The 439,478-nt window shown below is 68.5% G+C and carries 410 protein-coding genes, 2 tRNA genes and 2 pseudogenes; 204 read left to right on the top strand and 210 right to left on the bottom strand.

The window, feature by feature from the left end:
- Positions 1–360: 360 nt before the first annotated feature.
- Both H0I76_RS07335 and H0I76_RS07330 read left to right on the top strand, forming a co-directional pair.
- On the top strand, positions 361–1,053 hold the full coding sequence (locus tag H0I76_RS07335; protein ID WP_200608783.1) for an HAD-IA family hydrolase: 693 nt from the start codon (positions 361–363) through the stop codon (positions 1,051–1,053).
- Positions 1,050–1,748, top strand: a complete 699-nt coding sequence (locus H0I76_RS07330; protein ID WP_200608781.1) for an ATP12 family chaperone protein — start codon at positions 1,050–1,052, stop codon at positions 1,746–1,748. Before H0I76_RS07335 ends, H0I76_RS07330 begins: the two co-directional genes overlap by 4 nt.
- A 49-nt stretch (positions 1,749–1,797) precedes the next feature.
- Here H0I76_RS07330 and H0I76_RS07325 read toward each other — a convergent pair whose 3' ends face one another.
- Together H0I76_RS07325 and H0I76_RS07320 are read right to left on the bottom strand one after the other, a co-directional pair.
- Entirely contained in the window at positions 1,798–2,349 is a 552-nt protein-coding gene (locus tag H0I76_RS07325; RefSeq protein ID WP_200608779.1) for a DUF2061 domain-containing protein, read from the bottom strand.
- Positions 2,350–2,436: 87 nt separating this feature from the next.
- Entirely contained in the window at positions 2,437–4,482 is a 2,046-nt protein-coding gene (locus H0I76_RS07320; RefSeq protein WP_200608777.1) for an ASKHA domain-containing protein, read from the bottom strand.
- 223 nt (positions 4,483–4,705) lie between these two features.
- Between H0I76_RS07320 and H0I76_RS07315 the strand changes: the two genes are divergently transcribed.
- Positions 4,706–5,590, top strand: a complete 885-nt coding sequence (locus tag H0I76_RS07315; protein ID WP_200608775.1) for a sulfurtransferase — start codon at positions 4,706–4,708, stop codon at positions 5,588–5,590.
- Between the two features lie 172 nt (positions 5,591–5,762).
- On the top strand, positions 5,763–8,147 hold the full coding sequence (locus tag H0I76_RS07310) for a GAF domain-containing protein (RefSeq protein ID WP_200608773.1): 2,385 nt from the start codon (positions 5,763–5,765) through the stop codon (positions 8,145–8,147).
- Positions 8,148–8,152: 5 nt separating this feature from the next.
- Here H0I76_RS07310 and H0I76_RS07305 read toward each other — a convergent pair whose 3' ends face one another.
- Positions 8,153–8,611, bottom strand: a complete 459-nt coding sequence (locus H0I76_RS07305) for an Lrp/AsnC family transcriptional regulator (protein ID WP_200608771.1) — start codon at positions 8,609–8,611, stop codon at positions 8,153–8,155.
- A gap of 123 nt (positions 8,612–8,734) precedes the next feature.
- Here H0I76_RS07305 and H0I76_RS07300 point away from each other — a divergent pair, with 123 nt between their 5' ends.
- The 4 genes from H0I76_RS07300 (at position 8,735) to H0I76_RS07285 (ending at position 10,811) form a co-directional block, all read left to right on the top strand.
- Positions 8,735–8,959, top strand: a complete 225-nt coding sequence (locus tag H0I76_RS07300) for a DUF6356 family protein (RefSeq protein ID WP_200608769.1) — start codon at positions 8,735–8,737, stop codon at positions 8,957–8,959.
- 60 nt (positions 8,960–9,019) lie between these two features.
- Positions 9,020–9,817: a class II glutamine amidotransferase gene (locus H0I76_RS07295; RefSeq protein WP_200608767.1), complete on the top strand. Its 798-nt coding sequence runs from the start codon at positions 9,020–9,022 to the stop codon at positions 9,815–9,817.
- Between the two features lie 84 nt (positions 9,818–9,901).
- Positions 9,902–10,360, top strand: coding sequence for an ArsR/SmtB family transcription factor (locus H0I76_RS07290; protein WP_325166413.1), 459 nt, complete (start codon positions 9,902–9,904; stop codon positions 10,358–10,360).
- On the top strand, positions 10,338–10,811 hold the full coding sequence (locus H0I76_RS07285) for an SRPBCC family protein (RefSeq protein WP_200608765.1): 474 nt from the start codon (positions 10,338–10,340) through the stop codon (positions 10,809–10,811). The genes H0I76_RS07290 and H0I76_RS07285 overlap by 23 nt, the downstream gene beginning before the upstream one ends.
- Positions 10,812–10,834: 23 nt before the next feature.
- Here H0I76_RS07285 and H0I76_RS07280 read toward each other — a convergent pair whose 3' ends face one another.
- Together H0I76_RS07280 and H0I76_RS07275 are read right to left on the bottom strand one after the other, a co-directional pair.
- The gene (locus H0I76_RS07280) at positions 10,835–11,683 is read right to left on the bottom strand and encodes a 2-keto-4-pentenoate hydratase (protein ID WP_200608763.1); all 849 of its coding nucleotides are present in this window, start codon (positions 11,681–11,683) and stop codon (positions 10,835–10,837) included.
- Between the two features lie 230 nt (positions 11,684–11,913).
- The gene (locus H0I76_RS07275; protein WP_200608761.1) at positions 11,914–13,128 is read right to left on the bottom strand and encodes an NADP-dependent isocitrate dehydrogenase; all 1,215 of its coding nucleotides are present in this window, start codon (positions 13,126–13,128) and stop codon (positions 11,914–11,916) included.
- Between the two features lie 115 nt (positions 13,129–13,243).
- On the opposite strand from H0I76_RS07275, the gene H0I76_RS07270 reads away from it, so the two are divergent.
- From H0I76_RS07270 to H0I76_RS07260, 3 genes are read left to right on the top strand one after another with little or no spacing between them, the layout of a single operon-like run.
- The gene (locus H0I76_RS07270) at positions 13,244–14,137 is read left to right on the top strand and encodes a class I SAM-dependent methyltransferase (protein WP_200608759.1); all 894 of its coding nucleotides are present in this window, start codon (positions 13,244–13,246) and stop codon (positions 14,135–14,137) included.
- A gap of 18 nt (positions 14,138–14,155) precedes the next feature.
- Complete coding sequence (locus H0I76_RS07265) at positions 14,156–15,010, top strand: RNA methyltransferase (protein ID WP_200608756.1); 855 nt, start codon at positions 14,156–14,158, stop codon at positions 15,008–15,010.
- Positions 15,011–15,048: 38 nt separating this feature from the next.
- On the top strand, positions 15,049–16,179 hold the full coding sequence (locus H0I76_RS07260; protein WP_200608754.1) for a COX15/CtaA family protein: 1,131 nt from the start codon (positions 15,049–15,051) through the stop codon (positions 16,177–16,179).
- 15 nt (positions 16,180–16,194) lie between these two features.
- Here H0I76_RS07260 and H0I76_RS07255 read toward each other — a convergent pair whose 3' ends face one another.
- A complete protein-coding gene (locus tag H0I76_RS07255) occupies positions 16,195–17,010 on the bottom strand; it encodes a pyrroline-5-carboxylate reductase family protein (RefSeq protein WP_200608752.1) in 816 nt (271 codons plus the stop codon).
- A 2-nt stretch (positions 17,011–17,012) separates the two neighbouring features.
- Complete coding sequence (locus H0I76_RS07250; protein ID WP_200608750.1) at positions 17,013–17,801, bottom strand: enoyl-CoA hydratase; 789 nt, start codon at positions 17,799–17,801, stop codon at positions 17,013–17,015.
- 91 nt (positions 17,802–17,892) lie between these two features.
- Here H0I76_RS07250 and H0I76_RS07245 point away from each other — a divergent pair, with 91 nt between their 5' ends.
- The 3 genes from H0I76_RS07245 (at position 17,893) to rpsI (ending at position 19,489) form a co-directional block, all read left to right on the top strand.
- Positions 17,893–18,324 (top strand): PaaI family thioesterase, encoded by a 432-nt coding sequence (locus H0I76_RS07245; RefSeq protein ID WP_234455162.1) that lies wholly within the window; start codon positions 17,893–17,895, stop codon positions 18,322–18,324.
- A 209-nt stretch (positions 18,325–18,533) separates the two neighbouring features.
- Positions 18,534–18,998: a 50S ribosomal protein L13 gene (rplM, locus tag H0I76_RS07240; RefSeq protein WP_200608748.1), complete on the top strand. Its 465-nt coding sequence runs from the start codon at positions 18,534–18,536 to the stop codon at positions 18,996–18,998.
- A gap of 2 nt (positions 18,999–19,000) precedes the next feature.
- The gene (rpsI, locus tag H0I76_RS07235) at positions 19,001–19,489 is read left to right on the top strand and encodes a 30S ribosomal protein S9 (RefSeq protein ID WP_200608746.1); all 489 of its coding nucleotides are present in this window, start codon (positions 19,001–19,003) and stop codon (positions 19,487–19,489) included.
- A gap of 72 nt (positions 19,490–19,561) precedes the next feature.
- On the opposite strand, the gene H0I76_RS07230 is transcribed toward rpsI, so the two are convergent.
- A complete protein-coding gene (locus tag H0I76_RS07230; RefSeq protein WP_200608744.1) occupies positions 19,562–20,062 on the bottom strand; it encodes a TspO/MBR family protein in 501 nt (166 codons plus the stop codon).
- A 163-nt stretch (positions 20,063–20,225) separates the two neighbouring features.
- Between H0I76_RS07230 and H0I76_RS07225 the strand changes: the two genes are divergently transcribed.
- The gene (locus H0I76_RS07225) at positions 20,226–21,083 is read left to right on the top strand and encodes a lysophospholipid acyltransferase family protein (protein WP_200608742.1); all 858 of its coding nucleotides are present in this window, start codon (positions 20,226–20,228) and stop codon (positions 21,081–21,083) included.
- 4 nt (positions 21,084–21,087) lie between these two features.
- A complete protein-coding gene (locus tag H0I76_RS07220; RefSeq protein ID WP_200608740.1) occupies positions 21,088–21,909 on the top strand; it encodes an aspartate/glutamate racemase family protein in 822 nt (273 codons plus the stop codon).
- On the opposite strand, the gene H0I76_RS07215 is transcribed toward H0I76_RS07220, so the two are convergent.
- Both H0I76_RS07215 and H0I76_RS19395 read right to left on the bottom strand, forming a co-directional pair.
- Complete coding sequence (locus tag H0I76_RS07215; protein WP_234455161.1) at positions 21,821–22,717, bottom strand: Bug family tripartite tricarboxylate transporter substrate binding protein; 897 nt, start codon at positions 22,715–22,717, stop codon at positions 21,821–21,823. The two genes, H0I76_RS07220 and H0I76_RS07215, sit on opposite strands and share 89 nt — an antisense overlap.
- The gene (locus H0I76_RS19395) at positions 22,718–22,966 is read right to left on the bottom strand and encodes a hypothetical protein (RefSeq protein WP_234455160.1); all 249 of its coding nucleotides are present in this window, start codon (positions 22,964–22,966) and stop codon (positions 22,718–22,720) included. It lies immediately after the preceding gene.
- Between the two features lie 385 nt (positions 22,967–23,351).
- Between H0I76_RS19395 and H0I76_RS07210 the strand changes: the two genes are divergently transcribed.
- From H0I76_RS07210 to H0I76_RS07200, 3 genes are all read left to right on the top strand, one after another.
- Positions 23,352–24,200: a YihY/virulence factor BrkB family protein gene (locus tag H0I76_RS07210; protein WP_234455184.1), complete on the top strand. Its 849-nt coding sequence runs from the start codon at positions 23,352–23,354 to the stop codon at positions 24,198–24,200.
- A 2-nt stretch (positions 24,201–24,202) separates the two neighbouring features.
- On the top strand, positions 24,203–24,667 hold the full coding sequence (gene ccmE / locus H0I76_RS07205) for a cytochrome c maturation protein CcmE (RefSeq protein ID WP_234455159.1): 465 nt from the start codon (positions 24,203–24,205) through the stop codon (positions 24,665–24,667).
- Between the two features lie 109 nt (positions 24,668–24,776).
- On the top strand, positions 24,777–25,652 hold the full coding sequence (locus H0I76_RS07200; protein ID WP_200608736.1) for a PhzF family phenazine biosynthesis protein: 876 nt from the start codon (positions 24,777–24,779) through the stop codon (positions 25,650–25,652).
- A 10-nt stretch (positions 25,653–25,662) separates the two neighbouring features.
- Here the strand turns inward: H0I76_RS07200 and H0I76_RS07195 are convergent, their stop codons facing one another.
- Both H0I76_RS07195 and H0I76_RS07190 read right to left on the bottom strand, forming a co-directional pair.
- Positions 25,663–25,944: a MoaD/ThiS family protein gene (locus H0I76_RS07195; RefSeq protein ID WP_200608734.1), complete on the bottom strand. Its 282-nt coding sequence runs from the start codon at positions 25,942–25,944 to the stop codon at positions 25,663–25,665.
- Positions 25,944–27,023 (bottom strand): WD40/YVTN/BNR-like repeat-containing protein, encoded by a 1,080-nt coding sequence (locus H0I76_RS07190; protein WP_200608731.1) that lies wholly within the window; start codon positions 27,021–27,023, stop codon positions 25,944–25,946. Before H0I76_RS07190 ends, H0I76_RS07195 begins: the two co-directional genes overlap by 1 nt.
- A 127-nt stretch (positions 27,024–27,150) precedes the next feature.
- On the opposite strand from H0I76_RS07190, the gene H0I76_RS07185 reads away from it, so the two are divergent.
- The 3 genes from H0I76_RS07185 to H0I76_RS07175 all read left to right on the top strand — a co-directional run bounded on the left by H0I76_RS07185 (position 27,151) and on the right by H0I76_RS07175 (position 30,309).
- The gene (locus H0I76_RS07185) at positions 27,151–27,591 is read left to right on the top strand and encodes a MarR family winged helix-turn-helix transcriptional regulator (protein ID WP_200608729.1); all 441 of its coding nucleotides are present in this window, start codon (positions 27,151–27,153) and stop codon (positions 27,589–27,591) included.
- 202 nt (positions 27,592–27,793) lie between these two features.
- Positions 27,794–29,842 (top strand): heme lyase CcmF/NrfE family subunit, encoded by a 2,049-nt coding sequence (locus tag H0I76_RS07180; RefSeq protein WP_200608727.1) that lies wholly within the window; start codon positions 27,794–27,796, stop codon positions 29,840–29,842.
- 5 nt (positions 29,843–29,847) lie between these two features.
- Positions 29,848–30,309 carry a cytochrome c-type biogenesis protein gene (locus H0I76_RS07175; protein ID WP_200608725.1) on the top strand — a complete coding sequence of 154 codons (462 nt, stop codon included), beginning with the start codon at positions 29,848–29,850 and terminating at the stop codon, positions 30,307–30,309.
- A 3-nt stretch (positions 30,310–30,312) separates the two neighbouring features.
- Here the strand turns inward: H0I76_RS07175 and H0I76_RS07170 are convergent, their stop codons facing one another.
- From H0I76_RS07170 to arsB, 7 genes are all read right to left on the bottom strand, one after another.
- Positions 30,313–31,302: an isopenicillin N synthase family oxygenase gene (locus tag H0I76_RS07170; RefSeq protein WP_200608723.1), complete on the bottom strand. Its 990-nt coding sequence runs from the start codon at positions 31,300–31,302 to the stop codon at positions 30,313–30,315.
- A gap of 87 nt (positions 31,303–31,389) precedes the next feature.
- Positions 31,390–32,694 carry a guanine deaminase gene (gene guaD / locus H0I76_RS07165; RefSeq protein WP_200608721.1) on the bottom strand — a complete coding sequence of 435 codons (1,305 nt, stop codon included), beginning with the start codon at positions 32,692–32,694 and terminating at the stop codon, positions 31,390–31,392.
- The gene (xdhC, locus tag H0I76_RS07160) at positions 32,691–33,560 is read right to left on the bottom strand and encodes a xanthine dehydrogenase accessory protein XdhC (RefSeq protein ID WP_234455158.1); all 870 of its coding nucleotides are present in this window, start codon (positions 33,558–33,560) and stop codon (positions 32,691–32,693) included. Before xdhC ends, guaD begins: the two co-directional genes overlap by 4 nt.
- Positions 33,553–35,916 (bottom strand): xanthine dehydrogenase molybdopterin binding subunit, encoded by a 2,364-nt coding sequence (xdhB, locus tag H0I76_RS07155; RefSeq protein WP_200608719.1) that lies wholly within the window; start codon positions 35,914–35,916, stop codon positions 33,553–33,555. The genes xdhC and xdhB overlap by 8 nt, the downstream gene beginning before the upstream one ends.
- Complete coding sequence (xdhA, locus tag H0I76_RS07150; RefSeq protein WP_234455157.1) at positions 35,916–37,376, bottom strand: xanthine dehydrogenase small subunit; 1,461 nt, start codon at positions 37,374–37,376, stop codon at positions 35,916–35,918. The genes xdhB and xdhA overlap by 1 nt, the downstream gene beginning before the upstream one ends.
- 4 nt (positions 37,377–37,380) lie before the next feature.
- Complete coding sequence (gene uraH / locus H0I76_RS07145) at positions 37,381–37,713, bottom strand: hydroxyisourate hydrolase (protein WP_200608717.1); 333 nt, start codon at positions 37,711–37,713, stop codon at positions 37,381–37,383.
- A 123-nt stretch (positions 37,714–37,836) separates the two neighbouring features.
- Complete coding sequence (gene arsB, locus H0I76_RS07140; RefSeq protein ID WP_200608715.1) at positions 37,837–38,895, bottom strand: ACR3 family arsenite efflux transporter; 1,059 nt, start codon at positions 38,893–38,895, stop codon at positions 37,837–37,839.
- A 63-nt stretch (positions 38,896–38,958) separates the two neighbouring features.
- Here arsB and H0I76_RS07135 point away from each other — a divergent pair, with 63 nt between their 5' ends.
- Genes H0I76_RS07135 through H0I76_RS07125 form a run of 3 tightly spaced genes read left to right on the top strand, consistent with a single transcriptional unit; the run spans position 38,959 to position 40,941 of the window.
- Positions 38,959–39,120: a hypothetical protein gene (locus H0I76_RS07135; protein ID WP_200608833.1), complete on the top strand. Its 162-nt coding sequence runs from the start codon at positions 38,959–38,961 to the stop codon at positions 39,118–39,120.
- A complete protein-coding gene (gene dusA, locus H0I76_RS07130) occupies positions 39,107–40,129 on the top strand; it encodes a tRNA dihydrouridine(20/20a) synthase DusA (RefSeq protein WP_200608821.1) in 1,023 nt (340 codons plus the stop codon). The genes H0I76_RS07135 and dusA overlap by 14 nt, the downstream gene beginning before the upstream one ends.
- Positions 40,126–40,941, top strand: coding sequence for a hypothetical protein (locus tag H0I76_RS07125; protein ID WP_200608713.1), 816 nt, complete (start codon positions 40,126–40,128; stop codon positions 40,939–40,941). The genes dusA and H0I76_RS07125 overlap by 4 nt, the downstream gene beginning before the upstream one ends.
- Positions 40,942–40,981: 40 nt before the next feature.
- On the opposite strand, the gene H0I76_RS07120 is transcribed toward H0I76_RS07125, so the two are convergent.
- The 4 genes from H0I76_RS07120 to ccmI form a co-directional block, all read right to left on the bottom strand.
- Positions 40,982–41,716 carry a retropepsin-like aspartic protease family protein gene (locus H0I76_RS07120; protein ID WP_200608711.1) on the bottom strand — a complete coding sequence of 245 codons (735 nt, stop codon included), beginning with the start codon at positions 41,714–41,716 and terminating at the stop codon, positions 40,982–40,984.
- Between the two features lie 176 nt (positions 41,717–41,892).
- Positions 41,893–42,123: a DUF1289 domain-containing protein gene (locus tag H0I76_RS07115; RefSeq protein WP_200608709.1), complete on the bottom strand. Its 231-nt coding sequence runs from the start codon at positions 42,121–42,123 to the stop codon at positions 41,893–41,895.
- Positions 42,120–42,560: a Holliday junction resolvase RuvX gene (gene ruvX / locus H0I76_RS07110; protein WP_200608819.1), complete on the bottom strand. Its 441-nt coding sequence runs from the start codon at positions 42,558–42,560 to the stop codon at positions 42,120–42,122. Before ruvX ends, H0I76_RS07115 begins: the two co-directional genes overlap by 4 nt.
- A 59-nt stretch (positions 42,561–42,619) precedes the next feature.
- Complete coding sequence (gene ccmI, locus H0I76_RS07105) at positions 42,620–43,867, bottom strand: c-type cytochrome biogenesis protein CcmI (RefSeq protein WP_200608707.1); 1,248 nt, start codon at positions 43,865–43,867, stop codon at positions 42,620–42,622.
- Between the two features lie 207 nt (positions 43,868–44,074).
- Between ccmI and H0I76_RS07100 the strand changes: the two genes are divergently transcribed.
- Positions 44,075–45,328: a sarcosine oxidase subunit beta family protein gene (locus H0I76_RS07100; RefSeq protein ID WP_200608705.1), complete on the top strand. Its 1,254-nt coding sequence runs from the start codon at positions 44,075–44,077 to the stop codon at positions 45,326–45,328.
- Between the two features lie 290 nt (positions 45,329–45,618).
- Here the strand turns inward: H0I76_RS07100 and H0I76_RS07095 are convergent, their stop codons facing one another.
- On the bottom strand, positions 45,619–45,846 hold the full coding sequence (locus H0I76_RS07095; RefSeq protein ID WP_200608703.1) for a hypothetical protein: 228 nt from the start codon (positions 45,844–45,846) through the stop codon (positions 45,619–45,621).
- Positions 45,847–46,099: 253 nt separating this feature from the next.
- Between H0I76_RS07095 and H0I76_RS07090 the strand changes: the two genes are divergently transcribed.
- The 7 genes from H0I76_RS07090 (at position 46,100) to H0I76_RS07060 (ending at position 53,207) form a co-directional block, all read left to right on the top strand.
- Positions 46,100–46,516 (top strand): hypothetical protein, encoded by a 417-nt coding sequence (locus H0I76_RS07090; protein ID WP_200608701.1) that lies wholly within the window; start codon positions 46,100–46,102, stop codon positions 46,514–46,516.
- A 155-nt stretch (positions 46,517–46,671) separates the two neighbouring features.
- Positions 46,672–46,989 carry a sarcosine oxidase subunit delta gene (locus H0I76_RS07085; RefSeq protein WP_200608699.1) on the top strand — a complete coding sequence of 106 codons (318 nt, stop codon included), beginning with the start codon at positions 46,672–46,674 and terminating at the stop codon, positions 46,987–46,989.
- Positions 46,990–46,992: 3 nt separating this feature from the next.
- Positions 46,993–50,049: a sarcosine oxidase subunit alpha family protein gene (locus H0I76_RS07080; RefSeq protein WP_200608697.1), complete on the top strand. Its 3,057-nt coding sequence runs from the start codon at positions 46,993–46,995 to the stop codon at positions 50,047–50,049.
- The gene (locus tag H0I76_RS07075; RefSeq protein WP_200608695.1) at positions 50,042–50,632 is read left to right on the top strand and encodes a sarcosine oxidase subunit gamma; all 591 of its coding nucleotides are present in this window, start codon (positions 50,042–50,044) and stop codon (positions 50,630–50,632) included. The genes H0I76_RS07080 and H0I76_RS07075 overlap by 8 nt, the downstream gene beginning before the upstream one ends.
- A gap of 197 nt (positions 50,633–50,829) precedes the next feature.
- Positions 50,830–51,015, top strand: coding sequence for an RSP_7527 family protein (locus H0I76_RS07070; RefSeq protein WP_200608693.1), 186 nt, complete (start codon positions 50,830–50,832; stop codon positions 51,013–51,015).
- A gap of 448 nt (positions 51,016–51,463) precedes the next feature.
- Positions 51,464–52,657: an RSP_2647 family RNA methyltransferase gene (locus H0I76_RS07065; RefSeq protein WP_200608691.1), complete on the top strand. Its 1,194-nt coding sequence runs from the start codon at positions 51,464–51,466 to the stop codon at positions 52,655–52,657.
- Position 52,658: 1 nt separating this feature from the next.
- On the top strand, positions 52,659–53,207 hold the full coding sequence (locus H0I76_RS07060) for an RSP_2648 family PIN domain-containing protein (RefSeq protein ID WP_325166415.1): 549 nt from the start codon (positions 52,659–52,661) through the stop codon (positions 53,205–53,207).
- A 17-nt stretch (positions 53,208–53,224) separates the two neighbouring features.
- On the opposite strand, the gene purL is transcribed toward H0I76_RS07060, so the two are convergent.
- The 8 genes from purL to purC all read right to left on the bottom strand — a co-directional run bounded on the left by purL (position 53,225) and on the right by purC (position 59,564).
- Entirely contained in the window at positions 53,225–55,408 is a 2,184-nt protein-coding gene (purL, locus tag H0I76_RS07055) for a phosphoribosylformylglycinamidine synthase subunit PurL (RefSeq protein ID WP_200608687.1), read from the bottom strand.
- 29 nt (positions 55,409–55,437) lie between these two features.
- Entirely contained in the window at positions 55,438–55,842 is a 405-nt protein-coding gene (locus tag H0I76_RS07050) for a hypothetical protein (protein WP_200608686.1), read from the bottom strand.
- Positions 55,842–56,543: a phosphoribosylformylglycinamidine synthase subunit PurQ gene (gene purQ, locus H0I76_RS07045; RefSeq protein WP_200608683.1), complete on the bottom strand. Its 702-nt coding sequence runs from the start codon at positions 56,541–56,543 to the stop codon at positions 55,842–55,844. Before purQ ends, H0I76_RS07050 begins: the two co-directional genes overlap by 1 nt.
- A gap of 131 nt (positions 56,544–56,674) precedes the next feature.
- Positions 56,675–56,917: a phosphoribosylformylglycinamidine synthase subunit PurS gene (gene purS / locus H0I76_RS07040; RefSeq protein ID WP_200608681.1), complete on the bottom strand. Its 243-nt coding sequence runs from the start codon at positions 56,915–56,917 to the stop codon at positions 56,675–56,677.
- A gap of 88 nt (positions 56,918–57,005) precedes the next feature.
- On the bottom strand, positions 57,006–57,689 hold the full coding sequence (locus H0I76_RS07035; RefSeq protein ID WP_200608679.1) for a ceramidase domain-containing protein: 684 nt from the start codon (positions 57,687–57,689) through the stop codon (positions 57,006–57,008).
- A 188-nt stretch (positions 57,690–57,877) separates the two neighbouring features.
- Complete coding sequence (locus H0I76_RS07030) at positions 57,878–58,285, bottom strand: DUF3592 domain-containing protein (protein ID WP_200608677.1); 408 nt, start codon at positions 58,283–58,285, stop codon at positions 57,878–57,880.
- Positions 58,285–58,803: a DUF3592 domain-containing protein gene (locus tag H0I76_RS07025; RefSeq protein ID WP_200608675.1), complete on the bottom strand. Its 519-nt coding sequence runs from the start codon at positions 58,801–58,803 to the stop codon at positions 58,285–58,287. The genes H0I76_RS07030 and H0I76_RS07025 overlap by 1 nt, the downstream gene beginning before the upstream one ends.
- On the bottom strand, positions 58,803–59,564 hold the full coding sequence (purC, locus tag H0I76_RS07020) for a phosphoribosylaminoimidazolesuccinocarboxamide synthase (protein WP_200608673.1): 762 nt from the start codon (positions 59,562–59,564) through the stop codon (positions 58,803–58,805). Before purC ends, H0I76_RS07025 begins: the two co-directional genes overlap by 1 nt.
- Positions 59,565–59,759: 195 nt before the next feature.
- Between purC and H0I76_RS07015 the strand changes: the two genes are divergently transcribed.
- The 4 genes from H0I76_RS07015 to H0I76_RS07000 all read left to right on the top strand — a co-directional run bounded on the left by H0I76_RS07015 (position 59,760) and on the right by H0I76_RS07000 (position 63,407).
- Complete coding sequence (locus H0I76_RS07015) at positions 59,760–60,089, top strand: DUF1476 domain-containing protein (protein ID WP_200608671.1); 330 nt, start codon at positions 59,760–59,762, stop codon at positions 60,087–60,089.
- An 81-nt stretch (positions 60,090–60,170) separates the two neighbouring features.
- Complete coding sequence (locus H0I76_RS07010; RefSeq protein ID WP_200608669.1) at positions 60,171–61,691, top strand: FAD-binding domain-containing protein; 1,521 nt, start codon at positions 60,171–60,173, stop codon at positions 61,689–61,691.
- 55 nt (positions 61,692–61,746) lie between these two features.
- Positions 61,747–61,896, top strand: coding sequence for a DUF2256 domain-containing protein (locus tag H0I76_RS07005; RefSeq protein ID WP_200608667.1), 150 nt, complete (start codon positions 61,747–61,749; stop codon positions 61,894–61,896).
- Positions 61,893–63,407: a cryptochrome/photolyase family protein gene (locus tag H0I76_RS07000; RefSeq protein ID WP_200608665.1), complete on the top strand. Its 1,515-nt coding sequence runs from the start codon at positions 61,893–61,895 to the stop codon at positions 63,405–63,407. Before H0I76_RS07005 ends, H0I76_RS07000 begins: the two co-directional genes overlap by 4 nt.
- Positions 63,408–63,480: 73 nt before the next feature.
- On the opposite strand, the gene H0I76_RS06995 is transcribed toward H0I76_RS07000, so the two are convergent.
- The 3 genes from H0I76_RS06995 to purB form a co-directional block, all read right to left on the bottom strand.
- The gene (locus tag H0I76_RS06995) at positions 63,481–64,029 is read right to left on the bottom strand and encodes a glutathione peroxidase (RefSeq protein ID WP_200608663.1); all 549 of its coding nucleotides are present in this window, start codon (positions 64,027–64,029) and stop codon (positions 63,481–63,483) included.
- A 108-nt stretch (positions 64,030–64,137) separates the two neighbouring features.
- Positions 64,138–64,551, bottom strand: coding sequence for a hypothetical protein (locus tag H0I76_RS06990; RefSeq protein ID WP_200608661.1), 414 nt, complete (start codon positions 64,549–64,551; stop codon positions 64,138–64,140).
- 60 nt (positions 64,552–64,611) lie between these two features.
- Positions 64,612–65,916, bottom strand: coding sequence for an adenylosuccinate lyase (gene purB, locus H0I76_RS06985; protein ID WP_200608817.1), 1,305 nt, complete (start codon positions 65,914–65,916; stop codon positions 64,612–64,614).
- 58 nt (positions 65,917–65,974) lie between these two features.
- Between purB and H0I76_RS06980 the strand changes: the two genes are divergently transcribed.
- Positions 65,975–66,547 (top strand): DUF6314 family protein, encoded by a 573-nt coding sequence (locus H0I76_RS06980; protein WP_200608659.1) that lies wholly within the window; start codon positions 65,975–65,977, stop codon positions 66,545–66,547.
- A gap of 51 nt (positions 66,548–66,598) precedes the next feature.
- On the opposite strand, the gene H0I76_RS06975 is transcribed toward H0I76_RS06980, so the two are convergent.
- Positions 66,599–68,113 carry a GGDEF domain-containing protein gene (locus tag H0I76_RS06975; RefSeq protein WP_200608657.1) on the bottom strand — a complete coding sequence of 505 codons (1,515 nt, stop codon included), beginning with the start codon at positions 68,111–68,113 and terminating at the stop codon, positions 66,599–66,601.
- On the opposite strand from H0I76_RS06975, the gene H0I76_RS06970 reads away from it, so the two are divergent.
- Positions 68,112–68,708 (top strand): PDC sensor domain-containing protein, encoded by a 597-nt coding sequence (locus tag H0I76_RS06970; protein ID WP_200608655.1) that lies wholly within the window; start codon positions 68,112–68,114, stop codon positions 68,706–68,708. The genes H0I76_RS06975 and H0I76_RS06970 overlap by 2 nt on opposite strands.
- Positions 68,709–68,747: 39 nt before the next feature.
- On the opposite strand, the gene H0I76_RS06965 is transcribed toward H0I76_RS06970, so the two are convergent.
- The 4 genes from H0I76_RS06965 to H0I76_RS06950 all read right to left on the bottom strand — a co-directional run bounded on the left by H0I76_RS06965 (position 68,748) and on the right by H0I76_RS06950 (position 72,104).
- On the bottom strand, positions 68,748–69,548 hold the full coding sequence (locus tag H0I76_RS06965) for an arginyltransferase (RefSeq protein ID WP_200608653.1): 801 nt from the start codon (positions 69,546–69,548) through the stop codon (positions 68,748–68,750).
- A gap of 117 nt (positions 69,549–69,665) precedes the next feature.
- Positions 69,666–70,115 (bottom strand): RDD family protein, encoded by a 450-nt coding sequence (locus H0I76_RS06960; RefSeq protein ID WP_200608651.1) that lies wholly within the window; start codon positions 70,113–70,115, stop codon positions 69,666–69,668.
- A gap of 74 nt (positions 70,116–70,189) precedes the next feature.
- A complete protein-coding gene (gene ppk2, locus H0I76_RS06955; RefSeq protein WP_200608649.1) occupies positions 70,190–71,083 on the bottom strand; it encodes a polyphosphate kinase 2 in 894 nt (297 codons plus the stop codon).
- A 40-nt stretch (positions 71,084–71,123) separates the two neighbouring features.
- Positions 71,124–72,104, bottom strand: a complete 981-nt coding sequence (locus H0I76_RS06950; RefSeq protein ID WP_200608647.1) for an alpha/beta fold hydrolase — start codon at positions 72,102–72,104, stop codon at positions 71,124–71,126.
- Between the two features lie 145 nt (positions 72,105–72,249).
- Here H0I76_RS06950 and H0I76_RS06945 point away from each other — a divergent pair, with 145 nt between their 5' ends.
- Together H0I76_RS06945 and H0I76_RS06940 are read left to right on the top strand one after the other, a co-directional pair.
- Positions 72,250–72,615 (top strand): truncated hemoglobin, encoded by a 366-nt coding sequence (locus tag H0I76_RS06945; RefSeq protein WP_200608646.1) that lies wholly within the window; start codon positions 72,250–72,252, stop codon positions 72,613–72,615.
- Positions 72,615–73,673, top strand: a complete 1,059-nt coding sequence (locus H0I76_RS06940; RefSeq protein WP_200608643.1) for an adenylate/guanylate cyclase domain-containing protein — start codon at positions 72,615–72,617, stop codon at positions 73,671–73,673. The genes H0I76_RS06945 and H0I76_RS06940 overlap by 1 nt, the downstream gene beginning before the upstream one ends.
- Before the next feature lie 6 nt (positions 73,674–73,679).
- On the opposite strand, the gene metA is transcribed toward H0I76_RS06940, so the two are convergent.
- The 6 genes from metA to H0I76_RS06910 all read right to left on the bottom strand — a co-directional run bounded on the left by metA (position 73,680) and on the right by H0I76_RS06910 (position 79,587).
- Positions 73,680–74,609 (bottom strand): homoserine O-acetyltransferase MetA, encoded by a 930-nt coding sequence (metA, locus tag H0I76_RS06935; RefSeq protein WP_200608815.1) that lies wholly within the window; start codon positions 74,607–74,609, stop codon positions 73,680–73,682.
- Between the two features lie 104 nt (positions 74,610–74,713).
- Positions 74,714–75,577, bottom strand: coding sequence for a polysaccharide deacetylase family protein (locus H0I76_RS06930; protein WP_200608641.1), 864 nt, complete (start codon positions 75,575–75,577; stop codon positions 74,714–74,716).
- Positions 75,578–75,640: 63 nt separating this feature from the next.
- Entirely contained in the window at positions 75,641–75,982 is a 342-nt protein-coding gene (locus H0I76_RS06925; protein WP_200608638.1) for a TraR/DksA family transcriptional regulator, read from the bottom strand.
- A 165-nt stretch (positions 75,983–76,147) separates the two neighbouring features.
- Complete coding sequence (gene ppa, locus H0I76_RS06920) at positions 76,148–76,681, bottom strand: inorganic diphosphatase (RefSeq protein ID WP_200608636.1); 534 nt, start codon at positions 76,679–76,681, stop codon at positions 76,148–76,150.
- A 173-nt stretch (positions 76,682–76,854) separates the two neighbouring features.
- Positions 76,855–78,837: a sodium-translocating pyrophosphatase gene (locus H0I76_RS06915; protein WP_200608634.1), complete on the bottom strand. Its 1,983-nt coding sequence runs from the start codon at positions 78,835–78,837 to the stop codon at positions 76,855–76,857.
- A gap of 303 nt (positions 78,838–79,140) precedes the next feature.
- The gene (locus tag H0I76_RS06910) at positions 79,141–79,587 is read right to left on the bottom strand and encodes an iron-sulfur cluster assembly scaffold protein (protein WP_200608632.1); all 447 of its coding nucleotides are present in this window, start codon (positions 79,585–79,587) and stop codon (positions 79,141–79,143) included.
- 107 nt (positions 79,588–79,694) lie between these two features.
- Between H0I76_RS06910 and hisI the strand changes: the two genes are divergently transcribed.
- Complete coding sequence (gene hisI, locus H0I76_RS06905) at positions 79,695–80,084, top strand: phosphoribosyl-AMP cyclohydrolase (protein WP_234455156.1); 390 nt, start codon at positions 79,695–79,697, stop codon at positions 80,082–80,084.
- 132 nt (positions 80,085–80,216) lie between these two features.
- Here the strand turns inward: hisI and argE are convergent, their stop codons facing one another.
- Genes argE through rfbF form a run of 4 tightly spaced genes read right to left on the bottom strand, consistent with a single transcriptional unit; the run spans position 80,217 to position 83,735 of the window.
- Positions 80,217–81,374 (bottom strand): acetylornithine deacetylase, encoded by a 1,158-nt coding sequence (argE, locus tag H0I76_RS06900; protein ID WP_325166412.1) that lies wholly within the window; start codon positions 81,372–81,374, stop codon positions 80,217–80,219.
- Positions 81,371–81,913, bottom strand: a complete 543-nt coding sequence (gene rfbC / locus H0I76_RS06895; protein WP_200608628.1) for a dTDP-4-dehydrorhamnose 3,5-epimerase — start codon at positions 81,911–81,913, stop codon at positions 81,371–81,373. The genes argE and rfbC overlap by 4 nt, the downstream gene beginning before the upstream one ends.
- Positions 81,904–82,968, bottom strand: a complete 1,065-nt coding sequence (gene rfbG, locus H0I76_RS06890; RefSeq protein WP_200608626.1) for a CDP-glucose 4,6-dehydratase — start codon at positions 82,966–82,968, stop codon at positions 81,904–81,906. The genes rfbC and rfbG overlap by 10 nt, the downstream gene beginning before the upstream one ends.
- A complete protein-coding gene (gene rfbF, locus H0I76_RS06885; RefSeq protein WP_200608624.1) occupies positions 82,965–83,735 on the bottom strand; it encodes a glucose-1-phosphate cytidylyltransferase in 771 nt (256 codons plus the stop codon). The genes rfbG and rfbF overlap by 4 nt, the downstream gene beginning before the upstream one ends.
- Before the next feature lie 132 nt (positions 83,736–83,867).
- On the opposite strand from rfbF, the gene H0I76_RS06880 reads away from it, so the two are divergent.
- The 5 genes from H0I76_RS06880 (at position 83,868) to H0I76_RS06860 (ending at position 96,371) form a co-directional block, all read left to right on the top strand.
- The gene (locus tag H0I76_RS06880) at positions 83,868–85,127 is read left to right on the top strand and encodes a class I SAM-dependent methyltransferase (RefSeq protein WP_200608622.1); all 1,260 of its coding nucleotides are present in this window, start codon (positions 83,868–83,870) and stop codon (positions 85,125–85,127) included.
- 213 nt (positions 85,128–85,340) lie between these two features.
- Positions 85,341–87,230, top strand: coding sequence for an autotransporter assembly complex protein TamA (locus H0I76_RS06875; RefSeq protein ID WP_200608620.1), 1,890 nt, complete (start codon positions 85,341–85,343; stop codon positions 87,228–87,230).
- Positions 87,230–91,798: a translocation/assembly module TamB domain-containing protein gene (locus tag H0I76_RS06870; protein WP_200608618.1), complete on the top strand. Its 4,569-nt coding sequence runs from the start codon at positions 87,230–87,232 to the stop codon at positions 91,796–91,798. The genes H0I76_RS06875 and H0I76_RS06870 overlap by 1 nt, the downstream gene beginning before the upstream one ends.
- A 201-nt stretch (positions 91,799–91,999) precedes the next feature.
- On the top strand, positions 92,000–93,181 hold the full coding sequence (locus tag H0I76_RS06865; protein ID WP_200608616.1) for an efflux RND transporter periplasmic adaptor subunit: 1,182 nt from the start codon (positions 92,000–92,002) through the stop codon (positions 93,179–93,181).
- Between the two features lies 1 nt (position 93,182).
- Positions 93,183–96,371 carry an efflux RND transporter permease subunit gene (locus tag H0I76_RS06860; RefSeq protein ID WP_200608614.1) on the top strand — a complete coding sequence of 1,063 codons (3,189 nt, stop codon included), beginning with the start codon at positions 93,183–93,185 and terminating at the stop codon, positions 96,369–96,371.
- Positions 96,372–96,477: 106 nt separating this feature from the next.
- Here H0I76_RS06860 and H0I76_RS06855 read toward each other — a convergent pair whose 3' ends face one another.
- The 7 genes from H0I76_RS06855 to speB (H0I76_RS06825) form a co-directional block, all read right to left on the bottom strand.
- On the bottom strand, positions 96,478–97,716 hold the full coding sequence (locus tag H0I76_RS06855) for a LysM peptidoglycan-binding domain-containing protein (RefSeq protein WP_200608613.1): 1,239 nt from the start codon (positions 97,714–97,716) through the stop codon (positions 96,478–96,480).
- Between the two features lie 151 nt (positions 97,717–97,867).
- Entirely contained in the window at positions 97,868–98,599 is a 732-nt protein-coding gene (locus H0I76_RS06850) for an MBL fold metallo-hydrolase (protein ID WP_200608612.1), read from the bottom strand.
- 1 nt (position 98,600) lies between these two features.
- Positions 98,601–99,668 carry an ABC transporter ATP-binding protein gene (locus H0I76_RS19765; protein WP_200608610.1) on the bottom strand — a complete coding sequence of 356 codons (1,068 nt, stop codon included), beginning with the start codon at positions 99,666–99,668 and terminating at the stop codon, positions 98,601–98,603.
- Positions 99,665–100,444 (bottom strand): ABC transporter permease, encoded by a 780-nt coding sequence (locus H0I76_RS06840; protein ID WP_200608609.1) that lies wholly within the window; start codon positions 100,442–100,444, stop codon positions 99,665–99,667. The genes H0I76_RS19765 and H0I76_RS06840 overlap by 4 nt, the downstream gene beginning before the upstream one ends.
- A complete protein-coding gene (locus H0I76_RS06835; protein WP_200608607.1) occupies positions 100,441–101,298 on the bottom strand; it encodes an ABC transporter permease in 858 nt (285 codons plus the stop codon). Before H0I76_RS06835 ends, H0I76_RS06840 begins: the two co-directional genes overlap by 4 nt.
- A 63-nt stretch (positions 101,299–101,361) precedes the next feature.
- Complete coding sequence (locus tag H0I76_RS06830) at positions 101,362–102,405, bottom strand: polyamine ABC transporter substrate-binding protein (RefSeq protein ID WP_200608605.1); 1,044 nt, start codon at positions 102,403–102,405, stop codon at positions 101,362–101,364.
- A gap of 18 nt (positions 102,406–102,423) precedes the next feature.
- Positions 102,424–103,383 carry an agmatinase gene (gene speB, locus H0I76_RS06825; RefSeq protein ID WP_200608603.1) on the bottom strand — a complete coding sequence of 320 codons (960 nt, stop codon included), beginning with the start codon at positions 103,381–103,383 and terminating at the stop codon, positions 102,424–102,426.
- Between the two features lie 282 nt (positions 103,384–103,665).
- Here speB (H0I76_RS06825) and H0I76_RS06820 point away from each other — a divergent pair, with 282 nt between their 5' ends.
- Positions 103,666–104,106: a hypothetical protein gene (locus tag H0I76_RS06820; RefSeq protein ID WP_200608601.1), complete on the top strand. Its 441-nt coding sequence runs from the start codon at positions 103,666–103,668 to the stop codon at positions 104,104–104,106.
- A gap of 62 nt (positions 104,107–104,168) precedes the next feature.
- Here H0I76_RS06820 and H0I76_RS06815 read toward each other — a convergent pair whose 3' ends face one another.
- The 7 genes from H0I76_RS06815 to gpt all read right to left on the bottom strand — a co-directional run bounded on the left by H0I76_RS06815 (position 104,169) and on the right by gpt (position 110,287).
- Positions 104,169–105,242: a BMP family ABC transporter substrate-binding protein gene (locus H0I76_RS06815; RefSeq protein WP_200608599.1), complete on the bottom strand. Its 1,074-nt coding sequence runs from the start codon at positions 105,240–105,242 to the stop codon at positions 104,169–104,171.
- Positions 105,243–105,396: 154 nt separating this feature from the next.
- Entirely contained in the window at positions 105,397–106,308 is a 912-nt protein-coding gene (locus H0I76_RS06810) for an ABC transporter permease (RefSeq protein ID WP_200608597.1), read from the bottom strand.
- Positions 106,309–106,314: 6 nt separating this feature from the next.
- Positions 106,315–106,680 (bottom strand): cupin domain-containing protein, encoded by a 366-nt coding sequence (locus H0I76_RS06805; RefSeq protein ID WP_200608595.1) that lies wholly within the window; start codon positions 106,678–106,680, stop codon positions 106,315–106,317.
- The gene (locus tag H0I76_RS06800; protein ID WP_200608593.1) at positions 106,677–107,747 is read right to left on the bottom strand and encodes an ABC transporter permease; all 1,071 of its coding nucleotides are present in this window, start codon (positions 107,745–107,747) and stop codon (positions 106,677–106,679) included. The genes H0I76_RS06805 and H0I76_RS06800 overlap by 4 nt, the downstream gene beginning before the upstream one ends.
- Positions 107,744–109,303, bottom strand: coding sequence for an ABC transporter ATP-binding protein (locus H0I76_RS06795; protein WP_200608591.1), 1,560 nt, complete (start codon positions 109,301–109,303; stop codon positions 107,744–107,746). Before H0I76_RS06795 ends, H0I76_RS06800 begins: the two co-directional genes overlap by 4 nt.
- A gap of 64 nt (positions 109,304–109,367) precedes the next feature.
- Complete coding sequence (locus H0I76_RS06790) at positions 109,368–109,763, bottom strand: DUF1428 domain-containing protein (protein ID WP_200608589.1); 396 nt, start codon at positions 109,761–109,763, stop codon at positions 109,368–109,370.
- Positions 109,764–109,780: 17 nt separating this feature from the next.
- The gene (gpt, locus tag H0I76_RS06785) at positions 109,781–110,287 is read right to left on the bottom strand and encodes a xanthine phosphoribosyltransferase (RefSeq protein WP_200608587.1); all 507 of its coding nucleotides are present in this window, start codon (positions 110,285–110,287) and stop codon (positions 109,781–109,783) included.
- Positions 110,288–110,469: 182 nt separating this feature from the next.
- On the opposite strand from gpt, the gene H0I76_RS06780 reads away from it, so the two are divergent.
- Positions 110,470–111,093 carry a histidine phosphatase family protein gene (locus H0I76_RS06780; RefSeq protein WP_234455155.1) on the top strand — a complete coding sequence of 208 codons (624 nt, stop codon included), beginning with the start codon at positions 110,470–110,472 and terminating at the stop codon, positions 111,091–111,093.
- Positions 111,094–111,109: 16 nt separating this feature from the next.
- Here H0I76_RS06780 and H0I76_RS06775 read toward each other — a convergent pair whose 3' ends face one another.
- Together H0I76_RS06775 and parA are read right to left on the bottom strand one after the other, a co-directional pair.
- Positions 111,110–111,532: an SRPBCC family protein gene (locus H0I76_RS06775; RefSeq protein ID WP_200608585.1), complete on the bottom strand. Its 423-nt coding sequence runs from the start codon at positions 111,530–111,532 to the stop codon at positions 111,110–111,112.
- Positions 111,533–111,642: 110 nt separating this feature from the next.
- Entirely contained in the window at positions 111,643–112,281 is a 639-nt protein-coding gene (gene parA, locus H0I76_RS06770; protein ID WP_200608583.1) for a ParA family partition ATPase, read from the bottom strand.
- A gap of 211 nt (positions 112,282–112,492) precedes the next feature.
- Between parA and H0I76_RS06765 the strand changes: the two genes are divergently transcribed.
- From H0I76_RS06765 to H0I76_RS06740, 6 genes are all read left to right on the top strand, one after another.
- Complete coding sequence (locus H0I76_RS06765) at positions 112,493–113,743, top strand: NAD(P)/FAD-dependent oxidoreductase (protein ID WP_200608582.1); 1,251 nt, start codon at positions 112,493–112,495, stop codon at positions 113,741–113,743.
- Positions 113,744–113,834: 91 nt separating this feature from the next.
- Complete coding sequence (locus tag H0I76_RS06760) at positions 113,835–114,824, top strand: TRAP transporter substrate-binding protein (RefSeq protein WP_200608581.1); 990 nt, start codon at positions 113,835–113,837, stop codon at positions 114,822–114,824.
- Positions 114,825–114,978: 154 nt separating this feature from the next.
- Positions 114,979–115,476 carry a TRAP transporter small permease gene (locus H0I76_RS06755; protein ID WP_200608580.1) on the top strand — a complete coding sequence of 166 codons (498 nt, stop codon included), beginning with the start codon at positions 114,979–114,981 and terminating at the stop codon, positions 115,474–115,476.
- On the top strand, positions 115,473–116,744 hold the full coding sequence (locus H0I76_RS06750) for a TRAP transporter large permease (RefSeq protein ID WP_200608579.1): 1,272 nt from the start codon (positions 115,473–115,475) through the stop codon (positions 116,742–116,744). Before H0I76_RS06755 ends, H0I76_RS06750 begins: the two co-directional genes overlap by 4 nt.
- 28 nt (positions 116,745–116,772) lie before the next feature.
- Positions 116,773–117,642, top strand: coding sequence for an isocitrate lyase/PEP mutase family protein (locus H0I76_RS06745; RefSeq protein ID WP_200608578.1), 870 nt, complete (start codon positions 116,773–116,775; stop codon positions 117,640–117,642).
- Between the two features lie 163 nt (positions 117,643–117,805).
- Entirely contained in the window at positions 117,806–118,606 is an 801-nt protein-coding gene (locus tag H0I76_RS06740; protein WP_200608576.1) for a pentapeptide repeat-containing protein, read from the top strand.
- A 10-nt stretch (positions 118,607–118,616) separates the two neighbouring features.
- Here H0I76_RS06740 and H0I76_RS06735 read toward each other — a convergent pair whose 3' ends face one another.
- The 8 genes from H0I76_RS06735 to H0I76_RS06700 all read right to left on the bottom strand — a co-directional run bounded on the left by H0I76_RS06735 (position 118,617) and on the right by H0I76_RS06700 (position 127,295).
- On the bottom strand, positions 118,617–120,008 hold the full coding sequence (locus H0I76_RS06735) for a multicopper oxidase family protein (RefSeq protein ID WP_200608574.1): 1,392 nt from the start codon (positions 120,006–120,008) through the stop codon (positions 118,617–118,619).
- A 14-nt stretch (positions 120,009–120,022) separates the two neighbouring features.
- Positions 120,023–120,982, bottom strand: coding sequence for a 2-hydroxyacid dehydrogenase (locus H0I76_RS06730; protein ID WP_200608572.1), 960 nt, complete (start codon positions 120,980–120,982; stop codon positions 120,023–120,025).
- 51 nt (positions 120,983–121,033) lie between these two features.
- Positions 121,034–121,207, bottom strand: a complete 174-nt coding sequence (locus H0I76_RS06725; RefSeq protein ID WP_200608569.1) for a hypothetical protein — start codon at positions 121,205–121,207, stop codon at positions 121,034–121,036.
- Entirely contained in the window at positions 121,204–122,559 is a 1,356-nt protein-coding gene (locus H0I76_RS06720) for an amidase (protein WP_200608567.1), read from the bottom strand. The genes H0I76_RS06725 and H0I76_RS06720 overlap by 4 nt, the downstream gene beginning before the upstream one ends.
- Positions 122,552–123,973, bottom strand: a complete 1,422-nt coding sequence (locus H0I76_RS06715) for a TRAP transporter large permease (protein ID WP_200608565.1) — start codon at positions 123,971–123,973, stop codon at positions 122,552–122,554. Before H0I76_RS06715 ends, H0I76_RS06720 begins: the two co-directional genes overlap by 8 nt.
- A complete protein-coding gene (locus tag H0I76_RS06710; RefSeq protein ID WP_200608564.1) occupies positions 123,970–124,563 on the bottom strand; it encodes a TRAP transporter small permease subunit in 594 nt (197 codons plus the stop codon). The genes H0I76_RS06715 and H0I76_RS06710 overlap by 4 nt, the downstream gene beginning before the upstream one ends.
- Before the next feature lie 99 nt (positions 124,564–124,662).
- Positions 124,663–125,796, bottom strand: a complete 1,134-nt coding sequence (locus H0I76_RS06705; protein WP_200608563.1) for a TRAP transporter substrate-binding protein — start codon at positions 125,794–125,796, stop codon at positions 124,663–124,665.
- A gap of 356 nt (positions 125,797–126,152) precedes the next feature.
- Positions 126,153–127,295 (bottom strand): NAD(P)/FAD-dependent oxidoreductase, encoded by a 1,143-nt coding sequence (locus tag H0I76_RS06700; RefSeq protein WP_200608562.1) that lies wholly within the window; start codon positions 127,293–127,295, stop codon positions 126,153–126,155.
- Between the two features lie 58 nt (positions 127,296–127,353).
- Here H0I76_RS06700 and mnmD point away from each other — a divergent pair, with 58 nt between their 5' ends.
- The 7 genes from mnmD (at position 127,354) to rlmJ (ending at position 133,414) form a co-directional block, all read left to right on the top strand.
- Entirely contained in the window at positions 127,354–128,085 is a 732-nt protein-coding gene (gene mnmD / locus H0I76_RS06695; RefSeq protein ID WP_200608561.1) for a tRNA (5-methylaminomethyl-2-thiouridine)(34)-methyltransferase MnmD, read from the top strand.
- 109 nt (positions 128,086–128,194) lie between these two features.
- Positions 128,195–128,440 (top strand): hypothetical protein, encoded by a 246-nt coding sequence (locus tag H0I76_RS06690; protein WP_200608560.1) that lies wholly within the window; start codon positions 128,195–128,197, stop codon positions 128,438–128,440.
- Positions 128,441–128,575: 135 nt separating this feature from the next.
- Positions 128,576–130,672: a hydantoinase/oxoprolinase family protein gene (locus H0I76_RS06685; RefSeq protein ID WP_200608559.1), complete on the top strand. Its 2,097-nt coding sequence runs from the start codon at positions 128,576–128,578 to the stop codon at positions 130,670–130,672.
- 87 nt (positions 130,673–130,759) lie between these two features.
- Positions 130,760–131,161, top strand: a complete 402-nt coding sequence (locus tag H0I76_RS06680) for a ketosteroid isomerase-related protein (protein ID WP_200608558.1) — start codon at positions 130,760–130,762, stop codon at positions 131,159–131,161.
- Positions 131,158–131,745, top strand: a complete 588-nt coding sequence (locus tag H0I76_RS06675; protein ID WP_200608557.1) for a GNAT family N-acetyltransferase — start codon at positions 131,158–131,160, stop codon at positions 131,743–131,745. The genes H0I76_RS06680 and H0I76_RS06675 overlap by 4 nt, the downstream gene beginning before the upstream one ends.
- Positions 131,745–132,632 carry a carbon-nitrogen hydrolase family protein gene (locus tag H0I76_RS06670; protein ID WP_200608556.1) on the top strand — a complete coding sequence of 296 codons (888 nt, stop codon included), beginning with the start codon at positions 131,745–131,747 and terminating at the stop codon, positions 132,630–132,632. The genes H0I76_RS06675 and H0I76_RS06670 overlap by 1 nt, the downstream gene beginning before the upstream one ends.
- Positions 132,633–132,637: 5 nt before the next feature.
- Positions 132,638–133,414: a 23S rRNA (adenine(2030)-N(6))-methyltransferase RlmJ gene (gene rlmJ, locus H0I76_RS06665; RefSeq protein ID WP_200608555.1), complete on the top strand. Its 777-nt coding sequence runs from the start codon at positions 132,638–132,640 to the stop codon at positions 133,412–133,414.
- A gap of 35 nt (positions 133,415–133,449) precedes the next feature.
- Here the strand turns inward: rlmJ and H0I76_RS06660 are convergent, their stop codons facing one another.
- Positions 133,450–133,872 carry a hypothetical protein gene (locus H0I76_RS06660; RefSeq protein ID WP_200608554.1) on the bottom strand — a complete coding sequence of 141 codons (423 nt, stop codon included), beginning with the start codon at positions 133,870–133,872 and terminating at the stop codon, positions 133,450–133,452.
- On the opposite strand from H0I76_RS06660, the gene H0I76_RS06655 reads away from it, so the two are divergent.
- The 3 genes from H0I76_RS06655 (at position 133,871) to H0I76_RS06645 (ending at position 137,188) form a co-directional block, all read left to right on the top strand.
- Positions 133,871–135,328 carry a cryptochrome/photolyase family protein gene (locus H0I76_RS06655; protein ID WP_200608553.1) on the top strand — a complete coding sequence of 486 codons (1,458 nt, stop codon included), beginning with the start codon at positions 133,871–133,873 and terminating at the stop codon, positions 135,326–135,328. The genes H0I76_RS06660 and H0I76_RS06655 overlap by 2 nt on opposite strands.
- A gap of 82 nt (positions 135,329–135,410) precedes the next feature.
- Positions 135,411–136,619, top strand: coding sequence for an SAM-dependent methyltransferase (locus H0I76_RS06650; RefSeq protein WP_200608552.1), 1,209 nt, complete (start codon positions 135,411–135,413; stop codon positions 136,617–136,619).
- A gap of 197 nt (positions 136,620–136,816) precedes the next feature.
- Entirely contained in the window at positions 136,817–137,188 is a 372-nt protein-coding gene (locus tag H0I76_RS06645; protein WP_200608550.1) for a hypothetical protein, read from the top strand.
- 66 nt (positions 137,189–137,254) lie between these two features.
- Here the strand turns inward: H0I76_RS06645 and H0I76_RS06640 are convergent, their stop codons facing one another.
- Positions 137,255–137,890 carry a ChrR family anti-sigma-E factor gene (locus H0I76_RS06640; protein WP_200608548.1) on the bottom strand — a complete coding sequence of 212 codons (636 nt, stop codon included), beginning with the start codon at positions 137,888–137,890 and terminating at the stop codon, positions 137,255–137,257.
- A 237-nt stretch (positions 137,891–138,127) separates the two neighbouring features.
- On the opposite strand from H0I76_RS06640, the gene H0I76_RS06635 reads away from it, so the two are divergent.
- The 6 genes from H0I76_RS06635 to H0I76_RS06610 all read left to right on the top strand — a co-directional run bounded on the left by H0I76_RS06635 (position 138,128) and on the right by H0I76_RS06610 (position 145,273).
- Positions 138,128–139,264 carry an NUDIX domain-containing protein gene (locus H0I76_RS06635; protein WP_200608546.1) on the top strand — a complete coding sequence of 379 codons (1,137 nt, stop codon included), beginning with the start codon at positions 138,128–138,130 and terminating at the stop codon, positions 139,262–139,264.
- 96 nt (positions 139,265–139,360) lie between these two features.
- Positions 139,361–140,404, top strand: a complete 1,044-nt coding sequence (locus tag H0I76_RS06630; protein WP_200608544.1) for a cysteine synthase A — start codon at positions 139,361–139,363, stop codon at positions 140,402–140,404.
- Between the two features lie 64 nt (positions 140,405–140,468).
- The gene (locus H0I76_RS06625; RefSeq protein ID WP_200608542.1) at positions 140,469–143,018 is read left to right on the top strand and encodes a DUF3772 domain-containing protein; all 2,550 of its coding nucleotides are present in this window, start codon (positions 140,469–140,471) and stop codon (positions 143,016–143,018) included.
- Between the two features lie 40 nt (positions 143,019–143,058).
- Positions 143,059–143,781 (top strand): alanyl-tRNA editing protein, encoded by a 723-nt coding sequence (locus H0I76_RS06620; protein WP_200608540.1) that lies wholly within the window; start codon positions 143,059–143,061, stop codon positions 143,779–143,781.
- Between the two features lie 82 nt (positions 143,782–143,863).
- The gene (gene sseA / locus H0I76_RS06615) at positions 143,864–144,715 is read left to right on the top strand and encodes a 3-mercaptopyruvate sulfurtransferase (protein ID WP_200608538.1); all 852 of its coding nucleotides are present in this window, start codon (positions 143,864–143,866) and stop codon (positions 144,713–144,715) included.
- Positions 144,716–144,721: 6 nt separating this feature from the next.
- A complete protein-coding gene (locus H0I76_RS06610) occupies positions 144,722–145,273 on the top strand; it encodes a GNAT family N-acetyltransferase (protein ID WP_200608536.1) in 552 nt (183 codons plus the stop codon).
- Positions 145,274–145,279: 6 nt separating this feature from the next.
- Here H0I76_RS06610 and rsmA read toward each other — a convergent pair whose 3' ends face one another.
- From rsmA to lptF, 6 genes and pseudogenes are all read right to left on the bottom strand, one after another.
- Positions 145,280–146,122: a 16S rRNA (adenine(1518)-N(6)/adenine(1519)-N(6))-dimethyltransferase RsmA gene (rsmA, locus tag H0I76_RS06605; RefSeq protein ID WP_200608533.1), complete on the bottom strand. Its 843-nt coding sequence runs from the start codon at positions 146,120–146,122 to the stop codon at positions 145,280–145,282.
- Positions 146,119–147,007, bottom strand: a pseudogene (gene pdxA, locus H0I76_RS06600) (4-hydroxythreonine-4-phosphate dehydrogenase PdxA). The gene rsmA and the pseudogene pdxA overlap by 4 nt, the downstream one beginning before the upstream one ends.
- Positions 147,008–147,117: 110 nt before the next feature.
- Positions 147,118–148,071 (bottom strand): peptidylprolyl isomerase, encoded by a 954-nt coding sequence (locus H0I76_RS06595; RefSeq protein ID WP_200608531.1) that lies wholly within the window; start codon positions 148,069–148,071, stop codon positions 147,118–147,120.
- A gap of 16 nt (positions 148,072–148,087) precedes the next feature.
- Positions 148,088–150,328, bottom strand: a complete 2,241-nt coding sequence (locus tag H0I76_RS06590; protein WP_200608529.1) for an LPS-assembly protein LptD — start codon at positions 150,326–150,328, stop codon at positions 148,088–148,090.
- 54 nt (positions 150,329–150,382) lie between these two features.
- Positions 150,383–151,513, bottom strand: coding sequence for an LPS export ABC transporter permease LptG (gene lptG / locus H0I76_RS06585; protein ID WP_200608526.1), 1,131 nt, complete (start codon positions 151,511–151,513; stop codon positions 150,383–150,385).
- The gene (gene lptF, locus H0I76_RS06580; RefSeq protein WP_200608524.1) at positions 151,510–152,655 is read right to left on the bottom strand and encodes an LPS export ABC transporter permease LptF; all 1,146 of its coding nucleotides are present in this window, start codon (positions 152,653–152,655) and stop codon (positions 151,510–151,512) included. Before lptF ends, lptG begins: the two co-directional genes overlap by 4 nt.
- A 176-nt stretch (positions 152,656–152,831) precedes the next feature.
- Between lptF and H0I76_RS06575 the strand changes: the two genes are divergently transcribed.
- Together H0I76_RS06575 and H0I76_RS06570 are read left to right on the top strand one after the other, a co-directional pair.
- Entirely contained in the window at positions 152,832–154,325 is a 1,494-nt protein-coding gene (locus tag H0I76_RS06575; protein WP_200608522.1) for a leucyl aminopeptidase, read from the top strand.
- A 10-nt stretch (positions 154,326–154,335) separates the two neighbouring features.
- Positions 154,336–154,803 carry a DNA polymerase III subunit chi gene (locus H0I76_RS06570; RefSeq protein ID WP_200608520.1) on the top strand — a complete coding sequence of 156 codons (468 nt, stop codon included), beginning with the start codon at positions 154,336–154,338 and terminating at the stop codon, positions 154,801–154,803.
- A gap of 33 nt (positions 154,804–154,836) precedes the next feature.
- Here H0I76_RS06570 and H0I76_RS06565 read toward each other — a convergent pair whose 3' ends face one another.
- Together H0I76_RS06565 and H0I76_RS06560 are read right to left on the bottom strand one after the other, a co-directional pair.
- Positions 154,837–155,166: a c-type cytochrome gene (locus tag H0I76_RS06565; RefSeq protein WP_200608518.1), complete on the bottom strand. Its 330-nt coding sequence runs from the start codon at positions 155,164–155,166 to the stop codon at positions 154,837–154,839.
- Positions 155,163–155,621, bottom strand: coding sequence for a c-type cytochrome (locus H0I76_RS06560; RefSeq protein ID WP_200608516.1), 459 nt, complete (start codon positions 155,619–155,621; stop codon positions 155,163–155,165). The genes H0I76_RS06565 and H0I76_RS06560 overlap by 4 nt, the downstream gene beginning before the upstream one ends.
- A gap of 149 nt (positions 155,622–155,770) precedes the next feature.
- On the opposite strand from H0I76_RS06560, the gene H0I76_RS06555 reads away from it, so the two are divergent.
- Positions 155,771–156,541, top strand: coding sequence for an SDR family oxidoreductase (locus H0I76_RS06555; RefSeq protein ID WP_200608514.1), 771 nt, complete (start codon positions 155,771–155,773; stop codon positions 156,539–156,541).
- Positions 156,538–156,987 carry a MaoC family dehydratase gene (locus H0I76_RS06550; protein ID WP_200608512.1) on the top strand — a complete coding sequence of 150 codons (450 nt, stop codon included), beginning with the start codon at positions 156,538–156,540 and terminating at the stop codon, positions 156,985–156,987. The genes H0I76_RS06555 and H0I76_RS06550 overlap by 4 nt, the downstream gene beginning before the upstream one ends.
- Here H0I76_RS06550 and modC read toward each other — a convergent pair.
- The 5 genes from modC to H0I76_RS06525 form a co-directional block, all read right to left on the bottom strand.
- Positions 156,971–158,101 carry a molybdenum ABC transporter ATP-binding protein gene (gene modC, locus H0I76_RS06545; protein WP_200608510.1) on the bottom strand — a complete coding sequence of 377 codons (1,131 nt, stop codon included), beginning with the start codon at positions 158,099–158,101 and terminating at the stop codon, positions 156,971–156,973. The genes H0I76_RS06550 and modC overlap by 17 nt on opposite strands.
- Positions 158,101–158,778 (bottom strand): molybdate ABC transporter permease subunit, encoded by a 678-nt coding sequence (gene modB / locus H0I76_RS06540; protein WP_200608508.1) that lies wholly within the window; start codon positions 158,776–158,778, stop codon positions 158,101–158,103. Before modB ends, modC begins: the two co-directional genes overlap by 1 nt.
- An 18-nt stretch (positions 158,779–158,796) precedes the next feature.
- Positions 158,797–159,582, bottom strand: coding sequence for a molybdate ABC transporter substrate-binding protein (modA, locus tag H0I76_RS06535; RefSeq protein WP_200608506.1), 786 nt, complete (start codon positions 159,580–159,582; stop codon positions 158,797–158,799).
- A gap of 66 nt (positions 159,583–159,648) precedes the next feature.
- Positions 159,649–160,020, bottom strand: coding sequence for a winged helix-turn-helix domain-containing protein (locus H0I76_RS06530; RefSeq protein ID WP_200608504.1), 372 nt, complete (start codon positions 160,018–160,020; stop codon positions 159,649–159,651).
- Positions 160,017–161,033, bottom strand: coding sequence for an Ldh family oxidoreductase (locus tag H0I76_RS06525; protein ID WP_200608502.1), 1,017 nt, complete (start codon positions 161,031–161,033; stop codon positions 160,017–160,019). The genes H0I76_RS06530 and H0I76_RS06525 overlap by 4 nt, the downstream gene beginning before the upstream one ends.
- 126 nt (positions 161,034–161,159) lie before the next feature.
- On the opposite strand from H0I76_RS06525, the gene H0I76_RS06520 reads away from it, so the two are divergent.
- From H0I76_RS06520 to lpxB, 14 genes are all read left to right on the top strand, one after another.
- Complete coding sequence (locus H0I76_RS06520) at positions 161,160–161,564, top strand: hypothetical protein (RefSeq protein WP_200608500.1); 405 nt, start codon at positions 161,160–161,162, stop codon at positions 161,562–161,564.
- Positions 161,565–161,647: 83 nt separating this feature from the next.
- Positions 161,648–162,550, top strand: a complete 903-nt coding sequence (locus H0I76_RS06515; protein ID WP_200608498.1) for an aminotransferase class IV — start codon at positions 161,648–161,650, stop codon at positions 162,548–162,550.
- 95 nt (positions 162,551–162,645) lie between these two features.
- Positions 162,646–163,386 (top strand): UMP kinase, encoded by a 741-nt coding sequence (gene pyrH / locus H0I76_RS06510; RefSeq protein WP_200608496.1) that lies wholly within the window; start codon positions 162,646–162,648, stop codon positions 163,384–163,386.
- A gap of 36 nt (positions 163,387–163,422) precedes the next feature.
- On the top strand, positions 163,423–163,992 hold the full coding sequence (frr, locus tag H0I76_RS06505) for a ribosome recycling factor (RefSeq protein ID WP_200608494.1): 570 nt from the start codon (positions 163,423–163,425) through the stop codon (positions 163,990–163,992).
- Between the two features lie 74 nt (positions 163,993–164,066).
- Entirely contained in the window at positions 164,067–164,810 is a 744-nt protein-coding gene (uppS, locus tag H0I76_RS06500) for a polyprenyl diphosphate synthase (protein WP_200608492.1), read from the top strand.
- 15 nt (positions 164,811–164,825) lie between these two features.
- Positions 164,826–165,671: a phosphatidate cytidylyltransferase gene (locus tag H0I76_RS06495; protein ID WP_200608490.1), complete on the top strand. Its 846-nt coding sequence runs from the start codon at positions 164,826–164,828 to the stop codon at positions 165,669–165,671.
- A gap of 56 nt (positions 165,672–165,727) precedes the next feature.
- On the top strand, positions 165,728–166,900 hold the full coding sequence (gene dxr / locus H0I76_RS06490; protein ID WP_325166411.1) for a 1-deoxy-D-xylulose-5-phosphate reductoisomerase: 1,173 nt from the start codon (positions 165,728–165,730) through the stop codon (positions 166,898–166,900).
- 21 nt (positions 166,901–166,921) lie between these two features.
- Complete coding sequence (gene rseP, locus H0I76_RS06485; protein ID WP_200608486.1) at positions 166,922–168,265, top strand: RIP metalloprotease RseP; 1,344 nt, start codon at positions 166,922–166,924, stop codon at positions 168,263–168,265.
- An 81-nt stretch (positions 168,266–168,346) separates the two neighbouring features.
- A complete protein-coding gene (bamA, locus tag H0I76_RS06480) occupies positions 168,347–170,704 on the top strand; it encodes an outer membrane protein assembly factor BamA (RefSeq protein ID WP_200608484.1) in 2,358 nt (785 codons plus the stop codon).
- 70 nt (positions 170,705–170,774) lie between these two features.
- A complete protein-coding gene (locus H0I76_RS06475) occupies positions 170,775–171,437 on the top strand; it encodes an OmpH family outer membrane protein (protein WP_200608481.1) in 663 nt (220 codons plus the stop codon).
- An 89-nt stretch (positions 171,438–171,526) separates the two neighbouring features.
- Positions 171,527–172,024: a 3-hydroxyacyl-ACP dehydratase FabZ gene (gene fabZ, locus H0I76_RS06470; protein ID WP_200608479.1), complete on the top strand. Its 498-nt coding sequence runs from the start codon at positions 171,527–171,529 to the stop codon at positions 172,022–172,024.
- On the top strand, positions 172,021–172,809 hold the full coding sequence (lpxA, locus tag H0I76_RS06465; RefSeq protein ID WP_200608477.1) for an acyl-ACP--UDP-N-acetylglucosamine O-acyltransferase: 789 nt from the start codon (positions 172,021–172,023) through the stop codon (positions 172,807–172,809). The genes fabZ and lpxA overlap by 4 nt, the downstream gene beginning before the upstream one ends.
- A 4-nt stretch (positions 172,810–172,813) precedes the next feature.
- Complete coding sequence (locus H0I76_RS19685) at positions 172,814–173,707, top strand: LpxI family protein (RefSeq protein ID WP_200608475.1); 894 nt, start codon at positions 172,814–172,816, stop codon at positions 173,705–173,707.
- On the top strand, positions 173,704–174,882 hold the full coding sequence (lpxB, locus tag H0I76_RS06455; RefSeq protein ID WP_200608473.1) for a lipid-A-disaccharide synthase: 1,179 nt from the start codon (positions 173,704–173,706) through the stop codon (positions 174,880–174,882). The genes H0I76_RS19685 and lpxB overlap by 4 nt, the downstream gene beginning before the upstream one ends.
- Positions 174,883–174,987: 105 nt before the next feature.
- Here the strand turns inward: lpxB and gltA are convergent, their stop codons facing one another.
- Entirely contained in the window at positions 174,988–176,286 is a 1,299-nt protein-coding gene (gene gltA, locus H0I76_RS06450) for a citrate synthase (protein WP_200608471.1), read from the bottom strand.
- 85 nt (positions 176,287–176,371) lie between these two features.
- Positions 176,372–177,802: a glutamate--tRNA ligase gene (gene gltX, locus H0I76_RS06445; protein WP_200608469.1), complete on the bottom strand. Its 1,431-nt coding sequence runs from the start codon at positions 177,800–177,802 to the stop codon at positions 176,372–176,374.
- Between the two features lie 55 nt (positions 177,803–177,857).
- Here gltX and H0I76_RS06440 point away from each other — a divergent pair, with 55 nt between their 5' ends.
- Entirely contained in the window at positions 177,858–180,185 is a 2,328-nt protein-coding gene (locus H0I76_RS06440; protein WP_200608468.1) for a ComEC/Rec2 family competence protein, read from the top strand.
- Between the two features lie 70 nt (positions 180,186–180,255).
- Here the strand turns inward: H0I76_RS06440 and lexA are convergent, their stop codons facing one another.
- The 6 genes from lexA to H0I76_RS06410 form a co-directional block, all read right to left on the bottom strand.
- Positions 180,256–180,990, bottom strand: coding sequence for a transcriptional repressor LexA (gene lexA, locus H0I76_RS06435; protein ID WP_200608466.1), 735 nt, complete (start codon positions 180,988–180,990; stop codon positions 180,256–180,258).
- A gap of 140 nt (positions 180,991–181,130) precedes the next feature.
- Positions 181,131–182,321: a molybdopterin molybdotransferase MoeA gene (locus H0I76_RS06430; protein ID WP_200608464.1), complete on the bottom strand. Its 1,191-nt coding sequence runs from the start codon at positions 182,319–182,321 to the stop codon at positions 181,131–181,133.
- 10 nt (positions 182,322–182,331) lie between these two features.
- A complete protein-coding gene (gene moaC, locus H0I76_RS06425; RefSeq protein WP_200608462.1) occupies positions 182,332–182,805 on the bottom strand; it encodes a cyclic pyranopterin monophosphate synthase MoaC in 474 nt (157 codons plus the stop codon).
- A complete protein-coding gene (gene trpC, locus H0I76_RS06420; protein ID WP_200608460.1) occupies positions 182,802–183,617 on the bottom strand; it encodes an indole-3-glycerol phosphate synthase TrpC in 816 nt (271 codons plus the stop codon). Before trpC ends, moaC begins: the two co-directional genes overlap by 4 nt.
- Positions 183,610–184,635 (bottom strand): anthranilate phosphoribosyltransferase, encoded by a 1,026-nt coding sequence (gene trpD / locus H0I76_RS06415; protein WP_200608458.1) that lies wholly within the window; start codon positions 184,633–184,635, stop codon positions 183,610–183,612. Before trpD ends, trpC begins: the two co-directional genes overlap by 8 nt.
- The gene (locus tag H0I76_RS06410) at positions 184,632–185,228 is read right to left on the bottom strand and encodes an anthranilate synthase component II (RefSeq protein WP_200608456.1); all 597 of its coding nucleotides are present in this window, start codon (positions 185,226–185,228) and stop codon (positions 184,632–184,634) included. The genes trpD and H0I76_RS06410 overlap by 4 nt, the downstream gene beginning before the upstream one ends.
- A 159-nt stretch (positions 185,229–185,387) precedes the next feature.
- Here H0I76_RS06410 and H0I76_RS06405 point away from each other — a divergent pair, with 159 nt between their 5' ends.
- Complete coding sequence (locus H0I76_RS06405) at positions 185,388–186,839, top strand: divergent polysaccharide deacetylase family protein (protein ID WP_200608454.1); 1,452 nt, start codon at positions 185,388–185,390, stop codon at positions 186,837–186,839.
- Between the two features lie 92 nt (positions 186,840–186,931).
- Here the strand turns inward: H0I76_RS06405 and trpE are convergent, their stop codons facing one another.
- From trpE to H0I76_RS06390, 3 genes are all read right to left on the bottom strand, one after another.
- The gene (gene trpE / locus H0I76_RS06400; RefSeq protein ID WP_200608452.1) at positions 186,932–188,434 is read right to left on the bottom strand and encodes an anthranilate synthase component I; all 1,503 of its coding nucleotides are present in this window, start codon (positions 188,432–188,434) and stop codon (positions 186,932–186,934) included.
- A gap of 17 nt (positions 188,435–188,451) precedes the next feature.
- Entirely contained in the window at positions 188,452–190,389 is a 1,938-nt protein-coding gene (locus tag H0I76_RS06395) for a peptidylprolyl isomerase (RefSeq protein WP_200608450.1), read from the bottom strand.
- A 107-nt stretch (positions 190,390–190,496) separates the two neighbouring features.
- Positions 190,497–191,684, bottom strand: a complete 1,188-nt coding sequence (locus H0I76_RS06390; protein WP_200608448.1) for an aminotransferase — start codon at positions 191,682–191,684, stop codon at positions 190,497–190,499.
- 121 nt (positions 191,685–191,805) lie between these two features.
- Here H0I76_RS06390 and H0I76_RS06385 point away from each other — a divergent pair, with 121 nt between their 5' ends.
- Positions 191,806–193,629: an ABC-F family ATP-binding cassette domain-containing protein gene (locus H0I76_RS06385; protein ID WP_200608446.1), complete on the top strand. Its 1,824-nt coding sequence runs from the start codon at positions 191,806–191,808 to the stop codon at positions 193,627–193,629.
- Between the two features lie 37 nt (positions 193,630–193,666).
- Here the strand turns inward: H0I76_RS06385 and H0I76_RS06380 are convergent, their stop codons facing one another.
- Positions 193,667–194,191 carry a hypothetical protein gene (locus tag H0I76_RS06380; protein WP_200608444.1) on the bottom strand — a complete coding sequence of 175 codons (525 nt, stop codon included), beginning with the start codon at positions 194,189–194,191 and terminating at the stop codon, positions 193,667–193,669.
- Positions 194,188–195,087, bottom strand: a complete 900-nt coding sequence (locus tag H0I76_RS06375) for a DMT family transporter (RefSeq protein ID WP_200608442.1) — start codon at positions 195,085–195,087, stop codon at positions 194,188–194,190. The genes H0I76_RS06380 and H0I76_RS06375 overlap by 4 nt, the downstream gene beginning before the upstream one ends.
- Positions 195,088–195,261: 174 nt before the next feature.
- Here H0I76_RS06375 and H0I76_RS06370 point away from each other — a divergent pair, with 174 nt between their 5' ends.
- Positions 195,262–195,945: a DUF2490 domain-containing protein gene (locus tag H0I76_RS06370; protein ID WP_200608440.1), complete on the top strand. Its 684-nt coding sequence runs from the start codon at positions 195,262–195,264 to the stop codon at positions 195,943–195,945.
- A 7-nt stretch (positions 195,946–195,952) separates the two neighbouring features.
- Here the strand turns inward: H0I76_RS06370 and parE are convergent, their stop codons facing one another.
- The 5 genes from parE to dddP form a co-directional block, all read right to left on the bottom strand.
- Positions 195,953–197,929 carry a DNA topoisomerase IV subunit B gene (gene parE, locus H0I76_RS06365; RefSeq protein WP_200608437.1) on the bottom strand — a complete coding sequence of 659 codons (1,977 nt, stop codon included), beginning with the start codon at positions 197,927–197,929 and terminating at the stop codon, positions 195,953–195,955.
- 110 nt (positions 197,930–198,039) lie between these two features.
- The gene (locus tag H0I76_RS06360) at positions 198,040–199,350 is read right to left on the bottom strand and encodes an NAD(P)/FAD-dependent oxidoreductase (RefSeq protein WP_200608435.1); all 1,311 of its coding nucleotides are present in this window, start codon (positions 199,348–199,350) and stop codon (positions 198,040–198,042) included.
- On the bottom strand, positions 199,347–200,588 hold the full coding sequence (locus H0I76_RS06355; RefSeq protein WP_200608433.1) for a bifunctional alpha/beta hydrolase/OsmC family protein: 1,242 nt from the start codon (positions 200,586–200,588) through the stop codon (positions 199,347–199,349). Before H0I76_RS06355 ends, H0I76_RS06360 begins: the two co-directional genes overlap by 4 nt.
- Before the next feature lie 179 nt (positions 200,589–200,767).
- A complete protein-coding gene (locus H0I76_RS06350; RefSeq protein ID WP_200608431.1) occupies positions 200,768–201,649 on the bottom strand; it encodes a hypothetical protein in 882 nt (293 codons plus the stop codon).
- 172 nt (positions 201,650–201,821) lie between these two features.
- Entirely contained in the window at positions 201,822–203,159 is a 1,338-nt protein-coding gene (gene dddP, locus H0I76_RS06345; RefSeq protein WP_200608429.1) for a dimethylsulfonioproprionate lyase DddP, read from the bottom strand.
- A 105-nt stretch (positions 203,160–203,264) separates the two neighbouring features.
- Between dddP and H0I76_RS06340 the strand changes: the two genes are divergently transcribed.
- The 10 genes from H0I76_RS06340 to aguB all read left to right on the top strand — a co-directional run bounded on the left by H0I76_RS06340 (position 203,265) and on the right by aguB (position 212,271).
- On the top strand, positions 203,265–204,485 hold the full coding sequence (locus tag H0I76_RS06340; protein ID WP_200608427.1) for a class I SAM-dependent methyltransferase: 1,221 nt from the start codon (positions 203,265–203,267) through the stop codon (positions 204,483–204,485).
- Complete coding sequence (locus H0I76_RS06335) at positions 204,482–205,435, top strand: heme-dependent oxidative N-demethylase family protein (RefSeq protein ID WP_200608425.1); 954 nt, start codon at positions 204,482–204,484, stop codon at positions 205,433–205,435. The genes H0I76_RS06340 and H0I76_RS06335 overlap by 4 nt, the downstream gene beginning before the upstream one ends.
- 34 nt (positions 205,436–205,469) lie before the next feature.
- Complete coding sequence (locus tag H0I76_RS06330) at positions 205,470–206,651, top strand: acetyl-CoA C-acyltransferase (RefSeq protein WP_200608423.1); 1,182 nt, start codon at positions 205,470–205,472, stop codon at positions 206,649–206,651.
- Positions 206,652–206,663: 12 nt separating this feature from the next.
- Positions 206,664–207,326, top strand: a complete 663-nt coding sequence (locus H0I76_RS06325; RefSeq protein ID WP_200608421.1) for a dimethylsulfonioproprionate lyase family protein — start codon at positions 206,664–206,666, stop codon at positions 207,324–207,326.
- A gap of 94 nt (positions 207,327–207,420) precedes the next feature.
- Complete coding sequence (locus H0I76_RS06320; RefSeq protein ID WP_200608418.1) at positions 207,421–207,819, top strand: rhodanese-like domain-containing protein; 399 nt, start codon at positions 207,421–207,423, stop codon at positions 207,817–207,819.
- A gap of 45 nt (positions 207,820–207,864) precedes the next feature.
- Positions 207,865–208,263, top strand: coding sequence for a DoxX family protein (locus H0I76_RS06315; protein ID WP_200608416.1), 399 nt, complete (start codon positions 207,865–207,867; stop codon positions 208,261–208,263).
- Between the two features lie 33 nt (positions 208,264–208,296).
- Positions 208,297–209,424 (top strand): acyl-CoA dehydrogenase family protein, encoded by a 1,128-nt coding sequence (locus tag H0I76_RS06310; protein ID WP_200608414.1) that lies wholly within the window; start codon positions 208,297–208,299, stop codon positions 209,422–209,424.
- A complete protein-coding gene (locus tag H0I76_RS06305; RefSeq protein WP_200608412.1) occupies positions 209,421–209,984 on the top strand; it encodes a cell wall hydrolase in 564 nt (187 codons plus the stop codon). The genes H0I76_RS06310 and H0I76_RS06305 overlap by 4 nt, the downstream gene beginning before the upstream one ends.
- 238 nt (positions 209,985–210,222) lie before the next feature.
- Positions 210,223–211,314 (top strand): AbrB family transcriptional regulator, encoded by a 1,092-nt coding sequence (locus tag H0I76_RS06300; RefSeq protein WP_200608410.1) that lies wholly within the window; start codon positions 210,223–210,225, stop codon positions 211,312–211,314.
- Positions 211,315–211,392: 78 nt separating this feature from the next.
- The gene (aguB, locus tag H0I76_RS06295; protein WP_200608408.1) at positions 211,393–212,271 is read left to right on the top strand and encodes an N-carbamoylputrescine amidase; all 879 of its coding nucleotides are present in this window, start codon (positions 211,393–211,395) and stop codon (positions 212,269–212,271) included.
- A 78-nt stretch (positions 212,272–212,349) separates the two neighbouring features.
- Here the strand turns inward: aguB and H0I76_RS06290 are convergent, their stop codons facing one another.
- The 5 genes from H0I76_RS06290 to H0I76_RS06270 form a co-directional block, all read right to left on the bottom strand.
- Positions 212,350–213,384 carry an extracellular solute-binding protein gene (locus H0I76_RS06290; protein ID WP_407704254.1) on the bottom strand — a complete coding sequence of 345 codons (1,035 nt, stop codon included), beginning with the start codon at positions 213,382–213,384 and terminating at the stop codon, positions 212,350–212,352.
- Between the two features lie 43 nt (positions 213,385–213,427).
- Positions 213,428–214,267 carry an ABC transporter permease gene (locus tag H0I76_RS06285; RefSeq protein ID WP_200608406.1) on the bottom strand — a complete coding sequence of 280 codons (840 nt, stop codon included), beginning with the start codon at positions 214,265–214,267 and terminating at the stop codon, positions 213,428–213,430.
- Positions 214,227–215,201: an ABC transporter permease gene (locus tag H0I76_RS06280; RefSeq protein ID WP_200608404.1), complete on the bottom strand. Its 975-nt coding sequence runs from the start codon at positions 215,199–215,201 to the stop codon at positions 214,227–214,229. The genes H0I76_RS06285 and H0I76_RS06280 overlap by 41 nt, the downstream gene beginning before the upstream one ends.
- A gap of 2 nt (positions 215,202–215,203) precedes the next feature.
- Positions 215,204–216,295, bottom strand: coding sequence for an ABC transporter ATP-binding protein (locus H0I76_RS06275; protein WP_200608402.1), 1,092 nt, complete (start codon positions 216,293–216,295; stop codon positions 215,204–215,206).
- A gap of 100 nt (positions 216,296–216,395) precedes the next feature.
- Complete coding sequence (locus tag H0I76_RS06270) at positions 216,396–217,163, bottom strand: CDP-alcohol phosphatidyltransferase family protein (protein ID WP_200608400.1); 768 nt, start codon at positions 217,161–217,163, stop codon at positions 216,396–216,398.
- 223 nt (positions 217,164–217,386) lie between these two features.
- Here H0I76_RS06270 and H0I76_RS06265 point away from each other — a divergent pair, with 223 nt between their 5' ends.
- Entirely contained in the window at positions 217,387–217,839 is a 453-nt protein-coding gene (locus tag H0I76_RS06265) for an NUDIX hydrolase (RefSeq protein ID WP_200608398.1), read from the top strand.
- Between the two features lie 10 nt (positions 217,840–217,849).
- Here H0I76_RS06265 and H0I76_RS06260 read toward each other — a convergent pair whose 3' ends face one another.
- The 3 genes from H0I76_RS06260 to H0I76_RS06250 all read right to left on the bottom strand — a co-directional run bounded on the left by H0I76_RS06260 (position 217,850) and on the right by H0I76_RS06250 (position 219,861).
- A complete protein-coding gene (locus H0I76_RS06260; RefSeq protein WP_200608396.1) occupies positions 217,850–218,812 on the bottom strand; it encodes a nickel/cobalt transporter in 963 nt (320 codons plus the stop codon).
- A complete protein-coding gene (locus H0I76_RS06255; protein ID WP_200608394.1) occupies positions 218,803–219,456 on the bottom strand; it encodes a DUF1007 family protein in 654 nt (217 codons plus the stop codon). Before H0I76_RS06255 ends, H0I76_RS06260 begins: the two co-directional genes overlap by 10 nt.
- Before the next feature lie 192 nt (positions 219,457–219,648).
- Positions 219,649–219,861, bottom strand: coding sequence for a hypothetical protein (locus H0I76_RS06250; RefSeq protein WP_200608392.1), 213 nt, complete (start codon positions 219,859–219,861; stop codon positions 219,649–219,651).
- A 301-nt stretch (positions 219,862–220,162) separates the two neighbouring features.
- On the opposite strand from H0I76_RS06250, the gene H0I76_RS06245 reads away from it, so the two are divergent.
- Complete coding sequence (locus tag H0I76_RS06245) at positions 220,163–220,357, top strand: PLD nuclease N-terminal domain-containing protein (protein WP_200608390.1); 195 nt, start codon at positions 220,163–220,165, stop codon at positions 220,355–220,357.
- Positions 220,358–220,387: 30 nt separating this feature from the next.
- Here H0I76_RS06245 and H0I76_RS06240 read toward each other — a convergent pair whose 3' ends face one another.
- The 3 genes from H0I76_RS06240 to H0I76_RS19680 are packed head-to-tail and all read right to left on the bottom strand — an operon-like array spanning position 220,388 to position 222,945.
- Positions 220,388–222,157, bottom strand: a complete 1,770-nt coding sequence (locus H0I76_RS06240; RefSeq protein ID WP_200608387.1) for a sensor histidine kinase — start codon at positions 222,155–222,157, stop codon at positions 220,388–220,390.
- A gap of 12 nt (positions 222,158–222,169) precedes the next feature.
- A complete protein-coding gene (locus tag H0I76_RS06235) occupies positions 222,170–222,763 on the bottom strand; it encodes a sigma-70 family RNA polymerase sigma factor (RefSeq protein ID WP_200608385.1) in 594 nt (197 codons plus the stop codon).
- Positions 222,760–222,945, bottom strand: coding sequence for a NepR family anti-sigma factor (locus tag H0I76_RS19680; protein WP_200608383.1), 186 nt, complete (start codon positions 222,943–222,945; stop codon positions 222,760–222,762). Before H0I76_RS19680 ends, H0I76_RS06235 begins: the two co-directional genes overlap by 4 nt.
- A gap of 124 nt (positions 222,946–223,069) precedes the next feature.
- On the opposite strand from H0I76_RS19680, the gene H0I76_RS06225 reads away from it, so the two are divergent.
- Positions 223,070–223,882, top strand: coding sequence for a response regulator (locus H0I76_RS06225; RefSeq protein WP_200608381.1), 813 nt, complete (start codon positions 223,070–223,072; stop codon positions 223,880–223,882).
- Between the two features lie 35 nt (positions 223,883–223,917).
- On the opposite strand, the gene H0I76_RS06220 is transcribed toward H0I76_RS06225, so the two are convergent.
- The 4 genes from H0I76_RS06220 to choX form a co-directional block, all read right to left on the bottom strand.
- Positions 223,918–224,295: a carboxymuconolactone decarboxylase family protein gene (locus H0I76_RS06220; protein ID WP_200608379.1), complete on the bottom strand. Its 378-nt coding sequence runs from the start codon at positions 224,293–224,295 to the stop codon at positions 223,918–223,920.
- A gap of 32 nt (positions 224,296–224,327) precedes the next feature.
- Positions 224,328–225,509 carry a choline ABC transporter ATP-binding protein gene (gene choV, locus H0I76_RS06215; protein ID WP_200608377.1) on the bottom strand — a complete coding sequence of 394 codons (1,182 nt, stop codon included), beginning with the start codon at positions 225,507–225,509 and terminating at the stop codon, positions 224,328–224,330.
- Positions 225,506–226,360: a choline ABC transporter permease subunit gene (gene choW / locus H0I76_RS06210; protein WP_200608374.1), complete on the bottom strand. Its 855-nt coding sequence runs from the start codon at positions 226,358–226,360 to the stop codon at positions 225,506–225,508. The genes choV and choW overlap by 4 nt, the downstream gene beginning before the upstream one ends.
- A gap of 68 nt (positions 226,361–226,428) precedes the next feature.
- Positions 226,429–227,343, bottom strand: a complete 915-nt coding sequence (gene choX / locus H0I76_RS06205) for a choline ABC transporter substrate-binding protein (protein ID WP_234455154.1) — start codon at positions 227,341–227,343, stop codon at positions 226,429–226,431.
- A 286-nt stretch (positions 227,344–227,629) separates the two neighbouring features.
- Between choX and H0I76_RS06200 the strand changes: the two genes are divergently transcribed.
- The 3 genes from H0I76_RS06200 (at position 227,630) to H0I76_RS06190 (ending at position 230,813) form a co-directional block, all read left to right on the top strand.
- The gene (locus tag H0I76_RS06200) at positions 227,630–228,568 is read left to right on the top strand and encodes a DMT family transporter (RefSeq protein WP_200608372.1); all 939 of its coding nucleotides are present in this window, start codon (positions 227,630–227,632) and stop codon (positions 228,566–228,568) included.
- Positions 228,569–228,638: 70 nt separating this feature from the next.
- Positions 228,639–229,814 carry a M24 family metallopeptidase gene (locus tag H0I76_RS06195; protein ID WP_200608369.1) on the top strand — a complete coding sequence of 392 codons (1,176 nt, stop codon included), beginning with the start codon at positions 228,639–228,641 and terminating at the stop codon, positions 229,812–229,814.
- A 66-nt stretch (positions 229,815–229,880) separates the two neighbouring features.
- A complete protein-coding gene (locus tag H0I76_RS06190) occupies positions 229,881–230,813 on the top strand; it encodes a glycine/sarcosine/betaine reductase selenoprotein B family protein (protein WP_200608367.1) in 933 nt (310 codons plus the stop codon).
- A 7-nt stretch (positions 230,814–230,820) separates the two neighbouring features.
- On the opposite strand, the gene H0I76_RS06185 is transcribed toward H0I76_RS06190, so the two are convergent.
- The 3 genes from H0I76_RS06185 to uraD form a co-directional block, all read right to left on the bottom strand.
- Positions 230,821–232,365: a class I adenylate-forming enzyme family protein gene (locus tag H0I76_RS06185; protein ID WP_200608365.1), complete on the bottom strand. Its 1,545-nt coding sequence runs from the start codon at positions 232,363–232,365 to the stop codon at positions 230,821–230,823.
- Between the two features lie 109 nt (positions 232,366–232,474).
- Positions 232,475–232,960 (bottom strand): ureidoglycolate lyase, encoded by a 486-nt coding sequence (locus H0I76_RS06180; RefSeq protein WP_200608363.1) that lies wholly within the window; start codon positions 232,958–232,960, stop codon positions 232,475–232,477.
- A gap of 140 nt (positions 232,961–233,100) precedes the next feature.
- Positions 233,101–233,631 (bottom strand): 2-oxo-4-hydroxy-4-carboxy-5-ureidoimidazoline decarboxylase, encoded by a 531-nt coding sequence (gene uraD, locus H0I76_RS06175; RefSeq protein ID WP_200608361.1) that lies wholly within the window; start codon positions 233,629–233,631, stop codon positions 233,101–233,103.
- Positions 233,632–233,853: 222 nt separating this feature from the next.
- On the opposite strand from uraD, the gene H0I76_RS06170 reads away from it, so the two are divergent.
- The 6 genes from H0I76_RS06170 to H0I76_RS06145 all read left to right on the top strand — a co-directional run bounded on the left by H0I76_RS06170 (position 233,854) and on the right by H0I76_RS06145 (position 239,050).
- Entirely contained in the window at positions 233,854–235,044 is a 1,191-nt protein-coding gene (locus tag H0I76_RS06170; protein WP_200608359.1) for a urate hydroxylase PuuD, read from the top strand.
- 122 nt (positions 235,045–235,166) lie between these two features.
- The gene (locus H0I76_RS06165) at positions 235,167–235,601 is read left to right on the top strand and encodes a hypothetical protein (protein WP_200608357.1); all 435 of its coding nucleotides are present in this window, start codon (positions 235,167–235,169) and stop codon (positions 235,599–235,601) included.
- 164 nt (positions 235,602–235,765) lie between these two features.
- Positions 235,766–236,911: an aromatic ring-hydroxylating oxygenase subunit alpha gene (locus tag H0I76_RS06160; protein WP_200608355.1), complete on the top strand. Its 1,146-nt coding sequence runs from the start codon at positions 235,766–235,768 to the stop codon at positions 236,909–236,911.
- Positions 236,911–237,324 carry a RidA family protein gene (locus tag H0I76_RS06155; protein WP_200608352.1) on the top strand — a complete coding sequence of 138 codons (414 nt, stop codon included), beginning with the start codon at positions 236,911–236,913 and terminating at the stop codon, positions 237,322–237,324. Before H0I76_RS06160 ends, H0I76_RS06155 begins: the two co-directional genes overlap by 1 nt.
- A gap of 10 nt (positions 237,325–237,334) precedes the next feature.
- Entirely contained in the window at positions 237,335–238,009 is a 675-nt protein-coding gene (locus H0I76_RS06150) for a DUF1028 domain-containing protein (RefSeq protein WP_200608350.1), read from the top strand.
- Positions 238,010–238,018: 9 nt separating this feature from the next.
- The gene (locus tag H0I76_RS06145; RefSeq protein WP_200608347.1) at positions 238,019–239,050 is read left to right on the top strand and encodes a histone deacetylase family protein; all 1,032 of its coding nucleotides are present in this window, start codon (positions 238,019–238,021) and stop codon (positions 239,048–239,050) included.
- A gap of 219 nt (positions 239,051–239,269) precedes the next feature.
- Here the strand turns inward: H0I76_RS06145 and H0I76_RS06140 are convergent, their stop codons facing one another.
- From H0I76_RS06140 to H0I76_RS06125, 4 genes are read right to left on the bottom strand one after another with little or no spacing between them, the layout of a single operon-like run.
- Entirely contained in the window at positions 239,270–239,515 is a 246-nt protein-coding gene (locus H0I76_RS06140) for a MoaD/ThiS family protein (RefSeq protein WP_200608345.1), read from the bottom strand.
- Positions 239,516–239,525: 10 nt separating this feature from the next.
- Positions 239,526–241,793 carry a xanthine dehydrogenase family protein molybdopterin-binding subunit gene (locus tag H0I76_RS06135; protein ID WP_200608343.1) on the bottom strand — a complete coding sequence of 756 codons (2,268 nt, stop codon included), beginning with the start codon at positions 241,791–241,793 and terminating at the stop codon, positions 239,526–239,528.
- A gap of 4 nt (positions 241,794–241,797) precedes the next feature.
- Entirely contained in the window at positions 241,798–242,274 is a 477-nt protein-coding gene (locus tag H0I76_RS06130) for a (2Fe-2S)-binding protein (RefSeq protein WP_200608341.1), read from the bottom strand.
- 2 nt (positions 242,275–242,276) lie between these two features.
- Positions 242,277–243,134, bottom strand: a complete 858-nt coding sequence (locus H0I76_RS06125) for an FAD binding domain-containing protein (RefSeq protein ID WP_200608339.1) — start codon at positions 243,132–243,134, stop codon at positions 242,277–242,279.
- 233 nt (positions 243,135–243,367) lie between these two features.
- Between H0I76_RS06125 and H0I76_RS06120 the strand changes: the two genes are divergently transcribed.
- From H0I76_RS06120 to H0I76_RS06110, 3 genes are all read left to right on the top strand, one after another.
- Positions 243,368–243,679, top strand: a complete 312-nt coding sequence (locus tag H0I76_RS06120; protein ID WP_200608336.1) for an ArsR/SmtB family transcription factor — start codon at positions 243,368–243,370, stop codon at positions 243,677–243,679.
- A gap of 139 nt (positions 243,680–243,818) precedes the next feature.
- Positions 243,819–244,781, top strand: coding sequence for a permease (locus H0I76_RS06115; RefSeq protein ID WP_234455174.1), 963 nt, complete (start codon positions 243,819–243,821; stop codon positions 244,779–244,781).
- Positions 244,782–244,874: 93 nt separating this feature from the next.
- Positions 244,875–245,525 (top strand): NUDIX hydrolase, encoded by a 651-nt coding sequence (locus H0I76_RS06110; protein ID WP_200608331.1) that lies wholly within the window; start codon positions 244,875–244,877, stop codon positions 245,523–245,525.
- An 87-nt stretch (positions 245,526–245,612) separates the two neighbouring features.
- Here the strand turns inward: H0I76_RS06110 and H0I76_RS06105 are convergent, their stop codons facing one another.
- The 4 genes from H0I76_RS06105 to H0I76_RS06090 all read right to left on the bottom strand — a co-directional run bounded on the left by H0I76_RS06105 (position 245,613) and on the right by H0I76_RS06090 (position 249,539).
- Positions 245,613–246,068 (bottom strand): YaiI/YqxD family protein, encoded by a 456-nt coding sequence (locus tag H0I76_RS06105; protein WP_200608329.1) that lies wholly within the window; start codon positions 246,066–246,068, stop codon positions 245,613–245,615.
- Positions 246,069–246,113: 45 nt separating this feature from the next.
- Complete coding sequence (locus H0I76_RS06100) at positions 246,114–246,743, bottom strand: MarC family protein (RefSeq protein WP_200608804.1); 630 nt, start codon at positions 246,741–246,743, stop codon at positions 246,114–246,116.
- A 15-nt stretch (positions 246,744–246,758) separates the two neighbouring features.
- Positions 246,759–248,666 (bottom strand): ABC-F family ATP-binding cassette domain-containing protein, encoded by a 1,908-nt coding sequence (locus tag H0I76_RS06095; protein WP_200608327.1) that lies wholly within the window; start codon positions 248,664–248,666, stop codon positions 246,759–246,761.
- Between the two features lie 63 nt (positions 248,667–248,729).
- On the bottom strand, positions 248,730–249,539 hold the full coding sequence (locus tag H0I76_RS06090) for a hypothetical protein (protein WP_200608325.1): 810 nt from the start codon (positions 249,537–249,539) through the stop codon (positions 248,730–248,732).
- A gap of 166 nt (positions 249,540–249,705) precedes the next feature.
- Between H0I76_RS06090 and H0I76_RS06085 the strand changes: the two genes are divergently transcribed.
- The 3 genes from H0I76_RS06085 to H0I76_RS06075 all read left to right on the top strand — a co-directional run bounded on the left by H0I76_RS06085 (position 249,706) and on the right by H0I76_RS06075 (position 252,597).
- A complete protein-coding gene (locus H0I76_RS06085) occupies positions 249,706–250,755 on the top strand; it encodes a dipeptidase (RefSeq protein ID WP_200608323.1) in 1,050 nt (349 codons plus the stop codon).
- A gap of 83 nt (positions 250,756–250,838) precedes the next feature.
- Positions 250,839–250,915 (top strand) — tRNA-Met (locus H0I76_RS06080).
- Between the two features lie 647 nt (positions 250,916–251,562).
- On the top strand, positions 251,563–252,597 hold the full coding sequence (locus H0I76_RS06075; RefSeq protein WP_200608321.1) for a sodium:calcium antiporter: 1,035 nt from the start codon (positions 251,563–251,565) through the stop codon (positions 252,595–252,597).
- 30 nt (positions 252,598–252,627) lie between these two features.
- Here H0I76_RS06075 and H0I76_RS06070 read toward each other — a convergent pair whose 3' ends face one another.
- The 5 genes from H0I76_RS06070 to H0I76_RS06050 form a co-directional block, all read right to left on the bottom strand.
- Entirely contained in the window at positions 252,628–253,431 is an 804-nt protein-coding gene (locus H0I76_RS06070; protein WP_200608319.1) for a fructosamine kinase family protein, read from the bottom strand.
- Positions 253,428–253,901, bottom strand: coding sequence for a low molecular weight protein-tyrosine-phosphatase (locus tag H0I76_RS06065; protein ID WP_200608317.1), 474 nt, complete (start codon positions 253,899–253,901; stop codon positions 253,428–253,430). Before H0I76_RS06065 ends, H0I76_RS06070 begins: the two co-directional genes overlap by 4 nt.
- A gap of 160 nt (positions 253,902–254,061) precedes the next feature.
- The gene (locus tag H0I76_RS06060; protein WP_200608315.1) at positions 254,062–256,380 is read right to left on the bottom strand and encodes a xanthine dehydrogenase family protein molybdopterin-binding subunit; all 2,319 of its coding nucleotides are present in this window, start codon (positions 256,378–256,380) and stop codon (positions 254,062–254,064) included.
- A 3-nt stretch (positions 256,381–256,383) separates the two neighbouring features.
- The gene (locus H0I76_RS06055; RefSeq protein WP_200608313.1) at positions 256,384–256,839 is read right to left on the bottom strand and encodes a (2Fe-2S)-binding protein; all 456 of its coding nucleotides are present in this window, start codon (positions 256,837–256,839) and stop codon (positions 256,384–256,386) included.
- A 311-nt stretch (positions 256,840–257,150) separates the two neighbouring features.
- The gene (locus tag H0I76_RS06050; protein ID WP_200608311.1) at positions 257,151–258,263 is read right to left on the bottom strand and encodes a hypothetical protein; all 1,113 of its coding nucleotides are present in this window, start codon (positions 258,261–258,263) and stop codon (positions 257,151–257,153) included.
- A gap of 483 nt (positions 258,264–258,746) precedes the next feature.
- Between H0I76_RS06050 and H0I76_RS06045 the strand changes: the two genes are divergently transcribed.
- The 8 genes from H0I76_RS06045 (at position 258,747) to H0I76_RS06010 (ending at position 268,218) form a co-directional block, all read left to right on the top strand.
- On the top strand, positions 258,747–259,808 hold the full coding sequence (locus H0I76_RS06045) for an SPOR domain-containing protein (protein ID WP_200608309.1): 1,062 nt from the start codon (positions 258,747–258,749) through the stop codon (positions 259,806–259,808).
- Between the two features lie 167 nt (positions 259,809–259,975).
- Complete coding sequence (locus H0I76_RS06040; protein WP_200608306.1) at positions 259,976–260,206, top strand: hypothetical protein; 231 nt, start codon at positions 259,976–259,978, stop codon at positions 260,204–260,206.
- A 145-nt stretch (positions 260,207–260,351) separates the two neighbouring features.
- Positions 260,352–261,269, top strand: a complete 918-nt coding sequence (locus H0I76_RS06035; protein WP_200608303.1) for a sulfotransferase — start codon at positions 260,352–260,354, stop codon at positions 261,267–261,269.
- Positions 261,270–261,645: 376 nt separating this feature from the next.
- Positions 261,646–262,368, top strand: a complete 723-nt coding sequence (locus H0I76_RS06030; RefSeq protein WP_200608301.1) for a lytic transglycosylase domain-containing protein — start codon at positions 261,646–261,648, stop codon at positions 262,366–262,368.
- Between the two features lie 93 nt (positions 262,369–262,461).
- Positions 262,462–263,382, top strand: coding sequence for a UTP--glucose-1-phosphate uridylyltransferase (locus tag H0I76_RS06025; RefSeq protein WP_200608299.1), 921 nt, complete (start codon positions 262,462–262,464; stop codon positions 263,380–263,382).
- Positions 263,383–263,533: 151 nt separating this feature from the next.
- Entirely contained in the window at positions 263,534–264,964 is a 1,431-nt protein-coding gene (locus tag H0I76_RS06020; RefSeq protein ID WP_200608296.1) for an exopolysaccharide biosynthesis polyprenyl glycosylphosphotransferase, read from the top strand.
- Positions 264,965–265,206: 242 nt separating this feature from the next.
- Complete coding sequence (locus H0I76_RS06015) at positions 265,207–267,024, top strand: ABC transporter ATP-binding protein (RefSeq protein ID WP_200608294.1); 1,818 nt, start codon at positions 265,207–265,209, stop codon at positions 267,022–267,024.
- A gap of 57 nt (positions 267,025–267,081) precedes the next feature.
- A complete protein-coding gene (locus tag H0I76_RS06010) occupies positions 267,082–268,218 on the top strand; it encodes a glycosyltransferase family 4 protein (protein ID WP_200608292.1) in 1,137 nt (378 codons plus the stop codon).
- Here the strand turns inward: H0I76_RS06010 and H0I76_RS06005 are convergent.
- Positions 268,215–269,300 (bottom strand): polysaccharide deacetylase family protein, encoded by a 1,086-nt coding sequence (locus H0I76_RS06005; protein ID WP_200608290.1) that lies wholly within the window; start codon positions 269,298–269,300, stop codon positions 268,215–268,217. The genes H0I76_RS06010 and H0I76_RS06005 overlap by 4 nt on opposite strands.
- A gap of 296 nt (positions 269,301–269,596) precedes the next feature.
- Here H0I76_RS06005 and H0I76_RS06000 point away from each other — a divergent pair, with 296 nt between their 5' ends.
- The 8 genes from H0I76_RS06000 (at position 269,597) to H0I76_RS05965 (ending at position 284,485) form a co-directional block, all read left to right on the top strand.
- Complete coding sequence (locus tag H0I76_RS06000) at positions 269,597–270,490, top strand: glycosyltransferase (protein ID WP_200608288.1); 894 nt, start codon at positions 269,597–269,599, stop codon at positions 270,488–270,490.
- A gap of 874 nt (positions 270,491–271,364) precedes the next feature.
- Positions 271,365–276,980 carry a malectin domain-containing carbohydrate-binding protein gene (locus H0I76_RS05995; RefSeq protein ID WP_200608286.1) on the top strand — a complete coding sequence of 1,872 codons (5,616 nt, stop codon included), beginning with the start codon at positions 271,365–271,367 and terminating at the stop codon, positions 276,978–276,980.
- A 264-nt stretch (positions 276,981–277,244) separates the two neighbouring features.
- The gene (locus tag H0I76_RS05990; protein WP_200608283.1) at positions 277,245–278,663 is read left to right on the top strand and encodes an O-antigen ligase family protein; all 1,419 of its coding nucleotides are present in this window, start codon (positions 277,245–277,247) and stop codon (positions 278,661–278,663) included.
- Positions 278,647–279,816 (top strand): glycosyltransferase family 4 protein, encoded by a 1,170-nt coding sequence (locus tag H0I76_RS05985; RefSeq protein ID WP_200608281.1) that lies wholly within the window; start codon positions 278,647–278,649, stop codon positions 279,814–279,816. Before H0I76_RS05990 ends, H0I76_RS05985 begins: the two co-directional genes overlap by 17 nt.
- Positions 279,813–280,985: a glycosyltransferase gene (locus tag H0I76_RS05980; RefSeq protein WP_200608279.1), complete on the top strand. Its 1,173-nt coding sequence runs from the start codon at positions 279,813–279,815 to the stop codon at positions 280,983–280,985. Before H0I76_RS05985 ends, H0I76_RS05980 begins: the two co-directional genes overlap by 4 nt.
- Before the next feature lie 297 nt (positions 280,986–281,282).
- The gene (locus H0I76_RS05975; RefSeq protein ID WP_200608277.1) at positions 281,283–281,753 is read left to right on the top strand and encodes a hypothetical protein; all 471 of its coding nucleotides are present in this window, start codon (positions 281,283–281,285) and stop codon (positions 281,751–281,753) included.
- Positions 281,754–281,935: 182 nt separating this feature from the next.
- On the top strand, positions 281,936–282,217 hold the full coding sequence (locus H0I76_RS05970; protein ID WP_200608275.1) for a hypothetical protein: 282 nt from the start codon (positions 281,936–281,938) through the stop codon (positions 282,215–282,217).
- A 15-nt stretch (positions 282,218–282,232) separates the two neighbouring features.
- The gene (locus H0I76_RS05965; protein WP_200608273.1) at positions 282,233–284,485 is read left to right on the top strand and encodes a GumC family protein; all 2,253 of its coding nucleotides are present in this window, start codon (positions 282,233–282,235) and stop codon (positions 284,483–284,485) included.
- On the opposite strand, the gene H0I76_RS05960 is transcribed toward H0I76_RS05965, so the two are convergent.
- Together H0I76_RS05960 and H0I76_RS05955 are read right to left on the bottom strand one after the other, a co-directional pair.
- A complete protein-coding gene (locus H0I76_RS05960) occupies positions 284,473–285,927 on the bottom strand; it encodes an O-antigen ligase family protein (RefSeq protein WP_200608271.1) in 1,455 nt (484 codons plus the stop codon). The genes H0I76_RS05965 and H0I76_RS05960 overlap by 13 nt on opposite strands.
- 4 nt (positions 285,928–285,931) lie before the next feature.
- Positions 285,932–286,804, bottom strand: a complete 873-nt coding sequence (locus H0I76_RS05955) for an SH3 domain-containing protein (protein ID WP_200608269.1) — start codon at positions 286,802–286,804, stop codon at positions 285,932–285,934.
- A 233-nt stretch (positions 286,805–287,037) separates the two neighbouring features.
- Here H0I76_RS05955 and H0I76_RS05950 point away from each other — a divergent pair, with 233 nt between their 5' ends.
- From H0I76_RS05950 to H0I76_RS05940, 3 genes are read left to right on the top strand one after another with little or no spacing between them, the layout of a single operon-like run.
- Positions 287,038–287,700 carry a hypothetical protein gene (locus H0I76_RS05950; protein ID WP_200608267.1) on the top strand — a complete coding sequence of 221 codons (663 nt, stop codon included), beginning with the start codon at positions 287,038–287,040 and terminating at the stop codon, positions 287,698–287,700.
- Between the two features lie 33 nt (positions 287,701–287,733).
- Positions 287,734–288,942: an outer membrane beta-barrel protein gene (locus H0I76_RS05945; RefSeq protein ID WP_200608265.1), complete on the top strand. Its 1,209-nt coding sequence runs from the start codon at positions 287,734–287,736 to the stop codon at positions 288,940–288,942.
- Between the two features lie 18 nt (positions 288,943–288,960).
- A complete protein-coding gene (locus tag H0I76_RS05940; protein WP_200608263.1) occupies positions 288,961–289,506 on the top strand; it encodes a polysaccharide biosynthesis/export family protein in 546 nt (181 codons plus the stop codon).
- A 57-nt stretch (positions 289,507–289,563) separates the two neighbouring features.
- Here the strand turns inward: H0I76_RS05940 and H0I76_RS05935 are convergent, their stop codons facing one another.
- From H0I76_RS05935 to H0I76_RS05905, 7 genes are all read right to left on the bottom strand, one after another.
- Positions 289,564–290,223, bottom strand: a complete 660-nt coding sequence (locus tag H0I76_RS05935; protein WP_200608261.1) for a CVNH domain-containing protein — start codon at positions 290,221–290,223, stop codon at positions 289,564–289,566.
- Between the two features lie 173 nt (positions 290,224–290,396).
- Positions 290,397–290,717 carry a hypothetical protein gene (locus H0I76_RS05930; protein WP_200608258.1) on the bottom strand — a complete coding sequence of 107 codons (321 nt, stop codon included), beginning with the start codon at positions 290,715–290,717 and terminating at the stop codon, positions 290,397–290,399.
- Positions 290,718–290,957: 240 nt separating this feature from the next.
- A complete protein-coding gene (locus H0I76_RS05925; protein WP_200608256.1) occupies positions 290,958–291,644 on the bottom strand; it encodes a Crp/Fnr family transcriptional regulator in 687 nt (228 codons plus the stop codon).
- 310 nt (positions 291,645–291,954) lie between these two features.
- Positions 291,955–293,175 carry an NAD(P)/FAD-dependent oxidoreductase gene (locus H0I76_RS05920; RefSeq protein WP_407704253.1) on the bottom strand — a complete coding sequence of 407 codons (1,221 nt, stop codon included), beginning with the start codon at positions 293,173–293,175 and terminating at the stop codon, positions 291,955–291,957.
- Positions 293,176–293,396: 221 nt separating this feature from the next.
- Positions 293,397–295,733 carry an ATP-dependent Clp protease ATP-binding subunit ClpA gene (clpA, locus tag H0I76_RS05915; RefSeq protein WP_200608251.1) on the bottom strand — a complete coding sequence of 779 codons (2,337 nt, stop codon included), beginning with the start codon at positions 295,731–295,733 and terminating at the stop codon, positions 293,397–293,399.
- 148 nt (positions 295,734–295,881) lie between these two features.
- A complete protein-coding gene (clpS, locus tag H0I76_RS05910; RefSeq protein WP_200608248.1) occupies positions 295,882–296,298 on the bottom strand; it encodes an ATP-dependent Clp protease adapter ClpS in 417 nt (138 codons plus the stop codon).
- A 139-nt stretch (positions 296,299–296,437) separates the two neighbouring features.
- The gene (locus tag H0I76_RS05905; protein ID WP_200608246.1) at positions 296,438–296,869 is read right to left on the bottom strand and encodes a phasin family protein; all 432 of its coding nucleotides are present in this window, start codon (positions 296,867–296,869) and stop codon (positions 296,438–296,440) included.
- A 308-nt stretch (positions 296,870–297,177) separates the two neighbouring features.
- Between H0I76_RS05905 and H0I76_RS05900 the strand changes: the two genes are divergently transcribed.
- The gene (locus tag H0I76_RS05900) at positions 297,178–298,518 is read left to right on the top strand and encodes a D-alanyl-D-alanine carboxypeptidase family protein (RefSeq protein ID WP_234455153.1); all 1,341 of its coding nucleotides are present in this window, start codon (positions 297,178–297,180) and stop codon (positions 298,516–298,518) included.
- A 201-nt stretch (positions 298,519–298,719) separates the two neighbouring features.
- Here the strand turns inward: H0I76_RS05900 and H0I76_RS05895 are convergent, their stop codons facing one another.
- A complete protein-coding gene (locus H0I76_RS05895; RefSeq protein ID WP_200608243.1) occupies positions 298,720–299,538 on the bottom strand; it encodes a division plane positioning ATPase MipZ in 819 nt (272 codons plus the stop codon).
- Between the two features lie 120 nt (positions 299,539–299,658).
- Positions 299,659–299,880: a 50S ribosomal protein L31 gene (gene rpmE, locus H0I76_RS05890; protein ID WP_200608241.1), complete on the bottom strand. Its 222-nt coding sequence runs from the start codon at positions 299,878–299,880 to the stop codon at positions 299,659–299,661.
- 435 nt (positions 299,881–300,315) lie between these two features.
- On the opposite strand from rpmE, the gene H0I76_RS05885 reads away from it, so the two are divergent.
- A complete protein-coding gene (locus H0I76_RS05885; protein ID WP_200608238.1) occupies positions 300,316–301,101 on the top strand; it encodes an EAL domain-containing protein in 786 nt (261 codons plus the stop codon).
- Between the two features lie 12 nt (positions 301,102–301,113).
- On the opposite strand, the gene H0I76_RS05880 is transcribed toward H0I76_RS05885, so the two are convergent.
- Positions 301,114–302,133, bottom strand: coding sequence for a ribose-phosphate pyrophosphokinase (locus H0I76_RS05880; RefSeq protein WP_234455152.1), 1,020 nt, complete (start codon positions 302,131–302,133; stop codon positions 301,114–301,116).
- Positions 302,134–302,397: 264 nt separating this feature from the next.
- Between H0I76_RS05880 and H0I76_RS05875 the strand changes: the two genes are divergently transcribed.
- Positions 302,398–302,985: a 2-hydroxychromene-2-carboxylate isomerase gene (locus H0I76_RS05875; protein WP_200608235.1), complete on the top strand. Its 588-nt coding sequence runs from the start codon at positions 302,398–302,400 to the stop codon at positions 302,983–302,985.
- Positions 302,986–303,009: 24 nt separating this feature from the next.
- Here the strand turns inward: H0I76_RS05875 and H0I76_RS05870 are convergent, their stop codons facing one another.
- From H0I76_RS05870 to H0I76_RS05860, 3 genes are read right to left on the bottom strand one after another with little or no spacing between them, the layout of a single operon-like run.
- Complete coding sequence (locus H0I76_RS05870; RefSeq protein ID WP_200608233.1) at positions 303,010–303,645, bottom strand: DUF1326 domain-containing protein; 636 nt, start codon at positions 303,643–303,645, stop codon at positions 303,010–303,012.
- Positions 303,646–303,676: 31 nt separating this feature from the next.
- The gene (locus H0I76_RS05865; protein ID WP_200608230.1) at positions 303,677–304,444 is read right to left on the bottom strand and encodes a DUF2182 domain-containing protein; all 768 of its coding nucleotides are present in this window, start codon (positions 304,442–304,444) and stop codon (positions 303,677–303,679) included.
- On the bottom strand, positions 304,441–305,178 hold the full coding sequence (locus H0I76_RS05860) for a FadR/GntR family transcriptional regulator (RefSeq protein ID WP_200608228.1): 738 nt from the start codon (positions 305,176–305,178) through the stop codon (positions 304,441–304,443). The genes H0I76_RS05865 and H0I76_RS05860 overlap by 4 nt, the downstream gene beginning before the upstream one ends.
- 129 nt (positions 305,179–305,307) lie before the next feature.
- Here H0I76_RS05860 and H0I76_RS05855 point away from each other — a divergent pair, with 129 nt between their 5' ends.
- From H0I76_RS05855 to H0I76_RS05835, 5 genes are all read left to right on the top strand, one after another.
- Positions 305,308–306,300, top strand: coding sequence for an MDR family oxidoreductase (locus tag H0I76_RS05855; RefSeq protein ID WP_200608226.1), 993 nt, complete (start codon positions 305,308–305,310; stop codon positions 306,298–306,300).
- Between the two features lie 177 nt (positions 306,301–306,477).
- Positions 306,478–307,713, top strand: a complete 1,236-nt coding sequence (locus H0I76_RS05850; RefSeq protein WP_200608224.1) for an aminotransferase class V-fold PLP-dependent enzyme — start codon at positions 306,478–306,480, stop codon at positions 307,711–307,713.
- A 4-nt stretch (positions 307,714–307,717) separates the two neighbouring features.
- Positions 307,718–308,293, top strand: a complete 576-nt coding sequence (gene rsmD / locus H0I76_RS05845; RefSeq protein ID WP_200608222.1) for a 16S rRNA (guanine(966)-N(2))-methyltransferase RsmD — start codon at positions 307,718–307,720, stop codon at positions 308,291–308,293.
- Positions 308,294–308,365: 72 nt separating this feature from the next.
- Entirely contained in the window at positions 308,366–309,133 is a 768-nt protein-coding gene (locus tag H0I76_RS05840) for an SDR family oxidoreductase (protein WP_200608219.1), read from the top strand.
- A gap of 38 nt (positions 309,134–309,171) precedes the next feature.
- Positions 309,172–309,660 (top strand): peroxiredoxin, encoded by a 489-nt coding sequence (locus tag H0I76_RS05835; RefSeq protein ID WP_200608217.1) that lies wholly within the window; start codon positions 309,172–309,174, stop codon positions 309,658–309,660.
- 58 nt (positions 309,661–309,718) lie between these two features.
- On the opposite strand, the gene H0I76_RS05830 is transcribed toward H0I76_RS05835, so the two are convergent.
- Genes H0I76_RS05830 through H0I76_RS05820 form a run of 3 tightly spaced genes read right to left on the bottom strand, consistent with a single transcriptional unit; the run spans position 309,719 to position 314,573 of the window.
- The gene (locus H0I76_RS05830) at positions 309,719–310,921 is read right to left on the bottom strand and encodes a GNAT family N-acetyltransferase (RefSeq protein WP_200608214.1); all 1,203 of its coding nucleotides are present in this window, start codon (positions 310,919–310,921) and stop codon (positions 309,719–309,721) included.
- A 47-nt stretch (positions 310,922–310,968) separates the two neighbouring features.
- Positions 310,969–312,300 (bottom strand): HlyD family type I secretion periplasmic adaptor subunit, encoded by a 1,332-nt coding sequence (locus tag H0I76_RS05825; RefSeq protein ID WP_200608212.1) that lies wholly within the window; start codon positions 312,298–312,300, stop codon positions 310,969–310,971.
- On the bottom strand, positions 312,297–314,573 hold the full coding sequence (locus H0I76_RS05820; protein WP_325166410.1) for a type I secretion system permease/ATPase: 2,277 nt from the start codon (positions 314,571–314,573) through the stop codon (positions 312,297–312,299). The genes H0I76_RS05825 and H0I76_RS05820 overlap by 4 nt, the downstream gene beginning before the upstream one ends.
- A 240-nt stretch (positions 314,574–314,813) precedes the next feature.
- Here H0I76_RS05820 and H0I76_RS05815 point away from each other — a divergent pair, with 240 nt between their 5' ends.
- On the top strand, positions 314,814–315,431 hold the full coding sequence (locus H0I76_RS05815) for an MlaC/ttg2D family ABC transporter substrate-binding protein (protein ID WP_200608799.1): 618 nt from the start codon (positions 314,814–314,816) through the stop codon (positions 315,429–315,431).
- 78 nt (positions 315,432–315,509) lie between these two features.
- Here the strand turns inward: H0I76_RS05815 and H0I76_RS05810 are convergent, their stop codons facing one another.
- The gene (locus H0I76_RS05810; protein WP_200608208.1) at positions 315,510–315,944 is read right to left on the bottom strand and encodes a PaaI family thioesterase; all 435 of its coding nucleotides are present in this window, start codon (positions 315,942–315,944) and stop codon (positions 315,510–315,512) included.
- A gap of 213 nt (positions 315,945–316,157) precedes the next feature.
- Here H0I76_RS05810 and H0I76_RS05805 point away from each other — a divergent pair, with 213 nt between their 5' ends.
- On the top strand, positions 316,158–318,872 hold the full coding sequence (locus H0I76_RS05805) for an ABC transporter ATP-binding protein (protein ID WP_200608206.1): 2,715 nt from the start codon (positions 316,158–316,160) through the stop codon (positions 318,870–318,872).
- The gene (locus tag H0I76_RS05800; protein WP_200608204.1) at positions 318,869–319,333 is read left to right on the top strand and encodes a cyclic nucleotide-binding domain-containing protein; all 465 of its coding nucleotides are present in this window, start codon (positions 318,869–318,871) and stop codon (positions 319,331–319,333) included. The genes H0I76_RS05805 and H0I76_RS05800 overlap by 4 nt, the downstream gene beginning before the upstream one ends.
- An 18-nt stretch (positions 319,334–319,351) precedes the next feature.
- Here the strand turns inward: H0I76_RS05800 and H0I76_RS05795 are convergent, their stop codons facing one another.
- Positions 319,352–320,314 (bottom strand): sugar phosphate isomerase/epimerase family protein, encoded by a 963-nt coding sequence (locus H0I76_RS05795; RefSeq protein ID WP_200608201.1) that lies wholly within the window; start codon positions 320,312–320,314, stop codon positions 319,352–319,354.
- 253 nt (positions 320,315–320,567) lie between these two features.
- On the opposite strand from H0I76_RS05795, the gene H0I76_RS05790 reads away from it, so the two are divergent.
- Both H0I76_RS05790 and H0I76_RS05785 read left to right on the top strand, forming a co-directional pair.
- On the top strand, positions 320,568–323,033 hold the full coding sequence (locus H0I76_RS05790) for a heavy metal translocating P-type ATPase (RefSeq protein ID WP_234455150.1): 2,466 nt from the start codon (positions 320,568–320,570) through the stop codon (positions 323,031–323,033).
- Between the two features lie 14 nt (positions 323,034–323,047).
- Complete coding sequence (locus tag H0I76_RS05785) at positions 323,048–323,509, top strand: DUF411 domain-containing protein (RefSeq protein WP_200608199.1); 462 nt, start codon at positions 323,048–323,050, stop codon at positions 323,507–323,509.
- 29 nt (positions 323,510–323,538) lie between these two features.
- Here the strand turns inward: H0I76_RS05785 and galE are convergent, their stop codons facing one another.
- Entirely contained in the window at positions 323,539–324,519 is a 981-nt protein-coding gene (gene galE / locus H0I76_RS05780) for a UDP-glucose 4-epimerase GalE (RefSeq protein ID WP_200608197.1), read from the bottom strand.
- Between the two features lie 217 nt (positions 324,520–324,736).
- Between galE and H0I76_RS05775 the strand changes: the two genes are divergently transcribed.
- The 5 genes from H0I76_RS05775 to H0I76_RS05755 all read left to right on the top strand — a co-directional run bounded on the left by H0I76_RS05775 (position 324,737) and on the right by H0I76_RS05755 (position 327,431).
- Positions 324,737–325,624, top strand: coding sequence for an urease accessory protein UreD (locus H0I76_RS05775; protein WP_325166409.1), 888 nt, complete (start codon positions 324,737–324,739; stop codon positions 325,622–325,624).
- 13 nt (positions 325,625–325,637) lie between these two features.
- The gene (locus H0I76_RS05770; RefSeq protein ID WP_200608193.1) at positions 325,638–325,940 is read left to right on the top strand and encodes an urease subunit gamma; all 303 of its coding nucleotides are present in this window, start codon (positions 325,638–325,640) and stop codon (positions 325,938–325,940) included.
- Between the two features lie 94 nt (positions 325,941–326,034).
- Positions 326,035–326,340 (top strand): urease subunit beta, encoded by a 306-nt coding sequence (locus tag H0I76_RS05765; RefSeq protein WP_200608191.1) that lies wholly within the window; start codon positions 326,035–326,037, stop codon positions 326,338–326,340.
- A gap of 40 nt (positions 326,341–326,380) precedes the next feature.
- Positions 326,381–326,872 carry a GFA family protein gene (locus H0I76_RS05760; RefSeq protein WP_200608188.1) on the top strand — a complete coding sequence of 164 codons (492 nt, stop codon included), beginning with the start codon at positions 326,381–326,383 and terminating at the stop codon, positions 326,870–326,872.
- 7 nt (positions 326,873–326,879) lie between these two features.
- Positions 326,880–327,431: a GNAT family N-acetyltransferase gene (locus tag H0I76_RS05755; RefSeq protein ID WP_200608186.1), complete on the top strand. Its 552-nt coding sequence runs from the start codon at positions 326,880–326,882 to the stop codon at positions 327,429–327,431.
- 77 nt (positions 327,432–327,508) lie between these two features.
- On the opposite strand, the gene H0I76_RS05750 is transcribed toward H0I76_RS05755, so the two are convergent.
- Positions 327,509–328,366 carry a cytochrome c family protein gene (locus H0I76_RS05750; RefSeq protein ID WP_234455149.1) on the bottom strand — a complete coding sequence of 286 codons (858 nt, stop codon included), beginning with the start codon at positions 328,364–328,366 and terminating at the stop codon, positions 327,509–327,511.
- A gap of 307 nt (positions 328,367–328,673) precedes the next feature.
- Here H0I76_RS05750 and ureC point away from each other — a divergent pair, with 307 nt between their 5' ends.
- Genes ureC through ureG form a run of 5 tightly spaced genes read left to right on the top strand, consistent with a single transcriptional unit; the run spans position 328,674 to position 332,421 of the window.
- Complete coding sequence (ureC, locus tag H0I76_RS05745) at positions 328,674–330,386, top strand: urease subunit alpha (protein ID WP_200608184.1); 1,713 nt, start codon at positions 328,674–328,676, stop codon at positions 330,384–330,386.
- Positions 330,386–330,886 (top strand): urease accessory protein UreE, encoded by a 501-nt coding sequence (gene ureE, locus H0I76_RS05740; RefSeq protein ID WP_200608181.1) that lies wholly within the window; start codon positions 330,386–330,388, stop codon positions 330,884–330,886. Before ureC ends, ureE begins: the two co-directional genes overlap by 1 nt.
- A 5-nt stretch (positions 330,887–330,891) precedes the next feature.
- Positions 330,892–331,170: a YrhK family protein gene (locus tag H0I76_RS05735; RefSeq protein ID WP_200608179.1), complete on the top strand. Its 279-nt coding sequence runs from the start codon at positions 330,892–330,894 to the stop codon at positions 331,168–331,170.
- Entirely contained in the window at positions 331,163–331,795 is a 633-nt protein-coding gene (locus H0I76_RS05730) for an urease accessory protein UreF (protein WP_200608177.1), read from the top strand. Before H0I76_RS05735 ends, H0I76_RS05730 begins: the two co-directional genes overlap by 8 nt.
- The gene (gene ureG / locus H0I76_RS05725; RefSeq protein WP_200608175.1) at positions 331,792–332,421 is read left to right on the top strand and encodes an urease accessory protein UreG; all 630 of its coding nucleotides are present in this window, start codon (positions 331,792–331,794) and stop codon (positions 332,419–332,421) included. Before H0I76_RS05730 ends, ureG begins: the two co-directional genes overlap by 4 nt.
- A 13-nt stretch (positions 332,422–332,434) precedes the next feature.
- Here the strand turns inward: ureG and pcaD are convergent, their stop codons facing one another.
- Together pcaD and H0I76_RS05715 are read right to left on the bottom strand one after the other, a co-directional pair.
- Positions 332,435–333,220: a 3-oxoadipate enol-lactonase gene (pcaD, locus tag H0I76_RS05720; RefSeq protein ID WP_200608172.1), complete on the bottom strand. Its 786-nt coding sequence runs from the start codon at positions 333,218–333,220 to the stop codon at positions 332,435–332,437.
- A 62-nt stretch (positions 333,221–333,282) separates the two neighbouring features.
- Positions 333,283–333,795 (bottom strand): Lrp/AsnC family transcriptional regulator, encoded by a 513-nt coding sequence (locus H0I76_RS05715; RefSeq protein WP_200608169.1) that lies wholly within the window; start codon positions 333,793–333,795, stop codon positions 333,283–333,285.
- Positions 333,796–333,904: 109 nt separating this feature from the next.
- Here H0I76_RS05715 and putA point away from each other — a divergent pair, with 109 nt between their 5' ends.
- A complete protein-coding gene (gene putA / locus H0I76_RS05710) occupies positions 333,905–337,468 on the top strand; it encodes a bifunctional proline dehydrogenase/L-glutamate gamma-semialdehyde dehydrogenase PutA (RefSeq protein ID WP_200608167.1) in 3,564 nt (1,187 codons plus the stop codon).
- Between the two features lie 73 nt (positions 337,469–337,541).
- Here putA and fabI read toward each other — a convergent pair whose 3' ends face one another.
- Positions 337,542–338,354, bottom strand: a complete 813-nt coding sequence (gene fabI, locus H0I76_RS05705) for an enoyl-ACP reductase FabI (protein WP_325166414.1) — start codon at positions 338,352–338,354, stop codon at positions 337,542–337,544.
- A gap of 146 nt (positions 338,355–338,500) precedes the next feature.
- On the opposite strand from fabI, the gene pdxH reads away from it, so the two are divergent.
- The 4 genes from pdxH (at position 338,501) to H0I76_RS05685 (ending at position 341,141) form a co-directional block, all read left to right on the top strand.
- Positions 338,501–339,139 carry a pyridoxamine 5'-phosphate oxidase gene (gene pdxH, locus H0I76_RS05700; RefSeq protein WP_200608163.1) on the top strand — a complete coding sequence of 213 codons (639 nt, stop codon included), beginning with the start codon at positions 338,501–338,503 and terminating at the stop codon, positions 339,137–339,139.
- A gap of 140 nt (positions 339,140–339,279) precedes the next feature.
- Positions 339,280–340,023 (top strand): SDR family NAD(P)-dependent oxidoreductase, encoded by a 744-nt coding sequence (locus H0I76_RS05695; protein ID WP_200608160.1) that lies wholly within the window; start codon positions 339,280–339,282, stop codon positions 340,021–340,023.
- 22 nt (positions 340,024–340,045) lie between these two features.
- Complete coding sequence (locus tag H0I76_RS05690; protein ID WP_200608158.1) at positions 340,046–340,672, top strand: glutathione S-transferase family protein; 627 nt, start codon at positions 340,046–340,048, stop codon at positions 340,670–340,672.
- Between the two features lie 250 nt (positions 340,673–340,922).
- The gene (locus tag H0I76_RS05685; RefSeq protein WP_200608156.1) at positions 340,923–341,141 is read left to right on the top strand and encodes a hypothetical protein; all 219 of its coding nucleotides are present in this window, start codon (positions 340,923–340,925) and stop codon (positions 341,139–341,141) included.
- Between the two features lie 42 nt (positions 341,142–341,183).
- Here H0I76_RS05685 and H0I76_RS05680 read toward each other — a convergent pair whose 3' ends face one another.
- Complete coding sequence (locus tag H0I76_RS05680; RefSeq protein WP_200608154.1) at positions 341,184–342,164, bottom strand: NADPH:quinone reductase; 981 nt, start codon at positions 342,162–342,164, stop codon at positions 341,184–341,186.
- A gap of 153 nt (positions 342,165–342,317) precedes the next feature.
- Entirely contained in the window at positions 342,318–343,652 is a 1,335-nt protein-coding gene (locus H0I76_RS05675) for an HlyC/CorC family transporter (protein ID WP_200608152.1), read from the bottom strand.
- A 75-nt stretch (positions 343,653–343,727) separates the two neighbouring features.
- On the opposite strand from H0I76_RS05675, the gene H0I76_RS05670 reads away from it, so the two are divergent.
- Entirely contained in the window at positions 343,728–344,555 is an 828-nt protein-coding gene (locus H0I76_RS05670; protein WP_200608150.1) for a metallophosphoesterase family protein, read from the top strand.
- Here H0I76_RS05670 and H0I76_RS05665 read toward each other — a convergent pair.
- Positions 344,545–346,998: a hypothetical protein gene (locus H0I76_RS05665; RefSeq protein WP_200608148.1), complete on the bottom strand. Its 2,454-nt coding sequence runs from the start codon at positions 346,996–346,998 to the stop codon at positions 344,545–344,547. The two genes, H0I76_RS05670 and H0I76_RS05665, sit on opposite strands and share 11 nt — an antisense overlap.
- Before the next feature lie 110 nt (positions 346,999–347,108).
- On the opposite strand from H0I76_RS05665, the gene H0I76_RS05660 reads away from it, so the two are divergent.
- A complete protein-coding gene (locus H0I76_RS05660; protein ID WP_200608146.1) occupies positions 347,109–347,708 on the top strand; it encodes a biotin transporter BioY in 600 nt (199 codons plus the stop codon).
- A gap of 53 nt (positions 347,709–347,761) precedes the next feature.
- Positions 347,762–348,664 (top strand): histone deacetylase family protein, encoded by a 903-nt coding sequence (locus H0I76_RS05655; protein ID WP_234455148.1) that lies wholly within the window; start codon positions 347,762–347,764, stop codon positions 348,662–348,664.
- Between the two features lie 6 nt (positions 348,665–348,670).
- Here the strand turns inward: H0I76_RS05655 and H0I76_RS05650 are convergent, their stop codons facing one another.
- Complete coding sequence (locus H0I76_RS05650) at positions 348,671–349,474, bottom strand: ABC transporter permease (protein WP_200608141.1); 804 nt, start codon at positions 349,472–349,474, stop codon at positions 348,671–348,673.
- Positions 349,474–350,379, bottom strand: a complete 906-nt coding sequence (locus H0I76_RS05645; RefSeq protein ID WP_200608138.1) for an ABC transporter permease subunit — start codon at positions 350,377–350,379, stop codon at positions 349,474–349,476. Before H0I76_RS05645 ends, H0I76_RS05650 begins: the two co-directional genes overlap by 1 nt.
- Positions 350,380–350,559: 180 nt before the next feature.
- Between H0I76_RS05645 and H0I76_RS05640 the strand changes: the two genes are divergently transcribed.
- Positions 350,560–351,645, top strand: a complete 1,086-nt coding sequence (locus tag H0I76_RS05640; RefSeq protein WP_200608135.1) for a polyamine ABC transporter substrate-binding protein — start codon at positions 350,560–350,562, stop codon at positions 351,643–351,645.
- Between the two features lie 138 nt (positions 351,646–351,783).
- Positions 351,784–352,845 carry an ABC transporter ATP-binding protein gene (locus H0I76_RS05635; RefSeq protein ID WP_200608793.1) on the top strand — a complete coding sequence of 354 codons (1,062 nt, stop codon included), beginning with the start codon at positions 351,784–351,786 and terminating at the stop codon, positions 352,843–352,845.
- 134 nt (positions 352,846–352,979) lie between these two features.
- Here H0I76_RS05635 and H0I76_RS05630 read toward each other — a convergent pair whose 3' ends face one another.
- Positions 352,980–353,465, bottom strand: a complete 486-nt coding sequence (locus H0I76_RS05630; protein WP_200608133.1) for a hypothetical protein — start codon at positions 353,463–353,465, stop codon at positions 352,980–352,982.
- Between the two features lie 477 nt (positions 353,466–353,942).
- Here H0I76_RS05630 and H0I76_RS05625 point away from each other — a divergent pair, with 477 nt between their 5' ends.
- Complete coding sequence (locus H0I76_RS05625; protein ID WP_200608131.1) at positions 353,943–354,317, top strand: Crp/Fnr family transcriptional regulator; 375 nt, start codon at positions 353,943–353,945, stop codon at positions 354,315–354,317.
- A gap of 112 nt (positions 354,318–354,429) precedes the next feature.
- On the opposite strand, the gene H0I76_RS05620 is transcribed toward H0I76_RS05625, so the two are convergent.
- Entirely contained in the window at positions 354,430–354,639 is a 210-nt protein-coding gene (locus H0I76_RS05620) for a cold-shock protein (protein ID WP_200608129.1), read from the bottom strand.
- 261 nt (positions 354,640–354,900) lie between these two features.
- On the opposite strand from H0I76_RS05620, the gene H0I76_RS05615 reads away from it, so the two are divergent.
- Positions 354,901–355,308: a hypothetical protein gene (locus H0I76_RS05615; protein ID WP_200608127.1), complete on the top strand. Its 408-nt coding sequence runs from the start codon at positions 354,901–354,903 to the stop codon at positions 355,306–355,308.
- 207 nt (positions 355,309–355,515) lie between these two features.
- The gene (locus H0I76_RS05610; protein ID WP_200608125.1) at positions 355,516–356,007 is read left to right on the top strand and encodes a fasciclin domain-containing protein; all 492 of its coding nucleotides are present in this window, start codon (positions 355,516–355,518) and stop codon (positions 356,005–356,007) included.
- Between the two features lie 187 nt (positions 356,008–356,194).
- Here H0I76_RS05610 and H0I76_RS05605 read toward each other — a convergent pair whose 3' ends face one another.
- The 3 genes from H0I76_RS05605 to H0I76_RS05595 all read right to left on the bottom strand — a co-directional run bounded on the left by H0I76_RS05605 (position 356,195) and on the right by H0I76_RS05595 (position 359,867).
- Positions 356,195–357,214 carry a DUF4238 domain-containing protein gene (locus H0I76_RS05605; RefSeq protein ID WP_200608123.1) on the bottom strand — a complete coding sequence of 340 codons (1,020 nt, stop codon included), beginning with the start codon at positions 357,212–357,214 and terminating at the stop codon, positions 356,195–356,197.
- Between the two features lie 6 nt (positions 357,215–357,220).
- Positions 357,221–358,888: an energy-dependent translational throttle protein EttA gene (gene ettA / locus H0I76_RS05600; RefSeq protein WP_200608120.1), complete on the bottom strand. Its 1,668-nt coding sequence runs from the start codon at positions 358,886–358,888 to the stop codon at positions 357,221–357,223.
- Positions 358,889–359,027: 139 nt separating this feature from the next.
- On the bottom strand, positions 359,028–359,867 hold the full coding sequence (locus H0I76_RS05595) for a polyphosphate kinase 2 family protein (protein ID WP_200608118.1): 840 nt from the start codon (positions 359,865–359,867) through the stop codon (positions 359,028–359,030).
- A 249-nt stretch (positions 359,868–360,116) separates the two neighbouring features.
- On the opposite strand from H0I76_RS05595, the gene H0I76_RS05590 reads away from it, so the two are divergent.
- The 3 genes from H0I76_RS05590 (at position 360,117) to dacB (ending at position 364,103) form a co-directional block, all read left to right on the top strand.
- Positions 360,117–361,649 (top strand): ABC transporter substrate-binding protein, encoded by a 1,533-nt coding sequence (locus H0I76_RS05590; protein ID WP_200608116.1) that lies wholly within the window; start codon positions 360,117–360,119, stop codon positions 361,647–361,649.
- A 239-nt stretch (positions 361,650–361,888) separates the two neighbouring features.
- Positions 361,889–362,488 carry a nicotinate-nucleotide adenylyltransferase gene (locus H0I76_RS05585; RefSeq protein WP_325166407.1) on the top strand — a complete coding sequence of 200 codons (600 nt, stop codon included), beginning with the start codon at positions 361,889–361,891 and terminating at the stop codon, positions 362,486–362,488.
- Between the two features lie 97 nt (positions 362,489–362,585).
- On the top strand, positions 362,586–364,103 hold the full coding sequence (dacB, locus tag H0I76_RS05580) for a D-alanyl-D-alanine carboxypeptidase/D-alanyl-D-alanine endopeptidase (protein ID WP_200608112.1): 1,518 nt from the start codon (positions 362,586–362,588) through the stop codon (positions 364,101–364,103).
- Here dacB and H0I76_RS05575 read toward each other — a convergent pair.
- Positions 364,100–364,804 (bottom strand): glutathione S-transferase family protein, encoded by a 705-nt coding sequence (locus H0I76_RS05575; RefSeq protein WP_200608110.1) that lies wholly within the window; start codon positions 364,802–364,804, stop codon positions 364,100–364,102. The two genes, dacB and H0I76_RS05575, sit on opposite strands and share 4 nt — an antisense overlap.
- The gene (locus tag H0I76_RS05570; protein ID WP_200608108.1) at positions 364,801–365,235 is read right to left on the bottom strand and encodes a tellurite resistance TerB family protein; all 435 of its coding nucleotides are present in this window, start codon (positions 365,233–365,235) and stop codon (positions 364,801–364,803) included. Before H0I76_RS05570 ends, H0I76_RS05575 begins: the two co-directional genes overlap by 4 nt.
- A gap of 200 nt (positions 365,236–365,435) precedes the next feature.
- Between H0I76_RS05570 and H0I76_RS05565 the strand changes: the two genes are divergently transcribed.
- From H0I76_RS05565 to H0I76_RS05550, 4 genes are all read left to right on the top strand, one after another.
- Positions 365,436–367,025 carry a lysine--tRNA ligase gene (locus tag H0I76_RS05565; protein WP_200608105.1) on the top strand — a complete coding sequence of 530 codons (1,590 nt, stop codon included), beginning with the start codon at positions 365,436–365,438 and terminating at the stop codon, positions 367,023–367,025.
- Positions 367,022–367,366 carry a hypothetical protein gene (locus H0I76_RS05560; protein WP_200608103.1) on the top strand — a complete coding sequence of 115 codons (345 nt, stop codon included), beginning with the start codon at positions 367,022–367,024 and terminating at the stop codon, positions 367,364–367,366. Before H0I76_RS05565 ends, H0I76_RS05560 begins: the two co-directional genes overlap by 4 nt.
- 85 nt (positions 367,367–367,451) lie before the next feature.
- The gene (locus tag H0I76_RS05555) at positions 367,452–368,264 is read left to right on the top strand and encodes a DUF1194 domain-containing protein (protein WP_200608101.1); all 813 of its coding nucleotides are present in this window, start codon (positions 367,452–367,454) and stop codon (positions 368,262–368,264) included.
- 123 nt (positions 368,265–368,387) lie between these two features.
- Positions 368,388–371,474 (top strand): AsmA family protein, encoded by a 3,087-nt coding sequence (locus tag H0I76_RS05550; RefSeq protein WP_200608098.1) that lies wholly within the window; start codon positions 368,388–368,390, stop codon positions 371,472–371,474.
- A 111-nt stretch (positions 371,475–371,585) separates the two neighbouring features.
- Here H0I76_RS05550 and H0I76_RS05545 read toward each other — a convergent pair.
- A tRNA-Val gene (locus H0I76_RS05545) sits at positions 371,586–371,660 on the bottom strand.
- A gap of 110 nt (positions 371,661–371,770) precedes the next feature.
- On the opposite strand from H0I76_RS05545, the gene H0I76_RS05540 reads away from it, so the two are divergent.
- Positions 371,771–372,634, top strand: a complete 864-nt coding sequence (locus tag H0I76_RS05540) for an N-formylglutamate amidohydrolase (protein WP_200608096.1) — start codon at positions 371,771–371,773, stop codon at positions 372,632–372,634.
- 330 nt (positions 372,635–372,964) lie between these two features.
- Here the strand turns inward: H0I76_RS05540 and H0I76_RS05535 are convergent, their stop codons facing one another.
- Both H0I76_RS05535 and pyrF read right to left on the bottom strand, forming a co-directional pair.
- Positions 372,965–374,224, bottom strand: a complete 1,260-nt coding sequence (locus H0I76_RS05535; protein ID WP_200608094.1) for a DNA polymerase IV — start codon at positions 374,222–374,224, stop codon at positions 372,965–372,967.
- A 214-nt stretch (positions 374,225–374,438) separates the two neighbouring features.
- Positions 374,439–375,158: an orotidine-5'-phosphate decarboxylase gene (pyrF, locus tag H0I76_RS05530; protein ID WP_200608092.1), complete on the bottom strand. Its 720-nt coding sequence runs from the start codon at positions 375,156–375,158 to the stop codon at positions 374,439–374,441.
- Positions 375,159–375,429: 271 nt separating this feature from the next.
- Between pyrF and clpB the strand changes: the two genes are divergently transcribed.
- The gene (gene clpB, locus H0I76_RS05525) at positions 375,430–378,039 is read left to right on the top strand and encodes an ATP-dependent chaperone ClpB (RefSeq protein ID WP_200608090.1); all 2,610 of its coding nucleotides are present in this window, start codon (positions 375,430–375,432) and stop codon (positions 378,037–378,039) included.
- A gap of 103 nt (positions 378,040–378,142) precedes the next feature.
- Here clpB and H0I76_RS05520 read toward each other — a convergent pair whose 3' ends face one another.
- The 3 genes from H0I76_RS05520 to H0I76_RS05510 all read right to left on the bottom strand — a co-directional run bounded on the left by H0I76_RS05520 (position 378,143) and on the right by H0I76_RS05510 (position 381,281).
- Complete coding sequence (locus H0I76_RS05520; RefSeq protein ID WP_200608088.1) at positions 378,143–379,438, bottom strand: NAD(P)/FAD-dependent oxidoreductase; 1,296 nt, start codon at positions 379,436–379,438, stop codon at positions 378,143–378,145.
- Positions 379,439–379,544: 106 nt separating this feature from the next.
- Entirely contained in the window at positions 379,545–380,939 is a 1,395-nt protein-coding gene (locus H0I76_RS05515) for an aspartate aminotransferase family protein (RefSeq protein ID WP_200608086.1), read from the bottom strand.
- A 123-nt stretch (positions 380,940–381,062) separates the two neighbouring features.
- Positions 381,063–381,281, bottom strand: coding sequence for a DUF1127 domain-containing protein (locus H0I76_RS05510; RefSeq protein WP_200608083.1), 219 nt, complete (start codon positions 381,279–381,281; stop codon positions 381,063–381,065).
- Positions 381,282–381,467: 186 nt separating this feature from the next.
- Between H0I76_RS05510 and H0I76_RS05505 the strand changes: the two genes are divergently transcribed.
- Positions 381,468–382,193: a helix-turn-helix transcriptional regulator gene (locus H0I76_RS05505; RefSeq protein ID WP_200608081.1), complete on the top strand. Its 726-nt coding sequence runs from the start codon at positions 381,468–381,470 to the stop codon at positions 382,191–382,193.
- A gap of 13 nt (positions 382,194–382,206) precedes the next feature.
- On the opposite strand, the gene H0I76_RS05500 is transcribed toward H0I76_RS05505, so the two are convergent.
- Positions 382,207–382,869, bottom strand: coding sequence for a GntR family transcriptional regulator (locus H0I76_RS05500; RefSeq protein ID WP_200608078.1), 663 nt, complete (start codon positions 382,867–382,869; stop codon positions 382,207–382,209).
- A 76-nt stretch (positions 382,870–382,945) separates the two neighbouring features.
- Between H0I76_RS05500 and speB (H0I76_RS05495) the strand changes: the two genes are divergently transcribed.
- Both speB (H0I76_RS05495) and H0I76_RS05490 read left to right on the top strand, forming a co-directional pair.
- On the top strand, positions 382,946–383,902 hold the full coding sequence (speB, locus tag H0I76_RS05495; RefSeq protein ID WP_200608076.1) for an agmatinase: 957 nt from the start codon (positions 382,946–382,948) through the stop codon (positions 383,900–383,902).
- A gap of 2 nt (positions 383,903–383,904) precedes the next feature.
- Positions 383,905–385,254: a glutamine synthetase family protein gene (locus tag H0I76_RS05490; RefSeq protein WP_200608074.1), complete on the top strand. Its 1,350-nt coding sequence runs from the start codon at positions 383,905–383,907 to the stop codon at positions 385,252–385,254.
- A gap of 21 nt (positions 385,255–385,275) precedes the next feature.
- On the opposite strand, the gene H0I76_RS05485 is transcribed toward H0I76_RS05490, so the two are convergent.
- From H0I76_RS05485 to H0I76_RS05450, 8 genes are all read right to left on the bottom strand, one after another.
- On the bottom strand, positions 385,276–386,352 hold the full coding sequence (locus H0I76_RS05485) for a carbohydrate kinase family protein (protein ID WP_200608072.1): 1,077 nt from the start codon (positions 386,350–386,352) through the stop codon (positions 385,276–385,278).
- Positions 386,353–386,404: 52 nt separating this feature from the next.
- Complete coding sequence (locus tag H0I76_RS05480; protein ID WP_200608070.1) at positions 386,405–387,319, bottom strand: HNH endonuclease; 915 nt, start codon at positions 387,317–387,319, stop codon at positions 386,405–386,407.
- Between the two features lie 322 nt (positions 387,320–387,641).
- Complete coding sequence (gene fdhF, locus H0I76_RS05475) at positions 387,642–390,437, bottom strand: formate dehydrogenase subunit alpha (RefSeq protein ID WP_200608067.1); 2,796 nt, start codon at positions 390,435–390,437, stop codon at positions 387,642–387,644.
- Between the two features lies 1 nt (position 390,438).
- Positions 390,439–392,130, bottom strand: a complete 1,692-nt coding sequence (locus tag H0I76_RS05470) for an NAD(P)H-dependent oxidoreductase subunit E (RefSeq protein ID WP_200608065.1) — start codon at positions 392,128–392,130, stop codon at positions 390,439–390,441.
- A 102-nt stretch (positions 392,131–392,232) separates the two neighbouring features.
- A complete protein-coding gene (locus H0I76_RS05465) occupies positions 392,233–393,132 on the bottom strand; it encodes a LysR family transcriptional regulator (RefSeq protein ID WP_200608063.1) in 900 nt (299 codons plus the stop codon).
- 78 nt (positions 393,133–393,210) lie between these two features.
- The gene (locus H0I76_RS05460; RefSeq protein ID WP_200608061.1) at positions 393,211–393,840 is read right to left on the bottom strand and encodes a LysE family translocator; all 630 of its coding nucleotides are present in this window, start codon (positions 393,838–393,840) and stop codon (positions 393,211–393,213) included.
- 22 nt (positions 393,841–393,862) lie between these two features.
- The gene (locus H0I76_RS05455; RefSeq protein WP_200608059.1) at positions 393,863–394,468 is read right to left on the bottom strand and encodes a glutathione S-transferase; all 606 of its coding nucleotides are present in this window, start codon (positions 394,466–394,468) and stop codon (positions 393,863–393,865) included.
- 2 nt (positions 394,469–394,470) lie between these two features.
- Positions 394,471–395,730, bottom strand: a complete 1,260-nt coding sequence (locus H0I76_RS05450) for an MFS transporter (RefSeq protein WP_200608057.1) — start codon at positions 395,728–395,730, stop codon at positions 394,471–394,473.
- 268 nt (positions 395,731–395,998) lie between these two features.
- On the opposite strand from H0I76_RS05450, the gene H0I76_RS05445 reads away from it, so the two are divergent.
- Complete coding sequence (locus tag H0I76_RS05445) at positions 395,999–397,813, top strand: ABC transporter transmembrane domain-containing protein (RefSeq protein ID WP_325166406.1); 1,815 nt, start codon at positions 395,999–396,001, stop codon at positions 397,811–397,813.
- Between the two features lie 34 nt (positions 397,814–397,847).
- On the opposite strand, the gene H0I76_RS05440 is transcribed toward H0I76_RS05445, so the two are convergent.
- Positions 397,848–398,168, bottom strand: coding sequence for a hypothetical protein (locus H0I76_RS05440; RefSeq protein WP_200608055.1), 321 nt, complete (start codon positions 398,166–398,168; stop codon positions 397,848–397,850).
- A 172-nt stretch (positions 398,169–398,340) separates the two neighbouring features.
- On the opposite strand from H0I76_RS05440, the gene H0I76_RS05435 reads away from it, so the two are divergent.
- Complete coding sequence (locus tag H0I76_RS05435) at positions 398,341–400,245, top strand: acyl-CoA synthetase (RefSeq protein ID WP_200608053.1); 1,905 nt, start codon at positions 398,341–398,343, stop codon at positions 400,243–400,245.
- A gap of 15 nt (positions 400,246–400,260) precedes the next feature.
- Here H0I76_RS05435 and H0I76_RS05430 read toward each other — a convergent pair whose 3' ends face one another.
- Complete coding sequence (locus H0I76_RS05430; RefSeq protein ID WP_200608051.1) at positions 400,261–401,004, bottom strand: SDR family oxidoreductase; 744 nt, start codon at positions 401,002–401,004, stop codon at positions 400,261–400,263.
- 255 nt (positions 401,005–401,259) lie between these two features.
- On the opposite strand from H0I76_RS05430, the gene rpsD reads away from it, so the two are divergent.
- Entirely contained in the window at positions 401,260–401,880 is a 621-nt protein-coding gene (gene rpsD / locus H0I76_RS05425; protein WP_200608049.1) for a 30S ribosomal protein S4, read from the top strand.
- Positions 401,881–401,952: 72 nt separating this feature from the next.
- Here rpsD and H0I76_RS05420 read toward each other — a convergent pair whose 3' ends face one another.
- Entirely contained in the window at positions 401,953–402,402 is a 450-nt protein-coding gene (locus H0I76_RS05420) for a globin domain-containing protein (protein ID WP_200608047.1), read from the bottom strand.
- Positions 402,403–402,614: 212 nt separating this feature from the next.
- On the opposite strand from H0I76_RS05420, the gene H0I76_RS05415 reads away from it, so the two are divergent.
- The gene (locus tag H0I76_RS05415) at positions 402,615–404,627 is read left to right on the top strand and encodes a PhoX family protein (protein ID WP_200608045.1); all 2,013 of its coding nucleotides are present in this window, start codon (positions 402,615–402,617) and stop codon (positions 404,625–404,627) included.
- A 48-nt stretch (positions 404,628–404,675) separates the two neighbouring features.
- Here H0I76_RS05415 and H0I76_RS05410 read toward each other — a convergent pair whose 3' ends face one another.
- Positions 404,676–406,310, bottom strand: a complete 1,635-nt coding sequence (locus H0I76_RS05410; RefSeq protein ID WP_200608043.1) for a SulP family inorganic anion transporter — start codon at positions 406,308–406,310, stop codon at positions 404,676–404,678.
- A gap of 197 nt (positions 406,311–406,507) precedes the next feature.
- Between H0I76_RS05410 and H0I76_RS05405 the strand changes: the two genes are divergently transcribed.
- The 3 genes from H0I76_RS05405 (at position 406,508) to H0I76_RS05395 (ending at position 409,040) form a co-directional block, all read left to right on the top strand.
- On the top strand, positions 406,508–407,752 hold the full coding sequence (locus tag H0I76_RS05405; RefSeq protein WP_200608041.1) for an MFS transporter: 1,245 nt from the start codon (positions 406,508–406,510) through the stop codon (positions 407,750–407,752).
- Positions 407,753–407,824: 72 nt separating this feature from the next.
- Complete coding sequence (locus H0I76_RS05400) at positions 407,825–408,145, top strand: 2Fe-2S iron-sulfur cluster-binding protein (RefSeq protein WP_200608039.1); 321 nt, start codon at positions 407,825–407,827, stop codon at positions 408,143–408,145.
- A 118-nt stretch (positions 408,146–408,263) separates the two neighbouring features.
- Complete coding sequence (locus H0I76_RS05395) at positions 408,264–409,040, top strand: gamma-glutamyl-gamma-aminobutyrate hydrolase family protein (RefSeq protein ID WP_200608037.1); 777 nt, start codon at positions 408,264–408,266, stop codon at positions 409,038–409,040.
- Positions 409,041–409,058: 18 nt separating this feature from the next.
- On the opposite strand, the gene H0I76_RS05390 is transcribed toward H0I76_RS05395, so the two are convergent.
- The 4 genes from H0I76_RS05390 to H0I76_RS05375 all read right to left on the bottom strand — a co-directional run bounded on the left by H0I76_RS05390 (position 409,059) and on the right by H0I76_RS05375 (position 413,205).
- Positions 409,059–410,318: a response regulator gene (locus H0I76_RS05390; protein WP_200608035.1), complete on the bottom strand. Its 1,260-nt coding sequence runs from the start codon at positions 410,316–410,318 to the stop codon at positions 409,059–409,061.
- 127 nt (positions 410,319–410,445) lie between these two features.
- The gene (locus H0I76_RS05385) at positions 410,446–410,874 is read right to left on the bottom strand and encodes a (deoxy)nucleoside triphosphate pyrophosphohydrolase (protein WP_200608032.1); all 429 of its coding nucleotides are present in this window, start codon (positions 410,872–410,874) and stop codon (positions 410,446–410,448) included.
- Positions 410,855–412,207, bottom strand: a complete 1,353-nt coding sequence (gene argJ / locus H0I76_RS05380; protein WP_200608030.1) for a bifunctional glutamate N-acetyltransferase/amino-acid acetyltransferase ArgJ — start codon at positions 412,205–412,207, stop codon at positions 410,855–410,857. The genes H0I76_RS05385 and argJ overlap by 20 nt, the downstream gene beginning before the upstream one ends.
- A gap of 32 nt (positions 412,208–412,239) precedes the next feature.
- Complete coding sequence (locus tag H0I76_RS05375; protein WP_200608028.1) at positions 412,240–413,205, bottom strand: peptidylprolyl isomerase; 966 nt, start codon at positions 413,203–413,205, stop codon at positions 412,240–412,242.
- Between the two features lie 224 nt (positions 413,206–413,429).
- On the opposite strand from H0I76_RS05375, the gene secA reads away from it, so the two are divergent.
- On the top strand, positions 413,430–416,207 hold the full coding sequence (gene secA / locus H0I76_RS05370) for a preprotein translocase subunit SecA (protein ID WP_200608026.1): 2,778 nt from the start codon (positions 413,430–413,432) through the stop codon (positions 416,205–416,207).
- 80 nt (positions 416,208–416,287) lie between these two features.
- Here the strand turns inward: secA and H0I76_RS05365 are convergent.
- Positions 416,288–418,469, bottom strand: a pseudogene (locus tag H0I76_RS05365) (molybdopterin cofactor-binding domain-containing protein); the annotation flags it as partial.
- A gap of 336 nt (positions 418,470–418,805) precedes the next feature.
- On the opposite strand from H0I76_RS05365, the gene H0I76_RS05355 reads away from it, so the two are divergent.
- The 3 genes from H0I76_RS05355 to H0I76_RS05345 all read left to right on the top strand — a co-directional run bounded on the left by H0I76_RS05355 (position 418,806) and on the right by H0I76_RS05345 (position 423,893).
- Positions 418,806–420,962 (top strand): hypothetical protein, encoded by a 2,157-nt coding sequence (locus tag H0I76_RS05355; protein ID WP_200608021.1) that lies wholly within the window; start codon positions 418,806–418,808, stop codon positions 420,960–420,962.
- A 55-nt stretch (positions 420,963–421,017) separates the two neighbouring features.
- On the top strand, positions 421,018–422,610 hold the full coding sequence (locus tag H0I76_RS05350; RefSeq protein WP_200608019.1) for a substrate-binding domain-containing protein: 1,593 nt from the start codon (positions 421,018–421,020) through the stop codon (positions 422,608–422,610).
- Between the two features lie 101 nt (positions 422,611–422,711).
- A complete protein-coding gene (locus H0I76_RS05345; protein ID WP_200608017.1) occupies positions 422,712–423,893 on the top strand; it encodes an acetyl-CoA C-acyltransferase family protein in 1,182 nt (393 codons plus the stop codon).
- A 24-nt stretch (positions 423,894–423,917) separates the two neighbouring features.
- Here the strand turns inward: H0I76_RS05345 and H0I76_RS05340 are convergent, their stop codons facing one another.
- Both H0I76_RS05340 and metG read right to left on the bottom strand, forming a co-directional pair.
- Complete coding sequence (locus H0I76_RS05340) at positions 423,918–425,147, bottom strand: adenylate/guanylate cyclase domain-containing protein (RefSeq protein WP_200608015.1); 1,230 nt, start codon at positions 425,145–425,147, stop codon at positions 423,918–423,920.
- Positions 425,148–425,202: 55 nt separating this feature from the next.
- The gene (metG, locus tag H0I76_RS05335; protein ID WP_200608013.1) at positions 425,203–426,933 is read right to left on the bottom strand and encodes a methionine--tRNA ligase; all 1,731 of its coding nucleotides are present in this window, start codon (positions 426,931–426,933) and stop codon (positions 425,203–425,205) included.
- 277 nt (positions 426,934–427,210) lie between these two features.
- On the opposite strand from metG, the gene H0I76_RS05330 reads away from it, so the two are divergent.
- Together H0I76_RS05330 and H0I76_RS05325 are read left to right on the top strand one after the other, a co-directional pair.
- The gene (locus tag H0I76_RS05330; RefSeq protein WP_200608011.1) at positions 427,211–427,603 is read left to right on the top strand and encodes a hypothetical protein; all 393 of its coding nucleotides are present in this window, start codon (positions 427,211–427,213) and stop codon (positions 427,601–427,603) included.
- A gap of 73 nt (positions 427,604–427,676) precedes the next feature.
- On the top strand, positions 427,677–429,434 hold the full coding sequence (locus H0I76_RS05325; RefSeq protein ID WP_200608009.1) for a monovalent cation:proton antiporter-2 (CPA2) family protein: 1,758 nt from the start codon (positions 427,677–427,679) through the stop codon (positions 429,432–429,434).
- 18 nt (positions 429,435–429,452) lie between these two features.
- On the opposite strand, the gene H0I76_RS05320 is transcribed toward H0I76_RS05325, so the two are convergent.
- From H0I76_RS05320 to H0I76_RS05305, 4 genes are all read right to left on the bottom strand, one after another.
- Positions 429,453–429,947, bottom strand: coding sequence for a GNAT family N-acetyltransferase (locus H0I76_RS05320; RefSeq protein WP_200608007.1), 495 nt, complete (start codon positions 429,945–429,947; stop codon positions 429,453–429,455).
- Positions 429,934–430,560, bottom strand: coding sequence for an FMN-binding negative transcriptional regulator (locus H0I76_RS05315; protein ID WP_200608005.1), 627 nt, complete (start codon positions 430,558–430,560; stop codon positions 429,934–429,936). The genes H0I76_RS05320 and H0I76_RS05315 overlap by 14 nt, the downstream gene beginning before the upstream one ends.
- Positions 430,561–430,564: 4 nt before the next feature.
- Positions 430,565–431,332, bottom strand: a complete 768-nt coding sequence (locus tag H0I76_RS05310; RefSeq protein ID WP_200608003.1) for a methyltransferase domain-containing protein — start codon at positions 431,330–431,332, stop codon at positions 430,565–430,567.
- 67 nt (positions 431,333–431,399) lie between these two features.
- Complete coding sequence (locus tag H0I76_RS05305; protein WP_200608001.1) at positions 431,400–432,017, bottom strand: RcnB family protein; 618 nt, start codon at positions 432,015–432,017, stop codon at positions 431,400–431,402.
- A 173-nt stretch (positions 432,018–432,190) separates the two neighbouring features.
- Here H0I76_RS05305 and H0I76_RS05300 point away from each other — a divergent pair, with 173 nt between their 5' ends.
- Positions 432,191–434,407: a thioredoxin domain-containing protein gene (locus tag H0I76_RS05300; protein ID WP_200607999.1), complete on the top strand. Its 2,217-nt coding sequence runs from the start codon at positions 432,191–432,193 to the stop codon at positions 434,405–434,407.
- A gap of 29 nt (positions 434,408–434,436) precedes the next feature.
- Positions 434,437–434,856: a hypothetical protein gene (locus H0I76_RS05295; protein ID WP_200607997.1), complete on the top strand. Its 420-nt coding sequence runs from the start codon at positions 434,437–434,439 to the stop codon at positions 434,854–434,856.
- 7 nt (positions 434,857–434,863) lie between these two features.
- Here the strand turns inward: H0I76_RS05295 and H0I76_RS05290 are convergent, their stop codons facing one another.
- The 4 genes from H0I76_RS05290 to xseA form a co-directional block, all read right to left on the bottom strand.
- Complete coding sequence (locus tag H0I76_RS05290; protein WP_234455167.1) at positions 434,864–435,607, bottom strand: L,D-transpeptidase family protein; 744 nt, start codon at positions 435,605–435,607, stop codon at positions 434,864–434,866.
- A 132-nt stretch (positions 435,608–435,739) separates the two neighbouring features.
- Positions 435,740–436,084 carry an arsenate reductase (glutaredoxin) gene (gene arsC / locus H0I76_RS05285; protein ID WP_200607993.1) on the bottom strand — a complete coding sequence of 115 codons (345 nt, stop codon included), beginning with the start codon at positions 436,082–436,084 and terminating at the stop codon, positions 435,740–435,742.
- On the bottom strand, positions 436,081–436,374 hold the full coding sequence (locus tag H0I76_RS05280) for a DUF1330 domain-containing protein (RefSeq protein ID WP_200607992.1): 294 nt from the start codon (positions 436,372–436,374) through the stop codon (positions 436,081–436,083). Before H0I76_RS05280 ends, arsC begins: the two co-directional genes overlap by 4 nt.
- Positions 436,375–436,410: 36 nt before the next feature.
- Positions 436,411–437,904 (bottom strand): exodeoxyribonuclease VII large subunit, encoded by a 1,494-nt coding sequence (xseA, locus tag H0I76_RS05275; protein WP_200607990.1) that lies wholly within the window; start codon positions 437,902–437,904, stop codon positions 436,411–436,413.
- Positions 437,905–438,052: 148 nt separating this feature from the next.
- Between xseA and purD the strand changes: the two genes are divergently transcribed.
- Positions 438,053–439,330, top strand: coding sequence for a phosphoribosylamine--glycine ligase (gene purD, locus H0I76_RS05270; RefSeq protein WP_200607988.1), 1,278 nt, complete (start codon positions 438,053–438,055; stop codon positions 439,328–439,330).
- Positions 439,331–439,478 lie beyond the last annotated feature (148 nt).

Genomic DNA, 439,478 nt, shown 5'->3' with positions numbered 1-439,478 from the left:
AGCCTTCCAAGCTGAACGCGTGGGTTCGATTCCCACCACCCGCTCCAAGAAAAAAGAGCCGACAAACCACCTGCAAAGGTAAGGAATGGGTAGGGGTAACGCGCTGAAAGATTGGATGAAATGGGCATGTGCCCACGAGACTTCCAAGCTGAACGCGTGGGTTCGATTCCCACCACCCGCTCCACTGTGACGTGACAACGCAACGGCGGCCGCACATTCCCGATGTGGGGCAGGGCGTGGCGCAGACGGCGCAGACGGCGCAGGGGCGGCCCGGCTGCGCACGACGTGCCCGGTCGCGCAAGCATGAAACCGCCCGGCGCCAGTTCGGGCCGCCGGTAGCACCAGAAGGCCTTTCCCGCGATGCGACGCCCGGATGATGCGCTCAGACTCGTGATCTTCGACGTCGACGGCACGCTGATCGATAGCCAGAACTTCATCGTCGCCGCGATGGACCGCGCCTTCGCGCAGGTCGGCCGGCCCGCGCCCGCGCGCGAGCAGACGCTCGGCATCGTCGGGCTCTCGCTGCCCGAGGCGATGATGGTGCTGATCCCCGACGCCTCGCCCGACACGGTCGACGGCCTCGTGCATCACTACAAGGAGAGCTTCGTCGAGCTTCGCCGCCAGACCGGCGGCGAGGCGCATGCACCCTTCTACCCGGGCGCGCGGGACGCGATCGAGCGCCTCGACGCCGATGGCTGGCTTCTGTCGATCGCCACGGGCAAAGCGCGCCGCGGGCTCGACCACATGCTCGACAGCCACGATCTGCGGCGCTTCTTCGTCGGCACGCAAACGGCGGACGACGCGCCGTCGAAGCCGCATCCGGGGATGGTGCTGAACTGCCTCGCGGCCACCGGCGTCGATCCGCGCCGCGCGGTCATGGTCGGCGACACCGAGTACGACATCGCCATGGCCCGCGCGGCGGGCGCGCGCGCGGTCGGGGTGGCCTGGGGCTACCATGCGCGCGAGAGGCTGGCGATGGCGGGGGCCGAAGTGATCGTCGACGATTTTGCGGCGCTCGACGGCACGCTCCACGCGATGCTCGAGACGGCGTGAAGCGCTTCTGGAAAGAGGCCCGGCCGCATGAGGTCGAGGGCGGGTTCGAGGTGCGCCTCGATGCCCGCCCCGTGCGCACGCCCGCCAAGGCGCCGATGATCCTGCCGACCCGGGCGCTTGCCGAGGCGGTGGCTGCCGAGTGGAGTGCGCAGGGCGACGAGGTGCGTCCGGCCGAGATGCCGCTCACCCGCGCGGCGAACTCGACCATCGACCGCGTGATCGCAGCACGGCGCGAGGTGGCGAAGGCGATCGCCGCCTTCGGCGAGACCGACCTGCTTTGCTACCGCGCGCCCTTCCCGCCCGAGCTGGCCGACCAGCAGGCGGCGGGCTGGGACCCGATGCTCGACTGGGCAGACGAGGCGCTGGGCGCGCGGCTGCTGCCGGGCGAGGGGGTCATGCATGTCGCGCAGGACCCCGCCGCCGTCGCGGCCCTCGCCCGCGCCGTCGACGCGCATGACCCCTGGGAACTGACCGCGCTCCACGAGCTCGTCACCCTCTCGGGGAGCCTCGTGCTCGGCCTCGCCGTCAGCCACGGCTGGCTCGACGCGCCCGAGGCTTGGCGGCTCAGCCGCATCGAAGAGGCCTGGAACATCCGGGAATGGGGCGAGGACGAGGAAGCCGCGGCCCAGGCATGCCGGCGCGAGGCCGATTTCGGCCATGCCGCGCGCTTGCTGGGGCTGTTGCGCGCCGCCTGAGCCCGGCTTGCGCCGGCGCGCCCAGAGGCTGTCGCTTTCCCCGCGCCCTTCAGCCTTGGGCCGGTTTGGCCACGATGCCCCAGCGGATGTGGGCCCAGGCGCGCTCGTGGAAGTAGTAGAGCACCAGCTTGGTGATCACCTCGAAGCCGCCGATCGAGACCGCCGTTCCCAGGTTCCCGGTGAAGATCAGCGCCAGGATCATGGTGTCGAGGCTCGCCAGCACCCGCCAGGTTGCGGTCTTTACCCCTGACCGGCTCGGGCCGTCCTTGCGGTGGCCTTCCTCGTCCACGCTCACGTCCCAGCGAAGCCGCTCCCAGCCCCGCTCGTGCAGGAAATAGAGCAGCATCTTGGTGGCGACCTCGGTCAGCGCGATCAAGGTCGCCGTCTGGGCCGTTTCGGCGTGAGTGCCGGCGTCATGGCCGAACAGCGGTGCGAGGAAGGTCAAGATGAGGAAGCTCAGCACCAAAGTGTCGATGGTGCCGACCACGCGCCACGAGATTGCCTTGGCCAGCGAGCGCGCATGGCTCACCTCGGGCGGGTTCGGCGGGTCGAGGCGCGGGTCCTCGGGCCCGAAGATCGGGCGCTCGGGCTGTTCGCGCATGCTCACCCCCTGGCTCGGTCGACCTGCCGAGCCTAGGGCAAGCGGAGCGCCGCGCAAAGCGCGGCCGCGGAGCGGTTGCGGCTTGGCTCAGCCGCGCGCGCGCCGCCGCCGCCGGGCGCCCTCGTCGCCGCCGCCCTGTTCGAACCTGACGGCCGGGAGGTTCACCAGCGTTTCCAGGTTCGGGAAGCCTGCGGTCTTGTGCGGCACGGCCATGGCGTTGATGAAATGCTCCTGGAAGCGCGGCTCGACGGCGGTTTCGACCTTCTCGATCTCGCGCACCACCGCCTCGATCTCGCGCCGCGCGCCGGAATTGAGCAGCGCGATGCGTGATCCCGTCCCGGCCGCGTTGCCGGCCGAGGACACCTTGTCCAGCGGGCAGTCGGGGATCATTCCGAGCACCATGGCGTGGAGCGGCGAGATATGCGCGCCGAAGGCGCCGGCCAGGACCACGCGGTCGACGCTCTCGACCCCCATCTGGTCCATCAGCAGCCGCGCGCCGGCATAGAGCGCGGCCTTGGCAAGCTGGATCGCGCGCACGTCGTTCTGCGTGACCGAGATCAGCGGCCCGCCCTCGGGCCGGCCGTCCCAGAGCACGTAGGACCAGGTCCGACCCTCCTGGATCAGCCGCTCCGAGCCAACCGCCTCGGCCGAGCCGATCGCGCCGTCTTCATCGATGATCCCGGCGAGGCGCATCTCGGCGATCACCTCGATGATGCCCGAGCCGCAGATCCCGGTTACGCCGGTGCCCACTGCCTCGGCGAAGCCCAGCTCGTTGGACCAGAGCTCGCAGCCGATGACGCGGAAGCGCGGCTCCCGGGTCGCGGGGTCGATGCGCACCCGCTCGATCGCGCCTGGCGCCGCGCGCTGGCCCGAGGAGATCTGCGCCCCCTCGAAGGCCGGTCCCGTCGGCGACGAGCAGGCCAGCACGTGCTTGCGGTTGCCGAGCAGGATCTCGGCATTGGTGCCCACGTCCACGACCAGCATCAGCTCGTCCTGCTGGTGCGGGCTCTCGCTCAGCGCCACGGCGGCGGCGTCGGCGCCGACATGACCGGCGATGCAGGGCAGGATGTAGAGCCGCGCGCCCGGATGCATGCGCAGGTCGAGCTCGGCCGACCACAGCGTGATCGCGTCCGAGGTCGCCAGCGCGAAGGGTGCGCCCCCGAGCTCGACCGGGTCGATGCCCAGCAGCAGGTGGTGCATCACCGGGTTGCCGACCAGCACGCCCTCGACGATCAGCTCGCGCGCGACGCCTGCCTCCTCGGCCACCTGGCCGATCAGCGTGTTGAGCGCCTCGCGCACCGCCGCCGTCATCTCGCGGTGACCGCCGGGATGCATCATCGAGTAGGAGACCCGGCTCATCAGGTCCTCGCCGAACCGGATCTGCGGGTTCATGAGGCCCGACGAGGCCAGGACGTCACCCGATTGCAGGTCGCACAGGTGGCAGGCGATGGTGGTCGAGCCGACATCGACCGCGATGCCGTAGATCGAGCCCTCGTGGAAGCCGGGCCAGGCATGGATGATCCGGCCCGTCGAGCGGCGATGGCCGAAGTGGATGGCGACGGTGATCTGCCACTTGCCTTCGCGCAGCACCGGCTGCAGCACCTGCAGGGCGCGCAGGTCGCAGGTCAGGCCCTCGAGCCCCCACTGGTGCTTCAGCGCGTCCATCAAGCGCTCGAGGTCGCCGCGCGGGTTGTGCATGTCGGGCTCGACGACCTCGACGTAGTAGAGGCGGGTGGCCGGGTCCATGACGATCTCGCGCGCCTCGGCGCGCTTGCGCACCACCTGCTTGTGGACCTGGCTCTCGGGCGGCACGTCCACCACGACATCGCCCTGCACGGCGGCCTGGCAGCCCAGGCGGCGTCCGTCGATCAGGCCGCGCTTCGACTTGTAGCGCTCCTCGACCGCGTTCCACGGGCTCAGCGCCGATTCGGTCACGGTGACGCCGTGCTTGGGGAAATCGCCGTACATCGGCGTGATCTGGCACTTCGAGCAGATGCCCCGCCCGCCGCAGACCGAATCGAGATCGACCCCCAGCTGCCGCGCCGCGGTCAGGATCGGCGTGCCCATCGGGAATCGCCCTCGCTTGCCCGAGGGCGTGAAGACGACCAGGGGGTCGCGGGGGGCGTCGTTCATCCGAGTTTCTCCTGCTCCAGCACGGGCGTGGCACCGGGCATCACGCCACACCGTCATGCAGATGTAGCGCCTTTTGCGCAACGGTGCCGCGCGGCTGCGTCATTCCCCGCCACGGATGCGTCGTTTCGGGGAAAGAATAAATAACACATAAAATATGGAAACTTGACAAAATACATATCAGGAGCCATCTGGCTTGGAAACCCCGATATCGAGGAGTCATCCGATGACCCGTCTCGCGATGTTTCTGGCCGTGAGCCTCGCGCTCGGCACGCCCGCGGCGGCCGGCGACTGGCGCCCGCTCGTGACCCCCGCCGAGGCTGCCGAGCTGATGGCTGCCGACGCGGTCGTGATCGACATCCGATCGGTCAAGGACTACGCGCAGGGGCATCTCGAAACCGCGGTCAACGTGCCCTACCACGCCTGGCGTGGCCCCGAGGACAACCCGGGCGAGCTGATCGACGACGCCAAGGTCACGGCGCTGCTGCAGGAGGCCGGCGTCGAGCCCTCGATCCCGGTCATCGTCACCAATGACGGGCGCGACTCGCTCGATTTCGGCTCGGTGGCGCGCGTCTACTGGACGCTCAAGTCCGCGGGCGTCGAGCAGGTCGCCATCCTCAATGGCGGCCTGGCCGCCTGGACCCGCGACGGGCGCGCGCTGTCGAAGGCCGAGTGGTCGAACTTCCCCTCGGATTTCGAGTTTGCGCTCGCGCCCGACTGGACGATCGACCGCGCGGGGGTCGAGCGGGTGCTCGACGGGGCCGAGGATGCAATCCTCATCGACGCGCGGCCCGAGGACTTTTTCACCGGCAAGATCAAGCACGAGCTGGCGGCCTGGGCCGGCACGCTGGCCGGCGCCCTGAACCTCGATCACGACACGCTGTTCACCGCGCCGGGGGTGCTCAACGCCGATCCCGCCGCGATCCGCGCGCGCGCCGAGGCCGCAGGCTGGACGCCGGGGCGCACCGTCGTCAGCTTCTGCAACACCGGCCATTGGGCGGCGACCAACTGGTTTGCGCTCAGCGAGATCGCGGGGATCGAGAACGTCAAGCTCTACCCCGAGTCGATGGTCGGCTACACCCGCGCGCAGCGCGTCTCGGCCGGGGGCTGAGCCCAGGGCATATTCCGGACGGACCAAGGCGCGTCGCCTCCCGGGCCGGCCCCGCGACGGCGCGCCCGGCCCCGTCACCAGCTTCCCCTCCCCGGCGGCATGAAACTGGTCATGCGCTCAATCCGCGTCTACCCTCGGTTTCCGAATTGAGAACGGGCCGGGGGGCCGCGTCTTGGAGGACACCAGCGCGGGCAATGCTGCCGAGGGTCTCGCGGGCGCCGTCGGCCGGGCGCGCGAGCGCGAGGCCGCGTCGCGTCGCATCCTCGAGACCATCAGCGCCTCGCCGGGCGACGAGCGTCCGGTCTTCGACGCGATCCTCGAAAGCGCGTGCCGCCTGTGCGACGCGCCCTTTGCCGGGCTCTATCTCGTGGGCGCGGGCCGAGGCCACGCCCGCCTCGTGGCAAGCCGTGGCGCGCGCTCGGAGTGGCTTGCCAGCACCGAGAAGAAATGGGCGCTCGACAGCGGCGCCTCGATTCCACGCGCCATATCCGGCGGGGCAATCGTTCATATCAAGGACCTTGCCGATACCGACAGCTACCGAGCCGGTGACCCGCAGCGCGTCGATGCCGTCGACATGGAGGGGATGCGCACCTTCCTCGCCGTGCCGCTGATGCGCGAGGGCGAGGCGGTGGGTGCGATCGGTCTCTACCGCCGCGAGGTCGCGCCGTTCGCGCCGGACCAGATCACGCTGGTCGAGACCTTCGCCGCCCAGGCGGTGATCGCGCTCGACAGCGTCCGCCGGTTCCGCGCGCTCGAGGAGCGCAGCCGCGAGGTCGAGGAGGCGCTCGCCCACCAGACGGCGACGGCTGACGTGCTCGGCGTCATCAGCCGCTCGACCGACGATCTCGAGCCGGTGTTCGAGACCATCGTCGGCACCGCCGCGCGGCTCTGCCGGGCGACCCATGCGGTGATGTTCATGCGCCGCAACCGCGCCTACCACATGGCCGCCTCGAACAATGCCGACGCCGCCTTCGTGCGCTTCGCGGACGAGCACCCGCACCTGCCGGGGCGCGCCTCGGTCGTCGCGCGCGTGGCGCAGGAGCGCCGGACGATCCATCTCGAGGACTGCCTCGCCGACCCCGAATACACGGTCCTCGACTACCAGCGCATCGGGAACTATCGCACCGTGCTGGGCGTCCCGCTGCTGCGCGACGGCGACGTGATCGGGGTGATCACCCTGCTCAGGCCCGACGTCGAGGCGTTCTCGGTGCGCGAGATCGAGCTGGTCGAGACCTTTGCCTCGCAGGCCGTGATCGCCGTCGAGAACGTCCGCCAGTTCCGCGAGCTCGAAAGCCGCCTTGCTCGCGAGCAGGCGACGCGCGAGATCCTCGAGGTGATCTCGCGCAGCCGCGCGGACGAGCGGCCCGTCTTCGAGGCGATCCTCGAGAACGCCAAGCGGCTTTGCGACGCGCCGCTCGCCTTCATGTCGATCGCGAACGAGGAACGCACGCGCGTCACGATCCCGGCCTATACCGGCGCGCGGCCCGAGTTCGCCAAGATCCTCGACGCCTTCGACCTGCCGATCGAGCACAGCGAACTCGTCGCCATCAACCCGCTGGTCACCGGCGAGGCGGTGCATCTGCCCGACTGCTCGGATGACATCCTCTACCGCGAGCGCAACGAGCACCGCGTCTTCCTCGTCGAGGTCGAGGGCATCCGGACGATCCTCGCGGTGCCGATGATCTCGGGCGGCGTCAGCCTCGGCGCGATCGTCCTCTACCGCCGCGAGGTCAATCCCTTCTCGCCCGACCAGGTCGACCTCGCGCGCGCCTTCGCCAGCCAGGCCGCGATCGCGGTCGAGAACGCGCGCCAGCTGCGCGCGCTGGCCGCGCGGACCGAGGAGGTCCAGGCGCTCAACGCCTCGCTCGAGACCCGCGTCGCCGAGCAGGTCGACGAGATCGAGCGGATGGGCCGGCTCAAGCGATTCCTCTCGCCCCAGGTTGCCGATGCCATCGTCTCGGGCGGCAAGGGCGACGCGCTGTCCAGCCACCGCGCGCTTCTCGCCATCCTGTTCTGCGACATCCGTGGCTTCACCGCCTTCTGCGAGACCGCCGAGCCCGAGGAGACGATCGAGGTCCTGCAGACCTATCACGAGGAGATGGGCCGGCTGATCGCCGGGCACGGGGCAGGGGTCGATCACCGCTCGGGCGACGGGATCATGGTGCTGTTCAACGACCCGCTGCCCTGCGACGACCCGGCCGGCGACGCGCTCCGCCTCGCCATCGCGATGCGCGCGCGGATGGAGGAGCTCTGCGCAAGCTGGAAGCGCCTCGGCCACCGCCTCGGCTTCGGCGTCGGCGTCTCGCTCGGCTACGCAACCGTGGGCATGGTCGGCTCCGAGGGGCGCTTCGACTACACCGCCAGCGGCACGGCGGTGAACCTCGCAAGCCGGCTCTGCGATGCCGCGGCCGATGGCGAGATCCTGCTGAGCCGGCGCGCCTGGACCGCGGTCGAGGACGCCTTCGAGGCCGAGGCCGCGGGCGAGCTCGTGCTCAAGGGCATCCACGCCCCCGTCGAGATCTTCCGCCTTCTCGGGCCGCGCGGCGCGCCGGGCTGACGCGCTCACGCGACCGGCAGCTCGGTCGTCTCCTTGATCTCCTCCATCACGAAGCTCGCCGAGATGTCCGACAGCGCCACCCGCCGGATCAGCCGCTGATAGAGCCGGTCATAGGCGCGCACGTCCTCGACGCGGGCCTTGAGCAGGTAGTCGAGGTCGCCCGAGGTCCGGTAGACGCCCTGGATCTCGGGCAGGTCCCGCACCGCGCGGGTGAAGGCGTCGAGCCAGCCCGGATCGTGCTGGTCGGTGCGCACCGCGATGAACACCGTCAGCCCCAGCCCCAGCGCCTCGGGGTCGACCAGTGCCACGCGGGCGCGGATCACCCGCTCCTCCTCCAGCCGGCGGATGCGGCGCCAGCAGGCGTTGCGCGACAGGCCGATGCGCTCGCCGATCGTCTCGACCGGCAGCGAGGCGTCGCGCTGGAGTTCCCGCAAGATGCGGCGGTCGAAGTCGTCGATGTCCATCAAGCGGCCTCATGTTGGGAAAATATCCCGAAAGTCTACGGCAGCGTCGCAAAAATTGGGAACAATTTCCGCCCCGGTTGCGGCAATATGCCCTGCATATCCGCAGTCAGGGAGATCCAAGCCATGCTCGCAAACGCACGCGACCTGTTCCTCAGCCACCCCCGCTCGGTCGACGAGAGCTATTTCGAGCATCTGGCCTTCGCTGCGCGCTTCGCGGGGCTTCTGGTCGCCGCGGCGGGCGCGGCGCTGGTGCATGCGATCCTGCCCTTCATGTTCGAGCGCACCGCCAGCCGGATCGTTGCCAAGCTTTACGCGCGGACGCATAATCGTGTTGTAAGCGCCGATTGACGGCGCAGCGGACGCGCCCGCCAGACGGCGCGCCGCACGGGGCGAAGGGAGCAGGCGATCATGTGCCGCTGGGCCGCCTATATCGGCGAGCCGATCTTTCTCGAGGAAATCGTGAGCGCGCCGGGGCGCTCGCTCACGGTCCAGTCGCTCGCCGCGCGCGAGTGCAAGTCGGGCACCAATGGCGACGGCTTTGGCGTCGCCTGGTATGGCGAGCGGCCCGAGCCGGGCCTCTTCCGCGACGTCCTGCCCGCCTGGTCCGACCCGAACCTGCGCAGTCTCGCGCAGCAGGTGAAGTCCGGGCTGTTCCTGGCGCATGTCCGCGCCTCGACCGGCAGCGCCACCAGCCGCAACAACTGCCACCCCTTCGCCTGCGGGCGCTGGAGCTTCATGCATAACGGCCAGTTGGGCGGCTACGAGCGGCTGCGGCGCCGGATCGACATGCTGATCCCCGACGAGCTCTACGAGTGCCGCAAGGGCGCGACGGATTCCGAGGCGCTGTTCCTGCTGGCCCTGGCCGAGGGGCTCGACGCCGATCCCTACGGCGCCATGCTGCGCGCCACCGCGCGGCTCGAGGCGCTCGCGCGCGAGGCGGGCACGGCGCCCTACATGCGGCTGACGGCCGCCTTCTCGGACGGCCAGCGGCTCTTTGCCGTGCGCTACGCCTCGGATGACGAGGCGCCCACGCTCTACCACCGCTACTCGCGCTCGCGCCAGGGCCGGGCGGTGGTGTCCGAGCCGCTCGAGGCAGATGAAGGCGACTGGGAGGCGATCCCGCCGGGCCATTTCGCCGAGATCACGGCCGACGGCGCGCGGCTGCGCCCCTTCGAGCCGATGGGGAAGGCGGCCTCGGCCGCCTGAGCGCGGTCGATGCACCGGTCTCCGGGCCGAGGATGACGGCCCGCATCCAATTTCCTTCGGCTTTGCCGCGCGGATGCGGCCGCGATGGTGCGCCTTCACCCGTGGCAAAAGTCACTCGGCGCAGTCCCCGCATTTGTCCGCATTTCCGTTGACGGGACGCGCCACCGGGCAATACTTAGTCATATGACTAAGTATGAGCCGAATCTCAATCTCGTGTTCTCCGCGCTGAGCGATCCGACGCGCCGGGCAGTCATCGCAAGGCTGGCGCGCGGGCCGGCGACGGTCAGCGAACTGGCCGCATCGCACGCCATGGCGCTTCCATCCTTCCTCGGACATCTGGGCAAGCTCGAACGGGCGGGACTGATCCGCTCGACGAAGAGCGGCCGCGTGCGGTCTTGCGCGTTGACGGGTGCGGGGCTCGCGCCGGCGCAGGATTGGCTGTCCCGGCAACGCGCGCTCTGGGAGACGCGGCTCGACCAGTTCGACGACTATGTCACCGGCCTCATGAAGGAGCGCGACGATGGATCTCGATCCGACGACTGACCTCAGCTTCACGCGAACCCTCAGGGCGCCGCGGCCGCTGATCTGGGAATGCTGGACCACGCCGCGGCACGTCGTCGAGTTCTTCGTTCCCAGGCCGCACAAGGTTACGTCCTGCGACATCGACCTGCGCGTCGGCGGTCGCTTCGACACGACCTTCGAGGTCGATGGCCACGAGATCGGCAACAAGGGCGTCTTTCTCGAGATCGTCGAGCACCAGAAACTCGTCTTCACCGATGCCTACAGCGAGGGCTGGAAGCCGGCGCCCGAGCCCTTCATGACCGCGATCATCCTGCTCGAGGACGCCGCCGGCGGCGGGACGCGCTACACGGCAATCGCCCGTCACCGCACCAGCGAGGCCCGCAAGTCACACGAGGACATGGGGTTCTACGGCGGCTGGGGAACGGTCGCCGACCAGCTCGACGCCTACGCGATGGGCCTCGTCACAACCTAGCGGTCGCCACGCCGCCGCCGGCGTCACTCGAAGGCGACCGAGACCTCGGGGTCGCCGGGCAGGCCCAGGTAGCGCACCGTGACCTCCATGCCGGGCTTGGGCGGCAGCAGCGGGCCGATCGAGCCCACGCTGACCATGTCGCCCGCCTTGAGCTTCACGCCGTTCCTGACCAGCCACAGCACGCTCTCGACCGGGTTGCCCAGGACCGCCGAGCCGGGCGTCGAGGCAAGCTCGGTGCCCTCGCCGTCGACCACCTTGACGGTCATCCCCGCCAGCATCTCCAGCACGCCCGGATAGACGTCCACCGGCTCGCCGACGATGCCGAGCCGCGCGGCCACGTTGATCGCGGTGATCAGTTTGCCGTCGAGCGCCACCTCCTTGGCGACCGCCAGGTCCGGCAGTTCGATGAAGGGGCGGATCTCCGAGATATGAGAAAGCGCCTCGGCCGGCGTGGTCGCGTCGTTCACCGCGTCGCTGGCGACAACAAGGATCAGGTCCGCCTCGAACAGCGGGCGCGCGCCGAAGCCCGCGGGCACGGTGGCGCCATCGTCCAGGAGCGTGTCGCGCAGCAGGACGCCGCGCACCGGCTCGCCGACGCCGAAGCGTTCCTGCGTCGCCTTGCTGGTCAGGCCCGCCTTGTGGCCGACGACCGGGCCGAGGCTCGCAGCGAGGCGCTCGACGATCTTGCCCTGCGCGCAGAGCGCGTCCTCCATCGAGTCGACGGCGCCAAGCGCGGTACTCGGTGTCTTGGCCTGCCAGTCGGCGACAAAGGCATCGATCGTCGCGTCGTCTGGGCATGCGGCCCATGCCGGAGCGGCGAGGCCCGCGGTAGCGGCAAGCGCGAGCGCAAGAGCGGTCGGAAACGGCTTCATGGAAGATCTCCCACGATGGTCTCGGAAATCGGCTCCCACGCGAACGATAGGCGCGCGAGCGCTCGCGAACAACCGCGAAGGCCCGCGGCGTGCGAATTGCCGTCGGGCGACCCGCGCGATGATTCTAAAATACCATTTTAATCAAAAACTTGATCATGGTTTCACGCGTGAAAAGGGCCCCGTGCGGCTGCGCGGGGCCCATCAGGTCGCTAGTCCTGTCGCGCCGGGCCTCAGCCCTTGAGCGCCTTGTTCAGGTTCTCGTCAATCTTGTCGAGGAAGCCGGTCGTGGTCAGCCACTTCTGGTCGGGCCCGACCAGCAGCGCGAGATCCTTGGTCATGTCGCCGCTCTCGACCGTGTCGACGCAGACGCGTTCGAGCGTCTCGGCGAAGTTGGCCAGCGCCGCATTGTCGTCGAGCTTGGCGCGATGCTTGAGGCCGCGCGTCCAGGCGAAGATCGAGGCGATCGAGTTGGTCGAGGTCTGCTCGCCCTTCTGGTGCTGGCGGTAGTGGCGGGTGACCGTGCCGTGCGCGGCCTCGGCCTCGACCGTCTTGCCATCAGGGGTCATCAGCACGCTCGTCATCAGGCCGAGCGAGCCGAAGCCCTGCGCCACGGTGTCCGACTGGACGTCGCCGTCGTAGTTCTTGCAGGCCCAGACGTAGCCGCCCGACCACTTGAGCGCCGAGGCCACCATGTCGTCGATCAGGCGGTGCTCGTAGATGATGCCCTTCTTCTTGAACTCGGCCTCGAACTCCTCCTCGTAGACCTTCTGGAAGAGGTCCTTGAAGCGGCCGTCATAGGCCTTGAGGATGGTGTTCTTGGTCGACAGGTAGACCGGGTAGCCGCGCATCAGACCGTAGTTCATCGAGGCGCGGGCGAAGTCGATGATCGACTGGTCGAGGTTGTACATCGCCATCGCGACGCCGCCGCCGGGCGCGTCGAACACCTCGCGCTCGATCACCTCGCCGTCCTCGCCCACGAACTTGATCGTCAGCTTGCCCTTGCCGGGGAAGACGAAGTCGGTCGCACGGTACTGGTCGCCGAAGGCGTGACGGCCGACGACGATCGGCTGGGTCCAGCCCGGCACGAGGCGCGGCACGTTCTTGCAGATGATCGGCTCGCGGAAGATCACGCCGCCCAGGATGTTGCGGATCGTCCCGTTGGGCGAGCGCCACATCTTCTTGAGCCCGAACTCCTCGACGCGGGCCTCGTCGGGCGTGATGGTGGCGCACTTGACGCCGACGCCATGCTTCTTGATCGCGTTCGCCGCGTCCACGGTGACCTGATCGTCGGTCTTGTCGCGATACTCGATGCCGAGGTCGTAGTACTCGAGGTCGATGTCCAGATACGGGAGGATCAGTTTCTGCTTGATGAAGTCCCAGATGATCCGGGTCATTTCGTCGCCGTCGAGCTCGACGACCGGGTTTGCGACCTTAATCTTCGACATGCTTGTCCTCCCAGGGCTCAGCGATCGGTCCGCTTGCGCGGAATCGCGGCGGACAGTAGCGAGAGGGGCGAGGACAGGCAACGCGACTTAATGGCCATTAAAGAAAACTTTCGTCATGGCAAGACTCGATGACAACGACGCCGGCCCGCGGGCCGGGATTCGCGCGGGCGCGCTGCCGCTCCGCCTGCGCTGGCGTCGCTTCGTCATGGGGCTGAGCACGCTTCTGGGACGGCCGCGGGGGTTCTTCAGCCCGTATCGCTACGCCGGATCGGTCTCGGGCGGCGATGGTTACCCCGAGATCGAGGCGATTCTCGGCACTGCCTGGGACGAGATGGAGAGCGTGCTTGGCGTCATCGCCGAGGAGGCGGATGCGCTCGCTGCGTTCCGCGGCCCGGCGCCGCGGCCGCGTTGGGACCAGCTCTGGTTTCCCCGGCTTGATGGCGCCGCTGCCTATGTCATCGCGGCGGGATCCGGCGCGGGGCGTGTGGTCGAGGTCGGCTCGGGCCACTCGACGCGGTTCCTTGCGCAGGCCCTCGACGACGCGGGGCAGGGGGGGCGGATCACCTGCATCGACCCCGAGCCCCGGGCGGTGCTCGACGGCCTCGATGTCGAGTGGCGCCGCGAGGTGCTGGGTCCTCAGCACCTGCCGCTGTTCGATGCGCTCGAGCCCGGCGACATCGCCTTCTTCGACAGCTCACACCTGCTTTGGCCGGGGACCGATGTCGACATGATCTTCAGCCGCATCCTGCCGCGCCTCGCGCCCGGTGTGCTGGTGCATCTGCACGACATCTTCCTGCCCGACCCCTACCCGGTGGCGTGGGAATGGCGTGGCTACACCGAGCAGACCGGCCTGGCGGGATGGCTTGCCAGTGGTGCCTACAAGCCGATCTGGGCGTCGCATTTCGCGCGCACCCGGATGGGGGCGGCCGAAGCGCCGGGCGTCGCCGACCTGCCGATGCCCGAGGGTGCATTCGAGTCGTCCCTGTGGCTCGTGCGTGCGGCACAGTGAGGGAGTGAGGCGTTTGAGATGAGCGATCGGAGCCAGACCCGGCTGGGGCCATTTACCATCCTGGTCGAGCCGCAGATGGGCGAGAACATCGGCGCCGCCGCTCGGGCGCTGTGGAATTTCGGCTGGCGCCGGATGCGGCTGGTCGCGCCGCGCGACGGCTGGCCCAACCCGCGGGCTGCGGCGCTGGCCTCGGGGGCAGGAAGCCTGCTGGACGAGGCGCAGGTCTATGCCGACACCGACGCCGCGCTGGCCGATCTGCACACCGTCTACGCGACCACCGCGCGTCCACGCGAGCTGACCAAGCGGGTGCTGACGCCCGAAGCGGCGGCGCGCGAGATGATGGGGCTGATGGATGCCGGCCACCGGGTGGGCGTCATGTACGGCCCCGAGCGCTCGGGCCTGCTGAACGAGGACATCGCGCGCGCGTCGGCCATCATCTCGGTGCCGGTGAACCCCGAGTTCCCGTCGCTCAACCTTGGCCAGTGCGTGCTGCTGCTGTCCTACGAACTGCGGCGACTGGCGGATGCGACGCCGCCCGAGCAGTTCGTCGGCGAGCGCCCCGAGCTTGCGGAGGCCGGGGAGGTCGCGCGGCTCGTGGATCACATGATCGACGAACTCGAAGCCGCGCATTTCTTCTTCCCCGAGCACAAGCGTCCGAACATGGAGGCGAACCTGCGCAACATGTTCAATCGGGCGGGGCTTACCGGGCAGGACGTCCGCACGCTGTGGGGAGTGGTGCGCGCCCTGGCCGAGGGGCCCAAGCGCCAGCGCCAGCGCAGGAGCGCGCCCGGCAAGGGCGCGTCCGGCGAGGGCGGAGCCACCGGATCCGGGCGCGGCCCCGTGCCGCTTGCCGGGGACGACGGCGCGGAATAAGTCTCCCCGGCGAGAGGTCGGCCGCAGCAGGGGCGAAGATGTCGAAGCGCGCGATTTTCGAGGAAGTTTCCAGCCCGAAGGCCGAGGCCGCGGCGCCCGCGCCGGTGCGTGGCCGCGAGGCGCGGGGGGCGATCGCGCTCTGGCTGTGGCTGCTTGCGGCGCTGGTGGCGGCGATGGTGCTGGTGGGCGGGCTCACGCGGCTGACGGATTCCGGGCTCTCGATCACCGTTTGGGATCCCGTGATGGGCGCCGTGCCGCCGCTGAGCGCGAGCGACTGGGAAGCGGCCTTCGAGGCCTACAAGACCACCACCGAGTACCAGGTCCAGAACAACTGGATGACGCTCGAGGACTTCAAGCCGATCTTCTGGTGGGAATGGGGCCATCGCTTCCTGGGCCGTGTGATCGGCGTTGTCTGGCTGGTGGGCCTGGTGGGGTTCCTGGTGGCGCGTGCCGTGCCGCGCGGCTGGCTTGGGCGGCTCGTCGTGCCCGGGCTCTTGGGCGGCGTGCAGGGCGCGGTCGGCTGGTGGATGGTGGCCTCGGGGCTGACCGGGCGGCTCGACGTCGCCTCCTACCGGCTCGCGATGCATCTGGGCCTCGCCTTCGTGATCTTCATGCTGCTGGTCTGGCTGGCGATGCGCATCCGGCTCGACGAGGTCGAGGCGCTGAAGGCGCGGCGGCGGCGGTTCGGCGGTATGGGTTGGGCGGGCAGCCTTGGGGCGCTAATCTTCCTGCAGATCATCGTCGGCGCGCTGGTGGCAGGGATCGACGCCGGGCGCGGCTATGTTGACTGGCCGCTGATGCAGGGCCAGTTCCTTCCGTCCGAGAGCTTCGACCTTGTGCCGCCCTGGCGCAATTTCTTCGAGAACCCCGCGCTGGTACAGTTCTGTCACCGCATGCTGGGCTACCTGGTCCTGATCTGGGCGCTGGCGACGGCGGTGGCGCTGGCGCGGCGCGGGCATCCGCGGATCCGCGCGGCCGGTTTCTGGCTGGCTGGTGGTGTGCTGGCGCAGGTCGTGATCGGCATCGTCACGGTGATGCACGGCTCGCCTGCCGCGCTCGCGATCTTCCATCAGGCGGGTGCGCTGGTGGTGGTCTTCCTGCTGATGCGCACGAAGTTCGCACTCGCCTACCCGTCCGAGACGCGGATCGCGCGCGGTCGCTCGCGCTGAAGCCGCACTGAGCGGTCAGCTCTCCCCGCCGGGGTCCGCGAGCGCGCGGGCCTTGCGGGTAGCAGCCGCGATGCCGCGCGCCACGGCCTCGCGCAGGCCCGCATCCTGCATTGCGACGAGACCTGCCGCCGTGGTGCCGGCGTAATCGATGAAGCTCCGGACGGTTTCGGCCGGGCTCGCGGGCTCGCGGGCGATGGCTTCGCCTGCGCCCAGCATCACCTGGCGCACTGCGGCCTCGGCCAGCGGGCGGTCGAGCCCATGCGCGAGCGCCGCCTCGACCAACGCGTCGGCCAAGAGCGCCGGGAAGGCGGGCCCCGATCCGGTGAGCGCCGTGAAGAGATCGAGCTGGGCTTCCTCGGCGATCTCGGCCTCCTGCCCGCAGGCGCCGAAAAGCGCGCGCACCAAGGCTCGGTCGGCACCCGTGACGGCAGCCGAGGCATGCCACGGTGTAAAGGACAGGCCGAACTCGGCGGCTGCGTTGGGCAGCGTGCGCACCACGCGCTCGGCCCCGGTCGCGCGCATGATCTGAGCCGATGTCACGCCCGCCATGACCGAAACCGAAAGCTTGCCGCGAAGGTCGAGCCCCATCTGCGCAAAGTCGCCGGGCCGCACCGAAAGCACGACGGTGTCGACGGCGTCCACCAGGGCCTGATTGTCGTCGGTCACGGTGACCTCGGGCCAGTCGGCTACGCCGTCGCGCCGCGGCCTGCGGCCCGAGAGCCAGAGCCGTTCGGGGGCGAGCGTGCCGCTGCGCAGCGCGGCGCGCGCGATCGCGCCGCCAAGCCAGCCGACGCCGCCGACGATCCCGATGCGGCCGGGGAGGGCGGGCACCCTCAGCCCTCCCAGTTCGGCGGGCGCTTCTCGAGGAAGGCCTGAACGCCCTCGGCGGTGTCGGGCTCCAGCATGTTCTCGGCGATCACGCGGGCGGTATGGGCGTAGGCCTGGTCCAGTGGCATCTCGGCTTGCTCGTAAAACGCACGCTTGCCGTAGCGGATCGCGGTCGAGAGCTTCGCGGCGATGGTTTCGGCCATCTTGCGCGCCTGCGCCGGTTCCTCGCCGGACGGGACCGAGCGGTTGATCAGGCCGTGCGCCTGAGCCTCGGCCGCGGTCAGGAACTCGCCGGTCGTCAGCAGTTCGAAGGCTTTCTTGCGGGCGATGTTGCGCGAGAGCGCGACCATCGGCGTCGAACAGAACAGCCCGATATTGACGCCGTTCACGCCAAAACGGGTGTCCTCGGCCGCAACCGCGAGATCGCAGGATGCGACGAGTTGGCAGCCGGCCGCCGTGGCGATGCCGTGGACCTGGGCGATCACGGGTTGCGGCAGGCGGGGGATCGAGGTCATGAGCCGCGAGCATTGCGCGAAGAGCGCCTGGTAATAGGCGCGTCCGCCGTCAGGCGCCTGGCGCGCGGCCTGCATCTGGCGCAGGTCGTGACCGGCGCAGAAAGCGCGGCCCGCGCCGCGCAGGATCACGGCCTTCACCTTGCGGTCGACCGCGATCGCGTCGAGCGCGGCCTGCAGCGCGGCCATCAGTTCTTCGGACAGGGCGTTGAGTGCCTCGGGCCGGTTGAGGGTGAGCGTGGCGATCCCGCCCGCATCCTCGCGAAGAAGAATCTGGTCCATCGCGCGTCCTCCCCTTGCCATGACGCCCCGTTCTCCATGACATGGGCCCGCAAGCAGTGGCAAGCATCTGGCGGGCGCGGGAGGCAGGGCGATGGCGGATCGGGCGGGTGTGAGGATGGGTCCCGAGGAACTGACGGAATTCCTCGACGATGTGTTCCCCCAGATCAAAGGACAGATGCTGATCGAGGCGGTCGGGCCCATGAGCGCACGGCTGCGCATGCCCGTGGGCGAACAGCACCTGCGGCCCGGGGGCACGGTCTCGGGCCCGTCGATGTTCACTTTGGCGGACTGTGCCTTCTACGTCGCGATCCTCGCGCAGATCGGGCGCGAGGCTCTGACCGTGACCACGAGCGCCACGATCAACTTCCTGCGCAAGCCCGCGGCGGCCGACCTGGTGTGCGAGGCGCGGATCCTCAAGCTGGGTCGCGCTCTGGTGGTGGGGGACGCGACGATTCTGCAAGAGGGGCAAAGCGGACCGGTGGCGCATGCCACCATGACCTACTCGATCCCGCCACGGCGATAATGCTGGGGTACCTTGATACCCCAAAGCGAACCACTCTGTTTTTGCACGATAATTCTGAACGGCTTCGTTCCAAGTGGTCTTGACAATCCGATGCGCTCGGGTCATACCCCCGCGCACCCGGCCGGGAGCGTTGCGCCCGGCCTCGTCAGTTTCAGCGGGCCAGGCGCGCAGATGTCGCGCAAGGGCCCGAGGACGGGATCGGAACGGCTATGAAGACGTATTCTGCAAGACCGGCCGATATCGAGAAGAAGTGGGTCGTGATCGACGCCGAGGGCGTCGTTCTGGGCCGGCTTGCCTCGATCATCGCCATGCGCCTGCGCGGCAAGCACAAGGCGACGTTCACTCCGCACATGGACATGGGCGACAACGTGATCGTCGTGAACGCCGACAAGGTCCAGCTCACCGGCAACAAGCGCCGTGACAAGACCTACTACTGGCACACCGGCTATCCGGGCGGCATCAAGAGCCGCACCGCCACCCAGATCCTCGAGGGTCGCTTCCCCGAGCGCGTTCTGATGAAGGCGGTCGAGCGGATGATGCCGGGCGGGCCGCTGACCCGCAAGCAGATGACCAACCTGCGCATCTATGCGGGCGCGACCCATCCGCACGAGGCCCAGACCCCCGAGGTCGTGGACGTGCGCGCCATGAACCCCAAGAACACGCGGAGCGCCTGAGCATGACTGAAGAGATCAAGTCGCTGGATGCGCTGAAGGATGCCGTCGCTGGTGGCGCGGTCGAGGCCGAGGCCGCCGTGAAGCGCGAGCCGGTGCGCGATGCGCTGAACCGCTCCTACGCAACCGGCAAGCGCAAGGACGCGGTCGCCCGCGTCTGGGTGAAGCCGGGCTCGGGCAAGGTCCTCGTCAACGGCAAGGACGTGAGCGAGTATTTCGCGCGCCCGGTGCTGCAGATGGTCATCGGCCAGCCCTTCCGGGTCGCCAATGTCTCGGGCCAGTTCGACGTTATGGCCACCGTCAAGGGTGGCGGGCTGTCGGGCCAGGCCGGTGCGGTGAAGCACGGCATCTCGAAGGCGCTCACGCTCTGGGATCCCGAGCTGCGCCCGGCGCTGAAGGCCGCCGGCTTCCTGACCCGCGACGCGCGCGTGGTCGAGCGCAAGAAGTACGGCCGCGCCAAGGCCCGCCGCAGCTTCCAGTTCTCGAAGCGCTGAGGCCAATCGGCACGTCTGCAATGCGAAGGGGCCCCGCGGGGCCCCTTTTTCGTGGCGCTTGCTGCCCCTTGTTTATCGCTGAGCGCCGTCCGGGCCGGGAAGCACCTGCGGGTTGAGGCGCCAGAGCGCCCAGTTGAGGAACCCCGCGAAGCTGACCCAAGCGAGGTAGGGCACGAGCAGCCAGGCCGCGACAGTGCTCAGCGGCGCGAATACCGCGATGGTGGCAACAATCGACATCCACAGCGCGATCACCTCCCAGAACGCCCAGTCGGGACGGCGCGCGCCGAAGAACAGCGCGCTCCAGGCGAAGTTCAGCACGAGATGCGCGAAATAGACCGCGAGCGGAAGGGCCGCGCCCGACCATCCCGCTTCGCGCCAGACGAGGAAGCCCGCCGCCGCAATCATGCAGTAGAGCACCGTCCAGACCGGGCCGAAAAGCCAGTTCGGCGGACGGAAGGATGGGTGATTCAGCCCCTCGTACCAGTTCCCCGGCTTGAACAGCGCGCCGGATGCCGCCGTCGCGACATTGGCGACGACGAAGACGAGAAGGGCGAGCAGCGTGTCCAAGTCCATCTTCCTCCCCCGCGTGAAAACCCCCGAAACAAGCTGTGGCAAAGAGGCGTGCGTTCAATGCCGTGGCCGGTGCGCATCAGCCCCGGGCGGCCCGCTGCTCGATTGCGATTCCGGTGGCTTCATCATATTTTCGCGGCAGCCACTGCCAGCCGGAGATTGAACCATGCAGAGCACCGGCGCAGCGCCACGCGAGATCAGCTACTCGTTCGCGGCGCGCTCGCAGGTCGGGCGGGCCGTGATCCGCTCGATCGAGAACATCACCGGTCGGCCGCGACTCCTGCGCATGGCGCTGGGCTACGAGACCGAGGTCGAGGCAGGGCGCGACTTCTGGGAGGTGATGCGCGAGCGCTACGGCATCCGCATCGAGGCGACGGGGATGGAGAACATCCCGCGCGAGGGGCCGCTGGTCGCGGTGGCGAACCATCCCTACGGCATCCTCGACGGGCTGGCGCTGGGCAACATCCTTTCGGCGGCGCGCGGTGACTTCCGGATCATCGCCCATGTGGTCTTCCGCCGCGCGAAGGATCTCCAGCGGGTCATCCTCCCGATCGATTTCGGCGAGACGAAGGAAGCCCAGCGGGTGAACATCGAGACGCGGAAGACCGCGCTCGACTACCTTGCCTCTGGCGGCGCGATCGGGATCTTTCCCGGCGGCACGGTCTCGACCTCGGCCAAGCCGTTCTCGCGGCCGCTCGACCCGCACTGGAAGACATTCACGGCCAAGATGATCGCCAAATCTGAGGCGGCGGTCGTGCCGATCTATTTCGAGGGGCAGAACAGCCGCCTGTTCCAGATCGCGAGCCACCTCAATCCGACGCTGCGGGTCGCGCTCCTGATCAACGAGTTCGACAGCCGCGTCGGCGAGCCGCTTCGCGTCCATATCGGCACACCCCTGCCACAGGCCGAGATCGCCGCCCGGCGCAGGGACTCGCGCGCGCTGATGGAGTATCTGCGGCGCGAGACCTACGCGCTCGACCCGTCACCGAAGAAGGACTTCTCCCACGGGCTCTATCTCGGCTGACGTCGTGCCCATCGGAGTCTTCGATTCTGGGCTTGGCGGTCTGACCGTGCTCAAGGCGTTGCGCGATCGCCTGCCCGGCGAGCATTTCGTCTACCTCGGCGACAATGCCAACGCCCCCTATGGCATGCGGCCGGATCACGAGATCCTCGCGTTGACGCGGGCCGGGGTCGAGCGGTTGTTCGCCGAGGGCTGCGAACTCGTGATCCTCGCCTGCAACACCGCCTCGGCCGTTGCGCTGCGGCCCCTGCAGGAGCGCTGGTTGCCGGTGGCCGCGCCGGAGCGGCGCGTGCTCGGTGTCTTCGTGCCCATGATCGAGGCGGTGACCGGTCGCCCATGGGGCTATCGCGGCGCGCCGCTGCCCGCGCGGGTCTCGAGCGTCGGGTTCTTCGGCACGCCAGCGACGGTGCGAAGCGGCGCCTTTACCCGCGAGCTCCGGCTGCGCGCCACGGGGCTCGACGTGCGCGAGATCGCCTGTCCAGGGCTGGTCGAGGCGATCGAGACGGGCGACCTCGGGTCCGCGTCAATGATCGTCTCGGACCGAGCGGGTGCACTGCTGGAGAGCGGCGCACCGGCGGCGGCGGTATTGGGCTGCACGCATTACCCGCTGGTCGGCGATCTCTTCCGCGCGGCCTTGCCCGGGACGACGGATATCCTTTCGCAGCCCCGGCTCGTGGCCGAGAGCCTTGCGGATTACCTTCGCCGGCACCCGCATTTCGCGGCAGGGTGCGAAGGCGGCGTCAGCGCGATGACGAGCGGCGACCCGGCGCGCGTCTCGCTGGCGGCCCGTCGCTTCGATCAAGCGGCGCCCGAGTTTCGCAGTGCCTGATACCGTCCGAGGGAAAACGACGAAGCCGGGCGCGGGCGCCCGGCGTCCACTTCATGCTGAGACTGCAATCGTCGCGGCGTCCGTTGATCGCGCCCGATGCCTTCAGGATCTTCTCGTGGCGGTCACGCTGTTCCACCCAATACTCGCGCATCGGTTCGCTCATGATGAAGTTCGCGAGGAGCGACTGCTTGGCCATGTAGTCCTGCCAGCGGGGCGACTCGAACACCTTGGTGAACACGTCCTGGTAGAAGGCCACGGCCTCGTCCGACATGCCCGGGGCACCGACCACGGCGCGCTGGGTGAAGTACGAGAAGTCGACGCCCTTCTCCTTGAGCGTGGGCACGTCCGGGAACATCGCCAGGCGCTCGTCGGTGAAGGCCACCAGCGAGATCAGGTCGCCCGACTGGTAGAAGCCGATCGCCTCGGAGGGGTTGTTCACCGTCGAGGTAACCTGCCGACCGGCGAGGTCCTTGGCGACGGCGCCACCGCCCTTGTCGGGGATGTATTTCATGGTGAGGCCGAAGTTGGCGTTCAGGACGTTCGTGATGAACTCGTCCTCGCCTTGGCGGCCGGTTCCGCCCATCACCCAGCCGTCGTCTCGGTTCTTGGCCTCCTCGAGGAACTGTTCGAAGGGGGTGATGCCCTCGCCCTTGTGGACCCAGAGGAGGAACGTATCCTCGGCCATCAGGGCGATCGGCGCGAAGTCCATGATGTCGATACCGAGGCCCCGCTGCAGCAGCGGCGTGGTGAAGTAGGTGGTATTGAGCGTCACCATGATCGCGTAGTCGAGGTCGCCCGTCTTGTTCATCTAGATGAGCGCCTCGGCGCCCGAGCCGCCACCCTTGTTCACCGGGATGAACGGATGTGGCGAGAACTGGCTCTCGTCGATGATCGCCTGCGTCAGGCGGGCCATCTGGTCGGCGCCACCGCCTTCGCCCGCCATGATCACGAAGACGACTGGCTTCTTCGGCTCCCATGCGAGGGCGGCCGGGACGAACGAGGCAAGCGATACGAACTCGGCGGCGGCCGCGGCTGTGAGAGCACGTGTGAGTGCCATGAATTCCTCCCTCTGGGCACAGCGCTTCCGGTCCACTGCCAGCGGCTCGAGCCCGACGCATCACGGGTGTCCGCTTGGTGGTCGTCTCGTTGTCAGGAGGGGTGGTGGCTTGGCGGTCAAATCGGACCGTTTCGGCTCGGCTGCGTTGGAATACCAACGCGCAGACGCTACGACAGATGCGCGGGAACGCAACTGAGATCGTCGCAGCCGGTTGCTTTCCGCGGATTGCCTCGATTGCGTGCGGGAAGCGATTCCCGTAGACAGATCATAGGGATGGCGCGACATCCGCGTATCGATGGGGGGTCACAATGAGCGCTCCTGAGACGGCAGTCGTGGCCCGGGGCCACGTTTGCGGTGCGCCCAAGAGGGTCCTGGCGTGAGGCGCATGCTTGCGCCAGTGGTCGAGGCCGCGCGGTTCGTCGCGGCCGTCGTCCAGCGCTATGTCAATCACGAGGGTGGTGTCCTGGCCGGTCACATCGCCTATTCAGGCATGCTGTCCCTGATGCCCTTCCTGATCTTCGCCACCGCACTTGCCGGCTTCGTGGTCGGCCCCGAGGAAACGACGGCAGCACTCGATGCGATGTTCCGGGCGCTGCCCGAGCACGTGGCGCTGACGCTGAAGCCTGTTGTCTTGGAGGTGATCGGCCAGCGACGCAGCGGCATCCTGACGGTTGCGGCACTGGGCACGATCTGGGCTGCTTCGAACGGTGTCGAGGCGGTGCGGATTGCCCTCGACCGTGCCTATGAAGGCGATATCAGGCGGCATTTCACGCTCAACCGGATCTTCGCGATCGGCATCGTTCTGGCCGGCTTCGTCACCTTCATCCTGCTCGGCGTCCTGATCGTCTTCGCACCTCTCGCCTTCCGGCTGCTCGACCGCGAGATGGGGGTCCAGATCCCCTTTGCTGCCGACGTGGTGCGCTATGCAATCTCGGCGGGGGTGCTCGCGGCCTTCCTGTGGAAGGTCCACCGGGTTCTGCCGTCGCGGCGGATGCGGGGCATGCGGCTCTGGCCGGGCATTGCGGCGACGGTGATCGTGATGATCCTGTCCGGCGAGGCCTTCTCGCAATACCTTGCCATCGCGCCCAACTTCGCGGTGACCTACGGCACGATGGGGGGCGTCGTTGTGACGCTGCTCTTCTTCTACATTACCGGTGTAGCCCTTATTCTCGGAGCGGAGGTGAACGCGGTGGTCAACGCGGCGCGCCTCAAGCAACCCGATCCGGAGGAGTGATCATGGCCACGCGGAAGACACGGCGCATGCAGATGCTGATCTTCGGAGCGGTGCTGCTGGCGGCCGCAGCCGGGCTCGTGTCCTTCGCGTTCCGCGACACCATCGTCTTCTTCTTCTCGCCGACCGAGCTGATGGCCGAGGCGCGACGCCCGGATCAGTTGCTCCGCGTTGGCGGGCTGGTGGTTGCGGACAGCATCCAGCGCGGCCAGGGCGAGACGGTGAGCTTTGACGTGACGGATGGCAACGGCACACTGACGGTCGCATTTACGGGCGTGCTGCCCGATCTGTTCCGCGAGGGGCAGGGCGTGGTCGCCGAGGGGTACCTGCGCAACGGACGCTTCGAGGCCGTCGAGGTGCTGGCCAAGCACGACGAGAATTACATGCCGAAGGAGGTGGCCGACGCGCTGAAGGAGCAGGGCCACTGGCAGGACGGCGAGCCGGCGGCCACCGGGACGGGCGGAAGCTGAACGCAGGCATTCGGAAACGTGATGATTGGCCCCATAAATCATCGCTTGCCGTGACATGGTGGCGGCGCAATCTTGCGCATCCGATGTTCCAGATCGCGGAGTTCAGGCGATGACAGCCCGCCAGACCTATTGGGTCGATGCCTTCACCGACCGCCCGATGGGCGGCAACCCCTGCGCCGTCATGTTCGGCGCCGACGACCTCGACGAGGCCACACGCCTAGCCTTCACACGCGAGACGCGGCTGTCGGAATGCAGCTTCGTGGTGGCGTCGGACAAGGCCGATTTCGGCGCGCGCTACTACCTTGCCAGCCGAGAGATCAAGATGGCAGGTCATCCCACCATCGCGACCTGCGTCGCGCTCGATCGCGCCGGACTGATCGGCGCGCGCGAGGCGTTCACGCTGGAAGTCGGGGCAGGGGTCGTGCAGATCGAGGTCGATCGCCGCGGCGTGCTGCCGGCTTTCACGATGACGCAGTACGCCCCTGTCTTCGGCAACAGCCATGCGCCCGAGGCGATCGCGCCGCTCTTCGGGCTCGCGCCGGACGACGTGGTGGGAATGCCGCAGACCGTCTCGACCGGCGGACCGAATTTCTGCGTGACGGTGCTAAGGGACCTCGATGCGCTCGAGCGGGCGCGGCTCGACATTCCTGCGCTGGAATCGGTGCGGCCCGAGGTCGATTTCTGGGAGCCGTTCCTCTGCGTGACGCGGGGCTTCACATCGGCCGGCGATACGGCAGCACGCCTGATGCTGACCCCGCCCGAGCCGGCCGAGGATCCGTTCACCGGCTCGGCCACGGGATGCATGGCCGCCTATCTGTGGCGGCACGGGATGATCCGCGCGCCGCGATTCACGGCCGAGCAGGGCCACCTGATGGAGCGTCCGGGCAGCGCCCGGGTCGAAGTCCTGGGGCCGCCGGACGCGATTGACGGCGTCAAGGTCGGCGGCACCGGCGTCGTGCTGTTCGAGGGGACCGCGCATCTCTGAGCGCGCTGGCTCAGCCACCGCTGATCGCCGTGAGGATGTGGACCTCGTCCCCAGCCTCCAGCCGCGTGGCCAGCGTCGCGCGCTCGCCATCGATAAAGATGTTGATGTGCTTGCGGATCGCCGGGCGCGTATCGGCGAGCCGTTCGCGCATGCCGGGCCAGCGCCGGTCGAGCGCGTCGAGCGCCTCGTCCACGCTCGCCGCGCCAAGATTGAGCGCCGACGGCGCATCGGGGAAGAGCAGCATCAGCGCCTGCGGCAGGTAGACCCTGACGACCGGGGCGGGGGGCTGCATCACGCAGCCCCGGCCCGGGCCACATCGAGCGAGGAAATCAGCGGCAGGTGCTCGGCGATGCGCTGCCAGCTGTCGCCCTCGTCGCGACTCGCGTAGATCTCGCCCGAGGTCGTGCCGAAGTAGATGCCCACAGGATCGTGCGTATCGGCCGCCATGCCCTGCCGCAGCACGGTCAGGAAAGCGTCCTTCTGCGGCAGCCCGTCGCGCAGGTCCGTCCAGCTTGCGCCCGCATCGCGCGTGCGCCAGACCGCGACCCGCCCCTCGGGCGCGAAGCGGCCCGCCGAGTCGCCGTTCAGCGGAAACAGGTAGAGAGTGTCGGGGCATCGTGGATGCGCGGCCGCGGGAAAGCCGAAGGTCGAGGGCAGGCCTTTCTCGATGCTGGCCCAGCTGCGGCCGCGGTCGTCGCTGCGATACATGCCGCAGTGGTTCTGCTGATAGAGCCGTCCGTTACCGCCCGCCGCCATGACGAGCGAGTGGACGCACTGGCCGACTTCCGGGTAGCGCTGGTCCTCGGGCATGAAGTCGCTGCGGGTGCCGCGGTTGCGGGGCTCCCAGCTCTCGCCGCCATCCTCGCTGGCAAACACCCCGGCGGCTGAGATCCCGACCCAGAGGCGGCGCGCGTCACTCGGATCCACCAGAATGTGGTGCAGGATCAGACCGGCACCTCCGGGCATCCAGCGCTCGCGCGAGGGATGCATGCGCAGCGCGTCGAGCGGTGTCCAGCTCTCGCCGCCATCGGTGCTTCGGAACAGTCCGGCGGGCTGTACGCCGGCATAGAGCACCCCGTCGCCCGCGGCGAGGCTCCAGGCGGATTTCACCGGCTCCTCACCCTCGGGATGAGCGAGGCCCGCACTCGAATGGCTCCAGGTCTTGCCGCCGTCTCGGGACGTCCAGACCGCCGGCCCGAACCATTCATTGCCGCCCGCCGCGTGGATCGCGCCGCTCGCGGGATCGAAGATGGCGTGATTGATCGGCCATGCCTCGCAAAAGGGACCCGATATCGTCCAGTCGCCATCGTTGCCGTCGAGAATAAAGAGACCCTTGCGTGTACCCGCGAGCAATCGGACGGGGTGGGGCATGGTGAATGACTCCTGAAATTGACGCCGCCGCTGAAAGGGCGACTCACCGTCGCAGGGTGGGATCGTCCTTGACCAATGAGTTGATGTCAACATATCTCGGATGAGGGTGGCTGCGGGGTTGCGTGGAATGGATGAGGAACTGCCGTTCAGCGTCACGATCGAAGTGCGCGACAGGTGTCTCTGCCTGCACCTGCAGCGCGCTGCCCGGGCGATCGCGCGGCGGTTTGACGACGTGCTGCGGCCCTTCGGTCTGACGAATGGCCAGTTCTCGCTGCTGATGTCGCTCAACCGGCCCGCCCCGCCCCGGATGAAGGAGGTGGCGGCGGTGCTGGCGATGGATCGTACGACCCTGACTGCCGCGCTCAAACCGCTGGAACGGCGCGGCATGTTGCAGATCGAGCCGGACGAGAACGACCGGCGCAGCCGGCGTCTTCGGCTGACTCCGCAGGGACGTGCGGCGCTGGCAGCGGCGATGCCGGTCTGGCGCGCGACACATGAAGAGATCGACGGCGAGCTGGCGCCCGCCGACCCCGAGGCGCTGCGCGCGGTGCTGCGAAGCCTTTCTTGACGGCACGTCGGGATGAAACCGGTGAGCCCAGCAGGGCCGGTTTGCGGGCCAGGGCCGCACCTCATGCTGGTGGATCGGGGTCTGCGGAAGTCAATGCCCGGGCAGATCTGCCGATGCGCGGGAATGTGACTCTCTGCCCCTCTGTCGTCGGCCGGATGGGGCTCCTATAATGTGACCAAGCCTTTGCCGACAGGACTGCCAGATGATCGTCGAGATCGGACACTTCGCGTTGACGCTCGCCTTCGCGGTGGCGCTTTTCCAGATGACCATTCCGCTGTTTGGCGCGGCGCGGGGGTGGAGCGACTGGATGCGCACCGCCGCTCCCGCGGCCATGATGCAGTTCTTGCTGACGGGGATCGCGTTCGCGGCACTGACGCATGCCTTCGTGGTGTCGGACTTCTCGGTCCGGCTGGTGGCGACGAACTCCCACTCGCTCAAGCCGATGCTCTACAAGATCTCGGGCACCTGGGGGAACCACGAGGGCTCGATGCTGCTCTGGGTGCTGATCCTCACGCTGTTCGGCGCGATGGTGGCGGCGTTCGGACGCGATCTTCCGCTCGGCCTGAAGGCGCGGGCATTGAGCGTGCAGGCGATGATCGGCGCGGCGTTCCTGGCCTTCATCCTGTTCACCTCGAACCCGTTCGAGCGGCTGGTGCCGCCGCCGCTCGACGGCAATGATCTTAATCCCCTGCTGCAGGATCCGGGCCTCGCCTTCCATCCGCCCTTCCTCTATCTTGGCTATGTCGGGCTCTCGATGTCCTTCTCGTTCGCGATCGCGGCGCTGATCGAGGGGCGGGTCGACGCGGCATGGGCGCGCTGGGTCCGGCCGTGGACGCTGGCGGCCTGGATCGCGCTGACGCTGGGCATCGCCCTTGGTTCCTACTGGGCGTATTACGAGCTTGGCTGGGGCGGCTGGTGGTTCTGGGACCCGGTCGAGAATGCGTCCTTCATGCCATGGCTGATCGCAGCCGCACTGCTGCATTCGGCCATCGTGGTCGAGAAGCGGTCGGCGCTGAAGACCTGGACCATCCTGCTGGCGATCATCGCCTTCTCTCTGTCGCTGGTCGGCACCTTCATCGTTCGCTCGGGCGTGTTGACCTCGGTCCATGCCTTCGCGACCGACCCCGACCGTGGCGTGTTCATTCTTGCCATCCTGGCCGTCGCGACCGTGGGCTCGCTCACGCTCTTCGCATGGCGTGCGCCTTCCATGAAGGCTGACGGCATGTTTCGCCCGTTCAGCCGCGAGGGCGCGCTGATCTACAACAACCTGATGCTGGCGGTCGCGGCGGCCGTGGTCTTCGCCGGCACGCTGGCGCCGCTGGTGCGCGAGTTCGTCGACGGGGCCAAGATCTCGGTGGGCGCGCCGTTCTTCGATCTCGCCTTCACGCCATTCATGGTCATGCTTTTCGTCGCGCTCCCGCTGGGCTCGATCATGGCATGGAAGCGGGCCGATTTCGGGCGGGTGGTCTCGCGCCTGTGGTGGGCGGCGGCGCTGTCCCTGGCGCTGGGCGGCATCATCTGGGGGCTGCAGTCGGGCGACGCGCTGCTGGCGCCGGTGGGGCTGGCGCTCGGCGCCTGGATGGTGCTGGGCTCGATTGTCGAGCTGATCGACCGCGCCGGATGGCCGCGCACGGGCCTTGGCGGCTTCCGCCGGCTTTCGCGCCTGCCGCGCGCCGAATGGGGCAAGTGGATCGCCCATTCGGGGCTCGCGGTCACGGTCTGCGGCATCGCGGCGATCACGGCCTGGGAGCAGGAGGACATCCGCCTTGCCCGGCCCGGCGACGTGATCGACATTGGCGGCTACGAGATCGTGTTCGAGGGCGTGACGGCGCTGCCGCTGGGTGCGCCCTTCGAGGTGGCGAATTGCGGCGCGGGTCAGGAGAGCGTGCTGAAGGGCGGCGAGGGGCGCAACTTCACCACCGATCTCGGGCGCTTCAGCCTGCGCCGCGGTGGGCGCGAGGTCGCGCAGCTTTGTGCCGAGAAGCGCTTCTATCCGGTCCAGAGGATGCCCACGACCGAGGCGGCGATCGACTCGAACCTGCTTCGCGATGTCTATGTGGTGCTGGGTGACAAGCAGACCGAAGGTGACGCCTGGGCGGTGCGCGCCTACGTCAAGCCGCTGGCAGTGTGGATCTGGCTGGGCGCACTGATCATGGGCGTGGGCGGCATGGTGAGCCTGAGCGACAGGCGCTATCGCGTGGGTGCAGCCGCCAAGGCGCGCCCGGCTGCGCCGGCGCTGCCTGCGGAGTGACGACGATGCGTTTCGTGCTTGCACTGATCGCGGCGATGGCCGCGTTTCCCGCGCAGGCGGTCCAGCCGGACGAGATGCTGGCGGACCCGAAGCTCGAAGCCCGGGCGCGCGAGATCTCGAAGGAGATCCGCTGCCTCGTCTGCCAGAACGAATCGATCGACGACTCGAATGCCGGACTTGCGCGCGACTTGCGCATCCTCGTGCGCGAGCGGGTCGTCGCGGGCGACAGCGACGCCGAAGTGAGGCAGTACCTCGTCGACCGCTATGGCGAGTTCGTCCTCCTGAGACCGACCTTCGGCGGCTTCAACCTCGTGATCTGGCTTGCCGGCCCGGTGCTGCTGATCCTGGGTGGTGCAGCAGCGTTGATCTACCTGCGCCGCCGCACGCCCGAGCAGGCGCGCAGCGCCGAGGCGCCACTGACCGACGAGGAGCGCGCGGCGCTGGATCGGATGCTCAAGGACGGCTGAGCCTCAAGCCGCGTGGTGGCGGGTGACGCCCCGGAACTCGACGAACTTGGTCGTCCACTCCCAAAGCTTGTCGCCATAGACGAAGGACTCGGCCGCCTCGTCGAGCGGGACGATCCGGGCGTCGACCGCGGGCTCGAAGAAGAAGGGGATCGAGCATCGCTCGCGCAGGCCCCCCAGCACGCGATGCTCGGTCGCCCGGATCCGCCCGCCGGACCAGTTCGACAGCATCCGGCCGAAATTGACCGCGAGCCCGCCTGCAACCGGCGGGACATCGACCCAAGCACCGCTTGATGCGCGGGCCTGAAGGCCACCGGTTGGGTCCTGCCAGAGCAGCGTGACGAAGCCGCTGTCGCAATGAGGGGCGCCGACGACCAGGCGCTGCTCGCCCGCGACGGTCACTGTTGCAAGGTCTGCGGGCAGGGTGTCAGGCGTTCGTTCGGGATATCGGATCAGCCTGAGGGTCGAGATGCCCCGCAGGAACAGCGGCTCGAGCGCATCGGGCGGGGCGCCAAGCCCCGCGCTCAGGGCTCGCGAGAGGGCGCGGCCCAGGCGCTCCATCGCCCGGTAATAGGCGACGGCGTCGTCGCGCCAGCCGGGGAGGAGTTCTTCCGGTGGCAGCGGCGTGGGCTCGGTCAGCGGGTCAGCACCGTCCCCGGCCCGGGCGGGATCAACGAGGTCGGGGCCGATATCGATCCCCTCCTTGAAGGTGGTCTCGCCCTTCTGCACGGGGAACACGCCCCGGTAGACATTGGGATTTCCGGGCACGAACTTCTGACGCGCAAGTGGAAGCCTCGCGGCTTCGGACAGGGTGAAGAACCGAAGCAGCCGGCCGTGGATGTCGGCGCCAAGGTCGAGAGCCTCGGGAACATCGGTGAGCGTCATGAAACCCGAGCCGGTCGCGGCCGCGGTCACGGCCGACACCGTGGCCTGCCAGTCGGCGTTCGATGTGGCGGCGACCAGCGAGCGGGTGGGGATCCGGGGAATATCGGTCATCTTGGCCTCGGCGCAATGGGCTGAACCGCGAACATGCTGGCGCGGGCTCGTGGTCCGGTCGGCGCGGTTTCCGACAGTGCGCGTCGATTATCTGACAGCGCCCCGGGCATGGACCATGCGCCCGCCGGACCAGACCTCGGAGACGGCGCGCTCGTCGGCCAGAACGATCAGGGCGAACATGATCTCGGCCGCTGTCTGCGCGCGCGCAGTCCTGGCGGCGAGGATCGGCGTGGCGGCGAGATCGATCAGCACGAGATCCGCCTCGCGACCCGCCTCGAGGTTTCCGACCTCCTGTTCTATGCGCAGGACGCGCGCGGACCCCTCGGTCGCAAGCCACCAAAGGTGAACCGGGGAAAGCGCCACACCCCTGCGCTGACCGGTCTCGTAAGCCGCCTTCATCGTGTCGAACATCGAGAACGACGACCCTCCGCCGACATCGGTCGCAAGCCCGATGGGAACGCCGGACGCCTTGAGCCCCGCGACGTCGCATTCGCCCGAGCCGAGGAACTGGTTCGAGGTTGGGCAATGCGCGACCGCGGCGCCCGTCTCGGCAAGGGCGGCGCGTTCGCGGGGGGTGAGGTGGATCGCGTGACCGAAGATCGAACCCGGCCCCGTGAGCCCGAAGCGCTGGTAGACGCCGAAATAGTCCGGCTCGTCGGGGAAGAGCTGCTTTACCAGACCGATCTCGGAAGGGTTTTCGCTCAGATGCGTCTGCATCGGGCAGTCGGGATGCTCGGCCCATAGCGCGCCCGCCGCTTCCAGTTGCGCGGGGGTCGAGGTCGGCACGAAGCGCGGGGTGATCGCGTAGGTGGCGCGCGCTCGACCGTGCCACCGGGCGATCAGCGCCTTCGATTCGTCATACGCACGCTGCGCGGTGTCGCAGAGGTCGGGCGGTGCGTTGCGGTCCATCATGGTGCGCCCCCCGGCCACGCGCAGGCGGCGCGCCTGGGCCTCGGTGAAATAGGCGTCCGACGAGGTCGGGTGGGTGGTGCAGTAGCTGCACGTCGTGGTGATGCCGTTGGCCAGCGTGAGATCGAAGAACTCGCGCGCCACTTCCGCAGCATATTCGGCGTCGGCGAAACGCGCTTCCTCGGGGAAGGTGTAGGTGTTGAGCCAGTCGAGCAGCTGCGCGCCCCATGACGCGACGATGCGCGTCTGCGGGTAGTGCAGGTGGCAATCGACGAAGCCCGGTGCGATCAGGCGGCCGCCGGTCGAGGCCACCTCGGCCCCCGGGTGGGCCGAGATGACGTCCGGAGCGTCGCCGACCGTGATGATCCGCTCGCCGGCGACGGCGACGGCGCCGTCCTCGTGCCAGCCGAGGGCGGCCTCGGCCCCGGACGTGAACGGGTCGGCACGAAAGCGCAGGAGTGGGCCGCGCAGGATCCGGGTCATGCACCCCTCGCGAGGCCAAGACTGGCGGCTCGTTCGCGCAGCAGCAGATCGGCCGCGACCGAGGCTGCGATGACTTCCGGTCGCTTGTCCGAGAGGCCCGGAAGGCCGATCGGGCAGACCAGTCTGCCGATCGTCGCTGGATGCAGACCGCGCTCGGTGAGACGTCGAGTGAAGGTCGCGCGCTTCGTGGCCGATCCGATCAGGCCCAGATGGCCGAAATCGCCGCGCCGCAGGACGGCCTCGACGATCTCGAGGTCGATGGCATGGGAATGCGTGAGCACAATATGGAAGGCGCCGGGCTCGGCGCCCGTCGCCTCGGCTTCGGGCAAAGGCGTGAGGCGTTTTTCGACGCCCGAAGGCGGGATGTCGGGAAGCACGCCCGGCCGGCTCTCGACCCAGACGAGGCGGAATGGCAGGGGCGCAAGAGCCGCGACGAGCGCGCGACCGACATGACCCGCTCCATAGATCAGCGCCTGTCGCGGGGGGACGGGTTCGGGAAGCTCGGGCCCTCCCGGCCAGAAACCAAAGCGGGCAGCGGAGTCTAGCCGGCCGGCATCCGCCTCGTCGACCCGCAGGAGTGCGAGCGAGAGGCTGCCGCCACAGCATTGGTCAAGGGCGGGGCCGAGCGAGAGCACCATCTCGGCCCGCGCGCCCGGTGGTTGGTGCAAGAGCTCGCGTGCCGCGGCGGTCGCGCGGTGCTCGGCTGCGCCGCCGCCGATCGTCCCGACAATCCGGTCGGCGGCGACGAGCAGGCATGTGCCTGCGTCGCGCGGCGTCGAGCCCCGCGCGTCGACCACCAGGACCAGCACGCCATCGTGCTCGGCCCGCAATGCCGCGGCGGCCGCCATACGGAAAGCGTCAGCCATCGCGCACCCTCTCGACCGCGGCGAGGATGCGTTCGGGCGTGGCGGGTGCCTCCAGTCCCGGGTAGCGGCGGTAGTCACCGGCGGCTGCGACCGCGTCGGAAAGGGCGTGCAGGGCCGAGATCGCCAGCATCAACGGCGGCTCGCCCACGGCCTTCGAGCGACGGATGGTCAGTTCGCGGTTCATCCCCTTCTCCCACAGCGCCATGTTGAGCACGCGCGGGCGATCGGAGCAGGCAGGGATCTTGTAGGTCGAGGGCGCATGCGTGCGCAGGCGTCCAGTGTCGTCCCACCACAGCTCCTCGGAGGTGAGCCAGCCCGTCCCCTGGACGAAGCCACCCTCGATCTGGCCGAGATCGACCGCTGGGTTCAGCGAACGGCCGACATCGTGAAGGATATCGACCCGAAGAATGCGGCTCTCGCCGGTCAGGGTGTCGATCGCGGCCTCGGTCACGGCGGCGCCATAGGCGAAGTAGTAGAAGGGGCGTCCGCGCGCGGCGTCGCGGTCCCAGTGGATCTTGGGGGTGGCATAGAAGCCGGTCGCCGAGAGCGAGACGCGCGCGAGATAGGCGGCCTCGATGAGCGCCTCCCAGGCAATGGTCTTGCGCCCGACCCGGACGCGGTTCGCGAGAAACTCGACCTCGGCTTCGGCCACCTTCCAGTGACGCGCGGCGAAACCGCGAAGCCGCGCCTTGAGCTTGGCGCAGGCGTCGCGCACGGCCATCCCGTTCATGTCCGAGCCCGAGGAGGCGGCGGTGGCCGATGTGTTCGGCACCTTGTCGGTCCGCGTCGCGGTGATCTTCACCCGGTCGAGATCGAGGCCCAGTTCGGATGCCGCGACCTGGGCGACCTTGATGAAGAGGCCTTGGCCCATCTCGGTCCCGCCGTGGTTCAGCATGACCGATCCGTCGCGGTAGATATGCACAAGCGCGCCGGCCTGGTTGAGGAAGCTGGTGGTGAAGGAAATGCCGAACTTGACGGGAGTGAGGGCGATCCCGCGCTTGATCACGGGGCTCGATGCATTGGCGGCGCGGATCTCGCCCCGGCGGGCCTCGTAGCCGGTGCGGGCGGCAAGATCATCGACGATCTCGGCGATCACGCAGTCCTCGACCTCCATGTGATAGGGCGTCGTGCTGCGCCCTCCGCCGGCGTCAGGAGGGTCGTAGAAGTTGGCGCGGCGCACCGCCAGCGGGTCGAGGCCCAGAGCGAAGGCGATCTCGTCCATGGCGCGCTCGATGCCCACCATTCCCTGCGGCCCGCCAAAGCCGCGGAAGGCGGTGTTGGACACGGTGTTGGTGCGCAGCCGGTGCGAGACGATCTCGACCGCTGGCAGGTAATAGCAGTTGTCGGCATGGAACATCGCCCGGTCGCAGATCGCGTTCGAAAGGTCGAGCGACCAGCCACAGCGCGCCATCTGGGTGACGCAGATGCCGTGGATCCGGCCCGTCGCGTCGAAGCCAGCCTCCCAGTCGATCACGAAGTCGTGGCGCTTGCCGGTGGTGACGATGTCGTCGTCGCGGTCGAGCCGGAGCTTGGCAGGCCTGCCAGTACAGTGCGCGATCAGGGCGGCCGCTGCCGCGGTCTGGTTGCCTTGCGTCTCCTTGCCGCCGAAGCCGCCGCCCATCCGGCGCACCTCGACGGTCACGGCATGGGCCGACAGGCCCAGAAGATGCGCAACGATTAGCTGGCATTCCGAAGGGTGCTGGTTCGAGCTGAGAATGTGCAGGTCCCCGTCCTCGCCCGGCAGCGCCATGGCGACCTGGCCCTCGAGGTAGAAATGCTCCTGCCCGCCAATCTCGACGCGCCCCGAGAGGCGCATTGGCGCGCCCTCGATCGCCTGCGGCGCGTCGCGGCCTTCTGCATCGGGGCGGGCCATGCGGTATGGCGTGCCGAAGCGTGAGCCGGCCTCCATGGCCTGCGCGATTGACAGAACCGCCGGCTCCTCGGCGTAGGAGACCTGGGCAAGACGCGCAGCGCGGCGCGCGGCTTCGCGCGACTCGGCAGCCACGAGGAACAGGGGCTGGCCATGAAAATGCACGTCGCCCGATTGCGCGGCCTCGGAGGCCGCAAGGAACACCTCGTCCCGCGCGACGGGGCCGGTGTCGTTCTCGCCTGGCACATCGTCAGCACTCAGAACCGCGACGACGCCGGGTGCTGCGCGCACTGGATCAAGATCGAGCGCGGTGATGCGGCCGTGCGCGATCGTGGCCAGCCCGAAAGCCCCGTGCAGAAGGCCCGGCGGCTCCGGCGCATCGTCGGCATAGATCGCGCGGCCCGCGACATGCTTTTCCGCCGAGTCGTGCCGCCGCGGCACGTGAACGCCGTCGCGCACCGGAGGGGCGTGATCAGGGGCGTCCATCACACGCCCTCCGTCGCGGGCGCGAGCCGAGTCTCGACGCCGGGCGTCGTGCGCTCGAGATAGTCGCGGAGCAGGAGATTTTGCGCGACCTGCATCCGGTAGCGGGCGCTTGCGCGCATGTCGGTGAGAGGGGCGAAGTCGTCCGAGAGCGCCGCAGCCGCGGCGTCGACCTGTTCGCGCGTGTATGGTTGGCCGATCAGCGCCTGCTCGGCTGCCCGGGCCCGCTTGGGCACGCCGGCCATGCCGCCATAGGCGAGCCGCGCCTGCCGGACATGGCCATCCTCGAGCGTGAGTGCGAAGCAGCCAAGCACCGAGGTGATATCCTGATCGAAGCGCTTCGAGACCTTGTGACAGCCAAGGTGCAGCCCTTTACCCGGCAGGGGCGCGGTCACCGCGGTGACGATCTCGCCCGGGGCGCGGTCCTGGCGGCCATAATCGAGGAAGAAGTCGTCGAGCGTGATCTCGCGCCGTTTGTCGCCGTGGCGCAGCTGCAGCCGGGCACCAAGCGCGATCAGCGCGGGCGGCATGTCGCCGATTGGCGAGCCGTTCGCGATATTGCCGCCAACAGTGCCTAGCGCGCGAATCTGCGCCCCGGCAATGCGTGCGACGAGCTTTCCGAAATCCGGCCAGTGGGCGGCGAGCCGCGCGGCGGCCTCGCGATAGGTGACGGCTGCGCCGATCGTCAGCGTTCCGTCGTCCTCCTTCAGTTCGCGCAGTCCGGCAACGCGGCCCGTCCAGATGATCGTCGCGGGGGCGAAGTGGCGCTTGGTGATCCAGAGCCCGACATCCGTCGCGCCCGAGAGGATCGTGGCGTCGGGATTGCGAGCGGCGGCATCCGCAAGTTCGTCCAGGGTGACGGGCGCGATGAAGCGCCGGCCATCGGCCTCGTAGTCGAGCGCGGTCGTAGGCAGGGTGGCGAGACGGGTCGGGGCCGCAGCAGCGTCGTCATCGTCCCATTCCGGGCGCGGCAGGTCATGGGCGGCGCTGGCCGCTGCCACGATCGGGCCATAGCCCGTGCAGCGGCAAAGATTGCCGGCGAGCAAGGCATCGGCGCGCTCAGGCGATGGCCGCGGCTCGCTGCGGTAGGCGCACCACATGCTCATGACGAAACCCGGGGTGCAGAAGCCGCATTGCGAGCCGTGACCTTCCGCCATCGCCTGCTGCACCGGGTGCAGCCGGCCGTCCGGCGCGGCGAGGCGCTCGACCGTGACGATCTCGCGGCCATGCAGCATGGGCAGCGGCAGGATGCAGGCGCAGGCGGGCATGGTCACGAGTTTCCCATCGGGCCCGAGCTCGCGAAGTCCGACCGTGCATGCGCCGCAGTCTCCCTCCGAACAGCCTTCCTTGGTGCCCGTGAGGCCACGCCTCTCGCGCAGCCAAGCGAGCAGCGTCGTGGTCGGCGGAACGTCCGCGACGTCGACCCTCTGGCCGTTAAGGATCATGCACACCGGCCCCTGCATCGCCTCAGCTCCCGCGATAGGTCGAGTAGCCGAAGGGCGAGATCAGCAGCGGCACATGGTAATGCGCGCCGGCATCGGTGATCCGAAATCGCACCGGAACGACGTCGTAGAAACCCCCGTCATCGAAATAGGCGCCAACCGAGAAGCTGAGCTCGTAGAGGCCGCCTTCGAATGCCGGCCCCGCGAGCAGCGGCTCGTCGGTCCGCCCGTCGGCATTGGTCACCGCGGTGGCAAGCGCCACCCGCCCCCCGGGGGCAATGCGGCAAAGGGCGAGGGCGACCCCCGCCGCCGGGCGGCCTGCCGCGGTGTCGAGCACATGTGTCGTCAATCGGCCCATTGGGTCCTCTCCCCGCATCCGCTCCAGTCTAGCAGCGGGGTGGGGGGAGGGATTCAAGAAAATTCAGCCAGTGCCGCGGTCACGTTTTTGGGGCCGGTGACGAAAACGCGTCGGCGTGGCCTATCAGGACGGGAACCAGTGACGGGTGCGGTTGGCGAAGGCGACCAGGGAGAGCATCACCGGAACCTCGACGAGAACGCCAACGACCGTCGCCAGGGCCGCGCCCGAACCGAGGCCGAACAGGCTGATCGCGACCGCCACCGCCAGCTCGAAGAAGTTCGAGGTGCCGATCAGCGCACATGGCGCGGCGACGTTGAAGGGGATCCGCGCGACGCGCGCCACCCCGTATGCAAGGGCGAAGATGCCATAGCTCTGGATCAGCAGCGGAATGGCGATCAGGGCAATTACCAGCGGGCGCTCGAGGATCACCTGTCCCTGAAATCCGAAGAGAAGCACCACGGTCGCGATGAGCCCCAGCACCGAGACCGGCTTGATGCGTGCCTTGAACGCATCCACCGCAGCCTCGCCGCCGCCATGCATCAGCCAGCGCCGAGTGAACACTCCGGCGGCGAGCGGCACGGCGACATAGAGCGCGACAGAAAGGAGAAGCGTCTCCCATGGGACGGGGATATCGGCGACGCCGAGCAGCAGCGCGACGATCGGCGCGAAGGCAAAGACCATCACTACGTCGTTCACGCTGACCTGCATCAGCGTATAGGCGGGGTCGCCGCGGGTGAGCTCGGACCAGACGAAGACCATCGCGGTGCAGGGTGCCGCACCCAGGAGGATCACGCCGGCGAGGTACGCCTGCGCGTCGTCGGGCGGAATCAGCCCGGCGAAGACATGCTCGAAGAACAGCACGCCGAGTCCCGCCATGGTGAAGGGCTTGATCAGCCAGTTGACGACCAGTGTGACGAGGAGCCCCTTGGGCCGTTCGCCGATGTGGGCGAGCGCACCGAAATCGACGCCGACCATCATCGGATAGACCATTGCCCAGATGAGCACCGCGATGACGAGGTTGACGTGTCCAATCTCGACCGCTGCGATGACGGCGAAAGGTCCGGGCAGCATGGCGCCCAAGCCAAGCCCCGCGAGGATGGCGAGCCCGACCCACGCCGAGAGCCATTTCTCGAAGGTGCCGAGGCCGCCGTCCGCGCTGCGCGCGGTAATTTTCGTGTCCATACCGGCCTGTCCTGTCCTCTCGGTCGATGGTGCCGCCCCCGTGGTGGCGGTGGAGGCTCAGCCGTGAATTTATTCACTATTTCGCGAATAATAGAAAAATTGATCGGTCGTCAAGTCGCGGACAACGATGTCGCTGCGGAGCACCTGCCGGTTGCGTCGAGCGCCGCGCTGTGCGATCCGGTCGCCGATGAAACAGTCGCCGTCCGAATTGATGCAACGCGATGATGCGCGCGTGAGCCTCACGCAATCGCGCAGGCTGTCGGTTGCGCCGATGATGGACTGGACGGATCGCCACTGCCGGATGTTCCACCGCCAGTTCACGCGGCATGCGCTGCTCTATACCGAGATGATCACCGCCTCGGGGCTCGTGATCGGCGAAGCGGACTGGTTGCTCGATCACGACGTGGCGGAGCATCCGCTCGCACTGCAACTGGGTGGCTCGGACCCGGCGATGCTGGCGCGCGCCGTCGTCATGGCGCGGGACCGCGGATTTGCCGAGATCAATCTCAACGTCGGCTGCCCTTCGGACAGGGTGCAGTCGGGCCGCTTCGGCGCCTGCCTGATGCGCGAGCCTGCGCTGGTCGCGGACTGCGTCACGGCGATGATCGAGGCCGCCGGACAAAATGGTCCCGAGATCACGGTGAAATGCCGCATCGGGGTGGATAACCAGGATCCGGACGTCGTCCTCCCGGATTTCATCGACAGGATTGCCGCGACGGGCGTACGGCACTTCATTGTGCACGCGCGCAAGGCCTGGCTCGATGGTTTGAGCCCCAAGGAGAACCGGGACATCCCGCCGCTCGACTACGATCTTGTGGCGCGCGTCAGCGCTGACCGGCCCGAGCTTGAATTCAGCCTCAACGGCGGGATCGGCTCGACTGAGGAGGTCCGCCAGCACCTGTCGCGGTTCGACGGTGCGATGGTCGGCCGCGCCGCCTATCACGCACCGGCGGCAATCCTGACCGAGGCCGACGAGATCGTTACCGGCTGCCCGAGGCCGCGCGTTGCTCCGGAAGACGCCGTGCGGGGGATGTACGACTATTTCGACGACGCGCTTTCGCGCGGTGTGCGCTTCAACCAGATCGCGCGGCACATGCTTGGTGCCTTTGCCGGGCGTCCGGGCGCGCGCGCGTGGCGGCGCATTCTGTCGACCGGCGCGGTGCAGCCCGGCGCGGGCATCGATCTGATCGAGGAGGCGCTGGGCGCCGTCGTGCCGGCGAAGGCCGCGGAATGACGGACGCTGCGCTGGCCGCGGCATTCTTCTCGCGCGGATGGGCCGGTTTCCCGCATGATCCCGAGATCGCCGCATGGGCGTCCGCCGCGCGGCCAGTGGCCGGGGACCTTCTCGCAGACCCTGACCTTCGGGCCCGCTGGCTGCGGTGCGGCGGCACATGGTTTGCTGGCGTGAACGTGTTGCCGAACGATGACCGCGGCGCAGTCCCGGACGCAGGCGTGCCTCCGGTTTCAGGCGCGGTGGTGGATTTCGTGCGCGACAGGCTTGGGCTCGCAGCCTTTGCCTGGGACCGGGCGCAGATCTCGATCTGCCTGCCCGGCTATCCCGCGGCGCCGTCGGAGGACGAGAGCGCGGCGGCGTTCCGGTTCCGGAGGGATCGCGACGCTGCCCATGTCGACGGCCTCGCTCGCGATGCGGCGCGGCGCCGCACGATTGGCGAAGTTCACGGTTTCATCCTCGGGATCCCGCTGACACAGGCGCCCCGGGACGCGGCGCCGCTGGTGGTGTGGGAGGGGTCGCACGAGATCATCCGCTCGGCGTTGAAGGCAAGGCTTGCCGGAGTGCCGGTCGAGCGCTGGGCGCTCGAGGACATTACGGATGCCTACACCGCTGCCCGAGGTCAGGTCTTCGAGACCTGCCGGCGCGTCGCCGTCCACGCGTTGCCGGGCGAGTGTTATCTCGTCCACCGGCTCGCGCTTCATGGTGTTGCGCCCTGGGGGGACGCCGAGCCAAGCGGTCTGCGGGCAATCGCCTATTTCCGGCCGGACCCGTATCCCGGGCGTGATCCTGCGTGGTGGCTGGACGACAAGTAACGGATGACGCGCAAGGCAGGTGCGGGTCACGGCGTGACCGTCAGTTCGCCGGCGCTTTCTTGAACAGGGGCGAATCCGAAGCAAAGCCCTGGCGCAGGAAAAGCCGGTCGCCTTGGAAGCTCGTCTCACCCAGCTGGTCGAGGAAGCTCATGCCCAGAAGCCCGGTCTGAAGTCGGCCCGGCTGAGCCACCGCCGCCGGAACGTCACGCACCATGATCTGTCCGACCCCGATCGACGCGATGCGGATTGGCGCAACCGTCGAGCGCCCGTTCGCCGTCATCACGGGGATCGAGAAGTCGAGCCCGCCCGTGTCGATGCCGATCGCCGATGCCTGCTCGTAGGGGATCAGAACCATCGTCGCGCCGGTATCGACCATCAGGCGCATGCCGACCCCGTTCACGATGGCATCGGCACGGTAATGGCCGTCCCAGCCGCGCCGGAGCTCGGCTTCGACGCGCGCCTGGCTCAGTGCCACCGACTGCATCGGCACGCCCCTGATCTCGGCGAGCCCCGCCTGGACATCCGCGCGGAACGAGTATGCCACCAGCATGGTCGCGAACACGCAGGACCACACGAGGCCATAATGCACGATCCGCCATCCCTGGTGCATGATCGCGCGGCCCGTGGCGGCGACAACGATGCCGGATCCGAGGATCAGCGAGTAGACGAGACGCATCACCGCGTCCTCGTCTTGCAGGTCGACCGGGAATCCGGCGCCCGAGAGCAGGACCAGTGCTGTCACAAAGAAGATCGCAAGGATCAGCCAGAAGATCATCCGCCTGCCACCCGTACTCTGCTCGAAAGCGCGCTGTTTACTGACGTTTCTCCGCGCCCACCCGGACCATTAAGCAACCGAGACGAAATGTACGCTAGTCTTGTCCTGCGTCTTGATCAAGATCGTGTCAGGCAAGAATGGCAAGGATATGACGCTGTCAGGGCGGCCCCGAAGCTTCAGCCCGAGCGCCGGGCCGCGCGGCCGCCGCGCCGTGTCGTTGGCCCGGCCGATCGCGAGGGAAGTTCCGCCATCACGGCGCGGCGCGTTTCGGGCGTCATTCGCGACCATGCGGAAATCTCGTCGATGCTGCGATTGCAGCCGACGCAAAGCCGGGTTTGCGGGTGGATCACGCAGATCTTCACGCAGGGGCTTTCGATCTCGTCGCGTTTCCAGATCTCGTCGGTCATGGCTCGCCGGAGTTGCGATGCGCCGACAACCGGTCGAGCGCGCCCTGCAAGATATAGGCGGCCGCGAGCTTGTCGATCACCTCGGCGCGACGTTTTCGCGAGGAATCTGCCGCAATCAGCGTCCGCTCGACCGCCGCCGTCGACAGCCGCTCGTCCCAGAACGCGATCGGTACCGAGATCAGCGCCGAGAGGTTGCGCGCGAAGGCGCGGGTCGACTGTGCCCGGGGTCCTTCCGACCCGTCCATGTTGAGCGGGAGGCCAAGGACGACCCCCACGACGCCGCGCCGGTCGATCAACTCGATCAGGGCGGCGGCGTCCACCGTGAATTTCTTTCGCGCCACGGTAAGGACTGGCGTCGCGGTCAACCTCAGGCCGTCGGAGATGGCAACGCCGATGGTCTTCGTGCCCAGGTCAAGCCCCATCAGCGGCCCGTGCATGGCACCCAGCTCGGTCACGTCCTCGTGGACCGGAGCGCGCGTGGGGGGGGAACCTGTCGTCATTCGGTGATCAGCCCCATGACCAAGGCCTGCTCGCGCACGAAGGACGCCTCGGAGCCTTGCAGCTTGCGCTGGCTGAGGTCAAAGGCGCGGCGGGCATCGTCCGCGCGGCCAAGCACGCGATAGGCATTGATCAGGCGAAGAAACTCCTCCGGCTCACCGCCCTCGCCCTCGAGGCGCTGTTCCAGTTGGCCGACCATGCCCTCGATCATCGCGGCGCGATCCTCGTCCGACATCTCCGCTGCCGCCGCGATGTCGGCGGAGGCCGGCCCGGGCGAGGTCCCCGAGGGGTTTGGACCAGCGAATGGTGGTTGCTCCGCGGACGCGCCGTCGCGCACGCGGATCGCCTCGGCAAGCATCTCGCCCACGAAGCCGCGCCATTCTGCATCCTCCGGCGCCTCGTTCAGCATCGTCTGCCAGGTACCGATGGCCGCATCGATCTGCCCTGCCTGCGCAAGTGCCAAGCCCGAGTAGTACCGTGCCATCGGTTGCGCCGGATCGCGCTCCAGTGTCTGGGCGATGACCGTCTCGGCCTCGGGCGAGACATAGCCGCGCGCCGCCAGCACCATTGCCTCGGCCTGAGCGCCGTAAAGCTCGGCCGGTGCCGCCGCGCCTCGCAGCTCGACGAGATGCGCCATCACCCGCCATGCCTCGGCATAACGCTGCATCTGCATGTAGGCGTTCGCGAGAAGACGATTCCCCTCGGGGTCGTCGGGGCGCTCCTCGATGATCTTCTCGAGCCGCACGATCAGCGCGCGGTACTCGTCAGGCACCTGCGGCGCGTCGGGGCGCGGCACGTCGGCAAATTGCGCCTCGGCCTCGGACTGGCTGGGGCGCGCGACGCGATCGGCGGCGGCGTCGCGCGTGGAAAGCGGAATATCCCGCATGCCGGGAGCGCCGACCGACATGTAGACGACGCCACCGACAACCGGCGCGGCCAGGAGTGTGAGCCCCGCGACCAGCCCGGTGACGGTGCGCGGTGCCTGTCGGTCCGATGCCCCTCGGCTGGCCCGATCCGCCGCGCGCAACAGGCGACGCGACACCTCGGCGCGGGCGCCGTCGGCTTCCGCGCTCGAAATCACGCCGCGCGCGAGATCCCGCTCGAGTTCGTCAAGCTGGTCCCGGAATACCCGCGCATCGGCGGCATCCCGGCTTTCAGCCGACGCGCCGCCGCGCAGCAGCGGATAGGCGATCACCGCGGCGGCGAGCACCGCAAGCGCTCCGGCAACGATCAGGAACATGCTCATGCGTGAGGTCTCTTTCAGCCCGCTCTCACCTAAGCCCGTGGCGCGTCCATCGCAACCGCGTTCCGCCTCGGCGCGCCGGCCTGCGACACAGGTGCCAGTCACCGCCGATGTCGCGCGGTGGCATCGAGATGACGTATTCCCCCGCACGTCGGGGGCGCCTTCGCGCTAGTCAGGGCGAACCTGACCCGTAATGGGAGCGCTGCCCCGATGAGACGCTATTCCGCCTTTGCCGTTGCCCGCGAGGCCGCGCGATTCCACTCCGGCTGGGAGCGCGCCTGGGGCAACCCCGAGCCCAAGCGGCACTATGAGGTGATCGTGATCGGCGGCGGTGGCCATGGCCTTGCGACCGCCTACTACCTTGCGAAGAACCACGGCATCACCAATGTCGCGGTGCTCGAGAAGGGATGGCTCGGTGGCGGCAACACGGGGCGCAACACGACGATCATCCGCTCGAACTACCTCCAGGATGCCTCGGCCTCGATCTACGAGCTGTCGCGCGGTCTCTACGAGGATCTCAGCCAGCAACTGAACTTCAACATCATGTTCAGCCCGCGCGGCGTGATGATGCTGTGCCAGACCGAGCACGAGTTCCGCGCGATGCAGCGGACCGCGCATGCGAACCGGCTTGCCGGCATCAAGACCGAGATGGTCACGCCCCACAAGGTCAAGGAGATCTGCCCGATCCTCAATATTGACGGGCCGCGCTACCCGGTTCTGGGCGGGCTCTGGCAGCCGCGCGGCGGCACCGCGCGCCACGACGCGGTGGCCTGGGGCTATGCGCGTGCGGCCTCGGCGCTGGGTGTCGACATCATCCAGAAATGCGAGGTGACCGCGATCGACCGCTACGGCCCCGGCGGCCGGGTTTCGGGTGTCCAGACCTCGAAGGGGGCAATCACCTGCGACAAGCTCTGCATCGTCGTTGCAGGGCATTCGGGCGTGCTTGCCGAAATGGCGGGATTCCGCCTGCCGATCGAGTCGATGCCGTTGCAGGCCCTTGTCTCGGAGCCGATCAAGCCATGCATGGACATCGTGGTGATGGCCAACACCGTGCATGGCTACATGAGCCAGTCCGACAAGGGCGAGATGGTGATCGGTGGCGGCACGGACGGATACAACGCCTATACCCAGCGCGGCAGCTTCCAGCATATCGAGGAGACGGTGCGCGCATTATGCGAGACCTTCCCGATCATCTCGCGGCTCAAGATGCTGCGCCAGTGGGGCGGGATCGTCGACATGACCGGCGACCGGTCGCCGATCATCGGCAAGACGCCGGTCGAAGGGATCTTCATCAACTGCGGCTGGGGCACCGGCGGCTTCAAGGCGATCCCCGGCTCGGGCTGGTGCACCGCCGCGACGGTCGCGAAGGGCACGCCCGACGAGGTGGCGGGACCGTTCGGCATCGATCGCTTCCGTGCCGGTCGCATGATTGACGAGAGCGTCGCCGCGGCCGTGGCCCACTGATCGTTCGGGCGGCCGAAAAGGGCGCCCGATCAATCCAATGTTCACATCTGTTCTGTATCCGGAGCCTGTGCTTCGCGTATCGCAGAAGGGTGTGTGCTTATGGCCGTCTTCATTCCGGCGCCTCGCGCCGACTACGTGGTGATCTTCGGGCTGTCCGAGGCCGCGTCCGTGGTCGCGGACATGCCTTGGCGGGCATTGATCGAACCATCAGCTCCCGTGCTGGCCCTCGGGGCACTCGTGCTCGTTGCGAGATTTGCCGCTGATCGGACGCTTCGCAGCTAGTCGGGCATTCACTGCCCGGCAATCTTCCGCCGCCGCTTGCGCCGCCATGCGAGCACCAGCCCGGCGACCAGCATGAGGAGGGAGATCGCCATGCCCGCCATTGCGATGATGAACCACTGCTCAAGCGTGAAGAGGCCCTGCGGGGCGCTCTCGATGGTGGTCTGGTTCGCCTGCACCTGAATCAGATCGCTCATCCGCGCCCCGGTCCCATCGGGCGCTTTCTTGAAATCGACCATGAACTGTCCCCGTGCTCCCGGGTGGCCCAAGGGCTCGCCCTCCGGCTTCATGCTGCCACAGACCGAGAAGATGCGGAAGCCTGCGGGTCCCGGCGCTCCGCGAGCGCAGTGTCCGCCACCGGCTGATCGAGCCGGGTAAGGCGTGTCATGTCCGGTCGCGCGCATGCGACCGCGCGGCCCGTTGCCAGCATTCGCTGACTTCCGCAATCTCCAAGGCATGTCGTTCAGTCTTCCCGGGCCGGGCCGAATCCTCATGTTTGCGACCATCGTCGGGTGGGCGGGGGCGACGCTGGCGGCTTTGCTGTCGGGATGGACCGAGATCTTCAGCGCGATGGGCGCGCTGCTGCTTTGCCTCGGATTCGCGGTCTTTCTGACCGAGCGCTATCGCGCGACGGAGCTGAGACGGCTTTGGGACAACCAGGTCGAGGTTCAGCTGCGCTTCATCTGGCGTTATGTGCGCCGCCTGCGGCCTGGGCATGAACATTTCGGCCCACCCCAGCACAGTCTCGACGAGATGGAGCGTATCCTCGACGAGAGCTTCGACGACCTGATGGCGGCGAAGAGCGCCGAGCGTGGACTTGACACCTATCGCCTCGAGATGGCGCTCTCGATCCTCGGGACCTTGCAGTGGGGATTCGGCGGGCTGATCATGGAGCTGCTGCATGGCTGAACTGCGCGCTCTCGCGGCAGTCCGTCCATGCGCCCTCGATCGGGGCTGTCGCTCCCGGACATTGTTGTGACGGGTCCGGCGATGTCGGAACGCGCCCTTCATGCGAGGAAGACGCGCAATGGCCGACAAACGCGTGTCGGCGAGGGAGCGCCCCAATGCTGATCCTGACCTGTCCCTGCTGTGGCGCCGAATGCGCCGAGACCGAACTCGCTCCCGGCGGCGAAGCGCATCTCAAGCGCTTCGGTCCCGGCTCCGGCGACGACGAGTTCACCGGATACCTCTTCGAGCGGAAGAACCCCAAGGGCGTCCACTTCGAGCGCTGGCGCCACGCCTTTGGCTGCGGCAAGTGGTTCCACGCGGCTCGATGCACCGTCACGCTCGAGGTTTTTGGCACCTACACGGCACAGGTTTCCGAGCCGCCGCAAGATATCCTCGACGCGATCCGCGCGCGCCGTCCGGGCTGGGAGGGCTGACCGATGGCATACCGTCTTGCTGCCGGTGGGCGGCTGATCGACCGCACCCGGCGCGTGAGCTTCACGTTCGACGGGAAGACCGGCGAGGGCTTCGAGGGCGACACGCTTGCCTCGGCCCTGCTCGCGAACGACCACGTGATGGTCGGCCGCTCGTTCAAGTATCACCGGCCCCGTGGCATCGTCGCCAGCGGTGCCGAAGAGCCGAATGCGCTGGTGGGGCTTGGTGCCGGCCCGCGCTACGAGCCCAACCAGCGCGCGACCACGACCGAGCTCTTCGACGGTCTCGCCGCCGAGAGCCAGAACCGCTGGCCTTCGCTCAAATGGGACGTCGGAGCCGTCAACGCGGCAATCGCCTCGATCAAGCCGGTCTTCCCGGCAGGCTTCTATTACAAGACCTTCCTTTTCCCGCGCGCCGCGTGGAAGCATCTCTACGAGCCGATCATCCGCCGCGCCGCGGGACTTGGACGCGCGCCGAGCGAGGCTGACCCCGACACCTACGAGCATTTCCACGCGTTCTGCGACGTGCTTGTCGTGGGTGGCGGCACGGCCGGGCTCGCAGCCGCGCGCGCGGCCGCCGAGGCCGGCGCCGAGGTGCTGCTGGTCGAGCAGACCGCGTTTTGGGGCGGTCGCGCACTGGCCGAGTCGGACACCATGATCGGCGGGATGCCGGCGGCCGACTGGGCCGTGGCCGAGGCCGAGGCGATGGAGGCCATGCCGAACGTCCGGATGCGGACGCGGACGATGGCGTCGGGCCTTTACGATCACGGCTTCGGGCTGCTCTACGAGCGCGTCTCGGATCATCAGCCAGGCCGCTCCGGCGCGCCGCGCCACCGCCTCTGGAAGGTGCGGGCCCGGCAGATCGTCGTTGCCACGGGCGCGATCGAGCGTCCGCTGACCTTCGCGAACAACGACCTTCCCGGCGTGATGTTGGCGGGGGCGGTGCGCGACTACATCCGGCTCTGGGGCGTGTGCCCCGGGCGCACCGCGGTGGTCTTCGCCAACAACGACGATGCCTACCGCAGCGCAATCGCGCTGCACGAGGCCGGCGCGACGGTCAAGGCGGTGGTCGATGTCCGGCCCCGTGCCGATGGCGCGTTACCGGCGCATGTGCGCGGCCTCGGCATCGACGTGCGCGAGGGAATGGGCATCGTCAAGGTCGATGGCGGGCAGCGTGTCGAGGCGGTCAAGATCGGCCGCATCACCGCGTCGGGGCAGGTGGGCGGCGCGCTCGAGTCGCTCGACGTCGAAACCGTCGCCATGTCGGGCGGCTGGTCGCCGGTGGTTCACCTCTACAGCCATTGCGGCGGCAAGCTGAAATGGGACGACGAGCATGGGATGTTCCGCCCGGCTCCCGAGCGCGGAGCGCCACTCGGCTCGGATGGCGAGGTGAACACGCACTGCGCTGGTGCCGCGAATGGCGAGATGAGCATGGCGGCGAGCCTTGCCGACGCAATGCGCGTCGGCGCTGAGGCGGCCAAGTCAGCTGGCGCGAAACCCGCCAAGCGCACGCGCGCGCCGAAACCGCCAAAGGTCGAGGAGCCCGAGCTGGCACCCCCGATGGCCCACTGGTTCACACCCTCGGTTGGCAAATACGCGCATGGCTCCAAGCACTTCGTCGATTTCCAGAACGACGTGACTGCGGCGGACGTGATGCTTGCCGCGCGCGAGGGCTATGAGAGCGTCGAGCACACCAAGCGCTACACCACGCTCGGCATGGCCACCGATCAGGGCAAGACGTCGAACATCGCCGGCCTCGCCATCCTCGCCGATCAGCTCGGGCAGCCGATCGAGCAGGTGGGAACGACGACGTTCCGCCCGCCCTACACGCCCATCTCGATGGGGGCGATCACGGGGCCGGCGAAGGGCGTGCTGTTCAAGCCGGTCCGCCAGAGCCCGATGCATGAATGGCATGTCCAGAACGGCGCCGATTTCGAGCCGGTCGGCGACTGGCGGCGGCCGTTCTGCTTCCGCCGCGCCGGCGAGGACCGTCACGCCGCCGTCGAGCGCGAGGTCCGGAACACGCGCGGAGCGGTTAGCATGCTCGATGCCTCGACGCTGGGCAAGATCATCGTCAAGGGGCCGGACGCGGGCAAGTTCCTCGATCTCGTCTACACGAACGTCATGTCCTCGTTGGCGGTGGGCCGCTGCCGCTATGGGCTGATGTGCAACGAGAACGGCTTCCTGTTCGACGACGGTGTCGTCGTGCGGCTGTCGGAGGACAGCTTCCTGTGCCACACCACCACCGGCGGTGCGGATCGGGTGCACGGGCATCTCGAGGAATGGCTGCAGACCGAATGGTGGGATCTCGAGGTCTACACCGCCAACGTGACCGAGCAGCTCGCCCAGATCGTCGTCGCTGGTCCGAATGCGCGCAAGCTGCTCGAGGCGGCGGGAACGGATGTCGACGTCTCGGCGGACGCGCTTGCCTTCATGGCCTTCGCCGAGGGCACGCTGGCAGGCATGCCCGCGCGGATCCACCGGATCAGCTTCTCGGGCGAACTCAGCTACGAGATCGCGACGCCCGCACGGCACGGCCTGGAGCTGTGGAATGCGCTGCTGGAGGCGGGAAAGCCGCTCGGGGTGATGCCTTACGGGACCGAGGCGCTGCACGTCATGCGCGCCGAGAAGGGCTTCATCATGATCGGCGACGAGACCGACGGGACGGTGACGCCACAGGACCTCGGGCTGGGCTGGGCCGTGTCGAAGAAGAAAGCGGACTTCATCGGCAAGCGTGCCCAGGAACGGTCCGACCTCGTCCGGCCGGGACGCAAGCAGCTGGTCGGCCTGCTGACCGAGAACCCGGCCGAACGGTTGCCTGACGGTGCCCATGCCGTTGAGGAGGTCAAGACGCCGGGCGAGAAGATGAAAACGATCGGCCATGTGACCTCGACCTACATGTCACCGACGCTTGGGCACTCGATCGCGATGGCGCTGATCGAGGGCGGGCGCGCCCGGATGGGCGAGACGCTGAGCTTCCCGTTGAGTGGGGGCAAGGTGATGAAGGCGACGGTCGTCGACCCGGTCTTCTACGACAAGGAAGGGGCGCGCCAGAATGTCTGAGCAACACGCAGGGGTGAGCGCCGCAACCGGCGTCGCGGGCCGGGTGATCGATCGCGGGCATCTCGTCCGCGTCGAGGAAGCGGGATTGACCGGGATGATCGGCCTGAGGGGCGACCTGTCATCCTCGCAGATGGCCAAAGCCGTGCGCGCGGTGACCGGGACAGATGTTCCCGGCGTTCTGCGCGTGGAGGCTGGAAAGAAGGGGCGCGCCGTCTGGATGTCGCCGGACGAGCTCTTGCTTCTGGTCGCGCCGGCGGAGGCCACCGCCGGCCTTGCGGCAGCCGAAGCGGCGCTCGAGGGCGTTCACGCGATGGCTCTGGATCTATCGGACGCCCGCGTCGTCTTCCGCCTGAAGGGCGGCGCCGTCGCCGAGGTGCTCGCCAAGGGCGCGCCGGTGGATCTGCGCGAGCAGGCGTTCCCGGTCGGGACCGCGCGGCGGACGCATCTTGGCGGCATCGCGGTCGGCCTTTGGCGCCTTGGTGACGAGGACTGGGAGGTCGTCTGCTTCCGTTCGCTTGCGCACCATCTCGCGGACTGGCTTGAGCAGGCGTCGGTCTCGGGATCCGAGGTCGGGCACTTCTGAGGTCGTGAACCGGTCGCTTCTTTCGGCGGCGCCGTGTCGGCGCCGCCATTTTTGTTCCTTTCGCAGGTGCGAAAGCGGCTATGCAAAAACAGGCAGTCCAAATCCGTGAGGCGGGCACCTACGTTGTGCACATGCGAAACAACGGAGGCTGCGCAAGCCGACGGACCGAGCAGTGTCCTCGACGCGCAGAGCAGAAGATGATCGACTACACTACTGATCTCAAAGCCCGCGTTCCGAGCGCGGACGAAATCGCGCGCATCGTCGCGCGTTCGCGCAAGCTGCGGGAACAGGCGATCCGCGAGATGGCGCGTGCCCTTTGGGCTCGCATCTCCAAGCGTCATGGTGCTCGGCAGATGCCCACTGGTGGCGCGCGGCACGCCTGATAGCGACACAAGCTGTGTTGAGGCAGCAGGGCGGGACCGTCTCGGTCCCGCCCTTTGCATTTTTACGCGATTGTCTTTGGATTGTGGGCTCGGTGTCATTCTCCACAACCTATGGGGTATGGCCACAATAATATGTTGCGAGGCGTATCACTCTGCGTCATGCTCACATCACTGGCGCAACATTTGAAAGGAGGTGATCCGATGTCGAGTGGGCCTTTGGAGCTTTCGGATCGGAATGCACGATTCGGCCTGGGTTCGGAGCAGCCTCCTTTCCCCGTCTGAACCGTGAGGGCAGGCCCGTTCCGGCCGAACTCGCTCGAAGCTCACGGAGGGGTCGCCCAGCGGCGACCCCTTTGCTCTTGGCGACTCGCGCGCCCCGAGCGCGGCGCGGCTCTTCCCATCCGCAGCGTGCTGGCCTAGAGAGGCTTCGCCCAAGCGGAGCGCCCCGATGACCGAAATCGCAGACCGACCGACGGTGAAGCTGAGGCCCGGAAAGGGGCGCCGCCTTGCAGAGGGTGCGCCCTGGGCATTCGCTGACGAGATTGCGATGGACCGGCGCACCAGGGGTCTGGCGCCCGGGACGCTCGTACGCATTGTCGACGGCGACGCGGTGCTCGGGCTCGCCGCGTTCAATCCCGAGAGCAAGATCGCCGCGCGCCTGATCGACATGGATGCCGAGGCCGTCATTGGCGAAGACTGGTTCGCGGCGCGCCTCTCGCATGCGCTGGCATTGCGCGAGCGCCTCTTTGACGCCCCGTTCTATCGACTCGTCCATGCCGAAGGCGACGCGCTTCCCGGCCTCGTGATCGACCGCTTCGGCGATGCGGTCGTGATTCAGCCAAATGCGGCCTGGGTCGACCGGCTTCTGCCCGAGGTCGAAGCGGCATTGGTCGCCGTGACCGGCTGCACCCGCGTCGTCGTGAATGCGACCGCACGCGTGCGCAAGCTCGAGGGCCTCGACGAGACGCTTGAGGTTGTTCGCGGCACCATCGACGCGCCGATCCCGGTTGGCATGAACGGGGCCACGTATCTCGCCGACCTCGCGGGCGGCCAGAAGACCGGATTGTTCTACGACCAGCGGCCGAACCACGCGTTCGTCGCCGGGCTCGCGGGTGGCATGCGCGTGCTGGACGTCTTCACCCATGTCGGCGGTTTCGCGCTCGCGGCGCTTGCGGCCGGGGCAAGCGAGGCTCTCGCGGTCGACAGCTCCGCTCCTGCGCTGGAACTGGCCGAGGGCGGTGCCCGGCTTTCCGGGGTCTCCGACCGGTTCGCCACGCGGCGCGCGGATGCATTTGCGGCGATGGAGGCCCTGGTGGCCGAGGGCGCGCGCTTCGATGTCGTCGTCTGCGATCCGCCCGCCTTCGCTCCGTCGAAGACCGCGTTGCCGCAGGGGCTGCGTGCCTATGAACGGCTTGCGCGTCTGGGCGCGGGGCTTGTCGCCCCTGGCGGCTGGCTCGTGCTCTGCTCGTGCAGCCACGCAGCCGATCCCGAGAGCTTCCATCGCGCCAATGCGCGGGGGATCGGGCGTGCGGACCGTAATGCGCAGCTCGTCCATTCGGGCCGCGCCGGGCCCGACCATCCGAGCCACATGGCGCTGCCCGAGACGTCCTATCTCAAGGCGATGGTCTACCGGCTTGGCTGATGTGCCGACGGTCTGCCTCGACGCCTGCGTGCTTTATCCGCGCCTGCTGAGATCGATCGCGCTGGGTGCGGCGCGCGAGGGCCTCTTTCACCCCGTGTGGAGTGCGCGCATCCTGGACGAGTGGCGTCTGGCGGCATTGCGCGATGGCGGCATGGCGGCCGAACAGGCGGTGAGCGCCGAGATCGAAGAAATGCGCCATGCCTTTCCCCACGCCGAGGTCACGCCGGCCGCCGAAGTCGAGGCGCAGATCCACCTCCCGGACCAAGCCGACGCCCATGTTGTCGCGGCGGCGGTGGCCGCGGGTGCCACGGCTCTCGTCACCCTCAACCTGCGGGACTTTCCGACCCGGCGGCTCGCCCCGTTCGGGATCGAGGTCCGGCATCCCGACGGGTTCTTCTGGGAGCTCCTTTCCGGCGCGCCAAGGCCGATGTCGCGCGTGATACGCAATGCCTTCGGCCCGCTGGAGGCGAGCGGCCCGCGCGCCGAGCGTAATGCGCTCAAGCGCGCGTCGCTCTCGCGGCTGGGCAAGGCCTGGGAAGCGATAGCCTGACGTCTTGGGCTTGCGGCTTACGCCTCACCCATGAGCCGGGCAAAGCCCGTCTCGTGGACCTCGCGGAGCCCGGAGAGCGTAACCTCCGAGGTCCCGAGCCGGACAGTGTCGCCGCCCGTCATCCCGACGCGGCGCACCGGGACCTGCGCCGCGATGGCAAGCCGGGTGATCTCGTCAACCGCCGCCTCGGGCGCCGCGATCAGGTAGCGGCCCTGATCCTCGCCAAAGAACCATGCAAGCGGCGTCATGCCTTCGGCTGCGTCCAGCGCGACGCCGGTCCCGGCGGCCAGCGCCATCTCGGCCGCGGCGACGCCGAGGCCGCCATCGGACAGGTCATGCGCGGCCGAGATCAGCCCTTCGGCCTTGAGCGCGCGGACCAGCTCGCCGGCCTTGCGCTCGGCCCGAAGGTCGACATGGGGGGCGTCGCCATCCGAGCGGCCCCACAGTTCCCAGATCAATGCGGACTGGCCCAGATGCCCCTCGGAATGTCCGATCATCAACAGCGCGTCTCCCGCGCAGGGCGCCATCGGGATCGCCTCGTCGAGCGAGGTCAGCAGCCCGACTGCGCCGATCGAGGGGGTGGGCAGGATCGCCTCGCCGTTCGTCTCGTTGTAGAGGCTGACATTGCCCGAGACGACCGGCATGTCCAGCGCCTCGCACGCGGCCCCGATGCCTTTGATGCAGCCGACGAACTGCCCCATGATCTCGGGCTTCTCGGGGTTGCCGAAATTGAGATTGTCGGTGACGGCGAGAGGGCGCGCTCCGGTGGCCGAGAGGTTGCGGAACGCCTCGGCCACGGCCTGCTTGCCGCCTTCGACCGGGTTTGCCTTGCAGTATCGCGGCGTCACGTCGGCCGTGAAGGCCAGTGCCTTCTGGGTTCCATGGACGCGAACCACCGCCGCGTCAGACCCGGGGCGCACCACGGTATCGGCCATGACCATGTGATCATATTGCTGCCAGACCCAGGCGCGCGAGCAGAGGTTCGGCGATCCCATCAGCGCGGCAAGCGCCTCGGCGGGATCCATCTCGGGCACCGGCGCTAGCGGACGGGCGGCGGACGTCTCGACCCACGGGCGGTCGTATTCTGGCGCCTCGCCCGACAGGGCCTTCAGTGGCAGGTCGGCCTTGATCTCGCCGTCATGCTTCACCAGGAAGCGGTCCTCGGGAATCGTGTGTCCGACGATCGCAAAGTCGAGGTCCCACTTGTCGAAGATCGCGCGGGCGACGGCCTCCTTCTCGGGCTTGAGGACCATCAGCATGCGCTCCTGGCTCTCAGAGAGCATCATCTCGTAGGCGCTCATCGCCTGCTCGCGGCATGGCACCGCGTCGAGGTCGAGTTCGATGCCGAGATTACCCTTGTCGCCCATCTCGACCGCCGAGCAGGTGAGCCCGGCAGCACCCATGTCCTGGATCGAGATGACCGCGCCCGAGGCCATCAGCTCGAGGCAGGCCTCGAGCAGGCGCTTCTCGGTGAAGGGATCGCCGACCTGGACGGTGGGGCGCTTTTCCTCGGCGTCCTCGCCGAACTCGGCCGATGCCATGGTCGCGCCGCCCACACCGTCGCGACCGGTCTTGGCGCCGAGATAGACCACCGGCATGCCGACGCCCGAGGCAGCCGAGTAGAAGATCTTGTCGGCGTCCGCGAGCCCGGCTGCGAAAGCATTCACGAGGCAGTTGCCGTTATAGGCGGGGTGGAAGCGCACCTCGCCCCCGACCGTGGGCACGCCGAAGCAGTTGCCGTAGGAGCCGATCCCCTCGACGACCCCGGCGACAAGGCTGCGGGTCTTGGGATGCTCGATCTCGCCGAAGCTCAGCGCGTTCATCGCCGCGATGGGCCGTGCACCCATGGTGAAGACGTCGCGCAGGATGCCGCCGACGCCCGTGGCCGCGCCCTGATGCGGCTCGATGTAGCTGGGATGATTGTGGCTCTCCATCTTGAAGACCACGGCCTGACCGTCCCCGATATCGATGACGCCTGCATTCTCGCCCGGCCCGCAGATGACCTGTGGCCCCTTGGTCGGCAAGGTGCGCAACCACTTCTTCGAGGACTTGTACGAGCAGTGCTCGTTCCACATGGCCGAGAAGATACCCAATTCGGTGAACGTCGGCGTGCGTTCCAGCAGGTTCAGGATGCGCTGGTACTCGTCCGGCTTCAGCCCATGATCGGCGGCAAGCGACTGGTTGACGGCGGGCTCTGTCATGGCGGGCCTTGTGGCGGAGGATCGGGGGGTCAGCAGGCGGCGGCGCCCGAGGCGACGGTGCGGGTCAGGCTCGATTTCATGCGCTCGTAGCGGCCCGGCTCGGCGATTGCCTCGCCGATCAGGCGCACTTCGATGACATTGACGCGAATCGGGACGATGTCGGCTGTCAGGATTTTTGCGTCGTCGGTGAAGAAGCTGACATCCCCGGTCCGCCGGTCGACCAGCATGTTCGCGGCCTGCAGCTCAGCGTCGAGCCAGCAACTCGCGCCGACAAGCTCGAGGCCGTCGCGGACCTGGGCGTAGTCGGCCTGGAGGACCACCGCGCGGTAGGTCTCGTTCGGTGCCGCGGGCTGGCGGTAGCCGGAATCCGAAGGCGGCACGCTCTGCGCGCAGGCGCAAAGCGCGAGCATCAGGATCGGCGACGCGCGGCGCATCAGGCGACCTCCGCCACCGCCTCGACGAGGCTGCGGAACATTGGCGCGCCGTCCGTTCCGCCGAGTTGCGGATCCGCCAGTCGCTCGGGATGCGGCATCATCCCCAGGATGCGGCGATTGTCGCTCAGCACGCCGGCGATGTTCCCGACCGAGCCATTGGGATTGGCGGCCTCGGTCGCATCGCCGTCGGCGTCGACATAGCGGAACGCGATGCGGTCCTCCGCCTCGAGACGGGCTGCGAGCGCGTAGTCCGCGATATAGGCGCCGTCGTGATGGGCCACCGGCACGCGGATCACTCGCTGGTTGCCGAAGGCCGACGTGAAGGGGCTCTGCAGTGTCTCGACCGACAGGTGAACATCGCGGCAGACGAATTTGAGCGTCTGGTTTCGCATCAGCGCGCCCGGCAGCAGCCCGGCCTCGATCAGGATCTGGAAGCCGTTGCAGATGCCCAGCACGATCCCGCCCCGGTGGGCGAAGTCGACGACGGCCCGCATGATTGGCGAGCGCGCGGCGATCGCGCCGCAGCGAAGATAGTCGCCGAAGGAGAAACCACCGGGGATCGCGACCACGTCGAGGCCCGGAGGCAGCGCCGCGTCCTTGTGCCAGACCATGCTCGCCGGGCGACCGGCGGCGGCGCCAAGCGCGACGGCCAGATCGCGGTCGCAGTTCGAGCCGGGAAAGACGATCACGGCGGATTTCATGGGCATCCCCTCACATAGCGAAGATGACGTAGGCAGCAGCGGCTAGCGGCGGGATGAGGAAAGCGACAGCGATCTTGGCGACCAACCAGTTGCGCGCTCTAAGGTGGCGCCTGTCGCCGTCGCCGCTCACGTCATCCCACCATTTCGACGCGATAGTTCTCGATCACGGTGTTCGCGAGCAGCTTCTCGGCCATCCGCGCCACCTCGGCCTCGGCCCGCGCGGGATCGGTTTCAGCCAGTTCGATCTCGATCACCTTGCCTTGGCGGACACTCTCGACACCGCCGAAGCCCAGCGAGCCGAGCGCGTGGCGGATCGCCTCGCCCTGCGGGTCGAGGACGCCGGTCTTGAGGGTGACGAAGACGCGGGCTTTCATCGGGCGCACCTCTCGCGGGTAAGGCTGTTCGGCCTCTCCATACCCGCGAGGGCAAAGCGGGGCAAGGGTGGCAACGCGGCCGCGGCGTTCACGCCGGGGCAGGCGCCCTCAGTGGCGCCCTGCCGTGGCGGATCAGCGTCAGGATCAGCAGCCACAAGAGCAAGCCGTTGAGCAAGTGCCACAGGAAATGTGTGCCAACCGGCCAGAGCGAGCAGACCGGCTTGTCGAGCGCGCGGAAGGTCAGAGAGACCGCGAAAACGCCGGCAGCGGTCATAAGCCCCCGCCCGGCGGGATGGCCGCGCGCGGCCAGCCAGGCGCCGACGCCGCCGAGCGCGATCAGCGCGGGGAAGTAGCTCTGCGTGCCCCCGACGATGTCGTGCAGCAGCACGCGCAGGACCCCCGAGAGCGCAAACATGCCGACGAGAAAGCCCGCCGTCACCAAGGCCGACTGGCGCCATGACAGTCCGACGAAGCGGTTCATGGCGATCGCGAAATAGGCGAGGATGAACACGAGGATCGGCCCGGTATCGGCCATCGCCGCCCAGACGGTGGCGTAGGTGTGGAACAGGAAAGACCCGATCCCCACCACGATGGCGTTTGCGGTGAGGAACATCACCGCGCCGTCGAGCCTGTCGAGCCTGCGCGCGAGCATGATCGCCGCCACCCCGGCGAGAATGAACGAGATATTCGTGACTGCGTTCAGGGGCTCGGCCCAGAACGCCTCGCCCACCCTCTCGCAGTAGCCGTCGATCCTGCGCAGCAGGGGGTGCATCCGCTCGTCCCGGTCCGTTCATGCCTCATCGCCCATATGGGTCCTCGGGCGTGGATGCCAAGGTGGCCCTCCCGCCTTCTCGCCGACGTGGCACGACGCGCTCGCCGCAATGCGCGTTCTTCCGGATGCGGAAACTACGGAAGCCCAGCCCCGGCGACCCGTTGATACGCCGCCGTTTGCGCTCCGGCCTATTCGGCCGAGCCCCGAAGCAACGCGACTGCGCCGATCAGGCAGAGCGCGGCGACCCCGAACCCCGCGCTCGCACCCTCGAACTTCGTGAGGGCGGTGCGCGTGGGGGTGTGCGGGTGATGCATGATCTCGATGAAGTCACCGCGCTTCAGCGGATGGCGCGCGATGTTGACGGGCACGTGGGTCTCGATGTTCGAGCCGTCGGGCGCCGTGAATGCGATGGCAACCGACCACTTTCCCGAAGCAAGCGAGCGCCGCGTCGGGACGTCCACGACCCGCGCCTGAACCCGCGGCCACCGTCCGCGGGCAACCCAGGCCAGGATCGGCTGCAAGAAGCTAACAATTGCGAGGGCCAGCAGCACCAGCGCCACGGGGCCCTCGCCGAACCGCTCGACAAGCCCGCTCATCAGGGATCCACTCCGTGCTCGACGCGGAATCGCGTGCGGTTCACCCGTTCGAGAACGCGAAACAGCCACAACAGGCCCAGCGTCGCGCCGCCACCGACCAGGCTGAACGCGATGGGCCCCAGCCAGTGATCCCAGAAGCCGCGGTCGAGCCGCACGATGTCCGGCCTCGCGTCGTCATAGCGCACCCAGACGCGCTCGCCCTCGGCCTGCGCGCCGAAGCCCAGCGCGATCGCCACCTCGTTCTCGCGCCAGGCGCCGTCGGGCCCGGCATAGCGCACGGTTGGCCATTCGGTCGTGACGGTCTCGCTGAACCCGTCATTTCCGCGCCGGGTGTCCTGCTCGAGCCGGACCGAGGTGATCAGTCCGATCGTCCGGGTGCTGTCACCAAGGAAGGCCATCGTCTCGGCCGCGAGTGCGAGGCCGAGCGCGAGGAAGGCGACAGGGACGAACAGCGCGACCGCCCGCACCCAAAGGGGAAGATCGGGCCGGTACGGAGGCGGTTTCGGCCGGCCCGCCATCAGTGGACGAGCTTGGGGCCCCGCTTGCCATTGCCGCCTTCGGGCAGGATGCCGAGGCGCCGCGCGACCTCCGTGTAGGCATCGGCCAGCGAACCGAGGTCGCGGCGGAACACGTCCTTGTCGAGCTTCTGGCCGGTCTTGATATCCCACAGCCGGCACGAATCGGGGCTGATCTCGTCGGCCACGATGATGCGCTGGTAATCGCCGTCCCAGATGCGGCCGCACTCGATCTTGAAGTCGACGAGCCGGATCCCGACCCCGGTGAACAGGCCCGACAGGAAGTCGTTGACCCGCAGCGCAAGCGAGATGATGTCGTCGATGTCCTGCTGGCTTGCCCAGTTGAACGCGACGATATGCTCCTCGGTCACCATCGGATCGCCGAGCGCGTCGTCCTTGTAATAGAACTCGATGATCGGACGGGGCAGGGGGGTTCCCTCCTCGATCCCGAGACGCTTGGACAGCGAGCCTGCCGCGACGTTGCGCACGACGACCTCGAGCGGGATGATCTCGCAAGCGCGGATCAGCTGCTCGCGCATGTTGATGCGGCGGATGAAGTGGTTCGGCACGCCGATCGAGGTCAGCGCCGTCATGATGTGCTCGGAGATGCGGTTGTTCAGCACGCCCTTGCCATCGATCACGTCATGCTTCTGCGCGTTGAACGCCGTGGCGTCGTCCTTGAAGTACTGAATCAGCGTGCCCGGCTCCGGTCCCTCATAGAGGATCTTGGCCTTGCCTTCGTAGACCATCCTGCGCCGCGCCATGGCTATCTCCGGGTTTCGCGAAAAGCGGACTGCGCCCCGAAGGCTCCCCTCGGCGCGCGCCGCGTCTCTATATGCGCGCATGCGTCTTTCCACAAGGGTGCCAGTGCCGCATTGCCTCGACACGATCGAATTCCCTATATCCACTGTGAGTTGAAGGCGCCCGAATCCGTGGCGTGGGAACAGAAGAGGCCAGCGATGACGACATTCGACGACCGCGAGAAGGCGTTCGAGAACAAGTACGCCCACGACGCCGAGATGCAGTTCAAGGCCGAGGCCAGGCGCAACAAGCTGCTTGGCATCTGGGCCGCCGAGAAGCTTGGGCTGACCGGTGCCGACGCCGAGGCCTACGCGAAGTCGGTCGTGATCGCGGATCTCAAGGAAGCGGGCGACGAGGATGTGTACGTGAAGGTCAAGGCCGACCTCGATGCCAAGGGCGTCGCGGTGACCGAAGCCGAACTGCGCAAGCGCATGTCGGACCTGCGGGTCGAGGCCAAGGCCCAGGTCATGTCCGAGGCCGGCAACTGATATCCGCGGGCGCGCGCTGGTCGCGCCCGGCTTGACTTCTACCCTCTGCGGCCCATCTGGCGGGTCCGCGGAGGGAGTGTCATGGCGCTCGGGATCGTCTGGTTCAAGCGCGACCTTCGGGTCGACGATCACGAGCCGCTGGCGCGTGCGGCGCAGGCGGGTCCCGTCATTCCCCTATACATCGTCGAACCCCGGCTCTGGCAGCAACGAGTTGCCTCGGCGCGGCAGTGGCGTTTTGTCGCCGGCGCCGTGTCGGCCCTTGCGGAGGAACTCGGGCATCTCGGCGCGCCTCTCGTGGTCCGAACTGGCGATGCCGTCGACGTGCTCGAGAGCCTGCGTCGCGCGCTCGGCCCGTTCAGCCTTTGGTCGCACCAGGAGACGGGCGACCGCTGGACCTACGATCGCGATCTCCGGGTTGCCGCCTGGGCGCGCGGCGCAGATGTAGTCTGGCACGAGTTTCAGGCCGGTGGCGTCATCCGCAAGCTGCGAACGCGCGACGGGTGGGCCGCGCGCTGGGACGCGGCGATGGCGCGCCCGCTGATCGACCGGCCGACCGCCCTGGCGCCGCACGGGCTTGCGTCGGAACCTCTGCCGGATGCGGCGGACCTGTGCCTCGAACCCGATCCATGCGACGACGCGCTCGCCTCGCCAGAGGCCGGTCGCGCGCTTCTCGCAAGCTTTCTCGGCACCCGGGGGCGTCACTACAGGCGAGAGATGTCATCCCCGGTCACGGCCTTCGACGCCTGTTCCAGGCTCAGCCCCCATCTGGCCTGGGGCACGCTCTCGACGCGCGAGATCTGGCAAAGGGCGCGCACGGCGCGTGCTGATTGTATTGATCGCGCCCAGCGCGCGTCGATCGACAGTTTCACGGCCCGTCTCCATTGGCGCTGCCATTTCATGCAGAAGCTTGAAGACGAGCCGGCCATCGAGACGCGCTGCATGCATCCGCTCTACGAGGGTTTGCGCGAGGGCGAGCACGACGAGCAGAGGCTGCGCGCCTGGCTTTCTGGCGAAACGGGCTTGCCGATGGTCGATGCCTGCATGCGCGCCCTCAGGGCGACGGGCTGGCTCAATTTCAGGATGCGCGCGATGCTGGTGTCCGTCGCGGCCTATCATCTCTGGCTCGACTGGCGCCGGTTCGGGCCGGGGCTCGCACAGCTCTTCACCGACTTCGAGCCCGGCATCCACTGGAGCCAGTGCCAGATGCAGTCCGGCACGACAGGGATCAACACGCTCAGGGTCTACAATCCGGTGAAGCAGTCCCATGATCAGGACCCGAAGGACGTGTTTCTCCGGCGTTGGCTCCCGCAACTCTCACGCGTCCCGGCCCCCTTGATCCACGAGCCTTGGAAGATGACGCCCGCCCAGCAGGCCGAATGGGGCTGCCGCATCGGGCGCGACTACCCCGCGCCCCTCGTCGATCACGTGGCTGCCGCGCGCATGGCGCGGGATCGGGTCCATGCGCGACGCCGCGAGCAAGGCTTCGCCGAGGCGAAGCAAGCCGTGCTGGCGCGCCACGCCTCCCGCCGCCCGACGAGAGGCACGACGCGACCCAGGCGACCCGCGCGCAAGGCGGACAGCCAGCAGAGCTTCGACTTCTGACCGGCAACAGCATGCGCGGCCAACGTGGGACGCGTGTGCGGCACAAGGAGACGCGATGCCACGGATGCGAAAGAAATCCGACCTGCCCGCGAAAACCTGCGCGATCTGTGGCCGTCCCTTTGTCTGGCGGCGGAAATGGGCGCGTGACTGGGACGCCGTCCGGCACTGCTCGGATCGCTGCCGTTCGGCGCGGAGACGGGCATGACGCGCGCAAGGCGCCTCCTGCTCGTCCTCGGTGACCAGCTGGACATCCGGGCTAATGCTCTGGATCGCCTCGATCCCGAGCGCGACGCGGTCGTGATGACCGAGGCGCGCGAGGAAGCCACCTACCTGCGTCAGCACAAGAAACGCCTTGTTCTTTTCTTCGCCGCGATGCGCCATTTCGCGGATGAGCTTCGGGCCCGCGGCTTTACCGTGCGTTATCACGCGATCGACGGAGAGGATCCTGCGGCCACGCTGGCCGAGGGTGCAGCGCGCCATCCGGCAGACGAGCATCATGTCACGCTCCCCGGCGACATGCGTGTTCGCGATGCCCTCCGCGACCGGTTTCCCGGGCTGGTGGTGCACCCCGATCATCACTTCCTCAGCACGCCGGCCGAGTTCTCCGATCTGCGCGAAGGGCGCCGGCGCTTCATCCTCGAGGATTTCTACCGCGCCATGCGCAAGAAGACCGGCTGGCTGATGGATGGCGACGCGCCTGCCGGCGGGCGCTGGAACTTCGATGCCGACAATCGCAAGCCATTTGGACGCGACGGCCCGGGCTTCACGCCCGGACGGCCGCACTCCGAACCCGACGAGATCACGCGCAAGGTGATGCGGATGGTCGAGCGGCTATTCCCGGATGCGCCCGGCTCGACCGAAGGGTTCGCCGAGCCGGTCACACGCCGCGCGGCCCTCGCGCATCTGCGCGATTTCATCGACCACCGCCTGCCGCGTTTCGGCGATCACCAGGACGCGATCGCGACCGGCCACTCGACGCTGTGGCATTCGCGCCTTTCGACCGCGCTCAATCTCAAGCTGGTGGATCCCAGGGAAGTCTGCGCCGCTGCGATCTCGGCCTGGGCGAACGGGCATGCGCCCCTCAACGCCGTCGAGGGGTTCGTGCGCCAGATCCTCGGCTGGCGCGAGTTCGTTCGCGGCGTCTATTGGGCCGAGATGCCCGGTTATGCGGGGCTGAACGCGCTGGGTGCCGACGCCGACTTGCCGGGTTTCTTCTGGACGGGCGACACCGTTATGGCCTGCCTGGCCGATGGCCTGACCCAGCTTCTCGAGGAGGGATATGCCCATCACATCCAGCGGCTGATGGTGATGGGACTGTTCGCAATGCTGTGGGGTGCGCATCCCTATCGCGTTCATGAATGGCACATGGAACTCTATCTCGACGCCATCGACTGGGTCAGCCTGCCCAACGTCCTCGGCATGAGCCAGCATGGCGACGGTGGCATCGTCGGGACCAAACCCTACGCCGCGTCCGGCGCCTATATTTCGCGCATGTCGGACTGCTGCGGCGGATGTCGCTACGATCCGCGCATCGCGACCGGCCCAAAGGCATGCCCGTTCACGACGCTCTACTGGGATTTCCTCGCCCGGCACGAAGCGCGCTTTCGCGGCAATCGGCGCATGGCGATGCAGATGGCCAACCTGTCGCGCAAGGATGATGGTGAGCTGCGCGACATCCGCGGCGCCGCCGAGTCCCTGCGCAAGCGGATTGCCTGACGCGCGCCTGCCTCGGGGAACGATCCGGCGAAGGCGTCACGCACCGGGCACGCCCGCCGTCGGCCGAGCGCCGTCAGCCCTGCGGCAGCAGCTTCTCGATGGCGGCAAGCAGTTGCGGGTCGTCGGGTTCGGTGCGGGTGGAGAAGGCGCCGACCAGCGCCCCGTCGGGACCGACAAGATACTTGTGGAAATTCCAGCTCGGCGCCTGCTCGGCGCCGAGTTCGCCGCGCGCCCAGACATAGAAGGGATGCGCGCCCGGCCCCCGTACCGCGGTGATCGCCGTCATCGGGAAGTCGATCGAGAAGTTGACGCTGCAGAACTCCTTGACCGCGGCCTCGGTATCGAGTTCCTGCCCGCCGAAATCGTCCGACGGCACGCCGAGAACGACGAGCCCGCGGTCGCGGTATCTGTCGTAGAGGGCCTGCAAGCCGTCATACTGGTAGGTGAAGCCGCAGCGCGAGGCCGTGTTCACGACCAGCACCGGCCGTCCCGCGAATTCCGACAGGGAGACCATGCCGCCGTCGATCCCGGGAAAGCTGAAATCCCGTGCGCTCAATTCTCCGGCATGCAGCGACACCGGGCTGAGCGCCATTGCGGCGATGAGAGCGCGTCGGGTGAGCATCTCGGTCCTCTGTCTCTCGCGGGGTTTCTCTCCATTGAGATAGGCGTCCGCCGCCTCGGGGCAAGCGGGCCGTTTTTATCGACGCCTGAGCCGCCGTCCCGCAGGCGCTCAGTGCGCCAGCGGCAGAGGGCCGTACCTCACCGGCGGAGGAAAGATTTCGACGAGGATGGTGCCGGGATAGCGGAAGTCGGTCAGCGTCGCCGAGTCGATCGTGCGGCCCACCGGGCCGCCGACGAGCCATGTGCCCAGGGTGCCGATCCCGTTGGAGGATGTAACCTCGACGGATGCAGGCGGATACCCGCGCATTGCGCAGGTCACCGTCATGGGCCGCGGGCTCGCCGCAATCTGGACGCTCATCGGTGTTCGGGCGATCGAGGCGATCAATGCATCGTCGCGAAAGACATCGCAACCGGCACCCGGCGGCGTGCTGATCAGGAGGACCGTCTGATCGTCGCCCTCGAGCAGGCCGGCGCAACCGCTCAGCAGTAGCGCCAGCCCGACAAGGTATCGTCTCGCTCGCATTCTCCGCCTCCCCAGGCCAGCGCGGGCATCGGCCCGCAGCCTGACCCTGGGGCGGAAAGGTCAAGAATCCCCGAACACCCGCGCGAAGATCGTGTCGACATGCTTGGTGTGGTAGCCGAGGTCGAACTTCTCCTCGATCTCGGCATCGCTCAGCGCCGCGCGGACCTCCGGGTCGGCCTTGAGCTCGGCCATGAAGTCGGCGCCCTGTTCCCAGACCTTCATGGCGTTGCGCTGGACCAGCCGGTAGGAATCCTCGCGGCTCACGCCCTTCTGCGTCAGCGCCAGCAGCACCCGCTGCGAGTGGACGAGGCCACGGAACTTGTCGAGGTTGCGCGCCATGTTGTCGGGATAGACGACCAGCTTGTCGATCACGCCCGTCAGGCGCACGAGCGCGAAGTCCAGCGTCACCGTTGCATCGGGGCCGATCATGCGCTCGACCGAGGAATGCGAGATGTCCCGCTCGTGCCACAGCGCCACGTTCTCCATCGCCGGGAGGGCATAAGCGCGCACCATCCGGGCCAGTCCCGTGAGGTTCTCCGTGAGCACCGGGTTGCGCTTGTGCGGCATCGCCGAGGAGCCCTTCTGGCCGGGGCTGAAATATTCCTCCGCCTCGAGAACCTCCGTGCGCTGCAGGTGTCGGATCTCGGTGGCGAGCCGCTCGATCGATGAGGCGATGACGCCAAGCGTGGCGAAGAACATCGCGTGGCGGTCGCGAGGGATAACCTGGGTCGAGACGGGCTCGGGCCGCAGGCCCATGGCCTTGGCGACGTGCTCCTCGACGCGCGGGTCGATGTTGGCGAAGGTTCCGACCGCACCCGAGATCGCGCAGGTCGCGACCTCGGTCCGCGCGGCGACGAGGCGGTCGCGGTTGCGCTCCATCTCGGCATAGGCCTGTGCCATCTTCAGGCCGAAGGTCACCGGCTCGGCATGGATGCCGTGGCTGCGGCCGATGCAGACCGTGTCCTTGTGCTCGAAGGCACGGCGCTTGAGCGCGGCGAGGAGCGCGTCCATGTCCTTGATCAGGATATCGGCGGCGCGCGTGAGCTGGACGTTGAGGCAGGTATCGAGCACGTCCGACGAGGTCATGCCCTGGTGCACGAAGCGCGCCTCCGGCCCCACGAACTCGGCCAGGTGCGTGAGGAAGGCGATCACATCGTGCTTGACCTCGCGCTCGATCTCGTCGATCCGCGCGACGTCGAAGTCCACGTCCTTCGCCTTCCAGACGGCCTCGGCCGCGGATTTCGGGATCACGCCGAGCTGTGCCTGCGCGTCGCAGGCGTGGGCCTCGATCTCGAACCAGATGCGGAAGCGGGTCGCCGGCTCCCAGATCGCGGTCATTTCAGGGCGGGAATAGCGCGGAATCATCTTTGGCCGGTCCTCGACGACATTGCGGGGGATGCGCGGCGTGGGGTAGCAGACGGCCATGAGCGAGGCAACCGGACTGGCGACCGCCGCCTATTTCCTTGGACGCTGGCAGATGGTTCGTCTGATCGACGACCATGTTGCGGGGGCGTTCGGCGAATTCTGGGGTGAGGCGGAATTCACGGCCGCGCCGGCGGCCGAGGGTCTGCGTGACGCCTCTCGCGACCCGTCATCGTCTGGTGCCGGTCCCGGGCCGATCGACTGGCCGCCGTCGCCGCGCGGGCCCGCGAGCGGGCCGGGCAACGCATCTGGGCCGCCGGATGCGGGGCCGGACGAGGTTCTGGTCTGCAGCGAGAGTGGCGTCCTTCGTTTCGCGGGGCGCGACTTTGCTGCGGGCCGGACGACCTTCTGGGGCTTTGCCTCCGATGGTGCGATCCATGTCGCCTATGACGACGGGCGTCCTTTCCATTCGTTTCGGCTTGCCGCGCCGCAGGGGCTGCACCTGTGCGGAGCGGATCGCTACGAGGTGAATTATTCTTTTGCAGCCGAGAGCTGGACCAGCCACTGGATCGTTGCAGGGCCGCGAAAAGACTACACCATGACAACGCGCTATTGCCGGATCGACCCTCGGTAACGCCTCGTGATCTGGCCGCACGCCACGGTGGGCGAGGCTTTGCCGGGGCTGTCAGACCGCGCGCATTCCTCTCACGATGGCTGGCGCCATCTTTGGATAGTGCACATCGAGGAAAACCTGTGCGTCCGGGTGAAACCGGAAGAGGCCCCGCCCCTCGGCCTTGGCGGCATAGAGGGCTGCGTCGGCCTGGCTAAGCAAACGCTCCGGTTCCGCATCGAGCGGCGGAGACAGCGCGATGCCGACAGATGCGCCGAGCGTGCAGGAGACTGCATCGACCTCGATCGGCTGGCTCAGGATCTGCGTCAATCGCCGCGCAAGGTTCGCGAGCCCGCGCGGATTGCGTGCCTCGGTCGCGACCACGACAAATTCGTCCCCGCCGATGCGGCCAAGAAAATCGGCGCGGCGGATGACCGACGACATGCGTCGGGCGACGGCCACCAGGACCGAATCGCCCACCGCATGTCCGAAGCGGTCATTGATCTGCTTGAACCCATCGAGATCGATCTGGAGGACGGCTACCATCTCACCGCTGCGGCTTGCCGCCGCCAGGGTCCGGCGCAGATGCTCCTCGACGTAGCGGCGGTTCGGAAGTCCCGTCAGATGGTCGTGCAGCGCCGAATGGGCAAGCTGCTCGCGCGCTTCCTCGAGCGCACGGGTGACGCGCATCACTTCGCTCAGGAGGGGCCGCAGGATCGCGACGGCGACCACCCCCACCGCGGCGAGGACAGAAAGGAGCCCGACCGCCTCCATCCGCTCGGCCCGGGCGCCGGCATGCCCTGCCGCCTCGGCCGCGCGTGTTGCCGCGGCGTCGAGGTTCGCGAGCGCGTCGATCGCCTGCGCGCGCAGAACGGTGCCGGTCGAAGTCGGCGAAGCGCCGGGCTGCGCCGCGCTCAGCGCAAGCGATGATGCGGCAAGCTCAGCCAGTTGCGCCGCCGCCGGACCGGGCAGTCTGCTCGACAAATCCTCCAGTTCCGCGGTGGTGTTCCGCAATCTCTCGCGCAGGTCCGCTGCGCCGGCCCCGGTCATCTCGCTAGCAAGCAATGCCACGCGGGCGACGAGGCTTCCCGCGCGGTCGAGCGTTGCGTGCTCGGACAGCCTTGCGCGCTCGTCGGCGTCGAGCATCGAGCCGGCGGCGAAACTGATGACATGCACGCCTGCGATCAGCGCGAGGGCCGCGGCAAAGCCGCGGACCATTCGGCGCGATAGTTGCGATGCGTGCATCATGCGAGAATCCCGACCGGATCGGCGTCGCAGGCTACGATCAATCTCTTTACGAAAGATGACCCGGGCCTCCGGCAGCCCCGGCGCCTTCATCACGCCCGCGCGCCGCCTGAAACAGACCAAAATGTCGACAGATGTTTTGAAGATGCGTAGGATCCGTTGCGAGGGAGACGCTGGGAAGATGACAAAGTCGGAAGATGCGGGAGTCCATCCCGTCGCGTTCGAGTCTCTGACGGCAAGCACGGCAGGCGATCGGCGCCCGGCAACCCGGTCGGCTCCTCCGGGGCGCGGTGCGGACAAGTCCGCTGCAAGCCGTGCGGGAAGCTTGTTGCTGGAGCCGATCATGAAAGCATCGACCGCCGCCGCGCTCGCGGTTCTTCTCCTCGGAACATCGGGCGCAATGGCGCAGAGTGTTCCGGACTTCGCAGACGACGTGAAGCGCGTTGCCGAGGGCGACCTTCAGACGTGGATCACCGATCCGGTCATCGTCTACGCGCTCAACGAGCAAAATGAGAAGAACGACGGCATCCGCGCCGGCAAGATCAAGTTCCTCGACGAGACATGGATTGCCGAGAACGGCCGGGGCCCGATGATTTTCGACCTCCTCGACCGGCAGGCTTCGGTCATCGTTCGCGATCGGCGCGAACTGTCCAACGGGGTGATCACCGAGATCATCGTGATGGACAAATACGGGCTTAACGTCGCGATCAGCGATCCGACCTCTGATTATTACCAGGGCGACGAGGCGAAGTACCAGGAGACCTTCCTGAAGGGGCCTGGCGCGGTGCATGTCAGCGAGATCGAGTTCGACGACAGCACCCAGAAATACCAGACGCAGGTGAGCATGACGGTGGTCGATCCCGCTTCGGGCGAGCCGATCGGCGCGGTCACCTTTGGTATCGACCTCGACGTGCTCAAGGCGCAGCGCCCCAGTCAGTGACGCGCACGGCAAATTCTGGTGAGCCCGAAGCTCGGCGGGTCAGTCGACCAACGGGTCGCGCGATGCCGTGAAGCGCGCGGCGCGCCATGTGCGGAACTCGTCGACGCTCGGGAAACGGCGCCAGTTGGTGCCGTCGCACAGTTCGAACGGGCGATACCCGACCTTGTAGTGCATCTTCGGGCTCTCGGAGACCCAGTAGCCCAGGTAGACGAAGGGCAGCCCCATCTCTCGCGCCAGGTTGATATGGTCGAGGATCATGTAGCTGCCGAGGCTTCGCGCCGTCTCGCCGGGCTCGAAGAACGAGTAGACCATCGACAGGCCGTCGGCGAGGATGTCGGACAAGCACGCCGCCAACAGTGACGTGGCGCCGCTCGCGGGATCCGGCCGGCAATACTCGACCACGGTCGAGTTGACGGGTGTCTCATCCACCATCGACGCGTAGTCGAAGGCGTCCATATCCGCCATGCCTCCATCGGCGTGGCGACTGTCGAGATAGCGCCGGAACAGGCGAAACTGCGTCTCGGTCGCCCACGCCTCGCAGGTGCGGCGCTCGAGGTCGGCATTGCGTGAAATCGTGCGGCGCTGGGCGCGTGACGGCCGGAAGGCGTCGACCGGGATGCGGATCGACATGCAGGCCGAGCATCCGACGCAGGCAGGGCGGTAGATCACCGACTGCGAGCGGCGAAAGCCACGCAGCGACAGCGCGTTGTTCACCGCCACCGCGTTCGTGCCCTGCAGGGTCGTGAAGACCTTCCGCTCCTCTCGCCCGCTCAGGTAGGCGCAGGGCTGGGGCGCGGTGAGATAGAATTGTGCCTTCAGTGCGCTTTCGTGGTGCGACATCGGTACCCGATCCGAGCCATTCCTCCGCCTCCCACGATAACATCGAATGACGCGCTGTCATCGGCGGAAATCCACGGCGGCAAGCCAGAAATCCGGAGTGTGGCTTTGCGCCGGGGCTTACTCGGGCCTGTTGATCATGGCCGTGCCCAGCGGCAGGTCGTGCAGCATCTGGCGGCGTGGATTGAACACCATCAGCGCGGCCCCGATGAGCAGCAGAATTGGAATGAATAGGGTCGCGAGGAAGGCGAGCGTGTGCACCGCGGCGAGCGGCCCGTCCAGACGTGCGCCGGTCGGCCCGCGCAGCTCGATGCCCGCAAGCAACATGCCCAGCGTGGCCGAGCGCTCGCGCAACATGGTGAACCGGTAGAGGAACGCGACGAGCGCGAATGCCGGCGGCATCGCGAGAAAGCCGACCCCGAGGGTAAGGACCCCCAGCAGCGCGATGACCATGCCCACGGCGGACATGATCACCAGCGTCACGATCGTGTCGACCACGAAGGCAAAGAATCGCCGAAGCGGCACGCCGGCGTAGAATTGCGGGTCGCGGTCGGGATCGGGAAGTCCCATGCGGGGTCCTTGCGCCTGGGGTTCTGGGGAGGCTGATGTGGCCACGTCTTGCGGCGCGATCAAGGCCTGACCCGTCAGCTTTCCCCTGCAGGCATGATCTCGGGACCCGCCACGATCGCGGAGTCGGGACGTTGGGCGACGTCCTTGTCGCGGTGCTCGTACTCGATGGCGCTCAGCACGACCTGCTGGGTCGCGATCCGCGCCCGGCGCTTGTCATCGGCGCGCACGACGTGCCAGGGCGCATGAACACTGTGGGTGTGGCGGAACATGTCCGTGATCGCCACCGAGTAGTCATTCCACCTGCGCAAGCCCTCGACATCGATCGTCGAGAGCTTCCACTGCTTCAGCGGGTCGGCCTCGCGCGCCAGCATCCGGCGCATCTGCTCGGCGCGGCTCACCGTCAGCCATATCTTGAAGAACCGGATGCCGTCCTTCACCAGCATGTGCTCGAACTCGTTGACCTGCTCGTAGAAGAGCGCGCGCTCCTCGTCGCTGGAAAAGCCGAAGACGCGCTCGACGACCGCGCGGTTGTACCAGCTGCGATCGAACAGCACGATCTCGCCGGGGCCGGGCAGGTGCTGGATGTAGCGCTGGAAGTACCACTGACCGCGTTCGATATCCGAGGGTTTGGAAAGCGCGACCACGCGGGCGCCGCGGGGGTTGAGGTTCTCGGTAAAGCGCTTGATCGAACCGCCCTTGCCGGCGGCATCGCGCCCCTCGAATACCACGGCGATGCGCGCGCCTGACGCGCGGGCCCAGTACTGGAGTTTCACCAGCTCGATCTGGAGCTCGGCCATCCTCTTCTCGTAGGCCTTGCTGTCCATTCGACTCTCGTGCGGGTAGCTGTCCGCGAGGATCTCGCCCTTCTTCGCATCCCTGATGCGCCGGCGCAGCGGCGCCGGAAAACCATCGCCGTAATAGGCCGAAATGGCACCATCGAATGGCTTGGCGAAAACCTCGTCACCCATCCTTTTCCCTCGCGCTCAGCTTCCGTGTCGGACCACGAGCCTAGGCGCGGCGGGCGTCCGCGTCGAGGGTGCCGTCGGTTCGCGACGCGGCTTCAATGCGTGCAATCGCCTCGATCAGGGTGCCGGGCGCGGCATGATGGGCCATGTGGCCGACGTCATCGAGCAGTGTCAGGCGAGCCCGTGGCAACGCCTTGGACAGGGCAATCGACTGGCGTTCGGGATCGATGAAATCCTCCTGCCCGTGGATCACCTCGACCGGCATGGCCAGGTCACCGTATCCGGGCGCCATTCGGCGCAGCGCCGCGTTGAGGGCGGCGATGTCGTCGGCGTTGGCCGCGAGCGTCGCCTTGCGCAGGGCCAGCGGCGCGCCGACATAATCGAGGTAACCCTCTGGCGGCTGCTGCGGCCGGAAGACGCGGTCGATGAAACGCTCGATCCCGCCGTCTTCCGCGACGGATTTCATGTACTCGGTATAGAGCCAGGCCACTGCGCCAGACATCCCGAGCGCTTCGAACACCCGCGCAACGCCGGTGTAGGGCATCGTGACGCCCGAGACCGAGGCGATGCCCGTCGTCTCGGCCGGGGCGTCCATCGCCCAGGCCATCGCAAGCGCGCCGCCCCAGCTATGGCCGACCACCACGGGCCGTTCGGCGCCCAGCTTCTGCGAGGCCGCGCGCAGGATCGCGGCCTGGACGGACGGGTCGGCAGCATCATCGGTTTGCGGCCGGTCGGAATACCCGAACCCGGGACGGTCGAAGGCGATGACGCGGTGCGTCTGCGCGATCTCGGGCGCGATCGAGAAGGTCCAGTCGCGCAGGTTGCCGCTGGCACCGTGAACCAGGACCACGGGCGTGCCCGAGCGCGGCCCCGACTGCCAGGCATGGATCCGCAGCCCCTCGACCTCGACGAAATCGCCGATCGGGGGAAAGGCGCGCTCGGCCGCGTCCGTGGCATACGGCGGCGCACAGCCCGACACGAGGGCCGTTGCGCAGGCACCTGCCATGAATTCGCGTCGGCGCATCTGGCTCTCCGTCAACTCACCGATCCCAACTAGGGTCTCCGGGCTGCCGTGCAAGGGCTCCGGGGGATCGCGCTTGGCTTTCGCAAGCATCAAGGATTATTGTTTTCCGGGCTCCCAATGTCTCGGCGAGCTTGCGGGAGACTGCATGTCCAAGACGCTCTACGAAAAATGCGGTGGCTTCCGAACTGTCAGTCGTGTCGTCATGACATTCTACGACAAGGCTTTGGAGTCGGACCAGATCGGCGACTATTTCGAGTCGGTCGACATGAAGCGCCTGATCGATCACCAGACGAAGTTCATCTCTGCAATCCTGGGCGGGCCCGCGTCCTATTCGGACGAGCGGCTGCGGCAGGTCCATGCCCCCCTGGATCTTAGCCATGCCGATTACGACGAGATGGCGCGGCTCCTGGCCGAAGCCCTGGGCGAGCATGGCTTTGCACCCGGCGACATCCAACTGGTGATGTCCGAGATCGAGGCGCGGCGGGCGCCCATCGTGACCAAGGGCGATTGATGAGCATCACGGCGATCAACGAGCGCCTGCTGCGTGCCATCGGGGTGGGCGTTGCGATCGCGCGCGAGCGGGACCTCAAGCTCATCTTCCACAATGGCGCCTTTGCCGAGTGGTTCGGCGAGCCCGCGGCCGGAACGGACGCCGTCGAGGCGCTTCCCGGCCTCGACCCCGCCGCATTGCGTGCCTCGATCGCCGAGGCAGGCCGCTTCGATGGCGAGATCACGATCAAGCCCAAGCGCCGGACCCTGTCGATCGCGCTGGCCGTGTCGCCCGCGGAAGCGGAGGGCGAGCGCCTGTTGGTCATCGAGTGCCAAAACGTCACCCGTATCCGTGAGCTCGAGTCGATGATCGACAGCTATTCGAGCATGGTCGAGCGCAACACGCGTGAGCTCGAGCGCGAGAAGGAGCGGGTCGAGCGCCTGCTGCTCAACATCATGCCGCGCTCGGTCTACGAGGAGTTCAAGAGCTTTGGCGTGGTCACGCCCCAGCTCTACCCGTCGGTCTCGGTCCTGATGCTCGATTTCGTAGGGTTTACCGCCTTTGCGGCGCAAACCGATCCCACGGTGACGCTGCACGAGCTCAACGACGTGTTCACCGCCTTCGATCGCATTTCGGAACAATACGGGTGCGAGCGCATCAAGACCATCGGCGACGCCTACATGGCGGTGGCGGGGATGCCCGAGCCTTCTCCCGATCACGCCCGCGCCGTCACGCAATGCGCGATCCGCTTCATCCGCTATCTCGAGCGCCGCAACCAGAGCCACCCGCACAAGTGGGAGGCGCGGATCGGTCTGGGCACTGGCGCGGCGGTCGGCTCGGTCGTGGGCATCCAGAAATATGTCTACGACGTTTTTGGCCCCGCGGTGAACATGGCGGCGCGGCTTCAGGCCTTTGCCAGCCCGATGTCGATCGTGGCGCCGGACGAGATGAAAACCGCCCTCATCGACGACTTCTCGCTGACCGATCTCGGCATGCACGAGATCCGCGGTCTCGGCGAGATGCGGCTGATGCGCGTCGGTCCCGGCGCCGAGACCGCGCGGCGTCATACGACGGTTTGACCGCGCTCAGCGGTCCGCGATGCCGCCGATGTTCGCCAGGTCGTAGGGCGTGCTCTGGTAGACCTCGTTGATCCAGTTGCCGAACAGCAGATGCGCATGGCTGCGCCAGCGGTTCTCGGGCGCGCGGGTCGGGTCGTTGTTCGGGAAGTAGTTCACCGGAACGTCGATCGGCTCGCCCCGCGCGGCATCGCGGTCGTATTCTTCCTTGAGCGAGGTCGTGTCGTACTCGATGTGGTTGAACATGTAGAGCGCGCGGTGCTCGGGATCCTCGATTAGGCAGGGACCGGTCTCGGGAGCGCTCATGAGCACTTGCAGCCCGGCATCGGTCGGCAGCTCGGCCTCGCGGATCTCGGTCCAGCGGCTCACGGGAATGATGAAGTCGTCCGAGAAGCCGCGCAGATAGGGCGAGCCGGGCGATCGGTTGAAGTGGCGGAAACACCCGAACGCCTTCTTTGCCAGCGCATGCTTCGCGACGCCATGGAAGTGGTGCAGCATCGCCTGCGCGCCCCAGCAGATCGCGAAGGTCGAATGCACGTTGACCTGCGTCCATTCGAAGATGCGGCTCAGCTCGGCCCAGTAGGTGACCTTCTCGAAGTCCAGCAGCTCGATCGGCGCGCCGGTGATGATCAGCCCGTCGAACTTGCGATCCTCGACGTCCGAGAAGGGGTGGTAGAACGCGTCCATGTGCTCGGGTGCGGTGTTCTTCGAGCGGTGCTCGGACATCCGGATCAGCGTGAGCTCGATCTGCAGCGGCGTCGACCCGATCAGTCGCGCGAACTGTGTTTCGGTGCGCGCCTTGTTCGGCATCAGGTTGAGCAGCGCAATCTGCAGCGGCCGGATGTCCTGCCTGAGCGCGGTCTCCTCCGACATGACCATCACGCCCTCGGCGCGCAGCACGTCGTGGGCGGGCAGCTCGGCGGGCATCTTGATCGGCATCTGCAGGGGTCCGTTCACTCAGGCGTATCGGGGAGGGCGATACATAGGGGCAGTCGGCCCCCCCGCGCAACCTCGCAGGGCCGCCGCCTGCTCTTCGCTGCCGCTCAGTCTTGCCGCTCCAGCGCCGTGGCGATAAGGCGGTCGAAGTCGTCGGGCGTCTGCACCGCGGCGATCTCGGCCGCCTCGACGCTGACGCCCCAGTTGCGCGCGATGGCCGCATAGCGCGGCACGCGATGCGCCAGCAGGCGCCTGAAACCCCAGGCGATGAAGTGATCGGGATCGACCGCGCATTCCTCGACACCCATCTCGTCGAGATAGCGCGCCCACGACGCCCTGAGAAAGTCCTCGGGGTAGTACATCGGCTTCGGCGCCTTCTCGAAGCGGCGCACGAGCTCGCTCTCTAGCGCGTCGGTGCCGCGGATCTGCACCAGCAGCACGCAGTCCGAAAGCGCGGTCAGGACCGGGTCGGCGGGGTCCTCGGGATCCACCACCTCGCAGATCGAGCCGCCCGTGTCGCACATGAAATGCGCATAGCCGTAGATGTCCCGCGCCTTTTCAATGAAGCGCTGCGTGTCCTGCAGTGCGGCGATCTCGGCCTCGCGGTGCTGGCGCTGGCGCTTGACGTATTCCTCGAAGGGGATGCCGCCCTTTTCGGGGTTTCCGGGCTTGCCGAGATAGGTCGAGAGCGGCGCGAGGTTCTGGAACGAGATGTTCGAGGCGATGTAGATCGAGTCCGAGCGCAGCAGCTGGCGCAGGAACGGGTTGCGCATCGCCTCGCGCTTGAAATTGTCGACGATGTGCTCGCCCATGTAGCGCGTGCCGATGCGGAAATCGATCGAGTAGTGGAACCAGTCGGCTTCCGCGCGCAGCATCGCGGCGATCCGGGTCTTGCCAAGGCCGGACATGCCGAAAAGCGCCACGGCCTTCTGCGGCGCGCCCAGATACTCTTCAGCCGTCCGGTAGATCATGGCTCACCCCCGCTGCGATGGGCATGTCTCTAGCGACAGGCGCGGGCCTTGCCAAGCGCCGCCTCAGCGGCCGCCGGCGCAGTCGACGCAGAATGGGGCGGCGGGGTCGAGGCGCAGGCGCTTCTCGCCGATCTCTTCGTCGCAATCGAGGCACCAGCCGTAGTCGCCAGTATCGATCCGTGCCAGCGCGGCATCGATCCGCCGGATCTCGGCCGAGCGCCGGCGCGACTGCTCGAGCGCCATGGCCTGCACCTGCAGCGCGTCCATTCGGCTGAGCCGGCCGACCGATTGCTGATCGAGCTCGACCGGGGCGCGGTCGGCCTCGGTCGAGGCCTCGGCGGCGACGAACTCGTCGCGGCGCGCGGTAAGGATCGACCGAAATTCCTCGATCTTGGCGTCATTCATCATCGGCATCCCACTGGCACGAGCGTCAGTGGATCAGCCCCGGGCACAGGACGCAAGCCACAGGACCCAGGCTTCTCGTGACGCAAGACGGGCGCGAAAACGCGAACACCCCAGCGCGGGCCGGGGTGTCCACGAAGTTCGGAGCGTCAGGGCGCTCGGGGAGGCTTACGCCTCCGCCTTGTAGCGCTCGATCGCCTCGACGATCATTTCCTTCGCGCGCGCCGCGTCACCCCAGGACTCGACCTTCACCCACTTTCCGGGCTCGAGATCCTTGTAGTGCTCGAAGAAGTGGTTGATCTGATCGCGCGTAATCTCGGGCAGGTCGCTGAAGTCCTGCACCTTCTCCCAGCGGCGGGTGATCTTGGTCGTGGGCACGGCGACGACTTTCTCGTCCTTGCCCTTCTCGTCTTCCATCACCAGCACGCCGATCGGGCGGCAGCTGATCACGCAGCCAGGCACCAGCGGGCGCGTGTTCGCGATCAGCACGTCGATCGGATCGCCGTCTTCCGACAGGGTGTGGGGCACGAAGCCGTAGTTCCCGGGATAACGCATCGGCGTGTACAGGAAGCGGTCGACGAACAGCGTGCCCGATTCCTTGTCCAGCTCGTACTTGATCGGCTCGCCGCCGACCGGCACCTCGATGATGACGTTGACTTCTTCCGGGGGGTTCTTGCCGGTGGGGATGGCGTCGATTCTCATGTGTTCTGTCCTGATCCGCGGTTTCGGGCCGGTCGCCGGCGCTTATAGGCGCGGCGGAATCACGCTGCAATGCACAATTGGGTCGCATGCCGAGCATGCCAGCGCGCGCGGCGTCACCTTGAAAATGCACGAGGCCCGGGCGCGAGCCCGGGCCCCCTTTCGCTTGCGCCGTGTCAGAGCAGCGGCGCGATCACCAGGCTCACGATGGCCATCACGTTGATCAGGATGTTCATCGAGGGCCCCGAGGTGTCCTTGAACGGGTCGCCCACGGTATCGCCGACGACGACGGCGGCGTGCGTGGGGCTGCCCTTGCCGCCAAGGTTGCCCTTCTCGACATGCTTCTTGGCGTTGTCCCAGGCCCCGCCCGCGTTGGCCATCATCAGCGCCATCAGCACGCAGCCCAGAAGGCCGCCGGCCAGCATGCCGCCAAGCGCCTCGGGGCTGATCAGGAAGCCCACCAGCGGCGGCGCAAGGACGGCGATCGTGCCCGGCAGCATCATGCGCTTGAGGGCGGCCTGGGTGGCGATGTCGACGCATTTCGCGGTGTCGGGCTCGGCCTTGCCCTCGAGCAGTCCCGGGATCTCGCGGAACTGGCGGCGGATCTCGTTGATCATGTCGAAGGCCGCATCGCCCACCGCCGTCATGGTAAGCGAGGCAATCAGCAGCGGGATGGTGCCGCCGATGAAGAGGCCGACGATCACCTGCGGGTCCGAGAGTTCGAGATCGAAGCCGTCCTTGTGGTGCGACACCGTCTCGACGAAGGCGGCGATGATCGCCAGCGCGGCCAGCGCCGCCGCGCCGATGGCGAAGCCCTTGCCGATCGCCGCGGTGGTGTTGCCCAGCTCGTCCAGCGAGTCGGTGATCTCGCGCACCTCCTTGCCCATGCCCCCCATCTCGGCGATGCCGCCGGCGTTGTCGGCGACCGGTCCATACGCGTCGATGGCCATCGTGATACCGACCGTCGAGAGCATGCCGACCGCCGCGATGCCGACGCCGTAGAGCCCGGCGAGCCAGGTCGAGACGAACACGATCCCGGCGATGGCAAGGAGCGGCAGCACCACCGACTGCATGCCGACCGCGAGCCCGGTGATCATCACCGTGGCCGGACCGGTCTCGCCCGAGCGGGCGATTTTCACCACCGGCGCGCCACCGGTGTAGTACTCGGTGACGAGCCCGACGATCACGCCGCCGACGGCGCCCGCGACCACCGCGAGCCAGATCTCGGTTCCCAGGCCCATGGCCTTGATGACCACGAAGGCGAGCGCGACGAAGATCAGCGGCGCGCCAAGCGTGCCGGTCCTCAGCGCCGCGGCCGGCGCCTGGTCGGACCGCTTGCGCACCACGAAGATCATGGCGATCGACGAGATCAGGCCCACGCTCGCCAGCACAAGCGGCAGGATCAGCAACTCGGCCTGCCCGGTGACGCCGGTCATGGTAGCGGCGATGGCGATGGTCGCGATCATCGCGCCGCAATAGGATTCGAAGATGTCCGAGCCCATGCCCGCCACGTCGCCGACATTGTCGCCCACGTTGTCGGCGATCACGCCCGGGTTGCGGGGATCGTCCTCGGGGATGCCGGCCTCGACCTTGCCGACGAGGTCGGCGCCGACATCGGCGCTCTTGGTGTAGATGCCGCCGCCGACGCGCGAGAAGAGCGCCACGCTCGACGCGCCCACGCCGAAGCCCTCGAGCGAATGCACCTCGCCGCCGAGGAACCAGAACAGGCCGCCAAGGCCGATCAGGCCCAGCGAGGCGACGCACAGGCCCATGATCGAGCCGCCGAAGAAGGCGACGGTCAGCGCGCTTGCCGCGCCTTCGCCCTTGGCCGCCGTCGCGGTGCGCACGTTCGCCTTCGTCGCCGCGTACATGCCGAGCCAGCCGGCGATCGAGGACGACAGCGCCCCCGTCACGACCGCGATCGCAGTGCTCGCGCCGAGGAACATCCAGGCCAGCGCGACGATCACCGCCACGAAGACCACGAGGATCGAGTACTCGCGTTTCATGAAGACCATTGCGCCCAGATGGATCTGGTCGGCGATCTTCTTGATGCTCGCCTCGCCCTCGGGATACTTCATCACCATGGTGTAGAGGAGGTAGGCAAAGCCCAGCCCGACGGCGCCAAGAAGCGGCGGCAGGGCCATGAGTGAGGAGGCCATGATCGTCCCTTGCTGTTGTTTCGTCCCGGTCTTGCGGTGATTTTGGTCGCGAAGCGGCCCAGGGTCGGCTGCTCGCCCGGGAATCCTGCCTCACGCGCCCGATCGTTTCATGTCGGGCCTAGAATTGGATAAGCCGCGCGATTGGGGCTGACAAGCGTCAAGCGGTGATCCGCCCCCGGATGCGTGGCGGATGCGCCTTTTGGACCTACCCCGCGCGGATGCGGCGGGTGGGCGTGAGACGAGCCGGTCGGGAGTGTGGCGCGGAGCGGCGGCGGGGCGAGCGGGAAGAGGACGGTGCGGCGTTCAGGCGGCCGCGGCGGCGTCGATCGCCGCCAGCGTCGCGTCCCACGACAGCAGGATCGAGGCGTGGCGGTTCTTGTAATCGCGCGCCGGGAGCAGCGCCTCGAGCCCATCGAAGGGCGCGTCGGGCACGGGGCCGCCTTGCTTGAGCATGGCGCAAAGCTGGTCGCGGCCGCGCTGGATCTGGTCGCGGCCCAGCCCGATTACCGCCGAGCCCAGCACCGAGGCCGAGGACTGGCCGAGTGCGCAGGCCTTCACGTCCTGGGCGAATCCGGAGACCTTGCCGTCCGCGAGCTTCACGTCGACCGTGACCGTCGAGCCGCAAAGCGGCGAGCGCTTCATGGCCGAGCCCGCCGGTCCCTCGAGCCGCCCGATATGCGGGATATCGGCCGCCAGCGCGAGTATGCGGTCGGAGTAGAGCTTCATCAGGTCCGAGGTGACGGCGGTCATGGGCATGCTCCAAGGCTCGTTGGGGCTAGATAGCGCCTCGGCGCGCCGTGTAAAAGCCCCCGGAAGATCAAAGCGCCCTTGCGGGGGCGCCCAGCAAGGGAAGACCGATGACCCCCGACAGCGACCGCCCGGCCCCGATCGCCTTCGATCCCGCCACCCTTCGCTACGACGCGCGGGGCCTGATCCCCGCGATCGCGCAGGAGGAGGAGACGGGCGCGGTGCTGATGCTTGCCTGGATGAACGCCGACGCCGTCGCCGAGACCCTGGCGACGGGGCGGGTCACCTACTGGTCGCGCTCGCGCCAGTCCTTCTGGCGCAAGGGCGAGAGCTCGGGCCATGTCCAGCGGCTGGTCGAGATGCGCGTCGATTGCGACCGCGACTGCCTGCTATTGATCGTCGACCAGACCGGTCCGGCCTGCCACACCAATCGCCACGCGTGCTTCTACACCGCGATCCGCGAGGGCGCCGAGGTCGAGATCATGTCGCCCGAGGAATGAAGCGCCGCCCCGCTTTCACGCGTGAAAGCGTGACTAAGCGTTTGATATAAAACAGTAACAAGCATGGGCATGTGTCGCGCCATGCACAGGCGTGCTCCACGTGGCGACTTTCACGCTGATGGTGGTGCGGGATCAGAGCCCGGCTTCCAGCCGCTCGACCAGCCGCGCCAGCATCGCGTCGCACCGCCCCAGCTGGTCGCGGCTGACGAACTCGTTGGGCTTGTGGCCCTGGGTCATCGAGCCCGGCCCGCAGATCACGGTGGGAACCCCGAGGCGGGCCGAGAAGAGCCCGCCCTCGGTCCCGAAGGCGACCTTGATCGTCGCGTTGCCGCCGGTCAGGCCCTGCACGAAGCGCACCACCTCGGCCTCGCGCCCGGTGCCGAGGCCGGGGTAGGCGAACAGCTCCTCGAACTCGATCGCCGCCTCGGGCGCATGGCGCCGGGCCCCGGCGACGAGCGCGTCGGCGGCGGCGCGGATCCGGTCCACGATCTCGGCCGCGTCGTCCTCGGCGAGGTTGCGCACCTCCCAGTCCAGCACCGCGCGGTTGGGCACGATGTTGAGTGCAACGCCCCCCTCGATGCGGCCGGCATGCAGGGTGGTGTAGGCGATGTCGTAGTCGCCGTCGCGCGTGCCGGTCGCCTCGATGCGGGCCTGCTCGGCCCGGATCGCGGCCACGAGGTCGCACGCCAGGTGGATCGCGTTGAGGCCGGTCGGAGCCAGCGCCGAATGCGCCTCGCGCCCGCGGCAGGTGGCGCGGATCGCGACCTTGCCCTTGTGGCCCGTGGCGACGGTCATCGACGTCGGCTCGCCGACAATGCAGAAGGTGGGCCTGACCTCGGCCGCGTCGAGCATGTCGATCAGGCTGTGGACGCCGAGGCAGCCCAGTTCCTCGTCATAGGAGAAGGCGAGATGCAGCGGTGCTGCCAGCCGGCGCCCGGCGGCGGCGCGCGCGGCGGCCATGGCGCAGGCGACGAAGCCCTTCATGTCGGCGGTACCGCGGCCATAGAGCAGGCCGTCGCCCTCGGTCAGTTCGAAGGGCGGGCGGGTCCAGTCCTGGCCATCCACCGGCACCACGTCCGTGTGCCCCGACAGCATGACGCCGGGGCGGTCGCCCGGCCCGATCGTGGCGAGGAGATTGGCCTTGTGCCCGCAGGGCGAGGGGATGATGCGTGACTCGATCCCCGCCGCCGCGAGGGTCTCGGCCACCCAGTCGATGAGTTGCCGGTTCGGGTCGCGCGAGACCGTGGGAAAGGCGATGAGCCGCGCGAGAAGGGTTTCGGTCTCGGTCACTTGGCGTCTCCTGCGCCGATCAGAGGGTGGCCGCGGTCGCGGTCCGACAGGACGCGCGGCTCGGCCGGCCAGTCGATCGCCAGCGCCGGGTCGTCCCATCTCAGCCCGCCCTCGGCGCCCGGCGTCCATGGGTGGTCGGTGATGTAGAGCAACTCGGTCCCGGGCTCGAGCGTGATGAAGCCATGGGCGAAGCCCCTGGGGATCAGCACCGCGCGGCGCCCGCCCGGGCTCAGCTCGACCCCGACCCATCGGTGACGGGTGGGGCTGTCCTCGCGCAGGTCGACCGCCACGTCCCAGGCCCGGCCGCGCAGGCAGCGCACCAGCTTGGCCTCGGCATGGGGCGCGTGCTGGAAATGCAGGCCGCGCAGGGTCCCGGCCTCGGCGTTCATCGACTGGCTGATCTGGCTGGGGCGGAAGTCCACGCCCGCCGCGGCGAAGGTCTCGGCGCACCAGAGCCGCGCGAACCAGCCGCGGGCGTCGCCGGCAGGCTCGCCCTCGACCAGCAGGACGTCGGGGATCGCCTGCGGGATCAGTCGCATGTCTCGGCCGTGTCGGACATATAGGCCTCGATCTGGGCCCGGCTGACGGCAGCCATCGCCTTGTCCTTGAGCCAGGCGCGGTACCATTCGGCGGTCCATTCCAGCCCGGCACGTCCGGGCAGCCAGTCGCTCCAGCCGAGGCTGCGGCGCGCGAGCGTGCTGTCGAGCGCGAGCATGCGCGCCTCGACCGAGCCCGGCACCGGCTCGTGCCGCCAGCCGGCGCCGCCGAGCAGTCCCGAGATCGTCTCGGCGGCTTCGGCGACCGTGGTGACGCCCTCGGGGGAGGGGCCGATGTTCAGCGCCGGCAGGTCCTGGCCCGCGGCGAGGGCCTCGAGGTGCAGGAAATAGCCGCACAGGCAGTCGAGCACATGCTGCCAGGGGCGCGTGGCCTCGGGATGGCGCAGGATCACCTCCTCGCCGTCGCGCACGGCGCGCACGATGTCGGGCACGATCCGGTTCTCGGAGAAGTCGCCGCCGCCGATGACGTTGCCCGCGCGCACGGTGGCGAGCGGTGCGCCCGGGAAACTGGCGCGCCAGGATCCGACCAGGATCTCGCATGCGGCCTTGGACGCGGAATAGGGATCCTTGCCGCCCAGCGGGTCGTTTTCGGTGAAGGGGCGGCCGGTGTCGTCGTTGCGGTAGACCTTGTCCGAGGTCACGACCAGCACCGTGGCCTCGGGCGCGTGCGCGCGCAGAGCGAACAGCAGGTTCGCGGTGCCCGAGACGTTGGTCTTCCATGTCTCGACCGGCTCGCGCAGCGAGCGGCGCACCAGCGCCTGGGCCGCCATGTGCAGCACGATGTCGGGCTTTGCGGCGATCACCGCGTCCTCGACTTCCTCGGGCACGCAGAGATCGGCGATGCGGTTGTCCATCTCGCTGCCGATGCCGGCGAGGTCGAAATGGTTGGGCTCGGTCTCGGGCAGTTGGGCGAGGCCATGCACCTCGGCGCCAAGTTGGGCGAGCCAGAGCGCCGCCCAGGACCCCTTGAACCCGGTCTGCCCGGTCAGCAGCACACGCTTGCCGGCCCAGAAGGCGGGATCGGGCAGGCGGCTCATTCCCACACTTTCCACGGCGCGCCCTGCTCCCAGAGCTCCTCGAGCTGGCGCTTGTCGCGCAGCGTGTCCATCGGGCGCCAGAAGCCGGTGTGGCGGAAGGCCATCAGTTCGCCGTCGGCGGCAAGGCCCGTGAGCGGCGCACCCTCGAACGAGGTCGTGTCATCCGCGATCCGGTCGACCACCGAGGGGTGCAGAACGAAGAAGCCGCCATTGATCAGGGCGTTGTCTCCCGGCGGCTTCTCGATGAAGCGCGCGACCCGCTGGCCGTCGAAATCGAGCGCGCCATAGCGCCCGGGCGGCACCACCGCGGTCAGGGTTGCCGCCCGGCCATGGCCGCGGTGGAAGGCCACGAGGGCCGAGATGTCGATATCGCCCACGCCGTCGCCATAGGTCATGCAGAAGGGCTCGTCCGGGTCGAGATACGCGGCGATCCGCCGGAGCCGCCCTCCGGTCATGGTCTCGAGCCCGGTGTCGACCAGCGTGACCCGCCAGGGTTCCGCCGCGGTGGCGTGCCAGCTGAGGGAGCCGTCGCTGAGATCGACCGTCAGGTCCGAGTTGTGCATGCGGTAATTGGCGAAATATTCCTTGATCATGTAGCCCTTGTAGCCACAGCACACGATGAAGTCGGTGATGCCGTGATGGGCGTAGATCTTCATGATGTGCCACAGGATCGGGCGCCCACCGAGCTCGATCATCGGCTTGGGGCGATGATCCGATTCCTCTGCGATCCGCGTGCCGAGCCCGCCTGCCAGAAGCACCGCCTTCATGCGCACATCCCCTCCTGCTGCCGTTCCCTGATAGGGCCCACCGCCCGGCGGTGCAACCGGGCGCGATTGCACCATGCGCGGGGCTTGGCTATCAGGAGCGCCGGAGAGCGCAGCCGAGGCGGAGGGCCGGACATGACGGAGCAGGGGATTCGCACGACCTGCCGCTTCTGCGGGGCGGGGCTCGAGCTGTCGCTTATCGACCTGGGCCGGCAGCCGCTGGCGAACTCCTACCTGCCGGACGACCCGGCCGCGGTGGCGGCCGAGCAGCGCTTTCCGCTGCATGCGCGGGTGTGCCAGTCGTGCTGGCTGGTGCAGCTCGACCACGACGCGCCGGCCGAGAACATCTTCGCGCATGACTATGCCTACCTGTCGAGCTACTCGGATTCCTGGGTCGCCCATGCGGGCCGCTATGCCGAGGCGATGATCGCGCGGTTCGGCCTTGGCCCCGCCAGCCGTGTGATCGAGGTCGCCTCGAACGACGGCTACCTGCTGCGGCATTTCGTCGAAGCGGGGATCCCCGTGCTCGGCGTCGAGCCCGCGGGCCACGCGGCCGAGGTCGCGCGCGGGCGGGGCGTCGATACCCGCGTCGCCTTCTTCAATGCCGAGACCGCGGCCGGGCTGGCGGCCGAGGGCATCCGCGCCGACCTGATCGCCGCCAACAACGTGCTGGCGCATGTGCCCGACATCCGCGGCTTCGTCGCCGGCTTTCCGCTGGTGCTGGCGCCCGAGGGCGTGGTGACGTTCGAGTTCCCGCACCTGCTGAACATGATCGAGCGCGTGCAGTTCGACACGATCTATCACGAGCACTACAGCTACCTCTCGCTCCTGGCGGTCGAGGCGGTGCTGGCCTCGGCCGGGCTGCGGGTCTTCGACGTCGGGGAGTTGCCGACCCATGGGGGATCGCTGCGGGTCTTTGCCTGCCACCAGGCGGCCGCGCATCCCGAGGCCCCGGGCCTAGCAGTGGTGCGGGCGCGCGAGGCGGCGGCGGGGCTGGGCAGCCCGGCACCCTATGCGGGCTTCGCTGCGCGGGCCGAGGCGCTGCGCGCGGGCTTCATGCGATACCTCGCCGAGGCGCGGGCCGCGGGCGCCACCGTCGCGGCCTATGGCGCGGCGGCCAAGGGCAACACCTTCCTGAACTATTGCGGCGTGGGCCGGGCCGAGATCCGCGCCGTGGCCGACCGCAACCCGCAGAAGCAGGGGCGGCTGCTTCCGGGTTCGCATATCCCGATCGTGTCGCCCGAGGCGCTCATCGGCATGAAGCCCGAGCGCGTGGTCATCCTGCCGTGGAACCTCAAGGACGAGATTGCGGCGCAGCTTGCATCGCTGCGGGCGGGGGGCAGCCGCTTCGCGGTGATCGACGCGAGTGCGGGCGGCGGGGTCGCCGAATTCTGACGGCCAACCGGCTGGTGGTGCCGCGGCGCGGCTTGGAGCCGGTTGCGGTTTCCTTCCGGCGCGGGGCGCGCTAACTCTATGGCAGGCGGGACGGCTGCCCGGGGCGCCGCGCAGATATTCGGAACGGGGCGAGTGTTTTCTTCGAGACGCATTTTTCGCGCCATCTTGGCGCTCGCGCTTCTGAGCGCTGCAGCGGGATGCGCGTCCGACCCGTTGTCCGAGCCTATCGAGTTCGCGGAAGCCGAGACCGGGATCGACTACACGCCGGTGCTGAAGGGCGCGCCAAGCGAGCAGATCGCGACGCTGATGGAGGAGTCGCTCCTCGTCTACCGGCGCAAGGACCAGGGTGCGCAAAGCATCGCCTTCCTGCGGCGCAGGGCGCAGGGCGATATCGAGATCGCGCAGAAGATTCTGCGCTCCTACGGCTATTACGGCGCCAATGTCGAGGTCGACGTGCGCGAGGCGGGCGAGGCGGTCGCGGACGACGGGACCGCGACGCAGGACGGCGCGCCGGCCCCGGCGCCCGCCGAGCCGGCACAGCGCCGCCCGCTGAGACCCGGTCCGCGCGATGGCGACGACGCGACGGCAGACACCCGGGACGAACCGAAGGCCCGGCCGCTCGCCATCGCCGAGATCGTGATCGACGCGGGGCCGCCATTCATCCTGTCGCGCCACGACGTGATCCTCAGCGACACCGGCCCCGGCCCGGCGCCCGAACTGCCGCCGGCCGAAACCTTCGGCTCGCCCGTCGGCCGGCCGGCCGAGGCGGCGGCGATCATCGCGTCGGAACGCGCGATGGTGACCCGCCTGCGCAACACCGGGCGACCCTATGCCGAGGGCCGGGGCCGCACCGCGATCGCCGACCGCGAGGAGAAGACGCTGGAGGTCGAAAGCCGGATCGCGACGGGACACGCCTTCAAGTTCGGGCCTATCACCTTCACGGGCGCGCCCGACATCGACGACGACTACATGCTGACCTACCTGCCCTGGACCGAGGGCGACGCCGTCAACACCGCGCAGCTGGCCGAGTTCCAGCGCCGCCTGATGGAGACGCGGCTGTTCCGGTCCGGCACCGTGCGCGTGCCGGACGAGCCGCCCGAAAGCGAGCTTGCGCCGGTGACGGTCACGCTGGAGCAATCGCCGTTCCGCACCGTGCGCGCGGGCGTTCGCTACAACACCGACCAGGGCCCCGGCGTGCGCGCGGGCTTCGAGCACCGAAATCTGTTCGGCGCAAACGAGCAGATCGACATCACGCTCAACGCCGATCTCGACGAGCAGCGGCTGACCAACCGGTTTCGCAAGCCGCAATACCTGCGCGACCAGCAGGACCTGGTCGCGGGGCTCGAGCTGCGGCGGGTCGAGGACGACGCCTATGACGAACTGGGCGGCACGGCGACCATCGGCCTCGAGCGCAAGCTGGGACCGCGCTGGACCATCGGCGCGGGGCTCCTTGGCGAGTACAGCCAGATCACCGACCAGGGCGTGACCAACGACGCGGCGCTGGGCGGCATTCCGTTCTTCGCCGCCTATGACGGCTCGGACAACCTGCTCGATCCGACGACGGGCGAGCGGGTGCGCTTCGACGTCACGCCGTTCGGGGGCGCTTTCGCGGGAAGCCCGACGGCCTTCCTGTCGCTGGATACGCGGGCGTCGGCCTATCGGCGGCTCACCTCGGATGGCGGGCTGGTCTTCGCGATGCACGGGCGGGTCGGATCGATCATCTCCGGTTCGCTCTCGGACGTGCCGCAGACGCGACGGCTCTACTCCGGCGGCGGCGGGTCGGTGCGCGGCTACAAGCTGGACTTCGTCGGGCCGCTCGATTCCTCGGGCGACCCGATCGGCGGCCGGTCGGTGGTCGAGCTGAGCGGCGAGCTGCGCGCCCGGGTCTGGGGCGACCTGAGCCTTGCCGCCTTCGTCGACTCGGGCAGCGTGACGACCGAGATGGCACCGACCTTCAACGACGGCGTGCAGGTCGCGGCGGGCGGCGGAATCCGCTATGCATCGCCCGTGGGGCCGATCCGCATCGATGTGGGCGTCCCGCTGAACCGGCGGCCGGAGGATGACAGCTTCCAGGTCTATATCGCCATCGGACAGGCTTTCTGATGCGTGCGCGCCCGCTGATCGTGATCCTGCTGAGCGCCTGCCTGCTGGCGGGCGGGCCGGCGCTTGCGCAGTTCTCGCTGCTGGGGCTGAAGAACAGCCTCGTGCAGTTCGCGCTCGAGCGCATCAGCGTGCCGGGCGAGCTGGAGATCACCGCCCAGGGCGTCGAGCAGCCCGAGGACGGCACGACCGCGCTGGTGGGAATCGCCCTGGCGGACGCCCAGGGCGTCTGGATGCGGATCGGCTCGCTCTCGCTGCGGTGGAACGCGCGGCGCATCCTGCGCGGTGAGCTCGACATCGAGAGCCTGGTCGCTGCCGATGTCGAGGTGCTGCGTCGGCCGGGCGCCACGCCGGAGGTGAAGGAGGACGCGACCCCCAAGTCGGACCGCGGCCTGTTCGAATGGCCCCGCGCGCCGCTGACCGTGCTGCTGCGCGAGATGCGGCTCGACCGCGTCAAGGTGGCCGAGGGCGTGATCGCCGGGCAGTCGCTGGCCTTCGATGCAACCGGCAACCTGCGCGACGAGGGCGACGAGCAGGCGCTGCGGCTCGAACTCCATCGCACCGACGCGATCGCCGGGCGCATCCTGATCGACTATCTGCGGACCTTCCAGGCGAACACGCTGCGGCTCGACCTCACGGCCGAGGAGGCGGCGGGCGGCATCATGGCCGAGCTCGCGAGCTTCCCCGAGACCAGCGCGAGCCGCGTGGTGGTTACCGCCGACGGCCCGCTGACCGACTGGCAGATGTCGCTCGACGCGACGGCGGAGCAGGTCTTCGACCTCGACGGGCGAGCCGTGGTCGAGGCCACCGGGCGGCTGCTGGTCGACGGCGAGTTCGCGCTGGTCCCGGGCTCGGCCATAAGCCCCGAGGTCGCCAGCGTGCTGGGCGAGCGGGCCGAGTTGGCCTTTCGCGTGGCCGAGGCCGAGGATGGCAGCGGCCTGATCCGGGTCGAGCGCGGCAGCCTCACCTCGCCGCACCTGGCGCTGAACGCGGCCGGAACCTACGAGAAGCCGACGGGCGCCGTCGACCTCGAGGTCAAGCTGCGCGGCGAGGCGGGGCTCGCGGTGCTGGCCGATGGCGTCGACTTCCGGGGGTTCGGCTTCGACGGGCGCGTCGCCGGCGTGATCCCCTCGGATGTCACGGCCGAGGGCAAGCTCGGCCTCGAGGGGTTGCGCACCGAGCCCGCCGATGTCGGGCTCGCCAGCCTTGGCACCAGCGTGAAGGTCGCCGGCGAGCGGATCGATTTCGACGTGAACGGCGCGGTGTCGGGGCTGCGGCTCGATCGGCTGACGCCGGACCTGCTTGGCGAGACCGACCTGCGTGCGGCGGGCAGCTTCGACCAGGGCGTCCTGAGCCTCGACGACCTTGTGCTCGGCTCGCCGCTGATAACCCTGGAGGCGCGGGGGCGGGCCGACACGGGCGCGGGCAATGCCGCACTCGACTACGCGCTGGACGCGCCCCGGCTCGGTCCGGTCGCGGCGGCCTATGACGTCGCGGCCTCGGGCGGGCTCGAGGTGAGCGGGCGGGTCGCGGGGCCGTTCGAGGCGATTGGCATCGACGGCTTCGCGCGGCTTTCGGACCTGGTCTTCGAGGGCGAGGGCTATGGCGCGGTGACCCTCGATCACGATGTCACCATCGTTTCGCCGCCGGCGCCCCCGTCCGGCGGCAAGGCGCCCGAGGGCTCGGTCGAGGGCCGCGTCGCGGTCACCGCCGATGGCTCGCGCTTTGGCCCCGCCGAGATCGCGACCCGGTTCCACCTTGCGGGGCAGAGCCTCGCGCTCGAGGACATGACCGCGACGGCCATGGGCCTGACCGCGGCGGGTGCGGTGGATGTCGCGCTCGACACGACGCTGGCGCAAGGGGGTGTGACGCTGAGCATTCCCGACCTCGGCACGCTCGCGCCCCTGACCGAGCAGGCCGCAGGCGAGCGCCTTGCCGGCGCGCTCGACGGGCAGGTCCGGCTGTCGGCGCCGGCGCGGCGGCAGGATGCCGAGCTCGACCTCGAGCTTGCGCGTTTCGCGGGGTTCGAGGCCGAGGTCGCCCGGGTCGCCATCGCGGGGATGCTGCGCGACGCGCTTGGCGCGCCGGCGGCCGACGTCACGCTGACGGTCGAGGATGCGCGCCACCCGCAGGGAAGCCTGGGGCAGGGCACCGTCGAGGCCGCGCTGGCGGATCTTACCGGGACACCGGGCGGCCGGGTGAGTTTTGCGCTCGAGGATATCGCCGCGTTGGGCGCCGTGACGCTGGCGCGCTTTGACGGGACCGCCGATCTAGCGGACCTGTCGGGTGACCCCTCGGTCGCGACGAGCTTCGAGGCCTCGGGCTTTACCGCCGAGGGCGCCGCGGTGCAGAGCCTGACCGGGCAGGCCGAAGTGAGCGGGCTGAACACGACGCCTGCGGGCCGGCTCGAGACCAAGGCGACCGGGATCGCGGCAAGCGGCGTCGAGGTCGCGAGCGCGCAGCTTGCGGCGACGCTGGATGCCGACGGCACGCTGGACGCGCAGCTCGAGGCGCCCGGGGTGGCGGCCGAGGGGCTGGCCGCCCAGACCGCGAAGGTGACGGCACGCGTCGCGAACGCGCTGAGCGACGCGCCGGTCCTCGATATCCGGGCCGATGTCGCGCGGATCGAGGCCGAGGCACTGACGCTGGCGCCGGTCTCGGCCACGGTGAAGGGGCCGCTTGCAGCGCTCGAACTCGCGGCCGATGCGGCGGGCGAGGCGGCCACGGGCAGGGGCGACCCCAAGCCGGTGTCGCTGCGGCTTCGGGCCGGCGCCGACGTGGCGGGCCCGGAGATCACGGCGCAGGTGCGGGAGGCGCGTGCCGCCCTGGGCGAGGCCGTGGTCGAGCTGCGGGCGCCGCTGGCGATCCGGGTCTCGGACGGCACGACCCGGCTCGAGGGGATCGATCTCGCCCTTCCGGGCGGCGGCCTTGGCGGCACGCTCGGCATCTATCCGGCCGGGATGGGCGGCGCGCTGACGCTTGCCATGGATGATTTCGACGCGCTGGCGCAGGCGCTCGCGGCGCTCGACACGAAGCTGCCGCTGGCCGAGGGACAGCTGGACGCCCGGGCCGAGTTCGACACGCGCGCCGGATCGGCGCGTGCCGACGTGACGCTGTCCGCGCGCGACGTGCATTTCGACAAGGCGGTGGCAGATATCGGCGCTCTCGGCCTCGATGCCGCGGCGCGCTGGGACGGGCGGCGGGCGGATGCCGAGATCGAGCTTTCGGGCCCGTTCGGCGACCCGGTCAGGGTGACCGCCGCCCTGCCGCTGCGCCCGTCGGGCGGGCCGGTGCCCATGGTGCCCGAGGGCGCGCCGATGGACGGCACGCTGAAATGGCAGGGGCGGCTGGGCGATCTCTGGGCGCTGGTGCCGGTGCCCGACCATATCCTCGATGGCGATCTCACGCTCGACATCACGCTGGCGGGGCCGGTGGCAAATCCCGCGATCGGCGGCTCGGTCGCGCTGAGCGGCGGGCAGTACCAGAACCTCGAGACCGGCACGATCCTGACCAACCTGACGATGGGATCGCAGCTCGACGGCGAGGGCGGGATTGTCCTCGAGCTCTCGGCGCGGGACGGTGCCAAGGGGCGGGTAGACTCGCGGATCGAGCTCGACGCCAAGACCATCGACGCGACCCTGACCGCGCGCGAGGCGATCCTGGTGCGCCGCGATGACGTCAGGGCGCAGATCTCGGCCGACATCACCGCCCGCGGGCCGCTGACCGGGCCGGCCGTCAAGGGAACCGTGACGGTCGATCGTGCCGAGGTGCGGCTGGTGGACACCACGCCGCCCTCGGTCGCCGATCTGGGCGAGGTCTACTACAAGGGCGACCCGATCCCCGAGCCGGAGGATCCGGTGGGGCAGAACATCTCGCTCGACGTGCGCGTCGAGGCGCCGGGCAATGTCTTCGTGCGCGGCCGCGGGCTCGACAGCGAGTGGCGGATCGGCCTCGATGTCGGCGGCAGCGCGGCGCGACCCCTGATCGTCGGCTCGATCGATCGCATCCGCGGCCGGCTCGACCTGCTGGGACGCGATTTCAACCTCGAGACAGGCGAGGTCCGTTTCACCGGCGGCAGGAAGATCGACCCGATACTCGACGTCAAGCTGGCGCATGAGCGAGACGGCTTCATCGGCCGGATCGAGGTCACGGGGCCCGCGTCGGACCTCGACATCTCCTTCACGTCGGACCCTGTGGTCCCCGAGGAGGAGGTGCTGCCCCGCACGCTGTTCGGTCGCTCGCGCCAGTCGCTGAGCCCGACCGAGGCCCTGCAACTGGCCAATGCGCTGGCGACCCTGATGAGCGGCTCGGGCGGTTTCGTCGACCGGCTGCGCGGGGCGGTGGGGATCGACGTGCTGCGCATCGACGAGGATGGCGACGGCGACGGCGCGTCGGTGACCGTGGGCAAGAACGTAGCCGATGGTGTCTTCGTCGGGGCGAAGCAGCCGCTCGATGGCGGCTCGGCGACCATTCAGGTCGAGGTGGACGTCTTCGGCGATTTCACTGTCGACGGCGAGGTCAGCCAGGATAATGGCTCGTCGATCGGCATCAACTGGCGTAAGGATTTCTGACGCCGGAAGCGGCGTGCCGAAGAGAGGTGTCCTGCGTCATGCGATGCATGGCGCGCAATTCACCTTTGCGTATGCAGCAAAATTTTTTGCGGTGCGACATAAAGACATTTCCGCAGCGGTTCTCTATATACGCGTCCTACTCCGACCCGACGCAGGCCCGATCCAGCGGCCGACAACGCCAGTTCGATGGGAGACCCCTTCATGCTCGCTCTCGGCCGTCCGGCCTTTTCCATGGGTCGTCATGGTTCGCCGTTCGCGACTCTTGCCGCCACCCTCGCACTTTTCGTCCTGGTTGCAGCATTGCCGGCCGGCGCACAGATGCCGCCGAACCCGCCCGTCGAGGTCGCGCGCCCACTCAGCGACAAGGTGACCGACTACGTCGTCTACACCGGCCGTTTCGAGGCGGTCGAACGCGTCGTGCTGCGCGCGCGCGTCTCGGGCTACCTCGACAGCGTCGGCTTCGAGGACGGCTCGATCGTCGAGAAGGACCAGATCCTTTTCACCATCGACCGGCGGCCGTTCGAAGCGGCGGTGAACCGCGCCGAGGCGGCGCTCGAATCCGCCAAGGCGGGGCGCGAGCTTGCGAAGCTCGAGCTTGACCGCGCGGAGCAGCTGGCCTCGCGCAATGTCGGCACGGTGCAGGAGGTCGACCGGACGCGCGCGACCCTGACCCAGGCCGACGCCAACGTGGCGATTGCCGAGGCCGAGCTGCGCACCGCGCGCCTCGACCTCGAGTTCACCGAGATCCGTGCGCCCTTCACCGGGCGCATCTCGGCGCGCGCCGTCGACCCGGGCAACCTGATCGTTGGCGGCACGACGCAGGCGACCGCGCTGGGAACGCTGGTCAGCATCGACCCGATCCATTTCGAGTTCACCACCTCCGAGGCCGATTATCTGCGCTATCCGCGCGGGAACCGGGTGGCCACGGGCTCGGCCGCGGAGATGCCGAAGATCAAGGTGGGTATCCGGCTGATGAACGAGGACACGTTCCGTCATCCCGGCGTGCTCGAGTTCATCGACAACGAGTTCGACCCCAACTCCGGCACCATCACCGGCCGCGCGTTGGTGGAGAACCCGCAGCACCTCATCCTGCCCGGCGTCTTCGGCCGCGTCCGGGTCCCCGCATCTGAGGCGCATGATGCGCTGCTGATCCCCGACGAGGCGATCATCTCCGACCAGGCGCGCAAGATCGTGATGACCGTGGACGCCGAGGGCAAGGTCGTGCCGAAGCCCGTGGTTCCCGGCCAGCTTCATCGCGGCCTGCGGGTGGTCAACGAGGGCCTGACAGCCGACGACCGGGTGATCGTGGCGGGCGTGCAGCGTGCGCGGCCGGGGCAGGGTGTCACCGCCAACGAGGTGACGATCGAACTGGGAGCCGAGTGAGATGCGCTTCTCGCATTTCTTCATCGACCGGCCGATCTTCGCGACGGTCCTGTCGGTCGTTGCGGTGCTGATGGGACTGGTCAGCTACACCACCCTGCCGGTCGCCCAGTACCCCGACATCGCGCCGCCAACGATCCAGGTGCGCGCCTCGTTCCCCGGCGCTTCGGCCGAGACCGTGGCGGATACCGTCGCCTCGGTGATCGAGCAGGAGGTGAACGGCGTCGAGGGCATGCTCTACATGCTGAGCCAGTCGACCGGCGACGGAAACATGTCGCTGTCGATCACCTTCGCGCTGGGCACCGACATCGACACCGCGCAGGTGCTGGTCCAGAACCGGGTGGCCGCGGCCGAGGCCCGGCTGCCCGAGGAGGTCAGGCGCCTTGGCGTGACCACCGAGAAGTCGTCGCCCGATCTGATGATGGTCATTCACATGCTGTCGCCCGACGGCTCGCGCGACCAGCTCTACATCTCGAACTATGCGCGCACCCAGGTGGTGGACCAGCTGGCCCGCATCGAGGGCGTGGGCCGCGCGACGGTGTTCGCCGAGCGCGCCTACTCGATGCGCGTGTGGCTCGACCCCGATCTGGTCGCGGCGCGCGGGCTGACCGCGGGCGACGTGGTCCAGGCGCTGCGCGCCAACAACGTCCAGGTGGCCTCGGGTATCGTCAACCGCCAGCCGCTGCCGAAGCAGTCGGCCTGGGAGCTGCAGGTCACGACCGAAGGGCGCCTGAAACGGCCCGAGCAGTTCGAGGACGTGGTCGTCGCCACCACGCCCGAGGGCGGTCTGGTGCGCGTGCGCGATATCGGGCGGGTCGAGCTGGGCGCGCAGGACTACGCGATCAACGGCTATCTCGACCGCGACGTGGCGCTGCCCATCGGCGTGTTCCAGCGGCCGGGCTCGAACGCGCTCGAGACCTCGGAAGCGGTTCTGGCCATGATGGAGGAACTGTCGAAGAGCTTCCCCGAGGGCATCGAGTACACGGTCGTCTACAACCCGACCGAGTTCATCCAGGCCTCGATCGACGCAGTGATCACCACGCTGCTCGAGGCGGTGGTGCTGGTGACGCTGGTGATCGTCGTCTTCCTGCAGTCGCTCAGGACCGCGATTATCCCGATCGTCGCGATCCCGGTGTCGCTGATCGGCACCTTCGTGGCGATGCAGGCCTTCGGCTTCTCGCTCAACACCCTTTCGCTGTTCGGGTTGGTGCTGGCGATCGGCATCGTCGTCGACGACGCCATCATCGTGGTCGAGAACGTCGAGCGCTATCTCGAGGAGGGTTTCAGCCCCCGCGAGGCCGCGCACAAGACGATGGACGAGGTCGGCACCGCGCTGATCGCGAGCGTGCTGGTGATGATCGCCGTCTTCGCACCGGTCGCCGCCATCTCGGGCATCTCGGGCCAGTTCTTCCGGCAGTTCGCGCTGACAATCTCGGCCGCGGTGGCGCTTTCGGGCATGGTCTCGCTCACGCTCTCGCCGGCGCTGGCGGCGCTGCTGATGCGCCCGAAGCACCGGGCCGGGCCGGCCGGGCCGCTGGCGCGGCTGTGGGACCTGCTGACTTGGCCGTTCCGGCAGGCGGGTGCGGCCTTCAACTGGGGCTTCGAGCGGATCGCGGGCGGTTATGCCTGGCTGGTGCGGCGGCTGCTTCGCATCATCGTGATGATGCTGGTCGTCTATGGCGGGCTGATCTACCTTGCGGTCGACCGCTTCCAGGCGGCGCCGACGGGTTTCATCCCGCCGCAGGACCAGGGCTATCTGATCACCGTCGTGCAGCTTCCCGCGGGCGCCGCGCTCTCGCGCACCGACGCCGTGGCGCGGAAGGTCTCAGGGATCGCGCTCGAGCATCCGGGTGTTGCACATGCCGTGCCGATCGTCGGGCTCGACGGCGCGACCTTCACCAACGCGCCCAACGCGGCGGCGATCTTCCTGACGCTCAAGCCCTTCGAGTGGCGCGCCGAGGAGGGATACTCGGCCGAGCGCATCCAGGGCGAGTTGATGGGGCAGCTGTTCCCGATCGCCGAGGCGAACATCTTCATCGTGCAGCCCCCGCCGGTGCGCGGCGTGGGCTCGACCGGCGGCTGGAAGATGTATGTCCAGGACCGGCGCGGCCGCGGGCTCGAGGCGCTGGAGGAAGCCGTCTTCGGCATGATGATCCAGGGCAACCAGACCCCGGGGTTGCAGGGCGTCTTCAGCCTCTTCAACACCCGAACGCCGCGGATCTTTGCCGATATCGACCGGGTCAAGGCCGAGCTGATCGGCGTGAGTCCCGAGGCGGTGAACGAGACGCTGGAGATCTATCTCGGCTCGGCCTTCGTCAACGACTTCAACTTCCTGGGCCAGACCTACAGGGTGACGGCACAGGCCGACGGGCCGTTCCGCGATGATCCCTCGGACATCGCCGATCTGCGCACGCGCTCGGCCGCGGGCGAGATGACGCCGATCGGGGCGGTGGCCACGCTGAGCGAGACCACCGGGCCCTGGCGGGTCGCGCGCTACAACCTGTTCCCCGCCGCGGCGGTTCAGGGCGGTGCCGCGCCCGGCGTGTCGACCGGCGACGCGCTGGCGCTGGCCGAGGGTCTGGCCGCGCAGGTGCTGCCGTCGGGCTTCGAGTTCGAATGGACCGAGATGTCGCTGCAGGAGAAGCTGGCCTCGGGCTCGATCACGGTGATCTTCGTTCTGGCGGTGGTGTTCGTGTTCCTCGCGCTGGCGGCGCAGTACGAGAGCTGGCTTTTGCCGCTTGCGGTCATCCTGATCGTGCCGATGTGTCTGCTCGCGGCGATCACGGGCGTGCTCTACCGCGGGATGGACAACAACATCCTCACGCAGATCGGCCTGGTGGTTCTGGTGGGCCTCGCGGCGAAGAACGCGATCCTGATCGTCGAGTTCGCCCGGCAGGCCGAGGAGGATCGCGGGCTGAGCCGTGTCGAGGCGGCGATCGAGGCGGCCCGGTTGCGCCTGCGGCCGATCCTGATGACCTCGTTCGCCTTCATCCTGGGTGTCGTGCCGCTGGTGATCGCCACCGGTGCGGGGGCCGAAATGCGCCAGGCCCTGGGCACGGCGGTGTTCTCGGGCATGCTGGGCGTGACCGCCTTCGGCCTGATCTTCACGCCGCTCTTCTACGTGCTGTGCCGCTGGATCGGCGTCGTCGCGCGCCGCGCCCGCGGTATGGAAAAGGCCGGGCAGGAGGGGTAACCCCTCCGCCCGGCCCCGAACCGCTGGCCGCGCCGGATGTTGCCCGGCGCCGATGGCGCGCGCCTCAAAGCCCCCCAGCTCGGCGCTCGCCCGTCAATCCGCCGCGTCAGCGCGCGGCCAGCCGTCCGATCTCGCGGTGGCGGGCGACGATCTCGTCCCAGCCCCCGTCAAGGCGCATCGCGCCCAGTGCCGCATCGATCGCCTGGATCGCCGCGACAGCGTTCTCGTTCGTCTCCAGCGCCACCGCATGCAGCGTCATCGGCGTCCCCAGCATCTCGGCCCGGACAATGCGGCTGCCGAGGCCCGCGGCTTCGATCTCGGCCTCGGCCACCTCGGTGCTGACCGAGACGGCGTCGACCCGGCCGGCGGCGAGCGCGGCAAAGCAGTCACGCGCCGAGGCGGGCGCCACGCGCTCGACGTTCGGCGCGATCAGCGCCTCGGCGGCGAGATCGCCGTCATAGGCGCCCTCGGGCCGGCAGAGGCGGCGGCCGAACAGCAGCCCCGGATCGGCTGCGAGCGCGGTCTCGTCGTCGGCGCGGAAGTAGAAGCCGATCTCGATCTCGTAGAGCGGCGCGCTGAAGACGAAGTCGCTGCACTGCCACCGGGTCTCGCGATCGAGGAGCGCCGGACGCGCGCAGTCGGGACGCGGCCAGGGATAGGCGATGTCGGCGTCGCCCTGCGGGAGCACCTGGGTGAGATGCGTGCCGCGGTCGTCGTCGAAGGTGATGCCGCCCGCCTGCGCGACGCCCGAGCGGCGCATCGCCTCGGCCAGCAGCTCGGTCATGAGGTCGCCGTTGGGAAGCGACGCGCCGGTGATCGGCCCGAAATCTGCGGCCGCAAGGAGCCGCACCGCATCCGAAGCGGCCGCATCGGATGCAGTTGCCGCGCCGCTGGCCGCAGCCACCTTTGGCGCCACCTGCTTGACGGTGTCGCCGGCCGGCTTCGCCGGGACCATGGCGGGCTGGAAGACGATGCTCGAGCGCGCGGTTTCATCGGTGGCGGAGGAGCCGCCGAGATTCGCCGGGGCGTTCATGCGGGCCAGCGGGCTCGCAGGCGTCTCGCCAAGGCAAGGGATTACGATCCGCTGGCCGACGCGCAGCAGCGACGGGTTCGAGATCACGTCGCGATTCGCGTCGAAGATCGGATTGTAGTCGCCGCGCCCGTAGGCGCGCATGGCGATGGTGCGCAGCGTGTCGCCGGACTGGATGGTGTAGGGCTGGCTGCCGCAGGCGAGGCGCGCAACCTGCGCTGCAGCGTCGCCGGCGTCCAGCACGAGCGCGCCCGCGGCCAGCATTCCAAGCCCGAGCGCCCCTCCGACCGCCCTGTTCAAAGCGGTTGCCGTCATTGTCGTTCCCCCACCTTTACGCACGAGATGCGCTTTCGCTCTCACCGGCGGACAAGCCACCACTCTTTGGTCACGAAGGCGGAGGTTAACGGTGAATATTGACCGAAATCAGGACAAAACGTGCCGCTCCCGTCCCTTTCCGGGGCAGCGCTCAGCGGTCGTGCTGGGCAAGGAAGGCGCGGATCAGGGCCTTGTGGCGGGCGGCGCCGAAGCTGGGGAAATGGCCCGCATGGACGATCGCGACCGGCAGGTCGAGCAGCCGTTTCATCGAGCGCACGTAGTCGTCCATGTCTGAATGGTAGGTGTCGGTGATCAGCTCGCCGTCATAGAGGATGTCCCCGGCGATCAGCGTGCCGGTCGCCGCCTCCCACAGCGCAATGCCGCCGGGCGAGTGCCCGGGCGTGTGGATCACCTCGAAGGCGCGGTCGCCGGTCGAGAGCACGTCACCATCCTCGAGCAGGCGTGTCGCGGGCGCGGAGGCCACCGTGTAGGCAGCCGAGGCGTAGGGCTCGGGCGGCAGCTTCTCGAAGATCTCGTCGGTGACATAGGGCTCGGCCAGCGTGCCGGCGCGGGTCGGGTTCGCCAGAAGTCCCGCCTCGGCGCGGTGCACGCAGCGGTCGTCGAACTCGTGATGACAGCCGATATGGTCGAAATGGGTGTGCGAGGCCACGGCGGTCAGTGGCCGCTCGGTCACCAGCGGCACCCATTCGCGCAGGCTGACCACGCCCATGCCGCTGTCGACCAGGAGGTCGCGCTCGCGCCCGCGGACATGCCAGACGTTGCAGCGGAAGAAGGGGTGGATCAGGGGCTCGTGGATCAGGGTGATGTCGTCCGCGAAGCGGATCGTCTCCCACCATTCCTCGGGGCGCGCGCGGCGGTCCATCTCAGGCCTCCGGAAGCAGGACTGCGGCGGCAGGGTCGAAGGCGAGGGTGATGGCCTCGCCGGGCGCGACGCGCGCGCCCTGGGGCAGATGCGCGACCAGCGGTGGCCCGGCGGGGCTGGGCTGAAGGCGGACGCGCTGGTGCGTGCCGGAAAAGATCGTCTCGATCACCGTGCCGGGGATGCGCAGGCCGGCTTCGTCGGGCCGCAGATGCTCGGGCCGGATGCCGAGCGCGAGGCGCGCGCCCGGCTGCACGGCGGAAAGATCGCCCTTGAGAGCAAGGCGCACCGGGCCAAGCGCGGTCTCGAGCAGCAGATGGCCGTCGCCGGCCCCACCGACGCGCGCGGGCACGAGGTTGATCTCGCCCATGAAGGCGGCGGTGAAGCGGCTGCGGGGGCGCAGGTAGACCCGCTGGGGCGTGCCCTCGTCCTCGATCCTGCCGCCATTCATCACCACGATCCGGTCGGCGATGGCCATCGCCTCCTCCTGGTCGTGAGTGACGTGCACGAAGGTGGTGCCGACGCGGCGCTGGATCGACTTGAGTTCGTCCTGCATCTGGCGGCGCAGCTTGAGATCGAGCGCGCCGAGCGGCTCGTCGAGCAGCAGGACGTCGGGCTCGACGGCGAGCGCCCGGGCGAGGGCGACCCGCTGGCGTTGCCCGCCCGAGAGCTCGTGCGGGCGGCGCGTGCCCGCGCCCTGAAGGCCCACCAGGGCCAGCATCTCGTCCGCCCGTGCCATCCGCGCGAGCCGGCGCATCCCGCGCATCCTGAGCCCGAAGGCCACGTTCTGGGCGACCGACATGTGCGGGAACAGCGCGTAGTCCTGGAACACCGTCGTGGTGGGGCGCCGCGCCGGCGGCAGCGCGGTCACGTCCTGCCCACCGATCAGGACGTGGCCCGCGCTGGGCGCGAGAAAGCCGCCGAGGATACCGAGAAGCGTGGTCTTGCCGCAGCCGGAAGGCCCCAGCAGCACGGCGAACTCGCCTGCCGAGAGCCCGAGCGACACGCCGTCGAGCGCGCGCGTCGCGCCGAAGTCGCGGGTGATCGCGACGAGTTCGACCGGCGCGGTCATCGGCGCCTCCGCAGCAGGGTGAACTCGGCGGCCAGCACCATGGCGACCGAGACGAGGAAGACGACCGAGCCGGCGGCGTTGGTCTTGGGGTTGAGGCCCGAGCGCAGCAGGCTCCAGATCTCGACCGGCAGGGTCACGTCGAAGCGGCTGAGCAGGAAGGCGATGATGAACTCGTCCCACGAGAAGGTGACCGACAGCGCGAAGCCCGCCGCAAGCGCCGGCAGCAGCATCGGCGCGGTGACGAGCCAGAGCACCTGCCACTCGCGCGCGCCGAGGTCGCGGGCCGCGCGCTCGATGTTCACCTGGTGGTCGCCCATCGAGGCGAAGCAGATCGCGAAGCACAGCGGCGTGTTGATCACCGCGTGGCCAATGCCGACGGTCAGGAGCGAGGGCGAGATGCCGGTCAGGTTGAACGAGATCATGAGCCCCAGGCCGATCAGCAGGTAGCTGACCGTCAGCGGCGCGGTGATCAGTCCCTGCATGGCCCGCCCCCCGGCCAGGCGGCCGCGCGCGAGGCCCCAGGCGGCGAGAAAGCCCAGCGCGCAGGAGACCGCCGAGGACGCGAGCGCCACGACGAACGAGTTGCCCAGCGCCGCGGTCAGGCTGCGATCCTGCCAGACGGCGGCGTACCAGCGCAGCGTCGGTCCCTCGAAGGGCGGGATCGGCAGGCGGCCATCCTGGAAGCTGAAAAGCACGAGGACGACCACGGGCAGGAAGATGAAGCCGTAGAGCGCAAGGGCATAGCCCCAGGAGGCAAGGCGCAGGACCGCGGTCATGCCCGCTCGAGCCGCAGCCAGCGGGCGCAGGCGAGCCAGGCGGCCGTCACCACCGTCATCAGCACGATCGACAGCGCGGCGGCCATCGGGAGGTCGGCGCCGCGGCCAAGCTGCAGCATGATCACCTGCGGCAGGACCAGCTCGGAATTGCCGCCCAGGATCTGCGGCGTGATGTAGTCGCCGATGCAAAGAACGAAGGTCAGGAACGCGCCCACCATGATGCCGGGCAGCGTCAGCGGCAGGGTGACGTGCCAGAACACCGCGAGCGGCCCCGCGCCGAGATCGGCGGCGGCGCGGCGGTAGTTGGCGGGGAGCTGCACGAGGTTGGCGTAGATCGTGAGGGTGAGGAGCATGACGAAGAAATGCACGAAACCGGTGACGGTTGCGCCGCGCGTGGCGGAAATCTCGAGCGGCTCGGCGATCAGCCCGGCGCCGATCAGTGCCTGGTTGAGGACGCCATTCTTCGCCAGCACCAGCGTCCAGGCGTAGGAACGCACCACGTAGGAGGTCCAGAACGGCAGGACGGCGAGCGCGAGCGCGAGGCGCTGGAGATGGCGCGGCACGCGCTCGGCGATGATCCAGGCGAGGGGATAGGCCAGCACCACCGAGATGACGGTCACGAGGACGGTGATCTCGATCGAGTTCCACAGCGCGCCGAGCAGGTGCGGCTTGGACAGGAAGTCCTGGTAGTTCGACAGGTCCCAGACGCGCACCACCTCGCGCCCCTGCCGCTGCCAGAGGCTCATCGCCGCCATCATCGCGAACGGCACGACGAAGAAGGCGAGCGTCCACAGGAGGGCAGGGGCGACCGCGGCCCAGGCGCGGCGGCGCTCGGCGCGCTCGGGCGTGGTCATGGTGATCGCCGCGGGCGGTATGGCCCGGCGTCCGAGAGGTGGCGTGCGGGCGACATGCCGCGCTCAGTGCTGCAGCATCTCGGTCCAGGCGTCCTGCATCGCCGCGTCGAGATCGCCGTCGGGCGCCGGATAAAGCTGCGCGCGCTTGAGATAGTCGGGCTGGTCGTCCCAGCGCAGGGCCGCTTTCTGCTGGTCAGTCAGCACCTCGCCCGCCTTCGCGTTCGCGGGCATGGCCCAGTAGCACGATGACGTGGCCAGCCGCGCCTGGCCCTCGGGGCTGAGGATGTACTTGACGAACTCCACCGCCAGGTCCTTGCGCTCGCTGTCGGCGAAGACGCCGATCGACTGCGACCAGCGCACGGCGCCCTGGTCGGGGATCATCCAGTCAAGCTCGGGCTGGTCGGCGGCGAGGATCGCGGTCACCCACTCGCCGCCGCCGACGAGGATGTCGACCTCGCCCGTCGCCAGCGCGGTCTGCGACGAGACGACATCGACCACGCTGCGGGCGTTCTTCTTGAGGCCGAAGAGCGCGTCGCGGATCGCCGGCAGGTCGCCCTCCCCGATGTCCGCGGTCTGCTTGCCGAGGCCCATGGCCACCATGCCCATCACCGGCAGGTAATAGTCGTAGATCGCGATCCGACCGGCGAACTCGTCCGACGACCAGAGCGCCTGCATCTCGGAGAGCTCCTCGGCCGAGATCTTCTCCTTGTTGTAGGAGATCGTGTTGTAGCCGAACTTCTCGGTCACGGCGTAGGTGTTCCCGTCGCGGCTCTGGAAGCCTTCGAGCACGACTTCGGGGAAGATGTCGGCCATCGGCAGTTCGGCCACCGGCAGCGGCGCGAGCAGCCCCGCATCGATCGCGCGGGGCACGTCGATCCCGTCGATCACGAAGACGTCCCAGTCGCCGGGGCGGCTCTGCTCGACGATCGAGAGGGCGGTGCCGGTGCCCTCGTATTCCTTGAGATTGACCTTGACGCCATGCGCCTTTTCGAAGGGTTCAATCAGCGCGGGGTCGGTGTGGTCGCACCAGACCAGGGCGTTGAGCTCCTCGGCCTGGGCGGCACTGGCGGCGACGGCCGCGACGGTGGCGAGCAGGATGGTGCGCATGTCTTTCTCCCTGTCGGTTCAGCGCGTCCCGTGGGGGAAGGCGACCCCCGGCAGCACGCAGAGCATCTCGTAGAGCAGGTTCGCGCCGATCAGCGCGGTATTGCCGGACGGATCGTAGGGCGGGCTCACCTCGACGAGGTCACCGCCGACGATGTTGAGCCCGCGCAAGCCGCGGACGATCTCGAGCGCCTGCCAGGTCGAGAGGCCGCCCACCTCGACCGTGCCGGTGCCGGGCGCAAAGGCCGGGTCGAGGCTGTCGATGTCGTAGGTCAGGTAGACCGGATGGTTGCCGATCGTCGCGCGGACCCGCTCCATCAGCGGCGCGAGCGAGCGGTGCCAGCATTCCTCGGCCGTGACCACGGTGAAGCCCTGGCGGCGCGGCCAGTCGAAGTCGTCGGGGTGGTAGCCCGAGCCACGCAAGCCGATCTGGAAAACCTTGTCTGTGGCGAGCAACCCCTCCTCGACCGCGCGGCGGAAGGGGGTGCCATGGGCGATGGCCTCGCCGAACATGTGCTCGTTGATGTCGGCATGTGCGTCGACATGGACCATCGCGACGGGGCCGTGCACCTTGGCCATGGCACGCAGGATCGGCAGCGTCAGCGTGTGATCGCCTCCCAGTGTAAGCGGGATCGCGCCGACGGCGAGGATCGCGTCGAAGGCGGCCTCGATGATGCCGACCGATTTCTTGAGGTCGAAGGTGTTGATCGCCACGTCGCCGATGTCGGCGACCTGCAGGCTGTCGAAGGGCGCAGCGCCTGTGGCCATGTTGTAGGGGCGGATCATGCAGCTTTCCGCCCGGATCTGGCGTGGCCCCAGCCGCGTGCCGGGGCGGTTCGACGTGCCGATGTCGAGCGGCACGCCGACGAAGCAGGCGTCGAGCCCGGTTGCGTCCGGGGCGGCAGGCAGGCGCATCATCGTCGCGGGGCCGGCGAAACGGGGCATCTCGTTGCCGCCAAGCGGCTGGTTGAAGCGGCTCATGGCTCTCTCCCCGGCTGATCCCGCCACCGGGCAGCGCGAGACCCGGCGCCCGACCCTAGCACCGGCGCGCGCAGCCGCCAGCCCCTTTCCACAGGCCATGGGCGGCACATCCGGTGGGCCCGCGACAGCGTGGCGCGGGCCGCGGCGGGCGGGGTCTGTGACGGGGTCACAGACGGCGTGCGCGCGTCGGGGCAGGGTCGCCGCCGACAGGAGCCGACGATTCGCCGCCGGCCTGTTCCGGATCCCGGCGCGTCATGCCGCGCCAACACAGGAGAACAGAGAATGCGCAACACCATCATCGCCCTTGCCGCGGCCGCGGGGCTCGCAGCGCCCGCCCTTCCGGCCTCGGCCGACGACGACGCCCGGCTCGTGACCGTTCTGACCGCGCCCGAGCCGCAGACCCAGCTGATGGCCATGGTGCTGACGATGCAGTCGATCAGGCAGGGGGCCTCGGCCCATGTGCTGCTGTGCGGCCCGGCGGGCGATCTCGCGCTCAAGGATGCGCCGGAGAGCGCCACGGCGCCGCAGCCGCCGAAGGGCATGAGCCCGCAGGGCCTGATGAAGGCCATCATCGAGACCGGGGCGAAGGTCGAGGTCTGCGCGATCTACCTGCCCGGAAAGGGTGTCGGTCCCGAGGCGCTGATCGAGGGTGTGACCCCCGCGAAGCCCGACGCGATGGCGGCCGAGCTGCTAAAGGACGACGTGCGCGTCCTGAGCTTCTGAGGCCTCGGATGCGATGACGCCGGCCCCGGGCGGGGCCGGCGTCATGCAGTCGTCGTGGTGCGTTACTGGGGCAGGTCGCCCTCGACCCCCTCGACGAACCAGTTCATGCCAAGCAGCATCCCGTCGTCGGCCACGGTTCCGGCGGGAATGCGCTCGGTCCCGTCGCGGTCCTTGATCGGTCCGGTGAAGGGATGGACGGCGCCCGAGGCGACCGCTTCCTCGGCCGCCTTGGCGGCGGCGACGACCTCGTCGGGCATGTTGGCGTAGGGCGCCATCACCACCTCGCCCGCGGCCAGCCCCTTCCAGCTGTCCTCGCTCTTCCAGGTGCCGTCGAGCACGGCGCGGGTGCGCTCGATGTAGTAGGGCGACCACTGGTCGATAATCGCGGTGAGCTGGGCTTTGGGCCCGAACTTCGCCATGTCCGAGGCCTGGCCAAAGGCGTGGATGCCGGCCTCGGCGGCGACCTGCACGGGCGCGGGGCTGTCGGTGTGCTGCATCAGCATGTCGGCGCCCTGGGCGATGAGGGCCTTGGCGGCGTCTGCCTCCTTGCCCGGGTCGTACCACGAGTTCACCCAGATCACCTGCGTCGTGACATCGGGGTTGACCGCGCGCGCGGCCAGCGTGGCGGCGTTGATGCCGCGCACCACCTCGGGGATCGGGACCGAGGCGATGTAGCCGATCTTGTTCGTCTTGGTCATGTGCCCGGCGATGGTGCCGATGACGTGCCGCCCCTCGTAGAACCGCGCCGAGTAGGTCGAGAGGTTCGGCGCGCGCTTGAAGCCGGTGGCGTGCTCGAACTTCACCTCGGGGAACTGCTCGGCAACCTTCAGCGTGGGGTCCATGAAGCCGAAGGAGGTGGTGAAGATCAGGCCATGACCCGATGCGGCGAGCTGGCGGATGACGCGCTCGGCGTCGGGGCCTTCCGAGACGCTCTCGACATAGGTCGTCTCGACCTTGTCGCCGAACTCCTGCTCGATCGCCAGTCGGCCCTGGTCATGCTGGTAGGTCCAGCCGAAGTCGCCGATCGGGCCGACATAGACGAAGCCCACCTTGAGCTTGTCCTGCGCGGCAGCAGGCTGGGCGGCGAGCCCGGCCAGCGCCAGCGCGCCGAGGGCGAGGAAGGTTCTGCGGATCATGTCGGTCTCCCTGTAGGCGAGGGCCGCTTGCGCGGCGATCTGTGGGCACTGGCGCTCATGTTTCCCGGATTTCGGCAAAAGTCCATGCCGCGCTGCACTTTGCGCGCGGCAGACGGGTCGTGCTGGCGGCCACGGCGATGCACAAGACCGGGCGCTACCGTTCCGCCCTGAAGGGCCGGCCGATGGCCGCGGGCGCGTTCGCCTTGGTCAGGTTCACGTCGCGCGAGATGATGACCAGGGCCGCGATCGTGGCGAGATAAGGGGCCATCGCCAGGAATTGCGACGGCAGGCGGATGCCCCAGTCCTGGCCGTAGAACTGCAGCTGCGTGACGGTCGCGAAGAGATAGGCGCCGGCGACCAGCCGCCCCGGGCGCCAGGTGGCGAAGACCACCAGCGCGAGCGCGATCCAGCCGCGCCCGGCGGTCATGTTCTCGCCCCACATCGGCGTGTAGGCGAGGCTCAGATAGGCCCCGCCGAGACCCGCGCAGAAGCCGCCGAACAGCGTCGCGAGCGTGCGCACCCGGACGACGTGGAAGCCCAGCGCATGCGCGCCCTCGGGGTTGTCGCCGATCGCGCGCAGCATGAGCCCGGCGCGCGTGGCGTTCAGAAACCAGCCCACCGCCAGCGCGAGCGCCAGTGCCAGGTACACCATCACGTCGTGCCCCAGCAGGATGCGGCCCAGCGCGGTTGTGTCGGTCAGGCCGGGGATGCCGAGCTTCTGCAGTGGCTTGATCGTCTGGCCGACGAAGCCCTGGCCGATCAGTCCCGAGGCGCCGACGCCGAAGATGGTGAGCGCAAGGCCTGTCGCGGCCTGGTTGGCGAGAAGCCCGAGCGCGACGATGGCGAAAAGCCCCGCGAGCGCGGCCCCCGCCCCGGCGCCCGCAAGCATCCCCGCGGCGGCGGAGCCGGTCGTGTAGGTCACCGCGAAGGCGGCGACAGCGCCCACCAGCATCATCCCCTCGACCCCGAGATTGAGCACGCCCGAGCGCTCGGCCACGAGCTCGCCCAGCCCCGCGAGCAGGAAGGGCGTGGCCGCGATCAGGACGGAGATGAGGAAAGCTTCCATGTCGCCTCAGATCCGCGCGCCCTGCGGCGCGGTGAAGTGGGGATCGTCGACATTGCCGGTGTTCTTCACCCCGGCGGGTTCGAACAGCAGGACCTCGGCTTCCTCATCCGCCACCGGGCGATGCTCGACGCCGCGCGGCACCACAAAGGCTTCGCCGGGGCCGAGGGTCACGGCGCAATCGCGAAACTCGAGCCGGATGCTGCCGCGCCAGACCAGGAACATCTCGTCCGCGTCATCGTGGCGATGCCAGGGAAAGGCGCCCTTGAGCTTGGCAAGCTTGAGCTCCTGGCCGTTGAGTTCTGCCGCGACCCTGGGCCGCCAGTGCTCGTCGATGCGGGCGAACTTGTCGGCGAGGGTGATCTTGGTGGTCATGGCGCGAGCCTCCGCCCCCAGACGATCCGGTAGCGGATCAGGGTGTCGCATCCCAGAAGGAAGAACAGCAGCATCCCCTGGAAGATGCCGGTCACGTTCTTGGGCAGCTTGAGCAGGATCTGAGCGTTCTCGCCGCCGATATAGCTCACCGCGAGGATCAGCGCGCCGAACAGCGCGCCGGCGGGATTGAGCCGCCCCAGGAAGGCCGCGATGATCGCGACGAAGCCATAGCCGGCCGAGATGTCGGGCTGGAGCTGGTGCACCGTGGCGGATACCTCGATGGCGCCGGCAAGCCCGGCGAGGCCACCCGAGACGAGCAGCGCGAACCAGACCGCGCCGGTCTGCGAGAAGCCCGCGAAGGCCCCGGCACGCGGCGCGGCCCCGATGACCCTGAGCTCGAAGCCGCGCAGCGTGCGGTCCATCATCAGCGTCAGCGCCACCGCCGCGATCACCGCAATGAGCACCCCCGCATGCAGGCGGGTGCCCTCGAGGATAACCGGCGTGTGGAAGGTCTGCGTGAAATCGCGGCTCTGGGGGAAGCCGAAGCCCAGCGGATCGCGCCAGGGGCCGCGCACCGCCCAGTCGAGCAGCAGCACCGCGACATAGGTCAGCATCAGCGAGACCAGGATCTCGTTGGCGTTGAACCGGGTTCTCAGGAACGCCGGGATCGCTGCCCAGGCGATGCCGCCCGCCGCGCCGGCGGCGAGGTAGAGCACGTACCACGCGGTTCCCGTCGCCTCGGGCGCGCCGAGCGCGACCAGCCCGCCCGCCATCGCACCGGCGACGTATTGTCCGGCCGCGCCGATGTTCCAGACATTCGCGCGGAACGAGACAGCCAGCCCTGCGCCGATCAGCGCGAGCGGCACGGCTTTCACCACCAATTCCGCGCGCGAATACGCGTCGGTGAAGGGCGAGACGAAGTAGACCCAGAGCGCCTCGGCCGGATCGCGGCCCAGCGCGGTCAGCAGCATGGCGCCCGCGACGAGGGTCAGGCCGATCGCGATGACGGGCGAGGCGATCGACATCCAGGCCGAGGGCTCGGCGCGGGCTTCCAGGCGCGGCATCATGCGTGCACCGTCTCGGCGTTCAGCCGGTCGTCGCGGTCGGCGCCGGGCTCGGCGCCGCCCATCAGCAGGCCGACCGTCTCGGCGTCGAGTTCGCTCACCGGGCGCGCTGCCGACAGGCGGCCTGCATGGATCACCGCGATCCGGTCGGCGATGGCAAAGAGCTCCTCGAGGTCCTGGCTGATCACCAGCACCGCCGCACCGCGGCGGGCGAGGTCGACCAGCGCCTGGCGGATCACCACGGCCGCGCCGGGATCGACGCCCCAGGTCGGCTGGTTGACGATCAGCACCCCGGGATCGCGCAGGATCTCGCGGCCGACCACGAATTTCTGAAGGTTGCCGCCCGAGAGCGCCCCGGCGCGGGGCCGCGCCCCGCCCGCCCGCACGTCGAAGGCCTCGCGCACCCGCGCCGCCCAGTCCGAGGTCCGCGCGCGGCGGATCCAGCCCGCGGGGCCAATCAGCCGCTCGACCCGGTGGTGCGACAGGAGCACGTTGTCGGGCAGGCCCATGTCGGGCACGGCGGCATGGCCTGCACGCTCCTCGGGCACGAAGGCGGCGCCGGCGAGGCGACGCGGGTCGGGCCCGAGATGGCCGACGCCGCGGCCATCGACCGAGACCGTCTCGGGGCGCGGGGTCCGGCGCTCGCCGATCAGCGCCTGCATAAGTTCCGACTGGCCCTCGCCGGCCACGCCGGCGATGCCGACCAGCTCGCCGCCCCTGACATCGAGGCTCACATCATGCAACGCCGTGCCGAACTGCGACGGCGCCGGAAGGCTGAGGTTGCGGACGGACAGGCGCACCGGGCCCTCGCCGCCGGCGGCGGTCCGGCCGACCTGGGCCACGTCGCGCCCGACCATCAGCGCCGCGATCTCGGCCGAGGAGGCCGAGCGCGGGTCGCATTGCGCCACGACCTCGCCTGCGCGCAGAACGGTGGCCGCGTCGCACAGCGCACGCACCTCGTCGAGCTTGTGGCTGATGTAGAGGATGGCGCAGCCCTCGCCCGAGAGCCGCCTGAGCGTCGCGAACAGCACCTCGGCCTCCTGCGGCGTCAGCACCGATGTGGGCTCGTCCATGATCAGCAGGCGCGGGTTCTGCAGCAGGCAGCGGATGATCTCGACCCGCTGCTTCTCGCCCGCCGAGAGCGAGTGGACGGCTCGGTTCGGGTCGATCGCGAGGCCGTAGCTGCGCGATACCTTGGTGATGCGCGCGGCAAGCCCGCGCATCCGCTCGCCACGCAGCGAGAGCGCGATGTTCTCGGCCACCGTCAGGGCGTCGAAGAGGTTGAAGTGCTGGAACACCATGCCGATGCCCAGGGCGCGCGCAGCGGCCGGAGAGGTGATGGCGACCGGCTGGCCTTCCCAAAGAAACTCGCCGCCCGAGGGGGCGAGCACGCCATAGATCATCTTGACCAGGGTCGACTTGCCGGCGCCGTTCTCGCCCAGCAGCGCGTGGCGCTCGCCGGGGCGGATCGCGAGGCTGACATCGCGATTGGCGGCAAATCTGCCGAAGAACCGGGTGATCCCGCGCGCCTCGAGCAACGGCGCATCAGCGTCAGTCATCGGCGGCGGCCCCTTCAGTCGGCAACCGGGACATCAAAGCGCCCCCGGTTCCGTGCCGCAAGCCCTAGCCATCGTCACGCGGATCGGAATCCTGCGAGGCCGAGAGTTCGAGCATGGTCGTGAAGCCGCCAAAGATCATGCGCCGCCCGTCGAAGGGCATCGCCTCGTTTTCCATGATCTTCTTCATCCGCGGGTCCTGCATCACCTTCTTCACCACGGCGTCGCGGTGACGGCGGTTGCGATAGGTGATCCAGGCCAGCACGACCGTCTCGTCGCCCTTGAGCTTCACCGCACGGGGGAAGGAGGTCAGCTTGCCGCGCGGCGTGTCCTCGGCCTTGCTCTCGACATACGAGAGGGCGCCGTGCTCGATCCAGATCTTGCCGGCCTTGCGCGCGATCCGGCGATAGGCGGCGAGGTTTTCCAGGGGTACGGCAAGGAGGAAGCCGTCGACATAGGCCATGCGCGCCCGAGCCCCGCTCAGCTGGTGCCGCGATAGGGCTCGACATACATCAGCGCCATGTCCCACGGGAAGAAGATCCACGTGTCCTGGCTCACCTCGGTCACGTAGGTCTGGACCATCGGTTTGCCCTTGGGCTTGGCGTAGACGGTGGCGAAATGCGCCTTGGGATAGTGCCGGCGGATCACCTCGAGCGTGCGGCCCGTGTCGACCAGGTCGTCGATGACCAGGATGCCCTCGCCATCGCCCATCAGTTCCTTGTCGGGCGCCTTGAGGACACGCGCCTCGAGCTGGCTCTGATGGTCGTAGGATTTCACGCAGATCGTGTCGACGACGCGGATGTTGAGCTCGCGCGCCAGGATGCAGGCCGGCACCATGCCGCCGCGGGTGACCGCGACCACCGCCTTCCATGCGCCCTCGGCGCCGGGACCGTGCTTGTCGAGACGCCAGGCCAGCGCCCGGCTGTCGCGGTGCATCTGCTCCCACGAGACGTGGAAACCCTTTTCGTGCGGCAGCCTATCCGTCATCGCCTCATCCCTCCGCCCGTGCCCGGCCGCGGCCAGGATCGCGTTTCCTTAGCCGATCGCGCCATCCTGTCAAAGCGCCGGGTGGGGCAACGGCGGCTTCGCTGTGCGGAAAAGCGATCCGGCCGGGCTTGCACTCGGGCGCGAGGCCGCTAGCTGGGTCGATCGGAGGCGGAGGAAGGCCGATGTTGGATCGAATGATGCGCATCGCGGGCGGGGTCTCTGCTCGCAGGCTTGCACGGCGGCTCGGGGCGGTGCTCGTCGCTGCGGCCGTGGCGCTCGGAGGCGGCATCATGCCGGCCGGCGCGTCGCCCGAAGGCTGGGCGGCGCTGGCGCGGCCGGGCGCGGTCGCGCTGATGCGCCATGCGCTCGCGCCGGGCACGGGCGATCCGGCGGGTTTTCGACTGGACGACTGCGCGACGCAGCGCAATCTCGACGACCGCGGGCGCGCGCAGGCCCGCGCGGTGGGCGAGGCGATCGGCGCGGCGGGGATTGGCTTTGATGCCGTCCTGACAAGCCAGTGGTGCCGCTGCCGCGAGACGGCCGAGTTGCTCGCCCTGGGCGCGGTGCGCCCGTTCCCTGCGCTGAACTCGTTCTTCGCCGACCGCTCGACGCGCGACGCGCAGACCGCTGCGGTACTCGACTTCCTCGCGGTCGAGGGCGCCGGGCAGCGCATCCTGCTGGTGACCCACCAGGTGAACATCACCGCGCTGACCGGACGCGTGCCGCGCTCGGGCGAGATCATCGTCGCCGAGCGCGGGGAGGATGGCCGGTTGCGCGTGACCGGGACGATCCGGCCGGGCGAATGACCCGGTCGCTGTCGCCTCAGGCGCCGAAGCGGTCCCGCAGCGCCTCGAAGCCCGCGTCGTAGATGCCGCCAACCACGTCATCGGCCGAGGGGTCGGTGGGCTCGAAGGTCGCGCCCCAGTAGACGTGGCAGCCGCCGTCAGGCTCGGGCACGACGCTGAGCGTGGACCGGTAGTCATCGACCGGGAGCGGGCTTTCGGTGATGCGGTAGGTGTAGTGGCGCGGCCCGGCCTCGACCAGCATCTCGAGGAGCCTCGCCCCGTCGGCGGTCGTCAGCACCCGGTAGGTGTCGCCGTCGATCTCGTCGACCTCGCACTTGGTGACGACCGGGTGCCAGTCGGCGAGCGCGCCGAAATCGCCGATCTCGGCCCAGACATCATTGGCGGTCGCGGCGAGGCGCAACATGCGGCTCACGCGGTCGTGGCTGTCCGAAAAGCTCATTGCTTGGTCCTCCCTCGTCCCAGGCTGCGTCATCCTCGCGCGGCCTGTGTTCTCCTGTCGCCCGTGGCGCCTCTGCACCTGCGTCGGCAAAGCCTTTCGCAGCGGCTGCGTCAGCCGTTTCGCAACAGCGCCTCGACCGCCTTCATCAGTGCCGCCACCTCGTCGGCCGCCTTGGCCGCGCGGCGCATTTCGCTGACACCCGCGCCACGCATGAACGCCTCGACATAGGCCGAGCGCTGACCCAGCCGAGCATCGACCATCGGGGCGCCGGACTTGGCAAGGCGGGCGGCGGCCTCGTCGGCGGCCCGGCCACGCGGCGGCACGCGGTTGAGCACCACGGCATGCGCGAGCTTCTCCTTGCGCGCCATCTCGAGGGTTGCCGCGCTGGCCCAGACATCGGCCATCGAAGGCTGACAGGGGATCAGCGCGAGGTCGGCCGCGCGCATCGCGATGCGGCCGAGCGTGTCGGCCGAGCCCGGCGCGTCGACGAAGACCCAGTCGGATGTCTTCGCGGCCTTCTCGATGTCGGAGCGCGCGCGCCATTCCGCGCTTTCGAGAAGCTCGATGCCGCCGCCATCGCCCCGCCGCGACACCCTCTCGCGGAACCAGCCGGTCGTCGAACGCTGCGGATCGAGGTCGAGGATGGTGACCCCGGCGCCCGCCGCGGCGCGCTCGGCCGCAAGCTGGGTGAGAAGCGTCGTCTTGCCTGCGCCGCCCTTCTGCTGCGCCAGCAGGATCACATGGCCCATCGCCGTCTCCCTTCGATCGGGGAACTCCCGATGCTAGTGGGTTTTGCAGGAAAGTGGAGTCCGGTCTTGCCGCCAAATCCGCGGCGGAACAACCGGATAGACGCCGGCCAATTGCCGTGGTGCTTGCGGCAAGGCGCCGCTTGCCGATTGACAAGCGCCGCATCCGGGCCCGAGCGTCGCAACGGGACGGCAATCAGGGACAGGGCAGAACATGGACGTCATCGTTGTCGGCGCGGGCATCACCGGGGTGGCGGCGGCCGAGTGGCTGCGGCGCGACGGGCACGACGTGACCCTGATCGACCGCCTGGCGCCGGGCGACGCGGGCCAGACCTCGTTCGGCAATGCCGGCATCCTGGCGCGCGCCGCCGTGGTGCCGGTTGCCACGCCCGGCATCCTGTCAAAGCTGCCGCGCATGGCGCTGGACCCGGACAAGCCGCTGTTCCTGCGGCTGTCGTACCTGCCGCGCCTGATCCCCTGGGCGATCCCGTTCCTGCGAAACTCGACACCCGCGCGCGTCGCCGCCATCGCCGAGGCGCTGGCGCCTCTGGTCACCGACAGCGTGGAACAGCACCTGGCGCTGGCCCGCGGGACGCCTGCGGCGGCAATGATCACGCAGGGTCCCTACCTGCTGCTTTATCGCGACCGCGAGGCCTATGCGGCGGATGCCGCCTCGTGGGCGCTCAAGCGGGCTCACGGCATCGAATGGGCCGAGTGGGATCGAGCCGAGATCGAGGCTCATGACCCCGCGATCGCGGCCGAGTTTCGCTTCGCCGCGGCCATGCCGGATCATGGCTGGATCGCCTCGCCCGCGCGCTATGTCGCCGCGCTGGCTGCGTTCTTCACCGAGCAGGGCGGCCATATCCGCGAGGCCGAGGTGGTCGATATCCGCCCCTCGGAGAGCGGAGGGGCGAGCGTCACGCTGGCGGGGGGCGAGGAACTTTCGGCCGACCGCGTGGTGCTGGCCGCGGGTGTCTGGGCGGGGCGCCTTGCCGCGCGGCTCGGGCACAAGATCGCGATGGAAGCCGAGCGTGGCTATCACGTCATGCTGTCGAATCCCTCGCATCTGCCGCCCTCGCCGATCATGGTCGAGGCCGCGAAGACCGTTGCAACCCCGATGGCCGACGGGCTGCGCTTCGCGGGTGTCGCCGAGTTCGCCGGCATCGACGGCGCCGAGGCCGAGGCGCCGGTGGCGCTGATCCGAAAGCAGATCCTGCAGCTCTTCCCCGGGCTGACATGGGAAGGCGAGACGGTCTGGATGGGCCGGCGCCCGACAACTGCCGACAGCCTGCCGCTGATCGGCGCCTCGCCGCGCGCGCCCGGGGTCATCTTCGCCTTCGGCGGGCAGCACCTGGGGCTGACGATGGGGCCGCGGCTGGGGCGGATGGCGGCCGGGCTCGCATCTGGAGGCGGGTCGAACCTCGACCTCGCGCCCTATCGGGTCGACCGCTTCCAGCGGGCATGACGGGGTGCACGCGCGTCCGGCAGCCGCTTGACGCGGGCAAAACGGGATGCAAGCTGTTCATCAATCAAAACAGTTCAAGGGAGGAACATCCATGAAGCCATCTGCTTGGCTGGCAGGCGCTGCGCTCGTCCTTGCCGTCTCGACCCAGGCGGTCGCCGCTGATCTCACCGCACGGATCACGCTGCAGCTGCCGCTGAAGAGCCATCTCGGCCAGAACCTCGAGCTCTTCAAGGAGGAGGTCGAGAAGATGTCGAACGGCTCGATCGCGGTCGAGATCTACGACTCGGCGCAGCTCTACCAGGACAAGGAGGTGCCCCAGGCGGTGGGATCGGGCGCGATCGAGATGGGTGTCGCCTCGCTCACGCGCTATGTCGGTGACATTCCGGCGGTCGATGTCTTCTACCTGCCGTTCCTCCTCAACTCGGAGGACAAGGTCCGCAAGGCTGTCGCCAAGGGCAGCGTGATCCGCGACTCGATCGACGAGGCGATCGCCGGGACGGGCTCGACCGTCCTGTGGTGGCAGGCTTATGGCGGGTCGGTGTTCCTCTCGAATGGCGGCGCGATCAAGACGCCCGAGGACATGAAGGGCAAGAAGGTCCGCGTCTTCGGCAAGACGCTTGGCGACTTCGTCGAGGCGGCGGGCGGTGCCCCGACGCTGGTCTCGGGTTCCGAGCAGTATCTCGCCTATCAGCGCGGCACGGTCGACATCGGCATGACCGGCGTCTCGGGCGTGCAGTCGCGCAAGCTGTGGGAGGTGATGGACACGATCACCGTGACCAACAACGCCGATATCGAGTTCATCGTCGTCGCCAACACCGAGTGGTGGAACGGCCTGACCGACGAGCAGCGCGCCATCCTCAGCGCCGCCGCCGAGAAAGCAGAACTCGACGTGCGCAACCGCATGTCCGAGATCGAGGCCGAAGCCTTTGCCGCGGCCAAGGCCAACGGCATGACGGTCTACGAGCCGACCGCCGACGAGATCGCCGCCTGGCAGGCCGCCGGTCAGCCGGTGATCGATGCCTATCTCGCCAAGACCGGCGACCTGGGCGCGAAGATGGTCGAGGCGGCCAAGGGCTACTGAGGCCACGGCCGGCGCGCCGCCCCGCCGGGGGGCTCGCGCGCCGGTGACCTGCGGGCGCGCACCGCGCCTGCCACGGCTTCCCGGGCCCCCCGGGGCCGCCATCCGACCCCGGCTAAGCCCCGGCCATCACCGCCCGCCAGTCCGAGACCGACAGATGCGCGCATTCAGCCTGATCGTGACCGCCCTTGCCATGCTTGCCGCGCTGCTTTTCGTCCTGGCGGGCGTGATGCTGACCTGGGAAGTCGTCGCCAGGTATTTCTTCGTCAAGCCGACGATCTGGGCGGCCGAACTCAGCCAGCTATGCCTGATCTGGGGCACGCTGATCGCCATGCCCTGGTGCCTGCGCGAGCGCCGCCACATCCGCATCACCGCGGTGACGGGCGTGCTGCCGATGGCGGGACGACGTATCGCCGAGATCTTCGCCATGCTGGCGGTGGCGCTCTTTTCCGCGATCGTGTTCTGGAAGGGCTGGGGCATCTTCTGGGACAGCGTCGAGCGCGGACGCACCAGCGGGACGATGCTCGACCTGCCCGCCTGGGTGCCCGAGGCGGCGGTGCCCTTCGGCTTTGCCATCCTGCTGGCCCAGGCCCTGATCGAGGCCGGGCGCACCCTTCGGGGCGAGATCGTCGCTGAAGGAGCGCATGGCGAATGATAGTCGTCCTGATCCTTGCCGCGCTGTTTGCGCTGCTGCTGGTCGGTGTGCCGGTTGCCTTCGCGCTGGGCGGTGTCGGGCTCGGGATGCTGCTTGCCGGCGGGTTCTCGCCGCTGATGGCGCCGCAGGCGATGCTCTCGACGCTCGATGGCTTCATCCTGCTCGCGGTGCCTCTGTTCCTGCTGATGTCGAACGTGCTGCTCAAGGGGGGCGTCGGGCGCGACCTCTTCGCCGCGGTGCAGGCCTGGGTCGGGCACTGGCCGGGCGGCCTGGCGGTTGCGACCATCGTGAGCTGCGGCATCTTCGCGGCGATCTCGGGCTCGTCGGTCGCTACCGCCGCGACGATCGGAACGGTGGCCATTCCCGAGATGCTGTCGCGCGGCTACGAGCGGCGCTTCGTCTACGGTCTGCTGGCCGCCGGCGGCACGCTCGGCATCCTGATCCCGCCCTCGATCCCCATGATCGTCTACGGATTCGTGGCCGAGGAATCAGTGCTCGCGCTGTTCCTTGCCGGGGTCGGGCCCGGCGCGGCGCTGGTCTGCTTCTTCATCGTCTTCTCGATGGGCTATGCCGCCTGGCGCGGGATGGGCAGGGCCGAGGTGGCGGGCTGGGCCGAACGGCGGCGCACGACCGTCCGGGCGCTGCCCTCGATCGGGCTGGCCGTGCTGGTGATTGGCGCGATCTACAGCGGCGCCGCGACGCCGACCGAGGCGGCCGCCATCGGCTTTGCAGCGGCGCTCGTCATTACCGGGCCGCTCCTGCGCACACTCACCTGGACCGGGTTGAGGGAAGCGGCGGTCGACGCGATGGCGACGACGACCGCGATCCTGCTGATCGTGGCCGGGGCCAAGATCTTCGGCAAGGCGATCGCGCTCTACCGGCTGCCGCAGGACATCGCGGGCTTCATCGGCCAGACGATCGAGAGCCCCTTCGCCTTTGTCCTGGTGGTGGCTCTGGTGCTGCTCGTCATGGGGCTCGTTTTCGAGGCGCTCTCGATGGTGCTGATCATGACGCCGGTGCTGCTGCCGGCAGCACAGCATCTGGGGCTCGACCCGATCTGGTTCGGCGTCTTCATGGTCATCATGGTCGAGTGCGCGCTGATCACGCCGCCGGTGGGGCTGAACCTCTATGTCATCCAGTCGATAGCGCGGGTCGGGCTTGGCGAGGTGGCGCGCGGCGTGCTGCCCTTCCTCGCCATGATGTTCCTGACCGTCGCCATCCTGTATTTCTGGCCCGATCTCGCGCTCTACATCCCGTTCCGCCTGTGAGCGTGGCCGCTCTGACCACGAGGACGACATGACCCCTGCCAACCGCCTCCGCGCCCTGCTGGCCGAGGGCCGCCTGCTGACAATGCCGTGCTGCTACGACGCGCTGAGCGCAAAACTGATCGAGCAGGCGGGCTTCGATCTCACCTTCATGTCGGGCTTCGCGGCCTCGGCGAGCCGGATCGGCCAGCCAGACCTGGGGCTCATGAGCTATGCCGAGGTGCAGGACCAGGCACGCAACATCGCGGACGCGATCGCGATCCCGCTGATCGCCGATGGCGACACGGGCTATGGCAACGCGATGAACGTCCGCCGCACGGTCGCCGGCATGGCGAAGGCGGGCGCCGCGGCGGTGATGATCGAGGACCAGTTGGCGCCGAAGCGCTGCGGCCACACGCCCGGCAAGGACGTGGTGGGACGCGAGGAGGCCTTCGACCGCATCCGCGCCGCGGTCGACGCCCGCGAGGAAGGGGCTGACATCCTGATCCTTGCGCGGACCGACGCGCGTCACACGCTGGGCCTGTCGGAGGCGATCGACCGTGCGGCAGGGTTCGCCGAGCTGGGTGCCGATATCCTGTTCGTCGAGGCCCCGAAGACCGAGGCCGAGATGCGCGCCATCTGCAGCGAGCTGCCGCTGCCCAACATGGCGAACATCGTCGAGGGCGGCGAGACGCCCGACCTGCCGCCGGCCAAGCTGGAGGACATCGGATACCGCATCGCCGCCTATCCGCTGAGCCTGATGGCCGCCGCGATGCAGGCGATGGTCGAGACGCTCGACTGCCTGCGCCGCGGGACACCGCGCGACGAGCACCTGATGAGCTTCTCCGAGCTGCGGCGGCGGATCGGCTTCGACGATTACTACGCTGCCTCCGAGCGCTACGCCTCGTCGCGACGCGATTGAAAGCCGGGGTCGCAGGCGCACTGGCGCGATGCAGGCAAGATGTTATCCTCGGGCCCGGGAGCCCGCGTCACGGTCCGGAGAACCAGCCATGCCGAGAGGTCCGTCGAGTGAGATTTGCCGAGCTTCGCTGTTTCTCCGCCGGGAGCTGGTCGCGGCGCTCGTGATGCTGAGTGGCGTCCTGGGCAGCCCGGCCCTCGCTGCCGAAACCGCGGCCGAGATCGCCGAGAAGGGCGGCTGCGCGGGTTGTGACCTGCGGCTTGCCACCTTGCGCGCGATCGAGATCCCGAAGGCCGATTTCAGCAAGACGGTGCTGCGCGAGGCGGACCTGAAATATGCGAATCTGCCCGACGCGCAGTTCGTGCGGGCCGATCTGCGGCGTGCCGAGATGGAGCAGACGATGTTTCCGCGCGCCGATTTCTCGGTCGCGAACATGCGCGACGTCGATCTCGAGAAAGCCGATCTGACCGATGCCCGTTTCGTCGACGCCGATCTGCGCGAGTCCGATCTGGCCGAGACCCGGCTCGACGGCGCGGACCTGTCGAATGCCGATCTGCGGATGACGCATCTGCGCCGGACCTCGGCCAACCGGGCGGTGTTCCGCGACGCGAAGCTCGAATTGGCAGATTTCGAGCGCGCGTCGCTCGAGGGGGCGGATTTCACCGGCGCGCGCCTGACGGGTGCCGACCTCGACCGGGTAAAGGCGGCCGGGGCGATCTTCCGCGACGCCGATCTTGGCTCGGCGCGGCTCGCAAGCGCCGATCTCAGCGGGGCCGATCTTTCGGGCGCGAATTTCGAAGAGGCCTATCTGCGCCGGACCAACCTTTCCGGCGCCGACCTCTCGACGGCCAAGAACCTCGATCAGACGCGGCTCGACCTCGCCTGCGGCGATGCCGAGACACGCCTGCCCAAGGGCTTCACCATCCGGCCCTGCGGATCCGAGAACGCGCCTGACACGGGGCAATAAGGCGCGGCGCTCAGGCGACGCGGACCCAGCTCATCATGCCCGACGCCATGTGCTCGGCCATGTGACAGTGCAGCATCCAGTCGCCCGGATTGTCCGCGACGAAGGCGATCTCCCCCGTCTCGCGCGGCTGGATCAGCAGGGTGTCGCGCAGCGGGCCGTCGGGGCGGCCATCGTGCACGACCTGGAAATGATGGCCGTGCAGGTGCATCGCGTGGGGCCAGCCGGTGTAATTCACCAGCCGGATGCGCGCCGTCCTGCCGCGTTCGAGCGTCAGCAGCGGGGCATCGGGCATGCCGGCGACGCCGTTCATTGCCCATGCCATGCCGTGCTCGACCAGCTCGCGGATACCCATCTCGCGCCCCGACATGCGGGCGGAGGCAAGGCCGCTCATCGCGCCGCCCTCCATCTTCAGCTCGACTTGGGCCGCACCGTCGAGCGCCCCGGGCATGGGGGCGGGGTTGCGGGCTATCGGCGCGGGCGCGGGTTCGGGGCCCGGTCGCGCGAGGCCGTCCACGGGCATCAGCACGGCAGCATAGGCGCCCTGTCGGTCGATGACGGCGAGCACCGCCTCGGTTCCTTCGGCCGCGCTGACGTCGACGATCAGGTCGGTGCGCTGCGCCGGGGCGAGCGTGAGGCGGTCGGGGACCGGGCTCGGCGGGACGGGCATGCCGTCATGCGCCACCACCCAGCCGTCGAGCCCCTTGAGTGCCAGCGTGTAGACCCTTGCGGTCGCGGCGTTGATCAGCCGCAGGCGCAGACGCTCGTTGCGGCGGACGGGCCAGGTCGCGTCGCCGTCTCCGTTGACCGTGGTCCAGTTGCCCAGCCGGCCGGCATGGCTGAAATCATGCATCGACCCGAGGCTTGCCTCGTCGAACGCGCCGTCAGGGCCGAGGCGCCAGTCCTGGAGGAGGACGGGCAGATCGCGGTCGACCGGTGGAGGGGCGGGCTCCTCGACGATCAGCGCGCCGGCAAGGCCGCGCGCCTGCTGCTCCCAGCTTTGCCGGTGAGGGTGGTACCAGTAGGTCCCGGCATCCGGCACGACAAAGTCATAGAGGAACTCGCCGCCGGGCTCGACGGGGGCCTGCGTCATACCCGGGACCCCGTCCATCGCATTCGCAATGCGGATCCCGTGCCAGTGGATCGTGGTGGGATCGGGCAGCGCGTTGCGCAACAAGGCCCGGACCCGCGCGCCCTGGGGCACGCGCAGGACCGGCCCTGGGGTCTGCCCGTCATAGTGCCAGACCCCGGTGGGGTTCATGTCCCGCGGCGCGATCTGCGCCGTGCCGGGCGCGGCGGTGAGCGTGATCGCTCCGGGCGACGCGAGAGCGCCACATGCGGGCCAAAGCTGCGCGGTTGCGCCCGCGCCAAGCCCGGCCAGAAAGGCACGCCGCCCGATCGGCATGGCGCTCGGGTCCCTCAGGCGACGCGGTCGCCCGGCTCGCGCCCGGCGAACACCGCGTCGATGTTGTCGAGCGCGCGAAACCCCATGGCGTCGCGCGTCTCGCTCGTCGCCGAGCCGATATGCGGCAGGAGGAAGACATTCTCCAGCGCGCTGAGCCGCGGATTCCCGCCCGGCTCGGTGCGGAAGACGTCGAGCCCGGCGGCAAAGAGCTGGCCCGAGGTCAGGGCGCGGATCAGCGCGTCTTCGTCGACCAGCGCGCCGCGCGCGGTGTTGACGAGGATCGCGCCCGGCTTCATCCGCTCGAATGCCGCATCGTTCATCATGCCCGTCGTCTCGGGCGTCGCCGGGCAGTGGAGCGAGACGACATCCGCGGTCTCGAGCAGCGCGTCGAGGTCGTCGTGGAAGACCGCGCCCTTCTCCAGCTCGGGCGCGATGCGGCGTCGGTTGTGATAGTGGATCTCCATGCCGAAGCCCCGGGCGCGATCGGCGGTGACCTGGCCGACACGGCCCATGCCCACGATGCCCATCCGCTTGCCGCTGACCTGCCGGCCGACCATGAAGGCGGGGCTCCAGAAGTTCCAGCGGCCCTCGCGGACCATGCGGTCGCCTTCCGACCCGCGTCGCGCCGCGCCCAGCATGCACAGCATCGCGATCTCGGCCGTCGCATCGGACAGGACGTCGGGGGTGTTGGTGACCATGATGCCCTTGGCTTTTGCAGCCTTCAGGTCGACGTGATCGACGCCGACCGAGTGGTTGGCGATCACCTTCAGGCGCTTCGGCAGGGCGGCGATCACGTCTGCCGAGAACACCTCGGAATGGCAGGGCAGGACCGCGTCGACGTCCTGGCACCGCGCGATCAGTTCGTCGCGGCCGAAGACGCGGTCCTCCATGTTGAGGATCGCATCGTAGTCCCGGCTTACCCGTTCATGGACGGCGTCGGTCAATCGACGGGTTACCAGCACAACAGGCTTCATGCGGTCGTCTCCTTCGGCTCCGGCGCGCGCCCGCGGCCAGAGCCATTCGGTTCATTTGCCGTTCGTGTCGCCCTTGCGAAAGTCGCGCAGGAAATCGACCACCGCGAAAAGAACCGTCGCCAGCAGCACGAGCAGAAGATCCGGTTCCGGCACGAAGGCCCCGATGGTGGCGAGGAAAGCGCCGAGGACGGCAATCGCGGAGAAGGCGATGAGCCAGCTGATCATTCCGGGCCTCCGGTATCCGACAGTGTTTCAACGATCCAATTTGCGGTGCGCAGCAGGCGCCCGTCGTCCCCGGCCGCGCCGACGACCTGAACACCAAGCGGAAGTCCCGCGGGGCCCGACAGCAGCGGCAGCGTGATCGACGGCAAACCGGTATAGGACCACAACGTGCAGAAGGCCGCGTCGCCCGTGCTGCCATGGGCCGGCGCCTCGCCCGGCGCCGAGGGTGTCAGGATCGCGTCGTAGCGCGTCAGGATTTCGGCGAGGCCAGCGGCGAGGGATCCGCGCATGCGCCGGGCCATGAGGTAATCGGGTGCGGGCGTGGCGCGGCCTTCCGCGATCAGTGCCTGCAGCCCCGGATCCATGTCGGGCATCCGCTCGAGATACCCGCCAAGATGGTGCGCGCCCTCGGCCGCCATGAGCATGCGGGTCCAGCGAAAGACCTCGGCAAAAAGCTCGGGCAGGGGGATCATGTCGACCGGACCGAGCGCCTCGCAAAGCTCGGCGAAGGCCTCCCGGGTCGAGGGATCGAGTTCTGCCGGGCCGATGATGCAGCACAGCGCAGGTCGAACCGGGGGGCGGCTTGCGGCGACGGCCGCGAGCGGGCCGAAGAATCCGCGGCAGTCGTGATCCAGTCCGTCCTCGCCCGTCAGCAGCTCGACGCAGCTCATGTCCTCGACCGTGCGGCCGATCAGACCGACATGGTCCAGCGAGGGGGCGACGGGCAGAATTCCGCTGCGCGGGATCGAGCCGAAGCTTGGCTTGAAGCCGACTGCGCCGCAGAAGCTGGCGGGCCGGATCACCGATCCGTTGGTCTGGGTTCCGAGCGCGATCGGGACCATGCCGGCTGCCACCGCGGCGGCCGAGCCCGCCGACGACCCGCCCGGCGAACGGCTGGGATCGTGCGGATTGCGGGTCGCGGCCGCGGGTGCCCCTTGTGCAAGCGGGGTCGTCACCGTCTTGCCGAGGATGATCGCCCCCGCGCGTCTGAGGCGGCGCACGACGGTTGCGTCCTGTTTCGGGTGCCGCCCGGCGTCGGCCGAGGAGCCGTTCTCGCCGGGCATCCCCGCCACGTCGATGATGTCCTTCACGCCCACCGGCACGCCGTGAAGCGGACCGCATGGCAGCCCCTTGCGCCGGTGCGCGTCCAAGGCCTCGGCCGCCGCCATCGCGCCATCGCGGTCGACATGGGCCCAGGCGCCGATACCAGCATCGACGGCGTCGATCCGGGCAAGGCACGCGGCGGTCATCGCGACCGCCGTCAGGTCCCCCGCCGCGATCGCGCGGGCCGCCGCGCGCGCGGTCAGGTCGGCCGGGTCGGCTCCGCGGCCCGCATGCCTGGGGACGTCAGCCATAGGCGAGCTCCGGCAGGTAGAACACCAGCGACGGGAAGATGTAGATCAGCGCCATCGCGGTGACGATCAGCACGAGATAGGGCATCACCCCCGAGAAGATGTGCGTGAGCTCGACCCCCGGAGGCGCGACGCCCTTCAGGTAATAGGCCGACATCGCCATTGGTGGTGTCAGGAACGACGTCTGCAGATTCAGGGCGATCAGGATGCCGAAGAACAGCGGATCGACGCCGAAATGCGGCAGCAGCGGCAGGAAGATCGGCACGAAGATGATGATGATCTCGGACCATTCGAGCGGCCAGCCCAGCAGGAAGATGATGATCTGGGCCATGATCAGGAAGGCGATCGGCGACATCTCGAGTCCAAGCACGAACTCCTCGACGACGGACTCGCCACCCAGATAGCTGAACACGGACGAGAAGGTCCACGAGCCGACGAACATCCAGCAGACCATCGCCGAGGTGCGCACCGTCAGGTAGACCGACTCGCGAAGCCGGTCCCAGGTCAGCGCCCGATACGCGAGCGCGAGCAGAAGCCCGCCAAGCGCACCCAGCGCTGCCGCCTCGGACGGCGTGGCGAGCCCGAAGAGGATCGCGCCGAGCACCGCGAGGATCAGGAAGGCCAGCGGGAAGAACGAGGTGAGCAGCATCCACGCGATGGTCGCGGCCGACAGATGGTCGGTTTCGTCCTCCGGCGGCTTGGGTGCCAGCTTGGGATTCAGCGTCGCGCGCGTCACGACATAGACGATGTAGAGGCCGGCGAGCAGAAAACCCGGAAGCAGCGCACCCGCGTAAAGCTTGACGATCGAGACGTTCGAGGCAGCGGCGTAGACGATGAGCATGATCGAGGGCGGGATCAGGATCCCGAGGCAGCCGCCCGCGCAGATGACGCCCGATGCGAAGGAGGTATCGTAGCGCGCCTTCAGCATCGACGGCAGCGCCAGCATGCCCATCAGCGTCACCACGGCGCCGACGATGCCGGTGGCCGTGGCGAACAGCGCGCAGGTTGCGAGGGCTGCGACCGCCATGGCACCCGGAAGCCGTTTGGCCGAGACATAGAGCGTGTCGAACAGCGCGTTCACGATGTTCGCGCGCTCGACCACGTAGCCCATGAACAGGAACAGCGGGATGGCGGTGAGCACATCGTTCGACATGACCGAGTAGGTCTGGTTCACGAAAAGGTCGAAGATGCGGTTGTTCAGGAAGCCTTCGAACCAGGCTGACACGATGTCGAAGGTGCCGGGATCGTCCGAGGCCATCAGCTTTTCATATGCCCGCCACTGTCGCCCCGCGTCGAAATAGGCGTAGTAGCCGAAGCCCACGCCCATCGCCATCAGCGTGAAGGCGATAGGAAAGCCGAGGAAGATGCTGAGGATGAATGTCGCCAGCATCAACACTGCGATCTGCGGGTCGGTCATTGTGCAGTGGCTCCGCGCTTCGCCTGCTCTTCGGCGGCCTGTTTCAGAAGGATCTGCTCCATCTCCTCGACGTCCTCGTCCTGGTGCATCCATTCGCCTTCACGGATGCACAGCAGGCAACGAAGCACCTGCGCGATCCCCTGGAGGAACAGCAGGATGCCGGCGGCGACGATGAGCATCTTGAACTGGAAGATCGGCATGCCGGCGGGGCTCATGACGCTCACTTCCATGTAGCGGTACGAGCGCTCGGCATATTTCGCGCCGGCGAAGATCAGCGCCAGCACGCCCGGGAAGAAGAAGAAGAAGTAGAGCACCAGTTCGACCCGCGCCTGCGTGCGCGGGCGCCACAGGCGGTACACGAAGTCTCCGCGGACATGGCCGTTGCGGCTGAGCGTGTATGCGCCGCCCATCATGAAGAGCGCGCCATACATCATGTAGCTGAGATCGAATGCCCACGAAGTCGGTGCGTTGAGCACGTAGCGCACGAAGACCTCGTAGCTGATGCCCAGGGTCATCCCGAGGATGCACCACGCGAACGCCTTGCCGAACCAAGCGGTCAAGCGATCGATGAAGCGGATTGCGCGTTCCATATCCAGTCCGGCCAGAGTGGTTGTGACAAGGGCGGGGAGTGACCCCCCGCCCCGAATCGTCGGTCTTGCGCCCGCGGCAACCGCCACGGGCGCGCTGTATCAGAACGGGAGCTTGCCCGGGAAGTAGTGGTCGTAGGCAAGCTTATAGTCCGCCGCGTTCACCAGGTAGTAGTAGGCGACGCGATCCGACCATGCCTTCTGGCTGTCGACGACCTTCTTGAAGTACGGATCCGAGTTTAGGTCGGCCAGAACGGTGTCCCACGCCTCGAGCTGCGCCTTGAGGATCGTCGTGTCCGTGCGGTGGACCGTGACGCCATCGTCGTTGATCAGCTTCTGCAGGTCTGCCGAGTACTTGTCCATCGCCAGGCCGAAGTTGGCGGTGTTCGCCGCTTCCGCAGCGTATTCGAGGATGGCCTGCTGCTCGGGCGACAGGCTGTCGAAGAGATCCTTGTTGAAGATGATCTCGAAGAACTCCGCCGCCTGGTGGTAGGACGACAGGTAGTAGTCCTTGGCGACGTCCTGGGCGCCGAACTGGCTGTCCGAGGTCGGGTTGTTGAACTCGAAGGCGTCGATGACGCCGCGCTCGAGCGCCGGCACGATTTCGCCGCCCGGAAGCTGCGTCACGGTCACGCCCGCAGCCTGCATGACGTCCGCGGCCAGGCCGACGGTGCGCCACTTCAGGCCCTTCATGTCGTCGATCGAGTTCACCTGCTTCTTGAACCAGCCAAGCGGCTGCGTCGGCATCGGCATGGCGAAGAAGCCAACGAGGTTGAGGCCGAGAATGTCCTGAATCAGCTCGTCATAGAGCTCCTTGCCGCCGCCATACTGGATCCAGGCCATCATCTGCGAGGCATCGGCGCCGAAGACCGGCCCGGTTCCGAAGAGCGAGGCAGCCTTGTTCTTGCCGTACCAGTAGGCGGTCACGTGGTGGCCGGCATCGAGCACGCCGTCATTCACCGCGTCCTGGATCTGGAACGCCTTCACCACCGCGCCATCGGGGAGGTATTCGATCTCCATCCGCCCGCCGGACATCTTGTTGACGCGCTCGACATACTGCTTGGCGAAGTCTGAGAAGACGTTGGCGTCGGGCCAGGCACCCTGCATCTTGATCTTCACGGTCTGGGCGCGGCTCACCTGCGGCGCGGCCAGTGTCGCGACGGCAGCCCCGCCGGCGACGAGCCCGCCCTTGAGGAACCGGCGCCGCGACGTCTCGGTTTTTACGGTGTCTTTCATTTGAGTCCTCCCTTGGAACACCCCCCGGCAGTTAACCCTGCCGGGCGCTTCGGCAACTTCTCTGGCGGGTCGGCGTCACTGGGTCGCCGGCGACCGTCGTCTTCTCTGCCGGATGTCGTTGAACGCATCTGGCTGGGTGCCGGCAGCCTGTCGCGCCGAGGCGCCACGCTCATGCCAGCCGCTGGAACAATACTGATACATGCGCGAAAGGCGAGATGTTTTGGCAAAAAACTTTGACCACATGTACAGAAATTCACGAAAGTTTCAGGCCCCCGTAAGGTGCGGCCGGCGGCGGGAGCGCGGCGCAGACATCTCGCGTGACGATGGCCAGGTGCTGGATCGGACCTTCGGGGCGCTCAAATTCGTCGTTCTTCAGCCCGCAATCCATGCGCCTCGGGTGTAAAGCTGTCGGGCAGGCCGGAGGGGCGGCCATGCCCGGCGATCATCGTGCAGACCGCGTCGCCCACGAGATGGGCGATGCTGAACCCGATCTTGTACCCGCCCGTGGCAAGCACGAGGCGCGGCGCCCCCGGCAGGGGCCCGACGAGCGGCTCGCGCCCTGGCGCGCGAGGGCGGATGCCGGCCCAGCGCTCGACGACTTCCGCGCCCCTGAGCGCGGGCGCAAGGCTGGCCGCGGTCTCGACGAGGGCATCGAGCCGGGCGTCGGGCCCGTCGGCGCGCCAAGTCTTCTCGCTCGTCGATCCGACGGCGATGCGGCCGTCGGCATGTGGCACGATGTAGATGCCGTTGGCCTGGATGACCGGCGCGCCGGGATCCGCGCGCGCCGCGAGGAGCGCCGCCTGCCCCTTCACACCAGGGCCAGAGCGCCCGTCTTCGGGCAGGCATGACGCCGGCAGGAAGTCGAGACAGCCCCAGCCGGCGGCAAGCACGACATGGCCGGCCGAGATATCTCCCCGGTCGAAGCGCGCGACGCCGTCGCGCGCGGCGAGGCTCCGAAGCCGCCACCCGGATCGGATCTGGGCCATGCGTGATACCGAATGTGCCAGCGCCTCGACCAGCGCACGGGGGCCGATCCGGCCGGAGAGCGTGTCGCGGACGACGCCGAACGGTGCGGCCTCGGGCGCGATCAGCCCTTGCGCCCCTTGGGGAACGCTGTCGAGCACCTCGAACTCGGCCGCGCCGCTCCAGACCTCGCGGGCTGCTCGGGAATGGGCAAGGGCGCGCTCCCGGCTGCGCTCGTCGACAAGCGGCGTGATGCGGCCGCAGCGGGCATGGCCCGGGTCGATCCCGGTTTCGGCGGCAAGCTCGGCGGCGCGCGCGCCCAGCGTGACCAGACCGTCGAACTGGAACTGCTTGAACGGACGCCAGCGATCCGGCTGGTGAGGCGTCAGCGCTCCGACCAGCCCGCCGCTCGCGCCGGCGCCGGGAATGTCGGCCTCGGCGAGGATCACCCGCATCCCGGCACGCGCGGCGGCCCGGGCCGTCCACAGGCCGAACACCCCGGCGCCGATCACCAGCAGGTCCGTCGTCTCGGCCATTCCGATCTCGCTCGTCTTTTCCTTGCCGCGGGTATGTGGTTCCGCCAGAACCGAGCACATGAGCGCATCCGATTCCAGCGCGGATCTGGTCTGGGCGCGCGGCGCGCGCGGGGATCTGCCCATGTCGCAGCGCTATGCGGACCCCTATTTCTCGCGCCATGACGGGCTGGCCGAGACGCGGCACGTCTTCCTCGAGGGAAACCGGCTTTCCGAGCGGTGGGGGCCCGACACCCGGCGCTTCGCGATCGCCGAGCTTGGCTTCGGCACGGGCCTCAACGTGCTGGCGGCCTGGGCGCTGTGGCGCGAGCGTGCGGCCGTCGACGGAGTGCTGAGCGTGACGAGTTTCGAGGTGGCGCCACTCGCGCCAACCGAAATGCGCCGAGCGCTCGCGGCGTTTCCCGAATTGGCCGATCTCGGCGCCCGCCTGCTGGACGTGTGGCGCGGGGCGGGGGGGCGTTTCGATCTTGGCGGTCTTCAGCTCGAGGTGGTCGAGGGGGATGCGAGGCAGACGGTGCCGCGTTGGCAAGGTCATGTCGACGCGTGGTTCCTCGACGGGTTCGCGCCTGCGCGAAACCCTCAGATGTGGGAGGCCGACCTGCTCGCAGCCGTCGCGGCGCGGCTCGAGCCCGGAGGGACAGTCGCGACCTACAGCGCCGCGGGGCATGTGCGGCGGTCGCTCGAGGCCGCCGGGCTGCAGGTCCGCAAACGCGCGGGCTATGGTGCCAAGCGCGAGATGTGCGTGGCTTGCCGGCCTGACACGGCCGCCGGTGCCGACGCGCGGGAGGCGTGAGCCGGACCGTTTTACCGATCATTAACCATGCTGCCGCACTCTTGGACGCATTGAGCCCATTTGCGTCCTTTTCACCCGCGTGCGACCCGAACGCCACTGAGGGAAACCCATGGCAGAGGCAAGCTCTTCGGTCGAGATCCGGCCGCTCTCGCAAGACATCGCATCGGCCGAGGCGCTTCGGCGCGTAGAGCTGCCGCTGCGCGACCTCGAATACAATGTCGAGGCCTACCTACTGGACAATGGCGCGAAGCTCGATACCGGCACGCGGCGTTTCCTCGCACAGTTGCGCGATGCGCTGGGCGGTCTGTCGGTCGCGGCGGGACATCTGGGACAGACGAGGCCGCCACGGCGGTAAACCCCGAATTCGACCGCCAGGACGTCGCAAACTGCATTGCAGCCCGCTCCGAGCGAGCCTAGGAGGTGCAGGCATGGAGTGCGACGTCCGCGCCGAGCGGACGGATCGGGTGGGCGCTTGGCCGGGGGGCTGTGAATGACCGACGCGACGAGCCAGCCTCGCGCCGAGCGCGATTGCGCGGACCGCGACGTCCTTCTGCTGGGCGTCGACACCGGCGGCACCTACACCGATGCCGCGCTGCTCGATGCAGCGCGTCTCGGCGAAGGCCCGGCGGCGGTGATTGCCAAGGCGAAGTCGCTGACGACCCGCGATGACTTGGGGCGAGGCATTGCGGCGGCTGTCGACGCGGTCTTGCAGGCGGGAAGCATCGCGCCCTCCCGCATCGGTCTCGTCTCGCTCTCGACGACGCTCGCGACCAATGCCCTGGTGGAGGGGCAAGGCGGTCGCGCTGCGCTGGTGATGATCGGCTTCGATCCTGCGGATCTGGGGCGCCAGGGTCTGGCCGAGGCGATCGGGCAGGACCCTTTGATCCCGATCGCGGGCGGCCATGATCCGCACGGTAATCAGCGTGCGCCATTCGATGGCGAGGCGCTCGCCGCGGCCCTCGACGGGCTTGCGGTCGAAGCGGTCGCGATCTGCGGCCATTTCGGCGTCCGCAACCCGGCGCACGAGCAGGCAGCGCGCGATCTCGTCCGTAAGGCCACGGGCCTGCCGGTCACGTGCTCGCACGAGCTCTCGGCCAGGGTCGGCGGCCCACGCCGGGCTTTGACCGCGCTTCTCAACGCGCGGCTGGTGGGCATGATCGACGGGCTGATCCGCTCGGCCGAGACGATGATGGAGGCGCGCGGGATCGCGGCGCCCCTCATGGTGGTGCGGGGGGACGGTGCGCTGGTTTCGGCGGCGTTCGCGCGCTACCGGCCGATCGAGACGATCCTCTCGGGGCCCGCGGCGAGCCTGGTCGGCGCGTCGTTCCTCACGGGCCTTCCGGATGCCATCGTCTCGGACATCGGCGGCACGACCACCGACATCGCGGTTCTCAACGAAGGCCGCCCGCGGCTCGATCCCGAGGGCGCCCAGGTCGGCGGCCTGCGCACGATGGTCGAGGCCGTCGCGATGACGACCCATGGGCTCGGCGGCGACAGCGAGGTAGCGCTCGACGAACGCCAGCCCGGGGCTGCGATTCTGCTCGGGCCGAGGCGGCTGGTGCCGCTCGCGCTGCTGGCCGCGCAGCACGGTCCCTCGGTGATCGAGACGCTCGAGCGGCAGCTTGGTCGCGCCGTGCCGGGTGAGCTCGATGGCCGCTTCCTGATGCGGATGGGGCCGGCCGCGGCGCCGGGGCTCGGCACGGCCGAGGCGGCGCTGCTGGCGGGGCTGGAGAGCGCGCCGGTCGCGGCGGACGAGGTGTTGCGCTCGCGGCCACGACGCATCGCGCTCAAGCGGCTGGTCGAGCGCGGCCTGGTCCGGGTTTCGGGCTTCACGCCGTCGGATGCCGCGCATGTGCTTGGCATTCATACCGACTGGGACACGCATGCCGCAGGCCTTGGCGCGCGGCTGATGGCGCGGCGGCGTGGCATGGATGGGCGCCCCGTCGCGGCGGATGGCGCAACCCTCGCGCGCGCCGTGGTCGATGCCCTGGTGATGCGATCGGGCGAGCATGTGCTCGACGCGGCCTTCGCGGCCGACGGCTTTGCCGAGCCGGGGCTTGCGCGCTCGACCCTGGCGCGGGCCGCCTTGCGCCGGCACGAAGGCTTCGCACTGCCGCGGCTGACAATGGGTGCGCCGCTCATCGGCCTCGGCGCGTCGGCGCCGGTCTATTATCCCGAGGTCTCGCAATTGCTGGACGCGCGCGCGGTGATTCCTGGCCATGCCGATGTCGCCAACGCGATCGGAGCGGTCGCGGGCCACGTCCAGATCACCCGCCGGGCGACGGTGACGCAGCCTGCCGAGGACCGGTTCCGGCTGCATCTGAGCGACGGCACGCAGGACCATTCAGGCTTCGAGCAAGCGCGAGCCGCGGCCGAGCAGGCGCTCGAGGCCGAGGTCCGCGGCGCCGCCGAGGCGGCCGGGGCTGGTGACGTCGCCTTGTCGCGCCGATGGGAGATGCGCGAGGCCGAGATCGAGGGCCGCCGCGTGATCGTCGAGGCGGAACTGATCATCACCGCTACCGGGCGCCCCAGGATCGCCGCCCCCGAAGATGCCCCTGCCCTGAGCGCGGGCTTCGCGGGGATCTGAAGGCGCGGGAGGCGCGGACGGCCACGCGCGCCGGGTGACCCGATCCATGTATCCATGTTCCACCAAGGCCAGAAAAGGAGGGCCCTGATGACCCCCAGCGAACTCGTCTCAGAGTACTATGCCGCGTTCAATCGTGGCGACCCGGATGCGATGATGGCCCTGCTGACCGACGATGTGCGCCACGACGTGAATCAGGGCGGCCATCGGACGGGCAAGCAGGTCTTCGCCGAGTTCTCGGCACATATGACGCGCTGCTATGCCGAGCGCCTGACCGACATCGTCGTGATGGAGAGCCCCTGCGGCACGCGCGCGGCTGCCGAGTTCACCGTCAATGGCGAGTATCTCGCGACGGACGAGGGCCTGCCCGAAGCGAAGGGCCAGCGCTATGTCCTGCCGGCCGGGACGTTCTTCACCATCCGCGACGGCAAGATCGCGCGGGTCACGACCTATTACAATCTCACCGATTGGGTTCGGCAGGTATCGACATGACCCTTCGGATCGAGCCGATCGCGGCGGGGGCGATGGTCTCGGTCCTGCCGGACCTCGCGCGGCTTCGCATCGAGGTCTTCCGGGCGTTCCCCTACCTCTATGACGGCGACATGGCCTACGAGGAGAAGTACCTCCGCGCCTATGCCGAAAGCCCCGGCGCGATCGTCGTCGGCGCGTGGGACGGCACGCGCCTTGTCGGCGCGGCGACCGGGGCCCCGATGGAAGACCATGCGGCCGAGTTCGCCAAGCCGTTCGCCGATCGTGGCTTCGATCTCGCCGAGATCTTCTACTGCGGTGAATCCGTGCTCTTGCCGCAATACCGGGGGCAGGGGGCGGGGCACGCCTTCTTCGATCTGCGCGAGGCGCGCGGCCGCGAGCTGGGGCGCCGCTACTCGTGCTTCTGTGCCGTGATCCGGCCCGCGGATCACCCGGCGCGGCCTGCGAACTACACCCCGCTCGATCCGTTCTGGCGTAAGCGGGGTTACAATCTCGTGGAGGGTCTTGTCGCGAGCTTCCCGTGGCGCGATATCGGGGACAGCGAAGAGACGGATAAACCGATGCAGTTCTGGATGCGGGAGCTCTGATGGTCAGGATCGCGGCGGCAGCCTACCCGATTGACTGGTTCGACGGCTGGCAGCAATACGAAGCCAAGCTCTCGGGCTGGGTCGACGAAGCCGCGCGCGCCGGCGCCGAGCTTCTGGTGTTTCCCGAGTATGGCGCGATGGAGCTTGCCTCGCTCGCCGGAAAGCCGAGGGCGAGCGATCTGCAAGGCTCGATCGACGCGGTGTCCGACGCCATGCCCGAGGCCGATGCGCTGCACTCGAAGCTGGCGGCGCGCTACGGGGTGCACATCCTCGGCGCGTCCGCGCCGGTGCGCCTGGCGGATGGCCGCACGGTCAACCGCGCAAGCCTGTTCACGCCCGAGGGGAATGTCGGCATCCAGGACAAGCTGATCATGACGCGCTTCGAGCGCGAATCCTGGTATGTCGACCCGGGCGCCGAAGCGCGCGTGTTCGACACCTCGCTCGGCCGACTCGGCGTCGCGGTCTGCTATGACAGCGAGTTTCCGCTCATCGCGCGCTCGATGGTCGAGGCGGGCGTCGAGATCCTGCTGGTCCCGTCCTGCACGGAAAAGCTTGCCGGTTACTGGCGGGTGCGCATCGGGGCGATGGCGCGTGCGCTCGAGGGGCAATGCGTGGCGGTTCATGCCCCGACCGTGGGTGATGTGGATTGGAGCGAGGCCGTCGACTCGAATGTCGGCGCCGCGGCCGTGTATGGGCCGCCGGACCGCGGTTTCCCCGCAACCGGCGTGCTGTCGGAAGGCGTGCTCAACCAGGCGGGATGGGTGTATGCCGAGGCCGACCGCGACGCGATCGCCGAGGTGCGAGCCGATGGCGGTGTCCTGAACATGCGCCACTGGGACGAGCAGGACGAGCGCTTGGGCCGGGTCAAAGCTGTCTCTCTGGTCTGAGGGCGATGCTCTCCTACCAGCACGCCTATCACGCGGGGAACGCGGCCGACCTGCACAAGCACCTGGCGCTCGCGACGCTGCTAAGTCTGCTCACGGCAAAACCGCGCGCGATCAGCTACATGGAAAGCCACGCCGGCCGCGGGCTCTATGATCTCGCCGGCCCGGAGGCGAGCAAGACCGCGGAGGCCGAGGACGGCATCGGCCGCGCCGCGCCGGGCTCGAGCGCGTACTGGAGCGTGCTCGCGCAGGTGCGGGAGCGCTTCGGCGCGAGCGCCTATCCCGGCTCGCCGCTCATCGCGCGCACGCTGTTGCGCCCGCAGGATCGCCTGACACTTTGCGAGCTGCACCCGGCCGAGCATGCCGCCCTGATCCGGTCGCTTGGCGGGGCGGGCGTCGGCATTCATCGCCGCGACGGGCACGAGGGGCTGGTGGCGCTGGCGCCGCCGACGCCGCGGCGCGGGCTGGCGCTGCTCGATCCGAGCTACGAGGTGAAGGATGAGTATGCGCAGACCGCGCAAACTGCGCTCGGGCTTCTGCGTCGCTGGCCTGAAGGCGTCGTGATGATCTGGTATCCGATACTCCCGGCCGGGCGACATGCGGCGCTGATCGATCCGATGGAGGCCATGCGCGTGCAGGGGGCATTCCGTGACGAGGTGGCATTCACCTCAACCCGAGGCCGCGGGATGACGGGCTCGGGGCTCATGTTCCTCAATCTGCCCTTTGGCGCGGAGGCCGCGCTCAAGGCCGCGTGGGCAGAGGCGGCGCCTGTCTTCCACGCCTGAGGCCGTTTCGGGATGCGAGGCCTAGGGTAGAGCCGTCAGCCCGCCTGGGGCATCGTTGAGAACGGCCGGCCCATCAGGTCGTCCTGCATCATCTGCATCGTCAATTCCTCGACGCGCTGCTCGGCGACGCGCGCCTGCTCGCGGATCCGCGCGTTCTCCTGCAAGACGATGGCAAGCGCCTCTTCGGCGATAGCGGCCTTCATCGCGGCGCGCTGCGTCGGCGAGGCGAAACGCCGCGCGGTCAAGGGAAACGGCCGTTCCGGATCGAAAGGGATAACGCTCATGCCAAGCTCCGAACCACACAACTTCACCCTGCAGATGAGGGTCGACGTCGATTCGGGCAAAATATTGTTAAAGAAGCGTTGATCTTTCGTCGATCCGCGCCAGCTGTCCGCCCGAGACGCCAGATTCTGCGCCATTTTTCGCTTTCGCAGCCCGAATACGACAGAAATCGACATGCCCGACCGATCTTCCGCCGACCTCACTTCGCACCCGACACTCCTTTGGCTGCGCAAGGATCTTCGGCTGGGCGACCATCCGGCGTGGGCGCGCGCGCTGGCATCCGGCGGCCCGGCGATTCCCGTCTACATCCTCGACCCGGTGACCGAGCGCGCGATGGGCGCCGCACCACGGTGGCGGCTAGGACTGTCGCTCGAGGATCTCGGCCGTCGGCTGGTTGCTCGCGGATCGAGACTGGTATTGCGCCGTGGCGATGCGCTGGACGTCTTGCGCGCGCTGGTGGCCGAGACGGGCGCTCGCAGCGTGGTCTGGTCGCGTCTTTACGATCCGCAGGCGCGCGCGCGCGACGGCGAGGTGAAGGCGGCGCTGCGCGCCGATGGCATCGAGGCGATCAGCGTCAACGCCTCGCTCCTGCACGAGCCCTGGGAGGTGGAGACCGGGCAGGGCAGCTTCTTCAAGGTCTACACGCCATTCTGGCGGGCAGTGCGCGGGCGCGAGCCGTCGAGCCCCCTTGCCGAACCCGGCACCCTCGCGCCGCCCGGTAAATGGCCGGCGAGCGAGACGCTGTCCGACTGGAGGCTGGGCGGCGGGATGAAGCGCGGAGCGGCCGTGGTCGCCCGCTTTGCGGCAGTGGGCGAGAACGCGGCCCTCGATCGCCTCGGGGCCTTCGTCGAGGACCGGATCGCGGCCTACAAGGACGAGCGCGACCGCCCGGACATTCTCGCGACCTCGCGGCTGTCCGAGAACCTGGCCTATGGCGAGATCTCGCCACGAACCATCTGGCACGCCGGGCGCTCGGCCATGGAGCGGCTTTCGGGGCACGCCGAGGCTGGCGCTGAGCATTTCCTGAAGGAACTCGCCTGGCGCGAGTTCGCCTATCACCTCCTCTACCACACGCCTCGGATCGAGACCGAGAACTGGCGCCCGGAGTGGGACGACTTTCCGTGGCACGCGGACAATGCCGATGCCGAACGCTGGCGCCGCGGCATGACCGGGATCGAGATGGTCGATGCGGGGATGCGCGAGATGTATGCCACCGGCACGATGCACAACCGCCTGCGCATGCTGGTCGCCTCGTTTCTCACCAAGCATCTCCTGACCCACTGGCGCGTGGGCGAGGCCTGGTTTCGCGACTGCCTGATCGACTGGGACCCGGCGTCGAACGCGATGGGCTGGCAATGGGTGGCGGGTTCGGGGCCCGACGCGGCGCCATATTTCCGAGTCTTCAATCCCGAGACGCAGGCAGCAAGGTTCGATCCTGAGCGACGCTACGTCGATCGCTTCATCGCCGAGGGCCGCGACCGTCCACACGAGGATGCGCTTTCCTATTTCGATGCGGTGCCACGCAGCTGGGGACTGTCGGCCTCGGACGCGTATCCTCAGCCTGTCATCGGTCTCCGCGAAGGCCGCGAGCGCGCCCTTGCGGCCTATCAGCAGCGGCGCTCGGCAACCTGAAGCCACGCGCACGGCACGTTTTTTCTGGCCGCGCGGGGGCCTTCTAAATTATTTTCCGGGAAAACGAAGCAAGAGGAGCCACATGCGGCTGACGAGTGTCGACGGCCAGAAGGATCTTCCGCGCTGGTTCGAGACGTTCTTCGCGATCGCGGGGGAAATCAAGACGGGCAGCTTCGAGGTCACGCTGCCCGATGGGCGTGTCTTCTTCGTCGAAGGCCCCAGCGGCGGCCCGGCCGGACGCCTGACAGTGCACAATGCCGACTTCTTCACCCGGCTCGTGCGCGAGGGCGATCTTGGCTTTTCCGAGATGTACCTCGATGGATGGTGGGAGACGCCCGATCTTCAGGCGCTCCTCGACGTCATTCTTCTCAACAACGATACGCTCGGACGCGGCTTCCCCGCGATGGTGCTGGTGCGCGCCTACGAGCGGCTGCGTCACTGGCTGAGATCGAACACGCGCCGCGGCGCGCGGCGGAACATCTCGTACCATTACGACCTCGGGAACGCCTTCTACGAGCGGTGGCTCGATCCTTCGATGACCTACTCGTCAGCGCTCTTCACCGGGCAGGGCGAGGACCTGACGCAGGCGCAGGCGAACAAGTACGCCGCCATCTGCGACCGGATCGGCGTGAAATCGGGGGACCACCTGCTCGAGATCGGCTGTGGCTGGGGCGGGTTCGCGGAATATGCGATCCGCGAGCGCGGCGTGCGGGTCACCGGGCTCACGCTGTCGCGCGAGCAGCACGATTACGCGGCGAGACGCCTGTTCGAGGCCGGGCTCGCCGAGCGCGCGGAGATCGTGATCCGCGACTATCGCGACGAGCGCGGCGTCTACGACGGGATCGCCTCGATCGAGATGTTCGAGGCGGTAGGGGAGCGCTATTGGCCCGCCTACTTCGAGACGATCCGCGAGCGGCTCCGCCCCGGCGCCATCGCGGGCTTGCAGATCATCACTATCGCGGATGGCCTGTTCGCCGAGTATCGACGCCAGACCGATTTCATCCAGAAGTACATCTTTCCCGGCGGCATGCTTCCCTCTCCCGGCGCATTGCGGGCCGAGGCGGAGCGCGCGGGCCTTGCGCTGCTTGGCTCGGTCGAGTTCGGAGAGAGCTACTCGCGCACGCTCAGAGAGTGGCGCGACCGGTTCCAGAGCCAGTGGGACGAGATCTGCGCGCTCGGCTTCGATGATCGCTTCCGAAGGATGTGGAACTTCTACCTGGCAAGTTGTGCGGCCTGTTTCCGGGCGAAAACGACGGATGTGACACAAATCTCCCTGCAGAAACCCGCATGATTCTTGCCTTTCGGTGCCGTTTTGGGGCATCATGCCGATCGGGGTGTTGGGTGAGGGCGCGTTTTCCTGCTCAGCTTAGATGGTGAAGGCGCGACATGCTGCTATTTAGGGTTATCTGCGCAATTCTGATGGCGTGGGCTGTGAACTGGGTGTTGTCGCATCCTGAAGCGCGGCCTGTTCTCGAGGCGCTTCCGGTCATGGCGGTGATCAGTCCGATCGCGGGCGCACTGGTTGGCTTCTTCAACCTTGCAACGCGTCAGGGCTGGGGCTTCATCGTCGCGGTCGCGAATGGCGTTTGGGCCGGGTTGCTCTCGATCCTCGTGGCCGGCACGGTTTACGGACTGGTCGTCGCGTTCCAGACGTGGCGCGGTCCGTCGAGCAGTTACGAGAGCTTCGTGCGCAACATGGAAAGCGAGATCACGCCGCTCTTCGATCTCGTCATCAACTTCCCGCTGCTCACGCTGACGATCACCACGACGGCGGTCCTGGGTGTCGTGACGGAATTGCTGCACTGGACGCTGGTCCGCTTCCGGAAGAACCGCGAAGTGCCGTCGGACAGCACGGCCTGAGCGTAGTCTGGGAAGTTGATCCTCTTTCCGGCCCGGCATTGATCCGGGCCGAAGCGCGTTCTCGCTTCACTCGGCCAGAAGGTTGAGCACGCGCGAGAAGGGGCCGGTAAACCGCAACCCGCCGGACATCACGATCAGGCAATAGCAGGTTTCGTTGCCGACGATCTGCGGATGGTGATCGTCATCCTCTGTGTTGATCGCAACGTCGCCGGCTTCATAGATGTCGTCGCCATCCTTCATGGCGCCGGCCATGACGAGCGTAAGTTCGCGCCCCTCATGCGTATGCTGCGGAATGCGAGCGCCCGGACGCGCACGCAGGAGGCTGACCTTCTCGCCCGCGAAACCGTCAAGCTCGTATTCCGCCACGCCCGGTAGCCGGAACTTCCAGGGGATCTGATCGAAGTCGCGCCCGACCGCATCGATCACGGGGCGCGGCAACGGGCCCGCCGCACATGCCGGCGCCATCGGCGGCGAGCCGTCGCCGTCGAGGCGCGCAAGCACCTCGTCGAGCGCGGCGGCTGACATTGACACCACCGGTTCGTCGGCGAGCAGCGCGCCGCCCACGGCCTCGAACGCCTCCACCCTCGTCCGGCTTTCCGGCGCATGGGTCAGATGGGCGGCAACGAGCAAGGCGAGCCCCGGCGAGGCGGCACCGCTTGCATAGTCGGCCAGCATTTCAGTCGTTGGAGCGTGTCCTGGCATCAAACATCGTCTTCAGTTCGTCAGTTGCGACCATCCGGGGCAACCCCAGCGGTCCCATATGTCGGCGTATACGAATGTGCGCCTCTTCTGGATCACTATGATAGCCCGCGCGCGCATCAGGGAAAGACCATGCGTGGCAGGTTGTTGTTGTGCGATTGAAACGAGCCGTCTCTCCTGTGACAAGAAGGCTGCAGGTCTGTCATTGGCCGCGGGTCCGATTGGCCCGGGAGGTCACGCTTGAAACCGATTTTTCTTTACGGCTCGCTTCTGGATCGGCGCCTGCTCGAGGTCGTGCTGGGCCGGGTGCTGGGGCCGCGCTGTCTGGTCGCCGCCCGCGTCCACGATCTGGCTGCGTTGCGGCACGCGCACGCAGACTACCCGATCCTCAGACCGGTCGCGGGGGCGCTGACGGAAGGTTTGCTCTTCCATCCGGCCAGCCCCGAGGATCGTGCGCGGCTGGAATTCTATGAATTTGCCGAGTACGAGCTGGCAGACATTGTCGCGAACACCGCCGCGGGGGCCATCGACGCATTGTTCTTCGATGCGCGACCCGACGTCGAGGCCTCGCCGCACGCCTGGGATTTCGACACTTGGGCCGCGCAGCACCGGTCGCTCGCCATCGAGGCGGCCCGGGCGTTGATGGAGCTGCGCGGGCAGCGCTCGCCAGAGGAAATGCATCGCCTCTGGCCGGCGATGCTCAACCGGGCGCGCGCTCGGCTCAGGGCGGCTGAAAGCTCGACCATCGCGGACCCTCCGTTGCGGACTGGCTTCGACGCCGCGGCCGATGTCGCGTGGATCGAACGCCACCGGGCATGGACCGGCTATCTCGAGGTCGAAGAGCATCTCCTGCGCCATCGCCGCCACGATGGTGGCTGGACCGGACCATTGGCGCGAACGACCGTCTCGTGGGGCGATGCCGTGACCATCCTTGCCTACGACCCGCGCCGCGACAGGGTGCTTCTACTCGAACAGTTCAGGCCCGGGCCCGCCGCGCGCGGGGATGCCGATCCGTGGTGTGTCGAGGTGATCGCCGGCCGGATCGATGCGGAGGGTGACGCCGAGGGGACGGCACGGCGAGAGGCCCGCGAGGAGGCAGGCATCGAGATCGGACGCATCATTCGGTTGCCGGACTATTACCCCACCCCCGGGCTGGCATCCGAGCATCTTTCCTGCTTCATCGGCGAGGCGGACCTTGCTGGCGACGGCGGGCTGCATGGCATCGCATCCGAGGGGGAGGATATCCGCACGGTGATCCTGCCCCTCGACGAAGCGCTCGACGCGCTCGAGCGTGGCGCGATCAACACCGGACCCGCCATGATCCCGCTCCTGTGGCTCGCGCGCCATCGTGACCGGCTCCGTGCAGAATGGCTGTAAGGTCGGCCCGCTGCACGGGGTTGAGCCGAGGTGCCAATCGGCTTAAGTGAGGGCCGAGTGTGGAACCCTGACTTCATCGGCCGAGGAGTGTGGAATATGCGAGTCTTCAAGGATCTGCCCGATGCGGTGGGCCACACCCCCCTCGTTCGGCTTCGCCGCGCTTCCGAGCTTACCGGGTGCGAGATCCTGGGAAAGGCCGAGTTCCTGAACCCTGGCCAGTCCGTGAAAGACCGGGCGGCACTCTGGATCATTCGCGACGCCGTCGCGCGCGGCGAACTCAGGCCGGGCGGCACCATCGTCGAGGGGACGGCCGGCAACACCGGTATCGGGCTCAGCCTTGTCGGGGCCGCGATGGGGTTCAGGACCGTCATCGTGATCCCCGAGACGCAGAGCCAGGAAAAGAAGGACATGCTGCGTCTTGCAGGCGCCGAGCTGGTCGAGGTGCCCGCGGTTCCGTATCGGAACCCCAACAACTACGTCCATTACGCGCGCCGGCTTGCCGAGACGCTGGCGCGAACCGAGCCGAACGGCGCCGTCTTCGCCAATCAGTTCGACAACGTGGCCAACCGCCAGTCGCATATCGACTCGACGGCGCCCGAGATCTGGGACCAGACCGGCGGGAAGGTGGACGGGTTCATCTGCGCCGTGGGGTCCGGCGGAACGCTTGCCGGCGTCGCGATGGGGCTCAAGGCGCGTAATTCCGCAATCAAGATCGGGCTCGCCGATCCGCTGGGTGCGGCGCTCTATGAATACTACAAGAACGGGACCCTGAAGGCCGAAGGCTCATCGATCTCCGAGGGCATCGGCCAGGGACGGATCACCGCCAATCTCGAGGGGCTCGACGTCGACTTCCCCTACCAGGTTCCCGATGAGGAAGGGCTTCCGGTGGTCTTCGACCTCCTGCAGCACGAGGGCTTGTGCATGGGTCTCTCGACCGGGATCAACGTGGCCGGCGCAATCCGCATGGCGCGCGATATGGGACCGGGGCACACCATCGTCACGATCCTTTGCGACTATGGCTCGCGCTACCAGTCGAAGGTGTTCAACCCATCGTTCTTGCGCGAGAAGGGGCTGCCCGTGCCCGAGTGGCTCGACCGCGGCGCGGACGCGTCGATCCCGAAGGTCTTCGAGGACGCCTGACCGGGATCGAGGCCGCCGCAAACCCCTCTGGCATCCTCGGGAGCCGCGGGGTAAGGCGTAGGGCATGAGAGCAACCATACTCGGCACCCTGATCGGGTCGTTGATGGCGGTCCTGGTGGCGGGGCCGTTGCATGCGCAGCGTTCGGAGACCCAGCCGGAACCGCCGCGGGTTCTTCTCGAGAGCTGGGAGGCGCATGCAGACGAGGCGACCCGAAGGATCGAGGAAAAATCCCTCGACTTCGAAGACATCGACGAGCTGCGTGCAAAGCTCTCAGCCGAGCTTGTCAGCATCAACGAACTGTCGGCGAAACTCGATAGCGAACTCGCGCCGCTGATCAGCCAGCGCGATGCACTTGGCCCGGCTCCGGGCGAGGGGCAGTCCGAGTCACCTGACGTCGCGCGCGAGCGGACGCGGCTCGCCTCGGCAATCGAGGATCTCGAGGGCGTCAAGCGTCGAACTCAGCAGGCCTCGGTTCGAGCAGCGGCGCTGATCGACCGCCTGCAGGCGCTGCGGCGCCAGATCTTCAACGAGGCGCTTCTCGAGCGCGGGCCCAGCATTCTCGATCCCAGAACCTTCACCACCGCGATCAGCGAATTGGGGAAGGGCGTCGGGGTGCTGATCGCCGAGACCCGGACGAGGATCTCCGAGGAGGAGATCGGAATGGGCTCGGGGCTTGTCGTGCGTATCGTGGCGCCTGCGGCTGCGATGATCTTCGCACTCCTGGGCTTTCGCAGGATGCGCAGGATCCTGATCCGCAATCTCTCCAAGCGGGTCAATCCCAACATGACGGCGTCGCGGCGTTTGGCCCTTGCAGCGGGGCTGACTGCGATCCGGCTGGTTCTGCCCATCCTTGCGCTCGTCGTGGTCTTCGTGGCGACGGCCGCTTCGGGACTTCTGGGAGAGCGGGGGCTGGAGCTTCTCGTCGCGTTGGGGATCGCGGCGACCCTGGTGATCGGCGCCTATGCCCTTGGCAGCGCGTTCTTCTCGCCGCGGATACCCGAATTGAGGATCTCGGCGCTCGGTGATCGCGATGCCAGGCGCGCCCATGCTCTGCTCGTCGTTCTTGCCACGCTATTCGCGCTCGACTGGATACTGGTGGTCGAGGGCAAGAACGTCGGCGCCGCGATCGAGGTGCTGACCCTCTACAACACGACACTGCAGATCCTCGGCGGCGTCGCGCTCTGGAGCCTCGTCAGCGTGATCCAGCATCGTCTCGGCGCCGGGGAGCCCGAGGCAGCCGAGGGCGCACGCGACTTCGACGACGGGAGCACCGAGCAGGACACCAGCGACGAGATCCTCGTGCCCTTCCTGCTGCGCGTCGCCAGCGTCGTGTACAGGATCGTTGCGGTGCTGGCGCCGGTACTGGCGTTGAGCGGGTATTTCGCCGCGTCGCGCTTCGTCTTTCATCCGACGCTTGCCTCGGCGGGTCTGATCGGGTTCTTCGTGCTTCTCTACTCGGTCGTGCGCGAGGTGATCGAAGGCATTGCCGCGCCCGCCGGTGCGACCACGACGGCACAGCGTCGTCTGCGGCTGATCCCGGTGATGGCGGGCTTTCTGCTCTCGCTGATCGCCTTGCCATTGCTGGCGTTGATCTGGGGCGCGACGACCGTCGACCTGCTGGCCGTCTGGCGCGGACTGGGTGAGGGTTTCGCGGTCGGCGATCTGACGGTGTCGCCCGCCCAGTTCCTTTACTTCTGCGTCGTCTTCGCGGTCGGCTACCTGCTGACGCGCCTCATCCAGGCGGTCCTGCGCCATTCCGTGCTGCCGCTGACCAGCCTCGACACGGGTGCGCGGGCGGCGATCATCGCCGGGACCGGCTATATCGGAATTCTCGCGGCGGCTCTGGTCGCGGTTTCGACCGCCGGGCTCAATCTCTCGAATCTCGCCATCGTTGCGGGCGCGCTGTCGGTCGGTATCGGCTTCGGGCTCCAGAACATCGTCAATAATTTCGTCTCCGGCCTGATCCTGCTGATCGAGCGCCCGGTGAAGGCTGGCGACTGGGTCGAGATCCCGTCGGGCATGGGGTACGTCAAACAGATCAACGTGCGCTCGACCGAGATCGAGACCTTCGACCGCTCGGCGCTGATCGTGCCGAACTCCGAGCTGATCTCGAGCACGGTGACGAACTACACGCATCACAATCTTCAGGGGCGCATGATCCTGAAGATCAGCGTCGCCTACGGGACCGACACGCGGAAGATCGAGTCGCTTCTGCTCGAGATCGCCCGAGGGCACCCGATGGTCCTGCGCCGTCCGGCCCCCTGGATCTATTTCGCGGGCTTCGTGAACGGTGCCCTCGAGTTCGAGATCCGGGCGATCCTGCGCGACGTGAACTGGGTTCTGAACGTGCGCAGCGACCTCAACCACGAGATCGCGCGCCGCTTTGCCGAGGAGGGCATCGAGATCCCGTATCCGCAGCGCGATCTGCATCTGCGGAACGCGGGCGACGTCGCCGCCGCGCTCGGGTTGCAGCCTGCGCAGGCAGTGGCGGCGGCCGGGACGCCGGCGAAGTCATCGCCGCCGCCGCGACGCCGCAGCGGGACAGCACAGCACGATGACGTCGATGCAGACGCCGGGGACGCCTCGGGTGACGCCGATGGCGACGGACGCTGACGCCTGTTCTCGCGCCCAAGCAACTTCCAGGAGACACCGCATGACCGAGCCTCTTTTCCGCGAGGATGCCTATCTGGCCGAATGCGAGGCGCGCGTGGTCGCTATCACCGAGGATGGCGGCATCGTCCTCGATCGCACCGTGTTCTACCCGACAGGCGGTGGCCAGCCGGGAGACAGCGGAACGCTTTCCTGGGACGGCGGCGAATGCTGGATCGTGACGGCGGTGAAGGGCGATCAACCGGGCGAGATCGCGCATACCCCGCGCGAGGGCGAGGCGCTTCCGCCCGTTGGCGCGACGGTGAAGGCCGCTCTCAACTGGCCGCGCCGGCTGCGCCACATGCGGATGCACACGGCGCTGCACCTGCTCTCGGTCGTGATCCCGTTGCCGGTCACGGGCGGCTCGATCAACCATGAAAAGGGCCGTCTCGACTTCGACATGCCCGAACCGCCGGAGGACCGCGAGGCGCTTGAAGCGCGGCTCAAGGCGCTGATCGCCGCGGATCATCCGGTGTCGAGCGAGTGGATCAGCGATGACGAACTCGAGGCCAATCCCGGGCTGGTCAAGACCATGGCGGTCAAGCCGCCGATGGGGCAGGGCCGTGTGCGGCTGGTGCGCATCGGGGCGGGAGAGGGAACGGTCGACCTTCAGCCCTGCGGCGGCACGCATGTGCGCTCGACAGCCCAGGTGGGCGCGGTCTCGCTGGGGAAAATCGAGAAGAAGGGCAAGCAGAACCGGCGCGTGACACTGCTGATCGACGACTGAGTCGCGGCGGGTCAGGTTGATTCCCACCGGCGGCGCGTCTACGAGGAAGTAACTGAATTTCCGCTGAAGGAGACGGTCCCGCATGTCGCAGACTGACACGAGCCTCCTTGTCTCGACCGCATGGCTCGAGGAGCGCCTCAGCGCGCCCGACATCCGTATCCTGGATGCCTCGCTCTACCTGCCGGGCGACACGCGCGATGCGCGCAAGCTCTACGAGGAGAGCCATATCCCGGGCGCGCGCTTCTTCGATATCGACGAGATCTCGGACGCGCGCTCGGAACTTCCTCACATGCTTCCGCCGGTCGAGAAGTTCGTCGCGCGCGTGCGGCGCATGGGGATCGGCGACGGGCATCGCGTGGTGGTGTACGACCAGCAAGGTCTCTTCTCGGCCGCGCGGGTCTGGTGGATGTTCCGTGCCTTCGGCCACCAGGACGTGGCCGTGCTGGACGGAGGCCTGCCGAAATGGGTCGCCGAGGGGCGCCCGGTCGAGGACGAGGAGCCCGATCCGCGCGAGCGCCACTTCACGGGTCGCAAGAACGCGGCGATGGTGCGCGACGTCACCCAGATCGCCGGCCACTCCAAGCTGCGCGACGAGCAGATCGTCGATGCCCGCTCGCCGGGGCGTTTCCGCGGAGACGAGGCCGAACCGCGACCTGGTCTCCGGGCGGGCCACATCCCGGGGTCGATGAACGTCTACTACCGCTCGCTGTTCGAGGACGACGGCACGATGAAGCCGCTGGGCGAGACCCGCGCGATCTTCGAGGCCGCGGGCGTGGATCTCTCAAAGCCCGTGGTCACCACGTGCGGCTCGGGCATCACCGCAGCGATCCTCACCCTGGCCCTGCATCGAATGGGTCACACCCGCAACGCGCTCTATGACGGGTCATGGGCGGAGTGGGGCAGCTATCCCGATCTCGCGGTCGAGAAGGGGTGACCGCCGATGACGCTCCTCAAGGCGGGCGACAGCATCGACTATGCGGTGACTTATCTCGAGATGGACGCGCGGCCCGCGACGCCCATCCCGCACATGCCCGTCGGGGCGTCGCTGGCCCTGATCAGGGCCGAGGCGCCGCCCGCCGAGTACTTCCTCTACCTCTATGGTCAGGTGGGGGGGCCGTATGAGTGGACCGATTGGTTCCGGCGTGAGGACAGCGAAGTCGAGGCGTTCATCACGGATCCCGCCACCGAGCTCTTCACGCTGATGCTCGATGGCTGGCCGGGCGGATTCTTCGTCCTGGACACCCGATCCGCCGGGATCTGCGACCTCGCCTATTTCGGGCTGGTGCCGCAAGCGGTGGGCCGCAGGCTGGGGCACTGGCTGCTTGCGACCGCGGTCCACATGGGCTGGGACAGGCCCGGCGTGCAGAAGCTGACGGTGAATACCAACACGCTCGACCATCCGCGGGCGCTGGGCCTCTATCAGCGGGTCGGCTTCGTGCCGGTGCGCCGCGAGGCCGCGAGCCGCATCCTCAGCCGCCCCCGCGAGGTCTGAGCGCGTTCAGCCCGCCGCCGCGACGCTTCGGGCAAGCGTGAGGAACTCGTCGATGCTCAGCGTCTCGGCGCGCCGCGTCGGGTCGATTCCCGCGTGTGCGAGCACCCCGAGCGGATCCGTGCCGAGCGATTTGAGCGACTGGCGCAGCATCTTGCGCCTCTGCGAGAAGGCGGCCGCCACGACCTTTTCCAGCAATCGCGGGTCAACCTCGGCACGCGGGGGCGTCGGACGGATGTGGACAACAGAGGATGTCACCTTGGGCGGCGGCACGAATGCCGATGGCGGCACGTCGAAGACGATCCGCGCGCTCGATCGCCACTGCGCGAGCACCGAGAGCCGGCCATACGCCTTCGTCCCGGGCTGGGCGACGATCCTTTCGGCGACCTCGCGCTGGAACATCAGGGTGAGGCTCTCCCAGAAGGGCGGCCATTCGGGCGGCGTGAGCCAGCGCACCAGAAGCTCGGTTCCGATGTTGTAGGGCAGGTTGGCGACGATGCGTGCCGGGCCGCCCAGGTGTGGCAGGGGGTCGACCTCGAGGGCGTCGCCCTCGATGACGATCAGCCGCCCGGGATAATGGGCCGCGATCTCGCCGAGCGCGTCGAGGCATCGCCGGTCGCGCTCGATGGCGACAACCTTGGCGGCTCCCTGCCACAGAAGCGCGCGGGTCAAGCCGCCGGGGCCCGGACCGACCTCGACGATCTCGGCGCCCTCCAGCGGACCAGAGGCGCGGGCGATCCGCGCGGTCAGGTTGAGATCGAGAAGGAAGTTCTGGCCAAGCGACTTCTTCGCAGCGAGCCCATGGCGCGTGATGACCTCGCGCAGCGGCGGCAAGCCGTCGGGCGCGCTCACCGCGGTCGCGCCCGGGTGTCCGACATTCGAGCCGCCATGTTCAGCGCCTCGATCAGACTCGTCGGGTCGGCGAGGCCTCGGCCCGCGATATCGTAGGCCGTGCCGTGGTCTGGGGATGTGCGCACGAACGGCAATCCCAGCGTGACGTTGACGCCGCGCTCGAAGTCCAGCGCCTTGACCGGGATGAGGCCCTGGTCGTGATACATGGTCAGCGCCGCATCGTAGCGCGCGCGCCGCTGCATGGAACATCGTGTCGGCGGGATGCGGGCCGGTCGCGTCGATCCCCTCGGCGCGCAGTTGTGCGATCGCGGGCGCGATGATCTCGATTTCCTCTCGGCCGATCGCCCCACCCTCGCCGGCATGGGGATTGAGCCCCGAGATGGCGAGCCTCGGCGTCCCGATGCCGAAATTCTCCTGAAGCCCGGATGCGGTGATCCGCGCGGTCTCGACGATCAGGTCGGTGCTCAGCGCGGACGGGACAGCGGCGAGAGGAACATGAATCGTGACGGGGACAACGCGCAGCGACGGGCCGGCAATCATCATGACCGGCCGCGCGACGCCGCCCAGATGCGCGAGAAACTCGGTATGGCCGGGGAACGCGAACCCGGCACCATCGTAGAGCGCCTTCTTGTTGATCGGGTTGGTGACGACGGCCGCGGCCTCGCCCGACATCGTGAACGCTAAGGCACGCTCGATCGCGCGAATGGTTGGCACGGCGTTCGCGGCTTCGGGATGGCCGGGTTGGGCGAGCACGCTCAGAGGCTCCGGCAGCACCGGGAGCGCGCCGGCATAGATGGTGGCCGCCTCGGCAGGGTGCGATATCGTTTCAATTCGAACGCCCGCCTGCCGCGCGGGACCGGAAAGGGCATCGGGATCGGCGATCATGAAGAACGCTCGGTCAACTTGCCCGGTGGCATAGGCGCCGACGGCGATCTCCGCCCCGATGCCCGCGGGATCGCCCATCGTGAGCGCCAGCGGTGGCGCGTCGGCAGGCGTCATCTCAGCTCGATCAACGCGTCGCGGCGCAGTTCCTGAAGCAACCCTTCCGAAAGGCGTGCCGTTTGCTGCGCGATCAGGCTGCGACGCACCCGTTCGCGAAGCTCGGGATCGGCGGTATCAAACTCCTTGGGCGTCTCGACGCGCTTGTCGGTAACCTGAAGGATCGAGAAGCCGCCGGTGACGGGCAGCGGTTGCGAGACCTGTCCGATCGCGAGCGGGGAAAGCGCCGCGACGATCGCCGGCGGAAGGTTGCGCTCGGCCAGCCATCCGACGTCACCGCCCGACTTCGCGCTGGGCGAGCGGGAATACCGGGCCACGAGCGTGCCGAAATCCGCGCCCGCGTTGACCTCGGCGATGATCTTTTCAGCCAGCTCGCGCGTCGCGGCCTCGCCGCGCTGGTTCTCGGCGGTCGGAAGGCCGATCTCGCGAACCCGCCACGAGGTCACGCCGCGTCCCTTGAGCAGCTCGAGCTCGGCCTCGATCTCGGCTTCTCCGGGTTCGAGCCTGCGCGCAAAGCGCGCCCGAACGACCTCGCGCCAGACGGCTTCGGCGGCGACGAGATCGTTGATCGCGCTCTCGCTGACGCCTTGCGCAGAAAGCAGGGCGGTGAGCGCGTCGGGCGTGGTATTGAGCCGCTCGGCGATCTCGGCGCGCGCGTCCTTGAGGATCTCGGGCGTCGGGGTGAGCCCCAGCCGCTTGCCCTCCTGCAGCTTGAGGCGATCCTCGATCAGCTGGTCGAGAGCGGCTGCCTGCATGGCCTCGGCACTGGCGGCCGTCGCACCCAGCGTCTGCAGGATCTGCATCCGTTGCTGCAGGTCATAGCCGGTGATGGCCTGGTCATTCACCACCGCCACGGGGCGAAACATCGTCTGCTGTGCTGCTGCGGGCGCGCCAGATCCCACAAGCAGGGCGATGCCGAGCAAGATCGGCTGCAACGCGCGAAGGGGCATTCCGGGTCTCCACATGTCATTCGCCGCCCATCTGGGCGAACTCCGAGTTGCGCAGGTTCGGCGAAGTAAATCTTGGCAGTGGATCGCGCCGCCGCAATGTCTGGTCGGTCCCGATGGTCAGCAGGCGCACCTGCACGCCGACCGACGTCGATGCCGGGGCATCGTCGGAGTCCGTGAACCGCCTTCTCACGAACAGGTCGACGGCGCAGCACTCGTTCTGGAACGTGATCGCGCCGCCGGTCTCGACGAAGGCGTCGGCGATGAGGTCCCGCTGGAGAAAGCCGCTGAGCCGCCATTCCGGCGTAAGCTGCAATCCCGCCAGCGCGTTCACCTCCTCGCGATCGCTGGGCGATCCGGTCGAGGGGTCCGCCTCGAGGAAAGCGTAACCCGCGCTCAGCGAGACGCGCCCGTATTCGAAGTCGGCAAACACCTCGTTGCGGTTGATGTCGAAGTCCCCGTCCACACGCATCCTCTGCCGAACCGTCAGGTATGGGGCGAGCGATACCGACCAGGCGCCGACCCAGTCCGATGTCATGCCCGAGAGCCCGGTTCCGACCCCGAACTCGTCGGCATCCTCGAACCGGAAGATGCGCCCCAGCGTGCCGTCGACCCGAACGCCCTCGGAGATCACGCGCTCGTAGCGCATTCCGAATGTTGCACGCGTCCCTTCCTCGAATCCGTCATAGCCCGAGAACCTGCTGACTTCGAAGAGATTGGTCTCGTCGAATTCAACCTGCTGGCTGTCCTCGTTGGGATACTTCGATCCGTTTCCACCAGTGGGCGCCACGACGAACTGGGCGATCGGCTCGATGACATGGGCGGCGTCGCCATCGCTTTCCTCCCATATCAGGGGGTAGCGCGCCTCGATGCCCGCGTACGGGGCGAAGCGTGCGGAGGTGAAGTCCCCGCGCGTCGGATCGTCCTCGACGATGAAGACATCGCCCCGAAGCTCGGCGAACCCTCGCAGCGCGAGGCCGACCGGCAGGATCTCCTCGCGCTCCCAATCCGCGCCGAGCGAGAACCGCGTCACGTCCCTGCCGTTGTTGCGGAACAGCGTCTCGGTCGCGGTGAAGAACCCGACCTCGCCGCCGAGATAGGGATCGGCATATTCTCGCCGGGCCTCGAATTCGGGCAGCACGCGCGGGATCTGGCCAGCGGGATCGTTGTCGCGCAGCGACTGGAAATAGAGCCCGGTCAGGTCGTAGAAGCCGTCGTTCCAGTAGTTCCGCACGAAGACCGTGCTGGTCAGGATGTCGTTGTCCGAGAAGTCGAAACGGCGCAGATAGGCATCGTCCGACGCCGTGCTGATATCCCAGCCCCAGCGCGCGCCTTCGTCCAGCCAGTCGGCATCGAACCGCCCGCGCGTGTCGACGTTGCCCTGGAAGCTGCTCTCGCCGGTGTAGTCCGTGCGGGTGACGCTGCCCGAGAAGATGAACGACCCGGTCCCGAAGACGCGCCGGTACTCGAACTCGCCGATGACGCCCTCTTCGGTGGTGAAGAACGGTGTCAGCGTCATGTCCGACCTGTCGTCGATCACCACGTAGTAGGGGATCTTGGTGCCGAAGCCGTAGTTCCCGGACTGCTGGAACGAGGGCACGAGAAAACCCGAGGCCCGTTCGACGGTGGGGTCCGGATGCTGAAAATAGGGAACCCAGGCAACCGGCACGCCGAACACGTCGAGAGTCGCGTGCTCGTAGTGGATCGTCTTCTCTTCCTCGTCGTGAATGATCTTGCGCGCCCGGATGCGCCACAACGGAGTCGGGTCTTCCTCGCAGACGTCGCAAGGGCTGTAGACCGCCTTCGAGAGCGCGTTGTAGCGCTCCTCGAACCTGCGGGCCTCGACGGCGGACAGCTTGGCTCGTTCGCCTAGGACCGAGCGCGCACCGCGCACCAGCCCGTCACGAAGCTTCGCATCCAGGTCGGCGAGATCGGCGTAGACGGTCGCTCCGGCAGGGTCGCGGAGGACAATGTTGCCCGTCGCCTCGATCCGGTCCGCGCGGCTGTCATAGACGATCTCGTCCGCCGTGAGCGTACGGTCGCCGTAATACACCTCGACATTGCCCCTGGCCGTCACCCGGCCAGTGTTTGTGTCGTATGTCACCTCGTCCGCGATCAGCGCGACGGGCTGGTCGCGATCGATCGTTTCCGCGCCCAGTTCCTCGATGGCGGATTGCGCGAACGCCTGCGATGCGATGCCGGCCGCGGCGATGCAGGCCACCAGGCCCGCCGCGGCGAGGCTGCTCAATCGGCGTGTCATCGGCACACTTGCCCCCGGCATCCGCTGCGACCGCCCCCGGGTCGCGCCCCCCTTTTAGCCATCCTCGAAATGCAACAGCAAGCCGAGAGCGAGCAGCACGGCTGCCGCAGGCGGCGCCCAGGCAGCGACGGTGACCGGGATCGCACCCGACGACCCCAGTGCACGGGCGATGTCCGAGAGGAAAAAATAGGCGAAGCCCGAGATCACGCAGCCGAGCGCCATCATGCCGAGGCCGCCGAAACGTACATGCCGCATCGAGAATGCCGCACCGACCAGGACCATCGCGGCGAAGGCGACCGGAACAGCCAGCAGCGCATGCCAGTGCAACCGGTGTCGCGCCGAGGAGAAACCCGAATCCTCCAGCAAACGGACGAACTCGGGCAGTTTCCAGAAGCTGATCGTGTCGGGGGGGGCGAAGCTCTCCTGGATCCGCGCGGTGGTGAGATCTGTCGGGATGGTCATCTCGTCGATGGCGACCGCGACGGTCTCGCGCTGCATGACCCCCGAATCGCCTTCGTCGGGATCCGAGGCCGAGAAGTCCCAACGCTGCACGCCCGAGAGCCGCCAGACCTGGTCGCCCAGCGCCGCCGAGCGCGCGTCGATGCGTCGCGTCAGCTGGTCGGTGGTGCTGAACTGGAAGATCGAGACATCCCAGAGCCGGTCGACGGGACCGGAGGCACGCGCGGCGTTGATCACGGTCTGCCCGTTCTGGTCGCCCTGCCGCAGCCACAGCCCGTCGGCCGAGACCGAGAGCGCCGAGGACGAGCGCCCGAAGAAGCGCTCCTCGAGCTGCATGAACCGTCCCGACAATGCCGAGGCCACGGGGTTGTAGACTGCGAATGCCAGCACCCCGAGCATGACCGCCGCGGTCAGGACGGGGGCGAGGATGATCCAGACGGACACGCCGGCGCCGCGCATCACCACCAGTTCCGAGCTTCGCGCGAACCAGGCGAAGCACGTCATGGAGGCAAGCAGCACCGTGAACGGTGCCGCGGTGATGGTGATCGAAGGCGCGCGCATCAACGCCATGACGATGAGGTCTGTGAAACCCGCGCCGCCCGAGCGATTGGCGCGCATGAGCTCGACAAGGTCGACGATCGCGACCAGCGCGAATACGGCAAGAAAGGCGCCGAGCGCGATGCCGAGAAAGCGGCGCAGGACATAGAGCGACAGGGTCCCGCTCATGCCTGTGTCCCCGTCAACTTGCCCGATCCCCCGATGGCGCTGCCCGGGGCCGGTGGCCGGATCGAATGGCGCGCCATGAGCCAGATCGCGAGCGCGATGGCGGCAAGCGGCGGAACGTAGAGCAACGGCCAGAGCGCCGCTTGCGCGGCCACCATGCTCTTGATCGCGAGGCCGATGACCCGCAGGGCCAGCGCGACGGCAACCGCGACGACGACGCGGCGGCTGAAGCCGCGTCGCCGGAAGCCGGCCGCGACGACGATGGCGACCGCGAGCAGCATGAAGGCAGGGACGTAGAGCGGCGACGAGAGTGCCTCATGTCCCTCGGCGCGGAACTCGCCAAGGGTGCGCCCGCCGGTCTCGTCCTCGCCGATGGTCAGCAGTCGCCCGACGTAAAGCTCGCTGGGCTTGCGGTCGCGCTCGGTGCCGGCTTCGGCGAACTGTGACAGGTCGTAGCCAAGCTGCGTGAATCGCAAGACCGAGAGCGATTCCTCGATGCCCTCGCGCGCGATCTGAGCCACGCCGTCGAACATGACCAGCCGCGTGCCCGGCCCGTCGTCCAGCAGCACGGCGCGTTCGGCCGTATAGGTCGATACCTGCGCCGGATCGCGCTTGTCGTGGACGAAGACGCCCATGAGTTCACCGGGACGGCCGACCTGACGGATGTAGACGGTGACGCCGCGCGCCGGAGTGAGGAAGGCGCCCTCGCGGATGAATGCCGCGGCAACGTCACCGCGCACCTGCGTGATCCGGTCTCGAAGTTCGCCCTGCGTCAACGGGACGAGCCACAAGGTGACGAGTGCAACGATCACCGTCAGCACGAACGCCGCGATCGCGATCGGACGCAGCAGCCGAAGCCGCGACACGCCCGCGGTGGCAATGACGACGAGCTCGCTTTCCGCGTCGAGCCGGTTGATCGCGTAGAGCGTCGCCGCGAAGGCGGCGACGGGGAGCACGATCGTCATCACCCTCGGCAGCAGGAGCGCGGTGAACTCGAGGAAGACCCAGCCGGACTGGCCATTGTTCACGACCGTGTCGATGACTCGCAGCGACTGGCTCAGCCAGATCACCCCCGTGAAGACGAGCACGAAGAACAGGAACGGGCCGATCATCTGGCGAATGATATAGACGTCTAGGCGCGCCACTCGGTCGGGCTCCGGTCAGGGTTGGTCGCGCGGATCATGGTGTGCCGACCCACGAAGGGCAAGGCCGGAATGGCGTCATCGGCGGGCAGGGCGCGGATCTGCGCTGCCCCCTCTGGTCAGAGCCGGCGCCAAGGGCTAGGTGTGGTCTCCGAGGCAGACCGCAAGGAGATTCCCGCATGAGCACGACGCCCCCTTCGATCCGTTTTTCGCCCGAGGCGGATGCCGATCTCGCCGTGACCGAGGGCACCATCGTGGTATTCGTCGATGGCGAGGGAGCGCTCGCGCCGGGGGCCGTGCGTCTCGACAAGGCGATGGGAGGCGCGCTCACGCGCTCGGCCGGCGACGAGGACTTCAAGGCCAAGGCGGGCGCAATCGTGAAGTTCGCCTTCCCTTCCGGCACCGCGGCGCGCGCCGTGATCATGGCGTCGCTGGGCAGCGAGCCCGGGGCGGTGGCCGCGCGCAAGACCGGCGGCGCGATTGCCAAGGCGCTCGGCAAGGGGGCGGTGACGATCGCGACCGGCGGCATAGCTGACGATGCGGTCGTCGCCGATCTCGTCCTTGCGGTGGCCCTGAGGCTCTATGACTTCCGCGAATACAAGAGCGCCTCGGACGACGAAAAACCCGCCGATGCATCGCGCGAGATCACGGTGCTTGCAGACCGGCCCGAGACGCTCGCGCGCCTCTCGGCGCCACATGCGGCATTGGCGGAAGGCATCTTCTTCACCCGCGACCTGGTGAACGAGCCGGCAAACCGGCTGACGACCGACGAGTTCGCGGCGCGTCTGGCGGCGATGCAGGAGCTGGGCCTCGAGGTCGAGATCCTGGGCGAGGAAGAACTCGAGAAGATCGGCGCTCGCGCCCTGCTCGCCGTTGGCCAGGGCTCGGCCTCGGAATCGAAGCTGGTCGTGATGCGCTGGCAGGGCGGCAAGGCGGACGAGCCGCCGCTCGCGCTGGTCGGCAAGGGCGTGGTCTTCGACACCGGCGGCATTTCGCTCAAGCCTGCCGCCGGCATGGAGGACATGACGATGGACATGGGCGGGGCGGGCGTCGTGGCGGGCGTGATGCGGACCCTCGCCTTGCGCAAGGCCAAGGCGAACGTCATCGGCGTGGTCGGGCTGGTCGAGAACATGCCCGACGGCCTCGCCCAGCGCCCGGGCGACATCGTGAAGTCGATGAAGGGTGACACGATCGAGGTGATCAACACCGACGCCGAGGGGCGCCTCGTGCTGGCCGATGCGCTCTGGTACACGCAGGAGACCTACCAGCCGAGGGGCGTGATCGATCTCGCGACACTCACGGGCGCGATCATCATCGCGCTCGGCCATCACCGGGCGGGGTGGTACGCCAATGACGACGAGTTCGCGGCCGCCTTTGCGGCTGCCTGCGAGGCCAGCGGCGACGACGCTTGGCGCATGCCTCTGGGCAAGCCCTATGCCGAGCAGATCAAGTCCCGCAAGGCCGACGTGAAGAACACCGGCGGCCGCCAGGCCGGCTCCATCACCGCGGCCGAGTTTCTCGCGCGCTTCATCAAGGACGGAATGCCCTGGATCCACATCGACATCGCCGGCGTGGCCGAGACGTCGTCCGGCACCGATCTTGCCCCCAAGGGCGCGACGGGCTGGGGCGTGGCCGCGCTCGATACGCTGATCCGGGAAGAATACGAGGGGTGAGGCGTAGCGATTGGCCGAGGTCCGGTTCTACCACCTGACGCAGCAGCCGATGGAGGTGGCGCTCCCGGTGATGCTCGAGCGCTGCCTCGACCGGGGCTGGCGTGCGGCCGTTCGGGGCGCGATCCCCGAGCGTATCGAGGCGCTCGACACGCGCCTGTGGACCTGGCGTGACGATGGCTTCCTGCCGCACGGCAAGGATGGCGACCCGATGCCCGAGCGCCAGCCGGTCTGGCTCACCACCAGTCCCGACATCCCGAATGGCGCGGTTGCGCTTTTCCTGATCGATGGCGCCGAGGCGAGTTCCGAGGAGATGGCGGCCTTTCAGACGGTCGCGGTTCTGTTCGACGGGCACGACCCGGATGCCGTGACGCGCGCTCGCGCGCAATGGAAGGCGGTTTCCGGTGCGGGCCTCACCGCCGTCTACTGGGCGCAGGAAGACGGCGGGCGGTGGGTGAAACGGGCGAGTTCCGGCGCCTGAGCTCGACGCCTCAATCCCGGCGCCGGGCGCCGGTCAGCAGCTCAGCTTGCACGCCCCGAGGCTGCGGATATAGGCCGAGATTTCATCGACAGCGCGGGCCGAGATGTCGAGTTCCGGCATCGGCGGGTGCGGTTCGGCGACCCAGGCGCGCAATCCCTCGTCGCTGCGGCCGCGGGCCAGCGACTCGAAGGCAGGCCCCGCATCCCCGCCGGGTCCGTCGGGGCTGACGACGTGGCAGTCCGAACACCAGCGCACCGCGAGTTCGCGACCGCGTTCAAGATCGGGCTCCTGCGCCGAGCCCGCGATGGGCGCCAGGACAACGAGCGCTGCAAGCAGCGACCAGCGGGCGCCGATGACGGTCATTGCGGCGCCTCCAGAAGCTCGTAGCCCTCCAGCGTCCAGCCGCGCATGATCTCGGGGATCTCGTCCTCGCTGAACTTGCGCTGGATCTCGTGGTTCTCGGCGAAGGCGGCGAGATCGGCGATGTCATTCGCCGTAAGGTCGATCTGGTAGCCGAACTCCAGCGATTGAAGCTCGATCATCGCCGGGGCGCCGCGCCACATGCGGGCCGCGAAGTCGAGGGGGTCGAAGACGCCGGCCGGCTCGCTCGCGTCGAGCGCAGGACCCGCCTTGCCGCCGACGCCGTTCACCGCGTGGCAGACCACGCAGCCCTTGGCGACGAAAATGATGCGCCCGCGGTCGGCATCCGGGACAGGGATGCTCATGACGCGCGCGGGGCGGGCGGATTCGCCGCTGGCGGGGAAGGCCGGCATCAGCAATGCCGCGGCAATCAGGGTGAGGGTCGGCATTCTGCGCATGTCTTTCTCCGTCTGGCGGCGTCATCCTGCATCGAGCCTGCCCCGGACCCCCATGGCGTGCCATGATTCACGTCAAACCCTCGCGCAGCCGCGACGCGGTCGTGAACGGAAGGCTTTGCGGCGTGCGGGATGCAGGCTATTGCGATCGCATGACCTCTGCCGCCCATCTCTCGCGCTTCGATCTGACCGGCCGGGTCGCGCTCGTCACCGGTGCCGGCCGCGGGCTCGGCTTCGAGATCGCGCGCGCCCTCGCCGAGGCAGGCGCGCATGTCTGGCTGAACGGGCGCCACGCCGAGCTCCTCGACAAGCGGGCCGCCAACCTGAAGGCCGAGGGGCTGAGCGCAGACCCGGCGCCATTCGACGTGACCAATCACGAAACGGCGGCGGAGTGGTTCGCCTCGGCCAAGCGTGCGCCGGACATCCTGGTGAACAACGCGACGCTGCGGGACCGTCGACCGACCAGCGAACTCGCGCCCGAGGACGTCGACCGCCTCGTTGCCGTCAACGCGACGGCGGCCTACGCGCTGACGCGCCTCGCGATCCCCGGCATGAAGCGCGCCGGCGGGGGCTCGGTCGTCAACGTGACCTCGATCGCCGGGCCGCTCGCGGGTGGCGGCGATCCCGGCTACACGCTGGCCAAGGGAGCACTGGCCGCACTCACGCGCAGCCACGCGGTCGAGTTCGCGCCGCATGGCATCCGCGTCAACGCCATTGCTCCCGGGTTCTTCGCGACCGAGGCGAACGAGGCGTGGGTCGACGACCGTGCGGTCGGCGACTATCTCGCGATGCGCTCGCCCATGCGCCGATGGGGCCGGCCTGCCGAGATCGGCGCGGCGGCGGTCTTTCTCTGCGCACCCGGCGCGAGCTATGTCACGGGCCATGTGCTCACGGTCGATGGCGGCATGTCGGTGAAGATGTGAGAGAGATCGCGTTCGAGGAAATTCCCGGCCTGGTGGGGCAGGAGATCTGCCTCTCGGACTGGCTGGAGGTCGACCAGGCGATGATCGACCGTTTCGCGGCGGCGACCGGGGATCACCAGTGGATCCATGTCGACGTGCCCCGCGCGACGGCCGAGATCGGCGGGACCATCGCGCATGGCTACCTGACGCTTTCGCTGATCCCGCGGCTCGCCGAGTCCCGCTGGCGCCTGCGCGGCGAGGGGCGGCGCATCAACTACGGTCTGGACCGGCTGCGTTTCATCACGCCTGTGCCCTCGGGTGGGCGGGTGCGGCTGCGGCAGACGCTGGCCGCGGTCGAGCCGTCGGGCGAGGGGCTTCGGCTTGCCATCGACAGCGTCATGGAACTCGACGGCGCCGCGCGCCCGGCATTTGCAGCCCGGAACATCCTGCTCATCTTTCCGGGCTGACCGGCGCGCCCGAGCCGCGCGGGACGACGCGGCGGTCGAAGGCGACCGACTTGATCAGGGCGTAGACCTGCTGGCCCCGCTCAAGCCCGAGTTCCTCGACCGAAAGCCGCGTGAGGCGCGCGCGCACGTGACCGCTCGGCGTTTCGACCGAGACTTCGGCGAAGGCGGTCTCCGGCTCCTCGGTGATGTCCGCGATCCTCCCCTCCAGCACATTGCGGATCGAAAGCCCTCGCGGCGGCTCGGTGGCGATCGAGACGTCGCGGGCGCGGGCGCGCAGGCGGATGGTCTCGCCAAGGGGGATGTTGAGCATCGGCATCGTCATCGGCTGGCCACCGAAATCCACATGCGTCAGCCGATGGGCCAGGTTCTGCGCGGTGACCGTCACCTCGAGCAGAACGCCGGCTTCGAAATGCCCGGTGAGCGGCTGCAGGTCTAGCCGCTCGAGCGCCTCGGGCAGATCGCCCGTGGCCGCGACGCGCCCTTCGGTCATCACGACGATCCGGTCGGCGAGATGAGCGACCTCGTCGATCGCGTGGGTCACGTAGATCGCGGGGATCCCGAACTCGTGCACCACACGCTCGATATAGGGCAGGATCGCCGCCTTGCGCCGGTTGTCGAGCGCGGCAAGCGGCTCGTCGAGCAGCATGAGGCGCGGGGCCGAGAGAAGCGCGCGCCCCATCGCCACGCGCTGGCGCTCGCCACCCGAGAGCGCGTCGGTCCTGCGGTTCATCAGGGGTGCGAGGTCGAGCGCGGCGCTCACGGCCTCGAGACTGGGCCTCGGTCCGGTGTGCCGGGCGCGGCGAAGCGCGTATCCAAGGTTCCCCGCGACGTCGAGATGCGTGAACAGGCGCGCATCCTGGAAGACCACGCCGACCCCGCGACGATGCGCGGGCGTGCGGATGCGCTCGGCGCTCGACAGCCAGGTCTCGCCGGCGTAATCGACCGTCCCCCGCGCGCCGTCCTCCAGGCCGGCAATGATGCGCAGGAGCGTGGTCTTGCCCGATCCGCTGGCGCCGAAAAGCGCCGTGACGCCCGACAGGGCGAACGCATGGCGCACGTCCAGTTCGAAGCCCCCGAGGCGCGCCGAGACCGCGATGTCGAGTGCCGCCGCCATCACCGCGCCCGCAGCGCCCGCCCGCCGTTCATCGCATAGATGGCCAGCAGGACGATGAACGAGAAGGCGAGCAGCAGCGCCGACAGGCCGTGCGCTGCGGCGTAGTCGAGGGTCTCGACATGCTCGTAGATCGCGATCGAGATCACGCGGGTCTCGCCGCGAATATTCCCGCCAACCATCAGCACGACGCCGAACTCGCCGATCGTATGCGCGAAGGTCAGGACCATCGCGGTCAGATAGCCGCGGAAGGCGAGGGGCGAGGCCACGGTCAGGAACCTGTCGAGCGGACCGGCGCCAAGCGTCGCGGCCGCCTCGACCGGCGCGCGCCCGATGGTTTCGAACGCGCTCTGCAGCGGCTGCACCATGAAGGGCAGCGAATAGATCACGGAGGCGATCACCAGCCCGCTGAACGAAAAGCTCAGCGTGTCGCCCGTGAACCGAAGCCATGCCCCGCCCAGCGGATTGCCAGGGCTCATCAGCACCAGAAGGTAGAACCCCATCACCGTGGGCGGCAGCACCAGCGGCAGGGCGGTCACCGCCTCGACCGCAGGCTTGATCCGCGCGCGGGTGAAGGCAAGCCACCAGGCAAGCGGCGTTCCGAGGACCACCAGCACCAGCGTCGTCACCGCGGCGAGCTGCAGCGTCAGCCAGAGCGGTCCCAGATCGTCGAACGCCATTCCGCCCCTCCGCCGCCGTCAATCGCCATAGCCGAAGCTGGCGATCAGCCCCCGAGCCCCGGGGCTCTGAAGGTACTCAAGAAATGCGCGCGCGGCCTGGTTGTCGTGGCCGCGCGTCAGCAGAACCGCGTCCTGACGGATGGGCGAATGCAGCTCGAGCGGCACCTCCCACGCGCTGCCACCAAGCGACTGCCCGGGCGCCTGAAGCGCGGCAAGCGCCACCAGCCCCAGTTCGGCGTTGCCCGTGGCCACGAGCGCGAGCGTCTGGCCGATGTTCTGTCCCATGACGATCTTCGGTGTCAGCGCCTCCCAGAGCCCGAGGTTCCCAAGCGTCTCACTTGCGGCCACGCCGTAAGGGGCAAGGTCGGGATTCGCGATGGCGAGGGCCCGGAAGTCGCCCTCCGCAAGCGTGACGGAGCCGTCCGCACCGACCCGCCCGGCCTCGGCACTCCAGAGCGCGAGCCGCCCGGTCGCGTAAGTGAACTGGCTGCCTTCCTCCGCCAGCCCCTCTGCCACGAGCCGCTCGGGCCGGGCCTGATCCGCCGCGAGAAACACGTCGAATGGCGCACCCTCCACGATCTGGGCGTAGAGCTTGCCGGTCGCCCCTGCGGTGAAGCTCAGGCGATGCCCGGTTTCCGTCTCGAACCCGATGGCAAGCGCCTCGGCGGCGTCGAGGAAGTTCGTCGCGACCGCGACCCGCGACTCGCCCGCCGGGGCTGCGACCGGAAGGAACGCAAGGCCGAGCATGACGGCGGCGCAAACCCGGACGCGCCGCGAAAGCCTGGCGATCGGGGTGTCCGGCATCGGTCTTCCCTGACGATTGCGCTGGTCGGGCGCGAGAGTGCCGCGCGTCGGGACAGGCGGCAAGCGTTATTTCTCTTCGGATATATCGCGTAGCAGTGCGCTCAGGGCATCGATCTCGACGGACCCGGCGGAAAAAGCGGCCGCCTCGAGCTTGCGAAAGCGTGCGAGCACCTCTGTCCCGAGCGGGGTGAGCATGGCGCCACCACCCTTGCTGCCCCCCTTCGTGGCTTCGACCAGGGGGGATCGGAAGCAGCGGTTCATTGTCTCGACCAGCAGCCAGGCGCGCTTGTAGCTCATTCCGAGCCGGCGGCCCGCCGCCGCGATCGAGCCGGTGTCGCGGATCCCGTCGAGGAGGTCGGCCTTGCCGGGCCCGATCGCGATGTCGGGGGCGAGCACGAGCCTCAGGCGAAGCCCCGCCGTCTTGTTGCCGCGCTTCATCCGACCCCGGCGAGATCGCGGATCTCCGCGAGCAGCGCCCTCGGGACGTAAACCCCAGTCTCGCCCGTTTCGGCGCGGTTGAGGTGCCTGCGCGCGCCCGGTAGCCGGACGCCCGGCTGCTCCAGCATCTCGGCGAGGAAGCTCTCGACGCGTTCGCCCCAGGTGCCGGCACCGAACCGCTCGGGGTCAAGGGCGATGATCAACTCGCCGCCAACGGGCGGCCCGCCGTCGGCGGGGCCGCTGCGCCCCGATTCCGGGCTGAAGACTTCGCCGATCAGGGCCCCGGCGAGCAATTCGATCATCAGGGCGATGTTCGACCCCTTGTATCCGCCGAATGGCAGCTGCGCGCCCTTCAACACCTCGGCAGGGTCGGTCGTCGGCTGGCCGTCGGGCCCGACGCCGGTCCCCGGCGGCACCGGCTTGCCCTCGCGCGCATGGATCGTGACGTCACCACGAGCCATCGCGGCAGACGCCTGGTCGAAGACCACCGGCGGCGCGTCGTGGCGCGGAAAGGCGAAGGCGAGCGGGTTGGTGCCGAAAAATGGCTTCGTCCCGCCCGCGGGCGCGACCATCGGCGTCGCGCAAGTGCAGGCCAGGGCGGCCAGGCCGTGGGCGGCCAGCGCCTCGACCTCGGGCCAGAGGGCCGCGAAATGGTGGATGCGGACCAGGGCGAGCGCGGCCACCCCCTGCGACCGTGCTGCCTCGACCAGCGGCGCGCGTCCCATCTCGATGGCAAGCGGCGCAAATCCGAGCTTGCCGTCCACGCGGACGATCCCGGGCGCCGGCCGGCTCACGGCCGGTTTCGCCCGCCCATCGACCTTGCCGGACTTGAGCGAGGCGACATAGCCCGGCAGGCGGAACAGGCCGTGGCTCTCGGCACGGTCCGCCTCGGCCGCGAGCATGACGCTGGCAACCGCCTCGGCGTTCGCCTTGTCGCATCCGTGCCGGGTCAGAGCCGCCAGTGCAAGCTCTCGTGCCTCGGCCAGCGTGATCGTCTCGCGGTCGCCGCTCATCGCTCGCCTCCACTGCGTTGTGTCGCGCCGACTAGACCACCTCGCAATCGGGGTCGCAAGCCGAGGGGTTCTGCCGCGGGCCCGGCGCGCTTACATTGGACTTCAATTCGGCAGAAAATGACTCGGATGGCCATGACACAGGAGCCGGAGTTTCTCTTTCCCGGCACGCCGGGCGGCGAAGATGCGCGCCGCGTCCGCGGGCCGGGATGGATCAGCCGCAATCGCGGGGAGATTTCGACGGTGCGCCGGCTTGGCGCCTCGGCCGTGATGTTCGCTCCTCCGCATGTCCGCATTCCCCTGGCGCTGGCCTGCCTCGCGCTGGATGCTGCGCTGCTTGCCGAGGAAACCCGCAGAGGGGCGCGTGCCGGCAAGGACCTGTCGCTGAGCGGGGCAGGGCTCGCCATCGAAGCGGCGGCGCTCGTCGCCGCGACCGCCTCGGCGCCGGCCGCGCTCGCTCGCCAGGCCCCACGGCTTCTGGCGGTCAGGCGGATCCTCGCCCGGTTTGAAGACGCTCGCACCCGTCCGCTCTGAGCCTGCTTTGCAAGCGGAATGCACGGCTTGCCTTCGCATGGGGCGCGTCGCACTCTCGCCACGACAGACGGAGGGCGAGCACGATGCACGACTGGTCAAAAGGCGCGGCGATCATCCGGGGCGAGATCGTCCCGATCGCCGAGGCCCGCATCGGCGTCACCGACTGGGGGATGACGCGGTCGGACATCACCTATGACGTCGCGCCGGTCCTGGAAGGCGCCTTCTTCCGGCTGCCTGATTACCTCGCACGCTTTGCGGCCTCGCGCGCGGCGCTCCGGCTCTCGATCCCCGAGGACGACGCCGCGATCCGTGCGACGCTGCATGCAATCGTCGCCCGCGCCGGATTGCGCAACGCCTATGTCGCGATGGTGGCGAGCCGTGGCGCGCCCGCGGTGCCTGGCAGCCGCGATCCGCGTGACTGCGTCAACCACTTCTACGCCTGGTGCGTCCCCTATCTGCGCGTGATCTCCGCCGAGGTCGAGGCGCGCGGCGCACGCATCTGGATTGCCAGGCAGACCCACCGGATTCCCGAGGACAGCATCAACCCGCGCGTGAAGAACTATCACTGGGGTGACTTCACGCAGGCCCTGTTCGAAGCATATGATCACGGCGCCGACACCGCCGTGCTGACCGATCATGCCGGCAATATCGCCGAGGGGCCGGGCTTCAACGTGTTCTGCGTCTCCGGCGGCCGCCTGATCACGCCGCGCGGTCACTGCCTCGAGGGGATCACGCGGCAAACGGTGCTCGATGCCGCGGCCGAGGCCGGTGTCGCCGCCGAGGTCCGCGACATCCCGCTCGCCGAGTTCCTCGACGCCGACGAGGTTTTCACCGCGACCACGGCGGGCGGACCCGTTCCCGTGGTCCGGGTCGACGACCGCATCCTCGGAAACGGTGCGCCCGGTCCGGTGAGCGAGATGCTGCGCGAGCGCTACTGGCAGATGACGCGCCGCGCGGCGCTGCGCGACCCCGTCGTCTATGCCTGAGGGGTCTCTTCCCGCGATGGGAGCCTGTGTCGCCTTGCATCGCGTCCCGCTTTCGGACATGGTCCGCGCGACCGCACGCTAAGGGGGAACTGCGCATGACCGTCAGCGAAGTGATCGCCGAGAGCGCCCCCGTCTACCCCCGCGTGCTGCTCAAGCTCTCCGGCGAGGCCCTGATGGGCGATCAGGGCTTCGGCCTGCATCCGCCCACCGTGAACCGCATCGCGCTCGAGGTGAAGCGCGCGCATGAACGCGGGATCGAGCTCTGCCTCGTGATCGGTGGCGGCAACATCTTCCGGGGCCTTTCGGCCTCGGCGCAGGGCATGGACCGGGCGCAGGCCGACTACATGGGCATGCTGGCGACCGTGATGAACGCGCTGGGCATGCAGTCGGCGCTCGAGGGCCTCGGCATTCACACCCGCGTGCAGTCGGCGATCCCGATGGATACGGTGTGCGAGCCCTATATCCGGCGCCGCGCGATGCGCCACCTCGAGAAGGGCCGCGTCGTGATCTTTGCCGCGGGGACCGGCAATCCCTATTTCACGACGGACACCGCCGCGACGCTGCGCGCGATGGAGATGAGCTGCAACGCGATCTTCAAGGGTACCAGCGTGGACGGGATCTACGACAGCGACCCCAAGCTCAACCCCTCGGCACAGCGCTACGACCGGATCAGCTATGACGAGGTGCTCGCGCGCAACCTCAAGGTGATGGACGCCTCGGCCATCGCGCTCGCACGTGACAACACACTGCCGATTGTGGTCTTTTCCTTGCGTCAGGAGGGGGCGATGACCGACGTCCTCTATGGCCGGGGGCGCTTCACGGTGGTGGGGCCCTGAACGGGCAGGGAACGAAGGAAGAAAGGGGCATAGAAAATGTCCGACGAGAACGAGATCGAGATTGACGCCGACGACATCGAGCGACGCATGGACGGCGCGCTGGCCGCGCTGCGCACCGAATTCGCGAGCCTCCGCACCGGGCGGGCCTCTGCGGCGATGCTCGAGCCGGTGATGGTCGACGCCTATGGCGCCAACACCCCGATCAACCAGGTCGCGACGGTCAACGTCCCCGAACCGCGGATGATCACCATCTCGGTCTGGGACAAGTCGCTGGTTGGAAAGGTCGAGAAGGCGATCCGCTCCTCCGGGCTAGGCATCAACCCGGTCGTGGACGGCACGCTGCTGCGTCTGCCAATTCCCGAGCTCAACGAGGAGCGCCGCCGCGAATTGACCAAAGTTGCCGGTCAATATGCCGAGCAGGCGCGTGTTGCGATTCGGAACGTTCGGCGCGACGGCATGGACCAGATCAAGAAGGCCAAGGCTCAGGGGATGTCCGAGGACGATCAGAAGCTTTGGCATGACGAGATCCAGGCGATGACCGATGCGGCCATCAAGAAGGTCGACACGGCGCTGGAGACGAAGCAGGCCGAGATCATGCAGGTCTGACGCCACTCGCATCGACCGGCCGTCCCGGCCGGCCTTGGTGCAGCACGGCGGGACCGGGACGAGGGTGGGCACGGATGAACCTTGACGAGACCGCGGGACCGGCGGTGAACGGTCTGCCCGCGAATGTCGCGATCATCATGGACGGCAACGGCCGATGGGCGCAGCGGCGCGGGCTGCCGCGCTCGGCGGGGCATCTCGCCGGTGTGAACCGGCTGCGCGAGATCGTCCGAACCGCCGCCGAACTTGGCCTCGAATCGCTCACGGTCTTCGCCTTCTCGACCGAGAACTGGCGGCGGCCGGACTACGAGGTCGAGGTGCTCATGCGCCTCTTCCGCCGCTTCGTGGTCCGCGAGGTCGACGAGCTCGACAGGATGCGCGCTCGCGTGCGGTTCATCGGCCAGCGCGACCGGCTGCCGGCCGATCTGCGCCGGACGATGGCGCAGATGGAGCTTCGCACGGCCGGGAATGACGGCCTCTTGCTGCAGGTCGCCGTCTCCTATGGCGCGCGCGCCGAGATGCTCGATGCTGTGCGCAGGATGGCGGTCGAAGTGGCGGAGGGACGGCTGGATCCCGACAAGATCGACGAGGCGACAGTCTCGCAGAACCTCTGGACCGCGGGTGTGACGGACCCTGACCTCGTGATCCGCACGAGCGGCGAGATGCGGATCTCGAACTTTCTCCTCTGGCAGTCGGCTTATGCGGAATACGCCTTCGTCGAGGAATGCTGGCCCGATTTCACGCCCGAGCGGTTCCGCGAGGTTCTCGAAAGCTTCGCGGCGCGCGAACGACGTTTCGGCGCCGTCAGCGCGGCGGTGTGACGGGCCGAAACGCTGATGCCCGCTGCGGTGACAGGACCCGGCACACGTTTTGCGGATTTGCGGTCGCGTATCGTCTCGGCGCTGGTCGCGGGTGGCGTCGCCTTCGTTCTCGTGGCACTCGGCGGCATCTGGGCCGCGCTGCTTGCGACCTCGCTGGCGGCGCTCATGCTCTGGGAATGGGCGTCGATCACGCGCTACCGCGGTGCCGTGCCGGGGCTGGGTGCAGCGCTTCCGGTGCTTGGGTCGGCGGCGGCGGTTCTTGCGAGCTATTTGATCGGCTGGAGCGCGGGGATCGCGATCCTCGTCGCGGTGATCGTCGCTGCCGCGCTGCGCGACGGCCTTGCGGCGCGCCCGCGCGATGCGGCGTGGGCGGCGATCGGGCTCGCCTATCTCGGCACTGCCTGCATTGCCTTCCTCTGGCTCAGGCTGACGGACCCGTTCGGCGTGCTGGCCTGCGCCTGGATTGTGCTCGTGGTTGCCGCCTCCGATATCGGCGGCTATTTCGCCGGGCGGCTGGTCGGCGGTCCGAAGCTCTGGCCCCGGGTCAGCCCCGGCAAGACTTGGTCCGGCGCGTTGGGGGCAGTCGCGCTCGCATTCCTGTCGGGCGGCGTCTTTTCATGGGCGACCACCGGCACCTATTATGGCGAGGTCTGCGCCGTCTCGGCGGTCTGCTCGGCGCTGGCGCAGGCGGGTGACCTCGCCGAGTCGGCGGTCAAGCGCCATTTCGGGGTCAAGGATTCCGGGCGCATCCTGCCGGGACATGGTGGCGTGCTCGACCGGCTCGACGGGCTCACTGCGGCCACACTTGTGGTTGCAGTTGTAACGCTCTGGCGCGGACAGACGGTTTTTATCTGGTCGTGACCGGCTGTGGATGCGATGAGAATGTCACCGCCAAGGCGGGGCTGACAGGAAGAATGATGGCAGAGCGCAAACGGATCAGCATTCTCGGCGTCACCGGCTCGATCGGGCGCAACACGGTCTCGGTGATGGAGAGCCTCGGCGTCGAGCGGTTCGAGACGGTTGCGGTCACCGGAAACGGCAATATCGCGGGCCTTGCCGGCGCGGCGCGGGCGCTCGGCGCCCAGGTCGCGGTCACCGCCGATCCGTCGCGCCTTGCCGATCTGCGCGCGGCGCTCGCGGGGTCCGGGATCGAGGCGGCGGCAGGGGGCGATGCGCTGACCGAGGCGGCATCCCGTCCCGCCGATTGGGTCATGTCGGCGATCGTCGGCGCCGCGGGCCTCGCGCCGACGCTTGCGGCCGCGCGGACCGGGGCCACCATCGCGCTCGCCAACAAGGAATGCCTCGTCGCCGCCGGGTCCGTGTTCCTCGCCGAGATAGCCCGGTCGGGCGCGCGCCTGCTGCCAGTCGACAGCGAGCATAACGCGATCTTCCAGTGCATCGCTGCCGAGCGCGACTGTCCGATCGAGCGGCTGATCCTGACGGCCTCGGGTGGCCCGTTCCGCAATCACACCCGCGCCCAGATGGCGGCGGTCACGGTGGCCGAGGCGGTCGCCCATCCCAACTGGTCGATGGGCGCGCGGATCTCGATCGATTCGGCGTCGATGTTCAACAAGGCGCTCGAGATGATCGAGGCGTCGCACCTGTTCGAGGTGACGCCCGACCAGATCGAGGTCATCGTCCACCCGCAATCGATCATCCACTCGATGGTGGGGTTCCGCGACGGCTCGATCCTTGCCCATCTCGGGCCGCCCGACATGCGGGTCGCGATCGGTCATGCCCTGACCTGGCCCGAGCGCGCGGCGCTGCCGGTCGACCGGCTCGATTTCGCCCGCCTCGGGCGGCTCGATTTCCAGGAGCCGGACGAGGAACGCTTCCCCTCGCTCGCCCTCGCCCGACGCGCGATGGCCGATGGCGGGGTTGCGGGCTGCGTGCTCAACGGCGCGCATGAGGTGGCGCTCGATGCCTTCATCGCGGGGCAGATCGGTTTTCTCGACATGGCGGGCCTGGTCGCGCAAACCATGGATCGGCTTGACGATCTTCCGGTTGCGCACGATCTCGAGGACGTCTTTGCCGCCGATGCGGCAGCGCGCCGGGTGGGGCGCGAACTCGTCGGGCGCTTCGCAGCCTGATGCTGGAAAGGGAGTGAACGTATGGAACTGCTGTCCGCCATCCCGGTGATCGGGGGTGCGCTCGGCACCATCGTTCCCTTCCTGATCGTGCTTGGCATCGTCGTCTTCGTGCACGAGTTCGGCCACTACATCGTCGGCCGATGGTGCGGCATCCGTGCCGAGGTGTTCTCGATCGGTTTCGGCCCCAAGCTCTGGGGATGGAGCGACCGGCGCGGCACCCACTGGCAGGTCGCGGCACTGCCCCTTGGCGGCTACGTCCGCTTCGTCGGCGACATGGACCCCGCCAGCGCGGGCAAGGCCGACGACGCCGACCTCACCGCGGAACAACGCGCCCACGCCTTCCACAACGCCAGCCTCTGGCGCAGGGCTGCAACCGTGGCCGCGGGGCCGGTCTTCAACTTCGCGCTCTCGTTCGTGCTGTTCGTGGCGCTGTCGCTGGCGGTGGGCAAGGCTAGCAACGATCCGGTGATCGGCGAGCTGCGCCCCGAACTCGCGGGCCAGGTTGACCTTCAGCCCGGCGACCGGGTCCTCGAGATCGATGGCGAACCCGTCGAGACGTTCGGCGAGATCATTTCAGCCTTCGTCCGCGCCAATGGCGAGCAGGTCGATGTCGTGGTCGAGCGCGGCGACCGCCGGCTGACCGTGCCGGTCGCTTATCGCCTCGCCTCGCGGATCGATTTCGTCAATCCGGGCATGCCGGCCTCCCGCGCGGGGCTCGTCGCCGGCGACGTGATCGTCGAGGTCGATGGCGAGCCGGTCGCGAGCTTCTACGACCTCCAGGTCGTCACCGCCACCAAGGCTCTCGGCGAGGAAATCGTCATCGACATCCTCCGCGACGATGTCCCGATGACCTTCCGCTTCATGCCCGACATCGTCGAGCGGACCAATCCGGTCACCCGCGAGATCGAGCCGCTGCCGACGATCGGCGTGCGCGCCATCGGTCTCGGCGGGATCAATCCGACGCTCGAGGCACGGACCCTTGGCGAGGCGATGCTTTCCGGAGTGGCGCAGACCGTGGGCATCGTCACGGGCACCTTCAATTACGTCGGCGACATGATCTTTGCGGATGCTGATACGGGCCAGCTGGGTGGTCCGATCCGCATCGCCCAGATCTCGGGCGAGAAGGCCGAGGAAGGCTTCATGTCGTTCGCCTACCTGATCGCGATCATCTCGACCTCGATCGGGTTGCTGAACCTGTTTCCAGTGCCCGTGCTCGACGGCGGGCACCTCATGTTCTATGCGTTCGAGGCGATCCGGGGCCGGCCGGTCGGCGACTTCGCAATCCGTGTCGGGACAATGATCGGCCTCTCGCTCGTGCTGTTGCTCATGGTGTTCGCAACGTATAATGACTTGGCGAGGCTCTAGGGCCGGAACGACGCATATCGGGACAGGCGCTGCAAGCAGACGGTCCGCGTGAACGGAGCGCTGCGAGCAGAGGGGGTAAGAATGCCGCGAGCAAGAGTGGGCCTTCGCGCCCGTGCCATGTTGCGGGCCGTCACGTGCATCTTGCTGCCGCTGATGGCACTGATGCCGGACCCCGGTCTCGACCGTCTGGGACGTCTCACCGTCGGGTCCGCCTTGGCCCAGTCAGAGCAGTCCGACCGGCAGTCTCTCGTCGTCCGGGGCAACCGGCGCATCGAGGTCGGCACCATCCTCGCCTACATGCAGATCGACCCGGAAACGCCGCTCACCGCCGAGGCGTTGAACAACGGGGTGCGGCGCTTGTTCGATACCGGCCTGTTCAGCGACGTGCGCGTGATTCAGGAGGGCGGGGCGATCGTGGTCGAGGTGACCGAGAACCCCTCGATCAACCAGATCGCGTTCGAGGGCAACGACGCCCTCGCGGACGAGGATCTCCAGCAGATCATCAGCCTGCGCCCCAGGCTTCCCTTCACGTTGTCCGCGGCCGAGGCCGACGCCCAGGCCATCATCGAGGTGTATCGCCGCACCGGCCGCTACGGCGCGAAGGTCGAGCCCGTCATCATCGAGCGGCCCGAGAACCGCGTGGACCTAGTCTTCGAGATCGACGAGGGCGATCTGACCGGCGTGAACTCGATCGACTTCGTCGGCAACGAGGTGTTTTCGGACCGGCGCCTGCGCGGCGTGATCGAGACGTCCGAGTCAGGCATCCTCGCCTCGTTCCTGTCGAGCGATGTCTACGACCCCGACAAGCTCGAACTCGACAAGGAGCTGCTGCGCCAGTTCTACCTTGAACGCGGTTATGCCGACTTCACGGTGCTGTCGGCGACCGCCGAACTCGCGCCCGACGGGGACGGTTTCTACATCACCTTCACCGTGAGCGAAGGCCCGGTCTACGCGTTCGGCGCGCTGGACGTGAATGTCTCGGCGCGCGGCCTGAACCCCGAGGATTTTCTCGCGCTCATTCCCGACGACCTCTCCGGTGACACCTACGACGCAACGCGCGTCGAAGAGATCGCGAACGAGATGACCGATCTCGCGGGCCAGAAGGGCTTCGCCTTCGTGCAGGTTCGCCCGCGGCCGACGCGGAACACCGAGGCGCTGACCGTCGACGTGATCTTCGAGATCCAGGAAGGCAGCCGGATCTTCGTCGAGCGCATTGAGATCGAAGGCAACACGGCGACGCTTGACCGCGTCATCCGCCGCGAGATCGATCTCGTCGAGGGCGATGCCTTCGATGCGCGCCGCGTGCGCGAGGCGCAGCGCAACATTCGCGCGCTCGACTTCTTCAGCAGCGTCGACATCGAGGCCGTGCAGGGCTCGGCCGAAGATCGCGCGGTGCTGAAGGTCAAGGTGGCCGAGCGCTCCACCGGCTCGCTCAGCTTCGGTATCGGCTACTCGACCTCGGCTGGTCCGATCGGAAACGTGCGTGTCACCGAGCGCAACTTCCTTGGCCGCGGCCAGACCGTGCAGGTCGGCGTGACGGCGGCGGGCGACACGCAGCTCTACGACTTCCTTTTCGTCGAGCCGCGCGTGCTCGATCGCGACCTCTCCGCGAGCTTCCGGGCCTTCTATCTCGACGATGACCGCTCGGACGAGTCGTCGTTCGAGCAGAAGCGTGCCGGCGTGACCCCTTCGATCGGGTTCCCCCTTGGCGAGCGGACGGATCTCGGCTTGCGCTACAGCTTCCTGCACGACGACATCACGGTCGCCTCGAATGCGTCGCCCGCGATCAAGGCGGACGAGGGCAAGCGCAACACCTCGCTCGTCGGCTATCGCCTGAGCTACGATCAGCGCAACGACGAGATCGAGCCGACCGATGGCTACCTGCTGTCGCTCGATCAGGAGGTCGCGGGCCTCGGCGGCGACTCGCGGTTCATCCGGACGCGGGCGACGGCGAAGGGCTGGCAGGGCTTCTTCGACAACGAAGTGGTCGCCAGCCTCGAACTCGAGGCCGCGGGGATCTACAGCTTCGGCCCCAACACGCGCGTCACCGAACGCTATTTCCTCGGCTCGGATACCCTGCGCGGCTTCGCGCAGGAGGGTATTGGCCCGCGCGACATAAGAACGGACGACGCGCTCGGTGGCAACTACATGCTGGCGGCGCGCTTCCAGGTGTCCTTCCCGATCGGTCTGCCTGACGAGCTTGGCATCTACGGCGGTGCCTTCGTCGATGCGGGCACGGTCTGGCATCTCGACCAGACCGTCTACAACCCGCCCCCGACGGTGATCGACGACAAGCTCTACTTCCGCATGGCCGCGGGCGGCCTGCTGTTCATCGACACGCCCTTCGGTCCACTGGAGCTCAGCCTCGGCGTCCCGGTCATCGACAAGAGCTATGACGAAAGCGAGCTGTTCCGGCTGTCGATTGGGACCCGGTTCTAAGCCGGTGGCCCGCGCTGCCCGCGCCCCACGCCTCCTCTCGCCGGCGGGCAGGATCGCGCTGGCGGGCCTGATGGCAGTGACATTCGCACTGGTCAGCCCCGCGCCGGGCGGCGGGCTCCGGCTAGCGGCGCCCGCCGGGGCGCAGTCGACCCAGGTCCTCGTCGTTTCCCGCGGGCAGGTGCTGGACGAGGCAAGCGCCGCGCGCCGCCTTGCCGCGTCGGAGCAGTCCGCGACCGACGCCTTGCAGCGCGAGATCGACGCGGTGAAGCTCGAGCTCGCCGCCGAGGAGGAGGAACTGACCCGCCTGCGCACAACGCTGTCGCGCGACGAGTTCGAACTGCGGGTCGCGGCCTTCGACCAGCGCGTGCGCGAGGAGCGCCGCCGCGCCCAGAGCCTCGCGGCATCGCTGCAGCGCGCCTATCGCGATGCACGCCGGCACCTCGTCGAGGCGCTCGGCCCCATCCTCGAGGAGGTGCGTGTCGAGCGTGGTGCCCTCGCGGTGATCGATGCCGAGAGCGTGCTGGCGGTAGACGAGTCGATCGACGTGACCGCGCGCGCCATCGAGCTCTTCGACGAGCGGGTCAGCGTCCCGGTGGTCGTGATGCCGGACGAGCCCGGTGCGCGTATGCCCGGCGGACAGACCCCCGGCGAGGGGATGCCCGGCGCAACTCCCGTGCCAGGCGCGGTGTTTCCGCCCGAAGACGCCGAGCAGGCTCCGGCGGAAGCCGAGTAGCCGCCATGCGCGCGGCATTCGCGCTTGACCTTGTGAGCCCGCCTTGCGATCACGAAAAGGCAGCTGGATAGGTCGGGTCGAGGAGCGCCATGGAAAAGGGTGTTGGAACGGAGGCTGGCGGCGTCGCGGATCTCGCGCGGATCAAGCGCATGATCCCGCACCGATATCCGTTCCTCCTCATTGACAAGGTCGTGGGGATCGACCCCGGCAAGGGCGCGGTCGGCATCAAGAATGTCACGACCAATGAGCCCCACTTCCAGGGTCATTTCCCGGTCGAGCCGATCATGCCCGGGGTGCTCATCGTCGAGGCGATGGCGCAGACCGCAGGGGTTCTGGTTGTCGATACGCTGGGCAAGGTCGACGAGAACCTGCTCGTCTACTTCATGACCCTCGACAAGACGCGCTTTCGGCGCAAGGTCGTCCCCGGCGACGTGCTCGAGCTGCATGTCACCATCCTGCGCGGGCGCGGCAAGATCTGGAAATTCTGGGGCGAGGCCAAGGTCGGCGGCGAGATCGCTGCCGAGGCCGAGTTCTCGGCGATGATTATCGACGAGAACGACACCCGCCGCGGCGGAGGTGGCGCGTGAGCGTCCACCCGACCGCAATCATCGAGGATGGTGCGAAGATCGGCGAGGGCGTCCGCGTCGGCCCCTATTGCGTCGTCGGCCCCGAGGTCGAGTTGGCCGACGGCGTCGAGCTGATCAGCCATGTCGCCGTGGCTGGCCGCACGCGCATCGGCGCCCGCACGCGCGTGTGGCCCTTCGCCTCGGTCGGGCATCAGCCGCAGGACCTCAAATACGCGGGCGAACCCAGTCGGCTCGAGATCGGCGAATCCTGCATGATTCGCGAACACGTCACCCTCAACCCCGGCACCGCCGGTGGCGGGATGGTCACGCGGGTGGGCGACCGCTGCCTGTTCATGATGAGCAGCCATGTCGGCCATGACTGCCAGATCGGCAACAACGTGATCCTCGCGAACAACGCGACGCTGGCCGGCCATGTCGAGGTCGGCGATTTCGCCTTTCTCGGCGGCCTGTGCGCCGTGCACCAGTTCGTGCGCATCGGCACCCAGGCAATGGTGGGCGGCATGTCCGGGGTCGAGAAGGACGTCATCCCCTTCGGGTCGGTCATCGGCAACCGCGCCGAGCTCGGCGGGCTCAACCTCGTGGGCCTCAAGCGGCGCGGCTTCGACCGCGAGACCATTCACGCCATCCGCGCGGCCTATCGTGGCATCTTCTCGGGCGAGGGCTCCTTTGCCGAGCGGGCCTCGCGCATTGCCGCCGAGTTCGCCGATGTCCCGGCCGTCCGCCTGATCACCGATTTCATCCTCGCCGACAGCGCGCGCAGCTTCTGCACCCCGCGCGAGGTCTGACGCGGTGGCGGGCGCTGCCGGCTCGGGCGGCCAGGCTGGCCCGCCGGGCTGCCTCGCGATCATCGCGGGGCGCGGCACGCTGCCCCAGCGACTGGCCGAGGCGCGGCGCGAGGCAGGCCTTCCGTACCTCCTGATCGTCTTTCCCGGCTGCGAGGAAACCTGGATGGCCGCCCATCCGATCGAGCGCCACGAGTTCGAGCGCGCGGGGCGGCTCTTCTCGGCGCTGCGCCGTGCCGGCGTCGAGACGGTCGTCTTCGCCGGCGCCATGAACCGGCCGCGACTGAGGCCCTGGCGGGTCGACTGGACCGCTCTGAGGCTCTTGGGGCGCGCGCTGAGGCTGCTGGCACGCGGTGACGACGCGATGCTGAGGGGATTTGGCGCGGTCTTCGAGGAGCGCGGCTTGCGCCTCATCTCGCCCGCCGAGATCCTGGGCGACGAGCTCACCCTGCCGCGCGGCGCGCTTGGCCGTCATGCACCGTCCGCCGCCGACCTCAAGGATGCCGCGCGCGCGGCGGCCATCGTGACGGCGCTCGGCCCGGTCGACGTGGGGCAGGGGGCGGTGGTCGCGCGCGGGCTCTGCCTCGCGGTCGAGGCGATCGAGGGGACGGATCTCATGCTCGCTCGTATCGCCGAACTCCCGGCCGAGCGGCGGCGGGCCGCGCCGCCACCGTCGGGCGTGCTGTGGAAGGCGCCCAAGCCCGGGCAGGACCGGCGCTTCGACCTGCCCACCATCGGCCCGGCGACGGTCGAGGGGGCGGCCCGTGCCGGGCTGCGCGGCATCGTCGGCGCGGCAGGCGAGATTCATCTGCTCGACCCGCAGGCGACGCGCGAGGCCGCGGACCGCCTTGGCCTCTTCGTCTTCGGGGCGCTGCCGAGCGACCTGGCGGAGGGAGGATGAGCGGCCCGCTGGTCTATCTCGTCACGGGCGAGCCGTCAGGCGACAGGCTCGGTGCCGCACTGATGCACGCTCTCAAGGCCCAGCGCCCGGATGTTCGTTTCGCCGGCATTGGCGGGCGCGAGATGCAGGCGGCCGGGCTCGTTTCCCTCTTCGACATCTCCGAACTTTCGGTGATGGGCATTACCGAGGTGCTTCCGCGCCTTCCGTCGATCCTGCGGCGCCTGCGCGAAGTGACGGATGACGTGCTTGCGCGGCGGCCCGATGTCCTGGTGACGGTCGATAGCCCCAGCTTCAGCCTGCGCGTCGCCAAGCGCGTGCGTGCCGCCAACCCGGCAATTCCCACGGTGCACTACGTCGCCCCCTCGGTCTGGGCGTGGCGGCCTGGTCGCGCGGCCAAGATGGCGCGCCATGTCGACCACGTGCTGGCGCTCCTGCCCTTCGAGCCGCCCTACATGGAAGCCGCCGGCATGACCTGCGATTTCGTCGGCCATCCGATCGCCGAGAGGGCGCCGGTCACCGCCGCCGACCTCGCGGCCTTTCGTCAGCGCCACGGCATTGCCGCCGACGCGCCGCTCCTGCTGGTCGCGCCCGGCTCGCGCAGGGGGGAAGTGAGCAGGCTGATGCCGCTCTTCGTCGACAGCGTGCGCCTGCTGGTTCCCGCGCATCCCGGCTTGCGGATCGTCGTGCCGGTGGCCGAGACGGTGGCGACCGAGGTGACGGCGGGTTTCGGTGACCTCGCGCCGGTCTTCGTGACCCCCGAGATGGGCGAGGCTGAAAAACGCGCGGCCTTCGCGGCCGCCGATGCCGCGCTGGTGGCGTCGGGGACCGTGACGCTCGAGATGGCGGCGGGCGGCACGCCCCATGTGGCCGCGTACAAGGCCGCGCCGCTGACCGCGATGATCGTGCGGCGGCTCCTGCGGATCGAGACGGCAAACCTCGTGAACCTCGCCTCGGGCACCCGCGCGGTGCCGGAATTCTACCAGGAGGCCGCAACGCCCGAGGCGCTTGCCGCAGCGGTCTCGCCGCTCCTCTCCGACACGCCCGAGCGCGCGGCTCAGCTCGCTGCCGCCGACGCCGCGTTGTCGGCGCTGGGGCGTGGTGCCGAGGCGCCCTCGATCAGGGCCGCGCGCTCGGTTCTGCGGGTTCTCGACCGCGCGGCGCAAGGCTCGGGCTGAGCCTCTGGCGAGTGCCCCCGTGGGCAGAAGATGTGCCCCGGAAAGCGAAGGGCGCGGACGGCCCTCGCCATCCGCGCCCCAGATCAGATTGGCCGGAGATAGCCCTCAGCGCTTCTCGATGTCGATGTAGTCGCGCATCGGCGCGCCGGTGTAGAGCTGCCGCGGGCGGCCGATCTTCTGCACCGGGTCCTCGATCATCTCCTTCCACTGCGAGATCCAGCCGACCGTGCGCGACAGCGCGAAGATCGGCGTGAACATCGCGGTCGGGAAACCCATCGCCTCGAGAATGATGCCCGAGTAGAAGTCGACGTTCGGGTAGAGCTTCTTCGAGATGAAGTACTCGTCCTCGAGCGCCCGCTTCTCCAGCGCCTGCGCGGTCTGCAGGATCGGGTTGTCCTTGACGCCCAGGAGGTCGAGCACCTCCTTGGCCGTCTCCTGCATCACCTTCGCGCGCGGGTCGTAGTTCTTGTAGACGCGGTGGCCGAAGCCCATCAGCCGGAAGCTGTCGTTCTTGTCCTCGGCCTTCTTGACGTATTCGTCGACCCGGTCGGGCGAGCCGATCTCGCGCAGCATCTCGAGGCAGGCCTGGTTCGCGCCGCCATGCGCGGGCCCCCACAGGCTGGCGACGCCGGCGGCGATGCAGGCGAAGGGGTTCGCGTGGCTCGACCCCGCAAGCCGCACGGTCGAGGTCGAGGCGTTCTGCTCGTGGTCGGCGTGCAGCGTCATGATCCGGTCCATGGCCCGGGCCAGGATCGGGTCGACGACGTATTCCTCGCACGGCGTGGCGAAGCACATGTGCAGGAAGTTCGACGCATAGTCGAGGTCGTTGCGCGGGTAGATGAAGGGCTGGCCGATCGAGTACTTGTAGGCCCAGGCCGCGATCGTCGGCATCTTGGCGATCAGGCGGATCTGCGCGACCTCGCGCTGCCAGGGGTCCGTGATGTCGGTCGAGTCGTGATAGAAGGCCGACATCGCGCCGACCACGCCGCACATCACGGCCATGGGATGCGCGTCACGCCGGAAGCCGCGGAAGAAGTAGACCATCTGCTCGTGCAGCATGGTGTGCCGGGTCACCCGGTTCTCGAAGTCCTCGAGCTGCGCGGCGTTCGGCAGTTCGCCGAACAGCAGCAGGTAGCAGACTTCGAGGAAGTGGCTCTTCTCGGCCAGCTGGTCGATGGGGTAGCCGCGATAGAGCAGCTCGCCCTTGTCGCCATCGATGAAGGTGATGGTCGACTCGCAACTCGCCGTCGACGTGAAGCCGGGGTCGTAGGTGAAGACATCCATGTCCGCGTAGAGCTTGCGGATGTCGATCACCGACGGGCCGTGGACCGCGTCGTACACCGGCAGTTCGATGGACTTGCCATCGAAGGTGAGCGTTGCAGTGCGGCTGGATGCGTCGGCCATGATAGCTACCCTTTTTTCTGGAGGCACGGGGTCGCTGATGACGTCCCCTTGCCGGCGTTTTCTCGTGCAGGCGGGCAGACGGTCCTCAGGCCGGATCCGGCGCAACATCTCCCAGGCGCGCCAGTGTCTCAGCCTTGCCCAGCGTCTCCATCACGTCGAAGACCCCTGGGCTGATTGCGCGTCCGGTGAGGGCGGCCCTCAGTGGCTGCGCAACCTTGCCGAGCTTGATGTCTTCTCCCTCGGCGAAGGAACGGACGATTTCTTCCAGTTTTCCTGCGGTCCAGTCGCTAGCATTTTGCAGGTGCGGCGTCAAACGAGCGAGTGTCGCAGACCCGTCCGCATCCAGGAACTTGGCCGCCTTCTCGTCCGGCTCGAGCGGACGATCCGCCAGGATGTAATAAGCAAGATCAACAAGTTGCGGAAGCAGCTTGGCCCGCTCTTTCAGTCCCGGCAGCGCCTGTCGCAGCGCCTCGCGGCGGCTCGCGTCGATCACGATGTTTTGCGCTGCACAAAAACTCATCAGTTCGGCCATCAGCGCGTCGTCGTCCAGTGAGCGGATGTGCTGGCCGTTGAGGCTCTCGAGTTTCACGAAGTCGAAGCGCGCCGGGCTGCGGCCGACCGCTTCCAGCCCGAACCACGCGATGGCCTGCTCGGTCGTGAAGAACTCGTCGTCGCCATGGCTCCAGCCCAGTCGCGCGAGATAGTTGCGCATCGCCTGCGGCAGGTAGCCCATATCGCGATAGGCCTCGACCCCCAGTGCGCCGTGCCGCTTCGACAGCTTGGCGCCATCCGGCCCGTGGATCAGCGGGATATGGGCGAAGACCGGGGTCTCCCAGCCCATCGCGCGGTAGATCAGGCTCTGGCGCGCGGCGTTTGTCAGGTGGTCGTCGCCGCGGATCACGTGGGTGACGCCCATGTCGTGGTCGTCGACCACCACCGCCAGCATGTAGACGGGCGTGCCGTCTGATCGCAGCAGGATCAGGTCGTCCATCTGCTCGGCGGCCCAGGTCACCGTGCCCTGCACCTTGTCCTCGACCGTGACCTGACCCTCGCGCGGTGCCTTGAGGCGGATCACGTAAGGCGCGTCGGGGTGCGTCGTCGGGTCGGCATCGCGCCACGGCGAGATAAACAGCGGCGGCAGACCCGCGGCCTTCGCCTCCTCGCGGAAGGCGTCGATCTCTTCCTTGGTGGCGAAGCACTTGTAGGCAGCACCACGGGCCAGCATCTCGTGCGCGACCTCGGCGTGGCGCTCGACGCGGCTGAACTGGCTCACCGCCTCGCCGTCCCAGTCGAGCCCCAACCAGCGCAATCCCTCGAAGATCGCGGCGGTCGCCTCGGGGGTCGAGCGCGCGCGGTCGGTGTCCTCGATCCTGAGCAGGAAGCGCCCGCCGTGATGACGCGCGAACAGCCAGTTGAAGAGCGCGGTGCGCGCCCCTCCGATATGCAGGAAGCCCGTGGGTGATGGCGCGAAGCGGGTGACGACGGGTGCGGTCTCGGGGCTGTTTTCGGCGGACATGGCGCTCTCGGTCTACTCGGCGTGCTTAACGGTCGGTTAACGCGGCGGGTGCGAGATGGGCGCGGCCTCGCCGGGACTGGCGGGGGCTGTTATGGGGCAGGCGCGTCGCGTGGGCAAGGTCGGTCTCTGGCACCGCATCGACTGGGGAGGGGCTCTGGCGCTTGAAATGCGCCGTGCCGGCCTTTGGCTGCCCGTGCTCCTGGGCATGGGCATCTGGCTCTATTTCGCCCTGCCGGCCGAGCCGCCCGCTTGGACCGCGGTGCTCGCCGCCGTGCCGTTGCTGGCGGCGACACTGTCGCGGGTGCGTGGCCATCTGGTCTTGCGCGGCGTGGTCTTCGCCGCCCTGGCGCTGTCGATGGGTTATGCCCTGGCGCTTGTGAATGCGCATCGTGTCGCCGCACCGGTGCTCGACGGCCCCCGCGGCCTGACGGTCGAGGGGCGGGTGCTGGTGCTCGACCGCTCGGCATCCGAGGCGCCGCGCGTGCTGCTCGATCGCGTGACGCTGTTCGGGGTCGAGGAGGAGGAGACGCCGGCGCGGTTGCGCGTCGCGCTTCTTGGCCTCGACTTCACCAATGCCCCGCGGCCCGGCGAGGTCATCCGGCTCAGCGCAACGCTGCTCCCACCCGGCGACCCGGTCGAGCCCGGCGGGTTCGATTTCGGAACCCGCGCTTTCTTCGAGGGCATCGGTGCGGTCGGCTACAGCCGCAACCCGGTGCTGCGCATCCCGTCGCACGAGGCGATGGCCACGGATGCTGGCGGCCCCGTCGACCGGCTTTTCGATCGGTTGCGGCTCTGGCTCGCCTCGACCCGCATGGACCTTGCCGAAGCCATCCGCGCGGCCGTTTCGGGGGCGTCCGGCGCCTTCGCCGCTGCGATCATCGTGGGCGACCGCGCCGGCATCGCCGAGGTCGATGCCGAGGCACTGCGGATCTCGAGCCTTGCGCATTTGCTCGCGATCTCGGGCCTCCACATGGGGCTCCTGACCGGGCTGGTCTTTGCCGCCGTCCGGTTTGGGCTGGCGCTGCCCGCCCGGATTGCCCTGCGCTGGCCCACCAAGAAGGTCGCGGCGGTGGCGGCGCTGCTGGCAGGGGCCGGTTATCTCATGCTCTCGGGCGCGACCGTGGCGACGCAGCGCGCCTTCGTGATGGTCGGCGTGGCCTTCCTAGCGGTGCTGTTCGACCGCCCGGCGATCTCGCTCCGCGGCCTCGCGCTTGCCGCCGCCGTGGTGCTCGCGGTCCGGCCCGTGAGCCTTTTCGATGTCGGCTTCCAGATGAGCTTCGCGGCGACGCTGGCGCTGGTCGCAGGCTACGAGCAACTTGCGATCCTTTCGCGCAGCCGGCGGGAGAAGGCGCCGGACGCCCCGCCACTCGGCCTGCGTGGGCGCATCCTGCGCGTGGCCCTGGTGTGGACGGGCGGCCTCGTGATCACCAGCCTCGTTGCCGGTGCGGCGACGGCCCCGTTCTCGACCTATCACTTCAACCGGCTGGCGCCCTACGGTCTCCTCGCCAATCTCGGCGCGGTTCCGGTGATGGGGCTCGTGATCGCTCCCTCGGCGATCCTCGCGGCCCTTGGCGCGCCGCTCGGGCTCGCAGGCCTACCGCTCGGTGTGATGGGGGCCGGCATCGACTGGGTGCTTGGTGTCGCTCACGCAACCGCGGCGCTGCCGGGCGCGGATCGGGTGGTGCCGGCCGGCGCATCCGAGCATCTCGCGCTGATCGCCCTGGGCGGGCTGTGGCTTGCGCTCTGGCGCGGCGGGTGGCGGCTTGTGGGCGTCGCGCCGATCCTGGCGGGGCTCGCTCTGTGGATCTGGCTTCCACCGCAGCGCCCGGTGCTCATCGTCGCTCCGAATGCCGCCCTGGTGGGCCTGATGGGTCCCGAGGGGCGGGCGCTGGACCGGGCCAAGGGACAGTCCTATGCCGCCGAGACATGGCTGCGGCGCGACGGCGACGGCGCCGATCAGCCCTTGGCGGCGGCCCGCCCGGGGCTCGAACACGGCCGCAGCTTGCGGGGTGCGCTCGGCGGCGGCTGGCGGCTCGAGGTCGTCAACGCGACAAGGCCCGAGCCGGGCGAACTCGCGGCGCTGTGCACGCCGAAGACACTACTGATCGCGCGCAACGCGGCGGAGGCGCCCGCCGGCGCGTGCCTCTTCTACGGCCGCGCCGCGTTGCGCCGCGCGGGCGCGATCGCTGTCTGGCCGGGGGGGGGAGGGGTTGAGGGTCGAGCACAGCACCGATCGCGCGCCCCGCCTTTGGAACCGCCGCAAGCCGCGGAAAGACGTCAGCGAAGCGCGCGGGCAGGAGGGCCCCGCCTCCGATGCCGAGGTTGGAGCGGGTTCCTGACTTGCCGGGCTCCATCCGGCGAAAGACCAGCGCCCGCCTCGTGACGTGACACAAGCGGGCAACCCGCGCCAGATTAGCCGGTGTCCGGTCCCATCGCCGCGCGCGGCGCCGGGATCAGGAATAGGTGCGGATCAGTCCAACCATCCGGCCCTGGATCCGCACCTGGTCGGTGCGATAGACCCGCGTGCCGTAGGCAGGGTTGGCGGCCTCGAGGGCGATCGCGCCACCCTTGCGGCGCAGCCGCTTGAGCGTCGCCTCGTGGTCCTCGATCAGCGCGACCACGATATCGCCCGTTTCGGCCGTCGACTGGCGGCGAATGACGACGATGTCGCCGTCATGGATGCCGGCATCGACCATCGAGTCACCCCGGACCTCGAGCGCGTAATGCTCCTTGTCGCGGCTCAACATCATCGCGGGCACGCCGACGCGCGAGCCGCCCTGTTCCAACGCCTCGATCGGCACACCCGCCGCGATTCGCCCGATCAGGGGGACGGTCGAGGTGTCGGCATCGATCTCGTGGGTCTCGCCCAGTTGCGTCATGCTGGTTTCGAGCCTGACATCGTCGCGCGTGTCGGCCAGATCGCCCTCGATCACCGAGGGGCGGAACGCGCCGCGGGCCGGGCGCCCGTCGACATTCTCGGGCAGGCGCAGCACCTCGATCGCCCGTGCACGGTGTGCCAGGCGCCGGATGAAGCCGCGCTCCTCGAGGGCCGTGATCAGGCGGTGGATGCCGGATTTCGAGCGCAGGTCGAGCGAATCCTTCATCTCGTCGAACGACGGAGAGACCCCGTCGCGCTGGATCCGGTTGTGGATGAACATCAGAAGGTCGTGCTGCTTTCGCGTCAGCATAAGCCTTGCCCCCGATAGACCTGCGTCCCACCGCGCGAGCAGGGAGCCCGCGTCGATCCCCACGAACTGTTCTATTTAAGTTCTTGTTTTGTGTCAATCCCGCGCTTCGTCTGGCCGGCCTGTGGATAATTTCAGCCGGGTCAGTCGAGCGCGATGAACTCCACGGCCTCGCCCTGCGCGGCGGCGGGGCTGTGGGGTGCGCGCACGATCAGGGCATTGGCCTCGGCCAGCGTCGCGAGAAGGTTCGAGTCCTGCCGCGAGAGGGTCGAGAGCAGGGCCACGCCGTCGGCTCCTTCGCGCATCACCGCGCGCATGTAGTGTTCGCGCGGCCCGTTTGCCTCGATGGCGGCCTCGATCCGCCCGCGGCGACGTGGCCGCGCGCGCGCTGGCAGGCCCAGCGCGCGGTCGATCGCGGGACGAAGGAAGATCTCGCCGCAGATCATGCTCGAGACCGGGTTCCCCGGCAGGCCCAGCATCACGGAACCACCGATCCGTCCTGCCATCAGCGGCTTGCCCGGTCGCATCGCGACCTTGAAGAAGTCGAGCGCGAGCCCCTCCGCGCCGAAGACCTCGGCCACGAGGTCATGGTCACCGACCGACGCACCCCCAAGGGTGACGATGAAATCGGCGCCACGCGCCACTTCCAGCGCGGCGACGAGGCTGGCGCGGGTGTCGCGCGCGATCGGGCACATCCGCGGCACGGCGCCGATCGCGGCGAGCATTGTCGCGAGGCCATAATTGTTCGAGCTCACGATCTGGTCCGCGCCCGGAGTCTCGCCCGGCTCGACCAGCTCGTCGCCGGTTGGGATCAGCGCGACCACGGGCCGGCGCGCAACGGTCACAGTGGGGAGGTTCATGGCAGCCAGCAGGGCGACATCCCGCGCCGCGAGCCGCCTCGGGCCTGGCAGCCGAAAGCCTGCGGGGAAGTCCATGCCCCGCGGCCGCACATACTCGCCGCGACCGGGCGGGGTGACGACGCGCACGCGGCTGCCCTGCCGCTCGGCGTCTTCCTGAATGAGAATGGCGTCGGCGCCTTCGGGAACCGGCGCCCCGGTGAAGATGCGAACCGCCCCGCCCCGGGGAAGCGCGCCGCCGAAGGCGCGTCCGGCCGCGGACTGGCCGGCGACCTCCAAGTCGGCACCCGTCACCGCCTCGGCCGCGCGCACAGCGTAGCCGTCCATGGCCGAGGCGTCGAAGGGCGGCTGGTCACGGGTCGCCACCGCGTCGTCCAGCATGACGCGGCCTCCGGCCTCGGCCAGCGGCACGGTCTCGCCCGGCAGTGGCTCGACCAGCGCGAGTAGGCGCGCGAGGGCGTCGGCGACCGGAATCATCCAGCGTGCCTCATGCCGCGTCGAAGCTGCCGGACTTGCCGCCCGACTTGTGGGTCAGCCGGATATCCTCGATCCGCATGCCGCGGTCGACGGCCTTCACCATGTCGTAGACCGTGAGCGCGGCAACCGAGACGGCGGTCAGCGCCTCCATCTCGACCCCGGTCTGGCCCGTGAGCTTCACCGTGGCCTCGATCTCGATCCGGTCCGGGGGCAGCGGCACCAGGTCGACCGCGACCTTCGAGAGCATCAGCGGGTGGCACAGCGGGATCAGGTCGGCCGTCTTCTTCGCCGCCATGATGCCGGCGAGCCGGGCCACGGCCAGCACGTCACCCTTCTTGGCGCGGCCCTCGACAATCATCGCGAGCGTCTCGGGCGCCATCACCACGCGGCCTTTCGCAGTGGCGATGCGCTCGGTCGCGGGCTTGTCGCCGACATCGACCATCTGGGCGCGGCCCTCGGCGTCGAAATGGGTAAAGCCGCTCATGCCGCGCCGGCCCGGGGCAGGGGATTGGCCAGCAGCGAACGCGTCGCCGCCGCCACGTCGGGCTGGCGCATCAGGCTCTCGCCGATCAGGAAGCTGCGCGCCCCGGCGCGCGCCAGCCGTGCAAGGTCGGCCGGGGTGAAAAGGCCGCTTTCCCCCACCAGCAACCGGTCGGCCGGGACATGCGGCGCCAGCTCCTCGGTCGTCTCGAGCCGCGTCTCGAAGGTCTTGAGGTTGCGGTTGTTGATACCGAGGAGCCTGGATTTCAGGGCCAGCGCACGGTCGAGCTCGGCCCGGTCATGGACCTCGATCAGCGCATCCATGCCCCACTCGAACGCCGCCGCCTCGAGCTCCGCCGCCTGGGTGTCGGACAGGCTCGCCATGATGATCAGGATGCAGTCCGCCCCCAGCGCCCTTGCCTCGGCCACCTGGTAGGTGTCGTAGAGAAAATCCTTGCGGATCACCGGCAGCGAGACCGCCCCGCGCGCCGCGACCAGGTAGTCGTCGGCGCCCTGGAAGCTCGGCGTGTCGGTGAGGACGCTGAGGCAGGTCGCGCCGCCCTCCTCGTAGGCGCGGGCCAGCGCGGGCGGGTCGAAATCCGCGCGGATCAGGCCCTTCGACGGGCTCGCCTTCTTGATCTCGGCGATCAGTCCGTAGCGCTCCGAAGCCTCGGCGGTCGCGAGGGCCGCGCGGAACGGGCGCAGCGCGGGGGCTGCGCGCGCGGCGTCCTCGACCTCGGCCAGCGGCCGCGCCCGTTTGCGGGCGGCGACCTCCTCCAGCTTGTAGGCCTTGATCTTCTCGAGGATGTCAGCCATCCGCGGCCTCCGACGTGACACGCGCCAGCGCCTCGAGCCGCGCCATCGCCGCGCCCGAGTCGATGCTCTCCCGCGCCAGCCCGGCACCATCGCGCAGCGACGCGGCCTTGCCCGCCACCAGGAGCGCCGCGGCCGCGTTCAGCACCACCGCGTCACGGTAGGCGCCATGCACGCCGCCCAGAAGGGCGCGGAACGCCTCGGCGTTGGCCTCGGGCGTGCCGCCCAGGATTTCCTCGAAGGGGTGAGGATGCAGGCCCGCGTCCTCGGGATGGATCTCGAACTCGCGGACATGGCCGCCCTCGAGTGCCGCGACCCTGGTGGTCCCCGCGATCGAGATCTCGTCCGTCCCGTCGCTGCCATGCACCAGCCACGCGGCCTCCGAGCCCAGCGCCAGCAGGGTCTCGGCCATCGGCCGCAGCCAGTCGGCCGAGAAGGCGCCGGTCAGCTGGCGCGTCACGCCCGCGGGGTTGGTCAGCGGACCGAGGATGTTGAAGATCGTCCGGACCCCCATCTCGACCCTGACCGGCTGAACATGGCGCATCGCGGAATGGTGCATGGGCGCCATCATGAAGCAGATGCCGCAGCGGTCGAGGGCCGCCTGAGCGACGGCTGCGGGCACCATCACGTTGACGCCCATCATGGTCAGCGCATCCGCCGCGCCCGAGCGTGACGAAAGCGCCTTGTTGCCGTGCTTGGCGACCGGCACGCCGGCCCCGGCCACCACGAAGGCCGTCGCGGTCGAGATGTTGAGCGTGCCCTTGCCGTCGCCGCCGGTGCCCACGATGTCCATCGCGCCGTCGGGCGCCTTGACCTTCGCGGCGCGCGCGCGCATCGCCGCGGCGGCGCCCGCGATCTCGTCGACCGCCTCGCCGCGCATGCGCAGCGCCATCAGGAAGCCCGCGATCTGCGCGGGGCTCGCGTCACCGGCCATGATGATGCCGAAGGCTTCCTCGGCCTCGGCCCGGCTCAGGGCGCGGCCCGTCGCCGACGAGATGAAGGGTTTCAGATCGCCGCTCATGCCGCGCGCCGCCCGCCGGCCGGAAGGCCCGCGAGCCTCAGGAAATTCGCGATCATCGCATGGCCGTGCTCGGAGGCAATGGATTCGGGGTGGAACTGCACGCCATGGACCGGTCGGCTGCGATGCGCGAGCCCCATGATCACGCCCGATTGCGAGCGCGCCGTGACATGCAGGCAGTCGGGCAGGGTCTCGGGTTTTACCGTCAACGAGTGGTAGCGGGTGACCTCGAAGCCCTGCGGCAATCCCTCGAACAGCCCCGTGCCGTCATGGGTGATCGTCGAGAGCTTGCCGTGCATGATCTCGTGGCAGCGGATCACGTCGCCGCCAAAGGCCTCGCCGATCGCCTGGTGGCCAAGGCACACTCCCATGATCGGCAGGTCGGCCGGCGCCTGCCGGATCAACTCGACGCAGATCCCTGCCTCGCGCGGCGTGCAGGGGCCTGGTGAGAGCACCACTGCCTGCGGCTTGAGCGCCAGCGCGTCCTCGACACTCAGCGCATCGTTTCGCTCGACCCGCATCTCGGCGCCGAGTTCGCCGAAATAATGGACGAGGTTCCATGTGAAGCTGTCGTAATTGTCGATCAGCAGAAGCATCGGGGGTGTCTCTCTCGACCGGCGAGCCGGGTTCTCTGTTGGCCGCTGGGCCGGGTTGCGCGTATAGATGCCGTGTCAGGCAAGCCGCCGTCAAGGGAAGCGGGCGGAGGGCGGGCCCAGCAGCAACGCCGAACGGGGCAGGCAGAGCGGGGTGGAGCGATGAACGCGAGACACAGGAGCAGCGGGATCGGGATCACGATCGTAAGGTTTCTGGGCGGAGCCGTGGTGGCCATGGCTGCGGCGGTTGTTGCGTTCACGGTCTTCTCGGGCCTGACCGAAATTCCCGAGCGCACGCCTTTCGCGACCTCGACGGACGTCGCGGGACGCCCGGCCTCGCCCGGAGCGACCGTGCCCGGCACCCTGGAACAGCCCGTCGCCAGCGCGCCCGCAACCGCGCCCGGCGCGCCGGGCGGCGTAGCCGCGCCGCGTCCCTCGAGCGGCGGCACGGCCCCGGGCGCAAGTCTTCCCGAGATCGCGGGAACCGAATCCTCGGGTCTGGGCGGCAATCTCGGCGCCAGCGGGGCGCAGCCTGCGCCGTCCGCGCCGCTATCGCTGGCTCCGGCGCAACCCTCGGCCCTTGGCGCGCCGGGCGCGCCCGGCGCCGATGCGGGCGCGCAGTCCGAGCTTGCGCCTCCGGCCGATGTCGATGATGCGCGCAACCAGCTCGCCATTCTGCTCGGCGATGCGCCCGTCGCGCCGCAGGGCGAAGCCGCCCCGTCGGCCGACGGGGCGGCGCTCGCCCCGGCCGCGCCCTCGCCTGGCGCCGAGACGGCCGCCTTGCCGGCCGAGGCGCCCGCCTCGCCCGAGCCCGCGCCTTCCGCTCCCGTCGAAGCTCCTGCCGTGGCCGAGCCCGCGGAAGCCGCTGAGCCCGCCGAACCCCCGGCGCCCGAGCTTGCGCTCGCGGGTCCCGCGCTCGAGGTCAATGCGCGCGACGTCGATCTTCCCGCCGGCGTGCCGGCCATCGCCTTCGTGGTCAGCGATGCGGCCGAGCCCGGCGGTCTCACCCCCGAGATGCTGGCAGGGCTTCCATTCCCGATCACCCTTGGCATCGTGCCGGGCGATGACGCCGCGGCCGCGCTGGCCGAGGCGGCTCGCGAGGCTGGTCACGAGGTCGTGGTGCAGCTGCCCACCGATACCCTCGGCGGGCGGGTGGCCGAATCGGACGCGCTGCTGACGGATCTCGATGCCGATGCTGCCTCGCGCCGCGCGCTCGCGGCCCTCGCGGCGCTGCCGCAGGGCGTCGCGGTGTCGGCCTATCCCTCCAGCGCGGGGCAGGCCGCCGGTGACGCGGTGATGGCGCTGCTGGCGCAGCACGGCTTTGGCTATCTCGAGAACCGCGCGGTCGCCGGCGGCGCGGCCGAGCTGGGCGCGAGGCGTGCCGGCGTGCCCTTCGCGGCCGCCGACCGCAGCGTCTCGCGGCGCTCGACGCCGTCGCAGCTGGCGCAGCAGGTGGAGGCCGCGACCGCGGACGCCGCCAAGGGAACGCCGCAGATCGTGCTGGTGCCCGCGACCGCCGAGGCATTGCGGGCGCTCGTGGCCTGGAGCCTGCAGCGTGGCGGGCAGGTGCGCCCGGTTCCGCTCTCGGCGGTGCTCAGGGCGCGGTCGGGCTGAGGCGCGCCGGGATCAGGCCGAGCCGGATCGCCGCGTGAGGGGCGGGGTGCATAGGCGCGCCCCAGCCCCACGCGCAACCGGTCCCATGAGGCTCAGTTGAAGTTTCGCGCGACGCTTGCCGCGTGCATCAGCGCCATCGACTTGTTGACCGTTTCCTGGAACTCGGCCTCGGGGTCGCTGTCGTAGACGACGCCGCCCCCGGCCTGCACATAGAGCGTGCCATCCTTGATCACGCCCGTGCGCAGCGCGATGCAGGTGTCCATCTCGCCCGCTGCCGAGAAGTAGCCGACACCGCCGGCATAGACGCCGCGCTTTTCCTTCTCGAGTTCGTCGATGATCTCCATCGCGCGGATCTTGGGCGCGCCGGACACCGTGCCGGCCGGCAGCCCGGCCAACAGCGCGTCGATCGCGTCGACCCCTTCGCGCAGCTCGCCATCGACGTTCGAGACGATATGCATCACATGGCTGTAGCGCTCGACCGTGAACTGCTCGTTCGGGTCGACGGTGCCGATCTTCGCCACCCGGCCCACGTCGTTGCGGCCAAGGTCCAGCAGCATCAGGTGCTCGGCCCGCTCCTTGGGATCGGCCAGCAGGTCAGCCTCCAGCGCCTCGTCCTCCTCGGGCGTGCGGCCACGCTTGCGGGTGCCAGCGATCGGCCGGATCGTGACCTTGCCGTCGCGCACCCGCACCAGGATCTCGGGGCTTGCGCCGGCGATGTGGAAGCCGCCGAGGTTAAAGAAGAACATGTAGGGCGACGGGTTCGTCCGCCGCAGCGCGCGGTAGAGCGAGAAGGGTTCGACCTCGAGCGGCAGCGCCCAGCGCTGGCTCGGCACCACCTGGAAGATGTCGCCCGCGCGGATATAGTCCTTCGCGCGCTCGACCATCTCGAGGTACTCGGGATGGGTGGTGTTGGATGCGGGCTCGAGGGCGCGCGCCGCCGCGGTCTCGAGCGGCGTGACAGGCGTGTGGCCCAGGTCGCGCCGGTCGAGCGCGTTGCACCCGGCGTGAAGCCGCGCCACAGCCTCGTCATAGGCCGCGTCCGCATCGCGCGCGTCGTGCCAGACCGGTGCGCAGAGCGTCACGATATCCTTGACGTTGTCGACGATCGCGATCAGGCGCGGGCGCAGCATCATCGCGTCGGGCAGGCCCAGCGGGTCGGGGTTCGGCTCGGGCAGGCGCTCGACCAGGCGGATCATGTCGTAGCCGAGATAGCCGAACAGCCCGGCCGCCATCGGCGGCAGCTCGCGCGGCAGTTCGATGCGGCTCTCGGCGATCAGCGCCCGCAGGCTGGCCAGCGTCGGCCGGTCCTCGGGCTCGAAGGCGTCGGGTTCCGAGGCGGCGTTGCGGTTGATCTCGGCCCGTTCGCCGCGGCAGCGCCAGATCAGGTCCGGGTCGAAGCCGATCACGGAATAGCGCCCGCGGATCTCGCCACCGGTGACTGACTCGAGCATGAAACTCATCGGCCGCGCCTCGGTGAGCTTGAGCATCAGCGAGACGGGGGTGTCCTGGTCGGCGACGAGCTCGGCCCAGACGATCTGGTTGTCCCCGCGCGCCCAGCCCGCTGCAAAGGCGGCCCGCTCGGGCCGAATACGCATCCCGGCCGTCATCTGGCTTACAGGCCTCCGCCGCTGCCGGCTCCGCCCGAGATCGCCGAGATGGTGCTCTCGATGGCCTGCGGGTAGTAGGCGACCTGGTGGGTGCTCTCCAGCGCCCGGGCGAAATACTCGACCCGGTCGGCCTCGAGCGACTGTGCCAGGGCCTGCTCGATCTGCTGCGACATCTGCTCGAGCGCCTCGGGCGCCATCTGCGTGATGGCGATCACCTCGGCCAGGACCACTCCCTCGCCATCCGGCAGGCGGGCGGTCAGGACCGCGCCCTTGTCGGCCTCGAAGACCGGCTGGACCAGCGCGTCAGGCAGGCTCGCCGGCGGGGCGTCACGCAGGAAGAAGCCGGTCTCGCTCGCGGTGCGGCCCATGCCCGCGGCGGTGGTCGCCAGCGTCGCGCCGGTGCCGCGCGCGATGCCGGCCGCGATCTGCGCCGCGCGCTCCTCGAGGCTCGCCATGATCTGTTCCTGGCGCCAGGCCTCGACGACGCGGTCGCGGATCCCGTCGAGCTCGGGGATGTGGCTCGGCTCGACACGCTCGACATAGGCGAGGAAATAGCCGCCATCGGGCAGCTCGATGATGTCGCGCTCCTCAGCGTCCAGCGCGTCGGTCACCTCGGCAAGCGCCTCGGACACGGCCAGCGCGCCGCCCGCGCGGTCGCCGCCGGGCAGGGTGCCGTCGGGCGCGATCCCCGCGATCTCGACCAGCGCGACCTGTCCGCCCATCTCGGCGGCGATCTCGGCCAATGTCTTGCCGGCGGCGCGCAGCTCCTCGATCTCGTTGGCGACCTCGGGCGCGCGGATGACCGCGTTCTCGGTGGCGAGACGCTCGGCGATCTCGTCGCGAATGTCCTCGAACGGCACGGCGCCGCCCTCGGTGACCTCGGTCACCCGCAGGATCGCGCCGCCCAGCGGTGTCTCGACCGCACCGGTCACGCCCGGTGCCTCGAGCGCAAAGACCGCCGTATCGGGCCCTTCGGGCAGGTCGCCCGGCTGGAGCACGCCCAGCGAAAGCCCGTCGCCGGCCTGGTCCATCTCGGCGGCCAGCCCGTCGAAATCGACCTCGCCCAAGGCGAGCCGCGCCGCCGCCGCCTCGGCTTCGGCCAGCGACGGGAAGATGATCTGGTCGACCGTGCGGGTGGGCTCGGTGACATGCAGGTCGCGCTCGCTCTCGTAGGCTGCCTGCAGCTCGTCGTCGGTCAGCTTCGCCGCCTCGTCCTCGGCCAGCTTCGCGACATCGACGTGCAGATAGCGCCCGAAGCGCCGGTCCGGCTCGCGGAAGCGCTCGGCCTCGGCCTCGAAGAAGGCGGCCAGCGCCGCGTCGTCCGGCATGCCGGGGTCGTCCGCGAGCCTGGGGTCGAGCGTCAGCAGCTGCAGGTTGCGCGTCTCGCCGCGCCAGGCGGTGATGCGCACTGCCAGCCCGGGCGCCGTCGCGTCGGTGCCGGACACGGCCTCCGTGACCAACTCCTGCCCGATCAGCGCGCGGGTCAGTCTTTCGAATTCGGCGGGCGACATGCGCTGCTGCGCCAGCAGCATGCGGTAGGCGGTGTCCGAGAAATTGCCGGCCGGGCCGAGGAAGGCGGGGTTCTGCCGGATCTCGTCGGCGACCGCGCGATCGGGCGCGGCGATGCCCAGTCGCGCCAGCTCGGCGCGCAGCGTCGCGTCGCGCACCAGGCTTGCGAGGACGCGCCGGTCGATGCCCAGCGCGCGCATGTCCGAATAGCTCACGGCGCGCCCGGCCTCCTGGCTCAGCCGCGCCTGGGCGCGCGCCAGGGCATCGGCAAACTCGTCCGCCGTGACCTCTTCCTCGCCCGCCGTTGCCACCGCCGTGCCGCCGCGGAACGAGAAGATGTCGCCAATTCCCCAGACGGCGAAGCTCAGCACCAACAGGGCGATCAACAGCTTCGCGATCCAGGATTTCGCGCCGCGCCTCAGTAAATGCAGCATTCTCGCCTCACCTCCGCCCAACGCCCCGACGGGCGCCGTCCGGCTGCGTTGTTATCCGGGCCCACCGGGGCAGACAAGAGCGCACTGCCCCGGTGTGCGGCGCGCGATCAGGGTCGGAACGCGGCCAGGCGGTCGGCGAGGACGGCGATCCCGGCGGCATCGGCATTGGCGAAGGCGATCCGCAGGGCCCGCTCGCCGCCCCAGTCGCGGCCCTCGGCGGCCGCCGGGGTGAACATCGTGCCGGGCAGGGTCAGCACCGACTGCTCGGCCACCAGCCGTCGGGCCAGCCGGTCCGAGGGGATGTCGAACGGCGGCTCGACCCAGGCGAAATAGGCACCGGCCCCGAGGATCCGCCAGCCCGGCAGCCGCGCGGCGAAGGTCTCGCGCAGCGCGCGCCCGCGGGCGAGGATCTCGGCGCGCTCCCCGGCCACCCACTGGTCGAGATGCCGGAGCCCGTAAAGCGCGCCGAACTGGCCGACGCGGCTTGGGCAGATCGTCACCGTGTCGAGGAACTTCTCGATCTCGGCCAGCCGTGCCGCGCCTGTCGCGATCGCCCCGACCCGGTGCCCGGTGAGGCGAAAGACCTTCGAGAAGCTGTAGAGATGCACCAGCGTGTCGCGCCAGTCGTCGCGCCGGAAAAGATCATGCGGCGCGCCGCTGCCCGAGTGGAAGTCGCGGTAGGTCTCGTCGATGATCAGCGCCGCGCCGTGCTCGCGCGCGAGGTCGTAGAACGCCTCCATCAGCTCGGGCGGGTATTCCGCGCCCGTCGGGTTGTTCGGCGTGATTAGCAGGATCGCCTTGACCGCGGGCGTCATCGCGGTGCGCGCGGCCTCGATGTCGGGAAGCATGGCCCCGTCGCAGGGGATCAGCACCGAGCCCACGCCGCTCATGTCGAGCCACATCTTGTGATTGAAGTACCAGGGCACCGGCACCATCACCGCGTCGCCCGGTCCGCAGAGCGAGGACACCGCGGCGCAGAAGGCCTGGTTGCAGCCCGAGGTGATTGCCACCTCGCCCGCGCCGATGTCGGCGCCATAGTGCATCGACCAGCGCGCGGCGATCTCGGCGCGCAAGGCGGTGTCGCCCAGCACCGGGCCATAGAGATGGATGTCCGCGTCCGTCGCCACCTTCTCGGCCATCGCCTGGCGCAGGGCCTCGGGCGGGGGCGCGACGGGTGCCGCCTGGCTGAAATTCAGGAGCGGCCGATCCGCCGGGAACGTCGTCTCGGCGACCCAGCGGCGGGCCTCCATCACCGGGGGCGGGAACACGGCGGCGAGGTTGGGGTTCAGCGGCATCGGACTCTCGGCTTCTTCGGGATGCGGGTGCGCGACACTAGGGGCGGCGGGCGCGAAATGCCAGAGCCCGCCGGGCCGGGCGCCCCTTGACGCCGCCATCGCGCCGCGCGACATGGCGGGCATGGCAGAGACACCGCTCCTGACGCTCACCGACATCACCCTCGGATTCGGGGGAAGGCCGCTATTCACCGGCGTGAACCTCGCGCTCGGCGCGGGCGAGCGCGCCTGCGTGGTGGGTCGCAACGGTTCGGGTAAATCGACGCTTCTCAAGATCTCGGCCGGGCTGGTCGAGCCCGACGGCGGCACCCGCTGGGTGCAGCCGGGCGCACGCATCGCCTACCTGCCGCAGGATCCCGACCCCACGGGCTTCGCGACGCTGGGCGACTACGTGGCCGCCGATCTGCCCGAGACCGAGCGCTGGCGGGCCGAGGCTGCGATGGAGGGGCTCCAGGTCGGCGCCGCGGCCGATCCCGCCACCGCGTCGGGGGGCGAGCGCCGCCGCGCCGCGCTCGCGCGCCTGATCGCGGGCGAGCCCGACCTGATGCTGCTCGACGAGCCCACCAACCATCTCGACATCGCCGCGATCGAGTGGCTCGAGAACCACCTGTCCGAGACGCGCACGGGCTTTGCCGTGATCAGCCATGACCGCGCCTTCCTCGCGCGGCTCACGCGCTCGACGCTCTGGCTCGACCGCGGCGAGGTGCGGCGCAACCCTCAGGGGTTCGCGGCCTTCGAGGACTGGCGCGAGAAGATCTGGGCCGAAGAGGACGCCGCGCGCCACAAGCTCGACCGCCTGATCGCGCAGGAGGCGCACTGGGCCGTCTACGGTATCTCGGCCCGGCGCACCCGCAACCAGGGCCGCCTGCGCCGTCTCGAGACGCTGCGCGCCGAGCGTCGCGCCCAGATCTCGCGCCAGGGGCCGGCCGCGATGGCGCTTGAATCCTCGGCGCCCTCGGGCAAGCGGGTGATCGAGGCCGAGGGCATCGCGAAGACCTATGACGGGCGCGAGATCTTCCGCGACTTCTCGATCCGCATCGGCCGGGGCGAGCGCGTGGCCCTCGTCGGCCCGAACGGGGCAGGCAAGACGACGCTCCTGAAGGTTCTGACCGGCCAGATCGCGCCCGACAGCGGCGAGGTCAGGCTCGGCACCAACATCGAGATGGCGGTGTTCGACCAGAACCGCGCCGCGCTCGACCCCGCGCGATCGCTGTGGGAGACGCTGACCGAGGACAAGCTGACCCGGGTCAGCGGCGCCTCCGACCAGGTGATGGTGCGCGGCCGGCCGCGCCATGTCGTGGCCTATCTCAAGGACTTCCTGTTCGACGAGCGCCAGGCCCGGGGCCCCGTCGGCGCCCTGTCGGGCGGCGAGAAGGCGCGGCTTCTGCTCGCGCGCATCATGGCGCGGCCCTCGAACCTGCTCGTGCTCGACGAGCCCACCAACGATCTCGACGTCGAGACGCTCGACCTCTTGCAGGAGCTGATCGAGGAGTTCGACGGCACCGTCCTGCTGGTCAGCCATGACCGCGACTTCCTCGACCGCGTCGCCACCACCACGATTGCGATGGAAGGCGATGGCCGCGCCACGGTCTATGCCGGCGGCTGGTCCGACTATCGCGCCCAGCGGGGCGATGGCGCGACCGCCAGGCCCGCTCCCGCGCCCGAGCCCGGGCGCAAGCCGCAGGCAGCCGAGGCGCCCAGGGCCGCCCGCAAGCTCAGCTACCGGCAGGAGCGGCGCCTCGCCGATCTTCCCGCCGAGATCGAGCGGCTTACCGCCGAGATCGGCAAGCTCGAGGAGCTCCTCTCGGACGCCGAGCTCTACAGCCGTGACCCGGTGAAATTCGCCAAGGCCACCGAGATGCTCGACGAGCGGCGCGGCCGGCTCGACGCCGCCGAGACCGAGTGGCTCGAACTCGAGGAACTGCGCGAAAGCCTCGCGGCCGAGTGACTTGCCTTTGCGCGCCCCCCGGGCCGCCGGCGACGGCTCAGCGGTCCTTTTCCTCGCGGAACACCACGTTCAGCAGCTGCCGCATCACGGTCGAGAACCCCTCGTAGTCCCCGGGCTGCGTCTCGAGCGCGCGCAGGAAGCCATGCGCCTCGATCTTCTCGCCGTTGCAGAAGGTCATGTTCACGGTGAAGCCCTTGGCGGGCGGGGCGCCGGTCATGGCCGGGGCGGTCAGGCTGCAATCGTGATCGCTGTTGGGCGGGCCCGAGGGGTTGAAGTGCAGCACCATCCGCGAGCCATGCGCGCCGGGCCCCATCACCCGCTGATGCGCGAAGCGGATAGGCGCCGCGCCCGCGGGGCCCTTCATCGCCGCGGCCAGCGCGGCAGGGTCGGCATCCTCCCACGGCAGGCCGTGCATCTCGACCGCGATGCCCTGCGGGCCCTGCATGGCGACGAGATCGGTCTCGCGGATGTTGGGCATGCGGAAGACATGGGTGATCACCGTGGGCTCGTCGCAGGCCGCGAGGACCGCGAGCAGCGCGCCGAGTATCGCTTTCAGTCTCATGCCGTCCCCCCTTGCCGCGCCAGCGTCCGCTCGCGTTGGAACACGTAGATCCCGGCCGCCACGATGATCGCCGTGCCCGTCCAGGTCAGCGCGTCGGGGAAATCGCCGAAGACGAAGAGCCCGATGAGCGTGCCCGACAGGATCTCGAGATACTGCAACGGCGCCAGCGCCCCCGCCTCGGCCCGGGCGAAGGCGTGCACCAGAAGCTGGTGGCTGACGCCCGCCGTGACGCCCATGGCCAGCATCAGGCCCGCCTCGTACCAGCCCATCGGGCCCAGGGTGATCCCGGCGATCCCCAGGGGCGTGCCGACGAGCCCCGCCACCGCCAGCGTGAGCATCGCGAAGACCCCGGTCCAGAATTGCAGCGCCAGCTTGCCGCCGCGCCGCGTCATCACCCGCGTGATGATCAGGTAGCAGGCAAAGCAGAAGGCGGTCACCAGCGGATAGGCCGCGGCGATGCCAAAGGCGTCGATGTTCGGCCGCAGAACCACCAGCACCCCCACCAGCCCCGCCAGCACCGCCGAAAGGCGCCGCCAGCCGATCCCCTCGCCGAGAATGAAGGCCGAGAGCAGCGTCAGGATCAGCGGCTCGGCGAAGAAGATCGCCAGCGCGTTGGCGATCGGCATGACCTGAAGGGCGGCGTTGATCGCCAGCAGCGCCGTGCCCAAGAGCACGCCCGCCAGCGCGTGCAGCCGGCCCGGCCGGCACCATTGCCCGAAGCCCACGACCATCGGCAACAGGATCGCCGTCTGCGCCACGAACCGCCCCAGCGCCGCCTGGCCCGGGCTGACCGTCTCGGTCAGGAGCTTGGCGAACAGGTCCATGAAGGGCGCGATCAGCATCGCGACCGTCATCAGGATCACGCCGGCGGCAGGGGTGTCGGGAACTCGCTGCATGTCGCTGGGGTCCTCGGGGATGCGGCGTCCGAGCCGGTGGGTGCGCTTGGACAGACCATTTTCCGCTTGCCGAGGCAAGCCGGTTCAATGCGTCCGGTGCCGGCCGCGTAGTTGGCCTGGATCCCCAATGGTTGCTAGGCTGCTCGGATGGTGGGGGTCGAGGGTGAATGCAAGATGCGTCGCGTCCGGGTCGCCACGATGGTCCTGCTTGCGCTTGGCGCGGGCCCCGCGGCTGCGGCCGAGCAAGACGCTCAGGCCTGGGCGGCTCTCCAGCTCGACACGACGTTGACCGAGCGTTGGGATGCCACGCTGAGCGGCGAGCTCCAGACACGGGACAACGTCTCCGCCTTCCAGTCGCTGATCCTCGACGGCGGCGCCTTCTACCGTGCCTCGCCCAGGGTGAAGCTTGGCTTGGGCTACCAGTACACCGTCGCCGAGCCGGGCAAGAGCGACGAGCAGGCGCCCTGGCAGTCGCTGGAATACACTCATGGCTTCCGGGACTTGACCCTCGGCTACAAGCTGCGGCTCGACGAGCGCATCCGCGACGACACCGATGGCGTGTTGCCGCGCCTTCGTCTCGGCCTCAGGGTGACCTATCCGCTTGGCGAGGCCTGGTACGCGGCGGCCTCCGAGGAAATCCGCTTCAATCTTCGTGATCCCGGAACCGGTCCGGTGGGCGGCTTCGAGCAGAACCGCGTCTATGCGGGGCTGGGCCGCAAGATCGACGAACGCGCGCGCGTCGAGTTCGGGTATCTCTGGCGCTTTGAGCGCGAGCGCGGCAAGCCCGACCGCAGCGACAACGTGCTCTTCCTCCAGTTCGTGATCAGCGCCGACATGCGGGCCGCTTCGGGCCGCTAGCAGCGCGTCACACGTCCAGGTCCTCGGCGAATCTCGCGTTCTCCTGGATGAACTGGAAGCGCATCTCGGCCTTCTTGCCCATCAGCCGCTCGACCAGCCCCTCAGTCTCGTCGAGGTCCTCCTCGATCGACACGCGGATCAGCGTCCGCGTCCGGGGGTTCATTGTCGTCTCCTTCAGCTGGGCGGGGTTCATCTCGCCCAGGCCCTTGAAGCGGCCGATCTCGATCTTGCCCTTGCCGCCCAGCCCCTCGGCCTTCAGGCGCTCGAGCTCGGCGTCGTCGCGAGCATAGGCGGTCTTCGCGCCCTGCGTCAGGCGGTAGAGCGGCGGCTGCGCCAGATAGAGGTGGCCGTGCGTGATCAGCGGCCGCATCTGGGTGAAGAAGAAGGTCATCAGCAGCGAGGCGATATGCGCGCCGTCAACATCGGCGTCGGTCATGATGATGACCTTGTCGTAGCGCAGCTCGTCCTCGCGGTACTTCGTGCCCATGCCGGTGCCCAGCGCCTGACACAGGTCGCCCAGCTCCTGGTTCTGGCCCAGCTTCGAGCCGGCCGCGCCCATCACGTTCAGGATCTTGCCCCGCAGCGGCAGCACCGCCTGGAAGGCACGCTCGCGCGCCTGCTTGGCCGAGCCGCCGGCCGAGTCACCCTCGACCAGGAACAGCTCCGAGCCATCGCGCGCGGCATCCGAGCAGTCCGCCAGCTTGCCGGGCAGGCGCAGCTTCTTGGTCGCGGTCTTGCGCGAGGTCTCCTTCTCGGCGCGCCGGCGCATGCGTTCTTCGGCGCGGTCGACCAGGTAGTCGAGGATCGCGCCCGAGGTCTTGGGATCGGCGGCCAGCCAGGTGTCGAAACGATCGCGCACGGCGCCCTCGACCAGGCGCTGCGCCTCGGTCGTGGCCAGGCGATCCTTGGTCTGGCCCACGAATTCCGGTTCGCGGATGAAGACCGAGATCATCGCGGCGGCCGTGCCGATCACGTCCTCGCGGGTGATGTTCGCGGCCTTGCGGTTGTTGATCAGCTCGCCATGCGCGCGGATGCCCTTCGAGATCGCCGACCAGAACCCGGCCTCGTGCGTTCCGCCCTCGGGTGTGGGGATGGTGTTGCAGTAGCTCGAGACCGCGCCGTCGCGGCCCGGCGTCCAGACGATCGCCCACTCGACCGAACCCGGCGTGCCGGCGCCGAACTTCTCGGCGAAGTCGACCTTCCCGGCGAAGGGGCGCTCGCCATAGAACTCGGTTCCGTCCAGCGTCGAGACGAGGTAATCCTCGAGCCCGCCGGGAAAGCGGAAGCTGTCCTCGGCCGGCGTCTCGTCGTTCTCGGCCAGCAGCTCCGGCGCGCAGCGCCAGCGGATCTCGACGCCGCGGAACAGGTAGGCCTTCGAGCGCGCCATGCGGTAGAGCCGGGCGGGCTTGAGATGCGCGCGGCTGCCGAAGATATCGGCATCGGGGTGGAACACCACGGTCGTGCCGCGCCGGTTGGGCGCCGCGCCCAGAGGCTGCAGGGGCCCGATCGGGTGCCCGCGCGAGAACTCCTGCGCGTAGAGCTGGCGGCCGCGTGCCACCTCGACCCGCAGCCGGTCGGACAGTGCGTTGACCACCGACACGCCGACGCCGTGCAGGCCGCCCGAGGTCTCGTAGGCCTTGCCCGAGAACTTGCCGCCCGCATGCAGCGTGGTCATGATCACTTCGAGCGCCGACTTGTCCGGAAAGCGCGGATGGGGATCGACCGGGATGCCGCGTCCGTTGTCGGTGATGGCGCAGGACCCGTCGGCCAGCAGTTCGACCTCGATGCGGCTGGCGTGGCCGGCCACCGCCTCGTCCATGGCGTTGTCGAGGACCTCCGCCACCAGGTGGTGCAGGGCCCGCTCGTCGGTGCCGCCGATATACATGCCCGGGCGCTTGCGGACGGGCTCGAGCCCCTCCAGCACCTCGATCGAGGACGCGGTGTAGGCGCCCTCGGCGCCGTCGGTGTGGAACAGGTCGCCCATGCGCCCCGCCTCCGAATCATTTCTTGCCTGTTCCCGCCAGTAAAGCAGGCGGGACGGGGGCTGATCAACATCTCGCGGGGGCGAGGCCGCGTTGCCGCAATCCCTCGCGGTCAGGTGACGCGGTCCTGCATCGCCAGAAGCTTCATCGCCACGGCCACATAGACCGGCCGCAGCCCCGGCAGCGGCAGGCGCGGCGCGGGGCCGCGCATCGGGGCGGGGATCTCCGCCTCGGGCGCGCCCGCGACCAGCCCGGCCGCCAGCCGGCCGCCCAGCGTGCCCATGCCGATGCCGCTGCCATGCCAGCCGAGGGCACAGGCCACCCGGGCCGTGCGATCGAGCCAGCCGACCGCCGGTGTCAGCCGCGCCGTCGCGCAGATCGGCCCGCGCCAGAAATACTCGGCCTCGGCCTCCGCAAAGCCCGGCAGTTGCTGCGCGATGCGGCGGATGACGCGCTGGCGCATCGTGGCGGTGTTGGCATCCGCCCCGGTCACGTCGCCGCGCATTCCGAACAGCAGGCGCCCCTCGGGCAGCAGGCGGAAGTAGCTGAGCATGTTGCGCGTGTCGGCGGCGGGATCCGCGCCGAGCCAGGGGTGCTGCGCGCGCTCGTCCCCAGTCAGCGGGCGGGTGACGGCGATGTTCGAGATGACCGGCACGGCGCGCCCGTCCAGCGCCGGGTCGAGCCCGTCGGGCGTAAAGCCGTTCGTCGCGACCAGCACCGTGCGCGCCCGCAGGCTGCCGCGTGGCGTGACCAGCCGGTGCTGCGCGCCCTCGCGGTGCCAGGCCATGACCGGCGAGCCGGGCAGCACGGCCGCGCCCGCGCCGGCCGCGGCATCGGCCAGCGCACGCACCAATCGCAGGGGGTGGATGCCGAAGGCGGGGCTCACGACGGCGCCGCCGTACCGCGCGACGTCGGCGCGCCCCGAGGGGGCGACCGGCCGCGCCGTGAAGCCGGGCGGCGCCGCGTCGAGGCCCCGCGCCGCGCGCGGCGAATGCGCCAGCACCATCTCGCCCGCGCCCTGCACCTGGTCGCCAAGCCCCGTCTCGACGCAGAACTCGCGCAGCCCCGCAAGGTGCTCGGCCAAAAGCGCGTAGTGGCGCGTCACCTCGCCGGCGCCATGGCGGCGCAGCAAGGCCGCGTCCGACAGCTTGTGCCCGCCGGGGCCCGCGATACCGCCATTGCGGCCCGATGCGCCCCAGCCGATCGCGCCGGCCTCGAGCACCACGGCCTCGATACCCAGCCCGGCCAGCACGCGCGCCGCCGACAGCCCCGCATACCCGCCGCCGATGATCGCGACCTCGGCGGTCCGCTCGCCCTCCAGCGCCGGGCGGGCACGGTCGGGCGGGGCCGAGGCCTCCCACCAGCTCGGCACCGGGCGCGCGGTATCGTAGATCTCGGCCGCCAGCGGCCCGCGCGGCATCATCCGAGGTCCTCGCGCTCCTCGACCGTTTCGACCTGCGCGCCGGCCTCGAGCGTCCGGTGCACCGGGCAGCGGTCGGCGATCTCCATCAGCCGCGCGCGCTGGTCCTCCTCCAGAGGGCCGGTCAGCCTGACGATGCGGCGGAAGACGTCGATGCGCGGCTTGCCCTCGTCGGCGTCCGCGCTGTCCTCGGCATGGCTCTTGCCGTGGGTCACGTCGACGCTCACGCCCTCCAGCGGCCACCCCTTGCGGCGGGCATACATGCGGATGGTCATCGAGGTGCAGGCGCCCAGCCCCGCCGCCAGCAGCTGGTAGGGCGAGGCGCCCAGCCCGCTGCCCCCCAGCGAGGCCGGCTCGTCGGCCCGCAGCGCGAGGCCCGGGCCCACCGAGATATCCTGCAGGAAGCCCGCGGGGTCGCTCTCGGTCGTGCGCACCACGCCCTCGGGCGGGGCGCCGTCGTCGCCGTCGTCGCGGGCCTCGCCCAGGTGCAGGTAGCGCCCGGCCCAGGCGGCGATCACCCCGGCGGCGTAATCGGCATCCTCGGCGCGCGTCAGCAGGTGGTCGGCGTCGTCGAGGCTCACGAAGCTCTTGGGGTGCTTGGCCGAGGCGAAGATGCGCCCGGCGTTCTCGATCCCCACCACCATGTCGCGCGGCGCGTGCAGGATCAGCAGAGCGCGCCGCATGTCGCTCACCATGTCCATCAGGCTGTGGCTCTCGACGTCCTCGAGGAACTCGCGCCGGATGGTGAAGGGCCGGCCGGCAAGGGTCACCTCGGCCGAGCCCGTGGCGCGGATCGTCGCGAGGTCGGCGCCGAAATTGTGCAGCACATGCGCAGGATCCGCGGGGGCGCCGATCACCGCCACCGCCTCGACCGACGGGATCGACCCGGCCGCGGCCAGCACCGCCGCGCCGCCCAGCGAATGGCCGATCAGCAGCTGCGGCGCGAGGTTCATCGACTCGAGATGCTGGGCCGCCGCGATCAGGTCGGACACGTTCGACGAGAACCCGGTGTTCGCGAACTCGCCACCGGAATGCCCAAGGCCGGTGAAATCGAAGCGCAGCACCCCGACGCCCAGCGCCGCCAGCCGCCCCGCGATCCGCCGCGCCGCGGCGATGTCCTTGCCGCAGGTGAAGCAGTGGGCGAACAGCGCGACCGCCTTGATCGGCCCCTCGGGCCGGTCGAAGCGTCCGGCCAGCGGCTCGCCCGAATGACCCGCGAATGAGAGTTTCTCGCCGCGCATGATCTCATGTCCCCCGCAAGCTGCCCCGATGCGTCACGACGCGGGCGAAACACGATTCCCGCCCGCGGCAGTGTCAGCCGGCGGGCGCGCGGGAACAACGGCGATTGCATGAAATCTCGTACCGCATGGCGCCGGGCGCTGACCGGCCGTCATGCATGGCGGGCACGAGGCACGCGCGTTCAGAGGCCGCTGCGGCGCTCCACCCCCAGGCGGTCCGAGGCCGCGGCCCATTCGTCCAGCAGTCCGGTCAGTGCCACGAGGTCAGCCGGCGCCAGCGCCGTCCCGCCCGCCGCCGCACGCAGCTTGGGCATGACCTCGTCCCAGCGTGCGGCCAGCGCCTTCTGCTCGGGCGAGGCAAAGGGGTTCTGCGCCAGCTTGCCGACCTCGCCCGCGAAGAGCTCGATCTGCTGGGCGGCATCGGCGCGGATTTCCTGTGGCAGGCCGTCGATCCCGGCGAAACAGGCGCCCGAGACCGCGCTTTCGGCCTGCATCACGTGGCTGAAGGCCGAGAACTCGCCCATGGTCTGGCCCATGTCGGTCTCGCCCGCCTTGGTCAGTGCCCGGCGGCTGCCGGAATAGAGCTTGTCGACGGTCTCGGTCATGCCGTGGCCGATGGCGCGCACGCCCGCCAGCGCGCCCGGCGTGGTGTCACGGCCGCTGGTCACGCCGTCCAGTGCGCCGCGATAGCGCCACCACTGGGAGCTCAGGTCGTCGAGGCCGCGCTCGACCTGCTTGCGGATGCGCTCGTCGGGGATGGTCGCGCCATAGCCGTCGCGCATCTGCCCCAGCACCGTGTCGAAGCGCGCGCGCGCCGACTCGATCCTGGCTTCGGTGGCCGCCGCGTCCGCACCGGCCGCGCTGGCGCAGGCGCCAAGCGTCATGCGCTCGAGCAGCACGGCCTGCCAGTGCAGCGTCGCAAGCCGCGCGATCGCGCCTTCGGCCGGCGGTTGCGTCTGGGCGTTCGCACTCGGCGCACCAAGCGACACCGCAATCGCCGCGCTTGCCGCCAGTGCAAGACCAAGCCGCCGTGCCCGCCCCGTCAGCCGCGAAAATTCGACCATGCCGTCCACCCCTCAGCTCACCCACCCCAGCAACCGCCGCGAGACGCCGCGCAAGTCAATCATTCTGCGCGCCGCGGGTCCGGCATTTCCATCAGGCGGAAACCGCGCCCCGGTTGCGGTCCACCGGGGCGGGATCGGCGGCGCCGGCCCGCAACCGGGCCGGCCGTGCGTGTCAGGCCATCAGACGCGCGTCGAAGGGGTAGAGCGTCATGTTCTCGTAGCCGGTCTCGGTGATCAGGACCTGGTCTTCCAGCTTGATCGCGAACTCGCCGCCCTGCGTCTGGACGCAGGCCTCGACGCACAGCATCATCCCCGGCTCGAGCACCGCTTCGAACGCGCCCTCGCGGTAGTCCTGCGGGTAGGAGATGATCGGCCACTCGTCGCACAGCCCGACGCCGTGCATCTTGCAGCCGTAGCGGCCGGGCACGAACTCCTCGGGCAGCTGGTGGCCGCCGAAGACCAGTTCGGTGAAGCTCACGCCGGGCTTCAGCTGTTCCATGTTGCCCATGATGTGGTCATGCGCGACGCGGAACAGCCGCTTCATCTCGGCCGTCGGCTCGCCGTCGCCCACGAACCATGTCCGCGAGATGTCGGTGCACAGCCCGTAGACCCCGACCAGGTCGGTGTCGAAGGCCACGATCTCGTTGTTCTGGATGACGCGCGGCCCGCATTCCTGGAACCACGGGTTGGTGCGCGGGCCCGAGGAAAGAAGCCGCGTCTCGATCCACTCGCCGCCGCGCTTGATGTTGCCGGCGTGGAGATAGGACCACACCTCGTCCTCCGAAAGGCCTGGCCGGCAGGCGGCCTCCATCTCGGCCACGGCCATCTCGCACGAATGCATCGAGCAGCGCATCGCCTTGATTTCCTCGGCGCCCTTGATGACGCGCGTGCGCTCGGTGATCGCTTCGCCTTCCAGCACCTCGAACCCGGCCTCGACCAGCGCGTGGTAGCCGCTGAGCATGATCTTGTCGACGGCGAGGCGCCGGTTATGCCCGGCGCGGGCGCGCATGACCTCGTCGACCTGGGCGACGAAATCGCGCGCGCAATCCGCGCCGCGATCGCCGGTCGAGAAGTAGAACAGGCTCGCGCCGCCCCTGACCTCCTTCACCAGCGGGTTGAACTCGCTGAGGAAGGCGAACGAGGCGCCCTTGTATTCCCACAGCACCATGTGGCCGTCGGCGGTCAGCAACAGCGCCCGGAACGGGTTGTGGGTGTTCCACAGCTGCATGTTCGGCGCGTCGGTCGCGTAGCGGATGTTGAGCGGGTCGAACAGCAGGATGCCGCCAATATCGGCCTGCGCGATGGCGCGGGTCAGCCGCGCGTGGCGATGCGCGCGCATCGCCGGGATATCCGGCAGTTCCAGCCCCGCAGCCGCCCATTCCTCGAAGGCCAGCGCGGTCGGGCCGGTCTCGACGCGGTCGTTGTCGTCGGGCGTGTTGTCGGGCTTCATCCGCGGCTTGCGGGCGGGGTCGATCTTGCGGCGGTCGGCGTGGTGGATTTCCGGGTTCATGCGCGCGCTCCATGGTGCTATCTGCACTTAGGCGATGTTGATCACGAACGTCGCGCCACAAACGCCGAGAAGGCGTCGGTTTCAGACATGAATCGGACGGGCCCGATGGACGTCGTGAGGCGGCAGTACGAGACCTATCCCTATCCCGAGCGCGACCCGGCCGATGAATCGACGCGCCTGATCGAGGGCTCGCCCTCGCACCCGGTCGAGATCGACCATTTCCTGTTCGGCGGCAGCCGCGACTGGTCGCGGCCCTTCCGCGCGCTGGTGGCGGGCGGCGGCACCGGCGACGGGCTGATCATGCTGGCGCAGAAGCTCGCCGACATCGGCTGCCCGGCCGAGATCGTCTATCTCGACATGTCGCAGGCCTCGCGCGAGGTGGCCGAGGCCCGCGCCGCCGCCCGCGGGCTCGGCTCGATCCGCTTTCTCACGGGCGACCTCTTGACCGCGCCGGATCACGGGCCCTTCGACTACATCGACTGCTGCGGCGTGCTGCACCACCTGCCTGACCCCGACGCGGGATTTCGGGCGCTTGCCGACGCCCTGGCGCCCGAGGGCGGCGTCGGCCTGATGGTCTACGCGCCGCTTGGGCGCACCGGCGTCTACCCGCTGCAATCGGCCTTCGGTGCGCTGTTCGAGGGCGACGCGCCGGCCGAGAAGGTGGCGCTGGCCAAGGTGGCGCTGGATCGGCTGCCGCCCACCAACTGGCTTGGCCGCAACCCCTTCGTCGGCGATCACAAGCAGTCGGATGCAGGGCTCTACGACCTGCTGCTGCACGGCCGCGACCGGGCCTACCGGGTCAACGAGCTGACCGATGCGCTCGACCGCGCGGGGCTGGGTCTCGTGAGCCTTGTCGAGCCCGCGCGCTACGATCCCCTGCGCTACCTGCCCGACACGCCCCAGATGCGCGAGCGGGTTGCCCGCCTCTCGGGCCCGCAGGCGGCGGCCGTGGCCGAGAACCTGGCGGGCAACATCAAGACCCACGTCGCCTACGCCACCCGCGCGGGGCGCGAGGGGCAGGCGATGGCGCGCCCGCAGCGCGCGGGCGCCGTGCCGCGGCTTGCCGGCGTCGCCGCGCAGGCGCTGGCGGCCCATGTCGCCAAGACGGGCGAGCTACGGCTCACGCTCGACGGCCTCGAGTTCCGCCAGCCGATCCCGAAGGAAGCGGCGCGGCTGATCGCGGGCATCGACGGGCGCCGCTCGCTCCGCGCCATCGCCGAGGGCGCCGGGATCGACTGGCTCGCCTTCGCTTCGGCCTGGATGCCGGTGCACCGGGCGCTCGCGGGGTTCAACCTCCTGCATTACTCGGAAGGAGCACGGCGATGACGGCCTCACCGATCGCCAAGGCGCTCGTCGACAGCGCCCCGTGGCTTCTCGATCATGCGCCTTACGTCCCCTTCATGGAGAAGCGCACGGCGCATCCGCCGGGGCTGGTTCCCATCGATCCGGCCGAGCTGACGGTCGAACTGCCGGATTTCGGCGCACAGGTCGCCCATCGCGACCGGCTGGTGGCCGAACGCGCCGCGATCGTCCTCGGCCTCGAGCCCGCGGCGCGCGAGGCGGCGCTGGAACTCCTCGATGCGCTTGTCGCGCACCAAGTGTCGAAAGGGGCGCGGCTGGCGCCCGAGGGCGAGCATCTCGTCCGGCGCGACGGCGTCGCGGTGCCGCTCGATCGCGACGATCCGATGCGCGCCATCGCGCGGCTCGGTGCCGAGGACTGGTGCATCCTAATGCCGGGCGGTCCGGGCGGCGAGTACGTGCTGCGGGCCGGGGCGCTCTGCTTCCCGGCGCGCTGGATCCTCGCCGAGAAAATGGGCAAGCCACTGACGGCAATTCACGATCCGGTGCCGGATTACGGCGACGACCTCGCCCGCCGCGTCAACCGGATCTTCGACGCGATCCGGGTCGACCGGCCGATGTACCGGGTCAACTGGCTGGTCTACGACACCCCGGAGCCGCATCTGCCGCGGGGCGTCGCCGAGAAGAAGCACTACCTCCCCGACCCCTCGAAGGACCTGTTCCTGCGCACCGAGCGCCAGACCCTGCACCGCCTGCCCGGGACGGGGGCGGTGATCTTCGGGATCAAGACCTCGCTCACGCCACTCGCGTGCCTGTCGGCCGACGAGGCCATGGCCCTCGCCGACGGCCTTGAGGGGTTCGACGCAGCGACCGTCAGTTATCGCGGCGGTGCGCCCTACCTGTCCCGCGTCGCCTCGGTCCTGCGGGAAATCGCTGGACAGGGCAGGGGCGAGGCGGCATCGTTGCCGTCGAATTGAACGCACGTTCACTAAATTTCCGGAGGAATGGCTCATGTCGGATCCCATCGTCATCGTCGGCGCCGCCCGCACGCCCATGGGCGGCTTTCAGGGCGAGCTTTCGGGCGCCATGGCCGCGGATCTCGGCGGCGTCGCGATCAAGGCCGCGCTCGAGCGCGCGGGCGTCGACGCGGTGGATGTGGACGAGGTGCTGATGGGCTGCGTCCTGCCGGCCGGGCAGGGGCAGGCCCCGGCGCGCCAGGCCGCCTTCGCCGCGGGGCTGGGCAAGGAGGTGCCGTGCTCGACGCTCAACAAGATGTGCGGCTCGGGCATGAAGACGGTAATGATCGCGCATGACCAGCTGCGTGCGGGCAACGGCTCGGTCGTCGTCGCGGGCGGGATGGAGAGCATGACGAATGCGCCCTACCTGCTGCCCAAGATGCGCGGCGGCGCGCGGCTCGGCCACGCCCAGGTCCTCGATCACATGTTCCTCGACGGGCTCGAGGACGCCTATGACAAGGGCCGCCTGATGGGCACCTTCGCCGAGGACTGCGCCGAGAAGTACCAGTTCACCCGCGAGGCCCAGGACGAATACGCGCTGGCCTCGCTCTCGGGCGCGCTCCGCGCCGAGGAGGAAGGCCGCTTCACGCGCGAGATCGCCGCCGTCACTGTCGCCACCCGCAAGGGCAGCGTCGAGGTTGCCGGCGACGAGCAGCCGAAGAATGCCCGGCCCGAGAAGATCCCGACCCTGAAGCCCGCTTTCCGCAAGGATGGCACCGTGACCCCCGCCAACTCGTCCTCGATCTCGGATGGCGCGGCGGCGCTGATCCTGATGCGCGAGAGCGAGGCCGAGGCCAAGGGCCTGCCAATCCGGGCCCGCCTGCTGGGCCATGCCAGCCACGCGCAAGAGCCCGGCTGGTTCACCACTGCCCCCGTGCCGGCGATGCGCAAGCTGCTCGACCGGCTGGGCTGGAAGGTCGATGACGTCGATTTGTGGGAGGTGAACGAGGCCTTCGCCGTGGTGCCCATGGCCGCGATGGCGGAACTGGGCATCCCGCGCGAGAAGCTCAACGTCAATGGCGGGGCCTGCGCGCTCGGCCACCCGATCGGCGCCTCGGGCGCGCGGATCATCGTCACGCTGCTGCACGAGATGGAGCGCCAGAACCTCCGGCGCGGCGTCGCCTCGCTCTGCATCGGCGGCGGCGAAGGCACCGCGGTGGCGATCGAGCGGGTCTGAGAGGGGCGGGGCATGACGCTGCGCCTCGCCGACCGGCCCGACTGGGGCTACCTGCTGGCCGAGTTCGCCGAGCTCTACCGCCGCGGCAAGGCCGGCGGCTCGGCGCGTATCCGGGCGCATCAGCGCGCGGTCCGCGAGGCGGTCGCGCGCACGATCGCGGCGAACCCCGACGTGATCGATCGCGTACCCGAGACGAAGCCCGTCACCGCCCATCTCAAGCGCGCGCTCGACCAGGGCCGCCGCGAGTCGACCCAGTCGGTGATCCGCGCGATCGAGAGCGTGCTGCCCGAGCTCTGCTGGCTCTACGGCTACGAGAAGGTGCCCAAGGGGCTCGCGCGCAAATACGCCTATGCCGAGTTCGCGGGGCCGCACGGCCCGGTCGTCACCTCCGAGGTGATCCTGGGCATCGTCCTGTTTGCGCCGGGCTGCACCTATCCCGCCCATGCCCACGAGGGCCTGACCGAAAGCTATTATACGCTTTCCGGCGCGGTCAGCGAGAACGACGACGGCGTCTATGCCCCCGGCTCGCTCATCTTCAACCCGCCGGGCCGGATGCACCGCATCACCGTGGGTGACAGCGAGCCGTCGCTGCTCAGCTATGCCTGGCACGGGCCCTCGGACGTGCTGGCGGGGCAGAAGATGACCTTCAGCCGCAGCAAGGGCACCCGTGCATAGGGTTGACAAATCGCGCGAGTAACTTTGCAAAACTTATGCTAATCAACAGCTTGACATGGCTTTCACGCGTGAAAGGCCGAAGCGGGAGGACAACATGAAGCGCGTCAAGGACATGGTGGCCGAGGCCAATGCGGTCGTCGAGCATGCCCCGGCGAAGGATCTGCTGGACCTGCATGGGCAGGCGGGCGTCACCTTCGTCGACCTGCGCGACCCGCGCGAGCTGGAGCGCGACGGCATGATCCCGGGCGCTTTCCATTGCCCGCGCGGCATGCTCGAATTCTGGATCGACCCCGAAAGCCCCTATGCCAAGCCGCAGTTCCAGGCGGGCGGCCGCTTTGTCTTCTATTGCGCTTCGGGCTGGCGATCGGCGCTCTCGGCGAAGGTCGCGCAGGAAATGGGGCTCGACAACGTCTCCCACATCGAGGACGGCTTCAAGGGATGGCAGGCGGCGGGCGGCCCCGTGGGGCAGAAACCCGCCAGGAAGAGTGACTGACCCCGCAAGGCCGCGGCGACCGCGCGGCGACAGGAGGCGATGATGATGATCGAGACCAGACTGAACCGCCTGGCTCCCCTCGTGCTCAGCGTCCTGCGCTGCGTGGCGGGGCTGATCTTCCTTGCCCATGGCACCCAGAAGCACATCGGCTTCCCCGCGACCGAGCGGGTGGTCGATGCGTTCTCGCTGCCGTGGTTCGCCGGCGTGATCGAGGTCGTCACGGGCGTCCTGATCGCGATCGGGTTCATGACCCGCCCGGCGGCCTTCCTCGCCTCGGGCACGATGGCCTTCGCCTACTGGATCGCCCATGCGCCGCGCGACTTCTATCCGGTGAACAACGGCGGCGACGCGGCGATTCTCTACTGCTTCCTTTTCCTCTACATCGTCTTCGCCGGGCCCGGGCCACTGAGCGTCGACGCCCTGCGGCGCGGACGCGGGGCCTGAGGGCGGCAAGCGGGATCAGGAAGGGACGGACGGATGCTGACCGAAGAGCAGATCATGATCCGCGACATGGCGCGGAACTATGCCCAGGAAAAGCTGGCGCCGGCCGCGGCCCAGCGCGAGAAGGCGCGCGAGATCGAGCCCCAGGTGATCGCCGAACTGGGCGAGCTTGGGTTCCTCGGCATGACCATCGATCCCGACTGGGGCGGCGCGGGGGCCGATTACGTCTCCTACGCGCTGGCGCTGATCGAGATCGCCGCCGGCGACGGCTCGGTCTCGACCATGGTCTCGGTCCACAATGCGCCGGTCTGCGCCGTGCTCGACCGCTTCGCCACGCCCGAGCAGAAGGAGAAGTGGCTGCGCCCGCTGGCCGAGGGGCAGCACATCGGCTCCTTCGCGCTGACCGAGCCGCAGGCGGGCTCGGACGCCTCGAACCTCAAGACGCGCGCGGTCAAGACCAACGAGGGCTGGCGGATCAACGGCTCGAAGCAGTTCATCTCCTCGGCCCGCATCGGCAAGACCACCGTGCTCTTCGCCGTCACCGACCCGGACAAGGGCAAGCGCGGCATCTCGTGTTTCGTCACCGGGAACGACCGGCCCGGTTTCAGCATTGTCCGTGTCGAGGAGAAGCTGGGCCAGAAAGCATCGGACTCCTGCGCGCTCGCCTTCGAGGACATGGAGGTCCCGTTCGAGGACATGATCGGCGAGGAAGGGCAGGGCTACGCGATCGCGCTGTCGTCGCTCGAGGCGGGCCGGATCGGCATTGCCGCGCAGGCGACAGGACTGGCGCAGGCCGCCTACGAGCGGGCGCTCGCCTATGCCAAGGAGCGCACCGCCTTCGGCGGCCCGATCTTCGACCTCCAGGCGGTGCAGTTCCGGCTGGCGGAGATGGCGACCGATCTCGAGGCGGCCAAGGCGCTGGTGCTGAACGCCGCGCGGCTCAAGGACCAGGGCGTGCCCTGCCTCAAGGAGGCCTGCATGGCCAAGCTCTACTGCGCGCAGGCGGCCGAGCGGATCACCTCCGAGGCGATCCAGGTTCTCGGCGGCTACGGCTACCTCCAGGATTACGAGGTCGAGCGGATGTATCGCGACCAGAAGGTGTGCCAGATCTACGAGGGCACCAACGATATCCAGAAGCTGATCATCGCGAGGCAGATCGCATGATGCGCGGGCCCGTGATCGCGGCGCTCGCCTGCCTGACGCTCGCGGCCTGCATGGGGGCGGGCGAGGAGCGGGCCGACGGGACGATCGCCCGAGCCGTCCCGGCAATGAGCACCAAGCCGGTCGCCTTGCAGCTCCGGGACGCGTCGCGCTTTCCGCCTGCCGACGCGACCGGCCCGCTCGACGACCCGCTGACATGCCTCGCGCGCACGGTCTACTGGGAGGCGAAGGGCGAGCCGCTGACCGGACAGTCCGCCGTCGCCCATGTCGTTCTCAACCGCGTCAACGCGGATGCCTACCCCTCGGATGTCTGCGGTGTCGTCACCCAGGGCGGCCCGGCCCGGCCCTGCCAGTTCAGCTTCTTCTGCGACGGCCGGGACGACACGCCGGTCGAGGCCGATGCCTACCGCACCGCGCATCGCGTCGCCTGGGAGGCGCTGAACGGGCAGAGCGACGACCCCACACGCGGCGCGACGAGCTTCCACAATCTCAGCGTCCGCCCTGGCTGGGCGACGGCGAACCGGCGCACCACCAAGATCGGCCACCACGTCTTCTATCGCTGAGCCCGCGCCGCGGCCGATTGCTCCCGCGCCCTGCAGGGCACGCAATGCAGCCTCCCGGGGGCGGGTCTTTACGCGTGCGGGTCGGGCGCCCTAGAAGAGAGGGCGTCGGCAGGCGGGCCATTCGTGCAACGCGCCGTCGGCTCATCCGGCATCGTCTCGGGGGCGGGGTCATCCATGCGGCATATCAAGGTCTTGCGGCTGCGCAGCCGGCCTGTCCCGATGCGGCCGGGACGGTAGCATGCCGCATCACGAGATCGCGATCGCGGGGGAGCGGCACGCCCTGGTGCCGCTGATCGGCACGATCCTTCTCGGGGCTGCGGGCGGCTGGGTGGCATCGCTGATCGGCACGCCGCTGCCCTGGCTCCTCGGGGCGGTGGTGGCAGTCGGCACTGCGGCGCTTCTGGACCTGCGGCTGGGCGGTGGCACGGTGACCTTTCCGGTCCGGCTGCGCTTTCTCTTCGTGCCGATCATCGGCGTCGGCATCGGCGGCGCCTTCACGCCCGAACTGATCCGGGCGGCGGCCGGCTGGTGGCCGAGCCTGATCGGGCTTTTCATCTACGTGCCGCTGGCGCACGCGCTGGCCTACCTGATCTACCGCCGCCTCGGGCGCTACGACCGTCCGACAGCCTATTTCTCGTCGATGCCGGGCGGCCTGATCGAGGCGATCGCGATGGGCGAGGTCGCGGGCGCGGACCGCGCGGTGCTGAACCTGCTGCAGTTCTCGCGCCTGATCATGTGCATTCTGATCGTGCCGCTCGCCGTAACCGCCTACGAGGGCTTCGCGGTCGGCAGCGCCGCGGGGGTCATGCTCAAGGGCGCGCTGAACCCGATCGGGGTCTGGGACGTGCTGGTGCTGCTCGCGGCCGGTGCGTCGGGGGTGCTGGTCGCGCTACGGATCGGCATGCCGGCCGCGATCATCACCGGGCCGATCGTCATGAGCGGTGCCGTCCACCTGGCCGGGCTGACCGATGCCGACCCGCCGGCCTTCCTGATCCAGTTCACCCAGTTCGTGGTCGGCTGCTCGCTGGGCGTGCGCTTCGCCGGCATGGGCCGCCGGGCGGCGGCCAAGGGGCTGGCCATGGCTTTTCTCAGCGTCGCGTCGGTGCTTCTCCTCGCCGTTCTTGCCGGCGCCGTGCTGTACCGCGCGGTCGGCGAGTCGGTCGAGGCGGTCGTTCTGGCCTTCGCGCCGGGCGGCGTCACCGAGATGTCGCTGATCGCGCTGTCGCTGAATGTCAGCGTGGTCTATGTGGCGGCGCATCACGTGGTGCGCATCCTCTACACCGTGTTCATCGCCCGGATGGTCTGGCTTCGGATCGGGCGGCAGGGCTAGCCGCCCGAGAGCGGCGCGCGTGCTTGCCGCCACGCGCGGGCGATGCCAGCGTCACCCCATGCAATGGAGGGGAAGTTCATGCGCAACCTGACCGTCGCGATCACCCAGATGGAATGCGGCGACGATGCCGCCGCAAACCGCGACCGGGCCGAGACGCTGGTGCGCCGGGCCGCGGGGCAGGGCGCGCAGGTGATCCTGCTGCAGGAGCTCTTCGAGACCCCCTATTTCTGCAAGGCCGAGGACCCGGCGATGTTCGCGCTGGCGCGCCCGTTCGAGCGTGACCAGGTCATCGGCCGCTTTGCGGCGCTGGCCCGCGAGCTGAGCGTCGTTCTGCCCTTCAGCTTCTTCGAGCGCGCGGGCCAGGCGCATTTCAACACGCTTGCCATGATCGACGCCGATGGGCGCGTGCTGGGTCGCTACCGCAAGGCGCATATCCCGGACGGGCCCGGCTACGAGGAGAAGTATTACTTCTCGCCGGGCGATACGGGCTTCCGCGTGTGGGATACCGCCTTCGGCCGGATCGGCGCGGGGATCTGCTGGGACCAGTGGTTCCCGGAATGCGCCCGGGCCATGGCGCTGATGGGGGCGGAACTGTTGCTCTACCCGACCGCGATCGGTTCCGAGCCGCCGTCGCCGGGCTACGACAGCTCGACCCACTGGCAGAACACGATGCGGGGCCACGCGGCGGCGAACCTCATGCCGCTGGCGGCGTCCAACCGCGTCGGGCGCGAGGTGCAGGGTGGCACCGAGCTGACCTTCTACGGCCGCAGCTTCATCGCCGATCACACCGGCGAGGTGGTGGCCGAGGCGGCGCGCGACGGCGAGGCGGTGCTCTGCCACAGCTTCGATCTCGATGCCATTGCCGAGCTGCGCCGCGCATGGGGCCTGTTCCGCGACCGGCGGCCCGAGCTTTACGGGGCGCTTGGCACGCTGGATGGGGCGGCGCCCACGCGCTGATCGGGCCGCAGCCGCGCCATGGCAAAGGGCGCGGCCCCATCGGACCGCGCCCCGCGTGCTGCGCCGCGACTCAGGACGTCACTTCGTCAGTTCGGTCCAGATCGCGGTGTAGTAGTCCTGCGCTTCCTTCGAGCAGGTCTTGTTGAACTTGCCGGCGCCCGCCAGCTCGGGCGGCATGTTGATCTCGGGCGCGTCCTTCATGTCTTCCGGCATGAAGGCCTCCGATCCCTTGATGCCGTTCGCATAGCGCGCGAAGGCCGAGATCAGCGCGGCGTTCTCGGGCTCCATGATGAAGTTCAGGAACAGCTTGGCGTTCTCGACGTTCTGGGCGTCCGCGAGGATCGCGGCCGAATCCATCCACAGCGGGAAGCCTTCCTGCGGGTAGCCGTATTCGACCGGCGGATTTGCCAGGCGCGCCCGGAAGGTCGAGCCATTCCAGTTCACGCTGGCGCGCCACTCGCCCGAGCTGAGCTTGTCGGTCGTGCCGTAATCCATCGACAGCCATTTCGGCTTCGCGGCCATCAGCGCGTCGCGGGCGGCCTTGAGCTTCTCCTTGTCGGTCGAGCACGACTCTCCGCCGACATACATCAGCGCCAGCGCCATGACGTCGGCCATCTCGGGCACGACGTTCACCTTGCCCACGAGCTCCTCGGGCGGATCGAGGAAGATCTTCGAGGTGTTGATGTCGCCCGTGTAGTCCTCGCGGTTCACCGCGACCCCGGTCGAGCCCCACTGCCAGGGCACCGTGTAGTGCCGGCCCGGATCCCAGTCTACGTCCACCCACTGCGGGTCCATGTTCTTGAAGTTCTCCATCTGGTCGGGGCGGCTCTCCAGCAGCAGCCCCTCGGAGATGAAGATCGGCACGTAGGAATGCGACGGCACGACGATGTCGAAGCCGTGTCCGCCGGCCTTGACCTTGGCGAGCGCGGTCGAGTTCGAGTCGTAGTCGGTGATCGTCACCTCGACATCGTGCTCTTTCGAGAACTTCTCGATCAGCTCGGGGTTGGTGTAGTTGCCCCAGTTAAAGATGTTGAGCTTGCCGGCCGCGGTCGCGGGCCCGGCGGCGACCAGCGCGGCGAGCGCCGTTGCCGTGAACATCAGACGTGCTTTCATTTTATTCTCCCTGTTATCGGTTTGGTCTTGCGGTCTTGCCGGGTCAGGCCTTCTTTCGGTTGAGGACGAAGAAGGCAGAAACGATCGCGACCGAGATGAAGAGCAGAACGGTCGAGATCGCGTTGATCTCGGGCGTCACGGCGCGGCGCAGCTGTCCCAGCATGTAGGTCGGCAGTGTATCCTGCCCGGCGGATTTCACGAACTCGGTGATGACCACGTCGTCGAGCGAGATCACGAAGGCCAGCATGGCACCGGCGACGATGCCCGGCATCATCAGCGGCAGCGTCACCCGCCGGAACGCGCGCCACGGGGTGGCATAGAGGTCGGCCGCCGCGGTCTCGAGGCTGCGGTCGAGCCCTTCGAGCCGCGCGCGGATCGGCAGGTAGGCAAAGGGGATGCAGAATGCCGTGTGGGCGAGGATGAGGTAGCCGAGGCCCGAATAGCCCGTCGCCTGCTTGACCGTCGCGAAGACGATCAGCAGGGCGACGCCGGTGACGATCTCGGGCACCATCAGCGGCTGGTTGATCAGCGCGTAGATCGTGGTCTGGCCGCGGAACGGCCGCACCCGGGTGGTGCCCAGCGCCGCCATCGTCGCCAGGACGGTCGCGAAGACCGAGGCGAAGCTTGCCACGATGACCGAGCGCACGGCCGCGTCCTGGATCTGCTGGTTGTGCATCGCGGCCTCGTACCAGCGCCACGAGAACCCCTCCCACAGCGCCACCGACATGCCCGCGTTGAACGAGTAGATGACCAGCGTCACGATCGGGGCGTAGAGCACCAGGAAGGTCGCGAGCGCGATCGCGACGAATCCCGGCATCCTGCGGATGTCGAAGCTGGCGCGCTCACTCACGGCTTGCCGCCTCCTTCTGGACGATGCGGACATAGAAGATCAGCGCCACCATGACGATCACCAGCAGGGTGAGCGAGAGCGCCGCGCCCAGCGGCCAGTTGCGCCCCTGGCCGAACTGCAGCTCGATCAGGTTGCCCAGCATCATGTTCTTGCCGCCGCCAAGCACCCGGGGCGTGACATAGGCGCCCAGCGACGGGATGAAGACGAGGATCGAGCCCGCGATCAGCCCCGGCTTGACCAGCGGCACGACGATCCGGCGCAGCACCCGCCAGCGGCTGGCATAGAGGTCGTAGGCGGCCTCGATCAGCCGGAAATCCAGCCGCTCCATCGCCGCATAGAGCGGCAGCACCATCAGCGGCAGGTAGACATAGGCCATGCCCAGAAGGATGGCGAAGTCGGTGTACATCATCTGGATCGGCCGCTCGATGACGCCCGCCGTCATCAGCACGGTGTTCACGATCCCCTCGCTGCGGATGACCTCCATGATCGCGAAGGTGCGGATCAGAAGGTTCGTCCAGAACGGGATCGTGATCAGGAAGAGCCAGACGTTGCGGCTCTCGCGGCTGCGGGTGGCGATGAACCACGCGGTCGGAAACCCAAGCGCGATGCAGATCAGCGTCGTCAGCATCGACAGCCTGACCGAGCGCCAGAAGATCGTCAGATGCGCGTCAGCGATGCCCACCGTGTCGTCGAAGATGTCGCGCGAAAGGAAGACCTTGAACCACCCCTCGCCGGACAGCGACCACACGACGCCGCCATAGTCGCCCGCGGCGAGGAACGAGTAGACGAGAACGATCAGGAGCGGTCCCGACGCCGCGGTCACGAGGACTAAGAGCGCCGGCGCCGAGAGGAGCCACGACGTGCGCACCTCGCGCTTGCGCGCCTCGTCCGCCAGATTCAGCGCGCCCGTCCGCGCGGGCGCGGGCGCGGGATGGCTGGCGTCGACGCTGGGTTTCGGGGCGTGCATCGCTAGTCTCTCAGGACCTGGACCGATCGCGGTCCCAGGCTGATGCCGACCGCGGCTCCGGGCTCCAGCGTCTCGGTGACGCCACGGCTGTTCTGCCGGCGCACGATGAAGCTGCCGCCCGAGCCGAGCGCGACGTGGTAATGCGTGTCCGTGCCGAAATAGACGATTTCCTTCAGCGTGCCCGTCAGCGCCGCGTCCTCGGCGCCCGAGGTCAGCGCCGCGTGCTCGGGCCTGATCGAGACCGAGACGCGGCGCGGCGCGGTCATCCCCTCGGGCACGGATGCCTCGATCTCGTGACCCGAGCCGAGGCGCAGCCGGCCGGAAGCGCCGCCGGTCAGAAGCTCGGCCTCGAGGAAGTTCGAATCGCCGATGAAGTCCGCGACGAAGCGCTGCTCGGGCCGGTCATAGATCTCGCGCGGACTGCCGATCTGGAGGATCGTGCCCTGGTTCATCACCGCGATCCTGTCGGACATCGTCAGCGCCTCCTCCTGGTCGTGGGTGACGAAGACGAAGGTGATGCCGGTCTCGGACTGCAGGCGCTTGAGCTCGATCTGCATGTCCTTGCGCAGCTTGTAGTCGAGCGCCGAGAGCGGCTCGTCGAGCAGCAGTACCTTGGGATGCGGCGCCAGCGCCCGGGCCAGCGCCACGCGCTGCTGCTGGCCGCCCGAGATCTGGTCGGTGCGCCGGTCGGCCAGTGCCTCCATCCGCACGAGGCTCAGCATCTGCGCGACGGTCGCGGCGACCTCGGCCTTGGGACGGTCGAGCATCTCGAGCCCGAAGCCGATGTTCTGCGCCACCGTCATGTGCGGGAACAGCGCGTAGGACTGGAAGACAGTGTTCACGGGGCGCTGGAACGGCGCAAGCTGCGAGATGTCCTCGCCGTCGAGCTCGATCCGCCCCGAGGTGGGGTGATCGAAGCCCGCGATCAGGCGCAGCAGCGTGGTCTTGCCGCAGCCGGACGGGCCGAGCAGCGTGAAGAACTCATTCTTGCGGATGTCGACCGACACATCGCTGAGGGCATGGAATGCGGATGCGCCTTCGCCGAAAGTCTTGGTGACCCCGCTCACGCGGATCGAGATCTCGCTTTCGGTCATTGAAACCCCTCGTGATGGCAGCCCGGCGCGCTCCATTTACTGCCCGATGGCTTCAGAATTGCAAGGGGTTGACAGGATCAGCCCAGTGCGCAGGCAACAGTCATTCCGCGTCCGGCTCGGGCCGGATCGATCGCCAGGCGGAAAGCGCGACGAAGTAGAGCGACGCGCCAACCCACAGCCAGAAGACCAGCGGCGAGGCTTCCGACAGCGGTTCGCCCTCGGGGTCGATCAGGACCAGCCGCAACGACGTCGCGGCCCAAAGCACCGTCATCGGGACCGTGACGTTGCGCCAGTCGCGCACCCGGAAGGGGTGGACGTATTTCCACGGCACGAAGGTCAGCACACAGCACAATGCGATGACCGCGAGGTTCAGCCACTGGTTGGTCTGCAGGATGTGGAAGTAGAGAACGATCAAGTTCCACACGGCCGGGAACCCGGCGAAGTAGTAGTCCGATGTCTTGAGATCCAGATTGGCGAAGGTGTAGCAACTGACGGCCATGATCGCGGCGGCCGACACCGTGGCCCAGCCCTCGGGCACGAAGTCGAACCAGTAGACCATCATCGCGGGAACAGCGACGTAGTTGAAGAAATCGATGACGTTGTCGAGGGTTGCGCCATCGAACTTCGGCGTCATCTCGTCGACCTTGACCCGGCGCGCCAGCGTGCCGTCGATCCCGTCGACGAAAAGCGCGAGGCCGAGCCAGATGAACACCGCGATCCTGTCGCCCTCGAGAATTGCGAGGAGCGCAAGAAATCCCAGGACGATGCCCGAGGTCGTGAATGCATGCACCGCCCAGGCGGCCGCCACCTCGGTCTTCTTCGGCCCCAGCCTTGGATCTCGGGTCATGTTCTCGTCATACTGTCCCATGAGCCTTGATCGCAAGCATGCGCCCCAAGCGCAAGCTGGTATGCGCGGCCCGGCCCGCAATGCGCGCAGCCCGAAGGCATTGCCAGCAAGGCCGGGTGACGCGCGCCGGCTCGGGCCGCTCCGGCGCGGGTTCGCTTGACCGTGCCCTCTGGCCGCCCTAATGCCTCGGAGGGGTGTTTCCCTTGGGTCACGAGCAAAAGAAGCTGCACGCAGGCAAGTGGGAATGGACGCGAACGGCGCGAGACGTGCGGCTCCGAAGCTGCAGGCGGCTGCTCTTGGCTACGTCGAGCATCCCGACGGGCTGTCCTACGTGCTGGTGACCTCTCGGCGCACGCGGCGCTGGATCTTTCCCAAGGGGGCCGTCGATCCGGGTGAAAGCCCCGCCGCTGCCGCCGCGCGCGAGCTGGCCGAGGAAGCCGGCGTGCTCGGCGACGCCGAGCCCGAGCCCATCGGCACCTATACCGCACTCAAGGCGACGGCCACGGGCTTCGATCCGATCACGGTGTCGCTGTTTCCGGTCAGGGTCAGAAAGATCCTTCAGCGCTGGCCGGAGAAATCGCTGCGCCGTCGTCGCATCGTCCCCGCCGTGGAAGCCGGCGGGCTGATCTCGACGCTCGAGATGGCCGAGCTCCTGGCCGCCTTCGAACGCATGCATCGCGCCCGTAGCGGGGACTGAGGGCGCGCAGCTAGACGAGGCTCGCGGCCAACATCGCGCCGCTCATCGCCGCGATGAACGCGCCGCCGGCGATCTGCAGCGCCGGCGCGGCATAGCGCGCCGCCCGGCTGCCCCGCCCGGTCGCCGTCAGCGCGCTGCGCCGCACGCCCACAGAAGCCGCTGCCACCGCCACGACGACGGCGGCCGTGCCGAGCCCCATGGCGACGACCGCCGCGATCCCGGCCAGCGGCACGCCGAAGCGCCACGCCAGAACCAGCACGATCACCGCGCCTGTGCAGGGACGCAGGGCGATGCCGGCGACGATGGCTGCGCCGTCGCGCCAGCCCTGCATGGCCTCGACCGCCTCGGGGCTTGGTGCATGCGCGTGACCGCAGCCGCAACCCGGCCCATGGTCATGGGCATGAGCGTGGTGATGGCCGTGCCCACGCCCCGCCTCGTGGTGGTGATGCGGCGCGTCCCCGTCCCGGACCTGAACAGGCCGCGCCGCGACCAGCCCGCGAAGGCCGCGCCAGGCGAGCCAAAGGCCGATCAGCCCGACCGCCGCCGCGCTCGCGGGCGCCAGCAGGTCGTCGACGGTGCCCACCGCGCGCGAGGCGGTCATCTCGAACACCAGGAACCCGCCATAGACCAGCACGATCGCCGTGGCCGCCTGGGCGAGCGACGAGATCAGCGCAAGCCCCATGAGACGCCGTGCCGTCCCGCTCGAGGCGATCCCGGCGCCGCCGATCAGGACCTTGCCGTGGCCGGGGCCTACCGCGTGCACCACGCCATAGGCGGCGCAGGCGCCGATCAGCGTCCAGAGGGCCGCCCCGTCGCCCGAGCGCAGTTTCGTGACTGCCGCGGCGATCACGTCCTGAAAGGCCCGCTGCTGGCGCGCCGCCCAATAGGCGACCTCCGCGCCCGCGCCGCTCAGCCACAGCGCCACGCCCGCGGCCGTCAGCGCCACGACGACAAGAGCCGCCGTCAGTCGCACAGCATCACGATCCGGTCGGCGAAGAGGGCGCCCACGTCCTCCTGCTCGGGTGTCTCGTCGGTCTCGAGAAGCGACAGAGACGATTGCAGCGCCGCGAGCGAGCTGTCGGGTTCGAATAGCTCGATCCGAGCCCGGCACGCCTCGGGTGCCTGGCCCTCGATGCGCGGCTCGTGCGTGGCGAAATAGGCGAAGTAGTAGGTCGGGTCGTAGAGCTTCACCAGGACCTCATGCGCGCCGGGGTCGATGGGGGTTTCCAGCGCCCGCTCGAATGTCACCGTCAGCCGGCTTTCGGTCAACGACGCGGTGCCGTTCTCAGGCCCTGCCAGCGACAGCTTCGTGTTGCCGTGCCACAAATAGCTGTCGCCCTCGAAACCGCCCTCCCAGGTCATCTGGTCGGCCAGGACCTTCGCGGTCTCCTCCTCGGTGAGGACGCCGTCGGCGTCGCCGTCGACCTCGAGCGTCTCGAGGATGAAAAGCGTGGCAAAGGCGTCGTATTCCCAGATGACGCGGATCGCGCTCAGGCGGCCCTGATCGTCAAAGATGAAATGGGCCCCGCCGTCCAGGAACACATGGGGATGAGCGCTCGCCCGCTCGCCCCCGAGCATCATCAACGCCACAGCCGCGCCCAGCCAGATCCGCCGCATGCTGTCCTCGTGCCCGCATGGTTCCTGCAGGATGATATAGGGGATCGCGCGGCCTCTGCAGCCCCTTTCGCTGGCCGCGCGTTTGTGGCCCTGCGGTGCATCTCGATGCCCGTGCAAATGGACCACAGCCACCGCCGGTGGGTGGTTCAGGCCCGCCGGTGCTGTCCGGCTCGCGCGCGCGGATGCGCGGCATTATTTCTTGTTTGTCTCCTTGCCGCCGCCCAGCACTTCCGCGGCCTTTTCTGCCGCCTTCTCGGCGGCGTCTCCGGCGCTCTTGAGCGCCTTGTCGATATGCTCGCCCGCCTTCTCCGCGGACCCGGAATCCTCACGCTCGAAGGCGCCTCCGGCAAAGAGCACGGCGACGATCATGAAGACCGCGGTGGCGCCGGCAACGAAAGGTTTCATGCTGTTCTCCGACTCCTGCTTCGATGCCGGGGAAACGCGCGGGGCGGGGGACCTGTTCCACCGCCGATTGTGTCCGTTCGGCCACGCTTGCACGGATCGCGCGGCCGCGTCCGTGCACCGGGGAACCGCGCCGCGCCTCCGGGGTTGATCGTCCAAACCTCGTGATAAGGAGGAAGAAACGTGAAAGGCAGAGATCGGGCCCCTGGCCACAACAAGCGCGCCACGAATTGGCGCAGGCCCAGCGGCCCGCAGGCAGCAGTCGAGCGCAAACCCGCAGTTCGCGCGAGCGAGGGTGGCATTCATGGCGCTTGAACTCGTCGGCCTCGGGGCACTCGCCCTTCTCGCGATCGACACATGGGCGATCGTGTCGGTTCTGGGGTCCGGGCGCCCCGCTGGCGCCAAGGCCATGTGGACCGCGCTCGTTCTCGCGCTTCCGGTCGCGGGCTTCATCACCTGGCTGATGATCGGCCCGCGCGAGCGCGAATACCGCCTCTGAGATTTCCCGAATAACATGCGCGCCGCGGGGTCACTCCGCGGCGTCGCGCGTCTCCTCGCGGTGGCGCAGCTCGAACGCGCCGGGCGCGGTGGCGGCGTGGCCGCCCAGCGGCCCGGTGAGGGTGACGCGGTAGACGGTGTCGTCCACCGTCTCGCGGGTCAGCGTGCCGCCGATCTGGCGAGCAAACCCCTCCATCAGCCGCGCGCCCAGGCCCGAGCTGCGGTCGAGCGGGGCGCCGACCTGCGGCCCGCCCGAGTGCCGCATCGCCGGCCCCAGATCGTTCTCGAGCGTGATCTGGAAATTGTCGCCCTGGCGCGCCAGGCCAAGCCGGATCACCGTCTGCCCGGTGCCGCCAACGGCGTGCTTGAAGATGTTCGAGACGGCCTCGGTCATGAACAGCGCGATCGGCGTGGCGACCTCTGTGCCCACGGTGATCGGCTCCAGCGCGCTCTCGAAGCGCACGCTCGCTCGCGCGGGCTTGAGCGACGTGGTCAGGTGCTCGCACAGGTCCCGCAGCAGGTGGTCGAGCGGGATCGAGTCGAGCCGCTCCGTCGCGTAGAGGTTCTGGTGCACGAGGGCGAGGCCGTGGATGCGGTCCTGCACCAGTCGCAGCGAGCGGCGCTCGGCCTCGCTCTCGGACCGGCGCAGCTGCATGTTCATCAGGCTCGACACCATCTGGAGATTGTTCTTCACCCGGTGGTGCACCTCCAGCAGCAGCGACTTCTGCGAGGCGACCATCTCCTGAAGCGCGGATTCGCGCTCGGCAAGATTGCGGGCCATGACGCGGATCGCCTCGCCGAGGTTGCGGATCTCGGTCGGGGCGGCGTCGAGTTCCTCGATCTCGGTGTCCAGCTCGCCGCGGCCGAGGCGCGCCGCGACCCGCTCGAGATAACGCACATGGCGGGTCACCAGCCGGTCGATCGTCGCCGCGGCAACCATGACCGCGATCAGCCAAAGCAGGATCGGCGCGACCACCAGCAGCCCCTGGGCGCTTCCCACGAGCGCGCCAAAGCCCAGCTCGCGCGATGACGTCACCGCCCAGACCTGTCCGGCGATCAGCGGCATCACGAAGAACCGCCGCTCGATCCCGTCAGCCGAGATCAGGATCATGTCGCCCTCGGTGAAGCTGAGCAGGGGCTTTCGGTCCTTGGGCAGCCAGCCGCCCCCCTCGGCGCCACCGATGGCCAGCACCGCGCCGCCCTGGCCCAGCACCGCGAAGGGCCGCGGCGTGAGGTCCGATGCGACGAGGCCACGCAGGAAGGTGAGGTCGATCCCGACCGAGATGGCAAAGGCCTCGGGCGTGCGATCGGCCATCGGGTAGAAGGCCGTCACGAAGGCGGTGCCGTCCGCCGGGTTTTCCTGCGGCGCGCCGATCACGAAGCGCGGCCGGTCGAGGAAGTCGAGCCAGGCGGGGTTGCCCGCGATGCCGAGCGCGCGGGCATCGCCGCAGACGGCGATGCCATCGGCGTCGAGCAGGGCGCCGCCGGTCAGCCGCGGGTCGTTGCCCAGCGTCAGGCTCAGCGAGCGCGCGCAGGCGCCGGTCTCGTCGATCTCGCGCTTGAGCTCGCGCGCGGCGATCCGCAGTGTCTCGCGGATCGAGAGGAAGACCGATTGCTCCTCCTCCGCCGCCTTGCGCACGTCGGCGGCCAGAAGCTCGAGCCTCTGGCCGATCGCGTCATCGACATTGGTGAGCGCTTGGATGACGGCAAGCACGCCGGCGGGCGCCATCGCCACCGCAAGGATCAGCGCGAACTGGAAGCTGAGCCGTTGCAGTCCTGAATCCTGGCCCAGTTGCCGCATCCCGGTCGCGCCTCAGGCTGGCTGAGCCGCGGGACGCGGCCGCCCGACCCCGGCGCTCGAGCCGCCGCCGGCCACGTCGTCGTCCTGTGCCGTCGGGTCGGCGCCGTCGGATGCCCTGTCTCCGTCGGTTTCGCCCAGCAGCTCGGCAAGGCGCGCCCGCGCGCGGCTGACCCGGCTCTTGATCGTCCCCGGCGCGACGCCGCAGATCTCGGCGGCTTCCTCGTAGGAAAAGCCCGATGCCCCGACCAGGATCAGCGCCTCGCGCTGGTCGTCTCCCAGCGTCGCCAGCGCCGCGCGGAAATCGCGCATCGCCAGCCGGCCGTCATGGGCGGGCAGGTCGGTCAGACGCTCGGTCAGCGAGCCGTCGGCATCCTCGACCTCGTTGCGGCTCTTGCGAAGCTCGGAATAGTAGCTGTTGCGCAGGATCGTGAAGAGCCACGCACGCATGTTCGTGCCGGGTCGGAACTTGTCGCGGTTCGACCATGCCTTGACCATGGTCTCCTGCACCAGGTCGTCGGCCCGGTCGGGATCGCGATGGAAGGTGCGGGCAAAGCCGCGCAGCGGCTTGAGGGCGGCGACCAGCTCGTCGCGGAACGGATCGCTCATCGCTTGGCCTCCGCCTCGGCCAGACGGTCGAGCAGGCGCAGCAGATGATCGGGCAAGGGCTCCGCGGCAGCGTCGTCGTAAAGCTGGCGCAGCTGCGCGGTGATCGGGTCTTCCGCGGTCCCGTCGAATTCTGTGATCCGCGCGTTCCGGCGTTCGGCGGCGGACGTCTTAGGCGTGGTCACGGGCTCGGATCCTCCGGCTGCCTTGGCTCAACCAGCGGTTGGGTCGGCCTGTCTTTCGGAACGAACGTCTTGCCGGTCGCGTTGGTTCCAGCATAGCACGGGACGAGCCAGGATGGAGAGTCGGATGACCACCACCGCCCAGGGAACCGGCACCGGCAGGCAGAACCTGTCGGAGCTGATCGCCCCGCAGCTTCCCTATCTCAGGCGCTTTGCCCGTGCGCTTTGTGGCGAGCAGCGCGCCGGCGACGCTTTTGTCGCCGCGGTGATCGAGGCGCTGATCGAGGACCGCAATGCCCTCGACCTGACGCTGCCGACACGTGTCGCGGTCTACGCGCTGTTTCACCGGCTGTGGAGCGGCTCGGCACCGGGCGGCCCGGCGACGGGCGACACGGGTGTCGGCGCGGCACAGCTGAGAATCGCGCGCCTCACGCCACGCTCGCGCCAGATCCTCCTGCTCACCACGCTCGAGGGCTTCTCGCTCGACGATGCCGCCACGATCATGGGAATCGATCATGATGAGGCCGCAGGCCTCGCGCGCGAGGCCCGCGCCGAGCTCGAGCGCCAGATGCGATCGCGCGTCCTGATCATCGAGGACGAGCCGATCATCGCGCTCGACATCGAGAGCATCGTCACCGGCATGGGGCACGAGGTTGTCGGCATCGCCGACACCCGCGCCGGCGCCGTGGCCCTTGCCGACGACACCAAGCCCGACCTTGTGCTTGCCGACATCCAGCTCGCCGACGGCTCGTCGGGTATCGACGCGGTCGAGGACATTCTGGCCCGCATGAAGGTCCCCGTCATCTTCGTCACGGCCTTCCCCGAGCGTCTGCTGACGGGCGAGCGCCCCGAGCCGACCTTTCTCGTCACCAAGCCCTTCCGCACGGGCACGGTCGAGGCAGCGATCAGCCAGGTCCTGTTCCTCAGCGCTGCCAACTGACGGCGCCGAAGGGCATATATCCGGGCCCGGGCGGGTCAGAGCTCGCCCGCCTCCTCCAGGACCTTGCGCGCGACGCGGAAGCATTCCAGCGCCTGCGGGACGCCGCAGTAGATCCCGACGACGTGGATGATCGCGCGGATCTCCTCCTTGGTGACGCCGTTGTTCAGGGCGCCTCGGCAGTGGATCTCCCACTCGTGCATCTTGCCAAGCGCGCCGATCATCGCGAGGTTCATCATCGAGCGCGTCTTGGGCTCGATCGTCTCGTCGCCCCAGCCGAAGCCCCAGCACCACGCGGTCATCGCCTCCTGGAAGGGGCGGGTGAAGTCATCGGCGTTGGCGAGGTTCTTCTCGACATACGCGGCACCCAGGGTCGCCTTGCGCTGGGCGAGCCCCTTGTCGAACAGGTCATTCATCGAACTTGCTTTCTCTCTCGTTCCGGCTGCGCTCAGCGGCGCAGCACCGCCTGAAGTACGTCGCGCACGCCGATCGCGCCAGTGAAGATCTCGCCCTCGCCGAAAACCGCAACGGGCGCGGTCTGCGAGCGGTGCATCGCCAGCATGATCGTCTTGAGCGAGGTGCCCGGCTCGGCGCAGAACACCACCGGGCGGTCGGGCGCGACCTGCTCGACCTCGGCGCAAGGCATCCACTCGGCGGGGCGGCCGCGGCACTCGGCCTCGGCGACCCGGCCATCGGCATCGAGCCGGAACCGCGTCGTCTGCCGCCGGTCGAGCCAGACCCATCCGTCTCCCGCCGGTTCCAGGTCGCGCCGGTCGCGCATCACGTTCCACGCGGTCAGCACGCTCAACGGGTTCACGTTGGCGATGAAGTCGCGGACATAGTCGTTGGCCGGGCTCAGTACGATCTCCTCGGGCGAGCCGCTCTGCACGATGCGGCCGCCCTCCATGATCGTGATCGTGTTGCCGATCTTCAGCGCCTCCTCGAGGTCGTGGCTGACAAACAGGATCGTCTTCCTCAGCACGTTCTGCCATTCCAGCAGGGCGTCCTGCAGCTTGGCGCGGATCAGCGGGTCCAGCGCCGAGAACGGCTCGTCCATCAGCAGGATCGGCGCGTCGGTGGCGAAGGCGCGCGCAAGCCCCACGCGCTGCTGCATTCCGCCCGACAGCTCGTGGACCTGCTTCTCGGCCCACTGGTCGAGACCGACCAGCTTGAGCTGCGCGGCGACCCGCTCGCGCCGCGCGGCCGTCGGGATTCCCGCCAGCTCGAGCCCGAAGCCCACATTGTCGGCGACCGTGCGCCAGGGCAGCAGGCCGAACTGCTGGAACACCATGGCGACGCATTCGCGCCTCACCTGCTGCAGATCGGCCGCGCTGCAATGCGCGACATCGGCCGACCAGCCGTTGTCATGGACGACGACCCGGCCGCGCGCGACCTTGTTGAGCCCGTTGACCGAGCGCAGCAGCGTCGACTTGCCCGAGCCCGAAAGCCCCATCAGGACGGAGATTTCCCCCTGTCCCACCGTCAGCGAGCAGTCGGCGCAGCCGAGCACGGCACCGGTGCTCTCGAGGATCTCGCTGCGCTCGGCGCCCCGGTCCATCATCGCCAGCGCTTCGGCCTGGCGGTCGCCGAACACGATGTCGACGGCCTCGAATTCGATTGCAGGGGTCATTTCGTGGTCCTCGCGCCGATCCGGCTCATCCGGTCAAGGATGATCGCAAGGATCACGATCGACAGCCCCGCCTCCAGCCCCAGCGGGATGTTGACCGAGTTGAGCGCCCGCACCACCGGCTTGCCGAGCCCGTTGGCCCCGATCAGCGCCGCGATCACCACCATCGAGAGCGAAAGCATGATGCATTGCGTCAGCCCCGCCATGATGGTCGGAAGGGCCGACGGCAGCTCGACCTTCCACAACAGCTGACGCGGCGTCGCGCCGAAGGCGAGCCCCGCCTCGATCATCGGCGTCGGCACCGATTTCACGCCAAGGTAGGTCAGGCGGATTGGCGTCGGCGCGGCGAAGATCACGGTGACGATCAGCCCCGGCGCCGGACCCAGGCCGAACATGATCAGGACCGGGATCAGGTAGACGAAGGTCGGCAGCGTCTGCATCAGGTCGAGGATCGGCTGCATGACCCGCCACAGCCGGTCGTTATGCGCGCACAGGATGCCCATGGGCACGCCGATCGCCATCGAGGCCGCAGCCGCGGCGACGACCAGCACCAGCGTCTCGACCGTTTCTTCCCACAACCCCTGGTTGATGATGAACAGCAGGCCCAGCAGGACGCCGACCGCCAGCTTGCGCGAGCGTTGCAGCCGCCAGGCCAGCGCCGCGATGGCCAGCACCGTCAGCACCGGGGGCACCGCCATGATGATGTCGACGAGCCCGTCGAGCACCCATGTCGCGGCGTCCGAGAAGCTGTCGAACAGGATGTAGAAATTGTCGGTCAGGAACTGGAAGAACGACTTGCCCCACTGGCCAATCGGTATCTTCCAGTCCTCGATGGCCTCGCTGACGGGATCCATGGACGCCTACTCCCCCCTCGGCCGGCCGGGCGCCGCGCCCGGCCAGATCTGTTGCCGCCACGCGGGCGTCAGTCGAGCTCGGCCTTGACCGCCGCCATCGCGTCCCCGCCGTCAAAGGTGGTCACGCCCTCGAGCCAGGGCCCGATGGCGTCCGGATTGGCCTCGAGCCAGTCCTCGGCCGCATCCTCGGCATCCTCGCCATTGAGGATCGCGCCCATGATGGCGTTTTCCATCGACAGCGAGAAGGTGAGGTTCGTCAGAAGCTTTCCGAGGTTCGGGCATTCCTGCACAAGTCCCGCGCGGACATTGGTGTGCACGGTTGCCGCGCCAAAGCCGGAATCGCCCATGCCGTCGAGATAGGCGATCTCCATCTCGCCCATCACCGGGTGCGGGGTCCAGCCCAGGAAGGCGATCCAGTCCTCGCCCCGGATCGACCGCTCGGCCTGGCTCAGCATGCCGGCTTCCGAGCTCTCGACCAGTTCGAAGCCCGGCAGCTGGCCGCTCTCGATCATGTCGAGGATGATCCTGTTGCCGTCATTGCCGGGCTCGATCCCGTAGATCTTCGCATCGAACTTGTCGGCGTTCGCGGCGACGTCCGAAAGGCTGGTGACACCGGCATCCGCCACGTATTTCGGCACGACGATGCCGTATCCCGCCCCGGTCAGGTTCTGCGTGATCGTCTCGACCGAGCCGTCGTCGAGATAGGGCTGCACGTCCGCCGCCATCGAGGGCATCCAGTTGCCCAGGAAGACGTCGATGTCCTTGTTCTTCAGCGAGGCATAGGTCACCGGGACCGAGAGCACCTGCACCTCTGGATCATAGCCCAGCGCGTCCAGCAGCACGGTCGTCACGCCGGTGGTCGCCTGGATGTCGGTCCAGCCCACGTCCGAGAAGGTCACCGTCTTGCACGAGTCCGGATCTGCGGCGAGGGCGGCCGGCGCGACCGAACAGGACAGCAGCGCGGCGAGAAGCATGCGTTTCATGGCGGGAACCTCCGGTTGACGTTTCTGATGGCGCTCGGCCGATGGGCCGCGCGGAATTGGATGGTAATTTGAACCACGATTTTCGGCGTGACGCCAGCAACAGCGCCAGACGCCGCCGAAGGCGGGTATCCGGCGCTCTCGGGCGCGGGCGAAATCTTGCCGCGCAAGCCTTCCGGGAATCGGCCCGATGGCCTAGGCCTCGGTCTGACGGATGGGAGCTTCGCATGACCTGCACGATCCTCGGCGCGGGCGCCGGCGGCGCCGCGCGGACGGCGCGAGGCCGCGCATGACGGGCGGGCACGCAACAGCCCTCGGCCTCGCGCTCTTCGCCGCGGTCATGTGGGGGCTGTGGTGGGTCCCCATCCGCATGCTCGAGGGGGCGGGGCTGCACGGTGTCTGGCCCGGGCTGGCCATGGCGGCGGGCGCGCTGCCGGCCTTCGCGATCGCCGCCGCGCGGGGCGGGCGGGCGCGTGCCGTCGCCGGCGGCGCGCCGGTCGTCCCGCCTCGGTCGGAGCAGCAGCGCGCGCTGGCCGGCGCGGTCGCCTGTGGCCTTGCGGTGATGCTCTACGCCTCGGCGCTCGCCTTCACTGATGTCGTCCGCGCGGTCCTGCTCTTCTACCTTGCGCCCGCCTGGAGCACCGCGATCGAGTGCCTTTTCCTCGGCCGGCGATGGAGCCGGCGCAGCGCGCTTGCGCTCGGCCTCGGGGCCTGCGGGGTCATGGCCATCCTGCGCCTCGTCCCGACCGGCGAGGGCGTCGGCGTGGTGTGGAACGCGGGCGACAGCATGGCGCTGGCCTCGGGCCTCGCCTGGTCGGTCGGAACCGCGCTCATCTTCACCGCGCCCACGCCCGGCTCGGGGCGCCTGTCGCTGGCGATGGGCCTTGGCGCGCTTTGCGCGGGCCTTGCCATTGCCTTCTCGGGTGACGGGGCGGGCGCGATGCCCGACCTCTCGGTCCTTGTCGCCGCCCTGCCGCTCGCGCTCGTCACCGGCCTCGTCTACCTTGCGCCGGTCATCCTCGGCACGATGTGGAGCGCGCAGCGCCTGCCGCCCGCTACGCTCAGCTTCCTGCTCACCGCCGAGATCATCTCGGGCGTGGGGTCGAGCGCGCTCTTCCTCGACGAGCCCTTCGGGTGGCCCGAAATGGTGGGCACGGTGCTCGTCACCCTAGGCGCCCTGGTCGAGGTCGTGCGCGCGCCGCGCCATCCGCGGCTCGATCACACTTGACGCCCGCCATCCGGGCACGCCAGCAAGGATCCGAGCCTGCCGCAACGGCAGGCCATCGCGGAGCATCGCCATGACCGCCAGCCCGAGCGCCCCGCAGCGGGGCTTTCCCCCGGCCGAGTACGCGGCCCGCACCACGCGGGCGCAGGGCATCATGCGGGACCACGCGTTCGACGCGCTGGTGCTCACGACCCCGCACAACATCCGCTATTTCACCGGCTTCGACAGCCAATTCTGGGAGAGCCCGACCCGGCCCTGGTTCGTGGTGGTCCCGGCCGCGGGCGAGCCGGTCGCCGTCATCCCCGAGATCGGCGCGCCGCAGATGGCGCTCACCTGGCTCTCCGACATTCGCAGCTGGCCTGCGCCGCGGCCCGCCGACGACGGCACCTCGCTGCTCGTGGGCGCGCTCGGCGATCTGCCGCGGCGCTTCGGGCGGGTGGGCTTCGAGCTTGGCCGCGAGCAGAGCCTGCGCATGCCGGTGACGCAGTTCCTCGACTTGCGGCAGCGGCTGCCCGGCCTCGCGCTCGATGACGGCGGCGCCTGCATATGGGCGATCCGCATGGTCAAGACCGAGGCCGAGATCGACCGCATCCGGCATATCTGCGGCATCGCCTCGGACGCCTATGACCGCGTGCCCGACCTCGTCGGCGCGGGCATGACCGACCGCGAGGCCGCCCGCGCGCTCAGGATCGAGCTTGCCCGCCTCGGCGCCGACGCCACGCCCTTCCTGCCGGCCGTCTCGGGGCCGGGCGGCGTGCCCCAGATCGTCTGCGGCCCCGGCGACCGGGTGCTCGAGCCGGGCGACATCCTGTTCTTCGACACCGGCTCGACCTTCGACGGCTACTTCTGCGACTTCGACCGCAACTACGCGATCGGCGCGCCCGGCGATGCCGTGCGCCGCGCGCACGAGGCGATGTGGCGCGCGACCGAGGCCGGTATCGCCGCCGCCCATCCGGGCGCGACGACCGACGACCTGCACCGCGCCATGTCGGCCGTCATCGAGCAGGCGGGCTCGATCGGCAACAGTGTCGGGCGTCTCGGCCACGGCCTCGGCATGCAGCTGACCGAGCCGCCCTCGCACATGCCCGGCGACGGCACGGTGCTCGAGGCGGGCATGGTCATCACCATCGAGCCGGGCATGGAATACGCCCCCGGCCGCATGATCGTGCACGAGGAGAACATCGTCATCCGCCCCGGCGGCGCCGAGCTGCTGACCCGCCGCGCCCCGCGCGACCTGCCGGTCCTGTGAGGATGCCTTGCGCCGGGCAGGTGGCAGACTGAAACTGCCGGCACGGCACTGCCGCGGAGAGAGAGCATGACACCCAGCGCCGATACCGGCGAGGACCAGGACGCGCCCGTCCCTTACATTGCGCGCACGCGCAGCTACTACGCCGCACTCGGCTATGGCGCGCCCTATGCTTGGGCAAGTTTCGACGACGTGCCGTTCCAGCCCCTTTCGAAGCCGCTCGCGGCCTGCCGCGTCACCCTGGTGACGACCGCCGCGCCATACCAGCCCGACAAGGGCGATCAGGGGCCCGGCGCGCCCTACAATGCCGCAGCCAAGTTCTACCAGGTCTACTCGCTCGATGCCGCGACCGATCACGACCTGCGCATCTCGCACGTTGCGATCGATCGCGATCACACCACTGCCGAGGACCCCAACACCTATTTCCCCTTGCCGGCGCTGCGCCGCGCGGCGGCCGCGGGGCGCATCGGCGCCGTCGCGCCGCGCATCCACGGCCTGCCCACCAACCGCAGCCAGCGCACGACGGTTGAGACCGATTGCCCCGAACTCGTCGCCCGCTGCCGCGCTGACGGGGCCGACGCCGCGATTCTGGTGCCGAATTGCCCAGTCTGCCATCAGAGCGCGAGCCTCGCCGCCCGCGCGCTCGAAGAGGCGGGCATCGCCACCGTGGTGATGGGCTGCGCGCGGGACATCGTCGAACATGCGGGCGTGCCACGCCTGCTGTTCTCGGACTTTCCGCTGGGCAATGCCGCGGGCCTGCCGGGCGACGTGGCCTCGCAGGACCTGACGCTCGGCCTTGCACTCGATCTGCTAGAAAGCGCGCCCGGGCCGCGCACAACGCACCGCTCGCCACTGCGCTGGAGCGGGCGGCCCGGATGGAAGCAGGATTACTGCAACATCGCGCGCCTGCCGCCCGAGGAGATCGCGCGCCGCCGCGCCGAGTTCGATCGCGGGAAGCAGACGGCGAGCGCCCTGCGCGAGACGGCGGGCCGGGCGGACTGAGCGCAGCTCAGCCCCCGGCGGGTCCGCTGCCGGCCTCGCCTTCGACCTCGGCGCGCAGGGCGGTCTTGAGCACCTTGCCGTAGTTGTTCTTGGGCAGGGCGTCGACCACCCGGTAGGCCTTGGGCCGCTTGAAGCGCGCGATGCGTTCGAGGCAGTGGCGGTCGAGCGCGCCCGTGTCCAGCGCCCGGCCGGGCTCGGGAACCACGAAGGCGATGACCTCCTCGCCCCAGTCCGGATGGCGCCGGCCGATCACCGCCGCCTCGGCCACGTCGGCATGCTCCAGCAGCACCTCCTCGACCTCGCGGGGATAGATGTTCGAGCCGCCCGAGATGATGACGTCCTTCGAGCGGTCGGTCAGCGTGAGGAAGCCGTCCGCGTCCAGCCGGCCGACATCGCCGGTCCACAGCCAGCCATCGCGGATCGCCCTGTCCGTTGCCTCGGGGTTACGCCAGTATCCCGCCATCACCTGCGGGCCGCGCACCAGGATCTCGCCCGTCTCGCCCGCGGGCAGCCGGTGCCCCGTCTCGTCGGCGATGGCGATCTCGGCGCAGCTCTGCGCGACGCCGACCGAGCCCAGGCGCTCGCGCCAGCGCGGATGCGCACGATCCGCCACCATCGCCCGCGACAGGGCCGAGATCGTCATCGGCGCCTCGCCCTGGCCATAGATCTGCACGAAGCGCGGCCCCATGACCGTGATCGCCTCCTCGATATCGGCCAGGTACATTGGCGCTCCGCCATAGACGATGGTCTTGATGCCCTCGCCGGTCAGGCCGCGCTCGCGGGCCCGCTGCACCAGCCGGCGCACGATGGTGGGGGCCGCGAACATCGAGATCCCGTCGATGCGGGGCGCGAGGTCGAGGATCTCGTCGGGATCGACGCCGCCCGAGGGGGGCACCACGTGGCGCGCGCCCATGCGGGTATGCACGAAGGTGTAGAGCCCCTGTCCGTGCGACATCGGCGCGGCGTAGAAGGCGGCGTCCGACGGTGCCACGGTGTCGACATCGATCGGGTAACAAAGCGACGCGGCGATCAGGTTGCCATGGGTGATCATCACCCCCTTGGGCCGTCCCGTCGTGCCCGAGGTGTAGAAGAGCCACGCCAGGTCCCCGTCCCCGCGAGGCGCCGGCGTCGCCGATCCCTCGGTTGCCCGCATCCCGTGCCATTCACCGGTGTCGGCCCCGATCAGCCGCAGCCCGGGCGCGGCCGCCGCCAGCGGGCCCGCCGTGTCCGCCGCGACGACGCAGGCCCGTGCCTGCGCGTTGTCGAGGATCCACGCCGCCTCGGCCGGATGCAGCTTGGCATTGATCGGAACCGCCGCCGCGCCCGCCCAGAGGATGCCGTAGAGCGCCTCGAGATACTCGGTCCGATTCGCCATGAAGATCCCGACGCGATCACCCGGCGCGATGCCGAAACGCGCATCCAGTGCCGCCGCGACGCCTGACGCGCGCCGCGCGAAGGCCGCGTAGTCCGCCAGCACCTCGGTGCCGGTCAGCAGGGCAGGGGCGCCGGGAGCGAGGCGCGCGCTCGCCTCGAGCCAGCGGGCGATGTTCATCAGGTTGGCTCCCGAAAGCAGTCGATGATGGCTGACCACCCTGCCGGGATCGGCACCGGCGTCAAGCCGTGATGCCGATGGCCTGTCTTGCGCCCGCGCCCGGCGGCCCTCAGGGCCAGGGAAGGCTTGCCGGCGGGTCGAGGGTGATCTCCTCGAGCCCCTCGCAGGGCGCGCCGTCGCGCTCGATCAGCAGGAATTCCTGGCTTTGGGTCAGGATCAGAAGCGGGTGGTGCCAGATGCCGGGATCGTACTGGACGCCCTGGTCGCCGAAGGCATGGAAGAGCCGGCAGTCCTCGGCCTTGGGGCGCTCGCCATGGGCCACGACCAGCACCCAGTCCTCGGTGGTCATCGGAATCAGCGTCCGGGTCGACTTCGGGTGCCGCTCGAGCCGTTCGAGCATGCGGTTGGGCCAGCGCCGCGCGCGGATGATCGACACGATCGCACTTGCGCCTTCGCCAGGGTCGATCCGCGCGAGCCGATGATAAAGGGTGGCGTGGCCGTCGCCGAGGCTGCACCGCTCGGCGTCCTCGGTCTCGATCAACGTACCGAAGGGCGCAAAGCTCTCGGGGAGCAAAGGTTCCGGCTTTAGAAGCATGCACGACACCCGGAAAACACATACGAACCGTTAATAAATACCACAGCACCCCGTGTCTTGCGTGCATCTTTCTGCGTCGGAGATGGGTTTCCGACCGTATCACTCGCCCAAACTGTGCCCTGGAAGTGACGCCCGTGGCGTCAGACGCGCGCTTGCGCCAGCGCCTCAAGCCTCAGCCGGGCAATTCGGTGAACCTGCGCCAGCGCCTCGCGGAACTCGTCCTCCGGCGGGTTGCCGAAACGCGCGCGAAACCGCTCGAGGATCGCCTGCCTGTCGAGGCCGCGTACCGCGACGATGAACGGAAATCCGAAGCGCGCGGTGTAGGCGCCGTTCAGCCGGGTGAACTCGTCGAATTCGGCGGGCGAGCATTGATCGAGCCCCGCGCCCGCTTGCTCCGATGTCGAGGCGGCCGTCAGCCCGCCGCTCATGGCGAGCCGTCCCGCGAGATCGGGGTGCGCCCGCAGCAGCTCGAGCTGCCGTGCACGCGGCGCGCCGTCCACGACCGCGGCCATCGCCTCGGCAAGGCGCGCCACCTCGTCGGTCGCGTGCCCGGCGTCCCACACCGCCGCGGCGATCCAAGGCGACTCCTCGTAGACGCCGCCATAACGTGCGAGGAAGCCGGCACGATCGAGCGCCGAGGGTGGCATGGTGCGGAACGTCGCCCGGGCCATCGACACGCGTGCCTCAGCGGCCGGGCAGGGCGGCGCGGTGGGGGGGCGCCGCCGTCGGACGCGTGGGCGGGAATCGGTCGGTGTTCGGTCTCATTCCTGGTCGCCCTTCAGATCCGCGGCGGCGCGAAACCTGCCCCGTGCCCGCCCGCCATGCCACGAACAGCTTGCCCGCGGAACGCTTTCGCTGTCGAGATGGGGGCGAGATTTCGGGGGACTGAGCGCATGGCCGGACTTCTGGGCGATTGGCTGAGCTTATTGCTGCGCTGGGCGCACATCGTGGCGGCGATCGGCTGGATCGGCTCGTCCTTCTATTTTATGTGGCTCGATGCAAGCCTCAAGCGGCGCGCCGGCATGGATACCGGCGTCAAGGGCGAGAACTGGACCGTCCATGGCGGCGGCTTCTACCACACGCAAAAATACATGGTCGCGCCCGACGCGATGCCGGACGACCTGCACTGGTTCAAGTGGGAGAGCTACTCGACCTGGCTCAGCGGCTTCGCCCTTCTCGCGGTCACCTATTACTGGCATGCCTCCAGCCTCCTGATCGATCCCGCGGTCGCCGACCTGGTGCCCTGGCAGGCCGTGCTCCTGTCGATGATCTCGCTCGCGGCGGGCTGGGTTCTTTACGACTGGCTGTGCGACAGCCGCCTGCGTGATCGCCCGGTGGCGGTCTTCGCCATCCTCTTCGCGGCGCTCGTGCTGATGTCCTGGGGTTTCGCGCAGGTCTTCTCGGCGCGCGCGGCCTTTTTGCATGTCGGCGCCGTGATCGCGACGATCATGTCGGCCAACGTGTTCCTCGTGATCATTCCCAACCAGAAGATCGTCGTTGCCGATCTCAAGGCCGGGCGCACGCCGGACCCGGTCTACGGCCAGATCGCCAAGCTGCGCTCGACCCACAACAACTATCTCACGCTGCCGGTCATCTTCATGATGATCTCGAACCACTACCCCTTCACCTACGGACACCCCTATGCGCCGGTGATCGTCGCCGGGGTCCTCGTGCTCGGGGTGGTGGTGCGCAACTGGTTCAACCTCTACGAGGGGGGCGCGCAGGGGCTCGCGATCCGCTGGCAATGGCCGCTTGCCGCCGCGCTGGTCGCGGGGCTCGCGCTCTTCTCGGCGTGGCGGCCCGACCGGGTCGCGTTGGCCGCTGAGGTCGGCGGCGCCGAGGCGCTCGGCATCGCGCAGGCTCACTGCGTCGCCTGCCACGCCGCCCGCCCCACCGCCGAGGGGTTCACCGAAGCGCCGGCCGGTGTCACGCTGGAGACGATCGCTGATCTGCGCCGGCACGCCGCCCAGGTCCGGCTCCAGGCGATCCTCAGCGACGCGATGCCGCTCGGCAACCCGACCGGCATGACGCCGGACGAGCGCGCCCGCCTTGGTGCCTGGATCGACGCGGGGATGCCGGACTGAGCCCTGCCGCGACATGGCGCGCATGGCTCGACACGGTGCCGCATGGTAATCCTGACCGTGGTGGAAGGCCGTGAAGCTGCCCCTCTCGTGTGCGGGCATCATTGGCGTGACGGAGCGGGCGAATGCGTTGGATGGTCAATGTCGTGACCCTGGGCGCACTGCTCGCGCCCCTTGCCGCATGCGAGGCGTCCAAGGGCACCGACATCCGTGTGTTCACGGGACGGCGCATCGAGATCGGCTACCGCGAGGATGGCTCGCCCTACCGCCGGATCACCTTCGACCGCTGCGAGCGGCCCGATCAGATCCGGCTGGGCTCGCCCACGGGTCATCTGCTCGAGCTGGCCTTCATGCTGCCCGACGGCTCGATCGAAGAGGTCGATGAACCCACCCTTCGCCTGATCGAGCGCGACGCGGTGCAGATCCGGATATTCGACAACCGCGTCGAGGTCGTGGACCCTGACGAGCCCATGCCCCACCTGCCGCTCTATGGCATGTCACCACCCAGCGCCGCACCGCTGGACGCCCCGGATGCGCCGCCCTGTCCGGCCCGCCCCTGAGGCCGCGCGCCGCTCGGGTCGCCGCATCGCAGTTTTTGCTTTACGCCCAGCCGTCCCGCGCGCAAGGCTCGGCTCGTCCGGCAACGCGGCGGCGGTCACGCGACAACCCGCAGCCGCCACGCCCGGCACCCTTGTGCCGCGGATCACGAGAAGGCAGCCGAGCCATGAACGTCCACGACCCCAGCGCCGCCCCGTCCACCGATCCCGCCGCGGAACTCGCCGCCACCACCGCCCGCCCCTTCGGCGAGGCGATGTCGATGCCGAAGGGCGTCTATACCTCCGACGCCTTTCTCGCGCGCGAGCTCGAGCACGTCTTCCGGCGCGACTGGATCTGCGTGGGGCGCGCCTCGGCGCTGGCCAGGCCCGGCGACTACCTCACCTACGACCTCGCGGGCGAGCCGGTGATGGTCGTCCGCGACGCCGACGGTCGGCTGCGCGCGCAATCGAACGTCTGCCGCCACCGCATGTCGGTGCTGCTCGAGGGGCGCGGCAATGTCGCCCGCATCACCTGCCCGTATCACGGCTGGGTCTACAATCTCGACGGCCATCTGCGCGGCGCGCCCTACATGGCCGGCAACACCGCTTTCCGGCGCGACGAGATCTGCCTGCCGCAGATCCGGTGCGAGGAATGGCTGGGCTGGGTGATGGTCACCCTCGACCCCGACGCCCCGCCGGTCGCCGAGCGCCTCGCCGGCCTCGCCGCCGAGCTCGAGCCCTTCGGCATGGAGCATTACATCGAGGACTTCCAGGAGACCTTCGTCTGGGACACCAACTGGAAGATCCTGGCCGAGAACTTCATGGAGAGCTACCACCTCCCCGTCTGCCATGCCGCGACCATCGGCGGGCTTTCGGACATCGAGGCCTCGGCCCTGCCGCCGGGCGCGCCGGCCTACAACATCCACACGATCCAGAAGGACCCGTCCTTCACGCTTTCGGTGGCGCATCCCACCAACACGCGCCTGAAGGGCGAGTGGCGGCTCAGGACCGCGATCATGGCGATCTATCCGTCGCTGCTGATCACGCTCAGCCCTGGCTATTTCTGGTACCTCTCGCTCCACCCGCGCGGCGTCGGCAAGGTGCATGTCACCTTCGGCGGCGGGCTCGCGCCCGAGTTCATGGCCGACCCCGCCTCGGCCGAGCATTTCAAGGAGCTCAGGAAGCTCCTCGAGCATGTGAACGACGAGGACAAGGGTTGCACCGAGCGGGTCTATCGCGGCGTCAGCGCTACGCTCTCGGCTCCGGGGCCGCTCTCGCCGATGGAGCGCCCGCTCTACGATTTCGCCCGCTACCTCGCCGAAAGGGTTGCCTGATGGCGCACACCCGCATCCGCCCGTTCAACACCCGCGAGACCTACCCCGAGCAGCGCCTCGACAACGACCTTGCCCACGGGGTGGTGGCGCGCGGGCGCACGGTCTTCCTGCGCGGCGCCTGCCCGCAGGACCTCGACACGGCCGAGAACGTGGGCGTCGGCGACCCGGTGGCGCAGGCACATCGCGTCATGCAGAACATCCGCCAGCTGATCGGCGAGGCCGGGGGCGAGATGGAGCACCTTTGCAAGCTCGTCGTCTATCTCACCGACGTGCGCCACCGCGAGGCGGTCTACCGCGCCATGGGCGAGTATATCCGCGGTGTGCACCCGGTCTGCACCGGCCTCGTGGTCGTGGCGCTGGCCCGGCCCGAATGGCTGGTCGAGATCGACGCCACCGCCGTGATCCCGGACTGAGGGCCGAAGCATGACCTTCTCGATCGTCGCGCGCTGCGCGCAAACGGGCATGTTCGGCGTCGCGATCTCGTCGTCCTCGCCCGCTGTGGCGGCGCGTTGCGCCCATGCTCGCGCCGGGGTCGGCGCGGTCGCCAGCCAGAACGTCACCGACCCGCGCCTCGGGCCGCGCGCGCTCGACCTGATGGCGCTGGGCGCAAGTGCGCCCGAGGCCGTGACCGTGATCCGCCAGACCGCCGCCGCCCCGGCCTTCCGGCAGGTTCTGGCTGTCGACGCGGCCGGGCGCACCGCCATCCATTCCGGCCCGCGCGCCCTCGGAACCTGGGCCGAGGCCTCGGGACGCGACTGCGCCGCGGGCGGGAACCTGCTGGCCGACGCGGATGTGCCCTCGGCCATGGTCGCGGGGTTCGAGGCCGCAACGGGCCATCTGGGCGAGCGGCTGATCGCGGCGATGCAGGCGGGCCTCGCGGCGGGGGGCGAGGCGGGGCCGGTCCATTCCGCCGGGCTCCTGTTGGTGCGCGAGGTCGATTGGCCGGTCGCGGATCTCAGGGTCGACTGGACCGAGGACTGCCCGATCGCTGCGCTGGCCGGGCTCTGGGTGCTCTATGCCCCACAGCTCGATGCCTATGTGACCCGCGCGCTTAATCCCGAGGACGCCCCCTCCTACGGCGTGCCCGGCGACGAATAGGGAGAGACCATGCGGACCGTCCATACCGAGCGCCATCGCCTTCGCGCCTCGCAGACCGAGCTTTACGGCGGGGAACTCGTGCGCCCCTTCGAATGCCCCGAGCGCGTCGAGCACATCCTCGCGCGCATCGCCGAGGTAGGCCTCGGCCCGGTCGAGGAGCCGCGCGCCTTCGGGCTCGACCCGGTCCTGCGCATCCACGAGGCGGGCTTCGTCCAGTTCCTCGAAACCGCCTGGGCCGACTGGAGGGCCGCGGGCTACAAGGGCGAGGCGATCCCGACCTCGTGGCCGTCGCGGCGCATGCCGCGCATGGTGGTGCCCGACGAGATCGATGGCCGCATCGGCTACTATGCCCTGGCGGGCGAGACCTCGATCTCGGGCGGCACCTGGGAGGCGGCGCAGGCCGCGGCCGATGTCGCGCTCAGCGCGCAGGCGATCGTCGCCGGGGGCACGCGCGCGGCCTTCGCGCTCTGCCGCCCGCCCGGCCATCACGCGGCGCAGGACATGTATGGCGGCTACTGCTTCCTCAACAACGCGGCGATCGCGGCCCAGGCCTTCCGCGACCAGGGCGCGGCGCGGGTCGCGATCCTCGATGTCGACTTCCACCACGGCAACGGGACGCAGGCGATCTTCTACGACCGCGCGGACGTGCTGTTCCTGTCGCTGCATGGCGACCCGCAATTCGCCTTCCCCTACTACCTGGGCGGCGCCGACGAGACCGGCGAAGGACCCGGCGAGGGGTTCAACGTCAACTATGCGCTCCCACCCGGCTGCGACTTCGCCCGGTGGTCGGCCGCGCTCGACGACGCCTGCGCGCGGATCAAGGCCTATGGCGCCGAGGCGCTCGTCGTCTCGCTGGGCGTCGACACCTTCGAGAAGGACCCGATCAGCTTCTTCAAGCTGGGCTCGGACGACTTCACCCGCTATGGCGCGCGGATCGAGAAGGTCGGGCTTCCCACGCTCTTCGTGATGGAGGGGGGCTACGCGGTGGCCGAGGTGGGGATCAACACGGTCAACGTGCTGAGCGGTTTCGAGGGCGGGTGATCGCGCAAACCGCGGCCCGCCTCCACCGCAGCCCCGGGCCCGACCCGGGGCCCCGGTAGCCTTCGGGAATGGACCACCCCGCCGACCCGAGCCGCGAAGCACTCACCGTAAGCGCGCGCCGCCACGCCCCGTGCGAAGAAACACCCGTCACGCTTTCTGGTTCCTATAAAGTGAAATTAAATCAATCACTTATATACGGTTTCACGCGTGAAAGCCCCGTCAGCCCCCCACCATCAGCGGCATCAGCACCACCTCGCTGTCCGGGCGGATCGGCGTGAACCAGGCGTCCTTGTAGACGAAGCCGTCGATCGCGACCGAGACGCCCCGCTCAACCTGGGGGCGGAGGCCCGGATAGGCCTCCACCAGCTTGTCCAGCATCTCCTTGGTCGTCGCCGCTTCGACCTCGATCTCGGCGCGGCCCTCGGTGAAGCCGCGCAACGAGCCCCAGATGGCGACCTTGACCACGGGGGACGCCTTACTCGGCCGCCGCCTTCGGGCGCGCCGCGTCCAGCGCCGCGAGGATCCGCGGCGGCGACATCGGCAGCTCGGTCAGGCGCACCCCCGCCGCGCGGCTCACCGCATTCGCGATCGCGGCCAGCGGCGGCACGATCGAGGTCTCGCCCACGCCGCGCACGCCATAGGGATGGCCGGGGTTGGGGATCTCGAGGATCACGGTGTCGATCATCGGCAAGTCCGAGGCCACCGGCACGCGGTAGTCGAGGAAGCCCGCATTTTGCAGCCGCCCGTCCTCGCCGTAGATGTACTCCTCGTTGAGCGCCCAGCCGATGCCCTGCACCGCGCCGCCTTGCATCTGGCCCTCGACATAGTCGGGGTGCACCGCCTTGCCGGCGTCCTGGAACACGGTGTAGCGCAGCACTTTGGTGGCGCCGGTCTCGGGGTCGACCTCGACATCCACCAGGTGCACGCCGAAGCTGACCCCGGCGCCGTCGGCATTGACCTCGTGGTGGCCCGCGATCGGTCCGCCGGTCTGGGACGACACCGCCGCGATCTCGGCCAGCGTCATCGGCGGGAAATCTCCTGCGTTGGGGCCCGAGGGCTTGGCGCAGCCGTCCTCCCAGGTCACCGCCTCGGCGTCGATACCCCAGATCATCGCCGCACGCCGGCACATCTCCGCCTTGGCGGCCTGCGCGGCCTTGATGGTCGCGAGGCCGACGGCGAAGGTCACGCGGCTGCCGTCGGTCACCTCGTTGTAGCCCAGCGAGGCGGTGTCGACGACCTGGGTGCGCACCTTGTCGAAGGGCACGCCCAGTTCCTCGGCCGCCATCATGCCGATCGAGGCGCGCGAGCCGCCGATATCCGGGTTGCCCTCGGTCACGCTGACGGTGCCGTCCATGTTCACGTTCAGGGTGACACAGGTGTCGCCGCCGAAGTTGAACCAGAAGCCGCAGCTCACACCCCGTCCCTGGCCGGGCCCGAGCGGCGCCGCGTAGTGCGGATGCGCCTTCGCCGCGGCAAGGCAGGCCGACAGCCCGATATCCGTGAAGGTCACGCCATAGGACGCCTTGGTCCCCGCCTTGGCGGCGTTCTTGAGCCGCACGTCGAGCGGATCGAGCCCCAGGTGCTGGCACAGCTCGTCGACCACGCTCTCGACGGCATAGATCGCCATCGGCGCGCCGGGGGCGCGGTAGGCCGCCTGCTTGGGCCGGTTGGTCATCGCGTTCCAGCCCTGGGTCCGCACGGCCTCGAGGTCATAGGCGGCAAAGGCCGCCATCGCACCCATCTCGACCGTGCCGCAGGGAAACGCGCCGCCCTGGTAGCGCAGCTTCGCATGGCCCGCCGTGATGCGGCCATCCTTGGTCATGCCGATCCTGACATCCATCGAGGACGAGCAGGTCGGGCCCGAGGCCCGCAGCACGTCCGAGCGGCTCATCACGATCTTGACCGGGCGCCCGGATTTCTTGGCCAGCATCAGGGCCACCGGCTCGATGAAGACCGTGGTCTTGCCGCCGAAGCCGCCGCCGATCTCGGAAGGCGTGACCCGCAGCTGGCTCGCCTCCATGTCCATGATGGCCGAGCAGACCCTGCGGACCATGTACTGGCCCTGCGTGCAGCACCAGAGATCGGCCTTTCCGTCGGTCGTGAAGGTCGCCAGGCAGGCGTGGGGCTCGATATAGCCCTGATGCGTCGCTTCGGTCTTGAAGCTGCGCTCGATCACATGGTCGGCCCTCGTGAAGCCGGCTTCGATGTCCCCGTGCCCGAACTCGCAATAGCTGGTGACGTTCTCGGAGAAACCCTCGCCCACCGTCTCGGCCTGCCGTCCGCGCTCGATGACCGGGGCATCCGGCTTCATCGCCTCGTCGACATCGGTGACATGGGGCAGCACCTCGTAGTCGACCTTGATGAGCTTCAGCGCGGCCTTTGCCGCGGCCTCGCTGATCGCGGCAACCGCGGCGACCGCATGGCCATCGTAGAGCGCCTTGTTGAACGCCATGCAGTTGACGAGGATATCGCGCATGTCCTCGTCATCCGGCAGGGTGAAGTCGGCATGGGTGATGACGGCCTTCACGCCCGGTGCCGCTTCGGCCGCCGATGTGTCGATCGAGCGGATGCGCGCATGAGGGTGGGGGCTGCGCAGGATCTTGCCCACCAGCATCCCGGGTGCCGTGAGGTCGGCGCCGTAGAGCGCCTTGCCGGTCACCTTGTCGACGCCGTCGGGCCGCAGCGGCCGGGTGCCGACGACCTTGAACTCGCGCTTGGCGGTGGTCTGCTTGTCGAGCGCCATGGTGTCAGGCCCTCCTCAATTCGGCGGCGGCGTCCATCACCGCGCGGATGATCTTGTCGTAGCCAGTGCAGCGGCACAGGTTTCCCGCGAGCCAGTAGCGGACCTCGGTCTCGCTCGGATCGGGGTTTTTCTCCAGCAGCGCCTTGGTCGCCACGAGGATGCCGGGCGTGCAGACACCGCACTGGAGGGCCGCATGCTCGATGAATTTCTTCTGCAGCGGGTGGAGCGCCTCGCCCTCGGCCATGCCTTCGATGGTCGCGATCTCGCGCCCCTCGGCCTCGGCCGCCAGCACGAGGCACGAGCAGACGAGCCGCCCGTCGAGGGTGACCGAGCAGGCGCCGCAGTCGCCGGTGCCGCAGCCTTCCTTCGAGCCGGTCAGGCCAAGGCGGTTTCTCAGCGCGTCGAGCAGCGTCTCGTCCGGCTCGCAGAGGAAGTCCACCTCGTCGCCGTTGACGCTGGTGGTGACGTGGATCCGGCTCATGCTCAACCTCTCGCGCGTTCTGCTGCAATCACGGCGGCGCGGCGGGCGAGGACGCCCGCCACCTTCTTTCGGAACGCGACGGTTCCGCGCTTGTCGTCGATCGGCTTGGCCGCGGCCGAGCAGGCGGCCGCCAGGGCGTCGAGCGCCGCGTCATCAAGCTTCGAGCCGATCAGGGCGGCGGCCGCGTCCGGCACCAGCAAGACCGTGGGCGCCACCGCGCCCAGCGCGACGCGCGCGGCGGTGCAGGTGCCGTCGCCGCCAATCGTCAGGCTCACCCCGGCCGAGCACACCGCGATGTCCATCTCGGTGCGAGGAATGAAGCGCAGATAGGCGTCGGCGGAGCCGGCGGGCCGTGCCGGCAGGAAGATCGAGACGATGAACTCGCCCTTGGCAAGCGTGGTCTTTCCCGGCCCGGCCGGGATCTGTGCGACCGGGACGTCGCGCTCGCCTGCGGGGCCCGCAACGCGGGCGACCGCGTCGGCGGCAACCATCGCGGGGACCGAGTCGGCCGCGGGCGAGGCGTTGCACAGATTTCCCGCCAGCGTCGCGCGGCCCTGCACCTGCGTGGATCCGATCAGTTCCATCCCCTCGACGACGCCGGGCCAGAGCGCGCGCACGCCCGCATCTTCGCCAAGTTCGGCACCCGAGACTGCCGCGCCGATCCGGAAGCCGCCATCCTCGGCCCGGATCTCGCGCATGCCGTCGATGCGCTTGATGTCGACCACGAGATCCGGCTCGACCAGCCCGGATCTGAGCTGGACCAGCACGTCCGTTCCTCCGGCCAGCACGCGCGTCGTGCCCGGCTCGGCCGCCAGCATGCGGACGGCCTCAGCGACGCTTGCCGCAACCTCAAAGCGCATTCAGGTTCCTCCGGTATTCGTTCCGCGGGGCGGCGGTTCCGGGCCCCGATGGGCTGGCCAACCCCGGCATCGTGATCGGATGGACTGTAGACGCCGCGCATGTGCGCCGCCAAGCCGTCCGGCGACAGTTGTGGCGCGCCTCGGGACGCATTTCAACCACCGCCGAGATGCGCTCAGCCGAAGAGGACTGGGTGATATATTTACAAAACTAGAAACGTAGTTATATTCACCTCATGAACGAATCGGATGTCTCCACCGCTCTCGCTGCGCTCGGGCATGACGCCCGGCTCGGAATCTTCCGTCTGCTGGTCCGTGCTGGTCCCGATGGGCTCAATATCGGGGATATCGGCAGGCATCTTGACCTCGCGCCGTCGACGCTTGCCCATCACCTCGGGACGCTGGTCGCGGCCGGGCTAGTGGTGCAGGAACGCCAGGGGCGCGAGGTGATCAACCGCGCCGATTTCGAGGCGATGCGCCGCGTGCTCGATTTCGTCTCGGCCGAGTGCTGCTCGGGCGTGCGGCTCGCGTCGGAGGATGCCGCGTGATGACCGCGCCGGCTTCATTTTTCCCAGATACCACCAAAAAACCGGGAGTATCGTCATGACGACAATCGCCGCCCGACTTCGCCGACTCGGGACCGAGGCAGGATTTGCCGGAATCAGGATCGACCGGGTCTGGGGCGCGATGCTTGCCATCCTGCTCGCCGTGGCGGTGCTTGACCCGGAACAGGCAGGATCGAGCCTGCGCTTCGTGGTGGACGCGCTCGTCTCGACGGCGCCATATCTCGCCGCTTCCATTGCCATCGCGGCCTATGCGGGGGCGACCGGAGCGGATGCGTTGGTGGCGCGCGCCTTCTCGGGGCGCATCGGGGCGATGATCTTCCTCGCGGCGCTGTTCGGTGGGCTGTCGCCGTTCTGCTCCTGCGGGGTGATTCCCCTGATCGCGGCGCTGCTCGCGATGGGAGTGCCGCTTGCGCCGGTGATGGCGTTCTGGCTGGCCTCGCCGGTGATCGATCCCGCGCAGTTCGTGCTCACGGCCGGAACGATCGGAACCGAGTTCGCCGTCGCCAAGACGGCCGCGGCGGTGGGGTTGGGGCTCTTCGGCGGCTTCGGCACGCTCTGGCTGGGGCGAGCCGGCTTTCTCTCGGATCCCCTGCGGCCCGGGGTCGGGAACGGCGGCTGCGGCGGGGCGAAGATGCGCAACCCCAAGCCGCCGGTCTGGGCCTTCTGGAACGAGCCCGAGCGGATCGCGAAGTTCCGGGCCGAGGGCATGAAGGCAACGCTGTTCCTGGTGAAATGGCTCGCGCTGGCCTTCCTGCTCGAGAGCCTGATGCTGGTCTGGCTCCCGGCCGAGACGGTCGCGGCCGCGGTCGGTGGCGAGGGGCTGTGGCCGATCGTGGTGGCGACGCTGGTCGGCGTGCCGGCCTACCTCAACGGCTATGCCGCGCTGCCGCTGGTCTCGGGGCTGATGGCGCAGGGCATGGCGCCGGGGGCGGGGCTTTCGTTCCTCGTCGCGGGGGGCGTGTCGTCGCTGCCGGCGGCCATCGCGGTCTTCGCGCTGGTCAAGCGGCCCGTCTTCGCCCTCTATCTGGGCTTCGCGCTCTCGGGCTCGCTAATCGCGGGGATCGCGTTCCAGGCGATCCAGTAACGCGGACCCGTCCCCGGTCCGGCGATCCGGTCTTGCGCGCGCCGCCGCCCATGGGCAGCCTGCGCGCGGGACCCAGACCGGGAGATGGAGTGAATGCAGACCGCGCGCTTCCCGCATGACACCGCCTTGCGCGAGAGGCTCGCGGCAAATCTCGGCCGGCATCGCGGGCAGGACTGCGACGACCCCACGCTCAGGCGGGCTGCCGTCTCGGTCGTTCTGGTGCCCGGCAAAGCAGCCGGATCGACGCTTCTTCTCACGCGCCGCGCGCCGCGCCTGAGGGCCCATTCGGGGCAGTACGCGCTACCCGGCGGCAAGCTCGACCCGGACGAGAGCCCGCGAGACGCGGCGCTGCGGGAACTGGCCGAGGAGCTTGGCGTCGCCGCGGCGCCCGGCGACATCCTCGGGCGGCTCGATGACCTGCCGACGCGGGCGGGTTATGTCATCCGGCCCTTCGTGATCTGGCTGGCCGCGGCACCGGTCCTGCGCCCGGCGCCCGATGAGATCGCGGCGGTGCATCGCGTGCCGCTGGAGGACCTCTTTGCCGGGCGCGGGCGGGGCGGGAACCGGGACATCGCGGCCGGCAGCGAGGACGAGGCCGGCGTGTTCTCGCTCTTCATACCGGCCTTGGGGCACGATCTCTTCGCGCCGACGGCGGCGATCCTCGATCATTTCCGCGAGGTGGCACTGCTGGGCCGGTCGAGCCCGGTCGTCAGGTTCGGCGAGCCCGCCTTCGCACGACGCTAGTGCTGCGCCGGGCATTCACGCGTGAAAATGAACCTAAGCATCTAAAATGTATATGTTTTTCATTCATCCCGAGTGCTTCACGCCCTGTCAGGTGCGCAGCGCGGCCCGGATCATCCGCTCGAGCCCGTCGAGAAAGCGCGAACGGTCGGCCTTGCCGAAGCCCTTGCCGCCGCCACCGGCGGCCAGCGGGTTGGCCGCACGGATGTCTGCCATGAGATCCCGCATCGCAAGCTGCGCGCCGATATTCGCCTGCGTGAAGGCCTCGCCATTGTGGCGGATCGCGGCGGCCCCGGCCTCGATGCAGCGCGCCGCCAGCGGGATGTCGCCGGTGACGACGACGTCGCCTGGGCCCGCGCGCTCGGCGATCCAGCGGTCGGCCTCGTCAGGGCCCTCGGAGACGATGACCGTCGAGACCAGCGGATGCGGGTTGGGCCGGATCCCGCCATTCGAGACGACGACGACCGCCACGCCGTGGCGCTCGGCCACGCGCAGGGCCTCGTCCCGCACGGGGCAGGCGTCGGCGTCGATGTAGAGCGTCGTCACGGGCGCAGTCCCGCGGGGCACCGGGTGCGAGCGGGATGGTCGCGCTCAGCCATGACTGACGAACCCGAAGGCCGCGAGCCCGTCGAGCACGAACTGCACCGAGAGCGCGGCGAGCAGCATGCCGAGGAGCCGCGTCACCACCAGCACGCCAGTGCGTCGGAGCACGCGTTCGAGCGCGCCGCACATCAGCAGCGAAACCAGCGTGAGCGCCAGCACGGCCGCCATCACGCCCAGCACCATCGCCTGGCCGGCGACGTCGCCCTCGTGCGCGCCCATCAGCAGGATGATCGTCGCGATCGCGCCGGGACCGGCGATCAGCGGTGTCGCGAGCGGGAAGACGGAGGGGTCGGCAGCGCCCCCTTCGGCGTCGTGCCCCCGCTTCTCGCGCCGCTCGGTGCGCCGCTCGAACAGCATGTCGAGCGCCGTGAGAAAGAGCAGCAGGCCCCCCGCGATGCGGAAGGCGGGCATCGAGATGCCGACGAAGGAAAGCACCGCATCGCCCGCCAGCGCGAACAGCACGAGCACGGCGGCCGCGATCCCGATGCCCCGCATGGCGAGACGGCGCCGCGCCGGGGCAGGGGTGCCCGCGGTCAGGGCGAGGAAGATCGGTGCAAGCCCGATCGGGTCGATCACGACGAGCAGCGTGACCAGCGCGTTGATCGCGGCGTCGAGCATGACCGGATCCATCGATCAGACCTCCACGCCGGTGCCGGCCGCCTCGGCCTCGGCCGCTTCGAGCCGTTCGCCGGCAGCGAGCCAGAGCGCCTCGGCGCGGGCCTGGGCCTCGACGATCTCGGCCCGCTTGATCTGGAGCGCCTCGATCCGGTCGGGCGGCCCGTCATAGAGACCGGGATCGGCAAGGCGCTCGTCGATCTTGGCCAGCATCGCCTCGATCTTCTCGATGCGCTCCTCGCAGGCCCTGAGATCGGCGCGCAGCGGCGCCAGCGCCTTGCGCGACTCGGCCTTGGACTGTCGCGCGGCACGGGGCTGCGGTGCGCCCGCGCCGGACGTGCTGCCCGAGGTCCCCGGGGCCGCGTCGGGCCGACCCAGCAGCAGGCGGCGATAGTCGTCCATGTCGCCGTCATAGGGGGCGACGCGCCCGTCCCGAACCAGCCAGAGCCGGTCGGCCGCGAGCTCGACCAGGTGGGCGTCGTGGGTGATCAGGATGACCGCGCCGGAATAGTCGTTCAGCGCCTCGACCAGCGCGTGGCGGCTCTCGATGTCGAGGTGGTTGGTGGGCTCGTCGAGGATCATCAGGTGCGGCGCGTCGATCGCGGCGAGCGCGAGCAGGAGTCGCGCCTTCTGCCCGCCCGAGAGCGCGCTGACCGGGTTCTCGGCGATGTCGCCGCCGATGCCGCCGGACGCCAGCCGCGCGCGCAGCCGGGCAGGGGGCTCGTCGGGCCGCAGGCGGCGGATATGGTCGATCGCGCTTTCCGAGGCAGACAGTTCGTCCTGCTGGTGCTGGGCGAAATAGCCAATCCTGAGCTTGCCCGAGACCTGGCGCCGCCCCGACATCGGCGCGAGGCGCCCGGCGATCAGCTTGGCCAGCGTCGACTTGCCCTGGCCGTTGGCGCCGAGCAGCGCGATCCGGTCGTCCTGGTCGATGCGCAGGTTCAGCCGCGACAGCACCGCCTGCCCGCCGTAGCCGGCGGTGGCGTCCTCGATCAGCATCAGCGGTGGCGGCAGCTCCTCGGGGTTGGGCAGGCGGATCGGGGCGACGGCGCCGTCGATCTCGGCGGCGATCGGCTCCATCTTCTCGATCATCTTGATGCGGGCCTGGGCCTGCTTGGCCTTCGACGCCTTGTACCGGAAGCGGTCGACAAAGCTTTGCAGATGGGCGCGCCGCGCGTCCTGCTTCTTGGCCATCGCGGCCTGCAGGGCCAGCTTCTCGCGCCGCACCCGGTCGAAGGTGTCGTAGCCGCCGCCATAGAGGGTGAGCGTGCGGTTGTTGAGATGCAGGATCTGGTTGACCGCTCGGTTCAGCAGGCCCCGGTCGTGGCTGATCAGCAGAAGGGTGTAGGGGTAGCGCGCAAGGTAGCTCTCGAGCCAGAGCGCGCCCTCGAGGTCGAGATAGTTGGTCGGCTCGTCGAGCAGCAGCAGGTCGGGTGCAGAGAACAAAACGGCCGCGAGCGCCACGCGCATCCGCCAGCCGCCCGAGAACTCGGCCGAGGCGCGGGCCTGCGCGGCATGGTCGAAGCCCAGCCCGGCGAGGATCGAGGCGGCGCGCGCCTCGGCCGAGTGGGCGTCGATATCGGTGAGGCGGGTCTGGATCTCGGCGATGCGGGCGGGGTCGGTTGCGGTCTCGGCCTCGGCCATCAGGGCCGCGCGCTCGGTATCGGCGGCGAGCACCGTCTCGATCAGCGTACGTGAATCGCCCGGCGCTTCCTGCGCGACGCCGCCGATACGGGCGCGCGAGGGCAGCGAGATGGTGCCCGCGTCGGGAGAAAGCTCGCCCCGGATCAGTCGGAAGAGCGTGGTCTTGCCGGTGCCGTTGCGGCCCACGAGCCCGACCCGCGCGCCGCCGGGGACGCGCGCCGAGGCGCCCTCGAACAGAGGGACGCCCGCCATCGAGAAGCCGAGATCGCTGATCGTGAGCATGGCCCCGCGCCTAGCAGAGCGCGCGGCGCCCGTCCAGCGCGCCGAGCGCGGGCCGCGCGCCGCTCAGAACGGGCGCCACCACGAGATCTGGAAGCCCAGCCCCTCGTCGGTGTCGAGCACGTTGTAGCTGAGGCCGATCTGCAGCGTCACCGCGTTCACCGGGCCCTGCGGTTTCTTGGTGTTGCGCCCGACATCGGGGCCAAAACTGTAGGCGAAGGAGGGCGCGATGCTGAGGCTTGCCTCGGTTCCCTCCGAAAGCGGCGCCGTGCCGTAGAAACCCAGCATCGCCATGCAGCAATCCCAGGGGCGGACGCCACCCGCAAGTTGGCCGCGCAGCTCGTCGGCGGTGCCTTCGCTGCGCCAGGTCCAGCCCCCGGCGGCGCCCAGCCAGGCGCTGCCCCAGCCGCCCCACCAGCTGGTGCCGTAAAGCGCGCTGAAGCCGAATTCGGGGGTCGAATCAGGGTTCGAGGCGGCGACGGCCTCGGAGACCAGTGACTCGGCCGGGAGGGAGCCGGCGAGCTCGACCGAGACGACGTTGCCGCGGTCGTCACGGTGCAGACGCTGGCGGACCAGGAGCCCCGCGCCCAGCGTCGCGTCGGTCAGCTCGACCGCCGAGACCTCGGCATAAACCCGCGCGCCCACCGTGAGGCTGTCGAGGAGCCCGACCTCGGCGAGGATCTGGGTGAAGCTGTCATCGCGATCTGGGCTGCCGCCGGTGAAGGCGCCGACGGGCGCGACCTTCCGGCCCGAAGACATGATGATCTGGCCGCGGCCGGATTCATGCGTCCAGGGGCCACCCTGAGCGGCGTTCGGCGCGAAAAGCGCAAGCCCCCCGCTGAGCAGGACGACGAATAGGCACAGCGCACGCGACATCCCCACCTCTGGCACGCGATCGGCCAGAGGCTAGGCGGGTTATGGTTAAGGCAACCTTAGCGTCGTGTTAACTCGTGCGCCGGCGACGCGGCGTTCACGCGCCCTCTTGCAACACGCCCGTGAAGGCCCGAGGGTGGGCGCGCGACGAGGCAGGGGAGTCACGGGCATGGCCGACCAGGTGGCGGTTTTCGACGGGCATAACGACACGCTGCTGAAGCTGGAGGTGGCCGAGCGCCTGGGGCGCGTGCGTGACTTCGGAGCGGGCGAGCCGAGCCTCGACATCGACCTGCCGAGGGCGCGCGAGGCGGGCTTCGCCGGCGGGCTCTTCGCGATCTACACGCCCTCGCGGGTGAACGCGCTGGACCAGCCCTATGACCGCGACGACCCGATGAACTTCGCGCCGGTCGCGCAGCGCGACGCGCTGGACTTCACTCTGGCGATGTTCGCGCGGCTGACGCGGCTTGCGCGCGAGCTGCCGCAGGAGGTGGCGATCTGCACCGACACCGCGATGGTGCGTGCGGCCATGGCCGAGGGGCGGCTGGCGGTGGTTCCGCATGTCGAGGGGGCCGAGTGCATCGACCCGGGGCTGAACGCGCTCGAGGTGCTCTACGCCGCGGGCCTGCGCTCGCTGGGCCTGGTCTGGTCGCGGCCCAATGCCTTCGGCCATGGTGCGCCGATGGACCGCCAGCCCGTGCTCGAGCCGGGCGAGGGCCTGACCGAGCTGGGCGAGATCCTTGTCCAGGCCTGCGAGCGGCTGGGCATCCTCGTCGATCTGTCGCACCTGACCGAGGCAGGGTTCTGGGATGTCGCGCGGATCAGCACCAAGCCGCTGGTGGCCTCGCACTCGAACGCCCACGCGGTCTCGCCCAATGCGCGCAACCTGACCGACCGCCAGCTCGATGCGATCCGGGAATCGGGCGGACTCGTGGGGCTCAATTTCCACGTCGCCTTCCTGCGCGAGGATTGCCGGCTCGATCACGAGACGCCGATCACGACCATGCTGCGCCATCTCGATCACCTGATCGAGCGGGTGGGCGAAGGCGGCGTGGCGCTCGGCTCGGACTACGACGGCTGCGAGCTCCCGCGCGAGATCGGCGACGTCACCGGGCTGCCGCGGCTGGTGGCGGCGATGCGCCAAGCCGGCTACGGCGAGACGCTGATCAACCGCATCTGCCGCGAGAACTGGCTGGACGTTCTATCCCGAACGATCGGCTGACGGGTCGCCCGCGGCGCCTTGCGCGGCGGGCCAACTCGCGTCTTGACGAGGCATCCGCCGGGCCTTAATCAGGCGCACGCCTTGGCGAGGTAGCTCAGCTGGTTAGAGCGCAGGACTCATAATCCTGAGGTCGAGGGTTCGAGTCCCTCCCTCGCTACCAAGGGTTCCCCAGACAAACCAACAGTGAAACAACGGCTTGCGACCTCCGCTGGCGACTGGCTGTGCGACGTGGCCGAGGGCTTTGGCGCCCTGAGTATGGGCGAACCAGAAGAGCCTCATCTTGCGCACCCAGTCGCCGAAGGGCGCGTCGATTACGTTCTCAACCGTCGGGCCCTGGACGGTCAACGGCGAAGCGTCGGGCTCGACGATCTCGGTGCGAAGCCCGCGCTCGCGGGCGATGGCGCGGGCCGACGCGACCTGAACGCGTTGTGCAGCTAGTGGCCCTTGATCCTGACCCGGCGCTGCACGGCCACGTCTCGCTGGCTGGCGCCGTTCACCAGGCGATCGAATTCCGCGTATCAGGCGCTGCTGGGCGCGCCGCGGGCTGCCCGATCGGGGTTGAAGGGACATTCATTTGTCGAGCGAGGCGGCGTCCAGCGCAGTCCGCTTAATGCTACCGGACAGGGTCAGGCGTTCCCGCGGGTCGAGCACGGCTCGCACGTCCACCTGTCGGCGCCGGAGGTGGTCCATGACCTGCCGGTGCACCGCGCGCCTATCGGTGCGGGCGCCCGCCCCGGTGTCTTCTAGCGCGGATGCGTCGGCTGGCCGCGCTGGCGGGGCGCCGCCATGCCGGGTACATGATCGTTGATGCTCGAGACGCTTGATCTGCCGGCGCTTGTCGCCGTGTTCCTGTGCGCGGCGCTGGTCGTCGCGGTCTCGGGGACGCGACTCGCGCGTGCCGCCGACCGGCTGGCCGACATGACGGGTATGGGCGAGGCGCTGGTGGGCGGCGTGCTGCTTGGCATGGCGACGTCGCTCTCGGGCACGGTCGTCTCGGTCGCCTCGGCGCTCGACGGGCGCGCGTCGCTGGCCTTCTCGAACGGCATCGGCGGAATCGCGGCGCAGACCGCATTCCTGGCGGTCGCCGACATCCTTTACCGGCGCGCCAATCTCGAGCACGCCGCGGCCGAACTGACCCATGTCCTGCAGGCGGCACTTCTGGCACTGATGCTGAGCCTGCCGGTGCTTGCCTTCGCGGGGCCCGAGGTGAGCGTGCTGGGCGTCCATCCGGTCTCGCTGCTGCTGCCCGTCATCTATGTGCTGGGGACCCGCAGCGGCGCGCGCACGCGGTCTATGCCGATGTGGCACCCGGTGACGACACCCGAGACGAGAAAGGACCTGCCCGAGGAAGGCCATGGCGGGATGCGCGGGATCAGGCCGGTGGCGCTCGAGTTCGCGGCGCTGGCGCTGGTGATGAGCTTGGCCGGGTGGGTGATCGCGCAGACAGGGGGTGAGATCGCTGACCGCACGCAGCTGAGCGAAGCCACCATCGGCGCGCTGATGACGGCGCTGGCGACGTCTTTGCCGGAACTGGTGACCACCCTGGCCGCCGTGCGGCGCGGCGCGGTGCAGCTTGCGGTCGGTGCGATCATCGGCGGCAACACCTTCGACGTGCTGTTCCTCACTTTGGCCGACATCGCCTATCGCGACGGCTCGATCTACCACGCCATCGGCCGGGCGGACCTGTTCTGGCTGGGTGTCGGGATCGCCATGACGTCGATCCTGCTGCTGGGGCTGATCATCCGCCAGAAACGGGGCATCGGCGGCATCGGCTTCGAGAGCGCCGGGCTTCTGGCGGTCTATGCCTGCGCCATCCTGCTGCAGACGGTCGTCGGCGCCTGAGCGCCGAGGGGCGTGCGGCAATGTGCTCGGCTAGCCGGCCTCGCGCAGCAACCGCTCGACCAGGCCGCGATAGCCCGAACCGAACAGGCGCAGATGCACCAGCGCGGGCCACAGCTGGTAGATCGGCCGGCGCCGGGCGAGGTCGGGCTCGGAAGCGGCGTATCCCTCCCAGAACGCATCGCCCGGCGCGCCGAAGAGCGCGAGCATGGCCAGATCGACCTCGGCATGGCCGTGATAGCAGGCCGGGTCGATCAGCCCGGTGATCCGTCCGCTCGCGCCGAGGACGTTGCCCGACCACAGGTCGCCGTGCAGCAGGCTGGCCGCCGGACGCGCGGGTAGCCGCTCGCCCATCCGCGCGGCCAGCGCCTCGAGCCTGCGCGCGATCTCGGCGGGGAGCTCTTCCAGCCCCGAGAGCAGTCGATGCTCGGCCCAGAAAGACGGCCAGTGGTCGGAGGGCTGATTGTCGATCGCGACGGGGCCGAAGGCGTGGTCCTCGGGCCAGCCGTAATGCGGGCCGATCCGCGCGTGCAGCTTCCGCAGGACGCGGCCAAGGTCGCGCCAGGCGCTGGCCGGGCCGCCCCGGTCTTCCAGCGCCTCGATCAGCAGCAGATCCGGCCCCACCCCCAGGACACGCGGAGCGGGCGCGCCGGCGTCGCGGATCGCCGCGAGCATCCGGGCCTCGGCTGCGGCGCGCGGGCCGGTCTTGGCCACGGCCGTCGCGCCGGATGCGAGGTGGAGGAAGTGGACCTCGTACAGGTCACCGCCATGGAGCCGGGTGGTTCGCACCACGCGCTCGCCCAGCAACGAAGCGGCGCGCTGCGGAAGCGAGTTCATGCGGGGCTCAGGAGCGCCCTCACCAGCCCCGCGGCACCGGCCCGGACCTCGGCCCAGGTCACTTCGAACCCCTCGGCGCTTCCGTAATAGGGGTCGGCCACGTCCTCGCCGCCGCGTCCGGGAACGTGGTCGAGAAGGAGGCTCAGGCTTGCCCGCGCCTGGCCGGGCCGCAGCCGCCGCAGATCCCGCAGGTTGCTGCCGTCGAGCGCGATGACATGGCTGAACTGGTGGAAGTCGGCGGCCGTCACCTGCCGCGCGCGCAGGTGTCCGATCTCGACACCATGCGCCCGGGCGACGGTTTGCGCCCGGGGGTCCGGCGGCTCGCCGGCATGCCAGCCCCCCATGCCGGCCGAGTCCACGATGGCTTGCAGACCCTGGCGCTCGGCCTCGGCGCGGAAGGCGGCCTCGGCCAGCGGCGAGCGGCAGATATTGCCGAGGCAGACGAAGAGCACGGCGGGGTCGGGATGCATTGCGGTCGGGCCTGCCTCGCTGATGGAACCGGCGCAGGATGCGCCGGTGTGCGGCAAGGCTGCAACCCTTGCCGTCATGGCATGCGGGCGCGTGCTTCGCGCCCCAGTGCGCGAGAGGGAGCCCCGCCCGGCAGCCGGACGGGGCCGGACGTGAGGCCCCTCAGACTTCGGTGCCCAGCGGCAGATCACGCAGCCGTTGGCCGGTGGCCGCGAAGATCGCGTTGCCGATTGCAGGTGCGACCGGCGGCACGCCGGGCTCGCCGATACCCGAGGCATGGACCGAGAACGGGTGCGGCACGATGTGGACATCGACCCGCTCGGGGAAGTTGTCGGACCGCACGACGTCGTAGTCGTAGAAATTGGACTGCTGGACCCGCCCGTTCTCGTAGGTGATCCCCGAGTGGAGGGCCAGGGTCATGCCCATGACCGCCGAGCCCTCCATCTGGCTGCGTATGCGCTCGGGGTTCGCGGCGAAGCCGCAGTCCACGGCGAAATGCATCTCGGGCACACGGATCACGCGATCGACCACCTTCACCCGCGCGGCCACCGCGACATAGGTCACGAAGCTGCGATGCACCGCGAGGCCAATCCCTTCGCCCTCGGGCAGCGATGCACCCCAGCCTGCCGCATCGGCGGCGACCTCGACCACATGCGCAAGGCGCCCGGTGTCGATCGGGTATTCCTCGTAGGGCTCGCCATAGTTCCAGAAGTCCTCGGGCATCCCGGCGGTCGCGATGTCGACCTTGCGCGGCGGGCCGATCAGTTCGAGCAGCATCTCCTTGTGGTCGCGGCCCAGCTCGTCGGCCAACTCGGCGATGAAGCTCTGCACCGCCCAGGCGCGCGGCACGTTCGAGACCGAGCGGAACCAGCCGATCCGCGCATGGGCCATCGCCTTCGCGTTGTCGCAGCGGATGTTCGGGACATCCCACGGCGCATCGACATGGCCCATGCCGTGCTCGATGAAGAACTGGTAGCCGCTGTCCGGCGCGAAGGTCGAGAGGATCGACGGCGCGACCGAGGTGTGATGCCAGCCCGTCACCTTGCCCTTGCCGTCCATTGCCACCCTGAGCCGTTCGACCGAGGTGGTGTGCATGAAGCTGTGACGGATGTCGTCCTCGCGCGACCACTGCACCCGCACCGGCGCGCCGACGGCTTGCGAGAGCCGCGCCGCCTCGATCGCGAAGTCCCATTTCGACTTCCGCCCGAAGCCGCCGCCCAGCAGCGTGACGTTGACCTTCACGTTCTCGATCGGGATGCCGAGATCCTTGGCCAGGTCTTCGCGTGCGCCATAGGGGCTTTGCACCGGAAGCCAGACCTCGCAGGCGTCCGCGGTGACATTTGCGACAGCGACCGGCGGCTCCATTGGAATATGCGCCATATGGGTCTGGAAATAGGCGCGTTCGAAGGTCTTTGCCGCCGCCGCGAAGGCCGCGGGCGTGTCGCCCTGCTCGCGGAAGATGTTGTCGGGGGCTTGCGAGGCCGCGTCCATCGCAGCGCGGTAGGATCCCGACTCGTACCCGGCGTTGGGGCCGTCCTCCCACTCAATCTTGAGTTTCTCGCGGCCTTGCTCGGCCGCCCAGGTGTTCGTCGCGACGACCGCGAGCCCGCCGAGCGGCAGGAAGTTGACCGGGGCCTCGGCCCCCGCCAGTTCGATCACCTGCTCGACGCCCGGGACGGCAAGCGTCTCGGTCGCGTCATAGCTTTTCACCTTGCCGCCGAGGACGGGCGGGCGGGCGATGACCGCCGTCTTCATGCCGTCGAGGATGACATCTGCGCCGTAGATCGCCGCGCCGGTCGTGATGTCGCGCAGGTCGGTGATCTGGACCTCGCCCTTGCCGATGTAGCGGAACGCGGCCTCGTCCTTGAAGGTCAACTCCTCGAAGGCGGGGACCGGTTCGACCATTGCCGCCTCGGCCAGCTCACCGAAGCCCGCGCGCTGTCCGCCGGGGCCCTGGGCCTCGTGGAGTCCGACCGTGACCGCCGAGGGCTCGACGCCCCAGGACTTGGCGGCGGCGCGGCGCAGCATTTCGCGCACCGCGGCTCCCATCTGGCGCATCGACTGCACGTGGTGGCGCAGCGAGCGCGATCCGTCGGTGTCCTGGTTGCCGTATCGCGGCTCGTCGCCCGGGGCCTGGACGATCTTCACGCGGTTCCAGTCGGCGTCCATCTCGTCGGCCAGCACCATCGGAAGCGAGGTCCGCGAGCCCTGGCCCATCTCCGAGCGGTGAGCGACGATCGTGACGGTCCCGTCCGGGTCGATCGACACGAAGACGAGCGGGTCGGTCACCAGCCCGCGGGGCATCTCGAGCCCGCCCGTGGGGTAGGGCTCGAACGCCGTTGCCGGACGCGCGAAGAGGCCGAGCGCGAAGCCGGCGAGCGCGCCCTTGAGGACGTCGCGCCGGTCCACACGCATGATGATGCTTTGCCGGGCCGCGTCGCGCGCGCCGGGCCGCAGATGTTCGGGAAGATGGTTCAGCATGGCTCAGATCCCCGTGGCGGCGTGACGGACGGCGGCAACGATCCGCTGGTAGCAGCCGCAGCGGCAGACGTTGCCGCGCATACCTTCAAGGATCTCGGCGTCTGTGATGTCGGGCTTCGCGGCAATCAGGCTCGCGGCCTGCATGATCTGCCCAGCCTGGCAGAAGCCGCATTGCGGCACGTTGAGTTCGCGCCAGGCGCGCTGGACCGGGTGCTCGCCCTCGGGGTCGAGGCCCTCGATCGTGGTGACGGTCTTGCCGTCGACCTCGTCCAGCGTGACCAAGCAAGCGCGCACCGCCTCGCCGTCGACATGGACCGTGCAGGCACCGCACAGCCCGACGCCGCAGCCGTACTTGGTTCCGGTGAGGCCGGCGAGATCGCGCACCGCCCAGAGCAATGGCATCTCGGGTGGCGCGTCGAGCGTCTGCTGCGCGCCGTTCAGCGTGAAGGTGGTGGGCATGAATTCTCCTCCATCGAGCCCGGGAGCCGGGTCTTGGGATTGTGCTGGCGGTGAGCAGGCCGGTCGTCGAAATCGCTGGGCCCGAACGCGTGAAATACGCCGTGAAAAATCTACCGTGAGGCGTGACGATTCTCAGTATGCATCATAGCACGTGCCGGCTCGGGGATCGCGTGCCGAGAGTTCGCCCGGCGCCGCGGCGGCAGGAGAACGCAAAACAAGCAAGGGTTCGCCGGGCCGGCCGGAACAGAAAACCCGCCGCGGGGCTGCCGCGGCGGGGGGCTGTGTCTGTTGGATCGCGTGGCGCTTGGGCGTCAGGCGAAGAGGTCGTCGATGTTGCCGACCCACTCGGTGCCATCGTAGTAGGCGGCGTCGATCGAGAAGGCGACCTTCTCCTTCTTGCCGTAGCAATCCTCGGCCAGGCTTGTGAGACCGATGTACTCGCCTTCGCCGCGGGCGTTCTTCTTCAGGTTGTCGATGGAGTATTCGAGGTCGAAGTTGTTGCCCGCCTTGGTCGAGAAGCCACCGAAGGTCCAGTCGTCTTCCCACTCGCCGTCACCGTCGAGGTCATACTTATTGTCGAGCGGGTTGCCAAAGTAGTCGTTGAACAGGTCCTTCAGCGTCTCGTCGCTGATCATCATGTCGAACGTCGACGTCGAGTCGGCGGTCGTGTTGACGTGCTCCCAGAAATCGTCGAACTCGTCGATCTTGAGCTTCAGGCAGCCGTCATCGGGGTCGCCGCTGGTGAAGTAGAACACCATGTTCGAGATGTCCTTGTCGCTGTCGAAATCGACGACAAGGCTGGCGGTGGCCGATGTCTGCGAGATGTCGACGCCGTCATCGGGCGAGTCTTCCTCGGGGATCCTCAGGTTGAGGGTGATCGTCTTGACGCCCTCGGCGCCGATGACGGCGCTCAGCGACGCCGACTCGCCATCCTCGCTGAAGAGTTCCGCATCCTCGTTGATGATGTCGTCGACGGTGTCATCGCTGAAGCTGTCGAGGCCGCCGTCCTGCCCGGGCGGAAGCGTCGAGCGAATCTCGACCCCATCGCTGTCAAGGATGTAGAGGTTGCCCTGCTCGGGCTGGGCGCCCGTGGACGTCGGGCCCACATCGCCCGACCAGAAGCCTTCGGTCGCCGCATCGTTCAGCAGGACCGACGTGTCGAGGGTGGCCTCGTCGCTCTCGCCATCGTTGATGATCGTCTCGATCGTCAGCGTCTCGCCGTCGGGATCGTTATGGTCGCCGATCACCTCGAGCTCGATCTGGTACGACAGCGTCGCCGCGTCGAGGTCGTAGCCGGTCGTGTCGACGGACGAGAGGTCGAGGACGATCGAATCCTCCGTGTCCATGTTGTCGTCTTCGACACGGGGGATCGTGAGATCCTGGAAATATTCGTCGGGCGATCCGTTCCAGTCGCCGTCCGTCATAATGGCGGAGCCACTGGCAGTGGAGTTTAGTCCAATGTTTACAGGCATTTTACGCTTTCTCGTCATGCGGCAGCGGAAACCGCCACCCGATGCGTGATGATACGTTCGAAGCTGCGAGGCGGTCCCGTGAAACCCGTTCAACGGGTTCCTGAGGCATTCCCCACAACCACAGGTAGAATACGCAACAACTTTTCCCGTGTCACCTAGAATGCTGTGAGAGATGCGGGGCGCGCCCGCGCATCGCCGCGCATCGGCGCGTTTGCCGGCGAATTGGCACAACGCGGTAGACGCTGCGGACTCGGTGAGGCATGATGCAACCTTGGCGTGTGTTAAGATCGCGAGGTCCCCGCGATGATTGTGACGATCCGTCCCTCGGACCCTCACGGAGAACCCTACGAAGCCCCGTCCGTCAGGCCTGAGCCTGAGGAGATCGCGTCCGCCGCGGGACGTGCCTCGCATGTTCCCGAACCGGGGGAGCGATCGTTGGCGCGTGCGGCCCTCGTGGCCGCGGGAACCTTCCTCGCCGCGGCCGTGATACCGGGCGGCATCTTTTTTGCCTCGGCGGTACGCGGGCAGACCGTCGAGAGCACCATACCCGAGAACGCGAGCGCGATGGCCGAGGCGCCCGTGATCACCGCTGACGAAATGCCGGTTCGGGCCAACCCCGATTACCGCTGGCGCTATCGCGCGTCGCGGTTCCGCTGGGACATCGGCCGCGACACATCGGCGGCTGGGGTCGATGGCAGATGGGTCAGGGTGCCCGACGCGTCGCCGCGGGGCGCCGTGGTGCCCGCGCAACTCGTCGCGCCGCAGCCCGAGCCGGTGACGGCCCGTGTCGCCGCGGCGCCGGCCGACCTTTCGACCGAGATCGGTCTCGCGGCGCCCGCGTCGATGATAGACGCGCCGACGGCGCGCCCCCCGGCGCTGCCGCGCGTCGCCTCGCTCTCGGATACGACGGATAGCAGCGCGCTTTATTCGGCGCCGCCGCCGCCGCGCATCGACGACGGAAAGCGGGTCGCCGCGCTGCCGGCGGCCGTGGCACCAGTTGCCGGGGCCGAACCCCAGCGCGAGGCGCCTGCCGCACCCGCCGCGCCGGCGCCGGTCGCCGAGCCTGTTGTGCCAAAGACCGATCCGAGCGCAGGCACCACGACGGCGGCACTGCCGGCAGATGCGGTGCGCAATGATCCCGGCGATCCCGGGGCTCCGGCAGGCGGCGTTGGCGGTATGCCCGAAGCCGGTGATGATGCACGGGTTGGAGCCCTTTCCCCGGCGTTCAAAGATGCGCCGCTTCCTCTGTCGCGGCCCGACGCCTCGGTACCGGTCAGAATCCAGGTTGGCGTCTTCGGCGTTCCGTCGAATGCGACCCGAATGCTCGCCCGGCTCCAGGAGGCCGGCTTCGTGGCCCGGAGTGTTCCGGTGACGATGGGCGGACGCAGCCTGACGAGCGTCATTGCGGGGCCCTTCGACAACGCAGGCGAATTCGCTCGGGCCATGGACCTGATCCAGAGCTACGGCATCACCGACGCCTATGCATTCTATCGCTGAGGGCGGCCCGCCGGCGCCGGTGGCGTTCGTCCGGCCCCGGCGCGCCGCGCGCACCGGACGATCCGCTGTCGCGCGGGCGATGCGAAACTGTTATCCTCGCACAGGAGCTTGGACCAGCTCGCCGGTAGGGGTGCCGGTGGGTCCATGCGCATCAAGGGGCGAGGGCGATGGACACAGGGTTGCTGCGACTCCTGGCACGTGGATACCTGCCCGCCGCGACGGTGGGGCTCTACGTCGCCGTGGCGTGGTCGGAATTGCTGATCGGTTTGCTGATCGCGTGGCTCGGCGGCGCCGTTGCCGTGCTTGTCTTGGCGATGCTGGAGACGCCGTATCCCCGGACGCACAGTCCTGCCGCTGACTACGGCGCGGCGCGGCGGCGCGTCGAGGCGTCGTCCTGACGAGCGCGCCGCGGCCGGGTGCCCTGCGGTGAGGGTTCGAACCGATGGATCGCGTCGCGGCGGTCTGGCATGAGTAGAAGGCGAGCGCTTGGCGGCGGTATTGACCGAACAGCCTGATCGGTCCGCTCGCGCAGGGTGACGCGTCATGCAGAAAAGTGCCGATTGCATTTTCGTCCTGTCAACGAAGTCGGCCGGCTCGAGCGTCCTACAGGAAACGATCTTCCGCCGCACGGGATTCCAGGTCGCGCCCCGCACGCGCCACTTCGAGAACGAAACGCTCTACTGGACGAAAGCCGCCTCGGTGCTGGGGCTCGATCAGATCGCGCTGCCGATGAGCGAGGTTCCGATCCCCGCCCGCCGGGCCGAGCACGAGTTGCGCAAGTTCCTGGCCGAAAACGGCGCGGGTCTTCCGGCAGGCGTCCCGAGCGAGGCGGCGCTCTTCGAAGGCTTCCGAAAACTTTGCCAGGCCCAGGGCGGGCTGATGCTCGAAAAGTCGCCGCACCATCTCTACCAGGCCGAAGTGATCCGGCTGATGGAGCGGTTCGCCGACGCCTCGCCGTCGGTCAGGGTCCGTTTCATCGGACTGATCCGCAACCCTCTCGACACGCTCTATTCATCTTGGAAGCGCTTTGGCGTGCCGCCAGGCGACGAGGAGCGCTGCTGGAGGGTCGCGTATGAGAACTTGCGCGAGCTTGCTGCGCGGCGGCCCGACGATGTTCGCATCCTGAGATACGAGGATGTCGTCTCGGGCGAGGCCGACGTGGGCGCCGTGCTGGAGGAACTGGGGATCGATCTGAGCGAGGACGCGCCGGCGCCGGTACTGCATGCCCGGTCGGTCGCCAAGTGGCGCAAGGACCCGTATTTCGGGCATCTGCTGGGCGCCGAGACGATCCGGATTGCGCGGTCCTTCGGCTACGATCTGCCGGAGCTCGAGGGGCGCGCGCCGCGGCGGGTTTGGCGCAACGCGGCCCGCTACCACATCTTGCGGCTCTACGGTCTGTTGCCCGAGGCCTTACGGAAATCCCTGAGCACGGCGCGCCGGAACTTCGCGCGGCGCGGCTGAGCGGGCCGCCGCGTCCCGCGCCGGCCGACGAACGCGCGCAAGCCATCGATTCGATGTTTCGGGCGTGACGGCCGCGCGCGGTGCGCGTTCTTTCATCCGCGCCATCTGGTGCGGCAGGTCGCGCCGTCGGGCGCGACGAAACGGACGCAAGCTTGTCACAAGTTGGCAGGGCGTTCTCGCATCACACCGTAAAGCAACGAGCCTTCGACGTCGGCCCGTGGGCCGAGGCGGCCTCATCTGCATCATATCGGGACACACCTCCCGCCGAGGTTGCAAGATTGCGCCAGAGATCGCCCACAAGGTTGCATATCGGGCGAAAATGCGTGACCCTATACACGTTAAACGTGTGCAGGGGTGGGTCGTCGGTGGAGTCGAGATGGACCGCGTCATAGTCTCTAAGTCTGAACCTCCCACATTGCGGGATTTTCGCCATCGGCGCCTTGGCCTCGTGCTCGGCGCGGGGTTGCTGGCGGCGCTCGGTGTCGGTGCAGGGCAGGCCAACGCCTTCTCCTGGTTCTGGGAGAAGGTCCCGGCAGGCATCAACGAGGGGTCGCGCTATCGCGCACTTGAAGTGGTGAGCGCGGCGTATCCCGGCAAGAAAGATCGCGGCCGCGCCGAGAACCGCGTGCGCATCGTCCTGGAGCGCTGGCGGCCGGAAATCGAGGCTGCGGCGCGTGAGGCGCGGATCTCGGAGGCCCTGATCGCCGCCGTCGTGGTCGTCGAATCCGGCGGCAATCCACATGCCGTCAGCCCCGCCGGTGCAATGGGCCTTGGGCAATTGATGCCCGGAACCGCCCGGCGCTACGGCGTGAAGGACCCCTTCGACCCGAAGGCGAACCTGATGGGCTCGGCGCGCTACCTGTCAGACCTCGTGGACATGTTCCGCAACGACATCGTCCTTGCACTGGCCGCCTACAACGCCGGCGAACATGCGGTCGAGCGGCACTCGGGGGTGCCGCCCTACGCGGAGACGCGGGCCTACGTGCCCAAGGTGCTGACCGCGTTCGATGTTGCCGGGCAGTTTTGCGCAACACCGCCGCGAAGCGCGCGCCGCCAGTGCCAGTTGCCGGACCAACTGGCGCAGTTGGCTGCAAATTGATGAAAGAGAGCGGGTAAAACAAAAACTCGATAACAATGTGTGGCGTGCTCGAGGGATGTCGTTTGACTTGTCTTCGCGTTGAAGGACTGAGGCATGAGTAATCGAATAAAGAGAGCAATATTTCCAGTGGCGGGTATGGGGACGCGATTCCTGCCGGTCACAAAATCGGTTCCGAAGGAAATGCTGCCGCTGGTCGACCGTCCGCTTATTCAGTACGCGGTCGATGAAGCACGCGCGGCGGGGATCGAGCAGATCATCTTGGTGACCGCGCCGGGAAAGGCGTCGCTTGAGCATTATTTCGACCGCGCCGCCGCGCTGGAGGCCGCGCTCGAGGCCAAGGGTAGTGTCGGTTGCCTCGAGGACGTCATGTCCACGGTGCTCGCGCCGGGCAAGCTGGCGACCGTCCGCCAGGTCGACCCGCTTGGCCTAGGCCACGCGGTCTGGTGCGCGCGGGAGCTGTGCGGCGACGAGCCGGTGGCGGTCCTGCTTCCCGACGACGTGATCTCGTCGCAGACGCCCTGCCTGCAGCAGATGGTCGAGGCACATGCCAAGTGCGGAGGCACGATGGTGGCGACGATGCGGTTGCCGCGCGCCGAGGTCTCGTCCTACGGCGTCATAGACCCGATGCGCGGTATTTCCGGCGGCGATGCCGAACCGCTCGTCGCGGTCCGCGGCCTTGTCGAGAAGCCCGCCGCAGCCGACGCGCCCTCGGATCTCGCAGTGATCGGGCGCTATATCCTCGCGCCCGCCGTCTTCGACCAGCTGGACCAGGTCCGGCCGGGCGCGGGCGGCGAGATCCAGTTGACGGACGCCATCGCGGCCGCCGCTGCCGCGGGAGAGCCGGTCTTCGGCTTCCGGTTCGAGGGTCGGCGGTTCGATTGCGGCTCGAAGGCAGGCTTCATCGAAGCGTCCGTCGCCTTCGCCCTTCAGCGACCCGAGCTGCGTGACCGCCTAAAGGCATTCCTGCGTCGAGAACTTCATGCGCCCGAGGGCGCGGTGCTGGCGGCGGAATGATCCGACGCCGGATTTGTACATGCCGCCCTGACGGCGTCGAGTTGTGAACAAAGGTTGGGTTATGTCGAGCTGGGACATTCATTACGGGCAGTCCACTCACCACGGAAGGGTGGAGAGCGCCATCGGCTCGCCGCATGCGGACATTTATTCAATGCGCCGCACCGTGGTTTCGATGATGATACTTGCCGACTTGGTTGCGCTGACGATTTCATTCGCTCTGGCCGCGGTCCTGACGCAGGTCGTTAGCTTGGAGCTGGGGACCGAAGCCTTCGACGCGATAGGCTTCATGGTCGACCGCGCGCCGCATCTGTGCACGCTGAGCCTGTTGCTGGTCGGGGTCTTCGCATTTGGCGGGCTGTACGGTCGGGGCGGCTGGGAACTCGAGGAAGTGCGCCGGATCGTCCTCGCCGTGGCATTGATCGCCCTATTCGACGCGAGCCTGCAGTACCTGCAGAAAGATCACAGCTCGCGGCTCTGGTTCGCCTTTGCCTGGCCGCTCGCGGCGATGATGATCATCGGCTCGCGCATGGTCTTGCGTTCGGTAAAGTCGGTCGAACAGGCGATGGCGTCGCATGTGTTGCTGATCGGGCAAGGCGTGCGTGAAGCCGACTTCGTCAATGACGCGCGCGAGAGCCGCTCGGGCGCGGTCAGTGTGCTCGACTGCGCGCCCGTCACCTGGCTTTCCCGCCTGGGGCCCGACGAGATCCGCGCGCGCATTCGCTGGGTCGGCGCTGTGAACCGGATCCATGCCAGCCGTGTCGAGTTGGTCCTCGCGCCGGATGTCGCTGAAAGCGCCGACGCGCAGCACCTGGTCGACACGCTGAACATGATGGGCCACCCGTTCTCGGTGGTTCTAAACTACCATGGCATTGCGCGCCGCGGGCTGCGGACGCATGGCGTGATCGGCGCCGATATCGTTCTCGCAGAAGTCGCCTCGTCCGATGGGCGGCCCTTCGAGCGCATGTTCAAACGATCGATCGATCTGCTCTCATCGGTTCTGCTGCTTGCACTTCTTTCTCCGTTGCTGGTCGGCATCTCGATCCTCCTGCTGCTCGAGGGTGGACCCGTGCTGTTCCGGCAGACCCGCGTGGGGTATCGCGGGAAGCGCTTCTCGTGCCTGAAGTTCCGCACGATGCTGCGGGACGCGGAGCGACGGCTCGAGCATGTGCTGGCCACCGATCCGGCGGCCGCCAAGGAATGGGCGATGTACCAGAAGCTGTCCGACGACCCCCGCATCACCCGGCTGGGGCACATGCTGCGCACGACGTCGCTCGACGAGTTGCCTCAGCTCATCAACGTGCTCAAGGGCGACATGAGCCTGGTCGGGCCCCGGCCGATTGTCGCCCCCGAGGTGCCCGGCTACGAGGCCGACCACGCGTATCTTAAGAGCGCCGATGCCGCCTATTACTGCAGCTTCAAGCCGGGCATCACCGGGCTGTGGCAGGTTTCGGGACGGGCGCACACCAGCCACGACGAGCGCATCCGGCTGGACGCTTGGTATGTGCGCAACTGGTCTGTCTGGCTGGACCTGGTCATCCTTCTGAAGACCTTCCGGGCGGTCATCGCGCGGACCGGGGCGTAATTTTGCAGCATCCCCGTGCGGCGTTTGCGCCGCACGGGGCGATTTGGCGGCGAGATCTGCCTCAACGGTTGTGATTCCAGTTGTAAGCCGCCCAAATCGTTCTCATTCTAGATGTGCCGTGTCCGACCGGAGGAGTCGACGAGCGATGCGTGCCGCGAGCGCGAACCGCAGGGCGGCGAAATGCGGGCCGGGGAGTGCAGCCGGCCCCGGCAAGGTGGAGCGGAAGCGCGTGCGAGGGTGTGATGATCCGCGTCTATCGTAAGATCCTGTCGTTGCTCGGACCGCGCGAGAAGCGCCGATTCGCGCTCGTGATCTGCATGGTGCTGATCATGGGACTGTTCGAGGCTGGCGGGGTTGCCTCGGTCTTCCCCTTCCTCAAGGTCCTTTCCGACCCGGGCGTGATCGGGCGCAACGAGATCCTGTCCGGGCTCTACGAGGCGGGCGGGTTCCAGAATTCCAACAGCTTCCTGATGGCGCTGGGGGCCGGCGTCTTCTGCATCATCCTCGTCGGCATGGCCGTGAAGATGGCGACGCTCTACGCGGTGACGCGTTTTGGCCAGATGCGCAGCTACACGCTGAGCTATCGCCTACTGCGGTACTATCTGTGTCAAAACTATGTCTGGTTCCTGACGCATCACAGCGCGCATCTGGGGAAGAATATCCTCTCTGAGGTGGACGAGGTCGTGAATAACGCGATCCTTCCCGCCGTGCGGACCATCAGTTACGTCGTAATCGCGATCGCGATGACATTGGTGCTGCTTGTCGCGGATCCGCTGATGGCCCTGTCGGTAGCGGGGGTCATCGGTGGATTCTACGGGCTCATCTATCTCTTTTCGCGGGGCCGGCTCGCACGGCTCGGGACCGAAGCCGTGCTTGCCAATCGCGACCGGTTTCACGTCGTGAGCGAAACCTTCGGCGGCATCAAGCACGTCAAGCTGCACGGCATGGAGGGTGAGTTTCTCGACCGCTTTCGAGCGCCCGCAAAGCGGCTTGCGCGCAACCGCGCCGCGCGCGAACTGATTGGCGAACTGCCCCGTCACGTCCTCGAGGCGGTGCTGCTTGGCGGCATTCTTCTGGTCGTTCTCCTAAAGCTGGCAGAGAGCAATGGCGACCTGGGGAACGTGCTGCCGATCATCGGCCTCTATGCGTTCGCGGGCATCCGCCTGTTCCCGATCACGCAGCACATCTATCGCGGCGTGAGCAAGATGCGTGCGGCGCATGCGGCGCTCGACGCGATCTATCACAGCCTTCGTTCGCTGCCCGGAGTGGCGGTTCTGCCGCAGCGGAACTCCTCCGGAGCCGACGTCCCACCAATGCGCATCGATGACGGGATTGAACTGCGGCGCGTCACCTTCCGCTATCCGGGTTCCGACCGGGACGCGATCCGGGATCTTACGCTATCGATCCGTGCCAACACCACGGTCGCCTTCGTCGGCAGCACGGGGTCGGGAAAGACAACCCTCGTTGACATCATTCTCGGGCTGCTGAAGCCCGATTCCGGCCAATTGCTGGTCGATGGTGCCGAGGTTGATGCTGACGCGCTGCAGGCCTGGCAGAAATGCATCGGTTATGTGCCACAGCACATCTTCCTCACCGATGATACGGTCGCCGGAAACATTGCTTTTGGGGTCCCGGCAGGACGGATCGACCGGGGCGCGGTCGAGCGCGCGGCGCGCGTGGCGCGGCTTCATGACTTCGTGCTCAAGGAATTGCCGGGCGGCTACGACACCCAGATCGGCGAGAACGGCATCCGGCTGTCGGGCGGGCAGCGCCAGCGCATCGGTATCGCGCGGGCGCTTTATCACGACCCCGAAATGATCGTTCTGGACGAGGCGACGTCGGCGCTTGACAACATCACCGAGCGCGCGGTGATGGAAGCCGTGCACAATCTCACCAGCAGCAAGACAATCATCCTGATCGCGCATCGGCTGAGCACGGTCCGCGAATGCGAGAAGATATTCCTGATCAACAGGGGACAGCTGAGCGCCGAGGGTTCGTTCGACGAGTTGCTGTCGCAAAACGAGTCGTTCCGAAAGATGTGTGGCGAGCTCACAGCATGATCCGCGCGCGTGCTCACGCCGTCCTTCCTGCCTACCGCGGCAACCGCGTCGGCTGACATGCACGTGATCTTCCCCTTCACCGGAGATGGCCTTGGCGGCAGCCATGTATCGGCCATGACCCTGATCGAGGGCTTGCTGGCACAGGGCGACGTTTCCGCGACGATCGTGGCCGGCGAGACGACGCAGGTTGCGGACGAGGTCAGACGGCGCGGGCTGCCGTTCTTTCCCTCGGGTGAGGGTCCCATCCGCCGGCGCGATGTCGTGCGCTACGTGGGAGGTGTCCTTCACCGGCGCAGGCGGCTCGCTGCCCTTCAGAGCGGGACGCCGGCAGTCGTGCACTACAATGACCTCGAGGCTGCATTTGCATGGCAGCCGGCGGCGCGGCTCCTTGGGTTGCGGAGCGTCTATCACCATCGCGCGCTACCAAGAATGAATGCGGTAAAGCGCAGCCTGCTGAGAACGATGGATCATACGATCACGATCTCGGATGTCTGCCGCGGCAACCTCGGCTTCCTGCCCGATCGCGAGGTAACCGTCATTACCAACCCGATCAAGGTCGAGACTGACGTCCTTGCGGCGACGGATCGGCGCCAGTTGCACACCGAGTTCGGTCTGCCCGGGGACGCAGCCGTGTTCGGGTTCCTGGGCAACCTGGCAGACCGGAAGCGGCCGGACTTCTTCATCGACGCGGCGCAGGAGATCGCGGCGCGCATGCCCAATGCCGTCTTCGTCATGTTCGGCCGGGACAGGGAATTCAGCCGCGAGCAGCTCGAGGCGCAGGCGCGTGCGCTTGGCATCGGGGACAAGGTTCGGGTCGCGGGGTTCCGCTCGCCGATCGAGGGCAATCTCGCGCTCATCGACCTGCTGCTTGCCCCGGCGATCGACGAGCCATTCGGCAGGACCCCTGTCGAAGCGGCGCTTTGCGGGATCCCCTATGTCGTCACGGACGACGCGGGTCAGGGCGAGATCGTGCGCCGCTGGGGCGGAGGCGCTGCTGTCCCGAAGCTGGCGCTCCCGTCCGAGTTCGCCGATGTCGCCGTGCGGGTGATGCAGTCGCGCGATGCGTTCAGGCTGCCGCAAGAGAAACGTGAGGGCCTTCGGGCCGATGTCTCGCCCGCCGCGCATGCGGCGCGGGTCAGGGCGATCTATGATGCGATTTGCGCCGGGCCAGCCGCCCGCGATGCCGTCGCCTAACCGCCTTTCCTGATCAGTCCGGAGACGCGAAACGGGAGGCCGGAGGCGAGGGCGTCGACGAAGCGGGGCTTCTGGAAGTGGCCGTTGAGCGCAACCCTTGGCAAGTTGTGAGGTGTTGCCGCGTGACGCGGACCAAGCATGGCGGGCCGCGTTGTGACTGCCAGCGCGAGCCCCGCGTCGCGCGTGGCGTCGAACTCGCGCGCGCCAGCTGTGCTGAGAAAGCCGTAGGGATAGGCGAAGGCGCACGGCTCTCGCCCTGTCCACTCACGAAGCCGCCCGCAAGACTCCGCGATCTCGTCGCGCAGCTGCTTGGCACCGACCTGAGCGAGAGCGACATGGCTGACGGTATGCGGCTCGAGCCGCGCGAGGGGATGCGCGGAAAGGCGTCGCAGTTCGGCCTCGGTCATGATCAGTTGGTCCGTGATGACGAGCGGATCGATGCCGGCGCCTCGCGCTGCGGCATTCAAGCCCTCGATCGCTGCGAGTTGCGATGGACCGGTCATCACCGGGAAAAGCGCATCGAAGAGGGCGGATTTCTGCGCGTGCGTCGCCGTCCGGAAGCGCTGGGCGCCATCCCCGAAATCGATCGACACCTCGGGCGCTGCGCGCAGGAGCCGCTCGGCGGTTTCCCACCAGAGCGTGAACCGGCGCTCGACGAAGCCGCTGGTCACGAAGACTGTGAAGGGGACACCGTGCTTCTCGAAAACCGGAAGCGCTTCCTCGAGGTTGTTGCGATATCCGTCGTCGAGCGTCACCGCGAAGACCGGATCGCCCGGATCGTTGTTCGTCACCGCGGCCGGGATCTCGGCGAGATCGACCGGCCGAAGGCCAAGGGCCTTGAGCCGGGCAAGCGCCGCATCGAGGAATGACGGCGTGATCGAGAGCAGCGCGTTGGGGTCGAATGATTGGGGCCGGTGCCGCCTTACGTGATGAAGCATGAAGACGAGCCCGAGCCCCGCCGTCTGCGGGGCCAGGCCGGTACGCGATGCGAGGGCCGAGACCTCGAGGCCGCCGGCTATCACGAGCCGCCTGAGGGCCGCGCGTGCCACGGCCGCGGCGGGAGGTCTGAGGTCAAGGGTCATGCTTCGGTTCGTCGGCCGTGCGGCCGCCTGTGGTCGGATGCGCGGTGTTTGGCGATGCGGCATCGCCGGTCGTGAAAGCCATGTCGGGTCGATGCCCACGGTTGATCCTACGGTCGGGAAATCCGTGGTGCCAAGCGGTTTCCGGCCGCGATTCCCCATCATCCACAACCAGTTCCGTGCCGCTTGCGGGTGTTCGGTCGGAGTCTTGGGTTGCTGGTAGAGCGAGGATCGGCGATAGTTTTTTGCGCTACGCCATAGGTTTGTTTCGGGCGTGGCGTTGGCGAGGGAAGTGTATCATGTCGCAGGACGATGCGGGCGTGCCGATCTCCGTCATTGTCCCCGTCTGGAACGACCCGGAGCGGCTTCGGCTCTGTCTCGAAGCGCTCGGTACGCAGACCCTTGGCAGGGAGAAGTTCGAGGTCATCGTCGTCGACAACGCGTCGACCGACGACACCCCCGAGGTCGCCCGGTCTTTCGACTGGGTGCGCGTGCTGACCGAGCCGAAGAAGGGCTCTTATTCGGCTCGGAATACGGGCCTCAAGCATGCGCGCGGGACCTTCATCGCGTTCACGGATTCCGATTGCATTCCCGCGGCGGGTTGGCTGGAGGCCGGATTGGCACGGCTTCAGGCCGAGCCGGGCATCGGTGTGGTCGGGGGGAAGATCACGCTGTTCGCCACCGACGCGGCATCTTCGCGCGCCTGCATAAACTACGAGAAGCTGTTCGCCTTCAATCAGAAGACGTTCATCGAGAAATGGGGCGTGGCGGCTACCGCGAACCTGTTCTGTGCAAAAGCGCTGATCGAGGCGGTGGACGGATTCGACGCGTCACTGATGTCGGGCGGAGACTCCGATCTGACGCGTCGCATCACCGCGCAGGGTCACAGGCTCGTCTATCTCGACGAGGCCGAGGTCAAGCATCCCACGCGCGGGACGATGCGCGAGGTCGTCCGAAAGCATCTTCGCGTGAAGAGTGGCGTGTGGGACCGGAGCAAGAACCCGATCAAGTTCCTTACGCTCCCGGTGCATGCGACCAGATCGACAGCTGCGCGCAGCTTGCGCGTCCTTCGCTCGCATGGCGAGTCGCCGGTCGAGAAGATCGAGGTGATCGGGCTCCTTGTCTCGCTCTATGGTCTAACGCTCTTCGAGTACTCGCGAAGGCTTTTGGGCGGGGCAGCCCGCCGGTCCTGACGTGTCCGGCCGCGCAGGGCGATCGGGCGCAGAACGTCCGTTTCCATGACCGGCCGTTACCGCCGTGGAGGCCGGCAGGCGAGGCGCAGCATCTAACGCGCGGCTGCTCGGACAGGGTCGAATCAGTCTGCCCGCCGTAGGCCCTTGAGCCGCCGAAGTGCCCGTTCGATCGCAGATGCGGGCGAGATCATGAGGTCCAATTTTTCCAGGGCGAAAAAACGCCGCACCGTTCCGCCCGAAAATGTGGCATCGGCTTAGATTTGCCCGGTGTTCCGCAGCCACAGAGCGCGCATCGTCGGCAGATTTTTTCATGCGGGCAGTTGCGGCGCGAGCGCTGCTGAGGCATTCTCCCTTAAGTTGAACGCGAGTGTGGTCGGTCATCCCTATAGGTGCAATCTCGCACGCGGGGACAGCCGTATGAGTCTGTCAAGTTCGCTTAGAAAGCGCAGCCAATGGTTGCAGTTTGCTCATGTTGGTCCGGCCAAGACTCGGGAACTGGTGCGTGTACTCCCGAAGGGCGGATCCGCAGACGAAATTTCGTCGAGCCGTTTGCGAGTTCCTTCGGGAGTTTCGCGCGGCGCCAGAGATACATCTATGAATCCAGATATCTACCGCCACCGCGCGACATCGTTTCGCGCGTGGAGGGGGATTTGCGCGAGCTGTGCGCGTCTTCCCGGCCATGTCGCCGCCGGGCGCGCCTGCGCACAGCCCCCGCGCGGGTTGCGAGCGCAGCCTGCGCGCCCCTCGATTCTCGCTGCCGAGTGGAAAGCGAGCGCCGCGCTGGCGCCTCGCGTCGTCGGCGACGGGTCACGGTTTCGCCGACGCGGTGGTCACTGCGGGCAGGCGTAAAAAGCTCTGACGGTTGGAGGTCATGATGGCGGATTTCGTCGAAAAAACTCTCGTGCGGGCTGACGGCGAGGACATCAGCAACATCACCCACATGGAGTTTGGTCCCGACGGCCTGCTTTACGCATCGAGCCTCATGGGCGTGATCTATGCCTTCGACATCGAGCAGGACAATGATGGCAATTACGTTGCCACAGTGGTTCACGAGATCGACCTGCTGGGATCGATCCAGAACCACAATGACGACGGGACGCCGATCTCGCTCGAAGGTCGCTTCGTCATGGGCTTCGACATCGCCGGGACCGCCCAGGACCCGGTGATCTACGTGACCTCGAACGACCCCCGGATCGATACCTTCGCCGACTCGAACTCGGGCATCCTGTCGATGCTGTCGATGGACGCGTCGGGAACCTGGGAGAAGGTCGACCTCGTCCGCGGGTTGCCGCGATCGCAACACGATCACCTGCTCAACGACGTCGAGTACCTAATCGACGACGAGGGCAATCCCTATCTGCTGGTCAGCACCGGCGGCAACACGAATGCTGGCGCGCCGGCGGCGCCGCTCGAGTACCTGCCCGAATACCTATATTCAGGCGCCATCCTGAAGATCGATCTGGCCGCCATATTCGAGATGAGCATCAAGACCGATGCCTATGGCATGGACTATTACTACAACCTGCCGACCCTTGATGACCCGACCCGGTCGGGTGTGAACGAAGGCGTCGACGCGAGCATCGAGCTCTTCGGCGGCAATGGTGGCCTCAACCAGGCCAAGTTCGACCCCGATGGCCCCGTGAGCTTCTATGCGACAGGTCTGCGCAACGCCGTCGAGATTCTGCAGACCGAGAACGGCTCGCTGTTCACATTCGACAACGGCGGCAACCCCAGCTGGGGCGGCACGGTCGTCACGACGACCGACTCGAACGGCAACGTCATCGCGACCAACCTGCCCGAGCAGGGCGACACGCCGACCAGCAACCAGGACCAGCTGCACCTGATCGTCGAGGGCGCGTATTTCGGGCATCCCAACCCGTTCCGGGCGAGCGGCTCGCTCGCGGGGCTCTACGAGCAGGATGGGAGCGGTACCCCTCTGGCGCAACTGCCATCGGATTTCGACAGCCTGATCCCGCAGTTCATGCTGGATATCCAGGAGGCCTATTTCCTCAAGGAAGGCACGCAGGACGGCGCGATCGCGCTTTCGTCGAAATCGACCAACGGCATCGCGGAGTACACCTTCGCCGGCGCGTTCGACGGAGACCTCGTCGGGGACATTCTGGCCGTGCGCTACGGCACGCAGAGCATGATCCGCATCCAGCTGGTTGATAACGACGGCGATGGTGTCGCCGATAGCGGCTTCAAGGTCGAGGAATATTCGCTTGGGGTCGGCGGACCGATCGACGTCATGGCCCCGCGTCCGGACGAGCCTTTCCACGGGCTGATTTTTGTCTCGGGCCTGACCGGGACCGGATCTATCCGGATTCTCGAACCTGGCGACGGGTCGGTCGGGAATGAGGACCCCACCGATCGTGACGGCGATGGCATTGCCGACGTGATCGATGCGTTTGCTTACGATGCGACGAATGGTCAGAGCACGACGCTGGCGGCAGGGCAGACCTTGTTCTGGGACTTTGAGTCGACGACGCCGGAGTCCGAGTTGCCCGGGCAGCAGCAGGGTTTCCGCGTCGGCATCACCGGCTTCATGACCAACGGGGACGACCTGCCCGAGACGCTGAGCCTCGACCGGTTTGATCCCGAGATCCTGGGTGGTGACGATGTCGTCCTGGGCGGCACCGCGAACACGATCCTGATCGGCGCGACGCCGGACGGAAGCGCCGAGGGAGGCGTGAACAACCAGTATCACGGCTTCCAGTCGGGCTTCCTGCCGCAGTCGGAAATGTTCACGCTGACCGTCGAGACCTGGAACCCGTTCCGCAGCATCCCGCTGGCGGATCGCGGGCCCGATCAGAAGGTTGGCGCCGCGCTCAGCGCGGGCAACCAGGACGACTTCCTGTCGCTCATGATCGGCGACGGCTACATCGAACTTGTCTACGAGGCTGACGGCGTCGAGGCGCTGCGCGTGCGGCAAACCAACGCGTCGCTTGCGAACGTCGATATCTCGACCTTCCTGACCGACCTGATCTTCGAGGTCGACGCGACCTCGGGCATCGTCGTCGCCCGCTACGAGGCGCAGACGCTCGACGGTCTCGTCACCGGGAGCTTCGACCCGGTGCAGCTCTATGGCGACCTTCTCGACGCCATCCAGGGCGAGTATCGCGTGGGCGGCAAGCTCAGCGCGCCGGCATGGACGCTGCTGTCGACGTCGGGGAACGATGAGCCGTTCGAGGCGAACTGGGGCAGCGTCACGCTGGAGGGCCAATCGAAGCCCGCCGCGACGGGCGAGGTCACCGTCAACGTCGCGGCCGACTCGACCTTCACCAGCGGGTCGTTCACCGTGACGAATACGGGCACGCAGGACATCACGCAGCTGGTACTGACGATCGACGACGCCTTCGTCGACGATATCTTCTGGGACACCGATGGGACGGGTGACGCTGGCACGCCGAAGGCCTTCACAGTCGACAGCGCGGGCGGCACCGGCGTGGTGGACGCCAGCGGGTTCGCCATCAACCCGCTGCCGGCAGGCGGCTACCAGACGCTGATCATCAATCTTCCGGACTTCAATCCCGGCGAGACCTTCACCTTCAGCATTGACGTCGACCCGCGCAGCGCCTCGGGCTTCGGTTCGGGCAGCCCGCAGGGCGCGATCTCGGGCCTCGAACTCACTGGAACGATGGTCACCGCGGTGTTCGCAGACGGCACCTCGGCCACCGGCGAGCTGTTCGGCACGGGGTTGAGTTCGTCCAAGGCGATCGTGAACGATGCTTTGGCGGCGCCGGTGACTATGACGCTTGGCACGCTCTCAAACGGCCAGCGCGGCTTCGTCGCCGATGCCTCGCAGGTGCTTCAGCTGCAAGGCGAGCCGAATGCGCGGGTGGCGGTCCTGATCGGCCAGGGCGACACTCTGCCGGACGACGCCAGCGGTGTCGGGCTTCTGCCGAGCGCGCTCGATTTCAACTCGATCGAGGGGCTGAGCATCCAGTACGTGACGCTCAACAGCTCGGGCTTCGGCTCGCTCAATCTCTCGCTGATCGATCCCGATCCGAACGATCCCAATGACGGCGTCTACCGGCTGATGGCGGCTGTCGTCGACGGCTCGAACAATATCGCCGGCCGCGTGGGGGCCGGGATCACGGTGACTGTCGGCAGCGGCGGCGACAACGAGGCGCCAATTGCCGCGAATGACAATGACGCGATCTTCACGAGCGAGATCGCCACCGGGAACGTCCTTTCCAACGACAGCGATCCGGACGGCGACGGTCTCACGGTTTCGAAGGTGAACGGCGCCGCCTCGTCGGTCGGGCAGACGGTGACGCTGCCCTCGGGCGCGCTTCTCACGCTCAACGCGAACGGGTCCTATTCCTACAATACCAATGGCCAGTTCTCAGGCCTCGCACCTGGCGAGCAGACGATCGACACCTTTACCTACGAAGTGTCGGACGGCAACGGCGGTTTCGACACTGCGACCGTGCGAATCACCGTGACCGGCGAGGTCGAGAAAGGTGCCCTGATCACCGCCATCAATGTGGGCGGCGGAGGATATGCCGCTGTCGACACCAACATCTTCTACTCGGCTGATCCAGGTGTGTCGGGCGGGCTGATCTCCTATCGCAACCGGACGGACGTTTCTGTTCCGGGCACGCAGGACGACCCGCTCTACCAGCAGTATGGGTTCGGCAGCTTCTCCTACGACATCGCGGTGCCCGAGGATGGCGTCTACATCGTCGAGCTTGGCTTTATCGAGCCTTGGGCCACGGGCACGGGGCAGCGGGTATTCGACGTCGCGCTCGAGGGTGTCGCCGCAGGCAGCTTCGACAACATAGATCTCTACGCGGTCGGCGGTGGGACGGTGGGCCCGATCAAGCTGACACAGGTCGTGACGGTCTCTGACGGGGTGCTCGATCTCGACTTCACGCCCATCGCGAACAACGCGATTCTCAGCTCGATAGAAGTTTATTCGATCTCGGATGACCCGCCTCCGCCGCCGCCTCCGCCGCCGCCCGACCCGGACCTCGTGCTGGTCAAGGCCGTGAATTTCGGTGGCGGAAGCTACACGGCGCAGGACGGCACTTTCTTCGAAGCCGATCCGGGTCCGGTCGCTTCTGGGCCGACGGCGACGCGGTACAAGCCGGAGCTGTCCTTCGCGGGAACCGAGGACGACTTCCTTCTCGAGACCTACCGCTTCGCGGATGGGCAGGCCGGAGGGACGGGCTTTAGCTATGACTTCGTGCTCGATGCTGGCGACTATCTGGTCCAGCTCATGTTTGCCGAGCCTTGGGCCACGTCGAGCGGTCAGCGCCAGTTTGATGTCGCGTTCGAGGGCGTCGTGCCCACCGCGTTCAACAACATTGATGTCTTTGCGACTGCAGGGGCGCTCAACCTCTACACCGTCGAGTACACCGTGACGGTCTCGGACGGCGTGCTGGATCTGGATTTCCTCTCGGAGGCCGGTTTCAACAACGCCATCGCGCAGGCCGTGGCGATCTACCGGATCAACGACGGCGGCAATATCCTTACGCCGGATGTTGCGTCGACCAACGAGGACGAGAACGTCCTGATCGACGTCCTCGCGAACGACGATCCTGCCGCAACGCTCAAGAGCGTCGGCTCCGCGTTGAACGGCAGCGTGTCGATCGAATCGGGGCAGATCCGCTACACGCCCGATGCCGACTTCTTCGGCACGGATTCGTTCATCTACACCGCGACCAAGGACGGGACGGACTACTCAACCACTGTTTCGGTCAACGTCGCGCCGGTGAACGACGATCCCGAGAACGTTGCCCTAACCGGTTCGACGGTCAGCGAGTCGGCGCCGGCGGGAACCGTGGTCGGCAGCCTGTCGGCCTTCGACCCCGATGGCGACAACCTAGTCTTCTCGATTTCGGATCCGCGCTTTGCTGTCAACGGCACCAACGTGGTGGTTGCACCGGGCGCGGACCTCTCGGTCGGTGCGGATACGGCTGTACCCGTCACGATCACGGCGGACGACCAGAACGGTGGAATCGCCACACTCGACACCTCGATCACCATCACCGATTCGCCCACCGGCTCGCCGACCCTGGTTGCCGCGTACAATGTGGGTGGAGGCGCGTTCTTGGCTTCGACCGGCATCAATTACGCGGCCGATCCGGGTGCAACCGCCGGCGAGCTTCGCAATCGGTCGGGGAACGCGATCTCGAACACGGTCGATGATGTGCTCTACCAGACCTATCGCTTCGGAGCTGACTTCTCCTACGCGATCGACCTGCCGACCGCTGGTGAGTACATCGTCACTCTGGAGCTGATGGAGCCGTGGTTTACCTCCAGCGGCGAGCGGATCTTCGATGTTGCGCTCGAGGGCTCGGTGACAGGTGATTTCGATGACATCGACGTCTTTGCGTTGACGGCAAGCTCGTTCGAGGCGCTCACGCTGTCGAACACCGTCACCGTGTCCGACGGCACGCTGAACATCGATTTCACGGCTTCGGCCAACAACGCGATCATAAGTGGAATCTCGATCTACGCTCTGGATGATCTGGTAGTGTAAGGCCGGAACGGAGCTCCGGTAGAGGGTTCGCTCCCGCCCGTTACCGCACGAACTGGGCAGATCCCGCTCGAGCGGGGCCTGCCATAGCGTGACAACCCGGCAGCGCCGCCATGAATGTGGCTGCCTCGGTGAATAGGAGGCTTGGGGCCGCGGCGCGTTGAAGTATGCTGTGTGTGTGCGTGGACTACGGAGACTTGTGACGTGAATTCTCGCTTTCCGAAGTTGGGCGCCTTGGCCATCTCGCAGGGTGGGTGAGGCGCGAGGATGTGGTCCGCGGTCGTCGCCTCGATGTGCCTTGCCTATTTGGTTGTGCTCACGACTGCAATTCGACGAGCGGGAGACAGGCATCTCGCCTTCGTCGTTGGCGCCTTGGGGTTAAGGTATCTCCTCACCGCTTTTCCCAATCTTGTGGGCACCCCTCTGCCCGGCGGCGTGACGCCGATCGCGCTCTCGAGCCTTGCGGTCTGCGCGCTCGGTCTTCTGGTGATCGACAAGCGGCTGCTGCAGCTCCGCGCGCTGCTTCCGCTTTATCTCTTTCTCGCCGCCGTTCTTCTCTCGGGGGTCGCCAACGGGAAGGTTGGAGGCACGGTCACCGTGCTGACGAAATTCGTCTACCTTGCCGTCATCCAGCTTTCCCTCTTGCACGCGCTGAACCAGCTTGGCCCGCGGCGCGTCTTCGGCTCGGTTCTTCTCGTATTCACGCTCCCGCTGGGACTCCAGGCGGCCTCGATCGCGCTCGGCCGCGATGCGCAGAGCTTCGCCGGTTCGGTCGATGATGCGGTCGGAGAGCTCGATCCGCAGGAGATCAACTTCATCGGCTCATACGGCCACGAGAGCGGCTTCTCGATGATCCTGCTGGCCATGATGCTGTGCCTCGCCTTCTGGCAGTCGCGCCGCGTGGTGGTGTTCTGGGGCCTGGTTGCGGCCTGCATCTTGGGCGTCCTGTTCGCGAACTATCGCACCACCATGCTTGGCGTCCTTCCGATCCTGCTGGCGATCATCCTCGTGCGTTACTCCGGAGCCTTCGTGGCCAGACAGCGCGCCTTCTCGATGACGCTTGCCTTTCTTGTTGCCACGGTCGTGGGCGCTGTCGTCATCGGGTCGAGCGACCTTGCATCGCGTTTCACGGATCTGATCGCGATCGACCTGGGGAGCTTCTCGCGCTCGCCCAACATGCTGACAACTGCCGACCGCGACCTCATGTCGGGGCGCCTCTATATCTGGAGCCAGTACCTCACGGCCTTCAGAAACGCGGACTTCGGCAACCAGGCCATTGGTTTCGGCCCCGAGAGTTGGCGCGGCGTCTTTCGCCTTTATGCGCACAACACCTTCGTCTCGTTCCTCTACGAATTCGGGTATCTCGGGATGGCCGCGTTCCTGTTCTACTGGGGCACGAACATTGCCGCGAGCCTGGCGATCCGTGACGGGCTGGCGCGGCTCGTGGTCTTCGCCGCCTATGTCGGGTTCACGATCATGAACCTCGCGACGATGCCGATCTGGCAGATCGAGGGCCTGATCTGCCTCGCGATCCTGAATGGCTCGCTGATGCATTTCGGCGGCCGTGCGGCTTCGGGCAGAGCAGGCCCCAAGGCGACGGCCAGGCGGCAGCCACCGTCCGGGGCGGGGCCACATGCGACCATGATCCTCGACCTGGGAGGCTCGCGCGATGGCGGACGCGGCTGAGGGAAAGCGCGTCAAGCTGTGCGTCACGGGCTTGCGCGGGCTGCCGGGCGTGATGGGCGGCGTCGAGACGCACAGCGAGCAGCTCTATCCGCGGATCGCGTCGATGGGCGATGCGCTGGAGATCGTCGTCCTCGGACGCAGGGGCTATGTCGAGGACGGGCGGCGCGAATGGCGCGGCGTCGTGGTCCAGCCGCTCTGGGCGGTGCGCAACAAGTATCTGGAGACGCTGCTTCATACCGCGGCCTCGATCTTCCACGCGCGGTTTCGCGAGCATGCCGATGTCATTCACATCCACGCCGTCGGCTCGGGCCTGCTGACGCCGCTCGCGCGGATGCTGGGGATGCGGGTTCTCGCGACCCATCACGGTCAGGACTACAAGCGGGAGAAATGGAACGCGGTCGCCAAGTTCGCGCTGCGGACGGGCGAGGCGCTCTCGGCTCTGTCGGCCAACCGGATCATCACGGTGAGCGCGAGTTCGGCGCGCGCGCTGGCGGCACGCTTCCCGTCGCGGAGCAAGGCGATCCTGCACATTCCCAACGGGGCGTCGCTGCCCGAGCCAACCCGGCCCGTCGCCGAGATCCTCGCGGAATTCGGGCTCACACCCGGCGGATACATCTTGGCCGTGGGGCGGCTCGATCGCGGCAAGCGGTTTCAGGACCTGATCGCGGCACATGCCAAGGTGCCGGACGCGCCGCCGCTGCTGATTGCCGGCGGCGCCGACCACGAGGATCGGTTCACGCGCGATCTGACCGCGAAGGCATCCGAGCGTGTGATCTTTGCAGGCAGGCGCAGTCTCGAGGATCTCGGGGCGCTGTATCGAGCCTGCGGCCTTTTCGTTCTGCCTTCGGCACATGAGGGGCTTCCGATTTCGGCGCTCGAGGCCCTGGTCGCGGGCGCGCCGATGCTGCTCAGCGATATCGGGCCCAACCTCGATCTGGGTCTGCCGCCGGAATGTTACTTTCGCATGGGAGCCGTGGACGAGCTTGCCGGGAAGCTGGCCCAGCGTGATTCGCATTTGGGCTACGAGGTGTTCCGGCCAAAGTCGAACGATCTGGTCCGGCAATACGATTGGAACGAGGTCGCCAGCCGCACCCGCGACGTGATCATGGAACTCGCGATCCGTGATGGATCCGGCCCGAGACCGCGCGCATGACCGAAAAGCGTGTCGCCGTCATCATCAACTCGCTGGTCGGGGGAGGTGCCGAGCGCGTGCTCTCGGTGCTGCTGCATCGCATCGCCGAGTGGCAGGCCGACGGGGGCGGACCGGCGGCGCTGAACGGGGTGAAGCTGCACCTCGTTCTCCTCGACCGGGTGGACGAGAAATACGAGACCCCCGAGGCAATCCCGCGCACGAACCTCGATTGCGGCGAGGGGATGCTGACCAGCGTGCTCAGGCTTTGGCGCTGCCTGAGGCGGCTCAAGCCGTCCCTCACGGTCAGCTTCCTGACCCGGGCCAATTGCGCGAGCATCATCGCGGCCCGGTCCCAGGGCTTTCCCTGCGTCGTGTCCGAGCGCGTGCACACGACCCACCACCTGGGCTCGGGCGCGCGGGCCCAGGTCCTGCGCCGGATGGTGCGGCTCCTCTATCCCCGCGCCGATTGCGTGATCGCGGTCGCCGATGGTGTGCGCGCGGACCTTGTGGACAACTACGGCGTCCATGCGGATCGGGTCGCGGTGATCCCAAACCCCTATGACATCGATGGAATCCGGCAGCGCGCGCAGGCCGAGCCTGAATGGCGGCCGCCCGGCGGCCGGCCCTACCTGCTTGCGGTCGGCAGGCTCACCGCGGCGAAGAACTTTCCAATGCTGATACGGGCCTTCGCCGCGGCGCAGCTGGACTGCGACCTCGCCATTCTGGGCGAGGGGGAGGAGCGCGATGCCTTGCACGCGCTTGCCGCAAGCCTTGGGGTTTCCGGTCGCGTGCATCTTCCGGGTTTCGCGCGCAACCCGTACCCGATCTTCGCCCGGTCCGCGGGTTTCGTCTTGTCCTCGAATGTCGAGGGGTTCCCCAACGCCCTGGCCGAGGCGATGGTGCTGGGATGCCGCGTGGTCGCGACCGATTGCCCGTCGGGCCCGTCCGAGCTTCTCGGCGCGCATGCGCGTCAAGGGGCGGGGGTCGTCAGGACCGGGCGCGGTCTCCTCGTTCCGGTGGATGATGCCGACGCGATGCGGAGTGCGCTCGAGCAACTCGTCATGCGCGAGGACGCGGCCGACATCGGCGCGGCGGCGGCCCGGCGCATGGAAGATTTCCGCGTCGACAGCATCGCCGCGCATTACATCGAGGTCATCGAGCGCGCCTGCCGCGAGGCGGGCCGCCGCTGACGCCTCGGCGGGTGACGCGATCGCCTCGGCTTAAGCCGCGTCTTCCGGTTCCTGCGAGAAATCCTTGCCCTTCGCGCCATTTTCGTGGACGCTCGCATATGTGGTGCTGGCAATGTTCTTTCGCCTAAAACGGGTAAATCGGTGGAGCCACGACTGTTCGTTCTGTGCTTTCATGCTCCAAGTGTTTGCTTGGCGCTAGCTGCGTTGGTGTGTGTCGGCAGCTTGGGCATCAGCTCCGGCGAGCCTTCTCCCGCACGCCCCACGCAAGTTGTTCAGGACGCCGGACCGGTCGCGCGGGTGACGTATTCCGGGTGGATCGATCCGAAGGGCGGATACCTCAACACCGCGCGACGGCTCACGGCCTCGGCGCTGTCGTCGACGGGAGAGGCGCGCGTGGGCTACGCGCTTGGCGCAGCAGATGCCGCGCGCCGCAGCCTGGCTTTTGGACCAGCCAATGCCTACGCCTGGGTGACGCTTGCGTGGGCCGAGTACGCCGCCGGCAACAAGGCGGGCGCATGGGACGCTCTCGAGATGTCCTGGCGGTGGGCGCCGGAGTCCGGGAACCTCTCGTTCATGCGGCTGCTGCTCTCGTTGAACTGGTGGCCCGAGGCCGATGCCGGCGAGCGTGTGCGGATCGTCGAAGAAGCACGGATGGCGCGTGTGACGCATCGTGCGGCCTTTATCGACGAGATGCAGCGCAACCCGAGGCTCTGGACCGTCTGGCGGCTGATCTACGAGATCGACTATCCGAAGGAGCAGGAGAAATGAGACGTGCCTTCGGTTTGACTAAAAAAGATCCTTTTTTGCGGGTATTTATGGCGGCTTCGCCGGTCGCGCGCGCGGAACGACGCTGTCGTATCCGGCGCGTCGCGCGAGTCGGGCGAACCGGGGGCGGCGATTGCGGCGGTCGTGCCGGATCATAGAGATTACTGGGGGGTGGAAGGATGAGAATGATCGGATCGCGCCTTGGCGGCGCTTTGCTCGCAGTGTCGTTCTTCGCGGTGACGCCGGCGATGGCTGCCGAGCGGGCACCCGAGGTGACCCAGGCCGATGCCGAGGAAGCGTCGAGGGCGGTCGCGTATTACTGCAAGGTGGTCTCTGAGCGGATCTCCGGGATCATCTCGGACCAATGGGCGACGCAGGACCTTCAGGACCTGGCCAGCGTCTGGCGTGATCTCAACTGCCACCATGTGTTTGGCGTAGATGAGCGTGTCCGCCTTCGGGTGCGTTGAGGCGAGGGGAATGCGATGACGACGCGGCACGAGTTTCCGACGACGCCGACGCAGCAGCCGGGTGCGGAAGAGACGAACGAGTTCTTCGACCTGCGAAGTGCGCTGCGTCTGCTGTGGGTTCGCAAGTGGATGCTCATCATCCCGGTCCTGTTCTGCGTGGGCCTCGCGGCGGTCGTCCTGCAAAAGGTTCCGCGCCTCTACACCGCGACGGCGGAAGTGATGCTGAACACGCGCCAGACCAACGTCGTCGATATCGAGACGGTGGTCACCGGCATCCCCGCGGATTCGAAGTTTGTCGATGGCGAGATCGCGGTCATCACCTCGGCCCAGTTGATGTCACGGGTCGTCGAGAAGCTGCGTCTCGATCGCGACCCCGAGTTCAACTCGTCCCTGCGACCGACGCCGTTCCTCAGCGAGTGGATCGATAGCGTCAAGGCATCGCTGCCCGAGAAGTTGCGGCTCGCGCTCGGGTTCGAGGAGGTCGACGCCCTCGCGAACCCGGCCGAACAGGCCGAGCGTGAGCGCTTGTCGGTGGTTCGCGCGCTTCAGAGGGCGGTCGATGTCCGGCAACGCGGGCTGTCGGTCGTCATCCTGATCGGGATGGAGTCCGAAGATCCGCGCAAGGCCGCGCTGATCGCCAACACCGTGGCGGACCAGTATCTCGTGGACCAGCTCGAAGCGAAGTTCGAGGCGACGCAGCGCGCCACCTCGTGGCTCAACGAGCGCGTGAGCGAGTTGCGAGAGCGCGTCGAGGCGTCCGAGGCGGCCATCGAGGCCTTCAAGGAACAACAGACCGTCAGCAACGAGCAGGGCGTCGACATCACCACGCAGCAGCTTGCCGAGCTCAATTCACAGCTGATCACGGCGCGTGGCGCGGTCGCCGAGGCACGTGCGCGCTATGCACAGGTCGATCGCCGGATCCAGGAGGGGGGCATAAACGCGGCCGCGAATGTCCTGTCCTCGCCGCTGATCCTGACCCTGCGCCAGCAGCGCGCCGAGCTCCAGCGCCGCCGCGCCGAGCTCTCGAACCGCTATGGCAACCGACATCCGACGATGATCAACCTCGAGGCCGAGATCAGCGACGTGTCGTCTGCCGTCGTTGCCGAGGTTCGCAAGATCGTCGAGGGCCTGCGCAACGACGTCGCGGTTGCCGAAGCGCGCGAAGCCGCGCTGGTCGACAGCCTCGAGGCGCTGGAGGGCCGTTCGCTCAACCTGGCGCGCAGCTCGGTCGAGTTGCGTCAGCTCGAACGCGAGGCGGCGGCCGACAGGCTGATCTACGAGAACTTCCTCAACCGCTTCCGCGAAACGTCCGAGCAGGACGGCCTGCTGCAGCCCGACGCGCGCATCATCGCGAGCGCCGAGCCCCCCTCGGTGCCTTCATCGCCGCAGAGCAAGCTGGTACTTGCGGTCGCAGGTGCGGGCGGGTTGCTCGGCGGGCTTGCGCTGATCTTCCTGGTCGAGATGCTGAACCGAACCTTCCGGCTTCCCGAGGAGGTCGAGGCCGCGACGGGCGCCTCGGTGCTTGCCTATATCCCGAGCCTGGGGCGCAGGCACCGTCACCGGCAGATCCTCAACTACGCGCTGCAGAAGCCGAACTCGGCCCTGTCCGAGAGCATCCGGAACCTGCGTACGGCGCTTTTCCTCGCAAATGTCGATGCGCCTCCGAAGGTGGTGATGGTCACATCGTCGCTTTCGGGCGAGGGCAAGTCGATCACGTCGATGCTGCTGGCGCGTGCCAGCGCGCAGATGCGCAAGTCCTCGGTGATCGTCGACTGCGACATCCGGCGGCCCATGATGCAGACCGCCTTCGGTCTCGAGCATCGCGATGCCGATCTGATCTCGGTGCTGCAGGACCGTACGAGCCTCGACGACGCGATCGTCTACGACAAGGAGAACGACGTCCACCTCGTGCCGGTGATGCAGCGGTCGCCGCAGGCGGCGGATATCCTTTCCTCGCAGCGTTTCGCCAACCTGATCGAGGAACTGCGCGGCCGCTTTGATTTCGTCGTGCTCGACGTGCCGCCGGTGCTGCTGGTTTCGGATGCCTGCGTCGTCGGCAAGTATGCCGATCTCTCGATCTACGTGATCGCCTGGGACTCGACGCGGCGCGAGGCTGCCACGCAGGGCATCCGCCTGCTCAGGAGCCTGGGGATCCGGGTAGCCGGTGCAGTTCTGACCTTCGTCAATCGCGACCGCGCCTCGCGGCATGCATCGTCGATGCAGTCGGCCTTCGCGTATTACGGCAACGACGACTACTACGTGAACTGAGCACGGCGCGTGACCTTCTTCGGGCGATGGCACTGTGCCGTGCCGACCCCGAGGATCATCGCGATCAGCGCGGCGGTTGCCGGCATCTCTGGCCCGAAGTCGATCAGGGAATGCACCCCTGCGGCCGCCAGGGTCGCGAGCGCGAAGGCGGGGATCGCCCGCCCGCGCGAGCGATGCCACACGCCGTGAAGCAATCGCACCGCGATGACGCCGAGCGCGAAGAACATCAGCGCCGCCGCGGGCAATCCCAGTTCGAACGCCGATTGCAGGAAGGTGTTGTGGGCCCGGTCCCATTCCGAAGCGCCGAAATCGGCGGTCAGGAACTGCCGGAAGCCGTCCTGGAAAGCGCCAAGGCCATGGCCGAGGAGCGGGCGCGACGCGATCCCCTCGATGAGCAGCCCGTAGATCCCCCAGCGGGCATCCTGCGACGGGTCCTCTAGGGCGATACGCCCCGCCAGCCCCTCGGCGCCCGCCGATGAGACGTGCGAGGTGACCCAGAGGCCGATCAGCAGAAGCACGGCAGGCAAGCCGACCGACCAGGCGAGCATCTTGCCGACGGAGCCGCGCTCGTAGGTGATGAGGGCGATCATCACGCACATGCCAACGGCGGCGGCGAAGGTGCCGCCGCGGGATTCGGTCATCACCACCGTCACCGCCAGGACGATGCCGGCCAGCACGAGAAACCAGCCATGCGAGATCACGACATCGGCCACGCGGATCGGCGCGGCCGACATGTTGGGGGGCAGGTGGCTCAGCTCGCGCCTGACGATGAGGCCGACGCCGGCCGTTGCCGCGAGCATGCCGAGACCGGCGTAGAGCGCATAGGCATTGCGGCTGATGAAGCTGGATGTCACCACGCCGGGATAGGCGGATGGGCCCGTGATCGGATTGACGCCCGCCCAGAGCGCGGCGAGACCGTAAAGCGCTGTAAGCAGGACCCAAACGGCGATCATCGTGACGAAGGCGCGCGCCCGTCCGCGCCGAGCGCCGGCGCGATACCCGATCCAGAAGATGCATGCGTATGTGATCAGCCGCAGAGCCCCCTGGGCCGTGGCGACGGGGTCGACCGAGATGCGTCCGGGCGACACCATTGCCGCCTCCCACGCCGGATGGCTCCAGCCGGGGATGAGCGCCGGCAGGCACTGGACGATCGCCCATGCGACGACCAGCGACCACGCCACGAGAATGGTGACGAGGAATGCCCGGTCGGTTCGGTCCGGTGGCGCGGCGAGGTCGTAGACCAGCTGCACCGCAAAGAGCGAGAGCACCGCGAGCGAGAGCGCGATCCAGGCGGTCGGCCGATTACCCGCCAGTGCGAAGGCCGTAACGCAGATGATTGCCAGGGTGAGCCAGAACACGATCCCCTGGATCGCGGCCGAGCGGTGTTTCGGGGCGGACTCCGTGAGTTGCACGGCGTCGGCGTCGAGCTCCTGGGAAACCATGACGTCAGTTCCCGTCCGCGTCCGAAATGGCGGTGATCGTCGAGAAGGCCATCCAGACCGTTTCTCCCGCTTCATCGCCCTCGAGGACCCTGAAATGGCCCCAGCGCCCGTCATTCTCGATCATGTGCAGCGGCACGTTCCGCTTGAGCGTGAACTTGATCGCGTTATCGGTGCTCGGTCCCGAGCGCGCGTTCGCGAGGCTTACGCTCACGACATGCGTCGGGTCCTGCTCCGTCACGGGGCCCACGACAGGTGCGTCGTTCGTGGACTGGATGGCGGCAAGCAAGGTGTCGTGCGCGGAAGTGTCGTCGGCCGCCTCTTCCAGCGGTCGCTTCGGCGGCTCGGGCGGCAGGGCATCTGAGGCCGTGGCCGCGTCGGCCGAAGCAGTGCGAACCGGCTCGTCCCCGGGTTCTGACGCCATGTCGTCGGTCGAGGCCGTGGCAGCGGTCGCCTCGGCAGTCTCGGCGGGGGCACTGGCCTCGGCGGGCGCTTCGGCGGTCGCGATAACTTTTCCGGCGGGGCCCAGGGGAAGCTTCACGCCATCGACCTCGAGGGCCGTAAGGCGCCAGCACTCGGGGCGGCCCGCGAGCTCGTAACAGGTATATTCCGCCTCGCCGAACGCCGGTCTAAGCGCACCGTTGCTTTGAACCATGGCGCGGAAGTCGCGCGTCTTGGGCGCCGCGGCCTTTCCGACGACGATGCCGGAAAAGGCGAACACCTTGTGGTCAGTGAGCATTGCGGTCAGCGCAACAGTGGACGATTTGCGGGCTGCATCCTCGACCAGCCTTGCCCTTGCCTCGTCGCTGTCGAAAGTCAGCCACCACCCCACTAAGCCAAGCGCCGAAATTGCAAGAATGGCGATGGAAAGGTTACGCACGCGGTCTCTCCTTCACTCGCGAAAAAGATGTTCCATTTTGTAACAGTTTACGCCGGTCCCCTCCGCATGCCGCGCCAATCTCGCCGGTGCAACCGCGGCATTTGCGGATTCGGGTCACACCTATGACAAAGAAAGCCGGCGACTCGTAATTGAAGCATCGCATGTTGGATCGCCTTAGGGTAGATTAAACGGTAAATTTTCCCGCTTAACGGGCTGCGTATCGGAGAATGAGGATGAATCGGTTCGTTGTTTTCGCTGTTGTCGCAACTTTGCCCTGGCTGGTTACGCCAGGCACGGTGCCTGCCGCCATCGACCAGACTTTACCAAAGGGCGTCGCATCGTCGCTTCTCGACGCTTCCGATGCGCGTGGCGTCGCGGATCTCGTCCTCAAGAGCCCGCGGTTTGCGGGCACGATCATGCGACGCGCGGGTGACATGGGTGTCGCGACTGCGCCTGATGTCGTCGGAAGCGCCGTCGAGCCCTCCACGCGCCCGGACATGTTGCGTAAACTCGTCTTTTCGGCGGCCGAGGGCTTTCCTGAGGAAGCCGATGTCATCGCTGCATCGGCCTATCGCGCGATCGGCGCGCCTGACCGCCGCGAGATGGCGGGTCTCATTGGTGCCGCGGCGATCGACGGCATCGAAGCCTCGGGGCGCGACCCCGAGTTCATCCGCATCATGGCGATCAAGATCCACGCGGCGCTGCAGGAGTTGATGCTCGATTTCGATCCGAACCTGGCGGTTGAAATTGCCATGGCAACCGATGATCCGGACGACACATTCGACGACTTTACGAAAACTCCGATTGACGACGTTGTCGATGCAGGTGACGATCTGTCACCGGCTGTCGAGTTCGAACTTCCCGACGAGGAGCAGAACAACGCAAGCCCGAACTGAGTAGAAAGCGTCAAGCAGCGACAATGTGAAGAAATGAAGAATTACGCAGCCCTGTTCCTCATCCTCTGCATCGTCCCTGGTACAGCGTTCTCGGAAGGTCGAGACGACCGAGATCGGCGAGAGGGCGTCCGCGCCGGAAGCTTCGTGTTCAAGCCCGAGGTGAAGGTCAGCGAGAGCTTCGAGTCGAACTATCTTCTTCTCGATACGAACGAGGTGGATACGTTCATCACCGAGATTGCGCCCGCGCTGGTGATCGAATCCGACTTCAACCGTCATGCGCTGCGCCTGACCTCCTTTGGCGCATTCGGGTTCTACTCCGCAGACGGTGACGACAATTATACGGACTATGGCACGCGGCTCGATGGCGTGATCGACGTGACGCGCGATCATCGCCTGATCATGCGCGCCGGATATGCCCGCCTTCACGAGGATCGCGGTGAAGACGATGTGCCGGGTAACGCGCTCGAGCCCGTGAAGTACCAGGACTGGGAGACCAATCTCTCGGCTGACCTGAACTTCGGGCGTTTCCGCTTCGAGCCATTCGTCTTCGCAGAATATCTCGACTTCGAGAGCGTGCCGCTGGTCGGCGGCGGGTTCAGCAACCAGAACGACCGAGACCGGTACGAGTATGGCGGCGGCGTCGAGGTCGGTTACGCGGTGTTGAGCGGCTACGAGGCCTTCATTCGCGGTGGATACAAGGGCATTCACTACAAGGAGATACCTGACGACAACGGCTTCGACCGAGACTCGGACGGCTTCCAGGTGCTGGGCGGCCTGAAGGTCGACCTCACGCGGCTTATCGAGGCGTCGATCGGTCTCGGCTGGGAGAACCGCAACTACGATGACCCGGCTTTCGAGGATTTCTCCGGGTTCTCGGCGAACGCGCGCGCGCGCTGGGACATCACGCAGCGGACGTCGTTGTTCGCGACGGTCGAGCGCGTCGTCGAGGAGACGACGGTCAACAATGCGTCAGGCAAGGTGGATTTCGGCGGATCGATCGGCGTCGAGCATGAACTGCTCCGCACGCTCGGCGTCTTCGCGGGCCTCGGCTACTATGACCGCGACTTCGAGGGCATTCCGCGCAACGACGATATCTTCTTCGCGCGGGCGGGCGCAGAGTGGGATGTGTGGCGCTATGCCGCCCTGGGTCTCGACTACGAGTTCGAGCACCGCGATTCCAACCAGGCGGGGCTCGATTACGGAAATCACACGGTGTCGCTTTCTGTGAGGTTCTTCTACTGAGTAAACGGAGCTTGGAACATGCGTGACCAGCACGCCGCGACAAGCGCCATACGTTGTTTGCTGATCGGGGTGGTCGTCCTGCTGATCACCGCCGGGCAGGCTCTGGCCCAGAGTTCGGGTTACGAGCTTGGACGAGGCGACCGCCTCAGGATCAATGTATTTGGCGAGCCCGACCTTTCTGGCGAGTTCGAGATCGACGGATCCGGCGCCTTGTCCTTGCCGCTCATCGGGGTCGTGCAGGGCGGTGGCCTCACCTCGCGCGAGCTCGAGTCCGAGATCGCCCGGAGGTTCAGCGAAGGCTATCTCAAGAACCCGCAGGTGAGCATCGAGGTTCTCAACTACCGGCCGTTCTACATTCTTGGCGAGGTCAAGACGCCGGGCAGTTATCCATATCGCGAGGGGATGACGCTTCTCAATGCGGCCGCGTTGGCGGGAGGTTTCACCTACCGCGCCGACGCCGACGATATTCGCGTCAAGCGCGACGGGCGCGAGGAGGCCAAGATGCCGCCCGACACCGTCGTGCAGCCCGGCGACGTGATCCGGGTGACCGAACGCATCTTCTGAGATCGACAGCACCACGGCCAGCGGCATTGCGACCCGCGCATGCGGGTGCAACCGATGTCATTTGCGGCAGACGAGGTCTCCGCCGTCATTCGCGACATCGCCATCGCAGGGCAGGCGAAGACGGGTCTCGAAGACGCGCCCGTCGTCATCGCGGCAGCTGGCGATCAGGATGTCGTCCTGCACGACCCGAGGGTCGGTGCAGCTGTCGCGATAGCTGCCACGCGGGACCGTGAAGCCCTCGGGCGCGCCGATGAAACCGCAGACGAGCTGCCCGTCCTCGACGCGGATGACGTCGCCGCACGGGACCGTCAGCTTGGAGGCCACCCAGCGATTGCGTCGGTCGCGGCACTCAGCCACCAGCAACGTCTCGTCCACCACATGCTCGTTCCGGCACTGCGTGCGATAAGGCCCATCTGGAACGGTGATGCGGCCGTCGTCATCGTCGCAGACGAGCCAGCCGTCGCGATTGACGACCTTGCCCCAGCAGGGGAGCGAGACGGTCGTCCGGAAATATTCGCCTGCCTCGTTGCGGCACTCGGCCACCAGCCTCCGGTCGTCGGGCATCCTCGGGTCCTTGCAGGTGTCCCGGTAGGAGCCCCGCGGAAGCCCATCGTCCTCGGGAAGGATGTCCGGGACAGCCGAACAGCCATGCGCCGCCAGCGCAGCAGCAGCGACAGACGCGACGAGGAACCCGGATCGGCGGCGTGCGCGTATCATGATGTCTCGCGTCCTGTGTTCCCTTCCTGGCGGGGGATCGCGCATCACTTCGCGCAAGTGGCTGTGAATGCGCGGCTTCCCCTCGGGAAGAGTAGCAGATCGCCAGAACTTCGCGAGGAAAAGCCGCGCATTCTGAGGCCGTTACCTGGGCGTCGCGTCGCTGCGCGCCGGTGTCATGCCTCGATGACCGAGATCCTGTATCCGGGGCGTACGCCGATCGTGTCGGTCCCGAAGCCCGTTGCAGCCATGGGCTTGCTGGTCAGCGGATCCGCGTCCGCGCCTCCCCCGGGCGCGACGACCGTGTAGCGGAAGTTCACGTCCGCCTCGATGATCGCCACCGTCGCGTCCTCGGGGGCGGGGGGTGAACTGACCGGCAGGGGTCCGACCACGAGGCTGCTGAAGCCCAATTCGGGCTCGTTCGCAACCGGCAGTTCGTTGTATCGCACGTCCTTGGTGGCGCCGTCGTGCCACCAGATCTTCAGGGTTCCGGGCATGAATGCCTCCTCACTTTTACCGGGCACATTTCCGCGCGAGGCGGTGTTTGCGCGTCACATCGTCGTGCGAACAGCGGCGGGCAGGCTGCCCGCCGCTGTCAGGTCCGAGCGTGGAAGGATCATGTCGGGGCGCGACGCGTCTTTCCGCTCGCCGACCCGAGCCGCCCCGGTGAGGGAGCGGCCACCGGCATAGCTGTCGCAGATCTCGGTTGAAGAAGCGTTAACCGGCGGCGGCTTCCGTCACGCCCCGCCCACGCGCTCGCGCAGACGCGCGACGTCGAGGATCCGCAAACTGCGGCCCTTGCGATCCAGAAGGCCGAGATCCTTGAGCTTCGACATGTCGCGCCCGACCGACTCGCGCTGCGAGAAGATGATGGTCGCGAGCTCCTGCTGCGTCGGCAGCGGGTCGACGACGGCCGTTCCCGGGCGCGCCGGATCCGGGGTCGAGAGGCGCAGGAGTTCCACGATCAGGCGCTGCTCGGCGTTCAGCGTCGTGACATCGGTCACCCGTTCGGACAGGTGCCGGATCCGGTCGATGAGGTATTGCAGAAAGGCGCGCGTCACGTCGCGGTTCGAATAGAGAACCTCGTTGAAGCGCTGTGCCGTCATGCGCGCGAGCCGCGAGTCATCGATGGCGACGACATTCGTCGAGCGTGGCCGGCCGTCGATCGCCGCGAAGATCCCGAAGGATTCACCAGGCGCAAGGTCCGACAGCATCACTTCCTTGCCCTGGTTGGTATAGGTGGCGGCGCGCGCGCGACCCGAAAGGATGAAGAAGACGTCATCGTCCGTGTCGTCCGCGCTCACGACCATCGTGCCGGCCGAATAGCTTGCTTCCGTCCACGCGGCAGCGAGTGCTGCGCGTCCCGTAACGCCGCAACGATCGAGCGTGCTGCCCTCAGGAAAGTCGCTGGCTTCGGTCGGCATTGCCTCCCCTCGTGAACTCTTGTCCACAATCCCTAGCCCCTTGATTGCGCAGTTCTTGAACCTCTGCAACCGTTTGGATGGTTTGCAGTGTCGCAGCCGCGGGGATGGGTCGGCGGCGGGATGTAAGACTCGTCACATCCGGCCGCGGCGAATCTGGGATAGCAAGGCTCCGTGAGCACATTCCCGCTCGGCTGTGGCGGCCGCGGGGACGTGGTGTCAGGGGTGGTTGCGTAGACTTTGTGAAGTTGTGGGTTTTGCGTGAATTCCACGAGCGGGCGGCTTTCTCCGGAGCCGCCCGTTTAATTTTGCCTCACGCGGCTCCGACCAGCGTCTTGAGTTCGCGCGCGCTGTCGGCGACCCCCTCGGGGGTGGGAGACTGACCGCTCTCGAGCCAGCGCTTGCCCTGCATATACGCCTTCGGGTCGTTCATCGCGTCGACGGCGAGGAAGCGCTGGCCCTCGAAGTACCAGATCGATTCCGCTCCGGCGCGCGACCCGGGACGGCGCACCGTCCGGGTGTAACCGAGGTTGAGGCCCGCGATCTGAAGCCGGGCCGCGTACTGGTCCGACCAGAACCAGGGCACCGGGATGTAGGGCAGGGTCGCGCCGTGAATCGCCGCGGCCGCGTGCTCTGCCATGTCGATGGCGTTCTGCACGGACTCGAGCCGGACCCGGCCGCCGCGCCAGGGGAACGAGGCGCAATCGCCCGCGGCGAAGATCGCGGGATCAGAAGTCCGGCACTGATGATCGACCGCTATGCCGTTCTCGATCCGCAATCCGGTGCGCTCGGCAAGGTGGGTCGCCGGATCGATGCCGATGCCGACGATCACGAAGTCGACGTCAATCGTCTCGCCATCCGCCAGCACTGCACGGGCCACGCGCCCGCCGTCACCCTCGAGCCGATCGAGGCCGGTGCCCTCGCGGATGTCGACACCGTTCGAGCGATGCAGCTTTCGGAAGAAATCCGCCGTCTCGGGCGCGGCGACGCGGCCGAGGATCCTCGGTGCGGCCTCGATAAGCGTGACGCCGAGGCCCTTTTGCGCGGCGACCGCGGCGGCCTCGAGCCCGATATAGCCGCCGCCCACGACCAGCACACGACGCCCTTCGCGGAACTCCGGGCGCATCGCATCGACGTCGGCCAGCGACCTGATGGTGTAGACGCCGGCGAGATCGCCGCCGATGGCGGCCGGAAGCCGGCGCGGCACGGCGCCCGTGGTGAGGGCGACGACGTCATAGCCGATGCTGCGCTGGTTCGTGATCACCGCGCGCGCGGCGCGGTCGATGCTCTCGACGCGCTCGCCCGCTACGAGCGCGATGTTGGCCTCGTCATAAAAGTTCCGGGGCTTGAGATGGAGGCGATCGACCGTCATCTCGCCCAGCAGATACTTCTTGGACAGGGGCGGGCGCTGGTAGGGGATCTCGGTCTCGTCGCCGATCAGCGTGATTGGACCCGTATGGCCCAGATCCCTGAGCTTGGCAGCGAGCGAATAGCCAGCCTGTCCCGCGCCGACGACGACGACTCTGCGGCCCATCATTTCCTCCCTGGTTCTTTGTATACCAGATGCCAGAAAAGCGGGAAGGATGCAATCCTTCCGCGTGGAATCTCCGCGGAGATGACCACAGCCCGCCCTGGCGATCGAGTCCCCCAGCGACGCCTTTTGGCTGCAAATGGCCGCAAATGACACCGCCGCGCCCGGCGATGCGGGCGCGGCGGAATGTTGTGTCGCGGGATGTGGCCGTCAGGGCCGGCACATCACCCCGCCGTCAGGAGCGGCGTCGACTTCCCTCCGGTCAGGCGCGGCTTGTCGGGCGGGAGGATCTGGAGGTCGAGCGCGTCGTCCTTGACGCCGACCCGCACGATGCCGCCCTTCGCCAGGCGGCCGAACAGCAGTTCCTCGGCCAGCGGCTTCTTGATGTGCTCCTGGATCACGCGGCCAAGCGGCCGGGCGCCCATCGTGGCGTCGTAGCCCTTGTCCGCCAGCCACTCGGCCGCGGGCTTGGTCAGTTCGATCGACACGCCGCGGTCCATGAGCTGCGCCTCGAGCTGCAGGACGAATTTCTCGACCACCTGCAGGATGACCTTGCGCGGCAGCGCGCCGAACGAGATTACCGCATCGAGCCGGTTTCGGAACTCGGGGCTGAACATCCGCTCGATCGCCGCCTGGTCCTCGCCCTCGCGCCGGTCGCGGCCGAAGCCGATGGCGGCCTTTGCCTGCTCCTGTGCGCCGGCATTCGACGTCATGATCAGGATCACGTTGCGGAAGTTCACCTGCTTGCCGTTATGGTCCGTCAGCCTGCCGTGATCCATGATCTGCAGCAGGATGTTGAACACGTCGGGATGCGCCTTCTCGATCTCGTCGAGCAGCAGCACACAGTGCGGGTGCTGATCGACGCCATCGGTCAGCAGGCCGCCCTGGTCGAAGCCGACATAGCCCGGGGGCGCACCGATCAGGCGGCTGACCGAGTGCTTCTCCATGTATTCCGACATGTCGAAGCGCAGCATCTCGACCCCGAGCGTCGAGGCGAGTTGCTTGGCGACCTCGGTCTTGCCCACGCCGGTGGGGCCCGCGAATAGGTAGCAGCCGATCGGCTTCTCGGGCTCGCGCAGGCCCGCGCGGCTGAGCTTGATGGCCGAGGCCAGGGCGTCGATCGCGGGCTCCTGCCCGAAGACGACCCGCTTGAGCGCGCCTTCAAGGTCGCGCAGCGTTTCGGCGTCGTTCTTCGACACGGTCTTCGGCGGGATGCGCGCGATCTTCGAGACCACTGCCTCGATTTCCTTGGGCGTGATCGTCTTGCGCCGCTTGCCGGCCGGCAGCAGGTGCTGGGCCGCGCCTGCCTCGTCGATCACGTCGATCGCCTTGTCGGGCAGCTTGCGGTCGTTGATGTAGCGCGCCGAGAGGTCGACCGCCGACTTGATCGCGTCGTTGGTGTACTTGACCTCGTGGTGCTCCTCGAAGAACGGCTTGAGGCCCTTGAGGATCTTGACCGTGTCCTCGACCGTGGGCTCGTTCACGTCGATCTTCTGGAAGCGGCGGCTCAGCGCGCGGTCCTTCTCGAAGTGCTGGCGGAACTCGTTATAGGTGGTCGAGCCCATGCAGCGCAGCGTTCCCGACTGGAGCGCGGGTTTTAGCAGGTTCGAGGCATCCATCGCGCCGCCCGTCGTTGCGCCGGCGCCGATCACCGTATGGATCTCGTCGATGAAGAGGATGGCGTCGGGGTGCTCCTCGAGCTCCTTGATCACCGATTTCAGGCGCTCCTCGAAGTCGCCGCGATAGCGTGTCCCCGCAAGCAGGGCACCCATGTCGAGCGAGTAGATCGTCGCGCCCTCGAGCACCTCGGGCACGTCGCCAAGGATGATCTTGCGTGCCAGCCCTTCCGCGATCGCGGTCTTGCCGACACCGGGATCGCCGACCAGCAGGGGGTTGTTCTTGCGCCGGCGGCACAGCACCTGGATGCAGCGCTCGACCTCCAGCTCGCGACCGATCAGCGGATCGACCCGGCCCTCGCGCGCCTTGGCGTTGAGATCGACGCAGAACTTGCCGAGCGAGGTTTCCTCGGGCTTCTCGTCGCGCGCGCTGGCACGTGCGCCCTGCTGCTCGGACTCGGATTCCTCGGCGCCGCGCACCGCGCGCGTCTCGCCGAAAGCGGGGTCTTTCGCCACGCCGTGGCTGAGGAAGTTCACAGCGTCATAGCGGGTCATGTCCTGCTCCTGCAGGAAGAACGCCGCGTGGCTCTCGCGCTCGTTGAAGATCGCGACGAGCACGTTCGCGCCCGTGACCTCCGAGCGTCCGGAGGACTGGACATGGATCGCCGCGCGCTGGATCACGCGCTGGAATCCTGTCGATGGCGTCGCCTCTGCGTCGTCGCCGTCGAACACAAGCGTTTCAAGATCGGTGTCGATGAAGCGCGTGAGCGTGGAACGCAACTCGCCAAGATCGACCGAACAGGCTCGCATGACGCGTGCCGCATCGGGCTCGTCGATAAGCGCCAGCAGCAGGTGCTCGAGCGTTGCAAGCTCATGCCGCCGGGCGTTCGCGAGCCCGATCGCGCGGTGGATCGCGTCTTCGAGCGTTGCGGTCAGTGAGGGCATCGAACTCTCCTATGGGGCCGGCTTCAGTCATGCCCCCGGGGTCCGCGCGCATCGCGGATCACCCGGCAGGCATGCGCATAAGAACTATCTTGGACCTCGGAGGCTTGGGATCAAGCGCAACTTCGCCGATGCAGCGAATTCTGCGCGATCACTCTTTCTCCATCGTGCATTGCAGCGGGTGCTGGTTCGATCTGGCACAGTCCATGACTTGCGTGACCTTGGTCTCGGCGATCTCGAACGGATACACGCCGACGACCGCAACACCCTTGTTGTGCACGGTCAGCATGATGTCCACGGCGCGGCCGTGGTCCATGTTGAAGAAACGCTGCAGGACATAGACGACGAACTCCATCGGCGTATAGTCGTCGTTGAGCATGAGCACCTTGTAGAGCGACGGGCGCTTGGTCTTGGGCTTCGCCTTGACCGCGATGCCGGTCTTGCCCCGGCCGCCGTCGTCCCCGTCATCCCCGTCGTCCCCCTCCGACGCTGCACGCACCTGGGCCGCACCGATGCCTTGGGGCAGGCTGTCGGCGGCATGTTCGAGGAGGTCTGCGTCAGGCGTCATCAGGTCCGTCTCGCGGGAGTCGATCGATCCGGACCACCATGCGGCCCGGGGTCGCGCCCCCAGCATATATTCGCGATCCCGGAATAGGAAAGGGGGGCCGGAGCCCCCCTTGGATCGTGTCCAGCCAGTGTGGCCTGGATCAGGCGCTGAGGCCCTTGAACGCGCCCATGGCGGCGGTGACACGCGCGCTCATCGGCTCGGCCGCGTCCTTCGAGGCCGCGGTGAGGATCTCGTTCACCTTGGTGGCCTGGGCGACAAAGCCCTCGAACGCGCTCTTGCCAAAGGCGGTCTGCTTCTCGACCAGCTCGCTGATCGACTTGCAAGCGGTCATGTCCTTGGCGGCGGCGAGACCATCCTCGTAGGCCTTCTTCGAGTAGGCCAGCATCTCGGCGTTGACCGTCTCGAGCGCCTTGGCGGCGATCTTCGACGAGGTCACCAGCGCCTCGACGTTCTCCTGACCGAAGGCGGCGGCGTCCTCGACGCCCTTCGCAACCTTCTCGACGTTCTGCTCGATCGACTTCTGCGCCTCGGCGGCGAACTCTTCGACCTTCTTGGTTTCGGCTTTCGTCATATCGCGTCTCCTTGCGACGCCGCACCTATCGTGCGGGCTTGTGCCATTCCTTGCCGGGGCTTCCGGCTTGCCGCGAGAGATAGTCGATTTGCTGCGCCGCGTCAAGAATGATGCTGCGCCGCACAACGATCGCGTGACGTAACGTCACATCGTTCGTGCGCGACTGTCGTTAACGCTTCATTTTTCAAAATGGGACAAAAGGGATTCTCAAGTTAGTCGCAGTCTGTTACGCTGCTTTCCAGAAGCAGGTGGCATAAGCGGCCAGTGAGAGTCGCGCCGAGGCAGAGTTCAGTGAGGCGGGGGTGGCAATGAGACTCCTCGGGCGGGGGATCGTATTCGTGGCGTTGTGCGTCGTGACGGTCGTGGTGGCGACCGGTGCGCAGGCTGCGCCGTATGCGGCAATCGTGATGGACATGCGCAACGGCGCCGTGCTCCACGAAGATCACGCAAACCGGGTGCAGCACCCGGCATCACTTACCAAGATGATGACACTCTATCTCGCCTTCGAGGCGGTCGAGAGCGGTCAGTTCGGGCTCGACGAGACGGTGCGGGTCTCGCGCACGGCGTCGCGACAGCCTCCGTCGAAGCTGTATCTCAAGCAGGGCTCGCGCGTCTCGATCCGCAGCCTGATCCGCGCGGCCGCGATCAAGTCCGCGAACGACGCGGCCATGGCGCTGGCCGAGGCGATCGGTGGCTCGCAGGCCGGCTTTGCCAACCTGATGAACGAAAAGGCGCGCGCCCTGGGCATGCGCAACACCCACTTCAAGAACCCGCACGGGCTCACCCAGAAGGGGCACGTGACCACCGCACATGACATGGCGATCCTGGCGCGGCATCTCTATTTCGATTTCCCGGAATACTACAACGTGTTCAGCAAGCGCACCGACATCGCCGCCGGCAAGCGCATCTGGACAACCAACCGTCTGCTCGGCAGCTATCGCGGCGCCGAGGGGATGAAGACCGGCTACACCCGCGCCGCGGGCTACAACCTCGTCGCCGTTGCCGCACGTGGCAACGAGAGGGTCATCGCCGTCGTGATGGGCGGGCGCAGCTCGCGCTGGCGGAACCAGAAGGTGGCGGAACTTCTCGACCTCGGCTTCAGGAAGGCGCCGACCCAGGTGGCGATCGTTCGGCCGCAGGCGGTCGCGACGTCCACCAGGGTGGCCGAGGCGCCCGTGCCCGAGCCGAAACCCGATCTCGCGCCGACCGGTCTCGCGGCGCTGTCCGATGCGTTTACCAGCCAGGCAGTGGCGGCGACCCGGCCAAGCGCGCCGATCCGCGTTGCCGGCAACATCGGCACGCGCAACGCGCCGGTTCGCGCGGGCCTGCCGCGCGTGAAGCCGGGAAGCGGGGCGACGCGGGTCGCGCTGAGGGATCCCAAGCCGATGCCCCTTGCCCGGCCTGACTGGTCGGTGACCCTGGGCGAGTATCGCGACCAGGCCGAGGCGGTGGCGATCGCGGCCTCGGTCTCGCTGGCCGACATCTCGGCGCTGCAGGGCGTGGCGCCGAGGATCCAGGAAGTGAACGGCTCGCGCGGCAAGCTCTATAAGGTCGAAGTGACCGGGCTTGCGCCGCACGACGCCGAGACGACCTGCTCGGCCCTTCGTGCCCATGGAACGACCTGCGCGGCGGTGAGCCCGCAGAACTGACCGAGGCGCCAATAGGCGCCGGGATCTCCCTGTCGACTGGCCCCCGTCATCTTGGCGGGGGTTTTCTTATCCGGGTCTGGGCCACAGCGTCCGGGTCGGGCTTCGCGGCGCAGGTGTCGGTGTGGATCGTGGGGTGGTTCGCGGCTGGTCATGCGCCGGGGGCAAGGGCGACCCGGGCGCATCCGGCGCCTCGGTGTCCGCTCAGACCAACGCGTCGACGCCGGGCAGGTTCAGCGCCTTCACCATGTCGCGCACCTCCTGCCGGGCGGCGACATGACTCATGGTGATGCTGATCGCACCGCCCTGCTTGAGGTCGAGCAGGGTCAGACCGTTGAGGAAGAGCTCGCGGAAGATCACGCGCTCCGAGAACCCGGGAGCGATGCGGAAGCCGATCCGCCGCGAGAGCTCCTCGATGACCTTGCCGACCTTGCGCTTGTTGCGCGACTCGAGCATCGAGATGCGATTGCGCAGCACGACCCAGTCCATCGGCAAGCGCCCCGACGCGGCACGCCGCTGGCGCGCCGACCAGACCATCTCGGCATAGATCGAGGGCCCGGTGACCTTGCCCGTGGCCGGATCGACGCGCCCGAGCAGGTCGAAATCCACAAGGCTGTCATTGATCGGGGTGATCAGCGTGTCGGCCGCGACATGGGCAGCCTCGCTCAGCGTCGTCACGGCACCGGGCGTGTCCACGACGACGAAGCCGCAGGTCTCGGAGAGTTGCGCGATCGCGCCCGCGAGCGCTGCGCGCTCCTCCTCGGCCGCCTGCTCGCGCAGCGCGGCGCGGCTTGCCGAGATCGTGATCCGCTCGGGCATCAGGAGGGGCTTGCCGACGCGCTGGCCCAGCGCCTCGCGGTTCTGCAGGTAGCGAAAGAAGCTTTGCTGGCGCAGGTCGAGGTCCAGCGCGCCCACCCGGTGTCCCGCCCGCGCGAGCGCCACGAAAAGGTGCATCGCGGCGGTCGATTTCCCCGCGCCACCCTTCTCGTTGCCCAGGACGATGACGTGGGCTTGCCCGGTCATCCCGCTCCGTGCTCCATCACGCGACCCTCACGGATACAGACAAAAAACGCGCCCCGTCGGGGAGGGGGCGCGCCATCGTAGCTGACCGGCCGGCCGGAATGGGCCGTTCCGGAGCAGAACTCAGAAGCCGAAGCCTTCGAACTTCTTCTTGAAGCGCGACACACGCCCGCCAGTGTCCATAAGGCGCTGCGAGCCGCCGGTCCATGCCGGATGCGCGCTGGGGTCGATGTCCAGCGTCAGGGTGTCGCCTTCCTTGCCCCAGGTGGTCCGCATCTGCACGACCGAGCCGTCGGTCAGGGCCACGTTGACCACGTGGTATTCGGGATGGATATCGGCCTTCATCAACTCGCTCCTCGGGCACGATCGGGCGGCGCGGCCCGGATTGTCGGAAAACGACCCCGCGCCGACAGGGCATTGCCCCGCCGCTGCGCGCCGGCCGGTGTCGCGCGGTGTATAGATGAAGCCCCCCCGCGCGGCAATACCCCAAACGCCGGCCGGCGCGCGGCGGGCATCGGGATTTCGTGCCGCCGTGGCAGGGGAGTCTTAACCGCAGCCGTGCTAGGCCGGTTGCCAAGCAGAATGCGCGAGACGAGGTGCGGAATGGCCCTGACCAGCAATCACCCTCAAACCCTTCCGCACGCCCCCGTGCAGCATCGGTCACGGCCGAACGGTGCGGCGCTCGCGTTCGGGGGTGAACCGTGGGGGCGGGGGCGCATCTCAGGGGACACGCCGGCCCTCCGCAGCGTGCCCGGCAAACCCCAGCCGAGCCGGCACGCGTTGCTCGGCGCATTCGCCTGCGGCGCGATCATTCCCGTCTTCCAGCCCCAGGTGTCACTTCGCGGCGGGGCGCTTCTGGGACTCGAGGCTCTGGCGCGGTGGCGCCTGCCGTCTGGTGAACTCGCGGGGCCTGCGGGTTTTTTCGGCGCCGCGACGCGGCTCGGCCTCATCGGCCTGATCGACGAGACCATTCTCGCCGGCGCGCTCGGTCAGCTGCGCTCCTGGCGGCGGGCGGGGCTCGTGGTCGCGAGGGTGTCGGTCAACCTGTCGGCCGCGGCATTGCGCGATCCCGGCTACCCCGACCTCCTCAGCTTCCATCTCGACATGCACGATCTCGCGCCCACCGATCTCGCCGTCGAGATCGTCGAGTCGGTCCTGATCGAGGACGACGAGGACGTCGCCATCCGCAATGTTCGCGCCATGGCGCGGGCCGGGATCGCGGTCGAGCTGGATGATTTCGGCTCCGGCCATACCTCGGTGACCAACCTGCTCAGGCTCGATCTGCAGGCGATCAAGCTCGACCGGGCGCTGGTAAGGCGCATGGGTGAGGACGGGCGCGGCGAGGCCGTGATTCGCGCTGTTACCACGATGACCGCGGAACTCGGGCTCGGCACCATCGCCGAGGGGGCTGAAAGCGCCGTTGACGTCGCGCGCCTCGCCGCCCTTGGTTGCGATGCGGTGCAGGGATACGCGATTGCTCGGCCAATGACAGGAGAGGAAGCCGCGCTCTGGCTTGCGGCGGGGCAGGACGGCTCGCGATTGGCCGAGGCCGGCGTCCGTGCCTGAGAGGCGGCGGCCTCAGTCGAAGCGGTAGAAGGCCTCGTAGATCGGCGCCAGCGTCGATTCGTCGAAGAGCGACGATACCGATGTGTCGTTCCCGACATTCAGGATCGCCTGGGCGAACAGCGGCGCGATCGAGACCACGCGGATGTTGCGCGCTGCCTTCACCGCCTCGGTCGGTTCGATCGAGTCCGTGATCACCAGCGTTTCCATCGCCGAGCCGGTGACGCGCTCGATCGCGGGCCCGGAAAGCACGCCGTGGCTGATATAGGCGTGGACCTCCTCGGCCCCCTCTTGCTTGAGCAGTTCGGCGGCCTTCACCAGCGTGCCGGCGGTGTCGCAGATGTCGTCGACGATCACGCAGGTCCGCCCGGCCACCTCACCGATCACGGTCATGTTCTCGACCTCGCCGGGCCGCGAGCGGCGCTTGTCGACGATCGCGAGCGTCGCACCGATCCGCTTGGCGAGATCGCGGGCGCGGACCACGCCGCCCACGTCGGGCGAGACGACCGTCAGGTTCTCCCGCCCCGCCAGGTGGTGCTTGATGTCGAGCGCGAAGACCGGCGCTGCGTAAAGGTTGTCGGTCGGGATGTCGAAGAAGCCCTGAATCTGCCCGGCATGCAGATCCATGGTCAGCACGCGCTCCAGCCCGGCTTCGGTCATCAGGTTGGCGACCAGCTTGGCCGTGATCGGCGTGCGCGCCGCCGTCTTCCGGTCCTGCCGGGCATAGCCGAAATATGGGGTGACCGCCGTGATCCGCCGCGCCGAGGCTCGCCTCAGCGCGTCCGTCATGATCAGCAGTTCCATCAGGTTGTCATTGGCGGGGTTCGAAGTCGGCTGGATGATGAAGACATCCTCGCCGCGGACGTTGTCGAAGATCTCGACGAAGATCTCCTTGTCGTTGAAGCGCTCGACCCGCGCGTTGGTCAGGCCGATGCGGTCTCCGCGATAGACCGAGATCCGCCGTGCGATGGCCTCGGCCAGCGGCCTGTTCGCGTTGCCCGCGATGATCTTCATCCTGCGCTCGTCCGATTTCATGGAATCCTGCCCCCAAACGACGCGCGTTTCTTAAGCCAAATGGTCGCCGGCTGCAAAGCGCCTTTAACCGATCCGTCACGAACTCCCCTTGCGTTGCGCCCTGATGCCGCAGCAATCGCCCTGCTCGAGCGCTTCGCTCACATTCTCGTGGCCCTGCTTGCCCGACACGCCGATCCGGCCTAGCCAGTGGCCGACCTCGCCATCCCGCATCGACACGAATGCGGCCAGAAAACACCCAAGCAGACCCGTCGGAGGGCAAACGACATGCGCCGGATCACCTACTACTTCTCGGTCCTCAGCCCCTTCACCTATCTCGCCGGTGACCGGCTCGAGCGGATCGCCGCGCGCCACGGCGCCGGGATCGACTACCGGCCGATGGACATCATGAAGGTCTTCGCTGCGATGGGCACGCCGCCGGTGCCGCAGCGTCATCCCGCGCGCCAGGAATATCGCGCGCAGGACCTGCGGCGGCTTGCGGCGCGCGCGGGGATGGCGCTCAACCTGAGGCCCGCGCACTGGCCGACCGATGCTGCGCCCGCCTCGGCCGCGGTGATCGCGGTGGCGGACAAGGGTGGTGATGCCGGGGCGCTTGCCCGCCGCTTCCTGGCCGAAGTCTGGGCCAACGAGCGCGACATCGCCGAGCCCGAGGTCGTCGCGGAGGCGCTTGCCGGCGTCGGCGAGGACGCCGCGAGCCTTGCGTCGGCAATCGAGACGGCCGCCGCAGCCTATGCCCGGAACACGGAAGCCGCGATCGCGGACGGTGCGTTCGGCGCGCCCTTCTACATTATCGAGGACCAGCGCTTCTGGGGCGCTGACCGGCTCGACGATCTCGACTGGTGGCTGGGGCGCTGAGCGTGCCCCAACCTCAGCGCCGCATCACGGGCCGACCCATTCGATCTGGCAGATCTCGGCCGATTTGCCGTCGAGATTCCAGACCCGGCCGAAGTCGCGCACCTTGCCCTTGATCGCGTGGGCGATGGTCACGTCCGGACCCATCCAGTAGCGCGTGTTGGTGACTTTCAGCTCCTGCTCGGGGTCGGCCCCGTCGATCGGCGCAATGGCACCCTGGATCCGACGCCCGACCGTCAGGTGCCGAACCTTCCCCTCGGTCGTGAAGCTGATCTCCTCGCGAATCGAGCCGAGATACTCGCTGACAAGCAGGCGGAACAGCCCGGTGGTGCCGCGCGCCTGACCCGAGAAGATCTTCTCGAGCGCCGCGAACTGGGCGTCGTCGGCGCGGTCGTCGAAATAGCCGGCGGCCTTCCAGTCGCCCTCGCTCATCGAGCCCGGGATGTCGAGGAGCATCGCGACGTTGAGTCCGCCGAGGTCGGTGTCACCCCATTTGCCCTCGTCGATCCGCACGGCCATCCACGCCTTGCACGATCCCTGCGTCGGCGGGTGCGCGCCCAGGCTCACGACGCAGGGGCAGAACACCGTGCAGTTGCAGTTGAGGATCAGTTCGCCCTTGATCGACCAGGGCTCGATGGCCGCCTTCGTCGCCGTATCCAGCATATTCCTCTCCCAGGCCCGCTTGTTGCAATTGTCAGATGTTTGCGTCGACGATCAGCGCGGCGCCGGCAAACGCCAGCGCGACTCCGATCACCCGTCCCGCCCGGTCGGCACCGGGCAGGGTCTTCTCCGCCAGCATCAGGGCGCCCAGACCGGCCATCCAGATCAGGTTCATGGCGCCCGCGACCAGCATCAGCCCCATCAGCGCCCAACAGCAGCCGATGCAGATCAGGCCGTGGCGAAGCCCCATGCCGGTCGCGCCGAGCGGCCCCTCGCGCCACTGTGCCATGAAGAAGGCCAGCGGGTTGCGGCACAGCGTCAGACAGGCCGCCTTGAGCGGCGTGAGCTGATAGGCCCCGGCAAGCACCAGCAGCGCACCGGCCAGCGTGCCCGTGGCGCCGGCCGTCGCGTTGGTGGCGGCGCCCGCGATGGCAATCTGCGCGCCTGCCGCGACAAGCCCGAAGCCGCCCCAGGCCGCGACATAGCCGCCCGCGAATCCCGCCAGGCACAACAGCCGCCCGCGCTCGATCCGACGAGACAGTCGGGCATAGAGGTCGATGGCCGGGGCCGCTGTCGGCAGCATCATCGCCACGCTCATCAGCAGCCACATCGCCGCGACGGCGGGATATTGCGCCAGCGCGGGCGCCTCGAGCGCCATGCACAACTCGGCCAGCGCCGCGAGGGGCGACGACTGGACCGCCGGATCCATCGCAGCGAGCGCAAGCCAGCCCGCGCCGGCCGCGAGGCCAACGCCGAGCCAGGCCATCAGCCGGGGCCGCTGCGACAGGTGCACGGCACTCATGACACGTGCCTCCGCCCGATGGTGGCCTGTGCCTCGGCAATCAGGCGGCCGGTATAGTCGGACAGATGCGCGAGTTCTTGCGCCAGTCCTGCCGCGTCGCGCCGTTCGAGCATCGAGGCCACGCGTGCGTGGCGCGCCGCGACCTCGGCCCGGTCGCGACCGCGCCAGGTGAGCATGTTCAGAAGCGGCTGCATGGCCTCGATCACGCCGGCCATCTGGAAGCTGATCAGAGGGTTCCCGGCCGCGTTCGCGAGATTGCGGTGGAACCTGACATCCGAGGCGCAGAACTCCTCGTCGGTGGTCGAGGGCGCACGCTGCACGTCAATCTCGGCGCGCATCGCGGCGATCTGGTCAGGGGTGCGTCGCTCGCAGGCAAGCGGCGCGATCGCCGACAGCAGGGTGAGGCGCGCCTCGGTCACCGCCTCGGGCGCGATGCGGTTCACACCCATCAGCATGATCGCCGTCGACACCAGCTGATCCTGCGCCTCTTCGAGACCGTAGCGGTTCACGAAACTGCCGCCCGTGGCGCCTCGGCGCGTGCGGATCAGGTTCTGCGCGGCAAGCGTCTTGAGCGCCTCGCGCACCGTGGGCCGCGAGACGCCGAAGCGGGCTGCAAGCTCCTGCTCGCCGGGCAAACGCTCGTCCGCGCCGATCCGTCCCTCGAGGATGAGCTCGCGGATCTTTCCGGCGATGGTCTCGCCGGCACCGGCCGGCTTGTCCTTGTCTGACGTCATGTCTTGCCTGCTCTGCGCCGGTTCGGCGCTCGGTATGGGCGACCTTGCCAAACTTCCTATTGTTTGACAATTTGAAATCCGACTCGTCGGGCGATCGGACGCTCGGCGCCGGACCAGGAGGAGCCCCCCATGAGCTTTCGTGCCCTGATCGTCGACAAGGCCGAGGACGGCACCGTCAGCCAGAAAATCGAGACCATCGGCGAGGATCGCCTGCCCGAGGCGGATGTCACCGTAGCCGTCGAATACTCGACCCTCAACTACAAGGATGGGCTCTGCCTCACCGGCGGCGGCGGCCTCGTGCGCAAGTATCCCCATGTTCCGGGGATCGACTTCGCCGGAACGGTCGAGGCATCCGACAATCCCGCCTTCAAGCCCGGCGACAAGGTCCTGCTGACCGGATGGCGCGTGGGCGAGGCCTGGTGGGGCGGCTATGCCGAGAAGGCGCGCGTCAAGGCCGAGTGGCTGACGCCGATGCCGGACGGGCTCGATGCGCGGCGCGCGATGGCGGTCGGCACCGCCGGTTTCACGGCGATGCTCGCGATCATGGAACTCGAGGCGCATGGCCTGAAGCCGGGGCAGGGCCCCGTGCTGGTGACCGGTGCTGCCGGTGGCGTCGGTTCGGTCGCGACCGCGATCCTTGCCAAGCTTGGCTACGAGGTCGCCGGCGTGACCGGCCGGCCCGAAACGGCGGATTACCTGCACTCGCTCGGGGCCAAGACGATCGTGCCGCGCGAGGACCTGGCCGAGCCATCCGGTCGTCCGCTCGAGAGCGAGACCTGGGCAGGTTGCGTCGATGCGGTGGGCGGCAAGATGCTGGCCAAGGTGCTGACGCAAATGAAGTATGGCACTTCGGTTGCCGCTGTCGGCCTTGCCGGTGGCGCCGGGCTTCCGACCACCGTAATCCCGTTCCTTCTTCGCGGAGTGAACCTACTTGGCATCGATTCGGTCATGCGTCCGCAGGCCGACCGCGTGGCGGCCTGGAAGCGGATCGCCTCCGATCTGCCGATGGACCTGCTCGACAGCATGATCCAGCCCGCGACGCTCGCCGAGCTGCCCGCCCTCGGGCCGGCCATCCTCAAGGGCCAGGTCAAGGGCCGGGTCGTCGTCGACGTTCGCGCCTGACCGCTTGACAGCGTCATGAGCGCTCGGTAGCCAACTGCGGTCTGCGCGGTTTCGCGCGGGCTGCCCTGAGCCGGAAAGCCGGTTCGGCGGCTCGGCTGGAAGACCTGCCAGGATGGGGTATGCCCCTTTCCGGGCGGGCTCCCCGGGACGGCGAAATTGCTTTGGAAGGCTCAGTTCATGACCACTCTCGATCTCGACTTCGTGCGGGCGCAGTTCCCCGCTTTCACCGAGCCCGCGCTTGCGGGCTGGGCGTTCTTTGAGAACGCCGGCGGCTCGTATCCCGCGCGGCAGGTGGTCGACCGGCTGAGCTATTTCTACGGCCGCTGCAAGGTGCAGCCCTACGCGCCCTATCCCGCCTCCGAGGAGGCGGGCGCGATGATGGACGAAAGTTACGCCCGCATCGCCGCGATGCTGAACGTCGCCGAGGACGAGGTGCATTTCGGTCCCTCGACCAGCCAGAACACCTATGTGCTGGCGCATGCCTTCCGCGCCCGCATGGCCGATGGCGACGAGGTGGTGGTCACCAATCAGGATCACGAGGCGAATTCCGGCGCCTGGCGCCGGCTGGCCGACACCGGTATCGTCGTGCGCGAGTGGAAAGTCGATCCCGAGACCGGGCATCTGAACCCGGATGACCTCGATCCGCTTTTGTCTGACAAAACGCGCATCGTTGCCTTCCCGCACGCGTCGAACATCGTCGCCGAGATCAATCCGGTGGCCCAGATCTGCAAAAAGGTCAGACAATCTGGCGCGGTCTCGGTCGTGGACGGCGTCTCCTACGCGCCGCATGGGCTGCCCGACATCGCCGCGCTGGGCGCCGACATCTACCTCTTTTCCAGCTACAAGACCTATGGCCCGCACCAGGGCGTGATGGCCGTGCGCCGCGAGATCGCCGATCGTCTCCCGAACGAGAGCCACTGGTTCAACGCCGCTCATATCCGCAAGAAGCTGGTCCCCGCAGGTCCCGACCACGCCCAGATCGCCGCGCTTGCAGGCATCGCGCATTACACCGATGCGGTCCACGACCATCACTTCGCCGACCGTCCCGGCGCGGCGGAACGAGCGCGCCGCGTGCACGACCTCTTCCGCGCGCAGGAACAGCGGCTCACCGCGCCTCTGATCGACTATCTCAAGGCGCGCAACGACGTGCGCGTCCTTGGGCCCACCGATCCCGCGCGGCGCGCGCCCACCGTCGCGATTGCCCACGCGCGGCCCGGCGAGGACCTCGCCAGGGCGCTTGCGCCGCACCGGATCATGGCTGGCGGCGGCGATTTCTACGCGGTGCGCCTGATCGAAGCCCTCGGCATCGATCCCGATCACGGCGTCCTGCGCCTCTCCTTCCTGCATTACACCGCACCCTCCGAGGTCGAGCGCGCGATCGCGGCTCTCGACCGGGTGCTGTCGGAGACCTGATGCGATGCGTGTGATCGGCGGCAGGTTTCGTGGCGCCCGCATCGCCGCGCCCGGCGCCGCCGGCGGGGGCGAGGCGCATCTGCGCCCGACCTCCGACCGCGTGCGCGAGTCGCTCTTCAACCTGCTCGCCCATGGCGGCTACGCCGACCCGCCGGTGCCCGAGGGCGCGCGCGTGCTCGACCTCTTCGCCGGCACTGGGGCGCTTGGGGTCGAGGCGCTCTCGCGCGGTGCGGCGCGTGCCGTGTTCATCGACGACCACGGGCCCTCGCGCGCGCTGATCCGCGACACGGTCGAGAGGCTGGGCCTTGCGGGCGTCACAAAGATCTGGCGGCGCGACGCCACCGACCTGGGGCCCTGCCGCGGCGAACCCTTCGATCTGATCTTTGCCGATCCGCCCTACGGCACGGATCTCGGCCTGCGTGCGCTCGAATCGGCCCGCCGCGGCGGCTGGCTCGCGCCCGGCGCGCTGATCGTGCTCGAGGGGCGGGTCAGCGACCCGCTGCCCGATGCCGCGTGGCTCGCACCCCTCGATCAGAGGCAGTATGGCGAGACCCGCATCGCGCTCTACCGCGCCGCCTGACCCCTTGGCGCGCGTCGGCGGTGGCGCTACGACAACGGCAACGACAGCCCCCGCAGGCCAGAGGAGAGCACCATGAAGATCGGATCGGACACCCCTGCCATCGTGACCGGAGGGGCGAGCGGTCTCGGCGCGGCCTGCGTCGCGGCACTTCGCGTGAAGGGTGCGCCCGTCACCATCTTCGACATGTCCGAGGCCGAGGGCGCGCGGGTCGCTGCCGAGACCGGCGCGAAGTTCATTCCCACCGACGTGACCAGCGACGACAGCGTCGCGAACGCGCTCGCCGAGGCAGCCGACGCCCATGGCGTCGCGCGGATCGCGATTTCCTGCGCCGGTATCGCGCCCGCGATGAAGACGGCGGGGTCCAAGGGCCCGCACGACATGGGGCTCTTCTCCAAGGTTGTGGCGGTCAACCTGATCGGCACCATGCGGGTGATGGCGCTGGCCGCCCAGGCGATGCGCGAGGCCGCGCCCCTCGATCCCGACGGCGCGCGCGGGGTGATCGTGAACACCGCCTCGGTCGCGGCCTACGAGGGGCAGATGGGCCAGGCCGCCTATGCCGCCTCGAAGGGCGGAGTGGCGGCGCTCACCCTGCCGGCGGCGCGCGATCTCGCCCGCGATGGCATCCGCGTGTGTGCCATCGCGCCCGGCATCTTCGGTACCCCGATGCTCCGCGGCCTGCCCGACGAGGTGCAGGACAGCCTCGCCGCCCAGGTGCCCTTCCCGGTCCGCCTCGGCGATCCGGCGGAATTCGCGCGACTGGCCTGTTTCATCGTCGAGACAGGCTATATGAACGGCGAGGTGATCCGCCTCGACGGCGCCATCCGCATGGGCGCCCGCTGAGGCCCCGCACGCCAACACCAATCCAAGGGAGAGGACCCATGACCATCGAAGTCGGCGACTCGCTGCCGGACGGCAAGCTCTTCGAGATGACCCCCGACGGCCCCAAGGCCGTTGCCGTATCCGACGTGTTCGGCGGCCGCACCGTCGCGCTCTTCGCGGTGCCGGGCGCCTTCACCCCGACCTGCCACAACAAGCATATGCCCAGCTTCGTCGACAACGCGGCGGCGCTGAAGGCCAAGGGCGTCGACGAGATCGTCTGCCTCACGGTCAACGACCCCTTCGTCGCGCGCGCCTGGGGCGAGGCGACGGGCGCCGACAAGGCCGGTATCCGCGTGATGTGCGATGCCGACGCCGGGCTCGTGACCGCGATGGGGCTTAGCTTCGACGGCTCGGGCGCCGGGCTCGGCCAGCGCGCGCAGCGTTTCTCGGCCGTCGTGCGCAACGGCAAGCTCACCGCGCTGAACGTCGAGGATGCGCCCTCGAAGGCCGAGGCGACCAAGGCCGAGGTCCTGTTGGGCCAGCTCTGATCCGGCCTGATGCCCGAGACTGGGGCCGCGTGGCTGACGCTTCGCGGCCCTTTGCTTGTCAGCCGCCGCGCTTGAACGGCGTGAACTGGGCCAGCTCGGCCCCCTCCATGGCGACCGCCGCGCGCTCCTGCTCGAGATAGCGGGCGACTGCGGTCCGGAAGCCCGGATCCGGGATCCAGTGCAGCGAATGCGTCGTCACCGGCTCGTAGCCGCGCGCGAGCTTGTGCGCCCCCTGCGCGCCGGCCTCGACGCGGCCCAGCCCATGCGCCAACGCGAAGTCGATGGCCTGGTAGTAGCACGCCTCGAAATGCAGGAACGGGTGGTCCTCGCGGCAGCCCCAGTAGCGGCCGTAAAGTGTGTCCGCTCCGATGAAGTTCAGCGCGCCGGCGATCCAGCGCCCGTCTCGCTCGGCCAGCACCAGCAGGATCTCCCTGGCCATCGCACCATGCACGATGTCGAAGAACTCGCGCGTGAGATAGGGGCTGCCCCATTTGCGCGAGCCCGTGTCCTGGTAGAACAGCCAGAAGGCATCCCAGTGCTCGGGCCGGATGTCCTCGCCGCTGAACCAGCTGATCCTGACCCCGGCGTCGAGGGCGCGGGCCCGTTCTCGCTTGAGCTGCTTGCGCTTGCGAGAGGCGAGCGCGTCGAGGAAATCGGCGAAATCGCGATAGCCCCGGTCGATCCAGTGGAACTGCTGGTCCGTCCGCTGCAGCAGGCCGTGCCGCGCACCAAGCTGTGACTCGGCCTCGGTGCAGAAGGTGACGTGCAGCGACGACAGCCCGTTCGAATCCGCCAGTCGTCTGGCGGTGTCGATCAGCGCGCCCTGCATCGCCTCGGTCCCGAGCGCCGCATCGGGCCGCACCATCATGCGCGGCCCGGTGGCGGGCGTGAACGGCACCGAGGACTGCAGCTTGGGATAATACTCGCCGCCCGCGCGGTGCCAGGCGTTCGCCCAGGCGTGATCGAAGACGTACTCGCCCTGGCTGTGGCCTTTCAGATAGAGCGGCATCACCGCCTCGATCCGGCCATCGACCTGCGCCACCAGGTGATGCGGCGCCCAGCCCGTGGCGGGCGTGGCCGAGCCCGATGCCTCCAGCGCATCCAGAAAGGCATGGGTCACGAAGGGGTTGGGTGCCCGGCCGCCGGCGCGCGCCGGCGCGGCGCAAGCGTCCCACTCGATCGCAGGAATGCCGGCGATCCCGCGCGCGATCTCGATCTCGACGCGGGCCTGTCCTTGCGGCGGCGGAGTGGGTCGGTTCATGCCGGTCAAGTTGGTCGGGGGCGGGCGACGATCAAGGCCCGCGCCCCTCACGTCTCGCGGAAGGCGCGGTTGAAATAGTCGGTGAGCGGTTTCATCAGGTAGGCGATCGGCGTGCGTGCCCCGGTCTGGATGAATACCTCGACCGGCATGCCCGCCATCAGCTCGCGCCCTTCGAGGCGCTCGATCTCGCCCTCGTCGAGTAGCGCCTCGCCGCGGTAGTAGCTGCGCCGCGCCTGTTCGTCGACGTGCACGTCGGGCGAGATCCGCGCGACCGAGCCGTTCAGCTCGGGCGTCGTGCGGCTGCTGAAGGCGGGGAAGCGGACCACCGCCTCCATCCCCGGCGCAATCTCGTCGATGTTGGTCGGGTCGATCTCGACATCGATCACCAGGGTCTCGTCCGTCGGCACGATGTAGAGCACGGGCTCCGCGGGCCGGATCACCGCTTTCACGGCGAAGACCGACAGCTCGTAGACGATGCCCGCGCGGGGCGCGCGGATGTCCAGCCGGTCGAGACGCTCCCTCAGCGCGATCCGGCGCTCCTTGAGCTCCAGCTCGCGAAAGCCCAGGTCGCGCAGCTGCGTGATCGCCTCCTCGCGCCGCAGCGTGCCCAGCTTGAGCCGCTCCAGTCCGATCTCGGAGATCTGCGCCTTGAGTTGCGCGATCCGCGCGATGAACTCGCCTTCCTGTCCTTTCAGGCGGGCGGCCTCGCGCTCGAGCGCAAGCACCCGGTTGGCCTGGGCCAGCCCCTGGGCGAACAGCTTGCGCTGCCCGGTCAGCTCCTCGTCGATGAACTCGTGCTGGCGCTTGAGGGACTCAAGCTGCGCATCGGTGCCGGTGATCTGCTCCGAGATCTGGATCTGGCGCTCGGCCAGCAGGTTGCGCTCGCCCTGCATGGTTTCTCGCCGTGCACGGAACAGGCGGCGCTGCCCCTCGATGAGGCTCGCCACCTCGGGCCGCCGCGCGGCCGCCTCGATCAGTTCGGGATCGAACGCGATCTTGTCGGCGTCGGTCTGCTCGGCTTCGAGCCTCCCGCGCCGGGCCATGATCTCGAAAAGCTGGCTCTCGAGCACCGCGAGTTCGGAATTGAGCGTCGTCGCATCGAGCCTGATCAGCGTGGCGCCCGCCTCGACCAGGTCGCCTTCGCGCACGAGGATCTCGCCGACCACGCCACCGTCCGGATGCTGCACCACCTGGCGCTGGGCCTCGACGCGCAGGCGCCCCGGCGCGATTACCGCGCCGTGCAACTCGGCCGTCGCGGCCCAGCCGCCCATGCCGCCCGCCAGCAGCAGGATCGCAACCATGCCCGCGCGGACCTGGGTTTTGACTCCCCAGCGCGACGGGCTTTCGCCGTCGGTAGGCGGCGGGAGTGCTTCGTTCATGGCTTCTCCTCCCGAACGGGAAGGCTCAGCACCGCGTTGGGCTTGGCGGGCTTCGTTATCACCTCGGGCTTGGCGACGGCCTCGGTCTCCGGCGCGGCGCTCGCTCCGTCATCCTTGGAACCCAGCTTGAGCTCTGCCTTGGGGGCCACCTTGGGTTCCGCCTTGGCCTCGACCCTGGGCTCCACTTCAGGTTCAGCCTTGGGTTCCACCTTTGGCTCAGCCTTGGGTTCCACCTTCGGCTCAGGCTTGGATTCCACCTTCGGCTCGGGTTTCGGCTCGGGCTTCGGCTGCGCGGCGGCCGTACCGGCCGGGCCTGCGCCGACGCGCAGCACGGGCGTCATCATCGCGGGCCGCCCCATGCTGGCGCTCACGTGCCCCGCCGGCCTGGCTGCAGGACGCGTCACCCCGGGGGCACCAGCGCCGTTCCCCCCCGCGACCGCGCCAGCACCATTGCCTGCGTCGGGGCCGTTGGCGCCGCCCGGTCGCGCGGCACCGGATGCCGCGAGCCCGTCGGCGCCGCCTTTCTGCTGCGCCTTGATCGTGGCGCCGGGGGGGCTCAGCTCCTTCGCCCCGGCGACGATCTGTTCGTGGTTCTTGGTCCGACGGCGCAGCACCTCATCGCGCGGCCCGAGGTCGACCTGCTGTCCCTTGTCGATCACCAGCAGCAAGTCGCAGGCCGCGATCGCGCTGGGGCGGTGGGCCATGACGATCACGCTTCGCCCGCGCGCCTTGGCCTCGCGGATCGAGGTCACCAGCGCTTGCTCGCCCTGCGCGTCGAGATTGGCGTTCGGCTCGTCCAGGATCAGCACGGCGGGGTCGCCATAGAACGCGCGCGCAAGCGCCACGCGCTGGCGCTGCCCGCCCGAGAGCCGCTGGCCGCCTGCGCCGATCTCCGTGTCGTAGCCCTGGACCAGCGCCAGCAGAAGATCGTGTGCGCCCGCGCGTTGCGCTGCCTCGATCACCGCCTCGTCGTTCGGCTGAAGCGAGAGGCGCGCAATGTTCTGCGCCACCGTGCCCGGAAGCAGCCCGACCTCCTGCGGCAGATAGCCGATATGCTGGCCCAGCTCGTCCGTGTTCCACTGGTCGAGAGCCGCTCCGTCGATCCGCACCTTGCCCGCCGCCGCCGGCCAGACGCCGGCAAGCACCTTCGCCAGCGTGGTCTTCCCCGCGCCCGACGGCCCGATCACGCCCAAAGCCTGACCGGGCTCGAGCCGGAAGGTGATGCCGCGCAACACAGGCACGCTCTCGCCCGGTGCCACGACGGCGACGCCGTTGACCTCGACATGGCCCTTCGGCGCGGGCAGGCGGGTCTTCACCGCCTCGGGCGGCGATTTCTCGAGCAGCTTGGACAGCTGGCGCCAGCCCAGCAGCGCGCGCTGCGCCAGCGGCCACTGCCCGATCGCCTGATCAATGGGCGCAAGCGCGCGGCCCATCAGGATCGAGGCCGCGATCATCATGCCGGGCGAAATCTCCTGCTGCAGGACCAGGTAGGCGCCCATGCCCAGCATCAGCGACTGAAGGTAGAAGCGCAGCGTCTTGGCGGCGGTCGAGTAGGTCGCGGTGCAATCCGACGCCACGATCTGGGCTTCGAGCGCTTCCTCGCGCATCCCCTTCCAGCGTGCCAGCCCTGCGCGCGTCATGCCCAGGCCCTGCACCGCCTCGGCGTTCTGCCTCAGTTGCTCGCCCAGCGCGTCCGCGATGCTGGCGCTCATCTGGCTTTGTTCCGTGGCAGCGCGCGAACGCATCTGGTTGAGCGCGGTCAGCGCGACCAGGATCAGCCCGCCCGCGACGGCGGTCCAGCCCAGGTAGGTGTGGAAAAGGAATATCGCGCCCAGATAGATCGGGACCCAGGGCACGTCGAACAGCGCGAATGGGGCGGGGCCGGACAGAATCTGACGCAGCGCATCGAGGTCGCGCGCGGCGGTGTTGGGCCGCGCCCGTTCCTGCGGTGCCACGGCGCGGCGAAGTGCGGCGGTGAAGACGCGCGAGTCGAAGGTTGACTGGAAGGCGGCGCCGACGCGCGACAGAACCCGCCCGCGGAGATAGTCCAGCACGCCCATGAAGCCGAACAGGATCGTTATGAGCACGATCAGGGCTACGAGCGTCGCTTCCGAGCGGCTCGAAAGCACGCGGTCATAGACCTGCAGCATGAAAAGCGGCCCCGTCAGCATCAGCAAATTGACGAAGGCACTGAAAACGCCGACTGCTGCAAAATGCCCGCGAAAACGCGCCAGCGCCGCCCGGAGCTCGTCGCGCCCGCTATTTTCCGTCACGTCGTTACCCATCCACTCATCAGCCGTCCCGCGAACGCCAGACGGCTCTACACGAACCAGCTTCCCGATCCTACGTCCGAATGGCCCTCGCGCAAAGGAGACTCTGCTGAAGGCGCGTGACACGAGGGCAACGGAAAGCGCGGATGCAGCGTTAGAGGGTTTGGTGCGCGTCGCATGGGCTGCTATCTCGCGGTGGCGGCGCCGCGCGCCGCGGAACGAATCGCTGGAGAGGACTGAATCATGATCGGACGTCGCGGCTTCATGGGGCTTGCGGGCGCAGTGGCGCTTACGGTGGCTGTGGCAGGCTCGTTCGCCCCGCGCCCCGCGCATGCGCTTGCCGAGGACGAGGCCCGCGCAGTCGTGCAGAGCGCGGTTGACGAGGTTCTCGCCCTGGTCAAGGGCAGCGGCGGAACGGACGAAAAGGCCGCGAGCCTACAGTCCATCATGGAGCGCAGGGCGGCGCTGCCGCAGATCGCGCGCTTCGCCGCCGGGCGCGTCTGGCGCGAGATGTCGGACGACCAGCAGGCCCGCTACGTCGCGGCGTTCAGCGGCTACGTCTCGCGGATCTACGCCCGGCGGTTCCAGGAATACTCGGGCGAGACGGTCTCGCTCTCGCGGTCGATCGACGCCGGCAAGAAGGGCATCCTGGTGCAGAGCTCGGTCAGCCAGCCGGGCGGCGGACAGCCGATCCCGGTCGACTGGCTGGTCTCCGACCGCGGCGGCGATGGCGCGCGCATCATCGACATCGTGATCGAAGGGGTGTCGATGGCCACGACCCAGCGCGAGGAGATCGGCGCGATGTTCGACAGCCGCGGCGGCGATGTCGAGAAGCTGATCGAGGCGCTCAAGACGGCCTGAGCCCGCGCGGGCGCAGGGCCCATGGCTGCCCCCCAGCGGGGCAGCTGATGACCGGCGGTGCCAGGGGCGCAGGTGCGCTCAGGGACCGCCCGTCGAACCAGGTGCGCGGCTCTCGAGATACTTCCAGATCCCCGCGCCGCGGGCGACCTGGCGCCCGCCCGACCACAGCTCGCACTGCATGAACGACAGGCCCCGCACCCGGCGCATCTGCTCGGCGCGGGCCAGCAGACGCTCGCCGCGCTTGGCGGCGGCCAGGAAATGGCAGTCGAGATCGATCGTGGCGCAGGGATGCCCCCCGCCCGACTCGAAGGTCGCGGCCCCCATCGCCACGTCCGCCACGAACAGGATGACGCCGCCATGGCAGACGCCGCCCACGTTGATGTGGCGCGGCTCGATGTCGAGCGCCGCGTGCCAGACCGTCTCGCCGGCGCGTGCGATCTGCACCGGTCCGACATGGGCATTGAAGCCCTCGCCCCGGACCCTGCGCCAGGGCAGGCTCTCGTCGAATTCCATTCCCCGCTCCTCTCTCGGCCAACGGGCGGATCGCCTAGCATGATCCGGCGGGCCCGTCACGGTCCCCTGTTCGCCGCGCCAGGCCCTCGGATCATTGCGATCCATGCGACTTGCGCAGCCCCTTGGCGTCTGTGATGCTTGCAGGCGCAATCGGCGCGGCGGATCGGGGACAGCCGGACAGCCGGCGCAACTTGGCGCGGAGAGCCGGCGCGTATGGAAAAAAACTTCTTCCGTTTCGTCTGGCGTTACTCGAAGCGCGAGCAGATCTTCATCCTCGTCCTCACCGTCCTTTCCTTCCCCCTGGTCTATGTGTCGCTGGAACTTCCCAAGCTGATCGTGAACGACGCGATCAGCGGGCGGGACTTTCCGCGCGAGGTCTTCGGCATCGAGTTCGGCCAGATCCCCTACCTCCTGCTCCTCTGCGCGGCCTTCCTGGGGATGGTCGTTCTGATCAACGGCGTGAAGTGGGTGATGAACATCGCCATCGGGATGACCGGCGAGCGCATGCTCCGCCGTCTGCGCTACCAGCTGATCGAGCAGGTCATGCGGTTCCCGATGTCGCGCATGCGTTCGACCAAGCCCGGCGAGGTGGTGCAGGCCCTGATGGGCGAGATCGAGCCGCTCGGCGGCTTCATCGGCGAGGTGATCGCGACCCCCGCATTCCAGGGCGGACTGCTCTGCGTCTACATCGTCTTCATCTTCATCCAGGATCCGCTGCTGGGCTTCGCGGCGATCTCGCTCTACCCCATGCAGGCCTGGCTCATCCCCTGGATGCAGGCCAAGGTCGTGCGTCTGAACAAGGAGCGCGCGGGCAACAACCGGATGCTTGCGGACACGCTGGCCGAGAGCGTGGGCCAGATGCCCGAGATCCAGACCAATGACACCGCGCGCTGGCACCTGGCGCAGGTATCGGGCAAGCTCTTCCAGAACACGCTGATCCGGATGCAGATCTTCCGGCGCAAGTTCACCATCAAGTTCCTCAACAACTTCCTCAACCAGCTCACGCCGTTCTTCTTCTACTCGATCGGCGGGTATCTCGTGATCGAGGGCGAACTCGATTTCGGCGCGATGGTCGCGGTGCTCGCCGCCTACAAGGATCTCGCGGGCCCGTGGAAGGAGGTGCTCGCCTACATCCAGCGCTGGAGCGATTTCAACGGCCGTTATTCCTTCGTCGTCGACAACTTCATGGGGCCCGATGTCGGGCCGAGCGAGCGGATCTGGGATCTCGAGGGGCGCGCGTCGCCGCTACATGGCGATCTGGTGCTCGAGAGCGTCGAGGGCGGGCCGGGCACGGGCGGCCTCCACGCGGCCGGGATCACGCTCCCACAGGGGTCGCGCGTTGCGGTCCTCGGCGGCGAGCACGGCGCGCGCGAGGCGCTGTTGCGGATCATGGCCGGGCTCGCGGTGCCGCATTCGGGCAAGGTGAGGCTCGGCGGACAGAGCCTCGCCGACGCCACGCTGCCCCAGCTTGGCCGCAGCCTCGCCTTCGTCACCTCCGAGCCGGGGATCATCAATCGCTCGATGCGCGACAACCTGCTCTACGGCCTCTTTGCCAGGACGCCCAACGCGTCGGACGACGAGACCGCGCAGATGATGTCGCGCGAGGCGCGCGCGACCGGCAACATCGAGGCCGACGCCGAAGGCGACTGGGTCGACTACGAGGCCGCCGGGGTGAAGAACGCCGACGAGCTTTCCGCGCGGCTGATCGACCTGACCGAGCGCTTCGGCCTTGGCGCCGAGCTTTATGCCGGGGCGCTCGAGGCGCGCATCCCGCCCGATTCCGCCTCGGACTGGACCGAGCCCGTCCTCGCGGCCCGCGCGCAGCTTGCCGCCTCCGGGGCTGGGGCGGGGCTCTCGGATGTCCTCGAGCCCTGGGATCGCGACAAGTTCAACGAGAACGCAACGGTGCTCGAGAACCTGCTCTTCGCGCTGCCGACCGACGCCACGGACGCAATCCCGGATCTGATCCGCCGCAAGGACGTCGCCGAGCTGCTCGAGAAATCCGGCGGCATGGCCGAGCTCGAGAGTGTCGGCTGGCGCATCGCGTCGGAATTCGCCGAACTGGTTGAGGCGGTCACTCCGGACTCGGCGGTGCTCGACGGCTTCCCGGGCTATCCGCGGGTCGAGATCCTCGCGGCCGGCGAGTTGAGCACGCAGTACCGGATGAACTCGCACGACAAGCTGCCCGCGGCCGCACGGCGCACGCTGGCCTCGCTCGCCGCGCGCTTCGTGCCCCAGCGAGACCGGCTCGACGTGCTCGACGCCGACGGCCGCGCACGCATCCTCGCCTGCCGCGCCAGCGTCCTCGATCTTCTCGGCGATCGCGAGGATATCGTGCGGTTCGACGAGGATCGCTTCAGCCCGGCCCTGCCGGTGTCGCAGAACATCATCGGCGCCAAGCGCCGCTTCGACCGCAAGGCGCGCTGGCGTCAGCTCGATCTTGCGCTCGAGGAGGCAACGCGCGAGGCGGGCCTGCGCGACGCGCTGATGCGCCTGGGCCTCGATGCGCCGGCCGGGGCGGGTGGCGCGGCCATGACCGCCGTGGCCCGGCGCCGGGCGGGCCTGATCCGCGCCATCATCAAGCGGCCGACGGTCCTCATCCTCGACGGTGTCGGCGGCGGCGCGGGCGAGGGCGACGCCACACTGCGCGCCGCGCTTCGTGACGAGCTGCCCGAGGCCACGCTGATCTGGGCCGCCGACGCGGCAGATGCGGCGGCCGACGCGGATCATATCCTGATCATCGACGACGAAGGCGCCGTCCGCCTCAGCGAGGCCGTGGCGGAACCCTCGGGCGGCTCGAAAGATTTAACCGACGACGCGACCGGCGCCGATGCCGGCGTGTTCGACACCGCTTCCGCGACCGGCGCGGATGCCCCCGACGGGGCGCCCGATGCGCCCGCGGAACCAGACCGGAGAGCAGGCGAATGAGTCTCAACGCCGCCGTCACCGCCCTGCGCGACGCAGCCCCGTTCCGCCGGATCGACGAGCGTCGGCTCAAGGTCATCGCGATGATGGGCGAGACGCTGAGTTTCAGCCCCGGCGAGCGCCTGTTCGAGCGCGGCGAGCCGGGTGACGCGGCCTTCGTCGTGATCGACGGCGCGGTTGACGTCCTGCTCGGTGCGCCGGGGCAGGAGACGACGATTGCCACCCTCGGCAAGGGCGAGATCTTCGGCGAGATCGCGGCACTTTGCGACCAGACCCGCACGACCGCCATCGCCGCGCGGGGCGCGCTCAGCGTCCTGCGGCTCGAGAAATCGGTGCTGCGGAACCTGATCCACGAGTTCCCGGACCTGGCCCTCGAGTTCCTGCGCGTGATCGCATCGCGCCTCGAGGCGACGAATGTCCAACTCGGCGAGGCGCGGCAAAAGCTCAGGCAGATCGAAGGCTGAGCACCGGGCGGCCGCGGCTTAGTGCGGCGCCGGATAGCGCGCGAGGGCCCCGTCGTCACCCGCGCGCAGGTTCCTGCCGCGCATCAGATCGGCCAGCCGCCGCATCTGCGCGACGTCGCCCGGCAGCGCGTACCAGAAGGTCGGGTGCAGTTCCTGGTTGAGGATGATGTCCACGTCGGGCCAGTCAGGCTCGGTCAGCAGCCGCACCCAGTCGAGCGAGCCCCAGCCGATCGGCAGGTGCAGGTCGCCCGACCCGTAGGCCACCGCCTCGGTCGGCAGCGCGACCGCCGTCGGATGCAGCACGCCAAAACAGTCGTTGAGGTGGATGTGGTGGACCAGCGGAGCAAGCGTCCGGACCTCGCTCATCAGGTCGGCCCCCTCGCGATGGCATTGCAGCGCGGAATGGGCGAAATCGATCGTGGCCCGCACCGCGGGGTGCCCGATCTCCACAAGCTCGTGCGCCAGCTTCGAGGGCAGGGCGGTCTGCCGGCCGTCAAAGCTCCATATGGTCTCGACGCAGAGCTCGACCTCATGTGTCCGGGCGACGTCGCCAAGCCGCGCAAGGCTCTCGCGCTGGCGCCCGTAGGCGGCTTCCAGCGTGTCCGGGTCGTCCGCCTTGGCCATGCCGCAGTGCAGGACCATGCGCCGCGCGCCGAGCCGTGCCGAGACCTCGATATTCGCCCTGGCCACCGCTTCGTGCATGGGCAGCCGGTCCGGTTCGTCCATCAGGTTGATCGAAAGCATGCCGTGAGTCGTTCGCTCGATGGCGCGGCCCTCGAAGGCGGCGGCGAAGCGGCGCAACGCGGGCTCGATCGGCCGGCAATTGGCGATCAGACGCGTGCAGAACAGCGGGATCTCGACCGAATCCACCTCCAGCGCCTCGGCCTCGTCGAGCCAGGATGCCGGGTCGGAAAGCTCGAAATCGGAGGGCCACAACGTGTAGCCGATACGGTAAGCGGTGCGACTCCGGCGCGCAGACACGTCTGAAAATTCCTTCATTTGCCGGGCTTTGCCCCGGTTCTGCAAATGGCGCCCGTCGCGCAGGCTCCCCCTTGAATCCATAGGACCCGAGCGTAAACGCGGGGTCAACACCGAATGATCACGCCGGATTCCGCGCGGACCTTTGCACCGGAAGGCTGCTGGACGCATACGGCCCCCTTGACCTTCCAGCTGCTGGAAGGCCTACCTCCCACCCGAACACGCCCGCAAAGGCCGCGGGCAATCCGAGAGATGCATGGCACGCGAGCACATCCAGATGACCACCGCGCCCTCCACCGTTACCCTTGATCCCGTCTGCGGCATGACAGTCGATCCCGACGCGGGCAAGCCGACGCTCGACCACGAGGGCCACACCTACCACTTCTGCAATCCGCGATGCCGCGACAAGTTCGAGGCCGCGCCCGCCGACTACATCACCGCGAAGGACCCTGTCTGCGGCATGAAGGTCGAGCGCGCCACCGCCCGCCACGTGGCCAGGCACGCGGGCGAGCGGTTCTACTTCTGCTCGTCGGGCTGCCACGACAAGTTCGAGGCCCAGCCCGACAAGTATCTCGGCGAGCGCCCCGCGCCCGAGCCGATGCCCGCGGGCACCAAATACATCTGCCCGATGGATCCCGAGATCGTCGAGGACAAGCCCGGCGACTGCCCGATCTGCGGCATGGCGCTCGAGCCCGACGTCCCGACCGGCGACGCGGGGCCGAACCCCGAGCTTGTCGATTTCCGCCGCCGCTTTGCCATCGGCGCGGCTCTGACGGTGCCGGTGCTGGTCCTCGCCATGGGGCCGATGCTCGGCCTTCCCGTGCGCGACTGGCTTGGCGAGCGCTTCGCGCTCTGGGCCGAGCTGATCCTGGCGACGCCGGTGATCCTCTGGTCGGGCTGGCCGTTCCTCGTGCGCGGCGCGAAGTCGTTCCGCTCGATGAACCTCAACATGTTCAGCCTGATCGGCATGGGCGTGGCCGCGGCCTATGCTTTCAGCGTCACCGCCGTGATCGCGCCCGGCATCTTCCCCGCGGGCTTTCGCCACGCCGGGGGGCATGTCCCGGTCTATTTCGAGGCAGGCGCGGTGATCGTCGTCCTCGTCCTGCTTGGCCAGATCCTCGAGCTGCGGGCGCGGGAGAAGACCGGCGCGGCGATCCGCGCGCTCCTCGATCTCGCCGCGAAGACCGCGCGGCGGATCGACGACGCAGGCAACGAGACCGAGGTCCCGCTCGAGGAGGTCAGGGTCGGCGACCGCCTCCGCGTGCGCCCGGGCGAGAAGATCCCGGTCGACGGCGCGGTGGTCGAAGGCCGCTCGTCGGTCGATGAATCGATGCTGACGGGTGAACCCGTCCCGGTCGAGAAGGTCGCGGGTGACGAGGTCACAGGCGCCACGCTGAACCAGAAGGGCAGTCTCGTGATGGAGGCGCGGCGCGTCGGCAAGGACACGATGCTGAGCCAGATCGTCGAGATGGTGGCGCAGGCACAGCGCTCGCGCGCGCCGATCCAGAAGCTGGCCGACCAGGTGGCCGGCTATTTCGTGCCGGCCGTGATCGCGGTGGCCGTGCTTGCCTTCATCGGGTGGGCGATCTGGGGCCCGCAGCCGCCACTCGCCTATGCGCTCGTCGCAGCCGTTTCGGTGCTGATCATCGCCTGCCCCTGCGCGCTCGGCCTCGCGACGCCGATGTCGGTGATGACCGCGACCGGGCGCGGCGCCAGGGCCGGCGTCCTCATCAAGAACGCCGAGGCACTCGAGCGCTTCGCCAAGGTCGACACCCTGATCGTCGACAAGACCGGCACGCTGACCGAGGGCAAGCCCAGGCTGGTCGCCGTGATGGCAGGTGCGGGACATGACGAGGGCGAGGTCCTGCGCCTCGCCGCCAGCCTCGAGCGCGGCTCCGAGCATCCGCTGGCCGAGGCGATCGTTTCGGGCGCCGAGGAGCGGGGCGTGACATTCGCGAAGGCCGAAGACTTCGAGGCCGTCACCGGCAAGGGCGTGACGGGCCAGGTCGACGGCAGGTCGGTCGCGCTGGGCAACGCCAGGCTGCTCGAGGAACTCGGCATCGATCCGGGCGAGACCTCGGCCGAGGCCGATGCCCGCCGCGACCAGGGCGAGACGGTGATGTTCGTCGTCGTCGATGGCGCGGTCGCGGGCCTCGTCAGCGTGGCCGACCCGGTCAAGCAGACCACGCCCGATGCGCTCAGGGACCTTCACGCCCTCGGTTTCCGCATCGTAATGGCCACCGGCGACAACGCGCGTACGGCGCGGGCCGTGGCGGGCCGCCTCGGCATCGACGAGGTCCGGGCCGACGTGCTTCCCGAGGACAAGGCGCGCATCATCCGCGAGATGCAGGACCAGGGGCACCGGGTCGCCATGGCGGGTGACGGCGTGAACGACGCGCCGGCGCTTGCGCAGGCCGATGTCGGCATCGCCATGGGCACCGGGGCCGACGTGGCGATCGAGAGCGCGGGGCTCACGCTGGTGAAGGGCGACCTTGGCGGCATCGTGCGCGCCCGCAGGCTGGCCGAGGCGACGATGAGCAACATCCGCCAGAACCTGTTCTTCGCGCTGGTCTACAACGCGGCCGGGGTGCCGGTGGCGGCGGGGATCCTCTATCCTTTCCTCGGAGTCCTGATCTCGCCCATGTTCGCGGCGGCGGCGATGAGCCTCTCGTCGGTCTCGGTCATCACCAACGCCCTCCGGCTCGGCCGGATCAAGCTCTGATGAAGGAGGGAGCCATGCCCCGCAGGACCTTTTCGATCGCGCCCCTTGCATTTGCACTTGCCACCTTCGCGGCGCCTGGCCTCGCCGCCGCGCAGGCGGTCGAGGTGATGAAGTCGCCGACCTGCGGCTGCTGCACGGCCTGGGCCGAGCACATGCAGCATGCGGGCTTCGACGTCGCCCTGCGCGACACACCCGACGACATGCTGGCCCAGGCCAAGGCACGGCTCGGCATCACCATCGCCACGGCGTCGTGCCACACCGCGATGGTCGAGGGCTACGTGATCGAGGGCCATGTCCCGGCCGAGGACGTGCGGCGCCTGCTGGCCGAGCGGCCCGACGCGGTGGGTCTCAGCGTGCCGGGCATGCCGATCGGCTCGCCGGGGATGGAGATGGGCGATGCCGCCGAGCCCTACGAGGTGCTGCTTCTGCGCCGCGACGGCGGCACCGAGGTCTTCGCCCGCCACGGCACGAACTGAGCGCGCCGCGCGCCGCCGAACCCTGCGGCTCAGGCCGCGGCGCGGCGGCGCTCCCAGGCCAGCGCATGGCGCACGATCTCGTCGAGGTCGTCATGCCGGGGCCGCCAGCCCAGCACATCGCGGATGCGGCCCGCATCGGCCACGAGCGAGGCCATGTCGCCCGGCCGGCGCGGGCCCTCGGTGACCGCGATCGGCTGCCCCGCCGCCCGGCCCACGGCGGTGACGACCTCGCGGACCGAATGCCCCCGTCCGTATCCGCAATTGAGCGTCTGGCTACCCCCGCCACCGCGCAGATGGTCGAGCGCGGCGAGATGCGCGTCGATCAGGTCGCTCACATGGATGTAATCGCGCACGCAGGTCCCGTCAGGCGTGGGGTAGTCCGTCCCGAAGACCGTGATCCCCGCGCGCTGCCCGGTCGCGGCCTCGCAGGCCACCTTGATCAGGTGCGTGGCGCGCGGCGTCGACTGCCCCGCGCGGCCGGCGGGATCGGCCCCCGCGACGTTGAAATAGCGCAGGCAGACATGCGGCAGGCCATGGGCCGCGTCGGCATCGCGCAGCATGGTCTCGGTCATCAGCTTGGAGGCGCCGTAGGGGCTCTCGGGCAGGGTCGGCGCGTCCTCGGCCACCGGCCGGCCCTCGCCTGAACCATAGACCGCCGCGGTCGAGGAGAAGATGAAGGCCCCGAGCCCTGCCGCCACCGCCTCCGAGATCAGCGCGTGCGAGCCGATGGTGTTGTTGGCGTAATAGGCCAGCGGGTTCGCCACCGAGTCCGGCACAACCGTCGAGCCCGCGAAATGCACGATTGCATCGACGCCCCGCCGCGGGATCAGGTCGCGCACCAGCGCGCGGTCCGCGACATCACCCACCACCAGCGGCACGTCGCCGGGCACGGCCTCGCGCCGTCCGGTGGCCAGCGTGTCGAGCACCACGACATCCTCGCCCCTGTCGCGCAGGGCCAGCACCATGTGGCTGCCGATGTAGCCCGCGCCACCCGTCACAAGAACCGTCATGCCCGCCCTCACGCCACGCCCAACCCGGAGCCTCCTGAATACCCCGCGCAGGGGTCGGGTTTCAACTGGCGGGCGACCCGGCATGGCCCGCGGATGCGCGCCCGGCCGGGGATCGCGCGATCCGGCACGCCGCTTGCAGGGTTCTGCGTGCGCCACGCCGCGCGCCGGGGACCGCCCGGTCGCCGGGGCGCGCCCCGATTTGACGGAGACGCCGCCCGTGACCTTGCTTGCCCCCGGCCTTCCAGATGCCCCGCATCCGCCACGGCGCCAGCCGCGCGCCGAGGGCGCGGTACGCGTGGCGGTCGAGGCGTCCGGGCAGGGGCAGGGCGAGCGCCCCGGCGCCGCGCTGCGGGTCCGGGGCCCGTCAAGCCGGCTTGCCGACCTCTATCAGTCCGGCTCGGCGCGCTGCCTCCTGCCGCAGGGCGAGCCCGCGGCCACGGCCGTCCTGATCAACACGGCGGGCGGCATCACCGGGGGCGACCGGTTCGCGTGGCATGCCCGCACCGGAGCGGGGGCCGAGCTCGTCCTCGCCACCCAGACGGCCGAACGCGCCTATCGCGCCCAGCCGGGCGAGGTCGGCCGCGTCGACGTCACGCTCGAACTCAGCCCCGGCGCCCGGCTCGACTGGCTGGCGCAGGAGACGATCCTCTTCGACGGCTCGGCGCTCGAGCGCTGCCTCCGCGTCGAGATGGCCGAGGATGCGCATCTGCTGGTCGTCGAGCCCGTCGTCCTGGGCCGCGCCGCGATGGGCGAGCAGGTAACGCAGGCGCATTTCGCGGATCGCTGGGAGATCAGGCGCGGCGGCCGGCTGATCCGCGCCGAGGCCACGCGACTCTCGGGCCCGGTTGCCGAGATCGCCGCGCGCCCCGCCGTGCTGGCGGGACAGCGCGCCTTCGCGACCATCCTCTATGCCGCGCCCGATGCTGAGCGGAAACTCAGCATGGCGCGTGAGTTTCTGCCGAAGAATTGTGCAGGTGCCTCATACTTGCGCGAAACCCTGTCGATCAGGCTTGCCGCACCGGATGGCGCGCACTTACGGTCCGCACTGAGGCACCTGCTGGCCGGGCTGCGTGACCGGCCGCTGCCCCGGGTCTGGACGATGTGAGGAGGCCCCCTCGATGATGCTGACCCCCCGCGAGAAGGACAAGCTCCTGGTCTCGATGGCGGCCGAGATCGCCCGCCGCCGCCTTGCGCGCGGCGTGCGGCTCAACCACCCCGAGGCGGTGGCGCTGATCACCGACTTCGTGGTCGAGGGCGCCCGCGACGGCTGTTCGGTGGCCGAACTCATGGCCGCCGGCGCCCATGTCATCTCGCGCGCGCAGGTCATGGAGGGCGTCGCCGAGATGATCCACGAGGTCCAGGTCGAGGCGACCTTCCCCGACGGCACCAAGCTCGTGACCGTCCACCACCCGATCCGCTGATCGACCTGCCGGAGCCCGCGATGCGTCATCACGTCCAGTCCGATCCCACCCCAGCCCCCGTCGCATTCACCGTCGTCGCGCGGAGCACGGGCCAATGATCCCCGGCGAGATCATCCCCGCCGAGGGCGAGATCATCCTCAACGACGGGCGCGAAGCGATCACCCTGACCGTCGCCAACACCGGCGACCGCCCGGTTCAGGTCGGCAGCCACTACCATTTCTCCGAGACCAACGAGGCGCTGAGCTTCGACCGCGCGGCCGCCCACGGCATGTGCCTCGACATTGCGGCGGGGACGGCGGTGCGCTTCGAGCCGGGGCAGGAACGCGAGGTGACGCTGGTGCCGCTTTCGGGCGCGCGGAATGTCTATGGGTTCAATCAGAAAGTGATGGGGGCGCTGTGATGGCGGCCCGGTCCCGAGCGCTGCCCGAGGGGCACGCCCCATGCCCCTGACCCTCGAAGGCTCCTGCCGCTGCGGCGCCGTCAGCTACGCGGTCGCAAGCAGCGCGCCTTACCCCTACCAGCTCTGCTACTGCTCGGCCTGCCGCAAGAGCGGGGGTGCGGGCTATGCCATAAACCTCCTTGCCGATGCCGCGACGCTCGAGGTGACGGGGCGCGAGCATGTCGCGGTCTACCGCGCGGTCATCGACACGCCCCCCTACAACGGCGCCGAGGGCGGCTGCCGCCGGCACTTCTGCCGCCACTGCGGCTCGATGCTCTGGATCCACGACCCGGAATGGCCCGAGCTTCTGCACCCCTTCGCATCCAGCGTCGACACGCCGCTGCCGGTGCCGCCCGCCCGCGTGCACCTGATGCTCGGCTCCAGGGCCCCCTGGGTCGAGCCCGACGTCCGGCCCGGCGACCAGTGCTTCGACCGCTACCCCGAACAGTCGATCGAGGACTGGCATAAGGCCCGCGGGCTCTGGATCGACTGAGGCGCCGATGACCGGTATCAGGAAGGTCCGCACACCCGACGAGATCAACGCCGCCCGCGATCTGGCGCGCGACTTCGTCGCCTTCCTGCACCAGCGCTATCCCGAGATGCAGGCCGAAATCGACGACTATCTCACCCGGCAGGACTTCGAAGGGCAGCTTCGCGCCTTCGCCGCTCATTTCGGCCCGCCGGGCGGCGAATGCCTCATCGCCGACCACCGCGGCCAGCCCGCCGGCGTCGTCATGCTCAAGGCGCTCGACGGCCCTGCCTGCGAGATGAACCGGCTCTTCGTGCGGCCCGAGGCGCGCGGCGCGGGGCTCGGCCGCGCCCTTTGCGAGGCACTATTCCGCGAGGCGTATGCCCTCGGATACCGCGAGATACGCCTGTCGGCGCTCTATCGGCATGTCGAGGCGCTTGCGCTCTACCGCGCGCTCGGCTTCGTCGAGTGCCGTCCGTTCGAACGTGGCGGCGATGGCGGCGACGACCGCATCATCTTCATGAGCCGCCGTCTCGATGACACCGGCGCCGGGCGTCATGACCCGCAAGGCGGGGGGGACTGAGAATGCGCGCCCCGGTCTCGCACACGTCCTGCACTGCCTTGGCCCCCGGGCTCAGCGCGGCGTCCGCCCCGCGAGGCTCACGGGGTGGATTTCGGCGGCAAGGTCCGCAGCCATGCGACAATGGCCTGGGCGTCGCGCTCGGTCATCTCGCTGTAGAAGGCCACGCCCATCGGCGGCAGCAGCCGCGTGCCGTCGGGGCGCTGCCCGGTGCGGATGATGTCGACCACTTCTGCGTCGCTCAGGCGCGCCAGGGCGTGCTCGGCCGGCGTCAGGTTGGCCGAGACCGACACCCCCCAGGGCCCCGGAAACTCGCGCCCGCCCGCCCCCATGCTGTTCTCGAAATCGAAATGCCCGCCGATCATCGGCGTGTGGCACTCGGTGCAATGGGCGACCGGGCCCGCGAGATAGGCGCCATAGGCCACGGGGTCGTCCTCGGACGGCCGCTCGATATGGACCACGGGCGGGCCGTAACTCGGCGGCAGGGGGATGTTGTAGGTCGAGCGCGGAACCTCGTTCTCGACCGGTGGCAGGGTGCGCAGATAGGCGACGATCGCCATGAGGTCCTCGTCCGCGATGCCGCGGTAGAGCTCGATCGGCATGGGCGGTCCGATGACGCTGCCGTCGGGCCGGATCCCCTCGCGGATCGCGCGCGCAAGCTCGGCGTCGCTCCAGCTTGCGACGCGGCTTGCGGGGGTGATGTTCGGCGCCCAGGCGTCGAACTCCGGCAGCTTGATCACGAAGCGTCCGGCCAGTTCCTGGTCCGGGACCGGCACGCCGTCCGGACCAAGCGGCGAGTGGCAGTTGCCGCAGGCCGCAACGGCGCCGACCAGGTAGGCGCCACGCTCGAGCGGCGTTTCGGCATCCGCGTCGGTCTGGCTTGCGCCCAGCAGTGCGGTCGAGAGCATCGCGGCGAGGAGCGGGGCGAGGCGTCGCATGGTGTTCAACCTCCACGAGGCGCTGACACTGCGGTCGCTGCCGCCGCGATGCGCCGGGTACGGGCACCGTCACCCGGGCACGGCGCCGAGATCGATATCAGGTGCCCGCATGAGGCGAGCCGTCAAGCCGGATTCGTGCGCTGCGTGACGGCGCGTCCTGGCGGGCAGTCATCCCGCTATCCGGGTTGGCGATGCATGTCTGGCGCCATGGGTTTTGTGAAAAACGTTTTCAATCAATCAATTGACCCCGTTTTCACGCGTGAAAAGCGGCGCTTTCGCGCCTTTGCGCAGCCAGAGGATTGAGCCCATGCCCACCCCGATCTCCCGCGCTTCCTATGCCGCCATGTTCGGCCCCACCACCGGCGACCGCGTGCGCCTCGCGGACACCGAGCTCTTCATCGAGGTCGAGCGCGACCTCACCGGACCCTATGGCGAGGAGGTGAAGTTCGGTGGCGGCAAGGTGATCCGCGACGGCATGGGCCAGAGCCAGGCAACCCGCGCCGAGGGCGCGGTCGATACGGTCATCACCAATGCGCTGGTCGTCGATCACACCGGCGTCTTCAAGGCCGATATCGGGCTGCACGACGGCCGCATCGCCGCCATCGGCAAGGCCGGGAACCCCGACACGCAGCCGGGCGTGACCATCGTCATCGGCCCCGGCACCGAGGCGATCGCCGGCGAGGGCAAGATCCTCACGGCCGGCGGCTTCGACAGCCACATCCACTACATCTGCCCCCAGCAGATCGAGGACGCGCTGCACTCGGGCGTGACGACGATGCTGGGCGGCGGCACCGGTCCCGCCCACGGCACGCTCGCCACCACCTGCACGCCGGGGCCGTGGCATATCGGGCGGATGCTGATGGCCGCCGACGCCTTCCCGATGAACCTCGCCTTTGCCGGCAAGGGGAATGCCTCGCTCCCCGCCGCGCTCGAAGAGCAGGTCAAGGCAGGGGCCTGCGCGCTCAAGCTGCACGAGGACTGGGGCACGACGCCGGGCTCCATCGATTGCTGTCTCTCGGTAGCCGACGCGATGGACGTGCAGGTGATGATCCATACCGACACGCTCAACGAGTCGGGCTTCGTCGAGAACACGATCAGGGCACTCAAGGGCCGGACGATCCACGCCTTCCATACCGAGGGAGCGGGCGGGGGCCATGCGCCCGACATCATCAAGGTCTGCGGAGAGGACTACGTCATCCCCTCGTCGACCAATCCGACGCGTCCTTTCACGGTCAACACGATCGATGAGCATCTCGACATGCTGATGGTGTGCCATCACCTGTCCAAGTCGATCCCCGAGGACGTGGCCTTCGCCGAGAGCCGCATCCGGCGCGAGACCATCGCGGCCGAGGACATCCTCCACGACATGGGCGCCTTCTCGATCATCGCCTCCGACAGCCAGGCGATGGGCCGTGTCGGCGAGGTCATCATCCGCACCTGGCAGACCGCCCACAAGATGAAGGTCCAGCGCGGCCGCCTGCCCGAGGAGACGGGCGACAACGACAATTTCCGTGTCCGCCGCTATGTCGCGAAATACACGATCAACCCCGCGATCACGCACGGGATCAGCCACGAGATCGGCTCGGTCGAGGTCGGCAAGCGCGCGGATCTGGTGCTGTGGAACCCGGCCTTCTTCGGCGTGAAGCCCGAGATGGTGCTGATCGGCGGCACCATCGCCTGCGCCCAGATGGGGGATCCGAACGCCTCGATCCCGACCCCCCAGCCGGTCTATACCCGGCCGATGTGGGGCGCATTCGGCCGCTCGCGCACCGCCTCGGCCGTGACCTTCGTCAGCGAGGCCGCGCAGGCCGACGGCATCGGCGCGCGGCTCGGCCTCGCGAAGGAGACGCTGGCGGTCAGGGGAACGCGCGCGATCGGCAAGCGGGACATGGTGCTGAACGCCGCGACCCCCGAGATCGAGGTCCACCCCGAGACCTACGAGGTGCGCGCGAATGGCGAGCTGCTGACCTGCGACCCGGCCGTCGAGCTTCCGATGGCCCAGCGGTACTTCCTGTTCTGATGCGCGCGACCCGGACAAGCGATGCGGATGGCGAGCCCGCCGGGGTCGTGACCCTTGCCTATGACGAGCGCTACCGTCGCAGGGGCCTGCTTCGGACCGATGCGGGCGAGGAGATCCTGCTCGATCTCGCCGAGGCGGTCGAGTTGCGCGATGGCGCCGCGCTGGTGCTCGAGGACGGGCGCCAGGTTCTGATCCGCGCCGCGCCCGAGCGGCTCACCGAGGTGCGCGGCGCGGATCCGCACCATCTGCTCCGGCTTTGCTGGCACCTGGGCAACCGCCATCTTCCCGTGCAGGTCGAGGCGGACAGGCTGCTGATCCGCCACGACCATGTGCTCGAGGAGATGCTGATCCGGCTCGGTGCCACGCTGCAATCGGTGACCGAGCCGTTCCAGCCCGAGGGTGGGGCCTATGGCCATGGCCGCACGCATGGTCATAGTCACAGTCATGACCCGCATGACGACCCCAACGCCCATATCCCCGCGAGGCATGGAGAGAGCTGAAGATCATGTTCTTTGACCCCAACACACGCGGTCAGTCGGCACGACACAGGCGTATCTACGCCGCCTACGAAGTCCTCTACACTGCCGTTGACTTCTCGGCCGCGGCGTTCTTCGTCGTCGGCAGCGTTCTCTTTCTCAACGAAGCTACGGTCCGGACGGGAACCTGGCTCTTCATTATCGGCAGCATCTGCTTCGCCGCAAAGCCGTCGATCCGGCTGATCCGCGAGGTGCACTTCTGGCAGATCGGCCGCACCGACATCCTAGCCGAGCGCGCAGATGACTGAGGCGCTGCTGAAGCTGGCGACCTGGCTGAGCCCGTCCTATCCGGTCGGGGCCTTTACCTATTCTCACGGTTTCGAGGCGGCGATCGGCGACGGCGCGATCCACGACGCCGAGACACTTGCGGCATGGATCGCCGACACGCTGGAGCACGGGGCGGGGCGGACGGACGCGATCCTTCTCGCCCATGCCTGGCGCGATCCGGTAGACGAGCAGGTCGCGGAGCTCGCCCGGGCACTCGCGCCCTCGTCCGAGCGCCTGCTCGAGGCCGAGGCGCAGGGCAATGCCTTCGCCGCGACGACGGCGGCAGCCTGGGGCCCGGATCTGCCCGCCGCCCCCTATCCTGTGGCAATTGGCAGGGCTGCGGCGCAGCATGGCCTTCCGCTGGAGGATACAGCCGCCCTCTACCTGCACGCATTCGCGTCCAATCTCGTCTCGGCGGGCATCCGCCTGATCCCGCTGGGCCAGACCGAGGGGCAGGGGGTCGTCGCCCGTCTTGCCCCCCTGATCCGCCGGATCGCGGCCGAGGCGATCGGCGCCTCGCTCGACGACATCGGTTCCGCCTGCTTCATCGGCGATATCGCCGCGATGCGCCACGAAACCCAAAGCGTGAGGCTCTTCCGCTCATGACATCCCCCCACGGCCCCCTCCGCGTCGGCATCGGCGGCCCGGTCGGCGCGGGCAAGACCACCCTGACCGACCGGCTCTGCAAGCATCTGCGCGCGCGCTTTTCGCTCGCGGCGATAACGAACGACATCTACACGCGCGAGGATGCCGAGTTCCTGATGCGCAGCCAGGCGCTGCCGCTCGATCGCATCGTCGGGGTCGAGACGGGCGGCTGCCCGCACACTGCGATCCGCGAGGACGCCTCGATCAACCTCGCCGCCGTCGCGGACCTGCGCGCCCGGCATCCCGACCTCGACCTGGTGCTGATCGAGTCGGGGGGCGACAACCTCGCGGCCACCTTCAGCCCGGAGCTCGCCGACCTGACGGTCTATGTCATCGACGTCGCGGCGGGCGAGGAGATCCCCCGGAAGGGCGGCCCAGGCATCACGCGCTCGGACCTGCTGGTCATCAACAAGACCGATCTCGCGCCCCATGTCGGCGCCTCGCTCGAGGTGATGGAGCGCGATGCCCGGCGCATGCGGGGCGAGCGGCCCTTTGTCTTCACCCGGCTCCGCGCGGGCGAGGGCGTGGCCGAGATCGCGGCCTTCATCGAGCGCCAGGGCGGGCTCACCCCGTCTCGCGCCGCCTGAAGCCGGCGCGACGTCAGAGCCCCGCGAGGAACTCGGTCATGAGGCGGCCAAGCTGTTCGGGGGCCTCGGCCTGCGGGATGTGGCCGGCGCCGCGCAGCAGGTGGAACTTGCCGCCGGGGATCATCTCGACCGTCTCGCGCACGAGGTCGGGCGGCGTGGCGTCGTCCTCGACGCCGCCGACGCCCATGCAGGGAAGCCGCAAGCGCGGCGTGCTCTCGCGCAGGTCGCAGTCGCGGATCGACTCCATTGTCCCGAGATAGCCCTCGGCCGGGGTTCGGGTCACCATGTTGCGCCACAGGGCGACCCGCTCGGGGTCGTCGCGGAGCGTCTTCCCGGTGAACCAGCGCTGCATCGTGGCGTCGGCCACAGCCTCCATGCCGCTCTGCTCGACGGCGGCGATCCGCCCGTCCCAGATCTCGTCGGTGCCGATCTTTGCGGCCGTGTCGCAAAGGATGATTGCGCGCACCAGATCGGGGCGCTCGGCCGCCAGTCCCTGGGCGATCAGTCCGCCGACCGAGAGACCGCACACCACCGCGCCGCTCACGCCAAGATGATCGAGCAGCCCCGCAAGATCCGCGACGTGATCCCCCATGCCCCAGGGGCGAGGCGGGCAGGCCGAGAGCCCATGGCCGCGCTTGTCGTAGCGGATGACACGCCAGCCCGCCGGCAGGTGGTGGAGCAACGGTTCCCAGGCGCGCAAATCGGTGCCAAGCGAATTCGAGAACACCAGCGCCGGCGCATCGTTTGGCCCGGTGTCGTGGAAATGGATCAGGGTCCCGTTGGCCGTGAGTGCGCGCATGTCGATCCTCCGTTCGTCACGCGCGTCATCCCAGCAGATCGAACGGCGCCTGCATAGCCCGATCAGCGTGCCGGAGCGGTGGCGCCGGGGTCCTTCACGACCTGCATCGCGACATATGTCGAGGTATGCGCGACATGGGGAAGGCCCGAGATCTTCTCGCCCAGCACCCGGCGGTAGGCGGCGATTGAGCTGGTGCGCACCTTGAGCAGGTAGTCGAAACCGCCGGCGATCATGTGGCATTCCTCGATCTCGGGCGTGCGTCCCACTGCGGCGTTGAAGGCGTCGAGCGCACTGGCCTTGGTGTCGGTGAGCTTGACCTCGACGAAGGCCACGTGGCCAAGGCCAAGGCGCTCGGGGTCGATCACCGCGCGGTAGCCGAGAATGATGCCGCGGGCCTCAAGGCGGCGCATGCGCGTGTGGCAGGGTGTCTTGGAGATGCCCACGCGCTCGGCCAGTTCCGTCACGGTCAGCCGGCCGTTTGCAGCAAGCTCGCTCAGGATGCGGCGATCGATCTGGTCGATTTCACCCGCATCTGCGGCGTTGCTATCCGAATAGACTGTCTTTAGCTTTATCATTGGTCTGATCTCCTGGAATTGCCGCATTTTCGGACGGAATGACGGAAATGCCAATGCTATGATGCCGCCGACCAGGCAAGCGGCCGACTCGCGCCGCCAGGAGAGAGTTATGTCCAGCATCGACCGCGACCTCGACGCCATCCGCTCGGCCATGCGCGCCGACATTCTGCCCGACGAGACGAGCGTGATCCGTCGCCTGATCGCGACCGCGGCGCTGACGACGGACGATCGCGCTGCCATCTCGGGCGAGGCGGCGCAACTGGTGCGCGATGTGCGGGCTGCCTCGGATCCCGGCCTGATGCAGAGCTTCCTGGCCGAGTACGGCTTGTCGACGCGCGAGGGCGTGGCGCTGATGTGCCTGGCCGAGGCGCTCTTGCGGGTGCCGGACGACGAGACCATCGACGCGCTGATCGAGGACAAGATCGCACCCTCGGACTGGGGCAAGCACCTCGGCCACTCGTCCTCGTCGCTGGTGAACGCCTCGACCTGGGCGCTGATGCTGACGGGGCGGGTCCTGGGCGAGGAAGAAGGTGGCATTGCCGGTATCCTTCACGGCGCGGTGCGCCGGCTCGGCGAGCCGGTGATCCGGGTCGCCGTAGGCCAGGCGATGCGCGAGATGGGACGGCAGTTCGTGCTCGGCCGCGACATCGCGGAGGCGTTGAAGCGCGCGAGCGGGATGGAGGCGAAGGGCTACACCTACTCCTACGACATGCTGGGCGAGGCCGCGCGGACCGAGCGTGATGCGCGTGCCTACCATCTGAGCTATTCGCGCGCGATCTCGGCGATTGCGCCGGCCTGCGCTTCGGACGACATCCGCGCCAATCCCGGCATCTCGGTCAAGCTCTCGGCGCTGCATCCGCGCTACGAGATGGCGCAGCGGGCGCGGGTCATGGACGAACTGGTGAGCCGCACCCGCGCGCTCGCGCTGCTCGCGCGCTCGGCCAACATGGGTCTCAACATCGACGCCGAAGAGGCCGACCGGCTCGACCTCTCTCTCGACGTGATCGAGGCGGTGCTGTCGGACCCCGCATTGCGCAAGTGGGACGGGTTCGGGGTCGTCGTGCAGGCCTACGGGCCGCGCGCGGCGCATGTGCTCGACTGGCTCTACGCGCTGGCGACACGGCTCGACCGGCGGATCATGGTGCGGCTCGTGAAGGGCGCCTACTGGGACGCCGAGATCAAGCGCGCGCAGGTGTTGGGCCTCGATGGCTTCCCCGTCTTCACGCGCAAGGTGGCCACCGACGTCAGCTACATCGCCTGCGCACGCAAGCTGCTGGGGATGTCGGACCGGATCTATCCGCAGTTCGCGACCCACAACGCGCATACGGTGGCGGCCATTCTCCACATGGCGGGGGACCAGCCGTTCGAGTTCCAGCGGCTTCACGGCATGGGCGAGGTGCTGCACGACGCGGTCAAGGCGCGCCACGACACGCGCTGCCGCATCTATGCGCCGGTGGGCGCGCACCGCGACCTGCTGGCCTACCTCGTGCGGCGGCTCCTCGAGAACGGCGCGAACTCGTCCTTCGTCAACCAGATCGTCGACGAAAGCGTGAGCCCCGAGGAAATCGCGCGCGATCCGATCGCGACGGCCGAGGCTCTGGCCGACATGGCCAATCCGGCGATTGCGCAGGCGCCGGAACTTTACGGGGCTGGGCGGCGCAACGCAACGGGCTGGGATCTGACGGACCCGCTCGAACTCGCCGCGCTCGATGCGGCGCGCGCGCCCTTCCGTGACCATCAGTGGTCCGCAGGCCCGATGATCGCGGGGGCGGTGACCGGCGTGGAGGAACGCGCGGTCTTCAACCCGGCGGACCAGTCCGACAAGGTCGGTCGTGTTCGCGACGCCACGGCAGAAGATGTCGAGACCGCACTGAATGCGGCTCCGCAGGGCTTTGCCGAGTGGTCGGCGCGTGACGCGGCGAGCCGGGCTGACACGCTTCGCCGCGCGGCCGACCTTTACGAGCAGCACGCCGCCGACTTCTTCGCCCTCGCGGCGCGCGAGGCGGGCAAGACCCTTGCCGACTGCGTGGCGGAGCTGCGCGAGGCGGTCGACTTCCTGCGCTACTACGCATCCGAGGCCGAGCGGCTGGAGGCCAGTGATCTCGAAGCACGCGGGGTTTTCGCCTGCATCAGCCCGTGGAACTTCCCGCTGGCGATCTTCACCGGTCAGATCGCCGCGGCGCTCGCGGCGGGCAATGCGGTGATCGCCAAGCCCGCCGAGCAGACGCCCCTGATTGCGGCGCGCGCGGTCGCGCTGCTGCACGAGGCGGGCGTGCCGTTGACCGCACTGCAGCTCTTGCCGGGCGACGGCCCCACGGTGGGTGGCCGGCTCTCGGCCGATCCGCGGATCGCGGGCGTCTGCTTCACCGGGTCGACGGAGACCGCAAAGCGCATCGATCGAGCGATGGCCGAGCACTTGGCGCCCGATGCCGTCCTGATCGCCGAGACGGGCGGGCTCAACGCCATGATCGTCGATTCGACCGCGCTGCCCGAGCAGGCGGTGCGCGACATCATCGCCTCGTCGTTCCAGAGCGCGGGGCAGCGCTGCTCGGCACTCAGATGCCTGTACCTTCAGGAGGATGTGTCGACCCGGGTGCTGGAGATGCTGACCGGCGCGATGGACGAGCTGATCCTGGGAGATCCGTGGAGCCTGTCGACCGATGTGGGCCCCGTCATCGATGCCGAGGCGCAGGCAGGCATCGACGCCCATGTCGCCGCCGCGCGGGCCGAGGGGCACGTCCTCAAGGCGCTCGACGTGCCGCGGGATGGGACGTTCGTGGCGCCCACGATCATCCGCGTCGGCGGGATCGCGGATCTCGAGCGCGAGATCTTCGGCCCGGTCCTGCATGTCGCGACATTCCGCGCCGACGAGATCGACCGTGTGATCGACGACATCAACGCGACCGGGTACGGGCTGACCTTCGGCCTGCACACGCGGATCGACGACAGGGTGCAGCATGTCATCGATCGCATTCGGGCCGGCAACATGTATGTGAACCGCAACCAGATTGGCGCGATCGTGGGCTCGCAGCCCTTCGGCGGGGAAGGGCTGTCGGGAACGGGGCCAAAAGCCGGTGGCCCGCATTACGTGTCTCGGTTCATGCGTCCCAAGGTCTCGGCGGAGGAAGCGAGTGGTGCAAGCCAGGCCCCAGGTGGCTCGAACGGGACCCCGCCGATCGATGCGGGGCTGGTCGAGGCCGCTCTCGCCCAACTCAAGCCCGCCGAGGCGAGTGGCGAGGCTGAAAGCCTGCCCGGGCCCACGGGCGAATCGAACCGGCTCTCGCTCCATCCCCGCGGGCGCGTGTTGTGCCTTGGGCCCGATCCCGCCTCGGCCCGCCTGCAGGCCGAACGCGCGGTTGCGGTCGGTAACGCGGCGCTGATCGTCTGTCCGGGCGCGAAAGGTCAGAAAGGGGCAGTGTCGGCAATCGATGGCCGGTTGGATGCTTCGGCTCTGACCGTGCTGCGCGGCATCGATGCGATTTGCAGCGATGCGCAGGGCGCCGAGCTTGCCGCGATCCGGCGCGCCCTCGCCGCGCGGGAGGGGCCGATCCTTCCGGTGCTGAGCGCGTCGGACGCTCCATCGCGCTATCAGCTAGAGCGGCATGTCTGTGTGGACACGACCGCGGCGGGAGGGAACGCGTCACTGATGGCCGAGGCGGCTGCAGTCGCCTGAGGGCGGCAATCAGCTTCTACCGAAGGCAGCGAATGCCATGACGAGCGCCCGGGTCCCCGCCCGGGCGTGAGGATCAGCCTCGGTCGAGGCCGATGTCAGGGGCGTCCTCGGCCTTCATGCCCACGACGTGATAGCCGCAGTCGACGTGGTGGCATTCGCCAGTCACACCGGACGAAAGGTCCGACAGCAGGTAGAAGCCGGCCTTGCCCACATCCTCCTGGCTGACGTTGCGGCGCAGGGGCGCGTTCAACTCGTTCCACTTCAGGATATAGCGGAAGTCGCCGATGCCCGACGCGGCGAGCGTCTTGATAGGACCCGCCGAGAGCGCGTTGACCCGGACGCCCTGCTTGCCGAGGTCCGCCGCCATGTAGCGCACCGATGCCTCGAGAGCGGCCTTCGCGACGCCCATGACGTTGTAGTGGGGCATCACGCGCTCGGCGCCGTAATAGGTGAGCGTGAGGAGCGAGCCGCCGTCGGGCATCATCTTCTCGGCGCGCTGGGCGAGGGCGGTGAAGGAATAGCAGGAGATGTTCATCGACATCTCGAAGTTCTCGGGGCTCGTGTCGACATAGCGGCCCTTGAGCTCGGACTTGTCGGCATAAGCGATCGCGTGAAGCAGGAAGTCGAGCTTGCCCCAACGCGCCCGAAGTTCGTCGAAGACGGCATCCATCGACGCCGCGTCGGTGACATCGCAGGGCAGCACGATCTCGGAACCCACCGATTCGGCGAGCGGCTCGACGCGCTTCTTGAGCGCGTCACCCTGATAGGTGAAGGCGAGATCCGCGCCCTGGTCGCGGCAGACCTTGGCGATCCCCCAGGCGATCGACTTGTCGTTCGCGACGCCCATGATGAGTCCGCGCTTGCCTGCCATCAGTCCCGACATGATCTCTCTCTCGTCTCAGCCCGGCCCACCGTGCCGCGGGCTTAGGGCAAAAACAACGGGTGGGCAAGTCGGACCGAGCGTCCGGGGGTTCCGCGTGGCCCGGCGGCGCGCTAGGAATGCGGGCCGGGAGAAGCGTGCGGAGAGTTGCGATGGTTGAGCTTTCTACGGGTGGCAGGCTGTCCGGGATTTTCGCGGGCGAGGATCCCTATGCGCTGGCGCAGGCCTGGCTGACCGAAGCCGAGGCCTCGGAGCCCGAGGACGCGAACGCGGTTGCGCTCGCCACCGCGGATGCGCGCGGCCTTCCGAACGTGCGCATGGTCCTTCTCAAGGAGATCGAGCCGAACCAGACCCGCGGCGGCTTCGTCTTCTACACGAACACCGAGAGCGCGAAGGGATCCGAGCTCAAGGCGAACCCGCAGGCGGCGATGGTGCTGCACTGGAAATCGCTTCGCCGCCAGATCCGCCTGCGCGGCCCGGTCGAGGCGGTGAGCCCGCAGCAGGCTGACGCCTATTACAACTCGCGCGCATACCAGAGCCGCATCGGCGCCTGGGCAAGCCGGCAGTCACGGCCGCTGGCAAGCCGCCGTGCGCTGATGGCCGAGGTCGCCAAGATTGCCGCCCGACACCCGGTCAAGCCACCGCGGCCGCCACACTGGAACGGCTATCGCATCCGGCCGCTCGAGATCGAGTTCTGGGCGAACGGTGATTTCCGGCTGCATGACCGGTTCCGCTGGACACGCATGCGGACCGATGCCACGGCGTGGACGGTGCAGCGTCTCAATCCCTGAGAGGCGTCAGGGCCGTGCCGTTCCACCTCGCCTGAACGCGGCCGCAATGCGGGGATCGCGGGCTTGATCCTGCTGCGGTTCCCGGATCAGATGGCCCCGGTATCGGCTGGTCCGATTCAGCAGCGCTGACGTGAGATGCAATGCCTGACAACCGCGAACGCAAGACGCTGCTCCTGACCGGCGCGAGCCGCGGCATCGGGCATGCAACGGTAAAGCGCTTCTCGTCGGCCGGCTGGCGGGTGATCACCTGCTCGAGGCACCCCTTTCCCGAGGAGTGTCCTTGGTCGGCGGGCGAGGACGATCACATCGAGGTCGATCTCAGCGATCCGAACTCGACCATCGATGCCGTGGCCGAGATCAAGAGCAGGCTCACGGATGGCAAGCTTCACGCCTTGGTGAACAATGCCGGCATCTCGCCCAAGGGACCCGAAGGCGAGCGCCTCGACACGATCACGACCGACCTGCGGACCTGGGGCCACGTCTTTCACGTCAACTTCTTTGCGTCAGTCGTACTGGCGCGCGGTCTGTTCGATGAGCTCAAGGCCGCTCAGGGTGCCATCGTCAACGTGACCTCGATCGCGGGCAGCCGCGTGCATCCCTTTGCGGGGGCGGCCTACGCGACGTCGAAGGCGGCGCTGGCCGCGCTGACGCGCGAGATGGCGCATGACTACGGCCCCCACGGGATCCGCGTGAACGCGATTGCGCCGGGCGAGATCGAGACGGCGATCCTGAGCCCCGGCACGGCGAAGCTGGCCGAGACACTGCCGCTCCGCCGCCTTGGCAAGCCCGAAGAGGTCGCCCGGACGATTTATTACCTTTGCACGCCCGAGTCCTCATACGTCACGGGTGTCGAGATCGAGATCAATGGTGGACAGCACGTCTGAGTAACGCGTTTCGGGGGGAATCATGATCGACCTCTACACCTGGACCACGCCGAACGGTCGGAAGGTCTCAATCATGCTCGAGGAACTGGGCGTTCCCTACAACGTCAAGCCGATTGACATCACCAAGGACGAGCAGTTCCAGCCTTCGTTCCTGATGATCAGCCCGAACAACAGGATCCCGGCGCTCTTTGATCACGAAACCGGACAGACGCTGATGGAGTCCGGCGCCATCCTCCTTTATCTTGCCGAGAAGCATGGCCGCTTCATCGGCGAGGGCGCTCAGCGCTGGCGCGCGATCGAGTGGCTGATGTGGCAGATGGGCGGGTTGGGGCCGATGGCCGGCCAGGCGCATCATTTCCTCAAGTTCAACCCGGGCAAGGCGCCCTATGCCGAAGAGCGGTACGGCGCCGAGACACGCCGGCTCTACGGGGTTCTGGATCGCCGGCTCTCGGGGCGGGACTTCATCGCCGACGACTACTCCATTGCCGACATCGCTGCCTGGCCCTGGATTTCGCGCTTCGAGTGGCAGGGGATCGATCTCGGCGAGTTCCCAAGTGTCCGCGACTGGTATCGCCGGATCGCGGAGCGACCTGCCGTGGCCCGCGGCTACGCCGTGCCCAAGGACGCGGGGCCGATTCCGATGCCGTGACCCCGTTGTCGCGGGCGAGGCAACTCGGTGTTTGGTGCGTCGCACAATTTTCTTTCGAGTTCGCCGTGCGCCGCGCAGGATTGTGCCATGATGCCAATTTGCGCGGCCCGTGCTGATCGATAGTTAGGCATTTATTCCCAGTAGGTTGCAATTCCCGCAAGGCCGCCATGCGATCGTATCGCTTGCGCGGATCGCTCTGGTATACCAATTAGCGGATGCAGCAATAATTTCGCACCTGCAGGAGAGAGCGATGACCGCGAGCAGCATGACCTCCAGCCATGGCCTGAGCCTGTCGGCTCTTGCCAGCCCCTTCAAGTCGATCGCCAAGTTCTTCGAAGCCGTGCGGCGCGCGCAGGCTGCCACGCAGGATTTCGAGCGCTTGAACTCGATGACCGACGCGAGCCTTGCGCAGCGTGGCCTTCACCGGGCCGACATCGCACGCGCCGTGATGGAGCGCCACTACAGCTGACGGCACTGCGAACCGCGCGCCGGATGGCGTGCGGTTCGTGCTTCAGAGTTCAATGACCACCGAGCCCAGCTTTCCGCCCGCCTCGACCGCCCGATGGGCGGCAGCAGTCTCACTCAAGGCGTGAACCTCGGCGACCGCATGGTCGAGGTCGCCTCGCTCCATCCACCGGGACAGATCGGCCTCGCCGCGGCGACGGGTCTCCGGGTCGAGGAGGTAGATCAGCGCCATCCATACCCGCACGTTTCGGAACATCAGCGGGTAGAATGGGAGCTCGGGTGTCATCCTCCCGGCCGAGGCGTAGGTCGCAATAGTGCCGCCCTCAGCAATCATCCGGACGGTTGCATCGAGATTGGCACCGAAGTCGACCTCGACAATCCGGTCCGCGCCGCGGCCACCGGTCAGGTCCAGGACGCGCGCGGCCACGTCTTCCTCGCGATAGTTGATCACGTGATCCGCCGGTCCGGCATGGGCAGCCTTCTCGGGCCCCGAGACAGTCGTGATCACCCGCGCGCCGGCAAGACGCGCGATCTGGATCGCATAGCGCCCGACGGTGCCGGCTCCCCCTGTAACCAGGACCGTCTTTCCCTCGACCGGTCCGTCACCAAGCACCGTGGCCCAGGCCGTCATGGCCGGGATGCCGAGACAGGCCCCTTCGAGGAAGCCGGTTCCATCGGGCAAGCGAACGACCTGATCCGCGGGAAGCGCGACCATCTCGGCACCGGTGCCCATCTGGCGTCGCCACTGGCCGTTCCAGATCCAGACCCGCTCGCCCACCCGGCTTGCAGAGACGCCGTCCCCAACGGCGACGATCTCGCCGGCACCGTCGGAATGCGGCACGATGAACTCCCAGTCCATCGTTGCACCGGGCCGCGCACCGGCACGAAGCTTCACGTCAGACGGGTTCACGCCCGAGGCACGGAGCGCGACAAGCACTTCGCCGGCGGCAGGCTCGGGCGTCGGCAGGTCCACGAGTTCGAGAACCTCGTCCGCCGGGCCGAACCGGCGATAGATGATGGCGCGCATCGTGTCCCCCTGTTGTGTGCCCTGCGCCTCGCCTGGCGCAGGGCTGTTTCGGATCCGTCTGCGGGACATAGGTGCCGAGATCGGCAAGGATGACAAGGACGTTCCGGTTTTTGGCCGAGGCGTCTTCGTTCACTTGGGGCGTCGACGCTGCCGTTACGCGTGTGGCGCGCCCGAGGCGCCCTCGTCGCTGTCGCGTGCGCCCGCTTTCAGTGCCCTCAGCTTGAGCCGGGTGATCTGGTTGCGATGGCGCTCGAGCACCTCGAAGCGCATGCCATGGAAGGCGAAGACCTGTCCCTCGGTCGGGATTGTCTGCGCCTCGTGGATCAGCAGGCCCGCGATCGTGGTGGCCTCGTCGTCGGGCAAGGACCACTCGCAGGCGCGGTTGAGGTCGCGGATCGTCATCGAGCCCTGGACAATGAACGAGCCATCCGGATTGCGGCTGATGCCCTCGCGCTCGATGTCGTGCTCGTCGGCAATATCGCCAACGATTTCCTCGAGAATGTCCTCGAGCGTGATCAGGCCCTGCAGCACGCCATATTCATCGACCACCAGGGCGAAATGCGACTTGCGCTTGAGGAAGGCGCGCAGCTGGTCGTCGAGCGGGCGGGTATCCGGCACGAACCACGGCTTCATCGCCACCGCCATGACGTCCAGCGTCGCGAGCGCGTCGGCCATGGTCCCCTTGGCGCGGATCTGACGGTTCAGCGCCCGCAGCAGGTCCTTGGCATGCAGGACGCCGACGATGTTCTCGGGTTCGCTCCGCCAGAGGGGAATTCGCGTATGCGACGAGCCGAGGCAAAACTCGACGATTTCTTCGGCCGAGCAGTCGGCCGAAATCGACGAGATGTCGCGGCGGTGGCGCATGACTTCGGCGACCTCGCGGTCGCGCAGGTCGAGGGCTGCGAGAAGCCGGTCGCGCTCGGCCTTGTCCACGCCGCCCTCGCTCGCATGCAGCGCAATGGTGCCGCGGATCACCTCGTATGGCGCAAGGAAATGTGCGTCGGGATCGGTCTTGACACCCATCACGGCGAGCGCGCCACGCACCAGTAGCCGAATGAATCCGACCACCGGCGCAAAGACCCGGACGAAGACCGCGATGATCGGTGCGACCTTGACCGCCGCGCGCTCGGGGCCGCTGATGGCGTAGGTCTTCGGCAGAACCTCGGCAAAGACGAGCACGAGGAAGGTCATCACCAGCGTTGCCCAGGCCACGCCGGCCTCGCCGAACAGCGCCGTGAAGATCGACGTCGCCAACGAGGCGGCGAGGATGTTCACCAGGTTGTTGCCAAGCAGGATCGAGCCGATGAGCCGTTCGTTGTCCTCGGTCAGCCGCAGCGCGGTGTCTGCACCGCGCGTTCCCTGCGCCGCCAGCGCATGCATGGTCGCGCGATTTGTTGCGGTCAGCGCGGTCTCGCTGCCCGAGAAGAAGGCCGAAAGGCCGAGCAGCACCAGAATGATGCCGCTCGTCCAGAGGATTGCGGGGTCCATCAGGGCGGTCCTTGCACTACAGACGTGTTCTGCGAACAGTTATGGGCGTGCCGCTGGGAAGGAACAAGGTGGGTGATGGACGCTGTTGTCGACTTCGGGGCCTTCCCGGGCGATGTCGTGGCCTTTGGCGGAGCCGTGTCGAACGCTCATGCCGTCTCGGGGATGCTGGCGGATCTGGCGCTGCGCGGCCTCGCCGGCTTGCCGATGGTGTCGACCGGGGATCATTGCGCCTACTGCGCCGAGCCGATGCGGACCCTCGCGCTCCTGCGCGGAGCCGGGATGCACTCGATTGCCGGCAACTGCGAGGAGAGCCTGGGGGCAGGAGGCGATGATTGCGGTTGCGGCTTTGTCCCTGGCACGGCGTGCGACCTTGCGTCGGGCGCGTGGTTCTCCCATGCAGCGTCCGAGGTCGACGACGCGGCGCGCGCCTGGATGCGCGGTCTTCCGCGCCTTGCCGTATTCCGCGCGCATGGCCGCCGGTGGGGCGTGCTCCATGGCGGCGCGAGCGCCGTGAACCGCTATCTCTGGCCGGTCGACCCGGATGCCATGCTTCGCGACGAGATCGCGCTGCTCGAGCGCGCGGCGGGACGGGTGGACGCCGTCCTGGCGGGCCACTGCGGGCTTCCTTTCACACGCGAGATCGACGGCCGGCTCTGGCTCAACACGGGCGCGCTGGGAATGCCGCCAAATGACGGGGATGCCCGGGTCTCCTACGCCGTGATCGAGGCAGGCGCGCCCAGGATCATCCGTTTCGATTACGACTGGCCTGGCGCACAGGCAGCGATGCACGCCGCGGGCCTCACTCAGGGTTACGATCGATGCCTCGAAACCGGCTGGTGGCCAAGCGAAGACGTGCTGCCCGCCGCCTTGCGCCGTGGGGCTCGCCGGGTCCTCAGCGATTGACGAGGATCAGGGTGCGTTCCTCGCCGTTGCGCGAGAGGCGCATCGTGTCCGCGCCGATCGTGCTCACCTGCCACCCCTCGACCGTGTCACCGATCTTCAGGCGCTCGTAGCGGCCGTTGGGCAGGCGCAAGAGCGCCTGCCGCCCGGTTTCGAGATTGAGGACCCCGATTAGCGCCATCCGGTCGAGCGGGATGCCCTGCTCGACCGCGGCGCGCTGCACCTTCTTCGGCGCCGAGCGGCCGATCGGGGGCAGGGCGGGTACCGTCGACACGGCGCCGCCCGTTTGCGGCGATGGCCGAATGGGGGCGCCAAGGTTGTCCGGGCGCTCCTGAGGAGGTGGCGCTGCCGCCGCCGCCCGCTCCGTCGGGGGATCAGCATCTTCTGCGGCTGCCGGCTCGGCCTCCGGCGCGGCTGCCTCAGGCACGGACCCGGTGCCATCCTGCGCCGCGGTCTCAGCCTCGCTCTCGGGCTCCGGTTGCTCCGCATCGGACTTCTGGCCCCGGAGGCGGGGAAGGAGCGACGTCGGCGGCGCAAGGCTCGACACCGTGTCGTCGTCATCCGTGCTTGCCACGTCCTCGCTGTCGGGCCCCGACGCGTCAGGCGACTGTTCGGATACGGGGGCTTCGTCCTCGGCCGCATCGTCCGTTCCCGGTCTCCGGCGCGGTGCCGTGCTCTCGACCGGGGCCTGCGGGCCCGCTTCGATCTCGGCACGCGCCACGTCGCTCGCAGGCGCGTCGGTCTCGCGCCCGGGAGCGTCCGTCGAACCCTCGGTCGTGGCAAGCGCGCGCGCCGCCAGCGACGGCGATTCACCATTCCGCGCTGCCGGCGCCTGTTTCCAGAGCGTGCCTCGGCCGTTCTTGACTTCCGTGTCTTGCGCGTCGTCGGGCGGGGCGACGGTTTCCTCCTGCAAGCCCTCGATCGCGGTGCGGAGGTCCGCGAAGACCTCCAGTGCGGGGGGCTCGGCCGGAAGAGGTGTCTCCCCCAGTGATGACGGCGCCGTGCTCGGCGGCGGTGCGGCCAGTGACGGCAAGGGCAGCGCGTGAGGCGGGGATCCACGCGCCACTTCCACGGAAGCCAGATCGTCCGGGGACGCCGCCTCCGCGGGTTGCGGCAGCTCTGGCGCAGGTTCTGCGGGCGAGATCGCCGGTTCGGCCTCGCTCTCGATCGCCGCGACCTCTCGCGGCTCGCCTTCCGTTGATGCCCGGTCCTCCGGCGTCTCGACCTGCGGGACCGCCCCGGCGGATGTCGATGGAGGCTCATTCACCGGCTCGAGCCGGTCCTGCGCGCTTGACGGCGCCTGCGGTGCAGTAGCCAGCTGCTCCGGCGCCTCGGTTTTCCACGGCGCGCTGAAGATGACCGCGCCGGAAAGGAGCGCCAGCACAACCAGCGCGCCCGACCGCCGGCGCGCGCCCGACGCCCCGTTATCGTGCTGTTCCGCCTTACCCGACACGGCGTTCGTACGCGAAGAAGCTGGGGCTGCCTTGGGCGCGCCATCCTTAGGCGCGCCATCCTTATCGGTCGTGGGCTCGGGTTCAGCCCTCGCGATGGTTGGCTCGTGCGCGACGGCCGCCACCTCGGCCGGATCGTCCGGCATGTCGGTCGAGACGTCCTCGGGATCCTGCCTGCCGGCCGCTGCTACGTCGCTCTCGGGCCGCGTCAGGAACAGAGGCCCCTCGGGAGGGAACGCCGCGGCTTCGACATGCGTCGAGACCGCGATCGGGTGGAACCCCCAGCCCTCGGCATAGGCGCAAGCTTCGCGGCAGCTTTGCGCGAATGCGGACACGACGACCGAAACGCCGTCAGCCCCCGCGGGAGCGATGTCGATCGCAAGATCCCCGGGTCGCTGGCCGGTCGCCTCCGCCGCGTCCTGGCGGGCCTCGGTAAGCCGGGCGGCCGGATCCTCGGGCAGGGCGATATGGCGAATTAGCACCTGTGCGGGCGGGAGCCAGAGCGTGACGCGCGGTTTTGCCTTCCCGGGGCCTCCTCCCGCCGCGCGCAAGAGGCTCGATACGCCGCTGACCGTGCCGTCCGGTCCGATCGTCGCCCGGGCCAGTTCGCGCCAGCCGAGCGGCTCGCGACGCATCAGTGCGACTGCATCTGCGCCGAGATCGAGAACGAGATCGCAGCCTGGCGCACGAGCCGGCGAAACGGTAGGAGACGCGTCGCCGGACGACTGATCGCCGTCTTCTTCCGCGCGGGGCCCGGCTTGCTTGTCGCCGCTGCGCGGGCCGGGATCGATGCGGCCCTGCCGAACGGGGCCGGGCGCCGGCCGGGCACGCGATCTCGTGCGCGCCGGACGTCTCGTCCGCTTGCGCTTGCCCCCGTCCGTCAAGTGTGTGTCTCCGTTGCTCTCTGAAATGTCACACAACAATAGCCGCAAGCCTGCATGCGCGGGAAGAGACAGATGCCAACCGCGCGCGCTACGCGCTTTCAGGCGAACCATCTCGCACTGCGGCGCGGCGCGCCCGCCGCTTGCGAAACACGTGCGCTCGGTGCATAGATCGACCGGGCGGAAGGCCGTGCCGACCGCAAGCGAAGACGGAGGAATATTTGATGGCATCCCCCCTTTCCAACCGGGTTCTGTCCGAGGCGCTGCCCGGCGATGAAGGCACGGCATTGCGCGTGAAGCAGGTGCTTCTGGTTGCATTCGGCGTCGCGGCCCTTGCCGTTGCGGCCAAGATCAAGGTGCCGTTCTGGCCGGTTCCGATCACGATGCAGACCTTCGTCGTGCTGACCATCGGCGCGGCTTACGGCCTTCGGCTTGGTGTGGGGACCGTGCTTGCCTATCTCGTGATCGGTGCGCTCGGCTTCGACGTCTTCACCTCCTCGTCGGCCGAGGCGAACGGCATCTCCTACATGATGGGCAGCACCGGCGGCTATCTTGTCGGCTTTGCGCTGGCGGCGGGCCTTCTGGGCGTGCTGGCGCGCGCCGGCTGGGATCGCAGCGTCGGGCGCATGGCGCTGGCGCTGCTGCTTGGCAACATCGCCATCTATGTCCCGGGCCTCCTGTGGCTTGGACAGCTCTATGGATGGGAGAAGCCGATCCTCGAATGGGGCCTCTATCCCTTCCTCGCCGGTGACGCGCTGAAGCTCGCGCTGGCCGCGCTGCTTCTGCCCGCTGCTTGGCGGATGGTGGGCGACGCCCGCCGCTGAGCGCCGGAACGCGTGGCCCGCACGTGGCGGGCCGCGCGACCCTGATCCCCGCCATGCTGCCCATTGTCCATCATCCGGACTATCAGGCGCCGCTCCGGCCGGGGCACAGTTTCCCGATGTCGAAATACGGCTACCTGCGCGACGCGCTGACGCGACGCGGGCTGCTGGCGCCTGGCCGCTACATCGCGCCGGCGCCCGCGACGGCGGCACAGGTGGCGCTGGCGCATGAGCCGGGCTATGTCGCGCGCGTGTTCGAAGGGCGCCTCACGGCGGCCGAGGTGCGCCGCATCGGCCTGCCGGGCAACGACGCCGTGGCGCGCCGCGCGCGGCTGTCCGGGGCGGGGACGCTGCTTGCAGCGTGGCTTGCGCTCGAGCATGGCATCGCCGCCAACTCGGCCGGGGGGTCGCATCATGCCGGCCCCGATGGCGGTGCGGGGTTCTGCGTCTTCAACGACGTCGCCATCGCCATCCGAAACCTGCGCGCCCAGGGCTTGCCCGGGCGGATCCTCGTGATCGACGCCGACGTTCACCAGGGCGATGGCACCGCGCGGATCTTTGCGAACGATCCCGGCGTCTTCTGCCTGTCGATCCATGCCGCCAAGAATTATCCGGTGCGCAAGGCGGCCTCCGACCTCGATGTCGGTTTGCCGGACCGAACCGGCGACGGCGCTTACCTCGTGGCGCTCGAGGCGGCGGTGAACCAGGCGATCGCGGCCTGCTCGCCCGCGCTCGTCTTCTACAATGCCGGCGTCGATGTCTGGGAGGGGGACCGGCTGGGTCGCCTTGCCGTGTCATTGGCGGGGCTCAGGGCGCGCGAGCGGCTGGTTCTCGAAAGCGTGCGCACGCAGGGCCTTCCGCTGGTCGTGGTGATCGGCGGCGGCTACGACAGCGATCCCGAGCGACTGGCCGAGCGGCATGCGCTGGTGTTCGAGGAAGCGGCCCGCCTGGTGGCCTGAGCAGCCCTACTGCGCGGCCTTCAGCCGGTTCGCCTCCGCCCGCTTCAGCGCCAGCGACCAGAAGATCGTGCCAAAGGCGACGAGCCCGATCAGGATGGTCGCGATCGCGTTGATCTCGGGCGTGACGCCCAGACGGACGGACGAGAAGATCTTCATCGGCAGCGTCGTCGAGCCCGGCCCCGAGGTGAAGCTCGCGATCACGAGGTCGTCGAGCGAGAGCGTGAAGCTCAGCAGCCATCCCGAGATCACGCCCGGCATGATCAGCGGCAGCGTGATGCGGCGGAAAACGGTGGCAGGTCTCGCCCCGAGATCCTCGGCCGCTTCCTCGACCGAGCTGTCGAACCCCGAAAGCCGGGCCTGGATCACGATTGCCACGTAGCACATCGAGAAGGTGGCATGAGCGAAGACGATCGTGAGAAAACCCCGGTCGAGCGAGACCGAGATGAAGGCGAGCAGGAGCGAAAGCCCGGTGATCACCTCGGGCATCACCAGCGGGGCCAGCACCATGCCCGAGAAGAGCGTCCGCCCAAGGAAGCGGGGCACGCGGGCCAGCGAGTAGCCGGCCATCACTCCCAGCACGGTGGCGAGCGTCGAGGCCGTGGCCGCGACGGTGACCGAGATCCAGGCCGCATCGAGCAGCGCCGTGTTCGACCAGAGCTCGACATACCAGCGCGTCGAGAAGCCGCCCCAGACCGTCACCAGCTTCGAGGCGTTGAAGGAGTAGAGCATCAGGATGAGGATGGGGGCGTAGAGGAACGCGAAGCCCAGCACCATCGCGATCTTGAGGAAAAGGCCGGGTCCCCTGCGCATCAGCCCGTCCCCTCGCGCCGCGCATAGCGTTGGAAGATCACGATCGGCACCACCAGCACCAGCAGCAGCAGGACGGCGACGGAGGAGGCCAGCGGCCAGTCGCGGTTCTGGAAGAACTCGTTCCACAGGGTGCGGCCGATCATCTGGGTCGACGAGCCGCCCAGAAGTTCCGGGATCACGAACTCGCCCACCGCCGGAATGAAGACGAGAAAGCATCCCGCCGCGATGCCCGGCATGCTCAGGGGCAGCGTGACCCGCCAGAACGTCGTGAGAGGCCGCGCCCCGAGATCAGCGGCTGCCTCGAGCAGGCTCTCGTCCAGCTTCTCGAGCGTCGAGTAGAGCGGGAGGATCATGAAGGGCAGGTAGCTGTAGACGATGCCGATATAGACCGCCGTCGGCGTGAAGTGGATCTGCAGCGGCTCGGAGATCACGCCGGTCCACAGCAGGAACGCGTTGAGGATCCCCTCGGTCTTGAGGATCCCCACCCAGGCGTAGACGCGGATCAGGAACGAGGTCCAGAACGGCAGGATCACCAGCGTGAGCAGCGCGCCGCGCCAGTTCCGCGACGACCGGGCGATGCCGTAGGCCATCGGGTAGCCGATCAGCAGTGCAATGAGCGTCGAGATCGCGGCGATCTTGAGCGAGTTGAGGTAGGAATTGAGATATAGAGGGTCGTCGAACAGGAAGCTGTAGTTTCCAAGGTTCGGCGTCGAAAGGTGATCGAGCGCAGCCCCGACCGAGTCCCACACTGGAACGTAGGGCGGCAGTGCGATCGCGTTCGTGCTGATCGAAATCTTGAGGACGATCAGGAAGGGCGCGAGGAAGAAGGCGAGAAGCCAGAGATAGGGGATCAGGATCGCAAGTCGCTGACCCCAGCCCGAATGTCCGACTGCCCGTCCCGCCATGCTCAGACCTGTTCTCATCCGCCCCTGAAACGGCGCGACGCTCTGAGCCTAGAGCGGTGCTATATGCGCTTGCAAGCCCGTTTCGCAGCGCGGCATTTAGACCTTGCAAGGCCCTTGGCGAGCGTTAAGCTTCCGCGGAATCGAGCCAGGAAAGGCTCGAAAAAACTCTGAGAGGTGATCATGACTCGTCTTCTTACCGGCACCGCGCTGGTTGCTCTGCTGGCACTCCCCGCGGCGGCGCAAGACAAGGTTGTCAACGTCTACAACTGGTCGGACTACATCGACGAGGAGATCCTGGCCGAGTTCACCGAGGAGACGGGTATCAAGGTCGTCTACGACGTCTTCGACTCGAACGACATTCTCGAGACGAAGCTCCTCGCGGGATCCTCGGGCTACGACGTGGTCGTGCCCTCGGGCAGCTTCCTCCAGCGCCAGATCCAGGCGGGCGTGTTCCAGAAGCTCGACAAGGCGAAGCTGCCGAACCTCGAGAACATGTGGGACCGGATCGCCGCGCGCACCGCGAAGTATGACCCGGGCAACGAGTACTCGATCAACTACATGTGGGGCACGACCGGCATTGGCTACAATGTCGATGCGGTGAAGGAGCGCCTCGGCACGGACACGATCGACTCGTGGGAAGTGATCTTCAACCCCGAGATCATCGCGAAATTCGCTGACTGCGGCGTTCACATGCTGGACGCGTCCGACGAGATGATCCCGGCCGCGCTCAACTACCTGGGCAAGGACCCCGACTCGAAGGACGTTGATGACATCCGCGAGGCGGCGGCGGTGATCGCCAAGATCCGCCCCTCGATCACCAGCTTCAACTCGTCGCCCTATATCAACGCGCTGGCGGATGGCGACGCCTGCATCGCCGTCGGCTGGTCGGGCGACATCCTTCAGGCGCGCGACCGTGCCGCCGAGGCCGGCAACAACGTCACCGTCGAATACGCGATCCCCAAGGAGGGGGCGCTGATGTGGTTCGACCAGATGGCGATCCCGGCCGACGCGCCGCATCCCGAGGAAGCGCTCGTCTTCCTCGATTACATGATGCGCGCCGAAGTGGCCGCAAAGGCGTCGAACTACGTCTACTACGCCAATGGCAACATGGCGTCGCAGCCTTTGCTGAACGAGGACGTGATTGGCGATCCGGCGATCTATCCCTCGCCCGAGACGGTCGAGAAGCTCTATGTCACCACGCCCTACGGGCCCAGCGAGCAGCGCGTCGTGACCCGCGAGTGGACGCGGATCAAGACCGGCTCGTGACCTGATTGCGCGCATCGTCCTGCTGGGGCGGTGCGCGCTTCGTCAATCCCTGAGTGGAGGCTGCCCGTGGCGGTTGCCGAGAAACGCGAGACGCCCGTCAAGCAGTGGCGTGACCCTGCGGCGGTGCCGCATCTGAGGATGGTCGACCTTGTGAAGCGTTTCGGCGACACGGTGGCGGTCGATCACGTGTCGCTCGACATCTATGGCGGCGAGTTCTTCGCCCTGCTTGGTCCCTCGGGCTGCGGCAAGACCACGCTCCTGCGCATGCTTGCGGGCTTCGAGACGCCCGATGCCGGCCAGATCCTGCTGGGTGGCGAGGATCTCTCGCGCATCGCGCCCTACGAGCGGCCGGTGAACATGATGTTCCAGAGCTATGCGCTGTTCCCGCACATGACGGTCGAGCAGAACATCGCCTTCGGCCTGCAGATGGAGAAGATGCCGCGCCCCAGGATCCGCGAGCGGGTCGAGGAGATGCTGGCCCTAACCCGGCTCGAGAAGTTCGCCCGCCGCAGGCCCGACCAGCTTTCGGGCGGCCAGCGTCAGCGCGTCGCCCTGGCCAGGGCGCTGGCGAAGAAGCCCAAGCTCCTGCTGCTCGACGAGCCATTGGGCGCGCTGGACCGGAAGCTGCGCGAGGCCACGCAGTTCGAGCTGGTCAACATCCAGGAATCGCTGGGCCTGACCTTCGTCATCGTGACCCATGACCAAGAAGAGGCGATGACCGTCTCGACCCGGCTGGCGGTGATGCGCGACGGCAAGGTGGCGCAGGTTGGCGAGCCGCAGGAGGTCTACGAGGCGCCGTCGTCGCGCTACGTGGCCGACTTCATCGGTGACGTGAACATTCTGGCCGGCAGGGTCGGCGAGGGTGGCGCGATCGAGTTGGAGGCCGGCGGCACGGCGCGCTGCGCCTCGGCGACCACGCGGCGCGCCGGGAGCGCGGTCGCTCTGGCGCTGCGGCCCGAGAAGATGTCGCTCGCCCTTGTCGAGGAGAGCGGCGAGCGCGGCGACAACACCCTGATCGGGCGGGTCGAGGACATCGCCTACCTGGGCGACATGTCGATCTACCACGTCCGCGTCGCCCCGGACACGCGGATCAAGGTCGCCCGCACCAACCGCTTCCGCGCGGCCGAGCGCGAGATCACCTGGGACGACGAGGTGAAGCTGGCCTGGGACGCCTCGGCGCTGGTGCTGCTCCAGGACTGATCCGGCCGCCGTCCGTGCCTGCGCGATGGCTTTCACGCGTGAAAGCGCGATCAAGCCCTTGACTTAAAACAATAACCGATCACGTGATAACTATCCCGCGGGGACGCTGATGCCGCCCCCGCGACGCGGTGCGTTCAGCCCCTCGCTTCGGGCGAGCGGACGCCGCGCTCGTCGAGGCCCGGTGCGTGGCCCGACACCTGCGGGCGGCCGACGCGCAGCCGGCCCCCTAGAGCGGTGCGGCCCATGCGGCCAAGCCGCGCCGCGCGCAGGCTTCGGCGCAGCGTGTGGTCGGTAACGCCGTCGCTGGACATCACCAGGCGGACCAGCGGGTCAGCCAGCAGCTCGTCGACCGGCTGCTTGCGCGACCGCCCGGCGCAGTGCTGGTCGCCCGCGAGCGCTGCGCAAAGCGCGCCCCACTGAACGGTGAGCGTCTCGGCCCCCGGCTCGGCGCCGAGGCGCAAAAGGACCTCGGTTTCGGGCGCCTGCGGCGTCTCGGCGCCGTCCCGGCGGCGCTGGCGCCATTCGATCCAGTAGACGCCCGCGGGCAGCACGCGGTTGCCGCAGGGAAATCGCACGGGGCGCGAGAACGTGATCGTGGTCTTCCTGAGTTCGTCCGCCATGAATCACCCGTCCTGGAGTTCAAAGGCTTGAGAAAACTCGAAAAAACGAGATCTGGAGAAAGCACCACTCAACGCTTCGAGTATGTTGTCTTGGGTGCCCGGCTGCAAGAGGGATTCAGGGGGCGACCAGTATTTTCCTGTTCACAGGCTTTACTTGTGGATTAAAGAAAATTTCAAAGAAAATTCATTGACTCAGGCGGAGAATCGACACCGCGAGGGCGCCGCCGCAATCCGCCCCCCGTGAAGAACGGGGCGTATCACTCTGATACAACTCGCGAGCGCGGCGGCGGTTCCGGGGTGGCCGGCCGTGCCGTGCCGACAGCCGTGCCCATCACCGCGCCGGCCAACACGGCACAGGGGGCCAAACCGCGTGCCGCCACGCGCGCCGCGCCGCGCGATCCGTGCTAGGCTTCGCGCCGCGAGGGTCGGCGCGCGGCCCACGGCCGCTGCGCGCGTTCAGGCGAAGGAGCGTGGCCGATGAGCGAGGTCCGGTTCAGGTCGGGCGAGACGATCTTCGAGGAAGGCTCGAACGGCACCGAGTGCTACAAGATCCTGTCGGGCGCCGCCGAGGTGCGGGTGCGCGGCAAGGGGCGCGAGCACTGGGGCATGACCATGGTCGCCGCGACCTGCGGCCCGGGCGAGTTCATCGGCGAGATGAGCGCCTTCGACGGCGCGCCGCGATCGGCCACCGTCGTCGCGGTCGAGGACATGACCTGCAAGGTCTATTCCGGCGAGGCGTTCCTGAAGCTGCTCGAGACGGACCACGAGGAGGCACTGGAATACCTGCGCGTGCTGGTGCAGCGGCTCAAGCAGAGCAATGTCAGCATGTCCTGGGGCACGCGGACCGGCTGAGGCCGCGCCGGACGCAGGGGGCAGGCATGAGAAAGGCCGGCGCAGAGATGCGCCGGCCTTGAAGGCTGCCGGAGGCGCGGCGCGATGAGGCGCGCGCCGTCGCGGCGGTATGTCAGTCGGCGAGCTGCAGGTTGCCGGCCGACTGGCGGCCGTCGCGGCCGGTCTCGAGGTCGAAGGTCACCTTCTGGCCGTCATCGAGACGGTCGATGCCCGCACGCTCGAGCGCCGAGATGTGCACGAACACGTCCTTCGCGCCGCCCTCGGGCTGAATGAAACCGAAACCCTTGGTGGCGTTGAACCACTTCACAGTGCCGTTGGCCATGTGAGTATCTCCTTTGTGATCGCTGCCCGCGATATGCGGCAGCCCGGCGCAGTCATGACAAGATCGAGTGACTGAAGCCGGTTAGGGAGACAGCAGTTCGATAGAGATAACGTCGCAGAGCCGATATGGCCGTTTCCGGCCCCAAATGCAAGGCAATCCCGCGTGGGCGCGCGTGAAGGGGACCGGCATCCGGGATATGATCGGCTCACGGGGAGGCCGCGATCCGGGCGGACCGGCCCCGGACCGAAGGGGAATTTTGCCATGAGGAATTTTCAGATGATCCTGGGCGGCTGCGCGGTCGCCCTTCTTGCCGCCTGCCAGTCGGGCGGCGAGCCCGCGGCACCGTTGCCGGCGGCCGAGGTCGCGGCCGCCAAGCAGCAGTGGGGCGGCAAGTGGGTCGGCAGCTGGGGCGACGGCTGCATGGGCTCGATCGAGGTGAGCGAGGTCACGGGCACGTCGGCCAAGGTCCTCTATTCATGGTGGAACTGCGGCGAGCGACCGCCGGGGAGCCAGATGGACCCGGGCTCGCCGATCTCGGGCGACACGCTCACGGTCGATGCGGGCTGGGCGCGCGTCACCTACGTGATGACCGGGCCCAACACGCTGCAGGCCAACTACACCTCGCGCCGCGGCGATGCACGGGCGACCTTCATCCGGCAGCTGGACTGAGGGCGGCGCTCGCGCGCAGGGCACGGCGCGGGGCAGGGTGCGGGGCAGGGTGACGGCGGCCCCGGCCCCGCTCGGCGCCGTTCGGGGCGGCGCTTCCGCCCTGTGGAAAACGTTCATTCCTCGCTGGGCGGCACGTTGACGGGCCGGGCGGCGCGGCTAGTTCGCCCGTCCATCTGTCCATTGTCGGAATGAACAAGGAGACCCCAGATGATCCGTGCCCTTCTCGTGGCCGGCGCGCTCGCGCTCGCCGCCTGCAGCCAGACGCCCAGCATGCAGGCCGCGGCGCCGCAGCCCGACATCGTCGACACCGCGGTCGCGGCGGACGACTTCAACACCCTGGTCGCGGCGGTGCAGGCGGCGGGCCTGGTCGATACGCTGAAGTCGGACGGGCCGTTCACGGTCTTCGCCCCCACCGACGCGGCCTTCGCCAAGCTGCCCGACGGCACGGTCGAAGCGCTGCTAAAGCCCGAGAACAAGGACCAGCTTGTCGCGGTGCTGACCTACCACGTGGTGCCGGGCAAGGTGATGTCGGCTGACATCGCGGGCCAGAAGCTGTCGGCCAAGACCGTGCAGGGATCGGCCGTCGCCATCGACGCGACCGGCGGCGGCGTCGTGGTCGACGAGGCCATCGTGACGACGGCCGACATCGAGGCCTCGAACGGCGTGATCCACGTCATCGACACGGTGATCCTGCCTTAAGGGTGGGGTGAGGATCGGGCGGGGCTTTCGGGCCTCGCCCGGTGGCGGAGCGGTTGGCCGCAGCCATCCGTCCGCCTTGAAGTCCGAGCGGGTGGGAGGAGGCAGAAGTGTCGGGCGTCGCGCAGGACGGATGGTTGGGCGGCTCGGTCGGAGCCGGCTTTCACTTCCGTTAAGCGCGCTGTCGACGTTATGTCAATTTAAGCAGTATCTCATCGAATAATAATCGCATCTCTTCTTCAGTTAATAATTGCGAGTTTTTTCCAATTAACTCGGATAGCTTAATATTTCGATTATTTTGCTCGCCGGCGATGAAAAAGCCATAGGAACAGCTCGCAGAATGGTAAGGTATTTTTCTCTCCACAACAACGCTCCCCTCGTTCTCCCCAATCAAGCACTTGGTGGGGGAGATTGGGAGGCAGACTGCTGTTAATTCATCTGGATTAGTCAGAAATGGTCTCCAAATTCCATTTTCTTCGACCGTAATTATGCTGTCTGGAAGAATAAAAATAGGATAATCTGCCTCAACCAATCTGAAAGAAAGATTAGAATATCGCTTAACACGCGGCTCCGGCGCTAGTTCCTCTTCTAAGAGCGTAATTTGCGCATTTCTTATCGAGTAATTGAGTGATTTTTTAATCTCAGAAAAGGATATTTCAAATCTATTCGAAATAATTGGGGCGTACTCAGTAATAAACTTTATAATTATAGATTTAATAAGTGGTTTCATAGTGACTATATTTGATGTAGTTAGCCCATTTTCTTTCAATATGTTTGTGATAACGTGTGGATTTCTCTCAAGGTGAGTTTCCAGCAATCGCATAAGAGTTTTGGGGCAGCTAAACCATTTGGCAGCCTCGTCCATAAGGGCGTCGGTAGAGTTGAGGAGGTTATTGCGAAAAGTCTTCGTTCTAATCTCGAAATGGACGATTAATTTCGGGATAAATTCGCAATATATAGGGCCGGAAGGATGGCATGATATTAATCGCAGGGCGGAGTGAATGCTATCTTCATAATGAGTGATTGCGTCATCTAGAGATGATGCGCCTTCGAAAGTGTAAAAATCTCTCTCAGCGCCAATATTTATGGTGTTTGTAAAAAAGTATCTCCCATCACGAAAAAATGTATGAACGTAGTTCTCGTTCTTTCGACGCGTTGAAAATCCACGCTGAAGGAGTTGTGGAATGAAATGTTGCTTTCTTCCGGCCAACAGGCGCTACCTCGCAAACTTCTTATACTTGATCCGCTTCGGCTCGACTGCGTCCGGCCCCAGCCGGCGGATCTTGTCTTCCTCGTAGGCCTGGAAGTTGCCCTCGAACCACTCGACCTTTGCCTCGCCCTCGAAGGCAAGGATATGCGTGCACAGGCGGTCGAGGAAGAAGCGGTCGTGGCTGATCACCACGGCGCAGCCGGCGAAGTTCTCGAGCGCGTCCTCGAGCGCGCGCAGCGTCTCGACGTCGAGGTCGTTGGTGGGCTCGTCGAGCAGCAGCACGTTGCCGCCGGATTTCAGCAGCTTGGCCATGTGGACGCGGTTGCGCTCACCGCCCGAGAGCAGCGAGACCTTCTTCTGCTGGTCGCCGCCCTTGAAGTTGAAGGCGCCGCAATAGGCGCGCGAGGGCACCTCGGCGTCGCCCAGCTCGATGATGTCGAGGCCGTCCGAGATCACCTCCCACACGGTCTTCGAGGGGTCGAGGTCGTCGCGGCTCTGGTCGACGTAGGACAGCTTGACGGTGTCGCCGAACTCGATGCTGCCGGCGTCGGGTTCTTCCCGTCCCGTCAGCATGCGGAACAGCGTCGACTTGCCCGCGCCGTTCGGCCCGATCACGCCCACGATGCCGCCCGGCGGCAGCGAGAACGACAGGTCGTCGATCAGCAGCCGGTCGCCATAGCCCTTGCGCAACCCGTTGATCTCGATGACTTTCGAGCCGAGGCGGGGGCCGTTGGGGATGATGATCTGGGCCTTGCCGACGCGCTCGCGCTCGGTGTGGCTGGCAAGCTCGTTATAGGCGTTGATGCGGGCCTTCGACTTGGCCTGCCGGGCGCGGGGGCTCTGGCGGATCCATTCGAGCTCGGCCGCCAGCGTCTTCTGGCGGGCCTTGTCCTCGCGGGCCTCCTGCTCGAGCCGCTTGGCCTTCTGCTCGAGCCAGGCCGAGTAGTTGCCCTCGTAGGGGATGCCCCGGCCGCGGTCGAGCTCGAGGATCCAGCCGGTGATGTCGTCGAGGAAGTAGCGGTCGTGGGTCACGATCAGGATCGTGCCCTTGTACTCGATCAGGTGCTTCTGCAGCCAGGCGATGGTCTCGGCGTCGAGATGGTTGGTGGGCTCGTCGAGCAGCAGCATCTCGGGCGCCTCGAGCAGCAGCCGGCACAGCGCGACGCGGCGGCGCTCGCCGCCCGAGAGGGTCTTGACCTGCGCGCTGTCGGGCGGGCAGCGCAGGGCCTCCATCGCCACGTCGATCTGCGCGTCGAGGTCCCACAGGTTCTCGGCGTCGATCTGGTCCTGGAGGGTGGTCATCTCCTCCATCAGCGCGTCGGAATAGTCCTCGGCCACCTTCATGGCGACCTCGTTGAAGCGGTCGAGCTTGGCCTTCTTGGCGGCGACGCCCAGCATCACGTTGCCGCGCACATCAAGGCTCTCGTCGAGCTGGGGCTCCTGCGGCAGGTAGCCCACGCGCACGCCCTCGGCCGCCCAGGCCTCGCCCTGGAAGTCCTTGTCGATGCCCGACATGATGCGCAGCAGCGTGGATTTACCCGCGCCGTTGACGCCGACCACGCCGATCTTCACCCCCGGCAGGAACGAGAGGCGGATGTTCTCGAAGCACTTCTTCCCGCCCGGATAGGTCTTGGAGACGCCATCCATGTGGTAGACATACTGGTAGCTGGCCATTCTCGATCCTCGACGGGTGCTGGGTGAACGCGCGCCTTATAGTGTAGGGGGGCGGCGCGGTTCAAGCGGCACCGGGGCGCGCCCGGCGCTGCCACGGGAGAAGCCGTCGGTGATGCCCTTAGGGCGGGCCTGCGGCGGCCTAGCGGGCCCGCCCGGCAAGGGCGTCGATCATGTCGTCCGAGAGCCCGAACTCGCTGCGCGCGGCCTCGATCACCCGAGGGTCGATCGTCGGTGGCGAGAGGTCGACGCCGCGGCCCAGCCGGCTGGCGATCTGGGTCAGCGCCGTGATGCGGGCGTGCTTCTTGTCGTTGGCGGCGATCAGCGTCCAGGGCGCGTGGCGGGTCGAGGTGCGTTCGAGCATGTCGTTGATCGCCGCCTCGTAATCCTGCCAGCGGCCGCGGTTGCGGAAGTCGTCATAGGTCAGCTTCCAGCGCTTCATCGGGTCGACGAGCCGCCGCTCGAACCGCCTGAGCTGCTCGTCGGGCGTGACGTGGAAGAACAGCTTCACGATGCGCGTGCCGTCGTCGGTCAGCATCCGCTCGAAGTCGTTGATCTCGCGGTAGGCGGCCTTCCAGCGGGAGGCGGGGGTGAGGTTCTCGACCCTCTCGACCAGGACCCGGCCATACCAGGAGCGGTCGAAGACGGAAATCGCGCCATTGGGCGGCAGGCGTTCGATGAAGCGCGTGAGGAAGTGGCGTTGCAGGTAGTACTTTCGCGGCGCGCTGATCGGCCAGACCTTGAAGCTGCGCGGGTCGAGCACCGCAGCGATCCGGCGGATCGCCCCGCCCTTGCCGGCGGCGTCCCAGCCCTCGAACACGACGACCGCCGAGTTGCCCGAGAAGAGATAGGCGTGCTGGATGCGCTGAAGCCGCTTCTGAACCCGCGCGAGCTTCTTCTCGTAGGTTTCGCGGTCGAGGCTCGGGCTCATGTCGAGGCGGTCGAGCGGGCGCTTCTTTTCCGTGGAGTTGCCGGTCTTCACGCGCGTCCTCCCACGATTTCTGGTCCGGGCAAGGGTCGGGGATCCGGTAGCGGGGCGCAACGCGTGCAAGCGCCGCAGCTTTCGCCCGGATGTGATCTCCCAAGTGCCGCAAATGGGCTGGCGCGACGCGGGATTTCGGGGAAGACTGGCGCGGCCGCGTCGCAAGCGGCGCAAACGTGACCGATGTCGGCCGGGGGCGGCTGCGTCACAGCGGACACGACCGAAAAGACCCCCGCAGGGAGTATCCTCATGAATGAACTCGACCGTCGCCAGCTTCTGAAGCTCGGGGCCGCGGGCGCCGCGCTTGTGGCGGCGCCCCGGGCCATGGCCCAGACGCCGAAGCAGGGCGGCACGATGCGCATCGGCAGGGCGCATGGCTCGACCACGGACAACCTGGATCCCGGCGTCTGGGAGAACGACTTCACCATCGGCCAAGGCTTCATCTATAACAACTACCTGACCGAGATCGACCAGAACAACGGACTGGCGCCCGAGCTGGCCGAAAGCTGGGAGGCGAGCCCCGACGCCAAGCAGTGGGTCTTCAAGATCCGCAAGGGCGTGACCTTCCACAACGGCAAGGACGTGACGCCCGACGACGTGGTGGCCTCGATCAACTATCACCGCGGGCCGGACTCGAAGTCGGCCGCTGCCGGAATCGTGAGCCAGATCGAAGATATCAAGGCCGACGGCGACAACGTGGTGGTGGTGCTGTCGGGCGGCAACGCCGACTTTCCCTACATCGTCTCGGACTATCACCTCGCGATCATGCCCGCCGCCGACGGCAAGATCGACTGGACGCAGGGCATCGGCTGCGGTCCCTACAAGATCACCTCGTTCGAGCCCGGCGTGCGCGGCACCTACGAGAAGCACAAGGACTACTGGAAGTCGGATCGCGCGCATTTTGATGCGGTCGAGCAGATCGCGATCGTGGATGCGGCGGCGCGCACCAACGCGCTGCTGACGGGCGAGGTCGACGTGATCGACCGCGTCGACCTGAAGACGGTCGCGCGGCTCAAGCGTGCCCCGGGCGTGGCGGTCGAGCAGACCAACGGCAATCAGCACTACACACTGCCGATGCTGTCGACGCAGGCGCCCTTCGACAACAACGAGATCCGGCTGGCGCTGAAGTATGCGCTGGACCGCGAGGAGCTTCTGCAGAAGATCCTGCAGGGCTACGGCACCCTGGGCAATGACCATCCGATCGGCCCGGCCAACACCTACCTGGCCACCGACCTCGAGCAGCGCGCCTATGATGCCGACAAGGCGAAGTTCCACCTCAAGCAGGCGGGCCTCGACAACCTCACGGTGGATCTGCACATGTCCGAGGCGGCCTTCGCCGGCGCGGTCGACGCAGGCATCCTCTACTCGGAGACCGCTGCGAAGGCCGGCATCACCATCAACGTGGTGCGCGAGCCCTCGGACGGCTACTGGTCCGACGTCTGGATGAAGAAGGGCTGGTGCGGCTCGTACTGGGGCGGCCGCCCGACCGAGGACTGGATGTTCAGCCAGGTCTACCAGTCGGGTGCGGACTGGAACGAGGCGTTCTGGTCGAACGAGCGCTTCGACAAGCTCCTCAAGGAGGGGCGTGCCGAGCTCGATTCCGACAAGCGGCGCGACATCTATCGCGAGATGCAGATGATCTGCCGTGACGAGGGCGGCTCGGTGATCCCGATGTTCTCGTCCTACGTCTTCGCGCGGTCCACCAAGCTGGATCACGGCGCGATGGCGTCGAACTGGGACATGGACGGTCACAAGCTGGTCGAGCGCTGGTGGTTCGCCTGACGGCAGCCTGACGGCAAAGAGGGGGCCGCGCCGGGGATGGCGCGGCCCTTTTCGCGGCAGCGCCACGATGTGCCGGCACCGGCGAGCCGGCCGGAGTGATGGTTTGGCCGCCGGGGATTTTCCGGCTTCCGCCGCCCGGTCCCGACAGCGCGCGTCCGGTCGTGCCCGGGCTTGACAGGGTGGCTGCGCCTCGCGCCACTAGGCGTCCTTGCGTCACAGAGCGGAAAGCGGCCGATCTCGTGCCACCGAGCGACCCAATCGCCTTCCCCGGCCAGCGGATCGGCCTTCTCGGCGGCTCGTTCGACCCGCCACACGAGGGGCATCTTCATATCACCCGCTGGGCGCTGCGCGCGCTTGCGCTGGACCGCGTGTGGTGGCTGGTCTCGCCCGGCAATCCGTTGAAGACCCGCGGCCCGGCGGAGCTTGCGCGTCGCGTGGCGGCAGCGCGGGCGCTGGTGCGGGACCCGCGGGTGCTGGTCACGGATATCGAGGCGCGCCTTGGCAGCCGCTACACCGCCGACACGCTGGAGCGGCTGAGCGCGCGCTATCCCGGCGTGCGCTTCGTCTGGCTGATGGGGGCGGACAACCTCGCGAGCTTTCACCGCTGGGAGCGGTGGGACGAGATCATCACGCGCCATCCGGTCGGCGTCATGGCCCGGCCCGGCGAGCAGCTCAGGGCCGGGCTCTCGCCGGCCGCGCGGCGTTTCGCGCGGCTGCGGTGGCCGCCCTCGGCGGCGGCGGGGCTGGGCCGGGACGGGGGCCCCGGCTGGGTGCTGCTGACCGGCCCGATGTCGGAGGCGTCATCGACCGGCATCCGGGCGCGCGGTCACTGGCCATGACTGCCGCCGCGATCTGAGGCGATCGCGCCGGGTGGCGCTTGCGCGGTGATGGGCACTCTGGGAGACTCGGTTCAGCGAAGCCGGTGGCGGAGACAGAATGACGACTGGAATTCGACGGCGGGCGGTTCTTGCGGGGCTGCTCGCCACGGCGCTGGCGCGTGGCGCCCTTGCGTTCGAGGCGCCGCTGCCAAGGCCGCGGCCGGGCGGCGCCCGGGGGGTGCCGGCGGTCGTGACGCTGCCGCAGGCGCCAAGCGGCGTCAGTTCGTGGCTGGTCGTCGACCTTGACCGCGGCACTATTCTGGACGCGCATGAGGCGCGCGTCCCGCAGGCGCCTGCCTCGGTCGCCAAGCTGCCGACCGCGGCCTACGCGCTCGAGCGGCTGGGCCCCGGACACCGGTTCGAGACGCGGCTTGCCATGCGTGGGCGCGTCGTGGGTGACCGGATCGAGGGGGACCTCGTGCTGGCCGGCGGCTGGGACCCCGAGCTGGACACCGACGCGCTGCTGCCGCTGGTGATGGCGTTGCAGAGGGCGGGCGTGCGGCGGATCACGGGGCGGTTCCTGGTCGATCCGGGGCACGCGCCCGAGATCGCCGCGATCGACCCGTCACAGCCCGAGGACGCGGCCTACAACCCCGCGATCTCGGGGCTAAACCTCAATTTCAACCGGGTGCGCGTCGAATGGCCGGACAAGGCAGGGCCTTCGGACATCCGCGTCAGCGCTAGGGCGCTGCGGCTCGATCCGGGGGTCAAGGGCGTGCGCGTCGTCGCCTCGGACGCACCGGACCTGAACGTCTTCGCCTATTCGACGCAAGGCGATTCCGAGGTCTGGCAGATCGCGGGGCGCGAGTTGAAGCGCCGGGGCGGACGCTGGCTGCCGGTGCGCCAGCCCGCGGCTTATGCCGGCGAGGTGTTCGCGGCGCTCTGCGCGACGCAGGGGATCGCGCTGCCCGAGGCCGTGCCGGGCGCCTCCGGACCGCAGGACGTTATCCTCGCCACGCAGCGCAGCGCGCCGCTGGTCGGGATACTCGAGGGCATGCTGCATCATTCGACCAACCTGACCGCCGAGGTGGTGGGGCAGGCGTCGAGCGGTGAGCTGGGCAGCCCCATGGGCTCCGCCGCGGCGATGAACCGGTGGGCCGGGGCGTTCGCGGGTTTCCCGGTCGACGATCCGGGCTTTGCCTTCGCCAATCACTCGGGCCTGACCACGCGCTCGCGCGTCTCGGCCGAGCGGATGGTGGCCTTCCTGCGCGCGGCGACGACCCGGCCCGTGCCGGAGGGGGCCGAGCGGACCGATCCGCGCCTGCCAGGAGGCGTTGCGCGGCTGCTGCGTCCCTATAACGTCGCGACCAAGGGCGACGGCCTCGACCACGACAAGCTGCTGATCGTGGCCAAGACGGGGACGATGGACTTCGTGCGCGGTCTTGCGGGTTATGTCATCACGCCCGGCGGCCGGCGGCTGGCCTTCGCGGTGTTCTCGAACGATCTCGACCGGCGCTCGGGCGGGGTGTCACACATCGACCGGGCCTGGATGGGACGCGCACGGGGCTTCGAGAAGGTGCTGCTGCAAAACTGGATCGCGATGGCGGACGGTGGCAAGCCCGGGTCGCGCGGCTAGCCCGTGATCTCGGCCGGCGGCAGCGCGGGACCGACCGGGTCGAGGAAATCGGCCGACGGGATCGACTCGGCGGCGAGCGCGCGCTTCACGGCGGGGCGCGTGCCGAGATGCGCGAGGAGCGCGCCTACGCGCCCCGTCGGCGCCGCGCCAAGCGTCGCGGGGCCGGCGCTCGGGTAGAGCCGCGCCCAGCGCAGGCAGGCCGCGAGATAGAGATCGGTCAGCAACGGCGCTGGGCCCGCCGGCCAGTTACCGGATTCCATGGCTCCCTCGACCAGCGCGACATGCTCGGCGACGCGGCGCGACAGGCCGGCGCGCAGCTCGGGCACCGTCGCCTCGCTGACATAGCGGTGCGTGTAGAACGCCGCACGAAGATCTGCGTGCAGCGTGTTCGAGATCCAGAACAGCCAGCGCAGGAAGGCGGCCCGGGTGGCCGGGTCGCGGGCATCAGGCCCCTCGGGCCCGAGCCGGCCCGTACGGTCGGCGAGGTGCAGCAGGATCGCGCCGGTCTCGAACAGCACGAGGGGGCCGTCCTCGAGCACCGGGATCAGGCCCTGGGGATTGAGCCGCAGGTAGGACGGGCTTCGGTGCGCGCCGGCCGAGCGGTCGAGCCGGACCGCCTCGAAGGGCAGGCCAAGTTCCTCGAGCGCGAGGCGGACGACCAGGTTGGCGCTGTCGGGCGACCAGTGAAGCCTGAGCGTCACGCGCTTTCCCGCGGCTCGAGCCGCTGGTGCCGGGCCCGGGCGCCGCGCTCGATCGCGGCCGAGGTGAGCCGGTCGACGCCGAGGTCGTAGCGCAGGATCTCGAGCAGGCGCAACTCGGTCATCTCGACCTTGCCGTCGGCGGCCGAGACGTCGCAGGCCAGCGCGTAGGCGGTCTCGTGCAGGTGATCGGGCAGGGCCTGGTCGACGAGGCCGACCAGCGCGTCGATGCCGTCCTCGTCCTCGAACAGCTCGTGCACGAGGCCGATCACGTTGCTCACCCGGTCGCGGTCATAGCCCTGGAACACCGGCAGGATGTCGATGATCGAGAAGATCCACGCGAGCTCCCGGTCCGAGACGCGTTCATCGGCGGCTGAGACGGCGATCATCACGGCCACGAGGGCGTCCTGTGGGCTGAGGGAGTCGATGGTCATGGGGCCTCGCTCGGGGGATGGTAACAGGGTGTCGCGAGCCGGAGAGTAGGGTGTGCCGGACGCCCGCACAATATCTTGGGGCGCAAAGCTGCCATCTCGCCGCGGTTTGCGCGCTCGAACGCAGTTGACCGCGGATGCGCCCGGCACTAGCACTCGGCGCCGGACCCAACCGGGCCGAACCCATCTTGAAGGTGAACGAAATGACGACACTGCGTGACTTCGCCCTGAACGCCAAGGCCTGGCCGTTCGAAGAGGCGCGCAAACTCGTCAAACGCTTCGAGAAGCGCCCGCCCGAGAAAGGCTATGTGCTGTTCGAGACCGGCTATGGGCCGTCGGGGCTGCCGCATATCGGCACCTTCGGCGAGGTCGCGCGCACGACGATGATCCGGCACGCCTTCGAGACCATCTCGGACATCCCGACCAAGCTTCTGTGCTTCTCGGACGACCTGGACGGGATGCGTAAGGTCCCCGACAACGTGCCCCAGCCCGAGATGCTGCGCGAGAACCTGCAGCGGCCGCTGACCTCGGTGCCCGACCCGTTCGGCGAGTACGAGAGCTTCGGCCACCACAACAACGCGATGCTGCGCCGGTTCCTCGACACCTTCGGCTTCGAGTACGAGTTCGCCTCGGCGACCGACTACTACAAGTCCGGCAGGTTCGACGAGATCCTGCTGCGCGCGGCCGAGAAGTACGACGACATCATGGCCATCATGCTGCCCAGCCTGCGCGAGGAGCGGCAGAAGACCTATTCGTGCTTCCTGCCGATCTCGCCCACCAGCGGGCGCGTGCTTTATGTGCCCATGAAGGAGGTGAACGCCAAGGACGGGACCATCACCTTCGAGGGCGAGGACGGGCGCGACATGACGCTGCCGGTCACCGGGGGCAACGTGAAGCTGCAGTGGAAGCCCGACTTCGGGGCGCGCTGGGCGGCGCTGGGGGTCGATTTCGAGATGTACGGCAAGGACCACGCCTCGAACACGCCGATCTATGACGGGATCTGCAAGGTGCTGGGGGGCACGCCGCCCGAGCATTACATCTATGAACTGTTCCTCGACGAGAACGGAGAGAAGATCTCGAAGTCGAAGGGCAACGGGCTCACGATCGACGAGTGGCTCACCTATGCCTCGACCGAGAGCCTCGGCTACTTCATGTACCAGAAGCCGCGTACCGCGAAGCGGCTGTTCTTCGACGTGATCCCGCGGGCGGTGGACGAGTATCACCAGCAGCTTCGCGCGTACGAGACGCAGGACGAGGCCAAGCAGATCGAGAACCCGGTGTGGCACATCCATTCGGGCAACCCACCGCAATCGGACCTGGCCGTCACCTTCGCGATGCTGCTCAACCTCGCCTCGGCGGCCTCGGCGCGCGACAAGGACGTGCTGTGGGGCTTCATCCGGCGCTATGCGCCCGAGGCCAGCCCCGAGACGCATCCCGGGCTCGACGCCGCGGCCGGCCACGCGGTGCGCTACTTCGAGGACCGCGTCGCGCCCTTCAAGCGCTACCGCCTGCCCGACGCGAAGGAACGCGCGGCACTTGCCGACCTGCGGGGAAGGCTGGCCGCGCACGAGGGCGCGCGCGATGCCGAGACGCTGCAGGACATCGTCTTCGCAGTCGGAAACGAGCACGCCTTCGAGCCGTTGCGCGACTGGTTCAAGGCGATCTACGAGGTGCTTCTGGGCGCCGAGCAGGGACCGCGCTTTGGCGGTTTCGTCGCGATCTACGGCGTCGACGAGACCATCGCGCTGATCGACCGGGCGCTCGAGGGCGCGCTGGTGGACGGACCGGCATGAGCGAGGCCTTGGTCTGGGGCGGGCTTGTCGTCGTCTTCGGCGGCGTGATCTGGGGGCGGATCGTCCTGTCGGCGGCCGTCGAATGCATTGCCTCGCGCTTCCCCGAGGTGTTCCGCATGCTGTCGGACTACGGGACGCCGATCCTCAAGAACTTCTCGTCCGAGGAGAAGAGGGTAAGCCGGGGGCTCGCGGCCAAGATGCTGACGGGTTCGCTGCCGCCGGATCTGCGGCGAGACCCGCAATATGCAGCGATCGAGCGCAGCTGGCGGCTGTCGGTGCTGGCGATCGTGGCGGGCTTCGGGCTGGTCTGGCTGGGCTTTCGCATGGCGATGCCGGCCTGAGGACGCCGACCGGGCCGCGACCCGCGGCCCGGATCCTCCGCGCAGGACCCTCGACAGACGCCGCGCAAGGCCGCAGGCTTGCTCAATGCGGATCCGTCTCCTCCCCGCCGCGCTCGTGCTCGTCGTCGCCGTGGTCCTGCCGGCGTCGCGTGCGTCTGCGTCCGACTTCGCCGTCGATGTCGAGCTGGTGCTTGCGGTCGATGTCTCGCGCTCGATGACCTTGCGCGAGCTCGAAATCCAGCGGCGGGGGTATGCCGCGGCGCTGGCGAGCCGCGAGGTCGTCGAGGCCATCGAGACCGGCGGCTACGGCCGCATCGCGCTCACTTACGTCGAGTGGGCGGGCACGGCTTTGCAGAATGTCGTCATCGACTGGACGCTGATCGCCGGGCGCACGGACGCCGAGGCCTTCGCGGCGCGGCTCACGGCTTCGGCTCCGACCTCGATGCAGCGCACCTCGATCTCGGGCGCGCTCGACTTCGCCGTCCGGCGCTTCGACGGCAACGGCTATGACGGGTTGCGCCGGGTCATCGACGTGTCTGGCGACGGGCCGAACAACCAGGGGCGGCCGGTCACGCGGGCGCGCGACGACGCAGTCGCGCAGGGCATCGTGATCAATGGCTTGCCGCTGATGACGCGCGAGGGGCTTGGCACCCAGTGGCATCTCGACGATCTCGACATCTATTACCGCGAGTGCGTGATCGGCGGTCCCACTGCCTTCATGCTGCCGGTCGTCGAGTGGGAACATTTCCAGCAGGCCGTGCGCAACAAGCTGGTGCTCGAGCTTGCCGGCTGGCCGGTTCCGGACCCGCCGGCCGCCTTGCTGCCGGCCTCCGAGAGCGGCTATGATTGCCTGATCGGCGAGAAGATCTGGGACAACCTCTACGGCGACTGGAACTGAGAGGCCGTAGCGCGGTGCTCGCCGTCCCGGGGGTTGCCCCGGCACCTACGCCGCTCGGGTCGCGAAGGGATTGATGCGCGGCTGGAAATCGGCGCAGTGGCGCAGTGTCAGGAAAGTGCTGCAATGCGACGTCTGATCCGCTTCCTTGCCTACCTCGTCGCCGCGCTTGCGGCCGCCGCGGCCGCTGCGGTGGCGCTGGTCGTCTTCATGCCGCGCGACCAGGTCGCGGCGATCGTCTCGCGCGAGGTCGAGCGTGCGACCGGCCGTCAACTGGTGATCGAGGGCGAGTTGTCGCCGTCGGTCTGGCCGGTCCTGGGCGTGTCGACCGGACCGATCCGCCTGGGCAATGCCGAGTGGGCACACGCGCCCGAGATGGTCACCGCCGCGGGGGTCGAGATCGGGGTCGATCTCGCCTCGCTGGTCGCGGGCGATATCCGGGTCGAGCGCCTGCGCCTTCTGGACCCGGTGATCGCGCTCGAGATCGCCGAGGACGGCCGGAACAACTGGTCCTTCGGCCAGGGGGCGGGTGGCGAGAGCGCCGGCGACGCCACCGGCGCGGCCGATGCTGCTGCGACGTCGCCAAAGGGTGACGCCGAAAGGCTGCGCATGGTCGCGCTGCCCGCCGCCGAGATCGTCAACGGCCGCGTGAGCTTCAGCGACGCCCGGACCGGACGGGTTCTCGCGGTCGACACGCTCGATCTGGGCGCCGAGTTCGAGGCGCTGGACCAGCCGGTGACGGTGAAGGCGAGCGGCGTTTGGCAGGGGCGCAAGGCGCAGGTGGACCTGCGGCTGGAGACGCCGCAGGCGGTAATGGATGGGCGCGAGGCGGCGGTCGACGCCCGGATCGAAGGAGAACTGGGAACGGTATCCTTCACCGGAACCGTGGCCGGTCTCGACGACCCGCTGCCGCGCGTGTCGGGCTTCTACGAGCTCGACGCGCCCGATCCGGGGCTGATCATGTCGGCGCTGGGCCGTGCGCCCGATCCCGCGCTGGCGCCACTGGGGGCGGTGCGGCTGGACGGCAAGGCGACGAGCGGCGACGCCGGCCTCGATGTCAGCGCGAAGGGGCGGGCCGTCTGGCGCGCGCGCCCCGTCCTGGTCGATCTGGAGTTCAGCACGCCCGAGCCGGCGGCCGATGCGCCGCGGGGCGACCTGACCCTTTCCGCGCAGAGCGAGGGCATCGGCAGCCTGAGTTATGCGGGGCCTGTCACGCTGGGCGCCGATGGTCCGGAGCTCGACGGGCGGCTCGAGGCCGATCTCGCCTTCCCCGGGTCGGCCCTGAGCTGGGCGCTCGGTGCTGCGCAGATGCCCGAGCTCGCCGAGCTTGGCGCCGTCTCGGCAAGGACGCATCTGGGGCTGTCTCAGAGCGCGCTGCGCATCGACGGCGACGCAAGCGCCGTCTGGCGTGGCCGGAAGATCGCCTTCGACATCGACGCCGAGAGCGGCGCCGAATGGTCCCGCGGCGGTGCCGTGAAGGTTGGCCTGTCGGCCAACGCCCCGGGAATGATCGAGGCGCGCGCGGAAGGGCGGTTCACGCCCGGCAAGGAGCCCTCGTTCAACGGCCCGGTGAAAGTCTCCACTCCGGACCTTCGCAGCCTTCTTGCGTGGGCCGCCGGCGAGGCCCCGGATGCCCCGGCGGGGACGCTGGGCCCCGCCCGCCTTGCCGGGACGGTCGAGATGGGCGGCAATCGCCTCGACATCCGCGACCTCGACGCGGGTCTGGACAGCACCGAGGCCAGAGGCAGCGTCACGATGGCACTGGGTGCGACGCCACCGACCCTGACGGCCTCGCTGACGGCGGGCGATCTCGACCTCACGCCTTTCATGGGCGGGTCAGGGGGCGGCGGCGGCGGCGCGGGAACCGGATCGGGCGGCGCGGCGCCTTCGCGCACCGATGGATGGAGCAGCGAGCCCTTCGATCTCTCCGGCCTGAACGGGGTGAACGCCACCGTCAGCATCGATGCGGCCTCGATCAAGGCCGGCGAATTGCGGGCCGGCCGGAGCCAGCTGCGGATCAGCCTGCAGAGCGGCCAGCTGAACCTCGAGATCCGCCGGCTAGACCTTTACGGCGGCGGCGTGAGTGGATCGGCCGCCTTCGGCGGGCGGGAGATGGCGCGACTGGCGACCGATCTCGATATCAGCGGCGTCGATCTGCGCCCGTTGCTGAGCGCGCTGGGGGTGACCGACCGGCTTGAGGGCCGCGGCGCGCTGCGCCTTCAGGCGCAGGGGCAAGGGCGCTCGATGGCAGAGTTGATGCGCAGCCTTGGCGGCAAGGGCGCGCTCAACCTGGCGGATGGCGCGGTCCTTGGGATCAACCTCGCGGCCATCGCCCAGAACCTGACGGGTCGCAATACGGCCGAGCGCACCGATTTTTCCTCGGTGAGCGGCAGCTTCACGATCGACAAGGGTGTCCTTTCGAACAGCGACTTCGCCTTTCTGGGGCCGCTGCTGCGGGTCACGGGGGCCGGCACCGTCGATCTTGGCGCGCAGCGCCAAGATTTCATCCTCACGCCGAAGGCGGTCGCGTCGCTGGTGGGGCAGGGCGGGGTGCTCGGTGCCGCGGGCTTCACGATCTTCCCGGTCCGCGTGACCGGCACATGGAGTAATCCCAAAGTCGCCCCTGATCTGGCTGGTGCGATCGGGCGCATCGCCACCTCGCCCGTGGGCGTGGCGGACGGGCTGCAGGAGGTGGTGACTGGCGTGTCGGTCACCGAGCTTCCCAGCGAGATCATCAGAACGCTGACTGGGCGCGAGCCGGCATCGTCGGGCACCGATGCCGGCACAGGCGGCACCGCCGGGGAGACGAAGCCGCGCGGCCTCGTCGGCGGGCTTCTGGGCGGGCTGGTCGGGGCGCTGGATCCGCGCCGCGGAAAGGACGCCGAGGCGCCCCAGACGCCGGCAACTGCCGCGACGGCGCCGGCCGAAGCCCTCCCGCCGGAGCTGGCCGCCGATCCGGTGCCCATCGGTGGCAGTGCACTCGCTCCGCCGGCAGCACCGCTGCCGGCGACCAAGGGAAGTCCCGCGGCGGATATCGAGGGCGCTGCCACCAGCAGCGGCGCGGCCGAGCCCGAGGCCACCGCCAACGGTAGCGGCCCGGAACCCGTGCCGGCGCAGGACGAGCCCGCGGCCGAGCCGCCGCGTCATCAAAGCCTGGAGGAAGAGGCGGTCAAGAAGCTGGGCAACATCCTGCGCGGATTCGGCAAGAACTGAGCCCGCCCGGGCCTTGCGACACGTCCCGGAGCCGAGCCCTACAGAGCAGCAGCGCACCGGTGATCGGTGTGCGGGAGTGCCCTCGGTAGGTCTTCAAGTGCTTGGGAAATATGGTGGGCGCGGCTGGGATTGAACCAGCGACCCCTACGATGTCAACGTAGTGCTCTCCCACTGAGCTACGCGCCCTGTCCATCGGGGTGGGAAGGCGTATAATCCCGCCCGGTTCGGCGCGCAACCCCCTATTGGCCTGAGCGAAAGGGGATGCGCAGGAGGGGCGGAGGCACTAGAGTGGCGCCATGAGCGAGCGTGAACCCTTTGTCCTGTTGGAGCCGGCAGCCCTGCTTTCGGGCGTGGTCTTCAGTTCGCCCCACAGCGGGCGCGACTATCCGCCTGAACTGGTTCTCCGCTCGCGCCTCGGGATGCCCGCGTTGCGCGCGTCCGAGGACGTCCTTGTCGACCAGCTGTTCGGCGATGCGCCGCAGAGCGGGGCACCACTGCTCAGTGCGACCGCGCCGCGCGCCTGGCTCGACCTCAATCGCGCACCAGCCGAGTTCGATCCTGCCCTGATCGAGGGCGTTCGGCCGCAGGGGCTGAACCAGCGCGTCGCGGCGGGTCTTGGCGTGGTGCCGCGCGTGGTCTCGGAAGGCGCCGAGATCTACAACGGCAAGATCAGCTTCGCCGAGGCCGAGGAGCGGATCGCGCGCATTCATGTTCCCTACCATCAGCGGCTCGAGTCGCTGCTCCAGCGGGCGCGCGAGCGTTTTGGTGCGGCGGTTCTGTTCGACTGTCACTCGATGCCGACCGAGGCGTTGCGGGCGGCGCCCAGGGTGCATGGTCGCACGCCCGAGGTCGTTCTGGGCGATCGGTTCGGTGCCTCGGCGGGCCGCACGGTGATGGCCGCGACGCAGGCCGCGTTCGAGCGCGCAGGCTTCGTCGTCGCGCGCAACGCCCCCTTCGCGGGCGGATATATCACTCAGCGCTATGGGCGGCCTGCGCGCGGCTTCCACGCCGTCCAGATCGAGATCGATCGTGGGCTTTACCTCGACCAGAAGGCGCTCGAGCCGCTCGACAGCTTCGACGCGCTGCGCCAGCGTCTCGCCACCGTCGTGGCCGAGCTCGTGCGGATCTCGCCCGAGCTCGGGGCCATGGCGGCCGAGTGACGCAAGCGCCTTTTCGGCCTCGCTCGACGACTCGGCTTGGCGGGCTTTCCCCCTAGGATCACACAAAAAAAAGGCCGGGTTGCCCCGGCCCAAGTCTAAGGGAGGAAACGCCCAGGAAGGGCGGCGATGCCGAAGCACCGCTGTCAATGACGTTAAGTGTGCACCGCAACAAAGACAAGAGTGCGCGTGCGAAATATCGCTGAATTTCGAAGAAAAACGAAGATCTCGCGGGTCGGTTCGGCATGCATGCCACAGACGCCGAAACTTTGGGCAATGTGCCTGCGCGGTTGATGCTTTGGCGGGCCGCGGGAAAACCACCCGAGGCGCGACTCAGCGCAGGCCGCGGCCGCGGATGATGGCGTCCCTGCCGAACCGGGCGCGAATCTGGTCGGTCGCCCGCTCGGCGCGGTCGGTCGGGCTGTCCGCGACGGTGAAGAGGGCGTCGTCCTCGCGCGTCACGGACTCGGGCTCGAGCGCGCCGATGCCGACCCCGATCAGGCGGAACGGCGCGTGGTCCATCGCGCCCGCGAGCAGCGGCTCGGCCGCGCGGAAGATGGTCTCGGCGAGGTTGGTCGGACGCTCGAGCCGCATCTGCCGGGTGATCTGGCGGAAATCCGCGCCCTTGAGCTTGACCGTCACCCCGTGCCCGACGATGCCCTTGGCCTTGGCGCGGTCGGAGGTGCGCAGCGCGAGGCGCCACAGGTGGCCGGTCAGCGCGTCCGCGTCGGCGATATCGTCGTCGAAGGTGATCTCGGAGGAGATGCTCTTGGGCGCCTCGTTCGGGCTGACGCGGCGGCGGTCGATGCCCTGGGCGAGCTCCCACAGCCGCTGGCCGGCGCTGCCGTAGCGGGCGGTGAGATGCACGGGATCGGCGGCGGCAAGATCGGCATTGCGGCGCAGCCCGTCGGCCTCGAGCTTCGCCGCCATGGCCGCCCCCACCCCCCAGATCGAGCGCACCGGGCGCGGCGCGAGGAAGGCGCGCGTCTCGGCCCGGCCGATGACCGAGAAGCCGCGCGGCTTGTCGAGGTCCGAGGCCAGCTTGGCGAGGTACTTGTTGTGGCTGAGCCCGACCGAGACGGTGACCCCGACCTCGTCCTCGATCTGCTGCGCGAGCCGGGCCATCGAGAGCGCGGGCGGCGCGCCGAAGAGCCGCTGCGTGCCCGAGAGGTCGAGGAAGGCCTCGTCCAGCGACAGGGGCTCGACGAGGGGCGTCAGCGCCTCCATCCGGGCGCGGATCTGGCGGCTCACGGCGGCGTAATGCTCCATCCGCGGGCGGAGCACCACGGCGTCGGGGCAGAGCTCGATCGCGCGGAACATCGGCATGGCCGAGCGCACCCCCGCGATCCGGGCGATGTAGCAGCAGGTCGAGACCACGCCGCGCCGCCCGCCGCCGACGATCAGCGGCCGATCCGCGAGCGCGGGGTCGTCGCGCTTCTCGACCGAGGCATAGAAGGCGTCGCAATCCATGTGGGCGATCGAGAGGCTGCCCAGCTCGGCATGCGCCAGCACCCGCCGCCGCCCGCAGGCCGGGCAGCGTGGGCCGGGGTCATGGTCGAACCAACTCAGACAGTCGCGGCAAAGGGCCTCCATGCAGCCCAGACTAGCAGGTTGCCGGGCGGGGAGGGAGAGGGCTGCGGGGAGGGGCTTTCACGCGTGCAAGGGAAGATAAGCTATTGAATATAAGATAAAATATCCGCGACAGCGCAGAGAATGAATCCCAAGTGGTGCGCCTTGGACGAGGCGCGCTGCTCGTCCTGAGCCTTGGGGCCGGGGGCGTTGCGCCCGGGGCGCGGGCAGCGCGCGGTCAGGCGATCTCGGCGAGGATGGCCTCGGCGGCGGCCTTCGGGTCCGGCGCGGCCCAGACCGGGCGGCCGACGACGATGTGATCGGCGCCGGCGGCCAGCGCCGCGGCGGGGGTGGCGACACGCTTCTGGTCGCCCAGCGCGGCGCCGGCGGGGCGCACGCCGGGGGTGACGATCAGCCGGCCCGCGGCCTCGGGCAGGGCGCGGATGAGGGCGGCTTCCTGCGGGCTGGCGATCACGCCGTCGGCGCCGGCGGCCAGCGCGCGGCGGGCGCGCTCGAGCGTGATCTCGGCGGTCTCGCCCGGCTGGATCAGCATGTCATCGAGGTCGCCCCGGTCGAGCGAGGTCAGCACCGTCACCGCGAGGATGCGGGTCGGCGCGTCGCCTCGCCCCCGGATCGCCGCGCGCACCACGTGGGGGTCGCCATGGACGGTGAGGAAGTCGAGCCCGAAGCCCGCGAGCCCGCGCACCGCCGCCTCGACCGTGGCGCCGATGTCGAAGAGCTTGAGGTCGAGGAAGACTCGCTTGCCGCGCGACTTGAGCTCGGAGGCGAGCGCAAGCCCTCCGCCGGTCAGCATGCCAAGCCCGATCTTGTAGAACGACACCGCGTCGCCAAGGCGGTCGGCCATCTCCTCGCCGGCTAGGGCGTTGGGGACGTCGAGCGCGACGATCAGGCGGTCGTCGGCGGTGTGGGCGGCCGGCTGGCGGGCTGGGACGGTCATGGCGGGCTCCTTTCGCGGGCTGTGAGGGTCTGATGCCAGCCGGGCGCGGTGCTGGCAAGAGCGCCGGCGGGGCTTGACGCAGGACAAGGCGCGGCTGTGGCGGATGCGATTGCATGCGACCGGGCCGATTGCCACGCCGGGGCCGCTTGCGGAAGCGTTGCACAAACACCACATTCGTGTCGGCGGGCAGGCTTCGGATGTCCGCGGATCCAGGCGAGGCCTGGCGTGCCGATCACGGGCGCCGGGCAGATCGTGCCAGAGGGAGCAGTGCATGAATCTCGACAAGTTCACCGACCGGGCCAAGGGGTTCCTCAACGCGGCCCAGACCATCGCGATGCGCGAGGGGCACCAGCGGCTGACGCCCGAACACCTGCTGAAGGCGCTTCTCGACGACCAGAAGGGGCTGGCGACCAACCTGATCACCGCCGCCGGCGGAGACGCGCGGGCGGCCAAGGCGGGTGCGGACGCCGCCGTGGCGCGGATCCCGAAAGTGTCGGGCGGCGACGGCCAGATCTACATGGACCAGGCGCTGGCACGGCTTCTGGACGAGGCCGGGCGCGTGGCCGAGAAGGCGGGCGACAGCTTCGTCGCGGCCGAGCGCCTTCTGACTGCGCTGTCGCTGGCCAAGGGGACCGAGGCGGCCAAGGTGCTGGAGAGCGCGGCCGTTAAGCCCCAGCCGCTCGAGCACGCCATCGCCGAGATGCGCAAGGGCCGCACCGCCGATTCGGCAAGCGCCGAGGAAGGCTATGACGCGCTGAAGAAATACGCGCGCGATCTCACCGCCGCCGCGCGCGAGGGCAAGATCGACCCGGTGATCGGCCGCGACGAGGAAATCCGGCGCACGGTGCAGGTGCTGAGCCGCCGGACCAAGAACAACCCCGTCCTGATCGGCGAGCCGGGCGTCGGCAAGACCGCCATCGCCGAGGGGCTGGCGATCCGCATCGTCAATGGCGACGTGCCCGAGAGCCTCAAGGACAAGGCGCTGATGGCGCTCGACATGGGCAGCCTGATCGCCGGCGCGAAATACCGTGGCGAGTTCGAGGAGCGGCTGAAGGCCGTCCTGTCCGAGATCCAGGCGGCGGCCGGGGGCATCATCCTGTTCATCGACGAGATGCACACCCTGGTCGGTGCCGGCAAGGCGGACGGGGCGATGGACGCCTCGAACCTGCTCAAGCCCGCGCTGGCGCGCGGCGAGCTGCACTGCGTCGGCGCGACCACGCTGGACGAGTACCGCAAGCACGTCGAGAAGGACGCGGCGCTGGCGCGGCGCTTCCAGCCTGTCTTTGTGAGCGAGCCGACGGTCGAGGACACGATCTCGATCCTGCGCGGCATCAAGGAGAAGTACGAGGTCCACCACGGCGTGCGGATCACGGATTCGGCGCTGGTGGCCGCCGCCACGCTCTCGAACCGCTACATCACCGACCGCTTCCTGCCCGACAAGGCGATCGACCTGATGGACGAGGCGACGAGCCGCCTGCGCATGGAGGTCGACAGCAAGCCCGAGGAGCTCGACGCGCTCGACCGCGAGATCATGCAAAAGCAGATCGAGGCCGAGGCGCTGAAGAAGGAAACGGACGACGCCTCGAAGGACCGGCTCGAGAAGCTGACCAAGGAACTGGCCAACCTGCAGGAGCAGTCAGACGAGCTGACCGCGCGCTGGGAGGCCGAGCGCTCGAAGCTGGGCACGGCGCGCGAGCTGAAGGAGAAGCTCGATGAGGCGCGCAACCAGCTGGAGATCGCCAAGCGCCAGGGCGACCTGGGCAAGGCGGGCGAGCTGGCCTATGGCGTCATCCCCGACCTGGAGAAGAGCCTGGCCGAGGCCGAGGGCGCCGAGGATTCGGACGTCCTGGTCGAGGAGGCGGTCACGCCCGAGCATGTCGCCGGCGTCGTCAGCCGCTGGACCGGCATCCCGGTCGACAAGATGCTGGAGGGCGAGCGCGAGAAGCTGCTTGCGATGGAAGACACCATCGGCGCCCGCGTGATCGGGCAGGAGCAGGCGGTCACCGCCGTGTCGAACGCCGTGCGCCGGGCGCGCGCGGGCCTGAGCGACCCGAACCGGCCGATCGGCTCGTTCCTGTTCCTCGGGCCGACCGGCGTGGGCAAGACCGAGCTGACGAAGGCGCTGGCCGGCTTCCTGTTCGACGACGACCAGGCCATGGCCCGGATCGACATGTCCGAGTTCATGGAGAAGCATTCGGTCGCTCGCCTGATCGGCGCCCCCCCGGGCTATGTCGGCTATGACGAGGGCGGCGTCCTGACCGAGGCGGTGCGGCGGCGCCCCTACCAGGTGGTGCTGTTCGACGAGGTCGAGAAGGCGCACCCGGATGTCTTCAACGTGCTGTTGCAGGTCCTGGACGAGGGCCGGCTGACGGACGGGCAGGGGCGGACGGTGGATTTCCGCAACACGCTGATCATCCTGACCTCGAACCTCGGGGCGCAGTACCTGACGGCGCTGCCGGACGGGGCGCATGCCAAGGATGCCGAGCCGCAGGTGATGGCCGAGGTGCGGGCGCATTTCCGGCCCGAGTTCCTCAACCGGCTGGACGAGATCGTGCTGTTCGACCGGCTGTCGCGCGATCACATGGCGGGGATCGTCAAGATCCAGGTGGCCGAGCTGCAGCGGCGGCTCGAGCCGCGCAAGATCACGCTGGACCTGGACGACGCCGCGCTGGCCTGGCTGGGCGACAAGGGCTACGACCCGGTCTATGGCGCGCGCCCGCTGAAGCGGGTGGTGCAGAAGGCGCTGCAGGATCCGCTGGCCGAGCTGATCCTAGGCGGCGTGCTCAAGGACGGCGAGACGCTCAAGGTCTCGGCCGGGCCGGACGGGCTGATCCTGGGCGATCGGGCGGAAGCGCCGCGCGCCCACGCGACGGTGCACTGAGCGCCGCCTAAGGCGCAAACGGATCGAGGCCCCGGAGGCAGCTCCGGGGCCTATCTCGTTTGGCGGGGGGTGGTTCAGGCCCGGGGTGACGGGGTCGCGCGCCTCAGAGCCGGTCGCGCAGGGAATACCAGGTCATCGCGAGCGCGAGCAGGGGCGCGCGGAACCACTCGCCGCCCGGAAAGGCGGGGATCGGCAGCCGCGCCATCGCATCCCAGCGCTCGCTCTGGCCGGCGATCGCCTCGGCCGCGATCAGCCCGCCCATGGTGGCCATGTGGATGCCCGAGCCCGACCAGCCCGAAATCGCAAGCGTCTGCGGATCCACCCGCTGGAAGATCGGCATGCGGGGCGCGGTGATCGCGAGCGTTCCGCCCCAGGCGTGGGTCAGGGCGGCATCGGAAAGCTGGGGGAAGATCTCGAGCATCTTCGAGCGCACGAGCCCCGCGATGTCCGAGGGGAAGCGCGCGCCATAGCTCTCGCCCCCGCCCCAGAGCAGGCGGTGGTCGGGTGTCATGCGGTAGTAGTTGAGCACGAACTTCGTGTCCGAGACGGCGTAGGGCCCCTTGATGATCTGGGCCGCACGGTCCTGGCCCAGCGGTTCGGTCACGGCGATGAAGTTGTTGATCGGCATCGAGCGTGCCTGCACCGCGGGCACGAGACCGTCGAGATAGCCGTTCATCGCCAGGATCACGTGGTCGGCCGTAACCGCGCCGTCTTCCGTCTCAACCCGTCCCGGCGAGACGCGCGTGACGCGGCTGAGCTCATGGAGCCGCGCGCCCGCCGCCGCGGCGGCATGGCCGATGCCCAGTGCAAGGCGTAGCGGGTGGAGATGGGCGTACATCCCCTCGTAGAGCCCGCCGTGGTAGCGCCCGGTGCCGAGCCAGTCGGCCATCGCGGCCCGATCAATCACCTTGAGGTCGTCGCGGCCGTAGTGGCGGCTGACATGATCGGCGTATTCGGCCATCTCGGTGGCGTGGCCGGGTTTCCACGCAGCCTCGAGCCCGCCATCGGTCAGGTTGCAATCGATGCCGTGGCGCGCGATCAGCTCGCGCACCAGCCGGTTGGCAGCGATCGCGATGTCCCAGACCTTGCGCGCATCGTCGCGGCCGATCTTCGCCTCGTAGGCGCGGATGTCCTGGCGTGGACCGGTGCCAAGCTGGCCGCCGTTGCGGCCCGAGGCGCCCCAGCCGATGCGGTTGGCCTCGAGCAGCACGACGGAGTAGCCGCGCTCGGCCAGGTGCAGCGCCGCCGAGAGCCCGGCATAGCCGCCGCCAACGACGCAGACATCGGCGCGCGCCTCGCCTGCGAGCGCCGGGTGGTCGGGCATCGGGCCCGCGGTGTCGGCATACCAGCTGCGCGGGTGCTGGCCGGGGCGGTCATTGGCGGTGAGGTAGCTGGTCATGGTCGGCTCGCGCTGTCGGCGGGTGCGGCATGGCGGCCGTGGCCGCCCGCTCTTGCGCCGGGTGGGGGCGCCGCCGCCTTGGCGCGCCGCGCCGTCCGGGTGACGGTCAAAGCGCCCCTTCGCGGGTGAGGTGGTCGGCCAGCCGATCGAAGGTCTTGCGCGCGCGTGCCACCAGCTCGTCGCACTCCTCGCGGCTGATCACCAGCGGCGGCGCGATCACCATGGTGTCGCCCACCGCACGCATCACCAGCCCGTTCTCGACCGAGAGGTTGCGGCACAGCGTGCCGGTGGTGCCGGCGTCGGGGAAGCGCTCGATCGGTTCCTTGCGGCGTACCAGCTCGGCGGCGCCGATCAGGCCGGTCATGCGGGCCTCGCCGATCAGCGGGTGATCGCCCAGGCTCGCCCATTTCGCCTGCATGTAGGGGCCAATGTCGTCGCGCACGCGCTCGACCAGCTTCTCCTCCTGCATGATGCGCAGGTTGGCGAGGCCGGCGGCGCAGGCGGCGGGATGCCCCGAATAGGTGTAGCCGTGGTAGAACTCGCCCGCCTTGGCGATCACGACGTCGGCCACGCGGTCCGAGATCATGACGCCGCCCATCGGGACGTAGCCCGAGGTCATGCCCTTGGCGATGGACATGAGGTCGGGTTCGATCCCGAAGGTGTCCGAGCCGAACCAGTTGCCGGTGCGGCCGAAGCCGCAGATGACCTCGTCGGCAACCAGCAGGATGTCGTGCTTGCGGCAGATGCGCGAGATCTCGGGCCAGTAGCTGGCGGGCGGGATGACGACGCCGCCGGCGCCCTGGATCGGTTCGGCGATGAAGGCGGCGATGTTGTCGGCGCCGACCTCGCGGATCTTGTCCTCGAGCTCGCGGGCGCGGGCGCGGCCGAACTCGTCGGGCGTCATGCCGGTCTCGCGCCCCTCGCCGAACCAGTAGGGCTGGCCGATATGGTGGATGCCCTCGATCGGCAGGTCCGACTGGCCGTGCATCGCCGACATGCCGCCGAACGAGGCGCCGACCACGGTCGAGCCGTGATAGCCGTTGCGCCGGGCGATGAACTGCTTCTTCGAGGGCTTGTCCATGCAATCCCAGTAGACCCGGGCGAGGCGGAACACCGTGTCGTTCGATTCCGAGCCGGAATTGGTGAAGAACACGCGGTTGAGATGCGCGGGCGCCACGGCGGTCACGGCTTCAGCGAACTCGGCCGCCGATGGGTGGGTGCACTGGAAGAAGGTGTTGTAATAGGGCAGGTCTTGCAGCTGGCGGGTCACCGCCTCGACGATCTCGGGCCGGCCATAGCCCACGGCGACGCACCAGAGCCCGGCCATGCCGTCGAGGATGCGGTTGCCCTCCGAGTCGCGCAGCCACACACCCTCGGCCCCGGTGAACACGCGCGCGCCCTTGGCGTTGAGCTCGGCCGTGTCGGTGAAGGGGTGCCAGTGATGGGCCGCGTCCATCTTGCGGTAGTCTTCGGTCGAACGCAGGTTCACGGGCGCGGTCATTCGGTCACCTCGGAGGCGGGAGTGGACGGGAGAATCGGTGACCGCATTTTGTGATCACAAACCCCGCCAGTCAAGGCGCCGAAGTAGGCGTGGCGCGCAAGTCGGCCTTGCGCGCCCGCGGGCTCAGTCGCGGCGCCCTATGCGGCGCAGGACGTCGCCGATGTCGCCGCGATTGACGCCGATGTCGCGCAGCACGCGGTCGTCGAGGCCCTCGAGGATCCTGGCGGTGCGCCGCCGCCACCAGGCGGTGTGGAGCGCGTTCAGGAGCCGGGCGAGCCCGGCGGCAAGGCGGCGGCCGACGGGAGCCGCGGCGGCACCGAGACGGGGGGCGATGGTGGTCATGTCGGATCTCCTTGGTCGATGGGTTTCCGGGGCTTGCCCGACTCGCTGCCGGGCTTGGGAAACACCATGCGCCAGGTCCACTGACAGCGTTGTGTCAGCACCGCGAACGGCTCCTGACAGCATGGTGTCAGGAGTGCTAGCCTAGTCTTCGTGGCCGTGCAGATGCCGCCTCGGAGACCCGATCCCATGCGCCGTGCAGACCGCCTCTTCGAGATCATCCAGCACCTGCGCCGCAGGCAGACCACCACCGCCCGCGAGCTGGGCGAGGCGCTGGAGGTGTCCGAGCGCACGATCTATCGCGACATCCGCGACCTGATCGCGAGCGGCGTGCCGATCGAGGGCGAGGCGGGCGTCGGCTATGTGCTCAGGCCCGGCTACGACCTGCCGCCGCTGATGTTCACCGAGCAGGAGATCGAGGCGCTGGTCCTGGGCGCGCGCATCGTCGAGACCTGGGGCGATGCCGAGCTTGCCGCGGCTGCAGGGGACGCGGCGGCGAAGATCGAGGCGGTGGTGCCCGAGCGGCTGCGCGGCTACATGGCGAACACGGCGCTGCTGGCGCCGTCGTCCTACCGGATGGAGCCGATCGGCTTCGATCTTGCCGAACTGCGCCACGCGGTGCGCCGCCAGCGCAAGGTGCGCTTCGCCTATACCGACGTGCTGGGGCAGGGATCCGCGCGCGTCGTCAGGCCGTTGTCGCTGGCCTTCTTCGGGCCGGTCTGGGTGCTGGCGGCCTGGTGCGAGCTGCGCCAGGACTTCCGCACATTCCGGCTCGACCGGATACACGAGTTCGAGGCGCTGACCGACGGGTTCAAGGCCGAGCCGGGCAAGACCCTGCACGACTTCCTGCGGCGGCCGCAGACCTGGACGCGGAGCTCGCTGACCGCCGTCGAGGACGGGAGCGGCAACCACTGAGGCCGGCCGCGCTTCAACGGCCGGGCGGTGCGGCCTCCCGCGCCAGCATCATGCCCTGCTCGACGTCCGAGCGGATGGCAGCGGCCAGCGCCTCCGCGTCGCGCGCGGCCAGGGCGTCGAGCGCGGCCTCATGGTAATCGACCAGCGCGCCTGTTCCTGTGCGGCCGTAGACGCGGCGCATCACCGGCGAGGTCTGGAGCCAGACGCTCTCGACCAGCGCCATCAGCGCCGGTGCCTCGGCCCGCGAATAAAGCAGGCCGTGGAAGGCGTTGTTCGCCCGGACATAGCCCGCCGCGTCGCCGGCTTCGAGACACGAGCCCAGCCGCTCGTCGATGGCGCGAAGCTGGGAGATCAGGGCCTTGTCGATGCGTGGCAGGGCACGCACGGCCAGTTCGGGCTCGAGCAGCGAGCGAGCGCGGAACAGCTCGTCGAGCGCGTCGGCATCGGGCAGCGGCACCTGCACGCGGCCCGTGTCGGTCATCGCCAGCGCGCGCTCGGCGACCAGCCGGCGCACGGCCTCGCGCGCCGGCGTCATCGACACGCCGAGCCGCTCGGCCACGCCGCGCAGCGTGAGCGAGGCTCCGGGCGCCAGCTCGCCGTCGAGGATCTGGCTGCGCAGCGCGCGGTAGACCGCCTCGTGGGCCGGAACCGGGGCATCCGTGCTGGGCGCGTTCATCGGCGTGAGGTCCCTTGATCTTCCCGGCACGATGTGATCACAATTCGCGCCGATGTCAAATGCCGGAACCTGATGAATGACCGACCCCTTCCGCAAGGACTATGCCTTCCTCGCCGAGGATGCGAAGGCCGTCACCCATGACGAGCCGTTCTATTCGGGCGCGTTGAGCTTCTGCCGGCGGCGCTATGCGCGCGATCTTGCGGGCGTCGATCTCGCGGTGATGGGCGTGCCCTTCGACACCTCGGTCACCGGGCGGTCGGGCTGCCGTTTCGGGCCGCGGGCGGTGCGCGCGGCCTCGACCAACATCGCCTGGAGCCGGGCCTGGCCCTCGGCCGTCGACCCGTTCGAGCAGTTGGCCGTGGTCGACTGGGGCGACATCTGGTGGGATGCGGGCTACCCCGCCGAGGTGCCCGGTCGCATCGAGGCGGCGATCTCCCACGTGATCGGGCAGGGGCCGGCGGCGCTGCTGATCGGCGGCGATCATTTCACCACCTACCCATCGCTCAGGGCACATGCGGCCAAGCATGGCGCGCCGCTGTCGCTGATCCATTTCGACGCGCATTCGGACACCTGGGGCTCGGACGAGAGCGGGCGCATTGACCATGGCACGATGTTCCGCCGCGCCGTCGAGGACGGCATTCTCGATCCGGCGACCTCGATCCAGGTCGGGCTGAGGACCACGAACGACGAGCCGATGGGCTTCGAGATCCGTGACGCCAACTGGGTGCTGCGCCGCAGCCCCGAGGAGGTGGCGGCCGAGATCCGCAAGGTCGTGGGCGACCGGCCCTGCTATCTGACCTTCGACATCGACTATCTCGACCCGGCCTTCGCGCCGGGCACGGGCACCCCCGTCTGCGGCGGCCCCTCGACCTGGCACGCGAAGGAGACGCTGCGCGCGTTGGGCGGGATCGACCTCAAGGGCATGGACATGGTCGAGGTGTCACCCGCCTATGACCATGCCGAGATCACCGCGCTTGCCGGCGCGACACTGGCGCTGGAGATGATCTGTCTCTATGCGCGGACCCGAGGATAATCATGACCTTTGCCGAGCAACTGGCCGCGTTCCGTGACGAGTTCCCGCGGATCGAGGTGGCCGAGGTCTATGTGACCGACCTCAACGGCGTCCCGCGCGGCAAGCTGGTTCCGATCGACATGCTGGCCAAGATGGGCGACGGCGGCATGAAGCTGCCGATCTCGACGCTGGGGCTCGACATCTTCGGGGCGGACGTGCCCAAGAACGCCATCGCGCTGGAAGTGGGCGACCCCGACGGCGTCCTGCGGCCGCTGCCCGAGACGTTGGCGCCGATGCTGTGGGCCAAGCGACCGACGGCGCAGATGCAGTGCATGATGCTGAACGAGACCGGCGACGCGGTCTGCGACTACGACCCGCGCGGCGTTCTGGCCCGCGTGGTCGAGAGGGCCGTGGCGATGAAGCTCACGCCGGTCATGGCGCTGGAGCTGGAGTTCTACCTGATCGATCCCGAGCATCCGCTGCCGCCCAAGAACCCGGTGGCGGGCGGGCGGCTGAGCCGCGCGCAGCTCTATGACATGTCGGTGATCCGGGCCTTCGAGCCGGTGCTGTCCGAGATCACCGAGGCGGCGCAGGCGCTCGGCGCGCCGGCCGAGACCGCGATCTGCGAGTTCGGCGCGGGCCAGTTCGAGATGAACCTGCGCCATGTCGAGGACGCGCTGGAGGCCTGCGATCACATGGTCGCGCTCAAGCGCGCGATCCGCGGCGTGGCGCGCGCGCATTCGATGGACGCAAGCTTCATGCCCAAGCCCTTCGGCGACATGGCGGGGTCGGGCCAGCATATCCATCTGAGCCTGCTGGACGAGACCGGGCGCAACATCTTCGACGGCGGGGGCAAGGCGCCAAACCAGACCGTGCGCCACGCAGTGGCGGGGATGCTGGAAAGCATGGCCGACACGATGCTGCTCTATGCGCCGCACCACAACAGCTATCGCCGGCTTCTGCCGGGTTCCTACGCGCCGGTGGTCAAGGCCTGGGGCATCGACAACCGCGGCACCGCGGTGCGTGTGCCCGAGACATCGGGCAAGGGCGCGCGGATCGAGCATCGCGTCTCGGGCTCGGACGCCAATGCCTACCTGATGGCCGCGGCGGTGCTGGCCGGCGCGCTCGACGGCATCCAGCGGGGCCTCGAGCCGCCCGAGCCGACCTACGGCGAGGCGAGCGAGGAACATGGCGAGCTGCTGCCGATCTCGTGGGTCATGGCCGAGCAGGCCTTCGCCAATTCGGACTTCGTCGAGGGCTGGCTCGGCGCCGAGTTCCAGCGCATCTATGCCACGATCAAGCGGCAGGAGCGCACGACCCTGATGGGCCGCGTCTCGGACGTCGAGTACGACGCCTATCTGCGCACGGTCTGAGCGGCGGCCTTCCGCGCAGGATCAGGCGCGGTAGAGCGGCATCTCCCCCACGCGCTGACGGGCCTCGTCGAGGCCCGCGCGGTTGAGGAGGCCCGAGGTCGTGTCCACCACCGAGACGACCGAGGCCGAGTTCACCGCCGCCTCGAGCATCGCGTCCTGCGGCGACGCCCCTTCGGTCAGCGCGGCGGCGATGGTCGAGGTGTAGCTGTCGCCCGCGCCGGCGGTGCCGGCGACCTCGGCTGGGGCCGAGGGGCGCCAGAACACGCCCTCGGGCGCCGCTAGCCAGGCGCCGTCGGTGCCGTCGGTGAGGCACACCCAGCGCGGCCCGGCGGCTTGCACCTCGTGCAGGAAGCGCAGCAGTCCCATCTCGAAGCCGCCGAAGCTGAGGCCGCGCCTGAGCAGTGCGGGCGCGTCGGCCCGGGGCACCGGGTCGGGCCCTTCCGAGCGGGCGGCGAAGGCGGGGACCAGCGCCTCGGCCTCGACGCGGTTGACCGAGAGCAGGTCGATCTTGGCAAGCGCGCCGATGAAGGCAGCTGTGCGCGAGGTGAGTTGCCGGATGCCGGGGTTCGAGATCACCGTAGCGCCCGAGCGCTTCGCCGCCGCGACGATGGCGGGGAAGCAGTCGGCCGAGCCCGACGAGAGGGGCGCGACATAGACCATCTTGTAGCCCGCGAAGCCGCTCTCGGGCAGGTCGTCGGGGGTGAGGTTCTCGTTTGCGCCGCGCTGCACGAAGATCGAGGCGTTGCGGTCATGGCTCGCGATCATCACCGAGGTGCCGGTCGCGGCGCCGGGGTCGGTGATCAGCCGGTCTTGGCCGACGCCGTAGCGGTCGAGATGCTCGCGCACCGCGTCGGCGTTGAGATCGTCGCCGACCCGGGCAAGCACCTCGGTCCGCCAGCCGCGCCGCGCGAGACTGACGGCGGTGTTGCAGGCGCCGCCGCCGACATGGTCGGTGATGGACTCCGCCGGGACCTTGCGGCCGGACTCGACCATCAGGAAGGACTTGCCCTCGTTGGTGAAGGTCATGCGCTCGATGTTCTCGGCGGCGACGATGCAGATGATGTCGATGGTCGCCGAGCCGACGTGAAGGGATTTCATTCTGAGCGCTCTCCGATGGTCCGCCTGCGCGGTTGCTTATGAGCATTCGGAATCATGTCGGCGGCAGGGTATACATCGGCTCGCCGCGACCAAAGATGTTCTCGCGATGATACTTTAGAAATTCCGGATGTGGGTCATCGCGACGATTTTCGGGGCGCCGCAGGCGACGATCAGGCCTGATGAGACGAGCCGAAACGTCACTTGGCACCTTGTTTTCCGACACCAGGATCGAGAAATCCTCGGTGATCGTGATCAGTCCCCGGTCGAACATCCAGTGCACCGTGTGAGACAGCGCAAGGCCGTTACGCACGGTATCTGGCCCCGAATGTGTAACAGGTCTGATATGCGCGGCCTCGACCTCGGGCCGTCCGAACCCATTGGCGAGGGCGAAATCCGAGATCGCGCATCGATTGCCGTAGGCGCGGAGCACCTGCTTGCGGAAGTTTGCGTCTCGCTCGGCGCGGCGCGTCAGGCGCTCGATCATCGGTCGCTCAAAGAGCGCAGCCTCGTCCGAGAAACCATGTTCCCTTTCCCAGCGTTCCGGCGAGGCATCTATGCCGTGGGCTGCGATGGCGGCGAATTCGTCATCCGCCAGGAGGCGGACTGCACGTTGCACGTTGCCGCCGCGAGCGATGCTTCCGTCAGGGGCACGGAGCGAGCGCTCGATGACACGACCGTCGAGTACGCGGTCGACCGGTCGAGCGAACTCGACGTAACTTGAGGGGTCGATGTGGGCCATGAACATCTCGGGGTGCGACGTGCTCGGGCCTACATCAGTCACGCGCGCCGTCGCAAAATATCTGAGCCGTCCCTGGTTTCCCTCGGCAGATCTCGGCTCGTAATAGACGATCCAGTCGCCTTTCGTTTTCTCGACGTCCCTCAGATAGCGCTTTGGGAACTCATAACGCTCCCACGGCGTGTCATCATAGATCGAGTCTGCCTTGTGCTGAAAAACGGCTTTGGTCATCGCGTTAGATCAAACGTCGTCGCGCGCGAGATCAAGCTGATTTGTCGGCCGCTATGTTATCGGCGAACGCAGTGTTCTCGGGGATGACATTTGCGAACGAGGCAGGTGTGCGTCGTTTGCTTGGAACCCTCACGAATCAAGATCTCGGCGGCTCGAGCGCTGGGGCGGAGCCTTCCGCGCCATCGCGGCTACGTGGCGATACCCGGGAAGCGGTTCACGTAATCTCCGGTGATGCCTTGATCATTTAAACCGCAAGGCGTCGGCTGAAAATGCTAGGGGCGCCCTCGCGGGCGCCCCCGGTTTTTTCGCGATCCGGCCGCCCTTACTCGGCCGCGATCGGATCCTCGCCCGTCTTGCGGACCCGGCAGGCCGAGAACTTGAACTCGGGGATCTTGCCGTAGGGGTCGAGCTGCGGGTTCGTCAGGGTGTTCGCCGCCGCCTCGACATAGGCGAAGGGCACGAAGACCATGTCCTCGGCCACGGCGCGGTCGGCGCGGGCCATGATGTCGATGGCGCCGCGGCGGGTCTCGATGCGGATCATCTCGCCCGGCTCCACGCCCAGCTTGCGCAGGGTCTTGGGATGGAGCGAGGCGTTGGCCTCGGGCTCGGCCCAGTCGAGCACGGTGGCGCGGCGGGTCATCGAGCCGGTGTGCCAGTGCTCGAGCTGCCGGCCCGTGGTCAGGATCATCGGGAACTTCTGGTCCGGCACCTCGGCGGGCGGGGTGACGCGCGCCGGGGTGAACTTCGCCCGGCCGCCGGGCCGCGGGAAGCCATCGCCGAACACCACCGCCTGGCCCGGATCCTCGGGGCTGAGCGAGGGATAGGTGACCGCGCCCTCTTCCTCGAGTCGGCCCCACGAGATGTTGCGCAGGGACTGCATCCCCATCTTCATCTCCTTGAAGACTTCGGAGGGGTGCGTGTACTTCCAGTCGAGGCCGAGGCGCTTGGCCATCTGCACCACGATCCACCAGTCTTCCCTGGCGTCGCCCGGCGGGTTCAGCGCCTTGCGGCCCATCTGCACCTGGCGGTTGGTGTTGGTCACCGTGCCGGTCTTCTCGGGCCAGGCCGAGGCGGGCAGGATCACGTCGGCGAAGTTCGCGGTCTCGGTCAGGAAGATGTCCTGCACCACGAGGTGGTCGAGATGCGCGAGCGCCTTGCGGGCATGCTCGACATCGGGGTCGGACATCGCCGGGTTCTCGCCCAGGATGTACATGCCCTTGATCTCGCCGCGGTAGATCGCGTCGATGATCTCGACCACGGTCAGGCCGGGCTCGGGGTTGACTTCCATCTGCCAGATCGAGCGGAACAGCTCGCGCGCGCCCTCTTCCTTCACCGACTGGTAGTCGGGCAGGACCATCGGGATCAGGCCCGCGTCCGAGGCGCCCTGCACGTTGTTCTGGCCGCGCAGCGGGTGCAGGCCCGAGCCGGGCCGGCCGACATGGCCGCACAGCAGCGCGAGCGAGATCAGGCAGCGCGAGTTGTCGGTGCCGTGGATGTGCTGGCTGATGCCCATGCCCCAGAAGATCATCCCGGCCTTGGCGTTGGCGAAGGTCCGGGCGACGTCGCGCAGGACATCGGCCTCGATGCCGCAGATCGGCGCCATCTTCTCGGGCGCGTAGTCCTTGAGATGGTCGCGGAGCTGGAAGAAGCCCTCGGTGAAGCCCTGCACGTAGTTGCGGTCGTAGAGCTTCTCCTCGACGATCACGTGCATGATGGCGTTGAGCATCGCCACGTCGGTGCCCGGGCGGAACTGGAGCATGTGGCTCGCGTGCCGCTTGAGCGCCTGGGCCCGCGGGTCCATGACGATCAGCTTGCCGCCGCGCTTGGCGAACTGCTTGAAGTAGGTCGCGGCGACGGGGTGGTTCTCGGTCGGGTTGCAGCCGATCACGATGGCGCAGTCGGCGTTCTCGATCTCATTGAAGGTCGCGGTCACGGCGCCCGAGCCCACGTTCTCCATCAGCGCCGCCACCGACGAGGCGTGGCAAAGCCGGGTGCAGTGGTCGACGTTGTTGTGGCCGAAGCCGGTGCGGATCAGCTTCTGGAAGAGATAGGCTTCCTCGTTCGAGCACTTGGCCGAGCCGAAGCCCGCGACCGCCTTGCCGCCGAAGAAGCCGCGCAGCTTGGCGAGGCCCGCGGCCGCGGCGTCGAGCGCCTCGTCCCAGGTCGCCTCGCGGAAATGCGTCCAGGGGTTGGCCGGGTCGACGTTGAGGCCCTTGTCGGGTGCGTCGGGACGGCGGATCAGCGGCTTGGTCAGCCGGTGCGGATGGCGGACGTAGTCGAAGCCGAAGCGGCCCTTGACGCAGAGCCGGTTCTCGTTCGCGGGACCGTCGATGCCGTCGACCCAGGCGATCTTGTCGTCCTTGATCTTGAAGCTGAGCTGGCAGCCCACGCCACAATAGGGGCAGACCGACTGGACCTCGCGGTCATAGTCGAGCGACGAGCCCTTCTGCGCCTCGTCCACCGCGGTGGCGGGCATGAGCGCGCCGGTGGGGCAGGCCTGGACGCACTCGCCGCAGGCGACGCAGGTCGAGGCGCCCATCGGGTCGTCGAAGTCGAAGGTGATCTTGGCGTCGTGGCCGCGGCCCGACATGCCGATCACGTCGTTCACCTGGACCTCGCGGCAGGCCCGGACGCACAGGTTGCAGTGGATGCAGGCGTCGAGATTGACCTTCATCGCGACGTGGCTGGCGTCGAGCAGGGGCACGCGCTCGGCTTCGATCTTCGGGAAGCGGCTGGCGGTCACGCCCTGGCGGTCGGCCATGTCCCAAAGGTGGCTGTCGCGGTCATGGGCGTCGTTGCGCGCGGGCTGGTCGGCGACCAGCAGCTCCATGACCATCTTGCGGGCCTTGTCGGCGCGCTCGGAGCCGGTGCTGACCTTCATGCCGGGGCTCGGCATGCGCACGCAGGAGGCCGCGAGCGTGCGCTCGCCGTCGATCTCGACCATGCAGGCACGGCAGTTGCCGTCCGAGCGGTAGCCCGGCGTGTCCTTGTGGCACAGATGCGGGATCAGCGTGCCCTCGCGCTTGGCGACCTGCCAGATGCTCTCGCCCGGCTGGGCCGTGACCTCGCGGCCGTCGAGCGTGAAGGTGATCGCTTCCATCTTTCCGCCGTCAGCCATGTCAGATTTCCTCCGGGAAGTGCTTGATCGTCAGCCGGATCGGGTTCGGCGCCGCCTGGCCAAGGCCGCAGATCGAGGCGTCGACCATCGCCTGGCTGAGCTCCTCGAGGAGCCCGGTGTCCCACTTGTCGGCTTCCATCAGCTTGACCGCCTTCTCGCAGCCGACGCGGCAGGGCGTGCACTGGCCGCAGCTTTCGTCCTCGAAGAACTTCAGCATGTTGAGCGCGGCGTCGCGGGCCGAGTCCTTGTCCGACAATACCACGACCGCGGCCGAGCCGATGAAGCTGCCATGCGGCTGGAGCGTGTCGAAGTCGAGGGGGACGTCGGCCATCGAGGCGGGCAGGAGGCCCGATGACGGGCCGCCCGGCTGGTAGGCCTTGAAGGCGTGGCCGTCGAGCATGCCGCCCGCGGCCTCGATGATGTCGGTGATCGTGGAGCCCGCGGGCAGCAGGTGCACGCCCGGGTTCTTCACCCGGCCCGAGACCGAGTAAGAGCGCAGCCCCTTGCGGCCGTTCTTCTCGACCGACGACAGGATCTCGGGGCCCTCGCGGCAGATGCGGGCGACCCAGTGGAGCGTCTCGACGTTGTGAACCAGCGTCGGGCGGTCGAAGATGCCGACCTGCGCGACGTAAGGAGGCCGGTGGCGGGGCAGACCGCGCTTGCCCTCGATCGACTCGATCATCGCCGACTCTTCGCCGCAGATATAGGCCCCGGCGCCGCGGCGCAGGTCGATGTAGCCGGGCTCGACGATGCCGGCCTCCTCGAGCGCCGAGATCTCGCGGCGCAGGATCTCGAGCACCGCCGGATACTCGTCGCGCATGTAGATGAAGGCCTTCTCGGCCTCGACCGCCCAGGCGGCGATCAGCATGCCTTCGAGGAAGGGGTGCGGCGTGCGCTCGAGGTAGAAGCGGTCCTTGAAGGTGCCGGGCTCGCCCTCGTCGCCGTTGACGGCGAGGTAGCGCGGCCCCGGCTCGGCCCGCACGAAGGACCACTTGCGGCCCGACGGGAAGCCGGCGCCGCCGAGGCCGCGGAGGCCCGAGGCGAGCACCTTCTCCTGCACCTCGTCGGGCGTGGCCGAGCCTGCGCGGAGCGCCTTCAGCGTCTCGTAGCCACCCTCGGCGGCATAGGCGGAATAGGTCTCGTAATCCGGCAGATGCGCGTGGGTGTCGCCGGCCGCGATTGCCGCCTCGACCTTCTCGGGGGTGGCGTGGTCGATGTGGTTATGGCCGATCTCGAGCACCGGGGCGGTGTCGCAACGGCCCATGCAGGGCGCGCGCAGCACGCGGACCTGGGCGGGGTTCATGCCGTCCTGCAGCGCCTTGAGCAGCTGCTGGGCACCTGCCAGCTCGCAGGAAAGCGAGTCGCAGACGCGGATGGTGAGCGCGGGCGGCGGGGTCTCGCCCTCCTTCACCGGGTCGAAATGGGCATAGAAGGTCGCGACCTCCCAGACCTCGGCCTGGGCGAGGCGCATCTCCTCGGCCAGCGCCCTCAGATGCGCCGACGACAGGTGCCCGTACTTGTCCTGGATCAGGTGCAGGAACTCGATCAGCAGGTCGCGCCGGCGCGGGCGGTCGCCCAGCAGCGCCCGCACATCGGCCAGCGCGCCGTCGTCGAACTGGCGGCCCTTGGGCGTCCTGCGTCCCTTGCCCTTACCCGATTTCCAGACCCCGGGCTTGTCGTCCAGCGGTGCCATCAGCGCCCCCGATGAAGTTTTCCGTTTTCGTGGTATACCACAGAAACCCCAGAACGCCCCGGGCGTTCAAGAGGCTTTTGTCAATCGCTTGATAATTTCCGCTTATGAAGCGGAGGCCGACAGCACGGAAGCGACGCGCAAGGTAGCAGATACGGCAGGAGGCTCGAATCCGGTCTCGGGCGTGAGCAGCGCGACGGTGCGGCGGATCTCGGGTTCGACCAGCGGAAGGGTCAGGAAACCGGGTCCGAAGTAGCGCGTGTCGGTTGCGTTGGCCGGCGCGATGGTGGCCGAATCACTGTCGGCCACATAGCTGAACAGCGCCGAGAGGTCGTCGGTCTCGAACACGGCGCGGGGCATGACGCCGGCCTCGCGGAAGGCGGCGTCGATGATCTGGCGGTTCTTCATGTTCGGGGTGAGCAGCGCGAGCGGGTGGTCGGCGGCCTCGCGCCAGGTGATCGCGCCGCGCGCGGGCGTGCCGAGCGCTACGGGCAGCACCAGCACGTAGGATTCGCGGTAGAGGGGCAGCGCCTTGAAGCGGGTGGCGGCGCGGTCTTCGAGATAGGAGAGGCCGAGGTCGAAGTTCCCGGCGCCGAGGCCGGTCTCGATCTCGGCGAACGAGGCCGAGCGGATCTCGGGCACGACGCGAGGATGCTTGCGCTTGACCGCCGCGGCCAGCCGGGTGGCCTGGCCCAGCGCGGTGGGGATCACCCCCATCACCACCCGGCCCGCCACCACGCCACGGGCGTTGGTCATCTCCTGCAGCATGGCGTCGTTCTCGGCGAGGATGCGGCGCGCCCATTTGAGCAGGATCTCGCCTTCCTCGGTGAACCCGCCGAAGCGCGAGCCTCGGCGCACCAGCGCCATGCCGATCACCGTCTCGAGATTGGCGATGCGCGAGGAGAGCGCGGGCTGCGAGATCCCGCAGGCCTCGGCGGCGCGGGTGAAGTGGCGGTGCTTGGCCAGCGCCGCGAGGATCTCGAGATCGCGCAGTTCGACTTTCATCGGGGCCTTGTCGATGGTTCCGACGCCACTTTGCAGCATGGCGGGACAGTTGCAACGCCGCTGCGCGGTGCCGGGCGGTCAGACGAGGCCGGCGACACCGGCGAGCAGGCTGAGGCCGAGGGCCGTGAAGAAGACGCCGACGCCCGCGTTGATCCAGCGTCCGGCGCGGGCATAGGCCTCGGCCGCGCGGCGCGTCGAGAACGCCAGGGCGTAGCCCAGGTGCACGGTCGCGGCGACCACCGCGGCGCCCAGCGCCATCACCGCGATGCCCTGCGCCTTCGCCTGCGCGGCGGGGAAGATCGAGATCAGCACGATCCAGGTGGTCAGCGCCTTGGGGTTGGTGGCGAGGATTCCCAGCGTCACGGCGAACGCCTGCCGCGCGCTCATCATGCGCGACCGGCCGATCTGCGCCGACCAGTGCCAGGCGCGATGCAGGTAGCGGCTGCCGAACCAGACCAGGAGCCCGCCGCCCAGCGCGGTGAGCGAAGCCTCGACCCAGGGCGCGCGCTCGAACAGGAAGGCCGCGCCGAGGATCAGGGCGAGCGCCCAGGCCAGCACGCCGAGCGCCACCGCGGGCACGACCGCGAGCGCCACCGAGCGGCCTGAGCCAAGCGCGATGGCGATGGTGTTGAACACGTTCGGGCCGGGCGAGAGCACGTTGGCCGCGAACACCGCCCAGGCGGTCAGGATCTCGGTCCAGGGGATCATGGCGGCCTGGGCGGGCAGGGGGTTATTCCTTCGGCGCGGTCTCGGACATGGCGGGCGTGGCGGCGAAGGCCTCGTACCAGGCGGCGAGCTTTGGCGCGCCGGCGCGCCAGCCGAGGTCACCGAAGCGGAAGTCGACATAGCCGAGCGCGCAGCCAATGGCGATGTGATCGGCCCGCACCGGGCCCGACAGCGCGGCGAAGCCGTGCTCGAGCGTCTCGATCGCGCGGCGCATCTTGACGGTCTGCGCCTCGACCCAGGCGGGCATGCGGATCTCCTCGGGCCGCAGGCGCTTCTCGTAGACCGCGAGGATGCCCGCATCGAGGATGCCGTCGGCCAGCGCCTCGCGCGTCAGCACGCCCCAGATGCTGTCGTCGGCGGGGTAGAGGCCGGTGCCGGCGACGTGGTCGAGGTAGCGGCAGATGACCCGGCTGTCGAAGATCGCCTCGCCCGCATCGGTGATCAGGCACGGCACCTTGCCAAGCGGGTTGGCCGAGACCGTGCCCGCGTTCGGGGCGAGCGGCGTGCCGCCGCCGGCGACCAACTCGACGCGGCCGGCGATGCCGCCCAGATGCAGGATGACCATGGCCTTGCGGACATAGGGCGAGGTCGGTGAGTGATAGAGCTTCATCGTCACAGTCTCCGTTCCGTCTGGTCGGGGGTGCCGTCGTCGCCGTCGCGGGACGGCTTGAACAGACGGGCGAGGATCATCGATGTGCGCGGCGTGTAGCTGTAGGCCGATTGCGGTGCCGGCGCGCGGCGTCGCGTCATGCGGTAGAGGGCGAAGAGCATCAGCGCAAGATGGGCCGCGGCAACGAACAGGAACAGCGCGTCGGGCCCGTAGGCCGAGATCAGCCAGGCCGAGATCAGCGGGCTGAAGATCGCGCCGACCGAGAAGTAGAAGAGCAGCGCCGCCGAGAGCTCGACGATGAAATCAGCCGGCGCGAAGTCGTTGGCATAGGCCGCGGCGACGGAATAGATGGGGTAGGCCGTCGCCCCGAAGATCGCCGCGCCGGCAAACAGCAGCATCGGCGAGCCCGCCGGCATCAGCAGCGACATCCACAGGCATCCGAGAACCGCCAGCGCCGAGAGGCCCATCAGTACCGCCCGCCGGTCGATCTTGTCGGCCACCCAGCCGACCGGGAACTGCGCGATCACGCCGCCAACGATCGCGGCGGAAAGGAAGATGGCGATCTCGTCCTGCGAAAGGCCCTTCTCGAACCCGTAGAGCGGGCCGACCATGCGGAAGGCCGAGCCGGTCATCGCCGCCACGATCACCCCCACCACCGCCGAGGGCGAGAGGCGTAGCGCCGCAAGGGGCCGCAGCCGCGGGGCCTTGGGCGTCTCGGGCGCAACGCGGCGGGTGAGCGCGAGCGGCAGCAGGCAGATGACGCAGAACACCGCGACGATGTTGTAGGCGACGTAGCTTGCCGGGTCGAGCACGGCGATCATCGCCTGGGCCGAGACCTGCCCCAGCAGATCGACCACGCGGAAGACGCCGTAGATGCGCCCGCGGTTGTGGTTCTCGACCTTCGCCTGGAGCCATGATTCGACCACCGTGTAGGCCGACGCGATGGCGATGCCGGTGAGCGCCCTGAGCCCGGCCCAGAACCACGGTCCCTCCAGCACGGGGTGCAGGAGCGCGCCCGTCGCCCCGATCGCCGCCGCCGCGGCAAAGCAGCGCGAATGGCCCACCGTGCCGATCAGGCGTGGCGTGATGAAGCAGCCGATGAAGAAGCCGAGGAAATGTGCCGAGCCCAGAAGGCCGATCTCCTCGGTCGTGAACCCGCGCGCGACCCCGGCCAGCGCGTCGAGCGGCGCGAGCGACCCCGAGCCCATCTGCACCAGAAAGATCGAGATGAAGAGCGATGTGAATGAAATCAGGGCGGTCATGCGCGTGCGTATGCAGTCTCTGGCGGGGTCACGGCATCAGTTGCGGGCGCGACCGGAGAAATCAGGGGCGGACCGGCGGCCGGGCCGTCCTTGCGCCCCTTGTGGCATGAAGTTGCCGGTGCGTCATCGGCCAAGATGCGGCGGGTCAGAGATTCGTGACTGCCATCCGCCCGGGCAGGCGCGGTGCTGCGGCGATCCGCGCGCCTTGCGGGCAGGCGCCCGAGATTGATATCACCAGCGGCGACCGAACCGGACCTGGGAGGGGTGCGTGCGAGCGGCGAGAGGATCGAACGGCGCAGCCAGCGCAGACGACCTGCGTGACAGGGCGAAATCGGCCCGCCTCGGCCCGCTGAGCGGGTTGATGCCATATCTCCTGCCCTACAAGCGGCATATCGGGCTGGTGATCCTCGCGCTGGTCGCGGCGGCGGGCTTCACCCTGGCGGTGCCGGTGGCCTTCGGTCGCGTGATCGACGTGATCATGCGCGGCGACAGCGATCTGATTGATCGCTATTTCCTCGCGCTGCTGGGCGTCGCGGCGCTGCTTGCCATTGCAACGGCCATGCGCTTCTACATGGTCACCTGGCTGGGCGAGAGGGTGATCGCGGATCTGCGCAAGGCGGTCTTCGGCCATGTCGCGGGCATGGCCCCGGCGTTCTACGAGAAGGTCATGACGACCGAGGTGCTGAGCCGCCTCACCGCCGACACAGCGATCATCCAGTCGGTGGTGGGCTCGACCGCCTCGATCGCGCTTCGCAATATCCTGCTGCTGTTCGGCGGCATCGGCATGCTGCTGTGGACCTCGCCCAAGCTGACGGGGATGACGCTGCTGATCGTGCCCGTGGTGGTGTTTCCGATCCTCGTGCTGGGCCGCCGTGTGCGCCGCCTGTCTCGGCTGAGCCAGGACATGGTGGCCGAAAGCGCGACCCATGCCGGCGAGATGCTGCAGGCTGCCCAGACCGTGCAGGCCATGAACTACGACGGCGAGGCGCGGCGGGTGTTCTCGGGCAAGGTCGAGGCCGCGTTCGACGCGGCGCGCGCGCGGATCGGGGCGCGCTCGCTGCTGACCGTGCTGGTCATATTCTTCATCTTCGCCGGCATCGTCGGCGTCATCTGGATCGGCGCGCGGGACGTCATCGCCGGTCGCATGAGCCCCGGCGAGATGACCCAGTTCGTGCTGTTCGCGGTGTTCACCGCGGGCGCCGTCGGTGCCTTGTCCGAGGTCTGGGGCGAGTTGCAGCGCGCAGCGGGTGCGACCGAGCGGCTGGCGGAGCTGATGGCCATGCCAAACCCGGTGGCCGAGCCGGCCGACCCGCTGCCCGCGCCCGACCCGGCCGAGGGCCGCATCGAGTTCGACCATGTCCGCTTCGTCTACCAGTCGCGCAGCGAGACGCCGGCGCTGGACGATCTGTCGCTGAGCGTCGAGCCGGGCCAGACGGTGGCGCTGGTCGGCCCCTCGGGTGCCGGCAAGACGACGGTGCTGCAGCTCTTGCTGCGGTTCTACGACCCCGAGTCGGGTGAAATCCGTATCGACGGCACGCCGATCGACCGGCTGCGGCTGAGCGACCTGCGCCGCCTGATCGCGCTGGTGCCGCAGGAGCCCGTGATCTTCGCCGACAGCGTGTCCGCCAATATCCGGTTCGGCCGCCCCGATGCGTCGGACGCCGAGGTCGAGGCCGCGGCCAAGGCCGCCGCGGCGCATGACTTCATCACCCGCCTTCCGGACGGATACGGCACCTGGCTTGGCGAGCGCGGCGTCCTGCTCTCGGGCGGGCAGAAGCAGCGCATTGCCATCGCTCGCGCGATCCTGCGCGACGCGCCGATCCTGCTGCTGGACGAGGCGACATCGGCGCTCGACGCCGAGAGCGAGCGGGCGGTGCAGGCCGCGGTCGAGCGGCTGTCTCAGGGGCGCACCACGCTGGTCATCGCGCACCGTCTGGCGACGGTGAAGCGCGCCGACCGCATCCTGGTGCTGGAGGAGGGGCGACTCGTCGCCTCGGGCACGCATGACGAGCTGGTGGCGGGCGGCGGGCTCTACGCCCGGCTCGCGCGGCTGCAGTTCACCGAAGGTCTGGCGGCCGAGTAGGGCGCGCGTGCCGGCGCGGAAGCCGGCGGGGAAATCAGTCGAAGATATCGAGGATGTCGTCGAGATCGTCGAGGACGCGGCCGAGCCGCGCGATCAGTCCGGGCTTGCGCTTGCCCTTCTTGCGCCTGACGGCGCGGTCCTTGGCCTGATGGGCGCCCGGCCTCTCGGCCGGGTGGGGGACGGCAGGTCGCCGACCGGGTGCATCCCGCGCCCCGAGAATTTCCAGCACGCGGATCGGGGCGCCGCAGCCATGGCAGACAAGCCGCTCGCGCCGCCCGCCGGACGGCAGGATCGAGCGCGATCCGCAATAGCAGCAGGTTGCGATCCGATCAGGCGGCTGTCCCTTGCGTCCCATGCGCGACAGATATCCTGCGCGTGCCGCCTTGCCCACCCCGGCGCCCGACCGGCGTGACGGCGCGGCGCGGCTTGCCGGGGGGGCGACCTCATGTATTCATGAAGGGACAACTCGGGAAGAACGCGAGGAACGCGGAGCGGCGCGCCGGTCGTGATGCGACGAGGGAGGAGAGATGACGGAAGACCACGTCGTCTGGGCGACGCTCGAGGACAAGCAGGATATCGAGGCAGTGCCGACCGACACGCGCTGGGTCGATGGCACGGTCTATGGCATGCTGTGCGAGACCGCAGGGCGGCATCCTTCGCGCCCAGCGGTCAGTTTCCAGCTGCGGGGCGAGGCGGATGCCGCGGCCGAGACGCTGGACTGGGCGACGCTGATGGCCCAGGTGACGCAGGCCGCCAACCTCTTTCGCCGGCTCGGCGTGGGCGACCGCGACGCCGTGGCCTATGTGCTGCCGAACGCGACCGAGACGGTGCTCACGCTGCTGGGCGGCGTGACCGCGGGTGTCGTCAGCCCGGTCAACCCGCTGCTCGAGACAGCGCAGATCGCCGCGATCCTGCGCGAGTCCGGGGCCAAGGTCGTCGTCACCCTCGCCCCCTTCGTGAAGACCGATGTCGCCCAAAAGGTGCATGCCGCGGTGGCCGAGGCACCGGACGTCGAGACCGTGCTCGAGGTCGATCTCAAGCGCTACCTGAAGCCGCCGCTGTCCTGGCTCATCCCCCTGCTGCGGCCGCGGGTCGAGCGCCGCCACAACGCCCGCGTCCTCGATTTCCGGGCCGAGCTGGCGAAGGAGCGCGGCGACCGGCTGGACTTCGACGAGAACCCCGATCCCGGGCGGATCGCCGCGACCTTCCATACCGGCGGGACCACCGGGCATCCCAAGATCGCGCGCCATTGCCAGCGCGGCATGGTCTATAATGGCCGCGTCGGCGCGTTGTGCCTGATCGGTCACGAGGACGTGCTGATCTGCCCGCTGCCGCTGTTCCATGTGCTCGCGGCCTACCCGGTGACGATGACCGCGCTCGCATCGGGCGCTCACCTGGTGCTGCCGACGCCCGCGGGCTTCCGGGGCGAGGGTGTAATGGACAATTTCTGGAAGCTGGTCGCGCGCTGGCGCGTGAGCTTCATGGTGATGGTGCCGACGGCTGCCTCGGCGCTGATGCAGCGGCCCATCGATGCGGACGTCTCGAGCCTGAAATACGCGCTCTGCGGCTCGGCGCCCCTGCCGGTCGAGCTGTTCCGCCGCTTCGAGGAGGCGACCGGCGTGATGATCCTCGAGGGCTATGGCATGACCGAGGCGACCTGCCTGGTGTCGCTCAACCCGCCCGATGGCGAGCGCAAGATCGGCTCGGTCGGCCTGCCGATCCCCTATACCGAGGTCTCGATCCTGATATGCGGCCCGGGCGCCAGCATCGTGCGGGACTGCGGGGTCGACGAGATCGGCGAGATCTGCATCCGCTCGCCCGGCGTCTTTCCCGGCTACAAGGACGAGACGCGCAATGCCGAGCTGTTCGCGCAGCCGGGCGACTGGCTCAGGACCGGCGACCTGGGGCGGATCGACGGGGACGGCTATATCTGGATCACCGGGCGCGCGAAGGACCTGATCATCCGTGGCGGCCACAACATCGACCCCGCGCTGATCGAGGAGGCCCTGGCCGGCCATCCGGCCGTCGCCTTCGTCGGCGCCATCGGCCAGCCCGACGCGCATTCGGGCGAGGTGCCCTGCGCCTATATCGAGCTTGCCATGGGCGCGCAGGCGACCGAGGCCGAACTCCTTGAATTCGCCGCGAGCCGGATCGCCGAGAAGGCCGCGGTTCCCAAGTCGATCGAGATCCTCGACGAGCTTCCCAAGACCGCCGTGGGCAAGATCTTCAAGCCCGACCTGCGCAAGCGGGCGACGGCGCGCATCTACACGCGCGCCCTGCTGGCCGCCGGGATCCGGGCCGAGGTGACGGTCGTCGAGGATCCCAGGCTTGGCTTGACCGCCGAGATCGCGGTCGAGGGGCCGAACGCAGACGCCGAGGCGATCGAGAAGGTGCTGGGCGCCTTCGCCCGGCCGTGGCGGATGAAGCCGTGACGATGTGACCGGGCCTCAACGCCCCCCGGTGATGTCGAGGATGGCGCCGTTGGCGTAGGCGGCGGCGTCCGAGAGCAGCCAGACGATCGACTCGGCGACCTCGTCAGCCGAGCCTGCACGGCCCAGCGGGGTCGCGGCGCCCAGACGCGCTGCGCGGTCCGGCTGGCCGCCGCTTGCGTGGATGTCGGTCTCGATCAGTCCCGGGCGCACCGCGTTGACCCTGATTCCCCGGGGGCCCAGTTCCTTCGACAGCCCGATGGTCATTGCATCAAGCGCCGCCTTGGCGCCGGCATAGTCGACGTATTCGTTGGGCGAGCCCAACCGTGCCGCGGCGGAGGAGACGACGACCATCGCGCCGCCGCGTCCGCCGCGGTCGGTCGACATCCGGCGCGCGGCCTCGCGTGCGGTCAGGTAGCTGCCGAGGACATTGATGTCGAAGACCCGCTGCAGCCGTTCGAGCGACATCTCGGCCAGCGGGAGCGAGGGCGCCACGACGCCGGCATTGACCACGACACCGTCGAGACCGCCGAGCCCGTCGAGCGCGGTGTCGAACATCGCGGCAACCGCCGCCTCGTCCGTCACGTCGCCCTGCACCGTCAGCGCGCGCGACCCGCGTGCCTCGACCTCGCGCGCCGCCGACCGTGCCGCCGCCGCGTCGCTGGCATAGTTGATCGCGACCGACCAGCCCCGGTCTGCCGCAAGAAGGGCCGTGGCGCGGCCAATGCCGCGCGAGGCGCCGGTGATCAGGATATTCTTCATGGCCGGCGATCGTGACGGCGACTTGCAGCAGGGGTCAAGCGCGCGGCGCGCCAACGAGGTATGCAGCTGGCGCCGTGCCTGCGGGCGAGCATTTGACTTGCGGCGAAAACCCTGTATAGAGCGCGCCATCGCCGCCGCCCGTTGGGGCGGTGGTCACGTTCTGGCGTCCGCGGCCCGCGCAAGCGGGATCCTGTCGCTTCGGGAATGAGCCCGGGGAGAGGAGGCCGCCTTGCATATTGACCGAAGGAGAAGGCCGTGACCAAGCGCACGTCCGCCAAATACAAGATCGACCGTCGTCTTGGCGAGAACATCTGGGGCCGCCCGAAGAGCCCAGTGAACCGCCGCGAATACGGCCCCGGCCAGCATGGCCAGCGCCGCAAGGGCAAGCTTTCCGACTTCGGTACGCAGCTGCGCGCCAAGCAGAAGCTCAAGGGCTATTACGGCGACCTGACCGAGAAGCAGTTTCGCCGCATCTATGCCGAGGCCGAGCGCCGCCGCGGCGACACCGGCGACATCCTTGTCGGCCTGCTCGAGCAGCGCCTCGACGCGGTGGTCTACCGCGCGAAGTTCGTGCCGACGATGTTCGCCGCGCGCCAGTTCGTGAACCACGGCCACGTGATGGTGAACGGCAAGCGCTGCAACATCGCCTCGGCCCGCGTGGGCGAGGGCGACGTGATCACCATCTCGGACAAGGCGCGCAACATGGCGCTGGTCATCGAGGCCTCGCAGTCGGCCGAGCGCGACGTGCCGGATTACCTCGAGGTCGACCACTCGAAGGGCACCGCGACCTTCGTGCGCGTGCCCAGCCTTTCGGACGTGCCCTACCCGGTGCAGATGGAACCGAACCTGGTCGTCGAGTTCTACGCCCAGAACTGACGTCCCCTCGGACCGCCGAATTCGATCAAGGGCCGCCCCGACGGGCGGCCCTTCTTCCATTCCGGAGGGCTGCTAGGCGTTGGCGCCCGAGGCGGTGCCGTCCATGCCCTTGCCGTTGAACCCTTCGAGAATGCCGACGGCGATCTCGGCATAGGCATGCTTCCACGCATAAGCGGCGTCGGGGCTCAGCCGGTCGCCCAGCACCTCCTCGATCGTGTGGCAAAGCGCGGTGCCGAAGGGTTGGAAATGCTCGTAGGTCACGCCGAGGGCCGCATGGCCCGTGCCGAGCCGGCGCAGGCGTCCGCGAAGCTCGTCGGGGGCGTCGAGCAACTGGATGATCGCGGTGATCGCCGTCATCAGCTTCATGCCCTGCTCGCCGATGTCGCCGCGGAACATGGCGCGCAACTCGGGCGCGATCTCGAACAGCCTTTCATAGAAGATGATCGAGGCATCTTCGATCCGTGGCTCGAGCAGGGCATAGCTCTCGCGGATCAGGGCGATCTCCTGGTCGGTGAGAGGCATCACGAGGCGCCTTTCATTCCTTCAGATCTTGTTTTCCCTTATCATTTTCAGCGCGCTCGCGCCTTGACCCTGCTCAATGCCCGCGATTTTCTGATGCGGAGCCGACGCCCTCGGGGGTCGGGACTGTCGGGCAGACGTCGCGGAGGCGTCAAACAAGTGTCACATCGGATCACTAGCGTCGCGCGCGGCACCAACCCCCAGAGGACGATCCGATGATCCGCGACGATTCCTTCGCCAACAAGGCCGAGGCCTTCGAGGCCGCCGACGACATCCCCACCCATGACCGGCTGAGCGAGACCCTCGGCGACGTGATCAACCGCCGCTACGGCCGGCGCGACGTGCTGCGCGGTGCGCTGGGTGTGGGGGCGGCGACGGCGCTGTTCGGCTCGACCGCCATGCTCGCTGCCACCGAGGCGCGGGCGGCTGGGGCGGGTGCTTCGCGCTATGCATTCGACGAGATCGAGGCGGGCGTCGACGAGAAGCATCATGTCGCGCCGGGCTACCGCGCCGAGATCCTGCTGCGCTGGGGAGACCCCATCACCGCTGACGCGCCCGCCTTCGACCCGATGAACCAGAACGCCGCGGCGCAGAAGAAGCAGTTCGGCTACAACAACGATTATGTCGGCTTCGTGCCCCTCGACGCCGAGGGCAGGCGCGGCGTCTTGTGCGTGAACCACGAATACACCAACGAGGAAATGATGTTCCCCGGCCTCGGCCGGCAGGACAAGGCGGACTTCGCCGGGATGACGCGCGAGCTGGCCGAGATCGAGATGGCCGCCCATGGCGGCACCGTGGTCGAGATCGCCCGCGACGCTGACGGGCGATGGTCGGTGGTGCTGGACAGCCCGCTGAACCGTCGCATCACGGCGCTGGACACGGAAATGGCGATCGACGGCCCGGCGGCCGGGACCGACCGCATGCGCACCAAGGCCGATCCGACCGGCACGCGCGTGATCGGCACGCTCAACAACTGCGCGGGCGGCATTACCCCCTGGGGCACCTACCTGATGGCCGAGGAGAACTTCCACGGCTATTTCTGGACGACCAATCTCGGCTTCGACGGCAAGCCGGACCTCTCGGGCAATTCCGACGCGGCCAGGCACAAGCGCTATGGCGCCCCGGGCATGTGGTACAACTGGGGCCAGTACGACGAGCGCTTCGACATCGACAAGGAGCCGAACGAGATCAACCGTTTCGGCTGGATCGTCGAGGTTGATCCGATGGATCCCGCGGCGCTGCCGGTCAAGCACACGGCGATGGGCCGCTTCCGCCATGAAGGGGCGGAGATGATCCAGAACCCCGATGGGCGGGTGGTGGTCTATTCGGGCGACGATGCGCGCTTCGACTACCTCTATCGTTTCGTCTCGGCTGGCAAGGTCAGCGGCGACAAGGCCGCCGACATGCGGCTTCTTTCGGAGGGCGAGCTGTCGGTCGCGCGGTTCAACGACGACGGCACGGTCGACTGGCTGCCGCTGGTGCAGGGGCAGGGGCCGCTGACCGCCGAGAACGGCTTCGCCAGCCAAGCCGACGTGGTGATCGACGCGCGGCTCGCGTCCGATCTTCTGGGCGCGACGCCGATGGACCGGCCCGAGGACGTCCAGCCCGCCGGCGACAAGGTATACGTCCTGCTGACCAACAACACCAGGCGCAAGGCCGACCAGGTCGACGCCGCCAACCCGCGGGCCGAGAACGCCTTCGGCCATATCGTCGAGCTTACCGTTCCGGGCGGTGACCATGCCGCGCCCAAGGCGGGCTGGGAGATCCTGGTCAAGTGCGGCGATCCGGCTGTCGCCGAGGTCGGTGCGCTGTGGAACCCCGAGACCTCGGCCAATGGCTGGTTCGCCTCGCCCGACAACTGTGCGATCGACGCCGATGGCCGGCTGTGGGTCTCGACCGATCAGGGCAGTGGCTGGAGCAAGACGGGCAAGGCCGACGGGCTCTATGCCCTCGAGGCCGAGGGCACCGGGCGAGGCACCTCGAAGCTGTTCTTCCGCTGCCCCATCGGGGCGGAGCTGTGTGGTCCGTACTTCACTCCGGATCAGCAGACCCTGTTCCTGGCGGTGCAACACCCCGCGACCGACGGTGCGCGCGACTACGCGCCGTTCGGGCGGGACTCGACCTTCGAGGATCCGGCGACGCGCTGGCCGGATTTCGAGGCCAACATGCCGCCGCGCCCCTCGGTGGTCGTGGTGACGCGCGAAGGCGGCGGACGCATCGCCTCCTGACGGGGGGCGCCAGCGGGCGCCAGGAGGTCCCGGGCGGGCGCGCGGCCATCAGGCCGGCGCCCGTCCTTCCATTTCGGCAAGGGCCGCAGCGACGGCGGAGGCCCGGTCGGCATGCACCCGCCGGGCGCCCACGGCATCGAGCACGCCGAGCCCGCTGAGCGTCGCCTGCGCGGTCCCCGACAGCGCCGCGACATGGCAGACCGCGCCGGCCTCGCGCGCGGCGAGAACGAGCTCCTCGATCGCCATCGCGGCAGAGGTGTCGATGTGCGCGGCCTCGGTGAAGTCGAAGACCACCGCCCGCGTCCCCGTGACCGCCCGCGCCAGCGAGCGGGTGAGCTGGCGCGCCGAGGCATAGGAGAAACGCCCGCGCAGCCGGATCAGCTGCACGGCGCCCGAGCTGCCGCTCAGCGCGGCCTCGGTCTCGGTCGACAGGGGGGCGACCCCGGGCGAGGGCAGGGCGATGGCCTCGACGCCCTTCATCTCCTCGACCTCCATCCAGCGCGCGGTGGCGAAACCGGCAACGATCAGCCCGACCGCGACGGCGGTGATCAGGTCGACGAACACCGTCAGCCCCAGCGTGATCAGCATCACCGCCACCTTGTCGCGCGGGGCATGGCGCAGGCGCCTCAGATAGCCCCAGTCGATGATGTCCCAGCCGACCTTGAGGAGGATGCCGGCGAGTGCGGCGTGCGGCACGCGCTCGGCCAGCGGGCCGAGGCCGAACGCGAGCGCCAGCAGCACCAGCGCATGCAGCGCCCCCGAAACGGGTGTCGTGCCACCGGCGCGGACATTCACCACCGTGCGCATCGTGGCGCCGGCGCCCGGAAGGCCGCCGATCAGCCCGGCGGCGAGGTTGCCGATGCCCTGACCGATCAATTCGCGGTCGCTGTGGTGGCGCGTGCGAGTGATCGAGTCGGCGACAAGCGAGGTCAGCAGGCTGTCGATCGAGCCGAGCAGCGCGAGCACCAGCGCGGCCTGCAGCACCTGAGGCAGGTCCTCGACGACGATGACCGGCATGACGAGGTGGGGGAGGCCGCGCGGCACCTCGCCGATGACGGGTGCGCCGCCGAGCGCGACCAGCCCCATCAACAGTCCGACGGCCAGCGCCGCGAGCGGCGCGGGCACGAGGCGCCCGGCGTTGCGCGGCCAGGCGATCATCACGAAGAGGCTGGCAATGCCGATCGCGAGCGCCTCGGCGTTGAGGGTCGCGGGGATCGCGGGCCATGCGGCGATTGCGCCAAGCGGCCCGCCCGGTGCCGGCGGCAGGCCGAAGAACGGCATGGTCTGGATCAGGATGATGATGACGCCGATCCCCGACATGAAGCCCGAGACGACCGAGTAGGGCGTGTAGGAGACGAAACGCCCCAGCCGCGCCATGCCGAAGCCGATCTGGAGCAGCCCGCCCAGCATGACGATGGTGAAGGCTTCGGCCAGGTTGTGGGAATACTGCGCGACGACCGCGCCCATCACGACGGTCATCGGGCCGGTCGGGCCAGATACCTGCGCCCGCGTGCCGCCGAACACCGCAGCGAAGAAGCCGACCGCGATCGCGCCCCAGAGCCCGGCCACTGCCCCCGCGCCCGAGGCGACGCCGAAGGCAAGCGCCAGCGGCAGCGCGACCACCGCCGCCGTCAGCCCGCCAAAGATGTCGCCCCGCAAGCTTTGGGCCGATAGCGGGCTCATGCAGCACCCCCCACGCGCCAGACACAGCGGCATGCGAGCCTACTTCGGGGGCGCGACGCCGGGCAAGCGCGCCAGTGACGGCGATTGTTCCAGGTGCGGGTTGTTGCGCCGCGTGAATAACTGTCTTGCGATGTTTGGCGCTGGTGCGGGCCGGGAGAACAGGCTACGGCTACCGCATTCGCTGGAGATTTCCCTGCATGCCGCAGCCCGCTGTCCCCGTCGGAGCCGTCGACCATCTGCCGCGCTGGCGGCGGCCCGAGACCCTGTTGATGCTGATGGCCATCGCCTCGCCGCTGGCGTTCGCGACATGGATGGCGTTGCTCAACAACTTCGTGGTCGAGAAGGCCGCCTTCGACGGGTTCGACATCGGCGTGCTGCACGTCGCGCGCGAGATCCCCGGCTTCCTCGCCTTCCTCGTGGTCTGGATCCTGCTGATCATGCGCGAGCAACTGCTCGCCTACCTGTCGCTGATCCTGCTGGGGCTGGGCACCGCGATCACGGGCGAGTTCCCCAGCTTCTGGGGGCTGATGATCACGACCACGCTCTCGTCGGTCGGGTTCCACTACTTCGAGACGATCAACCAGTCGCTGCAGCTCCAGTGGCTGCCGAAAGAGCACGCGCCGCGGGCGATCGGCCGCATCGTTGCCGCGGGGTCCTTCGGCTCGCTGGTGGTGTTCGGCCTGATCATCTTCGCCTGGCGCGAGCTGGGGCTGAGCTACTCGACGGTCTACTGGGCGGCGGGGCTGGCCTGCGCCGCGATCGCGGCGTTCTGCTGGATCGCCTTTCCGCGTTTCGAGGCGCCCGTCATCCAGAACAAGCAGATGGTGCTGCGGCGGCGCTACTGGCTCTACTACGCGCTGATCTTCATCGGCGGTGCGCGGCGGCAGATCTTCGTCGTCTTCGCGCCCTTCATGATGGTCGAGCGCTTCGACCTGAAGGTGCACGAGGTCACCGGGCTGATGCTGGTCAACTACATCGCCGTGATGCTGTTCGCGCCCTACGCCGGCAGGCTGATCCAGCGCCTGGGCGAGTCGACGGCGCTGAAGCTCGAATATGTCGGCCTGCTCACGGTGTTCTCGCTCTATGCCGGGATCTACTTCTTCGAATGGAGCGTGTGGCTGGCGATGGCGCTCTATGTCGCGGACCACATGCTGTTCTCGCTCGCGATCGCGCACAAGACCTACTTCCAGAAGATCGCGGACCCTGCCGACCAGGCGCCGACGGCCGCGGTGGCGTTCACGATCAACCATATTGCCGCCGTGACCCTGCCCGCGCCACTGGGCCTGCTGTGGCTGGCGCAACCCGGCGCGGTCTTTGCGCTGGCTGCGGCGCTGGCAATCGTGTCGCTGGGGCTTGCCTTCCTGGTTCCGCGCCACCCCCAGGCCGGGAACGAGACGCTGTGGCGGCCGCGTCCGTCGGCGATGGCCCAGCCCGGCGAGTGAGCGCCCCCGGGACTTCCGCTCTGGCTCGCAAGAGGCTAAGTAGCGGCAGGAATCGCGCGGACGAGGACCCTAATGCCCAAGATCACCTATATCGAGCACAGCGGCACCGAGCACACCGTCGACGTGGCCGAGGGGCTCACCGTCATGGAAGGGGCGGTGACGAACAACATCCCCGGCATCGATGCCGATTGCGGCGGCGCCTGTGCGTGCTCGACCTGCCATGTCTATGTGGATCCTGCATGGGTGGATCGCCTGCCGCCGCGCGAGGAGATGGAGAGCGACATGCTCGACTTCGCCTACGAGCCGCAGGACAACTCGCGGCTCACCTGCCAGCTCAAAGTGACGGGGGATCTGGACGGGCTGGTGGTCAGGATGCCGGAAAAGCAGATTTGAGGCCGGCTCGCGCGATCGCGGGGCGCCTGGTGCCGGGCCCAAGGGTCCGGAGGCCCGGGGCGACCGATGGTCGGCAGCCGCTGGCGACGCGCTCCCCGGCGCGTCGGGAGGAACGCGAATGAGCCGTCCTGTCATTGGCGTCACCGCCTATCGGCACATGATCGACGACACCTTCCTCGCCCAGATCTGCGGCGAGCGCACGCCCGAGGCGGTGGCGGCGGTGGCGGGCGGGCTGCCGCTGATCCTGCCTGGAATGCCGGATGCGGCCTCGACCGGCGAGCTGGTCGACCTGCTGGACGGGCTGGTGCTGACGGGCGCGCGCCCGAACGTGCATCCCGAATGCTATGGCGAGGCCGAGACCGAGGCGCATGGTCCGTTCGACCGGGGACGCGACGGCGTGACCTTGCCGCTGATCCGCGCGATGACCGAGGCCGGCAAGCCGGTCTTCGGCATCTGCCGCGGCATCCAGGAAATGAACGTGGCCTACGGCGGCACATTGCATCCCGAGATCCGTGACCTGCCGGGGCGCATGAACCACCGCATGCCCAAGGGCGAGAAGGATCACGGTGTGATCTTCGCCAAGCGCCACCGCGTCCACTTTCGCGAAGGCGGCGCGTTTCATCGCCTGCTGGGCATCACCGAGGCGGAGACGAACTCGCTGCATGGCCAGGCGGTCTGGAGCCCGGGTGGCCGCATCGTGCTCGAGGGCCATGCCGATGATGGCACGGTCGAGGCCATCTCGATCGACGGGGCGCGGGCCTTTGCCCTAGGGGTGCAGTGGCATGCCGAATACGACGCCGTGCAGGACCCGCTCAATCGAGCGCTGTTCGAGGCGTTCGGTGCGGATGCGCGCGCGGCCCGCGATGCGCGATCTGGACGGCGCGGCGCCGCCTGAGCCGGCGGCCGCCGGGTCTTAGCCTGCCTCGGCGGCGAGGGCGTCGGCGAGAACGGCGTAGAGGTCGTCGACCCGGATCGGCTTGGCGAGATAGCCATCCATACCCGATGACAGGTAGCGCGCCCGGTCGGTGTCGCGGGCATGCGCGGTCAGCGCGATGATCCGCGCCGGGTGGCCGAGCGCGCGGATCTGGCGCGCGGCTTCGAGCCCGTCCATCACCGGCATCTGGATGTCCATCAGCACGAGATCCGCGGGCGCGGTCTGCATCGCCTCGACCGCCTGGGCGCCATCCGACGTGATGGTCACGTTGGCCCCCGTGGGGGCGAGCATGGCGCGCAGCAGGGCCTGGTTGGTCCGCACATCCTCGGCGATCAGGATGCGTCGGCCGCCGAAGGCGGGGATGGAAGATCCGTGTCCCGCCTCGCAGGACGCCTCGGGCTCGGCGAGATCACAGAGCGCGTCGATCACGCGCCGCCAGTGGCAGCGCTGCGGGACGATGCGCTCGACGCCCGGGAAGCTTGCCGACTTGGTGTCCTCGGGATCGACGAGAACGATCCGCGGCACGGGGCCCGGCGGGGCCTGCAACCGCCGCAGAACCAGCACGGGGTCGGCGCCCAGGGCCTGCTTGCCGACCAGCATGAGGTCGTAAGGCTTGCCCTCGCGCCGGGCAGCCGACAACGCATCGAGCGCCGCGTCTTCCGACGCAACGACCTGCGTCACGAGTCCGAGCGCCGCGAGCGAGCGCTCGACCCGGCGCCGGTCGAAGGCCGTGCGGCGAAAGACGAGCAGGCGCCGCCCCTGCATCGCCTTGCCCCAGTGCGACGCGAGCGGGCTGGACGAGGGCGCAGCGCGGCTGGTGAAGCGAAGACCGAGCCGGAGAACGCCATCGGGATCCGCCGATGGCCCGATGATCTCCGCGCCCAGCGCATCAGCCGCCTGAAGCAGGTCGGGATGGAAGCTGGCGGGTTCGGTCCCATCCGATCGCGCGGCACGGCGCGCCACCTCGATCAGGATCGGGACCGGCTCGGCACGGCTGTCGACGGGGAGCGGTGCGTCGTTGTCCTGCCAGATCGCGACCGCGTCACCGTCGCCGTTCGGCGCCTGCGCAAGCCATGCGCAAAGGGCGCTCACCCCCGCGCGCAGAGACGGCGCGCCGGTCACGATGCGGTGCGGCAGACGCAGGTCCACATGCGCGTCGACAAGGCGCAGCGCCTCGGCGCCGAGACCGGATCTCAGGCATTCGCGTAGCACTGTGTCTGGCGTGCTTCCCTGCGCCATGTCACCCCATGCGAGAAACGGGTGCTTTGGAACATAGGCTGCCAAGATGGTTAAAAAATGGTTTCCAAGGCGTCAGACAATGGCCGCTCTACCCCAACTGCGGCGCCGGGATGGCCGCTGCCATCCGTCACAGCCAGTCCTGCAGGATCGGGATCAATGGCAGATCCGCGGGCGGCATCTGATAGCTGCGCAACTCGCCCTTGCGCACCCATGCAAGGCGCTGCCCCTCGCGGGCCGTGACCGTTCCTTGCCATTTGCGGCAGGCATAGAGCGGCATCAGCAGGTGGAAGCCGTCATAGGCATGGCTGGCGAAGGTCAGCGGGGCGAGGCAGCTGGCCCAGGTGTCGATCCCCAGTTCCTCGTGCAGTTCGCGGATCAGGCAGGCTTCCGGCGTCTCGCCGGGCTCGACCTTGCCGCCCGGGAACTCCCACAGGCCCGCCATCGACTTGCCGGCGGGGCGCTCGGCCAGCAGGACGCGGCCGTCCGGGTCGATCAGCGCGACCGCCGCTACGAGGACGACGGGCTTGGCGCCCGGATCAGGAGCGGTAGTCGGCATTGATCTCGATGTAGCGCTTGGTCAGGTCGCAGGTCCAGACGCTCGCCTCGGCGGTTCCGACGCCGACGTCGACATGCACGTCGATCTCCTGGCGCTTCATGTAGGCGGCTCCATCGGCCTCGCGGTAGGCAGGCGATACCCAGCCCTTCTCGGCCACGAGGATGTCGCCGAAGCGGATTGACAGGCGATCGCGATCAGCCTTCTCGCCCGACTTGCCGACGGCCATCACGATACGGCCCCAGTTCGGATCTTCGCCCGCGACCGCGGTCTTGACGAGCGGCGAGTTGGCGATGGCGAGCCCGATGCGCCGGGCCGCCGCGACGCTTTCGGCGCCCGCAACGGTGATGCGCACGAGCTTGGTGGCGCCCTCGCCGTCCTTGACGACCTGGATCGCGAGATCGCGCATCACGTCCTCGAGCGCCGCGGCGAAGGCCGGCAGGCGTGGATCTGTCTTGTCCGTGATCGGCGCCATCGCGGCCTTGCCTGTCGCGCCCACGAGGAGCGTGTCCGAGGTCGAGGTGTCGCCATCCACCGTGATGGCGTTGAAACTGCGATCGGTCAGTTCGCGCACCAGCGCTTGCAGCAGAGGCTGCGCGATCGAGCAGTCGGTGAAGATGAAGACGAGCATGGTGCCCATGTCGGGCGCGATCATCCCCGAGCCCTTGGCAAAGCCCGAGATGGTCACCCGAGCGCCGTCGATGTCGGCGCGGGCGACCGCACCCTTCGGGAAGGTGTCGGTTGTCATGATGGCGCGCGCGGCGGGCTCCATCGCGTCGGGCGAGAGCGCGGCGACGAGTTCGTCGAGCTTGGCGGTGATGCGCTCGTGCGGGAGCGGCTCGCCGATGACCCCGGTCGACGCCATGAAGCAGTTGCCCGGCGCGGTGCCGAGGGCCTTGCCCGCCGCCTCCATCACGCGCTCGACGGCCTCGCGACCGTTTCGCCCGGTGAAGGCGTTGGAGTTACCGGAGTTCACGACGATCCCGAGGGGACCCTCGGCGGCGGCGGAGAGGGCGGCGATCCGCTCCTCGCACCACAGCACCGGGGCCGAGCGCGTCGACGAGCGGGTGAAGGTGCCGGCCATGACCGAGCCTGGTGCGAGCTCGGCCAGCATCACGTCGAGCCGCCCCTTGTACCGCACCCCGGCCTGGCCCGCGGCGAGGCGCACGCCGGCGATCGCCGGAAGGTCCGGGAAGCTGGCGGGCGCCAGCGGCGAGACGGGTGCAGGCTTCTTCTTGCCCGTCGCGGCCTCGAGGGCCGCGATCTCGGCGGTCAGAGCTTCAAGCTCGCGGCGTTTCGCGTCGAGCCGCGCTGCCGCGTCATCCCCGGTGGTCATCCCCGTCTCTCCCCTCTGGGTCCCGCAGGCGCTCAGTTCGCGCCGTTCTCGGGCAATGGCGCGATCAGGTCGTCGGCGCGGATCGCGGCCGCCGGCACGGGCGGCTCGGCCACGGTCACGGTCGTTCCGGCGCGCAGTTCCTCCATGATCTCGGCCTGCGCGGCCTGGACCGCCTCGCCGGCCAGCTCCTCGCGGACCTCCTCGAAGGTGGGCACGGGCTTCTCGCGGCGCTCGAAGACCTTGATCAGGTGCCAGCCGAAGGGGGACTCGACAGGGCCGGCGATCTGGCCGGGCTCGGTCGCGAAGGCGGCGTCGGAGAATTGCGGGACCATGTCGCCCTTCACGAACCAGCCAAGCTCGCCGCCGCGGCTGGCCGTGCCGTCGGTGCCGTGCTCGGCCGCGAGCGCCGCGAAATCGGCGCCGTTGTCGAGCTGCGCGAGCAGGTCCTTCGCCTTCTCCTCGGTCTCGACCAGGATATGCGCCGCGCGGACCTCGTCTTCGGGTTCGGTGGTCGCATACTGGGTGTCATAGAGAGCAAGCAGACGTTCCTCGGTCATGCGCTTCTCAAGCTCGACGCGCAGCCAGGCGTCGGCCAGTACCGCGCGGATCTGGTTGCGGATCGAGAGCGCCACGTCGAGGCGTTCATCCATCCCGGCGTCGCGGGCGGCCTTCTCGAGCAGGGTCTGTTCGATGAGCTGGTCGAGCAGGCCCTGGCTGAGGATCTCGTCGGGCAGGTACTGATACTGCTCGGGCAGATCGCGCCGCAGCGAGATGACCTCGCCCAGCGTGATCTCGCGATCTCCGACGGTGGCGAGAACGCTGGCGGCGCTTATATCGGCATCCTCCGCGGTCTCGGGCGCCGGGGCGGGCTGGGCGGCCTGCGGCTCGGCCGACGGCTCCGCCGCCTGATCAGTAGTCTGCGAGAGCGCCGGCGCGGCAAGGGCGAAGACCGCGAGCGCCCCCGCGGTCAGGAAGCGGGTCGAGGCGACGGAACGCATGGTGCGGACCTCCTTTGGCGGCGGGGGCAGGGGCGTTGACACTGCCCTGCCACCCCAATACATCACGGGCGGGCTTGCCGCACGGCTCGGCTGGCACAGTTACGGCGCAGGGCACGGCCCGGCAAGCCACGGTACGAAATATTTTTCGCGACGCTCCCACGGCTTCGCGGGTGTGCCTGCGAAACAGGCAGCTTCGACGGGGGCTGCAAGGGAGACGGAGTTCCATGCTTGGACTGAACAGTCTCGCGCGCAAGGTCTTCGGCACGACCAATGACCGGAAGGTGAAGGCCGCGCGCCGGGTAGTGGCTGCGATCAACGCGCTCGAGCCCGAATACGAGGCGCTTTCGGACGACGACATCCGCGCCCGCACCCAGAGCTTCCGCGACCGGCATGCCGCCGGCGAGAGCCTCGATGATCTTCTGCCCGAGGCCTTCGCCAATGTGCGCGAGGCCGCGAAACGCGCGCTGGGCTTGCGCCCCTTCGACGTGCAGCTTCTGGGCGGCATCGTGCTGCACGAGGGCAAGATCGCCGAGATGAAGACCGGCGAGGGTAAGACGCTGGTCGCGACCATGCCGGTCTATCTGAACGCGCTGACCGGCAAGGGCGTGCATGTCGTCACCGTCAACGACTACCTCGCCCGCCGCGACGCCGAGTGGATGGGGAAGGTCTACAACTTCCTCGGGCTCAGCGTGGGCGTCATCGTTCCGGGCATCGACGATGCGGCGCGCAAGGCGGCCTATGCCTGCGACGTGACCTACGCCACGAACAACGAGCTGGGCTTCGACTACCTGCGCGACAACATGAAATTCTCGCTCGACGAGATGGTTCAGCGCGGCCACGCCTATGCGATCGTGGACGAGGTCGACTCGATCCTGGTCGACGAGGCGCGCACGCCGCTGATCATCTCGGGCCCGACGCAGGACCAGTCGGAGCTCTATGTCGCGCTCGACAAGGTGATCCCGCAGCTTGGCGAGGACGCCTACGAGAAGGACGAGAAGCAGCGCTCGGTCGCCCTGACGGACGAGGGCAACGAGGCGGTCGAGCAGATCCTGCGCGAGACCGGCCTGCTGGGCGAAGGCACGAGCCTCTACGATCCGGGCTCGGTCACGCTGGTGCATCACGTCAACCAGGCGCTGCGTGCGCATATCCTGTTCCAGAAGGACCGCGATTACATCGTCAAGGGCGGCAAGGTCGTCATCATCGACGAGTTCACCGGCCGCATGATGGAGGGCCGCCGCTACGGCGACGGGCTGCATCAGGCGCTGGAGGCCAAGGAAAGCGTCGCGATCCAGCCCGAGAACGTCACGCTCGCCTCGATCACCTTCCAGAACTACTTCCGCCTCTATGGCAAGCTTGCGGGCATGACCGGCACGGCGCTGACCGAGGCCGAGGAGTTCATGTCGATCTACGGGCTCGATGTCGTCGAGATCCCGACCAACGTGGCCGTGGCCCGCGTCGACGAGGACGACCAGGTGTTCCGGACGGCGCCAGAAAAGACGGCGGCGATCATCGAGGCGATCAAGGACGCGCGCGAGCGGAAACAGCCCGTGCTGGTCGGTACCACCTCGATCGAGAAATCCGAGCATCTCTCGGCCGAACTCAAGCGGCTCGGTATCCCGCACCAGGTGCTGAACGCGCGGTATCACGAGCAGGAAGCGCATATCATCGCCCAGGCCGGCCGGCCCGGCGCGGTCACGATCGCGACGAACATGGCGGGCCGCGGCACGGACATCAAGCTGGGCGGCAACGCCGAGATGATGATCGACGACGCGCTGCAGGGCGTCGAGGGCGACGAGGCTCGCGCCGAGATCGCGGCCCGCATCGAGGCCGAAGTCGAGAAGGGCAGGCAGGAGGCGCTGGCCGCCGGCGGCCTGTGGGTCATCGGCACCGAGCGCCACGAGAGCCGGCGCATCGACAATCAGCTGCGCGGCCGTTCGGGCCGCCAGGGCGACCCGGGACGCTCGACCTTCTTCCTCAGCCTTCAGGACGACCTGATGCGCATCTTCGGGTCGGACCGGCTCGACTCGATGCTGCAGCGTCTCGGGCTGCAGGAGGGCGAGGCGATCATTCACCCCTGGGTGAACAAGGCGATCGAGAAGGCGCAGAAGCGGGTCGAGGCGCGCAACTTCGACATCCGCAAGAACATCCTGAAATACGACGACGTGATGAACGATCAGCGCAAGGCGATCTTCGAGCAGCGTCTCGACATCATGGAGGCCGACGACGTCTCGGAAACCGTGCGCGACATGCGTCACGCCGTGATCGAGGAGATCGTCGCGCGTCATATCCCGAAGCGCGCCTATGCCGACCAGTGGGATACCGACGGCCTCGAGGAAGAGGTGCAGCGCATTCTCGCCCACCCGTTCCCGGTGAAGGAATGGGCGGACGAGGAAGGCGTCGACGACGAGACCATTTCCGAGCGCCTGATCGAGGAGACCGACCGGCTCTACGACGCGAAGGTCGCCGAGATCGAGCGCCAGCATGGTGACGGCGTGATGCGGCAGGAGGAGAAGCGCGAGCTTCTGCGCATCCTGGACCATCACTGGCGCGAGCACATCATCATGCTCGACCACCTGCGCTCGGTCATCGGCTTCCGCGGATATGCGCAGCGGGATCCGCTGAACGAGTACAAGTCCGAGGCGTTCCAGCTGTTCGACGAGCTTCTCAATCAGCTTCGGCGTGACGTGACGGCGCGGCTGTCTGCGCTGCGTCCGCTGACCGAGGAGGAGCTGGCCGAGCGCCAGCGCATGATCGCCGAGTTCGAGGCCCGCATGCGGGCCGAGGCGGAGCGCGCCGCCGCGCAGCAGGCGCTGGGCGCAGCCGTGCGCTCGGGCGCGACCGCGGGTGTCGCGGCGGGGGCCGGCGAGGCGGCGGCGGAGGGCGACGTCGCCCTTGCCGTGGACCCTGAAGACGTCGAGAGCTGGGGCAAGGTCAGTCGCAACGCACCCTGTCCCTGCGGCTCGGGCAAGAAATACAAGCACTGCCACGGCAAGCTGAACTGACGTCTCGGCCGGAGGCCGAACGCCAGGCGTGATCGGGGCGCGGCGGGCGATCTGCCCGTCGCGCCCTTAAGCTTCCGTCACGCGGCGTCCCGCGGGACGCTCTGCAGCGCCTGCCACAGCTTGATGGGCGTGTAGGGCGTCTCGAGCGGGGTGCGGTAGCCCGCGCGCCACAGCGCATCGAGCACCGCGAGCGCGGTCGCGGGGATACCACCCACCGATCCCGATTCGCCGCAGCCCTTCACGCCAAGTGGGTTGGTGCGCGCGGGAACCTCCTCGAAGGCGACGTCGAACATCGGCACGTCGGCGGCGCGCGGCATGCAGTAGTCCATGAAGCTGCCGTTGAGGGGCTGGCCGGTCTCGGGGTCCCAGCGAGCCTCCTCGCCGATCACCTGGCCGATGCCCTGCACGATCCCGCCATGCACCTGTCCGGCAACGAGCTCCGGGTTCACGAGGCGGCCGAAATCGTCGATGACGGTATAGCGCAGGATCTCGAGCGCGCCGGTGTCGGGGTCGATCTCGACCTCGCAGATATGGGCGCCGTTGGGGAAGGTCGAGCTGGACTCGATCTTGATCTGCCCGTCGGCCTCGATCGCCTCGCCGCCGGAGGCAAGCTCGACGAGGCCGACGGAAAGATCGGTGCCCGCGACGCGGAAGATGCCGCCCTCGCCGGGCAGGAATTCAAGATCGGCGGCTGCCGCCTCGAGCTTGTCGGCGGCGCGCGCGCGTGCCGCCTCGATCAGGTTGTCCGAGCCGAGGATCAGCACCTGGCTTGCCATGATCAGCGAGCGCGAGCCGCCGGTGCCGCCGCCCGAGGGCAGGGCGTCGGAATCGCCGGGCATGACCTTGATCGAGTCGATCGGGAGGCCGAGGCGCTCATGCGCAATCTGCGCCCAGGCGGTCTCGTGCCCCTGGCCCGAGGACTGCGTGCCGACCCAGATGCGCAGGATGCCGTCGCCGCCCAGCTCCATCCGGGTGTTTTCGGTCGGCTGGCCGCCGGTGCGCTCGAAGTAATAGGCGACGCCGAGGCCGCGGAGGCGGCCCTGCGCCCGGGCGTCGGCTGCCCTGGCCTCGAAGCCGGCGTGATCGGCGGCCGCAAGGGCGCGGTCGAGCACGGTATGGGTGTCGAGGCTGTCGAAGACGAAGCCGCCCGGCGAGCGGTGCGGGACGCGGTCGGCGGTGAGCAGGTTGCGACGGCGGATCTCGACGGGGTCGATGCCGATCTGCCGGGCGGCGGCTTCCATCAGCCGCTCGGTCGCGTAGATCGTCTCGGGGCGCCCGGCGCCGCGATAGGCGTCCGCCGGCGGCGTGTTGAGGAAGGCGCCCTGAACCTCGGCATAGGTCGCGCCGACATCGTACATTCCGCCGAGCAGGGCGGCGGAGAACACCGTGTGCACCCCGGCGCCGTAGCTCGAGTAATAGGCACCGAGCCCCGAGATGGTGCGCATCCGCATCGCGAGGCAGCGGCCGTCGGCGTCGAAGGCGCCCTCGACCAGGCCACGCATGTCGCGCCCCTGCGCGTCCGACAGGAAGCTTTCCGATCGCGACCCCACCCATTTCACGGGGCGCTCGAGATCGGCGGCGGCCAGCGCGCAGAGCGCGTATTCCGGGTGATCCATCAGCTTCATGCCGAACGCGCCCCCGACATCGCCGACATGCACCCGGACGCGGTCGGGCTCGACGCGCAGCGCGCGCGATCTTGGTCCGCATCCCGTGGGCACCCTGGCTGCCGACCCAGGCCTCCCAGCGGCCGGTAGCGCGGTCGAACGCGACATTGATCGCGCGCGGTTCGAGCGAGTTGACGACGATGCGCTGGTTGAGCACGGGCGTCGAGACCGTGTGGGCGGCCTTGGCGAAGGCCGCCTCCGTCGCCGCCGCGTCGCCGCAGCTCCAGGTATAGGCGAGGTTTCCGGGCGCTTCCTGATGCAGCTGCGGCGCCCCGGGCGCCAGCGCGGCCTCGGGGTCCACGACCGCGGGCAGGTCGTCGATGTCGATCTCGGCGAGATCGGCTGCATCCTCCGCGGCCTCGCGGCTCTCGGCCACGACGAAGGCGATCGGCTGGCCGACATAGCGCACGACACCATCGGCAAGATGCGGCAGAACGACCGGCGCGGGCGCGGGCGACAGCGGAAACTCGTTGGCAAGCGGCGCAAGCCGATCCGCGACGTCGGCATGCGTCCAGGCGAGCATCACGCCCGGCGCTTCGCGCAACGCGGAAATGTCGATATTCGTTATAACTCCGTGAGATACAGTGCTTCTGATCACGAATGCATGAAGCTGTTCCGGCAAATCCAGATCATCCACGTAGGATCCGTTGCCGGTCAGCAGCCGCGTGTCCTCGAGCCGCCTTACCGGCTGGCCGACGCCAAATTTCATGACTGTCCTCATGTGAAGTTTTATGGCACAGTAATCGCGGGGACGAGTGCGTCAAGCCACACTCTTGTGGTGTATGCGCTGTTAAGGTATGAGGTACACTTCGGGTTTCAACTGCGTGTTTTCGCTCGCAAATCCGCGTTGGTAGAGTGAGCGGGGCGAATCAGGGGTGGTTACGCAGTGTTTAAAGACGACAGGATGATTTCGGTCCTGAGCGGGATTGTGCTGATGCTTGCAGTCGGCACGCTCGTGCAGCGCGGTGACGTGGTGGCCGAGTTTCTCTCGGGCGAGCCAGAGCCGACCGTGCTTGCGAAGGACGTGATCTCGGTCGATGCCGACACCCTCACGCGCCTCGACGTTCTTGCCAACGATACCGGACTCTCCGATCGCGACGCCAGCAAGCTGGTCGTTCTTGCCCAGCCGGAATGCGGGCGCGTCTTCGTGCAGAATGGCGCGCTGCAGTATCTTGGCGATCGCAGCTGTGCCGCCGCACAGAAGGTTCTCTATGGTCTTGCCGGGATCGATACCGAAGCGCATGGCGAGGTCGAGATCACGCTGCGCGGCGTGAAGCCCGCCGCGGACAAGAACGAGCCCGAAGCACCCTCGAACGTGGTTGCCCTGCGCCAGGTCGAAACGACACCCGCCACCCCTCGGGCATCGGCTTCTCCGACACGTGATCCGGTTCCGTCGGCGAGCGCGCCCGCCTCGCTCGCGCGCGAGCCCGCGCCCACGCGCCCGGTCGCCGGGTCGCAGGGCATCGGTCGCGCCGCGGGCGGAGACGGTGCGGGCGATGCGCCGGCAAGGCCGGGCATCGCCGGGGCCGACGCGCCGGTTGCGACCGGAGTGCCCAGCGTTGACGCGCCATCGTCGCCCGGTGCCGGCGCCCCGTCGCTGCCATCCCAAGTGCCTGCCGATAGGCCGGTCGCCACCCCGTCCGAGCCGCCTTCGCCCGCCCCCGCCCGGCCCGGTTCCGGGCCGCAGCTTGCCTTGCGTGCGCCCGAGAGCCCGGGCCTTCCGTCGACGGCCAATCCGACCGTGCCTCGGGACCGCGCTTCCGTGAGCGCTGCCTCCGATCCCTCGGTGTCGCCCGCTGCGCCGGGGCTCGCCGCGCTTTCCGAGCCGTCGGCGCCCGGTGCGCCCGCGGGCATCGGCAGCGATCTCGCGCCGCCCCGCATCGGTGGAGACTCGGCCGTCGCGGGCCTCGGCGGCGCCGAAGCCGCGCCCGAGCGCGAGCTTCCCGGCGATCTGGGGCAGGGCGTTGCAACCTTCGCGCTGGCGCGTGTCGAGGTTCCGGACGCGGTGGCGGCGCCCTCTCGTGCCCAGGCGAGCGATCTCACGGTCGATCCCGGTGCACGCGACGGCGCGCTCAGCGCCCCGCGCGTTGCGCCCGAGATCGATGCGACCGACGGGCAGCGCATCACCATCCTCGAGCCCTCGGCCGGCCTGGGCGAGATCCTGACCTTCGGCGACCCCTTGACGCTGCGGCCGATCGATACCTCGCTGCCGTCGCTGGCGACGCCGTCCGACGCGGCCGGCGGCTCGGCGCCCGACCTGCGGCAGGCGGCCGTCGAGCCTTCGGGCGCCGCCCTGCAAGGCGCAGGCGCCACGGCTCAGCCGGGTTCGCTGCCGCAGCCGGATCAGATCGCGGCGCTGCCGCGCGTCGACCAGACCTGCGCCGTTCCTCCGTCGATCACGCTGGATATCCGTCCGGCCGGCGAGACCGAGCTCGTGATCACCTCGCCCTGCCATGCCGACTCGATCGCGCAGCTCTCCTACGAGGGGATCGATCTGGGGATCCGGATCGACCGCAGCGGGCAGGGCGCGCTGTCGGTGCTCGGCTTCCGCAGTTCGTCAGAGGCGCTGCTCGCCTTCGACGACGGCGAGACGCTGGAGTTCAGCCTCCCCTTCACCGGGACCGATCGGGTCGAGCGCGTGGCGCTTTCCTGGGATGCGCCGGTGCTGCTCGAGCTTCATGCGCTCGAATTCGGCGCGGGGCTTGGCACCGAGGGGCATGTCAGCCCGGCCGCGCCCGGCGATTTCCGCGAGGTTCGGCGTCGGGGCGGCGGATATCTCACGAGCTATGCGCCGGTCGAGGGGGTCGGGCAGAGCGTGCAGATCTATTCTTACTGGCTGCGTCGGGGTGGCGACGCCGGTGTGGTGAAGCTGTATATCGATTTCGCAAGCCGGCATCGCGAGCGGCAGGAAGGCACATGTGGCAACGGACCGCTCTCGCGGCCGGCGTTCACGGTCATCCGTTCCTCGCGTGGCCGGAGCGAGCAGCCGGTCAGCCGCCGGCTTGCCTCGATCGAGTGTTCGCGGGTCGATACGATGCAGAATCACCTGATTGAAGCGGCCGTGCGCGACATCATCATCTCGCAGCGCTGAGGCGCTTAGGGAGACGGATCGCGCAGGCTTAAGGGAGCCGAGGACGGGGGAATCCATGAAGAAGACGATGATGAGGCTTGCCGCGACCGTTGCGGCGGTCACCTGCCTTGCGGCAAGCCTCCCGGGTGCGGGGTTTGCGCAGCAACGCCCGGTGGTGACGCTCAAGTCTCTGGACGGGTTCACCCAGTTGCGCGGTGAACTGGTCGATTTCGACGGCTCGACCTACACGATCTCTACCCCGCTCGGCACGCTCCAGGTCGATGCGCTTCAGGTGCGCTGCGAGGGCGACCAATGTCCGAAGGACGAGATGTTCGGCGCAGCCTTCGCGATCGCCGGTTCGAACACGATCGGTGATGCGCTGATGCCGGCACTGATCGAGGGCTATGCCTTCTCGATGGATGCCGACATGGAGAACGAGCTCGGCGCCGTCGAGAACGAGAGCGTGCTGCGCATCAAGTCCCCGGACGGGCGCGAGATGGCGGCGATCGATGTCAAGGCGCATGGCTCGAACAATGCGTTCCAGGCGCTCGCGGACAACGCCGCCTCGATCGCGATGTCGTCGCGCGTCGCGCGTGACGCCGAGGTCGCGGCGCTCGCCGCCGCCGGCATTCCCGATCCGCGCGACGGCGTCGGCGAGCACATCGTTGCGCTCGACGCCCTGACGATCGTGGTGCATCCGGACAACCCGGTGCAGTCGCTGAGCACCGAGGACATCGCCGCGATCTTCGGCGGCGACGTGACCAACTGGTCCGAGGTCGGCGGCCCGGACATGCCGATCAACGTCAACGCCCTCGGCGATGACAGCGGCACCATGGACACCTTCAACCTGCTGGTCCTGCGGCCTTCGGGCTATGCCGTGGCGCCGTCGGTGCGTCGCTTCGACGACAATGCGGCGCTTTCGGATGCGGTCTCGTCGGATCCGGCGGGGATCGGGATCACCAGCCTCGCCTATACCCGCGCGGCGCGCGTGCTCGCGGTTCGGCAGGAGTGCGGGATCGTCTCGTCTCCGACCAGCTTCTCGATCAAGACGGAAGAATATCCGCTCGTCCGCCGTCTCTATCTCTACGAGAACCCGAAGAACCTGCCGGCACATGCCCGCAACCTGATCCGCTTTGCCCAGTCGGACGATGCCCAGCCGATCATCGAGGAATCGGGCTTCGTCAGCCTGTCGACCGAGAGCCGCAAGCTGGCGGACGAGGGCGAGCGCATCCTCTACTCGATCGCGTCGGACGAGGAGTTCTCGCTCCCGCTGATGCGCGAGATGATCGCCGAACTGCGCGACGCGCAGCGCCTGAGCTTCGCGTTCCGCTTCACGCCGGGCTCGAGCCGGCTCGACCCGAAGTCGCTGGCCGACGTCAAGCGGCTGGCAGAAATGATCGCGCGCGGGGAGTTCGCCGGACGCGAGGTCCTTCTGGTCGGCTTCACCGACGCCATCGGGCAGTTCGACCTGAACCGGGGCCTCGCGGTGCGACGCGCGCAGGGTGTTCTCGACGAGATTGCCCTCGCGGCAGGGCCCGCCGCGCTGGCCACGACCCGTGTGACCGTGCAGGGCTTTGGCGAGCTGACGCCGGTGGGATGCAACGAGACTTTCCAGGGCCGTTTTGCGAACCGCCGCGTCGAGGTCTGGGTGCGCGACCAGCGCGGCTGACATTCCTTGCACCCTGCGTCATCATGCGGCCCCGCGCAGCCTTGCGCGGGGCCGCAATCCGTTGATGATGACGCAGAACACAACAATTGGGAGACCTCGCCATGCCTCGTGACGTCGTGATCCTCGACGGCGCCCGCACCGCCATCGGAACCTTTGGCGGCGCGCTTGCCGGCATCGCGCCGATCGAAACCGCGCGCATTGCCGCCACGGCCGCCTTGGAGCGCGCAGGCGTCGAGGGCGACCAGATCGGTCATGTCGTCTTCGGTCACGTCATCAATACCGAGCCGCGCGACATGTACCTGAGCCGCGTCGCGGCGATCGGCGCGGGGATTCCGGATACGACGCCCGCGATGAACGTGAACCGGCTTTGCGGGTCGGGCGCGCAGGCGATCGTCTCGGCGGCACAGGCGGTCCAGCTTGGCGACGCCGATTTCGCGCTGGCAGGCGGGGCCGAGGCGATGTCGCGCAGCCCGCACGCGATGCAGGTCGCGCGAACCGGTCAGAAGATGGGCGACACCGCGATGATCGACATGATGATCGGTGCGCTGAGCTGCCCCTTCGGAACCGGCCACATGGGGGTGACCGCCGAGAACGTGGCGTCCGAACACCAGATCTCGCGCGACGAGCAGGACGCCTTCGCGCTTGAGAGCCAGAAGCGGGCCGGCGTCGCGATCTCGGAGGGCCGCTTCAAGGGCCAGATCGTTCCGGTGACGGTCAAGACGCGCAAGGGCGAGATCGTGTTCGACACCGACGAGCACGCCAAGCCGTCGACCACCGCCGAGGATCTCGCCAAGCTGCGCGCCGTGTTCAAGAAGGATGGCACGGTCACGGCCGGCAACGCGTCGGGCATCAACGACGGCGCAGCCGCAGTCGTGCTGGCCGACGCCGAGACGGCTGACAAGCGCGGCCTGAAGCCGCGTGCGCGCCTGCTTGGGTACGCCCATGCTGGCGTGCGGCCCGAGGTGATGGGCCTGGGACCGATCCCCGCGGTCTCCAAGCTTCTCGAGAAGCTGGGAATGTCGGTGGGTGACTTCGATGTGATCGAATCGAACGAGGCCTTCGCCGCGCAGGCCTGCGCCGTGAACAAGGGGCTGGGCTTCGATACCGCCAAGGTGAACCCCAATGGCGGTGCGATCGCGCTGGGTCACCCGATCGGTGCGACGGGTGCGATCATCACGCTCAAGTGCCTTGCCGAGCTCGAGCGCACCGGGGCCCGGCGCGGGCTGGTCACCATGTGCATCGGCGGCGGGCAGGGCATCGCCCTCGCCGTCGAGCGGATCTGACGCGCGCGCGAGGGGGCGGCCGGGTTATCCGGTCGCCTCGTCCATCTCCGCAGGCTGAGCCGATGCGCGAAAGCCGAAGAGTTCGGTGGGCACCGGAAACTCGTCCGGATCGAGCCTGCCCGCGGGCGTCCACGACCCGGGCGCCAGTTCAGCGAAGGCGGCTGTCGCAAGGACGGGCTGGCCGGTTCGCGCGGTCGCTTTCTCGACCCTGTGAACCTCGTTGACGACATGGCCGATGGCCGAGAAGGCAAGCCGTCCCGGCACGCCGATATTGCCGAACTTGATCTCGCCCACGGACAGGCCGACGCCGAAGCGGAATGGCGGGACGCGCGGATCGGGCGTTGCCTCAGCGCCCAGCCGCATCGCCTCGCGCGCCGCCTCTTCCGCCCTGGCAGCGGCATCGCGGGGGCACTGCCCGTCGATCGGGAAGATTGCGAGGACGCCGTCGCCTATGAAGTTCAACACTTCGCCGCCACGGTCGATGACGGGCTGGGCCGTGCACTCGAAATAGCGGTTCAGCAGGGCCAGGTAGCTGTCGGCATCCATCGCTTCCGAGTGACGGGTCGATCCCCGCAGATCCGAGAACCAGACGATGGCGCGGATCACGGCACCGTCGCCACGCCGGATGTTTCCGGCCAGAACGCGGCTCCCGGCCGTCGGGCCAAGATAGGCCGCCGCGAGGTTGCTCATGACGCGCTTCTGGATTGCCGAGCGGCAGGCGACCGCCAGGACCCGCTGGATGCGCTGCAACGCCTCGAGATCATCGTCGTTGAACCCGGACGTGCTGCGCGTGGCCCAACTCGCCATCATGCCCGTCGGCCCATGACTATAGTTCGCAACGTCCGCGATGCGAAAGCGCGTCGCCGTCAGCAAGTAGTCGCTGTAGCCCTTGTCCGAAAGCTCGCGCAGGACATCGAAATCGACCAATGCGCCGTCGCCGCTCAATCGGCGGCGCATGACCGGCTGGCCGGTCGTCTGGGCATGATGAAACGGACTGGCCAGATACTGCGCGCTGCCCGCGGACGAATGGTAATACTGCTCGAGCTTGGCGCCCTCGTCGGTTCGCCAGAAGATCTGCTCGGCGCGGAACAGGGGGTGCAGCGTCGGCCAGCTCAGGACGGCGCGGTCAAGCGGCAGGCCCAGCCCGCGAAGCCGCTCGCAAAGCTGTTCGAAAAGCTCGAGGATATCGGGATCGCGGAGCGCCTCGGCGATCAGCCAGTCCTCGACCCTGCGGATCAGCGGCTCATGCGACATTGCCGAGTGATAGCCGCAATCCGTCGCCCGATCCAGCGGGCCGCGCGCCGATCCCTCAGCTGCCCGCAAAGCGCGCGGCCATCTCGGCGCGCTGATCCTCGGTGATCTTGCTGAACAGGTTGTCCGGAACGGTGAAGGGATGCCCCGCCGGCAGGGTGCCGAGCGCCCCTGGCACATCGTCGGGCCAGCGCTCGGAGTCCGCCTCGCTCCCCAGCGCCTCGAGCATCGCGTCCGAGGCGTCCGGGATGAAGGGTCGCGACAGGATCGCGTAGAGCCGGATGAGGTTGAGCGCGAAGCGGATGATCGCGGCCGCACGCGCCGGGTCCTCCTTCACCACGGTCCAGGGCGCCGCGGTCTGGAGGTATTCGTTGCCCGCGACCCAGATCGCCCGCAGCTCGGAGGCCGCCTTGCGGATCTCCATCGCCTCCCAGTGGCTCTCGTAGACCTGCAGCCGGCGCGCGAGCTCGGCGGTCAGCGCGGCCTCGGCCGCGCCCGTCCCGCCACCCTCGGGCACCGTCTCGCCGAATTTCGACCGGCAGAACTTCGTCACGCGGCTGACGAAGTTGCCCAGAACGTCAGCGAGGTCCTTGTTCACGCCGATCTGGAAACTCTCCCAGGTGAAATCGCTGTCCGACCCCTCGGGGGCATTCGACAGGAGCCACCAGCGCCAGTAGTCGGACGGCAGGATCTCGAGCGCCTGATCCATGAAGACGCCGCGGCCCTGGCTCGTCGAGAACTTTCCACCGTCATAGGTCAGCCAGTTGAAACCCTTGATGTAGTCGACCAGCTTCCACGGCTCGGCCCCGTCGAAGTTCGCGCCCATCAGCGTCGCCGGGAAGCTGAGGGTGTGGAAGGGGATGTTGTCCTTCGCCATGAACTCGACATAGCGCACGTCGCCCGCGCCCTTGTCCTCGCGCCACCAGCTCTCCCAGGCCGCGTCACCCTGGCCGGTCGCGTCCGCCCATTCTGCCGTCGCGGCGATGTACTCGATGGGGGCGTCGAACCAGACGTAGAAGACCTTGCCCTCCATGCCCGGCCAATCCGCGTCGCCACGCCTTACCGGAATGCCCCAGTCGAGGTCGCGCGTGATCGAGCGGTCCTGCAGCCCCTCGCCGTCATTGAGCCACTTCTTCGCGATCGATGTGGTCAGGATCGGCCAGTCGGTCTTGGTGTCGATCCATGCCGCGAGCTTCTCGCGCATCTGGCTCTGGCGCAGATAGAGATGCTTGGTCTCGCGCACCTCGAGTTCCGTCGAGCCCGAGATTGCCGAGCGCGGGTCGATCAGGTCGGTCGGGTCGAGCTGTTTCGTGCAGTTCTCGCACTGGTCACCACGGGCGCGGTCGTAGCCGCAGTTCGGGCAGGTCCCCTCGACATAGCGGTCGGGCAGGAAGCGGCCGTCCGCCGGCGAGTAGATCTGGCGCTCCATCACTTCCTCGATCAGCCCCGCATCGGCGAGCCGGCCCGCGAAGTGCTGCGTCAGGCGATGATTGCGCGCCGAGGACGAGCGTCCGAAGAAGTCGAAGCTCAGACGGAAACCCTCGCCCAGGCGCTTCTGTACCTCGTGCATCTCGGCACAATAGCTGGCGACCGACTGGCCCGCCTTCGCGGCCGCCAACTCGGCCGGCGTCCCGTGCTCGTCCGTCGCGCAGATGTAGAGGACCTCGTGGCCGCGTGCGCGCATGTAGCGGGAATAGGCACAAGCCGGCAGCATCGAGCCCACCAGGTTGCCCAGATGCTTGACACCGTTGATGTAGGGAAGCGCCGAGGTGACGAGGATGCGGGCCATGCGGGTCTCCGGTCTGATGCGCGCCTTCTATATCCGTCGTGGCCGCCGCCGCAAAGCCCCCGGCGACGCAGCCGGGCCATGGCGATCTGCGGCTCGCCGCTGCCGCACCCGCCGCGACGAAATGGAGCGGCATATCGCGTCAACCGCGACGAAATGGAGCGCATGGCGCGCTCGCGGGCTTTGTTAGCCTCGTGAGACGGCGCGGTTCTCACCAACGGATTTCGGCATGGCGCGAAACTCCCGACCGGCAAGCTTTCTGACTCGGATGGCCGTGGCCATGATGGCGGGGCTCCTGCTTGGCATCCTGGCGCTGGCGCTCGTGCCGGTATTCATGCCCGAGCTCGACCCGATGGTGCGGTGGGGGTTCTTCCTTTGGTATCCTACGCTTGCCGCGGTGATCGCGCTGGCCGGCGCGGTCGGGGGTGGAGAGGGCGCGTCCCGGCATGTTCCCTGGTGGATCAGGGGCGGCCTGATCGGGGCGTGGATGAATTTCGTCGCGACCCTGCTTGCCCCCGATGTCATGCGCGATTTCATGCATGTGGCATTCGGCCCGGACGGAATCATTGCCTCGCCCTTCTGGTTCGTCGCCGAAGGGGCTGCGGCAGGGCTGCTGATCGGTTATCTGGTGATGCGCTTCGGCGGCGAAGGCCGTCAGATGGCCGACGATTGAGGCAGCCCCTGCGGCCATGCGCGTTTCGGTGTGGAAGCGCAAGGCGCTCAGAGGACATTGGAGACGTGACGGCATGGCGGAACCATCGGGCGTTGACCCGCTCCTGATCGATGCAGCGGTCTTTCTCGGCGCCTCGGTCGTGTCGGTCACGCTGTTCCGACGCATCGGGCTCGGGGCGATCCTGGGATACCTCGCGGCAGGCGCGATCGTCGGGCCGCATGTGCTCGGCCTGATCGAAGGGGCCGAACGCGTCCTCCATTTCGCCGAGTTCGGCGTCGTGCTCCTGCTCTTCGTCATCGGGCTTGAACTCAGGCCGGCGCGGCTGTGGCGCATGCGGGCCGAGATCTTCGGGCTCGGGTTTGCACAGGTCATGCTGACCGGGCTTGCGATCGGCACGGCGTTGGTGTGGAGCGGGGTGCTCGAGGCGCCCGGCGCCATCGCGCTCGGAGCGGCGCTCGCGCTGTCGTCGACCGCCTTCGGCGTGCAGATCCTGCGCGATCGCGGCGAGTTCACGAGGCCGCATGGCGACCGTGCCTTCGCCATCCTGCTGTTCCAGGACCTCGCCATCGTGCCGATCCTCGCCCTGGTGGCGTTCCTCGGTCCCGGCGGCGGCGTGGCGGAAGACGGATGGCTGCAATTCGCGAAGGCCGTGGGCGCGCTTGTCGCGGTCGTTCTGGCCGGGCGTTACGGTTTGCGGCCGCTGTTTGCGCTGATCGCGCGGGTGCGCGCTGAGGAGATCTTCACCGCGGCGGCGCTGATGATCGTCGTTGGCGCGTCGCTGCTGATGCAGTTGGCGGGGCTCTCGATGGCGATGGGCGCCTTCATCGCCGGCGTCCTTCTGGCCGAAAGCGAGTTTCGCCACCAACTTGAGACGGATATCGAGCCGTTCCGCGGCCTGTTTCTGGGCCTCTTCTTCATGGGCGTCGGGATGAGCGTCAACTGGGCGGTCGTCCTCGACAACTGGTGGGTCGCGGTGGCGGGCGCGTTTGGCCTTTACATTCTCAAGGCGCTGATCCTGCTTGTCCTGACCCGCGTGGCGTCGTCGTCCTGGGCGGATGCGCTGCGCATTTCGGCGCTGCTTGGCCAGGGCGGCGAGTTTGGCTTCGTCGTCCTCGGTGTCGGCGCGGTCGCCGGTCTCTGGCCGCCGATGATGGGCGCGCTGGTCGCCGCGATCGTGACGCTGAGCCTGGCGCTCACGCCCGTGGCGGTGCTGCTTTGCGATCGGGTTCTGGTTCGGCGGCGACCTCAGGACATGAGCGATATCAACCACATGGACGAGGCGGCGGCAGCCCCGGTGGTGGTTGCGGGATTCGGTCGGTTTGGCCAGGTGGTCGCGCGCATCCTGAAACAGCGGGGCTACGACGTCACGCTGATCGACAACGACCCCGACCGGATCCGCATTGCCCGGACCTTCGGCAACAAGGTGTTCTTCGGCGATCTGCGTCGCGCCGACATGCTGCGGGCGATCCGCGCGGGCGAGGCGCGCGCGATCTTCATCTGCGGCGACGACCCGGAGGCGAACGCCATCGCCATGAAGAAGCTGCGCACGCGGTTGCCGGATCTTCCGATCTTCTGCCGCGCCGCCGACCGGTTCGAGGAGCTGCGGCTGATCCAGCTCGGCGCGACTGGGGTGGTGCGCGAGACCTTCGAGTCCGGCATCGCGCTGGCACGCGCCGCGCTGGATGTGCTGGGCGACGGCGCCGTCGCCGACGAGGTGATCGAGGAGTTCCGGCGCCGGGACGCCGAACTCCTGCGCCTGCAGGGCGAATTCGGAGCCGAGGCGGGTTACGCCCGAATGCGCGAAAGCTACAGCCTCGAAGACAAGCGATAGCCGGGCTTCTGGTCCCCGCTAGAGGCGACGCCCCATCGTCATCAGACAGTCGGCATAGCCAAGCCCGTGGTAGAGCGCGCGCGCCTGGTCGTTCGAGGGCAGCGCGCTGATCTCGGCCCGGTGGATTCCGGCCGCGCGCAGGCGCGACTCCGCCTCGGCGATCAGCGCACGCGCGATCCCGCGTCCGCGGAATGCGGGCTCGACCCAGAGGTCGCTGAGATGCCCGACGAGACGCGCCTCGGCCGGCACATAGGTGCCAAGCTCCTCGTTGATGCCGGTGACCAGGAACCCGACCGCCTCGCCCGCGGCCTCCGCCACCAGGACCGAGCCGCCCGGACGCATCCCGGCCCAGGCGACGAGGGCGTCGATGTGGCTCGCGGCCATCTCGGGGCCCGGCGTGCGGTTCGGCTCGGTCGCGCGCTCGAATTCCTGCAGGGCGGCCATGAAGGCGGCGAGACGGGGCTTGTCGCCCGCGTCGGCCGCGCGGATCGTGATGTCCTCAGTGCTCGTCATCCGCGGCGCGCATCAGGGCGGCGAGCGAGGCCGTCTCCATCCCCGGCGTCCCGCCCGCGGCGAGCGCCGCCGCGGCGCCCTCGCGCGCTTTCGCGCCCCGGTTCTGGTTGAACTTGAAGGTGCTCTCGACCCCCGTCACGGAAAGCTCCCAGGGGACGATCGTGCGCATCATCCGCGCCATCAGGTCCTGGTCCATCTTGGCCGAGGTCCACGGCGTCTTCGGCAGCAGGGCATGCTCGAAGCGCGCCGACAGCCGGTCGACATGGCCGCGCATGTCGATTTCGGGTGCGAGCCTCAAGGTCCCGCGCAGATGGACCGCAAGGTAGTTCCACGTCGGAACCTTGTCGGCCTCGCCATACCAGTCGGGCGAGATATAGCCGTCCGGGCCCGAGACGATCAGCAGCGCATCGAGGGGACCTTTGGCCAGCGCCCGCGCGAGCGCGGTCGAGCGCACGAAATGCCCTTCGGCACGGCCGTCGGCGAGCAGGAAGGGCACGTGGCTGGCCAGAGGCCCGTCCGGCCCCTTGGCGGTGATGATGCCGAAGCCGCGCGCCGAGGCGAAGTCGAGCGCCTCGGCTTCGCTGCGTTTGCGGAAAGCCGGATTGGGGTGCATGGGATCAGACCGCGACTGCCGTTGTGAGGATTGGAACCGAGGAATAGAAGAACTCGCCTGCGGCGTCGGCCCGGTCAAGTGCCGCGAGCCATGACGCCGGGCGCGCCTGCGCGCCGCTTTCCTCGGCCGCCACTGCAAGAAGGCGCGACATCCAGAGCGCGACCGTGTCCTCGCCCAGTCCCGAATTGACGACGGGCACGGGAACCTGGCGCGTGGCCGAAAAGCCTGCCGCCGCCAGCATCGGGCCAAGCTGGGCGGGCAGGTTCGGCCACGGCACTTCCGCGCGCCAGGCGGCAACCACGGGGTTTGTCAGCTCCGGCTCGGGTCCGTGCCAGAAGTCGGCGTCCCAGTTGGTGGCGAGAACCACGAGCCGAGCACCTGCCTTCATCACCCGCCTGAGCTCGAAAAGCGCCGCGCGCGGGTCGTCGAGATATTCCAGCACATGTTCTGCAACGGCGGCGTCGAACACCGCGTCGGGCCATTCGAGCCCGGCGATACTGCCGACCGCTGCCCGAACCCCTGGCACGCCGTCGCATTCGCGCTCGGCCGCGGCGATCTGATCGGGTGAGATGTCGACCCCGGCTGCGAGCCCATGCGCCCCCACCGAGAGGCCGATCTCGCGGAGCAGGAGGCCCGCTCCGCAGCCGATCTCGAGGATGCGTTCGCCGCGCCGGGGCGACAGTTCGTGCAGAACCGCCATGCGCCGCGCGGCGAGGTCGCGCGTGGCGGCCATGCGCTGCTGGATTTCGGCGCGGGTTCCGGTGAAGTCCATCATGGCCAGCGGGTTTAGACCTGGCCGGCGGACCTGTCCAGCGGCGGTGTATGTGCGTGGCGGGCCGTCAGTTCTCGCTCGGGGGATCGTCGGCACCGGCCTCCGCGGTCGCGCTGTCATCGGGCGCATAGGCACGCACCACGCGCGTGGTCGCATCGATGCGTAACACCTCGCGGCGCAGCCGGACCCATTGCTCGCCCGCCGGGGGTTCCGGCAGATCGTGAAGGCGCCAGTCGAGGATCACGAGTGGCACGCCGGGCGCGATCGCCGCGCCCACCGCGGGCGTCGCATCGGGTGCCGAGGCGCCGCGCGCGGGCAGGCGGCGGATCGAGCCGCGCGGGTCGAGCGGCTCGGGCGGTGTCACTTCGGGCGGCGGAGGCTCCGGAAAGGGCACGGGGACATAGACGGTCTCGGGCTCGCTCCGGTCGCGCTCGACGAAGAACGGAAAGAAGAGGCCATGGGGACGGTAGCGATGCGGCGGGCGCGGCCGGTGATCGGGGCGCCATGGGGGCCTTGGCTTGCCGCGACGTGGACCGTCGTGCGGCTTGGGTGCGATGCTGTGGGGTGCGCTGGGACCAAGCCCGCCCACCCCGCCGGGCCTGAGCCCGATGATCCCCGCGAATGCAGCATTCGCGATGAGCAGCGAGATGGCGGAAGCGGCGATGCCGGCCGTGATCGGTCGCATTGTGATCTCCCAATGCCTAACCCTGCATATAGGGCGGCACGGCGTGCGTCGAAAGCCATCTGAAGCGGACCCCCGCGGCACGCGCTTGACAGGATGTGCATGGCAGTGATGCCCTCAAGCAGGAGCCACGGCCCTTACGCCTTGCTCAAGGCTGGCCGAGAACGGAGCCCGCAATGGCCGAGACACCGCCTTCCATCGAGCGCGATCCCGCGCTGGCAACTCGGCTCGACGAGGCTTGGGCGGCGCGCGGCGAGGCATATTCGCCGCGCACGCATCTGCTGGATGGGCAGGGGCGTGCGCGCTTCGTCAATCGGCTGATCCTCGAGGCCTCGCCTTACCTGCTGCAGCACGCGCACAACCCGGTGGACTGGCACGCTTGGTCCGATGAGACGCTGGCCGAAGCGGCCGAGCGCGACCTGCCGATCTTCCTGAGCGTTGGCTACGCGACCTGCCACTGGTGCCACGTGATGGAGGAGGAGAGCTTCGACAATCTCGAGGTCGCGGCGATGCTGAACCGGTATTTCGTGCCGGTGAAGCTCGATCGCGAGGAGCGCCCCGATCTCGACCAGATCTTCATCACCGCCACCCAGCTGCAGCAGGGTCACGCGGGGTGGCCGAACTCGGTATTCCTGATGCCTGATGGGCGTCCGTTCCACACCGGGACCTATTTTCCCCGGGCGCAGTTCATCGCCCTCCTGCGTGCGGTTGCCGAGGCGTGGCAGGGCGAGCGGCGCGCGCAGGTCGAGAGCGTCGCGGGTCAGCTCGCCGAGGCCATCAACCGCCAGCAACCCGCGGCAGGAGCGGCGCCCGCTGAGCTTTCGCCTTCGATCTTCAACGTCGTCACCGGGCAGCTTGCCGGCATGTTCAACGAGGACGAGGGCGGGTTCTCGCGCAGCCAGCAGTTCCCGCAGGAGGGGTTCATTCTCTTCCTCATGGACCAGTGGCGGCGGACGGGCGATGCGGTGGCGCGCGAGATGGCGGTGCGAAGTCTCGATGCCATCGTCGCGGGTGGGATCCACGACCATGCGGGCGGCGGTTTCCACCGCTACACGGTCGACCAGAACTGGCGCACGCCCCATTTCGAGAAGATGCTCTACAACCAGGCGCAGATCGGGCGGGCGCTGGTCGAGGGCTGGGAGATGACGGGCCGTCTGGCCTGGCGCCGCGCGGCTGAGCGCTGCTTCGACTACGTGCTCCGCGACATGACCGACCCGGAGGGCGCGTTCTATGCGGCCGAGGATGCCGACAGCCTCGACGCGCAGGGGCGGCGCGAGGAGGGCGCGTTCTACGTCTGGCGGAGCGAAGAGGCGGCGGCGGCGCTCGGCGCCGACGCCGATTGGGCACTGTCGGCGCTTGGGCTGGATCAGCGGCCCACGGTCGAGGCGGGGGCGGTCGCGCATCTCGATCCGGACGAGAGCGTGGATTTCGAGCGTCTCGACGCGGTCCTCGAGCATCTGCGTGTCGCGCGTGAGGGTCGCGCCCGCCCGGTGCGCGACGAGAAGGTGATCGCCGGGTGGAACGGCCTGATGATCCGGGCGCTGGCCGAGGCCGCCGAGGCCTTCGGCCGCCCGGAGCTTGCCGATCACGCTGCCCGCGCGGCCGAGGCGCTTTGGCGCCGGCTCTGGGATGGCCGGCGTCTCAAGCGGCTTTGGGCCGAGGATCGTGCGATCGGTGCGGCCGCGCTCGAGGATTACGCATGGCTCGGACTTGGTTTCCTCGCGCTTTCGGATGCCGGGAGCGGGCAGGTGTGGCTCGACCGCGCGGCCAGCCTGGCCGAGGCGGCCGCGGATGCTTTTTCAGACCCGTCGGGCCGCCTGAGAATGGCCGAGGCCGACGGACCGTTCGGGCCGATCTTCGATTCATCGGACGGGGCAACGCCGGCGGGGGAGAGCTCGGCGGCCGAACTTTTCGCGCGCCTGTCCCTGCGGTCGCAGCAGCCGGCATGGGTGGCGCGGGCGGGGCGTCTGATCGGTGCGCTGGCAGGGACGGTTCAGCAAGTGCCGCTCCTGCGCCCCGATGCGCTGGTCGCCGCGCGCGTGCTGGCCGAGGGCGAGAGCGAGTTGCGCCGGACGCTTCCCGGAGGCGTGATCCGCGCCCGCATGCGTGAAGCTGGCCGGCGTCTCGAGCTCGAGATTGCGCCGGGCTGGCACCTCACCGCGGCGGACCCCGGCGACGCGGAGATGGTAGGGGCTGCGATCACCGGCGCGGCGGCCAAATGGCCGCCCTCGCACGCGCTGGAGGCAGGGTTCTCCGGCCGACCCGTGCAGGTTCATGACGCTTGTGTCGAGGTTGCGCTGGCGCCCGAGGACGCGGTGGTGACCCTCAGGCTGCAGGCCTGCTCGAATCGCGTCTGCCTTGCGCCGGTCGAGACCGCCTTCCGCTTGCACTGAGACGGACGAGCGTCAAATCTAAGATCATGATGCAGCACTCCAGCCTTGCGCTCGCCGCACTGTTCCTCGGCCTTTCTCTCGGGCAGGCTCGCGCCGATGATCCCGTGACTCCCCAGGACTTCTCGGACTACGCGACTGGCTGGACGCTCTATTACGAGGAGGATGGCGAGCCCGCGGGCGCCGAGCACTTTCGTCCGGATGGGCGCGTGCGCTGGCGCGACGAGAGCGGCGAATGCGTCGATGGCGTCTGGCGCGCGCACAGGGGCATGGCCTGTTTCTATTATGGCCCAGGCACGGACGTGTTGTGCTGGTCGATGCATCGCGCCGGTCCCGGCGGTAACATTGTCGCCCGCCTTACGGGCGACAGCGAGGACGCCGGAATGGAACTGGAAATTATCCGCCGCGACCGCAGGCCGCTGCTCTGCAAGGGCGAAGGCGCCGCCAGCTGACGGACCTTCAGCCGCCCGCACAAGTCGCGTCGCTAGCTGCGTATGTGGCGTCGCGTTGCGGACCGAGCGAGGTGCCGAGGCGATAGACGTCGGCAAACTCGGCAACCGCGCCGTCGCCCTGCGGAAAGCGGAGGAAATATCCAAGGTAGACCGGTATCGGGTCGGCCTGCACGTCGAAGGTCCGGCGCCCGTTCGCGTGGCGGTGAACTTCGTCGAGGTCGATGTCGAGCACCCAGCCGATCAGCTCGTCCCAGCGTTGCACCCGGATGCAGCCATGCGACAGCGCCCGGGCCTCGCGCTCGAACAGGCTGCGGCGGTTGGTGTCGTGAAGGTAGATCAGGAAGCCTTCCCCCAGCCGGATCGCCGCGAGGCCAAGCGGGTTCTTCCGTCCAGGCGGCCAGATCTTGTCGGCGTACTCGCCGCTCGCGATCATCGAAGGCGTGGGCCGCCAGCGCGGCCGGAATCGCACGGCACTGACATGTGTTTCGACCACCGGCGTCGGGTTCCGCGGGCTACCGACAATCACGCGGCTCCGAAGCTCGGGCATCCCGTCGCGGAAGGCGATGAGCTCGAAGGCCGGGATGTTCACCACGATTGCCTTGCCGCGCGCGGGCAGCCTGAGGGGGACGCCCAGCCGATCGAGTTCCTGTTGGAAGGGACTGGCGACAGGGGGTGCTTTGACCTCGGCGGCGGGGGGCAGATTTGCGGTCTCCTGGTCCGTGCTGCACCCGGGGCCGAGAAGCACAAGCATACAGAGCAACACCGCCATCCGGAGCGAAAGACCGGACAGCGCACGGAGCGACCACCGGATCGCACGGAGGTACGCATTCGGTCGGGGCCGGCGCACTCCGGATGCACGATTATCTGCCATTCGCGCGCCCGGTCAGAGGATCTCGGCCACCGCTTCTGGCGGGCGGCCGATACGGCCGCCCTTCGCGCTGAACACCACCGGCCGTTCGATCAGGACGGGATCATCGGCCATCGCGGCGATGATCGCGGCCTCGTCGCTGTCCTTGCCGAGGCCGCGCGCGCGGGCCGCGGGCTCGGACCGGCGGAGCAAGGCGGCGGCCGGAAGACCGAGCCGCTTCAGAGCGTCACGGAGCTGGGCGTCGGTCGGCGTTGTCTTGAGGTATTCGACGATAGTGGGCTCGATCCCGCGCTCGCGGATCAGGGCCAGCGTCTCCCGCGATTTCGAACAGCGCGGATTGTGCCAGATCGTGACTGTCATTCGAGGCCCTCGAGCAGCGTGATCGTTGCAATGCCCGCACCTTCCCGCAGCTTGCGCGCCGCCTGGTACTCGGCCGAGTGGTAGCACGCTTGCGCGGCTGCAAGACTGGGGAACTCGCAGATGACGTGGCGAGACCTGCCGAGCGCGGATTCGGCCTCCTCCTGTGCGCCGCCGCGCGCGAGGAAGCGCCCGCCATGTTCGGCAAAGGCGGGGCGCGCCGCCTCGACATACTGCTGCCATTTCGCCGCGTCATCGACCCGCACGCTTGCGATCCAGTAACCCTTGGGCATTCCTGATCTCCCTTTGTGTTGTTTCTGCAGGACCGCTCAGAATAGCGACCCCTGTCGGCCACCCGATGATCCACCGGACTTGCCGCGCGGGCGCGATGCGGCGCCACTTCCCTCGGTGACGGCGCTCGCGCGTCCGTCGCGGAACTCGATCGCGATCCGCGTTCCGCCCGACAGGCTGGCCGCGTCGGTGACGACGTCTCCATCCTCGCCGCGAACCACGGCAAACCCTCGGGCAAGCGTCTGGCGATAGCCCAGCGAGCCCAGCAGCCGTGTCTGCGCGGACAGCCGGTCGGACGCGCTGGCGAGTTTGCGCCGCGCCGCTGGCACCAGGCGCGTGGCCCAACCGTCCAGGCGCTCGCGTCCGCGCTCGACCCGGCCCGCGAGATGCGCCACGCCCAGCCGGCCGCTCCGGCGCGTGAGCTCGATCCGTGCCACCGCGACCGCGCGGTTCAGCGCCGCTGGCAGGCGGGTCGCGACCAGCGCGAGCTGCTGGCGCCGTGCCTTGGTCAGTTCGGCGGGGCGCGGAAGACGCGCGGCGGCAAGGTCGAGCCGCTGGCGGCGCACCTCGATGATCTCGGACGGGCGGGGCAGGGCGCGCGCGACGTCGCGCAGCCGCTGGCCTTTCTGCTTGAGCATCTGTGCCAGCGCGGATTTCCGCCGGGCATCGCGGTCCGCGAGCATCGCGACCAGTTCGGCCCGGACGGGCACGGCCATTTCCGCAGCCGCGCTCGGGGTGGGCGCACGGCGGTCGGCGGCATGGTCGATCAGCGTCGTGTCCGTCTCGTGCCCCACGGCCGAGATGACCGGGATGCGACAGTCATGCACCGCGCGCACCACGGCCTCGTCGTTGAAGCCCCAGAGATCCTCGACCGAGCCGCCGCCGCGCGCCACGATCAGAACCTCCGGACGCGGCACGCTGCCACCCGGCGCCAGCGCGTCGAAGCCCCGGATCGCCGCGGCTACCTGCGGCGCCGATTGCGGCCCCTGCACCGCCACCGGCCAGACCAGGACATGCACGGGGAAACGGTCGGCCAGGCGGTGGAGGATGTCGCGGATCACCGCGCCGGTCGGCGAGGTCACGACGCCGATCACACGCGGCAGGTAGGGCAGGGGGCGCTTGGCTGCGGGGTCGAAGAGCCCCTCGGCCGCGAGTTGCTTGCGCAGCCGTTCGAGCCGTGCGAGCAGGGCGCCCTCGCCGGCATAGGCGAGGTTCTCGATGACCAGCTGATACTTCGATTGGCCGGCAAAGGTGGTGATGCGGCCCGTCGCGATCACCTCGTCGCCTTCCTGCGGCCGGATATCGAGCCCCCCGATCGCGGATTTCCAGATCACGCCGGCCAGCACCGCGTTCTCGTCCTTGAGGTCGAGATAGCAATGGCCGTTGCGGTGGAAGGTGACGCGACCAAGCTCGCCCCGCACCCGCACGCGGCCATATGTCGTCTCGAGCGTTCGCTTGATGCCGCGAGACAGCTCGGAGACCGTCAGCTCGGGCGCATTGGTGCCTTCCGGCGTGTCGTCGATCAGACTCATCGGGCGAGCGGTTCCTTGACTGTGGTTCGCGCCAAGCTGACCCCGGGCGGCGGATGCGCGCAAGGGGGGGAGCCGGGGAATCGTATACTTTGCCCTTCCGCGCGCGCGTGCTAGGGGACCCGCGAGACGGGCAGGCGGGAGCGGCAAGATGAAGGTTCTGGTTCTTGGCGGCGGTGGGCGCGAGCACGCCCTTGCGTGGAAGGTGGCGCAGAGCCCACTGGTCACGTCGGTTGTCGCCGCGCCGGGGAATGCCGGGATTTCCGAGGTCGCGACCTGTATCGCGCTCGATCCCGAGGATGGCGCCGCGATCGTCGATTACTGCAAGGCGAACGGCGTCGGCCTCGTCATCGTCGGCCCCGAGGCGCCTCTGGCCGCGGGGGTGGCGGATAATCTCGCGGGTGCCGGCGTCCCGGTCTTTGGCCCGTCTGCGGCCGCGGCGCGGCTCGAGGCCTCGAAGGCCTTCACCAAGGAAGTCTGCGACGCCTGCGGCGCGCCGACTGCCGCCTGGGCGCGGTTCTCGGACGCCGCCGCCGCCAAGGCGTATCTCGCGCGGACGGGTGCGCCGGTCGTGGTCAAGGCTGATGGTCTTGCCGCCGGAAAGGGCGTCGTCGTCGCCACGACGCTGGCCGAGGCCGAGGCGGCTGTCGACGACATGCTGGGCGGCGCCTTTGGCAGCGCCGGCGCCGAGGTCGTGATCGAGGAGTTCATGCCTGGCGAGGAGGCCTCGTTCTTCGTCCTCACCGATGGCGAGACCGTGCTCCCGCTGGCAACGGCGCAGGACCACAAGCGCGCCTTCGATGGCGACGAGGGGCCGAACACCGGCGGGATGGGCGCCTACTCGCCGGCGCCGGTGGTGACGCCCGAGGTCGAGGAGAAAGCGCTCAGCCGCATCGTGCGGCCGGTGATCGCCGAAATGGCCCGCAGGGGAACCCCCTACCGCGGCGTCCTCTATGCCGGGTTGATGATCGAGGCGGGCGAGCCGCGCCTTGTCGAATTCAACGTCCGCTTCGGCGACCCGGAATGCCAGGTCCTGATGATGCGCCTCGCATCCGACATCGTCCCGGCGCTCATGGCCTGCGCGCAGGGCGGGCTCGCCGATGTCAGCCTCGAATGGCACGCGGATCCCGCCCTGACCGTCGTCATGGCCGCCCGCGGCTATCCGGGCAGCTACGCGAAGGGGAGCGAGATTCGCGGGCTCGATGATGCAGGCCGCGTCGATGGCGTCACGGTGTTTCACGCCGGCACCCGGGCTTCGGACGGGCGCGTCCTCGCCAATGGCGGTCGGGTGCTCAACGTCACCGCGGCGGGACCCAGCGTTACGCAGGCGCGCGAGCGAGCCTATCGCGCGGTTGATCTCATCGACTGGCCCGAGGGGTTCTGCCGTCGCGACATCGCGTGGCGCGCGCTTACGCGAACCGAGGCGTGACGACAGTGGCGGTCGCCCGCACCGCGATGGCCGGTTCACGCGGTGCTCGCGGAAACGTGGCCGCCGCGTCTGTCGTGGGACGTGCGTGACACTTGCCCGGAAATTCGCGCCGCTACATCTTCGTTTGAAGTTCGAGATCGAGGGAGAC

The sequence above is a fragment of the Thermohalobaculum xanthum genome, from assembly GCF_016623495.1.
GTDB classification, from domain to species: Bacteria; Pseudomonadota; Alphaproteobacteria; order Rhodobacterales; family Rhodobacteraceae; genus Thermohalobaculum; species Thermohalobaculum xanthum.
The sequence above is the reverse complement of the archived record's forward strand: the minus strand, read 5'-3'. Positions and strand labels throughout refer to the sequence as shown.

Excerpts from the sequence above, each read along its gene's own strand:
- H0I76_RS07335 (WP_200608783.1), top strand. The coding sequence starts at position 361 with ATGCGACGCCCGGATGATGCGCTCAGACTCGTGATCTTCGACGTCGAC.
- H0I76_RS07325 (WP_200608779.1), bottom strand. The coding sequence starts at position 2,349 with ATGCGCGAACAGCCCGAGCGCCCGATCTTCGGGCCCGAGGACCCGCGC.
- H0I76_RS07320 (WP_200608777.1), bottom strand. The coding sequence starts at position 4,482 with ATGAACGACGCCCCCCGCGACCCCCTGGTCGTCTTCACGCCCTCGGGC.
- H0I76_RS07315 (WP_200608775.1), top strand. The coding sequence starts at position 4,706 with ATGACCCGTCTCGCGATGTTTCTGGCCGTGAGCCTCGCGCTCGGCACG.
- H0I76_RS07305 (WP_200608771.1), bottom strand. The coding sequence starts at position 8,611 with ATGGACATCGACGACTTCGACCGCCGCATCTTGCGGGAACTCCAGCGC.
- H0I76_RS07300 (WP_200608769.1), top strand. The coding sequence starts at position 8,735 with ATGCTCGCAAACGCACGCGACCTGTTCCTCAGCCACCCCCGCTCGGTC.
- H0I76_RS07295 (WP_200608767.1), top strand. The coding sequence starts at position 9,020 with ATGTGCCGCTGGGCCGCCTATATCGGCGAGCCGATCTTTCTCGAGGAA.
- H0I76_RS07290 (WP_325166413.1), top strand. The coding sequence starts at position 9,902 with ATGGTGCGCCTTCACCCGTGGCAAAAGTCACTCGGCGCAGTCCCCGCA.
- H0I76_RS07285 (WP_200608765.1), top strand. The coding sequence starts at position 10,338 with ATGGATCTCGATCCGACGACTGACCTCAGCTTCACGCGAACCCTCAGG.
- H0I76_RS07280 (WP_200608763.1), bottom strand. The coding sequence starts at position 11,683 with ATGAAGCCGTTTCCGACCGCTCTTGCGCTCGCGCTTGCCGCTACCGCG.
- H0I76_RS07275 (WP_200608761.1), bottom strand. The coding sequence starts at position 13,128 with ATGTCGAAGATTAAGGTCGCAAACCCGGTCGTCGAGCTCGACGGCGAC.
- H0I76_RS07270 (WP_200608759.1), top strand. The coding sequence starts at position 13,244 with ATGGCAAGACTCGATGACAACGACGCCGGCCCGCGGGCCGGGATTCGC.
- H0I76_RS07265 (WP_200608756.1), top strand. The coding sequence starts at position 14,156 with ATGAGCGATCGGAGCCAGACCCGGCTGGGGCCATTTACCATCCTGGTC.
- H0I76_RS07260 (WP_200608754.1), top strand. The coding sequence starts at position 15,049 with ATGTCGAAGCGCGCGATTTTCGAGGAAGTTTCCAGCCCGAAGGCCGAG.
- H0I76_RS07250 (WP_200608750.1), bottom strand. The coding sequence starts at position 17,801 with ATGGACCAGATTCTTCTTCGCGAGGATGCGGGCGGGATCGCCACGCTC.
- H0I76_RS07245 (WP_234455162.1), top strand. The coding sequence starts at position 17,893 with ATGGCGGATCGGGCGGGTGTGAGGATGGGTCCCGAGGAACTGACGGAA.
- rplM (WP_200608748.1), top strand. The coding sequence starts at position 18,534 with ATGAAGACGTATTCTGCAAGACCGGCCGATATCGAGAAGAAGTGGGTC.
- rpsI (WP_200608746.1), top strand. The coding sequence starts at position 19,001 with ATGACTGAAGAGATCAAGTCGCTGGATGCGCTGAAGGATGCCGTCGCT.
- H0I76_RS07230 (WP_200608744.1), bottom strand. The coding sequence starts at position 20,062 with ATGGACTTGGACACGCTGCTCGCCCTTCTCGTCTTCGTCGTCGCCAAT.
- H0I76_RS07225 (WP_200608742.1), top strand. The coding sequence starts at position 20,226 with ATGCAGAGCACCGGCGCAGCGCCACGCGAGATCAGCTACTCGTTCGCG.
- H0I76_RS07215 (WP_234455161.1), bottom strand. The coding sequence starts at position 22,717 with ATGAACAAGACGGGCGACCTCGACTACGCGATCATGGTGACGCTCAAT.
- H0I76_RS19395 (WP_234455160.1), bottom strand. The coding sequence starts at position 22,966 with ATGGCACTCACACGTGCTCTCACAGCCGCGGCCGCCGCCGAGTTCGTA.
- H0I76_RS07210 (WP_234455184.1), top strand. The coding sequence starts at position 23,352 with ATGCTTGCGCCAGTGGTCGAGGCCGCGCGGTTCGTCGCGGCCGTCGTC.
- ccmE (WP_234455159.1), top strand. The coding sequence starts at position 24,203 with ATGGCCACGCGGAAGACACGGCGCATGCAGATGCTGATCTTCGGAGCG.
- H0I76_RS07200 (WP_200608736.1), top strand. The coding sequence starts at position 24,777 with ATGACAGCCCGCCAGACCTATTGGGTCGATGCCTTCACCGACCGCCCG.
- H0I76_RS07195 (WP_200608734.1), bottom strand. The coding sequence starts at position 25,944 with ATGCAGCCCCCCGCCCCGGTCGTCAGGGTCTACCTGCCGCAGGCGCTG.
- H0I76_RS07190 (WP_200608731.1), bottom strand. The coding sequence starts at position 27,023 with ATGCCCCACCCCGTCCGATTGCTCGCGGGTACACGCAAGGGTCTCTTT.
- H0I76_RS07185 (WP_200608729.1), top strand. The coding sequence starts at position 27,151 with ATGGATGAGGAACTGCCGTTCAGCGTCACGATCGAAGTGCGCGACAGG.
- H0I76_RS07180 (WP_200608727.1), top strand. The coding sequence starts at position 27,794 with ATGATCGTCGAGATCGGACACTTCGCGTTGACGCTCGCCTTCGCGGTG.
- H0I76_RS07175 (WP_200608725.1), top strand. The coding sequence starts at position 29,848 with ATGCGTTTCGTGCTTGCACTGATCGCGGCGATGGCCGCGTTTCCCGCG.
- H0I76_RS07170 (WP_200608723.1), bottom strand. The coding sequence starts at position 31,302 with ATGACCGATATTCCCCGGATCCCCACCCGCTCGCTGGTCGCCGCCACA.
- guaD (WP_200608721.1), bottom strand. The coding sequence starts at position 32,694 with ATGACCCGGATCCTGCGCGGCCCACTCCTGCGCTTTCGTGCCGACCCG.
- xdhC (WP_234455158.1), bottom strand. The coding sequence starts at position 33,560 with ATGGCTGACGCTTTCCGTATGGCGGCCGCCGCGGCATTGCGGGCCGAG.
- xdhB (WP_200608719.1), bottom strand. The coding sequence starts at position 35,916 with ATGGACGCCCCTGATCACGCCCCTCCGGTGCGCGACGGCGTTCACGTG.
- xdhA (WP_234455157.1), bottom strand. The coding sequence starts at position 37,376 with ATGCAGGGGCCGGTGTGCATGATCCTTAACGGCCAGAGGGTCGACGTC.
- uraH (WP_200608717.1), bottom strand. The coding sequence starts at position 37,713 with ATGGGCCGATTGACGACACATGTGCTCGACACCGCGGCAGGCCGCCCG.
- arsB (WP_200608715.1), bottom strand. The coding sequence starts at position 38,895 with ATGGACACGAAAATTACCGCGCGCAGCGCGGACGGCGGCCTCGGCACC.
- dusA (WP_200608821.1), top strand. The coding sequence starts at position 39,107 with ATGCAACGCGATGATGCGCGCGTGAGCCTCACGCAATCGCGCAGGCTG.
- H0I76_RS07125 (WP_200608713.1), top strand. The coding sequence starts at position 40,126 with ATGACGGACGCTGCGCTGGCCGCGGCATTCTTCTCGCGCGGATGGGCC.
- H0I76_RS07120 (WP_200608711.1), bottom strand. The coding sequence starts at position 41,716 with ATGATCTTCTGGCTGATCCTTGCGATCTTCTTTGTGACAGCACTGGTC.
- H0I76_RS07115 (WP_200608709.1), bottom strand. The coding sequence starts at position 42,123 with ATGACCGACGAGATCTGGAAACGCGACGAGATCGAAAGCCCCTGCGTG.
- ruvX (WP_200608819.1), bottom strand. The coding sequence starts at position 42,560 with ATGCACGGGCCGCTGATGGGGCTTGACCTGGGCACGAAGACCATCGGC.
- ccmI (WP_200608707.1), bottom strand. The coding sequence starts at position 43,867 with ATGAGCATGTTCCTGATCGTTGCCGGAGCGCTTGCGGTGCTCGCCGCC.
- H0I76_RS07100 (WP_200608705.1), top strand. The coding sequence starts at position 44,075 with ATGAGACGCTATTCCGCCTTTGCCGTTGCCCGCGAGGCCGCGCGATTC.
- H0I76_RS07095 (WP_200608703.1), bottom strand. The coding sequence starts at position 45,846 with ATGGTCGATTTCAAGAAAGCGCCCGATGGGACCGGGGCGCGGATGAGC.
- H0I76_RS07090 (WP_200608701.1), top strand. The coding sequence starts at position 46,100 with ATGTTTGCGACCATCGTCGGGTGGGCGGGGGCGACGCTGGCGGCTTTG.
- H0I76_RS07085 (WP_200608699.1), top strand. The coding sequence starts at position 46,672 with ATGCTGATCCTGACCTGTCCCTGCTGTGGCGCCGAATGCGCCGAGACC.
- H0I76_RS07080 (WP_200608697.1), top strand. The coding sequence starts at position 46,993 with ATGGCATACCGTCTTGCTGCCGGTGGGCGGCTGATCGACCGCACCCGG.
- H0I76_RS07075 (WP_200608695.1), top strand. The coding sequence starts at position 50,042 with ATGTCTGAGCAACACGCAGGGGTGAGCGCCGCAACCGGCGTCGCGGGC.
- H0I76_RS07070 (WP_200608693.1), top strand. The coding sequence starts at position 50,830 with ATGATCGACTACACTACTGATCTCAAAGCCCGCGTTCCGAGCGCGGAC.
- H0I76_RS07065 (WP_200608691.1), top strand. The coding sequence starts at position 51,464 with ATGACCGAAATCGCAGACCGACCGACGGTGAAGCTGAGGCCCGGAAAG.
- purL (WP_200608687.1), bottom strand. The coding sequence starts at position 55,408 with ATGACAGAGCCCGCCGTCAACCAGTCGCTTGCCGCCGATCATGGGCTG.
- H0I76_RS07050 (WP_200608686.1), bottom strand. The coding sequence starts at position 55,842 with ATGCGCCGCGCGTCGCCGATCCTGATGCTCGCGCTTTGCGCCTGCGCG.
- purQ (WP_200608683.1), bottom strand. The coding sequence starts at position 56,543 with ATGAAATCCGCCGTGATCGTCTTTCCCGGCTCGAACTGCGACCGCGAT.
- purS (WP_200608681.1), bottom strand. The coding sequence starts at position 56,917 with ATGAAAGCCCGCGTCTTCGTCACCCTCAAGACCGGCGTCCTCGACCCG.
- H0I76_RS07035 (WP_200608679.1), bottom strand. The coding sequence starts at position 57,689 with ATGCACCCCCTGCTGCGCAGGATCGACGGCTACTGCGAGAGGGTGGGC.
- H0I76_RS07030 (WP_200608677.1), bottom strand. The coding sequence starts at position 58,285 with ATGAGCGGGCTTGTCGAGCGGTTCGGCGAGGGCCCCGTGGCGCTGGTG.
- H0I76_RS07025 (WP_200608675.1), bottom strand. The coding sequence starts at position 58,803 with ATGGCGGGCCGGCCGAAACCGCCTCCGTACCGGCCCGATCTTCCCCTT.
- purC (WP_200608673.1), bottom strand. The coding sequence starts at position 59,564 with ATGGCGCGGCGCAGGATGGTCTACGAAGGCAAGGCCAAGATCCTCTAT.
- H0I76_RS07015 (WP_200608671.1), top strand. The coding sequence starts at position 59,760 with ATGACGACATTCGACGACCGCGAGAAGGCGTTCGAGAACAAGTACGCC.
- H0I76_RS07010 (WP_200608669.1), top strand. The coding sequence starts at position 60,171 with ATGGCGCTCGGGATCGTCTGGTTCAAGCGCGACCTTCGGGTCGACGAT.
- H0I76_RS07005 (WP_200608667.1), top strand. The coding sequence starts at position 61,747 with ATGCCACGGATGCGAAAGAAATCCGACCTGCCCGCGAAAACCTGCGCG.
- H0I76_RS07000 (WP_200608665.1), top strand. The coding sequence starts at position 61,893 with ATGACGCGCGCAAGGCGCCTCCTGCTCGTCCTCGGTGACCAGCTGGAC.
- H0I76_RS06995 (WP_200608663.1), bottom strand. The coding sequence starts at position 64,029 with ATGCTCACCCGACGCGCTCTCATCGCCGCAATGGCGCTCAGCCCGGTG.
- H0I76_RS06990 (WP_200608661.1), bottom strand. The coding sequence starts at position 64,551 with ATGCGAGCGAGACGATACCTTGTCGGGCTGGCGCTACTGCTGAGCGGT.
- purB (WP_200608817.1), bottom strand. The coding sequence starts at position 65,916 with ATGATTCCGCGCTATTCCCGCCCTGAAATGACCGCGATCTGGGAGCCG.
- H0I76_RS06980 (WP_200608659.1), top strand. The coding sequence starts at position 65,975 with ATGAGCGAGGCAACCGGACTGGCGACCGCCGCCTATTTCCTTGGACGC.
- H0I76_RS06970 (WP_200608655.1), top strand. The coding sequence starts at position 68,112 with ATGAAAGCATCGACCGCCGCCGCGCTCGCGGTTCTTCTCCTCGGAACA.
- H0I76_RS06975 (WP_200608657.1), bottom strand. The coding sequence starts at position 68,113 with ATGATCGGCTCCAGCAACAAGCTTCCCGCACGGCTTGCAGCGGACTTG.
- H0I76_RS06965 (WP_200608653.1), bottom strand. The coding sequence starts at position 69,548 with ATGTCGCACCACGAAAGCGCACTGAAGGCACAATTCTATCTCACCGCG.
- H0I76_RS06960 (WP_200608651.1), bottom strand. The coding sequence starts at position 70,115 with ATGGGACTTCCCGATCCCGACCGCGACCCGCAATTCTACGCCGGCGTG.
- ppk2 (WP_200608649.1), bottom strand. The coding sequence starts at position 71,083 with ATGGGTGACGAGGTTTTCGCCAAGCCATTCGATGGTGCCATTTCGGCC.
- H0I76_RS06950 (WP_200608647.1), bottom strand. The coding sequence starts at position 72,104 with ATGCGCCGACGCGAATTCATGGCAGGTGCCTGCGCAACGGCCCTCGTG.
- H0I76_RS06945 (WP_200608646.1), top strand. The coding sequence starts at position 72,250 with ATGTCCAAGACGCTCTACGAAAAATGCGGTGGCTTCCGAACTGTCAGT.
- H0I76_RS06940 (WP_200608643.1), top strand. The coding sequence starts at position 72,615 with ATGAGCATCACGGCGATCAACGAGCGCCTGCTGCGTGCCATCGGGGTG.
- metA (WP_200608815.1), bottom strand. The coding sequence starts at position 74,609 with ATGCCGATCAAGATGCCCGCCGAGCTGCCCGCCCACGACGTGCTGCGC.
- H0I76_RS06930 (WP_200608641.1), bottom strand. The coding sequence starts at position 75,577 with ATGATCTACCGGACGGCTGAAGAGTATCTGGGCGCGCCGCAGAAGGCC.
- H0I76_RS06925 (WP_200608638.1), bottom strand. The coding sequence starts at position 75,982 with ATGAATGACGCCAAGATCGAGGAATTTCGGTCGATCCTTACCGCGCGC.
- ppa (WP_200608636.1), bottom strand. The coding sequence starts at position 76,681 with ATGAGAATCGACGCCATCCCCACCGGCAAGAACCCCCCGGAAGAAGTC.
- H0I76_RS06915 (WP_200608634.1), bottom strand. The coding sequence starts at position 78,837 with ATGGCCTCCTCACTCATGGCCCTGCCGCCGCTTCTTGGCGCCGTCGGG.
- H0I76_RS06910 (WP_200608632.1), bottom strand. The coding sequence starts at position 79,587 with ATGACCGCCGTCACCTCGGACCTGATGAAGCTCTACTCCGACCGCATA.
- hisI (WP_234455156.1), top strand. The coding sequence starts at position 79,695 with ATGACCCCCGACAGCGACCGCCCGGCCCCGATCGCCTTCGATCCCGCC.
- rfbC (WP_200608628.1), bottom strand. The coding sequence starts at position 81,913 with ATGCGACTGATCCCGCAGGCGATCCCCGACGTCCTGCTGGTCGAGGGC.
- rfbG (WP_200608626.1), bottom strand. The coding sequence starts at position 82,968 with ATGAGCCGCCTGCCCGATCCCGCCTTCTGGGCCGGCAAGCGTGTGCTG.
- rfbF (WP_200608624.1), bottom strand. The coding sequence starts at position 83,735 with ATGAAGGCGGTGCTTCTGGCAGGCGGGCTCGGCACGCGGATCGCAGAG.
- H0I76_RS06880 (WP_200608622.1), top strand. The coding sequence starts at position 83,868 with ATGACGGAGCAGGGGATTCGCACGACCTGCCGCTTCTGCGGGGCGGGG.
- H0I76_RS06870 (WP_200608618.1), top strand. The coding sequence starts at position 87,230 with ATGCGTGCGCGCCCGCTGATCGTGATCCTGCTGAGCGCCTGCCTGCTG.
- H0I76_RS06865 (WP_200608616.1), top strand. The coding sequence starts at position 92,000 with ATGCTCGCTCTCGGCCGTCCGGCCTTTTCCATGGGTCGTCATGGTTCG.
- H0I76_RS06860 (WP_200608614.1), top strand. The coding sequence starts at position 93,183 with ATGCGCTTCTCGCATTTCTTCATCGACCGGCCGATCTTCGCGACGGTC.
- H0I76_RS06855 (WP_200608613.1), bottom strand. The coding sequence starts at position 97,716 with ATGACGGCAACCGCTTTGAACAGGGCGGTCGGAGGGGCGCTCGGGCTT.
- H0I76_RS06850 (WP_200608612.1), bottom strand. The coding sequence starts at position 98,599 with ATGGACCGCCGCGCGCGCCCCGAGGAATGGTGGGAGACGATCCGCTTC.
- H0I76_RS19765 (WP_200608610.1), bottom strand. The coding sequence starts at position 99,668 with ATGACCGCGCCGGTCGAACTCGTCGCGATCACCCGCGACTTCGGCGCG.
- H0I76_RS06840 (WP_200608609.1), bottom strand. The coding sequence starts at position 100,444 with ATGACCGCGGTCCTGCGCCTTGCCTCCTGGGGCTATGCCCTTGCGCTC.
- H0I76_RS06835 (WP_200608607.1), bottom strand. The coding sequence starts at position 101,298 with ATGACCACGCCCGAGCGCGCCGAGCGCCGCCGCGCCTGGGCCGCGGTC.
- H0I76_RS06830 (WP_200608605.1), bottom strand. The coding sequence starts at position 102,405 with ATGCGCACCATCCTGCTCGCCACCGTCGCGGCCGTCGCCGCCAGTGCC.
- speB (WP_200608603.1), bottom strand. The coding sequence starts at position 103,383 with ATGAGCCGCTTCAACCAGCCGCTTGGCGGCAACGAGATGCCCCGTTTC.
- H0I76_RS06820 (WP_200608601.1), top strand. The coding sequence starts at position 103,666 with ATGCGCAACACCATCATCGCCCTTGCCGCGGCCGCGGGGCTCGCAGCG.
- H0I76_RS06815 (WP_200608599.1), bottom strand. The coding sequence starts at position 105,242 with ATGATCCGCAGAACCTTCCTCGCCCTCGGCGCGCTGGCGCTGGCCGGG.
- H0I76_RS06810 (WP_200608597.1), bottom strand. The coding sequence starts at position 106,308 with ATGGAAGCTTTCCTCATCTCCGTCCTGATCGCGGCCACGCCCTTCCTG.
- H0I76_RS06805 (WP_200608595.1), bottom strand. The coding sequence starts at position 106,680 with ATGACCACCAAGATCACCCTCGCCGACAAGTTCGCCCGCATCGACGAG.
- H0I76_RS06800 (WP_200608593.1), bottom strand. The coding sequence starts at position 107,747 with ATGATGCCGCGCCTGGAAGCCCGCGCCGAGCCCTCGGCCTGGATGTCG.
- H0I76_RS06795 (WP_200608591.1), bottom strand. The coding sequence starts at position 109,303 with ATGACTGACGCTGATGCGCCGTTGCTCGAGGCGCGCGGGATCACCCGG.
- H0I76_RS06790 (WP_200608589.1), bottom strand. The coding sequence starts at position 109,763 with ATGGCCTATGTCGACGGCTTCCTCCTTGCCGTACCCCTGGAAAACCTC.
- gpt (WP_200608587.1), bottom strand. The coding sequence starts at position 110,287 with ATGACGGATAGGCTGCCGCACGAAAAGGGTTTCCACGTCTCGTGGGAG.
- H0I76_RS06780 (WP_234455155.1), top strand. The coding sequence starts at position 110,470 with ATGTTGGATCGAATGATGCGCATCGCGGGCGGGGTCTCTGCTCGCAGG.
- H0I76_RS06775 (WP_200608585.1), bottom strand. The coding sequence starts at position 111,532 with ATGAGCTTTTCGGACAGCCACGACCGCGTGAGCCGCATGTTGCGCCTC.
- parA (WP_200608583.1), bottom strand. The coding sequence starts at position 112,281 with ATGGGCCATGTGATCCTGCTGGCGCAGCAGAAGGGCGGCGCAGGCAAG.
- H0I76_RS06765 (WP_200608582.1), top strand. The coding sequence starts at position 112,493 with ATGGACGTCATCGTTGTCGGCGCGGGCATCACCGGGGTGGCGGCGGCC.
- H0I76_RS06760 (WP_200608581.1), top strand. The coding sequence starts at position 113,835 with ATGAAGCCATCTGCTTGGCTGGCAGGCGCTGCGCTCGTCCTTGCCGTC.
- H0I76_RS06755 (WP_200608580.1), top strand. The coding sequence starts at position 114,979 with ATGCGCGCATTCAGCCTGATCGTGACCGCCCTTGCCATGCTTGCCGCG.
- H0I76_RS06750 (WP_200608579.1), top strand. The coding sequence starts at position 115,473 with ATGATAGTCGTCCTGATCCTTGCCGCGCTGTTTGCGCTGCTGCTGGTC.
- H0I76_RS06745 (WP_200608578.1), top strand. The coding sequence starts at position 116,773 with ATGACCCCTGCCAACCGCCTCCGCGCCCTGCTGGCCGAGGGCCGCCTG.
- H0I76_RS06740 (WP_200608576.1), top strand. The coding sequence starts at position 117,806 with ATGCTGAGTGGCGTCCTGGGCAGCCCGGCCCTCGCTGCCGAAACCGCG.
- H0I76_RS06735 (WP_200608574.1), bottom strand. The coding sequence starts at position 120,008 with ATGCCGATCGGGCGGCGTGCCTTTCTGGCCGGGCTTGGCGCGGGCGCA.
- H0I76_RS06730 (WP_200608572.1), bottom strand. The coding sequence starts at position 120,982 with ATGAAGCCTGTTGTGCTGGTAACCCGTCGATTGACCGACGCCGTCCAT.
- H0I76_RS06725 (WP_200608569.1), bottom strand. The coding sequence starts at position 121,207 with ATGATCAGCTGGCTCATCGCCTTCTCCGCGATTGCCGTCCTCGGCGCT.
- H0I76_RS06720 (WP_200608567.1), bottom strand. The coding sequence starts at position 122,559 with ATGGCTGACGTCCCCAGGCATGCGGGCCGCGGAGCCGACCCGGCCGAC.
- H0I76_RS06715 (WP_200608565.1), bottom strand. The coding sequence starts at position 123,973 with ATGACCGACCCGCAGATCGCAGTGTTGATGCTGGCGACATTCATCCTC.
- H0I76_RS06710 (WP_200608564.1), bottom strand. The coding sequence starts at position 124,563 with ATGGAACGCGCAATCCGCTTCATCGATCGCTTGACCGCTTGGTTCGGC.
- H0I76_RS06705 (WP_200608563.1), bottom strand. The coding sequence starts at position 125,796 with ATGAAAGACACCGTAAAAACCGAGACGTCGCGGCGCCGGTTCCTCAAG.
- H0I76_RS06700 (WP_200608562.1), bottom strand. The coding sequence starts at position 127,295 with ATGGCCGAGACGACGGACCTGCTGGTGATCGGCGCCGGGGTGTTCGGC.
- mnmD (WP_200608561.1), top strand. The coding sequence starts at position 127,354 with ATGAGCGCATCCGATTCCAGCGCGGATCTGGTCTGGGCGCGCGGCGCG.
- H0I76_RS06690 (WP_200608560.1), top strand. The coding sequence starts at position 128,195 with ATGGCAGAGGCAAGCTCTTCGGTCGAGATCCGGCCGCTCTCGCAAGAC.
- H0I76_RS06685 (WP_200608559.1), top strand. The coding sequence starts at position 128,576 with ATGACCGACGCGACGAGCCAGCCTCGCGCCGAGCGCGATTGCGCGGAC.
- H0I76_RS06680 (WP_200608558.1), top strand. The coding sequence starts at position 130,760 with ATGACCCCCAGCGAACTCGTCTCAGAGTACTATGCCGCGTTCAATCGT.
- H0I76_RS06675 (WP_200608557.1), top strand. The coding sequence starts at position 131,158 with ATGACCCTTCGGATCGAGCCGATCGCGGCGGGGGCGATGGTCTCGGTC.
- H0I76_RS06670 (WP_200608556.1), top strand. The coding sequence starts at position 131,745 with ATGGTCAGGATCGCGGCGGCAGCCTACCCGATTGACTGGTTCGACGGC.
- rlmJ (WP_200608555.1), top strand. The coding sequence starts at position 132,638 with ATGCTCTCCTACCAGCACGCCTATCACGCGGGGAACGCGGCCGACCTG.
- H0I76_RS06655 (WP_200608553.1), top strand. The coding sequence starts at position 133,871 with ATGCCCGACCGATCTTCCGCCGACCTCACTTCGCACCCGACACTCCTT.
- H0I76_RS06660 (WP_200608554.1), bottom strand. The coding sequence starts at position 133,872 with ATGTCGATTTCTGTCGTATTCGGGCTGCGAAAGCGAAAAATGGCGCAG.
- H0I76_RS06650 (WP_200608552.1), top strand. The coding sequence starts at position 135,411 with ATGCGGCTGACGAGTGTCGACGGCCAGAAGGATCTTCCGCGCTGGTTC.
- H0I76_RS06645 (WP_200608550.1), top strand. The coding sequence starts at position 136,817 with ATGGCGGTGATCAGTCCGATCGCGGGCGCACTGGTTGGCTTCTTCAAC.
- H0I76_RS06640 (WP_200608548.1), bottom strand. The coding sequence starts at position 137,890 with ATGCCAGGACACGCTCCAACGACTGAAATGCTGGCCGACTATGCAAGC.
- H0I76_RS06630 (WP_200608544.1), top strand. The coding sequence starts at position 139,361 with ATGCGAGTCTTCAAGGATCTGCCCGATGCGGTGGGCCACACCCCCCTC.
- H0I76_RS06625 (WP_200608542.1), top strand. The coding sequence starts at position 140,469 with ATGAGAGCAACCATACTCGGCACCCTGATCGGGTCGTTGATGGCGGTC.
- H0I76_RS06620 (WP_200608540.1), top strand. The coding sequence starts at position 143,059 with ATGACCGAGCCTCTTTTCCGCGAGGATGCCTATCTGGCCGAATGCGAG.
- sseA (WP_200608538.1), top strand. The coding sequence starts at position 143,864 with ATGTCGCAGACTGACACGAGCCTCCTTGTCTCGACCGCATGGCTCGAG.
- H0I76_RS06610 (WP_200608536.1), top strand. The coding sequence starts at position 144,722 with ATGACGCTCCTCAAGGCGGGCGACAGCATCGACTATGCGGTGACTTAT.
- H0I76_RS06595 (WP_200608531.1), bottom strand. The coding sequence starts at position 148,071 with ATGCCCCTTCGCGCGTTGCAGCCGATCTTGCTCGGCATCGCCCTGCTT.
- H0I76_RS06590 (WP_200608529.1), bottom strand. The coding sequence starts at position 150,328 with ATGACACGCCGATTGAGCAGCCTCGCCGCGGCGGGCCTGGTGGCCTGC.
- lptG (WP_200608526.1), bottom strand. The coding sequence starts at position 151,513 with ATGAGCGGGACCCTGTCGCTCTATGTCCTGCGCCGCTTTCTCGGCATC.
- H0I76_RS06575 (WP_200608522.1), top strand. The coding sequence starts at position 152,832 with ATGAGCACGACGCCCCCTTCGATCCGTTTTTCGCCCGAGGCGGATGCC.
- H0I76_RS06565 (WP_200608518.1), bottom strand. The coding sequence starts at position 155,166 with ATGACCGTCATCGGCGCCCGCTGGTCGCTGCTTGCAGCGCTCGTTGTC.
- H0I76_RS06560 (WP_200608516.1), bottom strand. The coding sequence starts at position 155,621 with ATGCGCAGAATGCCGACCCTCACCCTGATTGCCGCGGCATTGCTGATG.
- H0I76_RS06555 (WP_200608514.1), top strand. The coding sequence starts at position 155,771 with ATGACCTCTGCCGCCCATCTCTCGCGCTTCGATCTGACCGGCCGGGTC.
- modC (WP_200608510.1), bottom strand. The coding sequence starts at position 158,101 with ATGGCGGCGGCACTCGACATCGCGGTCTCGGCGCGCCTCGGGGGCTTC.
- modB (WP_200608508.1), bottom strand. The coding sequence starts at position 158,778 with ATGGCGTTCGACGATCTGGGACCGCTCTGGCTGACGCTGCAGCTCGCC.
- modA (WP_200608506.1), bottom strand. The coding sequence starts at position 159,582 with ATGCCGGACACCCCGATCGCCAGGCTTTCGCGGCGCGTCCGGGTTTGC.
- H0I76_RS06530 (WP_200608504.1), bottom strand. The coding sequence starts at position 160,020 with ATGAAGCGCGGCAACAAGACGGCGGGGCTTCGCCTGAGGCTCGTGCTC.
- H0I76_RS06525 (WP_200608502.1), bottom strand. The coding sequence starts at position 161,033 with ATGAGCGGCGACCGCGAGACGATCACGCTGGCCGAGGCACGAGAGCTT.
- H0I76_RS06520 (WP_200608500.1), top strand. The coding sequence starts at position 161,160 with ATGGCCATGACACAGGAGCCGGAGTTTCTCTTTCCCGGCACGCCGGGC.
- H0I76_RS06515 (WP_200608498.1), top strand. The coding sequence starts at position 161,648 with ATGCACGACTGGTCAAAAGGCGCGGCGATCATCCGGGGCGAGATCGTC.
- pyrH (WP_200608496.1), top strand. The coding sequence starts at position 162,646 with ATGACCGTCAGCGAAGTGATCGCCGAGAGCGCCCCCGTCTACCCCCGC.
- frr (WP_200608494.1), top strand. The coding sequence starts at position 163,423 with ATGTCCGACGAGAACGAGATCGAGATTGACGCCGACGACATCGAGCGA.
- uppS (WP_200608492.1), top strand. The coding sequence starts at position 164,067 with ATGAACCTTGACGAGACCGCGGGACCGGCGGTGAACGGTCTGCCCGCG.
- H0I76_RS06495 (WP_200608490.1), top strand. The coding sequence starts at position 164,826 with ATGCCCGCTGCGGTGACAGGACCCGGCACACGTTTTGCGGATTTGCGG.
- dxr (WP_325166411.1), top strand. The coding sequence starts at position 165,728 with ATGGCAGAGCGCAAACGGATCAGCATTCTCGGCGTCACCGGCTCGATC.
- rseP (WP_200608486.1), top strand. The coding sequence starts at position 166,922 with ATGGAACTGCTGTCCGCCATCCCGGTGATCGGGGGTGCGCTCGGCACC.
- bamA (WP_200608484.1), top strand. The coding sequence starts at position 168,347 with ATGCCGCGAGCAAGAGTGGGCCTTCGCGCCCGTGCCATGTTGCGGGCC.
- H0I76_RS06475 (WP_200608481.1), top strand. The coding sequence starts at position 170,775 with ATGGCAGTGACATTCGCACTGGTCAGCCCCGCGCCGGGCGGCGGGCTC.
- fabZ (WP_200608479.1), top strand. The coding sequence starts at position 171,527 with ATGGAAAAGGGTGTTGGAACGGAGGCTGGCGGCGTCGCGGATCTCGCG.
- lpxB (WP_200608473.1), top strand. The coding sequence starts at position 173,704 with ATGAGCGGCCCGCTGGTCTATCTCGTCACGGGCGAGCCGTCAGGCGAC.
- gltA (WP_200608471.1), bottom strand. The coding sequence starts at position 176,286 with ATGGCCGACGCATCCAGCCGCACTGCAACGCTCACCTTCGATGGCAAG.
- gltX (WP_200608469.1), bottom strand. The coding sequence starts at position 177,802 with ATGTCCGCCGAAAACAGCCCCGAGACCGCACCCGTCGTCACCCGCTTC.
- H0I76_RS06440 (WP_200608468.1), top strand. The coding sequence starts at position 177,858 with ATGGGCGCGGCCTCGCCGGGACTGGCGGGGGCTGTTATGGGGCAGGCG.
- lexA (WP_200608466.1), bottom strand. The coding sequence starts at position 180,990 with ATGCTGACGCGAAAGCAGCACGACCTTCTGATGTTCATCCACAACCGG.
- H0I76_RS06430 (WP_200608464.1), bottom strand. The coding sequence starts at position 182,321 with ATGATTCCGGTCGCCGACGCCCTCGCGCGCCTACTCGCGCTGGTCGAG.
- moaC (WP_200608462.1), bottom strand. The coding sequence starts at position 182,805 with ATGAGCGGCTTTACCCATTTCGACGCCGAGGGCCGCGCCCAGATGGTC.
- trpC (WP_200608460.1), bottom strand. The coding sequence starts at position 183,617 with ATGGCTGACATCCTCGAGAAGATCAAGGCCTACAAGCTGGAGGAGGTC.
- trpD (WP_200608458.1), bottom strand. The coding sequence starts at position 184,635 with ATGAGCGGCGATCTGAAACCCTTCATCTCGTCGGCGACGGGCCGCGCC.
- H0I76_RS06410 (WP_200608456.1), bottom strand. The coding sequence starts at position 185,228 with ATGCTTCTGCTGATCGACAATTACGACAGCTTCACATGGAACCTCGTC.
- H0I76_RS06405 (WP_200608454.1), top strand. The coding sequence starts at position 185,388 with ATGAACGCGAGACACAGGAGCAGCGGGATCGGGATCACGATCGTAAGG.
- trpE (WP_200608452.1), bottom strand. The coding sequence starts at position 188,434 with ATGCGTATTCGGCCCGAGCGGGCCGCCTTTGCAGCGGGCTGGGCGCGC.
- H0I76_RS06395 (WP_200608450.1), bottom strand. The coding sequence starts at position 190,389 with ATGCTGCATTTACTGAGGCGCGGCGCGAAATCCTGGATCGCGAAGCTG.
- H0I76_RS06390 (WP_200608448.1), bottom strand. The coding sequence starts at position 191,684 with ATGCCGCTGAACCCCAACCTCGCCGCCGTGTTCCCGCCCCCGGTGATG.
- H0I76_RS06385 (WP_200608446.1), top strand. The coding sequence starts at position 191,806 with ATGGCAGAGACACCGCTCCTGACGCTCACCGACATCACCCTCGGATTC.
- H0I76_RS06380 (WP_200608444.1), bottom strand. The coding sequence starts at position 194,191 with ATGAGACTGAAAGCGATACTCGGCGCGCTGCTCGCGGTCCTCGCGGCC.
- H0I76_RS06375 (WP_200608442.1), bottom strand. The coding sequence starts at position 195,087 with ATGCAGCGAGTTCCCGACACCCCTGCCGCCGGCGTGATCCTGATGACG.
- H0I76_RS06370 (WP_200608440.1), top strand. The coding sequence starts at position 195,262 with ATGCGTCGCGTCCGGGTCGCCACGATGGTCCTGCTTGCGCTTGGCGCG.
- parE (WP_200608437.1), bottom strand. The coding sequence starts at position 197,929 with ATGGGCGACCTGTTCCACACCGACGGCGCCGAGGGCGCCTACACCGCG.
- H0I76_RS06360 (WP_200608435.1), bottom strand. The coding sequence starts at position 199,350 with ATGATGCCGCGCGGGCCGCTGGCGGCCGAGATCTACGATACCGCGCGC.
- H0I76_RS06355 (WP_200608433.1), bottom strand. The coding sequence starts at position 200,588 with ATGCGCGGCGAGAAACTCTCATTCGCGGGTCATTCGGGCGAGCCGCTG.
- H0I76_RS06350 (WP_200608431.1), bottom strand. The coding sequence starts at position 201,649 with ATGGTCGAATTTTCGCGGCTGACGGGGCGGGCACGGCGGCTTGGTCTT.
- dddP (WP_200608429.1), bottom strand. The coding sequence starts at position 203,159 with ATGAACCCGGAAATCCACCACGCCGACCGCCGCAAGATCGACCCCGCC.
- H0I76_RS06340 (WP_200608427.1), top strand. The coding sequence starts at position 203,265 with ATGGACGTCGTGAGGCGGCAGTACGAGACCTATCCCTATCCCGAGCGC.
- H0I76_RS06335 (WP_200608425.1), top strand. The coding sequence starts at position 204,482 with ATGACGGCCTCACCGATCGCCAAGGCGCTCGTCGACAGCGCCCCGTGG.
- H0I76_RS06330 (WP_200608423.1), top strand. The coding sequence starts at position 205,470 with ATGTCGGATCCCATCGTCATCGTCGGCGCCGCCCGCACGCCCATGGGC.
- H0I76_RS06325 (WP_200608421.1), top strand. The coding sequence starts at position 206,664 with ATGACGCTGCGCCTCGCCGACCGGCCCGACTGGGGCTACCTGCTGGCC.
- H0I76_RS06320 (WP_200608418.1), top strand. The coding sequence starts at position 207,421 with ATGAAGCGCGTCAAGGACATGGTGGCCGAGGCCAATGCGGTCGTCGAG.
- H0I76_RS06315 (WP_200608416.1), top strand. The coding sequence starts at position 207,865 with ATGATCGAGACCAGACTGAACCGCCTGGCTCCCCTCGTGCTCAGCGTC.
- H0I76_RS06310 (WP_200608414.1), top strand. The coding sequence starts at position 208,297 with ATGCTGACCGAAGAGCAGATCATGATCCGCGACATGGCGCGGAACTAT.
- H0I76_RS06305 (WP_200608412.1), top strand. The coding sequence starts at position 209,421 with ATGATGCGCGGGCCCGTGATCGCGGCGCTCGCCTGCCTGACGCTCGCG.
- H0I76_RS06300 (WP_200608410.1), top strand. The coding sequence starts at position 210,223 with ATGCCGCATCACGAGATCGCGATCGCGGGGGAGCGGCACGCCCTGGTG.
- aguB (WP_200608408.1), top strand. The coding sequence starts at position 211,393 with ATGCGCAACCTGACCGTCGCGATCACCCAGATGGAATGCGGCGACGAT.
- H0I76_RS06290 (WP_407704254.1), bottom strand. The coding sequence starts at position 213,384 with ATGAAAGCACGTCTGATGTTCACGGCAACGGCGCTCGCCGCGCTGGTC.
- H0I76_RS06285 (WP_200608406.1), bottom strand. The coding sequence starts at position 214,267 with ATGTCCGCATCGTCCAGAAGGAGGCGGCAAGCCGTGAGTGAGCGCGCC.
- H0I76_RS06280 (WP_200608404.1), bottom strand. The coding sequence starts at position 215,201 with ATGCACGCCCCGAAACCCAGCGTCGACGCCAGCCATCCCGCGCCCGCG.
- H0I76_RS06275 (WP_200608402.1), bottom strand. The coding sequence starts at position 216,295 with ATGACCGAAAGCGAGATCTCGATCCGCGTGAGCGGGGTCACCAAGACT.
- H0I76_RS06270 (WP_200608400.1), bottom strand. The coding sequence starts at position 217,163 with ATGGGACAGTATGACGAGAACATGACCCGAGATCCAAGGCTGGGGCCG.
- H0I76_RS06265 (WP_200608398.1), top strand. The coding sequence starts at position 217,387 with ATGGACGCGAACGGCGCGAGACGTGCGGCTCCGAAGCTGCAGGCGGCT.
- H0I76_RS06255 (WP_200608394.1), bottom strand. The coding sequence starts at position 219,456 with ATGCGGCGGATCTGGCTGGGCGCGGCTGTGGCGTTGATGATGCTCGGG.
- H0I76_RS06250 (WP_200608392.1), bottom strand. The coding sequence starts at position 219,861 with ATGAAACCTTTCGTTGCCGGCGCCACCGCGGTCTTCATGATCGTCGCC.
- H0I76_RS06245 (WP_200608390.1), top strand. The coding sequence starts at position 220,163 with ATGGCGCTTGAACTCGTCGGCCTCGGGGCACTCGCCCTTCTCGCGATC.
- H0I76_RS06240 (WP_200608387.1), bottom strand. The coding sequence starts at position 222,157 with ATGCGGCAACTGGGCCAGGATTCAGGACTGCAACGGCTCAGCTTCCAG.
- H0I76_RS06235 (WP_200608385.1), bottom strand. The coding sequence starts at position 222,763 with ATGAGCGATCCGTTCCGCGACGAGCTGGTCGCCGCCCTCAAGCCGCTG.
- H0I76_RS06225 (WP_200608381.1), top strand. The coding sequence starts at position 223,070 with ATGACCACCACCGCCCAGGGAACCGGCACCGGCAGGCAGAACCTGTCG.
- H0I76_RS06220 (WP_200608379.1), bottom strand. The coding sequence starts at position 224,295 with ATGAATGACCTGTTCGACAAGGGGCTCGCCCAGCGCAAGGCGACCCTG.
- choV (WP_200608377.1), bottom strand. The coding sequence starts at position 225,509 with ATGACCCCTGCAATCGAATTCGAGGCCGTCGACATCGTGTTCGGCGAC.
- choW (WP_200608374.1), bottom strand. The coding sequence starts at position 226,360 with ATGGATCCCGTCAGCGAGGCCATCGAGGACTGGAAGATACCGATTGGC.
- choX (WP_234455154.1), bottom strand. The coding sequence starts at position 227,343 with ATGAAACGCATGCTTCTCGCCGCGCTGCTGTCCTGTTCGGTCGCGCCG.
- H0I76_RS06200 (WP_200608372.1), top strand. The coding sequence starts at position 227,630 with ATGACGGGCGGGCACGCAACAGCCCTCGGCCTCGCGCTCTTCGCCGCG.
- H0I76_RS06195 (WP_200608369.1), top strand. The coding sequence starts at position 228,639 with ATGACCGCCAGCCCGAGCGCCCCGCAGCGGGGCTTTCCCCCGGCCGAG.
- H0I76_RS06190 (WP_200608367.1), top strand. The coding sequence starts at position 229,881 with ATGACACCCAGCGCCGATACCGGCGAGGACCAGGACGCGCCCGTCCCT.
- H0I76_RS06185 (WP_200608365.1), bottom strand. The coding sequence starts at position 232,365 with ATGAACATCGCCCGCTGGCTCGAGGCGAGCGCGCGCCTCGCTCCCGGC.
- H0I76_RS06180 (WP_200608363.1), bottom strand. The coding sequence starts at position 232,960 with ATGCTTCTAAAGCCGGAACCTTTGCTCCCCGAGAGCTTTGCGCCCTTC.
- uraD (WP_200608361.1), bottom strand. The coding sequence starts at position 233,631 with ATGGCCCGGGCGACGTTCCGCACCATGCCACCCTCGGCGCTCGATCGT.
- H0I76_RS06170 (WP_200608359.1), top strand. The coding sequence starts at position 233,854 with ATGGCCGGACTTCTGGGCGATTGGCTGAGCTTATTGCTGCGCTGGGCG.
- H0I76_RS06165 (WP_200608357.1), top strand. The coding sequence starts at position 235,167 with ATGCGTTGGATGGTCAATGTCGTGACCCTGGGCGCACTGCTCGCGCCC.
- H0I76_RS06160 (WP_200608355.1), top strand. The coding sequence starts at position 235,766 with ATGAACGTCCACGACCCCAGCGCCGCCCCGTCCACCGATCCCGCCGCG.
- H0I76_RS06155 (WP_200608352.1), top strand. The coding sequence starts at position 236,911 with ATGGCGCACACCCGCATCCGCCCGTTCAACACCCGCGAGACCTACCCC.
- H0I76_RS06150 (WP_200608350.1), top strand. The coding sequence starts at position 237,335 with ATGACCTTCTCGATCGTCGCGCGCTGCGCGCAAACGGGCATGTTCGGC.
- H0I76_RS06145 (WP_200608347.1), top strand. The coding sequence starts at position 238,019 with ATGCGGACCGTCCATACCGAGCGCCATCGCCTTCGCGCCTCGCAGACC.
- H0I76_RS06135 (WP_200608343.1), bottom strand. The coding sequence starts at position 241,793 with ATGGCGCTCGACAAGCAGACCACCGCCAAGCGCGAGTTCAAGGTCGTC.
- H0I76_RS06130 (WP_200608341.1), bottom strand. The coding sequence starts at position 242,274 with ATGAGCCGGATCCACGTCACCACCAGCGTCAACGGCGACGAGGTGGAC.
- H0I76_RS06125 (WP_200608339.1), bottom strand. The coding sequence starts at position 243,134 with ATGCGCTTTGAGGTTGCGGCAAGCGTCGCTGAGGCCGTCCGCATGCTG.
- H0I76_RS06120 (WP_200608336.1), top strand. The coding sequence starts at position 243,368 with ATGAACGAATCGGATGTCTCCACCGCTCTCGCTGCGCTCGGGCATGAC.
- H0I76_RS06115 (WP_234455174.1), top strand. The coding sequence starts at position 243,819 with ATGCTTGCCATCCTGCTCGCCGTGGCGGTGCTTGACCCGGAACAGGCA.
- H0I76_RS06110 (WP_200608331.1), top strand. The coding sequence starts at position 244,875 with ATGCAGACCGCGCGCTTCCCGCATGACACCGCCTTGCGCGAGAGGCTC.
- H0I76_RS06100 (WP_200608804.1), bottom strand. The coding sequence starts at position 246,743 with ATGCTCGACGCCGCGATCAACGCGCTGGTCACGCTGCTCGTCGTGATC.
- H0I76_RS06095 (WP_200608327.1), bottom strand. The coding sequence starts at position 248,666 with ATGCTCACGATCAGCGATCTCGGCTTCTCGATGGCGGGCGTCCCTCTG.
- H0I76_RS06090 (WP_200608325.1), bottom strand. The coding sequence starts at position 249,539 with ATGTCGCGTGCGCTGTGCCTATTCGTCGTCCTGCTCAGCGGGGGGCTT.
- H0I76_RS06085 (WP_200608323.1), top strand. The coding sequence starts at position 249,706 with ATGGCCGACCAGGTGGCGGTTTTCGACGGGCATAACGACACGCTGCTG.
- H0I76_RS06075 (WP_200608321.1), top strand. The coding sequence starts at position 251,563 with ATGCTCGAGACGCTTGATCTGCCGGCGCTTGTCGCCGTGTTCCTGTGC.
- H0I76_RS06070 (WP_200608319.1), bottom strand. The coding sequence starts at position 253,431 with ATGAACTCGCTTCCGCAGCGCGCCGCTTCGTTGCTGGGCGAGCGCGTG.
- H0I76_RS06065 (WP_200608317.1), bottom strand. The coding sequence starts at position 253,901 with ATGCATCCCGACCCCGCCGTGCTCTTCGTCTGCCTCGGCAATATCTGC.
- H0I76_RS06060 (WP_200608315.1), bottom strand. The coding sequence starts at position 256,380 with ATGCTGAACCATCTTCCCGAACATCTGCGGCCCGGCGCGCGCGACGCG.
- H0I76_RS06055 (WP_200608313.1), bottom strand. The coding sequence starts at position 256,839 with ATGCCCACCACCTTCACGCTGAACGGCGCGCAGCAGACGCTCGACGCG.
- H0I76_RS06050 (WP_200608311.1), bottom strand. The coding sequence starts at position 258,263 with ATGACGGACGGCGACTGGAACGGATCGCCCGACGAATATTTCCAGGAT.
- H0I76_RS06040 (WP_200608306.1), top strand. The coding sequence starts at position 259,976 with ATGGACACAGGGTTGCTGCGACTCCTGGCACGTGGATACCTGCCCGCC.
- H0I76_RS06035 (WP_200608303.1), top strand. The coding sequence starts at position 260,352 with ATGCAGAAAAGTGCCGATTGCATTTTCGTCCTGTCAACGAAGTCGGCC.
- H0I76_RS06030 (WP_200608301.1), top strand. The coding sequence starts at position 261,646 with ATGGACCGCGTCATAGTCTCTAAGTCTGAACCTCCCACATTGCGGGAT.
- H0I76_RS06025 (WP_200608299.1), top strand. The coding sequence starts at position 262,462 with ATGAGTAATCGAATAAAGAGAGCAATATTTCCAGTGGCGGGTATGGGG.
- H0I76_RS06020 (WP_200608296.1), top strand. The coding sequence starts at position 263,534 with ATGCGCCGCACCGTGGTTTCGATGATGATACTTGCCGACTTGGTTGCG.
- H0I76_RS06015 (WP_200608294.1), top strand. The coding sequence starts at position 265,207 with ATGATCCGCGTCTATCGTAAGATCCTGTCGTTGCTCGGACCGCGCGAG.
- H0I76_RS06010 (WP_200608292.1), top strand. The coding sequence starts at position 267,082 with ATGCACGTGATCTTCCCCTTCACCGGAGATGGCCTTGGCGGCAGCCAT.
- H0I76_RS06005 (WP_200608290.1), bottom strand. The coding sequence starts at position 269,300 with ATGACCCTTGACCTCAGACCTCCCGCCGCGGCCGTGGCACGCGCGGCC.
- H0I76_RS06000 (WP_200608288.1), top strand. The coding sequence starts at position 269,597 with ATGTCGCAGGACGATGCGGGCGTGCCGATCTCCGTCATTGTCCCCGTC.
- H0I76_RS05995 (WP_200608286.1), top strand. The coding sequence starts at position 271,365 with ATGGCGGATTTCGTCGAAAAAACTCTCGTGCGGGCTGACGGCGAGGAC.
- H0I76_RS05990 (WP_200608283.1), top strand. The coding sequence starts at position 277,245 with ATGTGGTCCGCGGTCGTCGCCTCGATGTGCCTTGCCTATTTGGTTGTG.
- H0I76_RS05985 (WP_200608281.1), top strand. The coding sequence starts at position 278,647 with ATGGCGGACGCGGCTGAGGGAAAGCGCGTCAAGCTGTGCGTCACGGGC.
- H0I76_RS05980 (WP_200608279.1), top strand. The coding sequence starts at position 279,813 with ATGACCGAAAAGCGTGTCGCCGTCATCATCAACTCGCTGGTCGGGGGA.
- H0I76_RS05970 (WP_200608275.1), top strand. The coding sequence starts at position 281,936 with ATGATCGGATCGCGCCTTGGCGGCGCTTTGCTCGCAGTGTCGTTCTTC.
- H0I76_RS05965 (WP_200608273.1), top strand. The coding sequence starts at position 282,233 with ATGACGACGCGGCACGAGTTTCCGACGACGCCGACGCAGCAGCCGGGT.
- H0I76_RS05960 (WP_200608271.1), bottom strand. The coding sequence starts at position 285,927 with ATGGTTTCCCAGGAGCTCGACGCCGACGCCGTGCAACTCACGGAGTCC.
- H0I76_RS05950 (WP_200608267.1), top strand. The coding sequence starts at position 287,038 with ATGAATCGGTTCGTTGTTTTCGCTGTTGTCGCAACTTTGCCCTGGCTG.
- H0I76_RS05945 (WP_200608265.1), top strand. The coding sequence starts at position 287,734 with ATGAAGAATTACGCAGCCCTGTTCCTCATCCTCTGCATCGTCCCTGGT.
- H0I76_RS05940 (WP_200608263.1), top strand. The coding sequence starts at position 288,961 with ATGCGTGACCAGCACGCCGCGACAAGCGCCATACGTTGTTTGCTGATC.
- H0I76_RS05935 (WP_200608261.1), bottom strand. The coding sequence starts at position 290,223 with ATGATACGCGCACGCCGCCGATCCGGGTTCCTCGTCGCGTCTGTCGCT.
- H0I76_RS05930 (WP_200608258.1), bottom strand. The coding sequence starts at position 290,717 with ATGCCCGGAACCCTGAAGATCTGGTGGCACGACGGCGCCACCAAGGAC.
- H0I76_RS05925 (WP_200608256.1), bottom strand. The coding sequence starts at position 291,644 with ATGCCGACCGAAGCCAGCGACTTTCCTGAGGGCAGCACGCTCGATCGT.
- H0I76_RS05920 (WP_407704253.1), bottom strand. The coding sequence starts at position 293,175 with ATGGGCCGCAGAGTCGTCGTCGTCGGCGCGGGACAGGCTGGCTATTCG.
- clpA (WP_200608251.1), bottom strand. The coding sequence starts at position 295,733 with ATGCCCTCACTGACCGCAACGCTCGAAGACGCGATCCACCGCGCGATC.
- clpS (WP_200608248.1), bottom strand. The coding sequence starts at position 296,298 with ATGACGCCTGACGCAGACCTCCTCGAACATGCCGCCGACAGCCTGCCC.
- H0I76_RS05905 (WP_200608246.1), bottom strand. The coding sequence starts at position 296,869 with ATGACGAAAGCCGAAACCAAGAAGGTCGAAGAGTTCGCCGCCGAGGCG.
- H0I76_RS05900 (WP_234455153.1), top strand. The coding sequence starts at position 297,178 with ATGAGACTCCTCGGGCGGGGGATCGTATTCGTGGCGTTGTGCGTCGTG.
- H0I76_RS05895 (WP_200608243.1), bottom strand. The coding sequence starts at position 299,538 with ATGACCGGGCAAGCCCACGTCATCGTCCTGGGCAACGAGAAGGGTGGC.
- rpmE (WP_200608241.1), bottom strand. The coding sequence starts at position 299,880 with ATGAAGGCCGATATCCATCCCGAATACCACGTGGTCAACGTGGCCCTG.
- H0I76_RS05880 (WP_234455152.1), bottom strand. The coding sequence starts at position 302,133 with ATGAAATCGGACGAGCGCAGGATGAAGATCATCGCGGGCAACGCGAAC.
- H0I76_RS05875 (WP_200608235.1), top strand. The coding sequence starts at position 302,398 with ATGCGCCGGATCACCTACTACTTCTCGGTCCTCAGCCCCTTCACCTAT.
- H0I76_RS05870 (WP_200608233.1), bottom strand. The coding sequence starts at position 303,645 with ATGCTGGATACGGCGACGAAGGCGGCCATCGAGCCCTGGTCGATCAAG.
- H0I76_RS05865 (WP_200608230.1), bottom strand. The coding sequence starts at position 304,444 with ATGAGTGCCGTGCACCTGTCGCAGCGGCCCCGGCTGATGGCCTGGCTC.
- H0I76_RS05860 (WP_200608228.1), bottom strand. The coding sequence starts at position 305,178 with ATGACGTCAGACAAGGACAAGCCGGCCGGTGCCGGCGAGACCATCGCC.
- H0I76_RS05855 (WP_200608226.1), top strand. The coding sequence starts at position 305,308 with ATGAGCTTTCGTGCCCTGATCGTCGACAAGGCCGAGGACGGCACCGTC.
- H0I76_RS05850 (WP_200608224.1), top strand. The coding sequence starts at position 306,478 with ATGACCACTCTCGATCTCGACTTCGTGCGGGCGCAGTTCCCCGCTTTC.
- rsmD (WP_200608222.1), top strand. The coding sequence starts at position 307,718 with ATGCGTGTGATCGGCGGCAGGTTTCGTGGCGCCCGCATCGCCGCGCCC.
- H0I76_RS05840 (WP_200608219.1), top strand. The coding sequence starts at position 308,366 with ATGAAGATCGGATCGGACACCCCTGCCATCGTGACCGGAGGGGCGAGC.
- H0I76_RS05835 (WP_200608217.1), top strand. The coding sequence starts at position 309,172 with ATGACCATCGAAGTCGGCGACTCGCTGCCGGACGGCAAGCTCTTCGAG.
- H0I76_RS05830 (WP_200608214.1), bottom strand. The coding sequence starts at position 310,921 with ATGAACCGACCCACTCCGCCGCCGCAAGGACAGGCCCGCGTCGAGATC.
- H0I76_RS05825 (WP_200608212.1), bottom strand. The coding sequence starts at position 312,300 with ATGAACGAAGCACTCCCGCCGCCTACCGACGGCGAAAGCCCGTCGCGC.
- H0I76_RS05815 (WP_200608799.1), top strand. The coding sequence starts at position 314,814 with ATGATCGGACGTCGCGGCTTCATGGGGCTTGCGGGCGCAGTGGCGCTT.
- H0I76_RS05810 (WP_200608208.1), bottom strand. The coding sequence starts at position 315,944 with ATGGAATTCGACGAGAGCCTGCCCTGGCGCAGGGTCCGGGGCGAGGGC.
- H0I76_RS05805 (WP_200608206.1), top strand. The coding sequence starts at position 316,158 with ATGGAAAAAAACTTCTTCCGTTTCGTCTGGCGTTACTCGAAGCGCGAG.
- H0I76_RS05800 (WP_200608204.1), top strand. The coding sequence starts at position 318,869 with ATGAGTCTCAACGCCGCCGTCACCGCCCTGCGCGACGCAGCCCCGTTC.
- H0I76_RS05790 (WP_234455150.1), top strand. The coding sequence starts at position 320,568 with ATGGCACGCGAGCACATCCAGATGACCACCGCGCCCTCCACCGTTACC.
- H0I76_RS05785 (WP_200608199.1), top strand. The coding sequence starts at position 323,048 with ATGCCCCGCAGGACCTTTTCGATCGCGCCCCTTGCATTTGCACTTGCC.
- galE (WP_200608197.1), bottom strand. The coding sequence starts at position 324,519 with ATGACGGTTCTTGTGACGGGTGGCGCGGGCTACATCGGCAGCCACATG.
- H0I76_RS05770 (WP_200608193.1), top strand. The coding sequence starts at position 325,638 with ATGATGCTGACCCCCCGCGAGAAGGACAAGCTCCTGGTCTCGATGGCG.
- H0I76_RS05765 (WP_200608191.1), top strand. The coding sequence starts at position 326,035 with ATGATCCCCGGCGAGATCATCCCCGCCGAGGGCGAGATCATCCTCAAC.
- H0I76_RS05760 (WP_200608188.1), top strand. The coding sequence starts at position 326,381 with ATGCCCCTGACCCTCGAAGGCTCCTGCCGCTGCGGCGCCGTCAGCTAC.
- H0I76_RS05755 (WP_200608186.1), top strand. The coding sequence starts at position 326,880 with ATGACCGGTATCAGGAAGGTCCGCACACCCGACGAGATCAACGCCGCC.
- H0I76_RS05750 (WP_234455149.1), bottom strand. The coding sequence starts at position 328,366 with ATGCGACGCCTCGCCCCGCTCCTCGCCGCGATGCTCTCGACCGCACTG.
- ureC (WP_200608184.1), top strand. The coding sequence starts at position 328,674 with ATGCCCACCCCGATCTCCCGCGCTTCCTATGCCGCCATGTTCGGCCCC.
- ureE (WP_200608181.1), top strand. The coding sequence starts at position 330,386 with ATGCGCGCGACCCGGACAAGCGATGCGGATGGCGAGCCCGCCGGGGTC.
- H0I76_RS05735 (WP_200608179.1), top strand. The coding sequence starts at position 330,892 with ATGTTCTTTGACCCCAACACACGCGGTCAGTCGGCACGACACAGGCGT.
- H0I76_RS05730 (WP_200608177.1), top strand. The coding sequence starts at position 331,163 with ATGACTGAGGCGCTGCTGAAGCTGGCGACCTGGCTGAGCCCGTCCTAT.
- ureG (WP_200608175.1), top strand. The coding sequence starts at position 331,792 with ATGACATCCCCCCACGGCCCCCTCCGCGTCGGCATCGGCGGCCCGGTC.
- pcaD (WP_200608172.1), bottom strand. The coding sequence starts at position 333,220 with ATGCGCGCACTCACGGCCAACGGGACCCTGATCCATTTCCACGACACC.
- H0I76_RS05715 (WP_200608169.1), bottom strand. The coding sequence starts at position 333,795 with ATGATAAAGCTAAAGACAGTCTATTCGGATAGCAACGCCGCAGATGCG.
- putA (WP_200608167.1), top strand. The coding sequence starts at position 333,905 with ATGTCCAGCATCGACCGCGACCTCGACGCCATCCGCTCGGCCATGCGC.
- pdxH (WP_200608163.1), top strand. The coding sequence starts at position 338,501 with ATGGTTGAGCTTTCTACGGGTGGCAGGCTGTCCGGGATTTTCGCGGGC.
- H0I76_RS05695 (WP_200608160.1), top strand. The coding sequence starts at position 339,280 with ATGCCTGACAACCGCGAACGCAAGACGCTGCTCCTGACCGGCGCGAGC.
- H0I76_RS05690 (WP_200608158.1), top strand. The coding sequence starts at position 340,046 with ATGATCGACCTCTACACCTGGACCACGCCGAACGGTCGGAAGGTCTCA.
- H0I76_RS05685 (WP_200608156.1), top strand. The coding sequence starts at position 340,923 with ATGACCGCGAGCAGCATGACCTCCAGCCATGGCCTGAGCCTGTCGGCT.
- H0I76_RS05680 (WP_200608154.1), bottom strand. The coding sequence starts at position 342,164 with ATGCGCGCCATCATCTATCGCCGGTTCGGCCCGGCGGACGAGGTTCTC.
- H0I76_RS05675 (WP_200608152.1), bottom strand. The coding sequence starts at position 343,652 with ATGGACCCCGCAATCCTCTGGACGAGCGGCATCATTCTGGTGCTGCTC.
- H0I76_RS05670 (WP_200608150.1), top strand. The coding sequence starts at position 343,728 with ATGGACGCTGTTGTCGACTTCGGGGCCTTCCCGGGCGATGTCGTGGCC.
- H0I76_RS05665 (WP_200608148.1), bottom strand. The coding sequence starts at position 346,998 with ATGGTTCGCCTGAAAGCGCGTAGCGCGCGCGGTTGGCATCTGTCTCTT.
- H0I76_RS05660 (WP_200608146.1), top strand. The coding sequence starts at position 347,109 with ATGGCATCCCCCCTTTCCAACCGGGTTCTGTCCGAGGCGCTGCCCGGC.
- H0I76_RS05655 (WP_234455148.1), top strand. The coding sequence starts at position 347,762 with ATGCTGCCCATTGTCCATCATCCGGACTATCAGGCGCCGCTCCGGCCG.
- H0I76_RS05650 (WP_200608141.1), bottom strand. The coding sequence starts at position 349,474 with ATGCGCAGGGGACCCGGCCTTTTCCTCAAGATCGCGATGGTGCTGGGC.
- H0I76_RS05645 (WP_200608138.1), bottom strand. The coding sequence starts at position 350,379 with ATGGCGGGACGGGCAGTCGGACATTCGGGCTGGGGTCAGCGACTTGCG.
- H0I76_RS05640 (WP_200608135.1), top strand. The coding sequence starts at position 350,560 with ATGACTCGTCTTCTTACCGGCACCGCGCTGGTTGCTCTGCTGGCACTC.
- H0I76_RS05635 (WP_200608793.1), top strand. The coding sequence starts at position 351,784 with ATGGTCGACCTTGTGAAGCGTTTCGGCGACACGGTGGCGGTCGATCAC.
- H0I76_RS05630 (WP_200608133.1), bottom strand. The coding sequence starts at position 353,465 with ATGGCGGACGAACTCAGGAAGACCACGATCACGTTCTCGCGCCCCGTG.
- H0I76_RS05625 (WP_200608131.1), top strand. The coding sequence starts at position 353,943 with ATGAGCGAGGTCCGGTTCAGGTCGGGCGAGACGATCTTCGAGGAAGGC.
- H0I76_RS05620 (WP_200608129.1), bottom strand. The coding sequence starts at position 354,639 with ATGGCCAACGGCACTGTGAAGTGGTTCAACGCCACCAAGGGTTTCGGT.
- H0I76_RS05615 (WP_200608127.1), top strand. The coding sequence starts at position 354,901 with ATGAGGAATTTTCAGATGATCCTGGGCGGCTGCGCGGTCGCCCTTCTT.
- H0I76_RS05610 (WP_200608125.1), top strand. The coding sequence starts at position 355,516 with ATGATCCGTGCCCTTCTCGTGGCCGGCGCGCTCGCGCTCGCCGCCTGC.
- ettA (WP_200608120.1), bottom strand. The coding sequence starts at position 358,888 with ATGGCCAGCTACCAGTATGTCTACCACATGGATGGCGTCTCCAAGACC.
- H0I76_RS05590 (WP_200608116.1), top strand. The coding sequence starts at position 360,117 with ATGAATGAACTCGACCGTCGCCAGCTTCTGAAGCTCGGGGCCGCGGGC.
- dacB (WP_200608112.1), top strand. The coding sequence starts at position 362,586 with ATGACGACTGGAATTCGACGGCGGGCGGTTCTTGCGGGGCTGCTCGCC.
- H0I76_RS05570 (WP_200608108.1), bottom strand. The coding sequence starts at position 365,235 with ATGACCATCGACTCCCTCAGCCCACAGGACGCCCTCGTGGCCGTGATG.
- H0I76_RS05565 (WP_200608105.1), top strand. The coding sequence starts at position 365,436 with ATGACGACACTGCGTGACTTCGCCCTGAACGCCAAGGCCTGGCCGTTC.
- H0I76_RS05560 (WP_200608103.1), top strand. The coding sequence starts at position 367,022 with ATGAGCGAGGCCTTGGTCTGGGGCGGGCTTGTCGTCGTCTTCGGCGGC.
- H0I76_RS05555 (WP_200608101.1), top strand. The coding sequence starts at position 367,452 with ATGCGGATCCGTCTCCTCCCCGCCGCGCTCGTGCTCGTCGTCGCCGTG.
- H0I76_RS05550 (WP_200608098.1), top strand. The coding sequence starts at position 368,388 with ATGCGACGTCTGATCCGCTTCCTTGCCTACCTCGTCGCCGCGCTTGCG.
- H0I76_RS05540 (WP_200608096.1), top strand. The coding sequence starts at position 371,771 with ATGAGCGAGCGTGAACCCTTTGTCCTGTTGGAGCCGGCAGCCCTGCTT.
- H0I76_RS05535 (WP_200608094.1), bottom strand. The coding sequence starts at position 374,224 with ATGGAGGCCCTTTGCCGCGACTGTCTGAGTTGGTTCGACCATGACCCC.
- pyrF (WP_200608092.1), bottom strand. The coding sequence starts at position 375,158 with ATGACCGTCCCAGCCCGCCAGCCGGCCGCCCACACCGCCGACGACCGC.
- clpB (WP_200608090.1), top strand. The coding sequence starts at position 375,430 with ATGAATCTCGACAAGTTCACCGACCGGGCCAAGGGGTTCCTCAACGCG.
- H0I76_RS05520 (WP_200608088.1), bottom strand. The coding sequence starts at position 379,438 with ATGACCAGCTACCTCACCGCCAATGACCGCCCCGGCCAGCACCCGCGC.
- H0I76_RS05515 (WP_200608086.1), bottom strand. The coding sequence starts at position 380,939 with ATGACCGCGCCCGTGAACCTGCGTTCGACCGAAGACTACCGCAAGATG.
- H0I76_RS05510 (WP_200608083.1), bottom strand. The coding sequence starts at position 381,281 with ATGACCACCATCGCCCCCCGTCTCGGTGCCGCCGCGGCTCCCGTCGGC.
- H0I76_RS05505 (WP_200608081.1), top strand. The coding sequence starts at position 381,468 with ATGCGCCGTGCAGACCGCCTCTTCGAGATCATCCAGCACCTGCGCCGC.
- H0I76_RS05500 (WP_200608078.1), bottom strand. The coding sequence starts at position 382,869 with ATGAACGCGCCCAGCACGGATGCCCCGGTTCCGGCCCACGAGGCGGTC.
- speB (WP_200608076.1), top strand. The coding sequence starts at position 382,946 with ATGACCGACCCCTTCCGCAAGGACTATGCCTTCCTCGCCGAGGATGCG.
- H0I76_RS05490 (WP_200608074.1), top strand. The coding sequence starts at position 383,905 with ATGACCTTTGCCGAGCAACTGGCCGCGTTCCGTGACGAGTTCCCGCGG.
- H0I76_RS05485 (WP_200608072.1), bottom strand. The coding sequence starts at position 386,352 with ATGAAATCCCTTCACGTCGGCTCGGCGACCATCGACATCATCTGCATC.
- H0I76_RS05480 (WP_200608070.1), bottom strand. The coding sequence starts at position 387,319 with ATGACCAAAGCCGTTTTTCAGCACAAGGCAGACTCGATCTATGATGAC.
- fdhF (WP_200608067.1), bottom strand. The coding sequence starts at position 390,437 with ATGGCTGACGGCGGAAAGATGGAAGCGATCACCTTCACGCTCGACGGC.
- H0I76_RS05470 (WP_200608065.1), bottom strand. The coding sequence starts at position 392,130 with ATGGCACCGCTGGACGACAAGCCCGGGGTCTGGAAATCGGGTAAGGGC.
- H0I76_RS05465 (WP_200608063.1), bottom strand. The coding sequence starts at position 393,132 with ATGAAAGTCGAACTGCGCGATCTCGAGATCCTCGCGGCGCTGGCCAAG.
- H0I76_RS05460 (WP_200608061.1), bottom strand. The coding sequence starts at position 393,840 with ATGATCCCCTGGACCGAGATCCTGACCGCCTGGGCGGTGTTCGCGGCC.
- H0I76_RS05455 (WP_200608059.1), bottom strand. The coding sequence starts at position 394,468 with ATGAAGCTCTATCACTCACCGACCTCGCCCTATGTCCGCAAGGCCATG.
- H0I76_RS05450 (WP_200608057.1), bottom strand. The coding sequence starts at position 395,730 with ATGACCGCCCTGATTTCATTCACATCGCTCTTCATCTCGATCTTTCTG.
- H0I76_RS05440 (WP_200608055.1), bottom strand. The coding sequence starts at position 398,168 with ATGGGACGCAAGGGACAGCCGCCTGATCGGATCGCAACCTGCTGCTAT.
- H0I76_RS05435 (WP_200608053.1), top strand. The coding sequence starts at position 398,341 with ATGACGGAAGACCACGTCGTCTGGGCGACGCTCGAGGACAAGCAGGAT.
- H0I76_RS05430 (WP_200608051.1), bottom strand. The coding sequence starts at position 401,004 with ATGAAGAATATCCTGATCACCGGCGCCTCGCGCGGCATTGGCCGCGCC.
- H0I76_RS05420 (WP_200608047.1), bottom strand. The coding sequence starts at position 402,402 with ATGCCTCTCACCGACCAGGAGATCGCCCTGATCCGCGAGAGCTATGCC.
- H0I76_RS05415 (WP_200608045.1), top strand. The coding sequence starts at position 402,615 with ATGATCCGCGACGATTCCTTCGCCAACAAGGCCGAGGCCTTCGAGGCC.
- H0I76_RS05410 (WP_200608043.1), bottom strand. The coding sequence starts at position 406,310 with ATGAGCCCGCTATCGGCCCAAAGCTTGCGGGGCGACATCTTTGGCGGG.
- H0I76_RS05405 (WP_200608041.1), top strand. The coding sequence starts at position 406,508 with ATGCCGCAGCCCGCTGTCCCCGTCGGAGCCGTCGACCATCTGCCGCGC.
- H0I76_RS05400 (WP_200608039.1), top strand. The coding sequence starts at position 407,825 with ATGCCCAAGATCACCTATATCGAGCACAGCGGCACCGAGCACACCGTC.
- H0I76_RS05395 (WP_200608037.1), top strand. The coding sequence starts at position 408,264 with ATGAGCCGTCCTGTCATTGGCGTCACCGCCTATCGGCACATGATCGAC.
- H0I76_RS05390 (WP_200608035.1), bottom strand. The coding sequence starts at position 410,318 with ATGGCGCAGGGAAGCACGCCAGACACAGTGCTACGCGAATGCCTGAGA.
- H0I76_RS05385 (WP_200608032.1), bottom strand. The coding sequence starts at position 410,874 with ATGCCGACTACCGCTCCTGATCCGGGCGCCAAGCCCGTCGTCCTCGTA.
- argJ (WP_200608030.1), bottom strand. The coding sequence starts at position 412,207 with ATGACCACCGGGGATGACGCGGCAGCGCGGCTCGACGCGAAACGCCGC.
- H0I76_RS05375 (WP_200608028.1), bottom strand. The coding sequence starts at position 413,205 with ATGCGTTCCGTCGCCTCGACCCGCTTCCTGACCGCGGGGGCGCTCGCG.
- secA (WP_200608026.1), top strand. The coding sequence starts at position 413,430 with ATGCTTGGACTGAACAGTCTCGCGCGCAAGGTCTTCGGCACGACCAAT.
- H0I76_RS05355 (WP_200608021.1), top strand. The coding sequence starts at position 418,806 with ATGCTTGCAGTCGGCACGCTCGTGCAGCGCGGTGACGTGGTGGCCGAG.
- H0I76_RS05350 (WP_200608019.1), top strand. The coding sequence starts at position 421,018 with ATGAAGAAGACGATGATGAGGCTTGCCGCGACCGTTGCGGCGGTCACC.
- H0I76_RS05345 (WP_200608017.1), top strand. The coding sequence starts at position 422,712 with ATGCCTCGTGACGTCGTGATCCTCGACGGCGCCCGCACCGCCATCGGA.
- H0I76_RS05340 (WP_200608015.1), bottom strand. The coding sequence starts at position 425,147 with ATGTCGCATGAGCCGCTGATCCGCAGGGTCGAGGACTGGCTGATCGCC.
- metG (WP_200608013.1), bottom strand. The coding sequence starts at position 426,933 with ATGGCCCGCATCCTCGTCACCTCGGCGCTTCCCTACATCAACGGTGTC.
- H0I76_RS05330 (WP_200608011.1), top strand. The coding sequence starts at position 427,211 with ATGATGGCGGGGCTCCTGCTTGGCATCCTGGCGCTGGCGCTCGTGCCG.
- H0I76_RS05325 (WP_200608009.1), top strand. The coding sequence starts at position 427,677 with ATGGCGGAACCATCGGGCGTTGACCCGCTCCTGATCGATGCAGCGGTC.
- H0I76_RS05320 (WP_200608007.1), bottom strand. The coding sequence starts at position 429,947 with ATGACGAGCACTGAGGACATCACGATCCGCGCGGCCGACGCGGGCGAC.
- H0I76_RS05315 (WP_200608005.1), bottom strand. The coding sequence starts at position 430,560 with ATGCACCCCAATCCGGCTTTCCGCAAACGCAGCGAAGCCGAGGCGCTC.
- H0I76_RS05310 (WP_200608003.1), bottom strand. The coding sequence starts at position 431,332 with ATGGACTTCACCGGAACCCGCGCCGAAATCCAGCAGCGCATGGCCGCC.
- H0I76_RS05305 (WP_200608001.1), bottom strand. The coding sequence starts at position 432,017 with ATGCGACCGATCACGGCCGGCATCGCCGCTTCCGCCATCTCGCTGCTC.
- H0I76_RS05300 (WP_200607999.1), top strand. The coding sequence starts at position 432,191 with ATGGCCGAGACACCGCCTTCCATCGAGCGCGATCCCGCGCTGGCAACT.
- H0I76_RS05295 (WP_200607997.1), top strand. The coding sequence starts at position 434,437 with ATGCAGCACTCCAGCCTTGCGCTCGCCGCACTGTTCCTCGGCCTTTCT.
- H0I76_RS05290 (WP_234455167.1), bottom strand. The coding sequence starts at position 435,607 with ATGCTTGTGCTTCTCGGCCCCGGGTGCAGCACGGACCAGGAGACCGCA.
- arsC (WP_200607993.1), bottom strand. The coding sequence starts at position 436,084 with ATGACAGTCACGATCTGGCACAATCCGCGCTGTTCGAAATCGCGGGAG.
- H0I76_RS05280 (WP_200607992.1), bottom strand. The coding sequence starts at position 436,374 with ATGCCCAAGGGTTACTGGATCGCAAGCGTGCGGGTCGATGACGCGGCG.
- xseA (WP_200607990.1), bottom strand. The coding sequence starts at position 437,904 with ATGAGTCTGATCGACGACACGCCGGAAGGCACCAATGCGCCCGAGCTG.
- purD (WP_200607988.1), top strand. The coding sequence starts at position 438,053 with ATGAAGGTTCTGGTTCTTGGCGGCGGTGGGCGCGAGCACGCCCTTGCG.